At 70.7% G+C, this 455,723-nt stretch carries 403 protein-coding genes, 4 tRNA genes, 4 pseudogenes and 2 riboswitches (2 of these 413 only partly in view); of the genes and pseudogenes, 187 read left to right on the top strand and 224 right to left on the bottom strand.

Going from position 1 to position 455,723, the window contains the following annotated elements; translation table 11 throughout:
• Positions 1–345, top strand: partial view of an ABC transporter ATP-binding protein gene (locus AB0E78_RS16305; protein ID WP_361832613.1) — the end only. Its footprint begins 426 nt before the window's first position; only the last 345 of its 771 coding nucleotides appear in the window; its start codon lies off the left edge, out of view; its stop codon occupies positions 343–345.
• A gap of 65 nt (positions 346–410) precedes the next feature.
• Positions 411–2,933: an FtsX-like permease family protein gene (locus AB0E78_RS16300; protein ID WP_361832611.1), complete on the top strand. Its 2,523-nt coding sequence runs from the start codon at positions 411–413 to the stop codon at positions 2,931–2,933.
• Positions 2,934–3,002: 69 nt separating this feature from the next.
• Here AB0E78_RS16300 and AB0E78_RS16295 read toward each other — a convergent pair whose 3' ends face one another.
• The 16 genes from AB0E78_RS16295 to AB0E78_RS16220 all read right to left on the bottom strand — a co-directional run bounded on the left by AB0E78_RS16295 (position 3,003) and on the right by AB0E78_RS16220 (position 20,682).
• Positions 3,003–4,307, bottom strand: a complete 1,305-nt coding sequence (locus tag AB0E78_RS16295) for a cyclopropane-fatty-acyl-phospholipid synthase family protein (protein ID WP_361832609.1) — start codon at positions 4,305–4,307, stop codon at positions 3,003–3,005.
• A 200-nt stretch (positions 4,308–4,507) separates the two neighbouring features.
• Complete coding sequence (locus tag AB0E78_RS16290; RefSeq protein WP_361832607.1) at positions 4,508–5,911, bottom strand: NAD(P)/FAD-dependent oxidoreductase; 1,404 nt, start codon at positions 5,909–5,911, stop codon at positions 4,508–4,510.
• A 398-nt stretch (positions 5,912–6,309) separates the two neighbouring features.
• Positions 6,310–7,236 (bottom strand): Ppx/GppA phosphatase family protein, encoded by a 927-nt coding sequence (locus AB0E78_RS16285; protein WP_361832605.1) that lies wholly within the window; start codon positions 7,234–7,236, stop codon positions 6,310–6,312.
• A complete protein-coding gene (locus AB0E78_RS16280; RefSeq protein ID WP_361832603.1) occupies positions 7,233–7,763 on the bottom strand; it encodes a DUF501 domain-containing protein in 531 nt (176 codons plus the stop codon). The genes AB0E78_RS16285 and AB0E78_RS16280 overlap by 4 nt, the downstream gene beginning before the upstream one ends.
• Before the next feature lie 64 nt (positions 7,764–7,827).
• On the bottom strand, positions 7,828–8,310 hold the full coding sequence (locus AB0E78_RS16275; RefSeq protein WP_361832601.1) for a septum formation initiator family protein: 483 nt from the start codon (positions 8,308–8,310) through the stop codon (positions 7,828–7,830).
• 101 nt (positions 8,311–8,411) lie between these two features.
• Entirely contained in the window at positions 8,412–9,692 is a 1,281-nt protein-coding gene (gene eno, locus AB0E78_RS16270; protein WP_361832599.1) for a phosphopyruvate hydratase, read from the bottom strand.
• 318 nt (positions 9,693–10,010) lie between these two features.
• Positions 10,011–10,721, bottom strand: coding sequence for a transglycosylase family protein (locus tag AB0E78_RS16265; RefSeq protein ID WP_361832597.1), 711 nt, complete (start codon positions 10,719–10,721; stop codon positions 10,011–10,013).
• Positions 10,722–10,724: 3 nt separating this feature from the next.
• Positions 10,725–10,912: riboswitch (cyclic di-AMP (ydaO/yuaA leader) on the bottom strand.
• A gap of 181 nt (positions 10,913–11,093) precedes the next feature.
• Positions 11,094–12,098, bottom strand: coding sequence for a transglycosylase family protein (locus AB0E78_RS16260; protein ID WP_361832595.1), 1,005 nt, complete (start codon positions 12,096–12,098; stop codon positions 11,094–11,096).
• Positions 12,099–12,233: 135 nt separating this feature from the next.
• The gene (locus AB0E78_RS16255) at positions 12,234–13,556 is read right to left on the bottom strand and encodes a cytochrome P450 (protein ID WP_361832593.1); all 1,323 of its coding nucleotides are present in this window, start codon (positions 13,554–13,556) and stop codon (positions 12,234–12,236) included.
• A 113-nt stretch (positions 13,557–13,669) separates the two neighbouring features.
• Positions 13,670–14,074 (bottom strand): type II toxin-antitoxin system VapC family toxin, encoded by a 405-nt coding sequence (locus AB0E78_RS16250; protein ID WP_361832591.1) that lies wholly within the window; start codon positions 14,072–14,074, stop codon positions 13,670–13,672.
• Complete coding sequence (locus tag AB0E78_RS16245; protein ID WP_361832589.1) at positions 14,071–14,352, bottom strand: type II toxin-antitoxin system prevent-host-death family antitoxin; 282 nt, start codon at positions 14,350–14,352, stop codon at positions 14,071–14,073. Before AB0E78_RS16245 ends, AB0E78_RS16250 begins: the two co-directional genes overlap by 4 nt.
• Before the next feature lie 58 nt (positions 14,353–14,410).
• Positions 14,411–15,391 (bottom strand): nucleoside triphosphate pyrophosphohydrolase, encoded by a 981-nt coding sequence (locus AB0E78_RS16240; protein ID WP_361832587.1) that lies wholly within the window; start codon positions 15,389–15,391, stop codon positions 14,411–14,413.
• A 55-nt stretch (positions 15,392–15,446) separates the two neighbouring features.
• The gene (locus AB0E78_RS16235) at positions 15,447–16,112 is read right to left on the bottom strand and encodes a SurA N-terminal domain-containing protein (protein WP_361832585.1); all 666 of its coding nucleotides are present in this window, start codon (positions 16,110–16,112) and stop codon (positions 15,447–15,449) included.
• A 138-nt stretch (positions 16,113–16,250) separates the two neighbouring features.
• Positions 16,251–17,786, bottom strand: coding sequence for a serine/threonine-protein kinase (locus tag AB0E78_RS16230; RefSeq protein ID WP_361832824.1), 1,536 nt, complete (start codon positions 17,784–17,786; stop codon positions 16,251–16,253).
• A gap of 38 nt (positions 17,787–17,824) precedes the next feature.
• A complete protein-coding gene (locus tag AB0E78_RS16225) occupies positions 17,825–18,400 on the bottom strand; it encodes a hypothetical protein (protein WP_361832583.1) in 576 nt (191 codons plus the stop codon).
• 194 nt (positions 18,401–18,594) lie between these two features.
• Positions 18,595–20,682, bottom strand: coding sequence for an N-6 DNA methylase (locus AB0E78_RS16220; RefSeq protein WP_361832581.1), 2,088 nt, complete (start codon positions 20,680–20,682; stop codon positions 18,595–18,597).
• A gap of 197 nt (positions 20,683–20,879) precedes the next feature.
• On the opposite strand from AB0E78_RS16220, the gene AB0E78_RS16215 reads away from it, so the two are divergent.
• Positions 20,880–21,647, top strand: coding sequence for a hypothetical protein (locus AB0E78_RS16215; protein WP_361832579.1), 768 nt, complete (start codon positions 20,880–20,882; stop codon positions 21,645–21,647).
• A 35-nt stretch (positions 21,648–21,682) separates the two neighbouring features.
• Here AB0E78_RS16215 and AB0E78_RS16210 read toward each other — a convergent pair whose 3' ends face one another.
• From AB0E78_RS16210 to AB0E78_RS16200, 3 genes are all read right to left on the bottom strand, one after another.
• A complete protein-coding gene (locus AB0E78_RS16210; protein WP_361832577.1) occupies positions 21,683–22,426 on the bottom strand; it encodes an N-acetyltransferase in 744 nt (247 codons plus the stop codon).
• Positions 22,427–22,497: 71 nt separating this feature from the next.
• Positions 22,498–23,223 (bottom strand): HNH endonuclease family protein, encoded by a 726-nt coding sequence (locus AB0E78_RS16205; RefSeq protein ID WP_361832575.1) that lies wholly within the window; start codon positions 23,221–23,223, stop codon positions 22,498–22,500.
• Complete coding sequence (locus tag AB0E78_RS16200) at positions 23,220–24,044, bottom strand: MOSC N-terminal beta barrel domain-containing protein (RefSeq protein WP_361832822.1); 825 nt, start codon at positions 24,042–24,044, stop codon at positions 23,220–23,222. Before AB0E78_RS16200 ends, AB0E78_RS16205 begins: the two co-directional genes overlap by 4 nt.
• Positions 24,045–24,051: 7 nt before the next feature.
• Here AB0E78_RS16200 and AB0E78_RS16195 point away from each other — a divergent pair, with 7 nt between their 5' ends.
• Positions 24,052–24,483 carry a nuclear transport factor 2 family protein gene (locus AB0E78_RS16195; protein ID WP_361832573.1) on the top strand — a complete coding sequence of 144 codons (432 nt, stop codon included), beginning with the start codon at positions 24,052–24,054 and terminating at the stop codon, positions 24,481–24,483.
• 33 nt (positions 24,484–24,516) lie between these two features.
• Positions 24,517–24,963 carry an SgcJ/EcaC family oxidoreductase gene (locus AB0E78_RS16190; protein ID WP_361832571.1) on the top strand — a complete coding sequence of 149 codons (447 nt, stop codon included), beginning with the start codon at positions 24,517–24,519 and terminating at the stop codon, positions 24,961–24,963.
• A gap of 78 nt (positions 24,964–25,041) precedes the next feature.
• On the opposite strand, the gene mfd is transcribed toward AB0E78_RS16190, so the two are convergent.
• From mfd to AB0E78_RS16175, 3 genes are all read right to left on the bottom strand, one after another.
• Positions 25,042–28,596, bottom strand: coding sequence for a transcription-repair coupling factor (mfd, locus tag AB0E78_RS16185; RefSeq protein ID WP_361832569.1), 3,555 nt, complete (start codon positions 28,594–28,596; stop codon positions 25,042–25,044).
• Between the two features lie 247 nt (positions 28,597–28,843).
• Complete coding sequence (locus AB0E78_RS16180) at positions 28,844–31,429, bottom strand: FtsX-like permease family protein (protein WP_361832567.1); 2,586 nt, start codon at positions 31,427–31,429, stop codon at positions 28,844–28,846.
• On the bottom strand, positions 31,426–32,214 hold the full coding sequence (locus AB0E78_RS16175) for an ABC transporter ATP-binding protein (RefSeq protein ID WP_361832565.1): 789 nt from the start codon (positions 32,212–32,214) through the stop codon (positions 31,426–31,428). Before AB0E78_RS16175 ends, AB0E78_RS16180 begins: the two co-directional genes overlap by 4 nt.
• 511 nt (positions 32,215–32,725) lie before the next feature.
• On the opposite strand from AB0E78_RS16175, the gene AB0E78_RS16170 reads away from it, so the two are divergent.
• The 3 genes from AB0E78_RS16170 to AB0E78_RS16160 all read left to right on the top strand — a co-directional run bounded on the left by AB0E78_RS16170 (position 32,726) and on the right by AB0E78_RS16160 (position 36,485).
• A complete protein-coding gene (locus tag AB0E78_RS16170; RefSeq protein ID WP_361832820.1) occupies positions 32,726–34,243 on the top strand; it encodes an MFS transporter in 1,518 nt (505 codons plus the stop codon).
• Positions 34,244–34,365: 122 nt separating this feature from the next.
• Positions 34,366–34,866: a DUF485 domain-containing protein gene (locus AB0E78_RS16165; RefSeq protein WP_361832563.1), complete on the top strand. Its 501-nt coding sequence runs from the start codon at positions 34,366–34,368 to the stop codon at positions 34,864–34,866.
• Entirely contained in the window at positions 34,863–36,485 is a 1,623-nt protein-coding gene (locus tag AB0E78_RS16160) for a cation acetate symporter (protein ID WP_361832561.1), read from the top strand. The genes AB0E78_RS16165 and AB0E78_RS16160 overlap by 4 nt, the downstream gene beginning before the upstream one ends.
• Positions 36,486–36,640: 155 nt before the next feature.
• On the opposite strand, the gene AB0E78_RS16155 is transcribed toward AB0E78_RS16160, so the two are convergent.
• The 3 genes from AB0E78_RS16155 to AB0E78_RS16145 all read right to left on the bottom strand — a co-directional run bounded on the left by AB0E78_RS16155 (position 36,641) and on the right by AB0E78_RS16145 (position 41,706).
• Positions 36,641–37,540: a cellulose-binding protein gene (locus AB0E78_RS16155; protein ID WP_361832559.1), complete on the bottom strand. Its 900-nt coding sequence runs from the start codon at positions 37,538–37,540 to the stop codon at positions 36,641–36,643.
• A 259-nt stretch (positions 37,541–37,799) separates the two neighbouring features.
• On the bottom strand, positions 37,800–40,712 hold the full coding sequence (locus tag AB0E78_RS16150) for an SUKH-4 family immunity protein (protein WP_361832557.1): 2,913 nt from the start codon (positions 40,710–40,712) through the stop codon (positions 37,800–37,802).
• Positions 40,713–40,719: 7 nt separating this feature from the next.
• Positions 40,720–41,706, bottom strand: a complete 987-nt coding sequence (locus tag AB0E78_RS16145) for an SMI1/KNR4 family protein (RefSeq protein WP_361832555.1) — start codon at positions 41,704–41,706, stop codon at positions 40,720–40,722.
• Positions 41,707–42,015: 309 nt separating this feature from the next.
• Between AB0E78_RS16145 and AB0E78_RS16140 the strand changes: the two genes are divergently transcribed.
• Together AB0E78_RS16140 and AB0E78_RS16135 are read left to right on the top strand one after the other, a co-directional pair.
• Complete coding sequence (locus tag AB0E78_RS16140; RefSeq protein WP_361832553.1) at positions 42,016–42,573, top strand: YwqJ-related putative deaminase; 558 nt, start codon at positions 42,016–42,018, stop codon at positions 42,571–42,573.
• Positions 42,574–42,619: 46 nt separating this feature from the next.
• Positions 42,620–43,153, top strand: coding sequence for an SUKH-3 domain-containing protein (locus AB0E78_RS16135; protein ID WP_361832552.1), 534 nt, complete (start codon positions 42,620–42,622; stop codon positions 43,151–43,153).
• 72 nt (positions 43,154–43,225) lie between these two features.
• On the opposite strand, the gene AB0E78_RS16130 is transcribed toward AB0E78_RS16135, so the two are convergent.
• Positions 43,226–44,575: a histidine kinase gene (locus tag AB0E78_RS16130; RefSeq protein WP_361832550.1), complete on the bottom strand. Its 1,350-nt coding sequence runs from the start codon at positions 44,573–44,575 to the stop codon at positions 43,226–43,228.
• Positions 44,576–44,787: 212 nt separating this feature from the next.
• Here AB0E78_RS16130 and AB0E78_RS16125 point away from each other — a divergent pair.
• The 7 genes and pseudogenes from AB0E78_RS16125 to AB0E78_RS16095 form a co-directional block, all read left to right on the top strand.
• A pseudogene (locus AB0E78_RS16125) lies at positions 44,788–45,135 on the top strand (hypothetical protein); the annotation flags it as partial.
• A gap of 11 nt (positions 45,136–45,146) precedes the next feature.
• Positions 45,147–45,217 (top strand) — tRNA-Gln (locus AB0E78_RS16120).
• Between the two features lie 116 nt (positions 45,218–45,333).
• The gene (glmU, locus tag AB0E78_RS16115; RefSeq protein WP_361832548.1) at positions 45,334–46,791 is read left to right on the top strand and encodes a bifunctional UDP-N-acetylglucosamine diphosphorylase/glucosamine-1-phosphate N-acetyltransferase GlmU; all 1,458 of its coding nucleotides are present in this window, start codon (positions 45,334–45,336) and stop codon (positions 46,789–46,791) included.
• 137 nt (positions 46,792–46,928) lie between these two features.
• A complete protein-coding gene (locus AB0E78_RS16110) occupies positions 46,929–47,906 on the top strand; it encodes a ribose-phosphate diphosphokinase (protein WP_361832546.1) in 978 nt (325 codons plus the stop codon).
• 210 nt (positions 47,907–48,116) lie between these two features.
• Positions 48,117–48,707 (top strand): 50S ribosomal protein L25/general stress protein Ctc, encoded by a 591-nt coding sequence (locus AB0E78_RS16105; RefSeq protein WP_361832545.1) that lies wholly within the window; start codon positions 48,117–48,119, stop codon positions 48,705–48,707.
• 96 nt (positions 48,708–48,803) lie between these two features.
• A complete protein-coding gene (gene pth / locus AB0E78_RS16100; protein WP_361832543.1) occupies positions 48,804–49,406 on the top strand; it encodes an aminoacyl-tRNA hydrolase in 603 nt (200 codons plus the stop codon).
• Between the two features lie 68 nt (positions 49,407–49,474).
• The gene (locus AB0E78_RS16095; RefSeq protein ID WP_361832541.1) at positions 49,475–49,936 is read left to right on the top strand and encodes a hypothetical protein; all 462 of its coding nucleotides are present in this window, start codon (positions 49,475–49,477) and stop codon (positions 49,934–49,936) included.
• 57 nt (positions 49,937–49,993) lie between these two features.
• On the opposite strand, the gene ppc is transcribed toward AB0E78_RS16095, so the two are convergent.
• Positions 49,994–52,726, bottom strand: a complete 2,733-nt coding sequence (gene ppc, locus AB0E78_RS16090) for a phosphoenolpyruvate carboxylase (RefSeq protein ID WP_361832539.1) — start codon at positions 52,724–52,726, stop codon at positions 49,994–49,996.
• A gap of 341 nt (positions 52,727–53,067) precedes the next feature.
• Here ppc and AB0E78_RS16085 point away from each other — a divergent pair, with 341 nt between their 5' ends.
• Both AB0E78_RS16085 and AB0E78_RS16080 read left to right on the top strand, forming a co-directional pair.
• Positions 53,068–54,081 (top strand): fatty acid desaturase, encoded by a 1,014-nt coding sequence (locus AB0E78_RS16085; RefSeq protein WP_361832537.1) that lies wholly within the window; start codon positions 53,068–53,070, stop codon positions 54,079–54,081.
• The gene (locus AB0E78_RS16080) at positions 54,078–54,764 is read left to right on the top strand and encodes a TetR/AcrR family transcriptional regulator (RefSeq protein WP_361832535.1); all 687 of its coding nucleotides are present in this window, start codon (positions 54,078–54,080) and stop codon (positions 54,762–54,764) included. Before AB0E78_RS16085 ends, AB0E78_RS16080 begins: the two co-directional genes overlap by 4 nt.
• Positions 54,765–54,794: 30 nt before the next feature.
• Here AB0E78_RS16080 and AB0E78_RS16075 read toward each other — a convergent pair whose 3' ends face one another.
• Together AB0E78_RS16075 and AB0E78_RS16070 are read right to left on the bottom strand one after the other, a co-directional pair.
• Positions 54,795–55,214 carry a VOC family protein gene (locus AB0E78_RS16075; RefSeq protein WP_361832534.1) on the bottom strand — a complete coding sequence of 140 codons (420 nt, stop codon included), beginning with the start codon at positions 55,212–55,214 and terminating at the stop codon, positions 54,795–54,797.
• 5 nt (positions 55,215–55,219) lie between these two features.
• Entirely contained in the window at positions 55,220–56,107 is an 888-nt protein-coding gene (locus AB0E78_RS16070) for a trans-aconitate 2-methyltransferase (protein ID WP_361832532.1), read from the bottom strand.
• 175 nt (positions 56,108–56,282) lie between these two features.
• Between AB0E78_RS16070 and AB0E78_RS16065 the strand changes: the two genes are divergently transcribed.
• A complete protein-coding gene (locus AB0E78_RS16065; protein WP_361832530.1) occupies positions 56,283–56,780 on the top strand; it encodes a MarR family transcriptional regulator in 498 nt (165 codons plus the stop codon).
• Here the strand turns inward: AB0E78_RS16065 and AB0E78_RS16060 are convergent.
• Positions 56,739–57,515, bottom strand: coding sequence for a response regulator transcription factor (locus AB0E78_RS16060; RefSeq protein ID WP_361832528.1), 777 nt, complete (start codon positions 57,513–57,515; stop codon positions 56,739–56,741). The genes AB0E78_RS16065 and AB0E78_RS16060 overlap by 42 nt on opposite strands.
• Before the next feature lie 274 nt (positions 57,516–57,789).
• Between AB0E78_RS16060 and AB0E78_RS16055 the strand changes: the two genes are divergently transcribed.
• Positions 57,790–58,245 carry a GNAT family N-acetyltransferase gene (locus AB0E78_RS16055; protein ID WP_361832526.1) on the top strand — a complete coding sequence of 152 codons (456 nt, stop codon included), beginning with the start codon at positions 57,790–57,792 and terminating at the stop codon, positions 58,243–58,245.
• Positions 58,246–58,297: 52 nt separating this feature from the next.
• Here AB0E78_RS16055 and galK read toward each other — a convergent pair whose 3' ends face one another.
• Genes galK through galT form a run of 3 tightly spaced genes read right to left on the bottom strand, consistent with a single transcriptional unit; the run spans position 58,298 to position 61,504 of the window.
• Positions 58,298–59,452, bottom strand: coding sequence for a galactokinase (gene galK, locus AB0E78_RS16050; protein WP_361832524.1), 1,155 nt, complete (start codon positions 59,450–59,452; stop codon positions 58,298–58,300).
• 22 nt (positions 59,453–59,474) lie between these two features.
• Positions 59,475–60,428, bottom strand: a complete 954-nt coding sequence (galE, locus tag AB0E78_RS16045) for a UDP-glucose 4-epimerase GalE (RefSeq protein ID WP_361832522.1) — start codon at positions 60,426–60,428, stop codon at positions 59,475–59,477.
• Positions 60,425–61,504, bottom strand: a complete 1,080-nt coding sequence (galT, locus tag AB0E78_RS16040; protein WP_361832520.1) for a galactose-1-phosphate uridylyltransferase — start codon at positions 61,502–61,504, stop codon at positions 60,425–60,427. The genes galE and galT overlap by 4 nt, the downstream gene beginning before the upstream one ends.
• 193 nt (positions 61,505–61,697) lie before the next feature.
• Here galT and AB0E78_RS16035 point away from each other — a divergent pair, with 193 nt between their 5' ends.
• Together AB0E78_RS16035 and AB0E78_RS16030 are read left to right on the top strand one after the other, a co-directional pair.
• On the top strand, positions 61,698–63,380 hold the full coding sequence (locus AB0E78_RS16035) for a sodium:solute symporter family protein (RefSeq protein WP_361832518.1): 1,683 nt from the start codon (positions 61,698–61,700) through the stop codon (positions 63,378–63,380).
• A 24-nt stretch (positions 63,381–63,404) separates the two neighbouring features.
• Complete coding sequence (locus AB0E78_RS16030) at positions 63,405–63,686, top strand: hypothetical protein (protein WP_361832516.1); 282 nt, start codon at positions 63,405–63,407, stop codon at positions 63,684–63,686.
• Positions 63,687–63,719: 33 nt separating this feature from the next.
• Here AB0E78_RS16030 and AB0E78_RS16025 read toward each other — a convergent pair whose 3' ends face one another.
• The 11 genes from AB0E78_RS16025 to rsmI all read right to left on the bottom strand — a co-directional run bounded on the left by AB0E78_RS16025 (position 63,720) and on the right by rsmI (position 77,989).
• On the bottom strand, positions 63,720–64,445 hold the full coding sequence (locus AB0E78_RS16025) for a response regulator transcription factor (protein WP_361832514.1): 726 nt from the start codon (positions 64,443–64,445) through the stop codon (positions 63,720–63,722).
• Between the two features lie 261 nt (positions 64,446–64,706).
• On the bottom strand, positions 64,707–66,596 hold the full coding sequence (locus AB0E78_RS16020; protein WP_361832512.1) for a PQQ-binding-like beta-propeller repeat protein: 1,890 nt from the start codon (positions 66,594–66,596) through the stop codon (positions 64,707–64,709).
• 67 nt (positions 66,597–66,663) lie between these two features.
• Positions 66,664–68,541, bottom strand: a complete 1,878-nt coding sequence (locus AB0E78_RS16015; RefSeq protein WP_361832510.1) for a PQQ-binding-like beta-propeller repeat protein — start codon at positions 68,539–68,541, stop codon at positions 66,664–66,666.
• Positions 68,542–68,687: 146 nt separating this feature from the next.
• Positions 68,688–70,511: an ABC-F family ATP-binding cassette domain-containing protein gene (locus AB0E78_RS16010; protein ID WP_361832508.1), complete on the bottom strand. Its 1,824-nt coding sequence runs from the start codon at positions 70,509–70,511 to the stop codon at positions 68,688–68,690.
• A 110-nt stretch (positions 70,512–70,621) separates the two neighbouring features.
• Positions 70,622–71,986, bottom strand: a complete 1,365-nt coding sequence (locus AB0E78_RS16005) for an acyltransferase (RefSeq protein ID WP_361832506.1) — start codon at positions 71,984–71,986, stop codon at positions 70,622–70,624.
• A 103-nt stretch (positions 71,987–72,089) separates the two neighbouring features.
• Positions 72,090–72,977, bottom strand: coding sequence for a 4-(cytidine 5'-diphospho)-2-C-methyl-D-erythritol kinase (locus AB0E78_RS16000; RefSeq protein WP_361832504.1), 888 nt, complete (start codon positions 72,975–72,977; stop codon positions 72,090–72,092).
• The gene (gene rsmA / locus AB0E78_RS15995) at positions 72,974–73,843 is read right to left on the bottom strand and encodes a 16S rRNA (adenine(1518)-N(6)/adenine(1519)-N(6))-dimethyltransferase RsmA (RefSeq protein ID WP_361832502.1); all 870 of its coding nucleotides are present in this window, start codon (positions 73,841–73,843) and stop codon (positions 72,974–72,976) included. The genes AB0E78_RS16000 and rsmA overlap by 4 nt, the downstream gene beginning before the upstream one ends.
• A gap of 164 nt (positions 73,844–74,007) precedes the next feature.
• Positions 74,008–75,375 carry a ubiquitin-like domain-containing protein gene (locus AB0E78_RS15990; protein ID WP_361832500.1) on the bottom strand — a complete coding sequence of 456 codons (1,368 nt, stop codon included), beginning with the start codon at positions 75,373–75,375 and terminating at the stop codon, positions 74,008–74,010.
• A gap of 151 nt (positions 75,376–75,526) precedes the next feature.
• The gene (locus tag AB0E78_RS15985) at positions 75,527–76,417 is read right to left on the bottom strand and encodes a TatD family hydrolase (RefSeq protein WP_361832498.1); all 891 of its coding nucleotides are present in this window, start codon (positions 76,415–76,417) and stop codon (positions 75,527–75,529) included.
• A 24-nt stretch (positions 76,418–76,441) separates the two neighbouring features.
• The gene (locus AB0E78_RS15980; protein ID WP_361832818.1) at positions 76,442–76,780 is read right to left on the bottom strand and encodes a hypothetical protein; all 339 of its coding nucleotides are present in this window, start codon (positions 76,778–76,780) and stop codon (positions 76,442–76,444) included.
• Positions 76,781–77,077: 297 nt separating this feature from the next.
• Positions 77,078–77,989 carry a 16S rRNA (cytidine(1402)-2'-O)-methyltransferase gene (gene rsmI / locus AB0E78_RS15975; RefSeq protein ID WP_361832496.1) on the bottom strand — a complete coding sequence of 304 codons (912 nt, stop codon included), beginning with the start codon at positions 77,987–77,989 and terminating at the stop codon, positions 77,078–77,080.
• 74 nt (positions 77,990–78,063) lie between these two features.
• On the opposite strand from rsmI, the gene AB0E78_RS15970 reads away from it, so the two are divergent.
• The 5 genes from AB0E78_RS15970 (at position 78,064) to AB0E78_RS15950 (ending at position 84,845) form a co-directional block, all read left to right on the top strand.
• Positions 78,064–79,812 (top strand): phospholipid carrier-dependent glycosyltransferase, encoded by a 1,749-nt coding sequence (locus tag AB0E78_RS15970; protein WP_361832494.1) that lies wholly within the window; start codon positions 78,064–78,066, stop codon positions 79,810–79,812.
• Positions 79,813–79,945: 133 nt separating this feature from the next.
• Positions 79,946–81,577 carry a penicillin-binding transpeptidase domain-containing protein gene (locus AB0E78_RS15965; RefSeq protein WP_361832492.1) on the top strand — a complete coding sequence of 544 codons (1,632 nt, stop codon included), beginning with the start codon at positions 79,946–79,948 and terminating at the stop codon, positions 81,575–81,577.
• 177 nt (positions 81,578–81,754) lie between these two features.
• Positions 81,755–83,401 carry a penicillin-binding transpeptidase domain-containing protein gene (locus tag AB0E78_RS15960; protein WP_361832816.1) on the top strand — a complete coding sequence of 549 codons (1,647 nt, stop codon included), beginning with the start codon at positions 81,755–81,757 and terminating at the stop codon, positions 83,399–83,401.
• Positions 83,402–83,499: 98 nt separating this feature from the next.
• Positions 83,500–83,997: a YbaK/EbsC family protein gene (locus tag AB0E78_RS15955; protein ID WP_361832490.1), complete on the top strand. Its 498-nt coding sequence runs from the start codon at positions 83,500–83,502 to the stop codon at positions 83,995–83,997.
• Positions 83,994–84,845: a DMT family transporter gene (locus tag AB0E78_RS15950; protein ID WP_361832488.1), complete on the top strand. Its 852-nt coding sequence runs from the start codon at positions 83,994–83,996 to the stop codon at positions 84,843–84,845. The genes AB0E78_RS15955 and AB0E78_RS15950 overlap by 4 nt, the downstream gene beginning before the upstream one ends.
• Positions 84,846–84,919: 74 nt before the next feature.
• On the opposite strand, the gene AB0E78_RS15945 is transcribed toward AB0E78_RS15950, so the two are convergent.
• The 4 genes from AB0E78_RS15945 to AB0E78_RS15930 are packed head-to-tail and all read right to left on the bottom strand — an operon-like array spanning position 84,920 to position 88,716.
• Complete coding sequence (locus tag AB0E78_RS15945; protein WP_361832486.1) at positions 84,920–86,092, bottom strand: serine hydrolase domain-containing protein; 1,173 nt, start codon at positions 86,090–86,092, stop codon at positions 84,920–84,922.
• Positions 86,093–86,127: 35 nt separating this feature from the next.
• A complete protein-coding gene (locus tag AB0E78_RS15940; RefSeq protein WP_361832484.1) occupies positions 86,128–86,892 on the bottom strand; it encodes an ABC transporter ATP-binding protein in 765 nt (254 codons plus the stop codon).
• On the bottom strand, positions 86,880–87,641 hold the full coding sequence (cbiQ, locus tag AB0E78_RS15935; RefSeq protein ID WP_361832482.1) for a cobalt ECF transporter T component CbiQ: 762 nt from the start codon (positions 87,639–87,641) through the stop codon (positions 86,880–86,882). Before cbiQ ends, AB0E78_RS15940 begins: the two co-directional genes overlap by 13 nt.
• Before the next feature lies 1 nt (position 87,642).
• The gene (locus tag AB0E78_RS15930) at positions 87,643–88,716 is read right to left on the bottom strand and encodes an energy-coupling factor ABC transporter permease (RefSeq protein WP_361832480.1); all 1,074 of its coding nucleotides are present in this window, start codon (positions 88,714–88,716) and stop codon (positions 87,643–87,645) included.
• Between the two features lie 193 nt (positions 88,717–88,909).
• On the opposite strand from AB0E78_RS15930, the gene AB0E78_RS15925 reads away from it, so the two are divergent.
• On the top strand, positions 88,910–89,251 hold the full coding sequence (locus AB0E78_RS15925) for an SsgA family sporulation/cell division regulator (RefSeq protein WP_361832478.1): 342 nt from the start codon (positions 88,910–88,912) through the stop codon (positions 89,249–89,251).
• A 9-nt stretch (positions 89,252–89,260) separates the two neighbouring features.
• Here the strand turns inward: AB0E78_RS15925 and AB0E78_RS15920 are convergent.
• From AB0E78_RS15920 to AB0E78_RS15910, 3 genes and pseudogenes are all read right to left on the bottom strand, one after another.
• Positions 89,261–89,473: pseudogene (locus AB0E78_RS15920) on the bottom strand (hypothetical protein); the annotation flags it as partial.
• A 60-nt stretch (positions 89,474–89,533) separates the two neighbouring features.
• Positions 89,534–91,783 (bottom strand): MMPL family transporter, encoded by a 2,250-nt coding sequence (locus AB0E78_RS15915; protein WP_361832476.1) that lies wholly within the window; start codon positions 91,781–91,783, stop codon positions 89,534–89,536.
• 116 nt (positions 91,784–91,899) lie between these two features.
• Positions 91,900–92,490, bottom strand: a complete 591-nt coding sequence (locus AB0E78_RS15910) for a TetR/AcrR family transcriptional regulator (RefSeq protein ID WP_361832474.1) — start codon at positions 92,488–92,490, stop codon at positions 91,900–91,902.
• A 215-nt stretch (positions 92,491–92,705) separates the two neighbouring features.
• Between AB0E78_RS15910 and AB0E78_RS15905 the strand changes: the two genes are divergently transcribed.
• Both AB0E78_RS15905 and AB0E78_RS15900 read left to right on the top strand, forming a co-directional pair.
• Positions 92,706–95,984: a S41 family peptidase gene (locus AB0E78_RS15905; protein WP_361832472.1), complete on the top strand. Its 3,279-nt coding sequence runs from the start codon at positions 92,706–92,708 to the stop codon at positions 95,982–95,984.
• Positions 95,985–96,099: 115 nt separating this feature from the next.
• On the top strand, positions 96,100–96,306 hold the full coding sequence (locus AB0E78_RS15900; RefSeq protein ID WP_361832470.1) for a hypothetical protein: 207 nt from the start codon (positions 96,100–96,102) through the stop codon (positions 96,304–96,306).
• Positions 96,307–96,379: 73 nt separating this feature from the next.
• Here the strand turns inward: AB0E78_RS15900 and AB0E78_RS15895 are convergent, their stop codons facing one another.
• From AB0E78_RS15895 to AB0E78_RS15885, 3 genes are read right to left on the bottom strand one after another with little or no spacing between them, the layout of a single operon-like run.
• Positions 96,380–97,258 carry an SDR family oxidoreductase gene (locus tag AB0E78_RS15895; protein WP_361832468.1) on the bottom strand — a complete coding sequence of 293 codons (879 nt, stop codon included), beginning with the start codon at positions 97,256–97,258 and terminating at the stop codon, positions 96,380–96,382.
• Complete coding sequence (locus AB0E78_RS15890) at positions 97,255–98,208, bottom strand: alpha/beta hydrolase (protein WP_361832466.1); 954 nt, start codon at positions 98,206–98,208, stop codon at positions 97,255–97,257. The genes AB0E78_RS15895 and AB0E78_RS15890 overlap by 4 nt, the downstream gene beginning before the upstream one ends.
• Complete coding sequence (locus tag AB0E78_RS15885; RefSeq protein WP_361832464.1) at positions 98,205–99,803, bottom strand: NAD(P)/FAD-dependent oxidoreductase; 1,599 nt, start codon at positions 99,801–99,803, stop codon at positions 98,205–98,207. The genes AB0E78_RS15890 and AB0E78_RS15885 overlap by 4 nt, the downstream gene beginning before the upstream one ends.
• Before the next feature lie 153 nt (positions 99,804–99,956).
• On the opposite strand from AB0E78_RS15885, the gene AB0E78_RS15880 reads away from it, so the two are divergent.
• Positions 99,957–100,625 (top strand): MerR family transcriptional regulator, encoded by a 669-nt coding sequence (locus tag AB0E78_RS15880; protein WP_361832462.1) that lies wholly within the window; start codon positions 99,957–99,959, stop codon positions 100,623–100,625.
• 66 nt (positions 100,626–100,691) lie between these two features.
• Here AB0E78_RS15880 and AB0E78_RS15875 read toward each other — a convergent pair whose 3' ends face one another.
• Both AB0E78_RS15875 and AB0E78_RS15870 read right to left on the bottom strand, forming a co-directional pair.
• Entirely contained in the window at positions 100,692–101,717 is a 1,026-nt protein-coding gene (locus AB0E78_RS15875; RefSeq protein ID WP_361832460.1) for a DUF6528 family protein, read from the bottom strand.
• Positions 101,718–101,802: 85 nt separating this feature from the next.
• Positions 101,803–102,603 carry an exodeoxyribonuclease III gene (locus AB0E78_RS15870; protein ID WP_361832459.1) on the bottom strand — a complete coding sequence of 267 codons (801 nt, stop codon included), beginning with the start codon at positions 102,601–102,603 and terminating at the stop codon, positions 101,803–101,805.
• Positions 102,604–102,670: 67 nt separating this feature from the next.
• Between AB0E78_RS15870 and AB0E78_RS15865 the strand changes: the two genes are divergently transcribed.
• Positions 102,671–103,183 (top strand): GNAT family N-acetyltransferase, encoded by a 513-nt coding sequence (locus AB0E78_RS15865; RefSeq protein ID WP_361832457.1) that lies wholly within the window; start codon positions 102,671–102,673, stop codon positions 103,181–103,183.
• A gap of 76 nt (positions 103,184–103,259) precedes the next feature.
• Here AB0E78_RS15865 and AB0E78_RS15860 read toward each other — a convergent pair.
• The 7 genes from AB0E78_RS15860 to galU all read right to left on the bottom strand — a co-directional run bounded on the left by AB0E78_RS15860 (position 103,260) and on the right by galU (position 108,960).
• Positions 103,260–103,333 (bottom strand) — tRNA-Ala (locus AB0E78_RS15860).
• Between the two features lie 103 nt (positions 103,334–103,436).
• Positions 103,437–104,783, bottom strand: a complete 1,347-nt coding sequence (gene glpR, locus AB0E78_RS15855) for a gephyrin-like molybdotransferase receptor GlpR (protein WP_361832455.1) — start codon at positions 104,781–104,783, stop codon at positions 103,437–103,439.
• A 197-nt stretch (positions 104,784–104,980) separates the two neighbouring features.
• The gene (locus tag AB0E78_RS15850) at positions 104,981–105,604 is read right to left on the bottom strand and encodes a GNAT family protein (protein WP_361832814.1); all 624 of its coding nucleotides are present in this window, start codon (positions 105,602–105,604) and stop codon (positions 104,981–104,983) included.
• Positions 105,601–106,101, bottom strand: a complete 501-nt coding sequence (locus AB0E78_RS15845) for a MogA/MoaB family molybdenum cofactor biosynthesis protein (protein WP_361832453.1) — start codon at positions 106,099–106,101, stop codon at positions 105,601–105,603. The genes AB0E78_RS15850 and AB0E78_RS15845 overlap by 4 nt, the downstream gene beginning before the upstream one ends.
• The gene (moaC, locus tag AB0E78_RS15840) at positions 106,098–106,622 is read right to left on the bottom strand and encodes a cyclic pyranopterin monophosphate synthase MoaC (protein WP_361832451.1); all 525 of its coding nucleotides are present in this window, start codon (positions 106,620–106,622) and stop codon (positions 106,098–106,100) included. Before moaC ends, AB0E78_RS15845 begins: the two co-directional genes overlap by 4 nt.
• Positions 106,623–106,709: 87 nt before the next feature.
• Positions 106,710–108,050: a gephyrin-like molybdotransferase Glp gene (gene glp, locus AB0E78_RS15835; RefSeq protein WP_361832449.1), complete on the bottom strand. Its 1,341-nt coding sequence runs from the start codon at positions 108,048–108,050 to the stop codon at positions 106,710–106,712.
• 4 nt (positions 108,051–108,054) lie between these two features.
• Positions 108,055–108,960, bottom strand: coding sequence for a UTP--glucose-1-phosphate uridylyltransferase GalU (galU, locus tag AB0E78_RS15830; protein ID WP_361832447.1), 906 nt, complete (start codon positions 108,958–108,960; stop codon positions 108,055–108,057).
• Between the two features lie 94 nt (positions 108,961–109,054).
• Here galU and AB0E78_RS15825 point away from each other — a divergent pair, with 94 nt between their 5' ends.
• The gene (locus tag AB0E78_RS15825) at positions 109,055–109,666 is read left to right on the top strand and encodes a 5-formyltetrahydrofolate cyclo-ligase (protein WP_361832445.1); all 612 of its coding nucleotides are present in this window, start codon (positions 109,055–109,057) and stop codon (positions 109,664–109,666) included.
• Between the two features lie 82 nt (positions 109,667–109,748).
• Here the strand turns inward: AB0E78_RS15825 and AB0E78_RS15820 are convergent, their stop codons facing one another.
• Complete coding sequence (locus AB0E78_RS15820; protein ID WP_361832443.1) at positions 109,749–112,514, bottom strand: penicillin acylase family protein; 2,766 nt, start codon at positions 112,512–112,514, stop codon at positions 109,749–109,751.
• A gap of 192 nt (positions 112,515–112,706) precedes the next feature.
• Here AB0E78_RS15820 and AB0E78_RS15815 point away from each other — a divergent pair, with 192 nt between their 5' ends.
• The 6 genes from AB0E78_RS15815 (at position 112,707) to mscL (ending at position 118,509) form a co-directional block, all read left to right on the top strand.
• On the top strand, positions 112,707–114,257 hold the full coding sequence (locus AB0E78_RS15815; RefSeq protein ID WP_361832441.1) for a potassium/proton antiporter: 1,551 nt from the start codon (positions 112,707–112,709) through the stop codon (positions 114,255–114,257).
• Between the two features lie 247 nt (positions 114,258–114,504).
• Positions 114,505–115,770, top strand: coding sequence for an MFS transporter (locus AB0E78_RS15810; RefSeq protein WP_361832439.1), 1,266 nt, complete (start codon positions 114,505–114,507; stop codon positions 115,768–115,770).
• A gap of 67 nt (positions 115,771–115,837) precedes the next feature.
• Positions 115,838–116,191: an FmdB family zinc ribbon protein gene (locus AB0E78_RS15805; protein ID WP_361832437.1), complete on the top strand. Its 354-nt coding sequence runs from the start codon at positions 115,838–115,840 to the stop codon at positions 116,189–116,191.
• A gap of 94 nt (positions 116,192–116,285) precedes the next feature.
• A complete protein-coding gene (locus AB0E78_RS15800) occupies positions 116,286–117,137 on the top strand; it encodes an S-methyl-5'-thioadenosine phosphorylase (protein WP_361832435.1) in 852 nt (283 codons plus the stop codon).
• A gap of 154 nt (positions 117,138–117,291) precedes the next feature.
• Complete coding sequence (locus tag AB0E78_RS15795; protein WP_361832433.1) at positions 117,292–117,846, top strand: hypothetical protein; 555 nt, start codon at positions 117,292–117,294, stop codon at positions 117,844–117,846.
• A 186-nt stretch (positions 117,847–118,032) separates the two neighbouring features.
• Complete coding sequence (gene mscL, locus AB0E78_RS15790; protein WP_361832431.1) at positions 118,033–118,509, top strand: large conductance mechanosensitive channel protein MscL; 477 nt, start codon at positions 118,033–118,035, stop codon at positions 118,507–118,509.
• A gap of 7 nt (positions 118,510–118,516) precedes the next feature.
• Here the strand turns inward: mscL and AB0E78_RS15785 are convergent, their stop codons facing one another.
• From AB0E78_RS15785 to AB0E78_RS15770, 4 genes are all read right to left on the bottom strand, one after another.
• Positions 118,517–118,744: a hypothetical protein gene (locus tag AB0E78_RS15785; protein ID WP_361832430.1), complete on the bottom strand. Its 228-nt coding sequence runs from the start codon at positions 118,742–118,744 to the stop codon at positions 118,517–118,519.
• Between the two features lie 37 nt (positions 118,745–118,781).
• Positions 118,782–119,564: a pyruvate formate-lyase-activating protein gene (gene pflA / locus AB0E78_RS15780; protein ID WP_361832428.1), complete on the bottom strand. Its 783-nt coding sequence runs from the start codon at positions 119,562–119,564 to the stop codon at positions 118,782–118,784.
• Positions 119,565–119,675: 111 nt separating this feature from the next.
• Complete coding sequence (pflB, locus tag AB0E78_RS15775) at positions 119,676–121,934, bottom strand: formate C-acetyltransferase (protein ID WP_361832426.1); 2,259 nt, start codon at positions 121,932–121,934, stop codon at positions 119,676–119,678.
• Positions 121,935–122,249: 315 nt separating this feature from the next.
• The gene (locus AB0E78_RS15770; protein ID WP_361832424.1) at positions 122,250–123,683 is read right to left on the bottom strand and encodes a NarK family nitrate/nitrite MFS transporter; all 1,434 of its coding nucleotides are present in this window, start codon (positions 123,681–123,683) and stop codon (positions 122,250–122,252) included.
• A 237-nt stretch (positions 123,684–123,920) separates the two neighbouring features.
• Here AB0E78_RS15770 and AB0E78_RS15765 point away from each other — a divergent pair, with 237 nt between their 5' ends.
• From AB0E78_RS15765 to AB0E78_RS15750, 4 genes are all read left to right on the top strand, one after another.
• Positions 123,921–125,135: a low temperature requirement protein A gene (locus AB0E78_RS15765; protein ID WP_361832422.1), complete on the top strand. Its 1,215-nt coding sequence runs from the start codon at positions 123,921–123,923 to the stop codon at positions 125,133–125,135.
• A 26-nt stretch (positions 125,136–125,161) separates the two neighbouring features.
• Positions 125,162–126,304, top strand: coding sequence for a P1 family peptidase (locus tag AB0E78_RS15760; RefSeq protein ID WP_361832420.1), 1,143 nt, complete (start codon positions 125,162–125,164; stop codon positions 126,302–126,304).
• A 199-nt stretch (positions 126,305–126,503) separates the two neighbouring features.
• A complete protein-coding gene (locus AB0E78_RS15755; protein ID WP_361832418.1) occupies positions 126,504–127,733 on the top strand; it encodes an Ig-like domain-containing protein in 1,230 nt (409 codons plus the stop codon).
• Between the two features lie 161 nt (positions 127,734–127,894).
• Positions 127,895–128,686 (top strand): DUF6227 family protein, encoded by a 792-nt coding sequence (locus AB0E78_RS15750; RefSeq protein ID WP_361832416.1) that lies wholly within the window; start codon positions 127,895–127,897, stop codon positions 128,684–128,686.
• A gap of 23 nt (positions 128,687–128,709) precedes the next feature.
• On the opposite strand, the gene AB0E78_RS15745 is transcribed toward AB0E78_RS15750, so the two are convergent.
• From AB0E78_RS15745 to AB0E78_RS15725, 5 genes are all read right to left on the bottom strand, one after another.
• The gene (locus AB0E78_RS15745; protein ID WP_361832414.1) at positions 128,710–128,964 is read right to left on the bottom strand and encodes a hypothetical protein; all 255 of its coding nucleotides are present in this window, start codon (positions 128,962–128,964) and stop codon (positions 128,710–128,712) included.
• A gap of 137 nt (positions 128,965–129,101) precedes the next feature.
• The gene (locus AB0E78_RS15740) at positions 129,102–131,111 is read right to left on the bottom strand and encodes a fructose-specific PTS transporter subunit EIIC (protein ID WP_361832412.1); all 2,010 of its coding nucleotides are present in this window, start codon (positions 131,109–131,111) and stop codon (positions 129,102–129,104) included.
• Positions 131,112–131,193: 82 nt separating this feature from the next.
• Positions 131,194–132,141, bottom strand: coding sequence for a 1-phosphofructokinase (gene pfkB / locus AB0E78_RS15735; RefSeq protein WP_361832812.1), 948 nt, complete (start codon positions 132,139–132,141; stop codon positions 131,194–131,196).
• A 260-nt stretch (positions 132,142–132,401) separates the two neighbouring features.
• Entirely contained in the window at positions 132,402–133,163 is a 762-nt protein-coding gene (locus AB0E78_RS15730) for a DeoR/GlpR family DNA-binding transcription regulator (RefSeq protein WP_361832411.1), read from the bottom strand.
• A gap of 162 nt (positions 133,164–133,325) precedes the next feature.
• Positions 133,326–134,045, bottom strand: a complete 720-nt coding sequence (locus AB0E78_RS15725) for a TetR family transcriptional regulator (RefSeq protein WP_361832410.1) — start codon at positions 134,043–134,045, stop codon at positions 133,326–133,328.
• Positions 134,046–134,256: 211 nt separating this feature from the next.
• Between AB0E78_RS15725 and AB0E78_RS15720 the strand changes: the two genes are divergently transcribed.
• Positions 134,257–135,528: an extracellular solute-binding protein gene (locus AB0E78_RS15720; protein ID WP_361832409.1), complete on the top strand. Its 1,272-nt coding sequence runs from the start codon at positions 134,257–134,259 to the stop codon at positions 135,526–135,528.
• Positions 135,529–135,566: 38 nt separating this feature from the next.
• Here the strand turns inward: AB0E78_RS15720 and AB0E78_RS15715 are convergent, their stop codons facing one another.
• The gene (locus AB0E78_RS15715; protein ID WP_361832407.1) at positions 135,567–137,165 is read right to left on the bottom strand and encodes an MFS transporter; all 1,599 of its coding nucleotides are present in this window, start codon (positions 137,163–137,165) and stop codon (positions 135,567–135,569) included.
• A gap of 62 nt (positions 137,166–137,227) precedes the next feature.
• Here AB0E78_RS15715 and AB0E78_RS15710 point away from each other — a divergent pair, with 62 nt between their 5' ends.
• Positions 137,228–138,289, top strand: a complete 1,062-nt coding sequence (locus AB0E78_RS15710; RefSeq protein WP_361832405.1) for a YafY family protein — start codon at positions 137,228–137,230, stop codon at positions 138,287–138,289.
• A 117-nt stretch (positions 138,290–138,406) separates the two neighbouring features.
• On the opposite strand, the gene AB0E78_RS15705 is transcribed toward AB0E78_RS15710, so the two are convergent.
• Entirely contained in the window at positions 138,407–139,414 is a 1,008-nt protein-coding gene (locus tag AB0E78_RS15705) for a sigma-70 family RNA polymerase sigma factor (protein ID WP_361832403.1), read from the bottom strand.
• 184 nt (positions 139,415–139,598) lie between these two features.
• Between AB0E78_RS15705 and AB0E78_RS15700 the strand changes: the two genes are divergently transcribed.
• Both AB0E78_RS15700 and AB0E78_RS15695 read left to right on the top strand, forming a co-directional pair.
• A complete protein-coding gene (locus tag AB0E78_RS15700) occupies positions 139,599–140,141 on the top strand; it encodes an N-acetyltransferase family protein (RefSeq protein WP_361832401.1) in 543 nt (180 codons plus the stop codon).
• 81 nt (positions 140,142–140,222) lie between these two features.
• Complete coding sequence (locus AB0E78_RS15695) at positions 140,223–141,275, top strand: questin oxidase family protein (protein ID WP_361832399.1); 1,053 nt, start codon at positions 140,223–140,225, stop codon at positions 141,273–141,275.
• An 18-nt stretch (positions 141,276–141,293) separates the two neighbouring features.
• Here the strand turns inward: AB0E78_RS15695 and AB0E78_RS15690 are convergent, their stop codons facing one another.
• Positions 141,294–142,076, bottom strand: a complete 783-nt coding sequence (locus AB0E78_RS15690; RefSeq protein WP_361832398.1) for a class III extradiol ring-cleavage dioxygenase — start codon at positions 142,074–142,076, stop codon at positions 141,294–141,296.
• Positions 142,077–142,194: 118 nt separating this feature from the next.
• On the opposite strand from AB0E78_RS15690, the gene AB0E78_RS15685 reads away from it, so the two are divergent.
• The gene (locus AB0E78_RS15685; protein WP_361832396.1) at positions 142,195–142,710 is read left to right on the top strand and encodes a MarR family transcriptional regulator; all 516 of its coding nucleotides are present in this window, start codon (positions 142,195–142,197) and stop codon (positions 142,708–142,710) included.
• 82 nt (positions 142,711–142,792) lie between these two features.
• On the opposite strand, the gene AB0E78_RS15680 is transcribed toward AB0E78_RS15685, so the two are convergent.
• Together AB0E78_RS15680 and AB0E78_RS15675 are read right to left on the bottom strand one after the other, a co-directional pair.
• Positions 142,793–144,310, bottom strand: a complete 1,518-nt coding sequence (locus AB0E78_RS15680; RefSeq protein WP_361832395.1) for an MFS transporter — start codon at positions 144,308–144,310, stop codon at positions 142,793–142,795.
• Between the two features lie 123 nt (positions 144,311–144,433).
• On the bottom strand, positions 144,434–145,090 hold the full coding sequence (locus AB0E78_RS15675) for a helix-turn-helix domain-containing protein (RefSeq protein ID WP_361832393.1): 657 nt from the start codon (positions 145,088–145,090) through the stop codon (positions 144,434–144,436).
• 285 nt (positions 145,091–145,375) lie between these two features.
• Between AB0E78_RS15675 and AB0E78_RS15670 the strand changes: the two genes are divergently transcribed.
• Positions 145,376–146,659 carry a M6 family metalloprotease domain-containing protein gene (locus tag AB0E78_RS15670; RefSeq protein WP_361832391.1) on the top strand — a complete coding sequence of 428 codons (1,284 nt, stop codon included), beginning with the start codon at positions 145,376–145,378 and terminating at the stop codon, positions 146,657–146,659.
• A gap of 10 nt (positions 146,660–146,669) precedes the next feature.
• Here AB0E78_RS15670 and rho read toward each other — a convergent pair whose 3' ends face one another.
• The gene (rho, locus tag AB0E78_RS15665) at positions 146,670–147,893 is read right to left on the bottom strand and encodes a transcription termination factor Rho (protein ID WP_361832389.1); all 1,224 of its coding nucleotides are present in this window, start codon (positions 147,891–147,893) and stop codon (positions 146,670–146,672) included.
• A 371-nt stretch (positions 147,894–148,264) separates the two neighbouring features.
• On the opposite strand from rho, the gene AB0E78_RS15660 reads away from it, so the two are divergent.
• The 3 genes from AB0E78_RS15660 to AB0E78_RS15650 all read left to right on the top strand — a co-directional run bounded on the left by AB0E78_RS15660 (position 148,265) and on the right by AB0E78_RS15650 (position 152,601).
• Positions 148,265–149,056, top strand: a complete 792-nt coding sequence (locus tag AB0E78_RS15660) for a 3-hydroxybutyrate dehydrogenase (RefSeq protein ID WP_361832387.1) — start codon at positions 148,265–148,267, stop codon at positions 149,054–149,056.
• A gap of 78 nt (positions 149,057–149,134) precedes the next feature.
• Positions 149,135–150,532, top strand: a complete 1,398-nt coding sequence (locus AB0E78_RS15655) for an MFS transporter (protein ID WP_361832385.1) — start codon at positions 149,135–149,137, stop codon at positions 150,530–150,532.
• Positions 150,533–150,591: 59 nt separating this feature from the next.
• Complete coding sequence (locus AB0E78_RS15650; RefSeq protein ID WP_361832383.1) at positions 150,592–152,601, top strand: GAF domain-containing protein; 2,010 nt, start codon at positions 150,592–150,594, stop codon at positions 152,599–152,601.
• On the opposite strand, the gene AB0E78_RS15645 is transcribed toward AB0E78_RS15650, so the two are convergent.
• Complete coding sequence (locus AB0E78_RS15645) at positions 152,574–154,220, bottom strand: DHA2 family efflux MFS transporter permease subunit (RefSeq protein ID WP_361832381.1); 1,647 nt, start codon at positions 154,218–154,220, stop codon at positions 152,574–152,576. The genes AB0E78_RS15650 and AB0E78_RS15645 overlap by 28 nt on opposite strands.
• Positions 154,221–154,394: 174 nt before the next feature.
• Between AB0E78_RS15645 and AB0E78_RS15640 the strand changes: the two genes are divergently transcribed.
• The 3 genes from AB0E78_RS15640 to AB0E78_RS15630 all read left to right on the top strand — a co-directional run bounded on the left by AB0E78_RS15640 (position 154,395) and on the right by AB0E78_RS15630 (position 157,452).
• On the top strand, positions 154,395–154,844 hold the full coding sequence (locus AB0E78_RS15640) for a MarR family transcriptional regulator (protein ID WP_361832810.1): 450 nt from the start codon (positions 154,395–154,397) through the stop codon (positions 154,842–154,844).
• Positions 154,845–154,937: 93 nt separating this feature from the next.
• Positions 154,938–157,079, top strand: a complete 2,142-nt coding sequence (locus AB0E78_RS15635) for a pectinesterase family protein (RefSeq protein WP_361832379.1) — start codon at positions 154,938–154,940, stop codon at positions 157,077–157,079.
• A gap of 300 nt (positions 157,080–157,379) precedes the next feature.
• A tRNA-Arg gene (locus AB0E78_RS15630) sits at positions 157,380–157,452 on the top strand.
• Positions 157,453–157,615: 163 nt separating this feature from the next.
• Here AB0E78_RS15630 and AB0E78_RS15625 read toward each other — a convergent pair.
• Entirely contained in the window at positions 157,616–157,990 is a 375-nt protein-coding gene (locus AB0E78_RS15625) for a hypothetical protein (RefSeq protein ID WP_361832378.1), read from the bottom strand.
• 121 nt (positions 157,991–158,111) lie between these two features.
• Entirely contained in the window at positions 158,112–159,323 is a 1,212-nt protein-coding gene (locus tag AB0E78_RS15620; protein WP_361832376.1) for a helix-turn-helix domain-containing protein, read from the bottom strand.
• Between the two features lie 384 nt (positions 159,324–159,707).
• Here AB0E78_RS15620 and AB0E78_RS15615 point away from each other — a divergent pair, with 384 nt between their 5' ends.
• Together AB0E78_RS15615 and AB0E78_RS15610 are read left to right on the top strand one after the other, a co-directional pair.
• Positions 159,708–159,977 (top strand): hypothetical protein, encoded by a 270-nt coding sequence (locus AB0E78_RS15615; protein WP_361832374.1) that lies wholly within the window; start codon positions 159,708–159,710, stop codon positions 159,975–159,977.
• A gap of 183 nt (positions 159,978–160,160) precedes the next feature.
• A complete protein-coding gene (locus AB0E78_RS15610) occupies positions 160,161–160,448 on the top strand; it encodes a CPCC family cysteine-rich protein (protein WP_361832372.1) in 288 nt (95 codons plus the stop codon).
• 267 nt (positions 160,449–160,715) lie between these two features.
• Here AB0E78_RS15610 and AB0E78_RS15605 read toward each other — a convergent pair whose 3' ends face one another.
• Both AB0E78_RS15605 and AB0E78_RS15600 read right to left on the bottom strand, forming a co-directional pair.
• Positions 160,716–161,159 carry an ATP-binding protein gene (locus AB0E78_RS15605; RefSeq protein ID WP_361832370.1) on the bottom strand — a complete coding sequence of 148 codons (444 nt, stop codon included), beginning with the start codon at positions 161,157–161,159 and terminating at the stop codon, positions 160,716–160,718.
• Between the two features lie 98 nt (positions 161,160–161,257).
• Complete coding sequence (locus tag AB0E78_RS15600; RefSeq protein ID WP_361832368.1) at positions 161,258–161,998, bottom strand: GntR family transcriptional regulator; 741 nt, start codon at positions 161,996–161,998, stop codon at positions 161,258–161,260.
• 81 nt (positions 161,999–162,079) lie between these two features.
• Here AB0E78_RS15600 and AB0E78_RS15595 point away from each other — a divergent pair, with 81 nt between their 5' ends.
• The gene (locus AB0E78_RS15595) at positions 162,080–163,171 is read left to right on the top strand and encodes a DUF1152 domain-containing protein (protein WP_361832366.1); all 1,092 of its coding nucleotides are present in this window, start codon (positions 162,080–162,082) and stop codon (positions 163,169–163,171) included.
• Positions 163,172–163,731: 560 nt separating this feature from the next.
• Here the strand turns inward: AB0E78_RS15595 and AB0E78_RS15590 are convergent.
• Positions 163,732–164,382: a hypothetical protein gene (locus AB0E78_RS15590; RefSeq protein WP_361832365.1), complete on the bottom strand. Its 651-nt coding sequence runs from the start codon at positions 164,380–164,382 to the stop codon at positions 163,732–163,734.
• Between the two features lie 440 nt (positions 164,383–164,822).
• Here AB0E78_RS15590 and AB0E78_RS15585 point away from each other — a divergent pair, with 440 nt between their 5' ends.
• A complete protein-coding gene (locus tag AB0E78_RS15585; protein ID WP_361832363.1) occupies positions 164,823–165,179 on the top strand; it encodes a hypothetical protein in 357 nt (118 codons plus the stop codon).
• Between the two features lie 426 nt (positions 165,180–165,605).
• Positions 165,606–166,628 (top strand): hypothetical protein, encoded by a 1,023-nt coding sequence (locus AB0E78_RS15580; protein ID WP_361832361.1) that lies wholly within the window; start codon positions 165,606–165,608, stop codon positions 166,626–166,628.
• Between the two features lie 521 nt (positions 166,629–167,149).
• Here AB0E78_RS15580 and AB0E78_RS15575 read toward each other — a convergent pair.
• The 3 genes from AB0E78_RS15575 to AB0E78_RS15565 form a co-directional block, all read right to left on the bottom strand.
• Entirely contained in the window at positions 167,150–168,286 is a 1,137-nt protein-coding gene (locus AB0E78_RS15575; RefSeq protein WP_361832359.1) for a hypothetical protein, read from the bottom strand.
• 184 nt (positions 168,287–168,470) lie between these two features.
• Positions 168,471–168,794 (bottom strand): hypothetical protein, encoded by a 324-nt coding sequence (locus AB0E78_RS15570; RefSeq protein WP_361832357.1) that lies wholly within the window; start codon positions 168,792–168,794, stop codon positions 168,471–168,473.
• The gene (locus tag AB0E78_RS15565; protein ID WP_361832808.1) at positions 168,791–170,002 is read right to left on the bottom strand and encodes a Shedu anti-phage system protein SduA domain-containing protein; all 1,212 of its coding nucleotides are present in this window, start codon (positions 170,000–170,002) and stop codon (positions 168,791–168,793) included. Before AB0E78_RS15565 ends, AB0E78_RS15570 begins: the two co-directional genes overlap by 4 nt.
• A gap of 573 nt (positions 170,003–170,575) precedes the next feature.
• On the opposite strand from AB0E78_RS15565, the gene AB0E78_RS15560 reads away from it, so the two are divergent.
• The 3 genes from AB0E78_RS15560 (at position 170,576) to AB0E78_RS15550 (ending at position 174,350) form a co-directional block, all read left to right on the top strand.
• Positions 170,576–172,624, top strand: a complete 2,049-nt coding sequence (locus AB0E78_RS15560) for a transglycosylase domain-containing protein (RefSeq protein WP_361832355.1) — start codon at positions 170,576–170,578, stop codon at positions 172,622–172,624.
• Positions 172,625–172,724: 100 nt separating this feature from the next.
• Positions 172,725–173,372, top strand: coding sequence for a hypothetical protein (locus AB0E78_RS15555; RefSeq protein WP_361832353.1), 648 nt, complete (start codon positions 172,725–172,727; stop codon positions 173,370–173,372).
• Between the two features lie 69 nt (positions 173,373–173,441).
• A complete protein-coding gene (locus AB0E78_RS15550) occupies positions 173,442–174,350 on the top strand; it encodes a MerR family transcriptional regulator (RefSeq protein ID WP_361832351.1) in 909 nt (302 codons plus the stop codon).
• A 33-nt stretch (positions 174,351–174,383) separates the two neighbouring features.
• Here the strand turns inward: AB0E78_RS15550 and AB0E78_RS15545 are convergent, their stop codons facing one another.
• Positions 174,384–176,246 (bottom strand): DMT family transporter, encoded by a 1,863-nt coding sequence (locus AB0E78_RS15545; protein WP_361832349.1) that lies wholly within the window; start codon positions 176,244–176,246, stop codon positions 174,384–174,386.
• Positions 176,247–176,525: 279 nt separating this feature from the next.
• Positions 176,526–179,912 (bottom strand): D-alanyl-D-alanine carboxypeptidase, encoded by a 3,387-nt coding sequence (locus tag AB0E78_RS15540; protein WP_361832347.1) that lies wholly within the window; start codon positions 179,910–179,912, stop codon positions 176,526–176,528.
• Positions 179,913–180,056: 144 nt separating this feature from the next.
• Here AB0E78_RS15540 and AB0E78_RS15535 point away from each other — a divergent pair, with 144 nt between their 5' ends.
• The 3 genes from AB0E78_RS15535 (at position 180,057) to AB0E78_RS15525 (ending at position 182,528) form a co-directional block, all read left to right on the top strand.
• Positions 180,057–180,848 (top strand): GPP34 family phosphoprotein, encoded by a 792-nt coding sequence (locus AB0E78_RS15535; protein WP_361832345.1) that lies wholly within the window; start codon positions 180,057–180,059, stop codon positions 180,846–180,848.
• 385 nt (positions 180,849–181,233) lie between these two features.
• Positions 181,234–182,091: a helix-turn-helix transcriptional regulator gene (locus AB0E78_RS15530; RefSeq protein ID WP_160505605.1), complete on the top strand. Its 858-nt coding sequence runs from the start codon at positions 181,234–181,236 to the stop codon at positions 182,089–182,091.
• A gap of 227 nt (positions 182,092–182,318) precedes the next feature.
• Positions 182,319–182,528: a DUF397 domain-containing protein gene (locus AB0E78_RS15525; RefSeq protein WP_361832343.1), complete on the top strand. Its 210-nt coding sequence runs from the start codon at positions 182,319–182,321 to the stop codon at positions 182,526–182,528.
• Positions 182,529–182,717: 189 nt separating this feature from the next.
• Here AB0E78_RS15525 and AB0E78_RS15520 read toward each other — a convergent pair whose 3' ends face one another.
• Positions 182,718–183,581, bottom strand: coding sequence for a hypothetical protein (locus AB0E78_RS15520; RefSeq protein WP_361832341.1), 864 nt, complete (start codon positions 183,579–183,581; stop codon positions 182,718–182,720).
• 90 nt (positions 183,582–183,671) lie between these two features.
• On the opposite strand from AB0E78_RS15520, the gene AB0E78_RS15515 reads away from it, so the two are divergent.
• Both AB0E78_RS15515 and AB0E78_RS15510 read left to right on the top strand, forming a co-directional pair.
• A complete protein-coding gene (locus AB0E78_RS15515) occupies positions 183,672–184,460 on the top strand; it encodes an SDR family oxidoreductase (protein ID WP_361832339.1) in 789 nt (262 codons plus the stop codon).
• A gap of 309 nt (positions 184,461–184,769) precedes the next feature.
• Positions 184,770–186,341 (top strand): sodium:solute symporter family protein, encoded by a 1,572-nt coding sequence (locus AB0E78_RS15510; protein ID WP_361832337.1) that lies wholly within the window; start codon positions 184,770–184,772, stop codon positions 186,339–186,341.
• Between the two features lie 74 nt (positions 186,342–186,415).
• Here the strand turns inward: AB0E78_RS15510 and AB0E78_RS15505 are convergent, their stop codons facing one another.
• Entirely contained in the window at positions 186,416–187,534 is a 1,119-nt protein-coding gene (locus AB0E78_RS15505; RefSeq protein ID WP_361832335.1) for an ADP-ribosylglycohydrolase family protein, read from the bottom strand.
• A gap of 171 nt (positions 187,535–187,705) precedes the next feature.
• On the bottom strand, positions 187,706–191,026 hold the full coding sequence (locus AB0E78_RS15500; RefSeq protein ID WP_361832806.1) for a tetratricopeptide repeat protein: 3,321 nt from the start codon (positions 191,024–191,026) through the stop codon (positions 187,706–187,708).
• 274 nt (positions 191,027–191,300) lie between these two features.
• Here AB0E78_RS15500 and AB0E78_RS15495 point away from each other — a divergent pair, with 274 nt between their 5' ends.
• Positions 191,301–192,704 (top strand): FG-GAP-like repeat-containing protein, encoded by a 1,404-nt coding sequence (locus tag AB0E78_RS15495; protein WP_361832333.1) that lies wholly within the window; start codon positions 191,301–191,303, stop codon positions 192,702–192,704.
• A 33-nt stretch (positions 192,705–192,737) separates the two neighbouring features.
• Here AB0E78_RS15495 and AB0E78_RS15490 read toward each other — a convergent pair whose 3' ends face one another.
• From AB0E78_RS15490 to AB0E78_RS15480, 3 genes are all read right to left on the bottom strand, one after another.
• Positions 192,738–195,371 (bottom strand): bifunctional FO biosynthesis protein CofGH, encoded by a 2,634-nt coding sequence (locus AB0E78_RS15490; RefSeq protein WP_361832332.1) that lies wholly within the window; start codon positions 195,369–195,371, stop codon positions 192,738–192,740.
• 43 nt (positions 195,372–195,414) lie between these two features.
• Positions 195,415–196,299: an LLM class F420-dependent oxidoreductase gene (locus AB0E78_RS15485; RefSeq protein ID WP_361832330.1), complete on the bottom strand. Its 885-nt coding sequence runs from the start codon at positions 196,297–196,299 to the stop codon at positions 195,415–195,417.
• A gap of 65 nt (positions 196,300–196,364) precedes the next feature.
• Positions 196,365–196,910 (bottom strand): hypothetical protein, encoded by a 546-nt coding sequence (locus AB0E78_RS15480; RefSeq protein ID WP_361832328.1) that lies wholly within the window; start codon positions 196,908–196,910, stop codon positions 196,365–196,367.
• Between the two features lie 132 nt (positions 196,911–197,042).
• Between AB0E78_RS15480 and AB0E78_RS15475 the strand changes: the two genes are divergently transcribed.
• The 3 genes from AB0E78_RS15475 to AB0E78_RS15465 all read left to right on the top strand — a co-directional run bounded on the left by AB0E78_RS15475 (position 197,043) and on the right by AB0E78_RS15465 (position 199,584).
• Positions 197,043–197,459 carry an ankyrin repeat domain-containing protein gene (locus AB0E78_RS15475; RefSeq protein WP_361832326.1) on the top strand — a complete coding sequence of 139 codons (417 nt, stop codon included), beginning with the start codon at positions 197,043–197,045 and terminating at the stop codon, positions 197,457–197,459.
• An 80-nt stretch (positions 197,460–197,539) separates the two neighbouring features.
• Positions 197,540–197,881, top strand: a complete 342-nt coding sequence (locus tag AB0E78_RS15470; protein WP_361832324.1) for a hypothetical protein — start codon at positions 197,540–197,542, stop codon at positions 197,879–197,881.
• Positions 197,882–198,042: 161 nt separating this feature from the next.
• On the top strand, positions 198,043–199,584 hold the full coding sequence (locus tag AB0E78_RS15465) for a CehA/McbA family metallohydrolase (protein ID WP_361832322.1): 1,542 nt from the start codon (positions 198,043–198,045) through the stop codon (positions 199,582–199,584).
• 44 nt (positions 199,585–199,628) lie between these two features.
• Here AB0E78_RS15465 and AB0E78_RS15460 read toward each other — a convergent pair whose 3' ends face one another.
• The 7 genes from AB0E78_RS15460 to AB0E78_RS15430 all read right to left on the bottom strand — a co-directional run bounded on the left by AB0E78_RS15460 (position 199,629) and on the right by AB0E78_RS15430 (position 209,304).
• The gene (locus AB0E78_RS15460; RefSeq protein ID WP_361832804.1) at positions 199,629–201,188 is read right to left on the bottom strand and encodes an APC family permease; all 1,560 of its coding nucleotides are present in this window, start codon (positions 201,186–201,188) and stop codon (positions 199,629–199,631) included.
• Between the two features lie 257 nt (positions 201,189–201,445).
• A complete protein-coding gene (locus AB0E78_RS15455) occupies positions 201,446–202,924 on the bottom strand; it encodes an aldehyde dehydrogenase family protein (RefSeq protein ID WP_361832320.1) in 1,479 nt (492 codons plus the stop codon).
• Complete coding sequence (locus AB0E78_RS15450; protein ID WP_361832318.1) at positions 202,921–204,660, bottom strand: D-aminoacylase; 1,740 nt, start codon at positions 204,658–204,660, stop codon at positions 202,921–202,923. The genes AB0E78_RS15455 and AB0E78_RS15450 overlap by 4 nt, the downstream gene beginning before the upstream one ends.
• A 138-nt stretch (positions 204,661–204,798) precedes the next feature.
• A complete protein-coding gene (locus AB0E78_RS15445; RefSeq protein WP_361832316.1) occupies positions 204,799–205,926 on the bottom strand; it encodes an LLM class flavin-dependent oxidoreductase in 1,128 nt (375 codons plus the stop codon).
• 122 nt (positions 205,927–206,048) lie between these two features.
• A complete protein-coding gene (locus tag AB0E78_RS15440; protein ID WP_361832314.1) occupies positions 206,049–206,834 on the bottom strand; it encodes a glucose 1-dehydrogenase in 786 nt (261 codons plus the stop codon).
• A 64-nt stretch (positions 206,835–206,898) separates the two neighbouring features.
• Positions 206,899–207,858, bottom strand: a complete 960-nt coding sequence (locus tag AB0E78_RS15435; protein WP_361832312.1) for an LLM class F420-dependent oxidoreductase — start codon at positions 207,856–207,858, stop codon at positions 206,899–206,901.
• 219 nt (positions 207,859–208,077) lie between these two features.
• A complete protein-coding gene (locus tag AB0E78_RS15430) occupies positions 208,078–209,304 on the bottom strand; it encodes an amidohydrolase family protein (protein WP_361832802.1) in 1,227 nt (408 codons plus the stop codon).
• Between the two features lie 285 nt (positions 209,305–209,589).
• On the opposite strand from AB0E78_RS15430, the gene AB0E78_RS15425 reads away from it, so the two are divergent.
• The 3 genes from AB0E78_RS15425 (at position 209,590) to AB0E78_RS15415 (ending at position 213,371) form a co-directional block, all read left to right on the top strand.
• A complete protein-coding gene (locus AB0E78_RS15425) occupies positions 209,590–212,538 on the top strand; it encodes a BTAD domain-containing putative transcriptional regulator (RefSeq protein WP_361832310.1) in 2,949 nt (982 codons plus the stop codon).
• Between the two features lie 213 nt (positions 212,539–212,751).
• Entirely contained in the window at positions 212,752–212,925 is a 174-nt protein-coding gene (locus tag AB0E78_RS15420; protein ID WP_361832308.1) for a sigma-like protein, read from the top strand.
• A 275-nt stretch (positions 212,926–213,200) separates the two neighbouring features.
• Complete coding sequence (locus AB0E78_RS15415) at positions 213,201–213,371, top strand: hypothetical protein (RefSeq protein ID WP_361832306.1); 171 nt, start codon at positions 213,201–213,203, stop codon at positions 213,369–213,371.
• A 91-nt stretch (positions 213,372–213,462) separates the two neighbouring features.
• Here AB0E78_RS15415 and AB0E78_RS15410 read toward each other — a convergent pair whose 3' ends face one another.
• Complete coding sequence (locus tag AB0E78_RS15410) at positions 213,463–214,677, bottom strand: amidohydrolase family protein (protein WP_361832304.1); 1,215 nt, start codon at positions 214,675–214,677, stop codon at positions 213,463–213,465.
• A gap of 104 nt (positions 214,678–214,781) precedes the next feature.
• On the opposite strand from AB0E78_RS15410, the gene AB0E78_RS15405 reads away from it, so the two are divergent.
• Positions 214,782–215,249 (top strand): MarR family winged helix-turn-helix transcriptional regulator, encoded by a 468-nt coding sequence (locus AB0E78_RS15405; protein WP_361832302.1) that lies wholly within the window; start codon positions 214,782–214,784, stop codon positions 215,247–215,249.
• A 537-nt stretch (positions 215,250–215,786) separates the two neighbouring features.
• Here the strand turns inward: AB0E78_RS15405 and AB0E78_RS15400 are convergent.
• Positions 215,787–216,821, bottom strand: coding sequence for a hypothetical protein (locus AB0E78_RS15400; protein WP_361832300.1), 1,035 nt, complete (start codon positions 216,819–216,821; stop codon positions 215,787–215,789).
• A 259-nt stretch (positions 216,822–217,080) separates the two neighbouring features.
• Here AB0E78_RS15400 and AB0E78_RS15395 point away from each other — a divergent pair, with 259 nt between their 5' ends.
• On the top strand, positions 217,081–217,701 hold the full coding sequence (locus AB0E78_RS15395) for a DJ-1/PfpI family protein (protein WP_361832298.1): 621 nt from the start codon (positions 217,081–217,083) through the stop codon (positions 217,699–217,701).
• A gap of 113 nt (positions 217,702–217,814) precedes the next feature.
• Positions 217,815–218,414 (top strand): hypothetical protein, encoded by a 600-nt coding sequence (locus AB0E78_RS15390; RefSeq protein ID WP_361832296.1) that lies wholly within the window; start codon positions 217,815–217,817, stop codon positions 218,412–218,414.
• A gap of 25 nt (positions 218,415–218,439) precedes the next feature.
• On the opposite strand, the gene AB0E78_RS15385 is transcribed toward AB0E78_RS15390, so the two are convergent.
• Entirely contained in the window at positions 218,440–219,435 is a 996-nt protein-coding gene (locus AB0E78_RS15385; protein ID WP_361832294.1) for an alpha/beta hydrolase, read from the bottom strand.
• Positions 219,436–219,696: 261 nt separating this feature from the next.
• Complete coding sequence (locus AB0E78_RS15380) at positions 219,697–221,301, bottom strand: FadD3 family acyl-CoA ligase (protein WP_361832292.1); 1,605 nt, start codon at positions 221,299–221,301, stop codon at positions 219,697–219,699.
• Positions 221,302–221,426: 125 nt separating this feature from the next.
• Here AB0E78_RS15380 and AB0E78_RS15375 point away from each other — a divergent pair, with 125 nt between their 5' ends.
• The 3 genes from AB0E78_RS15375 (at position 221,427) to AB0E78_RS15365 (ending at position 223,903) form a co-directional block, all read left to right on the top strand.
• Complete coding sequence (locus tag AB0E78_RS15375) at positions 221,427–222,578, top strand: lipid-transfer protein (RefSeq protein ID WP_361832290.1); 1,152 nt, start codon at positions 221,427–221,429, stop codon at positions 222,576–222,578.
• A gap of 84 nt (positions 222,579–222,662) precedes the next feature.
• Positions 222,663–223,121 carry an OB-fold domain-containing protein gene (locus AB0E78_RS15370; protein ID WP_361832288.1) on the top strand — a complete coding sequence of 153 codons (459 nt, stop codon included), beginning with the start codon at positions 222,663–222,665 and terminating at the stop codon, positions 223,119–223,121.
• A complete protein-coding gene (locus AB0E78_RS15365) occupies positions 223,118–223,903 on the top strand; it encodes an enoyl-CoA hydratase/isomerase family protein (RefSeq protein ID WP_361832286.1) in 786 nt (261 codons plus the stop codon). The genes AB0E78_RS15370 and AB0E78_RS15365 overlap by 4 nt, the downstream gene beginning before the upstream one ends.
• 172 nt (positions 223,904–224,075) lie before the next feature.
• Here AB0E78_RS15365 and AB0E78_RS15360 read toward each other — a convergent pair whose 3' ends face one another.
• Positions 224,076–226,433 (bottom strand): serine/threonine-protein kinase, encoded by a 2,358-nt coding sequence (locus AB0E78_RS15360; protein WP_361832284.1) that lies wholly within the window; start codon positions 226,431–226,433, stop codon positions 224,076–224,078.
• A gap of 326 nt (positions 226,434–226,759) precedes the next feature.
• Between AB0E78_RS15360 and AB0E78_RS15355 the strand changes: the two genes are divergently transcribed.
• The gene (locus AB0E78_RS15355) at positions 226,760–227,407 is read left to right on the top strand and encodes a TetR family transcriptional regulator (RefSeq protein WP_361832282.1); all 648 of its coding nucleotides are present in this window, start codon (positions 226,760–226,762) and stop codon (positions 227,405–227,407) included.
• Positions 227,408–227,566: 159 nt separating this feature from the next.
• Here AB0E78_RS15355 and AB0E78_RS15350 read toward each other — a convergent pair whose 3' ends face one another.
• The gene (locus tag AB0E78_RS15350; RefSeq protein ID WP_361832280.1) at positions 227,567–228,043 is read right to left on the bottom strand and encodes a nitroreductase family deazaflavin-dependent oxidoreductase; all 477 of its coding nucleotides are present in this window, start codon (positions 228,041–228,043) and stop codon (positions 227,567–227,569) included.
• Positions 228,043–229,239, bottom strand: coding sequence for an acyl-CoA dehydrogenase family protein (locus AB0E78_RS15345; protein ID WP_361832278.1), 1,197 nt, complete (start codon positions 229,237–229,239; stop codon positions 228,043–228,045). Before AB0E78_RS15345 ends, AB0E78_RS15350 begins: the two co-directional genes overlap by 1 nt.
• A 172-nt stretch (positions 229,240–229,411) precedes the next feature.
• Here AB0E78_RS15345 and AB0E78_RS15340 point away from each other — a divergent pair, with 172 nt between their 5' ends.
• Positions 229,412–230,617: an acetyl-CoA acetyltransferase gene (locus AB0E78_RS15340; protein WP_361832276.1), complete on the top strand. Its 1,206-nt coding sequence runs from the start codon at positions 229,412–229,414 to the stop codon at positions 230,615–230,617.
• A 445-nt stretch (positions 230,618–231,062) separates the two neighbouring features.
• Positions 231,063–231,749: a pyridoxal 5'-phosphate synthase gene (locus AB0E78_RS15335; protein WP_361832274.1), complete on the top strand. Its 687-nt coding sequence runs from the start codon at positions 231,063–231,065 to the stop codon at positions 231,747–231,749.
• 335 nt (positions 231,750–232,084) lie between these two features.
• Here AB0E78_RS15335 and AB0E78_RS15330 read toward each other — a convergent pair whose 3' ends face one another.
• Positions 232,085–232,993 (bottom strand): GNAT family N-acetyltransferase, encoded by a 909-nt coding sequence (locus AB0E78_RS15330; RefSeq protein ID WP_361832272.1) that lies wholly within the window; start codon positions 232,991–232,993, stop codon positions 232,085–232,087.
• A 368-nt stretch (positions 232,994–233,361) separates the two neighbouring features.
• Complete coding sequence (locus AB0E78_RS15325) at positions 233,362–233,823, bottom strand: Zn-ribbon domain-containing OB-fold protein (protein ID WP_361832270.1); 462 nt, start codon at positions 233,821–233,823, stop codon at positions 233,362–233,364.
• A gap of 402 nt (positions 233,824–234,225) precedes the next feature.
• Between AB0E78_RS15325 and AB0E78_RS15320 the strand changes: the two genes are divergently transcribed.
• The 4 genes from AB0E78_RS15320 to AB0E78_RS15305 all read left to right on the top strand — a co-directional run bounded on the left by AB0E78_RS15320 (position 234,226) and on the right by AB0E78_RS15305 (position 239,636).
• Positions 234,226–235,410, top strand: a complete 1,185-nt coding sequence (locus AB0E78_RS15320; RefSeq protein WP_361832268.1) for an NAD(P)/FAD-dependent oxidoreductase — start codon at positions 234,226–234,228, stop codon at positions 235,408–235,410.
• Positions 235,411–235,681: 271 nt separating this feature from the next.
• Positions 235,682–237,907, top strand: coding sequence for an acetate--CoA ligase family protein (locus tag AB0E78_RS15315; RefSeq protein ID WP_361832266.1), 2,226 nt, complete (start codon positions 235,682–235,684; stop codon positions 237,905–237,907).
• A gap of 175 nt (positions 237,908–238,082) precedes the next feature.
• Complete coding sequence (locus AB0E78_RS15310; RefSeq protein WP_361832264.1) at positions 238,083–238,904, top strand: enoyl-CoA hydratase-related protein; 822 nt, start codon at positions 238,083–238,085, stop codon at positions 238,902–238,904.
• Between the two features lie 96 nt (positions 238,905–239,000).
• A complete protein-coding gene (locus AB0E78_RS15305) occupies positions 239,001–239,636 on the top strand; it encodes a flavin reductase family protein (RefSeq protein ID WP_361832263.1) in 636 nt (211 codons plus the stop codon).
• 32 nt (positions 239,637–239,668) lie between these two features.
• Here AB0E78_RS15305 and AB0E78_RS15300 read toward each other — a convergent pair whose 3' ends face one another.
• Positions 239,669–241,006 carry an MFS transporter gene (locus AB0E78_RS15300; RefSeq protein ID WP_361832261.1) on the bottom strand — a complete coding sequence of 446 codons (1,338 nt, stop codon included), beginning with the start codon at positions 241,004–241,006 and terminating at the stop codon, positions 239,669–239,671.
• 59 nt (positions 241,007–241,065) lie between these two features.
• On the opposite strand from AB0E78_RS15300, the gene AB0E78_RS15295 reads away from it, so the two are divergent.
• Positions 241,066–242,100: a helix-turn-helix domain-containing protein gene (locus AB0E78_RS15295; protein WP_361832259.1), complete on the top strand. Its 1,035-nt coding sequence runs from the start codon at positions 241,066–241,068 to the stop codon at positions 242,098–242,100.
• Between the two features lie 261 nt (positions 242,101–242,361).
• On the opposite strand, the gene AB0E78_RS15290 is transcribed toward AB0E78_RS15295, so the two are convergent.
• From AB0E78_RS15290 to AB0E78_RS15280, 3 genes are read right to left on the bottom strand one after another with little or no spacing between them, the layout of a single operon-like run.
• Complete coding sequence (locus AB0E78_RS15290) at positions 242,362–243,432, bottom strand: Zn-dependent alcohol dehydrogenase (protein WP_361832257.1); 1,071 nt, start codon at positions 243,430–243,432, stop codon at positions 242,362–242,364.
• Positions 243,429–244,685, bottom strand: coding sequence for an acyl-CoA dehydrogenase family protein (locus tag AB0E78_RS15285; RefSeq protein ID WP_361832255.1), 1,257 nt, complete (start codon positions 244,683–244,685; stop codon positions 243,429–243,431). Before AB0E78_RS15285 ends, AB0E78_RS15290 begins: the two co-directional genes overlap by 4 nt.
• Positions 244,686–244,693: 8 nt before the next feature.
• Entirely contained in the window at positions 244,694–245,605 is a 912-nt protein-coding gene (locus AB0E78_RS15280) for an SDR family oxidoreductase (protein ID WP_361832253.1), read from the bottom strand.
• Positions 245,606–245,689: 84 nt separating this feature from the next.
• Here AB0E78_RS15280 and AB0E78_RS15275 point away from each other — a divergent pair, with 84 nt between their 5' ends.
• Positions 245,690–246,661 (top strand): cyclase family protein, encoded by a 972-nt coding sequence (locus AB0E78_RS15275; protein WP_361832251.1) that lies wholly within the window; start codon positions 245,690–245,692, stop codon positions 246,659–246,661.
• 445 nt (positions 246,662–247,106) lie between these two features.
• Here the strand turns inward: AB0E78_RS15275 and AB0E78_RS15270 are convergent, their stop codons facing one another.
• The 3 genes from AB0E78_RS15270 to AB0E78_RS15260 all read right to left on the bottom strand — a co-directional run bounded on the left by AB0E78_RS15270 (position 247,107) and on the right by AB0E78_RS15260 (position 250,163).
• The gene (locus AB0E78_RS15270; RefSeq protein ID WP_361832249.1) at positions 247,107–247,598 is read right to left on the bottom strand and encodes an ATP-binding protein; all 492 of its coding nucleotides are present in this window, start codon (positions 247,596–247,598) and stop codon (positions 247,107–247,109) included.
• Between the two features lie 472 nt (positions 247,599–248,070).
• Positions 248,071–248,988 (bottom strand): acyl-CoA dehydrogenase family protein, encoded by a 918-nt coding sequence (locus AB0E78_RS15265; protein WP_361832248.1) that lies wholly within the window; start codon positions 248,986–248,988, stop codon positions 248,071–248,073.
• Between the two features lie 8 nt (positions 248,989–248,996).
• Positions 248,997–250,163 (bottom strand): acyl-CoA dehydrogenase, encoded by a 1,167-nt coding sequence (locus AB0E78_RS15260; protein WP_361832800.1) that lies wholly within the window; start codon positions 250,161–250,163, stop codon positions 248,997–248,999.
• Positions 250,164–250,339: 176 nt separating this feature from the next.
• On the opposite strand from AB0E78_RS15260, the gene AB0E78_RS15255 reads away from it, so the two are divergent.
• On the top strand, positions 250,340–251,926 hold the full coding sequence (locus AB0E78_RS15255; RefSeq protein WP_361832246.1) for an AMP-binding protein: 1,587 nt from the start codon (positions 250,340–250,342) through the stop codon (positions 251,924–251,926).
• 15 nt (positions 251,927–251,941) lie between these two features.
• Here the strand turns inward: AB0E78_RS15255 and AB0E78_RS15250 are convergent, their stop codons facing one another.
• Together AB0E78_RS15250 and AB0E78_RS15245 are read right to left on the bottom strand one after the other, a co-directional pair.
• On the bottom strand, positions 251,942–252,454 hold the full coding sequence (locus tag AB0E78_RS15250; RefSeq protein ID WP_361832244.1) for an EF-hand domain-containing protein: 513 nt from the start codon (positions 252,452–252,454) through the stop codon (positions 251,942–251,944).
• 288 nt (positions 252,455–252,742) lie between these two features.
• Positions 252,743–253,117 carry an STAS domain-containing protein gene (locus AB0E78_RS15245; protein WP_361832242.1) on the bottom strand — a complete coding sequence of 125 codons (375 nt, stop codon included), beginning with the start codon at positions 253,115–253,117 and terminating at the stop codon, positions 252,743–252,745.
• A 261-nt stretch (positions 253,118–253,378) separates the two neighbouring features.
• Between AB0E78_RS15245 and AB0E78_RS15240 the strand changes: the two genes are divergently transcribed.
• Together AB0E78_RS15240 and AB0E78_RS15235 are read left to right on the top strand one after the other, a co-directional pair.
• Positions 253,379–253,978, top strand: coding sequence for a sigma-70 family RNA polymerase sigma factor (locus AB0E78_RS15240; RefSeq protein WP_361832240.1), 600 nt, complete (start codon positions 253,379–253,381; stop codon positions 253,976–253,978).
• Positions 253,975–255,324: an MDMPI N domain containing protein gene (locus AB0E78_RS15235; RefSeq protein WP_361832238.1), complete on the top strand. Its 1,350-nt coding sequence runs from the start codon at positions 253,975–253,977 to the stop codon at positions 255,322–255,324. The genes AB0E78_RS15240 and AB0E78_RS15235 overlap by 4 nt, the downstream gene beginning before the upstream one ends.
• 48 nt (positions 255,325–255,372) lie before the next feature.
• Here the strand turns inward: AB0E78_RS15235 and purU are convergent, their stop codons facing one another.
• Together purU and AB0E78_RS15225 are read right to left on the bottom strand one after the other, a co-directional pair.
• Complete coding sequence (gene purU / locus AB0E78_RS15230; protein ID WP_361832236.1) at positions 255,373–256,257, bottom strand: formyltetrahydrofolate deformylase; 885 nt, start codon at positions 256,255–256,257, stop codon at positions 255,373–255,375.
• A gap of 144 nt (positions 256,258–256,401) precedes the next feature.
• The gene (locus AB0E78_RS15225) at positions 256,402–256,905 is read right to left on the bottom strand and encodes a hypothetical protein (RefSeq protein ID WP_361832234.1); all 504 of its coding nucleotides are present in this window, start codon (positions 256,903–256,905) and stop codon (positions 256,402–256,404) included.
• A gap of 111 nt (positions 256,906–257,016) precedes the next feature.
• On the opposite strand from AB0E78_RS15225, the gene AB0E78_RS15220 reads away from it, so the two are divergent.
• Positions 257,017–258,297, top strand: a complete 1,281-nt coding sequence (locus AB0E78_RS15220) for an ABC transporter substrate-binding protein (protein ID WP_361832232.1) — start codon at positions 257,017–257,019, stop codon at positions 258,295–258,297.
• A gap of 8 nt (positions 258,298–258,305) precedes the next feature.
• Here the strand turns inward: AB0E78_RS15220 and AB0E78_RS15215 are convergent, their stop codons facing one another.
• Together AB0E78_RS15215 and AB0E78_RS15210 are read right to left on the bottom strand one after the other, a co-directional pair.
• A complete protein-coding gene (locus AB0E78_RS15215; protein WP_361832231.1) occupies positions 258,306–260,255 on the bottom strand; it encodes a hypothetical protein in 1,950 nt (649 codons plus the stop codon).
• Between the two features lie 267 nt (positions 260,256–260,522).
• Positions 260,523–261,911, bottom strand: coding sequence for a transcriptional regulator (locus AB0E78_RS15210; protein WP_361832229.1), 1,389 nt, complete (start codon positions 261,909–261,911; stop codon positions 260,523–260,525).
• Positions 261,912–262,208: 297 nt separating this feature from the next.
• Between AB0E78_RS15210 and AB0E78_RS15205 the strand changes: the two genes are divergently transcribed.
• The 4 genes from AB0E78_RS15205 (at position 262,209) to AB0E78_RS15190 (ending at position 267,487) form a co-directional block, all read left to right on the top strand.
• The gene (locus AB0E78_RS15205; RefSeq protein WP_361832227.1) at positions 262,209–262,856 is read left to right on the top strand and encodes a bifunctional DNA primase/polymerase; all 648 of its coding nucleotides are present in this window, start codon (positions 262,209–262,211) and stop codon (positions 262,854–262,856) included.
• A 168-nt stretch (positions 262,857–263,024) separates the two neighbouring features.
• Positions 263,025–263,825, top strand: a complete 801-nt coding sequence (locus tag AB0E78_RS15200) for an ABC transporter ATP-binding protein (protein WP_361832225.1) — start codon at positions 263,025–263,027, stop codon at positions 263,823–263,825.
• Positions 263,822–265,429, top strand: coding sequence for a transporter (locus tag AB0E78_RS15195; RefSeq protein ID WP_361832223.1), 1,608 nt, complete (start codon positions 263,822–263,824; stop codon positions 265,427–265,429). The genes AB0E78_RS15200 and AB0E78_RS15195 overlap by 4 nt, the downstream gene beginning before the upstream one ends.
• 678 nt (positions 265,430–266,107) lie before the next feature.
• Positions 266,108–267,487, top strand: coding sequence for a PAS domain-containing protein (locus AB0E78_RS15190; protein ID WP_361832221.1), 1,380 nt, complete (start codon positions 266,108–266,110; stop codon positions 267,485–267,487).
• Positions 267,488–268,062: 575 nt separating this feature from the next.
• On the opposite strand, the gene AB0E78_RS15185 is transcribed toward AB0E78_RS15190, so the two are convergent.
• Genes AB0E78_RS15185 through AB0E78_RS15170 form a run of 4 tightly spaced genes read right to left on the bottom strand, consistent with a single transcriptional unit; the run spans position 268,063 to position 271,556 of the window.
• On the bottom strand, positions 268,063–269,280 hold the full coding sequence (locus tag AB0E78_RS15185) for an ABC transporter permease (RefSeq protein WP_361832219.1): 1,218 nt from the start codon (positions 269,278–269,280) through the stop codon (positions 268,063–268,065).
• On the bottom strand, positions 269,277–269,981 hold the full coding sequence (locus AB0E78_RS15180; protein ID WP_361832217.1) for an ABC transporter ATP-binding protein: 705 nt from the start codon (positions 269,979–269,981) through the stop codon (positions 269,277–269,279). The genes AB0E78_RS15185 and AB0E78_RS15180 overlap by 4 nt, the downstream gene beginning before the upstream one ends.
• A 22-nt stretch (positions 269,982–270,003) precedes the next feature.
• On the bottom strand, positions 270,004–271,071 hold the full coding sequence (locus AB0E78_RS15175) for a peptidoglycan-binding protein (protein ID WP_361832216.1): 1,068 nt from the start codon (positions 271,069–271,071) through the stop codon (positions 270,004–270,006).
• Entirely contained in the window at positions 271,068–271,556 is a 489-nt protein-coding gene (locus tag AB0E78_RS15170) for a hypothetical protein (protein ID WP_361832215.1), read from the bottom strand. Before AB0E78_RS15170 ends, AB0E78_RS15175 begins: the two co-directional genes overlap by 4 nt.
• Before the next feature lie 144 nt (positions 271,557–271,700).
• On the opposite strand from AB0E78_RS15170, the gene AB0E78_RS15165 reads away from it, so the two are divergent.
• Together AB0E78_RS15165 and AB0E78_RS15160 are read left to right on the top strand one after the other, a co-directional pair.
• Positions 271,701–272,369, top strand: a complete 669-nt coding sequence (locus tag AB0E78_RS15165) for a response regulator transcription factor (RefSeq protein WP_361832214.1) — start codon at positions 271,701–271,703, stop codon at positions 272,367–272,369.
• A 62-nt stretch (positions 272,370–272,431) separates the two neighbouring features.
• A complete protein-coding gene (locus tag AB0E78_RS15160; RefSeq protein ID WP_361832798.1) occupies positions 272,432–273,658 on the top strand; it encodes an ATP-binding protein in 1,227 nt (408 codons plus the stop codon).
• A 23-nt stretch (positions 273,659–273,681) separates the two neighbouring features.
• Here the strand turns inward: AB0E78_RS15160 and AB0E78_RS15155 are convergent, their stop codons facing one another.
• Entirely contained in the window at positions 273,682–274,446 is a 765-nt protein-coding gene (locus tag AB0E78_RS15155; protein ID WP_361832212.1) for an SIS domain-containing protein, read from the bottom strand.
• A 266-nt stretch (positions 274,447–274,712) separates the two neighbouring features.
• Between AB0E78_RS15155 and AB0E78_RS15150 the strand changes: the two genes are divergently transcribed.
• Together AB0E78_RS15150 and AB0E78_RS15145 are read left to right on the top strand one after the other, a co-directional pair.
• A complete protein-coding gene (locus AB0E78_RS15150; RefSeq protein WP_361832210.1) occupies positions 274,713–275,405 on the top strand; it encodes a metal-dependent transcriptional regulator in 693 nt (230 codons plus the stop codon).
• Positions 275,406–276,020: 615 nt separating this feature from the next.
• Entirely contained in the window at positions 276,021–276,884 is an 864-nt protein-coding gene (locus AB0E78_RS15145) for an alpha/beta hydrolase (protein WP_361832208.1), read from the top strand.
• A gap of 69 nt (positions 276,885–276,953) precedes the next feature.
• Here the strand turns inward: AB0E78_RS15145 and pdxH are convergent, their stop codons facing one another.
• Complete coding sequence (pdxH, locus tag AB0E78_RS15140) at positions 276,954–277,688, bottom strand: pyridoxamine 5'-phosphate oxidase (protein ID WP_361832206.1); 735 nt, start codon at positions 277,686–277,688, stop codon at positions 276,954–276,956.
• 315 nt (positions 277,689–278,003) lie between these two features.
• On the opposite strand from pdxH, the gene AB0E78_RS15135 reads away from it, so the two are divergent.
• A complete protein-coding gene (locus AB0E78_RS15135) occupies positions 278,004–279,104 on the top strand; it encodes a citrate synthase 2 (RefSeq protein WP_361832204.1) in 1,101 nt (366 codons plus the stop codon).
• 175 nt (positions 279,105–279,279) lie between these two features.
• Positions 279,280–279,471: a CxxxxCH/CxxCH domain-containing protein gene (locus tag AB0E78_RS15130; protein ID WP_361832796.1), complete on the top strand. Its 192-nt coding sequence runs from the start codon at positions 279,280–279,282 to the stop codon at positions 279,469–279,471.
• Positions 279,472–279,572: 101 nt separating this feature from the next.
• Here AB0E78_RS15130 and AB0E78_RS15125 read toward each other — a convergent pair.
• The 10 genes and pseudogenes from AB0E78_RS15125 to AB0E78_RS15080 form a co-directional block, all read right to left on the bottom strand.
• Positions 279,573–279,767 (bottom strand): annotated as a pseudogene (locus AB0E78_RS15125) (helix-turn-helix domain-containing protein); the annotation flags it as partial.
• Positions 279,755–280,489, bottom strand: a complete 735-nt coding sequence (locus AB0E78_RS15120; protein WP_361832202.1) for an enoyl-CoA hydratase family protein — start codon at positions 280,487–280,489, stop codon at positions 279,755–279,757. The pseudogene AB0E78_RS15125 and the gene AB0E78_RS15120, both read right to left, overlap by 13 nt.
• Before the next feature lie 73 nt (positions 280,490–280,562).
• The gene (locus AB0E78_RS15115; RefSeq protein WP_361832200.1) at positions 280,563–281,729 is read right to left on the bottom strand and encodes an acyl-CoA dehydrogenase family protein; all 1,167 of its coding nucleotides are present in this window, start codon (positions 281,727–281,729) and stop codon (positions 280,563–280,565) included.
• The gene (locus tag AB0E78_RS15110) at positions 281,726–283,606 is read right to left on the bottom strand and encodes a biotin carboxylase N-terminal domain-containing protein (protein ID WP_361832794.1); all 1,881 of its coding nucleotides are present in this window, start codon (positions 283,604–283,606) and stop codon (positions 281,726–281,728) included. The genes AB0E78_RS15115 and AB0E78_RS15110 overlap by 4 nt, the downstream gene beginning before the upstream one ends.
• Before the next feature lie 74 nt (positions 283,607–283,680).
• Positions 283,681–285,282, bottom strand: a complete 1,602-nt coding sequence (locus AB0E78_RS15105; protein WP_361832198.1) for a carboxyl transferase domain-containing protein — start codon at positions 285,280–285,282, stop codon at positions 283,681–283,683.
• Positions 285,279–287,063: an acyclic terpene utilization AtuA family protein gene (locus tag AB0E78_RS15100; protein ID WP_361832196.1), complete on the bottom strand. Its 1,785-nt coding sequence runs from the start codon at positions 287,061–287,063 to the stop codon at positions 285,279–285,281. The genes AB0E78_RS15105 and AB0E78_RS15100 overlap by 4 nt, the downstream gene beginning before the upstream one ends.
• Positions 287,060–287,854 (bottom strand): TIGR03084 family metal-binding protein, encoded by a 795-nt coding sequence (locus AB0E78_RS15095; RefSeq protein WP_361832194.1) that lies wholly within the window; start codon positions 287,852–287,854, stop codon positions 287,060–287,062. The genes AB0E78_RS15100 and AB0E78_RS15095 overlap by 4 nt, the downstream gene beginning before the upstream one ends.
• Positions 287,855–287,963: 109 nt before the next feature.
• Positions 287,964–289,031 (bottom strand): EamA family transporter, encoded by a 1,068-nt coding sequence (locus tag AB0E78_RS15090; protein ID WP_361832792.1) that lies wholly within the window; start codon positions 289,029–289,031, stop codon positions 287,964–287,966.
• Between the two features lie 157 nt (positions 289,032–289,188).
• Positions 289,189–289,968, bottom strand: coding sequence for a GntR family transcriptional regulator (locus AB0E78_RS15085; protein ID WP_361832192.1), 780 nt, complete (start codon positions 289,966–289,968; stop codon positions 289,189–289,191).
• Positions 289,965–290,507 (bottom strand): UTRA domain-containing protein, encoded by a 543-nt coding sequence (locus tag AB0E78_RS15080; protein ID WP_361832790.1) that lies wholly within the window; start codon positions 290,505–290,507, stop codon positions 289,965–289,967. The genes AB0E78_RS15085 and AB0E78_RS15080 overlap by 4 nt, the downstream gene beginning before the upstream one ends.
• Before the next feature lie 180 nt (positions 290,508–290,687).
• Between AB0E78_RS15080 and AB0E78_RS15075 the strand changes: the two genes are divergently transcribed.
• A complete protein-coding gene (locus tag AB0E78_RS15075) occupies positions 290,688–291,236 on the top strand; it encodes an ATP-binding protein (RefSeq protein WP_361832190.1) in 549 nt (182 codons plus the stop codon).
• A 333-nt stretch (positions 291,237–291,569) separates the two neighbouring features.
• Here the strand turns inward: AB0E78_RS15075 and AB0E78_RS15070 are convergent, their stop codons facing one another.
• The gene (locus AB0E78_RS15070; RefSeq protein ID WP_361832188.1) at positions 291,570–294,404 is read right to left on the bottom strand and encodes an FAD-binding and (Fe-S)-binding domain-containing protein; all 2,835 of its coding nucleotides are present in this window, start codon (positions 294,402–294,404) and stop codon (positions 291,570–291,572) included.
• Between the two features lie 190 nt (positions 294,405–294,594).
• Here AB0E78_RS15070 and serC point away from each other — a divergent pair, with 190 nt between their 5' ends.
• Positions 294,595–295,713 (top strand): phosphoserine transaminase, encoded by a 1,119-nt coding sequence (gene serC / locus AB0E78_RS15065; RefSeq protein ID WP_361832187.1) that lies wholly within the window; start codon positions 294,595–294,597, stop codon positions 295,711–295,713.
• 135 nt (positions 295,714–295,848) lie between these two features.
• Here serC and AB0E78_RS15060 read toward each other — a convergent pair whose 3' ends face one another.
• Together AB0E78_RS15060 and AB0E78_RS15055 are read right to left on the bottom strand one after the other, a co-directional pair.
• Positions 295,849–296,694 carry an ABC transporter permease gene (locus AB0E78_RS15060; RefSeq protein WP_361832185.1) on the bottom strand — a complete coding sequence of 282 codons (846 nt, stop codon included), beginning with the start codon at positions 296,692–296,694 and terminating at the stop codon, positions 295,849–295,851.
• Positions 296,691–297,749, bottom strand: a complete 1,059-nt coding sequence (locus AB0E78_RS15055) for an ATP-binding cassette domain-containing protein (RefSeq protein WP_361832183.1) — start codon at positions 297,747–297,749, stop codon at positions 296,691–296,693. Before AB0E78_RS15055 ends, AB0E78_RS15060 begins: the two co-directional genes overlap by 4 nt.
• 152 nt (positions 297,750–297,901) lie before the next feature.
• Between AB0E78_RS15055 and AB0E78_RS15050 the strand changes: the two genes are divergently transcribed.
• Positions 297,902–298,684 (top strand): TetR/AcrR family transcriptional regulator, encoded by a 783-nt coding sequence (locus AB0E78_RS15050; protein WP_361832181.1) that lies wholly within the window; start codon positions 297,902–297,904, stop codon positions 298,682–298,684.
• A 22-nt stretch (positions 298,685–298,706) separates the two neighbouring features.
• On the opposite strand, the gene AB0E78_RS15045 is transcribed toward AB0E78_RS15050, so the two are convergent.
• Positions 298,707–299,723 carry a WD40 repeat domain-containing protein gene (locus AB0E78_RS15045; RefSeq protein WP_361832179.1) on the bottom strand — a complete coding sequence of 339 codons (1,017 nt, stop codon included), beginning with the start codon at positions 299,721–299,723 and terminating at the stop codon, positions 298,707–298,709.
• 96 nt (positions 299,724–299,819) lie between these two features.
• Here AB0E78_RS15045 and AB0E78_RS15040 point away from each other — a divergent pair, with 96 nt between their 5' ends.
• Positions 299,820–300,542: an SGNH/GDSL hydrolase family protein gene (locus AB0E78_RS15040; RefSeq protein WP_361832788.1), complete on the top strand. Its 723-nt coding sequence runs from the start codon at positions 299,820–299,822 to the stop codon at positions 300,540–300,542.
• 19 nt (positions 300,543–300,561) lie between these two features.
• On the opposite strand, the gene AB0E78_RS15035 is transcribed toward AB0E78_RS15040, so the two are convergent.
• Positions 300,562–301,344: a hypothetical protein gene (locus AB0E78_RS15035; protein ID WP_361832177.1), complete on the bottom strand. Its 783-nt coding sequence runs from the start codon at positions 301,342–301,344 to the stop codon at positions 300,562–300,564.
• A gap of 165 nt (positions 301,345–301,509) precedes the next feature.
• Here AB0E78_RS15035 and AB0E78_RS15030 point away from each other — a divergent pair, with 165 nt between their 5' ends.
• A complete protein-coding gene (locus AB0E78_RS15030; protein ID WP_361832175.1) occupies positions 301,510–302,874 on the top strand; it encodes a DUF418 domain-containing protein in 1,365 nt (454 codons plus the stop codon).
• On the opposite strand, the gene AB0E78_RS15025 is transcribed toward AB0E78_RS15030, so the two are convergent.
• Positions 302,867–303,373, bottom strand: coding sequence for a carboxymuconolactone decarboxylase family protein (locus tag AB0E78_RS15025; RefSeq protein WP_361832173.1), 507 nt, complete (start codon positions 303,371–303,373; stop codon positions 302,867–302,869). The genes AB0E78_RS15030 and AB0E78_RS15025 overlap by 8 nt on opposite strands.
• Positions 303,374–303,388: 15 nt before the next feature.
• On the opposite strand from AB0E78_RS15025, the gene AB0E78_RS15020 reads away from it, so the two are divergent.
• The 3 genes from AB0E78_RS15020 (at position 303,389) to AB0E78_RS15010 (ending at position 305,662) form a co-directional block, all read left to right on the top strand.
• On the top strand, positions 303,389–303,949 hold the full coding sequence (locus AB0E78_RS15020) for a MarR family transcriptional regulator (RefSeq protein ID WP_361832171.1): 561 nt from the start codon (positions 303,389–303,391) through the stop codon (positions 303,947–303,949).
• 72 nt (positions 303,950–304,021) lie between these two features.
• Positions 304,022–304,609, top strand: coding sequence for a Uma2 family endonuclease (locus AB0E78_RS15015; protein WP_361832169.1), 588 nt, complete (start codon positions 304,022–304,024; stop codon positions 304,607–304,609).
• 60 nt (positions 304,610–304,669) lie between these two features.
• A complete protein-coding gene (locus AB0E78_RS15010; RefSeq protein WP_361832167.1) occupies positions 304,670–305,662 on the top strand; it encodes an aldo/keto reductase in 993 nt (330 codons plus the stop codon).
• A gap of 145 nt (positions 305,663–305,807) precedes the next feature.
• On the opposite strand, the gene thpR is transcribed toward AB0E78_RS15010, so the two are convergent.
• Positions 305,808–306,377 carry an RNA 2',3'-cyclic phosphodiesterase gene (thpR, locus tag AB0E78_RS15005; RefSeq protein ID WP_361832165.1) on the bottom strand — a complete coding sequence of 190 codons (570 nt, stop codon included), beginning with the start codon at positions 306,375–306,377 and terminating at the stop codon, positions 305,808–305,810.
• 146 nt (positions 306,378–306,523) lie between these two features.
• On the opposite strand from thpR, the gene AB0E78_RS15000 reads away from it, so the two are divergent.
• Positions 306,524–307,033, top strand: coding sequence for a GNAT family N-acetyltransferase (locus AB0E78_RS15000; RefSeq protein WP_361832163.1), 510 nt, complete (start codon positions 306,524–306,526; stop codon positions 307,031–307,033).
• A gap of 48 nt (positions 307,034–307,081) precedes the next feature.
• Here the strand turns inward: AB0E78_RS15000 and AB0E78_RS14995 are convergent, their stop codons facing one another.
• Positions 307,082–308,419: an MFS transporter gene (locus AB0E78_RS14995; RefSeq protein ID WP_361832161.1), complete on the bottom strand. Its 1,338-nt coding sequence runs from the start codon at positions 308,417–308,419 to the stop codon at positions 307,082–307,084.
• A 72-nt stretch (positions 308,420–308,491) separates the two neighbouring features.
• The gene (locus tag AB0E78_RS14990; RefSeq protein WP_361832159.1) at positions 308,492–308,929 is read right to left on the bottom strand and encodes a MarR family transcriptional regulator; all 438 of its coding nucleotides are present in this window, start codon (positions 308,927–308,929) and stop codon (positions 308,492–308,494) included.
• Positions 308,930–309,073: 144 nt separating this feature from the next.
• Here AB0E78_RS14990 and AB0E78_RS14985 point away from each other — a divergent pair, with 144 nt between their 5' ends.
• Entirely contained in the window at positions 309,074–309,256 is a 183-nt protein-coding gene (locus AB0E78_RS14985) for a ribbon-helix-helix protein, CopG family (RefSeq protein ID WP_361832157.1), read from the top strand.
• A 41-nt stretch (positions 309,257–309,297) separates the two neighbouring features.
• Here the strand turns inward: AB0E78_RS14985 and AB0E78_RS14980 are convergent, their stop codons facing one another.
• Complete coding sequence (locus AB0E78_RS14980) at positions 309,298–310,746, bottom strand: NCS2 family permease (RefSeq protein WP_361832155.1); 1,449 nt, start codon at positions 310,744–310,746, stop codon at positions 309,298–309,300.
• A 211-nt stretch (positions 310,747–310,957) separates the two neighbouring features.
• Between AB0E78_RS14980 and AB0E78_RS14975 the strand changes: the two genes are divergently transcribed.
• Entirely contained in the window at positions 310,958–311,227 is a 270-nt protein-coding gene (locus tag AB0E78_RS14975) for a DUF2530 domain-containing protein (protein ID WP_361832153.1), read from the top strand.
• 154 nt (positions 311,228–311,381) lie between these two features.
• Positions 311,382–313,784: a cation-translocating P-type ATPase gene (locus AB0E78_RS14970; RefSeq protein WP_361832151.1), complete on the top strand. Its 2,403-nt coding sequence runs from the start codon at positions 311,382–311,384 to the stop codon at positions 313,782–313,784.
• A gap of 18 nt (positions 313,785–313,802) precedes the next feature.
• Here the strand turns inward: AB0E78_RS14970 and AB0E78_RS14965 are convergent, their stop codons facing one another.
• The 4 genes from AB0E78_RS14965 to AB0E78_RS14950 all read right to left on the bottom strand — a co-directional run bounded on the left by AB0E78_RS14965 (position 313,803) and on the right by AB0E78_RS14950 (position 320,848).
• Entirely contained in the window at positions 313,803–314,639 is an 837-nt protein-coding gene (locus AB0E78_RS14965; RefSeq protein ID WP_361832149.1) for a calcium-binding protein, read from the bottom strand.
• 317 nt (positions 314,640–314,956) lie between these two features.
• Positions 314,957–318,094 (bottom strand): molecular chaperone Hsp90, encoded by a 3,138-nt coding sequence (locus AB0E78_RS14960; RefSeq protein WP_361832147.1) that lies wholly within the window; start codon positions 318,092–318,094, stop codon positions 314,957–314,959.
• Between the two features lie 114 nt (positions 318,095–318,208).
• Positions 318,209–319,339 carry a hypothetical protein gene (locus AB0E78_RS14955; RefSeq protein ID WP_361832145.1) on the bottom strand — a complete coding sequence of 377 codons (1,131 nt, stop codon included), beginning with the start codon at positions 319,337–319,339 and terminating at the stop codon, positions 318,209–318,211.
• A gap of 570 nt (positions 319,340–319,909) precedes the next feature.
• Positions 319,910–320,848 (bottom strand): DUF3027 domain-containing protein, encoded by a 939-nt coding sequence (locus AB0E78_RS14950; protein ID WP_361832143.1) that lies wholly within the window; start codon positions 320,846–320,848, stop codon positions 319,910–319,912.
• Positions 320,849–321,171: 323 nt separating this feature from the next.
• On the opposite strand from AB0E78_RS14950, the gene AB0E78_RS14945 reads away from it, so the two are divergent.
• The 4 genes from AB0E78_RS14945 (at position 321,172) to AB0E78_RS14930 (ending at position 324,728) form a co-directional block, all read left to right on the top strand.
• Positions 321,172–322,587 (top strand): MFS transporter, encoded by a 1,416-nt coding sequence (locus AB0E78_RS14945; RefSeq protein ID WP_361832141.1) that lies wholly within the window; start codon positions 321,172–321,174, stop codon positions 322,585–322,587.
• Between the two features lie 78 nt (positions 322,588–322,665).
• Positions 322,666–323,175, top strand: coding sequence for a DUF2771 domain-containing protein (locus AB0E78_RS14940; protein WP_361832139.1), 510 nt, complete (start codon positions 322,666–322,668; stop codon positions 323,173–323,175).
• A gap of 7 nt (positions 323,176–323,182) precedes the next feature.
• Complete coding sequence (locus tag AB0E78_RS14935) at positions 323,183–323,848, top strand: futalosine hydrolase (RefSeq protein ID WP_361832137.1); 666 nt, start codon at positions 323,183–323,185, stop codon at positions 323,846–323,848.
• Positions 323,841–324,728, top strand: coding sequence for a 1,4-dihydroxy-6-naphthoate synthase (locus AB0E78_RS14930; protein WP_361832135.1), 888 nt, complete (start codon positions 323,841–323,843; stop codon positions 324,726–324,728). The genes AB0E78_RS14935 and AB0E78_RS14930 overlap by 8 nt, the downstream gene beginning before the upstream one ends.
• Before the next feature lie 4 nt (positions 324,729–324,732).
• Here AB0E78_RS14930 and AB0E78_RS14925 read toward each other — a convergent pair whose 3' ends face one another.
• Positions 324,733–325,116, bottom strand: coding sequence for a cold-shock protein (locus AB0E78_RS14925; RefSeq protein ID WP_361832133.1), 384 nt, complete (start codon positions 325,114–325,116; stop codon positions 324,733–324,735).
• Positions 325,117–325,287: 171 nt separating this feature from the next.
• Here AB0E78_RS14925 and AB0E78_RS14920 point away from each other — a divergent pair, with 171 nt between their 5' ends.
• Complete coding sequence (locus AB0E78_RS14920; RefSeq protein ID WP_361832131.1) at positions 325,288–325,539, top strand: hypothetical protein; 252 nt, start codon at positions 325,288–325,290, stop codon at positions 325,537–325,539.
• Here AB0E78_RS14920 and AB0E78_RS14915 read toward each other — a convergent pair.
• Complete coding sequence (locus tag AB0E78_RS14915) at positions 325,532–326,161, bottom strand: HAD hydrolase-like protein (protein WP_361832129.1); 630 nt, start codon at positions 326,159–326,161, stop codon at positions 325,532–325,534. The two genes, AB0E78_RS14920 and AB0E78_RS14915, sit on opposite strands and share 8 nt — an antisense overlap.
• 124 nt (positions 326,162–326,285) lie before the next feature.
• Here AB0E78_RS14915 and AB0E78_RS14910 point away from each other — a divergent pair, with 124 nt between their 5' ends.
• The 4 genes from AB0E78_RS14910 to AB0E78_RS14895 are packed head-to-tail and all read left to right on the top strand — an operon-like array spanning position 326,286 to position 330,185.
• Complete coding sequence (locus AB0E78_RS14910; RefSeq protein ID WP_361832127.1) at positions 326,286–327,284, top strand: iron ABC transporter permease; 999 nt, start codon at positions 326,286–326,288, stop codon at positions 327,282–327,284.
• Positions 327,281–328,372, top strand: coding sequence for an iron ABC transporter permease (locus tag AB0E78_RS14905; protein WP_361832125.1), 1,092 nt, complete (start codon positions 327,281–327,283; stop codon positions 328,370–328,372). The genes AB0E78_RS14910 and AB0E78_RS14905 overlap by 4 nt, the downstream gene beginning before the upstream one ends.
• Complete coding sequence (locus AB0E78_RS14900) at positions 328,369–329,211, top strand: ABC transporter ATP-binding protein (RefSeq protein ID WP_361832123.1); 843 nt, start codon at positions 328,369–328,371, stop codon at positions 329,209–329,211. Before AB0E78_RS14905 ends, AB0E78_RS14900 begins: the two co-directional genes overlap by 4 nt.
• Positions 329,208–330,185: an iron-siderophore ABC transporter substrate-binding protein gene (locus tag AB0E78_RS14895; RefSeq protein WP_361832121.1), complete on the top strand. Its 978-nt coding sequence runs from the start codon at positions 329,208–329,210 to the stop codon at positions 330,183–330,185. The genes AB0E78_RS14900 and AB0E78_RS14895 overlap by 4 nt, the downstream gene beginning before the upstream one ends.
• Before the next feature lie 4 nt (positions 330,186–330,189).
• On the opposite strand, the gene AB0E78_RS14890 is transcribed toward AB0E78_RS14895, so the two are convergent.
• The gene (locus AB0E78_RS14890; protein WP_361832119.1) at positions 330,190–331,215 is read right to left on the bottom strand and encodes a hypothetical protein; all 1,026 of its coding nucleotides are present in this window, start codon (positions 331,213–331,215) and stop codon (positions 330,190–330,192) included.
• Between the two features lie 680 nt (positions 331,216–331,895).
• Here AB0E78_RS14890 and AB0E78_RS14885 point away from each other — a divergent pair.
• A complete protein-coding gene (locus tag AB0E78_RS14885) occupies positions 331,896–334,550 on the top strand; it encodes a helicase-associated domain-containing protein (protein WP_361832117.1) in 2,655 nt (884 codons plus the stop codon).
• Between the two features lie 196 nt (positions 334,551–334,746).
• Positions 334,747–336,390 (top strand): DNA repair helicase XPB, encoded by a 1,644-nt coding sequence (locus AB0E78_RS14880; RefSeq protein ID WP_361832115.1) that lies wholly within the window; start codon positions 334,747–334,749, stop codon positions 336,388–336,390.
• Here AB0E78_RS14880 and AB0E78_RS14875 read toward each other — a convergent pair.
• Positions 336,386–337,381: pseudogene (locus AB0E78_RS14875) on the bottom strand (glycosyltransferase 87 family protein); the annotation flags it as partial. The gene AB0E78_RS14880 and the pseudogene AB0E78_RS14875 overlap by 5 nt on opposite strands.
• Positions 337,382–337,860: 479 nt before the next feature.
• On the opposite strand from AB0E78_RS14875, the gene AB0E78_RS14870 reads away from it, so the two are divergent.
• Positions 337,861–339,918 (top strand): ATP-binding domain-containing protein, encoded by a 2,058-nt coding sequence (locus tag AB0E78_RS14870; RefSeq protein ID WP_361832113.1) that lies wholly within the window; start codon positions 337,861–337,863, stop codon positions 339,916–339,918.
• On the opposite strand, the gene AB0E78_RS14865 is transcribed toward AB0E78_RS14870, so the two are convergent.
• The 3 genes from AB0E78_RS14865 to AB0E78_RS14855 form a co-directional block, all read right to left on the bottom strand.
• Complete coding sequence (locus tag AB0E78_RS14865; RefSeq protein WP_361832786.1) at positions 339,915–340,448, bottom strand: DUF2165 domain-containing protein; 534 nt, start codon at positions 340,446–340,448, stop codon at positions 339,915–339,917. The two genes, AB0E78_RS14870 and AB0E78_RS14865, sit on opposite strands and share 4 nt — an antisense overlap.
• A 185-nt stretch (positions 340,449–340,633) precedes the next feature.
• The gene (locus AB0E78_RS14860) at positions 340,634–341,323 is read right to left on the bottom strand and encodes a copper homeostasis protein CutC (RefSeq protein ID WP_361832111.1); all 690 of its coding nucleotides are present in this window, start codon (positions 341,321–341,323) and stop codon (positions 340,634–340,636) included.
• Positions 341,324–341,537: 214 nt separating this feature from the next.
• Positions 341,538–343,814, bottom strand: coding sequence for a heavy metal translocating P-type ATPase (locus AB0E78_RS14855; RefSeq protein ID WP_361832109.1), 2,277 nt, complete (start codon positions 343,812–343,814; stop codon positions 341,538–341,540).
• 190 nt (positions 343,815–344,004) lie between these two features.
• Between AB0E78_RS14855 and AB0E78_RS14850 the strand changes: the two genes are divergently transcribed.
• Positions 344,005–344,952 (top strand): hypothetical protein, encoded by a 948-nt coding sequence (locus AB0E78_RS14850; RefSeq protein WP_361832107.1) that lies wholly within the window; start codon positions 344,005–344,007, stop codon positions 344,950–344,952.
• Positions 344,953–345,185: 233 nt separating this feature from the next.
• On the opposite strand, the gene AB0E78_RS14845 is transcribed toward AB0E78_RS14850, so the two are convergent.
• The gene (locus AB0E78_RS14845; protein ID WP_361832105.1) at positions 345,186–345,860 is read right to left on the bottom strand and encodes a maleylpyruvate isomerase family mycothiol-dependent enzyme; all 675 of its coding nucleotides are present in this window, start codon (positions 345,858–345,860) and stop codon (positions 345,186–345,188) included.
• Positions 345,861–345,971: 111 nt separating this feature from the next.
• On the opposite strand from AB0E78_RS14845, the gene AB0E78_RS14840 reads away from it, so the two are divergent.
• From AB0E78_RS14840 to AB0E78_RS14830, 3 genes are all read left to right on the top strand, one after another.
• Positions 345,972–346,631: a hypothetical protein gene (locus AB0E78_RS14840; RefSeq protein ID WP_361832103.1), complete on the top strand. Its 660-nt coding sequence runs from the start codon at positions 345,972–345,974 to the stop codon at positions 346,629–346,631.
• Positions 346,632–346,651: 20 nt separating this feature from the next.
• A complete protein-coding gene (locus AB0E78_RS14835; RefSeq protein WP_361832101.1) occupies positions 346,652–347,725 on the top strand; it encodes a GNAT family N-acetyltransferase in 1,074 nt (357 codons plus the stop codon).
• A 156-nt stretch (positions 347,726–347,881) separates the two neighbouring features.
• On the top strand, positions 347,882–349,126 hold the full coding sequence (locus AB0E78_RS14830) for a Cmx/CmrA family chloramphenicol efflux MFS transporter (RefSeq protein ID WP_361832099.1): 1,245 nt from the start codon (positions 347,882–347,884) through the stop codon (positions 349,124–349,126).
• Here AB0E78_RS14830 and AB0E78_RS14825 read toward each other — a convergent pair.
• The 3 genes from AB0E78_RS14825 to AB0E78_RS14815 are packed head-to-tail and all read right to left on the bottom strand — an operon-like array spanning position 349,109 to position 350,069.
• Positions 349,109–349,417, bottom strand: coding sequence for an NIPSNAP family protein (locus AB0E78_RS14825; protein WP_361832097.1), 309 nt, complete (start codon positions 349,415–349,417; stop codon positions 349,109–349,111). The two genes, AB0E78_RS14830 and AB0E78_RS14825, sit on opposite strands and share 18 nt — an antisense overlap.
• A 32-nt stretch (positions 349,418–349,449) precedes the next feature.
• Complete coding sequence (locus AB0E78_RS14820) at positions 349,450–349,716, bottom strand: DUF4031 domain-containing protein (RefSeq protein ID WP_361832095.1); 267 nt, start codon at positions 349,714–349,716, stop codon at positions 349,450–349,452.
• The gene (locus tag AB0E78_RS14815) at positions 349,713–350,069 is read right to left on the bottom strand and encodes a hypothetical protein (RefSeq protein WP_361832093.1); all 357 of its coding nucleotides are present in this window, start codon (positions 350,067–350,069) and stop codon (positions 349,713–349,715) included. The genes AB0E78_RS14820 and AB0E78_RS14815 overlap by 4 nt, the downstream gene beginning before the upstream one ends.
• A 132-nt stretch (positions 350,070–350,201) precedes the next feature.
• Here AB0E78_RS14815 and AB0E78_RS14810 point away from each other — a divergent pair, with 132 nt between their 5' ends.
• The 4 genes from AB0E78_RS14810 to AB0E78_RS14795 all read left to right on the top strand — a co-directional run bounded on the left by AB0E78_RS14810 (position 350,202) and on the right by AB0E78_RS14795 (position 354,848).
• Positions 350,202–351,125 carry a MurR/RpiR family transcriptional regulator gene (locus tag AB0E78_RS14810; protein WP_361832091.1) on the top strand — a complete coding sequence of 308 codons (924 nt, stop codon included), beginning with the start codon at positions 350,202–350,204 and terminating at the stop codon, positions 351,123–351,125.
• A gap of 126 nt (positions 351,126–351,251) precedes the next feature.
• Entirely contained in the window at positions 351,252–352,253 is a 1,002-nt protein-coding gene (murQ, locus tag AB0E78_RS14805) for an N-acetylmuramic acid 6-phosphate etherase (RefSeq protein WP_361832089.1), read from the top strand.
• Positions 352,254–352,315: 62 nt separating this feature from the next.
• The gene (locus AB0E78_RS14800) at positions 352,316–353,842 is read left to right on the top strand and encodes a PTS transporter subunit EIIC (RefSeq protein ID WP_361832087.1); all 1,527 of its coding nucleotides are present in this window, start codon (positions 352,316–352,318) and stop codon (positions 353,840–353,842) included.
• Between the two features lie 247 nt (positions 353,843–354,089).
• Positions 354,090–354,848 carry a polysaccharide deacetylase family protein gene (locus AB0E78_RS14795; protein ID WP_361832085.1) on the top strand — a complete coding sequence of 253 codons (759 nt, stop codon included), beginning with the start codon at positions 354,090–354,092 and terminating at the stop codon, positions 354,846–354,848.
• 33 nt (positions 354,849–354,881) lie between these two features.
• On the opposite strand, the gene AB0E78_RS14790 is transcribed toward AB0E78_RS14795, so the two are convergent.
• A complete protein-coding gene (locus AB0E78_RS14790; protein WP_361832083.1) occupies positions 354,882–355,106 on the bottom strand; it encodes a hypothetical protein in 225 nt (74 codons plus the stop codon).
• Entirely contained in the window at positions 355,103–355,318 is a 216-nt protein-coding gene (locus tag AB0E78_RS14785; protein ID WP_361832081.1) for a hypothetical protein, read from the bottom strand. The genes AB0E78_RS14790 and AB0E78_RS14785 overlap by 4 nt, the downstream gene beginning before the upstream one ends.
• Positions 355,319–355,432: 114 nt before the next feature.
• On the opposite strand from AB0E78_RS14785, the gene AB0E78_RS14780 reads away from it, so the two are divergent.
• The 6 genes from AB0E78_RS14780 to AB0E78_RS14755 all read left to right on the top strand — a co-directional run bounded on the left by AB0E78_RS14780 (position 355,433) and on the right by AB0E78_RS14755 (position 359,770).
• Positions 355,433–356,275, top strand: coding sequence for a helix-turn-helix transcriptional regulator (locus AB0E78_RS14780; protein WP_361832079.1), 843 nt, complete (start codon positions 355,433–355,435; stop codon positions 356,273–356,275).
• Positions 356,256–356,528, top strand: a complete 273-nt coding sequence (locus AB0E78_RS14775) for a DUF397 domain-containing protein (RefSeq protein WP_361832077.1) — start codon at positions 356,256–356,258, stop codon at positions 356,526–356,528. The genes AB0E78_RS14780 and AB0E78_RS14775 overlap by 20 nt, the downstream gene beginning before the upstream one ends.
• Positions 356,529–356,808: 280 nt before the next feature.
• Complete coding sequence (locus tag AB0E78_RS14770) at positions 356,809–357,618, top strand: hypothetical protein (RefSeq protein WP_361832075.1); 810 nt, start codon at positions 356,809–356,811, stop codon at positions 357,616–357,618.
• Positions 357,619–357,694: 76 nt separating this feature from the next.
• Positions 357,695–357,946: a type II toxin-antitoxin system prevent-host-death family antitoxin gene (locus tag AB0E78_RS14765; RefSeq protein WP_361832073.1), complete on the top strand. Its 252-nt coding sequence runs from the start codon at positions 357,695–357,697 to the stop codon at positions 357,944–357,946.
• Complete coding sequence (locus AB0E78_RS14760) at positions 357,943–358,203, top strand: Txe/YoeB family addiction module toxin (RefSeq protein ID WP_361832071.1); 261 nt, start codon at positions 357,943–357,945, stop codon at positions 358,201–358,203. The genes AB0E78_RS14765 and AB0E78_RS14760 overlap by 4 nt, the downstream gene beginning before the upstream one ends.
• Positions 358,204–358,516: 313 nt before the next feature.
• Positions 358,517–359,770 (top strand): hypothetical protein, encoded by a 1,254-nt coding sequence (locus AB0E78_RS14755; protein ID WP_361832069.1) that lies wholly within the window; start codon positions 358,517–358,519, stop codon positions 359,768–359,770.
• A gap of 112 nt (positions 359,771–359,882) precedes the next feature.
• Here AB0E78_RS14755 and groL read toward each other — a convergent pair whose 3' ends face one another.
• The 4 genes from groL to thrC form a co-directional block, all read right to left on the bottom strand.
• Positions 359,883–361,508 (bottom strand): chaperonin GroEL, encoded by a 1,626-nt coding sequence (gene groL / locus AB0E78_RS14750; RefSeq protein ID WP_160505762.1) that lies wholly within the window; start codon positions 361,506–361,508, stop codon positions 359,883–359,885.
• A gap of 301 nt (positions 361,509–361,809) precedes the next feature.
• Positions 361,810–362,013 (bottom strand): cold-shock protein, encoded by a 204-nt coding sequence (locus AB0E78_RS14745; protein ID WP_005315736.1) that lies wholly within the window; start codon positions 362,011–362,013, stop codon positions 361,810–361,812.
• Positions 362,014–362,437: 424 nt separating this feature from the next.
• Positions 362,438–362,713 carry a MoaD/ThiS family protein gene (locus tag AB0E78_RS14740; protein WP_135334841.1) on the bottom strand — a complete coding sequence of 92 codons (276 nt, stop codon included), beginning with the start codon at positions 362,711–362,713 and terminating at the stop codon, positions 362,438–362,440.
• Positions 362,714–362,816: 103 nt separating this feature from the next.
• Positions 362,817–364,124, bottom strand: a complete 1,308-nt coding sequence (thrC, locus tag AB0E78_RS14735) for a threonine synthase (protein ID WP_361832066.1) — start codon at positions 364,122–364,124, stop codon at positions 362,817–362,819.
• A 17-nt stretch (positions 364,125–364,141) separates the two neighbouring features.
• Positions 364,142–364,276: riboswitch (SAM riboswitch) on the bottom strand.
• A 167-nt stretch (positions 364,277–364,443) separates the two neighbouring features.
• Here thrC and AB0E78_RS14730 point away from each other — a divergent pair.
• From AB0E78_RS14730 to AB0E78_RS14720, 3 genes are all read left to right on the top strand, one after another.
• Entirely contained in the window at positions 364,444–365,388 is a 945-nt protein-coding gene (locus tag AB0E78_RS14730) for a glucosyl-3-phosphoglycerate synthase (protein WP_361832064.1), read from the top strand.
• An 89-nt stretch (positions 365,389–365,477) separates the two neighbouring features.
• On the top strand, positions 365,478–365,771 hold the full coding sequence (locus AB0E78_RS14725; protein WP_361832062.1) for a hypothetical protein: 294 nt from the start codon (positions 365,478–365,480) through the stop codon (positions 365,769–365,771).
• 45 nt (positions 365,772–365,816) lie between these two features.
• Positions 365,817–367,229 (top strand): trehalose-6-phosphate synthase, encoded by a 1,413-nt coding sequence (locus AB0E78_RS14720; RefSeq protein WP_361832060.1) that lies wholly within the window; start codon positions 365,817–365,819, stop codon positions 367,227–367,229.
• Positions 367,230–367,306: 77 nt separating this feature from the next.
• Here the strand turns inward: AB0E78_RS14720 and otsB are convergent, their stop codons facing one another.
• Genes otsB through AB0E78_RS14705 form a run of 3 tightly spaced genes read right to left on the bottom strand, consistent with a single transcriptional unit; the run spans position 367,307 to position 369,699 of the window.
• Complete coding sequence (otsB, locus tag AB0E78_RS14715; RefSeq protein ID WP_361832058.1) at positions 367,307–368,158, bottom strand: trehalose-phosphatase; 852 nt, start codon at positions 368,156–368,158, stop codon at positions 367,307–367,309.
• A 16-nt stretch (positions 368,159–368,174) separates the two neighbouring features.
• The gene (locus tag AB0E78_RS14710) at positions 368,175–368,471 is read right to left on the bottom strand and encodes a DUF3263 domain-containing protein (RefSeq protein WP_361832056.1); all 297 of its coding nucleotides are present in this window, start codon (positions 368,469–368,471) and stop codon (positions 368,175–368,177) included.
• Positions 368,472–368,481: 10 nt separating this feature from the next.
• A complete protein-coding gene (locus AB0E78_RS14705) occupies positions 368,482–369,699 on the bottom strand; it encodes an extracellular solute-binding protein (RefSeq protein ID WP_361832784.1) in 1,218 nt (405 codons plus the stop codon).
• A 180-nt stretch (positions 369,700–369,879) separates the two neighbouring features.
• Between AB0E78_RS14705 and AB0E78_RS14700 the strand changes: the two genes are divergently transcribed.
• The 5 genes from AB0E78_RS14700 to AB0E78_RS14680 all read left to right on the top strand — a co-directional run bounded on the left by AB0E78_RS14700 (position 369,880) and on the right by AB0E78_RS14680 (position 375,304).
• Complete coding sequence (locus AB0E78_RS14700) at positions 369,880–370,773, top strand: sugar isomerase (protein ID WP_361832054.1); 894 nt, start codon at positions 369,880–369,882, stop codon at positions 370,771–370,773.
• Positions 370,774–371,164: 391 nt separating this feature from the next.
• Positions 371,165–372,145: an ROK family protein gene (locus tag AB0E78_RS14695; RefSeq protein ID WP_361832052.1), complete on the top strand. Its 981-nt coding sequence runs from the start codon at positions 371,165–371,167 to the stop codon at positions 372,143–372,145.
• Positions 372,145–373,287: an N-acetylglucosamine-6-phosphate deacetylase gene (nagA, locus tag AB0E78_RS14690; protein ID WP_361832051.1), complete on the top strand. Its 1,143-nt coding sequence runs from the start codon at positions 372,145–372,147 to the stop codon at positions 373,285–373,287. Before AB0E78_RS14695 ends, nagA begins: the two co-directional genes overlap by 1 nt.
• A gap of 156 nt (positions 373,288–373,443) precedes the next feature.
• Entirely contained in the window at positions 373,444–374,376 is a 933-nt protein-coding gene (locus AB0E78_RS14685) for a 1-phosphofructokinase family hexose kinase (protein ID WP_361832049.1), read from the top strand.
• A 67-nt stretch (positions 374,377–374,443) separates the two neighbouring features.
• A complete protein-coding gene (locus AB0E78_RS14680) occupies positions 374,444–375,304 on the top strand; it encodes a class II fructose-bisphosphate aldolase (RefSeq protein ID WP_361832048.1) in 861 nt (286 codons plus the stop codon).
• Positions 375,305–375,328: 24 nt separating this feature from the next.
• Here AB0E78_RS14680 and AB0E78_RS14675 read toward each other — a convergent pair whose 3' ends face one another.
• Complete coding sequence (locus AB0E78_RS14675) at positions 375,329–376,309, bottom strand: carbohydrate-binding protein (protein WP_361832046.1); 981 nt, start codon at positions 376,307–376,309, stop codon at positions 375,329–375,331.
• A gap of 75 nt (positions 376,310–376,384) precedes the next feature.
• Entirely contained in the window at positions 376,385–378,058 is a 1,674-nt protein-coding gene (gene cdgB, locus AB0E78_RS14670; RefSeq protein WP_361832044.1) for a diguanylate cyclase CdgB, read from the bottom strand.
• A 414-nt stretch (positions 378,059–378,472) separates the two neighbouring features.
• Between cdgB and AB0E78_RS14665 the strand changes: the two genes are divergently transcribed.
• Positions 378,473–378,997, top strand: a complete 525-nt coding sequence (locus tag AB0E78_RS14665; protein WP_361832782.1) for a flavin reductase family protein — start codon at positions 378,473–378,475, stop codon at positions 378,995–378,997.
• A gap of 117 nt (positions 378,998–379,114) precedes the next feature.
• On the opposite strand, the gene arfB is transcribed toward AB0E78_RS14665, so the two are convergent.
• Positions 379,115–379,552 (bottom strand): alternative ribosome rescue aminoacyl-tRNA hydrolase ArfB, encoded by a 438-nt coding sequence (arfB, locus tag AB0E78_RS14660; protein WP_361832042.1) that lies wholly within the window; start codon positions 379,550–379,552, stop codon positions 379,115–379,117.
• Positions 379,553–379,742: 190 nt separating this feature from the next.
• Here arfB and AB0E78_RS14655 point away from each other — a divergent pair, with 190 nt between their 5' ends.
• The 4 genes from AB0E78_RS14655 to AB0E78_RS14640 all read left to right on the top strand — a co-directional run bounded on the left by AB0E78_RS14655 (position 379,743) and on the right by AB0E78_RS14640 (position 383,142).
• On the top strand, positions 379,743–380,318 hold the full coding sequence (locus AB0E78_RS14655; RefSeq protein ID WP_361832040.1) for a TerD family protein: 576 nt from the start codon (positions 379,743–379,745) through the stop codon (positions 380,316–380,318).
• 155 nt (positions 380,319–380,473) lie between these two features.
• Positions 380,474–381,724 carry a Tm-1-like ATP-binding domain-containing protein gene (locus AB0E78_RS14650; RefSeq protein WP_361832038.1) on the top strand — a complete coding sequence of 417 codons (1,251 nt, stop codon included), beginning with the start codon at positions 380,474–380,476 and terminating at the stop codon, positions 381,722–381,724.
• Positions 381,725–381,760: 36 nt separating this feature from the next.
• On the top strand, positions 381,761–382,600 hold the full coding sequence (locus AB0E78_RS14645; RefSeq protein ID WP_361832036.1) for a phosphoenolpyruvate hydrolase family protein: 840 nt from the start codon (positions 381,761–381,763) through the stop codon (positions 382,598–382,600).
• Positions 382,601–382,620: 20 nt separating this feature from the next.
• Positions 382,621–383,142, top strand: a complete 522-nt coding sequence (locus AB0E78_RS14640) for a GNAT family N-acetyltransferase (RefSeq protein WP_361832034.1) — start codon at positions 382,621–382,623, stop codon at positions 383,140–383,142.
• Between the two features lie 17 nt (positions 383,143–383,159).
• Here the strand turns inward: AB0E78_RS14640 and AB0E78_RS14635 are convergent, their stop codons facing one another.
• The 4 genes from AB0E78_RS14635 to AB0E78_RS14620 all read right to left on the bottom strand — a co-directional run bounded on the left by AB0E78_RS14635 (position 383,160) and on the right by AB0E78_RS14620 (position 387,169).
• Positions 383,160–384,572 carry a M1 family metallopeptidase gene (locus AB0E78_RS14635; RefSeq protein WP_361832780.1) on the bottom strand — a complete coding sequence of 471 codons (1,413 nt, stop codon included), beginning with the start codon at positions 384,570–384,572 and terminating at the stop codon, positions 383,160–383,162.
• Between the two features lie 101 nt (positions 384,573–384,673).
• A complete protein-coding gene (locus tag AB0E78_RS14630; RefSeq protein WP_361832032.1) occupies positions 384,674–385,864 on the bottom strand; it encodes a hypothetical protein in 1,191 nt (396 codons plus the stop codon).
• Entirely contained in the window at positions 385,861–386,463 is a 603-nt protein-coding gene (locus AB0E78_RS14625; RefSeq protein ID WP_361832030.1) for an ankyrin repeat domain-containing protein, read from the bottom strand. The genes AB0E78_RS14630 and AB0E78_RS14625 overlap by 4 nt, the downstream gene beginning before the upstream one ends.
• 148 nt (positions 386,464–386,611) lie before the next feature.
• Positions 386,612–387,169, bottom strand: coding sequence for a heme-binding protein (locus AB0E78_RS14620; RefSeq protein ID WP_361832028.1), 558 nt, complete (start codon positions 387,167–387,169; stop codon positions 386,612–386,614).
• Between the two features lie 352 nt (positions 387,170–387,521).
• On the opposite strand from AB0E78_RS14620, the gene AB0E78_RS14615 reads away from it, so the two are divergent.
• Genes AB0E78_RS14615 through AB0E78_RS14605 form a run of 3 tightly spaced genes read left to right on the top strand, consistent with a single transcriptional unit; the run spans position 387,522 to position 389,968 of the window.
• On the top strand, positions 387,522–388,796 hold the full coding sequence (locus AB0E78_RS14615) for a sensor histidine kinase (protein ID WP_361832778.1): 1,275 nt from the start codon (positions 387,522–387,524) through the stop codon (positions 388,794–388,796).
• Complete coding sequence (locus AB0E78_RS14610; protein ID WP_361832026.1) at positions 388,793–389,434, top strand: response regulator transcription factor; 642 nt, start codon at positions 388,793–388,795, stop codon at positions 389,432–389,434. Before AB0E78_RS14615 ends, AB0E78_RS14610 begins: the two co-directional genes overlap by 4 nt.
• Before the next feature lie 36 nt (positions 389,435–389,470).
• Positions 389,471–389,968 carry a hypothetical protein gene (locus AB0E78_RS14605; protein WP_361832024.1) on the top strand — a complete coding sequence of 166 codons (498 nt, stop codon included), beginning with the start codon at positions 389,471–389,473 and terminating at the stop codon, positions 389,966–389,968.
• Between the two features lie 44 nt (positions 389,969–390,012).
• On the opposite strand, the gene AB0E78_RS14600 is transcribed toward AB0E78_RS14605, so the two are convergent.
• Positions 390,013–390,708: a pentapeptide repeat-containing protein gene (locus tag AB0E78_RS14600; protein WP_361832022.1), complete on the bottom strand. Its 696-nt coding sequence runs from the start codon at positions 390,706–390,708 to the stop codon at positions 390,013–390,015.
• 153 nt (positions 390,709–390,861) lie between these two features.
• Here AB0E78_RS14600 and AB0E78_RS14595 point away from each other — a divergent pair, with 153 nt between their 5' ends.
• Complete coding sequence (locus AB0E78_RS14595) at positions 390,862–392,091, top strand: FAD-dependent oxidoreductase (protein ID WP_361832020.1); 1,230 nt, start codon at positions 390,862–390,864, stop codon at positions 392,089–392,091.
• 76 nt (positions 392,092–392,167) lie between these two features.
• On the top strand, positions 392,168–393,214 hold the full coding sequence (locus tag AB0E78_RS14590; protein ID WP_361832018.1) for a zinc-binding dehydrogenase: 1,047 nt from the start codon (positions 392,168–392,170) through the stop codon (positions 393,212–393,214).
• 18 nt (positions 393,215–393,232) lie between these two features.
• Here the strand turns inward: AB0E78_RS14590 and AB0E78_RS14585 are convergent, their stop codons facing one another.
• The gene (locus AB0E78_RS14585) at positions 393,233–393,709 is read right to left on the bottom strand and encodes a GNAT family N-acetyltransferase (RefSeq protein ID WP_361832016.1); all 477 of its coding nucleotides are present in this window, start codon (positions 393,707–393,709) and stop codon (positions 393,233–393,235) included.
• Between the two features lie 82 nt (positions 393,710–393,791).
• Positions 393,792–394,718 carry an aminoglycoside phosphotransferase family protein gene (locus AB0E78_RS14580; RefSeq protein WP_361832014.1) on the bottom strand — a complete coding sequence of 309 codons (927 nt, stop codon included), beginning with the start codon at positions 394,716–394,718 and terminating at the stop codon, positions 393,792–393,794.
• Between AB0E78_RS14580 and AB0E78_RS14575 the strand changes: the two genes are divergently transcribed.
• Complete coding sequence (locus AB0E78_RS14575; protein WP_361832012.1) at positions 394,672–395,439, top strand: rhomboid-like protein; 768 nt, start codon at positions 394,672–394,674, stop codon at positions 395,437–395,439. The two genes, AB0E78_RS14580 and AB0E78_RS14575, sit on opposite strands and share 47 nt — an antisense overlap.
• Before the next feature lie 5 nt (positions 395,440–395,444).
• On the opposite strand, the gene AB0E78_RS14570 is transcribed toward AB0E78_RS14575, so the two are convergent.
• Positions 395,445–396,206, bottom strand: a complete 762-nt coding sequence (locus AB0E78_RS14570; RefSeq protein ID WP_361832010.1) for a thioredoxin domain-containing protein — start codon at positions 396,204–396,206, stop codon at positions 395,445–395,447.
• A gap of 124 nt (positions 396,207–396,330) precedes the next feature.
• Here AB0E78_RS14570 and AB0E78_RS14565 point away from each other — a divergent pair, with 124 nt between their 5' ends.
• Positions 396,331–397,725 (top strand): FAD-dependent oxidoreductase, encoded by a 1,395-nt coding sequence (locus AB0E78_RS14565; RefSeq protein ID WP_361832008.1) that lies wholly within the window; start codon positions 396,331–396,333, stop codon positions 397,723–397,725.
• 68 nt (positions 397,726–397,793) lie between these two features.
• On the opposite strand, the gene AB0E78_RS14560 is transcribed toward AB0E78_RS14565, so the two are convergent.
• Together AB0E78_RS14560 and AB0E78_RS14555 are read right to left on the bottom strand one after the other, a co-directional pair.
• Entirely contained in the window at positions 397,794–399,680 is a 1,887-nt protein-coding gene (locus AB0E78_RS14560) for a restriction endonuclease (protein WP_361832007.1), read from the bottom strand.
• Positions 399,681–399,816: 136 nt separating this feature from the next.
• Positions 399,817–399,889: transfer RNA gene (locus tag AB0E78_RS14555), tRNA-Thr, on the bottom strand.
• Positions 399,890–400,070: 181 nt separating this feature from the next.
• Between AB0E78_RS14555 and AB0E78_RS14550 the strand changes: the two genes are divergently transcribed.
• The 4 genes from AB0E78_RS14550 (at position 400,071) to AB0E78_RS14535 (ending at position 404,425) form a co-directional block, all read left to right on the top strand.
• A complete protein-coding gene (locus AB0E78_RS14550) occupies positions 400,071–401,471 on the top strand; it encodes an RNA-guided endonuclease TnpB family protein (protein WP_361832006.1) in 1,401 nt (466 codons plus the stop codon).
• 394 nt (positions 401,472–401,865) lie between these two features.
• On the top strand, positions 401,866–403,002 hold the full coding sequence (ugpC, locus tag AB0E78_RS14545) for a sn-glycerol-3-phosphate ABC transporter ATP-binding protein UgpC (protein WP_361832004.1): 1,137 nt from the start codon (positions 401,866–401,868) through the stop codon (positions 403,000–403,002).
• Positions 403,003–403,206: 204 nt separating this feature from the next.
• Positions 403,207–403,668: a hypothetical protein gene (locus tag AB0E78_RS14540; protein WP_361832002.1), complete on the top strand. Its 462-nt coding sequence runs from the start codon at positions 403,207–403,209 to the stop codon at positions 403,666–403,668.
• A gap of 25 nt (positions 403,669–403,693) precedes the next feature.
• Entirely contained in the window at positions 403,694–404,425 is a 732-nt protein-coding gene (locus AB0E78_RS14535; protein ID WP_361832000.1) for a nucleotidyltransferase family protein, read from the top strand.
• Between the two features lie 108 nt (positions 404,426–404,533).
• On the opposite strand, the gene AB0E78_RS14530 is transcribed toward AB0E78_RS14535, so the two are convergent.
• From AB0E78_RS14530 to AB0E78_RS14500, 7 genes are all read right to left on the bottom strand, one after another.
• Positions 404,534–406,180, bottom strand: a complete 1,647-nt coding sequence (locus tag AB0E78_RS14530; RefSeq protein WP_361831998.1) for a DoxX family protein — start codon at positions 406,178–406,180, stop codon at positions 404,534–404,536.
• Between the two features lie 125 nt (positions 406,181–406,305).
• Positions 406,306–407,268 carry a 23S rRNA (guanosine(2251)-2'-O)-methyltransferase RlmB gene (rlmB, locus tag AB0E78_RS14525; RefSeq protein ID WP_361831996.1) on the bottom strand — a complete coding sequence of 321 codons (963 nt, stop codon included), beginning with the start codon at positions 407,266–407,268 and terminating at the stop codon, positions 406,306–406,308.
• A 124-nt stretch (positions 407,269–407,392) separates the two neighbouring features.
• Positions 407,393–408,793: a cysteine--tRNA ligase gene (cysS, locus tag AB0E78_RS14520; RefSeq protein ID WP_361831994.1), complete on the bottom strand. Its 1,401-nt coding sequence runs from the start codon at positions 408,791–408,793 to the stop codon at positions 407,393–407,395.
• Between the two features lie 123 nt (positions 408,794–408,916).
• Positions 408,917–409,321 (bottom strand): PPOX class F420-dependent oxidoreductase, encoded by a 405-nt coding sequence (locus AB0E78_RS14515; RefSeq protein WP_361831992.1) that lies wholly within the window; start codon positions 409,319–409,321, stop codon positions 408,917–408,919.
• A 145-nt stretch (positions 409,322–409,466) separates the two neighbouring features.
• On the bottom strand, positions 409,467–409,970 hold the full coding sequence (gene ispF, locus AB0E78_RS14510) for a 2-C-methyl-D-erythritol 2,4-cyclodiphosphate synthase (protein WP_361831990.1): 504 nt from the start codon (positions 409,968–409,970) through the stop codon (positions 409,467–409,469).
• On the bottom strand, positions 409,960–410,688 hold the full coding sequence (ispD, locus tag AB0E78_RS14505) for a 2-C-methyl-D-erythritol 4-phosphate cytidylyltransferase (protein WP_361831988.1): 729 nt from the start codon (positions 410,686–410,688) through the stop codon (positions 409,960–409,962). Before ispD ends, ispF begins: the two co-directional genes overlap by 11 nt.
• Before the next feature lie 319 nt (positions 410,689–411,007).
• A complete protein-coding gene (locus tag AB0E78_RS14500; RefSeq protein WP_003953493.1) occupies positions 411,008–411,490 on the bottom strand; it encodes a CarD family transcriptional regulator in 483 nt (160 codons plus the stop codon).
• 638 nt (positions 411,491–412,128) lie between these two features.
• Here AB0E78_RS14500 and AB0E78_RS14495 point away from each other — a divergent pair.
• Positions 412,129–412,854 (top strand): DUF461 domain-containing protein, encoded by a 726-nt coding sequence (locus AB0E78_RS14495; RefSeq protein ID WP_361831986.1) that lies wholly within the window; start codon positions 412,129–412,131, stop codon positions 412,852–412,854.
• A 100-nt stretch (positions 412,855–412,954) separates the two neighbouring features.
• Here the strand turns inward: AB0E78_RS14495 and AB0E78_RS14490 are convergent, their stop codons facing one another.
• Positions 412,955–413,635 carry a response regulator transcription factor gene (locus AB0E78_RS14490; RefSeq protein ID WP_030362171.1) on the bottom strand — a complete coding sequence of 227 codons (681 nt, stop codon included), beginning with the start codon at positions 413,633–413,635 and terminating at the stop codon, positions 412,955–412,957.
• Positions 413,632–414,891, bottom strand: coding sequence for an ATP-binding protein (locus AB0E78_RS14485; protein WP_361831984.1), 1,260 nt, complete (start codon positions 414,889–414,891; stop codon positions 413,632–413,634). Before AB0E78_RS14485 ends, AB0E78_RS14490 begins: the two co-directional genes overlap by 4 nt.
• Positions 414,892–415,174: 283 nt before the next feature.
• Here AB0E78_RS14485 and phoU point away from each other — a divergent pair, with 283 nt between their 5' ends.
• Positions 415,175–415,855, top strand: a complete 681-nt coding sequence (phoU, locus tag AB0E78_RS14480; protein WP_160510362.1) for a phosphate signaling complex protein PhoU — start codon at positions 415,175–415,177, stop codon at positions 415,853–415,855.
• Between the two features lie 78 nt (positions 415,856–415,933).
• Here the strand turns inward: phoU and AB0E78_RS14475 are convergent, their stop codons facing one another.
• Entirely contained in the window at positions 415,934–416,092 is a 159-nt protein-coding gene (locus AB0E78_RS14475) for a hypothetical protein (protein ID WP_361831982.1), read from the bottom strand.
• 226 nt (positions 416,093–416,318) lie between these two features.
• On the opposite strand from AB0E78_RS14475, the gene AB0E78_RS14470 reads away from it, so the two are divergent.
• Complete coding sequence (locus AB0E78_RS14470) at positions 416,319–418,307, top strand: WD40 repeat domain-containing protein (protein WP_361831980.1); 1,989 nt, start codon at positions 416,319–416,321, stop codon at positions 418,305–418,307.
• Here the strand turns inward: AB0E78_RS14470 and AB0E78_RS14465 are convergent.
• Positions 418,297–419,556 carry an MFS transporter gene (locus AB0E78_RS14465; RefSeq protein WP_361831978.1) on the bottom strand — a complete coding sequence of 420 codons (1,260 nt, stop codon included), beginning with the start codon at positions 419,554–419,556 and terminating at the stop codon, positions 418,297–418,299. The two genes, AB0E78_RS14470 and AB0E78_RS14465, sit on opposite strands and share 11 nt — an antisense overlap.
• Before the next feature lie 185 nt (positions 419,557–419,741).
• Here AB0E78_RS14465 and AB0E78_RS14460 point away from each other — a divergent pair, with 185 nt between their 5' ends.
• Complete coding sequence (locus AB0E78_RS14460; RefSeq protein ID WP_361831976.1) at positions 419,742–420,503, top strand: phosphoglyceromutase; 762 nt, start codon at positions 419,742–419,744, stop codon at positions 420,501–420,503.
• A gap of 50 nt (positions 420,504–420,553) precedes the next feature.
• Here the strand turns inward: AB0E78_RS14460 and AB0E78_RS14455 are convergent, their stop codons facing one another.
• From AB0E78_RS14455 to mshA, 6 genes are all read right to left on the bottom strand, one after another.
• On the bottom strand, positions 420,554–420,829 hold the full coding sequence (locus tag AB0E78_RS14455; protein ID WP_361831974.1) for a ribosomal protein L7/L12: 276 nt from the start codon (positions 420,827–420,829) through the stop codon (positions 420,554–420,556).
• Between the two features lie 27 nt (positions 420,830–420,856).
• Entirely contained in the window at positions 420,857–421,324 is a 468-nt protein-coding gene (locus AB0E78_RS14450; RefSeq protein ID WP_361831972.1) for an SAM-dependent methyltransferase, read from the bottom strand.
• A gap of 80 nt (positions 421,325–421,404) precedes the next feature.
• Entirely contained in the window at positions 421,405–421,620 is a 216-nt protein-coding gene (locus tag AB0E78_RS14445) for a hypothetical protein (protein WP_361831970.1), read from the bottom strand.
• Between the two features lie 126 nt (positions 421,621–421,746).
• Positions 421,747–423,411 carry a glycoside hydrolase family 55 protein gene (locus AB0E78_RS14440; RefSeq protein WP_361831968.1) on the bottom strand — a complete coding sequence of 555 codons (1,665 nt, stop codon included), beginning with the start codon at positions 423,409–423,411 and terminating at the stop codon, positions 421,747–421,749.
• 143 nt (positions 423,412–423,554) lie between these two features.
• Positions 423,555–424,058 carry a YbjN domain-containing protein gene (locus AB0E78_RS14435; protein WP_361831966.1) on the bottom strand — a complete coding sequence of 168 codons (504 nt, stop codon included), beginning with the start codon at positions 424,056–424,058 and terminating at the stop codon, positions 423,555–423,557.
• Entirely contained in the window at positions 424,051–425,397 is a 1,347-nt protein-coding gene (gene mshA, locus AB0E78_RS14430; protein WP_361831964.1) for a D-inositol-3-phosphate glycosyltransferase, read from the bottom strand. Before mshA ends, AB0E78_RS14435 begins: the two co-directional genes overlap by 8 nt.
• A gap of 286 nt (positions 425,398–425,683) precedes the next feature.
• Between mshA and AB0E78_RS14425 the strand changes: the two genes are divergently transcribed.
• From AB0E78_RS14425 to AB0E78_RS14415, 3 genes are all read left to right on the top strand, one after another.
• On the top strand, positions 425,684–426,481 hold the full coding sequence (locus AB0E78_RS14425) for a class I SAM-dependent methyltransferase (RefSeq protein ID WP_361831963.1): 798 nt from the start codon (positions 425,684–425,686) through the stop codon (positions 426,479–426,481).
• A 284-nt stretch (positions 426,482–426,765) separates the two neighbouring features.
• Complete coding sequence (locus tag AB0E78_RS14420; RefSeq protein ID WP_361831961.1) at positions 426,766–427,791, top strand: NlpC/P60 family protein; 1,026 nt, start codon at positions 426,766–426,768, stop codon at positions 427,789–427,791.
• A 338-nt stretch (positions 427,792–428,129) separates the two neighbouring features.
• Positions 428,130–429,476, top strand: coding sequence for a SpoIIE family protein phosphatase (locus AB0E78_RS14415; protein WP_361831959.1), 1,347 nt, complete (start codon positions 428,130–428,132; stop codon positions 429,474–429,476).
• A gap of 35 nt (positions 429,477–429,511) precedes the next feature.
• Here AB0E78_RS14415 and AB0E78_RS14410 read toward each other — a convergent pair whose 3' ends face one another.
• From AB0E78_RS14410 to AB0E78_RS14400, 3 genes are all read right to left on the bottom strand, one after another.
• Positions 429,512–429,844 (bottom strand): DUF2516 family protein, encoded by a 333-nt coding sequence (locus AB0E78_RS14410; protein ID WP_361832776.1) that lies wholly within the window; start codon positions 429,842–429,844, stop codon positions 429,512–429,514.
• Positions 429,845–430,005: 161 nt separating this feature from the next.
• A complete protein-coding gene (locus AB0E78_RS14405; protein ID WP_361831957.1) occupies positions 430,006–430,608 on the bottom strand; it encodes a hypothetical protein in 603 nt (200 codons plus the stop codon).
• 42 nt (positions 430,609–430,650) lie between these two features.
• Complete coding sequence (locus AB0E78_RS14400) at positions 430,651–431,130, bottom strand: helix-turn-helix transcriptional regulator (protein WP_361831955.1); 480 nt, start codon at positions 431,128–431,130, stop codon at positions 430,651–430,653.
• Between the two features lie 387 nt (positions 431,131–431,517).
• On the opposite strand from AB0E78_RS14400, the gene AB0E78_RS14395 reads away from it, so the two are divergent.
• From AB0E78_RS14395 to AB0E78_RS14380, 4 genes are all read left to right on the top strand, one after another.
• Entirely contained in the window at positions 431,518–431,925 is a 408-nt protein-coding gene (locus AB0E78_RS14395) for a hypothetical protein (protein ID WP_361831953.1), read from the top strand.
• A gap of 72 nt (positions 431,926–431,997) precedes the next feature.
• Positions 431,998–432,564, top strand: a complete 567-nt coding sequence (locus AB0E78_RS14390) for a hypothetical protein (protein WP_361831951.1) — start codon at positions 431,998–432,000, stop codon at positions 432,562–432,564.
• Positions 432,565–432,652: 88 nt separating this feature from the next.
• Positions 432,653–433,072, top strand: a complete 420-nt coding sequence (locus AB0E78_RS14385; RefSeq protein WP_361832774.1) for a helix-turn-helix transcriptional regulator — start codon at positions 432,653–432,655, stop codon at positions 433,070–433,072.
• A gap of 10 nt (positions 433,073–433,082) precedes the next feature.
• On the top strand, positions 433,083–433,499 hold the full coding sequence (locus tag AB0E78_RS14380; protein WP_361831949.1) for a VOC family protein: 417 nt from the start codon (positions 433,083–433,085) through the stop codon (positions 433,497–433,499).
• A 33-nt stretch (positions 433,500–433,532) separates the two neighbouring features.
• On the opposite strand, the gene AB0E78_RS14375 is transcribed toward AB0E78_RS14380, so the two are convergent.
• On the bottom strand, positions 433,533–433,994 hold the full coding sequence (locus tag AB0E78_RS14375) for a pyridoxamine 5'-phosphate oxidase family protein (RefSeq protein WP_361831947.1): 462 nt from the start codon (positions 433,992–433,994) through the stop codon (positions 433,533–433,535).
• 69 nt (positions 433,995–434,063) lie between these two features.
• Positions 434,064–435,068 (bottom strand): helix-turn-helix domain-containing protein, encoded by a 1,005-nt coding sequence (locus AB0E78_RS14370; RefSeq protein WP_361831946.1) that lies wholly within the window; start codon positions 435,066–435,068, stop codon positions 434,064–434,066.
• 99 nt (positions 435,069–435,167) lie between these two features.
• Here AB0E78_RS14370 and AB0E78_RS14365 point away from each other — a divergent pair, with 99 nt between their 5' ends.
• Both AB0E78_RS14365 and AB0E78_RS14360 read left to right on the top strand, forming a co-directional pair.
• A complete protein-coding gene (locus AB0E78_RS14365) occupies positions 435,168–436,145 on the top strand; it encodes an NAD(P)-binding domain-containing protein (protein ID WP_361831944.1) in 978 nt (325 codons plus the stop codon).
• An 89-nt stretch (positions 436,146–436,234) separates the two neighbouring features.
• On the top strand, positions 436,235–437,710 hold the full coding sequence (locus tag AB0E78_RS14360; protein WP_361831942.1) for a penicillin-binding protein 2: 1,476 nt from the start codon (positions 436,235–436,237) through the stop codon (positions 437,708–437,710).
• A gap of 26 nt (positions 437,711–437,736) precedes the next feature.
• Here the strand turns inward: AB0E78_RS14360 and AB0E78_RS14355 are convergent, their stop codons facing one another.
• The 3 genes from AB0E78_RS14355 to AB0E78_RS14345 form a co-directional block, all read right to left on the bottom strand.
• Complete coding sequence (locus tag AB0E78_RS14355) at positions 437,737–438,591, bottom strand: SRPBCC family protein (RefSeq protein WP_361831940.1); 855 nt, start codon at positions 438,589–438,591, stop codon at positions 437,737–437,739.
• Between the two features lie 51 nt (positions 438,592–438,642).
• Complete coding sequence (locus AB0E78_RS14350) at positions 438,643–438,957, bottom strand: metalloregulator ArsR/SmtB family transcription factor (RefSeq protein ID WP_361831938.1); 315 nt, start codon at positions 438,955–438,957, stop codon at positions 438,643–438,645.
• 62 nt (positions 438,958–439,019) lie between these two features.
• Positions 439,020–441,212 carry an AAA family ATPase gene (locus tag AB0E78_RS14345; protein WP_361831936.1) on the bottom strand — a complete coding sequence of 731 codons (2,193 nt, stop codon included), beginning with the start codon at positions 441,210–441,212 and terminating at the stop codon, positions 439,020–439,022.
• An 84-nt stretch (positions 441,213–441,296) separates the two neighbouring features.
• Here AB0E78_RS14345 and AB0E78_RS14340 point away from each other — a divergent pair, with 84 nt between their 5' ends.
• Positions 441,297–441,995, top strand: coding sequence for a TetR/AcrR family transcriptional regulator (locus tag AB0E78_RS14340; protein ID WP_361831934.1), 699 nt, complete (start codon positions 441,297–441,299; stop codon positions 441,993–441,995).
• 143 nt (positions 441,996–442,138) lie between these two features.
• Here AB0E78_RS14340 and AB0E78_RS14335 read toward each other — a convergent pair whose 3' ends face one another.
• Positions 442,139–442,933 (bottom strand): TetR/AcrR family transcriptional regulator, encoded by a 795-nt coding sequence (locus tag AB0E78_RS14335; RefSeq protein ID WP_361831933.1) that lies wholly within the window; start codon positions 442,931–442,933, stop codon positions 442,139–442,141.
• A 105-nt stretch (positions 442,934–443,038) separates the two neighbouring features.
• Between AB0E78_RS14335 and AB0E78_RS14330 the strand changes: the two genes are divergently transcribed.
• Both AB0E78_RS14330 and AB0E78_RS14325 read left to right on the top strand, forming a co-directional pair.
• Entirely contained in the window at positions 443,039–444,058 is a 1,020-nt protein-coding gene (locus tag AB0E78_RS14330; protein WP_361831931.1) for an ATP-binding cassette domain-containing protein, read from the top strand.
• Positions 444,051–444,797 (top strand): ABC transporter permease, encoded by a 747-nt coding sequence (locus AB0E78_RS14325; RefSeq protein ID WP_361831929.1) that lies wholly within the window; start codon positions 444,051–444,053, stop codon positions 444,795–444,797. Before AB0E78_RS14330 ends, AB0E78_RS14325 begins: the two co-directional genes overlap by 8 nt.
• On the opposite strand, the gene AB0E78_RS14320 is transcribed toward AB0E78_RS14325, so the two are convergent.
• Positions 444,778–446,799 carry a phosphotransferase gene (locus tag AB0E78_RS14320; protein WP_361832772.1) on the bottom strand — a complete coding sequence of 674 codons (2,022 nt, stop codon included), beginning with the start codon at positions 446,797–446,799 and terminating at the stop codon, positions 444,778–444,780. The genes AB0E78_RS14325 and AB0E78_RS14320 overlap by 20 nt on opposite strands.
• 86 nt (positions 446,800–446,885) lie before the next feature.
• Positions 446,886–447,749 (bottom strand): winged helix-turn-helix domain-containing protein, encoded by an 864-nt coding sequence (locus tag AB0E78_RS14315; protein WP_361831927.1) that lies wholly within the window; start codon positions 447,747–447,749, stop codon positions 446,886–446,888.
• Positions 447,750–447,913: 164 nt separating this feature from the next.
• On the opposite strand from AB0E78_RS14315, the gene AB0E78_RS14310 reads away from it, so the two are divergent.
• The gene (locus AB0E78_RS14310; protein ID WP_361831925.1) at positions 447,914–448,099 is read left to right on the top strand and encodes a hypothetical protein; all 186 of its coding nucleotides are present in this window, start codon (positions 447,914–447,916) and stop codon (positions 448,097–448,099) included.
• A gap of 11 nt (positions 448,100–448,110) precedes the next feature.
• Here AB0E78_RS14310 and AB0E78_RS14305 read toward each other — a convergent pair whose 3' ends face one another.
• Both AB0E78_RS14305 and AB0E78_RS14300 read right to left on the bottom strand, forming a co-directional pair.
• Positions 448,111–448,905: an HAD hydrolase-like protein gene (locus AB0E78_RS14305; RefSeq protein ID WP_361831923.1), complete on the bottom strand. Its 795-nt coding sequence runs from the start codon at positions 448,903–448,905 to the stop codon at positions 448,111–448,113.
• A complete protein-coding gene (locus AB0E78_RS14300; protein WP_361832770.1) occupies positions 448,854–449,747 on the bottom strand; it encodes a GntR family transcriptional regulator in 894 nt (297 codons plus the stop codon). The genes AB0E78_RS14305 and AB0E78_RS14300 overlap by 52 nt, the downstream gene beginning before the upstream one ends.
• 125 nt (positions 449,748–449,872) lie before the next feature.
• On the opposite strand from AB0E78_RS14300, the gene AB0E78_RS14295 reads away from it, so the two are divergent.
• A complete protein-coding gene (locus AB0E78_RS14295) occupies positions 449,873–450,061 on the top strand; it encodes a hypothetical protein (protein WP_361831921.1) in 189 nt (62 codons plus the stop codon).
• Positions 450,062–450,082: 21 nt separating this feature from the next.
• Here the strand turns inward: AB0E78_RS14295 and AB0E78_RS14290 are convergent, their stop codons facing one another.
• Complete coding sequence (locus AB0E78_RS14290; protein ID WP_361831919.1) at positions 450,083–450,994, bottom strand: GntR family transcriptional regulator; 912 nt, start codon at positions 450,992–450,994, stop codon at positions 450,083–450,085.
• Between the two features lie 206 nt (positions 450,995–451,200).
• On the opposite strand from AB0E78_RS14290, the gene AB0E78_RS14285 reads away from it, so the two are divergent.
• Positions 451,201–451,386, top strand: coding sequence for a hypothetical protein (locus AB0E78_RS14285; RefSeq protein WP_361831918.1), 186 nt, complete (start codon positions 451,201–451,203; stop codon positions 451,384–451,386).
• A gap of 95 nt (positions 451,387–451,481) precedes the next feature.
• On the opposite strand, the gene AB0E78_RS14280 is transcribed toward AB0E78_RS14285, so the two are convergent.
• Both AB0E78_RS14280 and AB0E78_RS14275 read right to left on the bottom strand, forming a co-directional pair.
• Entirely contained in the window at positions 451,482–452,459 is a 978-nt protein-coding gene (locus AB0E78_RS14280) for an asparaginase (protein ID WP_361831916.1), read from the bottom strand.
• Between the two features lie 60 nt (positions 452,460–452,519).
• A complete protein-coding gene (locus AB0E78_RS14275; protein ID WP_361831914.1) occupies positions 452,520–453,155 on the bottom strand; it encodes an ABC transporter substrate-binding protein in 636 nt (211 codons plus the stop codon).
• Positions 453,156–453,356: 201 nt separating this feature from the next.
• Here AB0E78_RS14275 and dtd point away from each other — a divergent pair, with 201 nt between their 5' ends.
• Positions 453,357–453,794, top strand: coding sequence for a D-aminoacyl-tRNA deacylase (gene dtd / locus AB0E78_RS14270; protein ID WP_361831912.1), 438 nt, complete (start codon positions 453,357–453,359; stop codon positions 453,792–453,794).
• A gap of 16 nt (positions 453,795–453,810) precedes the next feature.
• Here the strand turns inward: dtd and AB0E78_RS14265 are convergent, their stop codons facing one another.
• The 3 genes in view from AB0E78_RS14265 to AB0E78_RS14255 are tightly spaced (at most 34 nt apart) and all read right to left on the bottom strand, a layout consistent with a single transcriptional unit that may run on beyond the window.
• Positions 453,811–454,776: a folate-binding protein gene (locus tag AB0E78_RS14265; RefSeq protein WP_361831910.1), complete on the bottom strand. Its 966-nt coding sequence runs from the start codon at positions 454,774–454,776 to the stop codon at positions 453,811–453,813.
• 34 nt (positions 454,777–454,810) lie between these two features.
• Positions 454,811–455,242 carry a transcriptional repressor gene (locus AB0E78_RS14260; RefSeq protein ID WP_361831908.1) on the bottom strand — a complete coding sequence of 144 codons (432 nt, stop codon included), beginning with the start codon at positions 455,240–455,242 and terminating at the stop codon, positions 454,811–454,813.
• Between the two features lie 31 nt (positions 455,243–455,273).
• Positions 455,274–455,723, bottom strand: the 3' portion of a protein-coding gene (locus tag AB0E78_RS14255; RefSeq protein ID WP_249589121.1) for an FABP family protein. The gene runs 123 nt beyond the window's last position; only the last 450 of its 573 coding nucleotides appear in the window; its start codon lies beyond the right edge, outside the window; it ends in the stop codon at positions 455,274–455,276.

Raw genomic sequence — 455,723 nt, 5'->3', positions numbered from 1 at the left:
GCCGGGCGGCTCAGCCACCGGCCCACCGAGCTCTCCGGCGGCCAGCAGCAGCGCGTCGCCGTGGCCCGCGCGCTCGCCTCGCGGCCCGACATCATCTTCGGCGACGAGCCGACCGGAAACCTGGACTCGCGCTCGGGCGCCGAGGTCCTCGGCTTCCTGCGCAACTCCGTGCGCGAACTGGGCCAGACCGTCGTCATGGTCACCCACGACCCGGTGGCCGCGGCGTACGCGGACCGCGTGATCTTCCTCGCCGACGGGCGGATCGTCGACGAGATGCTCTCGCCGACCGCCGACGGTGTCCTCGACCGGATGAAGGACTTCGACGCGAAGGGCCGGACCAGCTAGCCGACACCGCGCCCTCGCGCCCCTCCGCTACTCGTCCGCCTTCTCCCCCACCAGGACAGACACCCATGTTCCGTACCGCCCTGCGCAACGTGCTCGCGCACAAGGCCAGGCTGTTGATGACCGTGCTCGCCGTCATGCTCGGCGTCGCCTTCGTCTCCGGCACCCTCGTCTTCACCGACACCTTCGGCAACGCCTACAAGAACAAGTCAGCGAAGAGCTTCGACCACGTCTCCGTCGCCATCCAGGGCGACGGCTCCTCCTACGGCGGCGACGACAGCGGTGAGGCCAAGAAGCCGCCGCGCCTGACCGACGCCTTCCTCAAGAAGACGCAGGGCCTGCCCGGCGCCGACTCGGCGATCGGGACCGTCTCCGGGTTCACCGCGCTCGCCGACAAGGACGGCAAGCTGGTCGGCGGCGAGTGGGGCACCACCGGCGCCAACTACTTCCCCGGCAAGGACGGCAAGGACCCCCGCTACGATTTCACCGACGGCGCGGCCCCCAAGTCCGCCGGCGACCTCGCGCTGGACTCCAGGACCGCCGAGCGCACCGGCTACAAGGTCGGCGACTCGGTCCGCTACTCCACCGACGGACCGGTGAAGAAGGCGAGGATCAGCGGCGTCTTCGACACCGAGGACGGCAGTGTCCTCGCGGGCGGCAGCCTGGTGGTGTTCGACAACGACACCGCGCTCAAGGTCCTCGCCAAGACCCAGTACGACGAGATCGACGTGAAGGCCGCCGCCGGCACCTCCGAGGCCGCGCTGAAGAGCACGGTCGAGAAGATCCTGCCGAAGGAGACGGACGCCGTCACCGGCGGCCAGCTCTCGGACGACCAGGACGAGATGATCGAGCAGGACACCAAGTCGATGAGCCAGGTCCTGCTGATCTTCGCGGGCATCGCGCTCTTCGTCGGCATCTTCATCATCGCCAACACCTTCACCATGCTGGTCGCCCAGCGCACCAAGGAGCTCGCGCTCATGCGCGCCGTCGGCGCCTCGCGCCGTCAGGTGACGCGCTCCGTGCTCATCGAGGCGTTCATCGTGGGCCTGGTGGCCGCCGTGACCGGCTTCGCGCTCGGCATCGGCGTGGCCCTCGGCCTGGAGTCCCTGATGAACTCCGCGGGCGCCTCGCTGCCCGACGGACCGATCATCATCGCCCCGACCACGATCGTCGTCGCCCTGATCATCGGCGTGGTCGTCACCATGCTGGCCGCCTGGCTGCCGGGCCGCCGCGCTGCGAAGATCCCGCCGGTCGCCGCGATGAACAGCGTCCACGCGACGCCGACCATGCGCGGTCTCGTCGTCCGCAACATCATCGGCTCGATCATCGTCGCCATCGGCGTAGTCATGCTCCTCATGGACGACAACTACGTGATGGCCGCCGGCGCCGCCACGATCCTCATCGGCGTCATCGTCCTCACCCCGCTCCTGTCGCGCCCGTTCATCGCCGCGTCGGCCCCGCTCCTGAAGCCGTTCGGCGTGCCGGGCAAGCTGTCCCGGCTCAACGCGGTGCGCAACCCGCGCCGCACGGCCTCCACCGCCGCGGCCCTGATGATCGGCTTGACCCTCATCACGGCGATGACGGTGGTCGCGACCTCCATGAGCACGGCCATCAACAAGATGGCCGCGGATTCCATGAAGGCCGACTACACCGTCTCCATGGCGAACTACCAGCCGCTGACCCCCGAGGTCCGCGAGAAGCTGGACAAGCTCCCGGACGTCGAGGCGAGCAGCCCGCTGCGCGAGGGCTGGGGCGATGTCGAGGGCTCGTACGCCTCGGTCCACGGCGTCGACGCGCAGGACTTCGGCAAGCTGGTGAGCCTGGACTTCACCAGCGGGTCCCTCGCGGGTCTGAGCGGGAACTCCACGCTCCTGGACAAGGAGACCGCGGACAAGAAGAGCCTGAAGGCGGGCGACACCGTCCCGGTGAAGTTCGACGACGACAAGACGGTCAAGCTGAAGATCGCGGGTGTCTACGAGCAGAACGAGTTCCTCAAGGGCCTGTACACGCCGCTCGCCGTGGTCGACGCGCACCTGTCCAAGATCACCGACCAGCAGGTCCTGGTGAAGATGAAGGGCGGCGTCTCCGACCGCTCGGAGGATGCCATCGTCAAGGCCCTTGGCGACAACCCCGCCATCAAGATCCAGGACAAGGACGGGCTCAGCAACGAGATCGGTGGCGCGATCAACCTGATGCTGAACATGCTCTACGGCCTCCTGGCGATGGCCATCCTGATCGCGGTGCTCGGCGTCATCAACACCCTGGCCATGTCGGTCTTCGAGCGGAAGCACGAGATCGGCATGCTGCGGGCCATCGGCCTCGACCGCGCGAAGGTCAAGCAGATGGTGCGCCTGGAGGCGGTCATCATCTCCCTGTTCGGCGCGGTGCTCGGCATCGGTCTCGGCATCTTCATGGGCTGGGCCGCGGGCAACAGCATCGTCGGCTCGCTGAAGACGTACACGATGGAGATCCCGGTCGGCCGTATCGCGATCTTCCTCGCGATCGCGGCCCTGGTCGGTGTCCTCGCCGCGGTGTGGCCGGCCCGCAGCGCGGCGCGGCTGAACCCGCTGATGGCGATCAAGAGCGAGTAGCGCCTGGCGGCAGGCGACAGGAGTGGGGCCCCGGACGAACCTCCGTCCGGGGCCCCACTCGTCTGCGTCCTACTGCCAGGCGCGGGCCCGCAGCGGCATCCCGGAGGTGCCGATCTCCGGGGTCTTCACCGCGAGGACCTGGTTGACGCCGATGTGGTTGCGCTCGAAGGCGAGCGCGGAGGCCGCCATGTAGAGGCGCCAGATGCGGGCGCGGCCCGGCGAGGTGAGCCGCTGGCCCTCCTTCCAGTGGGCCTCCAGGTTGGCGACCCAGCTGCGCAGGGTGAGGGCGTAGTGCTCGCGGATGGCCTCCACGTCGCGCACCTCGAACCCGGCGCGCTCCAGCTGTCCGACGGTGGATCCTATGGGGGCGAGCTCGCCGCCGGGGAAGACGTAGGCGTCGATGAAGTCGTCGACCTCGTACGTCGACTCGTCGGTCTGCGGGCGGCGCGCGATCTGGTGGTTGAGGAGCCGGCCGCCGGGCTTGAGGAGTGCGTGCAGGTCGCGTGCGTACTCCAAGTACTGCTCGGCGCCGACGTGTTCGGCCATACCGATCGAGGAGATCGCGTCGTACGGCCCGTCGCGCACGTCGCGGTAGTCCTGGACCCGGATCTCGACCCGGTCGGTCAGGCCCTCCTCCGCGATGCGCTTCCTGGCGTACGCGGCCTGCTCCTGGGAGAGCGTGACGCCGACGACGGAGACGCCGTGCTCGCGGGCCGCGTGGATCGCCATGGAGCCCCAGCCGCAGCCCACGTCCAGGAGCCGCATGCCGGGCTTCAGGGCGAGCTTGCGGGAGATGAGTTCGAGCTTGTCGCGCTGGGCGTTCTCCAGGGTCGAGGCTTCCCCTTCATGGGCCCCCCAGTAGGCGCACGAGTAGACCATCGAGGGGCCGAGCACCAGCTCGTAGAAGTCGTTGCCCACGTCGTAGTGGTGGCTGATGGCCTGGCGGTCGCTGCCCTTGGTGTGCAAGTGCAGACGGCCACGGCCGCGCATCTCCTCCGGCGGCGGGGCGGGCGGCAGGAAGGGCGCGGCGAGGCCGATCAGGGTGCGGGCCGCGGCGCGGAACCCCGGGTCGCGCAGGGACTCCCGCAGGCTCTTGGCGTCCTCGTCGCGCTCCCAGATGAACCCGGCGAGCCGGTCGAGCGCGGCATACAGATCGCCCTCGACGTCCAGGTCACCGGCCACCCAGGCGCGGGCGAGGCCCAGCTCGCCCGGCTTCCACATCAGGCGGCGCAGGGCGCGGCGGTTGCGTACGACGAGGGTGGGGGCACCCGGCGGGCCTGCTTCCGAACCGTCCCAGGCACGAATACGCACGGGGAGCGGGGCTCCCAGCAGTTGTTCGGCAAGGCTCTTCAGCCGCAGTGCGGCGTCTGGCATGGTGCACACCTCCGTGATGGCGATCCCGGACAGCTCAACACCACGTAAACACCAACCGGCCGCTCCCGCAGTCCCGTTGCCGCGTCACGGATCGGCAAAATAAGTGTACGCACCATGCATACGGCGGAGGAAAAACCCGAGGGGGCCGCCCGCACCACGGATGGCGGGCGGCCCCCTCGGGGCTGTTCAGTGACCGGAGGTCAGGAGGCCTTGGCCTTCTCCTCGGACCCGGCGGCGACCGGCTCGGCCTTGGCCACGGCGGGCTTCGGCGCGGGCTTGGCAGCCTCGTAGAACTCCTCGCGCGGCGTCTCCATGGCGCCCAGCGAGACGACCTCACGCTTGAGGAAGACCGCGAGCGTCCAGTCCGCGAAGACGCGGATCTTGCGGTTGAACGTCGGCATCGCCATGCCGTGGTACGCGCGGTGCATGTACCAGGCGAGACGGCCCTTGAGCTTGATCTTCACCTTGCCCATGACGATCATCGCGACGCCCTTGTGCAGGCCAAGACCGGCGACCGCACCCTTGTTCGCGTGGCTGTACTCCTTCTGCGGGAAGCCCCGCATGCCGGAGATCACGTTGTCGCCGAGGACCTTGGCCTGACGCAGCGCGTGCTGGGCGTTCGGCGGGCACCAGGCGTTCTCGTTGCCGGCCTTGCGGCCGACCATGTCCGGCACCTGGGCGTTGTCGCCCGCGGCCCAGATGTAGTCGGTGCCCTGGACCTGGAGGGTCGTCTGGGTGTCGACGTGGCCACGGGGGCCGAGCGGCAGACCGAAGCGCGCGAGCGCCGGGTTGGGCTTGACGCCCGCGGTCCACACGATGGTGCTGGAGTCGACCTCGAGGCCGTTGTTCAGCACCACGTGGCCGTCCACGCAGGAGTCCATGCCGGTCTTGAGGTAGACCTCGACACCGCGGCCCTCGAGGTGCTCCTTGCCGTACTGGCCGAGCTTCGGGCCGACCTCGGGGAGGATCTTGTCCGCGACGTCGACGAGCACGAAGCGCATGTCCTCGCGCTTCACGTTGTTGTAGTACTTGGCCGCGTCGCGGGCCATGTCCTCGACCTCACCGATGGTCTCCGCACCCGCGAAGCCACCGCCGACGAAGACGAAGGTCAGCGCCTTGCGGCGGACGTCCTCGTCCGTCGTGGAGTCAGCCTTGTCCAGCTGCTCGAGGACGTGGTTGCGCAGGCCGATGGCCTCCTCGATGCCCTTCATGCCGATGCCCTGCTCGGCGAGGCCGGGGATCGGGAAGGTGCGGGAGACCGCGCCCATCGCGATGACCAGGTAGTCGAAAGGCAGCTCGTACGCCTCGCCCACGAGGGGGGCGATCGTCGCGACCTTGCGGTCCTGATCGATGGTGGTGACCCGGCCGGTCAGAACTTCCGCCTTGGGCAGCACGCGTCGCAGCGGGACGACGACGTGCCGAGGCGAAATGCTGCCGGCGGCGGCTTCGGGGAGGAAGGGCTGGTAGGTCATGTACGACCGGGGGTCGACGACCGTGACGGTCGCCTCTCCGTAGCGCATCTTCTTGAGGATGCGCCGAGCTGCGTACAGGCCTACGTACCCACCGCCTACTACGAGGATCCTGGGACGCTCCGTGGTGCTCATGCCATCGAGTATCCACCTGCCCGGCAGGGGTCGCTCGTGCGCCCCTTCACAAGCATGGGTACACCCTCTGCTACACTTCGCCGCCCACGTGACGCAGGTCATGACGCCCCAGGGGAACCACGCCACAGCCCAAGTCGTTGTGCACCCCTTGTGAGCTGCCGCTCTGACCCTTCCGCCGCACTGGACCACTCGGCCGGTTCACCCTCCGGACACACTCGCGAACCTTCACTGTCGTGGGTCGCGGGGGCCTCTGGGGGCACTTTTAGGGGTCCAGAACCCCTGAACATCGTCCAACCGAGCCGATTTCCTTGTGAAGAACTTCACGAAGTTTCCCGACGGCGTGTCGCCGCCGGGTCCTTCGAGCCCCTCAACAGCCGCTCAGACGCTACATGACGTGCTCAGGCGATCGACCAGCCGATGCCATCGAGGATGTCGTGCTCACTGACGACGACCTCCCGGGCACCGGTCCTGTCCATGATCGACAGGAGGACGAGCGCGCCGGACACGATGACGTCCACGCGGCCCGGATGCATCACCGGGATGGCGGCCCGCTCGTCGTGCGTGGCCCGTGCCAGGCGGGCGGCGATCTCGCTCACCTGCTCGTAGGAGACACGGGAGTGATGGATCGCCGCGGAGTCGTACGCGTCCAGGCCGAGCGCGATGGCGGCCACCGTCGTCACCGATCCCGCGAGGCCGACCAGGGTGCGGGCCGCACCGATCGGCACCGTCTGCTCGGCCAGGTCCAGCGCGGCCGTGATGTCGGCGCGGACGGCGTCCAGTTCGGCGGGCGCGGGCGGGTCGGTGCGGATGTGCCGCTCCGTGAGGCGTACGCAGCCGACGTCGACGGAGCGGGCGGCGCTGACCTCGTCGTCGCCGACGACGAACTCCGTGGAGCCGCCGCCGATGTCGACGACGAGGTAGGGCTTGGCCAGGTGGTCGCTGCCCGCCAGCTCCTTCGTCGCCCCGGTGAAGGAGAACTCGGCCTCCTGGTCACCGCTGATGACCTCCGGCTCGACGCCGAGGATGTCCAGGACACCGCGGACGAAGTCGTCGCGGTTCTCGGCGTCGCGGGACGCGGAGGTCGCCACGAAGCGGAGGCGCTCGGCGCCGTGCTCCTTGATGACCTCGGCGTACTCGCGGCAGGCGGCGAAGGTGCGTTCCAGCGCCTCCGGGGCCAGGCGGCCCGTCTTGTCGACCCCTTGGCCCAGGCGGACGATCGTCATCCTGCGGTCCAGGTCGACCAGTTCGCCGGTCCGCGGGTCCGCGTCCGCCACCAGGAGGCGGATGGAGTTCGTGCCGCAGTCGATGGCTGCCACCCGGGTCATGCGCGCTCTTCCTCGCTCGTCGAGACGCACGCGCCCTTGCGCCACCACTCCGGCAGCATCGCGATGGCCTCGTCGCCCAGCGGGTTCACGCCGGGTCCCGCGGCCAGCGAGTGGCCGACCAGGACGTGCAGACACTTCACGCGGTCCGGCATGCCGCCCGCGCTCGGGAAGCCCTCCAGGACCTCGATGGCGTCACGGCGCGCGATGTAGTCCTCGTGCGCCGCCCGGTAGGCGGCGGCCAGCTCGGGGTCCTTCGTCAGCCGCTCCGACATCTCCTTCATGACGCCGTTGGCCTCAAGGGTGCCGATCGCGGAGGCGGCCCGCGGACACGTCAGGTAGTACGTCGTCGGGAACGGCGTCCCGTCCGGAAGGCGCGGCGCCGTCTCGACGACGTCCGGCTGCCCGCACGGGCAGCGGTGGGCGATGGCCCGCAGGCCGCGCGGCGGGCGGCCGAGCTGCTGCTTGAAGGCCTCGACGTCGGCGTCGGTGGGCTCGGTGCGCGGGGTGGTCGGCGGGGGCGTTTCCATGCCTGTCTTTCGATCGGTTCCGTAGAGGTTCTGTCGAGCCCGGACGGCGCGAGTGCGGTCGGGCTCAGTCGTCGTCGGCCGGACGGTCCGCCTTGTCGACGCCGTCCCAGACGTTCGAGTACCAGGGCCTGGCGGCCGCCCCCTGGTCGGAGCGCTGGTTCTTCGCCGCCTCGGGGTCGACCACCGTGAAGCCGGTCTCGCCCGGCATCACATAGTGCAGCCGGTCCCGGACGCGCTGCTCCGCGTACGCGTCGTCCCGCCAGCGGGCCTTCTCGTCCTTCAGCCTCTCGACGTTCTCGCGGCGCTCGGCCTGCTCCTTGCGCTGGTCGGCGATCTCCGCGCGCTGGGAGACGTACTGCCTTATCGGGTAGGCGAGGGCGACAACCAGCGAGCAGAGCACGAGCGCGAGGAGCGCGGCGCGTCCCGTCAGCCGGGAGCGGCGTGCCTGGCGCTTGGTCTGGGAGCGGTAGACACGCTCCGCGGTCTGCTCGCCGAGCAGCCGCAGCCTGGTCGCGGTGGAGAACCGGTCGCGGTCCTTCACGGCCATGTGTGCCGCCTCCCCGATACGTACGTACGTCCCCGCACACGGTACGGGACCGAGTACGGGGACGTAGGTAACTACTCAGCGGAGCCGAGGACCGGAGGTCTTCAGCCCTTGAAGCGGGGGAACGCGCTGCGGCCCGCGTAGACGGCCGCGTCGTCGAGGATCTCCTCGATGCGGAGCAGCTGGTTGTACTTGGCGACGCGCTCGGAGCGGGCCGGGGCGCCGGTCTTGATCTGGCCGCAGTTGGTGGCGACGGCGAGGTCGGCGATGGTGACGTCCTCGGTCTCACCGGAGCGGTGCGACATCATGCACTTGAAGCCGCTGCGCTGGGCCATCTCGACGGCGTCCAGGGTCTCGGTCAGCGAGCCGATCTGGTTGACCTTCACCAGGAGGGCGTTCGCGGACTTCTCCTCGATGCCACGGGCCAGGCGCTCGGGGTTGGTGACGAACAGGTCGTCGCCCACGAGCTGGACCTTGTCGCCGAGCTTCTCGGTGATGACGTTCCAGCCGGCCCAGTCGTCCTCGAACAGCGGGTCCTCGATGGAGACGAGCGGGTACGAGGAGACGAGCTCCTCGTAGTACTCGGTCATCTCGGCGGCCGAGCGGGACTTGCCCTCGAACTCGTACTTGCCGTCCTTGTAGAACTCGGACGCGGCGACGTCGAGCGCGAGGCCGATCTGCTCGCCGGGGACGTAACCGGCCTGCTTGATGGCCTCGAGGATGAGGTCGAGCGCGGCGCGGTTGGAGTCCAGGTTCGGGGCGAAGCCGCCCTCGTCGCCCAGGCCGGTGGAGAGGCCCTTGTCCTTCAGGACCTTCTTCAGCGTGTGGTAGACCTCGGTGCCCCAGCGCAGGGCCTCCGAGAACGACTCGGCGCCGATCGGCGCGATCATGAACTCCTGGATGTCGACGTTCGAGTCGGCGTGCGACCCGCCGTTCAGGATGTTCATCATCGGAACGGGCAGCAGGTGCGCGTTCGGGCCGCCGAGGTAGCGGAAGAGCGGGAGGTCGGAGGCCTCCGACGCGGCGTGCGCGACGGCCAGCGAGACGCCGAGGATGGCGTTGGCGCCGAGCGAGCCCTTGTTGTCGGTGGCGTCGAGGTCGAACATCGCCTGGTCGATCAGGCGCTGCTCGGTCGCGTCGTACCCGACGAGCTCCGGGCCGATCTGCTCGATGACGGCGAGGACGGCCTTCTCCACGCCCTTGCCCATGTAACGGTTGGGGTCACCGTCACGGAGTTCGATGGCCTCGAAAGCACCGGTGGACGCACCGGACGGAACGGCGGCACGACCCGTGCTGCCGTCGTCGAGGCCGACCTCGACCTCGACCGTGGGGTTGCCTCGGGAGTCCAGGATTTCCCGGGCTACGACGACGTCGATGGACGGCACGAGCATCTCCTTCTGGGATGTGACGCGGGTACGCGGGGCGTTGGCCTCGCGGACACGAGCCTAACCGGCTCCCGGACAAGAGCCAGCCGGGCGACCGCCCTGTGGACAAACCGAGAGCAAAATGTTTCCGAACGGAACAAAGCGTGGAGGGCAAAAGAACCCCGCCCCGGTGCGTACGGGGGATACGCGCACCGGGACGGGGTGGACCCGTGGGGACGGGGGTGGACCGGCAGTACGTGCGGGCGTCACCAGCTCCGTCGGTCGCGCCTCCGCCGGGGGGCGCGACCGCCAGGTGCCGCCTGCCTGCCTCCTCAGCTCTTAGCTGAGGTGCAGCTGCTGGCCCGGGTAGATCATGTCGGCGTTGTCGATGATGTCGCCGTTGAGCTTGTACACCTTGTGCCAGCCGCCCTTGACGTCCTTGGCCTCGGCGATCTTGGAGAGGGTGTCACCCTTCTTGACCTTGTACTCGCCGTCGCCCTTCTTGACCGTCTTGCCGGTCGGGGTCTCGACGGTCTTCTTGGACTCGGCCTTCGGAGCGGCCTCGGCCTTCTTGGGGGCCTGCTGCTGCGGCTGCTCGGTCTGCGCGCTGGGCTGGCTCTTCGGCTGCTCCTGGGTCTGCTGCGGGGCGCTCTCCTGCGCACCGCCACCCTCGTTGGACGCGCCCGAGAGGCCGACGCCGCAGGACGGCCAGGCACCCTTGCCCTGCCCCGCGAGGACCTTCTCGCCGATCTCGATCTGCTGGGCCTTGGAGGCCTGGTCGGCGCTGGGCGCGTACTTCGTGCCGCCGTACGCGGCCCAGGTGGACGACGAGAACTGCAGGCCGCCCGTGTAGCCGTTGCCGGTGTTGATCGACCAGTTGCCGCCGGACTCGCACTGGGCGACGGCGTCCCACTCCTGGTTCGTCGCGGCGGAGGCCTGGCCTGCGGCCATCAGCGGGGCCGCGACCGCGACACCGGTGACGCCGGCGAGCGTGGCGACACGGGTGGCCTTGGACGGGCGGCGGTGCTTGCCCTTGCTGGAAAACAGCATGAGTGATCCCCTCACCGACGCCTGCGAGGTGAGCTGTCGGGTTCGGGCCGATGAAGTTGCCCGGCCGCGCTTCCTGAGCGCGACTTAACCCCTAGCCGTTCCCGTCCGTCTGCCTCGCTCTCGCGATGCTCAACGGCCGGGCCCGGCGGAAACCTTGGTTCCCCCGCTCCTGCCTACGGCGCTTACGCGACGACTGTTCCCGAACGGCCGTTGGCAGGACTCGGCGTACCGACCGGCGGGGCCCGCTGTGGCGAGCGGTCACGACCGTAGACATGCGATCGGCCGAATTTCAAAGACGATCAGGGCTTCTGAGACCCATCTCTCACTTGCGCCAATTGGGACATCAAGCGCAAAGCGACTCACCAACTACCCCTACTTTTCGCCCAAATCGAGGCTCTGACCGGGAAGGATGAGATCGGGGTCGGAGCCGACCGACTTCTCGTTCTCGGCATACAGCTCGGTCCACCCGCCCTTCACGTCGAGGTCGTCGGCGATGACCGAGAGGTTGTCGCCGGAGCGGACCGTGTACGTCCCGTCGGAGCCGTCCTGCTGACGCTCTTCGCCGCGGGAGGCGTGCCGGCCCGAACCCTCACGGGAGGCGTCACCGGACGGCTCGCCGTCCGCGCTGCCGCCGCGGTGGCGGCCTTCGCCCTCACCGGCGGAAGAGTCGGAGCCGGGCGAAGTGGCATCATCCCGCCCGGACTTGTCCGGGTCGCCGGACTTGGCCGAGTCATCCGACTTGCCGGACTCGTCGTGATTCTTGTCTCGCGACGTGCCGTCGGAGTCACCGGCATCGGCATCGGGGCCGTCGGCGGTGTCGGGCTTCTCGGAAGACTTCTCCGAGCCCGAGGGCTTCTTCGAGGCCCCGGCGTCGTCCGAGGGGTCGGCGGACTCGCTCGGCTCGTCCGACTCCGCCGCATCGCCGGAGCCGGTCGACTCCGACGGCTCGTCAGAAGGAATCGTCGTGATCGGGGCGCCCGGGTCGACGTCGGCCGCGGCACCGTCCTGGGTGAGACCGGCGATCGGCGCGCAGCTCGGCCAGGCCTTGGTCCCCTGGTCGTCGAGGACCTTCTCGGCGACGGAGATCTGCTGCGAGCGGCTGGCCTGGTCGGCGCTCGGCGCGAAGTCGAGGCCGCCGTACTCCTCCCAGAGCTCCTGCGAGAACTGGAGCCCGCCGTAGTAACCGTTGCCCTCGTCCGCGCTCCAGGATCCGCCGCTCTCGCACTGCGCGAGCTTGTCCCACGTGACGGTGTCCGCCGCGCTCGCACTGGTGGCGCCGAGCAGCGGGATGGCGATGGCCGATCCTGCGACTCCTGCCGCGACGATCAGGGCCGGGGCCTGGCGGGGGCGTCGGTGACGACCATTGCCGGAGAGCATGCGGGTGCCTTTCGCGTGACTGGAGCGACGACTGCGGCACGGGAGGCCGAGTCGTCGTGAACGTAGCGGCAGTCGAACGCTTGTCACAAGTCGATGCAGCGGAGATCACGTGAAAGTCACAGTCTTGACGGCCTGTCAGTTAAACGTCGTTTCAGGTGCCGAATATTTGCTCTGCTGTGCGGGTGTGAACTCTACGGGTAGCGTTCGGAGTCCGCGCATGATGAGTCCGCCGCGCCATCTCAAATCCCTAGGTTCCACCGCGAGTCGCAGGTCAGGGAGGCGCCGCAGGAGGGTCGCGAGGGCGGCCTGGCCTTCGAGCCGGGCGAGGGGCGCGCCGAGACAGTAATGAATGCCATGGCCGTAGCCGAGGTGTTGGTTGTCGCGGCGGGAGAGGTCGAGCGTGTCCGGATGATCGAATCGTCCGGGGTCACGATCGGCGGCGGCGAGGACGACGAGGACGGGGTCGCCTGCGGCGATGTCCTCCCCTGCGAACGTCAGCGGCTCGGTGGCGAACCGCCAGGTGGCGAGTTCGACGGGGCCGTCGAAGCGGAGGAGTTCCTCAAGGCCGGTCTCCAAGAGCCCGGTGTCGCCCTCCTTGAGCGATTCCTGGAGCCGCTCACGCTGCTCGGGGTGGGTGAGGAGGGCGTAGGTACCGTTCCCGATGAGATTGACGGTGGTCTCGAAACCGGCGAAGAGAAGGATGAACGCCATCGCGGCCGCCTCGTTCTCGGTGAGGTGCTCGCCGTGGTCGGAGGCGCGGATCAGTCCGGAGATGAGGTCGTCGCCGGGTTCGAGGCGCTTGCGATGGATCAGCTCGGCGAGATAGCCGCGCATCTTCTTCACGGACCGGGCGACGCCGCCCCTGGGCCCTCCGCCGTGGCGGATCATCATCCCCGCCCAGTCGCGGAAGTCGTCCTGGTCCTCGCGGGGCACGCCGAGCAGGTCGCAGATCGCGTAGATGGGGAGCGGGAAGGCGAAGTCGTGGATGAGGTCGGCTTCCCCCTTCTCCACGAACTGGTCGATGAGCCGGTCGGTCAGCTCCTGCACGCGGGGCGCGAACTCGGCGACGCGGCGGGGCGTGAAGGCCTTGGAGACGAGTCGGCGCAGGCGGGTGTGGTCCGGCGGGTCGATGTTGAGCAGATGCGTCATGAGGTTGGCGCTGCGCTCGCCCGGGATGCCGGTCTTGCTCTTCGCGTGCGCGGGCTCGCCGTGATGGGCCGGGTTCTTGCTGAGCCGCGGGTCGGCGAGCGCCTGCTTGGCGTCGGCGTACCGGGTGACCAGCCAGGCCTCCACGCCGCTGGGCAGCCGGGTCTTGCGCACGGGGGCGTGCTCGCGGAGCCAGGCGTAGGCGGGGTAGGGGTCGGTGGCGAACTCCCAGGTGAAGAGCTCTGGCCCCTGGGCCTCTGACACGTGGGCCCCTGCGGGGCAGGCTGCGGGGGCGGGCGGCTGGTCTTGCATGGGGTCGACGTTATCCCGGCGCCCGGGGGCCGGTTCTGGCCCCGGGGCCCTGGTCGCCGTCATCACCGGCTCCGCCGAGTTCGTCCTCGAACGCCGGACGGGCTGGGATTCCCTTATGCCGGGGCACTCATCGGAAACCCGAGCTCCTCAGCCGCGCGGCCCAGCTCCTGGTCGTAGGTGACGAACTCCGTGATGTCCTGCCGAAAGGGGTCGGCGCTCGCGAGATGGATCGCGTCGAGCGTCCCGAGCCGCTGGGTGCGGTAGGCGGCGGCCCGCGCCATGACCGTGGTGGTGACGTCGGCCAGATAGACGCCGCGTACGGCCTGCGCCACAAAGAAGGGGACACGCTGATGGTCGACGCCTGCCCGGTACAGGGTCCGCGTGATCTCAAGGCGGGCCAGCTCGCTGCCGATGAGTTCCGTCCCGTCCGGCAACCCGGCCCGCCAGGCGCGCAGCGCCTCGGTCTCCTTCTCCGGCTTGATGAACTTCAGCAGCGCACAGCTGTCCAGGTAGATCACCGCCGCCGCTCCCTGTCGCGCTCTTCGAGCAGCACATCGGAGAGGCTGTCGAGTTCGGGCGCCAGGTCGGTGAAGACCTCGGGCATGCCTTGCTCTGCGGGCGCGGCGACGTCGCCCGATGCGAGCAGGCGCTGCAAGGTGCCGGGGGCTTCGGACTCCGGGACCATGCGCAGGACCGGCTTGCCCCGGTCGGTGACGAGTATCGAGGCACCGGCCCGAACCCGGGCCACCGCCTTGGAGGGGTTCTGGTTCAGCTCGCGCAGGCCGATGGTTTCCATGCAGCCAATGTACCTACATCAGGTAGGTACAGCAAGCGATGATCAGGCCGCGAGGCCCCTACGCCCCCGCCCCCTCCGCCGTCAGCACCGCATCCCGGTAAGCCCGTGCCGCGACCCGCAGTGCTGCCTCCGGGTCGACTCCCTCCGACTCCGCGCGCAGTGCCAGTGCGAGGAGTTCATAGCCGATGCCCTCGCCCGTCGGGACCGGGACCTCCAGACCCGCCGTCCGTGCCCGGGAAGCCAGCTTCGTCGCCAGGGCCAGGCCCGGCTGGCCCAGGGGGATTCCCTCCGTGACCGACGAGCGCTGTTTCTCCTCCGCCTTCGTGCGGAGCCAGTGCGCCTTCACGTCCTCGGGGGTGTCCGCCGAGTCGTCGCCGAAGACGTGCGGGTGACGATGGATCAGCTTCTCGACGATCGTGCCCGCCACGTCGTCCACGGAGAAGGGGGACTCCTCGTCCTCCTCGGCGATGCGGGCGTGGAAGACCACCTGGAGCAGGACGTCGCCCAGCTCCTCGCGCAGTTCCTCGCGGTCGCCCTCCTCGATCGCCTCGACCAGCTCGTACGCCTCCTCGATCGCGTACTTCGCCAGGCCCTTGTGCGTCTGCTGGGACGACCAGGGGCACTCGTCGCGGATCTGGTCCATGACCTGGACGAGGTCCAGGAGCCGCGCGCCCGGCAGGTCGTACGACGCGGGGAGCAGTTCCAGGTCGGGCATCGACACGCGGCCCGAACCCGCGAGCCTCGCCAGGCCGTCCGTCAGGGCCTGGTCGCCCTCGGCCGTGGCGACGACCAGGACCGTGCGGCCCCCGGCGCAGGCGTCCACGAGGTCCTGGGCCGTGGGCGACGTCTCGTCCACGCGCACGCCCGCCTCGCGCAGATAGGGGAGCTGGGGGTGCGAGGCGTCGGCGCACAGGACCTCGTCGGCCGCGTGCAGGGCCTGCCACGCGGGCCAGGAGAGGAGGCCCGGGGCCACCCGGTGGCTGGTGGTGAGGAGGATGACGCGGCCGGGAGCGTCGGCCGGGGGCGTGGTTTCGTTCACCCGTCGAACGTAACCCACCCCGCTGAGACCCCTCGCCCTGCCTGCCTACGCCTGCCTACGCCTGCCTGGGCCCCGCGGCGGCGTCCGAGGACACGTCGCGCACCCACGGCGTCTTCGCGTCGGCCCGCTTGCTCTTCTCCACGTCCCACGTGCCGTACCGCGGGTTCAGGTCCACGTCCAGCTTCTTGGAGGCCTTGGCGAGCGCCTTCCAGAAGAGCGCCTGGCCCTCCGGCGCGTTCATGTCCGCGCCGAGGACCTTCGCCAGCTTCTGGGCCTCGATCTCCGTACGGAGGCTCTCCTGGAGGCGGGACGGGGCGACGCTGTACTGCTGGAGCCAGCCCTGTTCGAGCGCCTTCCGGCCGCCCGCCTGCTGTTCGAGGCCCGCCCGCATCCTCTGGATGTCGCGGCGTGACACGTCCACCCCGGCGTCCGCCGCCGCCCGGTGCAGCACCTTGTCCAGGACCATCGTGTGCAGCGTGCTGCGGGTGAGGCCGCCGGACTTGGAGATGGCCTGCTCGTACTGCTGCGCGTCCGGGATCGCGGCGCGCTGCGCGGCGCGCACCTCGTTCACCCGGCCCTCCAGCTGCGAGACCGTGATCCGGTCGTTGCCCACCACGGCCGCGGCGCCCGGATGCGCCTCGCTGCCGCAGGCCGTGAGGAGAGGGGCCGCGGCGACGGCTGCGGCGGAGAGAACGAGCGCGGTGCGACGGCGGCGGTGCAAGTGAGCCTCCCGGTGGAGAGATTGTGCGGCGGTGCACAAAGTCTTGCGGTGATCGATGTTAGGCAGTGGCCGGTCCCTCGGCCACCTATTCGACCAACGATTCTCGAAGAGTTGGGGCACCCTCGCGCCGATCCGTCACTACCCGCGCATCTGACCGAGCCATTGCAACGTGCGCCGGATCTCCGCCGGGAACGGATGGCCGATGCCGTGCATCCGCTCGGCGTCCATGAGCAGCCGCGCCAGCGTGTCGTGGGCCGCCGCGCGGTCGCCGAGGGCGAGGAGCAGGTGGCCGATGCGGCGGCGGATCTCCAGGGGGCGTTCGCGGTCGTCGGAGGCGTAGCGGTTCTCGTAGTAAGGGAGGAGTGACCTGTACTCCGCCAGTGCCGCAGCCGGTTCGCCCAGTTGCTCCAGGCACTGCGCCGCCTCGTAGCGGAACTGGAGGGAGTGCGGGTCGGCCTGGCCGGACTCGGCGGCGCGCTCGTCGGCGAGGCGGCGCAGCTCGGGCAGGGCGCGGCGGTACTGGCCGTCGTCCATGAGCGTCGCCGCGTACTGCTTGCGCAGGGAGCGGACCACCGGGGAGTGCTCGCCGTGCTTGGCGGCGGCCGCGGGCAGGATCGAGCCGAGGATGTCCACGGCCTGGGTGATGCGGCCCTCGCCGAGGAGCCGCTTGACCTCGTCGACCGCGCGGACGACGTCGGTCTGGCTGCCGGGGCCGCCCGGGACCTGGCGCTGGTCGGGCCGGTCCGGCTGGATGGCGGGGGTGGGCGCCGGGGTCGCCGCGCGGTCGGGCCACGGGGCGTGCGGGCGCAGGAAGGGGCGGGTGGGGTCGAGCGGGCCGCCGGTGGGTATGCCGCGCGCGGGGAGCAGCGGGGCCAGTTCCTCGTAGACCTCCTGGGCGCTGCCGTGCCGGTGCTGGGGGTCCTTGGCGAGCAGGCGCAGGACCAGGGCTTCGAGGGCTTCGGGGACCTCGGCGCGCAGGCGGCGGACCGGGAGCGGCGGTTCGTAGAGGTGGCGGTGCAGGACGCCGAGCGCGGTGGATCCGCTGAACGGCACGTCACCGCTGAGGAGTTCGTGCAGCAGGACGCCCAGGGCGTACAGATCGGTGTACGGGCCGACCGCGCCGCCCATGGCCTGCTCGGGGGCCATGTACGCGGGGCTGCCGATGGGTGAGCCGGTGTGTGTGAGGCGGGTGGTGTCGGTGTCCATGACCGAGGCGATGCCCAGGTCGAGGATGGAGACCGTGCCGTCCTGCTTGACCATCACGTTCCGCGGCTTGAGGTCGCGGTGCACGATCGGCACGGCGTGCACCGCGGAGAGCACCGCGCACAGCTGGGCGGCGATCGCGACGGCCCACTGCCACGGGTAGGGGTCGTGTTCGGCGAGGTGGTCGCCGAGGTCCGCCCCGTCGACGTACTGCATGACGAGGTAGAGGTCCTCGCCCTCCGTGCCCGCGTCGTGGACGGTGACCAGACCGGGGTGGTCGACCTGTGCGGTGACGCGGCACTCGCGCACGAAGCGGCGGCGCAGCTCCTCGGCCTCGGCGCCCGCGACCCGGTCGGGGCGCAGGAGTTTGACCGCGACCCGGCGGTCGAGGCGCTGGTCGTACGCCGTCCAGACCTGGCCCATGCCGCCCTGGCCGATGAGCGTGGAGAGTTCGTAGCGCCCGGCGACCACGCGGCCGCCCGTCCCCAGTGGCGTCCCCGGTGACACGGTCAGTTGCCGCCTTCCTGCTTGCGCAGGTAGTCACTGAGCTCGTCGAGCTCGGCCTGTACTTGGTGGATGCGGGCCGGTGCGGGGCGCGTGGGCGGGGGCGGCGTCTGCTGGACCGGCGGCTGGTGCGGCTGCGTGGGCTGCTGGTGGACGGGGGCGGGGCCGGGCTGCTGCGGATAGCCGTACGCGGGCTGCGGTCCCGCGTAGCCGCCGTACTGCTGTGTGCGGTAGCGGCTGAAGTGCCGGATGTCCGCGTACAGGTAGTAGGCGACGGCGGCGACGAGCGTGCTCAGGAGGACCACCATGCCCGCGCTGCCGGGCCCCTGGAACTCCTCCTCGCCCGGGTCGACGCCGACGAGCACGAGAGCCGTCACGTCGAGCGCGGTCACGAGCCCGAAGAGCCCCCAGTCGTGCGGCTTGCGCGTCACGATCGCGAGCCGCAGCATCGGCGCCCAGGCGAACAGGCCGCACGTCATGAAGGCCAGGACCACGAACACCACGCGCAGCGTCACATGAGTGCCGCCGGAGACCGGCGGCGGTTGCTGCGGCTGCTGCGGCGCATAGCCGTGGCCGTGCATGGCTGCTCCTGGTGCCTGATGCGGCCGTGCGTTCCCCCGGGAGAACGCACGGCCGAAAGTCGAAATACGAACTGATGCAGATTCGAGCGTATAGGCCGACAAGGAGAACCGGTCCCGGGTTGTACCGAACCGTTGTCGTACTGGTCACGTCCTGATCGCGGCCCGGTCCCGCGCCCGGCCGGAACCCTGTCTTCTCATTCCGGCGGAAGCGTGCCGTCCGTCAGTCCGTCGTGCAGTCCCCGCACCAACTGCTCGCCCAGTCGCCCCGCGAGGCGCAGCGCGTCCTCGAAGGCGGCGAGCGCGCGGAACCGCTCTCCGTAGCCCCGCTGCCCGTCGAGCGGCAGGCGCGGAAGCCGCAGCCGCCGGACGTCGAGCCGGGCGGCGGTGGACGCGTAGCTGCTGGCCTGGCGGTGGTTGGCGGTGCCGCGCAGGAAACCGGCGAGGAACCACGGGTCGAGGGCGGCCGGGTCGGGGCGCAGGAGGGTGAGCCCCCGGCCGAGCGCGGCGCCCGCCGTGGCCTCGTCGATGACGCGGGCGGCGGTGCCGCCGCCGGTCAGCGGGATGACGACGTCGCCGGGTTCGGTCAGCACGGGCTCGGCGGAGCCGTCGGCGGCCGACGCCTCCAGCGGGTCGGCGGAACCCGATGGCGCGGCTCCGGACAGGAGGTCGTGTTCGGTGAGCACCGGCGTGCCGGGGGCTCCGATGCCCGTGCCCGTACGCAGCGACAGGGCGCCCGCGCGGGCGAGTTCACCGACCGTGGTGGCCGGCCGGCGGGCGGCTTCGACGGCTCCGACGGCTTCCGCGGGCGCCGGCATGAGGTCGGCCGTCCGCCGTACGGCCTCCCCGAGCCGCTCGCGGATGTCCGTCAGCTCTCGCACTCCGCCGCCGGCGGCCGGTGGCGGCAGACGGCGCGCCGGTGCCAGGTCGACCTCGTCGTCGAGGAGTTCGAGCACCGGCACACAGCGGGCGAGCCCCGGCTGCTCGGCGGCCGTGCCGTGCCGGTCGAAGGTCCGCCAGACGTCGACCACGGCGTCCTGCACCGGCCGCCAGGCGTGCCGGTCCCTGCCGTCGGCCGCGGAGAGTCCCGCCGTCTCGACGAGGAGCAGCTCGGGCGGTGGCTGCGCGCCGGGCGCGGGCTTCTTCAGGACCCAGACGTGCAGGGGGATGTTGTACGGGGGCGCGGCGCCCGCGGGCAGCGCGATGACGGCACGCAGGGCGCCGCGGCGAAGCAGATCGGCGCGGACGCGGCGGCCGGAGCGGCGGGACGCGGCGGCGGGCGGCATCAGCAGGACGGCGGTGCCGCCGTCCCGCAGCCGGGCCAACGCGTGCTGGACCCAGGCGAGTTCGGACTCCGTACGGGCCGGGAAGCCGTACTCCCAGCGGGGGTCGTAGGCGAGTTCGTCGTGCCCCCAGTTGCGTTCGTTGAACGGCGGGTGGCAGAGCACGGCGTCGGCCCGCACCTCACCGAAGGCGTCGGCGCGCAGAGTGTCGGCGGCGGCGGCGCGCACGGTGGCATCGGAGTGCAGGGCGAGGCGCAGCGCCGTGAGCGCGGCGAGTTCGGGCGCGCTGTCCTGCCCGTAGAGGTGCTGGTCGGGGCGCGGGGCGACGGCCCGCAGCAGGGCGCCGGTGCCGCAGGCGGGGTCGAGGACGGTCGGCGCGGGCCCGGCGAGCGAGGCCATCAGGTCGGCGGGCCCGGCCGGAGTGAGCGTGTACTGCCGGGGGTTGGCTTCGATGTGCCGCCCGATCAGGAACTCGTACGTCTGCCGGGCCCCCAGCTCGGAGGCGAGCTCGGCCACGCCGCGCAGCAGCGGGACGGAGGGCAGCAGCCGGTCGGCGTCCGGGATGCGCACGGCTGCCTGCCGCGGGCCGGCCCCAACTGCCGCGGGAGGGCCGAACCGTGGGGTGACGACCTGTGCGAGGGCGCCCGGGAGCAGCTTCGCCATCCGCTCGTCCGACACCGCGCTCGCCTTGAGCCAGTCCGGATGCCGGTCGCGCACGAGGAGCAGGGCGCACCCGGCGTGGAGGAGGGCGGTGACGGGGCCCGCGGGGTGGCCCGCGAGGTGCTGCCAGACGCGTTCCTTGAGCGGCACCTCGCCCAGCTTGCCCTGGGTGCGCAGCCACTCCTCGACCTGCGTGAGCGCGAAGGAGGGGCTGGTCTCGGTGCCTCCGACGGGCTTGGGGAAGTCGGGGTGGCGGCGGCGCCAGTTGCTGACGGCCGCCCGGCCGACGCCGGCGAGCCGGGCGATCCCGGCGGCGGTCACCTCTGTCGCGTTCTCCCGCACCGACTGGCTCCCCTCGGTCCCGCTGCCCCGCCGCGAGCGTGCCGACCGCGGCGCTGTGAGCGCCGATCCTACCCACCCATGTGGAACGGCCCGCTTCACGGGTGTTAACAGACCACCCATCTCTGCTCGTGTTGACTCGGTTCACAGGCTCTGCTGAGATGGTGACAGCACTTCCGAGTTCCCGTGGGGGGATCTTCATGCGACGTACCACTCTTGCCGCTGTCTGCCTGGCCGCCGCGGCGGCCGTCGGCCTGACGGCGTGCGGCACCGAGACCGGCGGCTCCAAGAAGGCCGAGGGGAAGGTGACCGAGAAGAAGGAGGCGGGACCCTTCCCGGGCATGTCCGGGCCCGACATCGTCGACAAGGCCGTGAAGGCGACGACCGGCGCCACGTCCCTCAGAGTCAAGGGCAGCGTCCCGGACGAGAGCGGCACCGTCGAGCTGGACATGGCCTTCGACACCAAGGGGCAGTGCGCGGGCACGATGGGGATGGGCGGGGAAGGATCGCTCGACCTGATCACCACCGCGCGCACGGTCTACATGAAGTACGACGAGAAGTTCCTGCGCGCCCAGGGCAAGGGAGAGCCCGCGGCCGACACCCAGGCCGCCGTGGACATGCTCGCGGACCGGTGGGTGAAGACCTCGGCGACCGGCGACGACGCGAAGGACCTCGCCTCGTTCTGCGACCTGGACGTCCTGCTCGCCGACTTCAAGGACGTCAACTCCGCCGCCCGCAGGGGAAAGACGGCCACCGTCGACGGCACGCCCGCCCTCACGCTCACCGAGAACGACGGCACCGACCGGTACACCCTCTATGTCGCCGCGGAGGGCAAGCCGTACCTCCTGAAGGTCGTGAACGAGACCGCCAAGACGCCGGAGACCCTGACGTTCGGCGACTACGACAAGCCCGTCGACGTGACGCGGCCCACCGGCGACATCATGGACATCGACAAGCTCGCGGGCTGACCCCCGGAGTCAACCGCGTTGTGTGCGACGCGCGTTCACAGCACGTGCCGCACCCACACGTTCGGCTCCACGTACACCGCGTACCCGCGCTCCGGCTCGCAGAGCACCGGCACCAGCGCGCCCGGCACCTCGACGGGACCGGCGGTGTCGAACGGCAGCCCGGTCCACGCCCGCCACTGCGCGGTCGAACCGGACACCGTCATCGACGCGTGCGCCACCTTCGCGATGGTGCCGCCCGCCCTTACGTGCACCCGCAGCCACGGGTCGGCGGGCAGGCCGTCGTCCCGTGTGCGCCGTGCGTACGCGTCGATCAGCGTGGCCGGTTCGAGGTGCTTGGCGTTCGGGCGGACCGGGGCGACGACCTCCGCGAAGCCACGCGCGCGTGCGTTCTCGCGCATCGCGGCGAGCATCCGCCCGGAGACACCGTGCCCGAGGAACTCCCTGGCCACGGTGATCTCGATCGCGCTCACCGTGTCGGGCTTCCTGCCGTGCCGCAGGTCGGAGAACGCCCACAACATGACCTGGTCCCAGCCGCCGTCCGGCAGTTCCCCGCGCCCCTCGGCGTCCAGCGCGAACGGCACACTGAACCCCTTGGCCGCGACCGTGCCCCGCTCGTCCGTGGCGACCAGGACGTACTCGGGGAACTCCTTGACGATCCGCCCGATCATCGACCAGGCGATGGGGTCGTTCCCGATGAACTCCGGCCAGGTGTCGGCCATCTCCCACAGCGGCCCGGCGAGTCCGGGCCGCTCGGCCAGCGTCGTGATCTTCAGGTCCATGCCCCGGACGCTAGCGGGCACGGCCCCGGCTGTTAAGCCATTTTTTCGTACGCACCGGCCGGTGCACCGCCTCAGCGGGCGTGGAACCGTCCGGGCGCCGCCGTCGAACCGCCCCCGCTCGGCAGCTTCTCCTCCGGGCAGCCCGACAGGACCCGCTTCATCGCGTCCCGTTCGGCGCCGGTCACCCACACCTCGTACTTCTTCTTCACCGCCACCTGCCGCGCCACGTAGGCGCACCGGTAGCCCTTGTCCGGCGGCAGCCACGTGGCCGTGTCGCCGTCGCCCTTGCCGCGGTTGGGGCCCGCGTCGACCGCGAGGAGGTTGAGCGGGTCGTTGGCGAAGGCGATGCGCTTGCTCGGCTCCCACTTGCCCGCGCCCTTCTGCCAGGCGTCCGAGAGGGCGACGAGATGGTCTATGTCGACCTGGCTGCGCCCCCGAGTGAACGTGACGTCCTTGCCGGTGTACGGGTCGGGCGCGAGCCGGCCGGAGGCCACTTCACAGTCCCCGTCGCGGTACTTCACGTCGTCCAGGTCGCGCTTGAGTATGTCGTCGCGGGTGCCGCAGCCGTTGGAGTCCGTGTCGGCCCAGGGGCTGCCGAAGCGGGCGCGGTCGTAACCGGTCTTGGGTGCGCGGCCCTTGACGGTGAGCGTGTCGACCGCGGCGAGCGCGGGGCCCGCCTTGGCGTCGGGCCCCGAGGAGCCGTCCGCCGCGTCCTTCGGCGAGCAGCCCGTGACGGACGCCGTGACGACGAGCGCGAGCAGCAGCGCGGACTGAACTCCCTTGCGGTGACGGCTCATCGGACGGTCACCTCGGCCCCGAGTGCGAGCGTGCCGGGCGTCACGACGTCGGCGTACACCCCGATGCACATGCCGCGCGTGGCGGTGAGCGTCTTGAGGATGCGGTGGTCGGCCGGCAGGTCGCGCTGGGCCTGGGTGGTCATGACGCAGCGTTCGACGCGCCGGACGACGCGCAGGCACAGGCCGCCGTCGAAGGTGATCTCCCGCCCGACCCAGTCCTCCTCGATCCACGGCTCGCCGGTCCCGACCACGATGTTCTTGCGCAGCCTGCGCACGTCCACGGGGTCGGCGTCGCCGAGCAGCTCGCCGAGCGCGCGCAGCGACGCGGTGCCGACGAGGGAGACGGCACCCGCGTCCTGATGGCTCATTTCGCCCTCGCGCACCAGCTCCATGCCCGCGCCGAAGAGTTCGGCGATCCGGAGGTCGCCCGGCCGCAGCCGCTCGCCGTCCGGGGTGGTGACGACGGGGCCGTCACCCTCGTACACGGCGTCGTACTCCATCATTCCCGGCGTCCGCCGGAACCGGCGGGTGTTCTTCCCGCTCCCGAGTTTCCCGTCCTCGTGCCGCAGGGCCCACAGCCGGTCACCGGCCACGCCCCGCTCATCGACGACGAGCCGCTCGCGCTCCTCCCCCAGCATCGACTTCACCGGAAAACAGCCGAGCCCCACAACGGCCCCTATCCCCACGGCACTTCCCCTCCACTGGCCCACATGCCCGGCCACCACCGTAGCGAGTGACCGGTTTAGACCATATCGCCCCCACCCGGCCGGCTGCTCCTTACCTCCGGCGTAATCGACGCTCCCCGCCGCCCGCGGCAGCATCGTGGACATGACCTCAACGAACCCCGCCACCACGACCGCCGACGCCACCCGCGCCACCGTCCAGGACTTCCTCTCCGCCCGCCTGGCGGGTGACACCGAGCGCCTCACCGCTCTCTTCGCCGACAAGGTGGACTGGCTGCTCGCCGAGAACCCGGGCGTGCCCTGGATCCGCCCCCGCTCCACCGCCGCCGAATGTGCCGCCCAGGCGGGCGAGCTGGCCGAGCACACCGTCCCCGAGGACGCCCGCGCCACCCTCGACGCCTTCCTCGTGGACGGCCACGACGCCGTGCTCACCGGGCACCTCGCCGGGACCGTCCGCGCCACCGGCAAGTCCTTCGAGGGGCCCTTCGCGCTGCGGCTGACCGTCGAGGACGGCCGCATCACCCGCCACCACCTCTACGAGAACAGCCTGTCGATCGCCGAGGCCTGCAAGCCTTGACCTCAAGTTGACTTGAGGTACCACAGTGGCCGCATGGACACCGAGAACGCAGTCATCGCAGGCACCTCAGCCCCATCAGGCACCTCAGGCACCTCAGGCACCGAAGACATCAAGGCCGTCGAGCAGGTCGTCGCCACCGTTGAGCGCACCCAGCGCGCCAAGGACGCGGAGGGCTTCCTCGCGCTGTTCCACCCCGACGCGCTGTGGACGACCGCCCACGGCAAGGTCCTCATCGGCTTCGACGCGATCGCCGAGTTCACCCGCGCCGTGCTGCCCGCCTCCAACTGGGACGGCGACGTCACCTACGAGGTAGCGCACACGCAGTACCTGCGGCCCGACGTGATGGCCGTCAAGGTGCGCCAGGTCTACCACTCGGCCGAAGGGGACACCGAGGGCGCTCCGCTCTACGTCATGACCCGGCAGGACGACGGGAGATGGCTGCTGCACGTGGGCCAGAACACCGAGGTGCACGTGGGGTAGGGGCACAGGGGCACAGAGGTACGGACATGCCGGTCAGCGACGGGGGTGCTGACCGGCATGAATCCCCGGAAGAACCGGCTACGACCCCAGGATCGTCGTCAGGAACTCCCCGACCCAGCCCAGCAGTTCACGCCCGATGAGCGGCTTGCCGCCGACCTTGGCGGTCTTGGGGCGCGGGACGAGCAGCTGGTGGGCGTTCTCCTTGATGACCGTGCCGGGGTAGAGCCGCTTCAGGCGCAACTCCTGCGACTCCCGCAGCTCCACCGGGGCGAACCGGATGTTGTTGCCCTGCAGCACGATCTCGCCGACCGAGCACGCGCGGGCCAGCATGCGCAGGCCCGCCACCAGGAGGAGGTTCTCCACCGGCTCCGGCAGCTTGCCGTAGCGGTCGGTGAGTTCCTCCCGTACCGCCTTGACGTCCTCTTCGCTGCTCGCGGAGGCGATCGAGCGGTAGGCGGCGAGGCGCAGCCGCTCGCCGGGGGCGTAGTCGTGCGGGACGTGCGCGTCGACCGGCAGCTCGACCTTGACCTCCAGCGGCGGCTCCTCCTCCACGCCGCCCTCCAGGGACGCGCGGTAGTCGGCCACCGCCTCGCCCACCATGCGGACGTAGAGGTCGAAGCCGACGCCCGCGATGTGGCCGGACTGTTCGCCGCCCAGGAGGTTTCCCGCGCCGCGGATCTCCAGGTCCTTCATGGCCACGTACATGCCCGCGCCCATCTCGGTGTGCTGGGCGATCGTGGCGAGGCGCTCATGGGCGGTCTCGGTCAGCGGCTTCTCCGGCGGGTACAGGAAGTACGCGTAACCGCGGTCGCGCCCACGCCCGACACGGCCGCGCAGCTGGTGGAGCTGGGAGAGGCCGAAGTTGTCGCCGCGCTCGACGATCAGCGTGTTGGCGTTCGAGATGTCGATGCCCGATTCGACGATCGTCGTCGAGACGAGGACGTCGAACTTCTTCTCCCAGAAGTCCACCACCACTTGTTCCAGGGCCTGTTCGGACATCTGGCCGTGGGCGGTGGCGATGCGCGCCTCGGGGACGATGTCCCGGAGCCTGGCCGCCGCACGGTCGATGGACTCGACGCGGTTGTGGATGTAGAAGACCTGGCCCTCACGGAGCAGTTCGCGGCGGATGGCCGCGCCGATCTGCTTCTCCTCATAGGGCCCGACGAAGGTCAGGACCGGGTGGCGCTCCTCGGGCGGCGTGGTGATGGTCGACATCTCGCGGATGCCGGTCACGGCCATTTCGAGCGTACGGGGAATGGGGGTCGCCGACATGGTCAGCACGTCCACGTTCGCGCGGAGCTTCTTGAGCTGCTCCTTGTGCTCGACGCCGAAGCGCTGCTCCTCGTCGACGATGACCAGGCCCAGGTCCTTGAACTTGGTCTCGGAGGAGAAGAGGCGGTGCGTGCCGATGACGATGTCGACCGAGCCGTCGCGCAGGCCCTCCAGGGTCGCCTTGGACTCGGTCTCCGTCTGGAAGCGCGACAACGCCCGTACCTTCACCGGGAATTGGGAGTAGCGCTCACTGAACGTGCCGAAGTGCTGCTGCACGAGCAGCGTCGTCGGGACGAGGACCGCGACCTGCTTGCCGTCCTGCACCGCCTTGAAGGCGGCGCGGACCGCGATCTCCGTCTTGCCGTAGCCGACGTCGCCACAGATCAGGCGGTCCATCGGGACCGTCTTCTCCATGTCGTCCTTGACCTCGGCGATGGTGGTGAGCTGGTCGGGCGTCTCCACGTACGGGAAGGCGTCCTCCAGCTCGCGCTGCCAGGGGGTGTCGGGGGCGAAGGCGTGGCCGGGCGCCGCCATGCGCGCCGAGTACAGCTTGATGAGGTCGGCGGCGATCTCCTTGACCGCCTTCTTGGCGCGCGCCTTCGTCTTCGTCCAGTCGGCGCCGCCCAGGCGGTGCAGCGTGGGGGCCTCGCCACCGACGTACTTGGTGATCTGCTCCAGCTGGTCGGTGGGGATGTAGAGCCGGTCGCCGGGCTGGCCGCGCTTGGCCGGTGCGTACTCCACGACCAGGTACTCGCGGGTGGCGCCCTGGACGGTGCGCTGCACCATCTCGATGTAGCGGCCGACGCCGTGCTGCTCGTGGACGATGTAGTCGCCGGCCTCCAGGGTCAGCGGGTCGATCGTCTTACGGCGGCGCGCGGGCATCCGCTGGCCGTCCTTGCCGGCCGCCTTCTGGCCGGAGAGGTCGGTCTCGGTGAGCACCGCGAGCTTGAGCGCCGGGTCGATGAACCCGAAGTCGATCGAGCCGCAGGAGACGTGCACGAGGGACGGCGTGAGGTCGGAGAGCTCGGCGTCCAGACGGGCGGCGATGCCCTCGCCGCCGAGGACCTCGACAGTGCGGGCGGCGGGGCCGTGGCCCTCGGTCACATAGACGGTGCGCCAGCCGTCGGCGAGCCAGCCCTTGGTGTCGGCGAGCGCCTTCGCGGTGTCGCCGCGGTAGGTCTCGGTGGCGTGCATGCCGAGCTTGAGGGTGTCATCGTCGCCCGGTGCGTCAGCGCCATATGTCAGCGTCTCGTCGGCGGCGAACGGCGAGACGGACCACCACATCATGCCGAGGTCGCTCGCGTGGTCGCGGACGTCGGCGATGCCCCGCAGGGAGGCGGCGCCCACGTCGATGGGGGCCTCTCCGCCACCGGCGGTGGCCGCCCAGCTGGCCTGGAGGAACTCCTGCGAGGTCGCCACCAGGTCGGCGGCGCGGGTCCGTACCCGCTCGGGGTCGCAGACCACGGCCATGGAGTCCTGCGGCAGCACGTCGAGCAGCAGCTCCATGTCGTCGACCAGGACCGGCGCGAGGGACTCCATGCCCTCGACGGCGATGCCCTCGGCGATCTTGCCGAGGAGTTCGCCCAGCTCGGGGTGGGCCTCGGCGAGCGCGGCCGCCCTTTCCCGCACGTCGTCCGTGAGGAGCAGCTCGCGGCAGGGCGGCGCCCACAGGCCGTGGTCGGCGACCTCCAGGGAGCGCTGGTCGGCGACCTTGAAGTAACGGATCTCCTCGACGTCGTCGCCCCAGAACTCGACGCGGAGGGGGTGTTCCTCGGTCGGCGGGAAGACGTCCAGGATGCCGCCGCGCACGGCGAACTCGCCGCGCTTCTCGACCAGCTCCACGCGGGAGTACGCGGCTGCCGCCAGGGCCTCGACCGTCTCGTTCAGGTCGGTGGTCCCGCCGGTGCGCAGGGCCACGGGCTCCAGGTCGCCCAGGCCCTTGACCTGCGGCTGGAGCACGGAGCGCACGGGGGCGACGATGACGGAGACGGGGCCCGTCTCGGGGTCGTCGGGGCGGGGGTGCGCGAGGCGGCGCAGGACGGCGAGGCGGCGGCCGACGGTGTCGGAGCGGGGCGAGAGGCGCTCGTGCGGGAGCGTCTCCCAGGAGGGGTACTCGACGACTCCGTCCGGCGGGATGATCGTGCGCAGGGCGGCGGCCAGGTCCTCGGCCTCGCGGCCGGTCGCCGTCACGGCGAGGACGGTGCGCCCGGTCTCGCGGGCGAGGGCGGCGATGGCGAAGGGGCGGGCGGCGGGCGGGCCGACCAGGTCCACGTGGGTGCGGTTGCCGTCGGTGGCGGCCTTGACCGCCTCGGCGAGTGCGGAGTCCTTGACGACAGCGTCGAGCAGACCGTGCAGGCTCATGTTGGGCTTTCGCTTTCCGTCCAGGTTCGGGGGCGCGCGGTGGGCAACGCGAACCGCCCGGCAACGTCATACGGGCCGGGGGTCTCCAGCGTACGACTCCGGAGTGACAGCCGCTGGCCGTCGAGGCCGGGTGGCACGATCCGGCCCGTGGGGCACCCGGGCGGGGAGCCGGACCCGCACGCATGAATCGGCCCCCGGCAGGCAGTGCCTGCCGGGGGCCGACTCCCCCGCACCCCCGTAGCGGGAGCTATTCGGTGGCGATGGCCTTCAGGACGTTCATCCGGCCCGCCCTGAAGGCGGGGACCAGTGCCGCGAACAGGCCCACGAAGGCCGAGCCGATGAAGACGGTGATGATCGTCGGCCAGGGGATCTCCAGGACCTTCAGGCCCTCCAGGGCGAGCAGCTTCTGGGCCGTCGCTCCCCAGCCCATGCCGAGCCCCAGGCCGAGCAGCGCGCCGAAGAGGGCGATGACCACCGACTCCATGCGGATCATGCGGCGCAGCTGGCGGCGCGAGAGGCCGATGGCCCGCATCAGGCCGATCTCCCGGGTCCGCTCGACCACCGAGAGGGCCAGGGTGTTCACGACGCCCAGGATCGCGACGATGATCGCGAGGCCGAGCAGGCCGTAGACCATGTTCAGCATCTGGCCGACCTGGTCCTTCAGGGTCTCCTTGAAGTCGGTCTGGTCCATGACCTTGTACTGCGGGTAGTCGGCCATGGCGGCCTTCAGCGACTTGTACGCCGCGTCCTGCTGGCCCTTCTCCGCCTTGGCGAACATGATCTCGTTCGGCGGCATCCGGTCGGCGGGCACGTACTTCGCGGCGGTCGAGATGTTCACGTACATCGCGCCCGAGTCGATCGAGGTGTCGCTCGACGTGAGGGCCCGGACCGTCATCTCGCCCGTGCGGCCGTGGTCGAAGGCCAGCTTCACCTTGTCGCCCACGGAGATGCCGTGGTCCTTGGCGAAGTCCTCGCCGACCGACATGGAGTCCGGCTTGTAGGCGTCGGTGAGCTTTCCGGCGACCGTCTCGGCGCGCAGGTCCTGTGCGTACGTCGGGTCGGCGGCGCTCAGGCCCACGCCCTTGGCGACCTTGCCGTTCGCGGCCGTCAGGTCCGCCTTGATGTCCTTGTACTGGGTGATGTGCGCGACGTGGTCGGCCTTCTCCAGGGCCTTCGCGGCCTTCGGGGTGATCTGCTGGTTGTTGTTCGACTGGATGATGAAGTCCGCGCCGACCGACTTGTCGAGCTCGTCGGTGGCCGAGGCGACCATCGAGGAGCCGACCACGGAGAGGCAGGCGACCAGCGCGAGGCCGATCATCAGGGCCGCGCCGGTGGCGCCGGTGCGGCGCGGGTTGCGCAGGGCGTTGCGCTCGGCCATCCGTCCCACGGGGCCGAACATCCGCAGGAGCAGCACGCTGATCACGCGGACCACGCCGTTGGCGAGGACCGGGCCGATGACGACGAAGCCGATGAGCGTGAGGACCACGCCGCCGCCGAGGAAGAGCGAGCCCTCGCTCGCCTTGTCCGCCTGGGAGGCGGTGTAGAGGCCGAAGCCGCCGGCGCCGGTGAGGACCAGGCCGATGACGGCGCGCAGGGCGCTCGCCTTGCCGTCGGCCGGGGTCCCGGCGTCGCGCAGGGCGGCCATCGGGGAGACCTTGGCGGCGCGCCGTGCGGGGAGGTAGGCGGCGAGGACGGTGACGACGATGCCGAGGACCATGCCCACCACGGGCGTCGTCCACTTGACGGTGAGGTCCTGGGTGGAGAGTTCCATGCCCATGCCGGACATGAGCTGCATCAGGCCGATGGCGAGCCCGACGCCCGCGCCGACGCCGAGGACCGAGCCGATGACACCGAGCAGCAGCGCCTCGACGAGCACGGAGCGGTTGACCTGCTTGCGGCTCGACCCGATGGCGCGCATCAGGCCGATCTCGCGGGTGCGCTGGGCGACCAGCATCGAGAAGGTGTTGATGATGAGGAAGATGCCGACGAGGAAGGCGATCCCCGCGAAGCCGAGCATCGCGTACTTCATGACGTCCAGGAAGCTGCCGACGCTCTTGCGGTTGTCGTCCGAGCTCTCCTTCTGCGTCTTCACCTTGTACGCGGAGGCGTCGGCGCCCATGGCCTCGGCGACGTTCTTCTTGAGGACCGCGTCGCTGACGCCCTGCGCGGCGGTCACGTTGACGTGCGTGAACCGGCCGGTGGCGCCGAGGAGTTCGCGCTGTGCGGTCGCGGTGTCGAAGTAGACGATCGCGGCGCCGGGGTTGGTCACCTTGAAGGTGGCTATGCCGGAGATCCTGGCGGTGTGGTCGCCGGTGACGGCGATGGTGCGCAGCTCGTCACCGATCTTGAGGTGGTGCTTGTCGGCGGTGTCGGAGTCGATCATCACGTCGGTGGGTCCGCGCGGGGCGTGCCCGGAGGTGATGTCCATCGAACGCAGGTCGTTGTGCGTCCAGTTGCCCGCGATGGTGGGGCCGCCGCTGGTGGGGCCGACGTTCTTCTTCTCGGAGTTGACGACGGTGACGCTCTCGCTGCTGACCGCGCCCTCGGCGGACTTCGCGCCGTCCGCCTTCTTCGCCCGGTCGACGACCGAGGCGGGCATCGACTCGGGCTTGCCCGAGTCGGGCCTGTCGCCGGGGTCGGCGGCGGACTTGGAGGTGACGGTGACGTCGGCGGACGTCGCGGCGAAGAGCTTGTCGAACGTCGTGTTCATCGTGTCGGAGAAGACGAGCGTGCCGCAGACGAACGCCACCGACAGGATCACGGCCACGGCGGAGAGCGCCATGCGGCCCTTGTGCGCGAAGAAGTTGCGCATCGAGGTCTTGAGGACGGTCATGACGTACGCCCCCGCGCGTCGAAGTCCTTCATGCGGTCGAGGACGGTCTCGGCGGTGGGCGAGTACATCTCGTCGACGATCCGGCCGTCCGCGAGATAGAGCACGCGGTCCGCGTACGAGGCGGCCACCGGGTCGTGCGTGACCATCACGATGGTCTGGCCGAGCTCGGTCACCGACTTGCGCAGGAAGCCCAACACCTCCGCTCCGGCCCGGGAGTCGAGGTTTCCGGTCGGCTCGTCACCGAAGATGATCTCGGGGCGCGCGGCAAGGGCGCGGGCCACGGCGACGCGCTGCTGCTGGCCGCCGGAGAGCTCGGTCGGGCGGTGCTTGAGGCGGCCCGCGAGACCGACCGTCTCCACGACCTGGTCCAGCCAGCCGCGGTCGGGCTTGCGGCCCGCGATGTCCATCGGGAGCGTGATGTTCTCGATGGCGTTGAGCGTGGGCAGGAGGTTGAACGCCTGGAAGATGAAGCCGATCCGGTCCCGGCGGAGCTGCGTGAGCTTCTTGTCCTTCAGGCCGGTGATCTCGGTCTCGTCGAGGTAGATCTGCCCGGAGGAGACGGTGTCGAGGCCCGCGAGGCAGTGCATCAGGGTCGACTTGCCGGAGCCGGAAGGGCCCATGATCGCGGTGAACTGCCCGCGGGCGATGTCCACGTCGATCTCGTCGAGGGCCACGACCCGGGTCTCCCCGGATCCGTACGCCTTCACGACCTGGCGCGCCCGTGCCGCCACGGCCGTACGCCCTCCAGTGCCCCCGTGCCTGGGAATGGTTACAGCCGATGTCACGGTAAATCTCCTAAGTCGGTTACGCGTCAGGTCAGACGTGTTCGCTACAGATAAAGATTCTGGTCGTCCGACGGCTCCGGCGCGCTGGTGCCCAGCGCAGTCTTTTACTGGGGAAAACCCCACCCCTGAAGGTGTGGCTGGTCCGACCCGGCGTCTTCCCCGGCCCGTCCCGTCGGCATAAAGCCAATCTAAGAACGCGCGGGAGCCTTCTCGTCCTCCAGCAGTACGAACGCCCCCCGGTCCGTAGTACGGAGAAACCCCTAGGGGATCTCCACCTGCCGGTGGAGCCCTTCTCGGGGTCGCTCCACCCTCCTGCCGAGCGGACACCGGTCCACCTGCCGGGATGCTCTCCACCCCTGCCCCGGACGCGCACCGGGTGAGAAGGTGACCCCGAGCAATTAGATGCAGGGGGAAAGGAATCTCGGTGGACGCGGACGACGCGGACGACAACGCGCAGACGTCGGGCACGGAGCGGACACGAGCACGCCGCGGCCCCGTCGTCGCCGCGCTCATGCTCGCCATGGCCCTCGCCGCCCTGGACGCCACGATCGTCTCGACCGCCATCCCGCAGATCGTCGGCGACCTCGGCGGCTTCTCCGTCTTCTCCTGGCTCTTCTCCGGCTATCTGCTCGCCGTCACCGTCACCCTGCCCATCTACGGCAAGCTCTCCGACACCTTCGGCCGCAAGCCCGTGCTCATCGCGGGCAGCATCCTCTTCCTGATCGGCTCGGCCCTGTGCGCCGCGGCCTGGAACATGGGGGCGCTGATCGCCTTCCGCATCGTCCAGGGCCTGGGCGGCGGCGCGCTCCAGGGGACGGTGCAGACGCTCGCCGCCGACCTCTACCCCCTCGAGGAACGCCCGAAGATCCAGGCGAAGTTGTCGACCGTGTGGGCCGCCTCGTCGATCGCGGGCCCCGCCCTCGGCGGTCTGATCGCCGCGTACGCCGACTGGCGCTGGATCTTCCTGATCAACCTGCCCATCGGGGCGGTGGCCCTCTGGCTGATCGTGCGCCACCTCCACGAGCCGCAGCGCGAGGCGGCCGGCGCCCGGGGGCGCACCGACTGGGCGGGCGCGCTGGCCGTCTTCGCCTGCGGCGGCGTCCTGCTCACCGCACTCGTGCAGGGCGGCGTCGCCTGGGGCTGGCTCTCCGCGCCGTCCCTCGCGCTCTTCACCGGCGGACTGCTGCTCGCCGGGGCCGTCGTGGTCATCGAGCGGCGCGCGGCGGAGCCGATCATCCCCGGCTGGGTCTGGCGCAGGCGCACCATCGCGGCGGTCAACCTCGCCCTGGGCGCGCTCGGCCTCCTGATGGTCGCGCCGACGGTGTTCCTGCCGACGTACGCCCAGTCCGTGCTCGGCCTCGCGCCGATCGCCGCCGGGTTCGTGCTCTCCGTGATGACCCTGAGCTGGCCGGTCTCCGCCGCCCTGAGCCAGCACGTCTACCGCAGGCTCGGCTTCCGAGACACGGCGCTCATCGGCATCAGCGGGGCGGCGCTCTTCCTCTTCGCGTTCCCTCTCCTGCCCTATCCGGGGCAGGCCTGGCAGCCGGCGCTGATCATGCTGCTGCTCGGCGCGGCGCTCGGCCTCTTCCAACTGCCGCTGATCGTGGGCGTGCAGTCCACCGTCGGCTGGTCGGAGCGCGGCACGGCCACCGCGTCGATCCTCTTCTGCCGCCAGATAGGCCAGACCCTGGGCGCCGCGGCCTTCGGCGCGATCGCCAACGGAGTCCTCACCTCTCGGCTCGGCGGCGCGGGCTCCCTGGACTCGGTGTCCCACGCTCTGGAGGACCCGGCAGCGGTCGCCGACCCCGAACGGCTGCGCCGGGCCGTCGACTCGGCGGTCGACACGGTGTACGTGGGGGCGGGGTGCGCGGCGGTGCTCGCACTCCTCGTACTGGCGTTCCTTGCGCCCCGGCGGTTTCCGGTAATCGGGGCGGACGCCCCGGAGAACGGCGAGGTGGGAGCCCCGCAGAGCAGGGAGAACACCGAACGTGCCGCGCGCGAAAGCCCCGTGAACAGACCGGCCGACTAGACCGACCAATCAGTATGCGCAAAACCCTTCGCGGCTCTACTACTTACGAGTAACGTGCTCGCTCCTCACCTCTCGCTCCCTGCGGTCCCGCACCGGACCGACGCCGCGCAAGGAGAACCGGGATGTCCTACCCTCACCAGCCCCACAACCCTGACCGCTCCTCCCCTCCCCCATACCCCCAGCAGCCCCAGCACGCCTACCGCCCCCACGCCCCCCACACACCGCACGTCCCGCCGCACGACTCCTCCCCCTCGTACCCCACCTACCCCTGGCAGCCCGTCACGCCGCCACCTCCCCCACCACCCCCACGGCTCCCCCGCCACCCCGCACTCGGCCGCCACAGCGACCTGCGCCATCTGCGCAGCGCCTACCGCTGGCAGCGCCGCGTCGCCACCCTCACCGCACTCGGCTACTTCACGCTCTTCCTGACCCTCTCCGCGTTCGCCCCGTCCCTGATGACGCACACGGCCTCCGGCGGACTCTCCACCGGCCTGCTGCTCGGCCTGTGCCAGATCCCCGTCACCCTCATCGCCATAGCGCTGTACGAGTCCACCGCCCGCCGCAGGGTCGACCCGATGGCCGAACGGCTGCGCAAACTGGCGGAGTTGGAGGCCAACCGATGAGCCCCGGCAGCACCCTGGCCGCCGACTCGGCCCAGGCCATGTCCCTCGTCGCGTTCACCGCCGTCGTCACCCTCACGCTGCTCCTGTGCGTGATGACGGGCCCCGACCGCGACGACCTCGGCGAGTTCTACACCGGATACGGCACCCTCTCGCCCCTGCGCAACGGCCTGGCCATCGCGGGCGACTACATCTCGGCGGCGACCGTCCTCGGCACGGGCGGAATCATCGCGCTAGTCGGCTACGACGGAGTCGTCCTGGCCCTGAGCACGGCCCTGTCCCTGATGCTCCTGATGTTCCTGCTCGCCGAACCCCTGCGCAACGCGGGCCAGTTCACCATGGGCGACGTACTGGCCCGCCGTATGCCCGGCCGCGCCGTACGCATCACCGCCTGCGCGGCGACACTGGCCGCACTGACGCCCCTGATGCTGGTGCAGCTCGCGGGCGCGGGCGACCTGCTCTCCTTCATCCTCGGATTCTCCGGCGAGGGCGTGAAGACGGGATGCGTCGTCGCACTCGGCGCACTCATGATCAGTTACGCGGCGATCGGCGGCATGAAGGGCACCGCCCTCATCCAGATCCTGAAGATCGTGATGCTGCTCGGCTCCGGAGTGGTCATCGCCGCCCTGATCCTGCGCCGCTTCGACTGGGACCTCGGCGCGCTGCTCGCCGCCGCCCAGAAGGGCAGCGGGGCAGGACCGGCCTTCCTCCAGTCCGGACTCCAGTTCTCGGGCGGACCCAACCCCCGCCTGGACATGATCAGTTCGGAGCTGACGGTGGTCCTCGGCGGCGCGTGCCTGCCGCACGTCACGATGCGGATGTACACGGCGCGCAGCGCGCCCGAGGTACGCAGATCGCTGTCCTGGGCGGTGTCGTCGGTGGCGCTTTTCGTCCTCGTCATCGCGATCGTCGGCTTCGGCGCGACGGCGATGGTCGGACGGGCAGCGATCACCCAGGCCGACCCGCAGGGCAACACGGCGTACCTGCTCGGCTCCAGGGCGGTGTTCGGCGCGAACGCGTCGACGGCGGAGACCCTCGTCTTCACGACGGTCACCACGGCGATCTTCCTGACGCTGCTCGCCTCGGTCGCCGGAATGATCCTCGCCTGCGCCAACTCCCTCGCCCACGACGTCTTCGCGCACATCCGCCTCCGCAGGGAACTCACCCCGCGCCGCGAGATGACCCTGGCCCGCGTCTCGGCCCTCGCCATAGGGGGCCCGGCGATCGCCCTCGCGGTCCTGGTCCAGCACCACAATCTGCAACCGCTGGTCACGCTGTCGTTCTGCCTGGGCGCATCGGCGCTCGCCCCGGCGCTCGTCTACAGCCTCTTCTGGCGCCGCTACACCCGCAGGGGCCTGCTGTGGACGCTGATCGGCGGCACACTCGGCTCCGTCATCCTCATGACGGGCACCAATCTGGTCTCGGGCGCCCCCACTTCGGCGTTCCCGAACCACGACTTCAACTGGTTCCCCTTCACCACCACGGGCCTGGCCTCCATCCCGCTCGGCTTCCTCCTCGGCTGGCTCGGCACGGTCTCCTCGGGCCCACGAGAGGCGGAGGAACAACGCAGGCGGTACGAGGCGGTGGAGGGGTGGATCCTGGCGGGGGCCAAGCGGGGGTAACGGTCGGGCGCATTCCCTCATCCGCGCTCCGCACGGTTCGGTCCGCGAAGGCCTAGCTCATCGCAGGAAAGTCCCTGCGCCATGCCGCGTTCCGGGGCGAGAGGTGGGAGCGAGGGCCCCCGGGGGGTGAGGGGGTGGGGGTGGGGTGGGGTGGGCTAGGGCGCACCCTCAGCGGCGGCCCGCCCCGTAAGCGCCGCAAGGCTGCTGCGCACATGCTCCATGTGAGCCCGCACCTCGTCCCACTCCTCCCCGTGCTCCCGCAGCATCCGCTCCGTCTCCCGGGAGATCCCCTCCTCCCGCACCCCCGCGGCAGCGACCAGCTCCGCGCCCCGCGCCTCCGCGTCCTCCTGCCCGTGCCGGGCGGACTCCTCCGCCTCCGCGAAGGCCCGCTTGGCCTCGGACAGGCGGGCCTCGGCGGCGGCGACCAGCGCGGCCTCCCGCTCTTCCTCCGCGGCCTCCCGCGCGGCGATCTCCCGCTCGGCGGCCTCCCAGCGCTCGGCGTGCTCCTTCTCCTGCTCCTCCAGGAGAGCGGCACTGCGCTCCCGCATCTCCCGCAGGGCGGCAAGGGCCTCGCCCCGCCACTCCTTCACATCACGGCGGGCCTCGATCCGCGACTCGTCCGCGGTCGCGCGGCAGGCGAGCAGCCGCTGCCGGGCCCGCTCCTCGGCCTCGCCGAGGATCTCGTCGGCGTACGCACGAGCGGCCTCGCGGACCTCCCGCGCCTCCGTCTCCGCCGCCTCCGTCATGCGCTGCACGTCGGCCTCGGCCGACGCCGCCACGGCCGCCGCCTCCGCCTCGCTCAGGGCGAGGATGTTCCGCGCGCGCTCGCCCAGCGTCTCGTACGTCTGAGGAGCGAGCCGCGAGACGACGTCCCGCAGCCGTTCCGCCTCCGCCTCCATCTCCTTGGCGAGGACGGTGAGCCGGGCGGCGCGTTCCCACGCGCCGTCGCGGTCCCGGGACAGATCGAGGGCGTACGCGTCCACCTGCTCGGGACGGTAGCCACGTCCGCGCACGGCGACGAAGCCATGCTCCGACGCCGTTGCACCGCTGCTCATCCTTGAATCCCTCCTCCGACGCACCACGCGCGCATTACGCGATTGGCGCACATCTTGATGGATCAAGCGGAAGCGCTCATAACGCGACACTCCGCGCATCTCATCTGTTCAAGGATGCGCCATTTGCCGCCAGAAGTCGGAATCGGACCGCCCCACCGTGGCCCTCACCCCTGAACCGCCGCTTCGCGGCGGCCCGAAACAGACGAGGCGCCCGACCCCCGCAACGGGTCAAGCGCCTCGTCCACCACTACAGGGGGGACTACAACAGCCCGTCCCACATCTGTTCAAGCAGCACAGACCACCAGCTCTCCGGCGAAGCCAACGCCGCCGGGTCAAGTGCCGCCAGCTGCCCCTGGAAGTCCACGGTCCAGCGGCCCGCCTGCTCCTGGTTGAGTCCATACCGCAGCCGCCACATGCGGCCGAGCAGCGCCAGGCAGCGCGCGAACTCGGGCAGGCCCGTGTTCACGAACTGCGGCGGCACCGGGGCGCCACCGGGACCGGCCTCCACCGGCACGGCCACGATGTTCGCCGTGCCGTACTGGACGCAGATCGCCCGGCCGAAGTCGCTGCCCATGACGAGGTACGAACCGGCGTCCGACGCCGGCTGCACCCCACGCTCCTGCGCCGTCTCGGCGAGGGTCGGCACCGGACGGCCCGGCTGGGCCTGCGCCCAGAAGAACGGGCCGAAGTCGACCGGCAGACCCGCCACGACGAGCGTGTGCGCCACGAGATCGGGCACACCCTGCCGGGAGACCGCCCGCTGGTCGAAGCGGAAGACGCCGGGCCCGAACGCGCCCACCAGCTCCTGCGCCACACCCTCCGGCGGGATCGGCGGCGCGGGCTGCACCTGCGGCAGCGGCGCACGCACCGGCGCGGGCCGCGCGGGACCGTCCGCGACCTGGTGCAACTCGGCCTGGTGCGCGATGAGCTGCTGCATGCCCCCCTGCCGGGACCCGTGGTCCCTGCCGTACGGGGCGATGCTCGTGATCCGCGCCTGCGGCCAGGTCTCACGGATCATGCGGGCGCAGTACGCGCCCGGCAGCTCGCAGGACTCCAGCTCCGTGTGGAGTTCGAGCACCTGCTGCGGCGGCACGTTCATGCCGCGCAGCTCGTGCAGGATCTGCCACTCCGGGTGCGGCGTACCGGGCGCCGAGCGGCGGATGAGCTGCTGCTCGGAGCCGTCCTGCGCGCGGTAGCGGAGCACGGCCTGGTAGCCGGGGCCGACGGTCGGCTGACCGGTGGGCGGCTGCGGGTAGCCGTACGGCTGACCGGGGCCGGGCTGACCCGGCGCCGGGGGCGGCGGCATACCGGGAACGCCGGGGCCACCAGGGCCCTGCGGCGGCATCGGTGCGCCGGGGCCGCCGGGAGTGCCGGGGCCCATGACCGCGGGTCCGGCCAGCATGGTCGCCGCATGATGGACGCCACCGCCGGGAGCGCCGGGGGTGCCGGGAGCCTGCGGGGGCTGCGGGGCGCCGGGAGCGCCCGGAGCACCGGGCGGACCAGGAGGCTGCGGAGCACCCGGCGGCTTGATCCCGCCAGTGCCGCCCATGCTCGGGTCCGCCAGCATCGTCGCCGCATGGTGCACACCACCGGGAGGCGTCGTACCCGGAGTACCGGGCGGGCCGGGAGGCTGCGGGGCGCCAGGCGCACCCGGAACACCGGGCGGACCAGGAGGCTGCGGAGCACCAGGAGCACCAGGGGCACCCGGCGGCTTGATCCCGCCGGTACCGCCCATGCTCGGGTCCGCCAGCATCGTCGCCGCATGGTGCACACCACCGGGAGGCGCACCCGGAGTCCCGGGAGCGCCCGGAGGCTGCGGCGCGTCCGGAGCCGCCGGAGGCTGAGGTCCCTCGGGGCCGAGCGCGGAGACGAGCTGCGTCGGGACGTAACCGCCCGCCGGGGTGCCCGGAGCACCGGGGCCGGACGGCGGCGGCGTACTGCCCTGCGGCACGCCGGGAGTCCCCGGGGCGCTGGGCGGCGGAGGCGTACTCGCACCGCCGCCACGGGCACCACGCGGCGGCGCCGCCTTGCTGGTCGCGGCATCGGCGATGTCCCCCGCGCCGGGAGGCACGGAGTGCGGGACGGCGGCCGGGGCGGGGCCGCCCTGCGGGTAGCCGTACGCGGTCGGGTCCGGGGCGCTCACACCCGGAGGCGGCGGCATGTTCACCGCGGCACCGGCGGGCGGCGGCGGCAGATTCGGCCCCGGAGCAGCCGGAGGCTGTGCACCAGGCGCACCGGACGCACCAGGCCCCTGCGGGTAGCCGTACGCGGACGCGTCGGGAGCACCGGCACCACCGGCACCACCGGCACCACCGGCACCACCGGCACTCGAAGGCGGCGGCATCTTCGGGCCGCCCAGCGCGGGCGCCACCGTCGTCGACGGAAGGCCGCTGCCGCCATGCATCAGCGCGGTCTTGGCCTCCGGCGCCACACCGGGCGGCGGGGTGTCGTCATCGTCACCGCCCACCAGCGGCGGCGCGAACACCGTCGCGGGCGCGGGCACCGAACGGTCGTCGCCGGAATCCGCGTTGGTGTCCGTACCGGCCCACGGAGTGGCACCGGCAGGCGCATCCGACTCCGCGGCAGCGGGCCACGGCGTACCGCCACCGGGCGCTTCGGGAGCAGCCGAAGCGGGGGCGGGCGCCGGACTCCCGTACCCGGAACCCCCGTTGGACGCATCGGCCGGAGAAGACACACCAGCCGCGGCAGACGCGGACGCAGAAGACACGCCGCCCACAGAAGCCGCACCGCCGGCCGCGCCGCCCGCAGAAGCAGACTCCCCCCTGCGGTCCGGAATGCCCAGCTTGTCCGCCGCCTCCTGGAGCCACTCCGGCGGGCTCAACAGGAACGACGTCTGATTGAGGTCGACCCGCTCCGGCGGGGCAGGAGCCGCATCCTCCGGCGCCACATCAGGCGCGCCGTACTCCTCCTCGTACCGGCGGATCACCTCGCCGACCGGCAGACCCGGCCAGAGCGTGGCGTCGCCGCTGTCCCGCGCGATGACGAGCCGCTGGCTGCCGCCGTCGGACACCGGACCGTTCTCACGGTCCTCCGCCCACACGACGAAACCGAGCTCGAACTCCCGCACCCGCACCTCACGATGCTGGTATCCGGGCACATCGCCGTTGATCCACTCCTCGGCGCGCTCCTGCGCCTGCGCGAAGGTCACCATCGACAAGTCACTCCCCCACCGGGACGGCGCGCGCGAAGCCGCCGTCCACCATCAGGTTCGCCACGGTCTCCAACTCCGGCGGATTACCCGCCAGCCGGGACAAGAACGCGTCGAAGTCGTCACCGCACGGCAGCAACAGCCGCTGCACCCGCTCGGCAGGCGGCCAGGAAGCCGCCTCCGAGACGTCCCGTGCGTCGTCGTACGCGCAGAACCACACCGAACCGATCTGGTCACCCTTGACCTTCACGGCCAGCAGACCGCCCTGCACGAAACCGACCGCCAGATAGTCCTTGGTCAGATGGTCGCGCAGGCATTTGTTCACGTACACCAGGTCATTGACCGCGGCCTCGTCCCGCACCGTGAAGAACGGCTGGTCGATCAGGAGGCCGAGCTCCGCGTCGAGCGCCGCACCGACCGGCGCGCAGCCGCCCGCCGCCTTCAGGAAGGAACGGTAGGCACCGGGCAGCCGGTACCCCAGGTCCTCCTCGGCACCGAGCACCTCCTGCTCGGTCACCGCGACCGCCGACTTCGGCAGCGCCAGATGCGCGGGACGGGTCTCCTGCAGCGGGCGCGTACCCCTCTTGTCCTGGTCCACCGGCGTCGTGGCGAGCCCGCCGTGATGCCGCAGGAGCGCCTTCACCTCCACCGGGACCAGTTCGAGACGCCGGCCGCCCGGCACGTGGTGCCAGGTCCAGCCGTGCGGGGTCGCCACCGGCGGAATCGTGTCCCACAACTCATGATCCGCCGCGGCCATCGCCGCGTTCGCGGAGACGTAGTCCGTCAGGCGCAGCTCGTCGACGCCGAAGCCCTCCGGGGGCTCGGCGATCTCGGCGGCCGCACGCGCGTAGACCGAGAAGTCCGGATAGCCGTGCTCGTCCACACGCACACCTCTGGGATGGCGCGTGGCCCGGACCGGATCCGGGAAGTGCACGACCTGCCCGGCATAGGCCGCGTTCGGCGGTGCGGCCTGCTGCCCCAGCCGACCTGTCGTCATGGCGGTTGCCCCCTGCGGCACTGTGAATGATTCAGCGGATCGCTGTGCGTGGATTCTGCGCTTCCGCACGCTTCGTCCCGCGTTCCGCGGTCTGCGGATGTCGACAGCCTATGCGCAAGGACGACACCGGTCACCGGCCCTCCGGTTCCATGACCAGCAGCCACCGGACCGTCACCGTGCGACGAAAGCCAGGCGTGTCGCGGTGCCCCAGCTTCCGCACCACCCGCCCCATTTGGCAGGCTGTCACCGCAACGCGGGGGCGTGGCACACGCGGTCACAACCGCGAGTTGCGGGGAGGGAAGCACCACCATGCACACGGCACAGACCGGTACGACCGGCCACACGGCGGCCACCACGGCATCATCGGCGACCACCGAGAGCCCCGCCGGCGCGGGAGATCCACGCGTCGGCTGGAGCAGCACGTCCGCACACGCACCCCTGCTGCGCCAACGCCGCGACGGCATACTTCCCACCGTCGCCGCCGCACTCTCCGTCCGCGGAGCGACCCTCACCTGCACCGCGGGCCGCGGCGAGGAACCACCCGCCCTGCATCCACTCGTACAGGACTTCCTCGACACCCTCACAAGCGGCCAGCGCGAACGCTTCACCGGCCGGTGCGCCGAGGCCATCCTCATCTCGCGCCACCTCACGGCGGCCGACAAAAGCCGGTCCAAACGCGCGGCACGCAAACCGATGACGAACGGCGAAGCCCGCAAGGCACTCAAACACGCCAAACTCACCACCCGCCGCATCCGCGAGGACGGCGACCCCCTGCACGGCGGCTTCGCCCGCCCCTGCCGCTCCTGCACCGCCCTCACAGCACACTTCGGCGTACGGATCGTGGAACCCGAGACCCCCGAATCCTGATCCCCATCACCGAGCCGCTGACCCCGAACCGCAACGAGGGCCGCCCATGCACACCGAACAGCACACCGAGAACTCCGCGCACGCCCACCAGACCGTCGCCGCCCCCCGCTTCCCCGTCCCCGTCGACGCCGCCCTGCGCGCCGCCGGCTGGACCCCCGGACGCTGGGACATAAAGCAGGCCGAGATCTGGGCCGACGTCCTGCGCCGCCACACCTCACCCGCGGGACACCAGCACGCCGTCTTCCCCGCCGCCGTCGAGGCCTGGGCCGAGTTCGGCGGACTGCACATCACCCCGCAGGGCCCCGGCCGCCACATAGCGCCCGCCGCAGTGCACCTGGACCCCCTCTACGGCCTCCACCTGGCCCGCACCCTCGGCGACCTGGGCCGCGCCCTCGACACCGAGGTCTGCCCCATAGGAGAGGAGACGGAGACCCAGGCCCTCCTGGCGATCGACGCGGAAGGCCGCGTCTACAGCCTCGACCACAGCGGCGACTGGTACCTCGGCTCCCACATCGACGAGGCCCTCGCCACCCTCGCGTCGGGCACCCAGCCGGAACGCCTCAAGGCGGGCCCGTCCTGATCCGGGCTGATCCGGGCTGATGCGGGCTGATGCGGGCTGATCCGGGCTGATCCGGACGAGAGGCCCGAGCCCCTAGGCCTCTTCCCTGAGCCCCGCGACGACGGCCGCCGCGGGCAGCACCGCCGACACCCGGAAGCCACCCGCGTCCGTCGGACCCGACACGAACACACCGCCCAGCGCGGTGACCCGCTCCTTCATGCCCACCAGGCCGTTGCCCCCACTGGGCAGCCGGGCATCCCCCGGGCCCGCCTCCGGCGGTGGCTCGTTCTCCACCTGCATGGCGATCTCCGCGCCCCGATGCGCCAGCCGCACATACGTTTTGGCACCCGCCGCGTGCTTGTGCACGTTCGTCAGCGCCTCCTGCACCACTCGGTACGCGGTCTGCTCGACGTCCGCCGCATACGCCCGCGACTCACCCTCCACGGACAGATCCACGGCCATCCCCGCCGCACGCGACTGCCCCACCAGCTCATCCAGCTCCGCCAGAGACGGCCCGTCCTCATCCACCGCACGCGAGGCGGCAGCAGCAGCGGCGAACCCCACGGCGGCCAACGGCAGCACATCGGAGACCGACCCATGCCGGCCACCGGCCGCCGGCGTCGGCTCCCCGGTCCGCAGCACACCCAGCATCTCGCGCAGCTCCGTCAGCGCCTGCCGCCCCATGTCACCGACCAGAGCGGCGTTCTTGACGGCCTTCTCGGGATCCTTCCGGGCCACGGCCTGCAAGGCAGCCGCATGCACGACCATCAGGCTCACCCGATGCGCGACGACGTCGTGCATCTCCCGAGCAATCCGGGTCCGCTCCTCATTACGCGCCCACTCCGCACGCTCCTCGGCCCGCTCGGCCAGCAGCTGCAACTCACCCTTCAGACTGTCGGCACGCTCCCGCAGACTCTCCATGAGACGCCGCCGCGCCCCGACATACAGACCGAGCAGGATCGGCGGCGCGGTAAGACCGATCGACGTCGTGATCGCGATGAACGGTATGAACCCCTCCGCGAACCCCAGATCCCCGCTCTCCATGTCCTGCCGCGTCCGCACGAGCGTCACGATGAGCGTCCCCAGCAGGGACATCCCGGCGAGCGACCCGATGATCCGCCGCGGCAGCTCCGAAGCGGCAAGCGTGTAGAGCCCGACGACGGTCAGGAAGATCCCCATCTGGGCCGGCGTGATCGCGATCGAAATCAGCACCACCGCGATCGGCCACCGACGCCGCAACACCAACGAGGCCCCCGCCAGGACCCCGAACGCGACCCCCACCCCCGTGGGAATCCCCGTGTCCCTCGCGAACGTGATCCCCTCGGCACCGCACTCCGCCGCCGACGCCAGCGCGAGCCCCACATCCAGCACGGCACTACGCCGCCGCTCCCACCACCACGGCCCGGTCACGGCCGCGCTGTGGTTCTCCCCCGTCGTGGTCATACCTTCCAGCCTACGGGCGACAACCCCTCCTTTTCCGGCGAGTTTCCGGCTCAGTGATCGAACGCACGCGCTGTTCGATGCGAAACGAAACGGCCAGGAATCACACGAACTGTTGAACCACTCGCCACTTCCGGCCGGACGTCCGCATTCCGGACGAGGGTCGTCGCATGACAGAGATCACGGGCAAGTACGCCGACTTCGAGGGGCGGTAGTTCATCAACAGCGACCCGAACGTGATCCGGCTCCACCCGCGCTGGCTGGCGCTGCTCGACGTCGGCCTCGACCGCCTGACCTTGCGGGTCAGCATCCATGAGTCCGCGGACGTGGCGGCCGCGGAGAGGTACTGGGCAGACATCGTCGGCGTCGACCAGGCCGCGTTCAGCAGAGCGACTCTGAAGAAGCACAACCCCCGCACCGCGCGCAAGAACACCGGAGACGGGTACTACGGGTGCCTCATGATCTACGTACGACGAAGCGCTGATCTGTACCGTCGCATGGAAGGGGCTTGGTACGGCATAGTGTTGTCCGCGCATCGATCCGATCAATCGAATCGGACATAACGCGCAGACCATCCCGGGTCGTCTAATGGCAGGACAAAGAGTTTTGGTCTCTTGAATGAGGGTTCGATTCCTTCCCCGGGAGCAGCGCAGAACGGGTCCTGACCACAAGGTCAGGACCCGCCCTCATTTCCGCCCCACAACGCCCCGGTATCCTGCGGATGTCCACTCCCCGCACATCCGAAGCCGAAGGGCACCCCCGTGAGCGCCAACAGCCCGGCAGCCGTCGTCGTCCTCGCAGCGGGTGAGGGCACCCGTATGAAGTCGGCCACCCCCAAGGTCCTGCATGAGATCTGTGGGCGGTCCCTCATCGGGCACGTGCTCGAAGCCGCGTACGCGCTGAGTCCGGAGCGGCTCGTCACCGTCGTCGGCTTCGCCCGCGAGAAGGTCGTGGCGCACCTGGGGACGATCGCCCCGGACGTGCGCACCGCCTATCAGAGCGAGCAGAAGGGCACGGGGCACGCGGTCCGTATCGGTCTGGACGAGCTCGGCGGCGCCGTGGACGGCACGGTCATCGTCGTCTGCGGTGACACCCCGCTGCTGACCGGCGCGACCCTGCAGAAGCTGGCCGCGACGCACACCGGTGACGGCAATGCCGTGACCGTGCTGACCGCCGAGGTGCCGGACGCGACCGGTTACGGCCGGATCGTGCGGGACGGCGAGAGTGGTGCGGTGACCGGCATCGTGGAGCACAAGGACGCGACGGAGACACAGCGTCTGATCCGTGAGATCAACTCCGGTGTGTTCGCGTTCGACGGGCAGCTGCTTGCGAAGGCGCTGGGCAAGGTGCGGACGGACAACAGTCAGGGTGAGGAGTACCTGACCGATGTTCTGGGGATCCTGCGGGAAGCGGGGCATCGTGTGGGCGCCGCTGTCGCGCTCGATCACGAGGAGATCGCGGGGATCAACAACCGGGTGCAACTGGCGGAGGCCCGGCGCACGTTGAACGACCGTCTCCTCACCGAGGCGATGCTGGCCGGTGTGACGGTCGTGGACCCCGCCTCGACGTGGATCGACGCGACGGTGACGTACGAGCAGGACGCGCTGGTGCATCCGGGTACGCAGCTTCAGGGCTCCACACATCTCGGTGAGGGTGCCGAGGTCGGGCCCAACACCCGCTTGACGAACACGAGGGTCGGTGCGGGCGCCCGGGTGGACAACACCGTCGCGTACGACTCGGAGGTCGGGGAGCAGGCGAGCGTCGGTCCGTACGCGTATCTGCGGCCGGGGACCCGGCTGGGCGTGAAGGCCAAGGCCGGTACGTATGTGGAGATGAAGAACGCGACGATCGGTGAGGGTACGAAGGTGCCGCATCTTTCGTACGTGGGTGACGCGACGATCGGTGATTTCAGCAACATCGGTGCTGCGAGCGTGTTCGTGAATTACGACGGTGAGGCGAAGCACCACACGACGGTGGGGTCTCACTGCAAGACGGGTTCGGACAACATGTTTGTGGCTCCTGTCACTGTTGGGGACGGCGCTTATACGGCGGCGGGTTCGGTCATCACGAAGGATGTGCCGGCGGGTTCGCTGGCCGTGGCCCGTGGACAGCAGCGGAATATCGAGGGTTGGGTGGCGCGGAAGCGTCCGGGGAGTGCGGCTGCTCGGGCGGCCGAGGCGGCGTCCGGGGAGTCCAGGAATTCGGCAAGCGGAAGCTGACCGGAAACAGGTGCGTCGGACACGGCGTACCGTGATACGTGCACACCATTTCGGCCGACTCGGCGCAACGGGACTGTGAATTCTCCGGGGCGCGTGAGGGCGGCAGCGGGAAGAACTCGTCTGAGGAGACTAGTGCTGTGACCGGGATCAAGACGACCGGCGAGAAGAAGTTGATGCTCTTCTCCGGCCGCGCCCACCCCGAGTTGGCCGAGGAGGTCGCACACAAGCTGGGTGTCGGCATCGTGCCGACGAAGGCTTTCGATTTCGCCAATGGCGAGATCTATGTGCGGTATCAGGAGTCGGCTCGTGGCGCGGACTGCTTCTTGATCCAGAGCCACACGGCTCCGATCAACAAGTGGATCATGGAGCAGTTGATCATGATCGACGCGCTGAAGCGTGCGTCGGCCCGCTCCATCACCGTGATCGTGCCGTTCTACGGCTACGCGCGCCAGGACAAGAAGCACCGCGGCCGTGAGCCGATCTCGGCCCGCATGGTGGCGGACCTGATGAAGACGGCGGGCGCGGACCGCATCCTGACGGTCGACCTGCACACGGACCAGATCCAGGGCTTCTTCGACGGCCCGGTGGATCATCTGTTCGCGCTGCCGATCCTGGCGGACTACGTGGGCGCGAAGGTCGACCGTTCGAAGCTGACCGTGGTCTCCCCCGACGCGGGTCGCGTGCGCGTCGCCGACCGCTGGTGCGACCGTCTGGGCGCGCCGCTGGCGATCGTGCACAAGCGCCGCGACAAGGACGTCGCCAATCAGGTCAGCGTCCACGAGGTCGTGGGTGACGTGAAGGGCCGCGTCTGCGTCCTGGTGGACGACATGATCGACACGGGTGGCACGATCTGCGCCGCCGCCGACGCCCTGTTCGCGCACGGCGCGGAGGACGTCATCGTGACGGCGACGCACGGTGTGCTTTCGGGTCCGGCGGCCGACCGTCTGAAGAACTCCAAGGTGAGCGAGTTCGTGTTCACGGACACGCTGCCCGACCCGGGTGACCTGGAGCTCGACAAGATCACGGTGCTGTCGATCGCGCCGACCATCGCGAACGCGGTGCGTGAGGTCTTCGAGGACGGTTCGGTGACGAGCCTCTTCGACGAGCAGGCGTAGCCATCGCCGGCTCGCCCTCACGGGCTCTCTGAAAGATCGATTTCTGGGGCGGCCTCCCCGCCGGGTAGACTCACGGAGTTGCTCGGCGAGGGAGGCCGTACTCATTGCAGTACGGCGGTCCGTTATCGACGCGCTCTTCGTAGCAGGCCAGTAAGTCGTATGGCCGGGTAACCGCCCCCATCCGACACATCTGACTTACGAGGAGTGCACATGTCCGAGGTCAAGCTCGCCGCAGAGGCCCGTACCGAGTTCGGCAAGGGCGCTGCCCGCCGTATCCGCCGCGAGTCCAAGGTTCCGGCCGTTGTCTACGGCCACGGCGGTGACCCCGTCCACATCACCCTTCCGGGCCACGAGCTGCACCTCGCGCTCCGTACGTCCAACGTCCTCCTTGCCCTGGACATCGACGGCAAGAAGCACCTGGCGATCCCGAAGGCCGTCCAGCGTGACGCCATCAAGGGCTTCCTCAAGCACGTCGACCTGCTGCTCGTCCGTCAGGGCGAGAAGGTCACCGTCGACGTCTTCGTGCACACCGAGGGCGAGCTCGCCCCGGGCGGCAACCTGCTCGAGCACGTGCTGAACGCGCTGCCCGTCGAGGCCGAGGCCACGCACATCCCGGAGTCGGTCACCGTCTCCATCGCCGGTCTCGAGGCCGGTGCGACCATCCTCGCCAAGGACATCCCGCTGCCCTCCGGCACGACCCTGAACGTCGAGGACGACGTCGTCGTTCTCCAGGTTCTGGCCGCGCAGGCCGAGGAGGCCGCCGAGGAGACCGAGGGCGAGGGCGAGGGCGCCGAGGCCTGAGCCTCCCCGCGTTCGACCGGACTCGACTGAGCTCGACTCTGCCAACCGCCGCTCCGCGCTTCGTGCGCGGGGCGGCGGTTGGGCTATGAAGGAGACATGCAGATGACGACGGATCCCGGTGCGCCCTGGCTGATCGTGGGTCTGGGCAATCCAGGCCCCGGGTATGCCATGAACCGGCACAACGTGGGTTTCATGGTGGCCGATCTTCTCGCGGAGCGGATCGGTGGCTCGTTCAAGCGGAGCGGGCGTGCGCAGGCGCAGGTCCTCGAGGGCCGGATCGGTCCCGCGGGGCCGGCGAGCCGCCGTGTGGTGCTGGCGAAGCCGATGTCGTACATGAACGTGTCGGGTGGCCCGGTGACGGCGCTGCGCGACTTCTACAAGGTGCCGACGGCGAACATCGTCGCGGTCCATGACGAGCTGGACATCGACTACGGCACGCTGCGGCTGAAGCTGGGCGGCGGGGACAACGGCCACAACGGTCTGAAGTCGATGACGAAGGCGATGGGTGCCGACTACCACCGTGTGCGGTTCGGGATCGGTCGTCCGCCGGGACGGATGCAGGTGGCGGACTTCGTGCTGAAGGATTTCGCGTCGGCGGAGCGCAAGGAGCTGGGCTACTTCGTGGACCGGGCGGCGGACGCGGCGGAGGCGCTGGTGATCGAGGGTCTTGAGCGGGCGCAGAGTTCGTACAACTCTTGAGCGGTGGCTCGGAACTGCTGACCGAGAACTGTTGACTGAGCGCATACCCATGGCCAAGGATCGCGGCCATGAATGCGCTGCTTCTCGTACGCCGGACGGCGATGGGCGGGCTTGCGGCGCTGTTGCTCGTCGCGGGGGTCTGGGCGTCCTGGGGCACGGCACAGCACGTGATGCTCACCGGTGAGCGTGAGCGGGGCACGATGCGGGTGACGGGCTGCTCCTCCGACGACTGCGTCGGTACGTACGTGCCCTCGACCGCCGGTTTCCAGCCACGGGCGGAGGTCGTGATCGACCGCTCGATCGCGGAGTCGAAGGGTGCGAGCATCCCGGTGGCGGTGAAGCCGGGCACGGACGAGGTCGTCCGCACGGGCGCCGCCGGCCTGCTCCACGCATGGCTCCCGCTGGGCGGCGCGCTGCTGCTGGCCTCGGTGGTGGTGGCGGGGGGCCTGCGCCTGCCGCGTGTGGCGTGGGCGCTTGCCTTGACGGGCGGCGCCCTGCTCACCGCGTCGTTCGTGACGCTGGCGTTCTAGCGCAGCCGGCCGATGGCGGGGGCACCCCGCAGAGCGAGGCGCCCCCGCCAGGGAAGATCAGCCGGTGTTGCGCAGGCCCGCCGCCACTCCGTTGACCGTGAGGAGGAGGGCTCGGCCCAGCAGCGGGTCCGGCTCCTCGCCCGCGGCCGCCGCGTCCCGCTGCCGCTTGAGCAGCGCGACCTGGAGGTAGGAGATCGGGTCGAGGTAGGCGTCACGGATGCCGAAGGTCTGCTGGAGCTCCGGGTGGGAGTCGAGCAGTTCCTCGCCGCCGGTGACCCGCAGGACTTCCTGCACGGTCAGCGCGTGCTCGGCCTCGATGACGTCGAAGACGTGCTTCAGCTCGTCGGGGACGAGCGTGTCCACGTAGTGACGGGCGATCCGCAGGTCCGTCTTGGCCAGGGTCATCTCCACGTTCGAGATGAAGTTCTGGAAGAAGTGCCAGTGCTCCTGCATCTCGCCGAGCACGGTGTCCAGACCGGCCTCGCGCAGCGCCTTGAGGCCCGAGCCGACACCGAACCAGCCCGGCACGATCTGCCGCGACTGGGTCCAGCCGAAGACCCACGGGATGGCCCGCAGGCCGTCGAGCGAGACGCCCGAGCCGGGGCGGCGCGAGGGCCGCGAGCCCAGGTGGAGTTCGGCGAGCTGGTCCACCGGCGTCGACGCGAGGAAGTACGAGGGCAGGTGCGGGTCCTCGACGAGGTTGCGGTACGCGGTGTGGGCCGCGTCGCTCACCACGTCCATGGCGGCGTCCCAGCGGGCGAGGGCCTCGTCGGACTGGCGCGGCGCCGTGTGCAGGGCGGAGGCCTGCAGCGTGGCCGCGACGGTCAGTTCCAGGTTCTCGCGGGCCAGCGACGGCACCAGGTACTTGTCGGAGATGACCTCGCCCTGCTCGGTCACCTTGATCTCGCCCTCGAGCGTGCCCCACGGCTGCGCGAGGATCGCGTCGTGCGAGGGGCCGCCGCCACGGCCGACGGTGCCGCCGCGGCCGTGGAAGAGGCGCAGGCGCACCCCGTAGCGGTGCGCGACGTCACGCAGCCTCCGCTGGGCCCGGTGGATCTCCCACTGCGAGGTGGTGATGCCGCCGAACTTGGAGGAGTCCGAGTAGCCGAGCATGACCTCCTGGACGTCACCCCGGAGCGCCACCAGGCGGCGGTACGACGGGTCGGCGAGCATCTCGTCGAGGATGACGTCGGCGGCGCGCAGCTCGTCCGTCGTCTCCAGGAGCGGCACGATGCCGATCTTCGCCCAGCCGGCGTGCAGGTCGATGAGCCCGGCCTCGCGGGCCAGGACGGCCGCCGCGAACACGTCGTCGGCGCCCTGGCACATCGAGATGATGTACGACTCGATGACCTCGGGCCCGAAGACCTGCAGGGCCTTCTTGACGGTGAGGAAGACGCCGAGGGTCTTCTCCCCGTCGGCGTCCAGCGGCGCCGGCTGCGGGCCGAGCGGCCTGCGGGAGCGCAGCTCCTTGGCGAGCAGCTTCTGCCGGTACTCGCGCGGCATGTCCACGTAGCGCCAGGACTCCTCGCCCAGGCGGTCGAAGAGCTGGCCGAGCGCGTGGTGATGGGCGTCGGCGTGCTCGCGTACGTCCATGGTGGCGAGCTGCAGGCCGAACGCGGCGAGCGTACGGATCGTGCGGTTCATCCGGCCGTCGGCGAAGAGGGCGCCCTTGTGCGCGCGCAGCGACGTCTGGACCAGGGTGAGGTCGTGGATCAGCTCGCTGGTGCCGAGGTAGTCGCGGCCGTCCTCGTGGGCGGTGCCGCGGGCCAGGCGCTCCTTGGTGTTCTCCAGCTTCTGCCGGATGCAGGTGGCCTTGAGGCGGTAGGGCTCCTCGGAGTTCAGCCGCTTGTAGCGGGGGCTGATCTCGGGCAGCCGCTCCAGGTCGAGCTGGAGGGAGGCCTTCAGTTCCTCGGTGGCTCCGGTGTAGCGGATGGAGTTGGAGAGGAAGCCGCGCAGCTCGTCGACGAGGGCGACGGCGTCGTTGATGCCGTGCTCGTGCTGGAGGATCAGGACGTCCCAGGTGACGGCGGGCGTCACGTTCGGGTTGCCGTCGCGGTCGCCGCCGATCCAGGTGCCGAAGGTGAGGGGCCGGGTGTCCGCGGGGAGCTGGACGCCGACGCGCTCCAGTTCGGCGGTGAGGTCTTCCAGTACGTCCCCGACGGCGCCGGCGTGCAGCTCGTCCAGGTAGTAGATGGCGTTGCGGGCCTCGTCCGCGGGTTCGGGACGGACGACGCGCAGCTCGTCGGTCTGCCACACCAGGTCGATGCTCTCGGCGAGGCGGGTGTCGTGGCGGCGCCGGTCCGACTCGATGACCGGGGTCTCCAGGAGCTCGGCGATGCGGCGCAGCTTGTTCAGGACGGAGCGGCGGGCGGCCTCGGTGGGGTGCGCGGTGAAGACGGGGCGCACGTTCAGGTGCTCCACGGTCTGGCGCAGGTGCTCGGGGTCGGCGTCCTTGAGGCGGTCCGCGGTGCGGGCCAGGAGTCCGCCCTCGGCGGCACGGCGGGCGCGCAGCTCGCGCCCGCGGTGGACCTGCTCGGTGACGTTCGCCAGGTGGAAGTACGTGGAGAACGCGCGGACCAGCTTGGCCGCGGTCTCCAGCTCGGTGCCACCGAGCAGGCGCGCGGCGGCCTCGCCGTCCTCGCGGGTGAGGCTGCGGACCTTCTCGACCAGTTCGAGGAGCTCGGAGCCCTCCTGACGTACGAGGGTCTCGCCCAGCAGGTCGCCGAGGCGGCGGATGTCGGCGCGCAGCTCGGTGCTGGCTGTGGTGGTCTGGTCGTCGGCACTGCTCACAGGTGCGGCTCCTTGCAGATTCAGAAGGTGCGGCGCGTAGCGCTTCCCTGGAAGGGTGGTGGTGGGAGACGGGAGGGCGCACGTCAAGTCTGGGAGGGGTCCCCGGGCGGATAGGAATCCGTGCCGGGGGAATGAGAGAGAGCGGACCGCGCTGTCCGACCGGTTCCAAGGATAGGTGTCACATCGCGGCACGGACTCGCGGCACCTTGCCGCCGGGTTCCGCGCTGCCATACTTACGTCGCCGTAGGTTACGGGACCGTAGATAACGCGGGTCCCGTGATCGTGCGCCCGCCGCACCCGCGCCGTGACCCTCAACCCTCGACCCCACAGGGGACGTGCCCATGACCACATCTTCCGATGCGTATTCCGACACCGATGTGATCGAAGACGCTTCGCGATCGCAGACCGACGCCGCTTCGTCCCCCGACGTCCCTTCCGCGACGCTGGGCGGTGAGAAGAAGCGGTCGCTGGAGCAGATCGCGCTGCTGCTCTTCATCACCGTCCCGTTCCTCGCCCTGGTCGCGGCGGTGCCGCTGGCGTGGGGCTGGGGGGTGAGCTGGCTGGACCTCGGCCTGCTGGTGTTCATGTACTACCTGGGCTGCCACGGCATCACGATCGGATTCCACCGCTACTTCACGCATGGCTCCTTCAAGGCGAAGCGTCCGCTGCGGATCGCGCTGGCCGTGGCGGGGTCGATGGCGGTGGAGGGCCCGCTGGTCCGCTGGGTGGCGGACCACCGGAAGCATCACAAGTTCTCCGACGCGGAGGGCGACCCGCACTCGCCGTGGCGCTTCGGCGAGACCCTTCCGGCCCTGATGAAGGGCCTGTGGTGGGCGCACATCGCCTGGATGTTCGACGAGGAGCAGACCTCGCAGGAGAAGTACGCGCCCGACCTGGTCAAGGACCCGGCGATCCGTCTCATCTCGCGCCAGTTCCTGCTCTGGACGATCCTGTCGCTGGCGATTCCGCCGGTGGTGGGCGGTCTGGTGACGATGTCGTGGTGGGGTGCCTTCACGGCGTTCTTCTGGGGGTCGATGGTGCGGGTGGCGTTGCTGCACCACGTCACCTGGTCGATCAACTCGATCTGTCACGCGGTGGGAAAACGTCCCTTCAAGTCGCGTGACCGCTCGGGCAACGTGTGGTGGCTGGCGGTGCTGTCCTGCGGTGAGTCCTGGCACAACCTCCACCACGCCGATCCGACGTCGGCGCGGCACGGTGTGCTCAAGGGCCAGGTCGACTCGTCGGCGCGGATCATCCGCTGGTGCGAGCAGCTGGGCTGGGCGACGGACGTTCGCTGGCCCTCCGCATCCCGTATCGACGCCCGGCGGAAGCAGAAGACCGTCGGCCCGGCATGATGGACGACGTGGCGACCGACTCCAGCGATACCAGCCCCTCCAGCAAAGAGAAGCAGCCCCGGCGTGCGCGCCGGACCCGGATGACGGGTGCCGAGCGCCGGGAGCAGTTGCTGGACATCGGCCGCACCCTTTTCGCCGCCAAGGGCTTCGAGGGCACGTCGGTGGAGGAGATCGCGGCGAAGGCCGGCGTCTCCAAGCCTGTCGTGTACGAGCACTTCGGCGGCAAGGAGGGGCTGTACGCGGTGGTGGTGGACCGCGAGATGCGGGCGCTGCTCGACGGTGTGACGGGTGCGCTGACGGCGGGGCATCCGCGCGAGCTCCTCGAACAGGCGGCCTTCGCCCTCCTGGACTACATCGAGATGTACACGGACGGATTCCGCATCCTGGTCCGTGACTCGCCGGTGGCGCAGTCGACGGGCACCTTCGCCTCCCTCATCTCGGACATCGCGACGCAGGTGGAGGACATCCTGGGCCAGGAGTTCAAGACCCGGGGCTTCGACCAGAAGCTGGCTCCTCTCTACGCCCAGGCGCTGGTCGGCATGGTCGCGCTGACGGGCCAGTGGTGGCTGGACGTCCGCAAGCCGAAGAAGGCGGAGGTGGCGGCGCACCTGGTGAACCTGGCCTGGCACGGCCTGGACGGCCTGGAACCAAAGCCGCGCCTGATAGGCCACCGCAAGAGCTAGCGCGGGCGGCAGGCACCCTGCGGGCCACGGCTACCGCTGGTCCGGCTGATCCGGGTGGTCCGGCTGATCCGGCTGGTCCGCTTGGAGGAATTCGAGGCGGTTGCCTGCCGGGTCCTGCGTGGAGAAGCGGCGGTGGCCCGGGAGGGTGTCGTCCCAGGTGATGGACGCGCCCCGGGAGGCGAGCCGCTCGGCGTAGCCGGTGATGTCGCGTACCCGCAGGCCGGGGTGTGCCTTGCGGGCGGGGCGGAAGCCGGTCTCGATGCCGAGGTGCAGCTGTACGGCCCCGCCCCCGGCGACGAACCAGCATCCGCCCCGCGCGGCGAGCGCGGGCGGCTTGGGGGTCTCCGTCATGCCGAGCACCCCGCAGTAGAACGCCCGGAGCTCCGGCTCGCTGCCCGGGGGCGCGGCCAGCTGGACGTGGTCGATGCCGGTCAGGAAAGAACTCTGCACGGTGCTCAGCCCTTCCGCCTCGCCACTCCGAAGACCCTGCGGAAGGGGAAGACCGTGCCGCCCGCGCCCGCGGGGTAGGCCTTCCGCAGCAGCTGCCGGTACTCGGAGAGGAACGCCTCCCGTGCCTCCGCGTCCCCCTCCAGAGCCGTCAGCACGGGCCGCAGGCCCGTTCCCTTGACCCAGTCCAGGACCGGGTCCTCGCCCTCCAGCAGGTGCAGATACGTCGTCTCCCAGACGTCCGCCTCGCAGCCGAGCCCGACCAGGCGTTCCAGGTAGGCCGTCGGCGGGAGCACCGCGTCCGCGTGGCGGAGCTGCCCGCCGAGCCGGTCCCGCCACCGCTCGGACTCGGCGAGCTCCCGCATCAGGACGTGGCTGGGGGCGTCGAAGTTGCCGGGCACCTGGAAGGCGAACGTCCCGCCGGGGGCCAGCGCCGCGATCCAGGCGGGGAAGGAACCGGGGTGGCCCGGCACCCATTGGAGGGTCGCGTTGGACAGGATCAGGTCGTACGTCCCCTCGGGCGGCGCCCAGCCCCCGGCGTCCGCGGCGGCGAAGTCCAGACGGCCGCCGCCGGGCGTGGGGCCCGCCAGGCGTTGCGCCTGCTCCAGCATCTGGGGGGAGTTGTCGAAGCCCGTGATGTGGGCCGTGGGCCAGCGTTCGGCGAGGAGCCGGGTGACGTTGCCGGGGCCGCAGCCCAGGTCCGCGATGCGCGGCGGACGGCCGCCGGAGGCGATGGAGCTCGCGGGGAGTTCGGGGACGCGGGCCAGCAGATCCACGAAGGGGCGGGCCCGGTGCCCGGAGTGACGCAGGTACTGGCCGGGGTCCCAGGTGGGGGCGGAGCTGCCGCCAGGAGCGGGGCTGCTGCTGGGAGCGGGGCTACGGGGAGCGGCGGGCATGGATGAGCCTCCTCGGGGGCCAGGACCTCGGCGTCGGACTGCCTTCGCGCACGCGTCGTACCGGCGTCACTTCACCTTCGTACCGGCTCCATGCGCGGGGCGTAGCGCCATCCTCGGCCCGAAGTATCTTGACGTCAAGAGACTTCATGTCGACAGACCCCCTACACTGATCGTCATGGAGGACGAGGTCGACCGTCTGGTCGCTGCATGGCGCCGGGAGCGCCCCGACCTCGACGTGGAACCACTCGAGGTGCTCAGCCGTGTCAGCAGGCTCGCGCGGCATCTCGACAGGGCCCGGCGGCTCGCGTTCTCCGAGCACCATCTGGAGCCGTGGGAGTTCGACGTACTGACGTCGCTGCGGCGCGCGGGCGCGCCCTATCAGCTCTCCCCCGGACAGCTCCTCACCCAGACCCTGGTCACGTCCGGCACGATGACCAACCGCATCGACCGGCTCGCGAAGAAGGGCCTCGTCGAGCGGCTGCCCGATCCGAGCGACCGGCGGGGCGTGCTCGTGCGGCTGACCGCCGAGGGGCAGGACCGCGCGGACCAGGCGCTCGCCGGACTCCTCAAGCAGGAGCGGGCGATCCTCGCCGAGCTCTCCCGCGGACAGCGCGGCGAACTGGCCGGACTGCTACGCCAGTTGACCGCCCCGTTCGACAACATCCCCGGCTAGGTCGACCGGACCGACCCCCGCCCTGCGGGCCAGCGCGACGGCCGCGAGCGTGGAGTGGACGCCCAGCTTCCCCAGCACGTTCTGCATGTGGGTGCGCACCGTGTGCGGGGAGAGGAACAGCCGCTCCGCCACCGCCTTGCGGCCAAGACCGGCCACCATGCAGCGCAGCACCTCGCGCTCGCGCGGGGTCAGCGACTCCACCAGGCGCTCGGATTCCGTGCGGTGCTTGCGGGCCGCGGTCAGCTCGCGCAGGACGCCGGTGAGGAGGGCGGGCGGCAGGTGCGTCTCTTCCCTCAGCACACCCCGTATGACCGTCAGGAGCCGGGACAGCGAGCAGTCCTTGGCGACCCAGCCCGAGGCGCCGGCCTGCAGCGCGAGGGCGGCCCTGCGGGGGTCGTCCTTCTCGGCGAGCACGACCGTACGGACCATCGGCTGGCCCGAACGGACCCCGGCCACCAGGGAGATGCCGTCCACCAGACCGTCCGCGTTGCCGTCCTGCACCGAAGGTGCGGGCCGCACGCCCTGCATGGCGCTCGCGGACGCGCCCAGGTCGGCGTCGACGAGCAGCACGTCGTATCTGCGCCCCTCGGCTATCGCCCGCTCCAGGCAGCGCAGTGCGGCCGGGCCGCTGCCCGCCGCGGACACGTCGACGTCGGGCTCCGCCGCCAGTGCCGCTGCGAGCGACTCGGCGAAGATGCGATGGTCGTCGACGACCAGGACTCGGATACGAACCACTGAAACCCCCTCCCCCAAGCCCTCCTCGGAGAGCAGGGGATACCCCCGTCGAAGACATCGTCGGAGGACGCACGGTGCGGGCACGACACCTGGAACGGGGATCACCGCGGTCGCACGGCCGCCGCCGAGCTGTGACCGCCACCCCCACGCCGGGTGTCGTACCCGACTGTCTCGCCCCCTGATCAGTGCCGGCCCCCACCGGCACTGCCACTCAGAGTAGAGCCGGACGGCAGAAGCGGAAGGTAATTTACAGAACTGACTGGCCAGCGCGTTTATGGTGAGCCGTATGTTTCGTATGGAGACAGGAGTCGACAAAGAGCGGTTCGCTCTGCTCCTCGCCAAGCTGCAGGAGGCGAACACGAGGGCGTCGCCGGTCATCCGCACGCTGCGCGGCACCCCGGAGGATCGCGAAATACCGCTGGCCGTCTGGCTCATGGAGCGCACGGAGGGCCTCGTCGGCGGCCTCGCCGGACACACCTGGGGCCGCTGGCTCCACGTGAACCACCTCTGGGTCGGCGAGCAGCACCAGGGCGCGGGCTTCGGCGCCCGGCTGCTCGCCGAGGCGGAGCGCATCGCGCGCGAGGAGCGCGGATGCCTCAACTCCCGTGTGGAGACCTGGGACTTCCAGGCGCCCGGCTTCTACCGGGGGCAGGGATACGAGGTGGTGTCCGTGATCCCGGACTACCCGGAAGGCGCCAAGGAGTTCACCCTGACGAAGCGACTGGGATAGCGGCGGAGCGGCCGGGCCGCGGGCGCGGGACGTCGCGCCGCGGGCGTGCGCCTCAGGCCAGCCGTCGCGCCCCCGCCGAAGGGACCGCCGCGAACACCCGCGGGGCCGTGTGGCCCGCCGAGGTGAAGGACTCCAGGATCGACTTCGTCACCTGTTCCGCGTCCGGCTCCTCCACGAGGACGATCGCCGAGCCGCCGAAGCCGCCGCCCGTCATCCGGGCCCCGATCGCACCCGCCGCGTTCGCGGAGGTCACCACCAGGTCCAACTCCTCGCAGGAGATGCGCAGATCGTCACGGAGCGAGGAGTGTCCCTCGGTGAGGACGGGGCCGATCGCCCGGACCTCGCCCGCGTCGAGCAGGCCGATGACCTGCTCCACCCGGTGGTCGTCCGAGACGATGTGGCGCACGTAGCGGCGGATCTTCTCGTCCGTCAGTTTCGCCAGGGCGGCGGGGAGTTGCTCGTAGGCGACGTCGCGGAGGTGGGAGACGCCGAGGATGCGCGCACCCTCCTCGCAGCCCGCCCGGCGTTCGGCGTACGCCCCGTCGCCCAGCTCGTGTTTGACCCGGGTGTCGACCACCAGGAGCTGGAGGCCCTGTGCGGCGAGGTCGAAGGGGACCTGCCGTATCGCCAGGTCCCGGCAGTCCAGGTGCAGGGCGTGGCCCTCGGTGGCGCACGCGGAGGCCATCTGGTCCATGACGCCGCACGGCACGCCGACGAAGGCGTTCTCGGCGCGCTGGGCGAGGACCGCCAACCGGGGTGCGTCGAGGCCGAGTTCGTACAGGTCGTTGAGGGCGAGTGCCGTGACGACCTCCAGGGCGGCGGACGAGGAGAGGCCCGCTCCGGTCGGCACGGTCGACGCGAGGTGGATGTCGGCGCCGCCGGAGACGGCGTGGCCCGCGTCCCGCAGCGCCCACACCACGCCCGCCGGGTAGGCGGCCCAGCCGCCCTGGCCGTATGTCGACAGGGGGGTCAGTTCGTCGACGCGCAGTTCGGTGACCGGGGCGTCGATGTCCGCCGAGTGGAGGCGCAGGACGCCGTCGGTGCGGCGCGCGACCGCGGCGACCGCGGTGTGCGGCAGCGCGAGCGGCAGCACGAAGCCTTCGTTGAAGTCCGTGTACTCGCCGATGAGGTTGACGCGGCCGGGCGCCGCCCAGACCCCGTCCGGCTCGTACCCGTACAGCTTCGTGAACTGCCCTGCTACGTCCATCAGTTACCCCTAGTCCCTGAGATCAGCGCTGGGCGAACGCCCACGCGTCGGCGACGATGCCCGCGAGGTCCGCGCGGGTCGGATTCCAGCCGAGCCGGTCCCGCGCGGTGGCCGCGGACGCGACGAGGACCGCCGGGTCGCCGCCGCGGCGCGGGGCCATGACCTCGGGGATCGGGTGCCCGGTGACCTGGCGGACGGTCTCGATGACCTCGCGCACGGAGAAGCCGTTGCCGTTGCCGAGGTTGCAGATGAGGTGCTCGCCGGAGGTGGCCGCCTCGACGGCGAGGAGGTGCGCCTGCGCGAGGTCCGCGACGTGGATGTAGTCGCGGACGCAGGTGCCGTCCGGGGTCGGGTAGTCGTCACCGAAGACCGAGATGGCCTCGCGCTTGCCCTGCGCGACCTGGAGGACCAGCGGGATCAGGTGCGACTCGGGGTCGTGCCGCTCGCCCTGCTCGCCGTACGCGCCCGCCACGTTGAAGTAGCGCAGGGAGACCGCGCCCAGGCCGTGGGCGGTGGCCTCACCGGTGATCATGTGGTCGACGGCGAGCTTCGACGCGCCGTACGGGGACGTCGGGGCGGTCGGGTCGGTCTCGGTGATGGGGGTGCTGACCGGCTCGCCGTACGTCGCCGCGGTGGAGGAGAAGACGAGCTTCTTGACGTCCGCGTCGCGCATCGCGCCGAGCAGCGCCATCGTGCCGCCGACGTTGTTGTCCCAGTACTTCTCGGGCTTCACGACGGACTCGCCGACCTGCGAGAAGGCGGCGAAGTGCAACACGGCGTCGAAGGAGGAGTCCAGCCACTTGGCGGCATCGCGGATGTCGCCCTCGATGAACGCCGCGCCCGCCGGGACGCCCTCGCGGAAGCCGGTCGAGAGGTTGTCGAGGACGGTCACCTCGTGCCCGGCCTCGATCAGATGCTGCGCCACCACGCTTCCCACATAGCCCGCCCCGCCGGTGACCAGGTACTTACCGCTCATGAACTCGCTACCTCTCGCAGTCGCTGGGCCGCGGCTTCCGGCGGCACGTCGTTGATGAACACGCTCATGCCGGATTCGGAACCCGCGAGGAACTTCAGCTTGCCGGAAGTGCGGCGAATGGTGAAAAGCTCGAGGTGCAGGGCGAAGTCGTCCCGGTTGACGGCTGTGTGCCCGTCGGCCTCCTCCAGCGTGCCGAAGGGCGCCTGGTGCCACGCCGCGATGTACGGGGTGAGCGGCTCGCCCTCGGTTCCACCGGCACCGAAGATCCGGTCGAAGCGCCTCAACAGTTCCAGATAGACCTGGGGGAACTCTGTGCGCGCGGCTTCGTCGAGCCCGAGCAGGTCCGGCACCCGGCGCTTGGGGTAGAGGTGCACCTCGTAGGGCCAGTGCGCGGAGTAGGGGACGAACGCCACCCAGTGCTCGGCGTCCAGGACGACGCGTTCACCCGCCGACTCCTCGGCGACGACGTCGTCGAAGAGGTTGCGGCCCGTCGCCTCCTTGTGCGCGGCGAGCGAGCGCAGCATCAGGGAGGTGCGCGGGGTGACGAAGGGGTAGGCGTAGATCTGCCCGTGCGGGTGGCCCAGGGTCACGCCGATCTCGGCTCCGCGGTTCTCGAAGCAGAACACCTGCTCGACGGAGGGGAGGTTCGAGAGCTCGGCGGTCCGGTCCGTCCAGGCGTCCAGGACGAGGCCGGCCTGTTCCTCGGTGAGGTCGGCGAAGGACGCGTCGTGGTCGGAGGTGAAGCAGACGACCTCGCACCGTCCGGCGTCACCGGCCAGCGAGGGGAAGCGGTTCTCGAAGACGACCACGTCGTACGAGGAGTCGGGGACCTCGCTCAGGCGCTCGCCCGCGGAGGGGCAGAGCGGGCACTCGTCGGCCGGCGGGTGATAGGTGCGGCCCTGGCGGTGCGAGGCGATGGCGACCGCGTCGCCCAGGAGCGGGTCCCGGCGGATCTCCGATGTGGTGGCGATGGGATCCAGGGGCCTCCGGTCCATGGCGTCGCGCACGGCGTCATCGCGCGAGTCGTAGTAGATGAGCTCACGACCGTCTGCGAGACGGGTCGAGGTCTTCTTCACGTCCGGGGCTCCTCACCAACACCCACCCAACATAACCGCACATAACAAATCACAAGGCAACAGCCTCGTCAATGCGGCAGGAGCGATGCGCCCGATCACAATCCAACAAAGAACACCAACAGAACCCTTCAGTTCTTGAAGTGAGAGGCGTAGGTTCCGGTCTGATCAGTTCGCGCAACGAAGCGAGTTCCCCATGCAGTCCCCCACACAGACCCTGGCCGAGGGGCTTCGGCTGCCCACCAACGGCCTCGACTACGCGATCCTCGCGATCTACTTCGCCGTGGTCCTCGGCATCGGCTTCGCCGCACGGCGCTCCGTGAAGACCAGCCTCGACTTCTTCCTCTCCGGGCGCTCCCTGCCCGCCTGGGTCACCGGCCTCGCGTTCGTCGCCGCGAACCTCGGTGCCACCGAGATCCTGGGCATGGCGGCGACCGGCGCCCAGTACGGCGTCGCGGTCGTCCACTGGTACTGGATCGGCGCCATCCCCGCGATGGTCTTCCTCGGCCTCGTGATGATGCCGTTCTACTACCGCAGCAAGGTCCGCTCGGTCCCCGAGTACCTGCTCCAGCGCTTCGACAAGTCGGCGCACCTGCTGAGCTCGGTGCTCTTCGCGTTCGCCGCGATCCTCATCGCGGGCGTGAACCTCTACGCCCTGTCGATCGTGGTCGAGGCGCTCCTCGGCTGGCCGCAGTGGGTGGCCATCGTGGTCGCCGGGTTCTTCGTCCTGGCGTACATCACGATCGGCGGCCTCTCCTCGGCGATCTACAACGAGGTCCTCCAGTTCTTCGTGATCCTCGCCGCGCTGATCCCGATCTGCGTCATCGGCCTGAAGAAGGTCGGCGGCTGGGACGGCATGTCCGACTCGCTGGTGAAGGCGCACGGCGACGACTTCATGAGCGCGTGGGGCGGCACCGGCATCGGTGACGCCAACCCGCTGGGCGCGAACTGGCTGACGATCATCCTCGGCCTCGGCTTCGTGCTCTCCTTCGGCTACTGGACGACCAACTTCGCCGAGGTGCAGCGCGCCCTGTCCGCGAAGAACCTCTCCGCCGCCCAGCGCACCCCGCTGATCGCCGCCTTCCCTAAGATCTTCATCGTCTTCCTGGTGATGATCCCGGGCCTGGTCGCGGCCGTCCTCGTCCCGAAGATCGGCACGGCGGGCTCGGACCTCACCTACAACGACGCGATCCCGTACCTGATGCAGGAGCTGCTGCCCAACGGCGTGCTCGGCATCGCGGTGACCGGTCTGCTCGCGGCGTTCATGGCCGGCATGGCGGCCAACGTGTCGTCCTTCAACACCGTGTTCACGTACGACATCTGGTCCAAGTACGTGAAGACGGACAAGCCGGATGCCTACTACCTGAAGTTCGGCCGCCTGATCACCGCGATCGGTGTCCTCGCCTCCATCGGAACGGCCTTCATCGCCTCGTCGTTCTCGAACATCATGGGGTACCTGCAGACGCTGTTCTCCTTCTTCAACGTCCCGATGTTCGTGGTCTTCATCATCGGCATGTTCTGGAAGCGCGCCTCCGTGAAGTCCGGTGTGTGGGGCCTGCTCGCGGGCACGACCGCCGCGATGGTCAACTACTTCTGGATCTACAAGCAGGGCATCATCGACATCCCGACCGACCAGGGCGCCAACTTCGTCTCGGCGATCGTCGGCTTCGTCGCCGGTGCCGTGGTGATGGTCGCGGTCACGCTCTTCACCGCGCCCAAGCCGGAGGCCGAACTGGCCGGTCTGGTCTACGGGACGAGCGCGCCGGACCTCGACGAGCCACCGGCCGAGGGCGACGACGCCTGGTACCGCAAGCCCGCGCTGCTCGGCTGGGGAGCGATCGTGCTCGCCGCGCTCTGCTACGTGCCCTACTCGTTCTAATCCCGATCGGAGGTCTGGAAGAACATGTCTGAACTGCGAAACGAAGTCTCCGAACTGGAGCGCAAGTCCGCCACGGCGGCCCGTCTCTTCGACATCCGGCGGATCATCGGCGGCCTGTTCGTCGTCTACGGAATCATCGTGACGATCGCCGGAATCAACCCGTCCGACGCCGACCTGAAGAAGGCCGAGGACATCAACATCAACCTGTGGACGGGCCTGGCCATGCTGGCGCTCGGACTCTTCTTCCTCGGCTGGCTGTGGCTGCGGCCCACCCCGCCGCCCACCGAGGCGCCGGAAGGCGAGTAACGCCCCGGCAACACCCCCGAACGGGGCCCGAGTTCACTGTGCCGGTGACTCGGGCCCCGTCGGCGTCTCCGCGTCGTCCGGGTAGGCCGCGGCGGGCCGTTCCGCACGGTCGAGCAAGCCCGTCCGCGCGGCGAGCGCCGCGGCCTCCAGACGTGACCCCACGCCCAGCTTCATCAGGACGCGCTGCACATGCGTGCGCGCCGTGCTGGGCGCGATGCCCATTCCGGCGGCGATCAGCCGGGTGTCCTCGCCGTCCGCGACCCGCACCAGGACCTCGACCTCGCGCGGCGTGAGCATCTGGAGCAGCCGCTGCCCCTCGTCGTCGGGCTGCGCGGCCGGATTGAGCAGCTCGCTGAAGGCGCCCTGGAGAAGCTGCGGGGCGACGGCCGCCTCGCCGGCTCTCGCCTTCATGATGGCGCGCTCGACCCCCTCGATGCGCTCGTCATGGCGTACGTATCCGGAAGCACCCGCGGCGAAGGCCGCGGCGATGCCGCGCGGGCTCGGCACCGGGCCGAGCACCACCACGGCGACCTGCGGACGCTCCCGCTTGATCTTCACGACCGGGTCGAACATCCCGGCCTCGGCGGGCGTCGCCGTGCCGAGCAGGCAGACCTCAGGGGCCCGGCTGATGACCAGCTCCGCCGCCCCGGCCGCGGGCGCGGCGGCGGCGAGCACCCGGTGCCCGCGCAGCTTCAAGGCCGAGGCGAGTGCCTCGGCGAGCAGTCGGTGGTCGTCGACCACCATGAGTCGCACACCCATCGAGCAACCCCCCACTTTCCCCCACGGATCCCCCACGGATCGAGGGCCCCCCGGCCCCACGCCCACTCATCCCCCGGAAGCTACACGCTTGTTCGACGCCGCGCGCCCCTACCGGCGATAAGCGGCCCGGAATGCCGAAATCCCGGCCAAATTCGAGTGAGAGGGAGTACGTGCGTACGGAATGGCGCACGCGAGAAACGCAGCGGCCCCGCTCCTCTCCAGGAACGGGGCCGTCCGGTGCGTACGCGGAGGTCGCGAGGGCTATTGGGCGACGAAGCCCAGAGCCATGTACTCCTTCTCGTCCTTCGAGTACGGCTTGCTGATCAGCTCCTTGCCGAGGTACAGCCTGCCGTCGGTGTAAAGGAGTTCGTTCGATTTCGGGACCATGCTGCTGATGGCGCTGCCGACGGACTCGGCCGCGGGGGTCTCCAGGAGCTTGGTCTCCTTCATCGTCTTGCCGTTGAGGGAGACGACCTGGGAGCCCTTGTTGTAGCCCCCGTCCTTGTACGCCAGGATGTTGCCGCCGTCCATGCGGATCGGGAACATCTCGCCGTCCTCGCCCGCGTCGGCGCGGTCACCCGTGGTCTTGCCGGTGGCCAGCGAGAACGAGATGATCTCGTTCGTCTGGCTGTAGCCGTCGCCGCCGCCGTCGTGCTGCCGGGTCGGGACGTAGAGCTTGTCGTTGCCGACGGCCAGCGCGGTGCAGGCGTAGACGACGTTGACCTCGCAGTCGTGGTCGTACTTGCCGTCGGGCAGCGAGATCTTGGCGCGGAGCTTGCCGTGGTCGTCGAGCGAGAAGGCGTCCGTGACACCGCTCGACGTGATCTCCTGGGTGTCCTGGCCGAAGACGACCGGGCGGGTCGAGATGATCTTGGCGTTGTCGACGCCGGGCGCCACCGGGTACGTCCACTTGGACTTGCCGGTCTTGGCGTCGAGGAGCTGGACCTTCAGCTTCTCGTCGCCGTAGGTGCCGCACTTCTGGACGGCGACGAGCTGCTCGCCGCCCGCGTAGCCCTCGTCCTGGCACTTGTCACCCGGGGTGGGCTCCCACAGGTGGTCGCCCGACGTGAGGTCGAAGGCCGCGCCGCCGGCGCTGGAACCGGCCGCGACGGTGCTGCCGCTGATGGTGACCTCTTCGACCCGGGCGGCGGCGCTGCCCTCGTCGATGGTCTCCGTCCAGAGGCTCTTGCCGTCCTTGAGGTCGACCGCGGAGATCTGCGAGCAGGTCTGGTGGTCGCCCTTCTTGTTCCGCTTGCCCTCTTCGTAGGCGACCGCGACGATGCCGTCCTTGGTGACCTCGCGCGATCCCGCGCACGTCTGGCCCTTGAGCGGCAGCGTCCACAGTTCCTTGCCGTCGGCCGGGTTGTATCCGACGATCTCGTTGACGCCCGCCTTGGCGTAGACGTCGTCCGTGAGCCAGGAGCCCTTGACGCTCCACACGTCGTCCTTGGGAACCTCGGGCTGCGGCAGCTGCATGGAGACGGTGGCGTTGGTGCTGGCCGGGACCTTCTCCTTGCCGGGACCGCTCGGGCCCTGCTCGTCGCCGCCCTTCTTGTCCTCGCCGCCCTTGCCCGTGGGGCCCGCGGAGCTGGCCTCGGTGTCGTCCTTCTTCGTCGAGGCGTAGAAGACACCGCCGCCGACGATCAGGGCGATCGCGACGACCGCACCGATGATGATCTTCATCTGGCCGCTGAGCTTCGAACCGCCGGACCCGCCGGGCGCCGCCTGCGGAGCCATCGGCATCGTGCCGGGCTGCTGGTAGGCGCCGTAGGGAGGCTGCTGCCCGTACGGCTGGGTCGGCTGGCCCGGGTAGCCATAGCCCTGGGGCTGCGTCGGCTGCCCCGGGTAGCCGTAACCCTGGGGCTGCGTCGGCTGGCCCGGGTATCCGTAGCCCTGCGGCTGACCCTGCGGCGGCGGGGGCGGCGTCTGGGGCGGCGGACCGGCCGGGGGCTGGCCCGCGGGGGGCGTCGGCGGCTGGGCCGGCGGCGGGGTCTGCGGGTAGCCGTACGACGGGTTCTGCGGCTCGGGAGCCTTGCCGAAGCCCACCGGCGGGGGGTCCTGAGGGGCGCCGAAACCGCCGGGTGGGGGGTCCTGGGGCGCGCCGAACCCGCCCTGCGGGGGTTCGTTGGGCGGCTGGGGCGGCTGGGTCATGACGTCGATTCCTTGGGGACGAGAGATGAACTGAGCGACGAGGGGGGCTGGTTGCCCGACGGAGAAGTCACTTGCCGTAGGCCAGCATCAGCTTCTCCTGGCCCTTCGCGCTGCCCGAGAGCCGCGTGGTGGAGATGTAGAAACGGCCGTCCACGTAGTCGATGTCCTTCGAGAAGAAGCCGCTCTCGATCTCAGCGGTCCCCGCGGGGTTCTTCAGGAGGGTCTTCGGCTTGTGCGAACCCGCGAGCGGGATCGAGACGACCTGGCCGCCCGCGTCGTACGAAGGCGTGACGTAGGCGATGAGGGAGCCGTCCTCGACCTTCATCGGCAGCATCGATTCCTCAAGCGGGGACTTCACGCGCCAGGCCTCCTTGCCGGTGGCCAGGCTGATCGCCACGACCTCGTTGGCACCGGAGGTCGCCTCGGTCGGCAGGTAGAGGTTCTTGTCGTCGGTCGTCGCGCCCAGGCAGCCCTGCAGGCTGCCGCCGAGGAACGTCGAACCGCCGCACTCAGGCGCGAACTTCTCGTCGACGCCGACATTGGAGCGGGTGTCGCTGCTGTTGGGCTTCAGCGTGGTGATCATCCACTGCTTCTTGTCCTCATTGGTGAGGTAGACGATCGTCGGGCTCTCGGAGTAGATCCGCCCGATCCGCCAGCCCTTGTCGAACTTCTTCGTCCACACCGCGTCGCCGGTCTTGGGGTCGATCTGCTGGAGCTCGTCGTGCTCGGTGGGCGAGCTCGCCCCGCAGGAGTAGGCGACGAGCATCTTCTTGCCACCGGTGAAGCCGCTCGGGAAGCAGGTGCCCGGGTCCTTCTTGTCGGCGACGAAGAGCTCCTTGCCGTCGCTCATCCGCAGCGCCGTGCCGGACTGGGAGCGGCCGACCATCAGCGTGTCGCCGGTGATGGAGAGGTCGGTGCTGAGGGACATGTCGAAAAGCCCCTCCTCCTTGACCGGCTTCGTCCAGCCCTTACTGCCGTCCGTCAGGTCGACGACCTGCACCTGGTTGCACTTGGCGTCGTCCTTCTGGCCGTCCTTGTACGCGACGACGATCTTGTTGTCCTTGGTGACCTGCGGGGTCGTGCCACAGATCTTCTGCGGGAACTTGATCGTCGGCCAGGCACTGTCGCCCGTCTTGACCTTGGAGGCGCTGATCTCCTTGTACGCCGCCTTGATGACGACGTCTCCCTGGACCCACATGCCGTTGGCGTCGGCGCCGGAGCCGGGCACCTTGGGTGCTTCCTTGTACATGAGCACCTTGGACTCGCCCGGCTGGCGGCCCGCGTTGAGGTCCTCCGTCTGCTCGCCCCCGTCGCCCTTGCCGTCGCCCGGGTTGACCGGCGCGGAGTCGCTGGCCTTGGGCTTGTCGCTCTTGTCCGCGACGGGCTTCTTCTTGCCGCCGTCGTCACCGCCGACGACCGCCCAGGCGACGCCGCCGATGACCAGCGCCGCGGCGGCCACGGCCGCCACGATCAGGCCGGGCTTGCCCTTGAAGGGGTTCTTGCCGCCGCCACCGGCCGGCGGGGTGCCGGGCATGCCGGGGCCGCCGGGGAACTGCTGCTGCGGGTACCCGTACTGGGGCTGCTGGCCGTAGGGGCCCGGCTGGCCGGGCTGCGTGGGCTGGCCGTAGGGGCCCGGCTGGCCGGGCTGCGTGGGCTGGCCGTAGGGACCGGGCTGGTTGTACGGTCCGGGCTGGCCGGGCTGCTGCGGGTAGCCGTAACCGGGCTGGGGCGCGGGCGGAGTCTGCGGGTAGCCGTAACCGGGCTGCGGCGCGGGCGGCAGAGTCTGCGGTGCTCCCGTCGGCGGAGCCGGCGGCTGGCCGGGCATCTGCGGCGGCTGGCCCGGCGGTTGCGGTGGCTGGCCCGGTGGCTGCGACGCGGATCCCTGCTGTGGATCCTGCGGAGCTCCGAAACCGCCGGCCGGCGGCTGGTTGGGCGGCTGAGTCATCAGCGCTTCCCCCTTCACTGATTTTTCGGCACGCCAAGTGGTGCTCAGGCCGACCTTTCTATCACTTTGAGCCCCTCGCACAACTGACCGGTCCGCCCCCTGTTCCCAAGGGAGGACCGGCCCGTGATGCGTCCGTTACGAGACCTCTACGCGCTCTCCGCCAGCTCCAGCCAGCGCATCTCCAACTCGTCGCGTTCGCTGACGAGTTCACGCAGCTCGGCGTCCAATTTGGCCACCTTTCCGAAGTCGGTGGCGTTATCGGCGATTTGAGCGTGGAGCCAGGTTTCCTTCGTGGACATCTTGTCCAGCTGCCGCTCGATCTTCTGGAGTTCCTTCTTCGCGGCGCGGGCGTCGGCGGAGGAGACGGTCTTCTGCGGGGCGGCGGCCGGTTCGGCGGACGCGGGGGCGAGGGGGGCCGCGGGGGCACCGGACGCCGCCATCCGCTTGCGCCGCTCCAGGTATTCGTCGATGCCGCGCGGCAGCATCCGCATCGTGGCGTCGCCGAGCAGCGCGAACACCTTGTCGGTGGTGCGCTCCAGGAAGAACCGGTCGTGGGAGATCACGACCATCGACCCCGGCCAGCTGTCGAGGACGTCCTCGAGCTGCGTCAGGGTCTCGATGTCGAGGTCGTTCGTCGGCTCGTCGAGGAAGAGGACGTTCGGCTCGTCCATCAGGAGCCGCAGCAGCTGGAGCCGCCGCCGCTCGCCACCGGACAGATCACCGACGGGCGTCCACTGCTTCTCCTTGTTGAAGCCGAACGTCTCGCAGAGCTGCCCGGCGGTCATCTCCCGGCCCTTGCCGAGGTCGACCCGCTCGCGCACCTGCTGCACGGCCTGCAACACCCGCAGTGTCGGGGAGAGTTCGGCGACTTCCTGCGAGAGGTAGGCCAGCTTCACGGTCTTGCCGACCACGACGCGCCCCGCCGCGGGCTGTACGTCGCCGTCGGAGCGCTGTGCCTCGGCCATCGCCCGCAGGAGCGAGGTCTTGCCCGCGCCGTTGACGCCGACCAGGCCGATGCGGTCGCCGGGGCCGAGCTGCCAGGTCAGGTGCTTGAGGAGCAGCTTGGGTCCGGCCTGGACGGACACGTCCTCCAGGTCGAAGACGGTCTTGCCGAGCCGGGTCGTGGCGAACTTCATCAGCTCGCTGCTGTCCCGGGGCGGCGGCACGTCGGCGATGAGTTCGTTGGCGGCCTCGATGCGATAGCGCGGCTTGCTGGTGCGGGCGGGGGCGCCGCGCCGCAGCCAGGCGAGCTCCTTGCGCATCAGGTTCTTGCGCTTGGTCTCCTCGGTGGCCGCGATGCGCTCACGCTCGGCACGCGCGAAGACGTAGTCGGAGTAGCCGCCCTCGTACTCGAAGACGGACCCGCCCTGTACGTCCCACATGCGGGTGCACACCTGGTCGAGGAACCAGCGGTCGTGCGTGACGCAGACGAGCGCCGAGCGCCGCGTCCGCAGGTGCTCGGCGAGCCAGGCGATGCCCTCGACGTCGAGGTGGTTGGTGGGCTCGTCGAGCACGATCAGGTCGGGCTCGCCGATGAGCAGCTTCGCCAGGGCGATACGGCGGCGCTCGCCACCGGAGAGCGGCGCGATGACGGTGTCGAGCCCCTGCGGGAACCCCGGCATGTCGAGACCGCCGAACAGACCGGTCAGCACGTCGCGGATCTTGGCGTTGCCCGCCCACTCGTGGTCGGCGAGGTCACCGATGACCTCGTGCCGGACGGTGGCCTCGGGGTCGAGCGAGTCGTGCTGGGTCAGCACGCCGAGCTGCAGCCCGCCGTTGTGCGTGACCCGCCCGGTGTCGGCCTCCTCCAGCTTGGCGAGCATCCGGATGAGGGTCGTCTTCCCGTCTCCGTTGCGCCCCACGACGCCGATCCGGTCCCCCTCGGACACGCCGAGGGAGACACCGTCGAGCAGGGCACGGGTGCCGTACACCTTGCTGACTACCTCGACATTGACCAGGTTGACGGCCATTAACGCTCCAGGGAAGGGGATCGATCGGCCTCCAGCGTAGTCGGAGGGAGCGGCCACCGGCCCGGCGGCCGGTCAGGGCCCCGGATCAGCCCCGCCCGGCCCACCGGTGATCAGCGGCGCGCACCCACGGGGAGCGCGCCCGCGCCCCGGCCCGCCCGCTCGACCAGCAGCCACCCGGCCAGTGCCATCCCCACCGCCACCGGCGCCGTCACGCGTACGGCGACCAGCATCGCCGTACGCCCCTCAAGCAGCCCTCCGAACCCGACCATCGAGAGGCCGAGCACCCCGAAGAGGCAGAGCGTGACACCCACCGCCGCCGCGGGACCGGAGGCCGCGCCCGCAGCCGCCGTCGGCTCCCGCGTCGCCACCGGCTTTTCGAAGCGGCGGAATGCCGCGACCAGCAGCGCGGTGAGCACCGCGGCCGCCGCCATCCGCAGCGGAACCCGCGCCCACCACGCCCCGGTCGCGGGCTCCGGCAGCGGCACGTCCGCGGCGATCAGCACCCCGTACACCCCGAGCATCGCCGTCAGGTGCCAGAGGAACGCCGTCATCGAGACGCCGTTCGCCGCCACCACGCCCCGCCACACCCGGGGCCGCGCGAGCCAGCGCGCCGCGGGCCCCCGCAGCAGCTCCACGGCGCCCACCAGCCACATCCCGTGGCAGAGCAGCGCGAAGGTGGGCGGGGCCATGTTCGAGACGCGCTCGCCGGGCATGCCCACCATCGAGAGGGGATACGGGCCGAGGGCCACCAGGGCCGCGGCCCCCGCGAGCCCCGCCACGGCCAGCGCGGCGGGCACCCGAAGCCGGCCGTCCGCCCGCAGGAAGCCGAGCTGATGCACGGCGAGCCACACGAAGGCGAAGTTCAGGAACTCGACGTACGGGACGCCGAAGGCGAAGCGCGCCACGTCCACGGCTCCCGCGGCGAGCACGAGAGCGCCGAACGCGCCCCAGCCGTACCGCTCGTGGAGTGCGAGGAGCGGCGGTGTGAACGCCACCATCGCCAGGTAGATGCCGATGAACCACAGCGGCTGGGCCACCAGCCGCAGCGTCACGTCCAGCAACGCCCCGCCCTCGCCGAGGAGTTGGACGGCCAGAGCGGCGAAGCCCCACACCCCTATGAAGACCATCGTCGGCCGCAGCAGCCGCTGCAGCCGTGCCCGCAGGAACGCCGAGTAGACCGAGCCGCCGCCCTCCGGGGCCTTCCGGCTCAGGGAGCGGTACGACAGGGCGTGCGAGAAGCCGCCGACGAAGAAGAACACCGGCATGATCTGCAGCGCCCAGGTGAGGAGCTGCAGGCCGGGCACGACGGCGAGGAGGTTGCCGACCTCGGTGCGGCCGTCGTCCCCGACGGTCACGGTCGCCATCAGCCAGTGGCCGATCACGACCGTGCCGAGTGAGGCGACCCGCAGCAGGTCGATGTACCGGTCGCGCCCGGTGGGCGTCTTCTCGGACAGTTCACGCACGCTTGATGCCATGTACGTACGGTCGCGCGCACCGCATGGCCCGCGTCAGCGCGCACGTACTCAGATCGGCGCCTGAGTACGCACTCCGCCAAAGCCGCTCCAGCCGCTCCAGCCGCTAAAGGACCGTCGCGCCCGGGGCCGGGGAGGCCGCCACCCGTGCCGTGCGGCAGGTGCCGGAGGCCGTCAGCGCTTCGGCGACCCGTCGCGCGGATCCGGCGTCCGCGGCGAGGAACGCCGTGGTGGGTCCGGAGCCGGAGACAAGCGCGGCCAGGGCGCCCGCCTCCGTGCCCGCGGCGAGGGTCTCGGCGAGCGAGGGGAACAGCGAGAGGGCCGCGGGCTGGAGGTCATTGGTGACGGCACCGGCGAGAGTCGTGGCGTCGCCCTCGCGCAGGGCGTCGAGCAGCGCCGGGGACGCCTCGGGGGCGGGGGCGACCGGGGTCAGCCGGTCGAACTCGCGGTAGACAGCGGGCGTGGAGAGCCCTCCGTCGGCGACGGCGAACACCCAGTGGAAGTCCCCGCCGACCTCCAGCGGCTCCAGCTTCTCGCCGCGCCCCGTGCCGAGCGCCGCCCCGCCCACCAGGCTGAACGGCACGTCGCTGCCCAACTCGGCGCAGATGTCGAGGAGTTCACCCTGCGAGGCACCAATCCCCCACAGCGCGTCACACGCCACGAGCGCGCCCGCGCCGTCCGCGCTGCCGCCGGCCATGCCGCCCGCGACGGGGATGTCCTTGGCGATGTGGATGTGCACGTCGGCGCTGCACCCATGCCGCTCGGCAAGGAGTTCGGCCGCCCGCGCCGCCAGGTTCGTGCGGTCCAGGGGCACTTGGTCGGCGCCGGGCCCGGAGCAGGTCACGCGCAGCTGCTCGGCGGGCGTCACGGTGACCTCGTCGTACAGCCCCACGGCGAGGAAGACATTGGCGAGGTCATGGAACCCGTCGGGGCGCGCGGCACCCACGGCGAGCTGCACGTTCACCTTCGCGGGAACCCGTACGGTGACGCTCACGCGCCCGCTCCCTTGTGCTCGGCGATGCGCGCGAACTCCTCCACGGTGAGCGCCTCGCCGCGGGCCTGCGGCGAGACCTCCGCGGCGACGAGGGCCGCCTCCGCGGCTGCCGCCGAGCCCGCCCATCCGGCGAGGGCGGCGCGCAGAGTCTTGCGGCGCTGGGCGAAGGCGGCGTCGACGACGGCGAAGACTTCCTTCTTCGACGCGGTGGTCTTCACGGGCTCGGCGCGCCGCACGAGCGAGACGAGGCCGGAGTCGACGTTCGGCGCGGGCCAGAAGACGTTGCGCCCGATGGAACCGGCGCGCTTCACGTCGGCGTACCAGTTCGCCTTCACGGACGGCACTCCGTACACCTTCGAGCCCGGATCGGCGGCGAGGCGGTCGGCGACCTCGGCCTGCACCATCACGAGCGTGCGCTCGATGCTGGGGAAGGTGTCGAGCATGTGCAGCAGGACCGGCACGGCCACGTTGTACGGAAGGTTGGCGACCAGCGCGGTCGGGGCGGGGCCCGGCAGCTCGCGTACGAGCATGGCGTCGCTGTGCACCAGGGCGAAGGATCCGGCCTTCGCCGGGAGCCTGGCCTCGATGGTCGCGGGAAGCGCCGCGGCCAGCGTGTCGTCGATCTCGACCGCCACGACGCGGTCCGCGGTGTCGAGCAGCGCGAGGGTCAGCGAGCCGAGCCCCGGGCCGACCTCGACGACCACGTCCTGCGGGCCGACGTCCGCGGTGCGGACGATGCGGCGGACGGTGTTGGCGTCGATGACGAAATTCTGGCCGCGCTGCTTGGTCGGGCGTACGCCCAGGGCAGCGGCCAGTTCGCGGATGTCGGCGGCGCCGAGGAGGCTGCCGGGCTCAGTGTTGCTCACCGCACCAGGTTACGGGGCCTGGCCCCTGGGCCTTCACCAGTGTGCTGCCGGTGCCCCGCGGCCTCGCCTGCCCGAACGGGCCTCCCCACCCGATTGCCCCGCGGCCACCACCGAGGGGACGTACCGCACCCACACACGGACCCGAACCGCAGAACGCACGCCCCCTAAAGCCGCCCCCCGCAATGCGGCCACGGGCTGGCCCCCCGCTGTACGTACAGCTTCTTCGCTCGGAGCGTCTGTTCGCCTGCCGACGCGTCCTGGGGGCGGCCGGAGCCGCCCAGGGCATGCCAGGTCCGCGTGTCGAACTGGTACAGCCCCCCGTACGTCCCCGAGGCGTCCACCGCGTTCGGCCGGCCGCCCGACTCGCAGTGGGCCAGCGAGCCCCAGTTCAGCCCCTCCGCACCCGCCACCGATTCCGGACGCTGCTTCGTGCCGACCTTCACGATCTGCGTCTGCGGCTCCCGTACGACCTCGGACCGAAGCCGCCGCGGCTTCTGCTTGACGCCGTTGACCGTGCGCAGCGCGTACGTCACCCGCCGGGTCCCCTGGTGCCCCTGCCGCTCCACGACCTCCGTACCGGCGAACAGCGAGGCGTCGTGCGTCCGCCGCACCTCGAACGGGATCGGCTCGTCCCGCACCTCCTTGTGCCCGGAGATCCGCATGACGGTGATCGTCTGCCCGTCGCGCGGGAAGCTGCCGGGCGCGACGGAGGTCGTGTCCTGGCCGTTCAGGGTGATCCCGGACTCCTCGATCGCCTCCCGCACCGTCGCCGCGTTCGTACGGAGGGTCCGCTCACGCCCGTCCGCCATGATCGTCACGGTGCGCTCGGTCCGTACGTCGAGGTCGAGGCCGTGCCGTTCGATGCGCTTGCTCCGCGACGCGGACAGGTAGGCGCCCTCGGCCCGCACCCCGAGCTGCCGCAGCGCCCCGTCCACCGTGCGCGCCGTCGTCCACACCTCGCGCCGCTGCCCGTCGAGGGTGAGCTTGACCGGCCGGCCGTAGCGGACGGCGATCTCGTCGCCGCTGGCCAGGGCCGTGCCCGCGGTCGGCGCCACGATGTCGTGCGTGCCGAAGTCCACACCCTCGTCCTCCAGCAGCTCGCCGACGTCGTCCGCGAAGGTGTGCAGGGTGCGGGACTCGCCGTCGACAGTCAGCTGCACGGCCTTGTCGTTGGCGACGAAGGCGGAGGTGCCGCCCGCGAGGAAGGCGACGACCAGCGCCTGCGGCAGCAGCCGCCGCAGCGAGTCGGGCCGCTGCGACGAAGCGGCCCGCGACTTCGGCCCGGGCTTCCCCGCCGGCTTGGGCTTCGTCTTCTTGCGCCGGGCGGCCCGCCGCGCCTCGGCCCGCCCCCCGTCGGGCAGGACGGGTCCGGTGGCCTGCCGGGGGAAGTACTCCCCGGTCTCGGTGTCGGCCTCGGGCCCGTACCCGTACTCGGGCCCGAACCCGTCCCCGGCCCCGTACTCGGGCCCGGGCTCCGGCTCATAGGTCGTGCCGCCCCCATAAGACGTCTCGTACTGCGGCGCATGACTCACGACGATGCTCCAGCGTTCTCGTTCTGGTCCGGATCGTCCGGATCGGGCGAGGCGGACCAGAACCTAGCGGAGCAACCGTCACTCTCCAAAGCAGCACGACTACACAGTGTGGTGGTGCTGCCCTGAAGAACGGGGGTATGGGCGTTATCGGTCAGTAATCAAACGCGCGCGCCGTGTTGGCCGAGATCGCCTCGGCCATGGCGTCCTCGCCGATGCCCCGCACCGCGGCCATGGCCCGCAATGTGACCGGAATGAGATACGGCGCGTTAGGCCGTCCGCGGTAGGGAGCGGGCGTGAGGAAGGGCGCGTCGGTCTCCACGAGGACCAGTTCGAGGGGAGCGACGGCCAGCGCGTCCCGCAGTCCCTGCGCGTTCTTGAACGTGACGTTGCCCGCGAAGGACATGAAGTAGCCGTGCTCCGCGCAGACTTGGGCCATCGCCGCGTCGCCCGAGTAGCAGTGGAAGACGGTGCGCTCCGGGGCGCCCTCCTCCTTCAGGATCCGCAGCACATCTTCGTGGGCCTCGCGATCGTGGATGACCAGGGCCTTGCCGTGCCGCTTGGCGATCTCGATGTGCGCGCGGAAGGACCGCTCCTGGGCGGATTTTCCCCCGGGCCCGGTGCGGAAGTAGTCGAGCCCGGTCTCGCCCACGCCCTTGACCTGCGGCAGCGCGGCCAGGGCGTCGATCTCGGCGAGCGCGGCGTCCAGCGCCTCGTCACCGCCGGCGACGCGCGCGCCCTGCCGGGACCAGCCGTCGGGATCGCCGTGCACGATGCGCGGCGCCTCGTTGGGATGCAGGGCGACGGTGGCGTGCACGCTCCCGTACGCGGCGGCCGTCTCCGCGGCCCAGCGCGAACCGGCCACGTCACAGCCCACCTGCACGACCGTCGTCACCCCCACCGCCGCGGCCTTGGCGAGCCCCTCCTCGGCCGTCCCCGACTGCATGTCGAGGTGGGTGTGGGAGTCGGCGACCGCCACCCGAAGGGCTTCGGGCAGCGGCGGCGCGTCGTTCTTGGCATCGGCGTCTTCAGGAGTGGAAGGCATGCCCCCGATCCTACGAAGGCGGCGTCATCCCGCCTTGCGGTGGTGGAAGGGATGCAGCAGCGCCGACAGATGCCAGTGGTGGTGCTTGCGCTCAGGGGCATCCGCCGCCCCGGCCCCGGCCTCGTCCCCCGCCGCTGCCACCGCTCGCGGTGCGTGATGCCGCTGCATCAGGTCGAGCACCGACGACACCTGTCCGGCCCGCATGATCCGTACGACATGCCCGCCGCAGTTCAGGCACGTCGGCCGGGTCAGGGGCGACGGCACGCGCTGGCCGTTCGCCACGTACGTCACGAATTCCTTGCCCTCGCCGTCCACGTGATGCTCGATGTCGTACGACTGCTCCCAGCCGTGCCCGCACCGCATACAGGCGAAGGCGTAAGACTCATGAACGGTGTTTGCCGCGTTGATTGCGTTTATCGCGTCGGACGCCGTGGTGTGGTGACCGGTGTCGGCGATCTCACTCATGCCAGCTCCTCTTGTCCGCTGGACAAGCGCTGCCGGACCGGGGATTTCCTCCCGGCCGGAAGCGTGGGGACGGGTGCGTCCCCTTTGACCAGTGGACGCCTTTCCCGGAGCGAGCGCATCAGACCTGTCGACAGTTGAAGCCGATTTGGTCTTTCCATAGCCTTCAGGCCCGGCGCGCGGCCCGCGCTTTGCCTTTTACGATAGTCCTTTGCCCTTCGATGGGTCGGTCCGAGCCGCATTCTTTGCTGCGACCACGGCATCGAATACGTCGCGCTTGGGTAGCCCCGCTTCGGCCGCGACGGCGGCAATGGCCTCCTTGCGCCGCTCCCCCGCCTCCTCGCGCACCAGCACCCTGCGCACCAGCTCGTCCGGGCCCAGGTCACCGGGGCTCTTCTCCGGTGCGCCCTCGACGACGACGGTGATCTCACCGCGTACGCCGTCGGCCGCCCATTCGGCGAGTTCCTTCAGCGAACCGCGCTTGACCTCTTCGTAGGTCTTGGTCAGCTCGCGGCAGACGGCGGCCCTGCGTTCGTCGCCGAACGCCTCGGCCATCGCGACGAGGGTGTCGTCGATCCGGTGCGGTGCCTCGAAGTAGACGAGAGTGCGACGGTCCTCGGCCACCTCGCGCAGCCGCGAGAGCCGCTCGCCCGCCTTGCGCGGCAGGAAGCCCTCGAAGCAGAAGCGGTCCACCGGAAGCCCCGAGAGCGCGAGCGCGGTCAGCACGGCGGACGGTCCCGGCACGGCCGTGACCCGGATGTCCTTCTCCACGGCGGCGGCGACGAGGCGGTACCCGGGGTCGGACACCGACGGCATCCCGGCGTCCGTCACGAGCAGCACCCGCGCCCCGCCGACCAGCGCCTCGACCAGCTCGGGCGTCCGCGCGCTCTCGTTGCCCTCGAAGTACGAGACGACCCTTCCGCCCACCTGCACGCCGAGCGCCTGGGTGAGCCTGCGGAGCCGCCGGGTGTCCTCGGCGGCCACCACGTCGGCGGACTCCAGCTCGGTCGCGAGCCGCGGTGGAGCGTCCGCGACGTCGCCGATCGGAGTGCCCGCGAGGACGAGGGTTCCGGGGGACGGGTTTCCGGGGGAATCAGCGCTTCCTGTCACCCGTCCATCCTCGCAGGCGCACGGGTAGGGCCCAGGGACGGGACTCACACAGCCGGGTTCCCTACGATGGCGCGGTGACCAGTACCGCGTCTTCCCCGGACACCCGCCAGGGCCAGGCAGCCGAGGAGCAGCAGCCGTCGTGGCAGCACAGGCTGCGCCGCTTCGGCCATGTGGCGCGTCCCACCCAGCTCACCGCCGATGTCCGGGCCCGGCTCATGCCCGCGTACACCGAACCGAGCCCACGGCTGTGGGCGTCGATCGGCATGCCGAAGCAGAACGCCGATCGACTGGTCAGGTGGTCGGGGTGGATCGGCCCGCTGCTGATCACACTGGTCGCGGGCATCACCCGGTTCTGGAATCTCGGCAGCCCGAAGGCCGTGATATTCGACGAGACGTACTACGCCAAGGACGCCTGGGCGCTGATCCACCGGGGCTTCGAGGTCAACTGGCCCGAGAAGGTCAACGACAGCGTCCTGGACCAGGGATCGGGCATCACGATCCCCACGGACGCCGCGTACGTCGTGCATCCGCCGGTCGGCAAGTACGTCATCGGCATCGGCGAGTGGATCTTCGGCTTCGATCCCTTCGGCTGGCGCTTCATGACGGCGGTGCTCGGCACCCTGTCGGTCCTGATGCTGTGCCGGATCGGCCGGCGGCTGTTCCGCTCGACGTTCCTGGGCTGTCTGGCGGGCGGGCTGCTCGCGGTGGACGGGCTGCACTTCGTGATGAGCCGCACCGCGCTGCTCGACCAGATCCTGATGTTCTTCGTGCTCGCCGCGTTCGGCTGTTTCCTGATCGACCGGGACAAGGCGCGGGAGAAACTCGCGGCCGGTCTGCCGGTGGACGAGGACGGCAGGGTGCGCCCCGACGCGTATGTCGCCGAGACGTTGCGCCTGGGGTGGCGGCCCTGGCGCTGGGCGGCCGGTCTCTGTCTGGGGCTCGCCTTCGGCACCAAGTGGAACGGCCTGTACATCATGGTCTTCTTCTGCTTGATGACCGTCCTGTGGGACGTGGGCAGCCGCCGCGTCGCCGGCGCCGAGCGCCCGTATCTCACGGTCCTGAAGCGGGACGTGTTCCCGGCGTTCGTGTCCACGGTGCCGGTCGCGATCGGCACGTACGTCCTGTCCTGGCTGGGCTGGATCCTCTCCCCGACGGACGGCACGGGCGGCTACTACCGCAACTGGGCGGCGACGGACGGCAAGGGCGGCTCCTGGACGATCCTGCCGGACTGGCTGCGCAGCCTGTGGCACTACGAACACGCGGTCTACGACTTCCATGTGGGGCTCTCGTCGCCGCACACGTACCAGTCGAACCCGTGGAGCTGGATCGTCGACGGCCGCCCCGTCTCGTACTTCTACGAGTCACCGCTGCCCGGCAAGGACGGCTGCCCCTCCGGCACGGCGGAGAAGTGCGCGCGCGAGGTCCTCGCGCTCGGCACCCCGATGCTGTGGTGGGCGGGCGCCTTCGCGCTGCTCTACGTGCTGTGGCGGTGGGTGTTCCGCAGGGACTGGCGCGCGGGCGCCATCGTGTGCGGGATCGCGGCGGGTTATCTGCCGTGGTTCATGTACCAGGAGCGGACGATCTTCTTCTTCTACGCCGTCGTCTTCGTGCCGTTCCTGTGCCTGGCGGTGGCGATGATGATCGGCGCGATGCTCGGCCCGCAGGGGTCGAGTGAGCGGCGGCGGGTCGTGGGGGCCGCGGCCTCGGGCGTCCTGGTGCTGCTGATCCTGTGGAACTTCATCTGGTTCTGGCCCATTTACACCGGCCAGGCCATTCCGATCGATTCCTGGCGGGCCCGAATGCTCCTCGATACATGGGTCTAGACACCTGGTTGTAGAGGGCACCTTGGACACCTTCGGATAACAGCCCTCTCGTATGTCACTTCCTCCCCTTAAAGTCGGGGCAAGCGTCCCTCCCGAATTCATTCGGGAGGGCTCCTGGGGAGGGGAACGCGATATGCACAAAGGGGTAAAAGTCACTCTGGTCGGTGGGGTGTTCGCCGTCATGGTCGGGGGCGCGGGGTACGGCGCGTACAACGTGGTGAACGGCGTGACCGGGGGCGGCGGTTCGTCCGCGTCCGGTCCGCGGACGGTGAAGGCGGGGCCGCCGACGAGCGGCGAGATCCGCGGGACGACGGAGAAGTTCTTCGCCTCGTGGGCCAAGGGCGACGCCGAGCGGGCCGGGGGATACACGAATAACGCGGAAGTGGCCTCGAAGCTTCTGACGGGCTTCCGTGAGGACGCCCACCTGACGAAGGTGAAGCTCACGCCGGGCCGGGCCGCCGGCGCGACCGTGCCGTTCTCCGTCGAGGCCACGGTGTCGTACAAGGGGAAGACCAAGCCCTTCGCGTACGACTCCGAACTGACCGTCGTCCGTGGCGAGACCACCGGTCGCGCGCTCGTCGACTGGGACCCCTCGGTCGTCCACCCGGACCTGAAGAGGGACGACACCCTGGAGACCGGTGAGGCCGCCGCGCCCCCCATTCAGGCCGTCGACCGGCACGGCACGGCCCTGGACAAGAAGGACTTCCCCTCGCTCGGCCCGGTCCTGGACCAGCTGCGCGCCAAGTACGGCGACCAGGTGGGCGGCACACCCGGTGTCGAGCTCTACGTCCGGCACGCGGACGAGGACGCGGGCACCGAGACGCTCCTCACCCTCGCCAAGGGCAAGGCGGGCCGGCTGAGGACGACGCTGAGCGCGTCGGCGCAGCGGGCCGCGGAGAAGGCGGTGGCGCGGCACGCGGACTCCTCGGTGGTCGCCGTGCAGCCGAGCTCCGGCGAGGTGCTCGCGGTCGCCAATCACCGGCAGGACCAGTTCAACGCGGCGCTGAACGGCAAGCTGGCCCCCGGCTCGACGATGAAGATCGTCTCGGCGGCGATGCTCATCGACAAGGGCGTGACGAAGGCGAGCGGCCCCGCGCCCTGCCCGGACACCGCGGTCTGGCAGGGCCGCCGGATCGTCAATCTGCCGGGCCTGGCACCGGACGAGAACGCGACCCTGTCGGACAGTTTCGCGCGGTCCTGCAACACCGCGTTCGTGAAGCTGGTCGACGAGGACGGCGTCACGGACGAGTCCCTCACCGAGGAGGCGCAGAACGGCTTCGGCCTGGGTCTCGACTGGAAGGTGGGCGTCCCCACGAACGACGGCTCCGTCCCGGCGTCCGCGGGCGGTGAGCGCGCCGAGAGCATCATCGGCCAGGGCAAGGTGCTGATGAACCCGCTCAACATGGCGTCGGTCACGGCGACCGCGATCACGGGGGCCTTCCGGCAGCCGGTCATCGTGGACCCGTCCCTGGACGACCGGCAGTTGGCCCAGGCGCACGGTCTGCCCGCGTCCACCGTCCAGCAGTTGCGCCAGATGATGAACCGCACGGCGGTCAGCGGCACCGGCGCCCCGGCCATGTCCGGGCTCAGCGGCAGCATCGGCGCGAAGACCGGCTCGGCGGAGGTCTACGGTCAGGACAAGCCCAACAGCTGGTTCACCGGATACCGCGAGGACGTGGCGGCCGCGGCGGTGGTGGAGAAGGGCGGCCACGGGGGCGACGCGGCCGGCCCTATCGTGGCGGCGGTACTTGCCGCAGGCAGTTGAGACTTGTGGTCGGGGCCTTCATGAAAGCCCCTTAGTGTGAGGCCTTCCGGTGCGGAGCTTGGAGGCTCTGGGATCTGCGGAGGATCAGTGGGCAAGCGAGGGCGCGCCAGCGAGCGCAAGGGCATCAAGAACATCTCGGGCATTCCCGGCGCGAAGAGCGTCAAGGTGCACCCGGGTGTGCTCGGCGGCGCCGCCGCCGTGGTCGTGTGCGGCGTGGGCATCGCCGCGTACAGCCTGATCGGCGGCTCGTCCGACGGCGACGGACCGACGGTCGACGAGAAGCCGGTGGCCGCCGGCCCGCCGACGGCCGCCGAGGTCCGTGCCACCACCCGGGACTTCCTCGCCGCGTGGGAGAAGGGCGACGTGGCCGGGGCCGCGACGCTCACCGACGACCGGACGGCGGCGAAGACCGCGCTCACCGCGTACGCCAAGGACTCCCACCTCACGAAGGTGAAGCTGACGCCGGGCAAGCGGGCGGGCGCGAAGGTGCCGTTCTCGGTCGCGTCCACGGTCTCGTACGAGGGAAAGAGCAAGCCCTTCGCGTACGAGTCCGAGCTGACCGTCGTACGAAGAAAGAACGACGGCAAGACTCTGGTCGGCTGGCAGCCCTCCGTCGTCCACCCGGACCTGAAGGACGGCGACCGCCTGGTCACCGGCGAGGCGGGGGACCCGCCGATCAAGGCGGTGGACCGGGACGGCGGCGAGCTGACGGCGGCGAAGTACCCCTCGCTCGGCACGGTCCTCGACAGCCTGCGCGAGAAGTTCGGCGACAAGGCGGGCGGCACGGCGGGCGTGGAGCTGCGCATCGTGCGCAAGGACAGCACCAAGGAAGCCGAGAAGTCGGCGACGACGAAGGACGACGCCAAGGCGACGCCCGACAAGACACTGCTCACGCTCTCCCCCGGCACCCCCGGCACCCTGAAGACGACCTTCGACCCCTCGCTGCAGGCGACGGCGGAGAAGGAGACGGCCAAGCGCGAGCAGGCCGCGGTGGTCCTGGTGAAGCCCAGCACGGGCGAGATCCTCGCGGCGGCCAACTCGAAGCCGGGCGGCTTCAACACGGCGTTCCAGGGCTCGCTGGCCCCCGGTTCGACGATGAAGGTCATCACGTCGTCCCTGCTCCTGGAGAAGAAGCTCGCGGGCGTCGACAAGAAGCACCCGTGCCCGAAGTACGTGACGTACGGCGGCTGGAAGTTCCAGAACGACGACAAGTTCCAGATCAAGGACGGCACGTTCCGGGCGAGCTTCGCCCGGTCCTGCAACACGGCCTTCATCAGCCAGGCCAAGAAGCTGCGGAACGACTCCCTGACCAAGCAGGCGCAGGAGGTCTTCGGACTCGGCCGCGACAACTGGTCGATCGGCGTCCCGACCTTCGACGGCGCGGTCCCGGTGCAGAGCGACGCGCAGATGGGCGCCTCGCTGATCGGGCAGGGCGGGGTCCGCATGAACCCGCTGAACATGGCGTCGGTGGCGGCCACGGTGAAGTCGGGCACGTTCAAGCAGCCGTACCTGGTCTCCCCGGACGTCGACAAGCGCACGCTCGCGACGGCGTCCCGCAAGATGTCGGGCGGTACGGCGTCGGCGCTGCGGGAGCTGATGCACTACACGGCGGTGGCGGGCACGGCGGTCGAGCCGATGTCGGGCCTCGGCTCCGACATGGGCGCGAAGACCGGCTCCGCGGAGGTCGACGGCCAGAAGAAGCCCAACGGCTGGTTCACGGCGTACCGCGGCGATCTGGCCGCGGGAGCGGTCGTGCAGGAGGGCGGGCACGGCGGCGACTCGGCGGGCCCGCTGGTCCGCGCGATGTTCCTGGCGGGCCGGTAGCGGGTTCCTCTCACTCTCCTCGCTCCCGCCGAGACCTCTTGTCCGGTATGCGGATACCTGGTCGCGTGCCCCGTACACGGACAGCTAGCGTGCCGGGCATGAGCGCTACAGATTCCCCCGCACACCCCCGATTCGCCGCGGCCCTGACCGAGCTGGGCCTCGCCGAACTGGTCGGCGAGGTCCGCCGCTTCCCGGAGGCGACGCGCACCGCCCAGGAGGCCGCAGCGGCCATCGGCTGCGAGCTGAGCCAGATCTGCAAGTCACTGATCTTCGCGGCGGACGGCGTCCCGGTCCTGGTCCTGATGGACGGCGCCTCGCGGGTCGACCTGGAGCTCGTGCGGTGGGAGCTGTGCGCGGCGAAGGTGACGCGCGCGAAGGCGGACGTCGTCCGGGAGACCACGGGGTACGCGATCGGCGGCGTACCGCCCTTCGGCCACGCGACGAAGACGCGGGTCCTTGCGGACCGTTCGCTCCTCGACCACGAGGTGGTGTGGGCGGCGGCGGGCACTCCCTACGCGGTCTTCCCCATGGCGCCCAAGGACCTGATCCACCACGCGAACGGCACCGTGGTGAACGTGCGCGAGCTCGCCAAGTGACGCCGCTGGTCGCGGCGGCGGTGCTGCTGGCCGCCGTCACGCACGCCTGCTGGAACGCGATCGCGCACCACATCACCGACAAGCTGGTCGGCTTCACCCTCATATCGGGCGGCGGCCTCCTGATCGGCCTGCTCATCGCGCCGTTCGCGGCGATACCGGCGGCAGGGGCGTGGCCGTACCTGATCGTCTCGGCCGTGATCCACATCGGCTACTACGCGCTGCTCATGAAGTCGTTCAAGCTCGGCGACTTCGGCCAGGCCTATCCGATCGCGCGCGGCACGGCACCGCTGGTGGTCACCGTCCTCGCGGCGGTCTTCGCGGGCGAGATCCCCGACGGCTGGCAGGCCGCCGGTGTCGCGGTCTCCTGCGCGGGCCTGATGGGCCTCGCCCTCTGGGGCATCCGCGGATCGGGCCGGCGCCCCGACTGGGCGGCGATCGGTGCCGCGCTGGCCACGGGCGTCTCGATCGCGGCGTACACGGTGGTGGACGGCCTGGGCGTCCGCGCCTCCCGCTCCTCCCTGGGCTACATCGCGTGGCTGATGATCCTGGAGGGCCTCGCCATCCCGGTGTACGCGGCGTACCGCTGGCGCGGTGAACTGGTGGGCCGGCTGCGCCCGTTCGCGGCGGTGGGCCTGCTCGGCGCGGCCCTCTCCGTGGCCGCGTACGGCCTGGTCCTGTGGGCCCAGACGAAGGCGGACCTCGCCCCCATCTCGGCCCTCCGCGAGTCCTCGATCATCGTGGGCGCGGGAATAGGCGCGATCTTCTTCAAGGAAAAGTTCGGAGCGCCTCGCCTTGTGGCTGCGGGACTGATGGTGGCGGGTATCGGGTTGATGCTGCACGCGGGGTAGGGCGGCCCCCGACAAGATGTCCTCAATCGCCGGACGGGCTGCGTCTTTCAGCCCCTCCGGGGTTTGAGGCGCCCCTACAACACCCCCTTCACCGCCCGCACCAGCCCCTGGGCCCGCGGATCCGCCGTAACCCCCTTGTTCATCCCGTTCGTCACGTACCCGAAGGCCACCCCCGACTCCGGATCGGCGAAGCCGAGCGCCCCGCCCCGCCCGGGGTGACCGAACGAGCCGGGCCCCAGCAGCGGGGACGCGCCGCCGTGCAGCATGAAGCCGAGCCCGAAGCGGGTGTTCACGACCAGGACGCGGTCGGGCCCGGAGGACGCCTCGGCGCGGGCCAGCGCCACCGTGGACGGAGTGAACAGCCGCGCGGCACCCCCCACTTCACCGATCAGCGAGGCGTAGAAGCGGGCCAGGCCACCGGCGGTGGCGACGCCGTTGGACGCAGGGAGGGAAGCCGCCCGGTACGCGGGGTCGTTCTCGTCCGGCTGCGGATCGACCGCCCCGAACGCACGGCTGGTGAGCGAGGCGGGATCCGCGTAGGCCTCCGCCACGTTCCGCTTGGGCCGCACCCGGAGCCCCCCGGAGGTGGCGGGAGCCTCGATCCGGCCCAGCCGCCCGGTCCGGCCCTGCTCCGCCTCCGGAAGACCGACCCACAGGTCGAGGCCGAGCGGCCCGGCGATCTCCGCGGCCACGAACTCCCCGAGGGAACGCCCCGTCACCCGCCGCACCAGCTCACCGGTGAGCCAGCCGTAGGTGTGCGCGTGGTAGCCGTGGTCCTCCCCCGGCGCCCAGAACGGGGCCTGCGCCGCGACCACCGCCGCGGCGAGATCCGGGTCGAGCGCCTCGGAGGGCGTCAGCGGACGGTCGAGCGCGGGCACCCCGGCCCGGTGCGCGAGCACGTGCCGGACCAGCACCCGCTCCTTGCCGCGCGCCTTGAACTCCGGCCAGTAGGAGCCGACGGGCGCGTCCAGGTCCAGTTCGCCGCGCTGGTGCAGGAGGAGCAGGACGGAGGCGGCCACGCCCTTGGTCGCCGAGCGGACGATCTGCGCGGTGCCGCGCTCCCAGGGCTCGCTCCCGGCACCCCCGTCCGCGTCCCGGGTGCCGCCCCACAGGTCGACCACCGGCCGCCCGTCGCGGTACACGGTGACCGCCGCTCCCCGCTCGCCGAGCTCGCGGAAGTTACGGAGGAAGGCCTCCCGGACGGGTTCGAAGCCCTCGGCCACTGTTCCGTGCACGTCAACGTCCATGACAAGCCCAACAGCCACTCACAGCCATGGATTCCCTACCGGTTCACCTTCACCGACTTCGGATCGAAGCCGAACGGCAGCTCAAGCCGATGCGCCCCCATCAGGGCCTCGTCGCCGAGCAGCTCCCCCGTCGGCCCGTCCGCGGCGATCACGCCGTCGCTCAGGATCAGCGCCCGGGGGCACAGTTCGAGCGCGTACGGCAGGTCGTGCGTGACCATCAGGACCGTCACGTCCAACGAGCGCAGGATGTCGGCCAGTTCGCGGCGCGAGGCGGGGTCCAGGTTCGAGGACGGTTCGTCGAGGACCAGGATCTCCGGCTCCATCGCGAGGACCGTCGCCACCGCGACCCGCCTGCGCTGCCCGAAGGAGAGGTGGTGCGGCGGGCGGTCCGCGAACTCCGCCATGCCGACCTGCGAGAGGGCCTTGTGTACGCGCGCCTCCAGCTCGGGCCCGCGCATCCCGGCCGCCGCCGGGCCGAACGCCACGTCCTCCCGCACCGTCGGCATGAAGAGCTGGTCGTCCGGGTCCTGGAAGACGATGCCGACCCGGCGCCTGATCTCCGCCATGTGCTTCTTGCCGACGGGCAGGCCCGCGACGGAGACCGTGCCCGCGCCGCCCGTCAGGATGCCGTTCAGGTGCAGGACGAGCGTGGTCTTGCCCGCGCCGTTCGGGCCGAGCAGCGCGACCCGCTCGCCGCGGCCGATCGTCATGTCGACGCCGAAGAGCGCCTGGTGCCCGTCGGGGTAGGCGAAGGCGAGGCCGGCCACTTCGAGTGAGGGTGCGGTGGTCACAGGGTCCATCCCAACAGGCATACGACAAGAGCGGCGCCCGGCAGGGCGAAGGCGTACGTCCACTGTGCACGCGAGGCGGTGACCTCGTCGATCACCGGCATCGAACCGGCGTAGCCCCGGCTGACCATCGCCAGATGCACCCGCTCGCCCCTCTCGTACGAGCGGATGAAGAGCGCGCCGGCGGACTTCGCGAGGACGCCCCACTGCCGGACGCCCCGCGCCTCGAAACCACGGGACTCGCGCGCGATCTTCATGCGGCGCATCTCGTCCGCGATCACGTCGCCGTACCGGATCATGAACGAGGCGATCTGGACGAGCAGCGGCGGCAGCTTCAGGCGCTGGAGGCCCAGGAGCAGCGAGCGCAGTTCGGTGGTGGAGGCGAGCAGTACGGACGCGGCGACGCCCAGCGTGCCCTTGGCGAGGACGTTCCAGGCGCCCCAGAGGCCGTTGACGCTCAGGGACATGCCGAGCACGTCGACCCGCTCGCCCTCGGCCACGAACGGCATGAGCACCGCGAACGCCACGAACGGGACCTCGATGAGCAGCCGCTTGAGGAGGAACGGGAGGGGGACGCGGGAGGCGTACGCCACCGTGCCGAGCAGGAGCGCGTACAGGCCGAACGCCCACATCGCCTCGCGCGGGGTGGAGACCACCACGATCACGAAGCAGAAGACGGCCGCCAGTTTGGTGTGCGGGGGCAGCGCGTGCACCGGTGAGTGCCCGTGCCGGTAGAGCCGGTGGGCGTGGCCCGCGCCCATGTCAGGCGTTCTCGGAGGTGGGATCGGAGACGGTCGCCGTGGACGCCGGGCCCGTGTCCGCCGTACGACGGCGGCGCAGCGACCAGAAGACCGCCGTGCCCGCGACGACGGTGACGCCGACGCCGATCACGCCGGCGAGGCCGCCGGAGATCCGGGCGTCGGTGATGTCCTTGACGCCGTAGTCGGCGAGCGGGGAGTCGGAGGAGGCGTGCTCCTCGGCCTTCTTGTCGATGCCCTTGTCGTGGGCGACCTTCTCCAGGCCGTCGGGGTCGGCGGAGGCGTAGAAGCTGACGAAGCCCGCGAGGACGAGGGAGGCGACCAGGCCCGCGATCCACACCTTGCGGTGCGAGGGGGCGGCTACGGGGGTGGGGGCCTCGGCTGCGGGGACGTCGACGAGTTCGCCGCCGACGCGGAGCTTGAGCTTCTGGGTCAGGCCGCGGGCGCCGTACACGAGGTCGGGGCGGACGGCGATGACGGCGCCGACGGTGAGGGCGGTGATGGCGGCCTCGCCGATGCCGATGAGGACGTGGACGCCGACCATGGCCGTGGCGACCTTGCCGATGGAGACGTCGGTGGTGCCGCCGAGCGCGTAGATGAACGTGAAGGCGACCGCGGCGGCGGGCACGGAGATCAGTGCGGCGACGAAGGCCGAGACGGTGATGGAGCGGCGGCCCCGCGGGAGCACCTTCACCAGGCCGCGGAAGGTGAGATAGGCCACGACGGTCGTGACGATGGCCATGTCGGTGATGTTCACGCCGAGCGCGGTCAGGCCGCCGTCGGCGAAGAGGACGCCCTGCATCAGCAGGACGACGGAGACGCACAGGACACCCGTGTAGGGGCCGACGAGTATCGCGGCGAGTGCTCCGCCGAGCAGATGTCCGCTGGTCCCGGCCGCGACGGGGAAGTTCAGCATCTGTACGGCGAAGATGAACGCGGCGACGAGTCCGGCGAGCGGCGCCGTCCGTTCGTCCAGCTCGCGCCGGGCGCCCCGGAGGCTGACGGCGACCGCTCCGGCGGCGATGACCCCGGTGACGGCGGAGACGGGGGCGTTGATGAATCCGTCGGGGACATGCATGCGCGCGCTCCTGGGCAGGACAGGAAGAAGGAAGGCAGAGCGGGTCGCTCGTGAACCGTTCAATGATAGTGCTTTGTTGCGAACGGTTTGCAAGAGCGGTGGCTATCCAGTTATCCCGGTCACACCTGGAGCAGGAATCGCAATATATGGGACATTAGAGTGCAGAAGGCACGTGACGGTGAGGAGTTAGGCGATGTCCGCAGTAGAGCAGTACGCACGTGCCCACGTCGTCACGGACTCCCCTGACGACCAGCTCACCGTCCCCGCCGTCCTCCGGTACGACCCGGAGGCCGACCCGCTCTCGGTGCGGATCGGCCTCCCTGGTTCCCACGAATGGACCTTCGCCCGCCAGCTGCTCGAACAGGGCCTGCGAGCCCCGGCCACCAGCGGCGACGTACACATCTGGCCCTGCGGACGGGTCCAGACGGTCATGGAGTTCCACTCGGCGCAGGGGGTGGCGGTCGTGCAGTTCGACGCCTCAGCCCTGATCCGCTTCCTGCGCCGCACGTACGCGACCGCCCCCGTCCCGCACTGACACGTCACCTCACACCCGAACCGGCTCCCGATCGGCGTCGGCCGCCCGGGCTGCGTCCTTCTCCGCGTCCGTGCGCAGGCCCTCGCCCTCGACATCCACGTTCGGCAGAGCACGGTCCAACCACCTCGGCAGCCACCACGCCTTCCTGCCCAGCAGCGCCAGCACCGCCGGGACCAGCGCCATGCGCACAATGAACGCGTCGAAGAACACGGCAGCCGCGACGGCGGCGGGGAGAAGCGCATACCTCCCGCGCTTCTCCCCACCCCGCTCATCGGCCCTGGCTCAGACCCGAACCGGCTCCCGATCGGCGTCGACCGCCCGAGCTGCGTCCTTCTCCGCGTCCGTGCGCAGGCCCTCGCCCTCGACATCCACGTTCGGCAGCGCACGATCCAGCCACCTCGGCAGCCACCACGCCTTCCTGCCCAACAGCGCCAGCACCGCCGGAACCAGCGCCATGCGCACGATGAACGCGTCGAAGAACACGGCGATGGCCAGACCGAAACCGATCATCTTCACCATCTGCTCGCTGGAGCCGATGAAGCCCGCGAACACCGCCATCATGATCACGGCCGCCGCCGAGACCACGCGTGCTCCGTGCCGGAAGCCGGTCACGATCGCCTGGCCGGGGCGCTCCCCGTGGACGTACGCCTCTCGCATGCGCGTCACGAGGAACACCTCGTAGTCCATCGCGAGGCCGAAGACGACGCCCACCATGAAGATCGGCATCATGCTCATGATCGGGCCGGTCTGCTCGACGCCGAAGAGCGAGCCGAGCCAGCCCCACTGGAAGACCGCGACGACCGCGCCCAGGGCCGCGAGGACCGAGAGCAGGAAGCCGAGTGCCGCCTTGAGCGGGACCAGGATCGAGCGGAAGACGACGATCAGGAGGAGGAAGGCGAGGCCGACGACGAGTGCCAGGTAGGGCAGCAGGGCGTCGTTCAGCTTCTGGGAGACGTCGATGTTCATGGCCGTCGTGCCCGTGACCATCACGCTCGCACCGGTGTCGGACTTGATGCCGGCGCCCGCGTCGCGGATGGAGTGCACGAGGTTCTCGGTCTCGATGCCGCTGGGCTTGGAGGACGGGACGACGGAAATGATCGCCGTGTCGCCCCCCTTGTCGATCACCGGCGGGGCGACCGAGTGGACGTCGTCCAGCTTGGAGATCGTCGTCCTGATCTCGCCCGCCGCCGCCTTCGGGTCGTCGGAACCCTTGAGGTCGGCGACCGTCATCAGCGGGCCGTTGAAGCCGGGGCCGAATCCGTCGGAGACCAGGTCGTACGCCTTGCGCTGGGTCGTGGACGTCGGCTGGGCGCCGTCGTCCGGGAGCCCCAGTTCGAGCGAGGACACGGGCAGCGCGGCGGCGCCGAGACCGATGACGCCGATGAGCAGGACGGTGAGCGGGCGGCGCGTGACGAAGCGCGCCCAGCGGGTGCCGAGGTTGTCCTTCTTCTCCGTGGCGCCCTCGGCGTCAGCCGCGGCCTTCGCCTTCCTGCCGCCGCCGAGGACCTTGCTCTTCTCGCCCGTGGGCTTGACCTTCTTGCCCGCGTACCCGAGCAGCGCCGGGATCAGGGTGAGCGCGATGAGCACGGCGATGACCACCGTGCCGGCCGCCGCGAAGCCCATCTTGGTGAGCATCGGGATGTTCACCACGGCGAGGCCGACCAGCGCGATGACCACGGTGAGCCCGGCGAAGACCACGGCCGATCCGGCGGTGCCCACGGCACGGCCCGCCGCATCCTCGCGGTCCCGCCCGTCGGCGAGTTCGCCGCGGTAGCGGGAGACGATGAAGAGCGCGTAGTCGATGCCGACCGCGAGGCCGATCATCATCGCGAGCGTGGAGGTGGTCGTCCCCAGGTCGAGCGCGCTGGCCAGCGCGGTGATCGAGGAGACACCGATGCCCACGCCGATCAGCGCGGTGAGCAGCGGCAGACCCGCCGCGATCAGCGAGCCGAAGGTGATGACGAGGACGACCGCCGCGACCGCGATGCCGATGACCTCGGTGGCCCCGGTCTCGGGCATCGCCTGCAGCGCGTCGCCGCCGACCTCGACCGTGAGCCCGGACTCCCGCGCCTGGTCGGTGGTCTTCTCCAGGGCGTCACGGCTCTCGTCGGTCAGCTCCATCGAGGTGACCTTGTACGAGACCGACGCGTACGCCGTGGAGCCGTCCTTGCTGACCGTCTTGGTCCGGAAGGGGCTGTCCGCCCTCGCCACCTCGTCCGAACCGGACTTGAGCGCGGCGACGGTCTTCTCGATGTCGGCCTTGTTGCCCGGATCGGTGACCTTCTCACCGGCCGGTGCCTTGAAGACGACCTTGGCGCTCGCGCCATCGGCGCTGGCCTCGGGCACCCGCTCCTCGAGCAGGTCGAAGGCCTTCTGGGCCTCCGTACCCGGAATGGAGAAGGAGCTGGATGCGGCGGTGGGCGCGGACGCGGCGCCGACTCCGGCGAGCGTCAGGAGCGCCACCCAGATCAGGGCGACGAAGTGCCGACGCCTGAAGGCGAGTCGGCCTAGTTTGTAGAGGAAAGTGGCCACGAGGGCGTACTCCCGGTCAGGTCGTGGTGTCTACAGGGCAGGGGGGATCAGCCCGACGACGTGAGCGGTCGCGTCAGGTGGAAGAGGTGCGAGAGGTGGTGCTGTGAGGGGTTCGGTCAGACGCCGAGAGCGGGGAGGATCACGGCGTCGATGTAGGAACGGAGGAACTCACGGTCGACCGTGCGGTCCTCGATCAGGTCACGGGCGACGAAGCCGCCGACCATCATGTGGATGACGTAGCCGAGGGCGGGGTTGTCCGGGTCCACTTCGCCCCGCTCCACGGCCCTGCGCAGCAGTGCGTTCAGGCCGGTGATCTCCGGCTCGATGAGCAACTGCCGCAGCGCTTGGTGGAGTTCGGGATTGTCGTGGATGACATGGAACAGGCTCCGCATCAGCGCGGCGTCCCGCTCCATCTGACAGTCGTCCGAACGGTTGGCGGTCTCCATGAGGTCGCCGCGCAGGGAACCGGTGTCGATGTCCTCGATGGACACCGGCTTGTTGTGCTTCAGCGCCCTGGCGATCAGCTCGGGCTTGCTCCCCCACTGGCGGTAGAGGGTGGCCTTGCTTGATTTCGTGCGGGCCGCGATGGCGTCCATCGTGAGCGCTTCGTACCCGACTTCGCGGAGCAGGTCGAGCACGGCCGCGTAGAGCTCGGCCTCACGCTCGGGTGTGATCCGGCTGCGCCGCGCCGTTGCCGCCTCAGCCATGATCCCTCCGCTCCTCGTCGAAACCGTTCCGTACGCCATGACTGTACCCGCGGCCTTAACGAAACGAAACCGTTTCGTACGTGTGCTGCATCACGCGGCGCACTCACCCCCGTCCGCCCCCGATCGCCCCCGATCGCCCCCGATCGCCCCGTGTACGAGCCACCCGGCCTTCTGTACGAGTTGCCGGGCCCTCCGCACCGGAAAAGCATGGTGAAGTGACCGACGCGCGCGATGAAGCCCATGCTGACCACGCATACCTGCGATTTCCGCACCTCAGCGGCGACCGTCTCTGTTTCGCGGCCGAGGACGATCTCTGGGTGGCACCGCTGAGCCCGGACGGAGCCCCCGCGGGCCGGGCCTGGCGGGTGACCGTCGACCGGACCAAGGTGAGCCATCCGCGCTTCTCGCCGGACGGCCGCCACATCGCGTTCACGACCTGGCGCAGCCTCGACCCGGAGATCCATCTCGCTCCGGTCGACGGCGGCCCGGCCCGGCGGCTCACCTACTGGGGGAGCACGGACACCCGGGTCTGCGGCTGGTCACCCGACGGCGACATCCTCGCCGTCTCCTCGCACAATCAGCCCTTCTCGTACTTCTGCTGGGCCTACAGCGTGCCGACCGACGGATCACCCGGCGGCAAGCTGCCCTGGGGGCCGGTCTACGACATCGCGGTCAACGACATCGAGGGCGAACGCAAGACCCTCCTCCTCACCGGGAAGCCGCCGCACGAGCCCGCCGCCTGGAAGCGCTACCGAGGCGGGGCCACCGGCCGCCTGTGGCTGCACGGCGAGCAGCTCCTGCCCGACCTGGACGGCCATCTGGACGCCCCGATGTTCGTGGACGGACGTATCGCGTTCCTCTCCGACCACGAAGGCGTCGGCAACCTGTACTCCTGCCTGCCGGACGGCTCCGACCTGCGACGGCACACCGATCACGACGCGTTCTACGCCCGGCACGCGTCCAGCGACGGCGCCCGCGTCGTCTACCAGTGCGCGGGCGACGTCTGGCTGGTCGACGACCTGTCCGCGGGCTCCGTGCCGCGCCGCCTCGACGTGCGCCTGGGCGGACCGCGCGCCGGGCGGCGGATCTACCAGGTGCCGGCCGCCCAGCACGTCGACTCGCTCTCCGTGGACGCGACGGGCCGGGCCAGCGCCGTCGTCGTACGCGGCAGCCTGTACTGGCTGACGCACCGGGACGGGCCCGCCCGCACCATCACGGACACCCCGGGCGTGCGCGTGCGGCTCCCGGAGATGCTCGGCAAGGGCGGGCAGGTCGCCTACGTCACCGACGCGGAGGGCGAGGACGCCGTCGAGATCGCCTATCTGCCGCGCGCCAGCGGCGACCGCGCGCCGCGCAGGCTGGCGCAGGGGCAGCTCGGCCGGGTCCTCGAACTGATCTCCGACCCCGAGGGCGAACGGATCGCGATCGCGTCGAACGACGGGCGGCTGCTCCTGATCGACGCGACCGAGGAGTCCGACGGCGAGGTGACGGAGCTGATCCGCTCCCTCAACGGCCCGGTGCGCGACCTGGCGTTCTCCCCCGACGGGGCGTGGCTGACCTGGTCGCATCCGGGCATCGGCCGCTCCCTGCGGCAGATCAAGATGGCCCGCATCGAGGGGCCGGGCTGCCGCATCATCGTCGACGTCACCAACGGCCGCTTCGAGGACGAGAACCCGGTCTTCACCAGCGACGGCCGCTATCTGGCCTTCCTGTCCTGGCGCGGCTTCGACCCCGTCTACGACGTGCACACCGGCGACCTGTCCTTCCCCCTCGGCTGCCGCCCCTACCTGGTCCCCCTGTCGTCGGCCACCCCGTCCCCCTTCGCCCTCTCCCCCGACGGCCGCCCCGCGGCGGGCGGCCTCGACCCGGCCGACGGTCTCTCCCCGGCCGGGTCCGCCATCGTGGAGGTGGAGGGCCTGGAGAGCAGGGTGACGCCGTTCCCGGTCTCGGCGTCCAAGTACTCGGCCCTCCACCCCGTCAGCGGCGGCGGCCTCGTCTGGATGCGCTGGCCGATCTCGGGCGCGCTCGGCGAGACGTTCGCCAACCCGTCGGACACCTCGGGGCGCCCCACCCTGGAGTACTTCAACATCTCCAAGGGCAAGAAGTCCGAACTGGTCGACCACCTCGACTGGTTCGCGCTCAGCGGCGACGGCTCACGGCTCGTGGTGGTCGACGAGGGCGATCTGCGCGCGGTGCCCTCGACGGAGACCGGCGACGGCGACACCACCGTCTGGATCGACCTGCGCCGCATCCTGCACGAGGTCGACCCGGCGGCCGAATGGCGCCAGTCCTACGACGAGGCGGGCCGCCTCATCCGGGCCTACTTCTGGGAGCCGCACATGTGCGGCATCGACTGGCCCGCGATCCTGGACCAGTACCGGCCGCTGGTGGAACGGGTCGCCTCCCCCGACGAGTTCGCGGACCTGCTCCGCGAGGTCCTCGGTGAGCTGGGCACGTCCCACGCGTACGTCTCGGCGGCCCGCCGCAACGAAGGGCCGCCGCACTACCAGCGGGCGATGGGCCTGCTCGGTGCCAACCTCGTCTGTCGTGAAGGCAGTTGGATGATCAAGCGGATCCTGCCCGGCGACTCCTCCGACTCCAAGGCGCGCTCGCCGCTGGCGGGCGCGGGCATCCGGGAGGGCGCGATCCTCACCCACATCGACGGCCGCCCGGTGGACCCGGTGACGGGCCCCTTCCCGCTGCTCGCCGCGGCGGGCGGCACGACGGTGGAGCTGACGTTCCGGGCGGCCGAGCCAGAGGGCAGGTCCAGGAGGGTGGCGATCGTCCCCCTCATCAACGAACGCCCCCTGCGCTACCAGGACTGGGTGGCCAAACGACGCGACGTCGTACGGGAGTTGAGCGGGGGAAAGTGCGGCTACCTGCACATCCCCGACATGGGCGGCTCCGGCTGGGCACAGTTCAACCGGGACCTGCGCCTGGAGGTCTCGCGCCCGGCCCTGATCGTGGACGTGCGCGGCAACGCGGGCGGGCACATCAGCGAGCTGGTGGTCGAGAAGCTGACCCGGAAGATCCTCGGCTGGGACCTGACACGCAACGCCCAGCCGGTGTCGTACGCCTCGAACGCGCCCCGCGGGCCCGTGGTGGCCCTGGCCGACGAGGCGACGTCGTCGGACGGCGACATGATCACGGCGGCCTTCAAGCTGCTCGGCCTCGGCCCCGTGGTGGGCCAGCGCACGTGGGGCGGCGTGGTGGGGATGACCGGGCGGCACGTCCTGGGCGACGGGACGGTCATCACGGTGCCGATGAACGCGGGGTGGTTCGACGAGTACGGCTGGTCCGTGGAGAACCACGGCGTGGCCCCCGACCTGGAGGTGCTGCGCACGCCGCTGGACTGGGCGGAGGGCCGGCACGCCCAGCTCGACGACGCGGTGGGCGTGGCCCTCGACCTCCTGGAACGACAGCCCGCGGCGACACCGCCGAGCCTTGAGGACGTACCGGACCGACGGCGACCGAAGCTTCCGCCACGGGGCTAGAGGGCCTCTGTCACACGGCCCGTTCCCCCTCCCCGATGATCGAAATGCGAGGATTGTTCCCCCATGTAAGTCTGGTCGAGGCCCCTCCAACCTCACCCTCTAGGAGTGAACAAGCATGGGCATCAAGGACCAGTTCCAGGACAAGGCCAACGACCTCGCCGACAAGGCGAAGGGCTCGATGGGCGACAAGAAGGACGAGGCGAGCGAGCGCGCCTCGCAGGCGCGGGACGAGGCCGGCGAGCGCTCCTCGCAGGCCCCGGACCAGGCCCGGGATGCCGCGCAGGAGCAGCAGGACAAGTTCAACCAGGACTACGACGCCTGACACGGCGCCGCGCATGAACGCCTGAGGCCCACCCGGGACGCCGGGTGGGCCTCAGCCTTGTCCGCACCGTCAACTACCGCCCGGTACGCGCCTGTTCGTCGGCGGAGCCGCCCGCTCCCACGAGCCCCGTGGACACGGAGCCGAGGCGCGGCTCGAAGCGCCGCATCTCCCGCTGACCGACCGAGCCGATGACCCCCGGCAGGTAGCCCCGGATGCCCTGCATCCCCCGCAGCCACCACTGCGCGTACACGTGGCTGGACCTGCGCTCGATCCCGGCGACGATCCGGTCCACCGCCGGGCCCAGCGGGTACGTCTTGTTGGACGGCCACGGAAGGCGTTGCCGCAGCTCCCGCATGACGTCGTCCCGGTCCGCGCCCCGCACCATGTCGGTGTCCGTCCAGGACAGGTAACCGACGCCCACCTTCACGCCCTTGTAGCCGACCTCGGCCCGCAGACAGTGCGCGTACGCCTCGACGCCCGACTTCGACGCGCAGTACGCCGTCATCATCGGCGCCGGCGTGATCGCCGCGAGCGAGGCGATCTGCAGCAGATAACCCCGGCTCTCCATCAGGACCGGCAGGAACGCCCGGCCCGTCACCGCGCTGCCGATGAGGTTGACCTCGATCACCCGGCGCCATGCCTCGGGGTCGGACTCGACGAACGGCCCGCCGTTGGCGACGCCCGCGTTGGCGACGACGATGTCGACCTTCCCGAAGCGCTCCTTGACCTCCTGGGCGACCCGGGCCATCGCGACATGGTCCGTGACGTCCGCGTGCCAGGCCTCGGCCTCGGTGTGCAGCCGCCCCGCGACCTGCTTCAGCTCGTCCGGCTCCAGACCGACGAGCGCGATCTTCGCGCCCCGCGCCGACAGCTTGCGCGCGAGCAACTCCCCCACACCGCGCGCCGCCCCGGTGACGACCGCGACCTGACCCTCCAGGCTGACCTTGCTCATGCGCTGCTCCCCTCAAGCCCCTGGACCTGCTGCTCGTCCACGCGTACGTACTTCTTCACGAGGTTCCTGATCCCCTCGGTGACCGTCTCCGGCGCCTCGACCGGCGTCATGTGGCCGATGCCCGGCAGCTCGGTGAGGCCGAGCGAGTCCGGCAGCATCCCCGCCAGGCGCCGCGCCAGCACGACGGGCGTCATCCGGTCGCAGGTGCCCGCGATGACCGCGGTCGGGACATTCAACTCCAGTACGCCGGCGTCCAGTTCGAGCTCGTCGAGCACGTGCGACCAGCGGTAGCGGACCACCCTGGGGCAGCCGTGCACGATCCGCGCGCACACCTCGACCCGCTCCGGCGGCGAACCCGCGCCCATCGTCGCGTACTTGAGGACCGTGCGGGCCATCGGCGTCACGGGACCGAGCGGCGCCTTGGCCCCGAGCACCGACCGCGTCAGGCGCGTCCGCAACCGCCCGGCCCGTAGCGGCACCACGGTCGACTCGGCGACGAGCCGCGCACTCCCGGTGCTGCACAGCAGAACGGCGGCCGCGTGCTCCCGGAACCCCGGACGCGTACTCGCCGCCATGATCGTCATGCCGCCCATGGAGTGCCCGGCGACCACGGCCTGCTCCCCCGGCTCCAGCGTCGCCGCGAGCACCGCCTCCAGGTCGTCGGCGAGGGCGGTGGTGCTGTAGCCCTCGACACCGTCCGGCGCGACACTGCGCCCGTGGCCCCGCTGGTCGTACGCGATCACCCGGTGGTCGACGGCGAGTTCACGTATCTGCGCCGCCCAGAAGGCGGTCGAGCAGGTCCACCCGTGCGCGAGCACCACCGCGGGCGCGCCCTCGGAGCCGTGCACCTCGGCGTGCAGCCGCGCACCGTCCGCCGACACGACGGTCAGCTCCCGCGCGGCCACCGGCGGCGCGAACGGCCCGCTCGTCACATGCGTCAGCCTGCTCATGCCTTTGCCTCGGCCTTCTTCGTCGTACGCGACGTGCTCTTGTCCGGTGTGCGGGGCGCCGGCGCCGCGTCCCGCTTCGGGGGCCGCACCACCTCGTACTCGGCGAGATCGACCCGCCGCGTGGCGGCGCGGAACTCGCTCGTCGTGCCCGGCCAGATCGTCGTGTTCACGCCGTTCTCGTCGAGGTACCAACTGTTGCAGCCGCCGGTGTTCCACACCGTGCGCTTCATCCGCTCCTGCACCTTGTCGTTCCAGGCGTGCACGGCGCTGGTCCGCACGGAGAGCGCGGCCCGGTCACCGAGAACGTCCAACTGCCGCATGTAGTCGGCGAGATAGTTCAGCTGCGACTCGATCATCAGGATCATCGAGGAGTTGCCGAGGCCGGTGTTCGGGCCGATGACCGTCATGAAGTTCGGGAAGCCCGCGGCGGTCGCGCCGCGCAGCGACTTCATGCCGTCCTTCCAGGTCTCCATCATCGTCACGCCGTCGGGGCCCACCACGCGGTTGGCGATCGGCATGTCCGTCACATGGAATCCCGTGCCGAAGATGATCGCGTCGACCTCGGTCTCGGTGCCGTCGGCGGCGACGACGGTGTTGCCGCGCACCTCGCTGAGCCCGCTGGCGACGACGTCGACATTGGGCTGCGCGAGCGCCGGGTAATACGTGTTGGAGAGCAGGATCCGCTTGCACCCGATGCGGTACGAGGGCGTCAGCTTGGCCCGCAGGCCCCGGTCCTTGATGGCGCGGGCGATGTTCCGCTTGGCCAGCTGCTCCACCGCGCCGAGCTCGTTCGGCCGCTTGGTGAACGCCTGGACCTGCAACTCCCGGATGCCCCACAGGATTCCGCGCCGGGCCTGCGTGGTGAACGGCAGCTGGCGGTGCAGCCAGCGCTCGGCCCTGCTGATGGGACGGTCCATGCGCGGCATCACCCAGGGCGGGGTGCGCTGGAAGAGGGTCAGCCTGCCGACCTCGCGCTGGATCGCGGGCACGATCTGGATGGCGGACGCACCGGTGCCGATCATCGCGACGCGCTTGCCGCGCAGGTCGTAGTCGTGGTCCCAGCGCGCGCTGTGGAAGACCTTGCCCTCGAAGGTGTCGAGGCCGGGGATGTCCGGGAGCTTGGGGTCGGAGAGCGGCCCGGTGGCGGAGACGACGACGTCGGCGGTGAGGGTGCCGTCGCTGGTCTCGATCTCCCACCACAGCTTCTCCGCGTCCCAGCGCATCAGCTTCACCTCGGTGTCGAGGCGGATGTGCGGCCGCAGCCGGAAGGTGTCGGCGACCTGCTCCAGGTACTCCTGGATCTTCTCCTGGCCCGAGAAGGTGCGCGGCCAGTCGGGGTTGGGCGCGAAGGAGAACGAGTACAGGTGCGAGGGCACGTCGCAGGCGCAGCCCGGGTAGCTGTTGTCCCGCCAGGTGCCGCCCACGGCGCTCGCCCGCTCCAGGACGACGAAGTCGGTGATGCCTTCCCGGCGCAGCCGGACCGCGGCACCGAGCCCGCCGAACCCGGACCCGATCACTGCCACCCGCACATGCTCGTGCTCGCGCTCCTGCTGGCGTCCCCGATCGCGCTCCTGCTGGCGCTCGTCCTCGGCCATGCCGCCGCCTCCCGAACTGCTTCACGACTCTGCCAGTGACCACTGGCGCAATTGGGAGAGTAGAACAGCTGCGTACTGATGGGTAGGGGTCTGGCGCATCGAGTTACCGCCGGTAGAACACCCGCACGATCCGGCAGCACATAGGCTGCTTCCGTGGCAGAGACACGCGAGTACCGCATGGAGGAGCTGGCCAAGGCGGCCGGCATCACGGTGCGCACCGTGCGCTTCTACCGGGAACGCGGCCTGATCCCGCCGCCCCGCCGCGAGGGCCGCATCGCCTGGTACGACGACCATCACCTGGCCAGGCTCCGGACGATCGCCGCACTCCTGGACCGCGGCCACACCCTGAGCGGCATCGCGGAACTCGCGGAGGCCTTCGAGAACGGCCGCGACGTCGGCGAACTCCTCGGCATCGGCGAACCCACCGAGGAGACCCCGGTCCGCCTCACCCCCGAGGAACTGGCCGACCGCTTCGCCGGCGAGGTCACCCCCGAGAACTTCGCCGCCGCCCTGGACCTCGGCTACCTCGGCACCGACGGCGAGGAGATCGTCCACGTGAGCCGCCGCCTCCTGGACGTCTCGTCGGCCCTGGTCCGCGAGGGCATCCCCCTCGCGGCGGTCCTGGAGGCGGGCCAGCGGGTACGCGAACACGCGGACGCACTGGCCGAGTTGTTCATCACGATGATCCGCGCTCACACCGCGGCCGAGGCGGACGATGTGAACATCGCACGGCTTCGCCCGCTGGCGAAGAGCGTGGTGGAGGCGGAACTGTCGATGGCCCTGGACCGCCGCCTGGCCTCGGAGAAGTCGGAAGAGGCCTGACCGCCTTGACTACTTGACGGCCCGACGACCTGACGACCTGACGGCCCGACTTGACGACCTGACGCCTTACCGCGGCAGGAACCACCGCGCCTTGTAGATCCCGCCGTCGACCAGCTCGTACGCACTCTCCGGGCGATGCACGCTCACCTTGGTCGTCCACCAGGTCTCCTCGAGACCGCTCTCCGGCACGGTGGTGACGACCTGCCCCGTCCGCGGATCGTCGCCGACGGCCTTCACCGACTTCCGGGCGATCTCCTCGTGCCCCGCGAAGTCCTGCTCGAAGGACTCGGCTCCGATGTCGTACTGGAAGACGGACGCGTTCGTCGTCACCCAGAGCCGCCCGGGGCGCCCGGCCACGGGGAAGAGGTCATGGCCGCCCGGGGTCCTGCCCGGCGTCCCGACCGGGAGGCCGAGCGACGACCGGCGCGTCAGCGTGGGCCGGGCCCGCGTGCCACCCACGGCATACGTGACCAGCTCGTCGTCGCCGATGGCCCACAGCACCTCGCGCACACTGTCCCAGTGCAGCCCGTGCGCACCCTTCAGCTCCGCCTCCGCGAACCGCGAGGCATGCGGGCCCTGCGAGGCCGCGTACAGCCTGACCTGCGCACCCGTGCTGCACGCCACCGCGACGTTGCCGTCCGGCAGGATCTCCGCGCTGTGCGGATTGAAGAGGTCGTCGCCCGCGCCGATCGCCGCGCCCCAGTAACGCTTGCCGGACGGGTAGTGGACGACGGCGGCGAAGCCGAAGGACGCGGTGGTCAGGACGTACGTACGACCCTTGTGTCTGCGCACCTTCGACTCGCTCGGATACACCCAGCTGTCTTCCGGCCGCAGGTCCTCGTACCCCTTGTGCCGCATCGGCGAGAACTCCCACCGCACGACCGACGGATCACCCTGCGGGTCCCAGACCCTGCGGCGCGGATCGAGCACGAGGATCCGCTGCGTCGCCTGCTCGGTGAGGAGCACCGGCGGTGTGCCCCGGGGGACCCCTCCGGCGGCCCCGGCGGGTGACGCGGCGGCCAGCGGAAGCCCGGCGCCGATCCCGGCACCCAGCGCCCCGAGCAGCACACCCCGACGAGACGGCCTCGACATACCGGACATGAAGTCTCCCCCACACGGCTGACAGTTGAGACATTGTCAGGTACGCGCTCGCAACATGCCATGGCGCCGCGCGGCATCACATGTCGTAGACCACCGTGACGGGCGCATGGTCCGACCACCGCTGCTCATGCGTGGCCGCCCGCTCGACGAACCCCTTGACCGCGCGCTCCGCGAGCCCCGGCGTCGCCACGTGGTAATCGATGCGCCAGCCCGTGTCATTGTCGAAGGCGCGCCCCCGGTAGGACCACCAGGAGTAGGGCCCCTCGACGTCGGGGTGCAGTGCCCGCACCACGTCGACGTACCCGGCATCGCCCTCGAAGACCTCGCTGAGCCAGGCACGCTCCTCGGGCAGGAAGCCCGAGTTCTTCTTGTTGCCCTTCCAGTTCTTGAGGTCGGCCTCCTGGTGCGCGATGTTCCAGTCACCGCAGACCACGACCTGACGCCCCTCGGCGGCGGCCCGCTGCTTGAGGCCCTTCAGGTAGGTGAGGAACTCCCCCATGAAGCGGATCTTCTCGTCCTGCCGCTCCGTGCCGACCTCTCCCGAGGGCAGATACAGGCTCGCGACCGTGACACCGGGCAGATCCGCCTCGACGTAGCGCCCGCTGCCGTCGAACTCCTGCGACCCGAATCCGATCTGTACGCGGTCCGGCTCACGGCGCGTATAGAGGGAGACGCCCGCACGCCCCTTGGCGGCGGCCGGCGCGTGCACGACGTGCCAGCCCTCGGGCTCCCGCACTTCTTCCGGGAGCTGCTGGGACTCGGCCCGCACCTCTTGGAGGCAGAGCACGTCGGCCGAGGTCTCGGCCAGCCACTCGACGAAGCCCTTCTTGGCGGCGGCGCGCAGCCCGTTCACATTCACAGAGGTCACAGTGAGCATCCGGGAACGATACCGGCACACTTAAATGGATACCGCCACACCACCGCATAGAAGTACGATGATTCGCATGAGTATTCAGTCACCGTCGCAGCGGGCCGCCGTCGAGCTGCGCCCCACCCCCTTCGACCACCCCGACGCGGTCAAGCTCAACGACCGCGTCCAGCTCGAATACGCGGAGCGGTACGGCGACGAGGGCGACGTCACACCCCTCGACCCGGCCATGTTCGCGGCACCGCGCGGCCTGTATCTCCTCGCGTACGACGAGAACGGCACCCCGCTGGCCACCGGCGGCTGGCGCGGTCACGAGGAGAACGACGAGGGTTATGCGCTCGGCGACGCCGAGATCAAGCGCATGTACGTCACCCCGGAGGCCCGCGGCCTCGGCCTGGCCCGCCTCATCCTGGCGGCCCTGGAGGACCACGCGAGGGCGGCGGGGCGTACGCGCATGGTCCTGGAGACGGGCACGAAGCAGCCGGAGGCCATAGCCCTCTACACCTCGACCGGATACACCCCGGCTCCCGCGAAGTTCGGCCACTACCGCTTCGAGGACCTGAGCCGCTGCTACGTGAAGCCGCTGTAGTTCTCCGGTGCTTCGTTCTTGAGGCACAGCAAAGATCCCGCCCAGTTCGATGAACTGGACGGGATCTCATGTGCAGTGGACCTGTGGGGATTTGAACCCCAGACCCCCTCGATGCGAACGAGGTGCGCTACCAGACTGCGCCACAGGCCCTTGCAACGAGTGAAACTCTAGCATCCCGATCCGGGTGCTCGGAAATCCGTTCCTGGCTGGTCACCTGGCTGGTCACCTGGCTGGTCACCTGGCTGGTCGGACCTCACTCGTTGGCGGCCCGTGGCCGCTGCCCGTCGTCGTACTGATCGAAGAGCGGCGTACGCCCGCGCTCGCGGGCCCGGCGTGCGGACGCCGCCCGCCGTGCGTCACTGCGACCGCCGACCCCGTCCACGCCGTCGGCACCTTCCGCGCCCTCGGCGTACTCCGCGTACTCGTCCTCGTCCGCCTCGTCGGCGGTGGGCTCGACGGAGCTCGACCGCGCCGAGCTCCAGGCGTCGGGGGCGCCCAAGTCGACGTCACCGGTGGCCCGCGGGGCGACCGGCGCGGTCACGTACGTCGGCAGGGGCACCGGTACCGGGTCCCAGCTGTCGCCGTGGCCCGGGCGCCGCTGCCGCTCACGCTGCTGGTCCACCCACTCCGCGTGGTCGGTCTGCTCGACCAGGGCGCGGCGGTCGGCGGCGAGTGCGGAGAGGCCGGTCTCCGTCTCGACGGCCGGTCCTTCCTCCGCGTCGTCGACGACCGCGTCCGCGCCGCCCGGCGCCCGCCTGCGCGGCTGACGCTCCCGCAGCCGCTGCGCGGCGACCTCGGCCCTGCGCCGGTCCATGGTGTAGGTGAAGCGGCGCCGCTCCTGGCCCCGCAGATACACGATGTACGCGCTCAGCAGCGCGGCCGGTCCCGCGGGCGCCCAGAGGAACGCGAGTCCGCCGACGGCGGCGACGACCGTGCCGATCGTGAAGGCGATGAACAGCATCACCGTCGTGCGCCGTCGGCGTGCGAGCACCTTCACGCGCCGGGCGCGCGCGGCGGCTTCCGCCGATGCGGCCCGCTGGGCGGGCGACTGCTGGGGGCGCGCTCCGGACGGGGCCGGGGTCGGAACCGGAGCCTTCGCCTGCGCCTGCGCCTGAGAGTGCGCCTGCGCCTGGGAGTGCGCCTGCGCCTGGGAGTGCGCCTGCGCTTGTACGTGCGCCTGTGCCTGAGGGGGCAGCTTGGCCTTCACGGAAGGCCTTGCCGGGGGCTTCGCCGCGGGCTGCGCCTGGGACCGTGCCGGGGGCTGCTGCGCCGGGGGTTTGGCCTGCGCCTTGACCTGCGGCTCGGGCCGCTCCTCCGGGCCGCCCTGTCGAAGCGGGGGCGCGACGAAGGCCCGGACGTCCACCGCGCCGGTGGCGTTGTCCGGTTCGCGCGACTCCTCCTCTTCGGGCGAGCGCGCTTGCAGGTCCTTGGCGTACCGGCGCTCCATCCCCGCACGTCCGGACAGGAGCCGGATGGCGGTGCTGAAGCGTTCCGTCGGACGGGCTTCATTGAGCTCGTCCTGCCTACGGAGCCACATCGGCACCAAGTAGGCGGCCCAGGCCCCGACGATGACTGCGTAGATGAGGCCGCTGCTGCTCACGCCTCACACGGTAGAGGGGTTTGCTTGAGGCCATCTGCCAATTGCGCCGGTGTGTCGCACGATCTGGCTGATATCTCGAACTTTTTTTGTGACTGATGCGATCAACAGGCCACCGGGACCGTGAAATTAATGCCTCAGAGGGACCAAGTCGGGCCTCAGACGGTCGATCACCGAATTATTTCAAACACTTATTCTATTTACGCGGTCTTCCGGGGTCGTGCCTGGTGCCAGCGCCGGAGCAACCCTTCCGGTACCTCTTCCGCGGTCAGCGCGAAGACAAGATGATCGCGCCAGGCGCCGTCGATGTGGAGATAGCGTGGACGAAGCCCCTCCTCGCGGAATCCGAGTTTCTCCACGACCCTGCGGCTCGGCCCGTTCTCGGGGCGAATACAGACCTCGATACGGTGCAGCCCGACCGACCGGAAGCAATGGTCGACCGCGAGAGCGACGGCGGTGGGCATCACGCCGCGGCCCGCGACCGACTGGTCGACCCAGTAGCCGACATGGCCCGAGCACATCGATCCCCAGGTGATCCCGGCGACCGTCAACTGCCCGACGAGCCGTCCCTGGTACTCGATCACGAAGGGCAGCATGCGCCCGGCGTGCGCCTCGGCGCGCAGGTGCCGGACCATCTGACGGTACGTCGGGCGGTGCACGATGGGGCCGCTGGGCGGGGGCGGCGGGATGGTCGCCTCCCAGGGGCGCAGCCAGTCCCGGTTGCGCCGGTTGACCTCACGCCAGGGCCGCTGGTCGCGCATCTTTATCGGGCGGAGGGCGACATCGCCGTCCGTCAGTTCGACGGGCCAGGAAGGGCTGTTCAGCTCGCACCCCCTGGGGGTCTGGGGTGGTCGCCGCCCCGGAGCTGCTCGACGGCGTGCGTCAGCAGGGGCTCCAGGACGGCGATGCCGTCCCGTACGCCTCCGGTGGAGCCCGGCAGGTTCACGATGAGCGTGCGCCCGGCGACTCCGGCCAGACCGCGGGACAGTACGGCCGTGGGGATCTTCTCCCTGCCGTACGCGCGGATGGCCTCCGGGATGCCGGGCACCTCGTGGTCGATGACGGCGCGGGTGGCCTCGGGGGTGCGGTCGGTGGGCGAGATGCCGGTGCCGCCTGTGGTGAGGATCACGTCGTACCCGGCGTCGGCTCCGGCCCGCAGCGCCTGCTCGACGGGGTCGCCGTCGGGAACGACCTGGGGGCCATCGACGTCGAAGCCGAGCGCGGCCAGCGCCTCGGCGATGATCGGCCCGCCCCGGTCTGCGTAGACCCCGGCGGCCGCGCGGTTGGAGGCCGTGACGACGAGCGCGCGGTAGGCGGTCATGCGCCGGCTCCTTCGCGGCTCCAGTCCCCCGACTTTCCGCCGGTCTTCTCCTCGACCCGCACGTCCGTGATGACCGCGCCCTTGTCGACGGCCTTGACCATGTCGATCACCGTGAGGGCGGCGACGGTGACCGCGGTGAGCGCCTCCATCTCGACGCCCGTACGGTCCGTCGTCTTCACCGTGGCGAGGATCTCGACGGCGTCGTCCGCCACGGAGAGGTCCAGTTTCACCCCGGAGACGGCCAGCGGGTGGCAGAGCGGGATCAGGTCGGGCGTGCGCTTGGCGCCCATGATGCCCGCGATCCGCGCGGTGGCCAGGGCGTCGCCCTTGGGAACGCCTTCCCCGCGCAGCAGCTCGATCACGCGGGGCGAGACCAGGACGCGGCCACTGGCGCGGGCGGTGCGCGACGTCACGTCCTTCGCGGATACGTCGACCATGCGGGCGGCGCCCGCTTCATCGATGTGCGTCAGTCTCTGCTGCTCAGGGGGTCCGGGGGTCTCCCCCCGGGAAATCGCGGTCATGTGCTGTGGCGCTCCCGGTCCGGGCCCTCCCGCGGTGCGGCGCGAGGGGGTTTATGTGCGCGACACCGTACCGCGCGAAAGCGCCTTTCAGCCGAGCAGGACCACTTCGACGCCGGTGCCCGGCTCCACCGACGTGGTGTCCTCCGGGACGACGATCAGCGCGTTCGCGTGCGCGAGGGCCGCGACGAGGTGGGAGCCTGCGCCGCCCACGGGCCGCACGCCGCCCGTGTCGGCGTCGTACAGCCCGCGCAGGAACTGCCGCTTGCCCGCCGGCGAGGTCAGCGCCTTGTCGGCGGTGAGCTCCGCGTGTGCCGTGGGCCGGTGGACGTCCGGGAGGCCCATCAGGGCGCGCACCGCGGGCCGCACGAAGATCTCGAAGGAGACGTACGACGACACGGGGTTGCCCGGCAGGGCGAGCAGTGGGGTGTGGTCGGGGCCGATGGAGCCGAAGCCCTGCGGCTTGCCCGGCTGCATGGCGAGCTTGCGGAACTCGACTCCGCTGCCCGTCTCGACGCCGTCCTCGGTCTCTCCGATGGAGGAGAGAGCCTCCTTCACGACGTCGTACGCGCCGACGCTGACGCCGCCCGTGGTGACGATGAGGTCCGCCCGGATCAGCTGGTCCTCGATGGTGGAGCGCAGCGTCTCGGCGTCGTCGGCGACCGCGCCCACGCGGTAGGCGATCGCTCCGGCGTCCCGGGCCGCGGCGGTCAGGGCGAAGCTGTTGGAGTCGTAGATCTGGCCCTTGGCCAACTCCTCGCCGGGCTGGATCAGTTCGCTGCCGGTGGACATGACGACCACGCGGGGGCGCGGGCGCACCTTCACCGTGCCGCGGCCGATCGCGGCGAGCAGGGCGATCTGCGGGGCGCCGAGGACCGTGCCCGCGGCCAGGGCGCGGTCGCCCGCCTGGACGTCGCTGCCACGCGCCCGCACATGCGCGCGTGCCTCGGCGGGGCGGTGCACACGGACCTCGCCAAAGGCTCCTTCGGGGGCGGCACTGTGGGCGCGCATCCCGGAGACGGGGCCTTCGCCGAGGCCTCCGTCGGTCCACTCCACGGGGACGACGGCCTCGGCGCCGGGCGGCAGGGGGGCGCCGGTCATGATGCGGGCGGCCTGGCCCGCGCCGACGTCCGGCTGCTCGCCCTGGCCCGCGGCCACGTCACCGATGACCGTCAGGACGGCGGGGAACTCCTCGCTCGCGCCCGCGATGTCGGCGACCCGGACCGCGTATCCGTCCATGGAGCTGTTGTCGAAGGGCGGCAGCGAGACGGGCACCGTGACGTCCTCGACGAGGACGCAGCCCTGGGCATCGAGGAGTTGGAGCTCGATGGGCTCCAGGGGGCGGACGCATCCGAGGATGTCGTCCAGGTGCTCGCTCACCGACCAGACGGGTTCCTGGCCGGTGGCTTCGGTCGTCGCGCTGCTGCTCAAAGTGCTACATCTCCTCGGACACGTAACTGCGAAGCCAGGCCTGGAAGTCCGGGCCCAGGTCTTCACGTTCGCATGCGAGTCTGACAATGGCACGCAGATAGTCGCCCCGGTCACCGGTGTCATAGCGGCGGCCCTTGAAGACGACGCCGTGCACGGGGCCGCCGACCTTCTCGTCGGCCGCGAGCTGCTGGAGGGCGTCGGTGAGCTGGATCTCGCCGCCGCGGCCCGGCTCGGTCTTGCGCAGTATGTCGAAGACGTGCGGGTCCAGGACATACCGGCCGATGATGGCGTAGTTGCTGGGGGCGTCCGCCGGGTCGGGCTTCTCGACCAGGCCGGTCACCTTGACGACGTCGCCCTCGTCCGTGGCGTCCACGGCGGCGCAGCCGTACATGTGGATCTGCTCCGGAGCCACCTCCATGAGGGCGATGACGCTGCCGCCGTGCCGCTCCTGGACCTCGACCATGCGGGCGAGCAGCGGGTCACGCGGGTCGATCAGGTCGTCGCCGAGGAGCACGGCGAACGGTTCGTTGCCGACGTGCGGGGCCGCGCACAGGACGGCGTGACCGAGTCCCTTGGGGTCGCCCTGGCGCACGTAGTGCATGGTCGCGAGGTCGCTGGACTCCTGGACCTTCGCCAGTCTCGCCTCGTCGCCCTTCTTCAGAAGGGCCGACTCCAGTTCGTAGTTGCGGTCGAAGTGGTCCTCCAGGGGGCGCTTGTTGCGGCCCGTGATCATGAGGACGTCGTCGAGGCCGGCGGATGCGGCCTCCTCGACCACGTACTGGATCGCCGGCTTGTCGACGACCGGCAGCATCTCCTTGGGAGTGGCCTTGGTGGCCGGCAGGAACCGGGTGCCGAGGCCTGCTGCGGGAATGACAGCCTTGCTGATCCTTGGGGGGTGAGACTCAGTCATGTCCGTAACCATAACCGGTGCGTATGTGCGGAATCTGTGGGTCCGGACATTTTGTTCTCATATGAGCGCACATGGAAGGGTTTGTGAGCACACCATGCAGGAAACCGGTTCCGACCAGCCAACCAAGCGCACATTGCGCGGAGAATTCCTCGCGGTGAGACGCCGGTTGACTAGGGATGACGCGCAGAAGGCCGCCGCGGTTCTCGCCGACCGCGCATTGGAGCTGCCGGAGCTCTCCGGGGCGCGCACGGTCGCCGCGTACGTCTCCGTGGGGAGCGAACCGGGGACGCGCGCGCTCCTGGACGCCCTCCACGCGCGCGGGACGCGGGTCCTGCTGCCCGTGCTCCTCGCGGACAACGACCTGGACTGGGCGGCCTATGAGGGCGATGACTCGCTGGCCCTCGTGCAACACCCGGGAAAGATGGCGCTCTTGGAACCCTCGGGGGCGCGGCTCGGGCCCGACGCGGTCGTGGCGGCGGACGCCGTGCTGCTGCCGGGCCTGGCCGTGGACGCGCGCGGGATGCGGCTCGGGCGCGGCGGCGGGTCGTACGACCGGGTGCTCGCCCGGCTCGGCAGGTCCAGGGCCGATCCGACGCTCGTGGTGCTCCTGTACGACACGGAAGTCGTCGCACACGTCCCCCAGGAGCCGCACGACAAGCCGGTGCACGCCGTCGTCACCCCGTCGGGAGTACGCCGCTTCCGCTGAACCCTCCGCGTACCTCCCCCCTATCGGTGAAAGGGCCCTCCACGCGCGCGTGGAGGGCCCTTTCACTGTCTCGTGCGGCGGCTCAGGGCCGCAGCACCAGGGTGTCGTTCGTGCTCTTCTTCACGGCGCCCTTGGAGAAGGACCACGGCAGCAGCTCGCCCTTGACCCACTTGCTGGTCTGGTCGGTGTAGTGCGCGCTGTAGGCGTGCCCCGAGGCGCCGGTGAGGTTGATCCACTTCGACTTGTCGAGGTCGTCGAGGTTCACCACCATGCGCATCGACGGCACCCACTGCACTCCGTAGCCGCCCGCCGCGTTCCAGCCGGTGGCGTTGACCGCCGCCTCGCCGCCGCCCAGCTTGAACGGGCCGCGGTTGAGCATGAACTGGAGCCAGCCGGGGCCTTCGACGCCCAGGGTCTGGTTCTTCAGGGTCAGCCGGTGCAGGCGGCCCCAGCTCCAGGTGTCGACGTCCTTGCCGAGCTTGGCCGTCAGGTCCCAGCGCGCGTCCTCCATGGCCCGGCCGAACAGCTGGTCGCGGGTCTTGGTCGCGGCATCCGTGCGGGTCTTCGGCGACTTCCACCAGTCGTTGTCCTCGTCGTCGAGGATCGACCGGATCACTTCGTAGTAGCGGTCGCCGCCGTCGGGCTGCGCGGATTCCGCGTCGCGCTGGCCGCACTCGCGCACCGGGTCGGCCTCGTCGGCGGGACCGGTGTTCCCGGCCGGCTCGACGTTCAGGCACTGGCCCTTGACCCGCAGCTCCTTGGGCAGCTTGTTGCCGATGGAGAGCTTGAGGATGTTGCGCCAGACCGAGTTGAAGTACGCGGCAGCCGCCGAGTCGGGATCCTGGGTGTAGTCCCAGCCCTCAAGGAGCTTCTGCGCCTCACGGACGTAGCTGTCCTTGACGTCGATCTTGAGCAGCTTGGGCACCAGCAGCTTGGCGATCTCGCTGCTGTTGTCCATCTGCATCGTGCGCATGTCCTCGGTGGAGACCTTCCCACCGTTCTTGATCTTCGACTGGATCAGGTCGGTGATGCGCTGGCTGCGCGCCCCGTAGCCCCAGTCCGCCGTGAGCTCGTACGGGTAGTCGGACTTCTCCGGGTCGATCACGGCCTGGTTGGCGGTCACGATGTAGCCGCGCTTGGGGTCGTACTCGTAGGGCAGCGCGGACTGCGGGATGTAGCCGGTCCAGCGGTAGTCGGAGTCCCAGCCCGGCGCCGGCAGCGCGCCGTCGCCCTTGCCGCGGACCGGGATCTTGCCCGGTGCCTGGTAGCCGATGTGGCCCTTGGTGTCCGCGTAGATCAGGTTCTGCGAGGGCACTTCAAAAGAAGCGGCGGCCTTGCGGAAGCCCGTGAAGTCCTTCGCCTTGTTGAGCTCGAAGACGGCGTCCATCGAGTTGCCCGGCTGGAGCGCGGTCCAGCGCAGCGATACTCCGTAGCCGTCGCCCCGGTCGGGGGCGGCGCTGTCGACGGTGGCCTTCTTGCCGACCTTCACGAGTTCGTCGTCGCGGTCGGACAGCAGGGGGCCGTTGTCGGTCTCCCGGACGGTGATCTTCTTCGACTTGCCGCCGGCGACCTTGATGGTCTCCACGCGCGTCTTGAAGGGCAGCACCTTGTCGTCGTACTCGTAGCCGTCGCCCTCGAACTTCTCCAGGTAGAGGTCGGTGACGTCGGCGCCGAGGTTCGTCATGCCCCAGGCGATGTCCTTGTTGTGGCCGATGACCACGCCGGGCATGCCGGCGAAGGTGTAGCCGGACACGTCGTACCGGCAGTCCTTGGAGACCGACCGGCAATGCAGGCCCATCTGGTACCAGGTGGAGGGCAGCTGCGGCGACAGGTGCGGGTCGTTGGCGAGCAAGGGCTTCCCGGTGATCGTGTGGTCGCCGGAGACCACCCAGGAGTTGGAGCCGATGCCGTTGCCGTTCGGGCCGAGGCCCGCGTCCGGGACGCTGTCCAGGACGTCGGAGAGGCCCGACAGCTGGGACTGCAGGCCGTTGGGGGCCTCCGTGTTGCCCGCGAGGCCCGTGCCCGCCGCGCCGCCGGTCTGTGACTGCGACTGGCTGCCCGCGCTGCCCTTGCCCTCGTACTCCTTGGTGACGCCGTTGTAGGCGCCCTCCTGGACGATGGGCTTGTTCCGGGCGTACGGGTACTTCGGGTAGAGGTCCTCGATCTGGGAGGGGCCCAGACGGCTGGTCATCAGGGAGCGGTCGATCTCGTCCTGCATGTTGCCGCGCAGGTCCCAGGCCATGGCCTTGAGCCACGCCACGGAGTCGACGGGGGTCCACTCCTGGGGCTCGTAGTCGTTGGTGAAGCCAAGGGCGGCGTACTCCAGGGAGATGTCCTTGCCGCTCTTGTCCTTCAGGTAGGCGTTGACTCCCTTGGAGTACGCCTGGAGGTACTTCTTCGTCGAGGGCGAGAGCTTGGTGTCGTACTCCTTCTGCGCCACCCGGTGCCAGCCGAGCGTCCGCAGGAACTCATCGGTCTTGACCTGGCTCTTGCCGAACATCTCGGAGAGCCGCCCGGAGGTCGTATGGCGGCGGACGTCCATCTCCCAGAATCGGTCCTGCGCCTGGACGAAGCCCTGCGCCATGAACAGATCGGCGTCGGACTCGGCGTAGATCTGCGGGATTCCGTTGCCGTCGCGCTTCACGTCGACGGGACCGGCGAGGCCGTCGAGCTTGATCGTCCCCTTGGTCTGCGGGAAGGAGGCACGCACCGTACTGACGCTCCAGTACGCCCCGTAGCCGATGCCCGCCACGAGGGCCAGGACCAGGACGATCACGAGGAGGCGGGCTCGGCGCCCCTTCTTCTTGCCGGACTTATGACCGGAAGAGGCGGTGGTATTCGAGGGCATCGCTGTCCTTGCTGTCCTTACGCGAGCGGCAGGGCTGGCTGGGCGGTGGTGGGAGCGCTGGAGCAACCATAGGCGCAGGGCACTGCGGCCCCGGACGCGGAGTCAGGAACGTACATCGCGACGCGTCGTACAGGAGTTCTAAGGCGTCAAGGAAGCGTTAACAATTAGGTAAGGTAACGAAGTACTTGGCTCATGCGGAGGAAGGAACGGCCCCTGACTGTCCACGACCTCAACCAGCTTCTGCTCATCTGCTCGCTCGTCCTGCTCGTCGCGGTGGCGGCGGTCCGGATCTCGTCGCGCAGTGGGCTGCCCAGCCTGCTTCTCTACCTGGGCATCGGCATTGCCATGGGCCAGGACGGCATCGGCAACGTCACCTTCAACAATGCCGAGTTGACGCAGGTCATCGGCTATGCGGCGCTCGTCGTGATCCTCGCCGAGGGCGGCCTCGGCACGAAGTGGAAAGAGATCAAACCCGCGTTGCCCGCGGCCGCCGTCCTGTCGCTCGCCGGCATCGCGGTGAGCGTCGGCGTGACGGCCGCCGGTGCCCACTACCTGGTCGGCCTCGAGTGGCGCCAGGCGCTCATCATCGGCGCGGTGGTCTCCTCGACGGACGCGGCGGCGGTCTTCTCCGTGCTGCGGAAGGTGCCGCTGCCCTCCCGCGTGACGGGCATCCTGGAGGCGGAGTCGGGCTTCAACGACGCCCCCGTGGTGATCCTGGTCGTGGCCTTCTCCACGGCGGGGCCCGTGGAGCACTGGTACGTCCTCATCGCGGAGATCGCCCTGGAGCTGGCGATCGGTGCCGCGATCGGCCTCGCGGTGGGTTGGCTCGGCGCCTACGGCCTGCGGCACGTGGCCCTGCCCGCCTCGGGCCTCTACCCCATCGCCGTGATGGCCATCGCGGTCGCCGCCTACGCGGCCGGAGCCATGGCGCACGGCAGTGGATTCCTCGCCGTCTACCTCGCGGCGATGGTCCTCGGCAACGCGAAGCTGCCGCACTGGCCCGCCACCCGCGGCTTCGCCGAAGGGCTCGGCTGGATCGCGCAGATCGGCATGTTCGTCCTGCTCGGCCTCCTGGTCACCCCGCACGACCTGCTCGACGACACCTGGCCCGCGATCGTCATCGGCTTGATCCTGACCATGGTGGCCAGACCGCTGGGGGTCATCGCCAGCCTGCTGCCGTTCCGCATGCCCTGGCAGGAGAAGGCCCTGATGTCCTGGGCCGGCCTGCGCGGAGCCGTGCCCATCATCCTGGCCACGATCCCGATGGTGAACGGCGTCGACGAGAGCCAGCGGATCTTCAACATCGTCTTCGTCCTGGTCGTCGTCTACACCCTCATCCAGGGCCCCACGCTCCCGTGGCTGGCCCGGAAGCTGAGCCTCGGCGACTCCTCGGGCGCCGCCGACCTGGGCATCGAGTCGGCGCCCCTGGAACGCCTTCGCGGGCACCTGCTCTCGGTGGCGATCCCGAAGGGATCGCGGATGCACGGCGTCGAGGTGGGCGAACTGCGGATGCCCGCGGGGGCGGCGGTCACGCTCGTCGTTCGCAACGGCGAATCATTCGTGCCGCAGCCCACGACGGTGCTGCAGCGCGGCGACGAGCTCCTGGTGGTCGCCACCGACCCGGTGCGCGACGCGGCGGAGCGGCGACTGCGGGCGGTCGGGCAGGGCGGAAAACTGGCCGGATGGCTGGGAACCGCTGGTCACGAGGGTCACACGCCGGAATGGCGGGGCAATCACAGGTGACGGGCGCCTCAATCTCCGTATTCACAGGGTCGACGGCCCCATTCCCTGTACGATGAAGGCACACTTCTTCTGAACCAACTGATCGAACCAACTCTGGCTGAAGCAGAGCTGGCGCCGACCGTATGGCGGCCGCGTGTCCTCGCAGTGGGCAACCGGCATCTACCGCAGTTCCGCGCAAGAGGACAGCTCTCGGCGCCGTCGCCCTGAAAAGGGGGCCGCGCTACCAGGCAGCAGAAAGGCACGGGCCGTGGCATCCACGGTCACCTCCCGCCCCGGATACGGACAGCTGCTGCGCACCCGCGGCGCCTGGACGTTTCTCCTGCCCGGCTTCGCGGCACGACAGCCCTTCGCGATGCTGACCATCTCCATCGTGCTGCTCGTGCAGCACACCACCGGCTCGTACGGCATCGCCGGTGCCGTGTCGGCCGTCACCGGTGTCTCCATGGCGGTGTTCGCCCCCTTCGGCGGCAAGCTCGCCGACCGGTTCGGCCAGCGCGCCGTACTGGTGCCGGGCGTGCTCATCCACACGGTGTCGGTGCTCTCCCTGACGGTGCTCGCACTCTCGGACGCCCCCTTGTGGGCGCTCTTCGTCGCGGCGGTGCCCACCGGCGCCTCGCAACCGCAGATCAGCCCCATGGTGCGGGCCCGCTGGGGCGTCAAGCTCCAGGACACCCCGCTGGCGGGTACGGCGGCCGCCTTCGAGTCGGTCACGGACGAGCTGACGTTCGTCCTCGGCCCACTCTTCGCGACCGCGCTGTGCACGACCATCGACCCGGCGGCCGGACTCTTCACGGAGGCCGGACTCACGCTGGTGGGCGGTCTCCTGTTCGCCGCACAGAAGAGCACCCAGCCCAAGCCGGCCTCCCGCGAGGAGCACGCGCGCGTGGAGCACGTCTCGGCGCTGCGCATCCCCGGTGTGCGCGTCCTGATCGCCACCTTCCTGGGCATCGGCGCCGTCTTCGGCGGCATGCAGGTCTCGCTGGCAGCCTTCACCGAGTCCATCGGCGAACCCGGTCTGAACGGCGTCCTGTACGGCACGTTCGCGGCGGGCAACATGCTCTCCGGGCTCGTCTGCGGCGCCATCGCCTGGAAGATCGCCCCGCAGCGGCGGCTCCTCGTCGGGTACACGGCGCTGACCCTGATGGCCTCCGGGCTGTGGGCCGCGCACTCCGTGGTGCTCCTCGCCGGACTCGGCCTCCTGGTGGGCGTCTGCATCGCGCCCGCGCTGATCACCGGCTACACGCTGGTCGACCGTCTGGTGGACCCGTCCGGCCGGACCGAGGCCTTCACCTGGCTCACCGGCGCCGTCGCGCTCGGCCAGGCCGCCGCCGTCACGGTCGCCGGACAGCTGGAGGACCGCTTCTGGGACGGCGCCGGATTCCTGGTGCCGCTTGGCGGTACGGCGCTGGCCCTCGCGGTGCTCGTCACCCTGCGCTCGCGGCTCGTGCCGCGGTCCGTCGGACGCACCGTGGCACGTGGCGTGGGTCACCGCGAGCCGGTCACGGTGGACTGATCTCGCGGAATACGTCACTATGGACCGTCGTTAGCACTCATCGAGTGAGAGTGCCAGGAGGAAGCAAGTGCCGACGTACCAGTACCAGTGCACCGAATGCGGCGAGGGCCTCGAGGCGGTGCAGAAGTTCACCGATGACGCATTGACCGTGTGCCCCAGCTGCGACGGACGCCTCAAGAAGGTGTTCTCGGCCGTCGGCATCGTCTTCAAGGGCTCCGGTTTCTACCGCAACGACAGCCGCGGCTCGTCGTCGAGCAGCACGCCGTCCACGGCGAACGCGTCGAAGTCGTCGGACTCCAAGTCCTCGGACTCGAAGTCGGACTCCAAGTCTTCCGCGAGCGCTTCGTCGTCATCGGACTCGAAGTCGTCCGGCTCCTCCTCGGGGTCGTCGTCCAGTTCCTCGAGCTCGTCGGCCGCCTAGGGCGAACCGCCCCGCGCACGTCTTTCTTCCAGGTCCCCGCTGTCCTTCGACGGCGGGGATCTCGGCGTTCCCGGGCCCGGCTACTGTGCTGGGCATGGTGAATACGGCGAACGCGACGCGGGCCGAGATCGGTGTCATCGGCGGCTCCGGTTTCTACTCCTTCCTCGACAACGTGACCGAAATCCAGGTCGACACCCCCTACGGAGCGCCCAGCGACTCCCTCTTCCTCGGTGACATCGCCGGGCGGCGGGTCGCGTTCCTGCCCCGGCACGGCCGCGGTCACCATCTGCCGCCGCATCGCATCAACTACCGCGCCAACCTGTGGGCGTTGCGCTCCGTGGGCGTACGGCAGGTGCTCGGCCCGTGTGCGGTGGGCGGGCTCCGGCCCGAGTTCGGGCCGGGGACGCTGCTGGTGCCCGATCAGCTCGTGGACCGCACGAAGACGCGTACGCAGACGTATTTCGACGGGGTGCCACTGCCGGACGGAAGCATTCCGAACGTCGTGCACGTGTCGCTCGCCGACCCGTACTGCCCCGCCGGGCGCAGCGCCGCGCTGAAGGCGGCCCGCGGGCGGGAGTGGGAGCCGGTGGACGGCGGGACGCTCGTGGTCATCGAGGGGCCGCGGTTCTCGACCCGGGCCGAATCGGTCTGGCACGCGGCGCAGGGCTGGTCGGTGGTGGGCATGACCGGGCATCCCGAGGCCGTGCTCGCCCGTGAACTGGAGCTCTGCTACACGTCGTTGACGCTGGTCACGGACCTGGACGCGGGTGCGGAGAGCGGCGAGGGCGTCTCGCACGAAGAGGTGCTGCAGGTCTTCGCGGCGAATGTGGACCGGCTACGGACGGTGCTTTTCGACGCGGTGGCGGGGCTGCCGGCGGAGGGTGAGCGGGACTGTTCGTGTGCGGGGGCGCTGGGCGGGCTGGAGCCGGGGATTCGGCTGCCGTGAGGTGAGGGGCCAGGGGCCGAGGGCGGTGGAACTTCCCCTTCGGGTGAGGGAGTTGTCCACAACCGGCGAGTAGTCCACGGGGCTCAGCGGGATGCGGCGGGAGCCCGCATCGTGAGAGCGGAAGGCAAGATCCGCAGCTCTCTCGACCCCGCAGGTGGTGGCCGCCGTGGCGCACGTTCCCTCAGACATCTCCTCCCCTCCTCCTCCCCCACCGTGCCCCGTGCCGCACTTCTCCCCCGTGCGGGTCAGCGGCGGGCACCGCGGCCTGCGAAGACTGCTGCGGCACAGACGACGGGCCATGGCCGCGGGGCTTGCGGTGACCGCGGCGGCGCTCGTGGCCGCCGGGCCGCGACATGCCGAACAGGCGCCGTCGCAGGGACATCCGGCGGCCGCCGCCGCGCCTTCGCGGGCCGGGACGGAGCGTCCTCGGGCCGCGGCCCTGGTGACGGCGCCGGTGCGGATCGCGGACGCGGAGACGGTGCGGCTGCTGCACCGGGGCGACCGGGTCGATGTCGTCGCCTCCGACGGCTCCGCGTCGCGGGTGGTGGCCGCCGGGGCGAGGGTGACCGAGGTGCCCGGGCCTCAAGAGGGTGCGGCCGAAAGCGCGGCTGAGCCCGGGGCGTTGGTCGTGCTCTCCGTGCCACGGGCGACGGCGGCACGGCTCGCCGGTGCCGGAGCGGGCATGCGCCTGGCGGTGACGCTGTGCTGACTCACGTGCTGACCCACGTACTCACTCGCGTACTGACCCGCGTGCCGACTCACGATGTGTGCGACTGCATCGACTTTCTGTCAAGTCGCTCGTTCGGGTTGCCCAATTGGACAGTCCTACCAGGCCCTACCGTAGTTTGCGAAGCTGTCTGTTTCACGAACTGCATTTGCAACGAAAGGCCTCGTGGTGAGCGAGAAGAACGAACCGGGTCTCTGGGACGGCTTCAAGGCCTTCCTGATGCGCGGCAATGTCGTCGACCTGGCGGTCGCGGTGGTCATCGGAGCCGCGTTCACGAACATCGTGAACTCCGTGGTGAAGGGTGTCATCAACCCGCTGGTCGGTGCCTTCGGCACGAAGGATCTCGATCACTACAGCTCGTGCCTGAAGTCCCCGTGCGTCACGAAGGCGGACGGCACGGTCGAGAGTGGCATCCCGATCATGTGGGGTTCGGTCCTCAGCGCGACCCTCAGCTTTGTGATCACCGCGGCCGTCGTCTACTTCCTGATGGTGCTGCCCATGGCCAAGTATCTGGCGAGGCAGGCCGCGCGGAGGGCCGCGAAGGAGGGCACGCAGGAGATCATCGAGATCTCGGAGCTGGAGGTCCTCAAGGAGATCCGCGACGCACTGGTGGCGCAGCGCGGCTCGGGGCACGACGAGCGCTAGCGCGGGTTCAGACGTGGTGGGGCGGCTTCTCGTCGAGGAAACGCGCCAGGTCGGCGGCGCTGTCGCCGCCGACCGGAGGCCGCTCGCCCCACCCGCGGTCCGTGTCGTCCGAAGACTGCTGCGACAGGGGGTCGTCGAAGACCAGGGCGCTCTTCGGCTTCTTCGGCGCCTCGGAGTGCTTCGGGGTCTCCGATTCCTCCGGATCACGCGGTTCGGGGGCAGGGGCGGTGCTCATATGTCCAGGGTACGTCCGTGGGGCGTCGCGGCGGCCGTCAGACGGCCGTGAGCCCCTGGGCGGCGAAGATCTCCCTGGCGGCGGCCACCTCGGCGGGGGTGGGCGAAGGGGTGTCGCGCAGAGTGAAGTCCTTGCCGAGGGCGTCCCACTTCGCCTCGCCCAATTTATGGAAGGGCAGCACGTCGACGCGCGAGACGTTGCCGAGCGAGGCGGCGAAGCGGGCGACGCCTTCGATGTTCTCCGGGTCGTCGGTGAGACCGGGGACGAGGACGAAGCGCACCCAGACGTCCTTGCCGAGGCCGGCGAGGCGCTCGGCGAAGTCGAGGGTGGGCCGCAGCGGGCGACCCGTGACCTTCTTGTACGTCTCGCGGTCCCAGGACTTGATGTCGAGGAGCACGAGGTCGACGTCCCGGAGCAGGGCGTCGGTGGCGCGCACGCCGAGGAAGCCCGAGGTGTCCAGGGCGGTGTGCAGGCCGAGCTCGTGCTTGAGGCGGTGCAGCAGTTCGCCGGTGAAGACGGGCTGCAGGAGGGGTTCGCCGCCGCTGACGGTGGCACCGCCACCCGCCGCCGCGATGAACCTGGTGTACTTGGCGGCCTCCGTGATCATGTCGTCGACGGTGGTCCGCTTCCCGTCGCGCATCCGCCAGGTGTCGGGGTTGTGGCAGTACAGGCAGGTCATCGGGCAGCCCGAGAGGAACGTGACGAAGCGGGTGCCGGGGCCGTCGACGCCGGTGGACAGGTCCCAGGAGTGCAGGGATCCGGTGACGGGGCGCCGGGTGACCGCGGCCGCCGGGGTCGCCGTGTCGAGCAGGACAGCCATGGCAGAACTCCCGAACTACTGGCAGGACGTGGTGTTCGCGGCGCCCGGAGCCGGAGTGAGGGTCCGGCTCCGGGGCCGCGGATCAGGGGTGGCTCGTGGGGAGCCAGTGGCTCAGAGGGAGCCGTGGAAGGTGCGGTTGATGACGTCGAGCTGCTGGTCGCGGGTCAGGCGGACGAAGTTGACCGCGTAGCCGGAGACCCGGATGGTCAGCTGCGGGTAGTTCTCCGGGTGCTCCATGGCGTCCTCCAGCGTCGCCTTGTCGAGCACGTTGACGTTCATGTGGAAGCCGTCGCTCGCCATGTAGCCGTCGAGGACTCCGGAGAGGTTCTGGATCCGCTCCCCGGGGGTGCGGCCCAGGGCGTCGGGCGTGATGGTGTTGGTGAGCGAGATGCCGTCCTCGGCGTCGTCGTAGCTGAGCTTGGCGACCGACAGCGCGGAGGCGATGTAGCCGTGCTGGTCACGGCCGTTCATAGGGTTGGCGCCGGGGGCGAACGGCTCGCCCGCGCGGCGGCCGTCGGGGGTGTTGCCGGTCTTCTTGCCGTAGACGACGTTCGAGGTGATCGTCAGGACGGACTGGGTGTGCACCGCGTTCCGGTAGGTCGGGTGCTGCCGGATCTTGCCCATGAAGTCCGAGACGATGCGCCGGGCGATGTGGTCGGCCCGCTCGTCGTTGTTGCCGTAGGCCGGGTAGTCGCCCTCGATCTCGTAGTCGACGGCCAGGCCCGTCTCGTCGCGGATGACCTTGACCTTGGCGTGCTTGATGGCGGAGAGCGAGTCGGCGGCGACGGACAGGCCCGCGATGCCGCACGCCATCGTGCGCAGGATCTCCTGGTCGTGCAGCGCCATCTCGATGCGCTCGTAGGCGTACTTGTCGTGCATGTAGTGGATGACGTTCAGCGCGTGGACGTAGGTCTTGCCGAGCCAGCCGAGCATCGCGTCGTAGCGCTCGGCGACGGTGTCGTAGTCCAGGTAGTCGCCCTCGATGGGCTCGAAGCCCTCGACGACGCGCTTGCCGGTCTTCTCGTCGCGGCCGCCGTTGATCGCGTAGAGCAGGGCCTTGGCTACGTTGACGCGGGCGCCGAAGAACTGCATCTGCTTGCCGACGGCCATCGCCGACACACAGCAGGCGATCGCGGTGTCGTCGCCGTACTTGGGGCGCATCAGGTCGTCGGACTCGAACTGGATGGCCGAGGTGTCGATGGCGACCTTCGCGGCGAAGTCCTTGAAGCCCTGGGGCAGTTCCCGCGCCCAGAAGACCGTGAGGTTCGGCTCGGGGGCCGGGCCCAGGTTGTAGAGGGTCTGCAGGGCACGGAACGTGGTGCGGGAGACCAGCGGTCGGCTGTCCTCGCCGATGCCCGCCATGGACCAGGTGACCCAGGTCGGGTCGCCGGAGAAGCCCTCGTTGTACTCGGGGGTGCGCAGGAAGCGGACGATGCGGAGCTTGATGACGAAGTCGTCGATGAACTCCTGGGCCTCGGCCTCGGTGATGCGGCCGGCCTCGATGTCGCGCTGGAGGTAGATGTCGAGGAAGTTGTCGATGCGGCCGATCGACATGGCCGCGCCGTTCTGCTCCTTCACGGCGGCCAGGTAGGCGAAGTACAGCCACTGGACGGCCTCACGGCCGGTGCCGGCGGGGGCCGAGATGTCGTAGCCGTACGACATCGCCATGGCCTTCAGCTCGCCCAGGGCCTTGATCTGCTCGGAGGTCTCCTCGCGGGCCCGGATGACGTCCTCGGTGGCCCACTCCTCGCCCAGCCGGTCCCGGTCGGCCTCCTTGGCGGCGATGAGGCGGTCGACTCCGTAGAGCGCGACGCGGCGGTAGTCGCCGATGATGCGGCCGCGGCCGTAGGCGTCGGGCAGGCCGGTGATGATGCCCGAGGAGCGGCAGGCGCGGATCTCGGGCGTGTAGGCGTCGAAGACACCTTCGTTGTGGGTCTTGCGGAGGTGCGTGTAGATGTCCTTGACCTCGGGGTCCGCCGCGTAGCCGTAGGCGTTGAGGGCGCCTTCGACCATCCGCCAGCCGCCGTTGGGCATGATGGCGCGCTTGAGCGGGGCGTCGGTCTGGAGGCCGACGATCAGGTCGCGGTCGGCGTCGATGAAGCCGGGCTTGAAGGCGTCGATGCGGGACGGGGTCTTCACGTCCACGTCGTAGATGCCGCGCTCGATCTCCGCGGGGAACATCGCCAGGAGCTTCTGCCAGACCTGGGTGGTGCGTTCGGTCGGGCCGGCCAGGAAGGAGTCGTCCCCCTCGTACGGGGTGTAGTTCTGCTGCACGAAGTCGCGGACGTCGATGGCGTCCCGCCACAGACCGCCCTTGAAGCCGTCCCATGCCTCGCCGTGCACTGTCGTTTCCGCGGGAGTGGCAGTCATCGCAGACACCTTCCGTATCGCCTTTTCGCTATGTGTCCATTCCACTCCGATGTGATCGGTCAGGGGCTCCGCAATGGTCCCCACTTCAGGGCCCGAGGTCCTTTCCCTCCGCAACCGAACCCGCACTCACCCACCCTGACCTGCGACTTCCATCAGGACTTTGGACCTAAGTTCGCTTGTGAATGCATTCACAAGAATTTCCCGGACATCCCGTGGTACGGGACCGGGACCTGCGCGCCGTGGCGCGGGACCGGGACATGCCAGTGGGCCGGGTGCTCCCACACCCGGCCCACCGTGCCGACGCCGCCGAGGGCGTCAGCTCGGGGATTCCGCGCCCTTGCGGGCGTAGAACCACCAGCAGACCGCGATACAGCTGACGTAGAAGGCCACGAAGCCCCACATCGCGCTGGTGACCGCGAAGTTGGCGAACATCGCCGGGATGAAGAAGAAGCCGTAGGCCGCGATGGCGGAGGTGAAGCCGGTGACGGCGCCCGCTTCCATCTCGGACTGCTTCAGCGCCTTCGTGTAGGCGGGGGTGCCCTCCTCAAGGCCCTTCAGGTGCTGGGAGCGGAAGATCACCGGGATCTGGCGGAACGTGGAGCCGTTGCCGATGCCCGAGAAGAAGAACGCGCACAGGAAGCAGGCGAAGAAGCCGTAGAAGTTGCCGTTGTCGCCGCCGGAGGGCAGGAAGTTGATGACTCCGATGATCGAGACCGCCATGCCGACGAACGAGATGATGGTGACCCTCGCGCCGCCGATCTTGTCGGCGATCCAGCCGCCGGCCCAGCGGGCGAGCGCACCCACGGCCGGGCCCATCCAGGCGTACGTGGCCGCGGAGTAGGCCGCGTCGATCGGCGTGAACGTGGTCTTGATGAGCATCGGCAGAGCCGCGGCGAAGCCGATGAAGGAACCGAACGTGCCGACGTAGAGCCAGGTCATCAGCCAGTTGTGCTTGCGCTTGAAGATGATCTTCTGCTGGCTGAAGGGGGTCGACGCGACCTTCAGGTCGTTCTGGCCGAACCACGCGACGGCGGCCAGGATCACCAGGACGGGCACCCACAGGAACGCCGCGTTCTGCAGCCAGACCGGCGTGCCGTCCGCCTTGTGCTGGGCCGAGCCGACCGCGAGGACCGAGCTGGTGATGACGATCGGGGTGACCAGCTGGACGACGGAGACACCGAGGTTGCCGAGGCCGCCGTTGATGCCGGTGGCGTTGCCTTTGTCGCGCTTGGGGAAGAAGAAGCCGATGTTGGCGAGGGACGAGGCGAAGTTCGCGCCGCCGACACCGCAGAGGGCCGCGATGGCGACCATCACGCCGTACGAGGTGTTCGGGTCCTGCACCGCGATGCCGAGCCAGATCAGCGGGATGACCAGGACGACCGTGGAGAGCGCGGTGAAGCGGCGCTGGCCGATCATCGGGCCGAGGAACGTGTAGAGGACGCGCGCCGTGCCGCCGGTGATGCCGGGGATGGCGGTCAGCCAGAACAGCTGCGAGGTGGAGAAGCCGAAGCCGACGTCCTTCAGGTTGGTCGCCGTGACCGACCACACCTGCCAGACGACGAACGCGACCAGGAGCGCGGGGACGGCGATCCACAGGTTGCGGGAGGCGACCTTCTTGCCGACGGACTTCCAGAAGAGCTCGTTCTCCGGCTCCCAGTCGGTGATGGTCTTGCCGGGACGGTACTGAGCGGGGTCGTACGTCGTGCCCGTGGGGGCGGTCCGTACTTCTTGAGTGGCAGGCGATCTCATGTTGGTTCCCAGTTCGCTACCGGTCCCGACCTTGCTCCGGGGCCTGACGTATCCACCGTCCCGCGCGCGGTTCTTCGCGAGCAGAGTCGTAGGGCATCCGTTGACCAGCCCAAAGGCACCAAGATCAGGGGGCCTTCGGACCTCGTGGGCCGCCTGCCGTACGGCGCCCGGGTGTCAGTGCCGACCCGCTGGGCGCCGCGGCCCCATTCGGCGGGAGCCTTCTGCTGTGCTGGCCGCATGACGTCGACGCCGGCCCCCGGGCCCACACCAGAGCCGCCGCCCGCCTCCGCCACCCTGCTGCCCCTGCGCGCACGCGAGCGCGAGGAAGCGCATCGGGCCGCGACTCCGCTGGAGCTCTTCTTCGACCTCTGTTTCGTCGTGGCGGTCGCGCAGGCCGGGGCCGAGCTCGTGCACGCCGTGGCCGAGGGGCACGCGGGTGAGGGCGTGCTCAACTACGCGATGGTGTTCTTCGCGCTGTTCTGGGCGTGGGTCAACTTCTCGTGGTTCGCGTCGGCGTACGACAACGACGACGTGCTCTACCGGGTTGTCACGCTCGTACAGATCGCCGGGGTGCTCGTGTTCGCCGCCGGGGTCTCCAAGGGGTTCGAGGACCACGACTTCCTGCTCATCTGGCTCGGCTACGCGATCATGCGGGTCGCGCTCACCATCCAGTGGCTGCGCGTCGCCAGATCGGCCACGGGTGCCCAGCGCGGCACCGCGCTGCGGTACGCGGCCGGTGTGCTGGTCTGTCAGATCGGCTGGTCGGGGCTGCTGTTCTTGCCGGAGGGCGGCCGGGCCTGGCTGTTCCTCGGGATGGCGATCGCGGAGATGTGCGTGCCGGTGTTCGCGGAGCGGGCGTACACGACGGCCTGGCATCCGCATCACATCTCCGAGCGGTACGGCCTGTTCACGATCATCGTGCTCGGCGAGACGATCGCGGCGGCGACCGTCGCCGTGAAGTCCGGCATCGACGAGCACGACGCGCTGGGCGAGCTCCTGCCCATCGCGGTGGGCGGCCTGCTGATGGTCTTCGCCGCCTGGTGGATCTACTTCGTCGTGCCCATCCACGGCCGCCTGAGCGGAAACCGGCAGGCGTTCCTCTGGGGATACGGCCACTACTTCATCCTCGGCGCGGCGGCCGCGATCGGCGCCGGGATCGAGGTCGCGGTCGAGGAGGCCGTCGGCAAGGCGCACATCTCGACGTTCGCCGCGTCCGCCGCCGTGACCGTACCGATGGCGCTGTATCTCCTCACCGTCTGGCTGCTGCACTCCCGTTACTACAAGGTGGGCCTCGCCCAGCAACTGGTGCTGCCCGTGAGCGCGCTTGCCACCCTCGCGAGCACATTCGCCGGGGGCTGGGCGGTCCTGGTCGCGGGGATCGTGGCGGCGGCCACCGTCACGACCGGCGTGACACTCACCAGCCGTATGACGCGCCGGGCGGCAGCCAGGTAACTGCCCCGCGTGGTACGCAAGTCGGCATGGCTTCAGCGAGCTCCCCCAGCGACTCCACAACCGACACCGTCGCCCACCCCGTGCCTCACCCCGTAACCGACTCCCTCACCGACGTCCCCGGCCTTCGCGTGGGGCATGCCACCCGCACCGCGCCCGCCCACGAAGGCCACCTCACCGGCACCACCGTCGTGCTCGCCCCGGCGGGTGGCGCCGTCGCGGCCGTGGATGTGCGCGGCGGCGGCCCCGGCACCCGCGAGACGGACGCGCTCGACCCCCGCAACCTGGTGCAGCGTGTCGAGGCCGTCGTCCTGACCGGCGGCAGCGCGTACGGCCTGGACTCCGCGACCGGCGTGATGGCGTGGCTGGAGGAGCAGGGCCGCGGTGTGCGGGTCGGCCCCGATCCGTCCCACGTCGTCCCCGTGGTCCCGGCCGCCTGCGTCTTCGACCTCGGCCGCGGCGGCGACTTCGCGGCACGCCCCGACGCCTCGACGGGCCGTGACGCGGTGGAGGCGGCCGCGGGCAGCGAACCGTTCACGCCCGTCGAGGAGGGCAACGTGGGCGCGGGGACCGGCGCCGTGGTCGGGAAGGTCAAGGGCGGCATCGGCAGCGCGAGCGTCAGGCTGGACTCGGGCATCACGGTCGCCGCCCTGGTCGTGGCGAACGCGGCGGGCTCCGGGGTCGACGCGGGGACGGGCGCGCTGTACGGGCGGTACTTCGAGGGGCGGCAGGTGGTCTACCCCACCTCCGAGGTGCACGAGCGGGCAGCACGCCGCCTGGCCGAAGCCGCTGCCGCCGCCGGGAACGGGCCTCCGCCGCTGAACACCACCCTCGCCGTGGTCGCCACGGACGCCGAACTCACCAAGGCCCAGGCGCAGAAGCTCGCCGGTACGTCGCATGACGGCATGGCGCGCGCCGTACGGCCCGTCCATCTCCTCAACGACGGGGACACCGTCTTCGCCCTCGCGACCGGCGAGCAGCCGCTGCCGGGGGCCGGGCAGAACCCCCTCGCCCTGAACGAGATCCTCGCGGCGGGCGCGGACATGGTGACCGCGGCGATCGTCCGGGCGCTCCTGGCCGCGGAGTCCGTCCGGACGCCGGGCGGCGACTTCCCCTCGTACCGAGACCTTTACGGCGAGCAAGCAGGCGGACAGGCAGACTTGGCCGAGTAGCCGATCATCCTGATAAAGCCCAAAGCGCCATCTATGGGAATTCCCAGAAAGAACAGCTACAAATAGGCGCGGACCAGAGCCTGTTGGGCCACCGACGGGCTATGGCCATGTGCCCGCGCTCACATTAAGCGGAAGGAACCTTTCCGCCAGCAGGCCGCTCTTAACTCGTACTGGATCAGAACGCGCACTTCGCACAAAGATGGAGCAGCCCGTGACAACGTCGCACATAGCCAAGCCCCGGCGGCGCACCCTTCTGGCAGCCACCGCGCTCGCCGCCGTGGGTGCACTCGCCCTCACGGCCTGTGGCGGCGACGCGGACGCCGACGGAGACGGCAAGGACGGCAAGTCCAAGGCGCAGGGCGCCGACATCACCATCTCGGCGAAGGACGGCTCGACCGGCGCGTCCATCAACGCCACCGGCGTCAAGGTCAAGGGCGGCAAGCTGACCGAGGTGAAGATGACCCTGGTCTCCACCGGGGCGGCGGTCGACGGCACCCTCTCCGCCGACGGCACGAGCTGGAAGCCCAAGGCCCAGCTCGAGCGCGGCATGAAGTACAAGATCACGGCCGATGCCAAGGACACCAAGGGCAAGGAAGCGACCGAGAACTCGATCTTCACCACGGTCTCGAAGGACAACAGCTTCATCGGCAGTTACACGCCCGACGGCGGCACGAAGGTCGGCGTCGGCATGCCGGTCTCCTTCAACTTCGACAAGGCGATCACCGAGAAGCAGTCCGTCCAGTCGCACATCAAGGTGACCTCCGACAGCGGTCAGAAGGTCGTGGGCCACTGGTTCGGCAACCAGCGCCTGGACTTCAGGCCCGAGGAGTACTGGAAGGCCGGCTCCAAGGTCACGATGAAGATCGACCTCGAGGGCGTGAAGGGCGCGGACGGCGCCACCGGCGTGCAGAACAAGACCGTCACCTTCACCATCGGCCGCGCGCAGGTCTCCACGGTCGACGTGAAGGCCAAGAAGATGACGATCGAGCGCGACGGCAAGGTCATCAAGACCATCCCGATCTCCGCGGGCAGCCCGTCGAACCCCACGTACAACGGGAAAATGGTGATCTCCGAGAAGTTCACCCAGACCCGGATGAACGGCGACACGGTCGGCTTCGGCGGTGAGTACGACATCAAGGACGTCCCGCACGCGATGCGCCTGTCGTCCTCCGGCACCTTCATCCACGGCAACTACTGGGGCTCGCCCTCGATCTTCGGCAGCGCCAACACCAGCCACGGCTGCGTCGGCCTGCAGGACGCACAGGGCGCCGGCGACTCCAGCACGCCGGGCGCGTGGTTCTACGACAACTCCCTCATCGGGGACATCGTGACGGTCCAGGGTTCCCCGGACGAGACCATCGCGCCGGACAACGGCCTCAACGGCTGGAACATGTCCTGGAGCGAGTGGACGGCGGGCAGTGCGGGCTGATCCCAGCCGCCACTCCTGACCCTCTCACCAGGCCCAACACCGCGAGCCGCACGGGAACTTGCCGTGCGGCTCGCACGTTTTCCGGTTCCCGGGCATGATGTCCGACGCAGGGGCTACGGTATGCACTCACAAGGTGACATGCAGCAACGCCGGGAGAGACCTTGAGCGTTCCGTACGAGTACGAGACGGCGTACGAGCCACAGTCTGCCGAGCAGGAGTCCCCGCACTCTCCGCAGGAGCATCTCGAGCGGCTTCTTCGCCGCGCGATGAACTCCTTCGACCTGCCGGACGAGACGATAGGGCTCCTGGACTCCGCTCTGGCGTACGACAGTTCGCTGCACTCCGCGCACCACAGCGCGGGCCTGCACCGCGAGACCTACCGTCACACGTGGCTCCTCGCCGACGCCGGTGCGCTCACGCTCTGGGAGCTCGTGCACAACACCGGCCCCGGCAGCCACGCCCAGTACGAGCTCTACGCGGACGAGGAGGAGGCCGGGGTCGCCACCTCGCGCCTGCCGCTCCCGCCCGACACCCCTGCCGGCCTCTGCGAGCAGCCCGTCGTGCTCCAGCTCCCAGCCGCCGACGAACCCCGCCATACGTACGTCCCGGACGACTCCGCGGACCACGGCCGCCGGCTGCTGCGCCGCGCGGAGAACTCGGTGAGCGAGGGACGGCCCGGCGAGGACCTGGAGCGGTTACTGCGCTCGGCGTTCGCGCACCAGATCACCCAGGCCTTCGGCCGCCCCTGCCTGGCGGGCGACGCACGCCTCTGCTTCTCGCTCTACGAGCACGCGTTCCTGCTCTTCGACGGCAGCGAGCTCAGCCTCTGGGAGGTCGAGCACACGGTCACGCCCGACAAGCGGCACCGCTGCGAGGTGTACGCCTCCGAGGAAGCGGCCCGCGCGGCGATGGAGCAGCGCGCGAGGAGCATCCCCCAGCAGCGCATGAAGTAGGACAAAGAGGATAGACCTCCGCCTCAGGGGCGGCCGTCGCCGAACTGTCGCACCAGGCCCGCGAAGGCGGCCCGCTCGTCCGGCGTCAGTTCGACCGCCTCCGCGCGCGGCGGGCCCGACTGCGCGGGCAGCGCGCGCAGCGCCTGGGACCGGCGCCAGACGTCCACGTCGACCTGATCGCGCCGCATCACGCGCACCAGGCCCACGGCCCAGACGACGGTCGCCGCGGTCAGTACGGCCACGCCTGCCTGCTGGAGGATCGAGACATTCTGGAACATGCCGCACAGTAGACATCACGACCCGGGCCCAACGACAGGGGGGTTGTGGGACTTACGTCCTGAAGTGACGTATGTCGCACAACCCCCCTCATAGGCCCCTCATAGGGGCCGAACACTCAGAGTTCGGATGGCCGGTCTCAGACGGCCGCCGGCACCCGCTCCTCCGCCGCGGCCTCCTCGGCCCCGGTGGCGCTCTCCGAAGAGGCCGTCTTCCGGGCGCCCTTGAGCAGGATGACCGCCACGGTCGAGACGCCGACACCGGCGACGATCGCCACCAGGTACAGCAGCGGCTGCCCGATGAGCGGCACCACGAAGATGCCGCCGTGCGGGGCGCGCAGCGTGCAGCCGAAGGCCATCGACAGGGCGCCGGTGACCGCGCCGCCCAGCATCGAGGCGGGGATCACCCGCAGCGGGTCGGCCGCGGCGAACGGGATGGCGCCCTCCGTGATGAAGGAGGCGCCCAGGAACCAGGCCGCCTTGCCGTTCTCGCGCTCGGTCTTGGTGAAGAGACGCCCGCGGACGGTGGTCGCCAGGGCCATGGCCAGCGGCGGGACCATGCCGGCCGCCATCACCGCGGCCATGACCTTGAAGCTGCCCTCGGTCGGGTTGGCGAGGCCGCCGACGGCGAAGGCGTACGCGACCTTGTTCAGCGGGCCGCCCAGGTCGAAGCACATCATCAGGCCGAGGATGACGCCGAGGATGATCGCGTTGGCGCCGGACAGGCCCTCCAGCCAGTCCGTGAGCGCGCTCTGCAGCGAGGCGATGGGCTTCCCGATGACGAGGAACATCAGGAAGCCGACGATCGCGGATGAGATCAGCGGGATCACGACCACGGGCATGATGCCCCGCAGCACGGCCGGGATCCGCACGCGCTGGATGCCCATGACGACCGCACCCGCGATCAGGCCCGCCGCCAGGCCGCCCAGGAAGCCCGCGTTGATCGTGACGGCGACGGAGCCGCCGACGAATCCGGGGACGAGTCCTGGCCGGTCGGCCATTCCGTACGCGATGTAGCCCGCGAGGACCGGCACCAGGAAGGCGAAGGCGAGCCCGCCGATCTGGAAGAGGAGCGCGGCCCAGCTGGTGGTGTCCGTCCACACGAAGTGCTCGGCGACGGACGGCGCCTTGTCGATCTTCCAGCCGCCGATGGCGAAGCCCAGTGCGATGAGGAGACCGCCCGCGGCGACGAAGGGGACCATGTAACTGACGCCGGACATCAGCCACTTGCGCAGCTTGGTGCCGTAGCCGTCGCCGCTCTCGCCCGCGTCGTCCACCGGGCTCGCCTTGGCGCCCGAGGTGATCTCGCCGCGGGCGGCCTTCGCCCTGACCTCCGCGATGAGCTCGGCCGGCCTGCTGATGCCTGCCTTCACGCCGACGTCGACCGTGGGCTTTCCGGCGAAGCGGTCCTTGTCCCGCACGGGGACGTCGTGGGCGAAGATGACGCCGTCCGCGGCTCCGATGACCGCCGGGTCGAGGCGGGTGAAGCCTGCTGAACCCTGGGTCTCCACCGTCAGCTCTACGCCCGCCTCGCGGGCGGCGTTTTCCAGGGACTCGGCTGCCATGTAGGTGTGGGCGATGCCTGTGGGGCAGGACGTGACGGCGACGATACGGAACGGCTCCGCCGGGGGTGCGGGGTCTTCCGGCTGCGGGTCCGCGGTTTCTTCTGCCGCGCTGCCCGCGGGTTGTTCCCCGCTCGCCCGCCCATTGCCCCGGATCAAGTCCGTTGCCGTTTGCGCGTCCTGCGCTGCCCGCAGTGCTGTCGTGAACTCCTCGTCCATCAACTGCCGTGCAAGCGACGAGAGAATCGTCAGGTGCGCGTCGTCGGCGCCCGCCGGAGCCGCGATCAGGAAGATGAGGTCGGCCGGTCCGTCCGGCGCCCCGAAGTCGATTCCCTCCGCCGAGCGGCCGAAGGCCAGGGTCGGCTCGGTGACGTGGGCGCTGCGGCAGTGCGGGATGCCGATGCCGCCGTCGAGGCCGGTCGGCATCTGCGCCTCGCGGGCCGCCACGTCGGCGAGGAACCCGTCCAGATCGGTCACCCGGCCCAGGGCCACCATGCGCTCGGCGAGGGCACGGGCCGCCGCTTCCTTGGTTCCTGCGGACCGGTCGATTTCGAGGTCGACCAGTTCCGCGGTGATCATCTCGCTCATCGCGGGCTCCTTCGCACGCATATCGCCCGGAGGGCGGGGGTGGGGACGGGGGTGGAGAGGGGGGACTGGGTGTGGGTGGGGGTCATGGCGCCGGCTCCGTCAGTACGCGGTCCAGGGGGATCTCCGTCGTGACGGTGACCGCGTCGGGCGCGAGGTCCGCGGGGGTCGGCATCGCGCTGCCGGGGAGCTGGACGGCTGCCGCGCCGTGCGCCACGGCCGAGGCGAGGGCGATGGCGCCGGTGCCGCCCGCGACGAGGAAACCGGCCAGGGAGGAGTCACCGGCGCCGACGTTGCTGCGTACGGCGTCGACCGGTGCGCTGCCGAAGTACGTGCCCGTGTCGTCCACCAGGAGCTGGCCGTCCGCGCCGAGGCTGGCGAGCACGGCCCGCGCGCCCAGCTGCCGCAGCTCTTCGGCCGCCTTGACCGCGTCGCCGACCGTCGCCAGGGGGCGGCCCACCGCTTCGGCGAGCTCCTCCGCGTTCGGCTTGACGACGTCGGGGCGTTCGGCGAGGGCGGCGAGCAGGGCAGGGCCCGAGGTGTCGAGGGCGATCCGGGCGCCCGCGGCGTGCGCGCGGGCCACCAGGTCGGCGTACCAGGAAGGGGCGAGGCCGCGCGGCAGGCTGCCGCAGCAGGCGATCCAGTCGGCGCCGGTGGACCGCTCCCGCACGGCGGAGAGCAGCGACTCGGCCTCCGTGCGCGTCAGTTCGGGGCCGGTGGCGTTGATCTTCGTGAGGGTGCCGTCGGGTTCGGCCACCGCGATGTTGGAGCGGGTCTGGCCCGCGACCGGGACCGGCGCGACCTCGATGCCCTGCTCGTCGAGGAGCTGGGCGACGAGCGCGCCGGGCGCACCGCCGAGCGGCAGCACGGCGAGCGTCGCCGCACCGGCCGCCGCGACCGCCCTCGATACGTTGACGCCCTTGCCGCCCGGGTCCATCCGGTCACCGGTGGCCCGGATGACCTCACCACGGTCCAGCGAGGGGACCTCGTAGGTGCGGTCGAGGGAGGGGTTGGGGGTGACGGTGAGGATCATGCGCGTACGAACCGTTCCTGTGCCGAACTGCTTACCACTGCTGCCCGCGTGCGTGCGGGGGCCGTTCTTGTCCGCGCTGTGCGTGCGCGGGTCGTTCGCGCGCGGGTCATCCGTGCGCGGGCCGTCTGTGTCAGCGCCATCTACGCCCGCGCCGTCCGAGTCCAGGCCGTCCGAGTCCGGGCTGTCCGAGTCCGGGCTGTCCGAGCTCGCGCCGTTCATGCCCGCGCCGCTCGCGTCCGCGCCGCCCACGCCCCCGCCGCTCATACCCGCACCACCTCCGTGCCGCCCTTCTCGATCTCCGTGGCGGTCTCGGGGGTGAGGCCGGTGTCGGTGATCAGGAGGTCGACGTCTGCGAGGTCGCCGAAGCGGGCGAAGTGTTCCTGGCCGTGTTTGGTGGAGTCCGCGAGGAGCACCACGCGGCGGGCCGCGCCGATCGCCGCGCGCTTGACGGCCGCTTCGGCGAGGTCGGGGGTGGTCAGGCCTGCTTCCGCGGAGAAGCCGTTCGCGGCGACGAAGAGGACGTCGGCGCGGATCTCTCCGTACGCCCGCAGCGCCCACGCGTCGACGGCGGCCCGCGTACGGCTGCGGACGCGGCCTCCGATGAGGTGGAGCTGGATGCCGGGGTGGTCGGCGAGGCGGGCGGCGGTGGGAAGGCCGTGCGTCACGACGGTGAACGTCGCCTCCAGTGGGAGCGAGGCCGCCAGGCGGGCGACCGTCGAGCCCGCGTCCAGGATGACGCTGCCCTCGGCCGGGAGTTCGGCGAGGGCGGCGTGCGCGATGCGGTCCTTCTCGTCGGCCGCCGTGCCCTCCCGCTCGGCGAGGTCGGGTTCGAAGTCGAGGCGTCCCGCCGGTATGGCGCCGCCGTGCACGCGGCGCACGAGTCCTGCCCGGTCCAGGGCCTTCAGGTCACGCCGGATGGTCTCCGCGGTGACCTTGAACTCCTCGGCGAGCGACAGCACGTCGACCCGCCCGCCGTCCCGCGCGAGCCGCAGGATCTCCTGCTGCCGCTCCGGTGCGTACATGTCCGTTCGCCTCCGAGTAATGCCCGAACCTGTGGTTTCACTCGCAGACTACGACCAGGTTCCCGCAAAGTAAACAAGCTCGGACCTCAAGCAGACACAAACGGATTTTCGTCCCGTCGGAGGCGGGCTCCCACGGGCACTAGGGCCCACCACACCCGTGTCCTACGGCCAGCGGAAGCCCTCCAAGGCTTCGATGCAGCGTTCCGTCAGAGCCGCGGGGCCCGCCTCTCCCCCGGCCGGCTCGTCACCGGCCGCCCAGGTCTCCACCGCCACCCGAACCGCCGCGCTGGCGACACCCGCCACGAGCCGCAGCTCCAGCGAGGCCGCCTCCGCCCGTGGCTCTGCCTCCGGTCCGCGGCCCTCCCTCTCCGCCAGGATCGCGATCAGCGTCTCCTCCGCGTCGTGGCAGGCCTCCGACCACACCGCCCGCAGCGCCGCACTCTCCCTCGCCATCCGCAGCAGCGCCCGCACCCACTCCAGCGCCTCGGCGTCCCCGATGGCGAGCCCCGGCGCCGCGTCGCTGTCCGGGACCAGCGCCCGCGCCGCCGCATGCCGCAGCGCGTCCCGCACCGAGAGCCTCGCGGGCGCGCCCCGCACCGCCTCCGCCCACTGCCGCGCGCCCGCGGCGAACAGTGGCGCCACGGCCTCCTCCTTCGTCGCGAAGTAGCGGTAGAAGGTGCGCGGCGCGACGCCCGCCGCTCGGGCGATGTCCTCGGCACGGGTGGCCCGGAGCCCGTTCTCGACGAAGAGCGCGGCGGCGGTGCGCGCGATGTCCAGGCGCGTCTCCGCCTTACGGCGCTCGGTCAGCGAATCGGGCGGACCGAGCGGACCGAGCGGACCGAGCCGATCGGAATGGGGCGAGTTGAGCGAACTTGCGGGCATGCGAGGCAGGTTATGCCAGCGGGCACGGAGACCAGGCGGGAGGCGGGCGGGCCCCTACCCGCCGCACGCCATCCCACCACCCGAGCCACCCCCCACCACCACCCAGGGCACGCCCACCACCATCCAAGGCACAACATGCCCCTGTGACACAATCTGCCACCAGCATGCAGAGCCAGCAAGATCCAGTGCGTTCACGAAGGTGGCAAGCCCGGTGCGTCGTCGACAGTTCCTGACCAACTCGGCCGGTCTCACCGGCGCCTCCGTCTCCGCCCTCGGACTCGGACTCGGACTCAGCGCCTGTTCGCCCGGTAGCGACACCACCACCCTCAAAGTCCTCGTCGCCAGCTACGACAAGAGCGTCGGCTCCTCCATCGGCGACCAGTGGGGCGGCCTGGTCAGCGCCTTCGAGAAGGCGCACCCCACCGTCAAGATCGCCCTGGAACGCGTCCCCTTCGACAAGCTGGACCGGACGCTCGCCCGCCGGGTGAAGGACGGCGAGGCCCCCGACATCGCCCAGTCGAACGTCTTCGCCCCCTACGCCGAGGACGACCAGCTCTACGGCGCCTCCGACCTCTTCGACATCCGCACCGAGGCCGACTTCACCCGCTCGTACGCCGAGGCGGGATCGGTCAAGCACATCCAGTACGGCATTCCGTTCCTCGCCAGCACCCCGCGTCTCTTCTACAACAAGGCCCTCTTCAAGCAGGCCGCCATCACCGGCGCCCCCACCTCCTGGGACGAGCTGCGGGCGGCGGCCGTGGCGCTGAAGGGGATCGGCGTGAAGACGCCGTACGGGTTGCAGTTGGGCCCCGAGGCCGCCGAGGACGAGGCCCTGTCCTGGCTGCTCGCGGACGAAGGCGGCTACGCGGGCCTCGCGGCCGGCTACGACTTCAACACCGCGGCCAACGTCCGCACACTGACCTGGCTGCGGGACGAACTGGTGGCCAAGGGCCTCGCGGGCGCGGACCCGGCGGGGCTCAACAGGACGGCCGCGTACGAGCAGTTCATGCGCGGCCGCATCGGCATGCTGATCGCACACCCGGTGCTCATGGGAGCCGCCGACAAGGTCAAGTTCCCTTACGCGCATGCCGCGTTCCCTACGCGGAGTGGCGGGGCGGCGGCGCCGGTGGGCCTGAGCGACTGGCTGATGGCGTTCAAGCAGAACGGCCGCGGCGAGGCGTGCGGCACGTTCCTCAGCTACCTCTACGGCCGCAAGTCGGCGAAGACGTACGGCGGCGGCCAGGCCGCGCTCCCGGTGACCGGCTCCGCGTCGGCGGCTTTGCGCGCGGACCCGGCCCAGCGCCCGCTGTGGAAGTTCATCGACCAGATGCCGCAGGCGCAGTTCCAGCCGGTCAGCCTGCGCTCGTGGCCGACGGTCCGGGCGGCCATCCGCAAGGAGATCGGAGCCGCCGTCACCAAGGGCGGCGACCCCGGTGCCGTACTCGCGTCCCTGGACACGACGGCGGCCCAGGCAGAGCTCTAGGATCCGCCCGGGCCGCGCCCGCCCGCACTTCCCGGGACTCAGGAGGTCAACGCGGGCTCCCGCTCAGGAGATTCACCGGACTCACCGGACTCACCGGACTCACCGGACGACGCGTCGACAACAGCATCCCCCTCGCCGCCCTCTTCCCCACCATCGTCGCCAACGTCGCCCTCGACATGCTGGCGCGGCTTCGACGGCAGGGCGAACATCAGCAGGAAGATCACGACGAGCACGCCGACGACCCACCACAGCGAGTTCTGGAACGCCCCCACGATCTCCATGGGCACCTCGCTCCGCGCCGCCTTCTCGTCGATCGCGCCGAAGAACACCACGGAGACCAGGCCCAGTCCGAGCGCCGTACCCATCTGCTGAACGGTGTTGAGCAGCCCGGACGCGGACCCGGAGTGCTCACGCGGCACGTCCGACAGGATGGCGTCGGTCAGCGGCGCGACGATGAGGCCCATGCCGGCGCCCATCACGACCAGCGGCAGCGCCATCTGCCAGGACGCGATGCCCGCGCCGTACCGGTCCGCCTCCCAGATGTAGAGCAGCACTCCGGTGGCCATGACGAGCGCGCCGCCCTGCAGCACCTTGCGGCCGAACCGCGGGACGAGCTTCTGCACGGACATGCCGGCCGCCACCGAGACGGCGATCGAGAACGGCACCCCGGTCGTGCCCGCCCGCAGCGCGCTCCAGCCGAGCCCTGCCTGCATGTAGAGCGTCCAGACCAGGAAGAAGATGCCAAGCGCGACACCGAACACGGTCTGCACCGCTATACCCGCGGCGAAGCTCTTCACCTTGAACAGGGTCAGCTCCACCAGCGGCGAACCGTCCTTGGCCGCCTTCGCCTTCTCGTACGCGATGAGCGCGCCGAAGACGACGAGTCCGCCCGCCATCATGGCGTAACCCCACAGCGGCCAGTCCAACTCGCGCCCACGGGTGAGCGGGTAGAGCACCATCAGCAGGCCGAGCGTGACGAGGACGACGCCGACGAGGTCGAGCTTGAGTGCCTTCGGTGCCTTGGACTCGGTGATGAACTTGCTGCCGAGGATCAGCCCCGCGATGCCGACGGGCAGGTTGATGAGGAAGATCGGGCGCCATTCGAGCCCGAAGAGGTTCCACTGGGTCAGCAGCGCGCCGAGCAGCGGTCCCGAGACCGCGCCGAGGCCCACGATCATGCCGAAGAGCCCGAAGACCTTGCCCCGCTCGTGCGCGGGGAAGGTGGCGTGCACGATCGACAGGACCTGCGGCACCATCATCGCGGCCATGCCGCCCTGCAGGATCCGGGACGCGACCAGCATCTCCGGGTTGGCGGCGAAGCCGCAGAGGGCGGAGGCGAGCGTGAAGCCGCCGATGCCTATGAGGAACATCCGCTTGCGTCCGTGGATGTCGCCGAGGCGCCCGCCGGTGATGAGCCCGGCCGCGAACGCGAGCGCGTAGCCCGCGGTGATCCACTGGATCTGGCTGTACGTGGCGCCCGCGTCCTGCTGGATGGACGGGATCGCGATGTTGACGATGGTGACGTCGACCAGGTCCATGAAGGCCGCGGTCATCACGATGGCGAGGGCGAACCAGCGGCGCCGGTCGGCGGCGGCGGCCGCTCCGGTCGGTGCTGTGGCGGGGCTGCTGAAAGTCATGAGAGGAATCTAGAAGGCATATAGGCCAGAGCGTGTCCTAGATGCGCGGCATCCTGGAAAACATGACATCAACTTCCGGCACGACTTCGGGCTCGGCGTCGGCTTCGACCTCGGCCTCAGAAAGGTCCGGCGGTTCCGGCGGTTCCGGCGGTTCCGGCGGTACGGACACTCCGGCTCGGCTGCTGCAGTTGCTCTCCCTGCTCCAGACCCCGCGGGAGTGGCCGGGCGGTGAGCTGTCCGACCGGCTCGGGGTCAGCCGTCGCACGGTGCGGCGCGACATCGACCGGCTGCGGGACCTCGGCTATCCGGTGCAGGCGAGCCAGGGGGCGGCCGGCGGCTACCGCCTCGTCGCGGGCAAGGCGATGCCTCCGCTCGTCCTGGACGACGAGGAGGCCGTGGCGATCGCGGTGGGGCTTCGGGCCGGGGCGGGCCATGCGGTGGAGGGGGTGGAGGAGGCGTCGGTACGGGCCCTGGCGAAGCTGGAGCAGGTTCTTCCGTCCCGGCTGCGGCACCGCGTACAGACCCTGCAGGTCGCCACCACCCCGCTGACCAGCGGCGACGGCGCGAGCATCGCTCCCGAGACGCTGACGGTGATGGCGTCCGCCGCGGCGGGCCAGGAGCGCCTCCGGTTCGCGTACCGCTCCGGTGACGGCACGGAGTCCCGGCGTCTGACGGAGCCGCACCGTCTCGTGTCGACGGGGCGGCGCTGGTATCTGGTGGCGTACGACATCGACCGCGACGACTGGCGCACGTTCCGGGTGGACCGGGTGTCGTCCCCCTTCGCGACCGGCGCCCGCTTCGTCCCCAGGGAGCTGCCGACAGGGGACGCCGCGGAGTTCATCCGCCGGTCGATGTGGCGGGGCCAGCCTTCGTACGCGATCGACGTGACGTTCGAGGCGTCCGCGGAGTCCATCGCGGCGAGGTTCCCGGCGGCCCTGGGCACGCCGGAGTCCCTGACGGCCACGACGTGCCGGCTCCGTGCGACGGTGACGGACTCCATCGAATGGCTCGCGGTCCGTCTCGCCACGGCGGGCTGCGACTTCGTGGCCCACGGCCCCCCGGAACTGATCACATGCCTCCGGGACATGGGCTCGCGCCTGAACCGCGCCTCCGCCCCTGCCTAGCGGGTCCGGCCCTGCGGGGACGAGAAAAATGAGCCCCGGTGCCGGGGGGATGGCACCGGGGCTCAGTTATAGGGAGGCACTGAAGGCTGCGTCGACCGCCCAGGCGGCCTGGACCGCCTAGGCCGCCGCGTCGAAGCCCGTGTCGCGAGCCAGCTTCTTCAGTTCGAGCAGCGCGTGCTTCTCGATCTGGCGGATCCGCTCACGCGTCAGACCATGCTGCTTGCCGACCTCCGTCAGGGTCCGCTCGCGGCCGTCCTCGATGCCGTACCGCATCTTGATGATGGAGGCCGTGCGCTGGTCGAGGCGGCCGATCAGGTCGTCCAGCTCCTCGCTGCGCAGCAGGGTCAGGACGGACTGCTCCGGCGAGACCGCCGAGGTGTCTTCGAGCAGGTCACCGAATTGCGTGTCGCCGTTGTCGTCCACGCCCATGTTGAGCGAGACCGGGTCGCGCGCCCAGTCCAGGACGTCCGTGACACGCGAGGGCGTGGAGTCGAGCTCCGCCGCGACCTCTTCCGGCTCGGGGTCGCGCCCGTTCTTACGGTTGAACTCGCGCATGACCCGGCGGATCCGGCCGAGCTCCTCCACCAGGTGGACGGGGAGGCGGATGGTGCGCGACTGGTCGGCTATGGAGCGGGTGATGGCCTGACGGATCCACCACGTGGCGTACGTGGAGAACTTGAAGCCCTTCGCGTAGTCGAACTTCTCGACCGCGCGGACCAGGCCCGCGTTCCCCTCCTGGATCAGGTCGAGGAGCGGCAGACCGCTGCGCGGGTAGCGGCGGGCGACCGCTACGACCAGACGCAGGTTGGACCGGATGAAGACGTCCTTGGCCCGCTCGCCGTCCGCGATCAGGGCTTCGAGCTCCTCGCGGGATGCGGACTTGGCGGCGGCGGAGTCCTCGACCTCGCCGTCGATTATCTTCCGGGCGTACACACCGGCCTCGATGATCTGGGACAGCTCGACTTCCTTGGCGGCGTCGAGCAGCGGCGTACGCGCGATCTCGTCGAGGTACATGCCGACCAGGTCGCGGTCGGCGATCTCCCCGCCTACGGCGCGAACACTGCGTGCCGCGTCGGTCTCGCCGGTGGAGGCGGACTTACGACGGGCGACGGCACGGGTTGCCATGCGTGCTCCCTTGCGTGTGGAGGTCCTGGTCGGCCCTTTTCACGGGCCTCTGTGGTGGAAACCACACCCTTGCGGGTGCCCTGCTTCCGATGGAAACAACGACTGGAATCCGGACAGAATTCCCAAGCCGCGCATCTATTTTCCTGACGTTGCAGTACCCTGTGCCGCCACAAAGGGAGGCCGGATGCCGTCGGAACGTACAGAGGTGCAGGTCAGGCCGGGCACGGAGGCCGATCTCGGCGCCCTGACCGCCCTCTACAACCACTATGTACGTGAGACGGCGATCACATTCGACACGGCCGTCTTCCTGCCGGAAGAGCGCCGCCCTTGGCTGCTCTCCCATCCTGAAGACGGCCCCCACCGCCTCTTGGTTGCCCAGGAGCGGGATTCCGGCCTGATCCTCGGGTACGTCACGAGTTCTCCTTTCCGGGCCAAGCCCGCGTACGCCACCTCAGTGGAAGTCAGCGTCTATTGCGCGCCGGACGCCACGGGCCGCGGCATCGGCACCCTGCTCTACAAGGCGCTCTTCGAGGCCCTCGAAGGCGAGGACCTGCACCGCGCCTACGCCGGGATCGCCCAGCCGAACGACGCCTCCGGCCGCCTCCACGAACGTTTCGGCTTCCGGCACGTCGGCACGTACCGCGAGGTGGGCCGCAAGTTCGGCCGCTACTGGGACGTCGCCTGGTACGAGCGTCCCCTCGGCCCCCGGCCCCCAAGCGGGACCTAGGTCCCGCGGGCCCCGGCCTAGGTCCCGACCTAGGACGCAAGGCCGTTACGCCCCTGCTCGGGCCCCGCCTACCGTGCCGCCATGGACGCCACAGCCGACACCTCAGCCAGCCCCGCAGCCGACACCACCGGCACCCTCGACGAGGCCCTCCAGCGCCTGCACGCGTCGGGCCCCGAGCGCCTGGGACGCCTCACCAACCACGCGCCGATGGCCGTCGAGGCGCTCGCCGCGCACGGCCGGGCCGGTGCGGTCCACCGCTGGCTCGAGCTGTACGCGCCGAAGTTGGAGGAGTACCCGAGCGCGGTCGAAACAATCACGGACGCCAACTGGCGCGAGGCCCTGGGTGATCCGCGCCGTGCGGCGGACTGGATCGCGTACTTCGCGAGAGAGGTCGGCGAACGCCCCTGGCGCGACGTCCTGGCCGCATGGTGGCCGCTCCTGCTGCCGGGCATGTACGGCGGCTCCACGCACCCCGTGATCCGGGTGGGGCACGCCGTCCGCACCCTCCTCACCACCCCGGAGACCGAGCCCCGCGTCACCGAACTCGCCCACGGCCTGGGCTACTGGGCCGCCCGCCACCACCCCGCCACAGGAATCGCGCTCCTGCCGGGAGGCGCCTCCTCCGCGGCCGACGCCCTCGATTCCGTGCAGCCGATCGCGGACCGCGCCGACGGCGGTTTCCCCGCCAGGCTGGGCCGGGTCGCGGGCCTGCCCGCGTGGGCGGCCACGGTGACGGACCCCGACGAGGCGCACCGCGGGCTCACCGAGCTGGTGCGTGCGGCCACCCACCGGTACGCCACGCACGGCCACGGCGAGGAGACCATGCTGGTGCACGCCTCGACCGTGCCCAACGCCGTGCTGCGCGCCCTGCCCGCGCTGCCCCGCGCCCTGTGGGCGCCGAGCCTGCACGCGGCCTGGACGGCATCGGCCGCCGTGACCGCGATGTACGCCCCGGACGCCCCGGTCGCGTACACCGCACCCGGCACCTTCGCCCCCGAGGAGGTCTTCGAGCGGGCCCTGGCGCACGGTGACGAGCACGTCATCAAGTTCGCCGACACGGCACTGGACGTGGGCGACGAGCGCGCCCTGGCGTCGGCCCTGCGCGCGATCGAGATCAGCGAGCCGCTCGTCTAGAGCCGCGGCGCGGCGCCGTCAGCCGAACTGCACCGACCTCTTCGCGAGCCCCATCCAGAACCCGTCGATCACACTGCGCTGCCCCACGAGGTCCCCGGCGGCCTCCGCCGCCCCCAGCGTCACGAACAGGGGCGCGAAGTGCTCGGTGCGCGGATGTGCGAGCTCGCCCGCGGGCGACTTGTGCCGGAAGTCGAGGAGGCCGTCCACGTCGCCCGCGTCCAGCGCCTCGTGGCCCCACGCGTCGAACTCCACCGACCACGACGGCGTACCGCCCTGGCGCAGTGCCGCCAGGTTGTGCGTGAAGAAGCCGCTGCCGACGATGAGCACGCCCTCGTCCCGCAGCGGCGCGAGCTTGCGGCCGATGTCCATCAGGCGCCCGGGGTCGAGGGTCGGCATGGAGATCTGCAGAACGGGGACGTCCGCGTCCGGATACATCTCGACGAGCGGGACGTACGCTCCGTGGTCGAGCCCGCGATCCGGGATGTCCTGCACCGGCGCACCTGCCCCGCGCAGCAATTTGCGTACGGAATCGGCCAGTTGAGGGGCGCCCGGAGCCGCGTACGTCACCTGGTAGTAGTGCTCGGGGAAGCCCCAGAAGTCGTAGACCAGCGGCACCGTGTCCGTCGCGCCGAGCGCGAGCGGGGCCTCTTCCCAGTGGGCGGAGACCATGAGAATGGCCTTGGGTCGGGGCAGCCCGGCGGACCAGGCACGGAGCTGTCCGGGCCAGAGCGCGTCGTCGGCCAGCGGCGGTGCGCCGTGGCTGAGGTACAGGGCGGGCATGCGCTCCTGGGTTGCGGTCATGGCGGCGCCTCCGAAACGCGCGAAGAACGATTTACTTTAACTCTCAAGCTCTTGCTCGACGATGACCCTACTCCGACATTGTTTAACTTTCAAGAAAGGGCTGCGTACAGTGGAGTACATGGATACGGCACCCACTTCTCCCCCCGACGGGGAACCGCGCTGGCTCGATGACGACGAACAGCGCACCTGGCTCGCATACCTGCAAGCCACCACGCTCCTGGAAGATCACCTCGACCGCCAGTTGCAGCGCGACGCCGGCATGCCGCACATCTATTACGGCCTCCTGGTCCAGCTCTCCGTCGCCCCGCGGCGGCGGCTTCGCATGACGGAGCTCGCGAGGAACACCAAGATCACCCGGTCCCGTCTCTCGCACGCCATCGCGCGCCTGGAGAAGAACGGCTGGGTGCGCCGCGAGGACTGCCCCTCCGACAAGCGCGGCCAGTTCGCGATCCTCACCGACGCCGGGTACGAGGTGCTGCGCCGGACCGCGCCCGGCCATGTCACCGCCGTACGCCAGGCCATCTTCGACCGGCTCACCCCGGAACAGCAGAAGTCCCTCGGCGAGATCATGATGATCGTCGCCGAGGGACTTCAGCCCAAGGAGGCGGGTGCGGACCTGCCCTGGCTCCGCTAGGCCCCCTTACGCGGTATCGCTCGTGGTGCTACTCGCCTTTACGCGGTCGCCACTCGCCACGCCAGGTGCACGGTGGTCGCGGTCAGTGCGCGACCACCGGGATCCGCACCTCGTCCGCCACGCCCTCCGCGCCCTCGGAGTCACCCGAGGCGGCCGAGGAGCCGCTCTGGGCACCGGTGGTGATGAGGGTGAAGGCGATCGCGGCGGCGGCGGCCAGGATGCCGACGGCCCACCAGATCGCGCTGGTGTACCCCTCGACCATGGCCTGCGCCTGGACGAGCTTCTGGGCCGCGGGGTTCGTCGCGCCCGCCGCGTGGTCCGCGATGTACGCGGTCGTGGCGGAGGCGGCGATGGTGTTCAGGAGAGCGGTGCCGATGGCGCCGCCGACCTGCTGCGAGGTGTTGACCATCGCGGAGGCGACACCCGAGTCACGCGGCTCGACACCGTGCGTGGCCAGCGACATGGCGGGCATGAACGCCGTACCCATGCCGAGACCGAGCAGCAGCTGCGCGGGCAGGATCAGACCGGCGTACGAGGTGCCGATCTCCAGCTGCGTCAGGAGCAGCATGCCGACGGCCGCGACCACGAAGCCGGGGCCCATGAGCAGCCGCGGCGGGACGCGCGTCATCAGGCGGGCGCCGATCTGCGTGGAGCCCGTGATCATGCCGACGATCATCGGCAGGAACGCGAAGCCGGTCTTGACCGGCGAGAAGCCCTTGACGATCTGCAGGTAGTACGTGAGGAAGAGGAACAGGCCGAACATCGCGATGATCGCGAGGCCGAGCGAGAGGTAGACGCCACCGCGGTTGCGCTCGGTCAGGACGCGCAGCGGGAGCAGCGGCGACTTGACCCGCGCCTCGGTGAACACGAACGCGGCGAGCAGGAGGGCGGAGCCGACGAACATGCCGATCGTCAGGGAGTCCGACCAGCCGGCCGACTCGGCGCGCGTGAAGCCGTAGACCAGCGCGACAAGACCGAGGGTGGAGAGGATGACGCCCGGGATGTCGAGCGGCGAGCGGTTGCGGGCGCCGGCCGGCTCACGGATGACGAAGTACGCGCCGAGCGCGGCGATGATCGCGAACGGGATGTTCACGAAGAACGTCCAGCGCCAGTTCAGGTACTCGGTGAGGAAGCCGCCGAGGATCAGGCCCACGGCGCCACCGCCACCGGCGATCGCACCGTAGATGCCGAACGCCTTGGCGCGCTCCTTGGCATCGGTGAACATCACGGCGAGCAGCGAGAGGGCGGCGGGCGCGAGCAGCGCGCCGAACACACCCTGCAGGGCGCGGGCGCCCAGCATCATGGCCTCGCCGGTCGCGGCGCCGCCGAGCGCGGAGGCCGCGGCGAAGCCGATCAGGCCGGTCACGAAGGTGCGCTTGCGGCCCCAGAGGTCGGCGATGCGGCCGCCGAAGAGCAGCAGACCGCCGAAGGCCAGGGCGTAGGCCGTGATGACCCACTGACGGTTGCCGTCCGAGATGCCCAGGTCCTGCTGGGCGGAGGGCAGCGCGATGTTCACGATGGTCGCGTCGAGGACGACCATGAGCTGCGCGAGCGCGATGAAGATCAGCGCTTTCCAGCGCCTCGGATCTGTTTCTGACATGGGAGTAGCCACCTAGCGATACGAGTGGTGAAAAAGTGACGTAAAGACGTGAAGAAGATGCGTGCCGCGTGCCGCGGAGGCGCGTGCCACGTGCGGTGAAGGTCGAACGGCCCCGGGCGAGGCTCAGCTCTGACGGAGGTCCTCCAAGGTCGCCGCCTCCCCGGGCAGCTCGGAGCGGGCAGGCGTCATCAGGCCGTCCAGGAACAGCTGCAGATGACGGTGGACGAAGCGGTCCATGTTCAGGCACGCGGTGCCGGGCAGCGGCCTGGTGAGCTGTGAGAGGGCGACCATCAGGTCTCCGACGGCGATGTCGGTGCGCAGCTGCCCGGCCGCGCGCGCCCTGTGCATGAGCCCGTCGGTGACGGCTTCGAGCCGCTCACGGGCGTCGACCAGATCCGGATGATCGGGGTCGAAGGCCGCCTGGAGCATCGGGCACAGGGCACCGATCCGCTCGTCGGCGGAAGAATGTACGAACCGGCGCAGGGCGTCGAACGCGACGCTCTCGTCGGCCTCGGCCGCCTTGAGCGCCGCCTCGGCGTGTGCCGAGACGCGGTCGGTGACCAGCAGGACGACCTGGTGGACCAGTTCGGAACGGTCGGCGAAGTGCCGGTAGACCGTGGCGTTGCCGACGCCGGCCCGGCGCGCGACCTCGTCGAGCGGCACGTCGGGGCCGAACTCGACGAACATCTCGCGTGCGGCGGCGACGATCCGCTCCCGGTTGCGCAGGGCGTCGGCCCGCGGGCGGGGCGTGCGGCGCTGTGCAGCGGTGGCGGTCTCCACGGCGGCTCTCCTCAAGCTGGTGATCGGGCCTCCGGACGGTGCCGGGGCCTCGAATGCGCGATGCGGGGAGTGATTCCCCGTTTCGCTCGGACACAGGTCTAAACGGGGAGACAGTCCCCGGATATTTCCCGTCCCCCGACTTTCTTCCTGTGACCCGCGTCACACCTAGATGCAAAAGAAACCCACGATCGGTCGCACCCAGCGAGCGCCCGCGCACCCACCGGCACAGGGTGATCGAAAGGGTGCAGCCAGGACCGGCGGCTGCCGCAAGGGGAAGGCCCACGCATGCAGCAGCCGACCTGGCGGCAGATACGCGGAGCACGACGTGGCGCGGCACTGGCCACCTGCGCCGTCCTTGCCCTCACGGTCACCACATCGGCGAGCACCGGCCGCCTGATGGAGGAGTCCCCCACGGCGGCGGGACCCGTGTCCCTGGCCCGCGCGACGACACTCAGCCCGTGCATGATCAACGGCGCGATGGGCGTCCAGATGTCGGAGGGCGTGCCCACCACCGCCGGCTACTCCCGCTCCACGGGCACCGTCCGGGCCCTGAACCTCATGGTCGACTTCTCCGACGCCCCCGGCGAGGGCGCCGCGCTCGACCGGCTGGCGGAGTTCTTCCCGCAGACCTCGGACTGGTTCCGCACCAGCTCCTACGGACGGCTCGACTACCGCCCTCAATCCCCGATCCCCGACTGGCTGCGGATGCCCAAGAGCTTCAAGGAGTACGGGATAGAGCGCGGCGCCCCCTTCGACCCCGGCTACCGCGAGCTGGTCAAGGACATCGTGGCGGCGGCCGACCCGGACGTGGACTTCCGGGAGTACGACCTGGTCAACATCCTCATCACGCCGAACGCGGGCCCTTCCGCGCTCGACACGGTCCTGTCGGTGACCTTCGCGGGCAACGCAGAGGCGCCCGTCGCGGACGGCGTCCCGGTCTCCAACGCGTCCTTCGTCTACAGCCGGCAGGACGACGGCTCGGGCAGCTACCGCGAGACCGGCTACCGGGTGCTCCCCCACGAGAACGGCCACGTCTTCGGCCTGCCCGACCTCTACACGCAGGAGGGCGGCGGCGCGGTCGGCCACTGGGACATCATGAGCGAGGACTGGGGCGCCAACAACGACCTGCTGGCCTGGCACAAGTGGAAGCTGGGCTGGCTCGGCGACGACCAGATCAGCTGTGCGTCGAACTCCGGCACCACCGAGCACACGCTGAGCCCGCTGCCCACGGAGGGCGGCACCAAGCTCGCCTTCGTGCCGCTGGGCGCCCGGTCGGGGTACGCCGTCGAGGTGCGCACCCGCGGTGGCAACGACGAGGCGATCTGCAAGCCGGGCGTCCTCATCTACCGGGTGGACGCGGACGTCGACACGGGCCAGGGCCCTGTCACCGTCTCCGACTCCACGAAGGACAGCGGCGGCTGCACCCGCCAGCCGAACGTCCACGCGGAACTCTCCGACGCGACCTACGAGCCCGGCCAGACGTTCACGGACAAGAAGACGGGGGTGCGCATCACCGTGGCGGACATCGACGCGGAGGGCCGTTACCGGGTGCACGTCACGCGGCCGTAAGCCGCCGGGTTCAGCCACCGTTGACCTTGGAGGAGCCGGCGCCGGGCACGGTCTGCTGCACCTGGCGCAGGAAGGCGGCGTTGTCCGGGGTCTTGCGCAGGCGCTCGATCAGCGCCTCCAGGTTGCTCTGCGGGTCCCTGCCGTGCAGGGCGCGCCGCAGGCCGCGTACGGCGGTCAACTCGTCGGCGGGCACCAGGAGTTCGTCGCGGCGCGTGCCGGAAGGGGTGACGTCGACGGCGGGGAAGACCCGTCGTTCGGCCATGCCTCGGTCGAGGCGGAGCTCCATGTTGCCGGTGCCCTTGAGCTCCTCGAAGTAGTAGTCGTCGGCGCGCGATCCGGTCTCCACGAGCACGGTGGCGAGCATGGTCAGGGACCCGCCCTCCTCCGCGAGCCGCGCGGCACCGAAGAGGCGCTTGGGGCCCTGGATGGCGGCGGCGTCGACGCCTCCGGAGAGGGTGCGGCCGCCGCTGGACGCCGCGTTGTTGTACGCGCGGCAGAGCCGGGTGAGGGAGTCGAAGAGCATGACGACGTCCTTGCCCTCCTCGGTGAGCCGCTTGGCGCGCTCGACGGCGAGTTCGGCCAGGGCGATGTGCTGCTTGGCGGGCTTGTCGAAGGTCGAGGCGAGCACTTCGCCGCGTACGGAACGCTTCATGTCCGTGACTTCCTCGGGCCGTTCGTCGAGCAGGACGACCATGAGGTGGGCTTCGGGGTGGTTCGCGCTGACGGCCGCCGCGATCTGCTGGAGCAGGACGGTCTTACCGGTGCGGGGCGGCGCGACGATGAGGCCGCGCTGGCCCTTGCCGACCGGCGAGACGAGGTCGATGAGCCGGGTCGCGATGCTGCCACCGCCGTCGCCCGGCGTCTCCAGACGGAGCCGCTCGCGCGGGTGCAGCGGGGTGAGGTCGCCGAACCGCGCACGCCTGTGCGGGGCTTCGGCGGAGTGTCCGTTGACCCGGTCGACGTCGGCGAGGGTGCGGGCCTTGCCGCAGACGCCCTCGACCAGGTCGCCCGCGCGCAGGCCGAGCCGGCGGATGAGCGCGGAGGGGACCTGCACGTCGTTCGGGGTGGCGAGGCAATCGCCGGTACGGAGATGGCCGTTGGCGTTGTGACTCACGTCGAGGATGCCGGAGACGGCGACGACGGGGGCCGCGGCGGCCGTATTGGTGGAGGTGCTGGTGGCCGGGTTGGCGGCCTGGGCGGTGCTCTTGCTACGAGTGATGGTTGCGGTACTCATGAGGGGTCCTTTCGCGAGCATGCGAATGAAGGGGCCCGGCGAGACGGTGTGTTCACGTCCCGTGCGTCGGGCGGAGAGAAGAACTGCGGCAGAGGGCTTCGCGAAAGAGACTTCTGGAAATGCGGAAGCTGCGAAACCACGGAGCTGCGGGGGCCTCGACGAGGCGGAAGAAAAGAAGATCGGCACCGGCGCCACAGAAAGCGGCGTACACACGTGCTGTTCGCAAGGTAGCACAGCTTGCGGGGCTCGGGACGTGACGTAGGTCACCGGGATCGTACCCGGACGGCCGCGCCCATCCACATGAAGCGCTCCCTGGTTGTGTGGGCCCCACACATGGGATCCCCATGCGGCGCGCCCTTACGTTTCCGGCCATGACGAGCCCCACTCCCCGCGGTGTCGCCCCCGCAGGACCCGCCGGAACCGACCTCACCGGACGCACCGCCCTGGTCACCGGCGGCGCGAGCGGCATCGGCCGGGCCTGCGCCGTGGCCCTGGCCGACGCCGGCGCCTTCGTCCATGTCGTGGACCGGCACGCCGACGCGGCCAAGGACGTGGCCGCCCGGATCGAGGGCGAGGCACACGCCGTGGACCTCGCCGACCCCGCCGCGCTCGACACCCTGCCCACCCGCGTCGACGTCCTCGTCAACAGCGCCGGGCTCCAACACGTCGCCGCCATCGAGGAGTTCCCCCCGGAGCGGTTCGACCTGATCCAGCGGGTCATGGTCACCGCGCCGTTCCTCCTGCTGCGCCGGACGCTGCCGCACATGTACGCACAGGGCTGGGGCCGCGTCGTGAACATCTCCAGCGTCCACGGCCTGCGCGCCAGCCCCTTCAAGTCCGCCTACGTCGCCGCCAAGCACGGCCTGGAGGGCCTGAGCAAGGTCACCGCCCTGGAGGGCGCGGAGCACGGCGTGACCAGCAACTGCCTCTGCCCCGGCTACACCCGCACGCCCCTCGTCGAGGACCAGATCAGCGCCCAGGCCGCCGCCCACGGCATCCCCCCCGAGCAGGTCCTCACCGACGTACTGCTGCGCCGTTCCGCGGCCAAGCGGCTGATCGAGCCCGAGGAGATCGCCGCCGCCGCGCTCTGGCTCTGCGGCCCGCACAGCGGCTTCGTGACCGGCGCGTCGCTCCCCCTGGACGGCGGCTGGACCGCCGGCTGAACCCCCGCTCCCCCAGCGCCATTTACCGCACCCCACGTCCCCGTCGCGACACGTCCCCATCGAGAAACGGATCACGCCATGGCAGCCGCAACGCCGCGTGCCCAGGGCAGGACCCCGGGCACGCCAGGTATCGCCCGCATCATCAGCGCCAGCCTCATCGGCACCACCATCGAGTGGTACGACTTCTTCCTCTACGGCTCGGCGGCCGCGCTCGTCTTCAACACCCTCTTCTTCCCCGACAGCGACCCCCTGGTCGGCACGCTCCTCTCCTTCCTCACCTACGCCGTAGGCTTCGCCGCCCGCCCCATCGGGGGTGTCGTCTTCGGCCACTTCGGCGACAAGATCGGCCGCAAGAAGCTGCTGGTCCTGAGCCTGATGATGATGGGCGGCGCCACCTTCGCGATGGGCCTGCTGCCCACCCACGCCACCCTCGGCGTCGGCGCCCCGATCCTGCTCACGGTGCTGCGCCTGATCCAGGGCTTCGCGCTCGGCGGCGAGTGGGGCGGCGCCGTCCTGATCGTCTCCGAGCACGGCGACGACAAGAACCGCGGCTTCTGGGCCTCCTGGCCGCAGGCGGGCGCCCCCGGCGGCAACCTCCTGGCCACCGGCGTCCTCGCGCTCCTCGCCGCCGTCCAGTCCGACGAGGCGTTCCTCGCCTGGGGCTGGCGCATCCCGTTCCTGCTCTCCGGGGTGCTCGTGATCATCGGCCTGTGGATACGGGTCTCCGTCTCGGAGTCCCCGCTGTTCCTGGAGGCGCAGGCCCGCGCGGAGGCCGAGGCGGCCGAGGGCGGGGCGGCGGCCAAGCAGGACGCCCCGGTCGTCGAGGTCTTCCGGCACAACTGGCGCGGCGTCCTCACCGCGATCGGCACCCGGCTCGGCGAGAACGTCTCGTACTACATCCTCACGGCGTTCGTCCTCGTCTACGTCACCGTGCACCTGGAACTGCCCAAGAGCACCGCCCTGAACGCCGTGCTCATCGGGTCCGCCGTGCACTTCGTGACGATCCCGCTGTGGGGCGCGCTCTCGGACCGCATCGGCCGCAGGCCCGTCACCCTGATCGGCTCCGTCGGGATGGCCGCGTGGGCGTTCGCGTTCTTCGCGCTCGTCGACAGCGAGTCCTTCACGGTGATCACCCTGGCGGTCACCGTCGGGCTGCTCTTCCACGGTGCGATGTACGGGCCGCAGGCCGCTTTCATCTCCGAGATGTTCGACACGAAGGTCCGCTACTCCGGGGCCTCGATGGGCTCGCAGCTCGCGTCCATCATCGGCGGGGCGCTCGCGCCGATCATCGCCGTCGAGCTCCTCAAGGACTACGGGTCCGCGACGCCGGTGGCCCTGTACGTCTGCGTGACGGTGGTGATCACGACGCTCACCGTGCTGGTGGCGAAGGAGACCCGGGGCCGCTCGCTCTCCCAGCGGAGCACGGCTCCCGGGGATTCCTCCGCCGCCGTACCGTCGGCGACAATCTCGACCTGACCCGCGGCGCGCGCCCGCCCAGCGCCCGCGGCACCCCACTCCCGGAGGCGACCCGTCGTATGTCCAGCTCCACAGACGCGTCCAGCTCCACGGACACCGCCCACCGGGAGCAGGCCTGTACCGCCCTGCGCGAACTGCTCGGCCTGCTGGCCGACGACGCTCCGGCCGAGCGGTTCGCCGGTCCCGCCGCCGCGGCCCGCGCGGCCGGGGCGAGCGCCGCCGAGCTCACCGCGATCGACGAGGCCACGCAGACCGCGCTGCGCGTGCGCCGCACCCTGAACCAGCACCAGCGCAGAGAGGCCGAGCTCACCGCTCTGTTCGACACGGCAGGGGACCTCGCCGCCCTGCGTGACCTGGACGCGGTGCTGCGCGCGATCGTGCACCGGGCCAAGCTGCTGCTGCGTACGGACGTCGCGTACCTCTCCCTGAACGACCCGGCGGCGGGCGACACCTACATGCGTGTGACGGACGGCTCGGTCTCCGCCGCGTTCCAGAACCTGCGGCTCGGCATGGGCGAGGGACTCGGCGGCCTCGTCGCACAGACCGCCCGTCCGTACGCCACCGGGGACTACGAGGTGGACCCGCGTTTCCAGCACACCACCCCCATCGACAGCGCCGTCCTCGAGGAGGGCCTGCACGCCATCCTCGGTGTGCCGCTGCGACAGGGCACGCACGTCATCGGGGTGCTGTTCGCCGCCGACCGCACCGCACGCGCCTTCACACCGGACGAGGGCGCGCTGCTCTCCTCGCTCGCGGACCACGCGGCGATCGCCATCGACAGCGCGCGGCGCATGGAGGAGACGCGGGCCGCGCTCGTCGACCTGAACGCGGCATCGCAGACCATCCGCGCGCACAGCGAGGCCCTGCGCCGGGCCGAGGACGCGCACGACCGGCTGACCGATCTCGTGCTGCGGGGCGGGGACTTCACCGAGGTCGCGACGGCGATCGGCGCGCTGCTGCGGGGCGGCACGCTGATCCATGACGCGGACGGCACGGAGCTGGCACGGGTGGTGGGCGCGGACGGCACGGAGCTGGCACGGGTGGTGGACGCGGACGGCACGGAGCTCGCCGGGGTGGTGGACGCGGGCACCGCCGAGCCCCGTACGCCCCCGGCCGAGGCCGTCGCCGCCTCGCGGGCCAGCGGCCGGGCCGTCCCCTTCGACGGAACCTGGGTGTGCGCCGTCCTCGCGGGCCCCGAGCTCCTCGGCAGCATCGCCCTCACCGACCGGGCCGACCTGGGCGAGGCCGACCGCCGCCTCTTCGAACGCGCCGGGGTCGTGACGGCGCTGCTCCTGCTGCTCCGCCGCTCGGCCGCCGAGGCCGAGGACCGCGTACGCGGTGAACTCCTCGGCGACCTGCTCTCCCTCTCCGGCACCCCGGGCCGCCTCGCCTCGCGCGCCCGCCGCCTGGACGTCGATCTGGCCCTGCCCCACTCGGTGTTCGTCGCCCACAGCGACACGGCCGCACGCCGGCTGCTGCTCTCCTCGGCCGCACGCGCGGCCCGCACCCGCCACGGCCTGTCCGGCCTGCACCACGACCACGTGGTCCTGGTGCTCCCGGCCGACGACACCGGCTCCCGGGCCCGCGCGCTGGCCGTCGAGCTCACCCAGGCCGCCGGGGCCCCGGTCACGGTCGGCGCCGCGGGCCCCGCCACCGGGCCCGAAGCCCTCGCCCAGGCCCACGCGGAGGCGTTGCGCTGCCTCTCCGCCCTGCGCGCGCTCGGCCACACCGGCCGGGGCGCGGACTTGCCCGACCTCGGCTTCCTCGGCGTACTGCTCGGCGACGACACGAACCTCGACTCCTACGTACGCCGCACGCTGGGCCCGGTGCTCGACTACGACACCAGACGCGGCACCGAACTCGTGCACACCCTGCGGGCCTACTTCGCCTGCGGAATGAGCCAGTCCAAGGCGAAGGACTCCCTCCACGTCCATGTGAACACCGTGGTCCAACGCCTGGACCGGATCGGCCACTTGCTCGGCCCCGACTGGCAATCCCCGGAACGCTCCCTGGAGATCCAGCTGGCGTTGCGCCTGCACGCCTACACCGGAGCGACCGCGTCTCCCTGATTCTCCTGATCCTCGGCGGCTTTCGCGTCGGTGGCGGTGGCCGTGACGGCCGGGATCAGGAAGGTGGCGACGAGCCCGAGGACCACGAAGCCCGCGGCGACATAGCCACCGAGCGCGACCCCGTCGGTCATCGCCGCGCGCGCCGCGTCGGCGACGGACGCGGTCTCCGGCCGGTCCGCGAGGGGCCCGATGGCGGCTCCCGCGCTGTCGGTGACGGCGCCGGTGAGCCGGTCCGCCTGCCCCGCGGGCACTCCCGCGTCGCCGAGCCTGTCGCGCAGGTTCGTGCTGAGGGTGGTGAAGAAGACGGTGGTCAGGGCGGCGATCCCGAGCGCGGAACCGAGCTGGCGGAAGGCGCTCTGAATGCCGGAGCCCTGCCCCGCGCTCTCGTGCGGCACCTCGGCGAGGACCACGTTGGTGACCTGGGCGGTGGCGAACCCGACGCCGATCCCGTACACGAACAGCATCAACGCGACGGCCCACCAGGAGCTGTCCGGAGCGGCGATGAGCCCGACGCCCGCAAGGCCCAGAACCTCCAGGGCCAGGCCGATGCGCACCTGCCCGAGCGCCGGAACCTTCGCGGCGAGCGGGAAGCTCGCACCCGTCGCGACGAAGCTGCCCACGGCGATGGGCACCAGGGCGAGCCCCGCCTCCAGGGCGCTGTAGCCGAGGGTGAACTGCAGCCACAGCGGGAGCACCGCGACGATGCCGAACTCTCCGAGGCCGATGATCAGGGTCGCGATGTTGCCGTTGCGGAAGGAGGCGATCGAGAACAGCCGTACGTCCATCAGAACGCGTGCGACGTGTGCGGGGTCACCGCTCCTGCTGAGCGCGATCTGCCGTCGGACGAAGGCGTACAGCGTGCCGGCGGAGAGCACGAGGGCGACGAGAACGGGCGAGGGGCCGCTCGCCCAGCTGACCCCGAGAACGTCCAGCGGCTCGATGCTGACGACCCAGCCGTACGTACGCCCTTCGACGAGCCCGAAGGCGAGGAGCCCGAGCCCGGCCGCGGAGAGCACCGCACCGGCCACGTCCACCCGCCCCTTGGCCCGCGGCGAGGGAGCCATGTACAGCAACACGCCGGCGGCGACGAGGACGGACAGGGGCACGTTGATGCCGAACGCCCAGCGCCAGGAGACGTGTTCGGCCAGCCAGCCGCCGAGCAGCGGGCCGAGCGCGGCGGCGCCGCCGATGGTCGAGCCCCAGATGGCGAAGGCCTGGCCGCGCGCCTTGCCGGTGAAGGTCGCGTTCAGCAGGGAGAGCGAGGTCGGCAGGATCATCGCCGCGCCCGCACCCTGCAGGAAGCGGGCCAGGATCAGCAGCCCGCTGCCGGGCGCGAGCCCGGCGAGCACGCTGGTCGTGCCGAAGACGACGACGCCCGCGACGAAGACCCGGCGGGCTCCGAAGAGGTCCGCGAGGCGCCCGGTCAGCAGGAGCAGTGCCGCGAAGACGATCGCGTACGACTCCTGGATCCACTGGGCCTGCACGGAGGTGGTGTCCAGGTCCTCGATGACCGAGGGGACGATCACGTTGACGATCGTGGTGTCGACCACGATCAGGGCGACACCGAGGGCGATGGCGACTAGGCCCAACCATCGGCGGGCGGGGGACGGATCACGCATCTCAATACCTCCATGGTGAAGTAATTCCACGATGAAGGTAAATTGAGGCCGGTAAGTTGTCAAAGCACGAGCCCGCCGATGACGGCGAGCACGACAGCCGACAGAAGAGAGGGCGGCGCGGTGGCGACGGAGGAACCGACACCCGGCGAGGTGACGGCGCAGCGCGAGCGCCTGATGGACGGGCTCAGGGGCTACGGCGAGCGCTACAACGAGCTCAGCCGCCGCTTCGCCGTCTGGCTCGGCCTGCACTCCACGGACGCCGACGCCCTGCTGGAGATCGTCACCGCCGAGGAGCGCGGCACCCCGCTCTCCCCGGCCCGCCTCAGCGAACGCATCCTGCTCTCCTCGGGCGCCACGACCGCGCTCCTGAACCGTCTCGAAGGCGCGGGCCACATCGTCCGGACCCGCGAGCACGCCGACCGCCGCGTCGTCACGCTGCACAGCCTGCCCGGCATCCGGGAACGCGCCGACGAGTTCTTCACGCCGCTCGCGGTCCGGATGGACGCGACGATGGCCCAGTACCCGCCCGAACTCCTGGAGCGCTTCGAGACGTTGCTCGCGGATCTGCGGACGACGATGGACGCGGACCTCGCGGAGCGGGACCGGGCGGCCGGGCCGGGCTGACCCGGCGAGTCCTCGCGGCTCCGGCAACCAATCCGCCCGGTGGCGGCGACTGCCCTGCGCAACGCACACCACTAGGCCAGGGCGGATGAGGCAATGAGAGCGATCGAGCACGAGCAGCGTGAGCCGCACGAGCAGGGCGGACACAAGACCGCGCGGCATCGCAGGCGTCGGCTGAACCTGACGGTCGGCATCCCGGTGGCCATGGCGGCCGCGGCGGGCCTGGCGTACGGCGGCGGCACGGTTTTCGGGGCCACGGCGGCTCCCGCGGCCTCGGCGGGAGCTGACGCAGCCGGCGCCGCCAACCCCGCCGATGTCGCCGACGGTTTCGCGTCCGTCAACGCCCTAGGCCAGAACGGGACTTACGGCGGACGCGACGGGAAGACGGTCACCGTCAAGACGCTCGAGGACCTGGAGAAGTACGCGACGGCCTCCGATCCGTACGTCATCGTGGTCGCCGCGACGATCACGATGAACCCCAAGGGTAAGGAGATCAAGGTCGCGTCGGACAAGACGATCGTGGGGTCCGGCACCGCGGGCCAGATCGTCGGGGGCGGCTTCTTCCTGGGCCAGGGCGTACACAACGTGATCATCCGGAACCTCACGATCCGGGACTCGTACGCGGGCACGTGGAACGACAAGGAGCACGACTTCGACGCCGTACAGATGGACGGCGCGCACCACGTCTGGATCGACCACAACGACCTGCGGCACATGGCCGACGGCCTGATCGACAGCCGCAAGGACACCACCTACCTGACGGTGTCCTGGAACAAGCTGAGCGACAACAACAAGACCTTCGGCATCGGCTGGACCGAGAACACCACGGCCGACATCACGATCCACCACAACTGGTTCCGCGAGACCGAGCAGCGCAACCCGTCCACCGACAACGTGGCCCACGCGCACCTCTACAACAACTACCTCCAGGACGCCCCCGGCACGGACATCAAGTCGTCCTATGGCAACTACTCGCGCGGCAACACGAGGATGGTCCTGGAGAACAGCTACTTCGAGGGCTTCAACAACCCGGTCACGAAGGACAGTTCGGCCTCGGTCGTGCAGCGCGGCAACGTCTTCGTCGGGACGAGCGGGCGCAACGAGAGCGGCGGCACGGCGTTCGACCCGAAGAGCTTCTACGGCTACACGCTCGACAAGGCGGCGAACGTCCCGGAGAAGGTGAAGGCGGGGGCGGGCCCGCGCGCGAACGTCCGCGCGTCCGCGGCGACTTCGGGGACTTCGGAGACCTCGGGGGCTTCGGGGGCTTCGGGGACCTCGGCTGCCGCCACCCTCACCGTGGCGAAGGACGGCAGCGGCCAGTACAAGACGGTTCAGGCGGCGGTCGCCGCCGTACCCGCGAACAACCCGTCACGGGTCACCGTCGCCATCAAGCCAGGGACGTACCGCGAGACGGTCAAGATCCCGTCGAACAAGCCGCACGTCACCCTCCAGGGCACGGGCGGCAGCCGCAAGGACACGGTCATCGTGTACGCCAACGCGGCCGGTACGCCCAAGCCGGACGGCTCCGGCACCTACGGCACCTCGGGCAGCGCGACCGTCGCCGCGGAGGCGGACGACTTCCAGGCCCGCAACCTGACGATCTCCAACGACTTCGACGAGAAGGCCAACCAGAACCTCGCCGGACACCAGGCGGTGGCGCTGCGCACGGCAGCCGACAAGGTGTTCCTCGACGGCGTGATCGTCGAGGGGGACCAGGACACTCTCCTCCTGGACACGGCGGCCAAGGACAAGCTCGGCCGTGCGTACGTCAGGAACTCGTACGTCGTGGGCAACACCGACTTCATCTTCGGCCGGGCGACGGCCGTGGTGGACCGCTCGGTGATCACCCTCAAGAAGCGCTGGGACGGCACCTCGCAGGGCTACGTCACCGCGCCGAGCACCGCGCCCGACCGCAAGGGCTTCCTGATCACCGACAGCACGGTCAACGGCGACGTGTCCGCGCGCAGCTTCTACCTGGGCCGCAACTGGCACGCGGGCGGCGACGCGAGCCTCGACCCCCAGACGACGGTACGCAACTCCACCCTCGGCGCGGCGATCAGGACGACTCCGTGGACGGACATGGGCGGCTTCTCCTGGAAGGACGACCGTTTCGCCGAGTACAAGAACACGGGCGCGGGCTCGGGCCCCGCGAGCGGTGACCGCCCCCAGCTGACGGACGCGCAGGCGGCGGGCCAGGAGACCGCCGACTGGCTGGGCAACTGGACCCCGGCTCCCTGAGGGGGCGGAGGGCAGCCCGGGAGCCACCCGGGGACCCGGCTCCCGGCTCCCGGCTCCCGGCTCCCGGCTCCCGGCTCCCGGCTTCCGGCTTCCGGCTTCCGGGTGAGACCTCCCCCACAGCACCCCTGACGAACTCCAGCCACCCACCCTCACCCCCTCGCACCCGGACGCAACCCCATCCCACCGCGTCCGCCCCATCCGCTAGTCTGTGGTGGGCCGCTCATAGCAGCAGCCCAGGACCTCGCACGGCGCGCACGGGAACTCTCACCCAGAGCCCCCACCACGCACCACGCAAGGCCCGCCTTCGTAGCTCAGGGGATAGAGCACCGCTCTCCTAAAGCGGGTGTCGCAGGTTCGAATCCTGCCGGGGGCACGAGTGTGATCAGGGAAGAGACCCCGGAAACCGCAGGTCACGCGGGGTCCGGGGTCTCTTTGTCTCAGCACTGGGTACAGTCTCGGCGCAGGGTTGCACACTCTCGATACACCCTCGCCACGGCAAGGGGGGGCGCACCGCCAGCAGAACCGTGTGCCTTCGCTCATCGCCGCCCCTGCCGGTGGATGCGCATGGCCGCGCCGAACAGGCGCTGGCCCGTGGTGCACCACGGGAGGCTCGTGGCGCACTGCTCGCAGTCCTTCCGATGCTCCTCGGACGCCGCGCAGAGGTGCGTGCTGGCACAGGGGAGGCAGGCTCGGGGGAACCAGCGAGCGGCCGACCCATGCGCGTCTGTGTCCCGCACACCGAGGTCGTAGGCGGTCGCGTTGCTGAGGGCGACGGCGCACCACACACAGGCACGGCCACGTACCTGCTGATCGGACAGGCTGCCCGGCTCTGGCAGTTCGAGCGGCGGCACATCGAGCGTGTCGCTCGATGTGCTTCTCGCGGCGGACGCTGGGCCCGTAATCTCGGCCATGTCGACTCCTGTTGGTCGGCCAGCCCTGGGGCCGTTCACGCGGTTGCCGGGGCGTTGTACGACTCATGGAATCGGCGCGCTACACAGGGTGACAGTGACGTGGCGTCCTAGTTTCGCGACGCTATTCGCTGACCCCCAGGAATTCAGCCAACGGTCGGAGGCCTGCGGGGTGGTTGGGGAGCGCCCACAGATCACGGACGATGGCGACTGCCAGGGTGTGGTGCTGCATCCACGTCGGCGCCACACGGCGCAGCGACTCCAGGGACTTCACCGCCCCCGCCGCATCGCTCAGATCCGTGTGGGCTCGGGCCACGTCCAGCAGCAGCCACGTTCGCCAAGACGGCGGGGTGTCCTTGCTCAGGCGTATCCCCTTCGCCAGGGCCAGCGCCTCCTCGGGGTGCCCGTATTGCACGGCCAGGCGGACGCGCTCGATGCGCACCGACGAAGGGCTGAACACGCTGACCATGCGGCTGCCGCTGCCTTGCGGCAGCTTGGCCACACGAGCCGCCTCATTCTCGGCGCGCTCCATCAACGCAGCTGCCCGCTCATAGTCGTTGCTGCGCGCAGCCGACGTGGCGGCCGACATCGTCAGCGCACCCCAGACCTTGAGGCCGTCAGCGGTGCCCGTGTGCCCGTTGTGCTCGATGTCGTCGGCCGCGTGCAGGGCGATGCTCAGGGCGTCGCCGAGGCGGCCTTGCCGTTGGTAGGTCCACGCAACAGAGTTCACGATCATGGCGCGTAGCAAGGGGTCGGAGGAACGGGCCGCCGCGTCTATGGCGCGCTCAAGGCTGATCAGGGCGAGGTCCGTTTTCCCCATCCGCACGGCGACGTGCCCGGCCAGTTGGAGGGACTTGCCCAGCGCTGCGAATCCGGCGGCCTGGTCCGTGCCGTCGGGGGATGCCGCGGCGGCGCGCGCATCTGAGATCAGGTCGGGCAGCGCCTTCATCACGGTGTCGAACTCGGCGGAGTGGTACTGCGTCCAGCCGGCCGCGATCTGCTCGCGAAGGTCGGGCAGCGAAAAGTCGGGCCCTGGCGGCTCCGGCTCGGCCACCCAGAGCGCGGGCATGACGGCCCGCCGTACCGCCACGAACTGCGGCCCGTCGTTTTCTCCCGTCGAGACGGCAGGAGGATCTCCCAGAAGGGTTGTCAGCTCCACTCCGAGCCCGTTCGCCAGAGCGTGAAGCGTGGGCAAGCGCGCCGAGTGCTTCCGTCGCTGCTCAAGTTGCCGGATCACGTCTACGGACACATCGGAGTGCTCGGCCAATTCCTCTTGCGTCAGGGAGGCCAGGCGGCGCAGGCGTCGGAGAGTTCGCCCCAAGTGTTCGTTTGCCACGCGGCCACGGCACGCCGACCTTGTGGTAAGGGAGAGTGTGCGTCTGGCGGTCGGCATGACGAAGGGCCCCCACCGCCCGAAGGCGATGGGGGCCCTGTCAGTACTCGCGTCGGGCGAGCCTCGAAGCGCAGGGGGCGCGCCTGTCACTCACGGTGTTCCGCTCGTACTGTTGGCGGAGTGGAATGGATGACCTTGATCAGCACGTTGAGCGGTGGCGTTCTTGGTGTGGGCTCGACACTGGCCGTTGAAACCTTTCGCGCTAGGCGAGAGCGAGGACACCATCATGCAGAACTGCAACGCACGGCGTGCGTCCGGTATCTCACGGCACTGACAGAGACTGAGACAGCGCTACAGACACTCGCGCTAAGTCAGTCGACACCCGTCGTGAACGTCGAAGTGGTCGAAGCCTTTCGCTCACACCACGTGATAGCAGCACGGTATGAGCTATTCCTGGTGACACCACCAAGCGTGTACAACGCTGCCCGCGAGGCCTACGACCGGCTGAGGGCTATACGGGTAGCCATAGCCACGACCGACATCGTCGTGGGTGACGACTCAGCAGACTGGCTGGCCATTCATGTCCCGTACGACGACGCATTCCGTCGGCTCCGTGTCGTCATGCGCGAATCGTTGAACCATGGTCTCAAGCCCTGACGCAAGACCTTCCGTGATGACTTGCTTACAGCAGAGCGGTACAGCAACCACGCCGACCAGTATCAGCCCCTGACGGTCGGCACAGCCTTTCTGACCAGCCCAGCAGACCTCAGTGACCTCCCCCCGCCCGTAGTGCGCATCGCGGGGGTCGCGGAAGCCTCGTACTGACGCCAGGATGCACCCGTGACGTCATTTGCGGATCTCCGTAGGAGCCCTGCCGATGGGCCGTACGCCTGCCCCTGCTGCCGTTTCGTGACGTTGAGAGAACGAGGGTGGTACGAGATCTGCCCCGTGTGCTTCTGGGAGGACGATGGCCAGGACGATCACGACGCAGACGAGGTACGAGGCGGGCCGAACCGGGGGCTGTCTCTCACAGAGGCCAGACAGAACTACAAGGACATCGGAGCCAGCGACGCCCGGCGCATCCCATTGGTCCGGCCTCCCCTGCCCGATGAACACCCAGTCCTCTGACATCACCGGCTGACGTCAACGAGGGCGGACACCGGCAGCTCCGACCGACTCACCACGGAAGCTTCAACACCATGGAGGCCCCAGGCGAGCGCTCTCCGATCGAACTCCCCACGCGGGTGTCGCAGGTTCGAATCCTGCCGGGGGCACAGCACTAAGGGCCAGCTCAGAGGCTTGATCCTCTTGAGCTGGCCCTTTTGCGTGATCGGGGCCGTGCCACACCGTGCCGCAAGGGCCGCTAGGAGTCCGCCTTGCCCGGCGTCCTGGCTCTTAGGCAGGCTTGAACGCGCGATACATGAGGAACACAACAGCCGTCCCGCCATGCCGGCTCGGGCCGCACCACCACTCATCGGCCAGCGCGTCGACCAGGAGCAGGCCGCGCCCGTGGGCTTCCGTGGCCCGGGGCGAGCGGAGGCGGACATGGGCGGGACAGCCGGGGTTGTGCACGTCCACGCGCAGCGTCTCGCCCAAGCGGTACCAGCGCACGCGTACCCGCCAGGGCTCGTCGGCCTCCCCGTAGAGGATGGCGTTGGTGACCAACTCCGAGACCATCAGCTCGCAGTCATCGATGGAGCAGCTGAGCTGATGCGGCTCGGTGAACTTCCGGAACCAGCGGCGAGCGCGTCCGACCGACTCCGGGAGGGGATAGAGGACCATCCCGCCGAGTGGTTGGAGTAGGGCGTCGTCGCCGGAGTTGTCGTTGGTGCGCGTCATTGCGCTCCCCCTTCCGGTAAGTGGCTAAGGCCACTTACCGGATAGTGGCATTGGCCACTTCGGGCGGCAAGGGCTTCCGGGGAATCGCCGCCCGCGACTCACCCCAACGGGTAACCCTGCTCGAACGCCCAGCGCCCCGGCGGATACACGGCCTCCGCGAACTCCAGCGGACGGTCCTGCAGGTCGTAGACGACGTGGTGAACCACCAGTACGGCGGCGGGCAGTTCGAGCCCGAGCTCGTCGCCCTCTTCCTGGGTGGCAAGGCGGGCACAGACTCGATCTTCGCCGTAGCTGCCGCGTCGACCGGTGGCTTCCTCGACGTACAGGACCGTTCCCTCCCGGATCCGCTCGGGCTCCAGGAGCCGGGGCGCCCTGCGGCCCAGCTCGGCCGGGAACCAGGAGGTGGACGTCTCGACGGGCCCGTCTGCCGAGTTGGTCACCCGCCGCCGCTGAACAGCCCCGCGTTGCTTGCCTAGTTCGAGCGCCTCGGCCACGTGATCGGGCGCCTCGGCATACCCGGCCGACGCGATGACCGCGTACTCCCCCGGCCCGTAGATCCGCCCCGTCTGCCGCGCCCGCCCATAGCGCTCGCGAGCCCGCCGGTGCACTTGCTGATCCCGTACGTACGTCCCCGAGCCCTGCCGCTTCTCGACAAGACCCTGATGCCGCAGCGCCTCCAGGGCGCGGGCACTGGTCGGCCGGGAGACATTCCAGTCGGCGGCCAACTGCCGCTCGGACGGCACTTCCTCGCCTGGCCGCAGGTCCCCACGCAGGATCTGATCGCGCAGGTACTGGGCGATCTGCAGGTACTTGGGCAAGGCCTCAGCGATCTCGGGCACGCGACATTCCCTTCACCGACTGGCTAATACCAGTGGCCACTATAGGTGCGCACGGAAAGGACGCACCTCTACCCTGTTTTCGTGAAACGGCTCATTGTGGCGGCCGGAGGCGGCGGCGACGCGGTGGCGGCGGCGATGCTGCACGCCGCTCTGTACGGGGACGACGGCGAGCCGGCGCTGATCCTGACGTACTCCTGGGACCGCCTGATCATCGACCCGGTCCCGGGCCCGCGCTCCCCCGCCGACTTCACCGGCCTGCGCCAACTCACCCCCCACGTCTGGGCAGTCCCCGGCACCGCAACGTTGAAGCCGCCGCACGCGTCACCCCTCCCCCGCCTCGCGGCCGAACTCCCCCACACCTTCGCCCTGATCGACCCCTACGCCGGGGCAACAGGCATCGCCCGCCAGCTGTCGGAACTGATCACCCACTTCACCCCGGAGACGATCGACCTCCTCGACGTGGGCGGCGACATCCTGGCCCACGGCGACGAACCCACCCTGCGCAGCCCGCTGGCCGACGCCCTCACCCTGGCCGCCTGTGCCCGCACTCAGGCGCCCGTACGCCTCCTGGTGGCGGGCCCCGGCCTCGACGGCGAGCTCCCCGCAGACGTCCTCCGCCCGCGCCTCGGCCCCCTGCTCACGACCCTCACCCACGAGCACGCCCAAGCCATCCTCCCGGTACTCACCTGGCACCCCTCCGAAGCAACCGCCCTGCTCACCGCCACCGCGCTGGGTGCCCGAGGCTTGTGCGAGATCCGCGACGCCGGACTCCCGGTCCCCCTCACCGCCGAGGGCCCCACCGTCCACGAGGTCGACGTGGCGACGGCGTTCGCCGCCAACCGCCTGGCCCAAGCCATCGCGGCAACGACCACGCTCGACGAGGCAGAGGAACACTGCCGCACGGTCTGCGGCACCTCAGAGATCGACTACGAACGAACGAAGGCACGGGGACTGCCCCAGCACCAGCGAGTCCCTGCCGTCCCGCACGACCTCCTGACCCAGATCAAGGCCTTCGAGCGGGAAGCCGCCACACGAGGAACCACATACACAACAATCCGCCGCCTCACCGAGGCCCTGGGACTCACCACCGAAGCCCTCCCGCACCTCATCCGACTGAACACCGCGCGCACCGGCCACCTCCCGGCATCTGTGTGGAAGCTTCACCGCAGGTGAGTTGCAGGATGCGCAGGCAGGGGCCCCACGGGCCTGCCCTGCGCGAAGCCTGGCACCCGGGGGCACCGCTCTAGCGGGCGGGCCGGTAGGTACCTCGCTTGGAAGGCCGACAGGGAGAACCATTCGCTGCTTGCGTCTACCGGCGAAAGGCTGGCACGGCGATCATCGCCGATCTGAGAGATCGAACTTTCCCTACACCCATCAAGTGCCCGGCTGCGTCGACGCCCGCCCACACCTGGATAGGGCCGAGGACAATCGGCGAGCACTCGACAAACCAGCCTAGGGACAAGGCAATGCCTCCGGCGGGGGCGCTCTGACTCTGGGATGGAGGGGGCGCCGTACGCGACCGCGGGCACATCGTGGCGAGCGTTGGGGGCTCCCATCCCGTCCACCATCGACCCAGGCAAAGCCGAGCAGACGCGGCCCATGGCGTCCAGGTCGTTCGTACAGTGGCGCGCTCCACCTGGACGCCATGAACCACGCCCGCTCCTCAGATGTGTGGGTCGACGGCGGACGGAATGGGAGCTAGGGGAGGTGGTGAGTTGCTGTCTTGGGAGGAGTCATTCGGACGGATTGAGTTGATCGGACAGCTCCTGGATCTTCATTTCGAGAGCTTGATCGTCCTGCTCGTCCACCCACCGCACAACAGCAGTTGGCATGATCGAATTCAGCTCTCTCACTCGTCTGTCCAACGACACCGGGAGAGGCCTGTTCGTCACCATGAGAATCGCATCGACGCTTACCCCTGCGTAGGTTGATCGGCTCCTTGCCACTCGATCAACCATGCGGCGAAGATCAATTCCGCTAAGGGGGGTCTCACCCGACTTAACCTCGATGCCGATCGCACCATGGTCAGTCCGAACGAGCAGGTCGACCCCACCATCCAAAGGCCCGTCAAGATGAACAGTCGACGGATAAAGGAGCCTCAGGCGGCTGGCTACCTCGCGTTCCAGCACGAGTCCGGAAAAATGAGCTACAGCCGGATCGCGGCTAGCTCCCGGATCGATCGTGCGCAGAACCTGGAGAGCTTGTCGCGCCTCTTCGGGCGAATCGCCTTCGATGGTCTCCACGACCTGTCGGCGTCTAGGCGCCATGAGCAACTCGTAGTCCTGGTAGCGGGCTCGGGTCAGCGGGGACCCATTGATCGCCATGACCAAGAGGACGACACCGACAAGCAATAGAGCGACCGAACCAGCTTGATTACTGGTCACGAAGACGGCGGCAACACCCGCGCCTGTCAGCCCGACACCCAGGAGGGACGCCCCCACACGCTCCCAACGAGATAGGGGCGCAGACTCGGGTTCGGGCGTCTCTGGCCCATCTTCCGCAGTCGACACGACAGCGATACTAGCGATCTTAATACGGAATGCAGAGCCCTCTACCGGTCCCAAGGATGAGAGCGAGACTCGGTGAGTGTCTAACTGAGTGACAACGCCTACAGACAGCATCGGACAGGCGCGAACAACGGCGGACCATCTCCGCAGCTCAGCACGGCAGTTAGTTCCGCTCAACCTCTCCCCAAAGTTGCTTCGGGACGAAGAGGTCGCACGGTCGAGGAAGGCGCCGCACCGTGGGCATCCAGTCAGAAGCCCAACTAGCCCTAGATCTCCGGCAAGGCTCGCCTGTCAGTGCAGCGTGAAAGCCTCCGGGCGTGAGCTACGACTTGGCTGTGTGGGAGGGCGAGCGCCCTGCGGACGACAAGGCGGCCGCGCGAGCGTTCACTGGCCTCTACGAGCGCTACGTCGACACGGACGCGGAGCATCCACCGACCGAGCGCATAGCGGCTTACGTCTCCGCTCTCCTGGAACGGTGGTGTGACCTGACCGAGGACGAGGAGGATTCCTCACCCTGGTCAACGGGGCCATTGATTGGAGAGGCGAGAGGTCCGCTGATCTACTTCCCGATGCGCTGGAGCATGGCTGAGGAGGCCTCTGCCTACGCAGCGGCCGTGGCGGACTCAATGGGGCTGGTCTGCTTCGACCCCCAGGAGAGCCAGCTCAGGCCTTGAGGCCGGGGGCACGCTTCCGTCTCAGTCTCCGCCTCATTCAGCGCCGTTCACGGCCGTCCAGACGGGACCGGCGGCGGTAGCCGTCCAGACGACCGGCCGTCCATGAACGCAGGTGAACGGCCCCGTTCAGAGCCCTCGGGGCCACCACCACAGTTGGAAAGCGTGTTGATGGCTGTTGGGGCCTTTCGAAACAACAGAGACGTACAGCAACCCCAGCAGTCTCCTGGGCCGTCACCGAACCACGACCGGGAGCCGGGCAACAGATGCTCCCTGGCAGGGTGGCGCTTCGAGCTGCCTTCGACTGCCGGGGGCACAGCCTGACCTGGACGAACGGGTCATATACCCAGTTTGGGAGCTTAGGGCGTGATGCCCATGAGCGGGATCAAAACTGATGGACACGACGTCACTCCCAACAAAGGAGACATCATGTCCACCACGACAGTTCTGCCCCTTCACCCAGCCGAGCAGGAGTGCCCCGCCTGGTGCGCCCGCGATGCACACGCGGAGGCAGTCGGGAGCCACGTCAGCATCCCGGTGCGTCTGACCGCCCCTGCAGAAATGAGTCCGAGCCTCGAAGCCCCCTTGCTGTCCGTGCAGATCGGCCTCGGACACGATGAGGAAGCGCGCGGCGAGCAGCCCCGTCTATGGCTTTCGGCCGTCGACGGTACGGCTGAACTGGACTCCGCTGCCCTGGGGGAGCTCATCGCCGGCGTGGAGAAATTCGCCCTGCGGCTCCGAGGGCTGCGGCACCGGTTCGAGGCTGTCATCCTCGGCGGTGCCGCCGAGGATGACAGCCTCTACCCGGCCGCCACTCATCCACTTGAACTCGTCGCCCCCTGCCCGCCCTGGTGCCAGTACCGGGACCAGGAGGAGCACAGCGTGACCGGGCTTCTGGCCGATCAGTTCCACGCAACGGAGGAGACCAGCATGGAATTGGCGCTGCATCCGGTGGTCCACAGTAAGTACGGGCAAGAGGCAGAGACGCTCGATCTCGTCATGGAGCACATGCCGCATGATCCGCTTCCTCTGATCGACCTCACCATCGGCACCACCCAGAAGTGGCACCACGTGGAGATGACCTTCGATGAAGCCGACCGACTGCGGTCCTGCCTCAACGAGTTCATCGCGCAGGGACGCGAGTACGCCCGCCCGGAAGCCGTCGCATCCCTGCAGGAACTGGTCGGCTACTGCGGCGTGCGGATCGTGGAGCACCGGAGCGACGTGAAGGGCTTCTTCGGTCACGCCGTCGGCGATACGCGGCAAGGCGGGCCGGTCTGGGTGACCGTCCCCAAGGGAGCCGCCGGCCCATATCTGGAAGACCGGGTGAAGCATCTGCTGGCAGACATCCACGAGACACAAGAGGAACTGACCGCCACCGACGGTGCAGAGGTCCGACAGGCGGGCGCGCTGCCTGCCACCTCATGGCTGAGGGGGCAGGCAGCGGCGTGAGCCGCTGAGTCACATGCCATGGAGGCCAGGGCGCCGTATGCCATCAACATCGATACGGCGCCCTGGTTCATGTCAGACTCCTCGCGGCAGGCGCCGCCTCTCTCACAAGACGTAGCTGAGTCCGTCCCTACGCGGCACCCCGGCAGTCGCTGAGGTCACCAGCTCCCGCCCCGCCCTGTCCCGTAGAGATCCAGTTCGCAACCGTGGGGCGCACCGGGGGTTTCTTGCAATCCACTGTTCTCGCCAGTCCTGAACGGCTTTGGTCGGCGGGGGAGATTTTGGGGCGGCCTGGCGCCGTTCCGGCGGTTGCTGGGGTCTATGGGTGGCATTTTGAGCGGGCACCCCATGCAGAGCTGGTGGACGGGCGTCTCTTGTTCGTCGGCATAGCGCCCCGGTACATGGCCAACCGGACGAGTACGCAGAACTTGCGGACGCATGTGAGGTACCACTACCGGGGCAATGCGTTCCACGGCCGTCTCAAGGACGTGCGGGTCCGAGCCCGGCAGCGGGCTCGGGCGTGCTCAAGGACTGGAGTCCTCGCTTGGGCTCTGTTCGGTTTCGGTTTCGGGCTCGTCCGCTGCGTACGGGTGGACGTATCGGTCCTTGTTGAAGGGCGTGAACCAGTTGGCGATGCCCATGGGGGTGATGCCGAGGGCCTCGCCCGCCTCGCTCTCGTCGATGCCGTCCATCGCGTCGTCGTAGAGCCACTCGTGGTCCATGTCCTCGTACACGAGAGCGGCGAAGCATTCCAGTGCCGCAGCGACGCCCTCGTCCAGGAGGCCGAACGTGTCGAGCGTGACCTCGGCCTCGTGCAGCAGCAGCCTGAGCGCCAGCTCTTCGGCCACGCAGCTCAGCTGCAGGAAACTTCCCTCCGTCAACCGCGTGGTCAGCGCGATCGCCGTCACCAGGAAACGCCGGGCGAAGCGTGCGTCGTACTGCAGGGCGTAGCGCGGGGGCAGCTCGTCCAGGAGCCACATGGGGCCGTCGCATTCGGCGACGTTCGTTCCCTCCCTGTCCAACGCGTGAGCGTCCTGGAACAGCTCGTCCAGGAGGACGTCTGTGCCCCAGATCAAGGCCCCGGCAGCAAGCTCGGCGTCCTCGGGTGAGGTAGTAGGGGTGCCCGAGTCCTGATCGGCGTCCTCGCCCCCGCCGTCCCCGCCCTCCTCGGCGTCGAGCACCCCGAACATCCCCGCGTCGAACGCCGCCAGCCTCGGGGCCAGGGTTCGGATCTTGGTGCGGATCGCGTCGGTTTCCGCCGCCGTCCCCGTCGCGTCCGTGGAGGCCGCTCCCGCGGCCAGCCCCATCAGTCGCGCTCGGCGGGACTCGACGTCATCCGGTGGCGCGTCCGGGCCGTCGGCCGCGTCCAGGCTCTCCTTCGCGAGGTCCGGATGCAGTTCCACCTGGCATCGTTCGACGGTCCAGTCCGAGAGCAGCTCCGTGCGGTCGAGCAGTTCCTCCACCAGTTCGCGTACGGACTCCTCGGCGAACTCCAGCGCCGGGGCGTCCACAAAGACCTTCAGGAGTGCACCGCCGGGGTACACGCCCACAAATGTGTCGAGGAGCTTGATCTCCATGCCGTCAGGGCCCGCGATCTCCTCGACGGACTCGAAGCCGTCCTCGAGGAGAGCGCCGGCGCCGACCCGCTGCAGCTCATCCATCTCCGCGGTTCCGCCGGCTATCCGGGTGTCCACACTCACTGCGTACGTCACATGACACAGCCTCGCAGGCCAGCCCGCTGATTGCGCCCGCAATGCAGACTTCCCGACGACTTCCCGACGACGTCCTGGTGACTTCGCGACGGAGCCCCTGACCCCAATGGTCGTCCCGGCCTCAAAGAGGTCGTCAGACGTGTCCCCTACGCAGGTGGCGGGAGGCAGCCAGGCAGGAGGACAGCCAGGTCGCCTCCGCACGGTGGATGATCAGGCCCTCGACAGTGATCATGCCGTCCATCGGGCCGTCGAGCCGTATCGAGTGGTCGCCCACGCGATACATCTCCCAGTCTGTGTCGCTGTGCCAGAGCCGGGCGGTCTTTTCGCCCCGGCTCTGGGCGAAGACGAGCTCCTCTCCGTACTCGTTCATGAAGTAGCCGACGTAGTCCTTGCCGGTGATCTCGCCGCCGCACAGGCGGGCGAGGAGCGGTTCGACGGCGGGCGGAGTGTCGTTCATGCTGCGGGCTCCTCGTCCGTGCCGGAGTCCTCACGTGCGGACGAGAGAGCCAGCATCCGTGAGGCCGACTCCAGCAAGGTCTCGTAGGTGATCACTTCGATGCGCGCGGCATGCGTGTTGTAGGTCCGCAGTGTCTCCGCGATTTCCTGGGGTGTGACGCCCCCGGTCACGTAGCGGGAGTGTCCGATCACCACCGTTGCCGAGGCCCGGCGGGTATCGACGCCGTGTTCGGCCAGGATGTTCGGGCGATTCTCATCCATGGCCCGCAGGTAGTTCTGAGCCTGGGAGACGGCGTGATGCGCCGGGGCGCCCAGCATCAGGTGGCCGTTGAGCCGGATGACCAGGTTCTTGATGTTGGCACGCTTGAGTTCCACCACGTGCAGGGAGCCATCGCCACGCAGCAGAGGGATGTCGAGGATGGTGTCCGGGGTGTACTGCCTGCGGGCCAACTCGGCCACGTAGGCGCCTCCGAAGATCCACTCCTGGTTCTTCAGACAGGCGTGCAGGGCGCTCTCAGAGCTGTTCGGCTCCTCCACTGCGGCGCGCAGGGCGGCTAAACCGGCTTGTCTTGTCCGCAGTTCGAGCAGTTGGGCAAGCATCCCCGCGTCGACGTTGGAGAGTACGTCACTCATCATCCGTGCGGCCTCGACGGAGGCCGGCCGGGGCAAGTTCCGAAGGACTATCTCCATGTGGCCGTACTGCTGAAGTCGCCGCGCCTCCCGGATGGGCAGCTGAATCCCGCCCTCGCCGGACCCGAGACCCAAGTGATCGACGGACTGGGCTATCCCGCGAAAGAGGTCACGGGCGTCCGCGGCCGTCGCATCGGGCTTGTCACGACACAGCACGTCCAGGGCGGCAACCGCACGGTCGGCCCCCATGGCAATCATCCGCCGCATGCCTTCCTCGCTGCGCTGCCGTGCCTCTTCGTCGTAGTAGTTCTCCAGGATTTCGAGGAACAGGTCACCTCTTGCATACGCGGCGAAGCGCTGGAAGCGCTGGGCGAATGCGAAGTCCCCTTGGAGGATGGCGTCTTGAGCCACGTCCTCCAACGCATCCACCAAGGGCCTTCCCTTGCCGTACGTCCCGCCCAGGCCACCCATGATGCGTAGCACCGCGTCGATTCGCTCTCGAGTGCTCGGGTGCTCGGTGAGTTTCTGGGCCGACGTGACCATGCGCCAGAGCGTGAAGCCGGAACGAAACGTTGCCATGCGGGTCACCCTAGAACCGGGCACTGACAACAGGGCCGGGAACTGACAACCAGACCTGCGGGAGCTGACAACCAGACCTTGTGCAGGGCCTCTCGCCGGGCCCGAAGCCACAGCCCCGCCCGGCTGCGGCACCCCCACTCCTGGCCCCGCCGGACTCACACATCAACCTGTGTCGATCGCCCCGCCCCGGGCACACGGGAGAAGAAGCGGTGGCTTCGGTGTGAATGCTGGTGTTGGTTCAGGCCCGTCGCCGCTCCATGACTCCCATGGTGGTCGGCACACTCCCGCGTCGTCGCCCCTCATGGTTGAGGCGGGCCGGCCGTGGCCAAGGGGAGCCGCCGCGGCCGGGCCCCGCCACCAATCCAGCAACCGAAGCCGCGACCCCAGCCACTGCCGCTGCCACGGCCACTGCCACTGCCGTAACCCCAGCCCCAACCGCAGCCGCTTGGCCCCACTGTTACCGCCCCCTAACACCCTCCCCGCTGTTACGTCCCCCTAATACCTCCCCGGCCAACCCCCCGCCCCGCCACCCCCCTCTCCCCCACCATGGGGACACACACTCAGGGGAAGCCGGTGCGCGCGCCCAAGAACCCCCGCGCCCGCAAGCCACGACGGCGACGCGCTCGCCTCGTCGACTACCCCCGGCACGGCAGACGCGGGCTCCGGCGGTGGCTTCCCTCCTGGCGGCAGGGGCTCGGAGGGATCGCGTTCCTCGTCGGTTCCCTCTGCTGCCTCTTCGCCTTCGTGTACGCCTCCGTCGACATCCCTGACGAGAACGACGCCGCCCGCCGCGAGGCCAACGTCTACTACTGGGCCGACGGCACCCAGATGGTCAGCACCGGTGAGGTGAACCGGCAGAACGTGCGGCTCTCGGAGATTCCCGACGCCGTCGAGAACGCCGTCATCGCCGCCGAGAACGACACCTTCTACAGCGACTCCGGCGTCTCGCCCAAGGGCCTCGTCCGCGCCGCCGTCAACATGGTCCGCGGCCAGGAGACCCAAGGCGGTTCCACCATCACCCAGCAGTACGTGAAGAACACCTACCTCTCCCAGGACCAGACGGTCACCCGGAAGGTCAAGGAGTTCGTCATCGCGCTGAAGGTGGACCGGAAGAAGAGCAAGCAGGAAATCCTCCAGGGGTACCTCAACACCAGTTGGTTCGGGCGTGGCGCCTACGGAATCGAGGCCGCCGCCCACGCCTACTACGGCATCCCCGCCCGGCAGTTGAACCCCAGCCAAGGCGCCGCCCTCGCGGCCCTGCTCAAGGGCGCCGAGCAGTACGACCCCTCCGTGAGCGCGGTCAACCACCACCGCTCCGAGGCCCGTTGGCAGTGGATCCTCGACCGGCAGGTCAAGGCCGGGCTCATGAAGCCGAAGGTCCGCGAGAAGTTCACCACCTACCCCGAACCCCACAAGGAGTCCCGGACCACCAGCCTCGGCGGGCAGACCGGCTACCTCGTCGACGTCGCGAACAAGTACATCAAGCAGCACACCTCCCTCACCGACAAGGACCTCGCCCGCGGCGGCTACAAGATCCACACCACCTTCGACCAGGGCAAGGTCCAGCGGCTGAAGGGCGCGGTCGAGCGCGTCCTCGACCGTGACATCGACCCGAAGAAGCGCGCCGCCGACAAGGGCGTGCAGGTCGGCGCCGCCTCCGTGCGTCCGTCCGACGGCGCCATCGTCGCCCTGTACGGAGGCGCCGACGCCACCCGGCACTTCACCAACAACGCCGACACCTCCGGCGTCCCCGTCGGATCCGCCTTCAAGCCCTTCGTCCTCGCCTCCGCCCTGGAGAACGGCATCCGAACTTCAGGCAGGAAGTCGGGTGGGAAACAGGCGAGTGGGAAGGGTGGGGCTTCCGTTGAGCCTTCGGTTGGGCGCGACGTACCGTGGCAGGCCGTCTCCGCCGGGAGCTTCTACGACGACCACGGCTTCCTGCAGGGCACGGGCGCGCCCACCCCCGGCAGCAGCAGCGACATCACCAGTACCGCCGGCCGCATCGCCGCCGGTCCCGACAGCACTCACCCCACCCTGCGCCAAGCCCTGGCGAAGGGCGGCAACGCCACCTACATACGGCTCGGCAAGGACGTCGGGTGGGAGCGGGTGCGGCGCACCGCCGTCGCCTCCGGGCTGCTCGAAGACAGCATGGCCCGCCTGGAACGGACCTTTCCCGTCGGTACGTCGACCCCCAGCGCGATCCGCATGGCCGGCGCCTACGGCACCTTCGCCAACCGTGGCCTGCAGCACGATCCGTACTCGGTGACCAAGATCGTCAAGGACGACGAGGCCGTCGAAGCCGAGGGGCTCGCGCGTCCCGGTGCCCGCCGCGCGCTGGACCCGGATGTCGCCGACGAGGCCGCCACCGCGATGCGGGGCGTCGGCACCTCGTCCGTCCACCGCCCGGTCATCGCCGGGCGCACCGGCGACCAGGACCGTCTCCGCTCGGCCTGGTTCACCGCCACCACCGAGGAGTTGTCGACCGCGGTGACGATGTTCCGGACCAGCCCGGACAAGCCGCAGCTCCTGCCCATGTCGGGGGTGGGCGGGGCCGGTTCACAGCACGGGAACGTCTTTCCCGTCCAGATCTGGCGCGACTACGCGAAGGGTCAAGAGTCATGAGCCGTGGTGAGTCGCGATCGATTGCGGGTCAAGCACCGTAATCAGCCGACTCGTTGGGCGCGGGCTTTCCCCGACCCCCACCGGCTGCCATCGTTCCGACATGTATCCCTATGGGCCACCGCCCGGGCCGCCTCCCCGCATCGACTCGGGGCAACTGCGGCCCCGGAGGCGGTGGTTCGTCGTCGCGGGGGTGATGGCGGCGGTCTGTGTGGGCATCGGCATCGTGAGCTTCGTGCTGACGCTGAGCTCGACGGCCGACTCCGTCGACGACGACAGGGCGTTCCCGAGCGGGCAGTCCGTCACGCTGCGGTTCGGGCCCGATGACCATGCCGCCATCTACGTACGCAGCCCCTCCGTCGCCCGTGCGCACTGCAAGGTGGTCTCCGGTCCTGCCGGGTCCGCGCCACGGGTGACCGTCCCCGACAGCACCTTCACCGTCACCAAGGGCAGCGCCGAGTGGGAGCGGGCGTTCGTGCTGAAGTCGGACACGGACGCGGACTACCGCGTGAAGTGCGACGACCCGGGCGGCGTCCTCACCTTCGCGCCCGGCGACGACGCCGACCTCGCGTCCTTCGTCGGCGGCATCGTCGTGACCGTCGTCGTGCCGCTCCTCGGCCTCCTCGCGGGCTCCGGCATCGCGATCATCGTCGGGGTACGGCGCGGCAGGCACCGCCGGTGGCTGGAGGCCCAGGCGTACTACGGCCACCGGGACGCACCGCCCAGAACGGACGGCAGCGGCAGCGGTTGACCTTGCCCCTGGGGCAGAGCCCATCGTCCCCGTGCCGGGCCAAGGGGTCCGGTGACGGAGGATGCCCCCATGGACGTACACCCGCAGACAGGCGAACCGCTGCTCAGCATCGGTGAGTTCGCCGCCCGCGCCCGGCTGTCGCCCAAGGCACTGCGCCTGTACGACCGACTCGGGCTGCTCACCCCCGCGTACGTCGACGCCTCCACCGGCTACCGCCACTACACCGCGGCGCAGGTGGAACACGCCCGCACCGTCGTCCTGCTGCGCCGCCTCGGCATGCCGCTCGCGGACATCACCGCGACGGTACGGCTCGACGGCGAGCAGGCGGGGCGGGCGGTCGCCACGTACTGGGCGGACGTCGAGGAGCGGCACGCGGAGCGGCGCACGCTCGTGGGGTACCTCCGTGGACGACTGTCCGGAAGAGGTTCTGGGATGACTGACATGTCTGAGACGCCCGAGATGTACGGGAACGAATTCGAGGTCACTACCGTCGACGTGCCGGAGCAGTACGTCATCTGTGAGAGCAGGCATCTGCTCTCCGAGGAGCTGCCCGTCTGGATCGGCGCGTCGACGGGCCGCCTGGAGGAGGCGGCCGAGCGCGAGTGCGGCGGCATCGCGGCCCCGGCGTTCGTGGTCTACCACGCCGAGGTCACCCAGGACAGCGACGGGCCCGCGGAGGCCTGCGTCCCGGTCAGGGACGCGGCGGCGGCACGGGCCTGGGCGCTGAAGGCGGGCCGGCAGCACGGCTCGAACTCCCGCGTGGAACCCGCCCACCGGATCGCCTACACCCGCATCACCAAGGCCCAGGTCTCCTATCCGCAGATCCTCGGCGCGTTCGAGGCGGTGGAGGCATGGGTGGCCAGGGAAGGCCTGCAGGTCACGGGACCGTGCCGCGAGATCTACTTCGTGGAGTGGGACACGGCCGGTCCCGAGGACCCGGTGTGCGACGTGGCGTTCCCGGTGGCCCCGCGCCAGTGATCCGGTACGGCTGGCGCGCGCCGGCGGAATCCGTCAGCGCGCGCTCTCGCGCAGCTCCTCGGGGCAGGCGGTGCCGCGCGGCAGCTGGTAGGGCGCGCCCAGGCGGTAGACGCCGGGGCCGGGGGCGATGAGTTCGGTCCACTTGTCGCCCTCGGCGTCCTCCGCGGCCTCCATCAGGCAGCCGTTGAGGTTGTCGAACTCCTTGGGGCGGTCCTCGTCGTCCTCGCGCTGCCGCTTGGACTCGTCGGTCTCGCGCGGGCGCTCGACGCCCTTGCCATCGGCGTCGACGAGGCTGAGCCACGGCGAGTACGGGATCCGGATCAGGATGCGGCCCGCCTTCTTCACCTCGATCGTCATTCCGCCTGCCTCGGCGCGGTCGACGACGGCGGGCGGATCGGCGAGCGGGGTCGGATCGGTGACCTCGTACAGCTGCCAGTTGGAGTCCACCCACACCTGCTTCAGATACGGCAGGCCCCGCTCGAGCAGCGCGGCCTCGCGCTTGCCGCCGTCGCCGTCGGGCTCGCCCGTGGGCAGCACGATGTAGTGCACGGCCCAGCGCTGGAGCCACTCGTGGTAGTTCGCGGAGTTGAGGGTGTCGTCGTAGAAGAGGGGGTTGCGCTCCATGTCCGCCTGCCGGTTCCAGCCGCGGGCGAGGTTCACGTACGGCGAGAGCGCGGAGGCCTCGCGGTGGCTGCGCGCGGGCACCACCTCGACGCGGCCCTTCTCGGCGCCGACCTCCTGCAGTTCGTTGACGAGCGGCGCCAGCTCACGCGTCCAGGAGGCCTGGGGCGTCGTGTGGATTATGTCGTCGACCGCCTTGAACCCGACCCAGCCGGTGAAGCCGACGAGGGCCAGGACGATCGCGTACCACTTACGGGACTTCGGCACCGTGAACGGCAGCGCGGCAAGCAGCGCGACGCCCGCGAAGGACATCGCGAGACGGGAGATGTTGGAGCCGATCTGCGAGCTGATCAGCCAGACGCCGAGCACGAAGGCCGCGTACACGGCGGTGGTGATCCGCACGGTCTTCCACTGCTTCGGCACGAGGAAGAAGACGAGGCCGGAGCAGATCAGGGGCAGCGACGCCGACCCGAACGACATCGGCTGCGTGCCGGAGAACGGGAAGAGCCACGCGGAGATGCCCACGACGGCGGCGGGCGCGAGCCCGAGCGCGTACGCACCGGGGTAGCGCTTGCTGAGGAACAGCGTGACGGCGACCATGCCCACGAAGAGTCCGGCGACCGGGCTGCCCATCGTCGCGAGCGCGGCGAACGGCGCGGCGACCAGCGCCTTCGCCCACCGCTTGTAGCGCCAGCGGTAGGGCCAGCAGAAGACGGCCGCGACGGCCATGAGCGCGAACATCTGGCCGAGCCCGTACGTCACGCGGCCCGACACCGCGTTGCAGAACAGCGCGAAGACACCCGCGAACGCGGGCCACAGGGGCTGCTTCACGGCGCGGCTGCGGACCAGGATCATCGTGAGCAGGGCGGCGGAGACCGTCCCGGCGATCATCATCGTGGTCCGGACACCGAGCACCGACATCAGATACGGCGAGACGACGCTGTACGACACCGGGTGCATCCCGCCGTACCAGGCGAGGTTGTACGCGGAGTCGGGGTGCCGTCCGACGAACTCGGCCCACGCGTCCTGCGCGGCGAGGTCACCGCCGCTGTTGGCGAAGGTGAAGAACCAGACGACGTGCAGGACCGCGGCGGCGGCGGTCGTGATGGTCACGGGGTTGCGCAGGAACAGGTTCCACTTGGAGTCCGGTTCGGGTGCCGCGGGCTCGGCGCTGCGCTGGGCGGGCAGCCGTATTCGCGCCCCGGTGCGGGTGCCGCCACCGGTGCCGGGCTCAGGATCGGCGTCGTCGGCTCGCGTCGGCTCCGCTGTGGCCACTTGCGGCACTCCCCGTGTCGTTCTGTCCGTCCGGGTGCCGCGCCAGGGGGGTCCGTCCCGGAACACCCCGTCGCTCAGCCCCGGCCTACTGCTCTCCCCGAACTTGTGACGCTAGCACGCACGGCACCCCCCGAGGGGGGCGGCCGGACAGGGGGCACGGGCGGCGGCTTGCGCCTCCGCCCGTGCCCCCGCGTCCCGTGCGCGTCCTGCTGTGCGCTTGCCGCGCGTTGTGCTCTGCGTCGCGCTGCGCGTCGTGTTGCGTGTTCCGTCGTGCGTGCCTCAGCCGACGCGCTTGAGCTTGGCCCCGAAGCCCGGCTCCGCGAGGTCCTTCTGGAGCGCGACGGGCACCTCGACGGCGCCGTCCTTGCCGTCGCCGACGCTCAGCACACCCACTTCGGTGCCGGCCTTCGCCGTGTGCGGGACCGAGCCGCCGGCCTTGTCGCCGAGCTTCAGCTTCACCGTCAGGCCGGACCAGCCCGCCGCGGCGACGTCCTTGGTGGCGACGACCGGGGTCGTGCCGCCCAGACCGTCGTCGACCTCGCCGACGACGTCACCCTTCTTCACGATCTTCTTGGACGTGAGCGCGCCCTGGCCGGCCTCGATGAGCTTCTTGGTGACCCCGGTGACCTCGTCGATGTTGGCCGTGCCGTTCTGCCCGTACTGGCCGAGGGCGGCACCGATGATCGTTTGGGTCTCGCCGCCGACCTTCTTCTCCGCCGCGAAGAGGATGTTGCCGCCCGCCGCGGTGGTCGTGCCGGTCTTGATGCCGATGGCGACCGTCGGGACGAGCCCGAAGAAGTTGTTCTGCTTGTCGCCGTTGAGGTCCTTGTAGCTGGGCTGGCGGGAGATCTCGTTGAAGACCGGGTCCTCCATCGCGGCCCGGCCCAGCTTCACCAGGTCCGAGGCGGTGGAGACGGTCGTCTTGTCGAGGCCGCTCGGGTCCGTGTAGTGGGTGTTCTTCATGCCGAGTTCCTTGGCGGTCTTGTTCATCTTCGCGACGAACTCGTCCTCGGAATCGCTCTTGGTGTCCCAGCGGGCGAGCAGCTTGGCGACGTTGTTCGCGGACGGCAGCATGACCGCCTGCAGCGCCTCGTACTCGGAGATCTTCTGGCCCTCGGTCACCTTGACGACCGACTCGTTCTCCGCCTTGCCCGTCTCGTAGTGCTTCTGCGCGGCGGCGTCGACCGGGATGTCCGGGCCGTTGTTGCCGCCCTTCTTCAGGGGGTGGTCACGCAGGACGAGGTAGACCGTCATGACCTTGGCGATGCTCGCGATCGGCACCGGCTTCTGGCTGCCGGACGAGCCGAACGTCCCGATGCCGTTGACGTCCATCGCGGCCTGGCCCTGACTCGGCCACGGCAGGGACGGCTTGTCGCCCTCGAAGGTGACGGTCTCCTTCGCGGTCAGCGTGAGGGTGGGGGTCGGGAGCGGACGCACTGCCTGTACGACCGCAAAGACGACCACCATGAGCAGCACCAGCGGCGTCCAGATCTTGACCCTCCGCACGGCGGTGCGGACCGGGGTCTCCGGCGGCGGCGGGGTGTTGGTCAGCTCGGCGAGGAGGTCGAGCGGGGGCCTGGGCGGAAGAGGCTGCTGGGTGGTGCGCTCGGGCCCTACGCTGGCCGACTTCTCAGGCGTGGGCGCCTTTTCGGGCGTGGGCGCCTTTGCGGGCGTGGGCGCCTTGGCTCCGGGGGCCGGCGCGGCCGGGGGCGTCGTGCCGCCCGGCGAGGAGTGGTCCAGCGGCTTGAGCGCGACGAACTTACTGGTGCGCTCGGCGTCCCCTTCGGACTTCGCACCGGGCTTTGCACCGGGCTTTGCGTCGGTCTTTGCGTCAGCCTTGTTCTCGGCCTTGCCCTCGGGCTTCTTGGCCCCGGGCTTGTGATCGCCCAGCTTGAGCATGGTGGTCGGCTGGTCGACGGCTTTCGGGGGCAACGCCTTGAAGATGGCGGTGGCCTGGTCGACTCCGGTGGAGGGGGGCTCGGGGGTCCGGCCCGAGGCCTTGTCGTCGGCGCCGGCGTCGGTCGCGGCCTTGGGGCCGCGCTCGGAGTCCTCCGAGGTGGCGTCGTCACGGGAGCCACGCACGTCATCCGCGACAGCCGCTGAACCAGCCGCTCCCGCGGCCTTGCTGCCCTCACGGGAGTCACCCGCGGCGGCCGGAGACTCGTCCGCACCGGCGGATTCGTCACCGTCACGGGAATCGCCCGCGCCAGCACCGTCGCTACGGGAGCCAGCCGCGGCCCCCACCGAACCGCCCATACCCGCAGCCTTGTCACCGTCACGGGAGCCACCCGCGCCAGCCCCAGAACCGCCCGCACCCGCGGACTTGCCGGTCCCACGAGAGCCAGCCACGCCCCCCGCCGAACCAGCCGCACCCGCAGCCCTGTCACCGTCACGGGAGCCACCCGCGCCAGCCGAGGAACCGCCCGTACTCGCAGCCTTGTCGCCGTCACGGGATTCGCCCGCGCCAGCCCCAGACCCGCCCGCACCCGCGGATTCGTCAGCGTCACGGGAGTCGCTTGTGGCAGCTGTCGCAGCCGAAGAACCGGCCGCACCCGCCGCAGCCTCGGCGCTACGGGAGCCTCCCTCGGCACCCGAGGAACCATCCGCACCCTCGGCCTCGTCGCCGTCACGGGAGTCATCCGCGGCACCATCGGCGCTACGAGAGCTACCCGCACCGCCCGAGGAACCAGCCCCGCCCGCAGCCTTGCCACCGCCACGGGAGCCAGCTGCGGCACCCGTCGAACCGCCCGCACCCGCGGACTCGTCAGCGTCACGGGAATCGCCCGCGGCAGCCTTGTCCGCGCCCGCGGCCTTGTCGCCGTCACGGGAATCGCCCGCGCCAGCCCCAGACCCGCCCGTACCCGCAGCCTCGTCAGCGTCACGGGAGTCACCCGCGACAGCCTCGGCAGCCTCGGCAGCCGAAGAACCGGCCGCACCCGCCGCAGCATCGGCGCTACGGGAGCCTCCCTCGGCACCCGAGGGACCATCCGCGCCCTCGGCCTCGTCGCCGTCGCGGGAGTCGCCCGAAGAACCGCCCGTACCCGCGGCCTCGCCCGGCTTGGTGTCCTCGGGCTCGGCGTCAGCCGGGGTTTCGTCCGCCGGGGTGCTGTCCTTCGCCGAAGCGGGGCCCGCCTCGGCGGCAGCGGCAGCCGTGCTCGTAGAAGCGGCGGAAGGTTCCGCCTCCCGGGAGTTCTTCTCGTCGTTCGACGTCGCGGCCTCCTCGGAAGCCGTTCCCTCGCCCTCCGCGGCGCCCTCCGAGGACTCGGTGGCCTCGTCGTCCGCCGAGGCCACCCACGCCGCCACAGCGGCCCGCAGCCGCGCGTCGCCCTTCTCGCCGCTGTCGCCGCTCTCGCCGCTGTCGGAACCCTGCGTGCCCTCGGCAGTCCCGGAACCGGCGGCGCCGGACGCCTTCACCGCCTTCGTCGAGAAGACCGCCGTCGCCTGGTCCTCCCGCGCCGCGGGGACCTCGCGGGCCACCGCAAGGCGCGGGTCGCGTTCCTCCGGCGCCGGTGCCGGCACGGACGGTTCTGCCCCAGTCGGGTTCCCCGACGACTTCCGCTGCTTCGACCTGTCGGGGGTCTCGCCCGCCACCGATGCCTCCTCGTACGCCATGCCGCTCGCGTTGCCGTTGCGCCAAAACACGGCCGGACCCGCTGTCCGAACCATGTACCAGTGTCCTGTGTGGGGGCTTAACCCCCGTGGTAGACGAGAACGACATACCTACTGGTTCCCGTACTTACCGGTCACGCACTCTCGACAGACCAATGTGAGAGGGGTCACCCTGTCATTCATCCACGCGGGGAGGCATGGATGGGCAGGAGCCGCAGAACAATTCCGGAGGAGCTTCTGCTGCTCGCTTTGGACCCGGCCACGGGTACCACAGCGCAGCCGCAGTCGCTCGACCTCGGTCTGGCCGGAGCACAGCTAGTGGAGCTGGCGCTGGCCGGACGGATAGCCCCAGACGGGGATCGTATCGCCGTGGTGATGCCACGGCCGACCGGAGATCCGACTCTGGACTCCGCACTGGAACTGCTGCGCAGGCGCGGCAGCCCGGTTCGGGCAGTCCACTGGATTGGCGGGCCCCGACTGGGGCTGCGCCAGATCTACCTCGCGCACCTGGAGCGGTGCGGCATGGTGCATGCCGTATCGGGCCAGATGTGCGGAGTACTGCCGACGACTCGCTACCAGGCGACGGACACGGCAATCAGCCGGGACATCAGGTCCCGGCTGGACAGTGCGATCCGCACCGGCGTACCACCGGACCCGCGGACCGCGGCGCTCGCCGCGCTCGCTCACGCAGTGGGACTCGGCAAGCACCTCTACCCCGGCAACGAGGGGCGTTCATCGCGCTCCCGTCTCCGGGACCTGATCAGGCACGACCCGATGGGCGGCCTCGTGGCGCACGCCGTGATGGACGTCCAGAACGGTGTGGCCGCTCAGCCACGCCGCAGCCCGGCCCCAGCGGGACCGGGTGGGCCGGGCGGACCAGCCGTACCAGGTGGATCAGGTGGTGGCCGACAGCCGGCCAGGACCGTGCCGGAACCCGGTGGGGTTCCGATGCAGCCGCGCCGCGGATCCATGGCACGCGCCGTGGCCCACTGAGCGATGTAAGGGCTCACCGCAGCACCCGCAGTACGTGAAGCACCCGCAGTACCCGCAGCATCGGCACAGCAACGCCGCACCGCAGTCCCCCAGACCCGGTTCGGGAGCCGCTGGGCCGCGCGGGGCACTGGCACCGGGACGTCCGGACGACGGCACCGGTACCTCCGCCCCGCGCGGCCGCACGTCGTGGCGCCGCGCGACCGGGCCGCACCCCTCACACCGTTCCTCATGTCCACCTTCACCTCGCACCACATGGCGCATCGCGGTCCGCATTGCGGTTCGCACCGCACATCGGCTGTTTCCCAGCGGTGCGCGACGCGTTGGTGGCACTCTGCTGAACAGCAGATACGCAAAGTAGAGGCATGTAGTCGGAGGTGCACGTCCCGTGGCGTCCAATGTCAATCCCACCGTCAGGCGACGCCGGTTGGGCCAGGAGCTCCGCAGGCTCCGCGAGCTCAAGGGCATGACGGCCGAGGAGGTCGCCGAGCGCCTGCTGGTCTCGCAGTCGAAGATCAGCCGCCTCGAGAACGGCCGCCGTTCGATCAGCCAGCGCGATGTGCGCGATCTCTGCGGGGTCTACGAGGTCGAGGACCACCGCATCGTCGACTCGCTCATGCAAATGGCCAAGGACTCCCGCCAGCAAGGCTGGTGGCACTCCTTCGGCGACATCCCGTACAGCGTGTACATCGGTCTGGAGACGGACGCCGCGTCCCTGCGCGTGTACGACCCGCAGGTCGTTCCCGGCCTGCTCCAGACCCGTCCGTACGCGGAGGCGCTCATCACCGGCGCGCTGCCGGAGACCACGCCGACCGACATCGAGAAGCGCGTCCAGGTCCGCGTCCGCCGCCAGGAACGCATCAGCGCGCCGGAGAATCCGCTGCGTCTGTGGACCGTCCTTGACGAGTCCGCGCTGCGCCGCGTGGTCGGCTCCCGGCATCTCATGCGCGACCAGCTGGAGCACCTCGTGGAGCAGTCCCAACTGCCGCACGTGACCGTCCAGGTGATTCCGTTCGAGATGGGCGCGCACCCCGGCCTGAACGGCCAGTACGCGATTCTCGAATTCCCGGATGCCGCGGATTCGAGCGTCGTCTACATCGAGGGCGTCACGAGCGATCTCTATCTGGAGAAGGCGAACGACGTCCAGCAGTACAGCGTGATGTACGAACATCTGCGGGCACAGGCCCTGAACGTGGACCAATCACGCCAACTCATCGCAGACATCGCGAAAGAGTACGCACGCTGAGGCGTAAGCCGCGCAGGAAACCGTCCCGACCCGGAAAGCGCCGCACGGTACACCTCCACCTCGGCGAGGCGGAAGACCCCACTGGAATATGCCATCCGGTTGAGTGAACGCTCCCTTCACTCAGCGATGTTGGCGAGTAGCGTCAATCACGCCATCGAGCAACATCCGTTGGCACAGCCGCTCTTGGCGGTGACCGCAACTCACCAACTGGGCAAACCGGAGTAATCATGGCAATTCACCAGGGTGCTACGAATACGTGGGTCAAGTCCTCGTATTCCACGGGAAACGGCGCATGCGTCGAAGTCAAGTCCCCTCTTTCCACGGCGATTTCGGTCAGGGACTCCAAGGTCACCGAGGGCCCCGTCCTCGCCTTCCCCTCCGACTCATGGCGCGCCTTCGTCTCCGAGGTCGGCCGGGAGACGTCACTCCTCGGCTGATACGCGCCACGTCGCACATCAGCACCACAGGATCAGCGAGAGATCAACAACTGCATAAGCAGAACCGATTGAGCCCTCTCGACTGGCCCGCCGTCCCGGCCGAGGGGGCTCGGCCTTTCCCGACGTTCTCCGGCGCCGGACCAGTCGAGTGCACCGACCGGCACCATGGCCCGTCGCAGCTGCCGTGGTCTATCGAAGTTGGTCGACGTAGATGTCCGTTCCCGGCACCGTCGGAATGAACGGCGCCACCAGCTCCACCCTCCCCGCCCCGGACTCCGCCACCGCTTCCGCCCGCCCGGCGAAGTGCTCCTGCCAGCACTCCCGCGGGTCGGCCTGCAGGAACCAGAGCAGCGTCAGCCGTGTGTCGACCCCCTCGACCTGCTTCACGTACGTCATCCGGTCCCCCGGCAGCGGAGTCGGCCGGAAGATCGTCACCATCGCGGCGGGCGATCCAGCGAGGGCGCGCGGCAGGTGCTTGGCCCGCAGCCACTCCAGCAGCTCCGCACGCTGCTCACCCGAATCGGCATCGATGACTTCGAGCACGAGCCCCTGGTAGGGGTGGTCGAGCGCGTGGAAGTCGCGGGGCCCGGCCGCCCCGTCCCGGTAGACGGTGGCCTCGTGGTCCTGGAACGCCGTGAAGACGTGCGTACGGTCCTGATAGACCCGACCGTCCCTGTTGAGGCGCTTGTTGATGCCGACGGTCCACTTCATGTGCTCGTCGTAGCGGCCCTCGGTGACCCAGTACGTGGAGAGGTAGCAGCCCGCGGTCACCGGATGGGCGACCGCGGACTTCTCCGGGAGGCGCAGGAGTTGGAGCTCCCGGGTGGCGACCCAGCGGCGGCCCGCGTACATCCAGGGCATCGCCATCGCACCGGCGTAGTAGTGGTCGTCCTCGTACCAGCGGTTGTACGCGTACTCGTGGCCCGGGTGCGGCTCGACCATGGTGATCAGGGCGTGGCCCGGGTGCACGCCGTACGGCCCCACGCCGGCCAGCTCGCCGTAGACCTCGCCGCGGGTGTCGTCACTCGTGTCCGTGCGGGTGTCGTCGCTCATGCCTCTCCCCTTCCTCCCTCTTCCTTCCTCCGGTGGACGCCCATACTCTGACGCCCCGTCAGCAAAACTGCCAGAGCCCGGAGGCGCCCCATGCCGTCGCTCCTCGAAGGAAAGACCGTCGTCGTCTCGGGGGTCGGCGCCGGCCTCGGCCATCAGGTCGCCGCCGCCGTCGTACGGGACGGGGGCCGCGCGGTGCTCGGGGCGCGTACGGAGGCGAACCTCGCCAAGTCGGCCGGGGAGATCGACCCCGAAGGTATGTGCACCGCCTACCTCCCGACCGACATCACGGACGAGACGCAGTGCGAGGCCCTCGCGGGGCTGGCGCGCGAGCGGTTCGGCGGGATCGACGCGGTGGTCCACGTGGCCGCCTGGGACAGCTACTTCGGCGGCGTACAGGACGCGGACTTCGCCACCTGGCAGCAGGTCATCGACGTCAATCTGCTCGGCACGCTGCGGATGACGCGGGCCTGCCTGCCCGCGCTCAAGGACCGGGGCGGCTCGGTGGTGTTCATCGGCACCCAGTCGGCCGTCGCGGCGCCCTCGCAGGTGCGCCAGGCGGCATACGCGGCGTCGAAGGGGGCGCTGACCTCGGCGATGTACTCCCTCGCGCACGAGGTGGGCCCTGACCGGATCCGGGTGAACACGGTGCTGCCCGGCTGGATGTGGGGCCCGCCGGTCGAGGCGTACGTCCAGTTCACCGCGCACACCGAAGGGGTGCCGGAGGCGGAGGTACGGGACCGTCTCGCGGCGCGGATGGCGCTCCCGGAGCTGGCGACGGACGGTGACGTGGCGGACGCGGCGGTGTTCCTCGCGTCGGACATGGCGCGGGCGATCACGGGACAGTCGCTCCTGGTGAACGCGGGAGAGCTGATGCGGTAGCCATTGCGACGGCGCGGCTCGGGGAACGAACCACGGCTGTACGGGACTTCGGTTCCGTACAGCCGTTTTTCGCGTTTCTGCGAGGCTTGGACGACACCGCTCCATCCCTCACTTCGATCAAGAATGTGAACACAGGTCAGCAAACAGAACGATTTTACTCGCTCTTGACCTCACGGGCTGTTGTCCGCAGTGTGCCCCCGAACCCACGATGAGCGGGCACTTCAGGCCGCCCAGGTCCGTATGTCACGAAACTGGCGAAGTGCACGGCATTTCAGCGCAGTTCACAAGGCGGACCCCTGGAGGGGGCACATGAACAGTCTCGACTGGGCCGTGCTCATCGGCTACTTCGGCGTGATGGTCGCGATCGGCGTGTGGTCGCACAAGCGCGTGGACAACGTCAGCGACTTCTTCACCGCGGGCGGCAAGATGCCCTGGTGGCTGTCCGGCATCTCGCACCACATGTCCGGCTACAGCGCGGTGATGTTCACCGGGTACGCGGGCATCGCGTACACCTACGGCGTCACGTCCTTCATCACCTGGTCGTTCCCGATCGCGCTCGGCATCGCCATCGGCTCGAAGCTCTTCGCGCCCCGCATCAACAGGCTGCGCTCACGGCTGCACGTGGCCTCGCCGCTGGAATACCTCAAGAGCCGCTACAACCTCCGGACCCAGCAGGCACTCGCCTGGTCCGGGATGCTCCTGAAGATCGTGGACGTGGCCGCCAAGTGGGCCGCCATCGCCACCCTGCTCTCCGTGTTCACCGGCATCTCGATCAACCAGGGCATCCTGATCACCGGCGTGATCACCGCCATCTACTGCACCATCGGCGGCCTGTGGGCCGACGCCCTCACCGAGCTCGGCCAGTTCATCATCCAACTCCTGGCCGGTGTCGCGATGTTCATCGCCGTGGTGGCCAAACTCGGCCCGCACGGTGGCTTCTTCGGGGTCTGGGACGAGCCGGAGCTCGCGGGCCACGGCAAACCGCTGGTCGGCCCGTACGGCACGATCTTCCTGCTTGCGTTCCTCTTCATCAAGCTCTTCGAGTACAACGGCGGCATGCTCAACCAGGCCCAGCGCTACATGGCGACCGCGAGCCCGAAGGAGGCCGCGCGCTCGGCCCGGCTCTCGGCGATCCTGTGGCTGGTGTGGCCGGTCATCCTCTTCTTCCCGATGTGGATGTCGCCGCTCCTGGTGAACGCGCAGAAGCCGGACGGCTCCGACTCGTACGCCCTGATGACCGAACAGCTGCTGCCGCACGGCCTGTTGGGCCTGGTCATCGTCGGTTTCTTCTCCCACACGATGGCCATGTGCTCGTCCGACGCGAACGCGATCGCCGCGGTGTTCACCCGCGACGTGGCGCCGGTGATCTCCAAGCAGGCCAGGCGCTGGAACGAACGCTCGGGACTGCTGGCGGCGCGCCTGACGACCGTCATCTTCCTCGGCCTGTCCATGGCGGTGGCCACACAGGTCAGTTCGCCGACCTTCAAGGACATCATCACGGTCGTCATCAAGTGGGTGGCGGGCCTGATGGGTCCGATCGCGATCCCGATGATGCTGGGTCTGCTGCGCACGTTCCGCAAGTCGGGTCCGACCGCGGCGCTGACCAGCTGGTCGATGGGTCTGCTCGCCTTCTGGCTGGTCAACTACCCGATCAACTGGAACGTCGAGGGCGGGGTGCCCCTGGAGTACCAGGTCTCGATCCCCCTCGCCGTCTCGCTGTTCCTCTACATCCTGGTCGGCTATCTGAAGCCGGAGGACACCCCGGAGCGGGACGCGATCATCGAGAAGATCAACACGGATGGCTCCGCCGGTTCGGCAGCGGTTCCGCCCCCGGCTGAGGATGCTGACGAAGTAGTGGCCCCGCAGAGCCGGTTGCCGTAAATCACCGGCTTCGCCGAGTTCGTCCTCAAGCGCCGGACAGGCTGATATCCGCCTGTCCGGCGTTCGTGCTCACCTCAGGCGCGCGGATACCTTGCAAGCCATCCCGGCGACGAAACCGCCGGACCGTGCAGCGCGGGCCCCTGCGTCATCTCCATGGCGAAGTCGTCCGCCAGCTCCAGGATCGTGGCGCGCCCCTCCAGCTCGGTGAGCCAGCCGGGAGGCAGCGCGGTCTCGCCGTGCAGCGCGCCGAGGAGCGCCCCGCACAGGCCGCCCGTGGCGGCCGACGCCCCGCCGTGGTTCACGGCGAGCCGCAGCCCGTGGCGGATGTCCTCGCCGACGAGTGCGCAGTAGACGGCGGCGGCGAGCGCGCCCTCCGCGCCACCGTCCCCCATCAGCTCCTCCACCCGGGAGGGCGTGGGCATCCCCTGCCGTACGGCACCCAGGGCGTGCTTCAGCGCATCGGTGACGGGCTGGTGGCCCGGCCGGGCGGCCAGCAGCGCGAGCGCCCGCTGGATGGCTCCGTCCAGGGACTCCCCCCGGGCGAGACCGTGCACCAGGACGGTGTGCGCACCGGCCGCGAGGTAGGCGGTGGGGTGCCCGTGCGTCTGTACGGCGCACTCCACGGCCAGTTGCAGGACCAGCTGTGGCTCCCAGCCGACCAGGAGCCCGAAGGGGGCGGACCGCGTGGCGGCCTCGGCGCCCTGCTCGTCCGGGTTCTTGGGGGCTTCCAGCGTTCCCATGGCGTCGTCCCCGAACCCGAGCAGACAGGCGCGGGCGGGCGACCGCCGGGAGTAGAGCCACTCCTCCCGGGCCAGCCAGCCGTCTTCCTTGCGCCGCTCGTCGGGGCCCCAGTCGCTCTGGGTGGCGGCCCACCGCCGGTAGGCGCGGTGCAGGTCGGTCGGCGGATGCCAGGCGCCGGTGTCGCGCCGCACCTGGGCGCGTATGAGTCCGTCGACGGTGAAGAGGGCGAGCTGCGTGGCGGCGGTGACCGCGCCGCGCCGCCCGTGCGCGACAGCGGGCTCGGTAAGCCCCTCGGCCCCATGCGCCTCGCGTATCTCCTCCAGGTCCAGCGCGTCGACGGGCGCTCCCAGGGCATCGCCGACGGCGGCGCCGAGCAGTGTGCCGCGCACCCGGCTGCGGAAGTCCTGCTGCTCGGCGCGGCCCCAGACTCCGGTGGCTGCTGCGGTGCTCACGGCACCTCCTCCCCTGCTCGCCCCCTGCACTTCTGCGCAGCACTGTAATCGACCGGGAACCGTCGGTTCTGGGCCGATGCGATATCTAAGGAGACGCCCTTCAGATCACTTTTGACCGGCCTTCACCAGGGCTTTTCATGGATCTCCGCAGCCCTCCACCCCGCCGAACAGTCACCCGGTGTACCGCGACCGGAGGTCGTCCCTCGCTGCTGTCACTCTGGCCAGGCGTGGGGCCAGGCGGGGGCTGTTCGTGTCGGGGGCGTTGAGGAGTTCCGTGAGGAAGTCGGTGAGTTCGGCCAGGTCGTCCCACTCCACGTCGGGCGGCGCCGCGGCCAGTACGCGCTCCAGGCTCGCGTCGAGAGCCGGCCAGTCGGCCATGGCCGCGCCGGTCACCACCGCCAGACAGTCGCGGACGGCGGTCGGCACATCGGGCTTCTGCCAGAGGCGGGTCACCTCCTGCCACAGCGGGCGGGCCGCGGCCGTCCCCTCCGCGCCGCTCACCGCCAGAGCCAGTGCGAACGCCCCGGCCCCCGCGTCCTGAGCGCGGAGCGTCAGCGCCGCGTCCCGCGCACGGTCCCACTGCCCCGTCATGCGGAACGCCTTGGCCAGCTCCTCCGCGTCCTTCGGGTCTCCGCCGGTGGCATCGGCCTCCAGCACGACGAGCGCCCGCTCCGGGTGGCCGGACCACATGTGGATCTCGGCGGTCTTGGCGCGCGTCCAGTCCGGGTCCTCGCCGATCTCCGCGTAGCGCGCGAGGTCGGCCAGGGCCTGCTCCCAGCGCCCGGTGGCCTGAGAGGTCAGCACACGGATGATGACCGCCCAGGCGTTGTCCGGCTCCGCCTCGATGGCACGGCCCAGATCCGCCGACGCCTCCTCGTAGCGGCCGAGCCTGCGCAGCACCGAGCCGCGCAGGACGCGCGCAAGGCCGTGCTCGGGGTCCAGTTCGAGGACCCGGTCCAGGCCGGCGCGGGCCTCCTCGTACCGCTTCAGGCCGTCCAGTGCCTCGGCCCGCTGGTACAGGACCCATTCGTTGTCCGGCCACAGGACGCTCGCCCGGTCGGCGTCGGCGAACGCCCGGTCGTGGTCGGACAGGCGCCGGTGCACGTTGGACCTGCGGGCCAGCGCCCAGGCGTAGGAGGGATGGAGATCGATGGCACGGTCCAGGTCGGCCAGCGCCTCTTCCCGCCGCCCGAGGTCGTCCAGAGCGGCCCCGCGGCTCGCGTACGCCGACGCGTACTCCTCGTCGAGTCCGATCGCCCGGTCGTACTCCGCGAGAGCTTCCCCGGGCTTGCCCGCGCCCCGCAGCGCGTCACCCCGCTCGCAGGCCAGGAAAGCCGACTGCGGCGCAAGCCGGACCGCGAGGTCGAGGTCGGCCAGCTGCTCCGCGTGCTCCCCGCGCGAACGCCGCACCCGGGCACGGCGCACCAGCGCCCACGAGTACTCCGGATCGAGTTCCACCGCCCGGTCCAGGTCCGCGAGGGCCGCGTCGTCCTGCCCCAGGCCGTGCCGGGCGGCGCCCCGGGACGCCCAGGCGAACGGGTCCGCCGGGCTGACCTCGATCGCCCGGTCCAGGTCACTGATCGCCTCCGCCCACCGGCCGAGAACCCGGCGGTACTCGCCCCGCATTCCCAGGCCGTCCAGGTCGTCCGGCTCGATGGCGAGCGCCAGGCCCAACTCGTCGACGGCGGCGGCGTAGTCACCCTGCAGGGCACGGGTCACACCCCGGCCGTAGTAGGCCCGCGCCAGCTCCGGATCGAGGCCGATGGCCCGGTCGTACTCGGCCAGCGCCTCCTCGTACGCCCCGCTCTCCCGGAGGTCACGCCCGCGCAGCATCCGGGCGAACGCCTGCCCTCGTACGTCGAACCCGGCACGGTCGACCAACAGCCCCAGGGCGTCGACGCACGCGCCCCGGGTCAGCGCCGCCAGCAGGTCACGCCCCCACTTGCCGGTCGCCGCCGCGTCCGCGTCCTCCCCCGCGTCCACCAGGACCTGCGCCCAGCGCCGGGCCACGACCTCGCTCTCGCTCACGTCGCACGCGTCCACGACATCCCGCAGGACAGCGGGCAGCGCGCCCCGCTCCCCCGCACACAGCAAGTGGTACGACTCCGCGAGCCGCAGCTCCCGCCACGCCTCGTCCCTCCACAACTCATCGCCGTCGAGGCCGGCTTCCGCCTCCGCCCGCCACCCCGCGAACGTCTCCGCCAGCCGGCCGTGCGCCTCCGCCCATCCCCGCGGCGACCGCCGCCGCTGCGATCTCAGCATCGGCGCCCGCACCACGTCGTGGTACTGCACCCGGTCACCCCGGTCGCTCACGAACGGCAGCCCCCGCAGCCACCCGAAGAGGCCCGGCACGTCCGCCTGCGCGCAGATCCCCTCCACCGCCGCCCCGAACACATCCGCGTCGAGGCGTCTCGGCAGCGCGCACGCCAGTGCCGCCGCCCTGCGCACGGGGTCCCGTTCCCATTTCAGGAAGCGCTCCACGGCGGTGGCGCTCGGGTCACCGACGTCGTCCGGGGCGGCGGGCCTGCCCTCGGCGAGGGTGGAGACGAGGACGGGCAGGCCGCCGGAGAGCCGCAGGACCTCCTCCACCACCGGCTCCGCCACCACGCCCTTGCCCGCGAGCAGCCCCCGCGCCTCCAGCTCCGTGAAGGGGCCGAGCGGCACGTCCATCACGAAGTCGCCGTAGCCGCCCCACCGGGCCGTGTCGAAGGGGTGCTGCCCGGCCGTCACCACGACCACGGTGGCGGGCAGAGCTCCGTGCCGGTCGGTGAGCATCACGTCGTGCAGCCAGCCGTCCAGGAACGGCGCCGTCCGCTCGTACGTGTCGAAGAACAGGACGGTCCACGGCACCCCCTTCGCCGCGTCGGCCAGTTCGTTCAGGAGAACCGGGGTCAGGACCCGTTCCGGGGACAGGACAAGCTGTACGTCGTCCTGGCTGCCGAGGCGCGCGCTCAGCCCCGCGCGCAACCGGTCGGCGCCCTGCGCCAGTTGGGCCGGGTCCACCGCTCCCGCGAAGGCTCCCACGCCGGGCAGCAGGCCGAGACCGACCAGGCTCGCGCGGGCGGCCGTCATGCTGCCCGCCGATGGAGCGGGCGCGGCCAGGGGCCCCGGCTCCTGGGCCGGGTCGGACATCGCCGCGGCTGCCGCCGACTCGGCCTCGTGGCGCCGCTCACGATGAGTCGTCAGAAGCCGGTTGAGGTCCTTGCAGCGCCTGCCCTGCAGGGCGAATTGGGCGCTGATCGCCGCCATCGCCTCGGGAACGCTCCCGACCGCCTCGTCGACATACGCGGTCAGGGCGCCGTGTTCGCGGGCCAGTTGCTCCCACTCCCGCACCAACGACGTCTTGCCGACGCCTCCGATCCCATGGACGTGGAAGAGGAAGCGGTGCCGGTCGTCACCCGGCGGCACGTCGAAGTTGGCGCGGAAGGCGTCCAGTTCACCCCGCCGCCCGACGAACCCCGCCCGCCTGCGACGGCGGATCAACTCCTGCATGGACGGCTGCTCCGCCCCGGCCGACGCCACCACCGGCTCCCCCTCCACCCGTGCCCGACTGCCCTGCCCGCTTGCCCATGACGCTGCCCAACCCGCTGTCCTGCCCCAGTCTTCCACCGTCCTCTGACCTGAGGGCCGAAACCGTGTGGCGGGAAACGGGGGGCAACGTAACGGGAATGTCCGGGCGTCGTAACAAGAAACCTGCGGGGTACAACCACTCACCCGGAACACCTGTCTCCTCCTACGTCACAGCAGTTTCCCCACAGGAGGACCAGTGCGTCGCTCACTCATAGCCGCCGTCGCGGTGACCGCGCTCGCGACCCCGTTCGCCATCGTGGCCACGGCAGGTTCCGCCGCCGCCGCACCCGCCGCGGCGAGCAAGCCCGTGACCGACTTCAACCATGACGGATACGCCGACCTCGCCGTCTCCGCCTACCGTGGCGCCGTCAGCGGCAAGTCCGGCGCGGGCTACGTATCGATCGTGTACGGCTCGCCGTCGGGCGCCGACACCGCGCACGCCAAGCAGGTCGACCGCACCACCGCCGGCGTACCCGGCGACCCCGAGGAGGACGGCAGCTTCGGTGCGACCACCGAGGCGGCCGACCTCGACGGCGACGGATACACCGACCTCGTCGCGAGCAACGGCAGCGCCGCCGACGCGGTGCTCTGGGGTTCAGCGGACGGCCTGACCAAGGGCGGCGCGCTGCCGGGCGACTACGTGCAGCAGATCAAGGCCGGCGACTTCAACGGCGACGGCAAGACCGACCTCGTCGCCAACTCCCAGTCCACCATGGAGGTGCGCTACGGCCCCTTCACCCGCGACGGGAAGCCCGCCTCCACCTCGTCCGTCGAGAACGGTGACGACGGCCCCCAGGAGCTGATGGTGGGCGACGTGACCGGCGACGGCGCCGACGACCTCGTCACCGGCCACGCCATGGAGGAGATGCAGCACTCCTCGCGCCTGTGGAAGGGCAGCAAGGACGGCCTCTCCAAGACGTCGACGCCGACCAAGAAGTTCACCACGAACGGCGTCATCGCCGACGTGGACAAGGACGGGTACGGCGACCTCGTGGCCCGCGAGGTCGACGAGGTCTCCGAGATGCAGGTCTACGACGCGGGCGCGGTCCGGGTCGTCTACGGCTCCGCGTCCGGCTTCTCCAACCGCACCGCGAAGATCACTCAGGACACCGCGGGCGTCCCCGGCGTGGGCGAGCAGGGCGACCCCGACCTGCACGACATGGGCGACCAGTTCGGCTACTCGCTCTCCGCCGGTGACGTCACGGGCGACGGCTACCCGGACATCGCGGTCGGCGTGCCCGGCGAAGACGTCGACTCCTCCGGGGACACGGGTGCCGTCGTCCTCCTCAAGGGCGGCGCGAACGGCCTGACCGGCACCGGCGCCCAGGCCTTCAACCAGACCACGGCCGGCGTCCCCGGCGTCTCGGAGGGGGACGACTACTTCGGTGAGGAGGTCAAGCTCACCGACGTGAACAAGGACGGCCTCGCCGACCTGACCGTGGGCGTGCCCCAGGAAGACGGCACGACCAAGGACTCCGGCGCCGCCTGGCTGTTCCGCGGTGCCAAGACGGGCCTCACGACGACCGGCATCACGTCGTTCAGCCCGTCCTCGCTGGGCACCCAGGAGGCTGGCGCCCGCTTCGGCGGCGACCTCTCCTGACCCCACCCCCGCAGGGCTGACCTTTCCCCCGAGTCAGTCAAGGACGGGAAGCAGTTCCGGGAGGTGGCCGTCCGACGCGGCGGCCGCCTCCTGGCGCTCCACCGGCACCTCGCCGTACAGCGTCGTCCGTGCCTTCGCCGGACGGCCGGCCTCGTCCGCGATCGCGATCAGGTCCTTGACCGAGCGGTACGAGCCGTAACTGGAGCCCGCCATCCGGGAGATGGTCTCCTCCATCAGCGTGCCGCCCAGGTCGTTCGCCCCCGAGCGCAGCATCTCCGCCGCCCCCTCCGTGCCCAGCTTCACCCAGCTCGTCTGGATGTTCGGGATGTACGGGTGTAGCAGCAGCCGCGCCATCGCCACCACCGCGCGGTTGTCGCGGGTGGTCGGGCCCGGGCGCGCGATGCCCGCCAGATAGACCGGCGCGTTCGTGTGGATGAAGGGCAGCGTCACGAACTCCGTGAAGCCCTCGACCCCCTTGGCCAGCGCGTCCTTCTGCATTCCGGCGAGGGTGCGGAAGTGCCCGAGCCAGTGCCTGGGCTGGTCCACGTGCCCGTACATCATCGTGGAGGACGAGCGGATGCCCAGCTCGTGGGCCGTGCTCACCACCTCGATCCAGGTCGCCGTCGGCAGCTTGCCCTTGGTCAGGACCCAGCGGACCTCGTCGTCGAGGATCTCCGCCGCCGTGCCCGGGATCGAGTCGAGGCCCGCTTCCTTCGCGGCGCTGAGCCAGTCCCGTATCGAAAGACCCGTGCGCGTCGCGCCGTTGACGACCTCCATCGGCGAGAACGCGTGCACATGCATGCCCGGCACGCGCTCCTTCACGGCCCGCGCGATGTCGAAGTACGCGGATCCGGGCAGGTCGGGGTGGATGCCGCCCTGCATGCAGACCTCGGTCGCGCCGACCTCCCACGCCTGCGCGGCCCGGTCGGCGACCTGGTCGAGCGAGAGGGTGTAGGCGTCGGCGTCCGTGCGGCGCTGGGCGAAGGCGCAGAAGCGGCAGCCGGTGTAGCAGACGTTCGTGAAGTTGATGTTCCGCGTGACGATGTACGTGACGTCGTCGCCGACCACGGACTTGCGCAGGTCGTCCGCGACGGAACACAGCGCGTCCAGTGCCGGACCGTCCGCGTGCAGCAGGGCGAGGGCCTGCTCGTCCGTCAGACGCGTCGGGTCGTCGGCCGCCGTCTTCAGGGCCGCCCGTACGTCGCCGTCGATGCGGGAAGGGACCATGCCGGGGGCGGCCTGCTCGCGCAGGGCCTCCCAGTCGCCGTACACCTCGTCGAAATCGTCGCGGCGGTCCGACGTGCGGCCGATGGTGTCGATGGTCCGGTGCAGGTCGGTGCGGCCGGACGAGGCGACGTACCCCTCGTCGGGCTCCTGCCAGGGGAGGCCGGTGGGCCGGGCGTCCTCGTTCGCCAGGCCCGTCTCCGGGTCGACGAGCGCGCGCACGTGCGGGAGCAGGCGCGGGTCGAGCCAGGGCTCGCCGCGTTCGATGAACTCGGGGTAGATCGTGAGCCGTTCGCGCAGGCTGAAGCCCGCCTCCGCGGTCTTCTCGGCCAGCTCGTCGATGTGCGGCCAGGGGCGCTCGGGGTTCACGTGGTCGGGCGTCAGGGGCGAGACGCCGCCCCAGTCGTCGATGCCCGCGCCGATGAGCAGCGCGTACTCGGCGTCCACCAGGTTCGGCGGGGCCTGGATGCGGGCGCTCGGGCCGAGGATGTGGCGGGCCACCGCGATGCACGCGGCGAGCTCCTCCAGCTCGGCGTCCGGCATGCCGCGCATCGCCGTGTCCGGCTTGGCGCGGAAGTTCTGGACGATGACTTCCTGGATGCCGTGGTACGAACGCTGGGTCGCCCGGAGCCGGAAGAGCGCGTCCGCCCGCTCCTCGTACGTCTCGCCGATCCCGATGAGGACACCGGTGGTGAAGGGGACGTTCGAGCGGCCCGCGTCCTCAAGGACGCGCAGCCTGACCGCGGGCTCCTTGTCGGGCGAGCCGTGGTGCGGGCCGCCCGGCTCGCTCCACAGCCGGGTCGCCGTCGTCTCCAGCATCATGCCCATGGACGGCGCGACGGGCTTGAGCCGCTGGAGGTCGGTCCAGGTCATGACGCCCGGGTTGAGGTGCGGGAGCAGGCCCGTCTCCTCCAGGACGCGGATCGCCATCGCGCGGACGTACGCCAGGGTGTCGTCGTAGCCTTCCGCCTCCAGCCACTCGCGTGCCTCGGGCCAGCGGTCCTCGGGGCGGTCACCGAGCGTGAACAGGGCTTCCTTGCAGCCCATTTCGGCGCCGCGCCTGGCGATGTCGATGACCTCGTCCGGCGAGAGGAACATGCCGTGCCCGTCGCGGCGCAGCTTGCCGGGGACGGTGACGAAGGTGCAGTAGTGGCACTTGTCGCGGCACAGCCGCGTCAGCGGGATGAAGACCTTCTTCGAGTACGTGATGACGCCGGGCCGCCCGACCGCCGCGAGCCCCGCGTCGCGTACCCGCGCGGCGGACGCGGAGACGTCCTTCAGATCGTCGCCGCGCGCCTGGAGCAGCACGGCGGCCTCGGCGGTGTCGAGCGCGACGCCGTCCCTGGCGCGTTTGAGCGCGCGACGCATCGCGTTCGCGGTGGGCCGTGCGGGCGCTTGGGCCGGCCCCTGGGGTGCTGAGTCCTGCGGCGCGCTGTTGGTCATGCGTCCGAGCATACGAGCGACCTCCCGGAGAAACAGCCACAGGTCAGTGCCGGTCTCCGGGGGCGGGTGTGACGTGCACGTATCGCTGGAATCCGTCGAGGGCACACAGCACCTCCGTCTCCCCGCGCGCCGGGAGCTGCACGATGACCTCGTCCACGCCGAGCTCCGCGTAGTGGGCCAGCTTGCCCTCGGTCGGCTCCACGGCGGACAGCGCCACGTACAGACCGGCGGGGTCGCGGCCCGCCTCGGCCCAGGCGGTGCGCAGCGCGGGGAGGGTGTCGCGCAGACCGCCGCCGCCGATGGGCAGCCAGCCGTCGGCGAACTCCGCGATGTGCGCGAAGAGCTTGGGTCCGGCGGCTCCGCCGATGAGGGTGCGCGGGCCGTACAGGGGGCCGTCCTTGCGTGGGCGCGGCGCCCGCACCGGCTTGGGGCGCACGTCGCTGGCGCGCACGCTCCCGAACTCCCCTTCGTACGCCGTCGGGTCCTCGGCCCACAGGGCCCGCATGACCGCCATCCGGTCCCGCACGAGCTCCCTGCGGGTGCGCCACTCGACGCCGTGGTCGGCGGCCTCCTCCTTGTTCCAGCCGTAGCCGATACCGAGAGTGAACCGACCGCCGGAGAGATGGTCCAGGGTCGCGATCTGCTTGGCGAGGTCGATGGGGTCGTGCTGCCCGACGAGCGTGATGTTCGTGCCGAGCCCGAGCCGTCCGGTGACGGCCGCGGCCTGCGCGAGGGCCACGAAGGGGTTGAGCATGCGGGCGCACTCGGGCGGGAGTTCACCGCCGGGGTACGGGGTCTCGCGGGACACCGGGATGTGGGAGTGCTCGGGGAGGTAGAGCGCCGCGAAGCCTCGCTGCTCCAGCTCCTGGGCCAGGCGGACGGGGGTGATGGTCTCGTCGGTGAGGTAGAGGGTGGCGGCAACGCGCATGGGTCGGCCTCCGGTTGGGTCCTCGTCGTACCGCTCCCGCAGGTTCCTCGTACGGGAACGGGGGCTCACTTACTAGCCGTCGACGCCACAGGAGTCCATGCCGGGGCCGCACCTCCGGTCGCCGTCCGCCTCCTGTAGTACGCGACCGTCACCACGACGAGCAGCGGCGCCCACAGGAGCAGCGGTGCGTAACAGGCCACGAGGACCGCCTGCCGGACGGCGCTGTCCGTGACTCCGGGGCCCAGATCCGCGAACGCGGCGTAGACGAACCAGCCGGTGATCAGGAAGAGCCCGGCGGCCCCGAGCAGCGCCGGAATCACCGCGGCGAGCGGCCGCACCCCGCGCCCGCCGAGCAGCGGTATCCACCCCGGCACGACCTCGCCCCAGCCGCGCACCAGGCCCAGCGTCAGCAGGGCGAGGCACTCGGAGACGACGCTGAGCCCCAGGACGTAGGCCCGCGCGCCCCAGCCGTCGACGGGCATGTCCGCCACCGGCAGTCCGGCGACCAGGGCGATGCGCCACAGCCCGGAGGGCAGCGTGGCCAGCGGGACGGCGTGCGCGGCGAGCACGGCCCACCGGGGGACGTCGGACAGTGCGGTCATCTTCGGCATGGGAGTCATGCTGGCCGCGGGCGCGGGCCCGCCACATCGGCGTACGGGCCGATCACGGGGTCCGGGCCTCCGCCGCATGGGGGAGTGAAAAATCCGACCACCTCGCGCGCCCCCCGAACTACCCTGGCGCCGATGAGCAGAAGGCGACGCAAGAAACAGACACAACAGCTGGTCATGGCGGCGGGGATGGGCCACACCACGGTGGTGAAGAGGCTGCTGCGCGCGGGCGCGGACCCGAGGGCCGCCGACCCCGACGGCACGACACCGCTGTACGGCGCGTCCGTCCACGGCGCGGCACCCGCCGTCAGGGCACTCCTCGAAGCGGGCGCAGGACCCGACGTGGAGAGCGGCCACGGCGACCAGGGCACGCCCCTGTGCGGGGCCGCGTGCTGGGGCCACACCGACGCGGTCCGCGAACTCCTCGCCCATGGCGCGGACCCCAACCTCCGGGAGGATCACGGCACGGGCTCCACTCCCCTGCGCTGGGCGACGCAGTGCGGGCACGAGGAGACGGCGGCCGCGCTGCGGGCCGCGGGCGCGAACGCCTAGGCGCGGGGCGCTCGGTGCCCTAGGATCCGCGGGATCCGGGAAACAGCCGGAGACTTCGGGGGAATCTGGGGGATTCCGTCATGCGACTTCGCTTCGCGACCGTACTGCTGCTGCTCGGGGCCCTGCTGGGCGGAACGGCCGGCACCGGGGTGTACGCGGCCACCCCGCGGACGGCGGCGGTGTCCGCGGCCACCTCGACGACGCACACGACAGGAGCCGTGGCCGCCGGGACGGACACGCGGGCGGCGGACGCGTCGCACTCCAAGCCCCTGACGAAGCCCGAGGCGAAGCCCAAGAAGAAAAAGAAGAAGTCGAAGGGCGGGAAGATCGGCCTGTTCCTCGGGATCCTGGCCGTCATCGCGATCATCATCATCGTCGTGCTGGCCCTGCGCCGCGTGCGCAGGGCCCGCGGCAGCCACTGAGCACGGACCGGCCCCGCGCCCGGCACCACCCGTAAGCCCGACACCACCCGTAAACCCGACACCGCCCGTAAGTCTGTCAATTGCCTTCCCTTGACGGGGAGTTCACGGCTCAATACCAGGGTTGCCCTGCAGTCCCTTCCGACACCCTGGGGAGCCGACACATGTGCGAGGACGAACACCGCCCGGCCAGATCCGCCGACACGCCCCTGAACCGGCGTGGTCTGCTCGTGACGGGAGCCGCCGCCGCGCTTACGTTGAACAGCGTGAGCTTCGCGAGCGCCGCAGGGCGTGACTCCGCAAGTGGCGACGAGACCAGAGTGGTGCGCGGGACGCTGCCCACCGGGTCACCCGACTTCGTGTACCTGCCGGTCGAAGTCCCCGACGGCGTACGCGAGATCCACGTCGCGTACACCTACGAGAAGGTCACCGTCCCGGCGGGCACGCAGGGCAACGCGCTCGACATCGGCGTCTTCGACCAGCGCGGCACCGCCCTCGGCGGCAAGGGCTTCCGGGGCTGGTCGGGCGGCGCCCGCACGGAGTTCTTCATCCGCGCCGACGACGCCACGCCCGGCTACATCCCGGGCCCGGTCAAGGCGGGCACCTGGAACATCGCGCTCGGCCCGTACACCGTCGCACCGCAGGGCCTGCCCTACGAGGTCACGATCACCCTCAGGTTCGGGGCGCCCGGCAAGACGCCCAGGGCCGTCTATCCGCCGGAGCGGGCGAAGGGGCGGGGCCGCGCCTGGTACCGCGGGGACTGCCATCTGCACTCCGTGTACTCGGACGGCAAACGCACCCTGGCCGAGATCGCGGCCGCCGCGCGCGCGGCGGGGCTCGACTTCATCAACAGCTCCGAGCACAACACGCACTCCGCGCACGCCCATTGGGCCGATCTGGCGGGTGACGACCTGCTGATCATGCTGGGCGAGGAGGTCACCACCCGCAACGGCCACGTGGTCGCCCTGGGCACGGACCCCGGCACCTTCATCGACTGGCGCTACCGCGCCCGCGACAACCGCTTCGGCAAGTACGCCCGCGAGATCCGGGACGCGGGCGGCCTCGTCGTGCCCGCCCATCCGCACGCCACCTGCGTCGGCTGCAACTGGAAGTTCGGCTTCGGCGAGGCGGACGCGATCGAGGCGTGGAACGGCCCGTACACCCCGGACGACGAGATCGCCCTGGCCGACTGGGACAGCACGCTGGTCGCCTCCGTCCGGGGCCGCAGGCCCTGGATCCCCGCCATGGGCAACAGCGACGCCCACCGCGACCCCGACCCCGTCGGCAGCCCGCAGACGGTGGTCCTGGCGGACGACCTGACGCGGGAGGCCATCCAGGCGGGCATCCGCGCGGGCCACAGCTACATCGCCGAGTCCAAGGACGTATCGCTGAAGTTCACCGCCACCGGCGGCAGGGGAAAGCAGGCGGGCATCGGCGAGCGCCTGCACGTCGAGCAGGACGCCCCGGTGACGGTCCGCCTCGACGTCACGGGTGCCCCGGGCTCCACGATCCGCTTCGTCACGGACCAGGGCGTCCTGTTCACCGGCCCCGCGATCCCGGCCTCCGGGACCGGCACGGCGGAGTGGCGGACCACGCCGTCGTACGCCGCCTATGTGCGGGCGGAGGTCCGCCACGCACCAGTGACACCGGGCCTGCCGGGTCCGCTGACGGCGTTCACGAACCCGATCTTCCTGGGCCGCCACTAGCACCGCCGGGCGGCCGGCCCTCCCCGGCGTTCTTCCGGGGAGGGTCAGTCCTCGACGACCAGGGCCGGGGTGTCCCGCTTCAGGACCTCGCCGCGGAAGAACGCCGGGCTCGTGCGGCCCATCACCAGCATGATCACCACGCCGAGGAGCAGCAGGCCCACGCCGATCACGAAGACCGAGCCGACGCCGAAGACGGAGGAGCCGCTGCCGTAGGCGGGGTTCCACATGTCGATGAGGGTCTTGGCGAAGACGCCGGTCAGGAGGACGCCGCCGAGGGCCGGGAGCAGCGCCTTGAAGACGAAGCCCCGGACCGAGCTGAACAGCTCGTGGCGGAAGTACCAGACGCAGGCGAAGGCCGTCAGCGCGTAGTAGAAGCAGATCATGAGGCCGAGCGCGTAGATCGTGTCGACCAGGACGTGTTCGGAGACCAGCGTCATGACCGTGTAGAAGACGGCGGTCGCGACGCCCGCGGTGACCGTCGCGCGGCCCGGCGTCTTGAAGCGCGGGTGGACGCGTGCGAAGGACGCCGGGAGCGCCTCGTACGAGGACATGGCGAGGACCGTGCGGGCCACCGGGATGAACGTGGTCTGCAGGCTCGCGGCGGCCGACGCGAGGACCGCGACGAAGAGCAGGATGCCGAGGGTGGGGCCCATCACGGGGCCCGCCAGGACGGCGAAGACGTTGTCGGAGGTGTCGGGGTTGGCCAGGCCCAGGCCCTTGCTTCCCGCGCCCACCACCATCTGCGCGGCGACGGCCGTCGCGAGGTAGGAGCCGACGAGCACGACCATCGCGATGAGCGCGGCACGACCGGGCGTCTTGTCGCTGCCGGTCGTCTCCTCGTTGGCGGCCAGGCACGCGTCCCAGCCCCAGTAGATGAAGATCGCGAGCGAGAGGCCCGCGGTGAAGGAGGAGAACGACTTCACGGCGAACGGATTCAGCCACGACCAGGAGAAGTCCTGCGACAGGGGGAACTCGGGGGTGCCGGCCTTCTGGAAGGCCATCACCACGAAGACCGCGAGCACGACGAGCTGCAGCCCCACCAGTGCGTACTGCACGCCCTTGGTGGCCGTCATCCCGCGATAGCTGATGGCGGTCGCGGCGGCGATCAGGGCGAGGCAGGTGAGGATGTGGACGGCCTTGTTGTCATCCAGGGACGCTATCGAGTCATTGCCCGTGATCTCGCCCGCCAGGAGCCAGAAGTACGAGGTCGCCACGCCCGCCAGGTTCGACAGCACGATGATCGTGGCGATGACCAGACCCCAGCCGCACATCCAGCCGATCCGCGGGCCGAAGGCCTTGACGGTCCAGGTGAAGGACGTGCCGCAGTCCGGCATGGCCTTGTTGAGCTCGCGGTAGGCGAAGGCCACCAGGAGCATCGGCAGGAAGCCCGCGAGGAAGACCGCGGGCATGGCCAGGCCGACCTCGCCGGCCGTGGAGCCGAGGGTCGACGTCAGGCAGTAGACGGGGGCGACGGTCGAGATGCCGATGACGGCGCTGCCCATGAGGCCGACGGAGTTCCCGCCGAGGCCTTTGGCGCGCACGCCCCCGTCGGGGGCGCCGCTTACCGTGTCTCCGGCCTGGGGCCGTACGTCCAACTGGGTCATGAACAGGACGTTAAGTCCTGCGGTTTCCATATACGGAGGATGAGAATCCGGATCTTCCGTCTTGTAATCGATGGAGAAATCGGGGCAGCCGCCATCGATTGAGCGACCTTCTCGGCAGGTCACCTACTCATCGCGAGGCAAAAGCCAGACCGTCCGGTATGCGGGAACCGCAGCACTGTCCGTTTTGTCAGGGTTCAAAATTTTCCCGCGCCGCCTCCCCCGTGTCACATGCCGGACGGTCCAGCCCGGCCCCCGCTCTAGCCCGGCCACACGATCGACTGCAGCTCGCTGTACGCGTGCAGCGCGTACGACCCGACGTCCCGGCCCACCCCGCTCTTCTTGAACCCGCCGAACGGCGCCTCCATGTTCCGGCCGATCGTGTTCACGCCGACCCCGCCCGCGCGCAGCCGCCGCGCGACGCGGAAGGCACGGGCCACGTCGCCCGACCAGACGTAGTCGAGGAGGCCGTAGTCGCTGTCGTTGGCCAGCGCGATGCCCTCCTCCTCGTCGTCGAAGGGGACCACCACCACGACCGGGCCGAAGATCTCCTCCCGGACGACCCGCATGTCGTTCGTGCAGTCCGCGAGGAGCGTCGGGGCGACGTAGAAGCCGCGGTCCAGGCCGGGGCCCGCCGGGCGCTCACCGCCCGCGACGACCTGTGCGCCCTCCTTCCTGCCCAGCTCCACGTACGACTCGATGCGGTCCCGGTGTGCCGCCGAGATCACCGGGCCGACGATCGTCCCCTTCTCCCGCGGGTCACCGACCTTCATGAAGCCGATGTAGCCCGTCAGCTTCTCGATCAGGGCGTCGTGGACCGCGCGGTGCACGATCACCCGCGTCGGGGCCGTGCAGATCTGGCCGCTGTAGAAGGAGAACGTCGTCCCGATGCCCGCCACCGCCGAGTCCAGGTCCGCGTCCTCGAAGACGACCGCCGCGCCCTTGCCGCCCAGCTCCATGAGCTGCCGCTTCATGTCGCGTCCGCACACCTCGGCGATCCGCTGCCCCACCGACGTCGAACCGGTGAAGCTCACCATGTCGACGTCCGGCGAGTCGACGGCCGCCTCGCCCACCTCGGGGCGCGCACCGCTCACCACGTTCACCACTCCCGGCGGCGCCCCGGCCTCCTCAAGCGCCGCCGCCATCCGGTACACCGACAGCGGGTCCTGCGGGGCGGGCTTCACCACGACCGTGTTGCCCATGGCCAGGGCGGGTGCCACTTTGCCCGCCGGGTTGGCCCACGGGTTGTTGTACGAGGTGATGCAGGTGACGACACCCACCGGCTGCCGGACGGTGAGCGCCCCCAGGACGCCCGCCTTCCCCATGGGTCCCGCCTCGTTGATCTGCGGCGGCAGGGCCGCCTCGACCGGCTCGGCGGCGCCTTTCGCGTACCTCTTGAAGCGCGCCACCGACACGGCGACCTGCATGCCCCGCGCCGTGCCCGTCGTCGCGCCGCTCTCTGCCTGCGCGAGTTCCGCGTACGGCACGAGATCGCGCTGCATGATCGACGCGGCGCGGTCCAGGACGACGGCCCGTTCCTCGGGGGTCGTGCGCGACCAGGTGGCGAAGGCCTCGCGGGCGGCGCCGGCCGCCGCGTGCACCTGCTCGCGGCTCGCCTCGGGCGCCAGACCCACGACGCCCTCGGTCGCCGGGTTGATCACCTCGTAGTGCCCGCCGTCGGGCTCGACCCACGCACCGCCGATGAACAGCCGCTGCTCCCGCGGCAGTCGCTCGCTCACTTGGTGCTCACCGTCCTGGTGTCCCGGCCCGAGCGGAGCACCGTGCCGGGCGTCGCGCCCGTCACCTGGTCCTCGCGGATGGTCTCGACGCCGTTGACCCAGACGGCGTTGACTCCGATGGCCTTGGAGTCGAGGCGGGGGCTGTCGCCCGGCAGGTCGTGCACCAGCGTGGCCTTGCCCGCGTCGATGCGCTCGGGGTCGAAGAGCACGAGGTCGGCGTGGAAGCCCTCCTCGATGCGGCCCCGCTCCCGCAGCCCGAAGAGCTGCGCGGGATCGTCGGTGAGCATCTTCACCGCCGCTTCCAGGCCGACCAGCTTGCGGCCCCGCAGGCAGTCACCGATGAACCGGGTCGTGTACGGGGCGCCGCACATGCGGTCCAGGTGCGCGCCCGCGTCGGAGCCGCCCAGCATGACGTCCTCGTGCTGCCACGCCTCCTGGCGCAGGGCCCACGACTCGGGGTCGTTGTCCGAGGGCATGGGCCACAGGACCGTACGCAGGTCGTCGTTGGCGCAGATCTCGACGAGGCACTGGAAGGCCTCCTGGCCGCGCTCGGCGGCGATGTCGCCCACGACTCGTCCGGTGAGGCCTTCGTTCTCCTTGGAGTACGTGTCCCCGATGACGTAGCGGTCGAAGTGCGTGAGCCGCCGGAAGACCCCGGCCTCTTTGCTCTCGCCGCGCCGCAGCATCTCGCCCCTGACGTCCGGGTCACGCAGCTTGGCGATGCGCTCGGGGACGGGCAGGCCGAGCACGTCTCCCCAGCCGGGGATCAGGTTCAGGGCGCAGAAGGTGCCGAGCGACATGTTCATGGGGGTGAGGATCGGCATCGTGAGGGCGACGATCCGGCCACCGGACTTGCGGGCGCGCTCGCTGGCCACCAGCTGGCGCGGGACGCGCTCGGGCACGGCGGAGTCGATGGTGAGGACGTTCCAGTTGAGGGGCCGCCCGGCGGCGGCGCTCATCTCCACGAACAGCTCGATCTCATCATCGCTGAACTGATCGAGACACCCGGCGACGATGGCCTCCAGCTGCGTGCCCTCGTGCTCGGCGACGGCCCGGCTGAGCGCGAGCAGCTCCTCGGGCTTCGCGTGCCGCGAGGCGACCGGCTGCCCGTCGCCGTCGGAGTGCGTGGACGACTGGGTGGTGGACAGCCCCCAGGCACCGGCGTCCATGGCGTCATGGAAGAGCCGCAGCATGGCGTCGAGCTGCTCGGGGGTCGGCTGCCCGCCCACGGCGTCCGCGCCCATGACGTACCGACGCAGCGCGCAATGCCCCACCATGAACCCGGCGTTGACGGCGACGCGCCCCTCCAGGGCATCGAGATACTCCCCGAACGAACTCCACGACCAGGGCGCGCCTTCTTCGAGGGCCACCAGCGACATGCCCTCGACCTTGGACATCATCCGCCGCGTGTAGTCGGCGTCCTCGGGGCGCGCGGGGTTCAACGGGGCAAGCGTGAAGCCGCAGTTGCCGCCCGCGACGGTGGTGACGCCGTGGTTCAGGGAGGGGGTCGCGTACGGGTCCCAGAAGAGCTGGGCGTCGTAATGCGTGTGCGGATCGACGAACCCGGGCGCGAGGACGCGCCCCTGTGCGTCCTCGCTGGTCCGCGCATCCTCACTGACGGTCCCCGGCTCGGCGACGACGGCGATGCGCCCGTCCCGGATGCCCACGTCGGCGGTGTACGCGGGGGCGCCGGTTCCGTCGACGACGGTCGCGCCTTTGATGAGGTGGTCGAGCATGACGGGGTGATCCCCCTTTGGGATAACGGGTGAGTGGGCGGGAGACAGCCCGTCCGGCGCTTGAGGACACGCCCGAAGGGCGAAGAGGGTGCCCCGGCCTCCGTCCGGGAAGGGAAGGCCGGGGCAGCTGGGGGGACCTCAGGAAGAACCCGACTGCCGCATACGCGTCGTGCGGTGCACAGGATCCGTGTCGATCTTCGGAATCACATGCTCACCGATCAGCTTGATCGTGTTCTTCGTGTCCTCGGGCGAGATCCCGATGGGAAGACCGAAGCTGAGCTGATCGGCCCCCGCCTGCTCCCACCGCTTGCACTGCGTGAGCACCTCGTCCGGGTCGCCGCAGATCATCAGCTCCTCGGCGATGAGCAGCTCGATGATCTCCTCGGTGTACTCGGGGAGCAGCTCCGGCCACTCGGGGATGCCCTCGGGACGCGGGAAGGTGTCGTGGTAGCGGAAGAGCAGCGACTGCAGATAGTTGAGCCCGCCGCCGACGGCGATCTCCACGGCCTTCTTGTGCGTCTCCGCGCAGATCGCGGTCGAGGTCACCATGACGTTGTCGTTGACGAAGGCACCGACCGGCTCGGCCTCCTTCACGGCCGTCTTGTACGACTCAAGGACCCACTCCATGTCGGAGACCTTCTGCACGCTGAAACCGAGGACCCCGAGCCCCTTCTTGCCGGCCATCGCGTACGAGGGCGGGGACCCGGCGGCGTACCACATGGCCGGGTGCGACTTCCCGTACGGCTTGGGCAGGATCTTGCGGGGCGGCAGCGACCAGTGTTTGCCCTGGAAGCCGACGTACTCGTCCTGGAGCCACATCTTGGGGAACTCGGCGATGGTCTCTTCCCAGAGTTCCTTGGTGTGGTTCATGTCGGTGACGCCCGGCATGAAGCCCAGTATCTCGTGCGACCCGGCGCCACGCCCCGATCCGAACTCGAAGCGTCCTTCGGAGAGATGGTCGAGCATGGCGACCTTCTCGGCGACCTTGACCGGGTGGTTCACCGGGGCGAGCGGGTTGAAGATCCCGGAGCCCAGGTGGATGCGGTCGGTCGCGTGGGCGAGATAGCCGAGGAAGACGTCATTGGCGGAGAGGTGCGAGTACTCCTCCAGGAAATGGTGCTCGGAGGCCCAGGCGTACTTGAAGCCGGACTTGTCCGCCTGGATGACGTACTCGGTCTCCTCGATGAGTGCCTTGTGCTCGGCTTCGGGGTCGACCTTGGCCCGCTTGGCGGGCACGTATCCCTGTACAAAGAGACCGAATTCCAAGGAGGTTCACCATCCTCGTGAGTATCTGCGAGTTTCTGACGAACCGTCAGATTGCGATGCGTCGACTGTTCCACCGGCCGCGATGACCGTCAATACCCGGGGGCCGGGCTACTGACGTCCCGTCAGACAATGCTGACGCCCGCGAGCCACCCGCCGTCGATGACGAACGGCTGCCCGGTGATGTACGCCGAGTCGCCCCCGGTCAGGAAGAGCGCCAGCGCGGCCACCTCCTCGGGCCTGCCGATCCGCCCGAGCGGCACGAGCTTCTTGTAGAGCTCGGCCACGGCCTCCCCCGCCTCGGTGGGATCGGCGTTCGGGTCCAGCTGCGCGGGATTGGTCATCGGGGTGTCGACGGCCCCCGGGCAAACGGCGTTGACGCGGATGTTCTTGGCGGCCAGCTCCAGCGCGGCGACCCGGGTGAGTCCGAGGATGGCGTGCTTGGTCGCGGCGTACGCGCCGACATACGCCATGCCCGTCATCGCCGTGTACGAGGCGGTGTTCACGATGGTCCCGCCGCCGGCGGCCCCGATCTCGGGCGCGACGTTGCGGATGCCGAGGAAGCAGCCGATCTGGTTGACCTGGATGATCTGCTGGAACTCTTCGAGCGGGGTGCTGACGAGTTCGTTGAAGCGCAGGATCCCGGCGTTGTTGACGAGTCCGTCGATCTTCCCGAAGGCACCCTTGGTGGCACCGACCGCCGCGACCCAGTCGGCCTCCTGACTGACGTCCAGATGCACGTACTTGGCCACGTCGGCGCCGAGTTCCTTGGCGAGGGCCTCCCCCTGGTCGTCGAGTACGTCGGCGATGACGACCCGCGCCCCCTCGGCGGCGAAGAGCCGCGCCTCCTGCTCGCCCTGCCCGCGCGCCGCACCGGTGACGATGACGACGCGGCCGTCCAGCTTGCCCATGCGAGTCTCCTCAGTCGAGCTGTCAGTTGCGGTGCGGGGTATGCAAGGTGACGCATTTCTGGAGTCAGTTGAGGTGCGGGGCGACCTCTGCGGCGAACGCGGCCATCTGGTCGGTGAGTTCGGTGCGGCCACGGCTGCGGAACCGCACCTGGATCTGCCGCACGCCCATCGCCCCGTACGCGCGCAGCGACTCCGCGAGGGCGTCCGGCTTCCCGCTCAGGGTGCGCCGCCCCACCGACCACGTCGGTTCCCCCACATAGAGGGGCTCGGCGATCGCCCCCACGACGGCGGGCTCCGCGACCCCCGCCTCCTCCCTGAGCCGCTTGAGCCTGGCGATCTGCGCGGGCAGCTTGTCGCGCGGGTCGCCCTGCGGCAGCCACCCGTCGCCGCGTACGGCGGCCCTGCGGACGGCGGCGGGCGAGGAACCGCCCACCCAGATGGGCACGTGGGCCTGCGCGGGGCGCGGCTGCTGGCCGAGGCCGCCGAAGTCGTAGTGCTCTCCGTGGTGTTCGGGGTACTCATCGGGGCCGAGGGCGGCCCTGAGCGCGTCGATGGTCTCGTCGAGCACGGGCCCGCGCCGCTCGAAGTCGGCGCCGACGGCGTCGAACTCCTCCCGCACGTGCCCGGCCCCGACCCCGAGGATCAGCCGTCCGCCGCTGAGCCGGTCCAGGGTGGCGTACTGCTTTGCGCCGACCAGCGGATGCCGGAGCCCGACGACGGCGACATGGCTCATCAGCCGCACGTTCTCGGTGATCCCGGCGAGGAAGGAGAGCGTGGCCACCGGGTCGTACCAGACCGTGCTCATGGTGTCGGCGAGCCGCCGCGGGATGGCCACGTGGTCACAGCTCGCTATGTACGCGAAGCCGCTCCGGTCGGCGGTGCGGGCGATCTCGGCGAGGTCGTCCACGGTGGCGTCCGCCTCCCATGCCTCCGCGTACATGACGCTCTGCGACTGGATCGGGAGCTGCATCCCGTAGACCAGTCGTCCCTGCGGGAAGATGTGCGCCAGCGCGTTGGCAGCCATGGGAATCCAGCCCCTCACCTAGACCTGACGGTGCGTCATGAACGAAGACGGGCCCATCGTCGTAGCTGACGGTTCGTCAGGCAAGGGGTCGGCGGCGACTGCCCGAAGGAGCCGGTGCCGCCCCACCTCCGGCCGGGCACGCGGAAACGGGGCACCCGCGGCCTCGCAGGTCCCCCGCTCTCGCCCAGCCTTCGCCCTGCCTTTCGCCCCGCCTTGCCCCTACGCTCCGGGCCCCGCCCACAGCCCGTCGCTCGTCAGGCCGAGCAGGTCGATGGCGTTGCCCCGCACGATCCGGTCGACCACGTCGGGCGCCAGGTGCCCCATCTGGGACTCACCGACCTCCCGGGACTTGGGCCAGGTGGAGTCGGAGTGCGGATAGTCGGTCTCGTACAGGACGTTCCCGACGCCGATCGCGTCGAGGTTCCGCAGCCCGAAGGCGTCGTCGAAGAAGCAGCCGTACACGTGCTCGGTGAAGAGCTCGGACGGCGGCCGGTGCACCTTGTCGGCGACCCCGCCCCAGCCGCGGTTCTCCTCCCAGACCACGTCCGCGCGCTCCAGGATGTACGGGATCCACCCGATCTGCCCCTCGGCGTACATGATCTTGAGGTTCGGGAAGCGCTCGAACTTGCCGCTCATCAGCCAGTCGACCATCGAGAAACAGCAGTTGGCGAAGGTGATCGTGGATCCCACGGCGGGCGGCGCGTCCGCCGACGTGCTCGGCATCTTGCTGCTCGACCCGATGTGCATGGCGATGACGGTGCCGGTCTCGTCGCAGGCCCGCAGGAAGGGGTCCCACTCGTCGGTGTGGATGGAGGGCAGGCCCAGGTGGGGCGGTATCTCGGAGAAGGCGACGGCGCGCACGCCGCGGGCGGCGTTGCGGCGGACCTCGGCGGCGGCCAGTTCGGCATCCCAGAGCGGAATGAGGGTGAGGGGGATCAGGCGGCCCCGCGCCTCGGGCCCGCACCACTCGTCCACCATCCAGTCGTTGTAGGCGCGCACGCTGAGCAGACCGAGCTCGCGGTCCTTGGCCTCGGTGAACGTCTGCCCGCAGAAGCGGGGGAAGGTGGGGAAGCAGAGCGCGGACTGGACGTGGTTGACGTCCATGTCGGCGAGGCGGTCGGGCACGCTGAACGATCCCGGGCGCATCTGCTCGTACGTGATGACCTCGAGCTTGATCTCGTCCCGGTCGTAACCGACGGAGGTGTCGAGACGGGTGAGGGGCCGATGCAGGTCCTCGTAGATCCACCAGTCGCCTATGGGGCCCTCGTCCCCCTTCGCCCCCATGATGGGTGCGAACTTTCCGCCCAGAAAGGTCATTTCCTTCAGGGGTGCCCGGACGACGCGCGGCCCGCTGTCCTGGTACTTCGACGGCAGCCGGTCCCGCCACACATGGGCGGGCTCAACGGTGTGGTCGTCCACCGAGATGATCCTCGGGAACGTCGGCAAGGTCTCAGTGGTCTCCATGTGCTCCACGGTAGCGTCGATCTGACGACCCGTCAGCTGCCTGACGGGCATCGGTACGCGGACTGTCGCGGAAGCCTGTGTGCGTGGACCCTGTGAGAGCCGTCTCCCGGAGCTGACGCATCCGCCATGAACAAGGCAAACTGGCGGGGAGCAAGAGCCAGGCGGAGAACGGAACCAGACAAAGAGCGACAATCGCGGGCAGGGCAGGCCCGCGGCGCATGACCAGGCACGGTGACGGCCGGGTACGTCAGGGCAGCAGGGGGAGCGATGGACGGTGTACCGCGAGTACCGGACCAACGGCGTCCGGCCCCGGGGAACGCCCCCGAGGAACTGAGACCGCACTTCAGCGTGCTCGGCCCCGTACGCGCATGGCACGGCGCCGAGCAGCTCTCCATGGGCTCTCCGCAGCAGCGCGCGCTGCTCGCGGCGCTCCTGCTGCGTGACGGCCGCACGGCGACGGCACACGAACTGATCGACGCCCTCTGGGGCGAGGAGCCGCCCTCGCAGGCGCTGGCCGCGGTCCGCACGTACGCCTCGCGGCTGCGCAAGGTCCTGCCCGCCGGCGTCCTGGTCAGCGAGTCGGGCGGGTACGCGATCGCGGTGGCCGACGGCGCGCTCGACCTGGCGCTCGCCGAGGACCTGTGGGCGGAGGCGGAGAAGGCGCGCGGCGTGGCCGACCTCTGCCAGGCGCGCTCCCTGGCCAACAAGGCGCTGGGCCTCTGGGACGGCGAACCCCTGGCGAACGTCCCCGGGCCGTACGCGGAAACGGAACGCACCCGCCTGGAGGAGTGGCGCCTCCAGCTCCTCGAATCCCGCCTGGACATGGACCTGGAGGCCGGCTGCCACGCCGAAGCCGTCTCGGAGCTCACGGCCCTCACGGCGGCGCATCCCCTCCGCGAGCGCCTGCGCGAACTGCTCATGCTGGCGCTGTACCGCAGCGGGCGCCAGGCGGAGGCCCTCGCCGTCTACGCGGACACCCGCCGCCTCCTCGCCGATGAGCTGGGGGTGGACCCGCGCCCCGGCCTGAAGGAACTCCAGCAGCGCATCCTCCAGGCGGACCCGGCGCTCGCGGGAGCCCCGGCGTCGGCCCCGGAACCGGCCGCAGCGGTGGTGCGGCCCGCCCAACTGCCCGCCACCGTCCCGGACTTCACGGGCCGCGCGTCCTTCGTGTCGGAACTGAGCGAGATCCTCTCGGCGGCCGAGGGCCGCGTGATGGCGGTCTCCGCGCTCGCGGGAATCGGCGGCGTGGGCAAGACGACGCTCGCCGTCCACGTGGCGCACGTGGCCCGGACGCACTTCCCCGACGGTCAGCTCTACGTGGACCTGCAAGGAGCGGGCGCGCGAGCGGCCGAACCGGAAACCGTCCTGGGCGCCTTCCTCCGTGCCCTGGGAACGGCCGACTCGGCGATCCCCGACTCCCTGGAGGAGCGGGCGGCGCTGTACCGCTCGGTGCTCGACGGCCGCAGGGTGCTGGTGGTCCTGGACAACGCGCGCGACGCGGCCCAGGTACGTCCGCTGCTCCCCGGCATGGAGGGCTGCGCGGCGCTCGTGACCAGCCGCATCCGCATGGTGGACCTGGCCGGGGCGCACCTCGTCGACCTGGACGTCATGTCCCCCGAGGAGGCCCTCCTCCTCTTCACCCGGATCGTCGGCGAGGAGAGGGTGACGTCGGAGCGCAAGGCCGCCCTTGACGTGGTCGCGGCCTGCGGCTTCCTCCCCCTGGCGATCCGCATCGCCGCCTCCCGCCTGGCGGCCCGTCGTACGTGGACGGTCTCGACCCTCGCCGCGAAGCTGGCGGACGAGCGGCGCCGCCTGGACGAACTCCAGGCGGGCGACCTGGCGGTCAAGGCGACGTTCGAACTGGGCTACGGCCAGCTGGAGCCCGCGCAGGCCCGCGCCTTCCGGCTGCTGGGCCTGGCGGACGGCCCGGACCTCTCGCTCGCAGCTGCCGCCGCGGTGCTCGACCTGCCGGCCGAGGAGGCCGAGGACCTGCTCGAATCCCTGGTCGACACGTCCCTGGTCGAATCGGCGGCCCCGGGCCGCTACCGCTACCACGACCTGGTCCGGCTCTACGCGCGTGCGTGCGCCGAGCGGGAACTCCCGGCGGACGAGCGGGAGGCGGCGACGTCACGGCTGCTGAACTTCTATCTGGCCACGGCGGCACGGGTGTACGCGATGGAACGGCCCGGCGACCGGACGGCGGACCACCTGGAGACGACCCCGCAGGTCGGCCTGGAGTTCAGCGACGGCGCCAAGGCGTTCGACTGGCTGCACGCGGAGGCCTCCTGCATCCTGGCGTGCATCCAGCAGTCACTGAGGCCCGGCAGTCTGCAGCGCGCGGTGGACCTGCTGCTCGCCGCGAAGGACCTGGCCGAGTCCGGCGCGAGTTCGCACCGGTACGAGGTCGCCACCCGCATGGCGCGCGAGGCAGCGGCCGCCGAAGGAAACGCACGCGCCGAAGGGCGGGCCCGGGTCAGCCTGGCGCAGGTGCTCAACAAGTTCGGGCGCTTCGACGACGCCGCCGTGGAGCTCGAGTACGCCGCCGCGCTCGCCGAGGAATCCAGGGACCCCTGGACCAGCGGGAACGCCCTCAACGAACAGGGCATCGTCAACAACTGCATCAACAACCCGTCCGCGAGCGAGACATACCTCCTCGAAGCGATCGCCGTCTTCCGGGCCGACGGCAACCGCCACAGCGAGGCCAGCGCGCTGTGCAACCTCTCGCGGGCCCTCCTCGCGATGGGTCGCACCGCGAAGTCCATCGATCTGGCCCGGCAGGGAATGGCCATCTACGGCGACCTCGGCGTCACCTTCCGGCTGGCCAACGCCAAGTACACCCTCGGGCTCGCCCTCAGCCAGGCGGGCCGCCACCCGGAAGCCCTCGACCAGCTTGAGGACGCCCGGCGGATCTTCGAGGTGAACCGCCAGCGTCTGTGGCAAGGCGCGACCCACTACCGCATCGCCCAGGTCCACTTCTCGGCGCTCCGCCCGGCACAGGCGGCTCAGCACGCGGAGCAGGCCCTGAGCACCGGCTGCGTCGGCGGCGACTGGATGCGGGCGAACGTCCTGACGATCCTGGGCAGGGCCCTGGACAACCTCGGTCAGGTCGACCGCGCACGGGCCTGCTGGCGCGAGGCCCTGACCATCCACGAGACGGCGGGCGCGCCGGAAGCGGCTCAGGTGCGGGACCTCCTCAAGCCGGTCGCCGCGGTCTGACCGCCCTCCAGGGGTGTTCCCACAGGCGTTCATCGAACGTTTATGGGCGGCTGCCACTCTCATGGAGTCGATCCGTCGCGTCGGGGGGCAGACGGGTCGCAAGGGCCCTTTGGATACAGTGAGCGGCCCAAACGCCCGTTCGGCGACCCTCGGGGGAGTTGCCGAACGGGCGTATCCGATGTCAGGCCCCAGCAATTCCATAGGAGTTGTCACATGAGCGAGATCAACAAGAACGACATCACGACCATGGGCGAGGGCCACACGCCGGCTCCGCCGAAGGACGGCACCGCGACCACGCAGGGCGAGGGCCACACGCCCGCCCCGCCCAAGGACGGCACCGCGACCACGCAGGGCGAGGGCCACACACCCGCCCCGCCCAAGGGCTGACCCAGGACCTACATCCCGACGGGGGACGATCGGCCGCGGTGGCGCGGAGGGGGAGCCACCGCGGCCGATGCATGTCTGGGGGGTATTACGGGGTGGAACGGCTGGCGCCGGGCATTACTCGATGGAAGGGCTCGCGCCACGCGGCGCCGAGCGTTACGGGATGGAACGGCTGGCGCCACGCAGCGCCGAGCGACGGAACCGAACATTCAGCTGCCCCGTCACTAGGGTCACTTGACGCTGATAGTCCACTAGTCCGCCTCATCAAGGGAGTTGGCATGACTCGCGCCAAGAAGATCCTCGTCATTGTGGCCGTCGCGACCGCCACCGCCGTCGGGGCTGCCGCTCCGGCCCTCGCGGAGGGACACAGCCCGGTACCGCCGGGTGGCGACCACATAGCCGTCAGCCCGCTCGGCGACGGGCATACGCCGACCATGCCGCAGGACTGACCTCGGGCGGGCCGCCCGCCACCCCGATGGGGCCGAAGCATCGGCTCGGCCCCATCACGCTGCCCGCGCCCCGCCCCGCCCCCGAGGGCGGTCAGTCCGCCAGCCGCGCGCCGCGACGCCAGATGGCGCGGGTGTTGAGGGTGTCGCCGATGTCGCTGGTCGGGTCGCCGTCGACCAGCAGGAGGTCGGCACGGAGCCCCTCGGCGATACGGCCCCGGTCGCCGAGGCGGAAGCGCCGGGCCGTTGTCGCCGTGGCCGCGCGCAGGGCGCGTGCGGGCGTGAGGCCGGCTGCCACCAGGTACTGCAGTTCGTGGTGCAGGCTCGCTCCGTGCGCCAGCCCTCCGAAGAACGTCTCGGACATGGACACGTCGGTACCGGCCAGCACGTCGACGCCGGCGGCGTCCAGGGCACGCACGGTGTCGTACACATCGTCGAGTTTGCCCTGCGGGTAGCGGTTGTAGCTGGACCGCAGGGTCTCGTCCCACTTGCTGTCGAGGCGGGTGGCGACCCGGGGGTCGTCGGCGAGTTCGCTGCCGGTGATCCCCATCATCGAGGCGTTGAGGCTGATGCAGGGAACGACGAACATGCCCGCGTCCTTGATGAGACCGATGATCTCGGCAGTGTGCGGCTGGTCCATGAACACGTGCGCGAGGCCGTCGATACCGGCCTCGGCGGCCATCCTGGTGGCCTCCACGGTCAGCGCGTGGGCCACGGTGAGGGCCCCGTACTTCTTGGCTTCCGCCACACCGGCGTTCACGGTGGCCTGGTCGAGCATGGGCAGCCCGGGGTGCCCCTCCACGCTGCCGTCATCGATCATGAACTTGATGAAGTCGGACCCCCGGGCCAGCAGCTGAGGCACGAAGGCGGCCGCCTCCTCCGGCGTGCTGGAGAACGGCATCAGGGGCATCACCGGGGGCAGCTCCCACTTCGGCCGGAACCCCTCAGGCATCAGCTCGCTCGGGTGCCCCCCGGGCGGGGTGATGCCGAAACCGGCGGAGCGCACGTCGGCAACGGTGTCGTCATCGGTGATGGCCCCCCGGTTCTCCCGGGTGTTCATCCCCTGCATCTCCAGCTCGGTCGTCACCCCGAACCGCAGGGCGAGTGCCAGGGACCCCGGGGCGGAATGCACGTGGGCGTCGATGAGCCCCGGCAGCAGCGTGGCCCCACTGCCATCGACGACGTCGCTGCCCCGTGGAGCCTCACCACCGACACGGGCGATCCGCCCGCCGTCGATGACCACGGTCTGCACGCCGACGGCCTTCTCCCCGTCGAAGACCCGGGCGTTGGTGATCGCGGTAAGTGCCACAGGAGCCACCTCATGTCCTTGCTCTTTCACATTTACATACCTGATGCTATGCACATACTTACGACCATGCAACTACACACCCCCGCACCCCTAGACTCGGACACATGAGCAGCGCGTCTTCCCCCGAGCAGCCGGCCGACGACCCGGCGCTGGACCAGATCGGCCCGGCCCTGTCCCGTCTGCGCCGCCGCGCGCCCGCTTCACCCAAGGACCTCTCGCGCAACCTCGTACTCAACGTGATCGCCGACGCGCCGGGCGAGACGACCGTCGGCGGCCTCGCCGCCGAGATGGGCGTCGCCCAGCCGGTGGCCAGCCGAACCGTCGCCGCCTGCATCGACGACGGGCTGCTGCGCCGCGCGGCGTCCCAGGCCGACGGCCGCCGCACCGTGCTCGAACTCACCGAACACGGCGAGGCCGAACGCGCCCGCTTCGCCGCCGAACAGCGAAAGGCGTTCCAGGAAATCACCGCGGCCTGGCCCCCGGAGGACCAGGTCACGTTCGCCCGCCTCTTGGTCCGCTACGGCACCGACGCCACCACATGGTCCAAAAACCAGCCCCCGAACGGGACCTGACGACGCGGGGCGCCCCCCGGCAACGTCGCCGGGGGGGGCGCCCCGGCGACGGAGCGGCGTCGGCGACGGAGCGGCGTCGGCGGCGGAGCGGCGTCGGCGGCGGAGCGGCGTCGGCGGCGGCATCGAGGCCGATGCCCAGGAGCGGGGCCTGGGAGGGCTGGTTGGCGCCGCCTGCAAGAAAGTCCCACAACCTGCAGGCAAAAAGCGCCCCACCCCGGGATTTTCCTGCACCCCACCCCCTCTCCACCGCTCGCAGCCTCTCTCCCCTCCCCCGCCCCCGCCCCACCCCCATCCCCATCCCCCGCCATCCGACCGAGCAGCGGCTGCTGCGATCTCCCGTGACGCTCACATCGAAAATCGACGCTCGCACCAGAAGAGCCAGTCCGCACCCGGCAGGAAACCTCTCACCGCCACCCACCCCACCCCTACGCCCCTCCCCTGGCCGCCCGGTCAGCAAGCGTTTCTGCGGTGGAGGCGGGGCAGTCAAGGGTGGAGCGGAGCGGAATCGGCGGAGCCGACGCGACGCAGGAGCGCCCTTTACTGGGCCGCCGGAACCGCCACACTTCCGAGCACCGGGCGGCCCCGTCCACCTCCCGACCCCGGCACATCGAAGCCCCCGCCCCGCGCGCGGCCCACCGCGGCCCGCACCCTTGCCACGAACGCCTCCGGTGCGCCGAAGACCTCCTCGGCGCCGAAGCGCAGCAGCACCCGGACCTCGGGGCAGGACGCGAGGTCGTTGTACCGGGCCAGGTCCCGGCGGTGGGCCTCGCGGGTGCCGTGGTAGGCGTAGCCCTCGATCTCGACCACCACGCCCTCCCCCCGGAAGAGGAAGTCCGCGCGCAGCAGGCGGCCCGACGGCGTCAGGATCTCCGCCTGGGTCTCCGGGCACAGCCCCGCATCACGCATCCGGAGCCGCGCGACCGTCTCCGCAGGTGAGCCCGCCCCCGGGTCGGCCAGCGCCAGCCACCGCCGCGCCCTCACCACCCCGGCCGCCCCCGCCACCGGCGGCGCGTCCAACGCCTCGGCCACGGCGTCGACACCGCCGATCAACGGGCCCCGCCGGCAACGCCCGCCGTACCGGCGGCTACTCAGCGCCGAGTCGAGCGCCACCAGGGCGTCCTCCCTCGGGCCACCGCGCAGCAGATCCGCCAGCGTACGCACGACCGTCGTCACCCTGAGGTCCCCCACCACCGCGATCCCGACCTGCGGCAGCGGAAGCCAGTGGACGCGAGCGCCAACCTTCCGACGTGTTCCCAGTGGGTCAGTGAACTCCAGCTCCTCCCGCAGTACCTCAATGCGCCACAGCGCCGCCGCCGACCGGTGGCTCGCCACCAGGCCCGGCATCGTCAACTGCCCGGCCCACAGGCGCACCGCGAGATCGACCGCGCGCCCGGGTTCCGCCCAGCCGCCTCCCGGAATACGCGTCCACCCCTCGGCGGCCAGGCTTCTGGACAGCGCGCTCGCCGACCATCCCGCCTCCCTGGCCCAGCGCGTGAGCAACACCCCCTCAACAGCCAACTCCCCAAGCCCACCCCGCTCCCCCGCACTCTCCGGCTCCCTCGAACCCCCCATGACCCAAGGCTGCCGCACACCGGCCTCACGCGTTCCAGCCTGTGGATAACCACACTCCTGTGGATAACCACGGCTCCCACTGCTCCCACCGGCCGCTCGCAGTGGCACACCGTGGCCGTGGCAGGAAAGGTGGGCTGCTCGTCATTGCAGACATCGGGGTGCGACACAAGACTTGGCCGTGACGACGCACCGCACAACGCGCACACCACACCGCGTACACCACACCGCGCACACCACACCGCCTCCGGGAAGGGACCCCATGCAGATCGCGATACTCCTCTACGACAAGTTCACCGTCCTCGACGCGATCGGCCCCTTCCAGACCCTCGCCGGGCTTCCCGGTGCCGAAGTCGTCTTCGTGGCCGAGGAGGCGGGGCCCGTTCTCGACGACACCCGGAACCTCTCCCTCGTCGCCACCAAGTCCCTCGCCGAGGTGAGCAGCCCGGACATCGTCGTCGTACCCGGGAGCCCCGAGCCCGATCTGAAGAACGAGGCCGTCCTCGACTGGCTGCGGGCCGTCGACGCGACCAGCACCTGGACGACCTCCGTCTGCACCGGCTCCCTCATCCTCGCGGCCGCAGGCCTCCTCAAGGGCCGCCGCGCCACGTCGCATTGGCTGGCGCTGGAGCAGATCAAGCAGTTCGGGGTCGATTCGACGGGGCAGCGCGTCGTCTTCGACGGTAAGTACGTGACCGGCGCGGGCGTCTCCGCCGGCATCGACATGGGCCTCACCCTCGCCGGGAAGATCGCGGGCGACGAGCACGCGCAGACCGTACAACTGCTCATCGAGTACGACCCCCAGCCGCCGTACGACGCCGGCTCACCGGAGAAGGCCCCGGCCGCAATCGTGGAGAAGTTCCGGGCGCAGACCGTCTCCTAGCCGCACTCCGCGCAGACCGCACCGTGTCCTAGCCGCCCTCCGCCCTCCGCCCTCCGCACAGACCGTGTCCTGGTCGTGTCCCGGGCGGGACTTGTGCCTGACACAGTCTCTGCATGGTCACCTCAAAGCAGCGGCGGCGTCTCGGCACGGCATCCGCTCTCCTCATGGGCGCCGCCATCACCGCACTCACCGCCTGCGGCACGTCCCGGCACGACGCCACCGCAGGCTCTCCCACCGCGCCCTCCCCCACCTCCTCGCCCAGCGGCGCCTCCCCGTACGTGGAACCCGGCGTCGTCGACGGCGCGCCCCACAACGGGGAGAACAACGCCTACCGCCGACCCGGCGACATGTCCCCGGCGAGCGAGGAAGCGGCCCAGGCCGAGGCCGCCCGCATCGAGCCCGTCCTCAAGCGGCTGCACGGCAAGGGGAAATGGGACCCGGAGAGCGTACGGGCAGCCCTCACCGGTGAGCTCGGGTACGAGGTCGTGGAGTACGGCGGCAAGGGCAAGGTCCTCGGCGGCGAACTCATCGTCCAGGAGATGCGATCGCGCTACGAGAACGGCGAGTACGTCACCCCCGAGGGCACCATGATCGGCCTACGCGTACGCGACGACGCCTGCGTCACCGCCTTCGTGCAGCCGAGCAACTACGAGGCGAAGGCCAACGGCCCCTTCATGGAAACCGGATGCCTCGAAGCGCCCACCGGCCACTGACGTCACGCCACACAGCCACCCAGCCTCACACCGCCTTCAGCCACTCCACAAGCAGCCGGTTCACCTCGTAGGCCCGTTCCTGCTGCACCCAATGCCCGCACCCTTCGAGGATGTGCGAGGACGCCAGGCCTGGCAGGGTCTCCGGGTACGCCTTGATCGCGTCGGCCAGCCACGTCGTCGACGCGTCCTGGTCGCCGCCGATGAACAGTGACGGCTGGGCGACCGGCGCACCGTCCCACGCCGCCAGGTCCTCCCAGTCACGGTCCACGTTGCGGTAGCGGTTGAGCGCGCCGGTCAGGCCGGTGCGCTCGAACTCGGCCGCGTAGAAGTCGAGATCGGCCTCCGTCAGCCAGGAGGGGAGGGACTGAGCGACACCGACCTGACCCTCTCCAGCCGGGAAACGGTCCGACATCCTTCCGCCCGGAGCCACGAAGTGGAGGCTCGGACCGTCGGCGGCCGACGGCATCGTGTCGGCCGAGAGGCTCGCGTAGAACCCCGCGAGCCATCCCCGCACATCCGGCTCGATCTCCGCCTCCGCCCTGCCCTCCTCCTGGAAGTAGCTGACGTAGAACTCCTCGTCGCCGCCGATCCGCGCGAAGGCGTCGGTCGGCCGGAAGCCGTTCCGCGGCGCGTACGGAACGCTCAGCAGGCCCACCGCGGTGAAGACGTCCGGCTTGAGCAGCGCGGAGTTGGCGGCGATGGCCGAGCCCCAGTCGTGGCCCACGATCGTCGCGGACTCCTCGCCCAGCGCACGTACGACCCCGACGTTGTCGGCGATGTGCTCCGTCATCCGGTACGCGGCCACCTCACGCGGCTTCGACGAGCGCCCGTAGCCACGCACGTCGATCGCCACCGCACGGAAGCCCGCCTCGGCGAGCACGGGGAGCTGGTGGCGCCACGAGTACCAGGACTCGGGAAAGCCGTGGACCAGGAGGACGAGCGGGCCCGTGCCCTGCTCCACCAGATGGATCCGCCCGCCGGGAACGTCCACCAGTCGGTGATGCTGCGGGTAATGCGTCACGTTTCCTCCCGGACCGAAGTCAGAAATCAGGAATCAGGAATCAGGAATGAGGAATGAGGAATCCAGATCCACAGACACGTTCACGTTCACGTACACGTACAGAACAACCGCGTACGCCGTGATCCTGATCCTGTCCCCCGCCTCCCCCACCCGCGAGCAAATTTGCCGACTCGGCAAATGGCTCACCAGCGCGGCGAGAGCAGCTAGGCAGGCTTCGGGACGGAAACCCGAGATGCCGCAGACGGCACCTACCCCTTCCAGCTACCCTTTCCAGCACCTCAGTTCCCGTTTCAGGACCTTCCCGCTCGCGTTCCTCGGCAGTTCCGTGACGAACTCGATCTCCCTGGGGACCTTGTAGTTCGCCATCTCGCGGCGGGACCACGCGATCAGATCGTCCGACGTCAGGACGGCCCCCGCGCGCCGCACCACGTACGCCTTGCCCACCTCGCCCAGGCGTGGGTCCGGGACGCCGATGACCGCGACGTCGGCCACCTGTGGGTGTACGCCGATGAGTTGCTCTATCTCTGCCGGGTAGGCGTTGAAGCCGCCGACTATGAACATGTCCTTGATCCGGTCCGTGATGCGGAGGTTGCCCGCCTCGTCGAGGACGCCGACATCGCCCGTCCGCAGCCAGCCGTCCGGAGTGAGCGCCTTCTTCGTCTCCGCCGGGTCCTCGAAGTAGCCCTGCATGACGTTGTGTCCGCGTACGAGGACTTCGCCCGCGTGGCCCGGGGAGAGGTTCTCGCCGGCGGGGCTCACCACCCGTACCTCCGTGTCCGGGATGGCCCGGCCCGAGGTCGACGCGATGACCCGGGCGGCGTCTCCCTGGCGGCACATGGTGACGATGCCGCTCGCCTCCGAGAGGCCGTACGCCGTCAGGACCGTGGCGATGCGCAGTTCGGTGCGCAGGCGCTCGACCAGTTGCAGGGGGACCACCGCCGCGCCCGTCACGACCAGGCGCAGGGCCGTCAGGTCGTGCTGGTCGCGGGCGGGGTGGTCGAGGAGCGACTGGTGCAGGGTGGGCGGGCCCGGGAGGACCGAGATGCGTTCCGCCGCGACGTTGGCCAGGACGGTGTCCACGTTGAAGACCGGCTGCGGGATCATCGTCGCGCCGCGCATCAGGCAGGCGATGATGCCCGCCTTGTAGCCGAAGGTGTGGAAGAAGGGGTTCACGATCAGGTAGCGGTCGCCCTCGCGCAGGCCCGCGAGTTCGCTCCAGATGCTGTAGCAGCGCAGGGTCTGGGCGTGGGTGATGATCGCGCCCTTGGGGCGGCCGGTCGTGCCCGAGGTGTAGACGATGTCCGAGGGTGCCTCACTTTCGACGGCGTCCGCCCTCGCCCATACGTCACCGCCCCGCACCCCGTCGCCGCCGGCCACGAAGTCCTTCCAGGTGCGGAAGTCCTGCGGGGCGTCATCGGACAGGACCACCACCTGCTCCAGGTGCGGGAGGCCGGGCAGGGGGCCCTTCCCCTTTCCGTCCGCGGCGGCCCGGCGCAGCGAGGCCACGTACGACGTACCGAGGAACGTGCCCGTCACGAAGAGCAGCTTCGCCCGGCTGCGTTGCAGTACGTAGGACGCCTCCGCGCCCTTGAAGCGGGTGTTGAGGGGGACCAGGACGGCGCCCGCCGACACCGCGCCGAGCGCCGAGACGATCCAGTCCAGGGTGTTGGGGGCCCAGACGGCCACTCGGTCACCGGAGTTGACGCCGTTCGCCATGCACGCGGCGGCGGCCCGCTCCACGCGTCGGCCGAGCTCGGCGTACGAGACGCGGGTGCGGCCCTCGACGACCGCCTCCCGGTCGCCGTACCGCTCGGCTGCCGCCCGGACCAGTCCCGGGATGCTGCCCCACTCCAGGTCGCCGCGCATCACAAGCCCCTCCGCCGCAGTAGCTGACTATCCGTCAGATTAGCTGTAACCTGACGCGCTGTCAGCAGTCGGGACGACGTATGGCGAAGCCCTGGGGCCTCGCCTGTGGCGGAGGTGTCTTGCCCATGGCTTCACTCAAAGACGCTACAGCGATAGTCGGGATCGGGCAGACCGCCTTCGCCAAACAACTACCCGAGGACGAGAAGACGTTGGCGTGCCGGGCGATCGTCGCCGCGCTCGACGACGCGGGCATCGCCCCCTCCGAGGTCGACGCGTTCGCCTCGTACACGATGGAGGAGACGGACGAGGTCGAGGTCGCCAAGGCGATCGGCGCGGGCGACGTGACGTTCTTCAGCAAGGTGGGCTACGGGGGCGGCGGTTCCTGCGCGACCATCGCGCACCTCGCCTCCGCCGTCGCCACCGGGCAGGCGAGCGTCGGCATCGCGTGGCGGTCCCGCAAGCGCGGCAGCGGGCCACGCCCCTGGAAGAACACGGCGGTCCAACTCCCCACGCCCGCCCAGTGGACGCGCCCCTTCGGACTGCTCCGCCCGGCCGACGAGATCGGGATGCTGGCCCGCCGCTACATGCACGAGTACGGGGCGACCCGCGACCACCTCTTCAACGTCGCCCTCGCGTGCAGGAACCGGGCCAACCAGAACCCGGCCGCGATGATGTACGAACGCCCGCTGACCCGCGAGATGTACATGTCCTCCCGCTGGATCAGCGAGCCGCTCTGCCTCTTCGACAACTGCCTTGAGACCGACGGGGCGTTGGCGTGCGTCATCGTGTCCGCCGAGCGCGCGCGGGACTGCCGGCAGAAGCCCGTGTACGTCCACTCCGTCGCTCAGGGGCTGCCCGCGCAGCACCACGGGATGGTCAACTACTGGAACGACGACCCACTGACCGGTCCCGCGTGGACTGCGGCCCGCCAGCTCTGGAAGCAGGCGGACTTCTCGCCGGAGGACGTGGACGTGGCGCAGATCTACGACGCGTTCACCCCGCTCATCCCGCTATCCCTGGAGGGGTACGGGTTCTGCGGGCGCGGCGAGGGCGGCGCGTTCACGGAGGGCGGCGCGCTGGAGAGCGGGGGCCGCCTGCCGATCAACACCGGGGGCGGCGGCCTGAGCGAGGCGTACGTCCACGGCTTCAACCTCATCAACGAGGGCGTGAAGCAACTGCGGGGCACGAGCACGGCCCAGGTGCCGAACGCGTCGACGTGCCTGGTCACGGCAGGCGAGGGAGTCCCGACGTCGGCGGTACTGCTGCGGGCCCCCTAGGGGCGCGAGGCAGTGACATCTGCGGCTCCGCCGCGTGAGCGCGAGCAACCACGACGCATCCCGCACCCGAAAGAGGCCAGCCACATGGCAGACGCGACAACCTCGACGACCGAGCCCCTGTTGACCCCCACCATCGACACGGACGGCGCCCCCTTCTGGCAGTACGCCGCCCAGGGCGAACTGAGAATCCAAGCCTGCACCGCCTGCGGCGAGCTCCGGTTCCCGCCCAGGCCCTGCTGCCCCCACTGCCAGTCCTTCGACAGCGAGTGGCGCAGGATGAGCGGCCGGGGCCGCATCTGGTCCTATGTCCGCCCGCACCCGCCCCTGCTCCCCGCCTACGCCGCGCAGGCCCCGTACAACGCGATCATCGTCGAGCTGGCCGATGCCCCGCAGATCCGGCTCGTCGGCAACCTCGTCGCCGCCCCGGACGCCGCGCTGGACTCCGTCGACCCCGAGCGTCTCCGCATCGGCGCGAAGGTGCAGGTCGCGTTCACCGATGTGGACGGCATCGCGATGCCCCGCTGGCTCCTGGAGCGGCCATGACGGCTGCCGCGAGCGCCCTGCGCTCGGAGACCGACAAGGACACGGGCGTCGCGGTCGTCACCCTCGACCGCCCCGCCCGGCACAACGCCATCGATCCCGAGACGGCCGAGCAACTCGCGGCCGTCTGGCGGGAGTTCCGCTTCGACGACTCCGTACGCGCGATCGTCCTCACCGGAGCCGGGGAGAAGGCGTTCTGCACCGGCATCGACCGCGACACGGACGTCCCGCAGCCCGGCTCCCCGTACTCGATGGACGATCCGCTCCTGACCATCGGCCCCAAGGCGAACGACCTGTGGAAGCCGGTCATCGCCGCCGTCAACGGCATGGCGTGCGGCGGCGCGTTCTACCTCCTGGGCGAGGCGGAGTTCATCATCGCCGCCGAGCACGCCACGTTCTTCGACCCGCACACCACCTACGGGATGGTCAGCGCGTACGAGGCGATCCTCATGGCGCAGCGCATGCCGATCGGCGAGGTCGCCAGGATGTCGCTGATGGGTACGGCCGAGCGGATCTCCGCCCGGCGGGCGTACGAGACGGGTCTGGTCTCCGAAGTCACCGCGTCCGCCGGCCTGTTGAAGTCCGCCACCCGTGCGGCCGAGGTCATCGCCGCGTGCCCGACCGAGCCGGTTCAGGGCACCGTGCGCGCGCTCTGGTCGGCGAAGGAGGCGGCCCGCACCCAGGCCCTGGCCCAGGCGCCGCACCTCATCGCGCTCGGCAACCTGCCCCCGGAGCGGCAGGCGGGCCTCTTCACGGGCCGCAGCCCCGGCTTCCGTACGAGGTGAGGGGCGTGACCAGGTGAGGGGCGTGACCAGGTGAGAGCCGTACCGGGCCCGGGCCGTCGCCTGGCGACGTTCATGCACTCGGCGTAACGTCACGAGTGGACGGCCGCCGTCCGGACCCCTTCCAAAGCCGGCACGACGGCCGTCACGGCGACGACGCCATGAGGGCCCGCGCCTACGACCGAGCCGTGCCGGTCCCCCGCTCGGCGTCCAGCGCGTACACGCACCGGTCCTTGCTGCACGCGTACACCACCCCGTCCCGCACCACCGGCGCCCCGGTGATCTCGCCGCCCGTGGCCAGCTTCCAGCGCAGGCGGCCGTCGTCCGCCTTGAGCGTGTACAGCAGGTGGTCCGTCGACCCGAAGTGGATCCGCCGGTCGGCGACGACGGGTGTGCCGACGACCTCGCCGCCCGCCTGGAAGCGCCACTTCGGCGTGCCCGTCACCGCGTCCAGGGTGTAGAGCCCCTTGCCGCTGCCCACGTGGACGTGCCCGTCGGCGACGAGCACGGGCTCGATCGACGCCCGGGACTCCGTGGCGATGCGCCAGCGGTCACGGCCGTCCGTGGCGTCGAGGGCGTACACCGTGCCGAGGTAGTCGGCCAGGTACACGCCGCCGCCGGTGACGGCGGGGCCCGGTGCGAACGCCGGCGGGCACAGGAAGGCGGCGGGTGCCTCGAAGTGCCAGCGGACGTGCCCGCCGACCACGTCGATCGCGAGGACCCGGGAGCCCGCGGACACGTACACGTAGCCGTCCTGGGCGGGAGCGAGCCGCACCGGGACGCCGCCGCAGGAGGCCGCGTCGCCGACGGGGTACGACCAGCGCTCGTCGCCCGTGCGGGCCTCCAGGGCGCGCAGCCGCGCGTCCTTCCAGACGTAGACCGTGCCGTCGTGGACGACGGGTCCCGCCTCGGGGGTCTCGAAGTCGGTCTGGGCCCCGGTGATCTCCCAGAGCTTCTCGCCGTTCGCGGCCTCCCAGGCCTGTACGCCGCCGCCGCGCGTCCCGGTGACGACGGTGCCGCGGTCGGCCTGCAGGGAGTACACCCAGGCGTCGGTGTTCAGGCGCCACAGGTCCGTGCCGTCGGCGCCGTCGAGGGCGTAGAGCGTGGGGCCGTCCGAGGCGTGGATGCGTCCGTCGGCGACGCCCATGGACCAGGCGACGTCCCGTGTCTTGAAGCTGCGGCGGCCCGTGCCGACGTCCAGGGCGTGCACCTCGAAGGACGTGACGTACACGAGGTTCCCCGCGACGGCGGGCGTGCCCCAGACGTCGTTCGACATCCGGAAGCGCCACGGCCGCCAGGCGGCCCCCGCGTCCGGCGCGGCGGCGGGGGCGGGCACCACGGGGTCGGCGCCGTTCGTCACGGCCCTGGACCGCGACCAGGAGGCGGCGAGCCCGGTGTCGATGGGCACGGAGCTGACGGCGGCCCGTGCGTCGGCGACCCGGGGGCCGGGCCCGATCGGCACCTTCGCGCCCGCGAGGTGTACGGGTCCGGCGTCCGGCACGCCCCCGAAGGGGGGCGGCTGCGTGGGCGGGGCCGGCGGGGCGTGCCGCGGAGGGGGCGGGGCGACGGCGGGGGCGCCGCCGCGGCCTCCGCTGCGGCCCGATGAGGCGAGCGCGGGCCGCGCGGGCGGACGGCCGCCACGGCGGGCCTCGATGAGCGCGACGGCGCGCTCCGGGAGCCAGGCGGATGCCGTGCCGCTGTCGCCGTCCTCGCTCTCCGAGGCGAAGAGGTGCGGGGCGAGCTGGGCCTGGAGGTCGGCGGGGCTGGGCCGCAGCACCGCCTCCATCTGCATGCAGGTCTCGATGAGCGGACGGAGCTCGTCCGGGAGTCCTGCCAGGTCAGGGCCTTCACGGAGCAGCATGAAGACGGTCTCGACGGGGTTCGCCCCGTGGAAGGGCGCGTGCCCGGTGGCGGCGAAGACGAGCATCGAGCCGAGGGAGAAGACGTCGCTGGCGCCGGTGACGCTGCGCGAGTCCTTCGCCTGCTCGGGCGACATGTAGGCGGGCGTGCCGACGGCGACGTTCGTCATGGTCAGGCGGGTGTTGGAGACGCCGGACGCGATGCCGAAGTCGATCACGCGCGGGCCGTCCTCCACCACGAGGACGTTCGACGGCTTGAGGTCACGGTGGACGAGGCCCGCGCCGTGGATGGACTCCAGGGCCTCGGCGACGCCGGCCGCGAGCCAGCGCACGGCCTGGGTGGGCAGCGGCCCGTGTTCATTCACTATTTCTTCGAGCGATGGGGCGGGCACATAGGCGGTGGCCAGCCACGGCACGGCCGCGCGCGGGTCGGCGTCCACGACGGCGGCCGTGTAGAAACCGGACACGGCCCGTGCCGCCTCGACCTCGCGCGTGAAGCGGACGCGGAACAGCTGGTCCTCGGCGAGCTCGGTCCTGACCGTCTTGATCGCCACGCGCCGCCCTGACGCGGAGCGCGCGAGGTAGACAAGGCCCATGCCACCGGCTCCGAGCCGGCCGAGCACCTCGAACGGGCCGATCCGCCTCGGATCGTGCTGCGTCAGCTGATCCACCACTTGCCCTGCCACCTCCCCGTACGCGGGCGCCGTATGAGCGGCCCCGTGCAGCGTCTCACCACCGAGCCGCTACGGCGGCACGCACCCTGATTCTTCCTGTCCGGGGCGGCGGTTGCGAACCCGGGGCGGGATCGGGGTGTTGTGGGACAAAGGAGACGCAAGAAGAAGGAGATATGCGAGCGAAACCTGATTCGAACGTGTGACCTATTCGATATCGGCTCCCGAGCAGCGCGCGAATACGAAGCGGATACGAGAGGAATACGGCCCGCAACCCCATTTGCACTCGGCCGAATCGCGCTCCGATCACCCCTCGGTAAGCTGACGGCATGACAGGACAGGTACGTACCGTCGACGGCCGCGTGGCCGGTCGACGCGGTCAGGCGACGCGTCAGAAGCTGCTCGACTGCCTCAGCGAGATGCTCAGCTCCTCGCCCTACCGGGACGTCAAAGTCATCGACGTCGCCCGGAAGGCGGGGACTTCACCCGCGACCTTCTATCAGTACTTCCCCGACGTCGAGGGCGCCGTCCTCGAGATCGCCGAGCAAATGGCGGCCGAGGGCGCCGAGTTGACCCAGCTCCTCGACGGCCGTTCATGGGTCGGCAAGGCGGGGTGGCAGACCGCACAGGAGCTGGTCGACGGCTTCCTCGACTTCTGGCGCAAGAACGACGCGATCCTCCGGGTCGTCGATCTGGGCGCCGCGGAGGGCGACAAACGCTTCTACAAGATCCGCATGAAGATCCTGAACTCGGTCAACAACTCCCTTACGGACACGGTCAAGGAGCTCCAGTCCAAGGGGAAGGTCGACAAGGACGTCAACCCCGCGGCGATGGCGGGCTCCCTGGTGGCGATGCTCGCCGCGGTCGCCTCGCATCAGCGGGGCTTCCAGACCTGGGGCGTCAAGCAGGCCGAACTCAAGCCGAACCTCGCACTGTTGGTGCATCTGGGCGTAACAGGAAAGAAGCCGACGAAGTAGGGCATCAAGTACGTCATCCAGTACGTCTCTTCTGACCCTTCTCAAGTCCTGTCACCTCAGCGGCGGATCACTGATGGACCGTGATCCGCCGCTGTGCTACCCGGACGTTCGTCACGGCGGCCGGTCCGCCCGGCCACTCCGTGCGCCTACTCCGTGCGCCTACTCCGTGCGCCGCTCCAGGCGGAACAGTCGGATCTCCCGGTCCACGCGGGACTGGTACGTCGCGTACGGCGGCCAGAACTTCAGCACCGCCTCCCATGCCGCCTTCCGTTCCTCCCCCGCCAACAGCCGTGCCCTGACCGGGATGTCCGCACCCCGCCAGCTCACGTCGGCATCCGGATGGGCGATGAGATTGCCGGTCCAGACGGGGTGCCCCGGGCGGCCGAAGTTGGAGCCGATCAGGATCCAACTCCCCGATTCCTCCGGCATGCAGGCCAGAGGAGTGCGCCGGGGAAGCCCGCTCTTGGCGCCGCGCACGGTCAGGATCACCCCCGGCAGCATCTTCGCGCTGAGCAGCACCTTGCCGCGCGTGAGGCGGTGCACCGTGCGGTCCATCGCGGGGATGAAGTGCGGGGCGATCTTCGCGAAGGTCCGGGTGGACGACACCTTCTGCATCAGGCGCACGCCGGGGGCCATCAGACGGCCACCGTCGGCTGCGCGGGAGTGAACAGCTCGGCGCGTTCCGCCGCGCGGGCCCGCAGCCGGTGCACGGGGCCGAAGAGGAGTTCGTCGCTCGACGCCCGCTTGAAGTACAGATGCGCCTCGTGCTCCCAGGTGAACCCGATGCCGCCGTGCAGCTGCACGGCCTCCGACGCGGCCGTCCGCAGCGCGTCGAGGGACTGCGCGAGCGCGAGCCCTCCCACCTGCTCGGAGCCGTCCCCGGTCGCCCACGCCGCGTAGTACGCCGCCGACCGCGCGGCCTGCACCTGTACGTACACGTCCGCGAGGCGGTGCTTGACCGCCTGGAAGGAGCCGATCGCCCGCCCGAACTGCTCGCGCTGCTTGACGTATTCGACGGTCCGCTCGAGGGCCCGGTCCGCCGCGCCCACGGCCTCCGCGGCGAGCACGGTCGCGGCGACGTCACCGACGGCGGCGAGCGCGCCCGGCACGTCCGCGTCGTCGGCGGCACCGAGCAACTCGGCTTCCACGTCGCGCAGTTCGACGCGGGCCTGCGGGCGGGTCTCGTCGAGGGAGGTCTGCCGGGTCCGTACGAGTCCGGCGGCCCCCTCGCGTACGAGATAGAGGAGCGTACGGGAACGGGCGAAGCCCCCGGTGTGCGCGGCCACCACGAGCAGCCCCGCGCTGTGCCCGTCGAGGACCTGCTCGGCCTGGCCGTAGAGCCGCCAGACGCCGTCCGCGAGCGTGGCCTGCACGCCGCCCGCACGGCCGCCGCCCGACCAGTCGCCGAGGTTGTCGCCGACCAGGCCGAGCGCGGTGGCGAGCCCGGTGCCGGGCACGGCGAGCGCCGCGGTGAGGCCACCCGTCGCGATGCGGGGCAGCAGATCCGTCCGCTGCTCGTCGGTGCCGATGCGCTGGAGGAGCGGGGCGACGAGCGCGGCGGTGGCGAAGAGGGGCGAGGGGGTGAGGGCGCGGCCCAGCTCCTCGCTGCTGAGGGCGAGCTCCGCCGAGCCGCACCCCACTCCTCCGTACGCCTCGGGGACGGCGATGCCGGGCAGGCCGAGCTGTTCGGCGAGGGCGGACCAGAGGGCGGAGTCGTGTCCGGCGGGGGTGCGGACCGCGGCCTTCACCTCGTCCGGCCCGCAGCGTTTGGTGACGAGCTCACGAAGGGTGCGGCGGATTTCTTCCTGCTCCGCGGTGAAGGCGGCGTCCATCGGCGGGCTCCTCCCCCGGGTCGCGGACAAGTCCCTCGGCGTCGTGCACGAGGGCGAACCGACCCAGATCTGACGGGCCGTCATGCTAGGACGGCACCCGCGAGATGCACAGGCCCGCGACGCCACGTAACACCCTGCCGGGACCCGCCCTATCTGATGTACCGTCAGATTCATGCCAACTACCCACTCCTACACCCCTGGTGAGACGGTGGCCCGCCCGCGCAAGGTGGCCGTCGTCGGCATATCCCTCTCCGACTGCGGGCGTGTCGACGAGGCCACGCCCTACGCCCTGCACGCCCAGGCGGCCCGCCGCGCCCTGGCCGACTCGGGCCTGGGCCGCGAGGTCATCGACGGCGTCGCGTCGGCGGGCCTGGGCACGCTCGCCCCGGTCGAGGTCGCCGAATACCTCGGCCTGAAGCCGCGCTGGGTCGACTCCACCTCCGTCGGCGGCTCCACCTGGGAGGTCATGGCGGCGCACGCGGCGGACGCGATCGCGGCGGGGCGCGCCAACGCCGTACTCCTCGTCTACGGATCGACGGCCCGTGCCGACATCAAGGCGAGGCGGCGCACGTCGAACCTCTCCTTCGGCGCGCGCGGCCCCCTCCAGTTCGAGGTCCCCTACGGCCACTCCCTGATCTCCAAGTACGCGATGGCCACGCGCCGCCACATGCACGAGTACGGCACGACGCTCGAACAGCTCGCCTCCGTGGCGGTCCAGGCACGGGCGAACGCCGCGACCAACCCGGACGCGATGTACCGCGACCCGATCACGGTCGACGAGGTCCTGGACGGCCCGATGATCGCGGACCCGTTCACCAAGCTGCACTGCTGCATACGTTCCGACGGCGGCTGCGCGGTGCTCCTGGCGGCGGAGGAGTACGTGGCCGACTGCGCCTCGACCCCCGTCTGGGTGCTCGGCACCGGCGAGCACGTCTCGCACACGACGATGTCGGAGTGGGAGGACTTCACGGTCTCCCCGGCGGCGGTGAGCGGCCGCCTGGCGTTCGAACGGGCGGGGGTACGGCCCGAGGACGTGGACGTGGCCGAGATCTACGACGCCTTCACCTACATGACCCTGGTGACGCTGGAGGACCTCGGTTTCTGCGCGAAGGGCGAGGGCGGCGCGTTCGTGGAGAAGGGCCGCCTGCTGCGGGACGGCGAACTCCCCACCAACACGGACGGCGGCGGCCTGTCAGCCCAACACCCGGGCATGCGGGGTCTGTTCCTGCTGGTGGAGGCGGTACGACAACTGCGGGGCGAGGCGGGCGAGGGCCGCCAGGTACGAAAGGCGGGAGGAAAACTGCCGGAGGTGGCGGTGGCCTCGGGAACGGGCGGCTGGTTCTGCTCGTCGGGGACGGTGGTGCTGGGGCGGGGGTGAGGGGGGCTCTGCCGGGGGGCCGGTAGGGGGCGCGGCTGACGGCGTTCGGGGCCGGGCTCGGCGGAGGGCCGGAGTCGAGCCCGGCCCGGCCCCAGAGTCGGCGGCAGCGGCGAGGCCTGACCCGGAATCGGCGTCACAGCCGAACCCGAGACCAAGCCGGGACCGGGGTCGGAGCCGTGCGGGGCCGGTGTCCCCGGCGGAGGCGGTGTCCCGGCAGGGGCGGTGTCCCCGGCGGAGGCGGTGGGTGTGGCGGAGAGGGGCCGCCAGCGGCGATCCCGGCGGAGGCCGTGTCACTGGCGGAGACGCCGAGCCCGGCAGACGCGGAGCCACCAGCACGGACGACGAGCGCGGCAGAGGTCGGTCCAACGGCCCAGACGGCGAGTCCGGCCGAAGCGGGGCCACCGGCGGAGGCCGTGGGTGTGGGGGGCTCGCGTAGATTCGGTGGATGGATGACTCCGACACCCGGCCCGATGACACCGCCCACGGCCGTGCCCTCCTTCGTTCCCTCCGTGTCTGGGACACCGAGCTGCCCCTGTTCGACCTGGAGGCCGCCCCCGCCGACCCGCTGGCCCTCTTCTGGCAGTGGTTCGTGGACGTCGCCGAAGCGGGTCAGGTGGAGCCGCACACCATGAGCCTGGCGACGGTCGACGATGCGAGTCGACCGGACCTGCGCACGCTGATGCTGCACGACGCGGACGAGGCCGGCTGGCACTTCGGCTCGCACTCCGGCAGCGCGAAGGGCCGCCAGCTCGCGGGGAACCCGGAGGCCGCGCTCGGGTTCTACTGGCCCGTGCAGGGCCGCCAGATCCGAGTGCGGGGCCGGGTCACGACGGCGAGCGCCACCGAGAGCCGCGCCGATCTCGCCCGCCGTTCGCCCGGGGCCCTCGCGTCGGCACTGGTCGGCAGGCAGAGCGAGGTGCTGCCGTCGTACGGGGACCTGGTGGCCGCGAGCCAGGCGGCCTGGGAGCACGCGCAGGCGGAGCCGGACGCCCCGGCGCCGAGCTGGACCCTGTACGTGCTCGAACCGGCGGAGGTCGAGTTCTTCCAGGGCGAGGCACGGCGCAGGCACGTGCGGCTGCGGTACGTGCGGGGCACGGACGGCAGCTGGACCAAGGAGCTGCTGTGGCCGTGAGCCCGTGAGACCCCGCGCCACCGGCCGACCGGGTCACTGGACGGGGGGCGGGTCACCGGACTGGTGCGGGTCACCGGCCGACGGGCGGGTCACCGGCCGGGTACGGGTCACCGACCAGCGGGCGGGTCACCGACCGGGTGCGAGTCACCGACCGGATGCGGGTCACCGACCAGCGGGCGGGTCACCGGCCAGCGGGCGAGTCACCGACCAGCGGGCGAGTCACCGACCGGATGCGGGTCACCGACCAGCGGGCGGGTCACCGACCGGATGCGGGTCACCGACCAGCGGGCGGGTCACCGACCGGATGCGGGTCACCGGCCGGCGGCCCGCGCAGGTCAGCGCGTGAAGCTGTACTGCGTGAAGTCCCGCACCGGGCGGAACCCCAGCCGCTGATACAGCTCGTTGCTCGTGGGGTTGCCGACGTCCGTGAAGAGCAGCACCTCGGCCGCGCCCGCCGCCAGCGCGGCACGGCTCACCGCCGTGGTGACCGCGCCCGCGTAGCCCCGCCCGCGCAGGTGGGCCGGGGTGTAGACGGGAGCGACCCGGACCTGGCCCGCGACCTGGCGGGTGTTGCCCGCCATGGCGACGGGGGTGCCGTCGGGAGCCTCCCAGAGGGTGGCGCCCCCGTAGGAGATGCGGGCGTCGGCCCACTCGCCTGCGTCCATCCCGGCCTTCTCCCCGATGGCCTCGTGGAACTCGCCGTGCCAGCGCGCGAGCAGCGCCCGGTCGGCGTCGGTGGCGACGCGTGCGCTGCCCTCCGGTGCGGGGTCGGGAGGGGTGAGGGTGCCGAGACGGTACAACCGCTGGGGGAAGCTGACGGCGGCGTCGGCCTTCGTCCGCCGCTCCCAGGCCGCCGCGAACGCCGCTGCCGTGGCGCTCTCGGCCCCGACCCCGGCAGGTTCCAGGCCCGCGTCGGCAAGGACCCCGGCGAGCTCGTCGGCGACGGCCTCGTCCGCGAGCGGGCTCAGGGCGAGGAAGTGCGGCGGGGTCCAGAGGAACGCACCGCTCACGGAGGCCTCCCGCGGCCCCCGCGCTCCGTCACCGCCGGTGCGGATCCCGAAGAGGGGGTCGCTCTCCCCGTATACGTGGAGCCCCCGCGTCCGCAGCATGTCGGTGACGCTGAGCAGCGCGGTGTGCAGGGCTGGCGCCGAACGCAGGAAGGCCCCCGCGCGGGAGTGGAACTCGTCGAGGTCGGAGGTCAACTGCCAGCCGGAATACGGCGATGAGGGCGGAGAGGAAGCCATGGGCCATGTTCCCCCGCACCACCCCTACGACAGAAGCGAATTACGGGGCGGGGCGGGGAGGGGCAGGAGAGGGCGGGGCGGGGTGCAGGGCAGCAGAGCGGCAGGGCAGTGGGGCGGCGGGGCGGCAGGCGGCAGGCGACAGGCGACAGGCGACAGGCGGCAGGCGGCAGGCGGCAGGGCAGTAGAGCGGCGGGGCGGCAGGGGCAGGGCGGCAGGTGGCAGGACAGCGGAGCGACAGGTGGCAGACGGCAGATGGCAGGCGGCAGGCGGCAGGACAGCCGAGCGGCAGGCGGCAGGCGGCAGGGCGGCAGAACAGCAGGGCGACGGAACAGCAGGCGACAGGGCGGCGGAGCAGCAGAGCTGCGTCCTCACCGCACCCGCCGGAACACCGGCACCACCACACCCCCCTCACCCTCCCCCGCCTCGCGGAACGCGACCTCCAGCGCCATCCCGATCCGGAGCCCGCGCCCGCTCTCCTCGCGGTCGACGATCTCCGTCATCATGCGCGGACCTTCGGCGAGGTCGACGACCGCGGCGACGTACGGGACGCGGGAGCCAAAGGGGGGCAGGTCGTTCCGGTGCACCACGGACCAGGTGTAGAGGGTGGCGTGGCCGCTCGCCCGCTCCCAGGTGACGTCCTCGCTCCAGCAGTGGGGGCAGAACTCGCGCGGGTAGTGGTGCGCCTTGCCGCATCCGCCGCAGCGGCGGATCAGGAGGTTTCCCTCGGCCGCCGCGTCCCAGTAGGGGCGGGTGAAGGCGTCCGGCTCGGGGAGGTCGAGACGCGGGGCCGGAGGCGCGGTCGGAGATGCGGCCGAGTCCTTGGTGCTCACAGAATAAGTCCCATCACCTTGAACTCCCGGCCGCCTGGCGGCCACTGACAGCACGTCACGCAATTCCCTGACGGTACGTCAGTTCAGTTCAGCGCATGCCCGACACGTACGCAAGAGGCGATCGCAAGAGGCGATACACGGCGGACGCGCACACAGCGGACGCGCACGCGGGGGACGTCCACGCGAAGGACGTACACGCAAGCGGCACACCCGCAGACCCGCGCGCGAGAGACGCACCCAAGAGGCCGTACGTCGCTCGCGCCCACCGACGTCACTCACGCCCACCCACGTGGCACGAAACCCACGGACAGAGGGTGTGCCGCGCATACCCGTGATCAATTCGCAACCGGTTTGGGGCTTGACCGTCCCCCATCAAGTGACCGCGTGATTACTCTCAGATTCATGGCCGACACCACTCCCCCACAAGCGCCACAGCAAGACCGCCCTGTGTACGTCGTCGGCGGCGGACCCGGCGGGCTCTCCGTCGCGGCCGCGCTGCGCGCCCGCGGCGTACGTGCGGTCGTGCTGGAGAAGTCCGACCGCGTCGGCGCCTCTTGGCGCACGCACTACGACCGCCTGCACCTGCACACCACGCGCCGCCTCTCCGCACTGCCCGGACTCGCGATACCCCGCTCCTTCGGGCGCTGGGTGTCACGTGACAACGTGGTCCGCTACCTGGAGAAGTACGCCGAGTTCCACGAGCTGGAGATCGTCACCGGCGTCGAGGTGTCCCGCCTGGAGCGCTCCGCCGACGGCACCGGCTGGCTGCTGCACGCCAGCGGCGGACGGGAGCTGACCGGCAGCGCGGTCGTGATCGCCACCGGGTACAACCACACGCCCCACCTGCCGGACTGGCACGGCCGCGACACGTACACGGGCGACCTCGTGCACGCGAGCGCCTACCGCGACCCGCACCCCTACGCGGGCAAGGACGTCCTGGTCGTCGGCGTCGGCAACACCGGCGCCGAGATAGCCGTCGACCTCGTCGCGGGCGGTGCGGCCCGCGTCCGCCTCGCGGTGCGCACGGCGCCGCACATCGTGCGGCGCTCCACGGCGGGCTGGCCCGCGCAGCGCACGGGCATCCTGTGCCGCAGGCTGCCCGTCGCGCTCGTGGACCGGCTCGCGGGTCCGATCGCCAAGGTCAGCGTCCCCGATCTGTCCGCGCAGGGGCTGCCCCGCCCCGACACCGGCCTGTACTCCCGGGTCAAGGAGGGCGCGATCCCGGTCCAGGACGTGGGCCTGATCGACGCGGTGCGCAAGGGCAAGGTCGAACCGGTCGCGGCCGTCGACTCCTTCGAGGACGGCAAGGTCGTCCTGGCCGACGGGACCCGGATCGTCCCCGAGGCGGTCATCGCGGCCACGGGCTACCGTCGCGCCCTGGAGCCGCTCGTCGGCGACCTCGGCGTACTCGACCCACAGGGCAGCCCCCTCGTACGCGGCGCCCGCACCTCGAAGTCGGCCCCCGGTCTCTACTTCACCGGGTTCACGAACCCCATCAGCGGGATGCTGCGCGAGATGGCACTGGACGCCGAGAAGATCGCGAAGGCGGTGGCGAGAACGGCGAGAACACTGAGCACCAGCCGCTGACAAGCCAAGCACCACGGGCCCCGGACCCCGGACCCCGCACGCCTCCGCAGGAGCACACCAGAGGTCGACACCGCCGGCCCCGGTGGCCGGTACTGCCCCCTCCGGCGGCCCCGCCCGCCGGGAGGGGAGTAGCCCCCCGGGGCACCTGGGTACGGCTAAAGGGCCGACCCCACTCCAGGCTTTGCGTGCAGCCCTGTTCCTGACACAGCGTCAGTTCAGTAATCTGACCATGCGTCAGTTGAGTTGCTGTCACACAGGAGCGGGCGGACCGATGCTTGGATCGACTTACGGCACCTTCACCACCGACCCCCGCCGCGCGCGTGTTGTGGCCTGCGGCGAAGCCCCGGCACCCGCCGTCCACGGACAGGCCGCCACGGCGGACGACCTGGACGTCAGCGGACGACCCCTGCACGCCGACATAGCGGACCTCGACCGGTTCTTCCGGCCCGAGTCCGTCGCCGTCATCGGCGCGTCGGACGCCGAGGGGCGTCCGAACACCGGCATCACGCGTCAGCTCATGGACTGGGCCGAGCGGGGCGGCGCCCGGCTGCATCCCGTGCACCCCACCCGGCAATCCGTCTTCGGCACCCCCTGCTTCCCCTCCGTCGCGGACCTGCCGGAACAGGTCGATCTGGCCGTACTCCTCGTCAGTGACCCCCTTCCCGTGATCGAGGAACTCGCCGAGTCCAAGGTGAAGTTCGCCGTCGCCTTCGCCTCCGGCTTCGCGGAGACCGGCGAGGAGGGCGCGGCGGCCCAGGCCCGCCTGGCCGCCGCCGTGGAACGCTCGGGCATGCGACTGCTCGGGCCGAACACCAACCTCAACGCCTTCGAGAAGTTCCGCGACGACCTCGAAGGACCGGCGATCGCGCTGATCACCCAGTCCGGCCACCAGGGGCGCCCCGTCTTCACGATGCAGGAGATCGGCGTACGCCTCTCGCACTGGGCGCCCACCGGCAACGAAGCCGACCTGGAGACCTCCGACTTCATCTCCTACTTCGCCGAACGCCCCGAGGTCGGAGCCATCGCCTGTTACGTCGAGGGCCTCAAGGACGGCCGCTCCTTCCTGCTCGCCGCCGACCGCGCCGCCCAGCGCGGCGTTCCCGTCGTCGCCGTCAAGGTCGGCCGCACCGAGGCCGGCGCCCGGATGGCCGCCTCACATACCGGCAAGCTCACCGGCGCCGACACGGTCGTCGACGCGGCGATGCGGCAGTTCGGCGTGATCCGCGTGGACGGGCTCGACGAACTCCAGGACACGTCCGCCCTGTTGGCGCGGGCGAGGCCGCCGCAGGCCGAGGGTGTCGTCGTGTATTCGATCTCGGGCGGCACGGGCGCGCACTTCTCGGACCTGGCGACCGAGGCGGGGCTGCGGCTTCCCGCCCTCTCGGACGCCAAGCAGGCGGAGCTGCACCAGTGGATACCCGACTACCTGAACGTCGCCAACCCCGTCGACAACGGCGGTCACCCGGTGGGCGACTGGCGCGGCCGGAAGATCATCGACGCGATCCTGGACGATCCGGAGGTGGGGGTGCTGATCTGCCCCATCACCGGCCCCTTCCCGCCGATGAGCGACAAGCTGGCGCAGGACCTGGTGGACGCGGCGGAGCAGACGGACAAGCTGGTGTGCGTGGTGTGGGGCTCGCCCGTCGGCACCGAGGAGGCCTACCGCACGACGCTGCTCGGCTCCTCGCGCGTCGCCACCTTCCGCACCTTCGGCAACTGCATCACGGCGGTGCGGGCCTATCTGGACCACCACCGGTTCACGACCCGCTACCGCTCCCCCTTCGCCGACGCCCCGCGCACGGCCTCGCCGTCCTTCCGCAAGGCGCAGGCCCTGATGCGGCCCGGCCAGCAGCTGAGCGAGCACGCGGCGAAACAGCTGCTGCGCGCGTACGGGATTCGCGTACCGCGCGAGCAGTTGGTGACCAGCGCAGCGGCGGCCGTGCGGGCGGCGGGGCTCGTCGGCTACCCGGTGGTGATGAAGGCGTCCGGCGCGCGGCTTGCCCACAAGAGCGATCTCGGCCTGGTGAAGGTCGGGCTGACGTCGGCCAGCCAGGTGCGGGACGCCTATCGCGAACTGACCGACATCGCCCGCTACGAAGGGATCGCCCTGGACGGCGTACTCGTCTGCCAGATGGTGGAGCGGGGCGTCGAGATGGTGGTGGGCGTGACGCAGGACGAGCTGTTCGGACCGACGGTGACCGTCGGGCTCGGCGGTGTGCTCGTCGAGGTCCTGCGGGACGTGGCCGTACGGGTGCCGCCCTTCGGGGAGGACCAGGCGCTCGCGATGCTGTCCGAGCTGCGCGGGCGGCCGTTGCTCGACGGGGTCCGAGGGGGGCCGCCGGTCGATGTCGACGCGCTCGTCGAGGTGGTGCTCCGGGTCCAGCGGATGGCTCTCGAGCTCGGCGACGACCTGGCGGAGCTGGACATCAATCCCCTGATGGTGCTCCCTCGGGGGCAAGGGGCGGTCGCGCTGGACGCCTTGGCCGTCTGCCGGTGACCGGCGCCCCGCGACGCCACCGGGCGCCGTTCCCCTCCCGCGCACCCACCCGCGCATCCCGCGTACTCCGCGCCACTCGCGTACCCGGCGCCACGCGAACACGCCGCGACGCCACGCGAATACCTCGCGCCGAAACCCGCGCCGAAACCCGCGCCGAAACGGAGCCCGTCCGCTCATGACCACTCCCCCCGACAGGCCAGTTGCCTCCCTCGACTCATTGGTACTCCACGCCACTGACAACGGCGTCTCGTGGATCACGCTCAACCGCCCCGAAGCCATGAACGCCGTCACCTGGGACCAGCGCGAACGCGTCATCTCGCTGCTCGCCGAAGCCTCCGCCGACCCCGCCGTCCGGGCCGTCGTGATCACCGCGACGGGCAAGGGTTTCTGCGCGGGCGCGGATCTGCGCGGCGCGCCGAGCACCGGGGAGCGCGTGCCCGGCGACGTGGCCCGCACCATCAAGCTGGGCGCCCAGCGGCTCATCGCCGCCGTTCTGGACTGCGAGAAACCGGTGATCGCCGCCGTGAACGGGACCGCGGCCGGGATCGGCGCGCATCTCGCGTTCGCCTGCGATCTCGTCATCGCCGCCGAACAGGCCAAGTTCATCGAGGTGTTCGTGCGCCGGGGCCTGGTGCCCGACGGCGGCGGGGCCTATCTGCTGCCGCGCCTCATCGGCCCGCAACGCGCCAAGGAGCTGATGTTCTTCGGCGACTCCGTGCCGGCCGGGGACGCCGAACGGCTCGGGCTCGTCAATCGCGTCGTACCGGCCGGCGAACTGGAGAAGACGGCCCGCGCCTGGGCGGAACGCCTCGCGACGGGACCGACCCGCGCCATCGCCATGACCAAGCAACTGGTCAACTCCGCCCTCGAATCGGACCGCGCGACGGCCTTCGCGGCCGAGGCCGCCGCCCAGGAGATCAACATGACGACGACGGACGCGAACGAGGGCGTGGCCAGCTTCGTGGAGCGGCGTTCACCTTCGTACGAAGGCCGTTGAGGTATCCACACGAACGGACGTGCGCCCGTATCCGCACTCACCCGACGCGACGCTACGCCTGCACAGGGCTTCCTATCTGACGGGCCGTCAGCTTCAATGGCTGGTGTGATGGGACATGCAGGGATGGCGGCCACCGTCGTCCGATACCTCAGGTCGGTCGGCGCACCGACCACCGCCGGCCCGGTCGAAGCCCTTCCCCGCCCGCAGTTACGGGCGGTCGGCGACGACGAGCGGGCGCCTCTCGACGCGGGCGAGTTCCGGCGCGTCCTCGGGAACTTCGCGACCGGCGTGACCGTGATCACCGCACCGGCGTCCGAAGGAGAGGCAGGCCCGGCCGGATTCGCCTGCCAGTCCTTCTCCTCGCTCTCCCTCGCCCCACCCCTGGTCTCCTTCATGGTCGCGCGTACGTCGACGACGTGGCCGCGCATCGCGCGCGCGGGCGTCTTCTGCGTCAACGTCCTGGGCGCCGACCAGGGCGCGCTGTGCCGCGGCTTCGCGGTGAGCGGCGCCGACAAGTTCGCCGGGGTGGTCTACGACGCGGCTCCCGTCACCGGCTCGCCCCGCCTGGCCGGCGTACCGGCCTGGATCGACTGCACGATCCAGGCGGTGCACACCGGGGGCGACCACCTGATCGTGGTCGGCCGGGTGGACGCCCTGGGCGCCACCGACGACGGCGAACCGCTCCTCTTCCACCGAGGCAAGTTCGGCAGGTTCGAGGCCCCCGCCACGTGAACGACACCCCCGCCACGTGAACGGGCAGCCCGCTACGTCAGCGCGGGCGGTCGCACGGCCGACTCCTCGCCGCCGTCGGCCCGCCGGATGACCAGGGCCATCAGCGCAGCCGCCGCGCACAGTGCCCCCGAGGCGATCCACATCACGTCGTACGACCCGAACGTGTCCCGTACGACGCCACCGATGACGGCCACGAACGCGGCCCCCACCTGGTGCGATGCGAGCACCCAGCCGAAGACGATGGCGCTGTCCTCGCCGTACTGCTCCCGGCACAGGGCCAGGGTCGGCGGCACGGTCGCCACCCAGTCGAGTCCGTAGAAGACGATGAAGAAGACCATCGGCGGGTGCACGGCCGAGTCGAGCAGCAGCGGCAGGAAGAGCAGCGAGACGCCGCGCAGCGCGTAGTACACGGCAAGCAGCCGCCGCGCGTCGAAGCGGTCCGTGAACCAGCCGGACGCGATCGTCCCCACCACGTCGAAGACGCCGATGACGGCGAGGAGCGACGCGGCCGCCGTGATCGGCATGCCGTGGTCGTGCGCGGCGGGCACGAAGTGCGTCTGGATCAGCCCGTTCGTCGAGGCCCCGCAGATGGCGAAGGTCCCGGCGAGCAGCCAGAAGGGCCCGGTGCGGGCCGCCTTGAAGAGCACGCTGACCGCGCGCCGCGCCGCACCCGTGGCGGGCGGGGGCTTCTCCACGAACTCCTCGGAGCCGTACGGCTTCAGGCCCACGTCCGCGGGGTGGTCGCGCAGCAGCAGCCATACGAACGGGACGACGGCGAGCGCGGCCAGGGCGACGGTCACCGCGGCGGGCCGCCACTTGAACGCCTCCACCATCCAGGAGAGCAGCGGCAGGAAGATCAGCTGCCCCGAGGCGGATGCCGCCGTCAGGATGCCGGTGACGAGTCCGCGCCGCGTGGTGAACCAGCGGTTGGTGACGGTGGCGGCGAAGGCGAGCGCCATCGACCCCGAGCCGAGCCCGACGAGCAGCCCCCAGCACAGCAGGAGCTGCCAGGCGGACTGCATCCAGACGGTGAGTCCGGAGCCGAGCGCGATCACGATGAGCGCGACGGCGACGACCCGCCGGATGCCGAAGCGGTCCATCAGCGCGGCGGCGAACGGCGCGGTGAGCCCGTACAGCGCGAGGTTGATGGAGACCGCGAGGCCGATCGTGCCGCGCGACCAGTGGAACTCCGCGTGCAGCGGATCGATGAGCAGGCCCGGCAGGGAGCGGAACGCGGCGGCGCCGATGATCGTCACGAAGGTGACGGCGGCGACGAACCAGGCCCGGTGGATGCGGCGGCGCCGGACCGGCGCCTCCAGGAGCGGCTCGACCGGCTGATTCACGTCTGTCTGGGTCACGACAACCAGCATCCGGACCCGGCCGCGCCTGAACGAGTGGCCCGAGGGACAGCATTAGCTAGAATCGGGCCATGGCCTCACCGACCGGCGATTCTGGAGTGCCCGGCGCCCCCGGGCCGACCGCCACCACCCGCCACCGGGTGGTGGTCCTGGCCCTGGACGGCGTCATCCCCTTCGAGTTGGGCATCCCGCAGCGGATCTTCGGCCGGGCGCGAACCGCTGACGCCGAGCCCCTCTACGAGGTCGTGACCGCGTCCGTCCGCCCGCCGGGCCCGGTGCGCACGGACGCCGACTACTCGATCCTCGTGGAGAACGGCCCGGAATGCCTGGCCACCGCCGACACGGTGGTGATCCCGGCTTCGTACGAACTGGGTCCGGTCTATGAGGAAGGCCGCCTGACCGAGGAACTGGCCTCGGCCCTGGCCCACATCACCCCGGGCACGCGCCTGATCTCCATCTGCACGGGTGGCTACGTCCTCGCCGCCGCGGGCTACCTCGACGGCCGCACCGCTACGACGCACTGGTCGGCGGCGGAGCACTTCCAGCGCCTCTTCCCCCGGGTCACGGTGGATCCGGAGGTCCTCTTCATCGACGACGGGGACGTCCTCACCTCGGCGGGTGTGGCAGCGGGCCTCGACCTCTGCCTCCATGTCGTACGCGGCGATCACGGATCGGCGGTCGCCAATGACGTGGCCCGCCGTACGGTGGTGCCTCCACACCGGGACGGGGGCCAGGCCCAGTACATCCAACGCCCGGTCCCCGAGCCGCAGTTCGCGACGACCACCACTGCGCGCGCGTGGGCCCTGGCCCGCCTCCACGAGCCGATCCAGCTCCGCGACATGGCGGACCAGGAGTCCATGTCCGTCCGCACGTTCACGCGGCGCTTCCGGGAGGAGGTGGGGATCAGCCCCGGCCAGTGGCTCGCGCAGCAGCGGGTGGAGCGGGCGCGGCACCTCCTGGAATCCAGCGATCTTTCCGTGGACCGGGTGGCGCGGGATGCGGGCTTCGGTACGGCACAGTCCATGCGGGGGCACTTGCAGGCGGCCCTGGGTGTGACCCCGACCGCCTATCGCCGCACTTTCCGCGACGGCGCGTGCCTCTCCTGAACGGGGGGGGTTGCGCGGGCCGGCACCCGACTGAGGCCTCCCACCCACCCGATTGCCCGGCAGCACCAACGACCAGCCGCAGTCGGCAGCGCTCGCGAAGGGACGTGCCGGTATGTCCGCCCGGAGCACGGCTCGCGGCACTCCAGAACCGAAGCGACCCCGCGGCCACCGGACGATAGCGAGGACGGACATACCGGCGCGTCCCCGCACCCCAAGGCGGACCGCACCGCACCCCGCACCCGCCCCCACCAGCGGTCCCGCTCAGAACGTCAGAACCCCCCGAGCCACCCGCCCCGCCTCCGCGTCCCCCACAGCCTTGGCGAAGTCCTCCACCGGATACGTCTCCGTGACGAGCTCGTCCAGCAGAAGGCGCCCCGCCAGATAAAGCTCCGCGTACAGCGCGAAGTCCCGCTGTGGACGCGCCGAGCCATAGCGGCAGCCCAGGATCGACTTGTCCAGGAACAACGACGACACCAGGAACGACGCCTCGGCCGTGGCCGGCGGCACCCCCAGCAGGATCGCCTGCCCATGCCGGTCCAGGAGATCGACCGCCTGCCGGATCAGCTCGACCCGGCCCACGCACTCGAAGACGTGGTCCGCGCCCGTCGGCAGCAGCTCCTTCACGCCCTCCGCCTCCGCCGACGAGAAGAAGTGCGTGGCACCGAACTGCCGCGCCACGCCCTCCTTCTCGGGGTTCGCGTCGACCGCCACGATCCGCGTCGCCCCGCCGATCCTCGCCCCTTGCAGCACGTTCAGCCCGATGCCCCCCGTACCGATCACCACCACGCTGTCCCCGCGGTCCACCTTCGCCCGGTTCAACGCGGCCCCGACCCCGGTCACCACCCCGCACCCGATCAACGCCGCCGACGTCAGCGGAATCTCCTCCGGGATCTTCACCGCCTGCACGGCCTTCACCACCGTGCGTTCCGCGAAAGCGGAGTTCGCCGCGAACTGGTAGATCGGCTCGCCGCCCCGCGAGAACGGCCGGTCCGGCATCCCGATGGCGCGCCGGCACATGGTCGGCCGCCCCCGGTTGCACTCCCCGCACGTCCCACAGCTGGCGATGGTCGAGAGCGCCACATGATCACCGGCCGCCACATGGGTCACCCCCGCACCGACCGCCTCCACCACGCCCGCCCCTTCGTGCCCGAGGACCACCGGCGAGGGGAAGGGAATGGTCCCGTCGATCACCGAGAGGTCGCTGTGGCACAGCCCGGCCGCCGCGACGGCGACCAGCACCTCCCCCGGCCCCGGATCCCGTACGTCGAGGTCGTCGACGACCTCGACCCTCGCACCCTCGGCCTTGCTCCTGTCGAAAACGACACCCCTCATCGCGCCTCCCGCGGCAGGCCGAGCACGCGCTCGGCGATGATGTTGCGCTGAATCTCGTCCGAGCCGCCGTAGATGGTGTCGGCCCGCGTGAAGAGGAAGAGCCTTTGCAGGGCGTCCAGTTCGTACGGGTCGCTCTCGCTCCAGTCCCCTGGACCGACCGCCCCCGCGGCCCCCCGCACCGCCATCGCCAGCTCGCCGAGCCGCTGATGCCACCCGCCCCAGAGCAGCTTGGCCACACTGGGCGCACCCGCGTCGGCCCCGGGGCCAGTCCGGGAGCCGCCCGAACTACCCAACGTACGCAGGGCGTTCCACCGCATGACCCGCAGCTCGGCCCACTGCCGGACGAGGCGGTCCCGCAGCACCGGATCGTCGACGGCCCCGCTGTCGAGGGCCTCTCGGACGACGCTCCCCAGTTCCTCGGCGAACCCGATCTGCTGGACGAGCGTGGACACGCCCCGTTCGAAGCCGAGGAGTCCCATGGCGACGCGCCACCCGTTTCCGGCACCGCCGACCACGTGCGAGGCGCGAGCGACCGCACCGTCGAAGAAGACTTCGTTGAACTCGCTCGTACCCGTCAACTGCCGTATGGGCCGCACCTCGACGCGTCCTGGCTGATCCATCGGGACCAGCAGGAACGAGATCCCCCGGTGTCCGGTGGACCCCGGCTCCGTCCGCGCAAGGACGAAGCACCAGTCCGCCTCGTGGGCGAGCGAGGTCCAGATCTTCTGCCCGGTGACGCGGTACACGTCGCCGTCCCGTACCGCCACCGTCCGCAGCCCCGCCAGGTCCGACCCGGCGCCCGGCTCGCTGTACCCCTGGCACCACAGGACCTCCCCGCGCGCGATGGGCGGCAGGAACTCGTCCTGCTGCTCCCGCGTGCCGTGGGCGAGGAGGGTCGGGGCCAGCAGATTCTCGCCGATATGCCCATAGCGCCCGGGAGCCCGCACCCGTGCGTACTCCTCGGCCCAGACGACCTGCTGGGTCAACGAAGCCCGCCGATTCCCATACACCCCAGAACCCGCACCGGAGCCGCCCCCCGCACCATCACCGGCACCCACCCCCCACCCAAGCCCAATCCACCCGTCCCGCCCCAACTCCCGCTCCCACGCCCGCCTTTCCTTCGCCCCCTCGTGCTCGCTCCCGGGGCCGCCCCGCCCCGCCGCCCCGGCGAACACCCCCGTCAGGTGCCCGTTGAGCCAGGCGCGGGCCTCCTCGCGGAACTCCTCGTCCTCCGGGGTGAATCCGAACTCCACCGCCCGGCCTACGCGTTCGGCCGGTCTTTGGTGGCGGCGGCCTTCGCCATCGCCTCCAGCTGGGCCAGCATCGGCATCGGGTCGACCCCCACCGTCCCCGGCAGGAAGTCGGCGATCTTCTCCGGGGTCCAGCCGCCCTCGGCATACCCGGCCCGCAGCTCACGCGGCTGTGCCCAGACGGCGATCTTCGGGCCCGCGACCGTATAGACCTGCCCGGTGATCTTCTCCTCCCGGGCCCGCTCGCTCAGGAGATACGTGACCAGCGCGGCCACGTCCTCCGGTTCCCCGATCTCCTTCAGCTCCATGGGCACGTTGGCGGACATCCGCGTGCGCGCGACGGGCGCCACCGCGTTCGCCGTCACCCCGTACTTGTTCAGGCCGAGCGCGGCGCTCCGCACCAGCGAGATGATCCCGCCCTTGGCGGCGCTGTAGTTGGCCTGCGCGACGGACCCCTGGTGGTTGCCGCTGGTGAAGCCGATCAGCGTGCCCGTCCCCTGCTTCCGCATGACCGCCGAAGCGGCCCTGAAGACGGTGAACGTGCCCTTGAGGTGGGTGGCGACCACCGGGTCCCACTCCTCCTCGGACATGTTGAAGAGCATCCGTTCGCGCAGGATCCCGGCCACGCACACCACACCGTCGATGCGCCCGTACTCGGCGAGCGCGATGTCCACGATCCGCTGCCCGCCCGCCATGGTGGAGATGTCGTCGGCGACGGCCACGGCCTCGCCGCCCGCCGCCTGGATCTCCTTGACCACGCCGTCGGCTATCTCACTGGTCGGTTCCGCCCCCTCCATGGAGACGCCGTAGTCATTCACGATGACCCTGGCACCCTCGGCCGCGGCGGCGAGCGCGACCGCCCGGCCGATGCCGCGTCCGGCGCCGGTCACGGCCACCACCTTGCCTGCCAAGAAGTTCCCCACGTCCGGCCCCTTCCCGCGGTTTCTGACGGACCGTTAGATTCTATGACCCGTCAGATACCGGAAGACAAGCCCCGCGGAGGACCCATGTCAGACTCGGCACCCACAGGTTCCACCGATCCGGTTCCGGCATCCGCCCTGCCGCCCGAGTTCCACGACATCGCCAAACGCGTGAACAACTGGGGCCGTTGGGGCTCCGACGACGAGATCGGCACCCTCAACCTCATCACCGACGAGGTCGTACGCGAGGCCGCCGCCACCATTCGCGCCGGTAGGCGCATTCCGCTCGCGCTTGCCCTCAAGGAAGACGGCGTCCAGACCGGTCTGATACCCGGCCGGATCAACCCCCTCCACACGATGGTGCAGATCAACCAGGAGCTCTTCGGCCCCGGCACCGTCGCCACCAGCGACGACGCCGTCACGATGGGCCTCCAGACGGCCACCCACTGGGACGCCCTCACCCACGCCTCGCACTCGGGAAAGATCTACAACGGCCGCCCGGCGGACACCATCACCGCCCACACCGGCGCGCGGTTCAGCGGCATCGACAAGGTGCCGCACCTCGTCTCGCGCGGCGTACTGCTCGACGTCGCCCGCGCCAAGGGCATGGACCGGCTGCCCGGCGATCACGCGGTGACGCCCGAAGACCTGGCGGAGGCCGAGGAGTTCGCGGGGACCACCGTCCGCGTCGGCGACATCGTCCTCGTACGCACCGGACAGATACAGACCTACCTGGCGGGCGACAAGCACGCGTACGGATATCCGTCCCCCGGCCTCTCGGTCCACACCCCGGAGTGGTTCCACGCGCGCGATGTCGCGGCGGTCGCCAACGACACCCTCACCTTCGAGATCTTCCCGCCCGAGATCGAGAACCTCTGGCTGCCCGTGCACGCGCTCGACCTGGTCGAGATGGGGATGCTGCAGGGCCAGAACTGGAATCTCGAAAAGTTGTCCACAGCCTGTGCAGAAGTTTCCCGCTACAGCTTCCTGCTCTCCGCGATGCCCGAACCGTTCATCGGTGGCACGGGAACACCCGTCGCGCCCGTAGCGGTGTTGTGAGCCCTCTCCCGCGAACCTTGCCGTGAGTCCGTGAGCCTTCGGATGGCGGCGGCCCGGCTTCCACCCCGAGCGCGTCGCCGCGCGCGCCGCCATCCGGCTCCGGCGCACTGGTCCTGCTCTCCGGCCACGAAGGGACCGGCGCCGACGGCGACCCACATCTCGCCGAGGACCGGGTCACAGACCACCGTCCCTCGACGTCCCCTCGCGGCGAATCGCTGCACACAAGCGTGATCAATCGGACACGGTACGTCAACAGCCGTCCGGTGATTAATGAATTATGCCGCTTATGCACCGGCCGCGCATGACCGCGCACCGTGGCACGCGACGGCGCATACGGGCGCCCGGCACCACCAAGGCACCTGCCATGAACACCGCCAGGGATGCCGCCAGGGACGCCGCCACGGACGCCGCCATCAGCACCGCCATGATCACCGCCACGCGGCGCTCAGACCGCTTCGTACGCGACGTCCTCGTAGGTCGCCCCGTCGAACGCGACCGCCTCGACGCCCGGCTCGCACCGGTCCACCTCGCACCAGATGCTCTTTCCCGTGCCCTCGGTCTGCCAGCCCCAGCGGTCGGCGAGGCCGTCGACGAGTTCGAGGCCCCGGCCGTTGGTCGCGTCGCCGTCAGCGTGCCGCTGCTTCGGGGGACGTGCGCTGGCGTCGGCCACCTCGACCCTGACCGTCCCCGGTCCGGCATCGGCGGCCTCCTCGGGCTCCTCCGGGCCGTCCGGTAGCCGCATGCGCAGCACGGCCGGACAGCCCGTGTGCACCACCGCGTTGGTGACCAGCTCCGAGATCAGCAGGATCAGCGTCTCGGCCAGTGGCTCGTCGACCCCTATCCCGGAACCGGCCAGCCGTGAGCGCGCCCACCTTCGGGCCCGCCCCACCTCGGCCGGGTCCGGCCTGACCTCCAGCTGAACTTGAAGCACCTGCACCGCTCACACCATCCGAACCGGCGGACACATCGCCTCGCGACTCCACAGGGTCACGGAACGTGATCCCCTTGAGAGACAGCATGGTTGACGTTCAGTCACCCCAACAAGCGCTTCAGGCATATTCCAGCGCGAAGGAGTACGCGTGCGGCATACTGTGCGACGCGCGCTGCGGGGGGTCGAACAGGCGGGCATACAGCCCCTTCCTGCACTGCGAACGGCACGCATTGCCGGGCCCGGCGCCGCCTCAGGGGCAGCACCGGCATGGCTCGACCTCAGAACCACTCGCATCTCACACAAGGTACCGGAGCCGAAGCCCGACTCCATGCCGTGACGAGTCACGCATAGGACACAACCCGATATCGACGCTCAGTAGCCTCCCCCCACTTCGGGAGCTCCACAAGTCGATCACTCTCCGCACTCCGCCCCCCACGACGATCCCGCGGCCCCACGAGCCCCACAGCCATCCAAGCCGTCAAAGCGCCGCCGCCAGCTCCTCCTCCGCCCGAGCCGCGGACTGCCCGAGGCCGGCCCGTACCCAGGCCCGCTTCAGATGCAGATGCACGTCGGCCTCCCAGGTGAACCCCATCCCGCCGTGCACCTGGAGGCAGTCCCGCGCGTTCTTCACGGCCGCCTCGTCGGCGAGCAGCTTGGCCCCGGCGATCTCCAGTACGTCACCGGTGACGGCCGCGGCATACACGGCGCCGCGGGCGACCTCGGCCCGGACGAGCATCTGTGCGCAGAGGTGCTTGACGGCCTGGAACGCCCCGATGGGCTGGCCGAATTGGATACGTTCCCGGGCGTACTGGACGGCCGTCTCGCAGGTGCGCGCGGCGCTGCCGAGCTGCTCGGCGGCGAGCAGGAGATCCGTCTCCGCCCCGCCCTCACTCCCCTCACGCGACGAAGGCGACGACACAGGCACAGACACCGGCACCCGATGCAGCGGCGTCAGCGGGTCGACGGACCGCAACGGAACCGCCCCCGAGACATCACCCTGTGCGACATCCGCCGCGTCGAGCCAGGGGACGAGTCCCCCGCACGGAGCGGTCACCACGGTCACGCCCTGTGCCGCGCCGGCGACGTCCCGTGCCGCGAGGAACGTGGCCACCAGCGGCCCCGGGAGCAGCACCCGCCCCGCCTCCTCGAAGGCAAGGACGGCCTCCGGAAGCCCGAGGCCGACCCCGCCCTCCGCCTCCGGCACCAGCAGCGAGAAGAACCCGGCGTCCCCGAGCTCCCGCCAGAGGTCCCGGTCCAGAGCCGGCGCCTCCGAGCCCGCCGCCGCGTCCCCCGGGCCCACCGCCGCCCGCAAGGCCTCCCCGCCGAACCGCCCCTCCAGCAGGTCGCGCACGCCGCTCTGCAACGCCCGCTGATCTTCCGTGAGTTGAAAGTCCATGCGAGCCCTCACCGCCCCTTCGGGAGGCCGAGTATCCGCTCGGCCACGATGTTCTGCTGGATCTGCGAGGTCCCGGCGGCGATCGTGTAGGAGAGGGAGGAGAGGCGGTCCAGGGTCCACTCGTGGTCCAGGTCGAGGGCGCCCGCCCCGAGGACCTCGCCGGCCGCCTCGTACAGCTCCTGGCGTGCGTGCGAGTAGCGGAGCTTGAAGACGGATCCGCCGATTCCCGGCACCCCGGTCCCCGCCCGCTGCGACTCGCTGACGTTCCACTGCGTGAGCCGCCACAGCGCCGCGAACTCCGCGCTGAGCCTGCCGAGCCTGCGGCGCAGCACGGCGTCGTCCCAGCGGCCGTTCTTGCGGGCCTCACGGGCGAGCTCGCCGAGGACCCGGCGGCAGGCTACGACCTCCCCCACGAAGGCCGTCCCCCGCTCGTAGGAGAGCGTCACCATGGTCACGCGCCAGCCGTCGTTCTCCGCGCCGACGCGGTTGGCTGCCGGGACCCGCACCTCGTCGAGGAACATCTCGGCGAACTCGGTGGAGCCCGCGAGCGTGCGCAGCGGGCGGACCGTGATGCCGGGGGCGTCCATCGGCATCGCGAGCCAGGTGATGCCGCGGTGCTTGGGCACGTCCTCGCTCACCGGGGTCGTCCGCACGAGGAGTTCGCACCAGTCGGCGACCTCCGCGTGCGAGGTCCAGATCTTGGATCCGCTCACCACGTAGTCGTCGCCGTCGCGCCACGCGCGCGTGCGCAGTGACGCGAGGTCGGAGCCCGCGTCCGGTTCGCTGAAGCCCTGGCACCACACCTCGTCGCCGCGCAGCACGGGCGGCAGCCAGCGGGCCCGCTGTCCGGGGGTTCCTTCGGAGGCGATGGTGGGACCCGCGTGCAGCAGGCCCACGAAGTTCGCCCCTACATAGGGCGCGCCCGCCTTCTCGGTCTCCTCCAGGAAGATGAGGTGCTGGGTGGGGGTGGCGCCCTGCCCTCCCGTGTCGACGGGCCAGTGCAGGCCCGCGTATCCGGCGTCGTACAGCCTGCGCTGCCACCCCATGTCGTACGCGCGGCGCCCAGGCCAGTCCAACGGGTCGGGGCGCGGTGGCAGCTGGGGGAGCGTCCGGGACAGCCACTCGCGCAGGCCCGCCCGGAAGGATTCCTCCTCCTGCGTGTAGGTGAGGTCCACGTCGCCCCCTCCGGTCATCTCTCCGGTCCCTCCGGCCAATCTGATGACCCGTCAGACCGCAGGCTAGCTCCGCGCCTCTGGACCGACAAGGCGGTGAGCCTTACGCTCTCGGCACGATCTGACTGCCCGTCAGTTAGGTCGGTCCGTCAGCCGGACTCCGGTCGCGAGGGGATCACATGAGCACCTCAGGGAACGCGGGGATCGAGACCGCGCACACACTCGGCGCCTCCCGCACCCTCTGGGAGCTCATCGAGCGGCGCGCCGCGCTCACCCCGGACACGGCAGTGCTGCTCCAGGCGGCCGCCGACCCCGCCGACGACCGGCGCCTCACCTTCGGCGAACTGCGCGACCGCTGCGAGCGCGTGGCCGCCGGCCTCTACGAGAGGGGGGTGCGCCCCGGCTCCGTGGTGGCCTGGCAACTGCCCACCCGCATCGAGACCGCCCTGCTCTCCTTCGCGCTCGCCCGTATCGGCGCGGTCCAGTCGCCGGTCATCCCCTTCTACCGCGACCGCGAAGTCGGCTTCGCGCTGCGGGAGTCGAAGGCCGAGTTCTTCGCCGTGCCGGGGGTGTGGCGCGGCTTCGACCACACGAAGATGGCCGAGCGGCTCGGCGCGCGGGGCGTCTTCAAGGCGTACGCGTACGAGGACCTGCCCGACGGCGATCCGTCCGTCCTGCCCCCGCCGCCCTCCGACGGCACGTCGGTGCGCTGGATCTACTGGACGTCGGGCACGACGTCCGACCCCAAGGGCGTACTGCACACGGACCGTTCACTGATCGCGGGCGGCTCGTGCCTGGCGCACGCGCTGCACCTCTCCGCGGACGACGTCGGCTCGATGGCGTTCCCCTTCGCGCACATCGCCGGCCCCGATTACACGGTGATGCTGCTCCTGTACGGCTTCCCCTCGGTGATGTTCGAGACGTTCGCGCTGCCGGACGCGCTGGACGGCTACCGGCGGCACGGCGTGACCGTGGCGGGCGGATCGACCGCGTTCTACTCGATGTTCCTCGCCGAGCAGCGCAAGCTCGCGCCCGGCGAGCAGCTCATCCCCACCCTGCGCCTCCTCGCGGGCGGCGGTGCGCCGAAGCCGCCGGAGATCTATCACGCGGTCGTACGCGAGATGGGCTGCCAGCTCACCCACGGCTACGGCATGACCGAGGTGCCGATGATCACCATGGGCGCCCCCGACGACACCGCGGAGAACCTGGCGACGACGGAGGGAATGCCTCCCGATGGCATGGAGATCCGGGTCACGGACGCCGAGGGCAAGGAGGTGCCCGCCGGGGTCGACGGCGAGGTGCGGCTGCGCGGGGAGGCCGTCTGCCAGGGGTACTTGGACCCCGAGCAGAGCGCGGGGGTCTTCGACGCGGACGGCTTCCTGATCACGGGCGACCTGGGCCACGTACGGCCGACGGGGCACCTGGTGCTCACCGGCCGGGCCAAGGACATCATCATCCGCAAGGGCGAGAACATCTCCGCCAAGGAGATCGAGGACCTGCTGCACCGGCATCCGGCCGTGGGGGACGCGGCGGTGATCGGCCTGCCGGACCCCGAACGGGGCGAGCGGGTCTGCGCGGTGATCGAGCAGCGGCCGGGCGACCACGACGCGCTGACCCTGGAGTCCATGACCGGCTATCTCCGCGGGGAAGGACTCTCCACGTACAAGCTGCCGGAACAACTGGAGCTGGTGGAGGCCCTCCCCCGCAACGAGACGCTGCGCAAGGTGCTCAAGTACAAGCTGCGGGAGCGGTTCACGCGGAGCTAGCGCTCACCGCGCGGCTCACTCGGGGACGGTGAAGTACGCCGCGAACGCCGCGACGATCTCCTCCTCCGTCACCCGTCCGTCCCCGTCGGTGTCGAGCGAGCTGCCCGCGGTGCCCGCGATGTCCTCCGGGACACCAAGTGCCTTGAGCACGCGCGCCAGTTCCTGGGGGCTGACCGCACCGTCACCGTCGCCGTCCGCGACGGCGATCACGGCGTCCAGGAACGGCCGCGCGATCTCGGCGAACCGGGCCGGGTTGTCCCGCAGCCGCTTCACGGCGCCGCCCACGAACTCCGGCTTGGTGATCCGCTGGTCGCCGTCGCGGTCGGCGATCCCGGCCATGCCCTGCCAGAAGGCCTCGGCCCCGATGTAGAGCGCCTGCCCCTTGCTGGAGCGTGCCGTGGCGCCGAACTCGCTGAGCAGGGCGGCGGCCGCCGTGCTGAAGTCCTCACGGGAGATGTAGCCGTTGCCGTCCTGGTCGAAGGTGGCGAAACGGGCCGCGATCTTACGCTCGTACTCGGCACTGTCCATGGTGTTCGGGCCGCCTCACTTCTGCGGTTGGGTGCGTGTGCACAGGGGGTTCCCTGGGTGTCTCTGGCAGCGAGCGTACGTCTTCGGCGACCGCCCGGAGGCGGGAAGCCGACGCTTGTGCCAAGACCGGGACAAGAGAGGTTGTACCAGGAACCGGCTCTCGGTGATCTTTTGGGTCGCCCTTGACCCTGGCGGCTCCGCACGGCCCCGTTCCCGCCCGTCCGCGGCGCTCATCTGCCCCTCGCACGTGGCGAGATCGGGCACGGTCGGCGGCGCGGGACGGCCGGGTCACGCGGAGAGCGGGATGGCCTCGTCGTCCACCGCGGCCGCCACGTCCGGGAAGACCTCGAAGAGGCGGCGTACGCCGAGGGCGGCGAGGACGCGGTTCACGTGGGAGCCGTCCTCGGCGCCCTTCGCGGGCAGTATCAGGCGCAGCCGGCCCTGACAGGAGCGGAACAGACGGCGCGTCGCGATCAGTACGCCGACACCGCTGGAGTCGCAGAACAGGACATCCGAGAGGTCGAGGACGAGGCTGTGCCGACCGTCGGCCACAGCGTCGTGCACGCGCTGGCGCACGACAGGCGAGGTCACCAGGTCCATCTCGCCGGACACCCGCAGCACGGCCCAGCCGTCCTGCTCGTCCACGGCCACCTGCAGCGTCACTCGCACGCCTCTCGCTCGCTGATACCGCTCGCTCGTAGCTCGCCGATGCGGAAGCCTTCCCTACGCTTCCTACGTCGCGGCTGCCCCAGCTCTTCTCCATGAAACACCAGCAACACTGCTCCCTATCATCCGAGGCCGGGAGCAGACGCACTTTGCCTCAAAGGCAATACGTTGTCGGTGGTGGCGACTACATTCGATGGAGGGTTTCGGTCGGGACGGGGATCGGGACGCGTACGGAACGGCACGCGCAGAGGGGGCCGCATGGCGAAGGACGCGCCGCGCCGGTGGGACCGCCGCATGCAGCAGCGACTGGCGCACGGGGAGGCTGCCGCCCTCGGCGAGCTGTACGACCGCTTCGCCTCGCTCGTGCACGGCCTCGCCCACCGCGTGCTCGGTGACGAGGACGCCGCCGACCGCATCACCCGCGACGTCTTCGCCCACATCTGGGAGAACCCCGACGCGTACGACCCCAAGCAGGGCCCCCTGCGCTCCTGGGTCGCCACGCTCACCCACCAGCGGGCCGTCCGGCGGTTGCGCCAGACCGAGTCCGCCGCCCTGGCCCGTGGCGGCGAGGGCACCACGGAGGACCTGGAGCGCAGGGTCCGCCGCGCTTCGGCCGCCGCCCGCGCGGACTACATCGTCACGGCCATGCCCGCCCCGCTGCGTGCCGCCCTGGAGCTGGCCTACTTCCAGCGGCGTGACTACCGCCAGACGGCCGCCGACCTCGGTGTGACGGAGGACGAGGCGCGCCGCCGCCTCCGCCTGGGCCTGCAGCTGCTCTCCACCGCGAACGACGCGGCAGGACCGGCGGAGCCGCACCCCGCCCCGGGCGCGCGTTCCGGTTACGGGAGAGCGCTGTGAACGGGCCCGACCGGCAGGAACCGTTCGATGAACCGGACAGGGACCGCTCTGAGGCTGAGCCTGGGCCTGAGAACGGCGACGGTGCGGGCGGCGCGGGTGGCCCCGGTGGCCGAAGTGAGCAGCCCGATGCCCGGCGCCCGCCTCGCATACCGCTGCCCCGCACCTCCATAGAGGACAGCGGGCAGCCCTTGCCCGACCCTCCGCTCGCCCTCGACCACCGCGTCCTGAAGTCCCTGCTCGGGGCGTGGGCGCTCGCCGCCTGCTCGGTCGAGGAGGCCATCGCCGTCGAGGAACACCTGGGCCACTGCGGGCCCTGCGCGGAAGAGGCGCTGCGGCTGCGCGACGCGGTGGGCCTGCTGCACCAGGAGGAGAGCCTCGACCTCGACCCGGGCCTGCGCAACCGCGTCATCGAGAACTGCCTGGGTCGGCGTCCGCCCCGTATCCCGGTGCCCGAGTGGGCCGTTCCGTACGACGCCGAGACCGCCCGGCTCGACGCCCTCCTGCGCGACATCGGCGACTCGGAGTGGCACGCCCCGGTGCGCCTGCGCTGGTTCGACGAGGACCATCCGGTCAGCCGCAAGACGACGGTGGCCGGGGTGATCGCCCACCTCCTGGCGGTGGACGGCATGGTCGCGCTGGCCCTCGGGCTCGACGACCCGCTGGGCAGGGATGCGCCGCCGCGGGCCGACCCGGGCCGGCGCACCGAGGCGTACTGGCGCGCCTCGTACTTCCCACCCACCCGCGCGGTGCGCGGCCCCTGGCGCGAGCAGACCCACGAGCTGATCCGCACGGTGTCCTTCACGGCGGGCCGCACGCAGGGCTCCGGCTCCGGCGGCCTCACCGTTCCGTACGGCGCCCCGGACGAGCACGGCCGCCGCGTCGAGCTGCCGCTGCGGGACTCGATGCTGGACCGCGCCTTCGAGTGCTGGATCCACGCGGGCGACATCGCGCAGGCGGTGGACTATCCCTACGAACCGCCGTCCCCGCGCCATCTGCACCGCATGATCGACCTCGCCGCACGGATGCTCCCCGGCACGCTCGCCGAGCGCCGCCGCGCGGGGCTCGCCGCCCCGTCGCAGGGCCTGGTGGCGGCGGGCGCCCCGGGCCGGAGCCTGCGCCTCGAGGTCGAGGGCATGGGCGGCGGCGAATGGTTCATCCCGCTGGACTCCCCCGGCGCCGACGCGTCGCCGGACCGTGAGGTGGCACATGTCGCGCTGGACGGCGTCGAGTTCTGCCGCCTTGCCGCGGGCCACGTGTCTCCGGAGGAGGCCGCGGCGGGGCAGGTCGGCGACCGCCAGGCGATCAGGGACGTGCTGTTCGCGGCGGCGTCACTGAGCCGGATGTGACCTGTTCGCGGGCCCGGAGGGCCCGCTTCAGGCGCTTCACCCGCTGCCTCAGGCAAAGACGACCGTGCGGTGGCCGTTCAGCAGGATCCTGCGCTCGGCATGCCACTTCACGGCCCGCGCGAGCGCCTGGCACTCCACGTCACGGCCGATCGCGACGAGCTGGTTCGGCGTGACGTCGTGGCCGACCCGCTCGACCTCCTGCTCGATGATCGGCCCCTCGTCGAGGTCCGCCGTCACATAGTGCGCGGTCGCACCGATCAGCTTCACACCGCGCGCGTGCGCCTGGTGGTACGGCTTAGCGCCCTTGAAGCTCGGCAGGAACGAGTGGTGGATGTTGATGATCCGGCCGCTGAGCTGCTTGCAGAAGTCGTCCGAGAGGACCTGCATGTAGCGGGCGAGGACGACGAGCTCCACGTTCTCCGCGCGCACGAGCTCCAGGATCTGCGCCTCGGCCTGCGCCTTGTTGTCCTTCGTCACCGGGATGTGGTGGAAGGGGATGTCGTACGAGGCGGCCAGCTCGGCGAAGTCCGTGTGGTTCGAGACGACCGCGGCGATCTCGACCGGCAGCGCGCCGATCCGCGAGCGGAACAGCAGGTCGTTCAGGCAGTGCCCGAACTTCGAGACGAGGAGGACGATGCGCATCTTGTCGTCGGCGCGGTTCAGCTGCCAGTCCATGTGGAAGGAGTCGCCGATCGCGGCGAAGCTCGCCCGCAGCTTCTCCACCGTCACCGGCGGCTCCGCCGAGAAGTGGACGCGCATGAAGAAGAGCCCGGTGTCGTGGTCGCCGAACTGCTGACTGTCCTCGATGTTGCAGCCGGTCATGAAGAGATAACTCGACACGGCGTGCACGATGCCCTGCTTGTCCGGGCAGGAGAGGGTGAGGACGTACTGCTCAGCGGGGTCGGCGGACGCGGCGACGGACGGCTCGTTCATGCCCCCAAGGTTCCCACAACCGGCACCCGCCGCGGTCCGCCGTTCCGCGGGTCGGGACCGTCGGCGGGCAGGGCGGCAAGGAGGTCGGCAGGAAGGCGGCGGGCAGGCCGGCGGGAGGACGGCCGACAGATCGGCGGGGCAGGCCTAGCTCGCCGTCCGCGTCATGATGCGCAGCACCTCGAGCGTCCGCGGCGGCACGTCCGGATCCTCCCCGTCGCTGACGGAGAGCCGCACATGCGCTTCGCGCGCCGCACGGACCGCGTCCGGCCATCCCGGGTGATCGAGATAGGCGGACACCAGCGCGTCCGGCCCCACCTCGTGCATGATCCGCAGGACCCGCAGCACGGCCGCGTCGGCCAGAGCCGCCTCCTCCGCGTCACGGAAGATCGTCCCGACGTACTTCTCGGCGGACCAGTTGTCGAGCCACGTGTCCTCGACCAGGCGGTACACGGCGTCGGTCACGTCCCCGTACTCCTCGCGCCCGGCGAGCCAGCACTCACGCTGGAACCCCGGGTCGGAGAGCATGTGGAGCGCCGAGCGCACGTTGCTTCGCCACCGCCACCACGGCATGTCGTTCGTTGGCATGCCGCCCATGGTGCTTGAGCGACGGCCACGACGGGAAGAGTTCTCCGAACCTTGCACGGTCATCGATCGTACGTTCCCCCTCCGCGCAGCCGAATCGGCCCCTGTCATTCACCTTCTTGTCACCATGCGTTGAGAGCGCGTCACTCCTTGGTTGGCACTGCGACGGAATCGTGCATGACCATGCCCGTCTCGCGACGCACCCTGCTTACCCGCCCCTCCAAGACCGCAGCACTCGGCGCGGCCGCCCTGGTGGCGGCGTGTGCGTCCCTGACCGCCGCGTGCGGGGTCATCCCTGGTTCCACGGGGGGATCCAGGGAAGACCCCGTGACCGTCATGACCTGGGCCCCGGAGAAGACCAAGGCCACGAACAAGCCCGGCGTCCCCGCGATGGCGCAGGCCTACGCGCGCTGGGTCAACGCGAACGGCGGCCTCGACGGCCGCGAGCTCAAGGTCATCACCTGCAACGACCACAACGACCCGGTGGGCGCCGCCGACTGCGCCCGCAAGGCCGTCGACAGGAAGGTCGCGGCCGTCGTCGGCTCCTACAGCCAGCACGGCCGGTCCTTCCTCTCCCCCCTCGAAGTCGCCGGCATCCCCTACATCGGCGGGTACGGCGTCACCGACGAGGAGTTCAGCAGCCCCCTGTCGTACCCCGTCAACGGCGGCGAACCGGCGCTCATGGCGGGCAACGGCCGCCAGCTCGCCGCCCGCTGCGAGCACGTCTCCCTCGTACGCCCGGACACCATCGCCGGGGACGATCTCCCGGGGCTCCTGGACGCGGGCCTCGCGGAGGGCCACCGCAAGTCCTCCGCCGACATACGGGCGCCCGAGGACGGCACCGACTTCACGTCGCAGGCCGAGCAGGCACTGCAGCGCGCGGGCACCGGCGGCTGCGTGACGGCGGCGCTCGGCGAGCGCACGGACACGTTCTACGACTCCTACCGGCGCACCGAGGACGCCTACCCGCCCGCGAAGATCTCCTCCGTGCTCGGCAGCGTCGACCAGTCCCTCGTCGACCGCACGGGCGGCGGCAACGGCCCGTACGAAGGCGCCTATCTCACCGGCTGGTACCCCGCCGCAAGCGATCCCCGCTGGGACGGGATGCGCGAGGTCATCCGTAGGCAGGCCTTCGGCGACAACCGGGTCGACCCGACGGACGCGGGCGTGCAGACGACGTGGATCGCCTACACCGTCCTGAAGCAGGCCGTCGAGTCGCTCGACGGCGGCGAGGTCTCGTCACGGACGCTGCGGCGGGCACTCGACGACGGTCTGGAGGTGCGGACGGGCGGGCTCACGCCCACCCTGAGCTGGCGCTTCAAGGACATGCTCGCGGCGAGCGACTTCCCGCGCCTGGTCAACGCCGACGTCACGTTCCAGATGGTGCGCGACGGCCGCCTGGTGCCGGCGCGCAAGGGGTTCGTGAACGTCTCGAAGACCCTGGAGCAGGTGCGGTGACGGTGCCCCTAGAGCTGTGACTTGTCGCGCGCGGTGAGCCCGTACTGCTTGGCGATGGCGTTCCAGAGACCGGCGGCTTCCTGCTTGGCCGTGGTCGCCTCGCCGCTCGACTTGTTGGCGGCGACCGCCTGCGGCGTGATGCGGGCGTGGCCCTTCTTGCAGCCCTTCTTGCCCGCGACCTGGCCCGCCCACGCGGCGTAGTGGTTGTCGGCCGCGGCGGACGCCTTCCAGGCCTTGGTGAGGGACGCGGTCAGCTGGGCGTTGGCCGGGAGCTTGTCCACGGAGAGCCCCGAGAGGCGCGTGACCAGGCCGTTGCGCTGCTTGGCCGCGTTGCGCAGATCGGTGGCCGACTTGGCGAGGTCGGCGCACTTTCCGACGTTGCGTACGGCGCCGATCACCGAGTCACGGCTGTTGTTGCTGTCGGCGAGGAGCTTGTCCAGGGCAACGGCCTGCTCCTTGGCCGGGTCGACGGAGGGCGAGGGTTTCTCGTCGCTCGGCGAGGAGTCGGAGACCGTCTTGGGGCTGTCCTTCTCGTCGTCACCGCCACCGCTGAGGAGGGCGCCGGCGCCGACGCCGATCAGCGCGATGACGACACCGATGGCCGCGAAGAGCGGCACCTTCGACCCGGTGCGGCCCCCGCCGCCGTTCCCGCGGGCCGGGGCGGCTGCCGCGGCGCGGCGTGCGGCACGGCCCCCGCCGTCGCCGTGGGCGGCGGGCTGCGGCGGCTCGAAGCGGGGCATCTGCTGGGTCGACGCGGGGCCTTCGGGCTCCGCCTGCTCGGTACGGAAGAGGCTGTCGAACTCGGCCGGCGGCTGCCGGTCGCCCGGGGTGCCGGGCCGTATCCCGAAGGGTGCCTTGCCGGGCTCGGCGGGCACGGGGGCGATGAACTGCGTGGGCTCGTTGTCGGAACCGGCCGCCGGGGGCATCGGCGCACCCGGCATGGGCGAGCGTCCCAGGAACTGCGTGGCGTCGCCCGCGGGTGCCTCGGGGGGCAGGGCGCCGGGGGCGACGGGGGGTATGTACTGCGTGGCGCCTTCGTCGACGCCTGCGCCTGCGGCGGGCGTCGCGGGTATGTACTGCGTCGCGTCCGCGTCACCCGCGGCGGCGGGCGGCAGCGGCGCGAGGCCTCCGGCGACGGGCGGCAAGGGCGCTCCGGCACCGGTACCGGTGTTGCCGGGGGGCAGCTGCCCCGCCTGAGCGGCGGGCGGAAGCTGACCTGCCTGGCCCGCCTGCGGAAGCGGCTGGCCGTGCTGGCCGTGCTGTCTCTGCTGACCCGGATAAGCGGCGTCGGCGGGCTGCCCCGCGTGGGCTCCGCCCGCCTGATGTCTCGCGTGGGCGCCACCCGCGGGCTGCCCCGCGTGCGCCCCGCCCGGACCCTGCCCCGCGTACGGCATGTCGCCGGCGGGCCGCCCCGCGTGCTGGCCGCCCTGCGTGTGCTGACCGGCGTGCTGGCCGCCCTGAGCGTGCCCCGCGTAAGGCCCCGCCTGGGGCTGCTGGCCGCCGTACGGCGCGCCCGCGCCCTGCGCCTGGGCTCCGTACGCGGCGTCAGGAGCCTGCCCGCCGTACGAGCCGCCCTGCGGCTGGCCTCCGTAGCCTCCCTGACCCCCGTAGGAGCCGTAGGAGCCGTCCGCGGCCTGGCCCCCGTAGGAACCGCCCTGCGGGTGGTCCTCATGGTGCTGGGCGCCCTCGGCGGGCAGCGGGGTGCCCGCTCCGTACGACTGCTGCTGGCCGGGTGCGGGGTCCCATGCCTGGCCCGCGCCGGGCGGCGGCGGGTCCGCGGGGGCCGGGCCCCACGGCTGGCCCCAGGGGCTGCCGCCCGCGGGAGCCACGTGGTCGCCGGTGGTGCCGGGCATGAAGGGTTCGCTTCCGTCGGCAGGCAGCACGATGCCTTCGTGCGCGTGCCGGTCCGCGGAATGCGGATCGGAGGAAGCGGCGCCCTGCCCGCTCTGCTGCGTCACCGGGACTCCTACGAGTGGGGGACCTACGGAACCGTCGGCTCACGCTACCGGGTCGCCACAGCCGTCTGCCACGCAGCTCAAACCTCCGGCGCCGCATCAATCGCCGAAGTAACAAAAGCTCTCCGCGAAACGCTGATTACGTCACCAGGGCGGATCGCTTGCGTACGGGAGTTGGCCGTTCACGGTACGGAAAGGGCGGGGACGGGCCACGTTCACCGGTGCGCGACACATGTCACAAACCCTTCACGCGCCCGGTCCCGCACTCCTTCACGCCGCCTGGATGTCCATCCGCGCCCCGAACTCCCTTACCACCGCCTCCTCGCGGTACGGCGCGAGCCGCTGCTGGAAGTCCTCCAGGTATTCGGCGCCGCGGTTCGACCGCAGCGTGCCAAGCAGTTCGACCGCCTTCATGCCCGTGTGGCACGCCTGCTCGACGTCGCGCCGCTGCACCTGCGCCGTGGCGAGCAGGACGAGACCGATCGCCCGCCGCCGCGCCCGTGTCTCCGGATGCCCCGCCAGGGACTCCTCGGCACTGCGCGCCGCCGCCTCGGCCTGCCCCAAGTCACGGTGACAATGCGCCAATTCATCGGCCAGATACGCATGGTCGAAGTGCCGGATCCACACCGGGTCGTCGCCCGAATCCGCTTCCCCGGACGCCCGGTCCATCGCCTCGACCGCACGGCCCGCGACGACCTGGGTCGACCGCCCGTCCCCCAGCAGCGCGTGCCCCCTCGCCTCGGCGGCGTAGAACATGGCTTCCGCGCGCGGGGTGACCCGCCCGCGCGTCCCCTCCTGGGCCGCCCGCGCCAACTGCGCGATCTCCCGCGGGTTCCCGAGCTGGGCCGCGAGATGGCTCATGGACGCGGCCAGCACGTATCCGCCGTACCCGCGGTCGCCCGCCGCCTGTGCGAGGCGCAGCGCCTGGATGTAGTAGCGCTGGGCCAGGCCCGGCTGGCCCGTGTCCACCGCCATGTACCCGGCGAGCTCCGTCAACCGCGCGACGGCGGCGAACAGTTCGCGCCCCACCGCCTCGCGGTACGAACCGGCGAGCAGTCCGGAGACCACGCTGTTCAGGTAGTGCACGACGACCGGCCGCACATGCCCGCTGCCGTACTGGTGGTCGAGCTGGGTCAGCGCCTCCGTCATGGCCCGCACCGCCGCCACGTCGGAGAGCCCGACCCGCGGCCCGGCCATCCGGCCGACCTGCGCGTCCGGGGAGGAGATCAGCCAGTCGCGGCTCGGCTCGACGAGCGCGGAAGCGGCGACGGACGAGCCGGACAGGAAGTCCCGCCGCCCCACGTCGCTGCGCCACAGCTCGCAGACCTGCTCGATGGCACCGAGCACGGTGGGCGAGAACTGCAGTCCGACGCCGGAGGCGAGGTTCTTGCCGTTCGCCATGCCGATCTCGTCGATCGTGACCGTCCGGCCCAGTTTGCGGCCGAGGGCCTCCGCGATGATGCCGGGCGCCCTGCCGCGTGGCTGCTGACCGCGCAGCCAGCGGGCGACGGATGTCTTGTCGTAGCGCAGATCGAGACCGTGCTCCGCGCCGCACATGTTGACCCGGCGGGCCAGGCCCGCGTTCGAGCAACCCGCTTCCTGAATGAGTGCCTGCAGCCTTTCATTGGGCTGCCGCGCGACGAGCGGCCTTGCGGCCATGGCGTACCCCCTGATGTGCACCGTGGTTCATCTGGACGGAGGGGCCGGAATCGGCCACCCCAGATGATCAATGCCCTTGGAACAAACGGAAGATGCACCACAAACGGACGATAAGTCAGCAACTGGGCATCTTCGGAGTGCCACAGCCTTGCTACCCGCACATGGAACCCATTCCCCATGCGCGCCCCCGCCCGTGCACCCATGCGCCCCACATGCAGGATCGATGCTCCGCCCCCGCGCACACGACAGCCGTAACCGTAGGTGTCGGGCGGAGTTGAGAAGTCCGTGGAAGAGACCATGGGAGTCACGTCAGCCGCGCACATCCCGAAGCAGCGCGGGGAATCCTTGCTGGACACGGCCGTGCGATACGCGGAAGAGCGCCACTGGGACGTGTTCCCCGGGACGTGGCTCGAGTCCGTCGAGGGGGCCGAAATCTGCTCGTGCGGTGACGCCGCGTGCACGGCACCCGGTTCGCACCCGGCGCGCGAGGACTGGGCGACACAGGCGACGGGCAGCGCGACCGTCGCCAGGCGGCTGTGGTCCAAGCAGCCGAAGTCGTCGATCCTGCTGCCGACAGGCCGTACGTTCGACGCGATCGACGTGCCCGAGACCGCCGGGTTCCTCGCGCTCGCCCGCATGGAGCGCATGGAGCTGACGCTCGGACCCGTGACCTGTACGCCCGACCGCCGGATGCAGTTCTTCGTCCTTCCCGGCGCTACCGCAAAGGTCCCTGACCTGGTGCGCAAGCTCGGCTGGCCACCCGCCGCGATCGACCTGATCTCGCTCGGCGAGGGGGCGTACGTGGCCGCTCCCCCGACCCGCTTCGGCGCATCGGGCGCCGTGCAGTGGGCCTGCCGCCCCACCGCGGCGAACCGCTGGCTCCCCGACGCGGAAGAGATCATCTCGCCGCTCGCCTACGCGTGCGGGCGCGAGGCGCGGCGCTAGGGGCTCCCCCCGTGGGGCCGCGCGCCCCCGACCCTCTTCTTCAACCGCCGGAGGGGCTGGACAGATCAGCCCGTCCGGCGTGGGAGGACGAACTCGGCGAAGCCGGTGACGACGGTGCCCAGGACGTATCGTGCACAGTCCAGAGACGGGGCGACGAAGGGCGGCACCGTGACCGAGGCAGCACCGGCGACAGCACCCGGGCCCGCGGCCGTACGGGTGCAGGGGCTGTGGAAGGCCTTCGGGCAGCAGATCGCCGTCGCCGGGATCGACCTCACGCTCCCCGCGGGCAAGTTCATCGGCCTCGTCGGCCCGAACGGCGCAGGCAAGACCACCACCCTCTCCATGGTGACCGGCCTCCTCCGGCCCGACCGGGGCACCGTCGAGGTCGTCGGCCACGACGTCTGGACCGACCCCGTCCAGGTCAAGGCCCGCATCGGCGTACTGCCGGAAGGCCTGCGCCTCTTCGAACGCCTCTCCGGACGCGAACTCCTCGCCTACACCGGCCGGCTGCGCGGACTCCCCGGCGACGAGGTCGACAAGCGAGCGACCCAGCTCCTCGACGTACTCGACCTCGCGGGCGCCCAGCACAAACTCGTCGTCGACTACTCGACCGGCATGCGCAAGAAGATCGGCCTCGCCGCGGCCCTCCTCCACAACCCCGAAGTCCTCTTCCTCGACGAACCCTTCGAGGGCGTCGACCCGGTCTCCGCACAGACCATCCGCGGCGTCCTGGAGCGCTACACCGCCTCCGGGGCCACGGTCGTCTTCTCCTCGCACGTCATGGAACTCGTCGAGTCCCTCTGCGACTGGGTCGCCGTGATGGCCGCGGGCCGCATCCGCGCCCAGGGCACCCTCGCCGAGGTCCGTGGCGCCGCACCCTCCCTCCAGCAGGCGTTCCTCGAACTCGTCGGCGCGGGCGGGCGCGACACCGGATCGCACCTCGACTGGCTGGGCGGCGGCACCCGATGAGCACGGCACCCACGGCCGCGCCCGCCCCCTCCATCACCCCCGTCTTCGTACGGCTGAAGCTCTCACTCCTGCGCAACGGCCTGCACCAGTCCTCCGGCCGCCGCGCCGCCTATATCGCGTCCGTCGCCGCCGCGCTCCTCGTCGCCGCCCTCCAGCTCCTCGGCCTGATCGCCCTGCGCGGCAACGAACACGCCGCCACCGTCTCCGTCCTGCTCACCGCGGTGCTCGCGCTCGGCTGGGCGGTGATGCCGCTGTTCTTCCCCAGCGGCGACGAGACCCTCGACCCCACCCGCCTGGTGATGCTGCCGCTGCGCCCCGGGCCCCTGGTCCGCGCGCTCCTCGTCGCGTCCCTCGTCGGCATCGGCCCGCTCTTCACCCTCTGCCTCGCGCTCGGCTCGGTCATCTCGCTGGCGCACGGCACGGCAGCAACGATCACCGGCATCCTGGCCATCACCCTCACGCTGCTCACCTGCGTGGCCCTCGCGCGCACGGTCGCCGCCGCCAACATCCGCCTGCTCACCAGCCGCAAGGGACGCGACCTCGCCGTCCTGAGCGGCCTCGTCATCGCGGTCGGCGCGCAGGTCGTCAACTTCGGCGCGCAGAAGCTCGGTTCGTCGGGCCTGTCCCAGCTCGACCCGGCGGCGGACGTCGTCCGCTGGATCCCGCCCTCCTCCGCGATCGCCGCCGTCGACTCCGTGAGCGAGGGTTCGTACACCACCGGGATCGCCCAACTCGCGCTGGGCGCCGCCGCTCTCGCCGCGCTCCTCGCCCTCTGGCAGCGCAGCCTGACCCACCTGATGACGACCCCGGACGGCTCGACGCTCGCGGCGGCGGAACCCACCAAGGCGCGCGGGGCGCGCGGCCCCGGCCGCCTGCTCCCCGGCGGACGCACCGGCACGGTCATGGAGCGCAGCCTGCGCTACGTCTGGCGCGACCCGAAGACGAAGGCCGCCTGGGTGACGTCCCTGGCCATCGGGCTCATCGTGCCGCTCTTCAACGCCCTCCAAGGAACCGGCTCGATCTACTTCGCGTGCTTCGCGGCCGGCATGCTCGGCGTCCTCATGTACAACCAGTTCGGCCAGGACACCTCGGCGTTCTGGATGGTCGCGATGACGATCTCCTCGACGTACGACGCGTACATCGAGATCCGCGCCCGCGCCCTGGCCCTCCTCGCGATCACCCTCCCGTACGCGACGCTGGTCACGGTCATCACGGCGGCGGTGCTCGGCGACTGGACCGGCCTGCCGGAGGGACTCGGCCTCTCCTTCGCCCTGCTCGGCGCGATGCTGGCCACCGGGGCCTGGTCATCGGCCCGCTTCCCCTACTCGATCCCGCAGGAGGGCTACAAGAACGTGGCCCCCGGGCAGGCGGGCCTGGCCTGGATCTCGATCTTCGGCGGAATGGTCGCGGCGGCCCTGCTCTGCGCCCCGGTGCTCGCCTTCACCATCTGGCTGCACGTCTCGGGCGCGAGCGCCTGGTCCTGGGTGCTGCTGCCGCTGGGCGGGGCATACGGAGCGGTGATCACTTACTGCGGCCTACGCCTCGCGGCACCGAGGGTGGCACGACGCCTGCCGGAGATCCTGTCGGCGGTCAGCAAGGGCTGAGGTCGAGCGTTCGCCCGCCCTGGAACCACCCCGAACCCCCGCGGCACGCAGACGACCCGCGAGCCGTGGTTCCCGCCGTACGAAACGGCGGGAAGCCGGCCGGACGTACCGGCGGCTCGCGGGTCGGGTGACTGCTTGGGATTGGGCCGGCTGCACGCACATCACACGTGCTGGTCCGGCGCCGAAATCGAGTTGCGACGACGGGCCACTAGCCCGCAGTCACCTCACGCGTCCGGTTTCCATACATCTGCCGAACCACCTCCTCTCCGTGATGACTCACAGACTAGGAACCGGCTCCGCCCGGCTCAACCGGTTTTTCGAGCGCATGGTGAGAACGGCGATTCCAGGTGCCCGCCCACTTTCCGGTGGGCACGGTCGCACGGACGAGGTCCCCGGTGGCGTATCCGAAGTGCTGCTTGGTCCAGGCCCGTATCCTTCAGCGCAGCTGGAGTTCAGCCTTTCGTGCGGAACATCGGACTGGAGTTCGATGTCGCTTGTGCAAGGCCATGGGGGAACCTCGGGGCACGCCACGACGTTCATGCGGGGCAATGATTTCGTCCAACTTCTGGGAAGTACCTGTGGGCTGCGTCACGTTCGAGTTCAATGATCTGACGTGCGGTATACGCGGAACTCGCAGAACATGCAGCTCATGAGGACACGGCCTGCAGGGGGTGCCAGGTGAGTGCTTCCCGGCGCAGCGGAACCACCGACGAGCTGGGGCCTGAAGAACCCGAGCCCGGTGGGGCCGAATTGCTCGCGGCATTGCTGGACGGGATGGACGCCGCTTTGTGCGCGTTCGACGCCGATGGGGTGGTGACGCACTGGAATCGTGAGGCCGAGCGGATTCTCGGGTGGTCGGCGGAGGAGGCCGTCGGGCGGCAGGGGTTCGCGGGGTGGGCCGTGCGGACGGCCGACGCCGAGGAGGTCGAGGCGCGGCTGATGTCCTCCATGGAGGCTCATGGGCGGCAGGTGCACGAGTTCGCGCTCCTGACGAAGGACGGCGGGCGGGTGCTGGTGCGGACGCAGTCCGCGGCGGTGCGGGGCGGGGACGGGAAACCCTCCGGGGTGTACTGCGCGTTCAGCGAGGTCCATGCGCAGATCGACCTGGAGCGTTCCATCGCGTTGAGCGAGGCCCTTCTTGAGAACGCGTCGTGGGGTGTCGTGCTCGTCGACGCGGATCTGCGGCCCGCCGTGGCGAACGAACATGCCGCGCGGTCTCTGGGGATGGGGCGTACGGCGTTGTTGGGGCGGCCGCTCGGGGAGCTGCTCGGGCAGGGTGTGGAGGAGCTGGAGAGCGCGCTGAGCCATGTGCTCGCCGAGGGGGCGCCGCCCGCGCCCGCCGAGATGTGGGTGTCCGTGCGGGCCACGGAGAGCGGTGAGCCGGAGCGGCGTTGCTGGCGCAGCGGCTTTCTGCGGCTGGCGTCGCCGCTCGCGGAGGAGCCGGTGCCGCTGGGGGTCGCGTGGCTGTTCCTGGACGTGACGGAGGCCAGGCAGACGGAGCAGGAGGCGGCGCAACTGCGGTTCCGTTCGCAGCAGTTGCACCGGGCGGCGCGGGCCGCGGGTGAGTGCGAGGATCCGATGGAGGCGGCGACGGTCCAGCTGGACTTCGCCCTGGCCGGTTTCGCCGACCACGCGTTGATCGATCTGGTGGCGGGGACGGGGGAGGAGGAGCCGGCTCGGCTCATCCGGGTCGCCGCGACGCCTGCCGGTGCTCCTGGTCCCTGTCTTCCGGTGGCCAAGGCGGGGCTGCCCGTCCGCTATCTGGAGGGCCACCCGGCCCCGCAGTGCGTGGACCGGGTGGGTTCCGTACGGACCAGTGCGGGCACCGCGCCGCCCGACCGCGCCCGGGAGTGGGCGGCGGCCAGGCAGTGGCCGGAGGATTCCGTCCACGCGTTGTGCACGGTGTTGCGCAGCCGGGGGCGGACGTTGGGGGTGGTGACGTTCCTGCGGGGCGCGAGCCGCAGCCAGTTCGAACGGGCGGACGCGACGTATGCGGAGAGCGTCTCGGCGAGGGTTGCGGCCTCGCTTGATCTGGCGGGTGTGCTGGGTCCGGGGTGAGTTCTCCGGGGCCCCTGCGGGGTGCGCTGGGCGGGTCCACCGCGGGGCCCCCGGGTGGGCCTGCTGGGTGCGTTCTCGGCGGGTGGGCCGGGTGCCCTCAAGGCCGCCGCTTCGCGGGGGTCCGGGTGTGCCCTCTGCGAGCGCGGGTGCCTTCGAGGCCGCCGCTTCGCGGCGGATCTTTCCCGCCCGCCCACCCGGAACCCCGTGGTGCCATCGGGATGCTCCTGCTCAGCCGTTGTCCCGCCGGGTGATCGGGTGGGTGGGCGGGAAAAATCGCCGCGAAGCGGCGGCAAGGTGCCGCGACCGGCGGCGGCCCGCGGCTCGGCCCGGACCGGCAGGGACCCAGGGTCGGGCACGAACCGGCAGGGGCCCACGGCTCGGCGACCCGGCAGGGGCCCACGGCTCGGCACGAACCGGCGGAGACCCGCGACTCGGCACGAACCGGCGGAGACCCGCGGCTCGGCACGAACCGGCAGGGACCCAGGTCGGGCGCGACCCGGCAGGTGCCCCGGGCCAGGCGCGAACCGGCGAGGGCCCCGGGCTCAGCGCGGCGGCACCCCCCGCCCCGCCCCCCCCTAAGCCGCATGCAGCGCCAGCGTCGGTGAGAGGCGTGCCGCCCGTACCGCTGGGTACAGGCCCGCCACCGTTCCGATCGCCAGGGTCGCGCCGAAGCCGCCGGTCACTGCCCAGAGGGGGACCACCCACGGCAGGCCTCCCGACCAGGCGTACGCCGCCGTCGCTGCCGCGCCGAGGGCGATTCCCGCCAGGCCGCCCAGGCCGGACAGCATCAGGGACTCCGTCACGAACTGGATGCGGATCTGTCCCTTCGTGGCGCCCATGGAGCGGCGCAGGCCGATCTCGTAGCGGCGTTCCAGGACCGAGATGATCATGGTGTTGGCGACTCCGACCCCTCCCACCAGGAGGGCGATCCCGCCGAGGCCCAGGAGCAGCGTGGAGAACGCGCCTTCCGTCGCCGCCTTCGCCTTGAGTGCCGATGACGGGTCGGAGACCTGGACGTTCCGGGGGTTCTCCGGGTCGATCGACGCGGCGAGCAGGCTGCGGACCTCGTGCACGGAGGCGTCGGTCGACCGCTCGTAGACCGAGGTCGGGCGGCCGTCGAAGCCGAGCTCGCTCTTGGCCGCGTCCCAGCCCACGAGGGCCGAGCGCTCCACGTCGGGCGAGAGCGGCAGCGGGTCGAGGATGCCGACGACCGTGAAGTAGCGGTCGTCGACCCAGACTTGCTGGCCCGGTCGGGTGATGCCGAGGCGGTCGGCCGCTACGTGGCCCAGGACGATCGAGGGGTAGCGGCTGTTGGCCGCGTTGAACCACGTGCCGTGGCCCATCTCGCCGCGCAGCACCTTCAGGAGCCCTTCGGTCGCCGCCTTGACGCCGATGCCGCCGGTCTCGTCCTCGGGGATCTTCTCGGTGCGCCGCACGCTGTTCTCCAGGTCGCCGGTCGCGCCGACGTCCTGCACGCCCTTCACTCGGGAGACGCGGCCCGCCGCGTCGCGCGGGAGCACGACCTTCTCCCCGGAGAACATGGGCTCCCCGGGAGCGGCCACCAGCATGTTGGTGCCCAACTGGTCCAGCTCACGCATGAGTTGGGCCTTGCTGGACGACGAGATGCCGACGACCGCGATCATCGTGGCGATTCCGATGGCGATGCCGAGCGCGGAGAGCACGACCCGTACGGGCCGGCTGCGCAGTCCCGCCGAGCCGACGTGGAGGACGTCCCGCGGTCCGAGCCGCGCCGCCTTCAACCGCCCCCGCGCCATGCGTTTCGTACGGATCATCGTGCGAGCACCTCCGCACCGGGCCCGGCGGCGCGGACGTCCGCCACCACCTGCCCGTCCCGGATCCGCACCTGCCGCGGCAGCCGGTCCGCGATCTCCGTGTCGTGGGTGATGACGGCGATGGTCGCGCCCTCCGCGTTGAGGTCGTGCAGGAGTTCCATGACCGCCTCGCCGGACGCCGAGTCCAGCGCCCCGGTCGGTTCGTCGGCCAGGAGCAGGTCCGGCGCCCCGACCACCGCGCGGGCGATGGCGACGCGCTGCTTCTGGCCGCCGGAGAGTTCGTGCGGGCGGTGCTTCATGCGGCCCGCGAGGCCGACCCGGTCCAGGGCCTCTGCCGCCCGCGCCCGGCGTTCCGCGCGCGAGAGCCCCGAGTACAGGAGCCCCTCGGCGACGTTGTCCCGCGCGCTGATCCCCGGCACCAGGTGGAACGCCTGGAAGACGAAGCCGATATGCCGGGCGCGCAACGCGGAGAGGCTGCGGTCGGCGAGCGTCGCGACGTCGTGTCCGGCGATCGCCACCGAGCCCTGTGAGGGGCGGTCCAGGGTGCCGATGATGTGCAGCAGCGTCGATTTGCCGGACCCGGAAGGGCCGACGATGGCGAGGAGTTCGCCCTCCTGGACCGTGAGGTCCACGCCGCGCAGGGCGGCGACCCCGCCCGGGTACTCCTTGGTGACCCCGGCCAGCTCCACGACGGCGCTCATGTCCGCGACTCCACTACGGCGCTCATATCTTGGGCACCCCGACCTTCGTGCCGTCCTGCAGACCGCCGCCGGTGACCTCGACGCGTCCCTGGCCGAACATGCCGAGCTCGACCTTCACCTGGCGGGCGCGGCCGTTCTCGACGACCTGGACGCCGTAGCCGCCGCCGGGCAGTGCGAGGAGGGCGTTGACGGGGACGGAGAGGACGTCCTCGCGGGTCTCGCCGGTGAGGTTGACGGTGACCGGGGACTGGTCGAAGCCGTCGACCTTGCCGGGGTCGTCGAAGGAGACCGTCACGGGGACCTTCGGGGTCTTGTCGGCGGGGTCGTCGCCCGGTTTGGCGGTCTTGCCGACGGAGGCGACCTTGCCCTTGGCGGTCGTGCCGTCCGGCAGGTCCACGGTGACCTTGGTGCCCACCTTGGCGAGCTTCCCTTCGGCGACGTCGAGCTGGAAACGTACGACGCGCTCGGACCCCGTGGTGGCGAGCACCGGTTTGCCCGGCGCGACCTGGTCGCCGACGGCCGAATCGGTGGACTTCACGCGGACGCCGCCGGGCGAGAAGGCGATCTGGTCGGGGCCGACGCGGCCCGTCTGCTTCTGCTCGTGCGCCTTCTGCCACTGCTTGACGGCGGCGGCGGTGCCCGCCGTGTACGCGTCGTCGACGGCGAGCCCGGTCCCGTACCCGAGCGCCTGGAGGTTCTCCTCCAACTGCCGTACGTCGTTGCCCTCGTCGCCGGTCTTGAGCGTGCGGTACATGGGTTCGGTGCCGTACATGAGGCGCACGGGGACGCCGTTGACCTCGTACAGGCGTCCGCCGCGCTCGATGGTGGAGCCGCTGCCGGCGGACCACGTGAGGGTGCCGGCGGTGCCCGCGTTGATCTTGCGTTCCTTGGCGTAGCCGAGGGTGCCGTCGGTCTGGGTGCCGCTGCTGAGGTCGCCGCGTTCGACGGGGGCGGTGGCGGGCGGCAGTCCGGCGTCCCGGTGCGTGGACTCGTCCTTGCCGTTGTCGGCGAGGGCGGTGACGGCGACGCCGCCGCCGGTGATGGCGAGCAGGGCCACGACGGTGGCGACGACGGCGGTGCGGCGCCTCACGCGACGATGTCCTTGCACGCCTTGGCGGCCTTCTCCATCTTCTTCGCCTCGGCGCCCTTGGGTATCTTCTGGGCTGCCATGCCGCCGCCCTCGAACTTCGGGTCGGGCATGTTGAAGCCGTTCTCGCGCATGCACCGGGCGTACTTGAGCATCTTGTCCTTGTCGGCCTGCGAGACCGATCCGCCGCTCCCCATGCCGCTCTTGCCGGTGCAGGCCTTCATGGCGGCCTCCATCTTTTCCTTGCTCATGTCGCCGCCGATGGTGATGCCGCGGGTGTCCTCGCCGGACTTGGGCTCGGCCACCTTGACGCCGTGCTTGCGCAGGCACTCGCGCTCCTTGAAGGCGGCGTCGGCCTGCTTGCCCTTGCCACCGTCGGCCTTGTCCTGGCCGCTGCTGTCGCCCCCGCCGGGGGAGCAGGCTCCGGCGAACAGGGCGAGTGCGGCGAATCCTGATGCGATGGCCGCCGAACGCGTACGAGTCCTCATGGCAGTCCTCATGGCTTCCCCTTCACTGGTCGCGTCGGCGCGGCAGCGCGCCGACGCGGACAGGCTGGCGGGAAGGGAGGTTTCGTTTCTCTCAACGGAGACGCTTACACCGACGAAAGGTGCACTTCAGGTACACAGGGCCGCATGCGCGTACTGCTGGTGGAGGACGAGGAATTCCTGGCCGAGATGATCGCCGTCGGGCTGCGCCGCGACGCGCTGGCGGTCGATGTCGCGGCCGACGGCCTGACGGCACTGCGCAAACTCCAGCTCGGCGAGTACGACGTGGTCATCCTGGACCGGGATCTGCCGGGCCTGCACGGCGACGAGGTGTGCCGCAGGGTGGTGAGCCAGCGGCTGCTCACCCGGGTCCTGATGCTGACGGCGTCGGGCACGGTCCGGGACCGGGTCGCGGGCCTCGGCCTGGGCGCCGACGACTATCTGCCGAAGCCGTTCGCGTACGACGAGCTCCTGGCCCGCGTCCTGGCGCTCGGCCGCCGCACGCGCCCCGCGCTGCCGCCCGTCATCGAACGCGCGGGCCTGGTCCTGGACACCGCCCGCCGCCAGGCCAGCCGCGACGGCCGTCATCTGGCGCTCTCCCGCAAGGAGTTCGCGGTGCTTGAAGCGCTGCTGCGGGCGGAGGGCGCGGTGGTCAGCGGCGAGGACCTGATCGAACAGGTCTGGGAGGAGGACACCAGCTACCGCACGAACGCGGTCCGCGTCACCCTCTCCAAGCTGCGGACGAAGCTGGGCGATCCGCCGGTGGTGGAGACCGTCCCGGGCGCGGGGTACCGGATCCCGGGCTGGTCGGCGTGAGGCGCTTCGGAGGCGGGATCGGCCTCAAGAGCCTCAGGGACCGCAAGGGCCTCACAGGCCTCATGGGTCTCCGCGGCCTCAGCAGCGAACGCGGCCGTCTCACCGCCCTCTACGGCGGCATGCTCCTCCTGGCGGGCGCGCTGCTCACGGGGCTCGTCTACTTCCTGGTGCGGCAGGGGCTGTACTCCTCGATCAGTTCCGCCGTCACGACGGCCGTGCCCGCGAGCAGGCTCGGCCCGCCCTGGCGGATTTCCGTCCAGGCCGACACCACCTCGGTTCCGCGGGCGGTGCCCTCGGGCACCGCCCTGCCCACCGAGGTCACGCAGGGCCTCGCCGTCACAAAGATCAGCGACGTCGCCGAGCAGGCGGCGCTCAGCAGGCTGCTGACCGTCTCCGTAGTGGTGCTGTTCGTGTACGCGGCACTCTCCATCGTCCTCGCCTGGTGGATGGCGGGCCGCGTGCTGCACCCGGTGAGCGTCATCACCGGCACCGCGCGGCGCCTGTCGGGCGAGAACCTGCACGAGCGGATCGCGCTCGACGCACCGCCGGGCGAGCTGAAGCAGCTCGCGGACACCTTCGACGAGATGCTCGGGCGGATAGAGCAGCTGGTCAGCGCGCAGCAGCGGTTCGCCGCCAATGCCGCGCACGAGCTGCGCACCCCGCTCGCCGTACAGCGGGCCGCCGCCGAGATCGGTCTCGCGGGTGAGCCCGACGCGGAACAGGTGGCCCGCATCCGTACGAAGCTGATCTCCGTCGCCGAGGACAGCGAGCACCTGATCGAGGGGCTGCTCCTGCTCGCCACGACGGAGCGCGGTCTGGAGCGGCGCGAGCCCGTCGCCGTGGACGTGATCGCGGACGCGGTGGCGGAGGGTCTCGCGGACGAGGCGGCGCGCCTCGACGTCACCCTCTCCCTGCATGCCGAGCCACTCACCGTCCACGGTGACGGGGTGCTCGTGGACCGCCTGGTGCACAACCTGGTGGCGAACGCCGTGCACTACAACGTCAAGGGTGGCCGGGTCGAGGTGCGCACCGGCCCGGACGGCGTCGAGGTCACCAACACCGGGCCCGCCGTGCCGCCCGAAACGGTCCCGCGCCTCTTCGAGCCCTTCCGGCGCGTCGGGGAACGTACGCACGCGCGCGGGGAGGGCGCGGGGCTCGGCCTGTCCATCGTCGCCGCCATCGCCCGCGCACACGGCGCTCGGGCGACCGCGTGGGCGAACGGGGAGGGAGGAGGGCTCACGGTGCGGGTGCGCTTCCCCACGGGCCCGCAGGAGGCTCACCGACGGTAGGAGATCCGGTTGCCGCAAGGCTCTCAGCGGCGGTAGAAGATCCGGTCGCCGTACTGCTCGAACACGCGGCCGTTCCACTCGTGGCCGCCGTCCACGTTCCCCGACCGCAGGAGCGGCGGCTCGACCCCGCGCGCGGCGAGCTGCTCGACGGCGGTCGCCATCATGGCCTGCATGATCGCGTTGGTGACGACGCTGGAGGCGGGCCCGAAGGGGGCGTCGACCGTGTCGAGGCTGAGCTCGGCGTCACCGAGGGCGATCTTGGAGTCGATCACGACGTCGCAGTGGTCCTTCAGGAAGGTGCCGGACACGTGCCGCGACTTCGTCTCCGTCGCGTACGCCACCGACGTCACCCCGATGACCTTCAGGCCCAGCGCGCGGGCGTTCATCGCCATCTCCACGGGCAGCGAGTTCCGCCCGGAGAGCGAGATGATCACGAGTACGTCGCCGGGGCGGGCCGGTGAGGAGTCCAGGACGGCGCCCGCGAGCCCGTCGACGCGCTCCAGGGCCGAGCCGAGCGTGGCGGGCATGACGTCGATGCCGACGACGCCGGGGACGGCGAGGAGGTTCATCAGGGCGAGCCCGCCCGCGCGGTAGACGACGTCCTGAGCGGCGAGCGAGGAGTGTCCCGCGCCGAAGGCGAAGAGCCTGCCGCCGGCCTCGACGGCGTCGGCGAGCAGCGTGCCCGCCGCGTCGACGTTGCCGCCCTCCTCGTCACGCACCCGCCCGAGCAGTCCGATCGCGGCGTCGATGTACTGACCGGCCAGCTTGCTCTCGCTCTTCGAGCCCATGCGCCGAGGAACCTTTCCGGGTACGTATGTGTTCTGTACGTATGCGCGTATGCGTTCTGTACGCATGTCCTGCACGTATGTCCTGCACGCTTTTCCTGTGTGCCGCGGATCACGTTGCGGTCTGGACCAGTGCCCTGTCAATACGGCCCGAGCACCCCGTCAAGGCCGCCCCGACCGGGTTTTCCCCTGGCGCGACCCGGTTGTCAGCGGTATGCGTCAGACTTGAGGGCAGGGCCGGCCGCACGAGCGAGATCTGAGGGGCACCCATGTCGGGGCTTATTGACACCACTGAGATGTATTTGCGCACCATCCTCGAGCTGGAGGAGGAAGGTGTGGTCCCCATGCGCGCCCGGATCGCCGAGCGTCTCGACCAGAGCGGGCCGACGGTGAGCCAGACGGTCGCGCGCATGGAGCGCGACGGCCTGGTGGCCGTCGCGAGCGACCGTCACCTGGAGCTGACCGAGGAGGGCCGCAGGCTCGCGACCCGCGTGATGCGCAAGCACCGCCTGGCGGAGTGCCTCCTCGTCGACGTGATCGGCCTGGAGTGGGAGCAGGTCCACGCCGAGGCGTGTCGCTGGGAGCACGTGATGAGCGAGGCGGTGGAGCGCCGCGTCCTGGAGCTCCTGCGCCACCCCACCGAGTCTCCGTACGGCAACCCGATCCCGGGCCTCGAGGAGCTGGGCGAGAAGGACGGGGCCGACCCGTTCCTGGACGAGGGCATGGTCTCCCTGGTCGACCTCGACCCCGGCACGGAGGGCAAGACCGTCGTGGTGCGCCGCATCGGCGAGCCGATCCAGACGGACGCCCAGCTGATGTACACGCTGCGGCGCGCGGGTGTGCAGCCCGGCTCCGTGGTGAGCGTGACGGAGTCCGCGGGCGGCGTGCTCGTGGGCAGCAGCGGTGAGGCCGCCGAGCTGGACACGGAGGTCGCCTCGCACGTCTTCGTCGCCAAGCGCTGAGGGCGCCCGGGAGCCGTTACCGGGAGTTCGGGTCAACTGGCGGTAATCGTTGGGCAGTTGTGAAGACCCCGGGATCGTACGGGGTCCAAGATTCAGTGTGCCGAATCGCAGCGCCCGGACGTTTTGCGTGCGAGGCTGTCGCGAGAGGCATATGACCTGAGGGCTCTTGACCGGGTCGCCACCGGTCTGGCCGCCACGGCCGTGGGAGGGGGCAGGAAGATGTGCCCATCTGGCGAGCGGGAGCGTGTTCGCGAGCGGTGCGGATCAGTGCGTCCTCCGTGCGCGGAGGCGTACGCAGCGGCGCACGCGGAGTCGTACGGAGAGGTGTACGCAGAGGGCCCCGGCGCCCTTGAGCGCCGGGGCCTGTCCTCCCCTGTTCCGACCCGGAGCCCCGAGCTCCCAGGGTCATCCCCTTCGGACCGTTTTCCCCGAGCGGCCCGCCCCCCGTTGAAGATCTCCCCTCGGCAGCGGCGGCCAATCCTTGAGCGTGGTCACTCGAATGAGGGGTGTTGCCGGCGATCTGGCCGCTTTCGAAAAGGGGTTCGATAGCGTGCGGGGGTGCGTGACAGAACCAGGCGTTCAGCCCGAGAGGATTCAAGGGGGGTGCCAGGAACCATGGTGCGGCGCATTGACGTGACAGGCGCGGGTGGCGTACGCCTCGCCGCCTGGGAGTTCGCCGATCCTCCCAAATCCAGGGAGACCGACGGGTCGCCCGGCGGCGTGCTCTTACTGCACGGCCTGATGGGCCGTGCGTCCCACTGGGCGGGTACCGCCCGCTGGCTCGCCGAGCGACATCGCGCGGTCGCACTCGACCAGCGCGCGCACGGGCAGAGCGACAAGCCCCCCGAGGGCCCCTTCACCCGCGAGGCCTACGTGGACGACGCCGAGGCCGCTCTCGTCCAGCTCGGCCTCGCCCCCGCCGTTCTCATCGGCCACTCCATGGGCGCGCTCACCGCCTGGCAGCTCGCCGCGAAGCGCCCCGACCTCGTCCGCGCCCTGATCATCTGCGACATGCGGGCCTCCGCGCTCGGTGCCGCGTCGCAGCGTGAGTGGGAGGACTGGTTCAAGGCCTGGCCCGTGCCCTTCGCCACGCTCGCCGACGTACGGAAGTGGTTCGGCGAGGACGATCCCTGGGTCGAGCGGCCCAACCCCTCCCGCGGTGAGTTCTTCGCCGAGGTGATGACCGAGGGCCCGGACGGCTGGCGCCCCGTCTTCGACCGCGACCAGATGCTGAAGTCCCGCGAGACGTGGGTGTACGACGCCCACTGGGAGGATCTGGCCCAGGTCCAGTGCCCCGCCCTGGTCGTCCGCGGCCTGGACGGCGAGCTGGGCCGTGCCGAGTCCCAGGAGATGGTCCGCGTGCTGCCCCGCGGGGCGTACGCGGAGGTGGCCGACGCCGGGCACCTGGTGCACTACGACCAGCCGGAGGCCTGGCGCGAAGCCATCCAGCCGTTCCTGGACGGGGTCCTGACGGGGTAGGCCTCGGCCCGCCCCGGGCTGAGCGGAGCAGGACCCGGCCTCACGGGCTGACCGGAGCGGGCCCCGGCCTCACGGGCTGAGGCGCTCCACGGTCCAGCCCGGAGCGGCCGTGGCACTGTCCTGCTCCGTCCGTACGTAACGCAGCCGGTCGTGCAGGCGGTTCGCCCTGCCCTGCCAGAATTCCACGCTCCGCGGAGCGACCCGGAAGCCGCCCCAGTGCGGGGGTGCGGGCACCTGCTCGCCCTCCGGGTAACGCGCCTCCAAGTCGGCGTACGCGCGGTCCAGTTCGTCGCGCGTGGCGATGACCGAGGACTGGGCGCTGGCCCAGGCGCCGAGCTGGGAGCCGTGCGGGCGGGTGCGGAAGTACGCCACCGTCTCCTCACGGGCGACGCGCTCCGCCGTGCCCGTGACGATGACCTGGCGTGCCATCGGGTGCCAGGGGAAGAGCAGCGCGATGTTCGGGTTGGCGGCCAGTTCACGGGCCTTGCGGGACTCGTAATTGGTGAAGAAGACGAAGCCGCGCTCGTCGTATCCCTTCAGCAGGACCGTGCGTGAGCTGGGGCGGCCCGCCTCGTCGACCGTCGAGACGACCATGGCGTTCGGCTCGTGCAGCAGGCCCGCCTCGGTCGCGGAGAGCGCCTGCGCGAACCACAGCGCGAACAGCCCGCCGGGCGTGGCGGGCGCCTCCGCCTCGATGAGTCCGTCGACGCCGTAGTGGGCACGTATGGCGGCGGGATCGGACACGGGCGAGGCGGGTGCGGCGGATGATGAGGCTGATGCGGAGGCGGCGGCTCGATCGGTCACGCCGTCATCTTGCCGTATACGAAGGGCTGTCCGACGGGCTGTCGTCCACCACGGGGAGGTGACGTGTGGCACTGAGTGCCGCAGACCATCGCCAAGGGTGGCACCAAGGGATATCGTGCGGCTGCCGAATCGGTTGGGTGACCACCAGCCGCACGGGGCATCACCGGGATGACCGATCCGGACCGCGAGTCGAAGGCCGGAAGCCAGCAGCGCGCCGGCAGACCGCGGAACCGGACCGATAATGCCCACTTCTGACACATGGTCACGAGCTGTCTGTCACCACCATCTGTCGTACACATCACGAGGAGCCGCCTGATGTCCGACTTCGTACCCGGACTTGAGGGAGTCATCGCGTTCGAGACGGAGATCGCCGAACCGGATAAGGAAGGCGGCGCGCTTCGCTATCGCGGCGTCGACATCGAGGATCTGGTCGGCCACGTCTCCTTCGGCAACGTCTGGGGCCTGCTCGTCGACGGCGCCTTCAACCCCGGCCTGCCGCCCGCCGAGCCCTTCCCCATCCCGGTGCACTCCGGCGACATCCGCGTCGACGTCCAGTCCGCCCTCGCGATGCTCGCCCCCGTGTGGGGCCTGAAGCCGCTCCTGGACATCAGCGAGCAGGAAGCCCGCGACGACCTCGCGCGGGCCGCCGTCATGGCGCTCTCGTACGTCGCCCAGTCCGCCCGCGGCCAAGGCCTGCCGATGGTGCCGCAGCGCGAGATCGACAAGGCGGACACGGTCGTCGAGCGCTTCATGAAGCGCTGGCGCGGCGAGCCCGACCCCAAGCACGTCCAGGCCGTCGACGCGTACTGGACGTCGGCCGCCGAGCACGGCATGAACGCCTCCACGTTCACCGCCCGCGTCATCTCCTCGACGGGCGCGGACGTCGCGGCGGCGCTCTCGGGCGCCGTGGGCGCCATGTCGGGCCCCCTGCACGGCGGTGCGCCCTCCCGCGTCCTCGGCATGATCGAGGAGATCGAGCGGACCGGCGACGCGGCCGCGTACGTGCGGCAGGCGCTGGACAAGGGCGAGCGGCTGATGGGCTTCGGCCACCGGGTGTACCGGGCCGAGGACCCCCGCGCGAGGGTCCTGCGTCGCACGGCACGCGAGCTGGGCGCTCCGCGCTTCGAGGTGGCCCAGGCGCTGGAGAAGGCCGCGCTCGACGAGCTGCACGCCCGCCGCCCCGACCGGGTCCTGGCGACGAACGTCGAGTTCTGGGCCGCGATCGTCCTCGACTTCGCCGAGGTGCCCGCGCACATGTTCACGTCGATGTTCACGTGCGCGAGGACGGCCGGCTGGTCGGCGCACATCCTTGAGCAGAAGCGCACGGGGCGGCTGGTCCGCCCCTCGGCCAGGTACGTGGGTCCCGGTACGCGGGACCCGCGGGAGGTCGAGGGGTACGGGGAGATCGCGAAGTAGGGCGGTCAGCCACGACCTCGGACGCCGGGCGGGCGGGACAGCGGCCCGCCCGGCGTCCGGGGTGGGCCCCGCTCAGGACAGCGCCACGTCCAGCAGCCGTGCCCACTCCCCCACCACGCGCTCCCGCCGGGCCTTGTCGTCCGTCAGCAGGTTCGCCAGGCCCAGACCCCGCGCCATGTCCAGGAGCCCCTGGACGGTCTCCCGGACGCCCGGCCGGGACTCGTCGGCATCCAGGAGCTGTACCGCGATCCGGTGCGTCTCACGGCCCACCCGCGCCTCCAGCTCCGTCACCCGGGAGCCGAGCTGGGGCTCGTTCGACGCCGCCACCCACAGATGCAGCGCCGCCCGGAACAGCGGCCCCGTGTAGAGATCGACCAGGGCGGCCACCACCGAGACCCGGTCCTGCGCGGGAAGCTCCCGCAGCGCGGTGGACCGCTGCTCGGCCACGTACTCCACCGCTGCCGTGAACAGGTCCTCCCGCGTCGGGAAGTGATGCTGGGCGGCACCCCGCGAGACCCCGGCCCGCTCGGCGACCACGGAGACCGTGGACCCCGCCCAGCCGCTCTCGGCGAGGCACGCCACCGCGGCCTCAAGGAGCCGCTGCCGCGTGGCACGGCTGCGGTCCTGCTTGGGCGAGCGGTCGGCCGCGGTCACAGCACCCATGGGCACTCCCGTCGTTCGAGGAACGCCCCCATCCCGTCGCGCGCCTCCTCGGAGCCGAAGAGCCGCGCGGACAGGGCGATGAGGGAGTCCGTGTGGTGGTCGAATGCGTCGAGCACCCTAGCCGTGAGCAGCTTCTTCGTCTCGGCCAGGGCCTGCGGCGCACCCTTCCGCAGCCCTTCCAGGAGGGGCGAGAGCTCCGCGTCCACGTCGTCCCCGGCCGCCGTCACCAGTCCGATCCGTGCCGCCTCCGCCCCGCCGAAGCGCTCCCCGGTGAGGAAGTAGCGTGACGCGGCGCCCGGGTCCAGGCGGGCGAGCAGCGGCATGGAGATCACCGCGGGCGCCACCCCGATCCGTACCTCGGTGAGCGCGAACGACGCCCCCGGCCCCGCCACCGCCATGTCGCACACGCCGAGCAGCCCGAGCCCGCCCGCCCGCACATGCCCGTCCACCCGCGCCACCACCGGCTTGGGCAGTTCCACGATCTGCCGGAGCAGCCCCACGAGGACGGCCGGGTCCGGCGGCTCGCGCAGATCGGCGCCCGAGCAGAACGTGGAGCCGGTGTGCGTGAGGACGACCGCGCGTACGCCGGGGTCCTTGCCGCAGGTGTCGAGTGCCCCGGCGAGTTCCCGCAGCAGCCCGGCCGAGATCGCGTTGCGGTTGGCGGGGTTGTCCAGGGTGAGCGTGACGATGCCGCGCTCCGGGGGCGTGTGCACGAGTGCCATGCGTTCTCCAGCGGGTGGCGGGCGGGGCGGGCGGTGTCCCGTGGCGGTCAGTACGACTGGTCAGTACGGCTGGTCAGTACGACTTGGGCAGGCCGAGCGTCTGGTGCGAGACGTAGTTCAGGATCATCTCCCTGCTCACCGGGGCGATCCGCGCCACCCTCGATGCCACGATCAGCGAGGCGAGGCCGAACTCCTTCGTCAGGCCGTTGCCGCCGAGCGTGTGCACGGACTGGTCGACGGTCTTCACACAGGCGTCGGCAGCCGCGAGCTTGGCCATGTTGGCGGCCTCGCCCGCGCCCATGTCGTCGCCCTCGTCGTAGAGCCTGGCCGCCTTCTGCATCATCAGACGGGCCAGCTCGATGTCGATGTGGGACTGCGCGAGGGGGTGCGCGATCGCCTGGTGGGCGCCGATCGGGCTCTTCCAGACGCTGCGTTCCTTGGCGTAGCCGACGGCCCGGGAGAGGGCATAACGCGCCATGCCGATCGAGAACGCCGCCGTCATGATCCGCTCGGGGTTGAGTCCCGCGAAGAGCTGGAGCAGCCCGGCGTCCTCGTCGCCCACCAGGGCTTCCGGGGGCAGCCGTACGTCGTCCAGGGTCAGCTCGAACTGCTTCTCCGGCGCCTGGAGTTCCATCTCGATCTGCCGCCGCTGGAAGCCCTCGGTCTCGCGCGGGACGATGAAGAGGCAGGGCTTGAGGCTGCCGGTCCTGGCGTCCTCCGTACGGCCCACGATCAAGGTCGCGTCGGCGATGTCGACGCCGGAGATGAAGACCTTGCGGCCGGTCAGGAGCCAGTCGCCGCTCGCCTCGTCCTTGCGGGCCGTGGTGGTGATCCGGTGGGAGTTGGAGCCCGCGTCGGGCTCGGTGATGCCGAACGCCATGGTGCGGCTGCCGTCGGCGAGACCGGGCAGCCAGGCCGCCTTCTGCTCGTCGGTGCCGAAGCGGGCGATGACGGTGCCGCAGATCGCGGGCGAGACGACCATCATCAGGAGGGGGCATCCGGCGGCGCCCAACTCCTCCAGGACGATGGAGAGTTCGGCTATGCCACCGCCCCCGCCGCCGTACTCCTCGGGCAGGTTCACGCCGAGGTAGCCGAGCTTGGCGGCGTCGGCCCACAGCTCGTCGGGGTGGCCCTCGTCCCGGACGACGCGGGTGAGGTAGTCGCGGCCGTAGCGCTTGCCGAGTGCGGCGACGGCCGCGCGCAGTGCCTGGTGCTCTTCGGTTTCGAGGACGGTGCTCATACGGATTGCTCCTCCTGTACGGCGGCTACGACGTCTACGACTGCGAGCAGCGCCCCGACCTCGACCTGGCGGCCGGGCGCGGCGTGCAGGGCGGTGAGCGTGCCGGAGGCGGGAGCGGAGATGCGGTGCTCCATCTTCATGGCCTCCAGCCAGATGAGGGGCTGCCCGGCGGTGACCCGCGCGCCCTCCGTGAGCCCTTCGGCCAGGCGCACGACGGTGCCGGGCATCGGGGCGAGCAGGGATCCCGGCTCCTGCCGGGCGGTGGGTTCGGGGAGCAGCGGGAGCGCGGTGAGGGCGGTGTTGCCGACGTACACGCGGTCGTCGCCGTACCGGCTCACGGTGAACTTCGTTCGTACGCCGTCGACTTCGAGCACGACGAGCTGACCCGACACGGAGAGCACGCGCACCCCGTCCGCGCTCGGCCCTTCCCGCGTGTGCCGGTAGCGCGCCTCGTGTTCGGTGCCGTCCGGCTCGCTCCGGAAGAGCTTGACCTGCGGCTGCGACGCGAGGTTGCGCCAGCCGCCGAACCGCGAGCGCCCGTGCGCGTCGGCGAGGGCGGCGGCCAGCGGGGCGTGCGGGTCCGGGGCGGGGGCCGCGAGCTCGGTGACGTGCCGGTCGTAGAAGCCCGTGTCCATGCGGGCCTCGACGAACTCCGGGTGCCGCAGGGACCGTACGAGCAGCTCCCTGTTGGTGACGGGCCCGTGGACGACCGCGCGGTCCAGCGCTCCCGCGAGGGTGCGCAGGGCCTCCGCCCGCGTGGGGGCGTACGCGACGGCCTTGGCCAGCATCGGGTCGTAGTGCACGCCGATCGTGTCGCCGTCCACGTACCCGGTGTCCAGCCGCACGCCCGGCACGGAGAGCCGGTGCAGGGTGCCGGTCTGCGGGGCCCACCCGGCCGCCGGGTCCTCGGCGTAGAGGCGGGCCTCGACGGCGTGGCCGCGCGCGGGCGGCGGTTCCTCCGCGAGCCGTGTGCCCTGCGCGACCTGGATCTGCAGCGCCACGAGGTCGATGTCGAACACGGCCTCCGTGACCGGGTGTTCGACCTGGAGCCGGGTGTTCATCTCCAGGAAGTGCGCCCGGTCGCCGTCGACGAGGAACTCCACCGTGCCCGCCCCGCGATATCCGGTCACGCGCGCCGCGCGCACGGCCTGCGCGTGCAGCTCGTCGACGAGCGCGTCGGCCAGACCGGGTGCCGGGGACTCCTCGATGACCTTCTGGTGTCTGCGCTGGAGCGTGCAGTCCCGCGTGCCGAGCGCCCACACGGTGTCGTGCGCGTCGGCCATGATCTGCACCTCGACGTGCCGGCCGCCCTCCAGATAGGGCTCGACGAAGACCTCGCCGTCCCCGAAGGCGCTGGCGGCCTCCGCGCGGGCGGCCTCCAACTCACCTTTCAGCTCGCCCAGTTCCCGTACGACGCGCATGCCGCGTCCGCCGCCACCGGACGCCGCCTTCACCAGGACCGGCAGATCGGCCTGGGTGACGTCTTCCAGGCCCATCGGCGCGATGCCCATGAGTTCCTTGGCTCGCGTCTTGGAGGCCATGGACTCGATCGCCTCCGGCGGCGGACCGATCCACACGAGCCCGGCGTCCAGGACGGCGCGCGCGAAGTCCGCGTTCTCGGAGAGGAAGCCGTAGCCGGGATGGACGGCGTCCGCGCCGGCCGCCTGTGCGGCCTTCACGACGAGTTCGCCGCGCAGGTACGTCTCGGCGGGCGCCGTGCCCGGCAGCCGTACGGCGGAGTCGGCCTCGCGGACGTGCAGGGCGTCCGCGTCGGCGTCGGAGTACACCGCCACGGTGGCGATGCCCAGGTCGCGGCAGGTGCGAAAGACGCGGCAGGCGATCTCGCCCCGGTTGGCGACGAGTACGGATTTGATCATCGTGGGGTTGGCGGGGTTGGCGGGGTTGGTGGGGTTGGTGGGGGTGGGGTTCATGGGGTTCGTCATGGAGGTCCTCACATCCGGAAGACGCCGAAGCCACCGCGCGCGCCCTCGTAAGGGGCGGTGTGGATCGCGGACAGGCACAGGCCGAGGACCGTGCGGGTGTCACGGGGGTCGATGACGCCGTCGTCGTAGAGCCGCCCGGAGAGGAACATCGGCAGCGACTCCGACTCGATCTGCTGCTCCACCATGGCGCGCAGACCCGCGTCGGCGTCGTCGTCGTAGGGCTGGCCCTTCGCGGCGGCGGAGGCGCGGGCCACGATCGAGAGCACGCCCGCGAGCTGCTGCGGGCCCATCACGGCGGACTTGGCGCTGGGCCAGGCGAAGAGGAAGCGCGGGTCGTAGGCGCGCCCGCACATGCCGTAGTGCCCGGCTCCGTACGAGGCGCCCATCAGGACGCTGAGGTGCGGCACGCGCGAGTTCGACACTGCGTTGATCATCATCGCGCCGTGCTTGATGATGCCGCCCTGCTCGTACTCCTTGCCGACCATGTAGCCGGTGGTGTTGTGCAGGAAGAGCAGTGGGATGTCGCGCTGGTTGGCCAACTGGATGAACTGGGCGGCTTTCTGGGACTCCTCGCTGAACAGCACGCCCTGCGCGTTGGCGAGGATGCCGATGGGATAGCCGTGCAGCGAGGCCCAACCGGTGGTGAGACTCGTCCCGTAGAGCGGCTTGAACTCGTCGAAGTCGGAGGCATCGACGATGCGCGCGATGACCTCGTGCGGGTCGAAGGGCACCTTGAGGTCGCCGGGCACGATGCCGAGCAGCTCGTCCTCGGCGTACTTGGGCGGCTCGACGACGGTGACCGGATCGGCGTACGTCTTGCGCCAGTTGAGCCGTTTCACGACCCGGCGAGCCTGCCTCAGCGCGTCGCGTTCGTCCTCGGCGAGGTAGTCCGCGAGGCCGGAGGTGCGGGCGTGCATCTCGGCGCCGCCGAGCGACTCGTCGTCGCTCTCCTCGCCGGTGGCCATCTTCACGAGCGGCGGCCCGCCGAGGAAGACCTTGGCGCGCTCCTTGACCATGATCACGTGGTCGCTCATGCCGGGGACGTACGCGCCGCCCGCCGTGGAGTTGCCGAAGACGACCGCCACGGTCGGGATACCGGCGGCGGACGACTGGGTGAGGTGTTTGAAGAGGGCGCCGCCCGGGATGAAGATCTCCTTCTGGGACGGCAGATCGGCGCCCCCCGACTCCACGAGGTGGATGGACGGCAGCCGGTTGGCGTGCCCGATCTCGTGCGCGCGGAAGGCCTTCTTCAGGGTCCAGGGGTTGCTGGCACCGCCGCGCACGGTCGGGTCGTTGGCGGTGATCAGGCACTCCACGCCCTCGACGACGCCGATGCCGGTGACCATGGAGGCACCTACGGGGTAGTCACTGCCCCACGCGGCGAGCGGCGACAGTTCGAGGAACGGCGTGTCCGGGTCGAGCAGCAGCTCGATGCGCTCCCGGGCGAGGAGCTTGCCGCGCTTGCGGTGCCGGGCGACGTACTTCTCGCCGCCGCCCTCAAGGGCCTTGGCCTGCTCGGCGTCAAGCTCGGCGAGCTTGGCCAGCATGGCCTCGCGGTGCTCGGCGTACTCGGCGCTCGCGGGGTCGAGCGCGGACGCGAGGACGGTCACGGGTGTACCTCCGTCGGTTCGGTCGCTTCCATCGGTTCGGTCGGCCCGAGCAGTGCGGCCGGTACGTCGACGTGGCGGGCGCGCAGCCACTCGCCGAGGCCCTTGGCCTGCGGGTCGAAGCGGGCCTGGGAGGCCACGCCCGCGCCGAGGATTCCCTCGACGACGAAGTTCAGCGCCCGCAGGTTCGGCAGGACGTGGCGCACGACGGTCGACTCCGCTGCCTCTGGGATGAGTTCGCGGAACCGCTCGACGGTGAGTTCGTGGGCGAGCCAACGCCAGGCGTCGTCCGTCCGCACCCAGACGCCGACGTTCGCGTCCCCGCCCTTGTCGCCGCTGCGGGCCCCGGCGACGAGGCCGAGGGAGGCGCGGCGGGTGGGGCCGCCCGGCGGGAGCGGTGCGGGCAGGGGCGGCCGGCCGAGGTCTTCGAGTGCGCGGCTGCCGCCGGGAGCGTGCACCGGGAGGCGCTCGCCGCCGGGCAGGACGGCCACGTGGTCGACGGTGCCGCGTGCGACGTACGCCGCTTCGAAGACTCCGTAGGGGGCGCCCTCGCCCGGGGGTGCCGTGACGTGGAATCCGGGGTAGCTGCCGAGGGCGAGCTCGATCGCGGCGCCGCTCAGGGCGCGGCCGACGGGGTCCTGCTGCGGGTCGCGCACGACGAGGCGCAGGAGGGCGGATGCGGTCTCCTCGCTCGGGGCGTCGGGGCGATCGGTGCGGGTGAGTTCCCAACGCACCTTCTGTGGACGCGACTTGGAGCGAGTGAGCGCGTCCTCGACCTGGGCGCGGACGAGACCGGCCTTGGCCTCCACGTCCAACCCGGTCAGGACGAAGACGACTTCGTTGCGGAAGCCGCCGAGCCGGTTCAGGCCGACCTTGAGGTCCGGCGGCGGCGCCTCTCCGCGTACGCCGGAGACGCGGACCCGGTCGGGTCCCTCCTGCGTGAGGGTGACCGTGTCGAGCCGGGCGGTGACGTCGGGCCCCGCGTACCGGGAGCCGGAGGTCTCGTACAGGAGTTGCGCGGTGACCGTGCCGACGTCGACGAAGCCGCCCGTGCCGTCATGCTTGGTGATGACGCTGGAGCCGTCCTCGTGGATCTCGGCGAGCGGGAAGCCGGGCCGCAGCAGTTCTCGCGCCGAACGCTCGCCGAAGAAGGCGTAGTTGCCGCCGGTGGCCTGCGTCCCGCATTCGAGGATGTGCCCGGCGACGACGGCACCGGCGAGGCGGTCGTGGTCACCGTCGCCCCACCCGAAGTGCGCCGCGGCGGGCCCGGTGACGAGGGCGGCGTCGGTCACGCGCCCCGTGACGACGACGTCGGCCCCTGCGCGCAGGCAGGCGGCGATTCCGGTGCCGCCGAGGTAGGCGTTGGCGGTGAGGGCGTCCGGGAAGCGGCTCCCGAGGTCGTCCCCCTCCACGTGCGCGACCCGCACCCCGATCCCGAGCCGGCCCGCCAACTCCCCTACAGCGTCGGCGAGTCCACCGGGGTTGAGCCCGCCCGCATTGGCAACGATCTTGACGCCCCGCTCCTGGGCGAGCCCCAGGCACTCCTCCAGCTGACGCAGGAAGGTCTTCGCATAGCCGCGCGCGGGGTCCTTGAGGCGGTCGCGACCGAGGATGAGCATGGTCAGCTCGGCGAGGTAGTCGCCGGTGAGGACGTCGAGGGGACCGCCGGTGAGCATCTCGCGCATGGCATCGAAACGGTCACCGTAGAAGCCGGAGGCGTTGCCTATGCGGAGGGGTGGGGTGGAGAGAGGGGCGGTTCGGGGAGTGGACGGCGGGGCGGTCATCGCCCGCCCTCCCTGGCCGGGCGCCCCGGCCCCGGTGGTCCCGCGAAGGCCTGGGCGATGGTCAGCCACCGCTCGGCGTCGGCGCCTTCCGCGCGCACTGCGAGATCGTCCCGGTGCGCGCGCTGCGTGACGAGGAGGCAGAAGTCGAGCGCGGGCCCGGTCACACGCTGGCCGGCGTCCTCGGGTCCGCCGGCCCACAGTTCGCCGGAGGGCAGCCGGAGCTCGACGCGGAAGGGGGCGTCCGGCGCGCTCAGCCCCCGTACACCGAACGAGAAGTCCCGGGCCCGGACGCCGATGTGGGCGATGTGCCGCAGCCGGTCCGTCGGCACCCTCACGACTCCCAGCGCGTCGGCGACGTCCTGGCCGTGGGCCCAGGTTTCCATCAGCCGGGCGGTCGCCATGGAGGTGGCCGACATGGGCGGCCCGTACCAGGGGAAGCGGGTGCCGCGCGGGGCGGCCGCCAGGGCCTTGTGCAGGGCGTCGCGCCCGGCCCGCCACTGGGAGAGCAGCTCACCCGGCGGCAGCGCGGCGCCCTCGTCGGCGCCGTCGTCGACGAACGAATCGGGAGCCGCGAGGGCCTCCTCGACGAGCCGCCCGAAGGCCTCGCCGTCGGTGACGGCGGTCAGCGCGGCCCGGTCGGTCCAGGCGAGGTGGGCGATCTGATGGGCGACGGTCCAGCGGTCGGCGGGGGTGGGCAGCGCCCAGCGGCTGCCGCTCAACCCCCCTACCAGGTGGTCGAGTTCCTCACTCTCACGGCGCAGATCGTCGAGTACGGGCACGGCTTCGGACACGGAGCGCTCCCCTCGGGCACGAATGGGGTCTCCCCTGCTCGAACGAAGTCGAGAGGGGAAGTGCCCCGGAGCATGGCAGCGCCCGGAGAAACAAGCAAGCGTGCTTGCATTACTTTCCGGACGGCTCCGGAACGGAAGCAGCGGCGCCGACCCCTTCGCCTTCTCCCTCGCCCTGCCCCTCTCCCTGCCCTTCTCCCAGTCCTTCCCCCAGCCCGGCGGCCTCCGCGGAAAGGAGTGCGGCCTCGGGGGCGGCCCCCGACACGACGTCGCCGGACTTGCGGGCCCGGCCACGACCGACCTGGGTCCGGACGGCGCCCATGCTGGCGGCGATGACCAGCGAGATGGCCATGGCCTCGTTCACGGAGAGGGCCTGGTTCAGCACGAGGAATCCGGCGATGGCCGCGATGGCCGGTTCCAGGCTCATCATGATCGCGAAGGTGGAGGCGGGAAGCCTGCGCAGGGCGAGCAGTTCGAGGGTGTACGGCAGCACGGAGGACATCACGGCGACGGCCGCGCCGAGCCCGAGCACCTCGGGCCTGACCAGCTTCTCCCCGGACTCGATGAGGCCGAGCGGCAGGAAGAGGACGGCCGCGACGACCATCGCGAGGGCGAGCCCGTCGGCCTGCGGGAAACGACGCCCCGTACGGGCGCTGAACATGATGTACGTGGCCCACATGGCACCGGCGCCAAGAGCGTAGGCAACACCAACGGGATCAAGCCCGCTGAACCCGCCCCCACCCCCCAGCAAGAAGACACCGCAGAGGGCGAGCCCGGCCCAGATCAGATTGACCGCACGCCGCGACGCGAAGACGGAGAGGGCCAGCGGCCCGAGCACCTCCAGCGTGACGGCGGGGCCCATCGGGATGCGGGCGACGGACTGATAGAAGAGCCCGTTCATCCCGGCCATGGCCACACCGAAGGCGATGACGGTCCCCCAGTCGGCGCGCGAGTGCCCGCGCACCTTGGGTCGGCACACGATCATCAGCACCATGGCGGCGAAGGCGAGCCGCAGGGTCACGATGCCGAGGGCTCCGGCCTTGGGCATCACGCTCACGGCGATGGCCCCGCCGAACTGGACGGAGACGCCGCCCGCGAGCACAAGCCCGACGGGCCCGAGGGCACCCCACCGCCCACCGGGTGCCGCCTCCTGACCACTCCTCGACGCGTCCACAGCCAACCCTTCCGCTTCTCCGACCCGATCCAGTCCACTCACCTGAACTACTCCGTCCAAGGTAGTAGACCACGACAGGATTGTGGAGCCCTTTCACTGCTGTACGCAAACCGCGTCCACATGGCGGGTGCGGGCGGATGGACCACCCCGAGGCGACGAGGCCTCACACAGGCGTGAACTCGTACTGCAGCTCGTAGAGGTGTCCGGACTTGACCATCACGGTCGCCTCGATGGGCAGTTCGTCGTCGCTGTAGACCACGCGCAATGTGCGCAGGACCGGAAGACTGCCGGGGAGCTGGAGAATCGTGTACTGCTCCTGCGTGGGCACCCGCGCCGAGACACGGTCGACGCTCAGCCGGGGCGGAAACCCCAGGTCGGACAAGAGCGCCGGGGTACCGCCGCAAATCCTGCGACGCCTGGTGATCGCGGTGCCCTCGGCGATGCCCACCGGGTAGTAGGAGGCGACCAGCTCAACCGGCTCGCCGTCAAGGGAGAGGAGCTGTCGACGCACGACAGCCGTACCACCGTCAGCGAGCTCCAGCACCCCCGCCACATCCGTCGGCGGAACCACCTCCGCAACCTCCAGCAGCGTGCTGCGAGGCTTCGTACCGCCCTCTGCCACCTCCGTGAGCCAGCGGTAGGACCCACCTGCTTCGGCAGGAGCCATGTACGTGGCAGGGCGCAGAGTCCGCTGCCGGTGCTCGCGGACGGTTACCGCGGAGCCCGCGCGCCCCACGGCCAGCCCCTCGTCCTTGAGCAGCTGCAGAGCCTTCTGCACGGTGGCACTGGATGCGTCGAATCTGGCCTTGAGCTGCGACGTCGAGGGAAGCCTGGCGCCCGGCGCCAGCTCCCCACTCATGATCTCGTCCCGCACGTCGGCGGCGATGCGTTCATGCAGGGCCCGGCGATCGAATGCGGCGGCGTCGGTACGGGGCACGGTCATCCGTTCCTGATCTCGTAGCGCAGGCGCTGGCGGGCGGCGGGCATGGTCATCAGGTCGGCCTGGATGGGCCGGCCCTCGCCGTCCAGAGTCACCCGGGCCAGCCGCAGAACGGGTTCGTCCACGCCGATGCGCAGGACCGCCCGTTCCTCCTCGGTAGGCATCCGCGCGGTGACGTCCTCGCGCACGGTGACGCCGGTATGCCCCAGCTCGGCGAGCAGCGTCACCGCACCGCCCCGGATCTTGGCCGTGGCGGCGAGTGGTGTCCCCCGGGCGACCTCGGTGGGGTAGTACGTGTCCGTCAGCTCATTGGGCTCCCCGTCGAGCTCGATGACCCGCCGCCGCACGACGACCGCGTCGCCTTCGGCCACCCCGAGCAGCTCCGCGAGTTCCGGCGGCGCCGGAACCTCACCGGCCTGAACGATGCGCTGAGTCCCCCTACGTCCGGCTGCCGCCGCTTCGGCGGCCCAGGCGTCGCCGCTCGCCCGCCCTCGCGGCGTCAGATACGGCATCGATGTGCTGACCCAGTCCCCGTTACTGATCATGGTGAACTCCCGTACGCCGGAGGGCTTGTTGCCGCTTTATGCCGCCTTCGTACCGTAGCCAACTCACCAGCCGGCTCACCCTAAGTCGTCACCTTGACCCAACCATACTGCTATTCGTGAATAGCAGTATGGTCCTCCACGATCATACAACCTCCCGGCACAAGGCGGTGGTTCACTGTGCATCTCTCACAGCAACGGCAATTCCCCAGGTCCCTCAGATCTGTCGGCGAAGCCCGCGCCTTCGCCATCGGCACCCTCGCCACCTGGGGCGTTGTCGACCGGCACGACGAGATCAAGCTCTGCGTATCCGAGCTGGCCACGAACGCGCTGCTGCACGGAGTTCCCAAAGGACGCGCATTCGAAGTGAGCTTCTTGATCTCGACCGACGAGGCAGAGCTTCGCGTCGAAGTCCGAGACAGCGGTGACGGCCGTCTCGTGGCAACCGCCCCCACAGGGGATGCCTGCACCGGCCGAGGACTGCACCTCGTACGGGAACTGGCCGACGACTTCGGAGTCATCGAACATGTGGTGGGCAAAACGGTGTGGCTCACGTTCAAAGCCCTACACCTACCCGCAGTGCCGCATCGGAGTGGAGGCCCGAGTTCCCCCGACCGGCACGAGGGCGATCGGCGTGACCCCGGTCCCACGGAAAGCGGAACCTCGCGCGCCCCGCACGGCGGCTTGGGTTCAGCCACCACGGAACCGCACGGAGGTCAGGTCAGGTAATGACGCACGACGGAAACCGTCCGACCGACGAGCCGGGCGACCAGCCGGGCGGCAGCCTCGGTGTGACGCTCGGTGGGGTTCGGGGCGTCGGTGGGCACTACCGGGGCGCGCTCTACGGCTTCACGGTTCGGGTGTCCACCCCTGACGGTTCTCCTCGGCTGCGCGATCGTGGGGGCGGATAGGGGACGCCGAGCCACAGTCCGCACCCCACAGCCCGTGCCCCCGAGGCTGACAACGACGCGGCAACGCACGGCACCGCCAGGCCACCGGGCCGCCGGCACCGCAGCCCGTCCCGGCAGGGCACAGCGCCCCGCAGCCCAGAAGCCCCCCTCCTCAGCCCTCCCCCCTCAGCCCCTCGGCCAACACCTCCGCCAAATGCCGCCCCCGCACCCCGCCCCCCAGCTGCTCCAGCTGGGTTCGGCAGGAGAAGCCGTCCGCGAGGACCACCGCGCCGCCCTCCGCCTCCGGGACGGAGCCCCGTACCGCCGGGAGCAGTTGTTCCTCCGCGCATGCCACCGATACCTCGTAATGCCCCGCCTCGAAGCCGAAGTTGCCCGCGAGTCCGCAGCAGCCGCCGCTCAACTCACCCGTCAGGCCCGCCTTCTCCCGCAGGCGGCGCTCAGCCGCATCGCCGAGCACCGCGTGCTGGTGGCAGTGGGTCTGGCCCACCACCGGGCGCCCGATCCGCGGTGGCGTCCACTCCGGGGCCAGTTCCTCCAAGGCCTGCGCGAACGTCCTTACGCGGCCCGCGAGTTCCCCCGCCCGCGCGTCCTCCCCCAGCAGCTCCACCAGGTCCGTCTTCAGCGCCGCCGCGCAGCTCGGTTCGAGGACCACGAGCAGCGCCCCCGAGTCGAGGAGCGGCGCCATCCGGTCCAGCGTGCGCCGCATCACCGCACGGGCCCGGTCCAACTGGCCCGTGGAGACGTACGTGAGGCCGCAGCAGACATCCCCCGGCGGCACCACGGGCCGCAGCCCCGCGTCCTCCAGGACCCGCACCGCCGCCCGGCCCACCGCCGGGGACAGGTGCTCCGTGAAGGTGTCCGGCCACAGCACGACCGAGGGGCCGACCGAGGGGCCGCGAGAAGCCCCCGCAGCCCCCCGCGCCCGGAACCACCGGCGGAACGACTCCCCCGCCAGCCGCGGGATCTCCCGCTCCTGCGCGATCCCGCCCGCCCGCTTCGCCAGCGACGCCAGCACCCCCACCCTGGCCACCGCGTTGGCCACCCCCGCCGTCCGCGTCCGCGAGGCAAGCCGCAGCCACACCGGCAGCCAGCCCATCGCGTAGTGCGCGGCGGGGCGCCTGCGGCCCTCGTAGTGGTGGTGCAGGAACTCCGCCTTGTACGTGGCCATGTCCACGCCCACCGGACAGTCCGACCGGCAGCCCTTGCAGGACAGGCACAGGTCGAGCGCGTCCTTGACCTCCTCCGAGCGCCAGCCGTCCGTGACGACCTCGCCCGCCAGCATCTCGTGCAGGAGCCGGGCCCGGCCCCGCGTGGAGTGCTCCTCCTCGCCCGTCGCCCGGAAGGACGGGCACATCACGCCACCTCCCGAACCCGCCGACTCCGTACGGCACTTGGCGACTCCCACGCACCTGCGCACCGCCGCCGAGAAGTCCCCGCCGTCATGCGGGTAGCCGAATGCCACGTCCACCGGCTCCCGCGGCAGCGGGGCGAACCGCAGGTTCGAGTCGAGCGGCGCGGGGCGCACCAGCATCCCCGGGTTCAGGAGATCCGCCGGGTCCCACACCCCCTTCACGCGCTCGAACAGCCGGACGAGGTCAGCCCCGTACATCTTCGGCAGCAGTTCGGCCCGCGCCTGGCCGTCCCCGTGCTCGCCCGAGAGGGAGCCCCCGTGCGCGACCACGACCTCCGCCAGGTCCTCGGAGAAGCGCCTGAAGCGCCGCACACCCGTCTCGCTCATCAGGTCGAAGTCGATGCGTACGTGGATGCAGCCGTCCCCGAAGTGCCCGTACGGAGTCCCGCGCAGCCCGTGTTCGGTGAGCAGCCCCCGGAAGTCCCGCAGATACGCACCGAGCCGTGCGGGCGGCACCGCGCAGTCCTCCCACCCGGGCCACGCCTCGCTGCCGTCGGGCATCCGCGTCGCCGTCCCGCTGGCGTCCTCGCGGACCCGCCACAGCGCGCGCTGCCCGACCGGGTCCGTCACGACCACCGAGTCCACCGTGTCCGCGGAGACCGCCCGCGCGATCGCCTCGGCACGCGCGCGTGCCTCGCCCTCGTCCGCGCCGCCCGTCTCCACGAACAGCCAGGCACCGCCCTTGGGCAGCCCTTCGGAGCCCCGTACGAGGTCGGCCGCCATGCCCTCCACCGTCAGCGGCCCGTGCGGAAGCAGTCCGGCGGCCGCTTCCGCCGCCGCGCTCTCGTCGGCGTAACCGAGGACCGCGAGCGCACGCGCGCGTGGCGCATCGACGAGGCGTACGACCGCCTCCGTCACCACGCCGAGGGTGCCCTCCGAGCCGCAGAAGGCGCGGGCCAGATCCACCCCGCGCTCGGGGAGCAGGGCGTCGAGCGCATAGCCGGAGATACGGCGCGGCAGCTCCGGGAAGCCGGTGCGCAGCAGCTCCAACTCGCCGTCCAGGAGCGCCCGGAGGCCGTCGGGGGCGCCGGACCAGCCCTGGCCGAGCGCGAGCCGGGCGCCCGCGCCGCTCACGACCGAGAGCGAGGCGACGTTGTCGGCGGTCGTGCCCCAGGCGACCGAGTGGGACCCGCAGGAGTTGTTGCCGATCATGCCGCCGAGGGTGCAGCGGTTGTGGGTGGACGGGTCCGGGCCGAAGGTGAGGCCGTGCGGAGCCGCGGCGCCCCGCAGGCCGTCGCAGATCACGCCCGGCTGGACGACCGCGGTCCGTGACTCCGGGTCCAGGGACACGATCCGGTTCATGTGCCGGGTGAAATCGAGGACGAGCCCCGTGCCGGTCGCCTGCCCGGCGATGGACGTACCGGCGCCGCGGGCCACGACGGGCACCCCGCGCTCCCGGCACACGGCGAGCGCCGCCGCCACGTCGTCCGCGTCGCGCGGGGCGAGGACGCCGAGCGGCACGCGACGGTAGTTGGACGCGTCCATGGTGTTCAGGGCCCGTGCGGTGACGGAGAAGTCCACCTCCCCCCGCACCGCTGCCCGCAGTTCCGCTTCCACGCCTCCGAGATCACTCATGCCCATATCCATGCCCTCAGGATGCCTCCGCGAAGTCCCTCACCGGCCACGACCGGGCGCCCCGCCCGCACCGGCCGTCCGCACCGGCCATCCGCGCTCCGGAGCCCCGCGGTGTCCACGCGTCGTACGGGGCGGTCTCACCCGACGGACACTCCTGAGACGGCGCGGGCGGAGCCGTTAGGCTCACCCCGTGGCTGAGATCCAGATTCCCGCTGACATCAAGCCCGCCGACGGACGTTTCGGCGCGGGCCCCTCCAAGGTGCGCACGGAGGCGCTGGACGCGCTCGCCGCCACCGGTACCTCTCTGCTCGGCACCTCCCACCGCCAGGCCCCGGTCAAGAACCTGGTCGGCAAGGTGCGCGAGGGTGTGCGCGACCTCTTCTCCCTCCCCGAGGGGTACGAGGTGATCCTGGGCAACGGCGGCTCCACCGCCTTCTGGGACGTCGCGACGCACGGCCTGATCGAGAACAAGTCGCAGCACCTGAGCTTCGGCGAGTTCTCCTCCAAGTTCGCCAAGGCCTCGAAGCTCGCCCCGTGGCTGGCCGAGCCCACCGTGATCACCAGCGAGCCGGGCACGCACCCGGACCCGAAGGCCGAGGCGGGCGTCGACGTCTACGGCTTCACCCACAACGAGACCTCGACCGGTGTCGCGGCCCCCATCAAGCGGGTGGCCGGCGCGGACGAGGGTTCACTCGTCCTGGTGGACGCCACCTCCGGCGCGGGCGGCCTGCCGGTCGACATCGCCGAGACGGACGTCTACTACTTCGCCCCCCAGAAGTCCTTCGCGTCGGACGGCGGCCTGTGGATCGCCGCGTTCTCCCCGGCGGCCATCGAGCGCGCCGAGCGCATCCACGCGAGCGGCCGGCACGTCCCGGAGTTCTTCAGCCTGCCCACGGCGATCGACAACTCCCGCAAGAACCAGACGTACAACACCCCGGCGCTCGCCACGCTCTTCCTGCTCGGTGAGCAGCTGGACTGGATGAACGGCCAGGGCGGTCTGGACTTCACCACCGGCCGCACGGCCGCCTCTTCGCGCACCCTGTACGGGTGGGCGGAGGAGTCCAAGTACGCGACGCCGTTCGTCACCGACCCGGCCAAGCGCTCGCAGGTCATCGGCACGATCGACTTCGCGGACGAGATCGACGCTGCCGCTGTTGCCAAGGCTCTGCGGGCCAACGGCATCGTTGACACGGAGCCGTACCGGAAGCTCGGCCGCAATCAGCTGCGCGTGGCGATGTTCCCGGCGATCGACCCGGCGGACGTCGAGGCGCTGACGAAGTGCATCGACTACGTCATCGACAAGCTTTAGTACCCGGCGTTTCTACGAAGAGGGGGCGTCCGGCAGGTATCACCTGCCGGACGCCCCCTCTTCGTCGACAGAGCTCAGCCCCTCATCTGCGGGTGCTTCGTGGCTGGTCGCGCAGTTCCCCGCGCCCCTGATCCGTCACCGGCTCAGCTGCTTGAACTTCCGCACGGCCAGCGGCAGGAACACCAGCGAGATCACCACCGGCCACACCACCGCCATCAGCACCGCGTTCTGCTCGACCCAGCTCGCCCCGCCCGCCCCGGGGTTGCCGAACAGTTCGCGGGCCGCCGTGCCCGTGGAGGAGACCGGGTTCCAGGCGGCGATCGGTGCCAGCCAGTCCGGCATCAGGGAGGGCGCGACGAAGACGCTGGAGATCATGGTGAGCGGGAAGGCGACCGCGTAGAGCCCGCCCGCCGCTTCCGGTGTCGGCACCACGAGCCCCAGGAACACGCCCACCCAGATCAGGCTGAACCGCAGGAACAGCAGCAGCCCGAAGGCCGCCAGGGTCTGTGCGACGCCCACGCCAGGACGCCAGCCGATCGCGAGGGCGGTGAGCGCGAGGATCGTCAGCTCGGCGCAGGCCACGATCAGGTCGGCGAGTCCGCGCCCGGCGGCCACCGCGGAGGGCGCCATCGGCATCGAACGGAAGCGGTCGATGACACCCTTGGTGGAGTCCGTGACCACCGCCATCGCGGTGTTCATGAAGCCGAAGGCCATGGTCATCACGAACATGCCGGGCATCAGGAACTGCTTGTAGTCGCCGTCCTCGCCGCCGCCGGGCACCTTCATCGCCTCGCCGAAGACGAATCCGTACAGGAGCACGGAGATGATCGGGAAGCCGAGCTGCCAGGCGATGTTGGCGGGCTGGCGCTGGAAGTGCGTGAGGTAGCGGCGGGTGACGTTCCAGGTGTCGGCGAGCGCCCAGTAGAGGCCTCCGTGCGGCGGCCGGGGGTCCGTGGCATCCGCGGTCAGTACGGCGCTCATGCCGCTACTCCCGTCTTGTCGTCGATGTCGCTGGAGCGGGTGCGGGTGCGGGTGCGGGTGCTGTCGGCGTCGGCGTCGGCCTCGTTCTCCGTGCGGTGGCCCGTCAGCCGCAGGAACACGTCGTCGAGGCTCGGCCTGCGCAGGCCGATGTCCTCCACGGCGATCCCCTGGTCCTGCAAGGTCCGCGCGACATCCGTCAGGGCGCCGACCCGGTCGGTCACGGCCGCCTGGACCCGACGGTCCAGGTCGACGGCCTCGGGCACCCCGGCCGCGACGCGAGTGACCGCCTGCACGGCGGCCGGCAGATCGGCGGCCTCGCGCACCACGACCTCCAGATAGCTGCCGCCCACCGTGTTCTTCAGGCCGTCCGGGGTGTCGTCGGCGATGGCCCGGCCCTGGTCGATGACGGTGATCCTGGACGCCAGCTTGTCGGCCTCCTCCAGATACTGGGTGGTGAGCAGGACGGTCGTGCCGTCCGCGACCAACTTCCGTACGGTGTCCCAGACTTCGAGGCGGCCACGCGGGTCGAGCCCGGTGGTCGGCTCGTCCAGGAAGAGGACCTCGGGCGAGAGGATCATCGAGGCCGCGAGGTCGAGCCTGCGCCGCATGCCGCCGCTGTACTGGCCCGCGCCCTTGCCCGCCGCGTCCACCAGGTCGAACTGTTCGAGCAGCTCCTGGGCGCGCCGTGCGGCCCGCTTGCCGCCCAGGTGGAAGAGGCGGCCGAACATCTCCAGGTTCTGCCGGCCGGTGAGGACCTCGTCGACCGCCGCGTACTGGCCGGTCAGGCCGATGCGTCCGCGTACGGCATCGGGCCTGCGCACCACGTCGGCGCCCGCGACCTCGGCGCGCCCGCCGTCGAGCCGCACCAGCGTCGAGAGGATGCGCACGGCGGTGGTCTTGCCCGCGCCGTTCGGGCCAAGCAGTCCGTGCACCGTGCCGCGCTCCACGCGCAGATCGAAGGCGTCCAGGGCCTTCTTCTCGCCGTAGCGCTTGTCGAGCCCCTCGGCCCGTACCGCGTATGCGTTCCGTGCCGCGTATGCGTTCGTCTCGCTCACTGCCCCTCCAGCTCTTCCCGTCCCGACCGTCCCGGAGGTACCGACCTCTCCGGCACCTCTCTGGGTACGCCGTACCCAATTGAGAGTACACCGTACCCAGTTTTGTGGGTACACCGTACCCAATTGCTGTCCGGACGATTAGGCTGAGCGACATGACGAGCACCAGCGGCGGCGACACCCAGCGCACCGGAAGCGACATCGCCCGCAGCCTGGAGCTGCTGTGGGGCGAGGGCGAACGCCCCACGCGGGGCCCCAAGCCCGTACTCACCCTGGACCGGATCATCACCGAGGCGGTGCGCCTCGCGGATGCCGAGGGGCTCACGGCGGTCTCGATGCGCCGCCTGTCCACGGAGCTCGGCACCGGCACGATGTCCCTGTACCGCTACGTCCCTGGCAAGAGCGAGCTGCTCGACCTGATGCTGGACCGGGTGTTCATGCCGGCCCCGGACGCCGAACCCCCGACCGGCGGCTGGCGCGATGCCGTGGAGGCGTACGCACGGGAGACCCTCGTCCTCTACCGCGCGCACCCCTGGCTGCTCCAGGTGAACCAGGCACGACCGGTGCTCGGCCCCGGCTCCGTCGGCGGCCTCGAACGGACCCTGTCCGGCATCAAGTCGATGGGCCTGACCGACCCCGAGCTGATCGGCGTGATCGTCATGGTCGAGGGGTACGTCACCGGGGTCGCCCGCACCCAGGCGCACGAGACGGAGGCCGTCAAGAAGACCGGCCTGACGGACGAGGTGTTCTGGGAGGCGCAGACACCGGCCCTCGGGCGGATCATGACCAGCGGCCGCTACCCCCACCTCGCCGGGCTCTCCGAGGACGCGTTCGGCTCACACTTCGACCATTTCGAGTTCGGCCTGCAGCGCCTGCTCGACGGCCTCGACGTGCTGGTGGCGCGACGCGAGGCAGGGGGCGGCGCCCCGGAGGTGTGAGCGCCCCCCCGCCCCCGCCCCGCTACTTCCGCCGGAACACCCGCTTCAGCCCGAAGAAGGCGGCGAGCACGACCGCGACGGCCAGGGCGCCCGTCTTGACGTCACTCCCGAGCCCGAAGCCCTCACCGCTCCCGCCACCGGCCGAACTCCCTCCTCCGGAGGGCGAGTTGTGGCCACCGCCCGCACCTTCGACCTCGACGGGCTCGACGTCGCCCTGCTGGCCCTCGGTGCCGTAGAGGAGGGTCGTCCCGTCCAGGGTGTACGTCACGGACTCGCCCTGCCGTTGCAACGGGACGCTCAGCCGCCCCTCGCGCTTGGGCATCGTGCCCTCGCCCTTCCAGGTGTACGAGACGCCGCCGAGGTACCCGCGCAGGGCGAGCTGTTTGCCGTCGGGCGAGAAGGCGCCGTCCGTGGTCCAGAGCCCGGTGGTGCCCAGGCGCTTGAAGACGTTGACCCCGGAGGCGGACATCCGGGCGGGCCCTTCGTACAGGGCGCCGCCCTCCTCCTTCTTGTCGGCGATGTAGATGCGGCCGGTCTTGGGGTGCACCATCATCGCCTCGGCGTCGCGCGCCCCGTCCGCGTACTTCACCGTGTACTGGGTGGCGCGGACGGTCCGGTCGCCCAGCTTCTTCGGCTCGGGCAGCTTGTAGATCCACACGTGGGACCAGGTGCCGCCGAGGTTGTCGCCGATGTCGCCGACGTAGATGTTGCCGTCGCTGCCGACCGAGACGGCCTCCACGTCGCGGGGTTCGCCGACGCCGGTCATGGTGACCGTGGCGACGGTCTTGCCCGTCTTGCCGTCCACCGCGTAGAGCAGCGCCCCGTTCTTGTCCTGGTCGTTGTGCGTCCAGTAGACGCCGGGGTGGGCGCGGGACGCGGCGAGGCCGCTGGACTCGATGATGCGGGGGTCCTTCATGGTGAACCCGTCGTGGCCGTCGTCGGCGGCGGCGGGGCCGGTGGCGGCGGCGAGAAGGAGCAGGGCCCCGGCACCGGCGGCGACGACACCGCTGGCACCCGTCGAAGAACGCTGTGAACGCATGGGCCAAGCCTGCCACCCCCGCGCCGGGGGGCGGACGTTCGCCGGGTGTTCAGCCTCACATCGCAGGCCGGGGCGTTGATCCGCGATGATGAGCGGATGCTCAGGTTCATGTTCGTCGGCGACTCGATGACGATCGGCAGCGCGGGGGAACACACCTGGCGCTACCGGATGTGGCAGCACCTGCGGGCCTCGCTCGGTGAACAGGACTTCGCCGTGGTGGGCCCGCGCCGTGCGCTGCACGACAAGGCCACCGGCGAACCCGTCTCGTACGCCTATGCCGGCAGCGACCCGGACTTTCCGCGCGAGCACTTCGCGGGCTGGGGCGAGGGCTGGCTGCACATGGCGCCGCAGATGGCCGACGCGGTACGGCAGGACCGGCCCGACGTGCTGCTGATCTCGCTGGGCCTGATCGACCTGGGCTTCTACACGAACGCGGAACAGACGGCGGAGAACGTGCGCCGCTGCGTCGCGGCGGCGCGGTCGGCGAACCCGCACGTCCGCCTCGTCGTGCTCCCCGTGATCCCGAACATCCGGGCCAGGACGGACGCCGCGTTCGCCGCGGAGGTGGCCCGCTTCAACGTCCTGCTCGCCAAGGCGGTGGCGGACCTGGACACCGGGGCGTCCCCGCTGCTCCTGGCCTCGACGCCGCCGTCGTACGACGTCGACGGCGACACGTACGACGGGACGCACCCCAACGCGAGCGGCGAGCACAAGCTGGCGGCGGCGTTCGCTGACGCGATGCACCAGGCGTGGGGCGTGGGGGCGCCGTACGAAAGCACGCCCCCGGCCCTGCACGAGCTGACCGAGCTGACTGCCTGACCGAGCTGTCGGCTACCGGCTACCGGCTGAAGTTGGCCTTCAGTGCCTTGAGCCCGGCGATGTCCCACTTCGTGTACTGCCCGGCGTACTTCTTGCCGCGGGTCACGCTGCCGCCCTTGCCCATGGCGTGACCGCCGTTGGGCGAGCACATCACCGGCAGGTCCTTGCTGCTGTTGGTGGCGCACTCGTACGGGTCGGCGGTCCGGTTGGCGTCCGAGCCGTCCGTGTTGGCGTGGTCGAGCCCGATCGAGTGCCCGAGCTCATGGCTGATGAGGTTCTGCAGACGGTACGGGTCGATCTTCCACGAGCCGTTCCAGTACTCGCTGTCCATCCATATCCACCCGCCCCAGGCGCTCTGGTTGCCGCTGGCCGAGCAGGGGTGGGCCTGGGAGTAGCCCGGCTTGTTGCCGGGGGTGAAGGGCCGGTACTTCATGCCGACGGCTATGACGTGCCGCTCGGCGGTGGAGCAGGCCGTGACTTCCTTCTGATACCCACTGGCGAGCGTGAACTTGGTCCCGGTGATCGAGGTGAGCTGGGCGGCGCTCTTCTTCAACTGCGCGCGCAGCTGGGCCTCGGCGGTCCTGGCCTGGGCCGCGGTGAGCTTGCTGCCCGCGCCCGGCTTGACGATCTTGATCACGTACGGATCAGGGCTGAGCGACTGGATCCCCCGCCCGGACAGGATCCGCCATCCGGTGCCCTTGTACACATCCCCCGCGGCATAGGCCGGATTGCTCAGCGCGACGAGCCCCGCGGCAGCGGCCACCACACCCACGGAGCGCACGATCTTCTTCTTGACGGTCATGCCGAGATCCTCACCCACCCCACCAACAACTCCCCAACGCCCCTTCGTGCAGGGCCCCCGGGCCGCCCAAGGTCGCGCGGCGTCGCGCGGCCCGTAGCCCTTTGGCCTGTGGGGCTAGACGGAAGGCTGATGTCGGGGTTCGGGGGGTCTTCCTAGCGTTCAGGCATGACCGTCGAGAGTGCTGATCAGGCCCCGCCCCGGACCACCGCGCGCACCGCACCCCGCCGCGCGGGCGTACTGCCCGGTGAACGGGCCCTCGCGCCCGACCTCGCGCGCGGGATCATGCTGCTGTTCATCGTGCTGTCCAACACCGCGTTCCACCTGACGGCGGCCCGGCACGGGCCCTCCGGGTGGCAGCCGGTGAATGGCGGATGGGCCGATCACGCCGTGCAGTTCACCATGATCACCGTCCTTGACCTGCGGATCTATCCGCTCTTCGCGTTCCTCTTCGGCTACGGGATGATGCAGCTCTTCCTGCGGCAGACGGCCGCGGGGACCCCGGAGCGCGAAGCCGTGCGGCTGCTGCGGCGGCGCAGTCTCTGCCTGATCGTCATCGGGCTGCTGCACGCCACGCTGCTGATGGCCGGGGACATCGTCGGCTTCTACGGGCTGATCAGCCTCGCTCTTGGCTGGCTCTTCCTGCGGCGCGGCGACCGCGCGCTGAAGTGGTGGATCTGGATCGCCACCGCCCAGTTCGTGCTGCTCGCCGCCCAGCCCGTCATCGCGGCAGCGCTGTCGGGCGAGTTGGGGACCTTGGGCGACGCGGGCGCGGAACCGGGGGCGGACGCGTACGCGGCGGGCGAGGGGAACTGGCTGACGGCGGCCGGCACCCGCTTCACGAGCGGCCTGTTCGTCACGTTCGCGGCGGCCCCGCTGTCCCTGGTGGGCGGCGCGTACGTCATCTTCCTGCTCGGCTTCTGGGCCGCGCGCAGGCGTGTGCTGGAAGAGCCCGGCCGTCACCTGCCCCTCCTGCGCCGGACCGCCGTGACCGGCATCGCGGTGGGGTGGCTCGGAGCGCTGCCCGCGGCGCTGGCCCACGTCGGGGCGATCACCGTCCCGGACGACGCGCAGAGCGAGAGCGGGGTGCTGACCCTGCTGCGGGACGCCACCGGGAACGCGGCGGGGCTGGGGTACGTGGCAGCCGTAGCGCTGTTCGTCCACTGGTGGACGGGGCGCGAGTCCCGCCGCGGGACGAGGGTCTCCACGGGCGCCGTTGCGGTCATCGCCGTCACCGCGGTCTCCGCCGTCGGCAAGCGCTCCCTCTCCTGCTACCTCGCCCACTCCCTGATCTTCGCCCCCGTCCTGGCCGCCTGGGGGCTCGGACTCGGCCAGCACCTGACGAGCGCGACCATGGCGCTGTTCGCGGTGGGCGTGTGGCTGGTGACGGTGGCGGGGGCGTACGCGATGGAGCGGGCAGGGCGCCGGGGGCCGGTGGAGGCGGCACTGCGGCGGGTCATGTACCGGTCGCACCCCACACGGCCGACTGCCGCCGACCCCTCCCCCCGCGCCACCGGCGGCCCCGTCACGTAGCCCGCGTCAGCCGGTTCGCCAGCGTCGACATCGTGTACGTGCCGATGCCCATCACGACCTCCAAGGCGTTCCGCTCCGTATGACCGGCCGCAAGGAACTTCTTCAGCTCCTCGTCCCGGACGCCACCGGCGGTCGCGAGCACCTCCAGCGTGAACTGCCGTACCGCTTCAAGCCGTTCATCGCTCACCGCCCGCCCCTCGCGCAACGCGGCGATCAGCTCGGTGCCCGCTCCGAGCTTGCGCAGCTTCGCGGTGTGCATGGTCACGCAGATGTGGCAGTCGTTGCGTACGGCGACGGTCATGATGACAGCTTCGCGGGCCACCGGCTCCAGCGTCGTCCGCTCGAAGGACGCGCTCAACTCCAGGAAGCCGTTGAGCAGTTCGGGCGACTCGGCGAGCCGCGCCACCGCGTTCGGCGTCTTCCCGAAGGCGGCGGCCGTGCGCTCCATCGCGGCGCGGGACTCGGCGGGCGCGGTTTCCACGGTGTGCTCGGTGAACAAGAGGTACCCCCTACGATGGACAACGTGGTTGACGAACAAAAGGTAAACCAGGTTGTCGATTCCCGCAAGGGTGTTCCGGTGGAGGAGTCGGAGAGGAGCAGGGAAGCGGATCGCGACGGACGCGGCTTCGAGCTGCCGCTGCTCCTCTTCGCCGGGTTCCGCACCCTGATCGACCGGCTGCACGCCGAGCTGGCCCGCCAGGGCCACCCGGACCTGCGCCCGGCCCACGGCTTCGCGATGCAGGCGATCGGCGCCTGGGGCGCGAGCGCCAGCGAGGTCGGCCGCAGGCTCGGCGTCTCCAAACAGGCCGCGGGCAAGACGATCGACCGCCTCATCACCCTCGGCTACGCGGAACGCACCGACGACCCGTCCGACGCCCGCCGCAAGCTGATCCGCCTCACTCCGCACGGCATCGACGCGCTGCGCCGCTCGGCGGCGGTCTTCGACGAACTGCACGCGGAATGGGCCGTTCAGCTCGGCGCGGGACGCCTGCGCACGATGGAGGACGACCTGCGCACGGTCGTTCCCCCAGAGGCGTTCCGGCTCGACGCGGCCGGGTGGCTCGGCGGCTCGTGACCTTGTCTCCGTGCGTATCGTTGTACTGCGCGGCTGCGGACAATCGATCGGCGGCCGGGGAGAAGCGCCACAGTGACTGTTCTTGAAGACAGGACCCAGATGGCCGAGATCACCAACGAGCAAGCCCTTGACCAGATGTTCGAGGCGCTTGAGCGGGAGCCCTTCCTCGAGGGATACAAGATCGAGATCGTCGAGGGAGCCGTCTACATGACGCCGCAGCGGACCAACCACTGGGACATCACGCTGGGCATCGTCGAGCAGCTGAGGACCAAATATCCGCGTCAGCGTGTGCTCTCCGACGTCCGTATCGACTACCCCGGCGACCTCAACGGCCTCTGCAGCGACGTGGCACTGGTCGCGGAGAAGGCCGAGCGCACGAAACAGGGCGGTTTCCTGTGTGAGGACGTCGAGTTCGTCGCCGAGGTGATCTACCGAGGCACCGGCCAGAACGACTACGGCCCCAAGAAGGCCGCTTACGCCACCGCGGGAGTCGCCCTCTACCTCATCGTCGACCCCTACCAGGGCAAGTGCCACGCCTACACCCAGCCCAAGGACGGCGGCTACCACGTCGAGACGAACGTGGACTTCGAGGAAGAGGTCGACCTGACCCACACCTTCCTCGGCCTCACCTTCGACACCTCCGACTTCGCCCGCGACTGACCGCCCCACCGGCCCCGCACCCTTGCCTAGAGCGCACTTCAAGCCGTTGGCTGGGTTCCCATGGAGTACACGCAGCTGGGACGCACAGGACTCAAGGTCAGTCGACTCGTGCTCGGGACCATGAACTTCGGGCCGCTCACGAACGAACCCGACAGTCACGCGATCATGGATGCCGCGCTCGACGCGGGCATCAACTACTTCGACACCGCCAATGTCTACGGGTGGGACGAGAACAAGGGCCGCACCGAGGAGATCCTCGGCACCTGGTTCACGCAGGGCGGCGAGCGGCGCGACAAGGTCGTCCTCGCCACCAAGATGTACGGGAACATGGCCCTCGACGGAAAGCCGGCGTGGCCCAACCACGACCTGCTCTCGGCGGTGAACATACGCCGGTCCGTGGAGGCCTCGCTCAAGCGGCTGCAGACCGACTACATCGACATCTACCAGTTCCACCACATCGACCGCCGCACTCCCTTCGAGGAGATCTGGCAGGCGATCGACACCCTCATCACCCAGGGCAAAATCCTCTACGCGGGTTCATCGAACTTCCCCGGATACAAGATCGCCCAGGCCAATGAGATCGCCGCGCGGCGCGGCAGCTACGGCCTCGTCAGCGAGCAGTGCCTCTACAACCTCGCCGAGCGCAGCGCCGAGATGGAGGTGATCCCGGCCGCCCAGGACTACGGCCTGGGCGTCATCCCGTGGTCGCCGCTGCACAGCGGACTGCTCGGCGGCGTCCTCAAGAAGGAGGGCGAGGGCAAGCGCCGCGCCGCCGGACGGGCCGCCCAGGAGCTCGCGAAGCCCGAGCGGCGCGCGCAGGTCCAGGCGTACGAGGACCTGCTCGACAAGCACGGCCTCGCCCCGGGCGAAGTGGCGCTGGCCTGGCTGCTCACGCGGCCCGGCATCACCGGCCCGATCGTCGGTCCGCGCACCGCCGAGCAGCTCACCAGCGCGCTGCGCGCCGTCGAGCTGAAACTCTCGGACGAGCTGGTCGACGCCCTGGACGAGATCTTCCCGGGCCCGGGCCCCTCGCCGGAGTCCTTCGCCTGGTAGCGCGTCCCGCGCCGGATTACGCGGCCGCGGTCATCGCCTCAGCAATCACTGGCCGACCGCGGCCGCCACCGCCACGACGACGAACATCAGCACGAGCACACCGGCCATGATCCGGTTCCTGGTTTTCGGGTCCACGTAGTCGAGGTTAACCGGCTCCGCCCAGTGGCCATCGACCGACCACCTCATAGCGGGGCCGCTCCCCCGGCACCCCGCTCACGGGCAGATTGCTCCGTACGAGGGTCAGCTCGGCCACGGTCCACTCCGCGCCCCCGAACTCCGCGAGGCCATCGGCGTACGCGCGCAGGGACGGCTCCCCGTGGCCTCGGGCCAGCGTCAGGTGCGGACGGTAGTGGCGGTGCTCCTCCATGGTGATGCCGGACCCGCGGGCCGCGGCGTCCGCCCGCCCGGCGAGGAGGCGCAGGGCGTCCACGTCACCGCGGGCGCCGGCCCACAGGGCGCGGTCGCCGAAGTGGCCGCCGCCGTGCAGGGCCAGCGGGAAGGGGGCCGTGCGCCCGGCCGCGCGGGACAGTCGCTCGGACAGCTCGGGGACGGTGCCGTCCTCGACCTCGGCCATGAACGCCAGCGTGAAGTGCCAGCTCTCGCGGCGCGTCCAGCGCAGGGCTTCGGCGCCCGGCAGGGCCTTCAACTTGTCCGCCGCTTCGGCCAGTTCATCCGCCACTGCGGGGGGCGGCAACACCGCCGCGAAGAGTCTCATGGGGGTGAGTCTGGCCTCCGGCGGTTCTTTCCCCCATCCCGCCCCTTTCCGAAACTGGGGCTCCGCCCCAGACCCCGGTGATCTACGGCCACTGTTGGCGGCGAAGCCGGTTTCGGGAAGGGGCGGGGTTGGGGAAGGCATCCCGCATGGACAGCCACATAACCATCCGCCCCGCCGGCCCCGACGACATCCCCACCGTCCTCACCCTCTTCGACGAGGCCGTCGCCTGGCTCGTCTCGCAGGGACGCACCGGACAGTGGGGCGACAAGCCCTGGTCGGCCAACCCGAAGACCATCGCCCTGGTCGAGAAGTACCTCACCACCGGCTCCGCCTGGATCGCGGAGATCGGGGGCCAGCCGGTGGGCACGCTCACCCTGACCGACGGCCCGGGGTCGTACATCGCGCCGGTGGAGGAACCGGAGCGCTACATCCACCTGCTGGCATCGCGGCACGGCACCGGCGCCGGCGCCGCTCTCCTCGCGCACGCGGCGGAAGAGACCCGGAGGGCGGGAATCTCCCTGCTCCGGGTCGACTGCTACGCGGGCGACGACGGAAAGCTCGTCGCGTTCTACGAGCGCAACGGCTTCACGCGGACCGAGGCCTTCCGCGCCCAGGAAGGCACCTGGCCGGGCCAGATCCTGGCCCGGCGCGTCTGATCCGGAGTGCCGCAGTGCCGCAGTGCCGGAGTACGGATCACGGACGGACTACGCCGCCGTGGCCATCTCCCGCGGCACGAACTGCACGTGCTGCTGACCGCGCCGCAGATCCACCTTGAGCCGCAGGTTCGCGGCGCGGGCCAGCATCAGGCCGACGCCAACCGCGGCCACGGCGCAGATGAGGCCACCGGCGGCCATGCTGAGGCGCACTCCGTACGCGTCGGCGAGCCAGCCGAAGAGGGGGCCACCCAGGGGCGTGCCGCCGGTGAAGACCATCATGAACAGCGACATGACCCGGCCCCGCATCTCCGGGTCGGTGGCCATCTGGACCGAGGAGTTGGCGGTGACGTTCACCGTCAGGCCCAGGATGCCGATCGGGACGATCAGCGCGACGAACATCCACAGCTCGGGCGCGAAAGCGGCCACGATCTGCAGGACGCCGAAGGCGATCGCGGCCCCGGCGAGCAGCCGCAGGCGTGAGGTGCCGCGGCGGGCGGCGAGCAGCGCACCCGCCAGCGAGCCGATCGCCATCAGGGTGTTGAACAGCCCGTACATCCCCACGCCGCCGTGGAAGATGTCGTCCGCGAAGGCGCTCAGCCAGATCGGGAAGTTGAACCCGAAGGTGCCGACGAAGCCGACGAGGACGATCGGCCAGATCAGCTCGGGATGCTTGGAGACGTAGTTCAGGCCTTCCTTCAGCTGTCCCTTGCCGCGCGGCTTGCGCGGGGTGGGGTGCAGCTCGCGGGTGCGCATCAGCATCAGGCCGGTGAGCGGCGCGAGGAAGGACAGGCCGTTGGCGAGGAACGCCCAGCCGGGGCCGACGGCCGCGGTGAGACCACTCGCCACGGCGGGGCCGATGAGGCGGGCGGACTGGAAGTTCGCCGAGTTCAGCGAGACGGCGTTGCGGACCTGGTCGGGTCCCACCATCTCGGACACGAAGGACTGCCGGGTCGGGTTGTCGACGACCGTGACGAGGCCGGTGAAGAAGGCCGCGAGGTAGACGTGCCAGACCTGGACGTTGCCGCTCAGGGTGAGCGCCGCCAGGAACAGGCCGCTGATGCTCATCGCGCCCTGGGTGCAGAAGAGCAGCTTCCGCTTGGCGAAGCGGTCGGCGATGACGCCGCCGTACAGGCCGAACAGGAGCATCGGCAGGAACTGCATCGCGGTGGTGATGCCGACCGCGGCGGAGGAGCCGGTGAGGCTCAGGACCAGCCAGTCCTGGGTGATGCGCGCCATCCACGTGCCGGTGTTGGAGACAACGGCGCCGGAGGCGAAGAGCCGGTAGTTGCGTATCTTCAGCGAGCTGAACATCGACGACTTGGCGGCAGGGGACTTGTCGAGGGTGGTTGGTGCGGGGGCGGAGTCTGCTCCGGATCCCGTACTCAAAGGCGATTCGCCTCCTTGGCGTCGTACGGCACTGTCACATGCAGGCCGAGGGGCTGTTGGGTTGTGCTGTTCCTACAGGTGCGCGAGCTTCTCCAGGACGGGCGCGGCGGCGCGCAGGCGCTCCCACTCGTCCTCGTCGAGGTGCTCGGCGAGGCCGGCCAGCCAGACGTTCCGCTTGCGGCGGCTCTCCTCGAGCATGGCCTCGGCCGTCTCCGTCTGGGTCACCACCTTCTGGCGGCGGTCCTCGGGATGCGGCTCGAGCCGGACGAGACCCTTGGCTTCGAGCAGCGCGACGATGCGGGTCATCGACGGCGGCTGCACGTGTTCCTTGCGGGCCAGCTCACCGGGGGTGGCGTGGCCGCAGCGGGCGAGGGTGCCGAGCACCGACATCTCGGTCGGGCTCAGCGACTCGTCGACCCGCTGGTGCTTGAGTCGACGGGACAGGCGCATCACGGCGGAGCGCAGGGAGTTCACGGCGGCGGCGTCGTCACCATGGGAGAGGTCCGGCATGTTCGTTAGAGTAACTCATTACTCTAGCTAAAGACCACCTGGCTTCCCGCGTCTCGGGTCACAGAACCCTTTAGTCACCCATATGAGTGAGGTGACTTCGGAAAGTGAGACACGGCCCGCGGCGTGGCGGCGACCCTGTCACCCATGGGATCGACAGTGCTCAGCCTGCGGATAGACGGTGAGCTGCTCGACCGGCTCAAGCAGCACGCCGCCAAGAGGGGAATGAGCGTCCAGGACTACGTGGCCGGGACACTCATCCGCAATGACTTCGACGAGCGCTTCCAGAGCGCCGTCGAGGAGACGGAAAAGTTCTACGGGGCGGCCTGATGGCCGCCCCGTAGGCACTGACGCGAAACCCGCTCTCGCCGTTACGTGAGGCCCAGCGCCGGCATCAGGTAGTAGAAGGCGAAGACGGCCGAGACGACGTACATCGCGATCGGCACCTCACGGCCGCGGCCCGATGCGAGGCGCAGCACGGTGAAGCTGATGAAGCCGATGCCGATGCCGTTCGTGATCGAGTACGTGAACGGCATCATCATCATCGTCAGGAACGCCGGGATGGCGATGGTGAAGTCGGCCCAGTCGATCTGGGTGATCGAGCCGGACAGGATCAGGAAGCCGACCGCGAGCAGCGCGGGCGTGGCCGCCTGGGACGGCACCATCGTGGCGATGGGCGTGAGGAAGAGCGCCACGGCGAAGAGACCGCCGGTGACGATGTTGGCGAAGCCCGTACGGGCGCCTTCGCCGACGCCCGCCGTGGATTCCACGAAGCAGGTGGTGGCCGAGGAGGACGAGGCGCCGCCCGCGGCGACCGCGATGCCGTCGACGAACAGGACCTTGTTCATGCCGGGCATGTTGCCCTTGGAGTCGGTCAGCTTGGCCTCGTCGCCGATGCCCATGATCGTGCCCATGGCGTCGAAGAAGCAGGACAGCAGCACGGTGAAGACGAAGAGGATGCCGGTCAGCAGGCCGACCTTGCCGAAGCCGCCGAACAGGCTGACCTGACCGACGAGGCCGAAGTCCGGTGTGGCGACCGGGTTGCCGGGCCACTCGGGCGTCGTCAGGCCCCAGGACGGGACGGTCGCGACCGCGTTGATGATCATCGCGACGATCGTCATGACGACGATGCTGATGAGGATCGCGCCGGGCACCTTGCGCACGAGCAGGCAGAGCGTGAGCAGCGCGCCGAGCACGAAGACGAGGACGGGCCAGCCGTTGAGGTGTCCGTCGCCGCCGAGCTGCAGCGGGACCGTGGTGTGCGCGGCGTCCGGGATGCGCGAGACGAAGCCCGCGTCGACGAGGCCGATCAGCATGATGAAGAGGCCGATGCCGATCGCGATGCCCTTGCGCAGGCCGAGCGGCACGGCGCTCATCACGCGTTCCCGCAGGCCGGTCGCCACGAGCAGCATCACGACGAAGCCCGCCAGGACGACCATGCCCATCGCGTCGGGCCACGACATGCGCGGCGCGAGCTGGAGGGCGACCACGGTGTTCACGCCGAGACCGGCGGCGAGCGCGATCGGGACGTTGCCGATGACGCCCATGAGCAGCGTGGTGAAGGCGGCGACCAGGGCGGTGGCGGTCACCAGCTGGCCGTTGTCGAGCTGGTGCCCGTACATGTCCTTCGCGCTGCCCAGGATGATCGGGTTCAGCACGATGATGTAGGCCATCGCGAAGAAGGTGGCGAAGCCGCCGCGGACCTCTCGGACGAGCGTCGAGCCCCGTTCGGTGATCTTGAAGTAGCCGTCGATGCCACCTTGCGGGGGCTTCGGCGGCTCTTTGCTGGCGTCGACCGGAGCTGTGGCCGAGGAAGGCATGCGGGACCTCGTGAACTCAGAGAAGGGGAAGATCGTTAAGCGGCGATTAATGATCGATTTGTTTGTTCTTACGAAAACAACCAGCCATTAACGAGCCGTTTCAGTATGAATACATGAAGGGGAATTCGCTATCTCCGCGCGTAGACCCTTGTGATTCCAAGGCACGGCGGCCCCCTCGTGGGCCCGCCCCGGCTACTCGTAAACTGTGCCCATGGAGAAGTGGACCCCCAAGCACGACGCGCCGGAGCCCCTGGAGGGCCCCGTCGTCGCCACCATCACGGGGGGCACGATCCTCTGGTTCGTCCTCTTCCTGGTGCAGCTGCCGTTCTACGGCTGGTTCGACGACCGCGACGCCACCTGGTGGGTGTGGACCTGCCTGGCCGGTGCGGGCCTCGGCCTGATCGGCATCTGGTACGTGCGGGGCCGCGACGCCGCGATCAAGCGGGACGCGGAGCGCAAGGCGGCGACGGCCGCGGAATAACCCGTCCCCCGGGCGGGTCACTGGGGTTGATCGACCCCCGGGTGCTCGTCGCGTACAACCACGGGACTGTCCGTGTCCTTCCGTGTCCTACCGTGGTCGGATCTTTGGGCCGCTCAAGGGGTGAACCCCCCATACCGCCCGTACCGTCGATGCCATGACGCATATCGACGCGGGCGCCGAGCTCGATCCGGTCCACCCGGCGGCACCACCCGCCGGACGCGCGACGGGTCTGACGGCCGCCGAGGTCGCCGAGCGGGTCGCACGCGGCGAGGTCAACGACGTACCCCTCCGCAGTTCCCGGTCCACCACCGAGATCGTCCGGGCGAACGTCTTCACCCGCTTCAACGCCATCATCGGCGTGCTCTGGGTGATCATGCTCTTCGTCGCGCCGATCCAGGACTCCCTCTTCGGCTTCGTCATCATCGCCAACACGGGCATCGGCATCATCCAGGAGCTGCGCGCCAAGAAGACCCTGGACGGACTCGCGGTCATCGGCGAGGCCAAACCCACCGTGCGGCGCGACGGCAGGGCCGCCGAGATCTCCACCTCCGAGATCGTCCTCGGCGACCTCGTGGAGCTCGGCCCCGGCGACAAGATCGTCGTGGACGGCGAGGCCGTCGAGACCGAGAGCCTTGAGGTCGACGAGTCGCTCCTGACCGGTGAGGCCGACCCGGTCATCAAGAAGCCCGGCGACCGGATGATGTCGGGCTCCTTCGTGGTCGCGGGCGGCGGCGCGTTCACCGCGACGAAGGTCGGCCGCGAGGCGTACGCGGCACAGCTCGCCGAGGAGGCGAGCCGCTTCACGCTCGTCCACTCCGAGCTGCGCAACGGCATCTCCACGATCCTCAAGTACGTGACGTGGCTGATGATCCCGACCTCGATCGGCCTCGTCATCAGCCAGCTCGTCGTCAAGGACGACAACTTCAAGGAGTCCATCGCCTACACCGTGGGCGGCATCGTCCCCATGATCCCGGAGGGGCTCGTGCTCCTCACGTCGGTCGCCTTCGCGATCGGCGTGATCCGGCTCGGCCGCCAGCAGTGCCTCGTCCAGGAACTCCCCGCGATCGAGGGCCTGGCCCGCGTCGACACGGTCTGCCTGGACAAGACCGGCACCCTCACCGAGGGCGGCATGGACGTCACCGAGCTGCGTCCGCTCGGCGGCACGGACGAGGCGTACGTACGCAAGGTCCTCGGCGCCCTGGGCGAGTCCGACCCGCGGCCGAACGCGTCGCTCCAGGCGATCATCGACTCCTACCCCGACAGCGAGGAGTGGCGCTGCACGGAGTCGCTGCCCTTCTCCTCGGCCCGCAAGTACAGCGGCGCCTCCTTCAGCGAGGGCGACGGCGACAACTCGACGTGGCTGCTGGGCGCCCCGGACGTGCTCCTTCCCGACGGCGACCCGTCCCTCACGGAGATCGAGGACCTCAACCAGCAAGGCCTGCGCGTCCTGCTGCTGACCCGCGCCGCCGGTGAACTGGATGACCCGGACGTGGCCGCCGGGGCCGAGGCCACCGCCCTGGTCGTCCTGGAGCAGCGGCTGCGCCCGGACGCCGCCGACACCCTGCGGTACTTCGAGGAGCAGGACGTCAGCGCCAAGGTCATCTCCGGCGACAACGCGGTCTCGGTGGGCGCGGTGGCGGGGAAGCTGGGCCTGCCGGGCGCGGAGAACACCGTGGACGCGCGCAAGCTGCCCGCCGACCAGGGCGAGATGGCCGAGGCCCTGGACGCCAACTCCGTCTTCGGCCGGGTCACCCCGCAGCAGAAGCGCGACATGGTGGGCGCCCTGCAGTCACGCGGACACACGGTCGCGATGACGGGCGACGGCGTGAACGACGTCCTCGCCCTGAAGGACGCCGACATCGGCGTCTCGATGGGCTCGGGCTCGGAGGCGACGCGGGCCGTCGCCCAGATCGTGCTCCTGAACAACAGCTTCGCGACGCTGCCCTCGGTGGTCGCGGAGGGCCGCCGGGTCATCGGCAACATCACGCGGGTCGCGACGCTGTTCCTGGTGAAGACGGTCTACTCGGTGGTCATCGCACTCCTTGTGGTCTGCTCACAGGTGGAGTACTTGTTCCTGCCGAGGCACCTCACACTGCTCTCGACCCTGACGATCGGCGTCCCGGCGTTCTTCCTCGCGCTGGCGCCCAACAAGGAGCGGGCGAAGCCCCACTTCGTACGAAGGGTCATGCGGTACGCGATCCCGGGCGGCGTCGTCGCGGGCATCGCGACCTTCTGCACATACCTCCTGGCGCGGCACCATTACGCGGGCGCGGGAGCGCGGGAAGCCGAGACCAGCGCGGCCACGCTGGCGCTGTTCCTGATCGCCATGTGGGTCCTCGCGATCATCGCCCGCCCCTACACGTGGTGGCGGGTCGGGCTGATCGGCGCGATGGGTCTCGGCTTCCTGCTGGTGCTGACCGTGCCGTGGCTCCAGGACTTCTTCCAGCTGAAGCTGGTGGGCACGACGATGCCGTGGGCGGCGGTCGCGATCGCGGCGGTGGCCTCACTGGTCATCGAGGTCATCTACCGCTGGGTGGACCGCCGCTTCCCGGCGTAGCCGGCTACTGCTCGCGTACTAGTTGACGTCGACGAAGTCGCTGGTCGAGGTCACGGCCGGGGTGGTGGAGGTACCGGCGAAGACGTAGCGGAAGTAGCCGTCCGCGGAGGCCTTCACGGTCGTCTTCAGGTTGCCCTTGGAGTCGGACGTGATGGTCTTGAGGGTGGAGTAGGAAGCCGCACCCTTCTTCTTGTACTGGAGCTTCACGGGCTGCTGGGTGTAGCCCGCGTACTTCGAGGTGTCCCAGTTGGCGCGGGTCAGGGCGCCGGTGACCGTGAGGGTCTTGCCCTTCTTGATGGGCTCGGGGGAGGCGTTGGTGGTGAGGCGGGCGTAGCGCTGGACGTTGGCGTCCGACTTGTACGCCTCGTTCGTGGCCGAGTCCTCGTCGTTCGCGCCCGCGACGGCGTAGACCTTCCAGCCCGACCCGGCCAGGCCGTTGTAGAGGTCCGTCTTCGGGTCGGCGACGACGGTGACGGTGCAGGTCGAGGTGGTGGCGTTGACGACCGTGCACTTGCCGTCGAAGTCGTCCGGCGCCAGAACGCCGTCCGCGGTGTCGACGCTGCCGCCGTGGTAGAGGAAGGCGCTGCCGGCCGCTATGCCCTCCGGGTCGGTGGCGGTGACGGCCACACTGAACGTCACCTTGTTGGTGGTACCGACCACGATGTCCTTGCCGCCGTTGACGGTGACCTTCGTGATCTCGGTGTCGCCCTCGTTCGCACCCGGCACGGCCTGCTCGGCCTTCGCGGCGAGACGGGGGGTGGACGACGGGCCGTCGGCGGCCTGGGCGGCCGGCACGACGAGTGCGGACAGGGCCAGGGTGCCGGTCAGTGCGGCCACGGTGGCACGAATGCGCATGTGTTTCCCCAGTTGGGAAGGGGGCTCCGCGGTGCATTGGGGGCTGTCACGCGGGTCCCGGTGATCTAGGAGTCTGTTGACTCGCAAGATCAGACTCACGACCTGGGCGCCTGGTTGTACGCCAAGTGAAGATTTCGTGACCGGTTCCTGGCGTACGAGATCACGCCCGGCTGCCGGGCGGACCCCAAAGGGGCGCGAGGAACGGCGCGCCCAGCCCCCACACACCCGCAGACGAGACAACTCAGGCGGGATGCGGGCCCGGAAGGGGCGCGGGGAACTGCGCGGCCGACCCCCACGCACCCGCACCCGCACCCGCCTCAGTCGAACCAGCGGTCCCGCTCAAGCTCATCCGTCCGCGAAGGATCCTCAAGCAGCGCCGCCACCTCGAACCGCCGCGGCCACTGCCCCGCCGCCCAGGCGAGACCCGCGGCGACGCCCTCAAGCGTGGCGGCGTGCACGGTGCCGTCCGGCGTCCTGCGCCAGTCCAGCTCGACGTCCCCGGCGAACAACTCCTCGTACTCGGTGTACGTCCGAGGAGTCGCGGGCCCGAGCAGGATCCGCACCGCTTCCGGCACCGGATGCACCTCGCCCTCACCCGCGGGCTCCACGGCCGCCGTCTCGCTCAGCCTGCGCACCTGGAGCAGCTCGGCCAGGTCCCCCGCCCTGCGGGGCTCCACCGGCAGCAGCGCCACTCCTCCGGCCAGCGGCAGCAGGTCGGGTGCGTCGGCGACGACCGCGTCCGCCACGTCGACCACCACGACCTCACCGTCCACGACGGCCCGCACCTCGTCCGGCAGCGTCACCTGATCCGGGTCCAGATCGGCCAGAGCCCCGTACAACGCGTGCAGTTGGGCCGCCGAAACGGTCCTCCCCGGGTCCGCGAGCCGGTCGAGCAGCTCGGCCGCGCCACCCGGCTCCGACAGCAGGGCGGCAACGGACGTGCGGACGCCGAGCGCGCGAAGCACCTGCTCGTCGTCGAACCCCGATGCGTCGGCGGCGTCGTACAGCCCTTCGAGCAACGGGTCGCCGCCCGAGGCCCGGAGACCGGCCGGACGCCGACCGCCGAGCACCGGATTCCCGCGCAGCCACCACGCCGTGTACGACCGGACGCTCTCCGTCGTGCCGTCCGGCAGCAGGATCCGCAGCGGCTGCGTCAGCGCGTCCCGCAGCGGCGGGCGCGAGAGCATGGCCAGGGCCTGCGGCCAGCAGTCCTCGTCGACCAGGTCAAGATCCCGTACGGCGATGATCTCGGTCGCGACGGGCGGCACCGGAGTCTCGGGCAGCCGGTCGAGCACGTCCTCGCACCACACGTCGACGGCGTCCAGCAGACCCGCGTCGTCGGGCTCCGCGAAGTCACCCTCGCGCGGCTCCAGTTCATCGGGGTCGAGTACGACATCCGTGGCGCGGACCAGGGCGAACGTGGCGAGGACACCGCACGCGGCCAGCGGCTGCTCGCCCCAGCGCTCGGCCAGCTCGGCGTCCACCGTGGCGAGTTCGTCCTCGCGCATGACCTGCGCGAAGGGGCTGCCGGGATAGACGAGTTCACCGGCCGGAGCGAGGTCGCCGTCCTCGTCGTCGGGGAGGGCGAGCGCACCGAGCCAGGGCTCGTCGCCGGGCGCGAGGTTCGCGTCGCGGACGAGCGCGAGCACGATGTCCGCGAGCTCCTCGGCGTCGAGCGCGTCCTCGTCCCACGTGTCGTCGTCGAGGGACGCGGCGACGGCGGCACGGACCTGCGGGGTCGTCAGGACGGCGCGGGGCGTGGCGGGCAGGGCGCCGAGCTTCTCCAGGAGGGGATGCACGGCGTCGGGGTGGGCGACCTTCAGGCCGAGGCGTACGAGGGCCGCCGGATCGCTGTCGTCGCCGGTGACGGGCAGGAGCACCTGACGGGGCCCGATGGTGGTGCGTCCGTCGGCGAGCGGGACAGGGAGCCCGGTCAGGCGGTCGGGATCGACACCGGCAAGGGCGTCGTAGAGCCGCCGCCACCAGCTCGCCTCCCGCTCAAGGCCCGCGAGCCGGTCGATCGCCTCGGTCAGCGGCACGCGGGCGACACCGAGGGTGCGCAGCTCGGCACGCCGTTCGAGACCGGCGGGCAGCAGGCTCGGCAGGACATCGGCGAGCACGCGTACGGTGTCGGCGCTCGCGCCCTCCACGACCTCCGCGTCACGCGGACGCAGCGCGACGGGGGCCTCCCACTCGGGTACGTCGGGGTCCTCTTGGGGGACGGCCTCCACCGCGGGCGGCAGGAAGGCGGTGCGGGGCAGCCGGTCGAGGATGGCCTGGCGCAGCGCGCCGTCGAGCTCGCTCTTGCCGAGCGGACCGGGGACGAGGCTGATGATGCCTTCGCCGACGGGCCGCCAGTCGGCGAGGAGTTCGGCGTACGCGTCGGCCGCGCGCTGCACGAGGAAGTCGGTGAGGGGCCCGGGCGCCGCGTGCCGCCGGGTCGTGTCGAGCGGGAACGAGGCGATGAGCAGGGCGGGCACGCCGAGCGGCTCGTCACTCGGGGTGGGCGCGTGCAGGACGGGAGCACTACGGGGAGCTTGCGGGGCACCCTCCCCGTCCGTGGGGACGGCCCAGGTGACGGACCAGTGGGGCCGCAGCCGCTCCTCGACGGGCCGGTCGGCGAGGAGGTCCCGCTCCAGGGAGCCCTGCCGGCTGACGGTGCGCCAGCGGGTGGCGCCGTCACGGCTGTCCTCGATGTCCACGTACCCGGGTTCGGCCGTACGGCGGAGGGTGCGGACCGGGCTGTCGCCGACCTGGACGAGCACCTCCTCCACCCCCGGAAGGGCAAGAAGCAGAGCGTCATCGATGTCACCGAGCAGCCGCAGGACGAGGTCCTCGGCGGCGGCGTCGCGCAGGGGCAGGATGACGACGGTGTCGTACCCCTCCGGGGCGGTCCCTTCGGCGGCGAAGGGGAGCCGCAGCAGCGGCACGTGTCCGTCGCGCCGCCGGACCTCGTCCCCGAGGCCCGGGCTGAACCGGGCGGTGTCGGCGGCGAGTTCACGGGCCTCGCTCAGGGACCAGCGGACCCCGCCGGTACGCCCCACGACGGCGGGCTCGTCCGAGACGGCGAGCACGGCGGCGAAGCCGACGCCGAAGCGGCCGACGGCGCCGTTGTTCTGCTCCTCGCGCTTGGCGGAGGCGCGGAGGGTGGAGAGGGATTCGACGCCGGTGGCGTCGAGGGGGGCGCCGTTGTTGGCGGCGGCGAGTACGCCGTCCCGGAGGGTGAGGGAGAGCCGCCCGGGGGCGCCGGCGCGGGCGGCGGCATCCGCGGCGTTCTGCGCGAGCTCGACGATCAATCGATCCCGGTAGCCGCCGAGGGCGAGGTCCTCCTCGGCGTTGGCGTCCTCCCGGAACCGGGCCGGGCTGGCCGCCCAGGCATCGAGGACACCCCGCCTGAGCCGTGCCGTGCCGAACGGGTCAGTACCCTCGGCCGCCGGCCGCACGGTCTTGCTCACGGTGTCGTCTCCCTCGCTTGGTTCGCGGGGCGAACGGTATCGCGTCCCGCGGCTCCCTCCGACGGCCGGTGGGCGCGCGACTGGCCGGGGGCGTCTGCCGCCGGGAGACTTTCGCTAGGACCGCGTGGCCCTCCCGCACTCGTCCTCGGAGGGATCGTCCCGCCCGACCGGCACGCTGCGGTCGTACGGGTCCATCTCCGTGCCGGTCGCGTCCGCCCGGCGGTCCGTGCCGAAGGGCGGGGTGAGGTAGCCGGTGGGGGCGCCGCAGCCGCCGTTGGTCATGTCGAATGTGTTCGAGACGATCGAGAACGTGCCCGGCTCGGTGATCACCTTTCCGGGATCGTCCCAGCTCATGACCAGCTCGCGCCGGACGATGGTGCGCACGATCTCGTCGTCGCCATCTGCGTCCGCGCGGGTGGCCGGGTAGACGTAGGTGACGTCGGCGGTCACCTGGAGGGCGCCGCGCTTGCCCTCCCGGTAGGTGAGCAGGCCCCGGGTCTTCACGATGTCGCCGACCAGGTGGGTGCGGGAGGGCCGGAAGCGGCTGAAGAGGAGGAGGGGGTCGTTCTTCTCGCTCGGGCTCCGGAAAGCGGTCTTCAGGATGCTCTGGACGTCTTCCTGGTGGGGGTTGATCAGGGCGATCGCCTTCTCGGGGCGCTCGCCCCGCAGCACCCTCCGGTCCAGGCTGGACGCGACGAGAAAGTCCCGGCTGCGGTCGAGGGCGCGCTCGACCTCGGCCTCGCTCATCCAGCCGACGGCCCTGGCCTTCGGCACGGTGATCCCGGCCGCTCCGTTCGCCCATCCGGCGGCCGGTGAACCACGGAACGGTTCGTCCTTGGTGGGGCGTTGGGCGGCTTCCGAAGGGGGCGGCTCGGTGGGGCGGGCGGTTTCGGCGGCTGCCGAGGGGGAGTCGGGGTCGTCACCGGAGAACAGGTCCACGACCCGCCCGGGGGCGAGGGCAACGGCCAACAGGCCCAGCGAGGCCAGCAGCCCGAAGACGTACCAACCGGTGCGGCGCTTGGCCTGCTTGGGCTGCTTGGGCTGCTTGGGCTGCGCAGGCGTGTAGCTGCGCCAGCCTTCCGTCCGGCCGCGGCCGGACTCCGCGCGCAGCCGCTCTGTCACTTCGCGGGCGCGTGCCGAGGGTTCCTTGGGCGCGTCGGGGGTGCCTGCCGCCGACTCGCGCAGGAACCGTTCCCACTCCTCGTCGGACGTGGACGAACCATCCGGCTCCGTACCCGCCGCCATTCCCCAACCCCCTTGCACTAAGCCGACAGCGTCCCTCTCCCCAGAGGCGCGTCCGCATAATGCCACAGGGCACTGCCAGCCAGCCCGAACGCTACGGACGCCTCACCTCGCCTCCGCCCTGCCTCCCGCGTCACGCACTCCCGCAGGGACCTCTCCCACCCACCCACCCGATTGCCCCGCAGCACGGACGCTTACGTAGGGACAGCTATGCGCGGTGCAGCTCTTGCCCACCCGATGCGGGGCAAACGGGCGGGCAGGCGGGAAAAACCTGCAGGGCAGCAATCCGGGGGGAAACAGAAGAGGCCGCCCCCGACACCACGGGGCAATCGGGTGGGCGGGCGGGAAAAATCCGCGCGAAGCGCGGGCCTGAGACCACCCAGCCGCAGACAGACGACAGACGCACGCCCACGACAGCACCCCCACACCCCAGGGCAATCGGGTGGGTGGGTGGGAAAAATCCGCGCGGAGCGCGGGCTAGGAGAGACCATCCAGCCGCAGCCGCAGGCCGACCCCGGCCCCTGGCCCCCGGCGGCGCCCCCGGTGGAAATCCCGCGCGGAGCGCGGGGGAAGTCAGGAGTGCCCCAGATCCTCCGCCGCACCCTCCAACGGCACCGACCCGGAGTCCCGCGCGGGCCGCAGCGGGAGGACGTCGACGCGGGTTTCGTCGAGGACGGGCGCGGCGGGCCGCGACGGTTTGGGCATCACGGCAGCCTCGGAGTGCCCCCCACAGCCGTACGCGAGGGACACCACATGCCCGTCCGCAGGACCGAACTCATTCGCGCACACCCCGAACGCCTGCCCGAGCGATCCGCCGATCGGGGCAAGGAAGCCACAGCTGACGCAGGACGCGGGCGCGGCCTGCGCCATCGCCGTCTTCGCGCCGTGCGACTCCTCCCAGCGGTCGGCCGCGGCATGCAGGCCGTAGCGGGAGAGGACCCGCGCCCGGCGCATGCCGAGCTCGTCCGCGAGCGCGGCGATGGAGCCACGCGCGGGCACCGCCGGCAGCTCGGCGGGCGAGCCCGCCGTCACTTCCACGTCCTCGGCCTCGACCAGCTCCGCCATCTGCTCCGAGAACACGGAGTTCGGCGGCGGCTCCTCCTCGCCCGAGTAACCGGGCTCCAGACGCAGATCCTCCGCGTCCGTGGGGAGCAGGTCCCCCGGGCCCATGTCGCCCGGCCGGAGCCGCTCGCTCCACGGCACCCACTCGGGGGCGAGCAGCGCGTCGGGACCCGGCAGCAGCACCGTCTCGTCGAGCGTGACCACCTTCCCGCGGGAGGCGCGGGCGACCGTCACGGCCCAGCGCCAGCCCCGGTAGCCGAAGTCCTTGCACTCGAACAGGTGCGTGACCACGCGGTCGCCCTCGACCACGACATCGACGTGCTCGCCGACCACACCGGGCGCGGCGGCATCCTCGGCCGCGTCACGGGCCAGTCCCACCGCCTCGGCGCACAGGCGGTCGGGAGTACGCGGGGTACGCGGGGTACGGCTTCGCGTTGTCGCTGCGCTCACAGGTATCGCTTCTCCATTACGCCGTCTCACGAGTGCGCCACCCATACGCGGGAGTGCGGACGGAGCGGACCAAAGGGCCGCGTCGACGTCCGCGCCCTGACGTCCTCGGGCGCACCTACGTCATCCATTCTGCGGGATGACCGAGAGGCGCGCGGCCAAGAACAACCGCCGCAGGCGCGCTACGCACGCTACCTTCTCCCGGCGCCTGGGCCTACACCGGCGTGCGGCAGCCCTCCTCCGCCGGTCGGAGCGTTTCGCCGCTTCGCGGCGTTTCTCCCACCCACTCACCCGTACATCGCGCCTTTAGGGGGCACTATGACGAGGTGGCAGCCGCAAGGTCGTCGTCCCGGGGAACAGGCGGGCGGGGCCCGGTGCTGAGCCGGGCCGCCCGTCGGGTCGGCCGCGCCCTGCACCTGCCGTTCACCGGCACGGCCCGCGGCATCCGCAAGGCCACACACGCGCACGGCGCGGGCGAGTCGGGGCTCGGCAAGCTCATCGAACTGCACGCCGTGAACGGCGCGGGCGACGTCATGATCACCATCGCGCTCGCCTCGACCGTCTTCTTTTCCGTGCCGACGGACGAGGCCCGCGGCCGTGTCGCCCTCTATCTCGCCATCACCATGGCGCCCTTCACCCTCCTCGCCCCCGTCATCGGCCCCCTCCTGGACCGCCTCCCGCACGGCCGCCGCTATGCGATGGCCGCGGCGATGCTGGCCCGCGCCCTCCTCGCCCTGCTCCTTTCCGAAGCGGTGATCACGGGGAGCCTGGAGCTCTATCCCGCCGCGCTCGGCGTCCTGGTCGCGTCCAAGGCGTACGGGGTCGTCCGCAGCGCCGTGGTGCCCCGGCTGCTGCCCAAGGGGTTCTCCCTGGTCAAGGCCAACTCCAGAGTCACGCTCGGCGGACTGCTCGCCACCGGGATCGCGGCCCCGATCGGCGCGGGGCTGCAGGCCCTTGGACCACGCTGGCCGCTCTACGGCGCCTTCGTGATCTTCGTCGTCGGGATGCTCCTCTCCCTCTCGCTGCCGCCCAAGGTCGACTCGGCGAAGGGCGAGCACAAGGCGCTGCTCTCGTCCGACGAGGAGCATCTGCATCTGCACGCGCGCACCGAGGCCGCGACGGACACGTCCAAGAAGCGGCGCCTGGGGCTGCGTACGGTCGGGCCCGCCGTCACGCACGCCCTCACCGCCAACGCCGCGCTGCGCTGTCTCTCCGGCTTCCTCATCTTCTTCCTCGCCTTCCTGCTGCGCGAGGAACCGCTCGGCGGCCAGAGCGCCGCGGTGTCCCTGGGAATAGTGGGTGTCGCCGCCGGAGCGGGCAACGCGCTGGGCACAGCCGTCGGCGCGGGTCTGAGATCGCGGGCGCCGGAGGTCATCATCGTGACCGCCGTCGCCGTCGTCCTCGGCGTGGCGATCACCGCGGCGGTGTTCTTCGGGGCGGTGGGCGTCGCCTGCCTCGGCGCGGTGGCGGGCTTCGCGCAGGCCATGTCGAAGCTGTCCCTGGACGCGCTGATCCAGCGGGACGTGCCGGAAGAGGTGCGGACCTCCGCCTTCGCCCGCTCGGAGACCATCCTTCAGGTGGCGTGGGTGGTGGGCGGCGGAATCGGCATGGCCCTGCCGCTGAACGGGTCACTGGGGTTCTCGGTGGCCTCGGCGATCGTGGCCGTCGGCTGGCTGTCGACCGTGCGGGGCCTGCTCTCCGCGGCCCGGCACGGCGGGCAGCGCCGCCATCGGGTGGCGTGAGCCCGACAAATCAACGGGTGCGGCACGCCGCGACCCCCACGTGGCGGGACGGCACGGGGCGCCCGATAGCCTTCGCCCATGACCTCCCTGCTCCGCGGCGGAGCCGCACACGTTCACAGCTCGGCGCGCCGTCGCCGTTCCGTGGCCGCCATTGGCGCTGTCTCCGCCGGACTCCTCGTCCTGTCGGCCTGCGACAAGCCGACGCCCCTCGCCACCGTCACGGTCGGCAGCGACTCGGTGAACACCGAGGCCTCCTGCTACAACGACGGCAAGGAGCTCAAGGAGTCCCAGATCCAGAGCTGCCTCAAGGAAACCGACGTCAAGTCCATCAAGGTCGACCCCGACGAGAAGGTCCGCTTCGGCGTCGACCCCGAGGTCGCCGAGAAGGGCTGGACGCTCCTGATGAACGGTCAGGCGCTCACCGAGGCCAGCAAGAAGACGTACGTCGTCATCCCCGGCAGCGTCTTCTTCAACCAGCAGTACGGCGGCGGCAAGAACTCCACCACCGTCAGCCTGCTCGAAGGCGGCAAGGGCACCTCGGCCAAGGCGACCGGCCTGTGGTCGTTCAAGCTCAAGAAGGACTCCTGACCCTCCCTTGGAGTCCTCTCCCCGCGTACTGGTAGCCACCGCCGTCCCGGCCGAACGGGACGCGGTGGCCGACCGGCTGCCCCCGTACGCCGACGCGGTGGCCGTCGGTGTCGGACCCGCCGCCGCCGCGGCGCACACGGCGGCCGCCCTCGCGCGCGCCCCGTACGACCTGGTGGTCTCCGCCGGGATCGGTGGCGGCTTCCTGCCCGACGCGCCCATCGGCTCCCTCGTGTTCGCCGACGAGATCACCGTGGCCGATCTGGGCGCCGAGACGCCCGACGGTTTCCTGCCGGTCACCGAACTCGGGTTCGGTGCCGTCACCCACCGGCCCCCGGGTTCCCTCGTACGGGATCTGGCCGCCGTCTGCGAAGGCACCTCCGCCACCGTCCTCACCGGCACCGTCCTGACCGTCTCCACCGTGACCGGCACCGCCGAGCGCGCCGCCGAGCTCCGGCGCCGCCATCCGCGGGCCCTCGCGGAGGCGATGGAGGGATTCGGGGTGGCCGAGGCGGCCGCCACGTACGCACTGCCCGTCCTGGAGATACGCGCGGTCTCCAACGCCGTCGGACCGCGCGACCGCGCCGCCTGGCGGATCGGCGAGGCGCTGGGCGCGCTGGGGGACGCGTTCGGGAAATTCGCGCCCGTACTGGAGAGTTGGAAACGGCATGACTGAGACGCCCGCAACGCCCGCGCAGGACGCGCACCCCAGCCCGACCTCGCTGCAGATCGCCTACTCGCCCTGCCCGAACGACACGTTCGTCTTCGACGCCTGGGCCCATGGCCGGGTGCCCGGCGCGCCCGCGCTCGATGTCACGTTCGCCGACATCGACATCACCAACGGCATGGCGGAGCGCGGCGAGTTCGACATCCTGAAGGTGTCGTACGCCGTCCTGCCCTACGTCCTTGACGAGTACGCGCTGCTGCCGTGCGGCGGTGCGCTCGGCCGTGGCTGCGGGCCGCTGGTGCTCACCCGGGAGGCCGGAGCCGACCTGACGGGGAAGACCGTCGCGGTGCCGAGCGAGAAGTCGACGGCGTACCTGCTGTTCCGGCTCTGGGCCGCGGACACCCTGGCCGACGGCGTCGGCGAGATCGTCGTGCTGCCCTTCGACCAGATCATGCCCGCGGTGCGGGACGGCAAGGTCGACGCGGGGCTCGTCATCCACGAGGCGCGCTTCACCTATCAGAACTACGGGCTCAACTGCCTTGCCGACATGGGCGAGCACTGGGAGCGGACGACGGGTCTGCCGATCCCGCTGGGCGCGATCATCGCCAAGCGGAGCCTCGGCACGGAGCGCCTGGAGCAGCTCGCGGACGCCGTCCGTACGTCGGTGCGGATGGCCTGGGACGACCCCGAGGCCTCGCGGCCCTACGTGCAGGAGCACGCGCAGGAGATGGACCCGGCCGTCGCCGACCAGCACATCGGCCTGTACGTGAACGAGTTCACGGCCGATCTGGGCGAGAACGGCCATGCCGCGATCCGCGGACTGCTGACGCGGGCCGCGGCGGAGGGGCTCGTACCGCCCCTTCCGCCGGGTGCGCTCGACTTCGGCTGAGGCTCTACACGTCCAGTTGGTCCGCCACCGCACGGAGCAGGCCGGCGATCTTCGCGCCCGACGCCTTGTCGGGGTAGCGCCCCTTCTCCAGCATCGGTGTGATGTTCTCGAGCAGCGTCGTCAAGTCCTGGACGATCGACGCCAGTTCGTCGGGCTTGCGCCGCTGCGCGGCGGCAACGGACGGCGTCGGGTCGAGGATCGTCACCGACAGGGCCTGGTCACCGCGCTGACCGGCGACGACGCCGAACTCGACGCGCTGGCCGGGCTTGAGTGTGTCGACACTGTCGGGCAGTACGGAGGAGTGCACGAAGACGTCGCCGCCGTCATCGCGGGAGAGGAAGCCGAAGCCCTTCTCGCTGTTGAACCACTTGACCTTGCCGGTAGGCACCTGAAGTCCTCGTCCTCGTACTTGTCGTCGTACGCGTCTATGCCGCGGAAAACGGCTCTGGATAGCACTACAGCGGGTCGCCCGACCCGCCGCCACCAAGACTATGGGTCCGGGGGCCGGTGACAAGACGTCCCCGGATTCTTCCTTCGCGCTGGGAACTACCCTGGTCGGGTGCGTGACAAAACCCCAGCGAATTCCGCCGGACCGGGCGATGGCCTGGTCCGGACCGGAGCAATCATCTTCTTCGTCGGAGCCGTGGCCACTCTGGTCACGGTGGCCCCGCTGTTCCTCGGCACCGACCCGTTCCCGTCCATCGCGTACGCGGTGTGCATGCTGATGGGCGTCGGGTTCCTCGTCGCCGTGGCGGGAGTGCTGCGCGGTATCGCCGTTCAGCGCCGCCAGGCCAGGTCGGCGACTACTTAGCGGCGGCGCCCTCGACGTACGCGGCGAGCCAGGCGGGGAACTCCGTCAGGTCGGGGAGCACGGCATCCGCTCCCGCCGCGCGCAGTTCCGCTGCGTCGCACGGCCCGGTGGCCACCGCCACGGAGAGCGCGCCCGCCGTACGCGCGCCGCGTACATCACCGGTGTGGTCCCCGACGTACACCGCCGCGTCGTGCTCGCTCAGTGCCTCCGCCTTCGCCTCGGCCCACAGCCAGCCGATCACCGCGTCCGCCTCGATGCCGAGGTGCGCCAGGTGGAGCTTCGCGTTCGGCTCATGCTTGGCGGTCACCACGATCGCCCGGCCGCCGTGGGAGCGCACGGCGGCGACCGCCTCGCGGGCCCCGGCCATCGCGAGCGTGGGGGCGATGGCGTATGTGGGATAGATCTCACGGTAGCGGTCGCCCATCTCCTGGATCCGCTCCTCGGGGAACCAGTTGCGCAGCTCGTCCTCGAGCGGCGGGCCGAGCCGGGTGATGGCGAGGTCGGCGTCTATGTACGTGCCGGTCTCGGCGGACAGGGCCAGGTAGGCCTCCCTGATGCCGGGCCGGGAGTCGATCAGAGTCATGTCGAGGTCGAAGCCGACTGTCGGAGCGCGTGAGGTCATGAGGCCATTGTGCCGAGGCCCGACGGCCCGGAACGGGGCCGAAGGGCCCGCCCTTAGACTTAGCCAAGCCTTACCTCTGACGCACTTCCCCGTCTTTTCGATTCCTCCGAAACGAGCTCAGCCGATGCGTGTGCCAGCCAGACGCGCTGTCGCGATGACGGCGGCCGTCCTGGCCCTGCTGCTCGCGGTCCTGCTCAGTCTCTCCGTCGGCGCCCGCGCGATCGCGCCGTCCGCCGTCATCGACGCCCTGCTGCACGGCGGGCACAGCGACGCCGCCGAAGTCGTCCGCGAGATGCGGGTACCGCGCACGCTCATCGGCCTGATGGTCGGCGCCGCGCTCGCCTTGGCCGGCACGGTCCTGCAGGGCATCACCCGCAACCCCATCGCCGACCCCGGCATCCTCGGCGTCAGCCAGGGCGCGTCGGTGGGCGTGGTCATGGCGATCGCGTTCGCGGGCGTCCACACGCTGACCGGATACGTCTGGTACGCCTTCGTCGGCGCGGGCCTCGCGTCCGTCGCGGTGTACGCGATCGCCGCGAGCGGACGGGGCGGTGCGACCCCCGTGAAGCTCGCCCTCGGCGGCGCCGCGATCAACGCGCTCCTGGTCTCCCTGACCACCGCGGTCCTCACCACCAAGGCTTCGGCCCTGGACGAGTTCCGCTTCTGGCAGGTGGGCTCGCTCTCCGGGCGCGACGCGGAGATCGTCGGGCAGATCTGGCCGTTCCTCCTTGTGGGGCTGGTTCTTGTGCTGTCCGTGGCCCGCGGCCTCGATGCGCTCGCCCTGGGCGAGGACGTGGCCAAGGGCCTCGGGCAGAAGGTCGCCACCGTACGGATCGTCGGCGGTCTCGGGGCGACCGTGCTCACCGGTGCGGGGGTGGCAGCGGCCGGGCCCATCGCGTTCATCGGGCTCGCGGTCCCGCACATCGCCCGCGCGATCGTGGGCAGCGGGCATCGCTGGGTGCTGCCCATGGCCGCCGTCATCGGGCCCGTGATGCTGCTCGTCTCCGACACCGTGGGGCGCGTGGTCTTTCCGCCGAGCGAGGTGCCTGCCGGGGTGATGACCGCGCTCATCGGGGTGCCGTTCCTGGTGACGCTGGTGCGTCGGAAGGCGGTCGCGGCATGAGCGCCCAGCCGATCGCTGCGGGGCGCATACGCCCCGCCGGGTACTCCGTCCTCCGGGTCCGCAGGGCCGCGTTCCTGGTGCACCGCAGGGCAGCCGTGGTCGCCGTACTCCTCGCGCTGCTCCTGGCGGCGAGCTGCCTCGCGTACCTCTGCGTAGGCGAGTCGTTCGTCGCACCCGGTGAGGTCCTGAAGGTCCTGACGGGGCAGCCCTCCCCCGACGAGCTGGTCGTGGGAACGCTGCGCGAACCCCGCATGGTCGTCGGCCTCCTCGTCGGCGCCGCCTTCGGAGTCGCGGGCGGGCTCATCCAGACCGTCGCCCGCAACCCCCTGGCCAGCCCCGACATCATCGGCATCAGCCAGGGCGCGAGCGCCCTGACGGTGGGGGCGATGGCCCTCGGGGTCACCTCGGCGACCGTCCTGCCCTACCTCTCCGTGATCGGCGGCGTCGCGGCCGCCGCCCTCGTGTACGTCTTCGCCTGGCGCGGCGGCCTGCACGCGACCCGCTTCGTGCTCATCGGCATCGGCTTCGCGATCGCCCTGCGGTCCGTGACCACGCTGTTCATGACCAAGGGCGACTACCTCGTCGCCCAGCAGGCGCAGATCTGGATGACGGGCTCCCTCAACGGCCGCGGCTGGACGGAGGCGGCGCCGCTGGGATGGACCCTCCTCGCCCTGCTGCCGTTCGTGTTCTGGGCCGCCCGCGCCCAGCGCTCGGTGACCATGGACGACGACACGGCGACCGCGCTCGGGGTGCGCCTGGGGCACGTACGCCTCGGTCTCGTGCTGCTCGGCGTGGTCCTCGCCTCCGTGGCGACCGGCGCCGCCGGGCCCGTCGACTTCGTGGCGCTGCTCGCCCCGCAGATCGCCCGCCGCCTGACCCGCACCGCGCAGATCCCGCTGTTCTGCTCGGCGCTGCTCGGCGCGCTGATCATGGTCCTGGCCGACCTGCTCGCCCGGCGTCTCTTCTCGCCCACCGAGCTGCCGGTCGGCGTCCTCACGGCGGCCGTCGGAGCCCCGTACCTGATCTGGCTCATCGTCCGAAGTCACAGCTCCCGCAGCCGTTCCGTCCGCAATGGAGGCACCTCGTGACCGCCGCCCGCCTCAGCGCCCGCGAGCTGACCCTCGCCTACGAGGACCGCGAGGTCGTGCACGAGCTCGACCTCGCGGTGCCCGACGGCAAGGTCACGGTCATCGTCGGCCCCAACGCGTGCGGGAAGTCGACCACCCTGCGCGCGCTCGGCCGCCTCCTGAAGCCCAGGAGCGGCGCGGTCCTGCTCGACGGCGAAGCGCTCGCCAAACTCCCCACCAAGAAGATCGCCCAGCAGATCGGACTGCTCCCGCAGACGCCCGTCGCACCCGAGGCGATCACCGTCGCCGACCTGGTCGCGCGCGGCCGTCAGCCGCATCAGCACTGGTGGCAGCAGTGGTCCGAGGAGGACGAGAGGGCGGTGCGGGAGGCGATGGAACGCACCGACGTCGCCACGCTCGCCGAGCGCTCCGTGGACGAGCTGTCGGGCGGTCAGCGCCAGCGGGTGTGGATCGCGATGGCGCTCGCGCAGGAGACCGAGCTGCTGCTCCTGGACGAGCCGACGACGTATCTCGACATCGCGCACCAGGTCGAGGTGCTGGACCTGGTGCGCCAACTGAACCACGACCGCGGCCGGACGGTGGTCGTCGTGCTGCACGACCTCAACCAGGCCGCTCGGTACGCCGATCACCTCGTCGCCATGAGGACGGGCCGGATCGTCGCCGAGGGCGCGCCCGCCGACGTCGTCACCGAGGATCTGGTCCGCGATGTGTTCGGTCTGGAGTGTGTGGTGGTACCGGACCCGGTGACGGGCTCGCCCCTGGTCGTCCCCGGGGCTCCGTGGGCCGCGGATGCGCGCCCGCAGCCCTCGTCCGACCGAGAGGTGACCCCCAAGCCATGACCACCAGGATCAATGGGTCCGCAAGGACCGGCTTCACTGCCCTCGCCCTGAGCGGCGCGCTCGCGCTCTCGCTCTCGGCCTGCGGATCGTCGGACTCCGATGATCCGCGGGCCGGTTCGGGCAGCACGCACGTCATCAAGACCGCGATGGGAGACGTGAAGGTCCCGGTGGCCCCCAAGCGTGTCGTGGTCCTCGACACGGCCGAGCTGGACTCCGCGATCACGCTGGGCGTGCAGCCGGTCGGCGCCACGCACGTCGAGGCGGCGTCGGGCTTCCCGGGCTATCTGCCCAAGGACGAGGTCAGCGGCATCAAGGACGTCGGCGAGATGCTGAACCCGAACATGGAGGCCATCGCGGCCCTCAAGCCGGACGTCATCCTCACCAGCAAGATCCGGCACGGGGCGAAGTACGAGCAGCTCAAGCGGATCGCGCCGACCGTGATGACGGAGAACACGGGCTACCCCTGGAAGGAGAACTTCCGGATCCACGCGGACGCGCTGGGCAAGAAGGCGGAGGCGAAGAAGGCCGTCTCCGCGTACGACGCACACGCCGAGCAGGTGACCACCGCGGTCGGCGGCCCGGCGAAGGCCAAGGCGACGGAGGTCAACGTCGTGCGGTTCGTGGAGGGCGCGGACATCCGCGTCTACGGCGAGAAGACGTACATCGCCACGCTCCTCAAGGACGTGGGTCTGGGCCGCCCCGCGATCGCCGCCAAGGCCAAGGACGGCTTCTCGTACGACGTGTCGCCCGAGAAGATCGACCTCGCCGACGCGGATGTCATCTTCCGCGCCACGTACGGCGATCCGAAGAAATCGAAGCAGACGCAGACCGTCGGCAGCAGCCTGTGGAAGAGCATGGACGCGGTGAAGAAGGGCAATGTCCACACCGTCGACGACGAACTGTGGATCCAGGGCATCGGGTACACGGCGGCGAACAGGATCCTGGACGAGATGCAGAAGGCGCTGACGCGCTAACCCCTCACGGCCGTTGCCGCTGGGACCTCCACACCAGGTAGAGCGCGGAGGCGATGGCCGCGCCGCGCACCACCCACGGCCAGGTCTCGGCCATCGCGTCGCTCATGTGGCCGTCGCGGACGGGATCGCCCCAGCGGCCTTCGTTCCTGCCCCACAGCCAGGTGATCCCGGCCGCCACGGCCAGCCCCGGCAGACCCATGACGGCCCACTTCGCCTCGGCGCGGCTCAGCCTGCGCGAGGCGTAGGCGAGAAGCCAGCCACCGCCCAGGGCAAGCCAGTTGCCGAGGATGGCGCCGACGGTGAGGAGGGCTGCGGCGAGCAGGAGGAGGGGGTTGGTGAAGCGGGGGGTGGCGGGGGTGAGGACGGCGGGCCGCCTCAGCCGAAGCCGCCGGGGAGCCTCGACGTGTTCCTCGCCGACTTCCTCGCCGTCCTCTTCCTCTCCCTCTTCTTCCTCTTCTTCCACCGGGTCGAGGCGCTTCTTCGGCGGGGGCTTGAGGATCTCCGGGATTTCTACGCCGCCGGTGAAGCCCGGCACGCTGTCGGCGAGGCCGAAGGGACTGCTGTCCACGCGCCACCAGTCGGGCTCGGAGCCGCTCTCGCCGAGTTCGTCGGTGCCCGCGAGGTGCGGCGGGGACGGCACGTCTTGCTGGGGCGGCTCCGGTTCCTCCGCCGCCGGGCGGGGGCGGGGGCGGGGTACCACGCGGCGCAGGCGCTTGGGGCGTGGTTCCTTCGGCTCCGGTGTGCGCTGGGTGGGGACGGCGGGGCTGGGGGTGGCCGTCTCCGCCACGTCACCGGTGCCGGTGCCGGTGCCCGCGGCTTCCACCAGGTCCTCGGGGGAGCCGAGGCGGTCGAGGATGCGGCGTATCGCGGCCGGGCTGTCGACCGTGGTCTTCGCCCGGCTCCGGTCGATCTCGTTGCGCAGGCCGGAGACCAGGCGCATGCGGGTGCCTGATGGCAGCTGCTGTTGCTGGGCCAGGTCGCCGACGCGGCTCAGATAGTCGAAGACGAGCTGATCGCTCTCGATCCCCACGAAGTCCCCTCCGGGGCGGCCCCGTTGACGCACCGCCCTTTGTACCCGGTCCCCCGACGTTACCGCGTCCCCCGCCACCCGGGGGCCCGGCACCTCATTCCCCCCTGCCCTCGCCCCGCAGCCTCCACCTGGACGAACAAGCTTTCCCGCCCACCCACCCGATTGCCCGGCAGCACCATCGATCAGCCAACGATGGCCCGCGGCCGGCGACGCTCGCGAGGGGACGTGGCGGTATGTCCGCCCGGAGCACGGCTCGCGGCACTCCAGCCCCGAAGCACCCGAGCGGCCACCGGACGATAGCGAGGACGGACATACCAGCACGGCACCGCACCCACAGACGATGGACCCCGCAGCCACGCACGCACCCGCAGCCGGCATCGAGACCCAAGGGGCCGTGACGGTATGTCCGCCCGGAGCACGGCTCGCGGCACTCCAGCCTCGAAGCAGCCCCACGGCCACCGGACGATAGCGAGGACGGACATACCGGCACGGCACCGCACCCACAGACGATGGACCCCGCAGCCACGCACGCACCCGCAGCCGGCACGGTTCGCGGCGCGGCACCCCGCCCCCAGACGGACCCCCAGACGGAGCGGACCCGCCCCCGTCCCGGCCCCCCGCCACAGGCACAGCCCCCAGGAACGCCCAGCCCCGCACCCCAACCCGCTACCGTGAGCCTGATGAGCACCGACGAGCAGCCCCAGCGCCCAGCGGACACCCCCCGGTCCCTCGCCGAGGCACTCCGCTCCCGTGACGACGCGTCCCTCGGCGCGCTGCTCCACGCCCGCCCCGACCTCCTCACGCCGGTCCCGAACGACCTCACCCAGCTCGCCACGCGCGCAGCGACCCGCGCATCCGTGGTCCGCGCCCTGGAGCGGCTCGACCGGTTCGCCCAGCAAGTGGCCGAGGCACTCGCCGTGGCCCCGGAACCCGCCACGTACGAAGAGCTGCACGCCCTCGTCGCCGGCGACGAGGGCAGCGAGGGCGGTGACGCCACCGTCGATGCCGCGCTCGGCCGTGCCCTCGCCGTCCTCCGCGAGCAGGCCCTCGTCTGGGGCGCCGACGACCGCCTCCGCCTGGTCCGCACCGCCCGCGAACTCCTCGCCCCCGCCCCGCAGTACCCCTCCCCCACCGGCCTCGGCCCGACCGTCGCCGAGGCCACCGCGGGCATGTCCCCGAACCGTATTCAGGACATCGTGGCGGCGGCCGGGCTGCCGTCCACGCACGACGCGGTCTCCGCGGTGCGCTCGCTCACCGAACTGTTCACGGACCGCACCCGGATGTCCGCGCTGCTCGACGAAGCCCCCGCCGAGTCCGTCGAGGTGCTCTCGCGGCTCGTCTGGGGCCCGCCGTACGGCCAGGTCACCGCCGACCCGGCGCGCCACCTGCGCTGGCTCCTGGACCGCGGGCTCCTGCTGCCCACCTCGCCCGGCACCGTCGTACTCCCCCGCGAAGCGGCCCTGCACCTGCGCGCGGGCCGCGCCCACCGGGTGCTCGAACCGGCACCGCCCGCCATCGAGGTGCTGCGCGAACACCGTCCACAGGCTGTGGACGCCGCGGCGGCGAGCCAGGCGTACATGGCGCTCGACACGGTCGAGGAGCTCTTGAAGGACTGGGACGAGGGCGGTCCCACCGTGCTGCGCGCGGGCGGCCTCAGCGTGCGCGACCTGAAGCGGACCGCGGTCGCCCTGGACCTGCCCGAGCCGGTCGCGGCGTTCTGGGTCGAACTGGCCTACGCGGCGGGCCTCGTGGCATCGGACGGCGAGGCCGACGAGCGCTACGCGGCGACCCCCGCGTACGACGACTGGCAGGAGCTGCCCGCCGCCGAGCGTTGGTCGGTCCTCGCCACGGCCTGGCTGACGGCGACCCGCACGGCGGGCCTGATCGGCGGCCGTGACGGCAAGGACCGCACGCTCTCGGCGCTCGGCCCGCACCTGGACCGCTCGTCGGCGCCGGAGATCCGGCACCGCGTGCTCACGCTCCTCACGACCCTGCCGGACGGCGCGAGCCCGACGCCCGAGTCGATCCTCGCGCGCCTGCGGTGGGAGCGCCCGCCGCGCGGCTCGGTAGGCGGCGGCACGGCCCCCCACTCCACGCCCGGCGGGCCCGGCACCGGCGCCGGCACCGCACCCATGGAGCTGCGCGCCAGGATCGCCCAATGGACGCTGAACGAGAGCGAGTTGCTGGGCATCACGGGGCGCGGCGCACTGTCCGCGCACGGACGGGCCCTGCTCGGCTCCGAGAGCGGGTCGGGCGAAGAGACCTCGGCGGGGGCGGCGGCGAACCCGGGCACCTCCCAGCCCGGCGCCCACGCCTCCCAGACCGGTACCCACACCTCTCAGACCGGCACCCACGCCCTCCCCATCCCCCGGGCCCCCCACCCCTCCCCCTCCGAACTCGCCGCCCAGGGCGCGAGAGCCGCCAGACTCCTCGCCCCCCTCCTCCCCGAACCCCTCGACCACGTACTGCTGCAGGCCGACCTCACGGCGGTGGCCCCCGGCCCGCTGGAGCGTCCGCTCGCCGAGACGCTCTCCGTGCTCGCCGACGTCGAGTCGAAGGGCGGTGCGACCGTGTACCGGTTCACGCCCGGCTCCGTGCGGCGGGCGCTCGACGCGGGGAAGTCCGCGTCCGACCTGCACGCCTTCCTGGCCGCGCACTCGCGTACGCCGGTTCCGCAGCCCCTCGCGTACCTCATCGACGACGTGGCCCGTAAGCATGGCCACCTGCGGATCGGCGCCGCGTCCGCGTACGTGCGCTGCGACGACGAGGCGCTCCTGAACGAGATCCTGGCCGACAAGCGCTCCCAGGGCCTGCGGCTGCGCCGCCTCGCGCCCACCGTGCTCGCCGCGCAGGCCGACCCCGGGGCGCTCCTCGAAGGCCTGCGCGGGATGGGCTTCGCGCCCGCCGCGGAGAGCGCCGAGGGCGACGTACTGATCACGCGGGCGCACGCCCACCGCTCGCCGCCCCGCACCGCTCCCGAGCCGGTCCACGACGGCCCGCCGCTGGCCGACACCACGCTGATCGGCGCGGCCGTACGCGCCATCCGCGCCGGCGACCTGGCCTCGACCATGCCCCGCAAGGCGACCCCGGAGAAGGGCGACGCGCTGCCTCGCACCACGGCGGCGGAGACCCTCGCCACGATGCAGGCCGCGGTCCTGACCGGTGAGGCGGTGTGGATCGGCTACGTCAACGCGGAGGGCGCGGCCAGCCAGCGGGTGATCGCCCCGATCCGGGTGGAGGGCGGCTTCGTCACGGCGTACGACCACACGGCGGACGAGGTGAAGACGTATCCGCTGCACCGGGTCACGGGAGTGGCGGAGCTGGCGGACGACTAGGGCGGTCGGAACGCGGGCCGGAACGGAGCCCGCGCCCAGACCGGAACCCAGCCGGCGCCGCGGACCGGAACCCAGCCCGCGCCCCGACCCGGAACGCAGCCCGCGCCCGGCCCGGAACGTGAGCAGAAACGCAGGCCGGACCGTATCGGCGCGCCATGCGGCACACTGGACGTTTGGCTTACCGAAAGGGTCGCGCGTGAATGGTCCACTGATCGTCCAGTCGGACAAGACTCTCCTGCTCGAGGTCGACCACGAGCAGGCGGAGGCCTGCCGCCGTGTCATCGCGCCCTTCGCGGAGCTGGAGCGTGCTCCCGAGCACATCCACACCTACCGCGTGACGCCGCTGGGCCTGTGGAACGCCCGTGCGGCGGGGCACGACGCCGAGCAGGTCGTGGACGCCCTGGTGGAGTTCTCCCGCTATCCCGTGCCGCACGCGCTGCTCGTGGACATCGCCGAGACGATGGCCCGCTACGGCAGGCTCACCCTCTCGAAGCACCCCACGCACGGCCTTGTCCTGACCACCACCGACCGGCCGGTCCTGGAAGAGATCCTGCGCTCCAAGAAGGTGCAGCCCCTCGTCGGTGAGCGCCTCGACGCGGACACCGTCGCCGTACATCAGTCCGAGCGCGGCCAGATCAAGCAGACGCTCCTCAAGCTGGGCTGGCCCGCCGAGGACCTCGCCGGGTACGTCGACGGCGAGGCGCACCGCATCGACCTCGCGGAGGACGGCTGGGCGCTGCGGCCGTACCAGAAGCAGGCGGTCGAGGGGTTCTGGCACGGTGGCAGTGGTGTGGTCGTGCTGCCCTGCGGTGCGGGAAAGACGCTGGTCGGGGCGGGCGCGATGGCCGAGGCCAAGGCGACGACGCTCATCCTGGTGACCAACACGGTCTCGGCCCGGCAGTGGAAGCACGAGCTGATCAAGCGGACGTCGCTGACCGAGGAGGAGATCGGCGAGTACAGCGGTACGCGCAAGGAGATCCGCCCGGTCACCATCGCCACGTACCAAGTCCTGACGACGAAGCGCAAGGGTGTCTACCCGCACCTCGAACTCTTCGACTCCCGGGACTGGGGCCTCGTCATCTACGACGAGGTGCACCTGCTGCCCGCCCCCGTCTTCAAGTTCACCGCCGACCTCCAGGCCCGGCGGCGGCTCGGCCTGACGGCCACGCTGGTGCGGGAGGACGGCCGCGAGTCGGACGTCTTTTCGCTGATCGGCCCCAAGCGGTTCGACGCTCCGTGGAAGGAGATCGAGGCGCAGGGGTACATCGCGCCCGCGGACTGTGTGGAGGTGCGGGTCAACCTGACGGACGCGGAGCGGCTCGCGTACGCGACGGCCGAGGCCGAGGAGAAGTACCGCTTCTGCGCCACGACCGCCACGAAGCGCAAGGTGACGGAAGCTCTCGTCAAGAAGCACGCGGGCGAGCAGACGCTGGTCATCGGCCAGTACATCGACCAGCTCGACGAGCTGGGCGAGCATCTGGACGCGCCGGTCATCAAGGGCGAGACGACGAACGCGCAGCGCGAGAAGCTGTTCGGGGCGTTCCGGGAGGGCGAGATCTCCGTACTCGTCGTCTCGAAGGTCGCGAACTTCTCGATCGACCTGCCCGAGGCTACGGTCGCGATCCAGGTGTCCGGGACGTTCGGCTCCCGGCAGGAGGAGGCACAGCGGCTCGGTCGTGTGCTGCGTCCGAAGGCCGACGGTCATGAGGCCCGCTTCTACTCCGTCGTGGCGCGGGACACCATCGACCAGGACTTCGCGGCGCACCGGCAGCGGTTCCTCGCGGAGCAGGGGTACGCGTACCGGATCGTGGACGCGGACGAGCTGCTGGCCGACAACTGAGGATCAGGGCTACGGCGAGCAGCGGGTAGGGCGAGGCCAACGGCTGCTGCCACTGGGGCAGCCGCAGGTCGAGGTCCCCCTGGTGCGGGACGAGCCACAGGGTGCGGGCCGTGAAGAGGGTCGCCACCGCCGCGGTCAGGCGGGGGCGGCCCTCCGCCATGAGCAGGGCCAGGAGGGGTACGCACCAGATCCAGTGGTGGGACCAGCTGATGGGCGAGGCGAGGAGCGCGGTGGCGGCGGCGAGGAGGATGCCGCGGGGTTCGCTGGGCGTGCGGGCGGCCAGCCACAGCCCGGTGCAGGCGAGGAGGGCCGCGGGCAGGGCCCACAGGAGCACGCCCGGGTGGGGGTCGTGGGCAACGCGGGCGACGAGCCCCTGGAGCGACTGGTTGTCGACGATCCACGCCTTGCCCACGCGGCCCGTCTCGAAGATCCGGTGCGTCCAGAAGTCCACGCTGGCCCCGGGCAGCGCGAGCGCGCCGAGCGCGATGGTGCCGGTGAGGGCGGCGGCGGCGGTGAGCCCTTCGCGGACGCGCCCGGTGACGAAGAGATACGCGATGAAGACCGCCGGGGTGAGCTTGATCCCGGCGGCGACCCCGATGCCGAACCCCTTCCCTACTGCGCCCGGGGTCCTGGTCAGGTCCCAGAGGATGAGGCAGGCGAGGGCGAGGTTGATCTGCCCGAAGAGGACGGTCTGGAACACGGGCTCCAGCCACAGGGCGAGGGCGGTGCCCGCGAGGAGGGGGGCGATGCGGGTGGGGAGCGCGGCGAGGCGGCAGGAGAGGTGGACGAGGAGCGCGAGGAGGGCGAGGTTCCCCAGGATGAAGGCGAGCTTGAGGGCGGGGAGGGGGAGCCAGGTGGTGGGTACGAAGAGGAGCGCGGCGAACGGCGGATAGGTGGCCGGAAGCTCCCACTGGGTCACGGTGAACCCGTACAACTCACTCCCCCGCACGACGGCGTCCCCTTCGGCCCGATAGACGAGGGCATCGGCCATGGGAATGCGCTGCACGAAACAGAGGCCGGCGAAGACGCCGAGGGAGAGCCCCAGCAGCGCAACTGCCGCACACGCAGGCCACTTAACACACCGTGACAATCCACTAACAGAAAGTTCCACCACGGCGGCGACCCTAGTGGATCTCGGGAATGCCCGGCCGCGGGCGCGGGCCGGCCGCGGGTTCCCCACCCCGCTGCACGAATCACCCACCCACCCGCGAGATCCCTCCTCCCCCCTCGGCACCGCGGGGCAATCGGGTGGGTGGGTGGGAAAGGCTTGTTCGTTCGCAGGGGATGCGGGGTGAACGGGTGGGTGGGTGGGGAGCCCCCCCCCCCCGGGAGGGGTCCCGGCCCGGGGGGAAAAGTGGTGGCCCCGCCCTGAGGCGGGGCATAAGATGCCCGGTCTGCCCGCGTGCCTCGCGCCCGCCGCTGACCGGACGGCAACCGGCAGCCCAGACCCGCACCCCGCCGGAGGCAACCGTGCACGCCCACCCCGACCCCCTCTCCCGAGAGCGGAACCACCTCGCCGCATCCCGCTCGGCCCTCCGAGCCATGCGCGAGGACGCCGAGGCGCTCGACATCCGCGACGTCACCGCGAACTGGGTCAACGCCGCCGTCCTGCAGAGCCAGATCGACGAGCGGATCAAGTCCCTCGCCGATCTCTCCCACACCCCGCTCTTCTTCGGACGGCTCGACTACCTCCACGCCCCCGGCGCCGATCAGGCGGAGGGCGCCGAGGGCGAGCAGTTCTACATCGGGCGCCGGCACGTCCACGACGCCGACGGCGACCCCATGGTCATCGACTGGCGCGCCCCCGTCTCGCAGCCCTTCTACCGCGCCTCCAAGAAGGCGCCGATGGACATCGCCCTGCGGCGCCGGTTCGGATACACGGGCGGCGACCTCACCGCGTACGAGGACGAGCACCTCAGTGACGCCGACGAGGTCGAGCGGACCAGCAAGCTGCTCCAGCAGGAGATCGAGCGGCCCCGCGTCGGCCCCATGCGCGACATCGTTGCCACGATCCAGCCCGAGCAGGACGAGATCGTACGGAGCGGCCTCGGGGGGTCCGTGTGCGTGCAGGGCGGGCCCGGGACCGGCAAGACCGCCGTCGGTCTACACCGTGTGGCCTACCTCCTGTACGCCCACCGCGAGCGCCTCGCCCGGACCGGCACCCTGGTCATCGGGCCCAATAGGTCCTTCCTCCATTACATCGAGCAAGTGCTGCCCGCCCTCGGCGAGTTGGAGGTCAAGCAGGCCACCGTCGACGACCTCGTCGCCCACGTGGAGGTACGCGGAGCCGACGAGGCCGCCGCTGCCGTCGTGAAGGGCGACGCCCGCATGGCCGAGGTCCTGAGGAAGGCCCTGCGGTCGCATGTGACCATGCCCCAGGAGCCCGTGGTCGTGGTCCGCGGATCCCGGCGCTGGCGCATCCCCGCGTATGAAGTGGAGGAGATCGTCACAGAGTTGCTCGCTCGCGACATCCGGTACGGGGCCGCCCGCGACGCCCTGCCGCAGCGCCTCGCGCACGCCGTGCTCGTACGGATGGAGCAGGCGGGCGAGGCCCCGGACGACCGCGTCCAGGATGCCGTCGCCCGCAACCCCGCGGTGAAGGCGGCCGTCAAGGCCGCGTGGCCGCCCGTCGATCCCGCCAAGCTCGTCCTGCGGCTGCTCTCCGACGCCGAATTCCTTGCCGTGCACGCCGAGGGGATCCTCGATCACGAGGAGCAGAAGCTGATCCTGTGGGCGAAGCCCGCGCGAAGCCTCAAGGCCGTCAAGTGGTCTGCTGCCGACGCCGTGTTGATCGACGAGGCCAATGATCTCGTCACCCGTACTCATTCACTCGGGCACGTCGTCCTCGATGAGGCGCAGGATCTCTCCCCGATGCAGTACCGCGCCGTCGGGCGCCGCTGCACCACCGGTTCCGCCACCGTCCTCGGCGACCTCGCGCAGGGCACCACCCCCTGGGCCACCCGGAGTTGGGACCAGGCCCTGGAACATCTGGGGAAGGGGGACGCGGTCGTGGAGGAGCTCACCGCCGGTTTCCGTGTGCCCCGGGAAGTCATCGCGTTCGCCTCCCGGCTGCTTCCCTCCATCGCGCCCGGTCTCGCCGAGGTGAAGTCCGTCCGTGAGTCGGCGGGTTCGCTCGTGGTGCGCCGCGTGCAGGACGCCAGTACCGCATCCCTCGACGCCGCCTCCCTGGAAGCCTGCGTCGAGTCGCTGCGCCACGAAGGCTCCATCGGGCTCATCGCCGCCGACGCCCGCATCCCCGCGCTCGCCGGAGCACTCGACGCCGCCGGGATGACGTACCTCTCGCCCGGCGAGGAGACCACCCCCGACACGCGGCTCACGCTCGTGCCCGCCTCCCTCGCCAAGGGACTCGAGTACGACTACGTGGTCCTCCACGAGCCCGCCGCCGTGGTCGACGGCGAGCCCGACGAACGGACCGGCCTGCGGCGGCTGTACGTCGCCCTGACCCGTGCCGTCTCGGGACTCACCGTCGTGCACTCGGCCGCGCTTCCCGAGCAGCTCGCCCGCTAGGGCCTCTCGCTTCCCTTGGAGCCGTCCGCCGACGCACCGGCGGACGGCAGGTGCGTGACGATCAGCACGATGCCGGCGAGCGTCACGACCCGCGTGGCCGCGTCCAGGCCGTTCCAGTCCTCCGACTGCCACATGGCGAACCATTCGCCGCCGATCCCGATGAACCCCGCCCCGAACAGGACGAGGAGCATCAGCAGGCCGATCGTGCCCGCCCGCCGGGCCCGGTCATGGCCCTGGGAGCGGCGCAGGGCGCCGACCCACAGGACCGTCGCCGTGAGGAGGACCAGGGCGGCCAGGGTCTCCCAGACGATGATCGCGACGTACGCGGCGTCCTGCAGCGCGGTGGACCCCACCGCGCGCCACATCAGGTCGTCGTCCTTGAAGGTGGTGTCCATGGCCAGGACATGGCGTACGAACTGCTGGTTGGAGTCGAAATCGGTGATGTTCCCGAACGCGACGAGTGTGATGTAGAGCGCCACCGTCCCGGTGAGGAGCGTCGCGGCGACGGGCAGTGCCCCCGCCGCGAGCATCCGCTCGGCAGGACGCGTCTTGGCTGCTGGTTTCGGCATGAAGTCCCCCTTGCTGTCCGCCCAGTTGTATCGCGCCCCGCGAGAACGCGATCAGCCACCCCGCGAGAACGCGATCAGGCGCCACGCGGGAACGCGGTCAAGCACCCCACCCGCAGCGAGAGCAAGTACCCCCGCGCGCAAGGGAATCAGGCGTCCAGCGCCTCGCGCCACGCGCGCACCGCGTCCGCGGACACCGGCGCCGACCAGCCGTCCGGCCGCGACGCCCCGCCGATGTGGAACGCGTCGACGCCCGCCGCCTTGAGCCGCGGCAGGTGGTCGAGGCGGAGGCCGCCGCCGACCAGGATCTGCTGCTCGTAGCCCGGTTCACCGGACCGCGCCGCCTCGTCGAGCAGCGTGGGCAGGCCCTCGTCCACGCCCTCCGCCGCACCCGCGGTGAGGTAGGTGTCGAGGCCGGGCAGGTCCGCGAGCTGCTTGCGCAGGGCGTCGCGGGCGGGGGTCCTGTCGATGGCCCGGTGGAACGTCCAGCGGCAGCCGTCGAGCGCGCCCACCACGGCCTCGACCGCGGCCAGGTCGGGTCCGCCCGTCTCGTCGAGGAAGCCGAGCACGAATTCGTCGGCTCCCACGCTCCTGAGCTCGCGCGCACGGCGTACGAGGGTGTCGACGTCCCCGGCGGCGAAGCCGTCCGCGAGGCGCAGCATCACGCGCAGGGAGATGTCCACGGCGGCGCGGATCTCGGCAAAGGTCTCGCGGGACGGCGTCAGGCCGTCCGCGGCCATGTCGGTGACCAGCTCGAGGCGGTCCGCGCCTCCGGCCTGGGCGGCGACGGCGTCCTCGGCGTCGAGGGCGATCACCTCCAGGACTGCACGCTTGCTCATGGATGTCTTCCTTCGGGTCCGGGGCCGCGGGGACCGGCGGCGCGGGGGCGGGGGCGGGCGGCGCGGAAGCCTCGAAAGCCACCACACACAGGTCTAGTCCAATTACCCAGCCTACGCGCAGATCACCCCGGCGCGACCCAAGCGCACCGGGGTGATCGTAAAGACATGTACACGTCGATCTTTCCGAGGGTTGGCACGATCGCCCCCCGACCGTTCAGCTCAGCGGCTTGAACCCCCTCAGGCGCAGGCTGTTGCCGACCACGAAGACCGAGGAGAAGGCCATCGCGGCGCCCGCGATCATCGGGTTCAGGAGGCCGGCCGCGGCCAGCGGCAGGGCGCCCACGTTGTAGGCGAAGGCCCAGAACAGGTTCGACTTGATCGTGCCGAGGGTGCGGCGCGAGAGACGGATGGCGTCGGCCGCCGCACGCAGGTCTCCTCGTACGAGAGTGAGGTCGCCCGCCTCGATCGCGGCGTCCGTGCCCGTGCCCATCGCCAGGCCCAGGTCGGCCCGGGCGAGCGCCGCCGCGTCGTTCACGCCGTCGCCGACCATCGCCACGCTGCGGCCCTCCGCCTGGAGGCGCTTGACCACGTCGACCTTGTCCTGCGGCATGACCTCCGCGATGACGTCCTCGGGGGCGATGCCCACCTCGGCGGCCACCGATGCCGCCACCGCCTTGTTGTCGCCGGTCAGGAGGATGGGCGTAAGGCCCAGGGCGCGGAGGCGGCGGATCGCTTCCGGGCTCGTCTCCTTGACCGCGTCCGCGACCTCCAGGACGGCCCGCGCCTCCCCGTCCCAGGCGACCGCGATGGCCGTACGCCCGGCTGCCTCGGCCTCGGCCTTCGCCCGCTCCAGTTCGACAGGCAGCCGGATCGCCCACTCGGCGAGCAGCGCCTCACGGCCGACGAGGACCGCGTGCCCCTCGACGATGCCCTGCACACCCAGACCCGCCACGTTCGCGAAGTCCTCGGGGGCGGGCAGCGTGCCGACCCGCTCCGCCGCCCCGGCGGCCACCGCTTGCGCGATGGGATGCTCGGAGGAGTGCTCCAACGCCCCCGCGAGCCGCAGGACTTCACCCTCGTCGACGCCCTCCGCCACGCGCGTGGCGAGCAGGGTCATCTTGCCGGTGGTGACGGTGCCGGTCTTGTCCAGGACGATCGTATCGACCTTGCGGGTCGTCTCCAGGACCTCCGGGCCCTTGATCAGGATGCCGAGCTGGGCGCCGCGTCCGGTGCCGACCATGAGTGCGGTCGGCGTCGCGAGCCCCAGGGCGCAGGGGCAGGCGATGATCAGTACGGCGACGGCGGCGGTGAAGGCCGCCGTCAGACCGGACCCGTTGCCGAGCCAGAAGCCGAGGGTGGCGACGGCGAGGGCGATGACGACCGGCACGAAGACGGCCGAGATCCGGTCGGCGAGGCGCTGGGCGGCGGCCTTGCCGTTCTGCGCGTCCTCGACGAGCTTGGCCATGCGGGCGAGCTGGGTGTCGCCGCCGACGCGCGTCGCCTCGACGACGAGGCGTCCGCCCACGTTCAGGGTGGCACCGGTGACGGAGTCACCAGTGGCGACCTCGACCGGTACGGACTCGCCGGTGAGCATGGAGGCGTCGACGGCGGAGGCGCCCTCGACGACCTTGCCGTCGGTGGCGATCTTCTCGCCGGGCCGTACGAGGAAGCGGTCACCGACCTTCAAGTCCCCGACGGGGATGGTCTCTTCACGACCGCCGTCCCGCAGAACGGTGACGTCCTTGGCCCCGAGCTGGAGCAGCGCCTTCAGGGCGGCGCCCGCCTTGCGCTTGGAACGGGCCTCGAAGTACCGCCCGGCCAGGATGAAGGCGGTGACGCCCGCCGCGGCCTCCAGGTAGATGTTCCCGGCGCCGTCCGTGCGGGAGATGGTCAGTTCGAAGGGATGCGTCATGCCGGGCGTACCGGCCGTACCGAAGAACAGCGCCCACAGCGACCAGATGAACGCGGCCGACGTGCCGACCGAGATCAGCGTGTCCATCGTCGCCGCGCCGTGCCGCGCGTTCGTGTACGCGGCCTTGTGGAAGGGCCAGGCGGCGTACGTGACGACCGGTGCGGCCAGGGTCAGGGACAGCCACTGCCAGTACTCGAACTGCAGGGCCGGGACCATGGCCATCGCGATGACGGGCACGGAGAGCAGGACGGCGGTGATCAACCGCTCGCGCAGGGGCCGCAGTTCGTCGGCGGCCTGTTGCTCCTCGTCGGCCGGGGCCGGCTCGTTACGGGCCGGGGCGGGCTCCTGCGCGGTGTAGCCGGTGGCCTCGACGGTCGCGATCAGGTCCTGTACGGCGATGTCCTGGCCGCGGTAGCTGACCTTGGCCTTCTCGGTGGCGTAGTTGACGGTCGCCTCGACGCCGTCCATGCGATTCAGCTTCTTCTCGATACGGGCGGCGCACGAGGCGCAGGTCATGCCACCGATGGCGAGTTCGACCTCGGCCACCTCGGTGGCGCCGGGAGGGGGAGTGGTGGACATGGCTGCGGGCTCCTCACTCGGAGGTACCCGGGATGGGTACCGCTGACGTGATCCATATATACCCCTAGGGGGTATCGACCGCAAGAGCCGCCCCGCCTTGACTTAATACCCTAGGGGGGTATGGTCGGAATCATTGAGGAGCCGCCACCCGGCGCACGCCACCCACTCCATTCACCCCCCGGGAGCCGTCATGAACACCGGATTGAAGATCACCGCCTTCGCGGCAGCCGTCGCCGCGACGTTCGGCACCGCGTACGGGGTAGGCCGGGGTGTCGACCCCGTGACCGCGGAGAAGAAGCCGGCGAGCGAGCACGGCGGGCACGGGGGCGAGGGCGGGGCCGAGCAGGAGAACCCGACGGAGACGGCGCCACCCGGCGGGCTGCAGATCTCGGAGCGCGGCTACGCGCTCGCCCTGAAGACCCCCCGCATCGACGCCGAGAAGCGCGAGGAGCTGCGTTTCGCCGTGGTCAGGGACGGCAAGGGCAAGAACGTCACGGCGTACGAGATGCAGCACGGCAAGGAGCTGCACCTGATCGTCGCGTCACGCGACCTGACGACGTACCGCCACCTGCACCCGACGCGCGCGGCGGACGGCACGTGGTCGACGCCGGTCGAGCTGCCGCGGGCGGGCGGCTACCGCGTCTTCGCCGACTTCAAGCCCACGGGCGCGAAGGAGGGCCTGACGCTGGGGGCGGACCTCGCGGTGGCGGGGGAGCACGAGCCGAGGGCGCTGCCGGAGCCGAACAGGAAGGCGTCGGTCGACGGCTACGAGGTGAGCCTCAAGGGCGAGCTGAAGCCGGGCAAGTCGAGTGCTCTGACCTTGGACGTGGAGAGGAACGGCCGGCCGGTGACCGACCTCCAGCCCTACCTCGGCTCGTACGGCCACCTGGTCGCCCTGCGCTCCGGTGACCTCGCCTACCTCCACGTGCATCCCACCGGTGAGCCCGGCGACGGCAGGACGAAGCCGGGTCCCGGGGTCTCCTTCGCGGCGACCGTGCCGAGCGAGGGGTCGTACCGCCTGTTCCTCGACTTCAAGCACGAGGGAAAGGTGCGAACGGCGGCATTCACCGTCCAGGCCGGCGCCACCGCCGGGGGCGGGGCCGAGGCCGGGGAACCCCCCGAGTCCCACGCGCACTGAGGGGGACGGGACGCTGCGAACTCTCCTGCGGGCGCGTGGTGGCTGGTCGCGCAGTTCCCCGCGCCCCTAAAGGGGCAACCCCAAGCACCCCCGCAAGGGACGCGAGGAACGCCGGCGTCCCGTAAGGGGCGCGAGGAACGGCGCGAGCAACCACAACGCACCCGCAGACGTACCCAGCCCCCGGACAGCCCCACCCCGCAAAAAGCGAGACCCCCGGTAGGGAAACGGAACCCTCAGGTAAAGATCGGCAGCTCCGCCTCCCGCACCCCCGCCAACTCATAGCGGGTCCCCGCCAGGGGCCGCCCCGTATACAGCCGAATCAGAGTCGCCGCATCGCCGATGTACCGGCCCGGAGGACGGGACCCATCACTCGCCCCCAGGACAAGCGGCTCATCCAGCCCCTCCACATCCGCATGCAGCGCCGGCGCCCCCGAGACCCTCCCGCTGTACTCCCCCAGCAGCACCAACGCGTCCCCCAGCCCCGCCCCGCCATACGCCCCCGGCAACCCCCACGCCTCCCGCACATCCCCCGCGTGCACCCACTCCCCCAGCGCCACCCCGTCAAGCCGCCCCTTCGCCTTCGTGATGAACGGCCCCGCCTCCGTCATCCCGCGCTCCAGCTCGTCCACCACACGGGAGTTGGACCAGTCGGCTCGCTCGGCGATGTCGCGATCGTTGGCCTCCGGGGAGTACACCCCCTCCTCGAAGCGGCTCTCGACCACCCGCATCAGCGCGGAACCGCAGTGGGCGAGCACATGCCGCACCGTCCACCCCGGACAACAGGTCCGCACACCGAACGCGGAATCGTCCGCGTCCCTCAACAGCGGTATGAGCAGGTCACGTTCGGTCAGCAGCAGCCGCCCCGGCCGCTCGGCGTCGTACGTCTCTTGGGTCCTCGTGGTCGTCATGTCGGCAGCCAACCGCGTCGTGCCGCGCATGGCAACGGGGCACGGCCAGGTGACACCCAGTGGCACCCAGGTGACACCCCACCCGGGTACCCCGGCGTTTAAGGTCACCCCATGCCCCATGACGACCCCAGGCCCAACCAGGACAAGGAACTCCGCGCCCGCTGGCACGCGACCCTGCTCCGTGCGAGCGAGGGAACGCCCGACCCCGCGCCCTACGCGGACAACCTGCTCGCGCGCTGGGCCGAGCCGCAGCGGAGGTATCACACCACCGCCCACCTCTCGGCGGTCCTCGACCACATCGACGTACTGGAGGAGCACGCCGACGACCCCGAGCTGGTGCGGCTCGCGGCGTGGTTCCACGACGCGGTGTACGCGCCGGACCGCTCCGAGAACGAGGAGCGCAGCGCCCGCCTCGCCGAACGCGCCCTCCAGGAGGCCGGTTTGGCGCCCGCCGCCACCGCGGAGGTGGCCCGTCTCGTACGGCTCACCGTCAGCCACGACCCCGCCGACGGCGACCACAACGGCGAGGCGCTGTGCGACGCCGACCTGGCGATCCTGGCCGCGGCCCCGGACGCCTACGCCGCGTACGCCGCCGCCGTCCGCGAGGAGTACTCCTTCGTGCCCGACGAGGACTTCCGCGCGGGCCGGGCCGCCGTGCTCCGGCAGCTCATCGCGCTGCCACGGCTGTTCCGCACGCCGTACGGAGCGGCCGAGTGGGAGGGTCCCGCGCGGGAGAACCTCGCGACGGAAATGGAGCTGCTGGGCCCCTGAGGCTCCCGTACGCTCGGCGCATGATGCCGATGGGCGGGGACCAGATCGAAGAAGCCGTGGCGTATGCGGCGAAGGTGTTGCGCGCGACGGTGGGGCTCGACTGGAGCGTCAAGGCGGGTGGCCTCGAATGGAGTTGCCTGGAGACGGCCGAGCACATCGCGTGCGATCTCGTCTCGTACGCGGGGCAGTTGACGGGCCGGGCGACCGACGGGTGGGTCCCCTTCGAGATCGCCTTCGACGAGGGCTCGGGTCCCGACGACGCGATCCGCGTCATCGAGTCGACCGGCGGCCTGCTCTCCGCGGTGGTGCGGACCACGCCGCCGGGGGTCCGGGCCTACCACCCGTATCCGCACGGCAGCGCGGACGCGGTGGGCTTCGCCGCGATGGGGGTCGCGGAAGTACTGCTCCACACGTACGACATCGCGCAGGCCCTCGGCGTGGACGCGGAGCCGCCCGCCGCGCTGTGCGAGGCCGTGCTCGCGTGGCTCTTCCCGCAGGTCCAGCCCGCGCGGACGTCCGCCGACCAGTGGGCGACGCTGCTCTGGGCCACGGGGCGCGGGACGCTGCCGGGGCGCCCCCGGCTCGACTCCTGGCGCTGGCACAACTCCCTCTCGATCCCCGCCGGACGGGTCGTTCTGCGGGAGGTACCCCCCGCGGCGGCGGCCGATCTCGCGGCGGGCGGCACCGGGGGTTTCACCTGGATCGAGGGCGGACCCTTCGAGGGGACGCGCAGGGCCGCGGAGATGGTGACGAAGGCGTACGCGTCCGGGGTGCACCGTCCCGAGTGGGGCATGTTCGCCCTGGTCCGGGCGGAGGACGAGGTCGCGGTCGGCGGCATGGGCTTCCACGGGCCGCCGGACGAGGAGGGTGTCGCGGAGGTCGGCTACGACCTGGCGGTCGCCGCGAGGGGCCAGGGCTACGCCTCAGAAGCCCTCGACGCCCTCTCCACCCTGGCCCTGTCCCGCCCCGGGGTCACGTCCCTGCTGGCAGTGATCGACCCCGAGAACACCCCATCGCAGGCGGTGGTCACCAGGGCGGGCTACGTCCGCATCTCGGACCGAGAAAACACCAGAGCCTACGCCCGCCGCCCCTAGCCCAGCCGTTCCCTCCAGGGAATGCCTGGTGCCACCCCAGCGTTCTCAACAGTTATGCCGATACCTGACCCAAAGGCCTCCCAGGCCCCAAAGGCCCCTGCCCCCGAGGCTCCCCAGGCCTCGGAGGCCTCCGAGGTCCCCCGGCCAGGGAAAAGCATGCCCGTAGCCGTTTACATCCTCGGTCTTGCCGTCTTCGCGCTCGGTACCAGTGAGTTCATGCTCTCGGGGCTCCTGCCCCCCATCGCGGACGACATGGACGTCTCCATCCCCCGCGCGGGCCTCCTCATCTCCGCCTTCGCCATCGGCATGGTCGTCGGTGCGCCGCTCCTCGCGGTGGCCACCCTGCGGCTGCCCCGCCGTACGACCCTCATCGCGCTCATCACCGTCTTCGGGCTCGGCCAGGTCGCCGGGGCCCTCGCGCCGACCTACGAGATCCTCTTCGCGTCCCGCGTCGTCAGCGCGTTCGCCTGCGCCGGGTTCTGGGCGGTCGGCGCCGCCGTCGCCATCGCGATGGTCCCGGTGAACCAGCGTGCCCGCGCCATGGCCGTGATGATCGGCGGCCTCTCCATAGCGAACGTCCTCGGCGTCCCCGCCGGCGCCTTCCTCGGCGACAACTTCGGCTGGCGGTCCGCCTTCTGGGCGGTCGGCGCCGCCTCCGCGATCGCCCTCGTCGGCGTACTGACCCTCATCCCCCGCATCCCGCTCCCCGCCGAGAAGCCTCGCCTCAAGCAAGAGCTCGCCATCTACCGCGACCGGCAGGTCTGGCTCTCCATCGCCATCACCGCGCTCGCCGCGGGCGGCGTCTTCTGCGCCTTCTCCTACCTCTCCCCGCTCCTCACCGACGTCGCCGGCCTCGACAAGGGCTGGGTCCCGACCGTCCTCGGCCTCTTCGGGGCGGGCGCACTCCTCGGCACGGCGATCGGCGGCCGCTTCGCCGACGCCCACCTCTTCGGCGTCATGCTGAGCGGCGCCGCGGCCTCGACGGTCTTCCTCGTGGCCCTCGCGCTCTTCTCCGGTACGGCGGCCGTGGCGATCGCCCTGTCCTTCCTCCTCGGCGTCTCCGCCTTCTACACCGCCCCGGCCCTCAACGCCCGTATGTTCAACGTCGCCGGAGCCGCCCCCACCCTCGCGGGAGCGACCACGACAGCCGCGTTCAACCTCGGCAACACGGGCGGCCCCTGGCTCGGCGGCACGGTGATCGACCTCGACCTCGGGTACGCCTCCACCGCCTGGGCGGGCGCCGCCATGACGGCGGTGGCCATCGCCGCCGTCACGGTGTCACTGCGCCTGCACCGCAAAACCCCGAGCCGCGTCGTCACGGCCTCCGGACCCGAAGCCGCCGGACCCGGAACCTCCACGCCCGAAGCCGCCCGCCAGGCACCCTCACTCCAGGGGCCGTAGGAACCTGCGCTCGTAACGCCGGATGCACCCCGTCCGGCGCGCCAGCTCAATCGCTTCCTGGCACTCGGGGTCCGTCGCGCTGTCGATGCGGTACTGCTCGTACGCGGCGAGGCTCGGGAAGGAGAAGAGGGCGTACGCGATGTCGCTGTCGCCCTCGCTGGGCAGGAAGTAGCCGTGATGGTCGCCGCCGAAGCGGTTGACCAGGCCGACCCAGCGGCGCCCGTACTCCTCGAAGTCGGCGACGCGGTCGGGGTCGGGATCGATCTCGTACTTCAGGTGAACGGTGATCATGGCGGCACCTTAGACACTCACCGCGTACCGCGTTACGCAGGCCGCCCCTTGGGCCTCCGCAACCCCGCATCCGTAAGCCTGCGCACCAGCTCCTTGGAGCCGATCTCGACCGCGCCCGCACGCACCGCGTCCTCGTAGCGGTGCGAGGGCAGGTCGTAGTGGTCGCGCTCGAACGCGCGCCTGGGGGCGCCGATGCCCGCCGCGAACGCGTGCAGTTCCTCGTACGAGATGTCGCTGACCAGGTGCGACCACAGGTGGCCGTGCCCCGGCCACGTCGGCGGGTCTATGTAGACCGTCACGTCAGGCCGCCCACCGGGGCCACGACCACGCCCGCCTTGCCGCACACCCAGTGCGGGTCGGGGCCCAACTCCGGTTCCACGTCCAGGGCATGCGGGTCGCCCGAGCCGCAGACCGGGCAGACCGGCCAGCGGCCGTACCGCTCCAGGAGCGCGTCCTGGACGTCCTGGGCGACGAGCCCCGCCACGTACTCGACGCCCTCGGGCCACTGCTCGACCCACCAGCGGCGGTGCGCCACCGACTCCTCGACCAGCGAGACGACCTCGGCCTGGGCGACCTCGCGGGCCACCAGGTCGGCGAGGACAAGTGCACGAGCGGCGTGCAGCGCCTGCTCCAGAGGGTCGATCGCGTCCATGCAGCCATTGTCCACCCCACGCGCAACCCGCCGGGCAACCCGCCGGGCAACCCAAGATCCACCGCCCCCGGAACCTCAACCCGGGACCAAAGGGGTCTTGACCCGTCCGCCCTCCGAAAATATCTTTCAAGCGTGACCAATGACGTGAAGGAAATTTTCGCGGGCGCCGCGCCCCCCGCCCCAGCGGCCCTCGCGGCCAAGGTGCGGACCCTCGCGCCGTCCATGACCCGCTCCATGCAGCTGGTCGCCGAAGCCGTCGCCGGCGACCCGGCGGGCTGTGCGGCCCTCACGGTCACCGGCCTCGCCGAGCTCACCGGCACCAGCGAGGCCACGGTGGTCCGCACCGCCCGTCTCCTCGGCTACCCCGGCTACCGCGACCTGCGGCTCGCCCTTGCCGGACTCGCCGCCCAGCAGCAGTCCGGCCGCGCGCCCGCCGTCACCGCCGACATCGCCGTCGACGACCCGATCGCGGACGTCGTGGCAAAGCTGGCGTACGACGAGCAGCAGACCCTGGCCGACACCGCGGGCGGCCTCGACACCGTCCAGCTCGGCGCCGCCGTCGCCGCCCTCGCCGTCGCGCCCCGCACCGAGATCTACGGCGTCGCCGCCTCCGGTCTCGTCGCCCAGGACCTCGCGCAGAAGCTGCTGCGCATCGGCCACATCGCCCATGCGCACTCCGACCCGCACCTGGCCGTCACGAACGCCGTCACCCTGCACTCCAAGGACGTGGCGATCGCGATCACGCACTCCGGATCGACCGGTGACGTCATAGAGCCGCTGCGGGTCGCCTTCGAGCGCGGGGCCACGACCATCGCGATCACCGGACGGCCCGGCAGTCCCGTCTCGCAGTACGCGGATCACATCCTGACCACCTCCACCGCACGCGAGAGCGAGCTCAGGCCCGCCGCGATGTCCTCCCGGACCAGCCAACTGCTCGTCGTGGACTGCCTGTTCGTGGGCGTCGCCCAGCGGACGTACGAGACGGCCGCCCCCCGACTCGCGGCCTCGTACGAAGCGCTCGCGCACCGCCACAGCCCGCGCGGCGGCAGCCGCTAGAACCCCGGCACCCCGGGCCCACCCCAGCACGCACCGCACGCACCGCACCCCGGGCCCACCCCGTGCCACCCCCGGACGCACAGCGCCACCCCCCACCCCCCGCCGCACACGAAAGAGCCGCACCTCATGACCTCCACCACCGACGCCGACGCCACCCCCTCGCCCGCCCCCGGTGGCGGCGAGACGTACGGCGAACTCCGCGCCCAGCTGGACACGCTCACCACGGAGGCGTTCCGGCCCGAGCTCTCCGAGATCGACCGGCAGCCCACGCTGGAGATCGCGAAGATCATGAACGGCGAGGACGCCACCGTGCCCGCGGCCGTCGCCGAGCAGCTCCCGGCCATCGCCGCCGCCATCGACGGCACCGCAGAGCGCATGGCCCGCGGCGGACGGCTCATCTACGCGGGCGCGGGCACCGCCGGGCGCCTCGGGGTGCTCGACGCCTCCGAGTGCCCGCCCACCTTCAACACCGACCCGGCCGAGGTCGTCGGCCTCATCGCGGGCGGCCCGAGCGCCATGGTCACGGCGGTCGAGGGCGCGGAGGACAGCAAGGAGCTGGCGGCCGAGGACCTGGACGGGCTCCGCCTCACCGCGGACGACGTGGTCGTCGGCGTCTCCGCGTCGGGCCGCACCCCGTACGCGATCGGCGCGGTCGAGCACGCGCGGGCCCGGTACGGCGCGCTGACCATCGGCCTGTCCTGCAACGCCGACAGCGGTCTCGCGGCAGCCGCCGACCACGGCATCGAGGTCGTCGTCGGCCCCGAACTCCTCACCGGCTCCACCCGGTTGAAGGCGGGCACCGCCCAGAAGCTCGTCCTGAACATGCTGTCGACGATCACGATGATCCGGCTCGGCAAGACCTACGGAAACCTGATGGTGGACGTACGCGCGTCGAACGAGAAGCTGCGCGCCCGCTCGCGGCGGATCGTCTCCCTGGCCACCGGTGCCTCCGACGAGGAGATCGAGACGGCCCTCGCCGCCACCGACGGGGAGGTGAAGAACGCCATCCTCACCATCCTCGGCGGCGTCGACGGCCCCACGGCCGCCGACCTGCTCGTCGCCTCGGACGGGCACCTCAGGGCCGCCCTCGACACCGCGCGCACGAACCGCACCACAAGCACCACCTGACCCACCTCCCCCAGCCGCTGGAAGAACAGCGCCACCCGCACGCACAGCAAGGCACCCCGCACATGGCAACTGACAAGAACCGCGCCACAGCCGCCGCGATCCTCCCCCTCGTCGGCGGCGCCCAGAACGTCACGTCCATCGCCCACTGCATGACGCGCCTGCGTCTGAACCTCGCCGACCGCTCCCTCGTCGACGACGAGGCCCTGAAGGCGCTGCCCGCCGTGATGGGCCTCGTCGAGGACGACACGTACCAGATCGTGCTCGGCCCGGGGACGGTCGCCCGCGTCACCCCCGAGTTCGAGGCGCTGGTGGAGGAGGGCAGGACGGCGGCTCCGGCAGTGACCCCTGCGGCGGCCCCCGAACACGTCCTGACCGCCGAGGAGTTGGCAGATCAGGGAGCGGCGATCAGGGCGGCCCGCAAGGAGAAGAACGCCACCCCGTTCAAGCTCTTCCTGCGGCGCATCGCGAACATCTTCGTGCCGCTGATCCCGGCCCTCATCGGCTGCGGCATCATCGCGGGCATCAACGGCCTCCTGATCAACCTGGAGTGGCTGCCGGGCATCACCCCGGCGCTCGCGGCGATCGCCTCCGGGTTCATGGCGCTGATCGCGGTGTTCGTGGGCTTCAACACGGCGAAGGAGTTCGGCGGTACGCCGATCCTGGGCGGCGCGGTCGCGGCGATCATCGTCTTCCCTGGCGTCGCGAACATCGAGGCGTTCGGTCAGAAGCTGTCTCCCGGCCAGGGCGGCGTGCTGGGCGCCCTCGGCGCCGCGGTCCTCGCCACGTACATCGAGAAGTGGTGCCGGAAGTGGGTTCCGGAGGCCCTGGACGTCCTGGTCACCCCGACTCTCACCGTCCTCGTCTCCGGTCTGGTCACGATCTTCGGCCTGATGTTCCTGGCGGGCGAGGTCTCCACGGGCATCGGCACGGCGGCGAACTGGCTCCTGGACAACACCGGCGCCTTCGCGGGCCTGGTCCTCGGCGGTCTCTTCCTGCCCCTCGTGATGCTGGGCCTGCACCAGGCCCTGATCCCCATCCACACCACGCTCATCGAGCAGCAGGGCTTCACCGTCCTGCTCCCCATCCTCGCGATGGCGGGAGCGGGTCAGGTCGGCTGCGCGATCGCGGTCTACAAGCGCCTGAAGAACAACACCTCGATCCGTACGACGATCAAGTCGGCGCTCCCGGCAGGCTTCCTGGGAGTCGGCGAACCCCTCATCTACGGCGTCTCGCTCCCCCTCGGCCGCCCCTTCGTCACGGCGTGCGTGGGCGGCGCGGCGGGCGGCGCGTTCATCGGGTTCTTCTCGATGATCGGCGAGAAGGTCGGCTCCACGGCGATCGGCCCGTCGGGCTGGGCCCTGTTTCCCCTCCTCGACGGCAACAAGGGCCTGGGCCTCACCATCGCGATCTACGGCGGCGGCCTGCTGGTCGGCTATGTGGTGGGATTCGTCGCGACGTACTTCTTCGGCTTCAGCAAGCAGATGCTGACGGAACTGAACGTCGACACGACGGCCCATGAGCAGGTCGTCGCGGGCTCCCCCGCCCCGACCACGTCCGAGGGCCCGGCCAAGTCGCCGGCCGCGGTCTAGCCGGGAAAATCGGCGGTATCGACGGTCGCCGCGAACGGATCCGGCAGCTTGAGGCTCTCCCCGAACGGCACCCGCTCGCCCTGACTTTGGACGCCGCTCGCGGCGCGTTGTCCGTGAACGCCCCCGGAATTGTCCGTGATCCGTAACGGACTCAACCCCGGTGCATCCCCTGCCCCGTTTTCCTCGTCATGCCAGGTGGCCGCGCGGGACCGGGGCGCGGTGAGGGACGGGACGCAAAGGGGCGGACATGGCACGGCACAGCGGCGGGCGTGGCTGGTACGGCAAGATGATCGGGGCGGCGCTCGGGGTGACGATGCTCGCCACCGGTGCGGGCGTGTGGAGCGCACAGGCCGGCACCTCGCACGACGCACCGGCAGCCAAGAAGCCGAGCGCCGTCAAGCCCGTCGCGGCGACCATCGCGCACTCCTCGGAGAAGGGGAAGCGCGGCGTCAACCTCACCATCGACGACGGCCCCGACCCCGTCTGGACCCCTCAAGTACTCGCCGTGCTCAAGGAGTACGACGTCAAGGCCACGTTCTGCATGGTCGGCACGCAGGCCGAGGCCCACCCGGACATGGTGAAGAAGGTCGTCGCCGCCGGGCACCGCCTGTGCGACCACTCCGTCTCGCACAACACCGCCATGGACAAGGACACCAACACCTACCAGTCGAAGCAGATAGTCGACGCCGAACGCATGATCACCAAGGCGTCCGGGGGCGTACGGCCGATGTACTACCGCGCCCCCGGCGGGGCGTTCACCCCCTACAGCCGCAAGCTCGCCGCTTCCCACGGCATGCGCCCGCTGGGCTGGAACGTGGACACCAAGGACTTCGAGCATCCGGGCACGGACGCCATCGTCGCCACGGTCCAGCGAGAACTGCCCAACGGGCCGACCCTCCTCTTCCACGACGCCGGCGGCGACCGCACCCAGACCGTCGAGTCCCTGCGCCGCCTCATCCCCCAGCTCAAGCAGCAGGGTTACGAGTTCGGCTTCCCGGTCCGCTGATCCCTGCCTCCGCCCCCGTCCCCGTTCCCGCGTTCACGGCAGCCGCCGCTCCCGGTTGAGCCGCCTCACCTTCTCCCGCAGCACTTCGCCCGGCGGGGCCTGCCCGAGGGACTCCGGCGGGCAGTCCCACTCCCGGCCCCCGCCGAGCGGCCTGAGATGGACGAGCCCGCCCTCGCACCCCATCACCTGCCCGACGCTGCCGTCCCGGTAGTCGACGGCGTACGTCCCCGCCTCCGGCACATCCGGGTCGCCGTTCACCTCGCCCCACTCTCAAGAACGGCGGCCAGCCGCAGCGCCGTGTCGAGGTTGCAGCGCCCCAACTCCACCAGCGGCAGGGCCCCTTCCGCCGCCGCCGTCAGCGGGTCCATCCGCAGCGACGGCAGCGTGACGCCGACTTCTTCGAGCCCCGATCTCAACTGCCGCACGGCCTCCTCCGCCGCCCGCACCCGTTCCTCCGCCGTCAGCGCCATGACCTCCGCCTTTCACACTGGGTATTGCGTTTCATCACCCAGCGTGTCCGGTGCTGCGTACCCTGAGAAGCAACCACGTCCCAACAAACGGCCTTGTTGGATGAGGAGTTGCCCGTGACGCGCCCCAAGGACCTCGACCCCTCCTCGAACCCCCGCGCCCTCCTCGGCTGCGAGCTGCGCCACGCCCGCGAACGGAAGGGGATCAGCCAGGAGGCCCTCGGCGCGCCCCTGTTCGTCAGCGGCTCCTTCATCGGCCAGCTGGAGGCCGGTACGCGCCGGATGCACCTGGAGTACGCCCAGCACTTCGACGAGGTCCTCGATACGGGGGGCTTCTTCGCCCGCAACTGCAAGGCGGTCGCCAAGTCGAAGTACCCGGATCACTTCGCTGAGGCGGCGGAGGCTGAGGCGGTTGCGACGGCCATCAAGCAGTACGCGACCTTGCTGATCCCGGGGCTGCTGCAGACGAAGGCGTACGCGACAGAGGTCTTCCGCGCCTACCACCCAACGGCAACGAACGACCTGATCGACGCCCAAGTAGAGGTGCGACTCGAACGCGCCAGTCTGCTCGACAACCCAACAACGCCGCTGTTGTGGGTGATTGTTGACGAGGCGGCCCTCAGGCGAGTGGTTGGCGGCGATGGAGTGATGGCGGAGGCCTTGCGCCACGTGGCGGGACTCGCTCGCAAGCACCGGATCATCGTGCAGGTACTGCCGTTCGAAGCAGGGGCACACGCTGCGATGGAGGGCCACCTGAAGCTGATGGAGTTCGAGGACGCACCTCCACTCACCTTCGTTGAAGGGCCGAACATGGGGAAGCTCCTCGACGACCCGGCCACTGTCGCCCGCCACACCCTGCTGCTCAACCTCCTTCAGGCTGCCGCCCTCTCCCCGAAGGAATCCCTGGCTCTGATCGAGTCGGTGGCGCAGGATTACGAGCATGGAGAACAGCACCCGTGAGTACGAGTACGACCTGAGCACGGCGGTCTGGCACAAGTCGAGCTACAGCGGCGGAAGCGGTGGCGACTGCCTGGAGGTCGCCCGCTGGCGTAAGTCCACGTACAGCGGCGCCAGCGGCGGCGACTGCCTCGAAGTGGCCGACGGGCACCCGCACCTCGTCCCCGTCCGCGACTCCAAGAACCCCACCGGCCCGAAGCTCGTGTTCCGGCCCACGGCCTGGTCCGCGTTCCTCGCGGATCTCAAGGCCAACTGACCCCGGGGCTCAAGCGACCAGCGCCGAGCCCTCTTTTCAAGGAACGGGAGGCGGGTCTCAACCCGCCCTCCCCCCCTTGGAGTTGGCGAACCCGATCACTTTCGGAAGGCGACTTGCCACGCAGCGTGACAACGCTCTAGCGTGCCCGAATAACGAACAACCCCCGCCCGGTGCTGGAACACCTGCGGGGGTCTGACCATCAAGATCGAAAGAGGCTCGATCCATGGCTGACGCCAAGCTTAGTGCTGCCTTCCGCCCCGCGCACGCAGACCCTCACCCCATGGCAAGTCCGGCCTACGGAAAACGTTCGGCACCCGAACAACTCCCCCGCACGAACCATGACTTCCGCCACCTCCCGCCCCGCGAGGCGGCCATCGCAGCCATCCTCGACCGGCTCCCCGACGGCGCGGACATCTCCGTAAAGACCCTGGCCAAGCACCTTCCGTACGGCCAGTGCGCCCTCCGTACCGCCCTCAACAGGATTCAGGCGGCAGGGCACTTGCGTCGCGGCAAGGAACACGTACACGGATCAGGCACCGCCCGCTGGGTCACTCGAACGTGGTTCTCCCGGACCGCACGGGACGACGCGTGGTGGGCGGCCTTCACGCGTGGCGACGTGCCGGAACCGGACTCGGAGAGACCCCGACATCCCACCCGCAGCCGCGCGTTCATCCTCCTCGCGGCTCTCGGCCGCACGGCTCCCGCCCTGTCCCTCTCGTACGCGGACTGCGTCGCCCTGGAACCCCAGGTCACCGAGTGGTTCACGCGCGGCGCCACGGAGCCGGACGTACTCCGCGCCCTGACCGCAGGGCTCCCCACCCCCGTCCACAGCCCGGCGGCCCTCATCCGCAACCGCCTCACGACGAAGCTCCCGCCGGAACCAGTCCCCCGCCCCGCCCTCCGTGTCCTGGAGTGCGGCAGATGCGGGACACCCGGCCGCCCCGAAGCCCTCCCCGGCGGCCTGTGCGGCCCGTGCCGGGGCGAACCCGCCCCACGCCGCGAGGCGCTCCTGCCACCCGCAACGGTCCACTCCCACGCGGCAGCGGCACGCGCCGCCGCCCGCAGCCCCCAGGAAAGGACACACGCATGAACCCATTTGCCCACCCAAGACCTGGGCCGTACAGTTTCCTGTACGTACAGGAAGCCGTACACCCCAGGAGGCCACGATGCGCACCATGACCTACACGGAGTCGCGAGCGAAGTACGCCGAGACGCTCAACGCGGTCACGGACGACCGCGAGGAAGTCATAGTGACCCGCGCGGGCCGGGAGCCGGTCGTCATCGTGGCGCTTGAGGAGTACGAGTCCCTGAAGGAGACGGCCTACCTGCTACGGAACCCAGAGAACGCCCGCCGCCTGCTGGCCTCCATCGACCGCTTGGAGAGCGGTGGCGGCGCAGTCAGGGAGCTCGCCGAATGAAGTTCGTCTGGGACGAGTCCCCCTGGCAGGACTACGTCTGGTGGCAGACGCAGGACCGCAGGGTTCTCAAGCGGATCAATACGCTCCTTCAGGACATCGCGCGCAACGGCAACGAGGGCATCGGCAAACCCGAGCCTCTGAAGCACGGTTTCCAGGGCTACTGGTCCCGCCGCATCACCGATGAGCACCGCCTCATCTACAAGCTCGTCGAGGACGAGATCCGCATCGCCTCCTGCCGGTACCACTACGAACGCTGACCCGCCGCACGATGGCGTGATGCCGGACCAGCCCCTCCCCGGGTCACCTTCGGGACATACTTCCCCGCCCCCAGCGGCCAGAAGCTGACCGAGTCGAGCATCCTCCCGGCCCACCCGTAACCGCCGCGCGCCCCCTCGCCCAGGCAGCGCGGCCCGCGCCCCCGTACCGCACAGGCGAAAGTGGCCAACTGCCCGTTGTCCGAAAGGCCCCCGTCCGCCCGGTGAATCACGGTTGCCGTCTTTCGGCGCCTACCGCGCGTATCGAGGATGGCACCTGCCGTCATCGAAGACGCACAACCGGAGGGGACCCTTCATGACCGAGTTCAACGAGCCGAACGAGCCCGACGAACAGCAGATCGCGGAGGCTCTCGGGGCCGCGGCCAACATCACGCTGGCGCCCGGCCCGAGGGAGGCCAGGGAAGCCCCCGCCGCCGCACCCGAGCCGGACCAGGAGTGGACGCTGCCGGAGGGCAGGGCCTGGGTGTATCTCGCGGACCCCGGGCGCGGGCTCACCAAGCCGGTGATCCTGGGCGACGGCTTCAACAGCGGGCCGAGCGACCTGGACTTCTCGTGGGAAATCCTTGAGCGGGGCCCGTACCCGTTCCTCACGGAGCTGCGGCAGCGCGGTTACGACGTCATCCTGCTCGGCTTCGACGAGCGCAGCGCCTCGATCCTGGACAACGCCAGGGCCGCACGGTCGGCGATCCAGGAGGCGATCGCGCGGCGCGTCGGCAACCACCCGCTGACCGTCGGCGGCTTCAGCATGGGTGGCCTGGTCACGCGGTACGCGCTCGCCAAGATGGAGCACGACAACGTCGACCACCAGACCGAGCTGTACTTCTCCTTCGACAGCCCGCACCGCGGCGCCTGGATCCCCATCGCGCTGCAGTCGTTCGCGCACTACATCCGGCGGCTCAACGCGGCCTTCTCGAACCAGATGAACAGCCCGGCGGCGCGCCAGCTCCTGTGGCAGCACATCTCCGAATGGGACGACTCCCCGGAGACCGACAAGGAGCGCATCGAGTTCCTCGCCGAGCTGGAGCGGGTGGGCGGCTGGCCCAGGCGCCCGAAGAAGATCGGCGTCGCCAACGGCGTGCGCACCGGCGTGGCCAACGGCATCGACCCCGGCGTACGGGCGTTCCACGGCAAGGGCCTCGGCATCACCGGCACCCACCTCTACACGCAGCCCGCGGGCGAGGAGAAGCTCGTCGCCCAGCTCCGCGTGGTGACCCTGCGCAAGCCGCAGATCCGCACCTCGGGCATGCCCGAGATCGACGGTGCGCCCGGCGGCACCCTGGAGGGCTTCGGCATCCTCGCCGACGAGCTGAACAAGATCCCCGCGATCATCGGCCTCGGCTCGGAGGCGGAGACCCGCGAGCACTGCTTCGTCCCCTCGGTGAGCGCGGTCGCCCTGCGCGACATCGACACCCACGAGAAGCTGCACGACCCGTTCCCGGAGGACTCCGGGGACAGCGAGCTCGACGAGTACCTCTGCGCCTCCCACAACGAGGGCCACACCCTGGTCACGGAAGAACTCTGCACCTGGATCATGGACCGTCTTTCGTAAGCCGCACGCCCCGTACGCACCGGGAAACGCCCGAGGGCGGCACCCCTTCGTGAGAAGGAGTGCCGCCCTCGGTTCGCGTGTAGCGATGAACCGCTGATCAGCCGGAGGCGGATCAGAAGTCCATGTCACCGCCCGGCATGCCGCCGCCGGCCGGGGCAGCGCCCGCCTTCTCCGGCTTGTCGGCGATGACGGCCTCGGTGGTGAGGAACAGCGCGGCGATGGACGCGGCGTTCTGCAGGGCAGAGCGCGTGACCTTCGCCGGGTCGAGGATGCCCTCGGCGATCATGTCGACGTACTCACCGGTCGCGGCGTTCAGGCCGTGACCGATGGGCAGGTTGCGCACCTTCTCGACGATGACGCCACCCTCAAGGCCGGCGTTGACGGCGATCTGCTTCAGCGGGGCCTCAAGGGCCAGCTTCACAGCGGCGGCACCGGTGGCCTCGTCACCTTCGAGCTCAAGCTTCTCGAAGACAGCGGCGGCCTGGATGAGGGCCACGCCACCACCGGCGACGATGCCCTCTTCGACGGCGGCCTTCGCGTTGCGAACGGCGTCCTCGATGCGGTGCTTGCGCTCCTTGAGCTCCACCTCGGTCGCGGCACCGGCCTTGATGACCGCAACACCGCCGGCGAGCTTCGCCAGGCGCTCCTGCAGCTTCTCGCGGTCGTAGTCGCTGTCCGAGTTCTCGATCTCGGCGCGGATCTGGTTGACGCGACCCTGGACCTGGTCGCTCTCACCGGAGCCGTCGACGATCGTGGTCTCGTCCTTGGTGATGACGACCTTGCGGGCGCGGCCGAGCAGGTCGAGACCGGCGTTCTCCAGCTTGAGGCCGACCTCCTCGGAGATGACGGTGCCACCGGTGAGGATGGCGATGTCGCCGAGCATGGCCTTGCGGCGGTCACCGAAGCCCGGGGCCTTGACGGCAACGGACTTGAAGGTGCCACGGATCTTGTTGACGACCAGGGTCGACAGGGCCTCGCCCTCGACGTCCTCGGCGATGATCAGCAGCGGCTTGCCGGACTGCATGACCTTCTCGAGGAGCGGAAGGAGGTCCTTCACGTTCGAGATCTTCGAGTTCACGATCAGGATGTACGGGTCGTCGAGCGACGCCTCCATACGCTCCATGTCCGTGGCGAAGTACGCCGAGATGTAGCCCTTGTCGAAGCGCATGCCCTCGGTGAGCTCAAGCTCAAGACCGAAGGTCTGCGACTCCTCGACGGTGATGACGCCTTCCTTGCCGACCTTGTCCATCGCCTCGGCGATGAGCTCGCCGATCTGGGTGTCGGCGGCGGAGATGGAGGCCGTAGAAGCGATCTGCTCCTTGGTCTCCACGTCCTTGGCCTGCTCAAGGAGGGCACCCGAGACGGCCTCGACGGCCTTCTCGATGCCACGCTTGAGGGCCATGGGGTTGGCACCGGCGGCTACGTTGCGAAGGCCCTCGCGGACCAGCGCCTGCGCCAGGACGGTCGCGGTCGTCGTGCCGTCACCGGCGACGTCGTCCGTCTTCTTCGCGACCTCCTTGACCAGCTCGGCGCCGATCTTCTCGTACGGGTCCTCGAGCTCGATCTCCTTGGCGATGGAAACACCATCGTTGGTGATCGTGGGGGCACCCCACTTCTTCTCGAGGACGACGTTGCGACCCTTGGGGCCCAGGGTCACCTTGACGGCGTCGGCGAGCTGGTTCATGCCGCGCTCGAGGCCGCGCCGTGCCTCCTCGTCGAACGCGATGATCTTGGCCATGTGAAGTGGTCCTCCCGGACAGGGGTGGCATGCTTCCGGATCGCGCCAGCGCCCGCGACGGACGGCCTGCAAGCCTTGTGGTTCCTTGCCCCACCCGGCCTGCGGGCCTCACCGACCCGATCCAAGTTCTGTCACTCTCACTCGGAGAGTGCTAAGCCCAATGATTAGCACTCGACCCCTACGAGTGCAAGCGCCTCTCGCGGATCCCAGACGTACGAGGGGCGCACGCACGAGGGGCCCGTACCCCTGTCGGGTACGGGCCCCTCGTGACTCTCTAAGTCACTGGCCGATCGCGCCGAGATCAGACGGCGAGCTTGACCATGTCCGCCTGCGGACCCTTCTGGCCCTGCGAGATCTCGAACTCCACTCGCTGACCTTCTTCAAGGGTGCGGTAGCCGTCCATCTGAATCGCGCTGTAGTGGACGAAAACATCCGCACCACCGTCGACCGCGATGAAGCCGTACCCCTTCTCCGCGTTGAACCACTTGACGGTGCCCTGAGCCATGCCTAACTCCCCTATTACTGGCCCTTGCACGGACCCGCACTTCGCGGACCCGGGTCAGACCTCACCCCCCCAATGGGTTGTGGAGGCGTGCGCCGGAACGCGTCGACCGCGGCTGAATGTATCTGTCCAACTGCCCTCTGCAACAGGTCAATCGGACGAGAATTCTGGGCACGCCTGATCGGTAATATGCGAAGAATTCGCCGGAGTTCAGGGCAAGTCGGGCCAGGCAAATGCCACGAGAGGGGCAAATGGGCGGGGCACTTTGGCTACTTCTTGTCGCCCTCGGGGCGACTTCGTATATGCGCTCGGCACAAACAGGGAAGCTCGCTTCCCAACTGTACCGCGCTCAACCACATGGAATTGCCCCCTCCGCTTCTCTCGCGGAGGGGGCAATGGAGATTACGCAGGGTATTTCTTTAAAGAATCAACCACCGGCGACGGCGGGAATGATGGAGACCCCGGCACCGTCCGGCGTCGCCGTCTCCAGGCCCTGCTCGAAGCGGACGTCGTCGTCGTTCACGTAAACGTTCACGAAACGCCGCAGCTTGCCCTGGTCGTCCAGGACACGGGCCGCGATACCGGCGTGGTTCTTCTCCAGATCGGCGATGACCTCGGAGAGATTCGCACCCTCCGCGGCGACCTCGGACCGACCGCCGGTGTAGGTGCGGAGGATGGTGGGGATACGGACGTTCACGCTCATGATTTCACCTCGGGGTGTGTGGGGCCCCTTTCAGGGGCGCGGGGAACTGCGCGAGGACGGACCACGACCGCCCGTCGAGGACGGCGGTCAGGCCCTACGGCAGCTAGCCGGCGAGCCCGGCGGCGCGGAACGCGTCCAGGCTGGGGCGGATCGTGGCGGTCGCCTGAGACGTCTCGGCAACAGCGTCAAGAGTCTTGAGCCCGTCACCCGTGTTCAACACAACCGTGGTCAAGGTCGGGTCGATGAGGCCCGCGTCGATCAGCTTCTTCGTGACGCCGACCGTGACCCCGCCCGCGGTCTCCGCGAAGATGCCCTCGGTCCGAGCGAGGAGCTTGATCGCGTCGACGACCTGCTCGTCGTTCACGTCCTCCACCGCACCGCCCGTGCGACGCGCGATGTCCAGGACGTACGGCCCGTCGGCGGGGTTGCCGATGGCGAGCGACTTGGCGATGGTGTCCGGCTTCTGGGGGCGCACGACGTCGTGACCGGCCTTGAAGGCGGTCGACACCGGTGAACAGCCCTCGGCCTGCGCACCGAAGATCTTGTACGGCTTGTCCTCGACGAGCCCCAGCTCGATGAGCTCCTTGAGGCCCTTGTCGATCTTCGTGAGCTGCGAGCCGGAGGCGATCGGGATGACCAGCTGGTCGGGCAGCTGCCAGCCGAGCTGCTCGCAGATCTCGTACGCGAGGGTCTTGGAGCCCTCGCCGTAGTACGGCCGGAGGTTCACGTTCACGAAGCCCCAGCCCTCGCCCAGCGGGTCGCCGATGAGCTCGGAGCAGAAGCGGTTCACGTCGTCGTAGTTGCCCTCGATGCCGACGAGCTCGCCGCCGTAGACCGCGGCCATGACGACCTTGCCCTGCTCCAGGTCGTGCGGGATGAACACACAGGAGCGGAAGCCGGCGCGGGCGGCGGCGGCGCCGACGGCGCCCGCGAGGTTGCCGGTGGAGGAGCAGGAGAGGGTGGTGAAGCCGAAGGCGCGCGCGGCCTCGATGGCCTGCGCGACGACGCGGTCCTTGAAGGAGTGCGTCGGGTTGCCGGAGTCGTCCTTGACGAACAACTTGCCCTGCTCGACGCCGAGTTCACGCGCGAGGTTGTCGGCCTTGACCAGCTTGGTCCAGCCGGGGTTGATGTTCGGCTTCTCGGCGACGTTCGCCGGGACGGGCAGCAGGGGCGCGTAGCGCCAGATGTTGTCGGGGCCGGACTCGATCTGCTTCCGGAGTGCCTCGGGGTCGCCGGTCGGCAGGTCGTACGCGACTTCGAGCGGGCCGAAACAGGCCTCGCAGGCGAAGATCGGGCCCAGCGCGTAGAGCTCGCCGCACTCGCGGCAAGAGAGGCCGGACGCGGGGCCGAGGTCCACGGAACCCGTGGTGGAGGGGGTGGTGTCGTTCGTTGCGACAGTCTGCGCAGCCATGGAGGCGAGGCCCTTTCTCCTCATCTTCCTCGCGACGCATTTCGCCGCGAGACGGAATTGGCACCTTCCCCACCGAGACCTCGCGTGCGCGGTCGGCGGGATGGTTGCCGGGGCTTCAACGGGCCGTATCCCTCTGCCCCTCTGGATGAGCGGTATGGCGCCGGGCTTCAGGGGCCCGGGGCATTTGTTACGCGATGACCCCCGACATGCGATGGTCATCCGCGTTGTTCAAGACTGTAACCGACGGCCTGGACCCTTGAGATAGTCGTCCGAACCGCGAGATGGATCACATGTAGGCCACACACAGGAGGAGCCACCCGTGCTGGAAGAGGCCGAGCGCTGGCTGACCAGGCGTTCCTGGTCCGTTGCCGACCGTCCGCTCAGCGCGCTGCTCGACGCCAAACGGGCGTCGGGAGCCTCGGTGAGCGTCGTCCTGCCCGCGCTCGACGAGGAGGGGACGGTCGGCGAGATCGTCGCCGCGATCCGCCGCGAGCTGGTCGAGGGGACTCCCCTCGTCGACGAGCTCGTGGTGATCGACTCCGGCTCGCGGGACCGTACGGCCGAGGTCGCGCGGGAGGCGGGCGCGCGGGTCGTGCACCGGGACGAGATCCTGCCGCGCATCCCGGCCGTGCCCGGCAAGGGCGAGGTCCTGTGGCGCTCGCTCCTGGTGACCGGCGGTGACATCGTCGCGTTCGTCGACGCGGACCTGAGGGAGTTCTCGGCGGACTTCGTCACCGGCATCGTGGGCCCGCTCCTGACCGAGCCCGACGTGCACTTCGTGAAGGCGATGTACGACCGCCCCCTGGGCGAGGCGGCAGGTCAGGGCGGCCGGGTCACGGAGCTGATGGCGCGCCCGCTGCTCAACATGCACTGGCCGCAGCTCGCGGGGTTCGTCCAGCCGCTGGGCGGCGAGTACGCGGCGCGCAGGTCCCTCCTGGAGCGGCTGCCGTTCCCCGTCGGTTACGGAGTGGAGCTGGGCCTGCTCGTCGACGCGCTGCACACGGTGGGCCTGGACGCGCTCGCGCAGGTCGACGTCGGCGTGCGCAAGCACCGGCACCAGGACGGGCAGGCGCTGGGGCGGATGGCGGCGGCGATCTACCGGACGGCGCAGCTGCGGCTCGCGCGCGGGCATCTCGTGCGCCCCGAACTCACCCAGTTCGAACGGGGCGAGCACGGGTTCGAGCCGCGGACCCATTCGGTGGACACGGAGGAGCGCCCGCCGATGTGCGGCATAGCGGAGTACACGGCCCGCCGCGTGGCGTAACCACCCAGAACCGAGCATTTTGTCTACATTCCCCACTTATGTGGCTCAGACAGGTAATGGGAAGCGCGCGACGCGTCGGTGCCGTGGCCATGACGACGGCCATTCTCGTGGCAGGAGCACTCGGAGCGGCCACCGCGCCCGCCGCCGCGGAATCGCCGTACGGCGACATCAGGGCCACCGGCACCATGGTCATGGACGCACCGGTACGGCCCGTTCCGGGGCATCAGCAGGCCGGGACCGTGAGCCGCGGGAGCACGCCGGGGGAACTGGCCGACACGGGCGGCGAGTCGGACACCATGCTGTACGCGGGTCTGGCGATCTCCCTGTTCACGCTGGGCGTTCTGGCGGTGGCGGCGGCGAGGAGCAGACGCGACCAGCGATGAGCGCCCGTACGTTTGAGCCCATCCCGGAAGGGCTAGGTTCGCCACATGGTCTCCGAGCACGCCTCCGCCCAGATCCTCGTCGCGTCCAACCGCGGCCCCGTCACGTACACCCTGGAGGAGAACGGGGAGCTGACGGCCAAGCGCGGCGGCGGCGGTCTCGTCTCCGGGCTCAGCGCGATCGGCGAATCCGACGGGGAAGCGGCCCTGTGGGTCTGCGCGGCGCTGGGCGACGGCGACCGTGAGGCCGTGCGGCGCGGGGTCGGCGAGCCCGGGGTGCGGATGCTCGACATCGACGCGGGTTCGCACGAGGGCGTGCACGCCGACGCATACAACGGGATCGCGAACTCGGTGCTGTGGTTCGTCCACCACATGCTCTACCAGACCCCGCTGGAACCGGCCTTCGGCGCGGAGTTCCGGGCGCAGTGGGCGGCGTACGAGACCTACAACCGGGCCTTCGCCGAGGCGCTCGCGGAGAGCGCCGGTGCGGACGCGGCGGTCCTCGTCCAGGACTACCACCTGGCCCTGGTGCCGGGCATGCTGCGGGAGCTCCGCCCCGACCTGCGCATCGGCCACTTCTCGCACACGCCGTGGGCGCCGGTGGACTACTTCCGGATGCTGCCGGACGACATCGCGGAGCAGCTGCTGCGGGGCATCCTCGGCGCCGACCGTGCCGCGTTCCTGACCGGGCGGTGGGCGGACGCGTTCACGGAGTGCTGCGTCGCCGTCCTCGGCGGTACGTCAGGCACGCGCATCGGGGTGCACGGGCTCGGGGCGGACGCGGACTTCCTGCGGGAGCGGTCGCGGCGGGACGACGTGGAGGAACGGCTGGTCGCGCTGCGGGAGCAGATCGGGGGTTCCGGCGACCGGAAGGTGATCGTCCGGGTGGACCGGACGGAACTGTCGAAGAACATCGTCCGGGGACTGCTGGCGTACCGGGAGCTGCTCGAGTCCCACCCGGAGTGGCGCGAGCGGGTGGTGCACGTCGCCTTCGCGTACCCCTCCCGGCAGGATCTCGCGGTGTACCGCGACTACACGGCGGAGGTGCAGCGGGTCGCCGACGAAATCAACTCCCGCTTCGGTGTGGCCGGCTGGACGCCGGTGGTGTTGCACGTGAAGGACGACTTCGCGCGCTCGCTCGCGGCGTACCGGCTGGCCGACGTGGCCCTGGTGAACCCCATCCGGGACGGCATGAACCTGGTCGCCAAGGAGGTGCCGGTCGTCTCCGACGAGGGGTGCGCACTGGTTCTCTCGCGAGAGGCGGGGGCGTACGAGGAGCTGGGCGACGACGCGCTCGTGGTGAACCCGTACGACGTGACGGGCACGGCTTCGGCTCTGCACGCGGCGCTGTCGATGCCGGCGGAGGAACGAGCGGAACGAACGAAGCGGCTCGCGGCGGCGGCCACGGCTCTGCCCCCGGCCCAGTGGTTCCTGGACCAGCTGCGGGCGCTGAGGGCCTAATCGTTCGAGTGGCGGACCTCCCAGCCCCGCGACCACTTCGGCAACCCCATCCCCGACCCGCCCGACCTCGGTGCCGATCAGGGCAGTTGAGCGGCGAGGGAGCCAAGGAGCTCCACCACGCCCTGCGGGCCGTCCACCACCAGGTCGGCCCGCTCGGCAAGCTCCGCCACCTCCGCGCTGCCGCTGCACACGAGCAGGCCCCGCACCTGGTCCGAGCGGAGCTTCTCGACGGCCGCGAAGGCGGGCAGGTCGCCCAGGTCGTCGCCCGCGTACAGGACGGTCTCGGCGCCCACTTCGCGTACGTAGTCGGCGAGGGCCACGCCCTTGTCCATGCCGGGGGGCCTCAACTCCAGGACCAGACGGCCCGGTTCGACGATCAGGCCGTGCCGGGACGCCAGCTCGGCGAGCGGCTCGCGCAGCGCCTCGAAGGCGGCCTGCGGGTCGGCCGCACGCCGGGTGTGCACCGCGACCGCGCGGCCCTTCTCCTCTATCCACGTGCCGCGCCAGGCGCCCATCCCGTCCAGGAAGCCGGGCAGTTCGGCGCGCACGGACGCCACCCCGGGGTGCGGCTCGGCCGCGTGCACGGTGGAGGAGACGGCGTCCCAGCGCTCGGCGCCGTAGTGCCCGAGCACGACGAGGTGTTCGAGGCCGGGGACGCCCGCGAGGCCGCCGTAGCGCACCGCCACGCCCGCCGGGCGGCCCGTGACAACGGCGACGGACCGCACCTTCGGCGCGAGCGCGGCGAGGGCCGGGACGGCGCCGGGGTGGGCGCGGGCCTGCTCGGGGTCGGCCACGATCGGGGCGAGCGTGCCGTCGAAGTCGAGCGCGATCACGGCTTTCCCGGGCCGCGCCAGGAGCGCGGCCAGACCCTCGCGTCCGGCGGGGGTCACGGGCTCGGGCAGCTCGGGAAAGTACACAGGGTCACCCATGGGCCCGACCCTACGCTCAACGCTCCCCGCGCCGGGACTCCCTGACCCGCCGAAGCCGGTTCACGGTGACCGGATCGTGCGCGAGGGCGCGGGGATCGTCGAGCAGGGCGTTCAGGAGCTGGTAGTAGCGGACCGGGACCAGGCCGAGCTGCTCGCGCACGGCCCGCTCCTTGGCGCCGGGACCGGTCACCCAGTCCCGGCGCTCCAGGGCGAGGATCGCGCGGTCGCGCTCGGAGAGTCCGGTGTCGGGGAACGCGTCGTCCGGGGCATCGGCCCGAGCGTTGTCAGCGGCATCGTCCTGGGCATCGGTCATGCCGGCCACGCTATTCCGAGTTCTCCTCGGTGACCGCCTTGGCCTGGATCTGGCTGAGGATCGACGCCGGATTGCCGTTCGTGTCCACGGCCTTGCCGATGTACTTCTTGACCTGGACGGAGACCTGCGCCCAGGACGTCTTGCCGACCGGGTACAGCTGCGAGGTGGGCAGCTCGTCGAGGAACTCGGCGAGCGCCTTGTCGTTCTTGTTGCCCGTCATCTGCTCGGCGGCGGAGTTCGTCACCGGCAGCAGGTCGTACTCGCGCGAGAAGTCCAGGACGTTCTTCGTGCTGTAGGCGAAGTCGAGGAACTTGCCGATCTCCTCGCGGTTGCCGCGCTGCTTGAACGCCATCATCCAGTCGGCGACGCCCATCGTGGCCTGGGTGTGGCCGTTCACCCCGGGCATCGGCACCATGCCGTACTTCACGCCCTTCTTCGCGGCCATCTGCATCAGCGTGGGGTGGCCGTTAAGCATGCCCACGTCGCCGCGCGTGAAGGCGGCGAAGGCCTCGGCGCGGTCGAGCTTGGCGGGGGGTGTGGCGCCCGTCAGGCCCTTGCCGACGAGCTCGTCCTTCAGCCAGGTGAAGGTCTTCACGTTCTGCGCGGAGTCGATGTCGTACGTGCCGACGTTGTCGGTGTAGCCGCCGCCACCGCTGAGCAGCCACTGCATCGTCTCGGCCTGCGCCTCTTCCGTGCCGAGCGGCAGGGCGTAGGGGATCTTCACGCCGCGCGCCTTGAGGGCCTTGGCGTCGGCCGCGAGGTCGCTCCAGCTCTGCGGCGGGGTGAGGCCGGCGTCCTTGAAGATCTTCTGGTTGTAGAAGAGCAGGCGCGTGGAGGAGGCGAACGGCATGCCGTACTGGACGCGCTTGACCTCGCCCGCCTCGGAGAGCGGGGCCATGAAGTCGGCCTGGGTGGAGATGGAGACGAGGTCCTCGGTGCGGTACAGCTTGTCGGCCGCGGCGTAGTCGGCGTACGCGCCGATCTGGGCCATGTCGGGGGCGTCGCCCGCCTTGACCATTTCCTTGACCTTGCGGTCCACGTCGGTCCACGAGTAGACGCTGACGTCGACCTTGATGCCGGGGTTCGCGGCCTCGAACTTCTTGGCGAGCCTGTCCCAGTACTTCTGGGAGCTGTTGGCCTTGGAGTCCCCGTAGTCGGCGGCCACCAGCTTGAGGGTGACGTCGCCGGAGTCGCCCGGACCGCCGCAGCCGGCGAGTACCGCCGCCATGCCCAGTGCGGCTATCGCCGCGGTCAGTCCTGTCGCGCGCCGCTGCACAGCTGTTCCCACCCTCGATGATCTACGTGAACTGCGATTTTCCCTCGCGTATGGACACGAGGTCTACACCACCTCAGTATCGCTTGTGCAACGGCGTACCAATGACGTCCCACCGGCAAGGAGCCTTGACGCATGTCGCTCACCGCAGCAGAGATCGCAACCCAGCCCGCCTGCTGGCACCGGGCGGCCGAGGCCGCCGCCACCTTCGACGGACTGCCGAAGCCGGGCGAGCGGGTGGCCGTCACCGGATGCGGGACGTCGTGGTTCATGGCCATCGCGTACGCGGCGCTGCGGGAGGCGGCGGGGCAGGGCGAGACGGACGCGTTCGCGTCGTCGGAGTTCCCCGCGGGCCGGAAGTACGACCGGGTGGTCGCCATCACCCGCTCCGGCACGACGACGGAGGTCCTCGAACTCCTCGGCGAGCTGAAGGGCGTCGTCCCGACCACGGCCCTGACCGCCGACCCGAAGACTCCGGTGATGGACGCGGCGGACTCGGTGGCGGTCCTGGACTGGGCGGACGAGAAGTCGGTCGTCCAGACCCGCTTCGCCACGACCGCGCTCGCCTTCCTGCGGGCCGGGCTCGGCGACATCCCCGGCGTGAAGCCGGTCGCCGAGGCGGCGGCCGACGCGGAGGTCGCGGTGACGGAGCCGCTGCCGGCCACGGTGGTGGCCGCGGAGCAGTGGACGTTCCTGGGCCGGGGCTGGACGTACGGCCTGGCCCTCGAAGCCGCGCTGAAGATGCGGGAGGCTGCGGGCGCCTGGACGGAGTCGTACCCGGCGATGGAGTACCGCCACGGGCCCATCTCCATCACCGGCCCGGGCCGGGTGGCGTGGATGTTCGGCGTACTTCCGGAGGGTCTTGCCGGTGATGTCGCCCGGGTGGGCGGCGAGCTGGTCGCCCACGAGGACACGGACCCCCTCGCGGACCTGATCCGCGCCCAGCGCCTCGCGGTGGCCCTGGCAGAATCCCGCGGCTACGACCCGGACCGCCCCCGCAACCTGACGCGAAGCGTCATCCTGAACTAACCGGCTGCGCGGGGCGGGGCCTCTGGATGCCGCGTACTGGTCCGACGCTCAACGCCACGCCCTGACCCACCGCTTCGCGGCGGATCCTCCCACCCACCCACCCGATTGCCCCGGGGTGCTCCGGAGGCGGGTGGGAAACATCCGCCGCGAGCGGCGGGCCTGCGAGGCCGTCACCGGCAGTCGCTCAGCGAAGGCGTCCCGTTCGTCCACCCGATTCACCCCGGGGTAATCGGGTGGGCGGGTGGGAAACATCCGCCGCGAAGCGGTGGGCCTGTGAGGTTGGAGCCGGCGCGACACAAGGGGCACCCCACCCCGAAAGGGGACCTTTGGCCTGGGGCAAACACCCGGAGTGGACTAGACCTCTCGCGGGGGACGCGCGAGACTGTCCCCCGTGAGACATGTCATCGCCCTCGATGTGGGCGGCACCGGAATGAAGGCCGCCCTGGTCGGAGCGGACGGCACGCTCCTCCACGAGGCACGGCGGGCCACCGGCAGGGAGCGCGGACCCGACGCCGTGGTCGAGTCGATCCTCGGCTTCGCCGCCGACCTCCGCGCCCACGGGATCAAGGAGCTCGGAGAACCCGCCGCCGCGGCCGGCGTCGCGATCCCGGGAATCGTCGACACCGAGCACGGCACAGCGGTCTACGCCTCGAACCTCGGCTGGCGCGACGTCCCCATGCGCGACCTCCTCAGCCGCAGGCTGGAAGGCGTACCCGTGGCCCTGGGCCACGACGTCCGCACCGGCGGCCTCGCGGAGGGACGGATCGGCGCGGGCAAGGGCGCCGACCGGTTCCTCTTCGTGCCCCTGGGCACGGGCATCGCGGGAGCCATCGGCATCGGCGGCGGCATCGAGCCCGGCGCCCACGGCTCGGCGGGCGAGATCGGGCACATCATCGTGCGCCCCGGCGGCCCACTCTGCGGCTGCGGCCAGCGCGGCTGCCTGGAACGGCTCGCCTCCGCGTCCGCGGTGAGCGAGGCCTGGGCGGCGGCCAGCGGCGACCCGGAGGCGGACGCCGCGGACTGCGCCAAGGCCGTGGAGTCGGGCGACCCGCGGGCACAGCAGGTCTGGCAGAACGCCGTCGACGCGCTCGCGGACGGCCTCATCACGGCCCTCACCCTCCTGGACCCGCACACTCTGATCATCGGTGGCGGTCTCGCCGAGGCCGGGGAAACCTTGTTCACACCCCTGCGGGCGGCCATGACGGAACGCATCGTCACGTTCCAGACCCAGCCCCTCATCGTCCCGGCGGCCCTCGGGGACACCGCGGGCTGCCTGGGCGCGGGCCTGCTCGCCTGGGATCTCCTCGACGGACCCGAGTCCCCGAACGACCCCGACCCCGACCCCACCCATCCCCCGGAGGTAACCGCCTGATGGCCACTAGCAAAATCCTCGCCGGTGCCCAGGTGGTCCTGCCCACCGGGACCGTTTCCGACGGCCGAGTGATCGTCGACGGCACGCGCATCGCCGGGAGCCCTCCCGGCGACGCCGAGACCGTCGACCTCGACCCCGGCCACTGGGTGGTCCCCGGCTTCGTGGACATCCACAATCACGGCGGCGGCGGCGCGTCCTTCACCTCCGGCACCGTCGAGGACGTACTCAAGGGCGTCCACACGCACCGCCTGCACGGCACGACCACCGTCGTCGCCTCCACCGTCACCGGCGAGATGGACTTCCTCGCCCAGCGCGCCGGGGTGCTCTCCGAGCTGGCCGAGCAGGGCGACATCGCGGGCATCCACTTCGAGGGGCCCTTCATCTCGCCGTGCCGCAAGGGCGCGCACAGCGAGGCGCTGCTGCGCGACCCCGACCCCGCCGACGTCCGCAAGCTGATGGACGCGGCCCGCGGCCAGGCGAAGATGTTCACGCTCGCCACCGAGATGCCGGGCGGCCTCGACTCCGTACGGCTCCTCGCCGAGCACGGCGTGATCGCGGCCATCGGCCACACGGACGCGACGTACGAGCAGACGCAGGAGGCCATCGACGCGGGCGCCACCGTCGCGACGCACCTCTACAACGCGATGCCCGGCCTCGGGCACCGCGAGCCCGGGCCGATCGCCGCCCTCCTGGAGGACGAGCGGATCACGGTCGAGCTGATCAACGACGGGACGCATCTGCACCCCGCCGCGTTCGAGCTGGCCTTCCACCACGCGGGCGCCGCCCGCACCGCGCTCATCACGGACGCGATGGACGCGGCGGGCTTCGGCGACGGCCGGTACATGCTCGGCCCGCTGGAGGTCGAGGTGAAGGACAGCGTCGCGCGCCTCGTCGAGGGCGGTTCGATCGCGGGCTCGACCCTCACCCTGGACCGCGCGTTCAAGCGCTCGGTGACGGTCGACGGGCTGCCGGTAGGCGACGTGGTGCGCGCCATCTCCGCCAACCCGGCCAGGCTGCTCGGGATGTACGACCGGGTCGGTTCGCTGGAGCCCGGCAAGGATGCCGACCTGGTGGTCCTGGACGCGGAGTTCGCCCTGGTGGGCGTCATGCGCAAGGGCGAATGGGTGATTGCGCCCAATTAGGCGCAACTCGGGTGATTTCACCACCCGTTGAAAAGGCAACAAAGAGAAGGCGGTTGGCCCGGACCTCTGGGCCAACCGCCTTCTCTTTGGCATGATCAGCCCCGAAAGAGACCGACGACAAACGCGTTCTCCAGAGAGCTCGGGGGTGGGTGCCACGTGATCCTCACGGTGACGCTGAACGCCGCCCTGGACATCACCTACCGGGTCCCCGCCCTCGTCCCGCACGCCTCGCACCGCGTCACCGAGGTCATCGAACGGCCCGGCGGCAAGGGCCTGAACGTCGCCCGCGTCCTCGCGGCCCTCGGCCACGACGTGACGGTGACCGGCTTCGCGGGCGGCGACACGGGCCGCGTCCTGCGTGAGCGCCTCGCGCCCGAGCCCCGCGTCACGGACGCGCTCGTGCCCGTCGAGGGCGCCACCCGCCGCACGCTCGCCGTCGTCGACGCGGCGACCGGCGACACCACCCAGCTGAACGAACCGGGCCCGACGGTCTCGCCCGCCGAATGGGCCGCCTTCCAGGAGTCGTACGAGGAGTTGCTGCGCGAGGGCGCCGCGGCGGTCGCCCTGTGCGGAAGCCTGCCGCCGGGCGTCCCGGTCGGCGCGTACGCGACGCTCGTACGCGCCGCGCGCGCCGCCAAGGTCCCCGTCCTCCTGGACACCAGCGGGGAGGCGCTGCGGCGCGGCGTCGCCGCCCGCCCCGACATCGTCAAGCCGAACGCCGACGAACTGGCCGAGCTGACCGGCTCCCACGAGCCCGCCCAGGCGGCCCGGGACGCCCGCCGCAGGGGCGCGCACGCGGTGGTGGCGTCCCTGGGCGCCGAGGGACTGCGTGCCGTCACCCCTGAGGGCATCTGGCGGGCGGCCCCGCCCACCCGCGTGCACGGCAACCCGACGGGAGCCGGTGACTCGGCGGTGGCGGGCCTGCTCTCCGCCCTGGTGGAGGAACTCCCGTGGCCCCAGCGGCTCGCACGGGCCGTGGCGCTGTCCGCGGCGACCGTGGCGGCCCCGGTGGCGGGCGAGTTCGTGCCCTCGACGTACGAAGACCTGCTCGCGCGGGTCGCGGTGACCGGGGAGGCCACCGCGGCGTGAGACCACGCGTCACCGCGCGGGCGACGCACAACGGGCCGTGCCGGCCCAGGAATTGGGGACATTCATCGTGCCACTCGTATCGACCGGCGACCTGGTATCCGACGCGCGCGCGGCGGGGCGCGGCGTCGCCGCGTTCAACGTGATCACGCTGGAGCACGCGGAGGCGATCGCCGCGGGCGCGGAGCAGGCGGGCTCCCCCGCGATCCTCCAGATCTCCGAGAACGCCGTGAAGTTCCACGGCGGCGACCTCTCCGCGATCGCGGCGGCGGCGGCAGCGGTGGCCCGCACCTCGTCGGCCCCGCTCTCGCTGCACCTGGACCACGTCATGGACCCCGAACTCCTGCGGGCCGCGCACCCCGAGGGCTTCAGCTCGGTGATGTTCGACGCGTCGAAGATGACGTACGACGAGAACGTCAAGGCGACCGCGGACGCGGTGCGCTGGGGCCACGAGCGGGGCATCTGGATCGAGGCCGAGCTGGGCAAGGTGGGCGGCAAGGAGGGCGAGGCCCCACTGGACGCGCACGCGCCGGGCGTCCGGACGGACCCCGCGGAGGCGGCGGCCTACGTGGCCGACACGGGCGTCGACGCCCTCGCCGTGGCGGTCGGCTCCTCCCACGCGATGACGTCCCGCACGGCATCCCTGGACCACGCGTTGATAGCGGCCCTGAAGACAGCGGTCCCCGTGCCGCTCGTCCTGCACGGCTCAAGTGGCGTACCGGACGCGGAGATCCGGGCAGCGGTGGCATCCGGCATGGTCAAGATCAACGTAGGCACGGCCCTGAACACGGCGTTCACGGGAGCGGTCCGTGAATACCTCGCCGCCCACGAGACGGGCGTCGACCCCCGGAAATACCTCGCCCCGGCTCGCGAGGCGATGGCCGGGACGGTGGCGGGGTTTCTGGGGCTGTTGAAGCAGCCCCAGGAGTAGCAGCCCCGGGCGAGCGTGGAGGGGTCAGCCGTTGCTGCCCTCCACGAGCCACATCTTGTCGATGTTCGCCCCGGTCGTCCCGCACAGGTCACTCTGGGCGCAGGTGAGGGTGATCGAGTTGGTGCCCTTGGTGAGCTGGACCACCGACCAGGTGTCGGTCCAGCCCTTCTCCCAGTCCCCTTCGTCCGCGTGGGCGAAGTTCTTCATGTTCAGGGGACGGGTCTGCTTCTTGCCGTTCACCAGGATGGTGGCGTTCGAGTCCTTGCCGGGGACGCCGTAGTTCACGTGGAGGCTGTACGAGCCGCCCTTGGGAATGCCGTTGACAGTCCACGTCACCTGGGCCCCGACCTTGTCGAACCCGGAGACGTAGACACCGCCCTCGGCCTTCGCGCCGTCTATGTCCGAAGCCGTGGTCGTGCCGCCCTCCAGCTTGAGCGCCTTGGCGTCCGTCTTCGGGAGCTCGGCCGGCTTCTGGGGCTTCTTCGTCGGCTTCTCGCTCGGCTTGACCGTCTCGCCCTGGGTGGCGCCGGAGCCTGCTTCCTTCTTCTCGCCGTCGTCACCGTCGCCGGACAGCATCGCGGCCGTGATCCCGATGGCGACCACCGCGACGACCGCGATCGCGGCGATCAGCAGGCCCTTTGTGTTGGGGCCGCCGCCGCGGCCGCCGGAGCCTCTGGATGCCGGGGTGTACTGCGGGGCGGGGGCTCCGCCGGGCTGGGTCTCCGGGGCGGCGTAGTGCGCGTTCGGCTGGCCGTAGGCCTGCTGCTGCGGGGGCACCTGCTGGCCGTACGTGGGCGCGGCCTGTGTGCCGTAGGTGTTGGGCCGGCGGTCGCCGACCGCACGCACGTGGTTGTACGAGGAGCGTGGACCCGGGTACCCGTAGCCGCCCCCGCCGCTGGGCGGGGTGGCGCCGGCCGCCTGTCCGTCTTCGTAGAGATAGCCGAACGGATCGTCGTCGCCCTCCGGCGGGTTCGGCGTGTGTTCGCCGTTATTGCCGGGCGTCATTCCCTGGTCACTCCCTCATGTCGCTGACCGGGGGAGCCTACCCGCTCCGGGTGGGCCCAAGGGGTGGCGTTCGCCTCATCCGGCCCGCCTGTGCTGCTTGGCACGGGACCGCTTCTCCACGTACATCCGCTGGTCAGCGGAGTGCAAGACCTCGTCTGCCGACATCCCGCAGTGCGCCCAGCCAATACCGAAACTGGCACCTACCCGGACCGCCCGGCCGTCCACCCGGATCGGCGGGATGATCGCGTTGCGCAGGCGGACCGCGAGGTCCTGCGCGTCGGCGCGGCACAGCCCGTCGGCGAGGACGACGAATTCGTCGCCGCCGAGCCGCGCGACGGTGTCCCCGTCGCGGACGCCGCTGGTCAGCCGCCTCGCCACCTCGATGAGAACCGCGTCACCCGTGTGGTGCCCGAAGCGGTCGTTGATCGACTTGAAGCCGTCGAGGTCGCAGAAGAGGACTGCCAGGCCCTTGGTGCCGTCGTCCGTGTCCCCGTGGCCCTCCGGCGGCGCGACCGTGTGCACGTGGTGGTCGAAGCCGTCGGCGCCCTGCTGGAGGGCGTGCGCGTTGTTCGAGCCGTAGTCGAAGCTGTGCTGGCCGTCCGCGTCGTACACGCCGTCGTACGCCGCGTCCAGCGAGTCCACCGCGCTCGGCTGGCCCGCGTGCGGCCTGCGACAGAGCCGGGCGCTGAGGCGGGAGCGCAGCTCGGCGGAGTTCGGCAGGCCGGTGAGGGAGTCGTGCGAGGCGCGGTGGGCGAGCTGGAGCTCGCGGCGCTTGCGCTCCTCTATGTCCTCGACGTGGGTGAGGAGGAAGCGCGGCCCGTCGGCGGCGTCGGCGACGACGGAGTTGCGCAGGGAGACCCAGACGTACGTGCTGTCGCGCCGCGCGAGGCGCAGCTCGGCCCGGCCGCCCTCGGCGGAGGTCCGCAGGAGCGTGCCGATGTCCTCGGGGTGGACCAGATCGGAGAACGAATAACGGCGCATCGCCGAGGCGGGGCGCCCAAGGAGGCGGCACAGCGCGTCGTTCGTGCGCAGGATGCGGCCGTGCTGGTCGCCGCCCATCTCGGCGATGGCCATGCCGGATGGCGCGTACTCGAAGGCCTGGCGGAAGGATTCCTCGCTGGCCCGCAGCGCCTGCTGCTCGCGCTCCAGGCGGACCAGGGCGCGCTGCATATTGGCGCGCAGGCGTGCGTTGCTGATCGCGATGGCGGCCTGGAAGGCGTACATCTGCAGGGCCTCGCGGCCCCAGGCGCCGGGCCTGCGGCCGTTGCGGGGGCGGTCCACGGAGATCACGCCGAGCAGCTCGCCGCCGGCCGCGCCCGTCGCGTACATCGGGGCGAAGAGGCGGTCCGCCGGGTGCCACTCGTCCTCGAAGCGGGGCTCGGGGCCGTCGGTGTACCACTGCGGGACGTCGTCCTCGTCCAGGACCCAGCCCTCGGTGTACGAGATGAACCTCAGGGCGCCCCAGGGCTCGCCCATGGAGAGACGCTTCTCCCAGGCCTCGCGGGAGCCGACCCGGCCGGTGATGAGGGCCTCGGCGGCGGTGTTGCCCGCGAAGGCGGCGACCACGAGATCGCCGTCCGGGCGCACGAGATTGACGCACGCCAGTTCATAGCCAAGGCCGTTGACCACGCCGTCGGCGACGGTCTGCAGCGTGTCCGCCAGGCTCCGGGCCGTGTTGAGATCCGCCACCACCTGATGCAGCTGCCGCAGGGTCGCAAGACGGACGTACGGCTCCGACTCGGTCTCCATTGCTCGCTCTCCCCGAGACCTCGACAGCAACTCCAGGATTCGCAGCGCCCTTGTGTTCTCTCAGTACCTGAGTTCTCTCAGTGTCTGATTGCCACCGTCACTGAATCACAGCGAGCAGCTCACCCGGTACACAGGGTCAACAAAATATGGGTCCTGTGACTCAAGTCACAGATGGGAAGCCTTCGTTGGTCCAGTCCACTTGCCCGAAACGGGCCCCGCGAGGGCGCCGCGGGCCACATCGGCCATCGGTCCTAGGCCCGGTCTCGGCCCAGGGCCCGATGTGGCGGCCCGAGCGGCGAGGCTAGCGTCACCCCTGTGGTTCCCGTACAGAAGACATCTCCCGGCAGCGCTTTCGCGACTCCCGCCGCCCCGCGCTCCCCCTCCCCCGGCGCCCCGCCCCCGGACGGGCATCCTGTGGGGGTGAGCAACGAAGAGTTCCGCACCGCCATGTCCCGGCTCGCCGCGGGCGTGGTCCTGGTGACCGCCTGCGAGCCGTCGCTGGACGCGAACGATCCGCAGGCACCGGTCGGCGAGGACGTCGGCATGACCGCGACGGCCTTCCTTTCCGTGTCCCTCGACCCGCCTCTTGTGCTGGTCAGCCTGCGCGAGGGCTCCCGGATGGACGATTTGCTCGCCGAACAGCCGCTGTGGGGCGTCTCGGTGCTCTCCGAGAGCCAGCGCCACATCGCGGGCCGGTTCGCGATGAAGGGCAGGATCAGCGACCGGCTGCTCTTCGAGGACATTCCCTATGTCCGGGGAGAGACGTCCGGGGCTCCGCTGATCGGCGGCGCGCTCTCGACACTGGAGTGCCGGACCGAACAGACGGTGACAGCGGGTGATCACACCCTCGTCATCGGGCGAGTACTTTCGGCTGCCCTGCCGAGCGCCGACGGGGGCCCGCTGATGTATTTCAAGGGGACGTACCGGCAGCTCGGCTGATGGTTTTGCGTTGAACGACATTTGCTGCCGCACGTTTGCCCGCCGGCCGATACGGCGGCCGGGGCTCGGCCCCTGGACGTGACAGCGGGGCTCGGCCCCTGGACGTGACAGCGGGGCTCAGCCCCAGCCCTCGCCCGCGCGGCCACGCTTGGTCTGGCTGCGCTGCTTCTTCTCGCGCAGCCGCCGCTCGTTGATCCCCCGGGGGATCTTCGTGGCGCGGCGGGGGCGCGGCGGCGGTGCGGTGGCCTCGGCGAGCAGCGCGGCGAGGCGGGTGGCCGCCATCTCGCGGTTGCGCCACTGGGAACGGTGCTCGGAGGCCCGGACGCTGACGACGCCGCCGACGAGGCGGTTCGCGAGCCGCTCCAGGGCGCGCTCCTTCCACACCGGGGGCAGCGCCTCGGTGCCGGCCAGGTCGAACCTCAGCTCCACCTGCGAATCGCTGGTGTTGACGTGCTGACCGCCCGGCCCGGAGGACCTCGAGAAGCGCCACATGAGCTCGGCCTCGGGCAGGGAGACGGAGCCGCGGATGACATAGGGACCGGACATGGGTCCCATGGTCCCGCGTCTGTCCGGTCCACGTCACCCGCATTTACGGCACGAGGGGCGGGAGGGGCGGGAGAGGTGAGTAAAGAAAGTAAAAGGAGCTGGAACCTCTGGGACCCCGGTCGACGTTCATAGAGGTGACGGTAGCTTCGTCCACAGTACGAAGCCCGTTCGTACGCAACGAGGGAAGGGACTCCCAACAATGGCAGTAAGCCTGTCCAAGGGTGGCAACGTCTCGCTCACCAAGGAGGCTCCGGGCCTGACCGCCGTCACCGTGGGCCTCGGCTGGGACGTCCGCACCACCACCGGCACCGACTTCGACCTGGACGCCTCGGCCATCGCGGTGAACCCGCAGGGCAAGGTCTTCTCGGACGGCCACTTCGTCTTCTTCAACAACAAGGCGACGCCGGACCAGACCATCGTGCACACCGGTGACAACGTCACGGGCCAGGGCGAGGGCGACGACGAGCAGATCAACGTCAACCTGGCCGGCCTCCCGGCCGACATCGACAAGATCGTCTTCCCGGTCTCGATCTACGACGCCGAGAACCGCTCGCAGAACTTCGGCCAGGTGCGGAACGCCTTCATCCGCATCATCAACCAGGCCGGTGGCACCGAGATCGCCCGCTATGACCTGAGCGAGGACGCCGCCACCGAGACCGCCATGGTCTTCGGCGAGCTGTACCGCAGCGGCGCGGAGTGGAAGTTCCGCGCGGTCGGCCAGGGCTACGCCTCGGGCCTCGTCGGCATCGCGCAGGACTTCGGCGTCAACGTCTGAGGTTCCTAGGCCAGTTGGCAGGCCAGTTCACGAGGGCCCCCGGCGGAATCTCCGCCGGGGGCCTCGTCGTGTCCGGCCCCACGGGTCGTTGCTTCCGCGCGGCGGCGGCAGCAGGATCGGCGGCACCACCCACCACTTGAGGGAGTGTGAGGGCCATGGCGACCGTGGTGCTGGTCGGGACGCTCGACACCAAGGGCACGGAGTACGCCTGGCTGCGCGAGCGGCTCAGGGAGTACGGCAGCGACACCCTGCTCATCGACACCGGCATACTGCCCCCGCCCGATACGGCGCCCACCCCCGACGTGCCGGCCGACGCCGTGGCCCGCGCGGCCGGGCACGACCTGGCGAAGCTGCGCGGTACGGGCGAGCGGGGCGCGGCCGTGGCGGCGATGGCGGACGGCGTGACCGAGGTGGTGCTGGACCTGCACCGGCAGGGGAAAGTGCACGCGGTGCTCGCCGCCGGGGGCAGCGGCGGCTCGTCGATCGCCGCGCAGGCGATGCGCGCGCTGCCGATCGGGGTGCCGAAGCTGCTCGTGAGCACGATGGCGGGCGGCGACGTGTCGCCGTACGTGGGCAGCAGCGACATCACCCTGATGTACAGCGTCGTGGACATCTCCGGCATCAACGCGGTCTCCCGGCAGGTCCTCGGGAACGCGGCGGCGGCAGCCGCGGGCATGGCACGCCGCTTCGAGCGCAACCACGACGAACTGGCGGGCCGTGGCCGCAAGGTGGTCGCCGCGACCATGTTCGGCGTGACGACACCCGCGATCGACGCGGCCCGCGCCCGCCTCGACGCCCTCGGCTACGAGGTGCTGGTCTTCCACGCCACGGGCGCGGGCGGCCGTGCGGTGGAGAAACTGGCGTCCGACGGCCTCCTGGACGGCGTACTGGACCTGACGACCACCGAACTGGCCGACGAGCTGGTCGGCGGTGTCCTCTCGGCGGGCCCCGAGCGCCTCACCGCGGCGGGCCGCGCGGGCATCCCGCAGGTGGTCGCCCCCGGCGCCCTGGACATGGTCAACTTCGGCCCGGCGGCGACGGTCCCGCCCCGCTTCGCGGACCGCACGCTCCTCGTCCACAACCCCACGGTCACCCTGATGCGCACGACGGCCGAGGAGATGGCCGCACTCGGCACCACCCTCGGCCACCGCCTCGCCGCCGCGCGCGGCCCCGCCGAGTTCTTCTGGCCGCTGCGCGGGGTGTCCGCGGTGGACGTGGAGGGCGGCCCGTTCGAGGACGGGGCGGCGGACGCTGCCTGCCTGGACGCGCTGCGGACGACAGTGCGGGGCAGCGGCGTACGACTGCATGAACTGGACGCGCACATCAACGACGCGGAGTTCGCGGTGGCGATGGCGGACCGCCTGGACGAACTGATCAGCGCACGCACGCTCCGGCAGACCCCCTGACACACACCCCCGACTCGCTCGCGCAAGGAGCACCCCATGAAGACGCAGATCACCCGCAAGGAAGCACTGGCCCGCCTCAACGCCCAGGTGGCGAGCGGCAATCCGGTCATCGGGGCGGGCGCGGGCACGGGCCTCTCCGCCAAGTGCGCGGAGCAGGGCGGCGTCGACCTCCTGATCATCTACAACTCCGGCCGCTACCGGATGGCGGGCCGCGGCTCCCTCGCCGGGCTGCTTCCGTACGGCGACGCGAACGCGATCGTGGTGGACATGGCCAGGGAGGTGCTGCCGGTCGTCAGGGACACCCCGGTCCTCGCCGGGGTGTGCGGCACGGACCCGTTCCGGGACATGGGCCGCTTCCTCGACGAGCTGAAGGGGATGGGTTTCACCGGCGTACAGAACTTCCCGACGGTCGGCCTGTACGACGGCACGTTCCGCACCAACCTCGAAGAGACCGGCATGGGGTACGGCCTGGAGGTCGACATGATCCGCGAGGCCCACGCCCGCGACCTCCTGACGACCCCGTACGTCTTCGACCCCGACCAGGCGGCCGACATGGCGCGGGCCGGGGCGGACGTCCTGGTCCCCCACGTGGGCCTGACGACGAAGGGCGCGATCGGCGCGGGCACGGCCCTGACCCTGGACCAGGCGGCGACGGCGGTCCAGGAGATGCACGACGCGGCCAAGCGCGTGAACCCCGACATCCTCGTCCTGTGCCACGGCGGCCCCATCGCCGAACCGGAGGACGCGGCGCACGTCCTGTCCCGCACCACGGGCATCGTCGGCTTCTTCGGGGCGTCGTCGATCGAACGCCTCCCCACGGAGCGGGCGATCGTGGACCGGACCCGCGCCTTCAAATCGTTGAAGAACCCGGGCTGAGCTGCACTAGCCTGCGCCGCATGATCCTCGAACCGCTCACCCCCGCGGAGGACAGCGCGCTCCCCGGCGAGCTGCTCACCGAGCTCACCGCCCTGTACGCGTCGAACCGCACGTTCCACGCGCTCTCCGGGGACTTCCCCGACCCCGACGACATCCGCCCCGAGCAGGTCGCCGCCGCGCTCGCGGACGAGCTCGCCGAGCCGGGGGCGGAGGTGCTCGTCGCCCGGTCCGAGGGACGCGTCGTCGGGATCGGCATCACACTGGACCGCCACCCGGACCCGGCCGACCCCGACCCGTGGATCGGCCTGCTCATGGTGGACGCCCGGCAGCAACGCGGCGGCCACGGGCGGGAGTTCGCCGCCCGCATCGAGGAGCGCTTCCGGGCGGCCGGGCGCGACGGGGTGCGGCTCGCGGTCCTCGAAGGGAACGACGCGGGGCTCGCCTTCTGGAGCGCGCTCGGCTACGAGGTCATCGACCAGCGCCGCGACCTCCGGGCGGACCGCCCGTGCGCGGTGCTCCGTAAGCCGCTGCCGCGTGCGTGACGCCCAGCAGTGAGGGACTACGGGCGCTTCGGCTTTCCGTCCCCGTACAGCCACGGCCCCCAGATCGCCCGGACCTTCTTCCTCGCCGCGTCACTGCCCGCGTGCTTCTCCACATACCGCGTGAAGTCCTCGGTGTCCGCGTTGCCGTGCCGGTGGGCCTTCGTCCAGCCCTGCACGATGTCGTAGAAGGTGTCGTCGCCCACCGCCTGGCGGATCTTGTGGATGACCATGCCGCCCCGCTCGTACACCGGGCTGTCCGAGATGGTCGCGGCGGACGGCGGCTTCGCGGGCGGGAAGGCCCAGACCGCGTCGTTGTCCTCCTTGTCCTCGAAGTAGTCGCCCGCGTAGATCTGGTCGAAGACCTCCTGCACGCTGTCGCCGTCGTGGTCCTCCTCCCAGAGCCACTCGGCGTACGTCGCGAAGCCCTCGTTGAGCCACATGTCCCGCCAGGACCTGGGCGTCACGGAGTTGCCGAACCACTGGTGGGCCAGCTCGTGGACGACGAGTTCGGTGCTGGGCGCGCCCGGGTAGGTGGGGCGGGTCTGGGTCTCCAGGGCGTACCCCGCGTCCTCCTCGCCGCCGACGATCGCGCCGGCCGACGAGAAGGGGTAGGGGCCGAAGTTCAGCTCCTGCCACTCCAGGATCTCGGGGATCCGCTTGAGCGCCTTGGCACTGCCCTTGACCTCCGACGGCTGCACCGCCGTGAGCACCGGGATGCCGGACTTCGTCGTCGACTTCGTCACCTTGAACGGCCCGATCGCGACCGTGGCGAGATAGCTCGCCATCGGCTCCGCGCTGTGCCAGGCGAAGGTGGTGCGGCCGTTCTTGGTCGACTCGCGGGTCAACTCCCCGTTGGAGATGGCCTTCAGGCCCTGGGGAACGGTGATCCGTATGTCGTACGAGGCCTTGTCCGAGGGGTGGTTGTTGCCGGGGAACCACGCCATCGAGCCGGTCGGCTCGCCCAGCGCGAGGGCGCCCTCCTCCGTGCGCAGCCACCCTTCCTCGGAGTCGTCCGCGTCGGTGATGGTCTCGGGGTTGCCCGAGTAGCGGACGATCGTGCGGAACGTCTCGCCCTTGTCGAGGTCGTCCGCGGGCCGGACCGTCAGCTCCTGCCCGTCGCGGTGGAAGGAGGCGTCCTTCCCCTCGACGGTCACGCCCTTCACCTCCAGACCCTTGAGGTCGAGGTTGAAGGCGCTGAGGTCCTGGGTAGCGCGCGCGGTGACCTCGGCCGTGGCGGTGAGGTGCCGCGCGTCGGGGTCGTACCCGAGGGTCAGGTCGTAGTGCGCGACGTCGTAACCGCCGTTTCCCAGCTGGGAGAAGTACGGGTCACGCACGCCGTCGGCCCCGGGCGTGCCGTGCACTCCGGAGCCGCTGCAGGCGGTGAGGACGAGGGCGGTGAGGGCGGCGGCCGATGTGCCGCGCAGCGCCATGGATCGTGGGTGCACGCCTGGATCTTATGCGGCATATGTTCGGTGAGGCCATCGCGGCTTCCGGGGCACATCGGCCGGAGCACCCTGCCGGATCCCGGTGTCTACAGGACGGCGATGCCCAACGGGCGCTCCCCGGCCGCGAGTCGGCGGGTGTCGCCGCTCTTCAGGTCGATGACGGTGATGCCGTTCCAGAATCCGTCGCGGGTGAAGCCGCCGGTGACGTAGGCGGTGCCGCCGTCCCCGGAGACCGCGACGTCCTCGTGCGGGCCCTCCAGCGGGAAGACCTTCTCCTTGCCGTCCTTGGTACGCATGGTCAGCGAGGGCCCCTCGTCCTCCGAGGGGTCGATGGGCCCCGTACCGACGGCGAACAGCGTGCCGTCGTCCGTGACCTGCGCCCCGTGCTGATGGGTGTTGGCCGTCATCGGCTCGATGTCGGACTCACCGGTGCGCGGGTCGAGCACGACGAGCTTCTCGCCCTCGAAGGGCAGCAGGAGCTTGCCGTCCGAGGGACGTACGGCGGCGTAGTGCGGCTTCAGCCAGGAGCCGAGGCCGCCTTCGGTGCCGTAAGGGGCGACCTCGATGCGCCGGGGCTTGAGCGAGTCGGCGCGTACGACCGTCACGTCGAAGGAGTCGTGGTCGGTCGCGTAGATCTCGCCGCCGTCCTTCGACACGTCCACGTCGAAGGGTCGCCGGCCCACCGGAACGGTGTCCGTGACCTGGCGCTTCTCGGTGTCGATGACCTCCAGGGTCCCCTTGCCGTCCGGGACGTTGACGCCCACGTAGGCGCGCTCGCCGTCCGGGGAGAGGGCGATGCCCATGCCGCCGCCGCGGTACTCGCCGGTCGTCGCGGGGCCGCTGTCGGTCTCGTACGGGATGCGGTCGACGCGCTCGCGGGTGCGGGTGTCGACGACCGCCACGGCGTCGGCGGTGGCGACCCAGGCACGGCCGTCCTCCCCCACGACCAGGCCGTAGGGGGCCTTGCCGACCTTCACGGACTCGATGGGCCCGCGCTCGGGGTCGACGAACGTGACGGTGTCCGCCCCGAAGTCGGCCACCAGGAGGGTGCCTTCGGGGGTGCGGTGATCGGCGGGGAGGGTGGCGGAGGCGGGGGCGGCGCGGGAGGGCTCGGCGCCGTCTTCGGTGGCGTTCCCGGTTCCGTCCCCGGTGCCGCAGCCCGCGAGGAGCGCGGCGGCCAGGAGAGCGGTGCCCGCGGAGAGCGCGACCCGGGAGGTGCGTATCGCCCGGGGTGCGCGTGCCGTCCGTGCCGCGCGTGCCGTCCGTGCCGCGTTCATGCGGCGCCTCGCAGCAGCCCGGCGATCGCGTCGAAGCCGCGGCGCTCGGCGTGCGCGAGGGGGGTGACGCCGTCCCGGTCGGCGAGGCCGGGCGTCGCGCCCGCGGCGAGCAGCAGCTCCACGATCTCCTGGTGCGCGAGACCGCCGTCGCCGAGGATCACGGCCTCCAATAGGGCGGTCCAGCCCAGGTCGTTGACGTGGTCGACGTCGATGCCGGTGACGCGCAGGACTTCCCGTACGTACGCGACGTGCCCGCGCTCCGAAGCGGGGATCACGGAGATCCCGCCGAAGCGGTTGCGAAGCTTCAGGTCGGGCCCGGCGGGAAGCAGGACGTGCAGCATGGCGACGCTGCCGGTCACGCCGGTGACCAGCCAGGGGCTGTCGGCGCGGTGGTCCTGGGCGTCGACGTCGGCGCCCGCGGCCACCAGGATCCGTGCGGCCTCGACGTGGTCGCCGAGTACGGCGAGCAGCAGAGGGGTGCGCAGTTCGTTGTCCCTGGCCTCGACGCGGGCTCCCGCGTCGAGAGCGGCTCTCACGTCGCCGGCGTTCCCGGACCGTGCGGCGTCGAGCAGCCGCAGGTCCTCGGGGGTCCTCGTCATGTTCGTCCTCCACGTGGTCGTACGGACCGGGAACAGCCTCGGCATCATGAGATCAGGTGACTTCGGCGGATCGGTGATTCAGCGGCCCGGCGGCTCAGCGATTCGCCGGCCCACTGATCCATTGACTGACTCAGCGGCTTCAGCGGCTTCAGCGGCCGAGCGCCGCGACGCCCGCCTTCGCGAACTTCTCGTCCAGGTCGCCGCTGGGGGCGCCCGCGACACCGATGCCCGCGATGGGCGCGTCCTTGGCGGTGACCGGCGCGCCGCCCGCGAGGAACAGGGTGCCGGGGATGTCCTTCAGGTTCGGGGCCTGCTCCAGGCGCTTGGTCAGCTCGGAGGTCGGCGCGTTCCAGGAGACGGCGGTGTACGCCTTCTTGACGGCGGACTCGGGGGACTGCGGGCCGGCACCGTCGCCACGCAGCTCGACGATGGTGTTGCCGTTGCGGTCGACGACGGCGACGGAGACGCGCTGGTTCTCCTTCTTCGCGGCGTCGAGGGTGGCCTGGGCGGCCTTGGTCGCGGCGGCGACGTTCAGGTGCGTCGACTGCGTGAGGTTCTTGTTGGCCGCGTCGGCGGCGACGGCGGCCTTGGGGGCGGCGGCCGGGGACTCGGCGCTCGCGGAGACGGCACCGAAGGTACCGGCGCCGAGGACGGCAGCGGTCGCGGCGATGGTCAGGACGCGGGTACGGCGGGAGAGCTTCTGCACGGGGTGCTCCTCAAGGTGAAGGTGGGGCTCGGAAGAAGAGGGGATCGGGGCGATCGGGGAGGTTGTCCTCCCTGTCACCAATCCTCCGGCCGCTGACGGCCCGCACCCCTCGGCGTACCGGCTGGGAGCGGCGCGCGACTCGGACGACACGAGGGTCAACCGATCGGTTGACCCCACCGTGGCCCCACCGGGCCACAATGAGGTTGTTTGCCCAGTTCAGCGCCCGCACAACAGCACTGCGAGACGGCAGCACGACATGACACCAGGAGAGGGAGGCGCCCCGGTGGGACAGAGCACCCCGGTGGGACAGCGCGCCTCGGCGGGACAGCGCACGCCGGGCCCCGACCTCCGGATGCCGGACCCCGACGCCCGCTGGCTCGCCACGGTGATGCACGCGGCGTTCTACCTGCTCCTGGGCGCGTCACTGGCCCGCTTCCTGCTGCGCCACCCCGGCGGCGAACGCGTCCCGTGGATCATCGCGCTCTCGGTGGTCCTGGCCGTGCTCTACGCCCTGCCGCCCCTCACCGCGTTCCTGCAGGCAAAACGTTCCGCGCCCCACTCACCCGGCTACCCCTCCGGCTACTCGCCCGGCCTCGTACCGCCAGGGGCCCGCCCCAACCCCCGCCGCCTCACCTGGCTGGCCCTGGTCGTCGGGGTCTGGCTGGTCCTCGTCATCCTCGCGCCGAGCTTCGCGTGGTGCGCGGTGCCGCTCTTCTTCACCGGCCTGCGGACCCTGCCACCGCGCCCGGCCCTGGTCCTGGTGGCCGTCCTGACGGGCTGCGTCATAGCGTCACAACTGCGGCTCGCGGGCCGCTACGACCCGGACTCGCTCCTCGCGCCACCCGCCGTCTCGGCGATCGCGACGGCGGTCTTCGCCCACATGCGGCGGCAGGCGGTCCGCCAGCGCGAACTGATCGACGACTTGATCCGCACCCGCCGCGAACTGGCCGCCACCGAGCGCCGCGAGGGCACCCTCGCCGAGCGCCAGCGCATCTCCATGGAGATCCACGACACCCTCGCGCAGGGCCTGTCCAGCCAGCAGATGCTGCTCCAGGCCGCCGACCGCGTCTGGGACACGGACCCGGCCAAGGCCCGCGCCCACGTCCGTACCGCCGAGTCGATCACTGAACTCGGCCTCACCGAGGCCCGCCGGTTCGTGCACGACCTGGCCCCCGCCGACCTCGCCGACGGCGGCGGCCTGGACGAGGCGCTGCGCACCCTGGCCGCGCGCACCGCGCAGGACACGGGCCTCACAGTCCGCTTCCACTCCGAGGGCACGCCCGCGCCGCTCCCCGACCGGACGCAGTCCGCGCTCCTGCGCATCGCCCAGGGCGCGCTCGCCAACGTGACGGAGCACGCCGACGCGACGACGGCGGCACTGACGCTCACGCACCTGGACGACCAGGTGGTACTCGACATCGCGGACGACGGCCGCGGCTTCACACCCACCGACCAACCGCCCGCGTCCGACCGGCGGGGGCACGGGCTGCCCGCGATCCGCGCCCGCGTGCGGCAGCTCGGCGGCACACTGACGATCGAGTCGGCACCGGGAGAGGGCACGGTCCTCTCGGTCGCGACCCCCCTCTCCCCCCAACAAACTCCCCCGTCCCCCCAGGAGACCTCATGACGGCCTCATCCCCCTCGGTCCGCCTCCTGGTCTGCGACGACCACATCGTCGTACGGGCCGGACTGCTGGCCCTGCTGGGCAGCGCGCCGGACATCGAGGTGGCCGGGGAGGCGGGCACCGGCGAGGAGGCGATCGCGCTCGCCGCGAAGCTGGCGCCGGACGTGGTCCTGATGGACCTGCAGCTGGGCGAGGGGATGGACGGGGTGGAGGCGACCCGCCGCATCACGGCGTCCGCCGATCCGGCGCCCCACATCCTGGTCCTGACGACGTACGACACGGACGCCGACATCACCCGCGCCATCGAGGCGGGGGCGACGGGCTACCTCCTGAAGGCCGAGCGCCCCGAGGAGCTCTTCGCCGCGATCCACGCCGCCGCGCAGGGCCGCACCACGCTCTCCCCGCCGGTCGCGTCCCGCGTGATGGCCCGCATGCGCAAGCCGCTGCCCACGCTCACCGACCGCGAGCTCGACATCCTCGCGCAGCTCTCCCAGGGCCTCGGGAACCGCGACATCGCCCGCGCGCTGTTCATCAGCGAGGCCACGGTGAAGACGCACCTGGGCAGGATCTACGACAAGCTCGGGGTCGACACGCGGGCGGGAGCGGTGGCGGTGGCCAAGGAGCAGCGTCTGCTGCCGTGACGCACCCCTTCCGCTCGCCGTGACACCATCTCCTACGTGCTCGACATCGGCTACGCCCTCTCCCACCGCTTTCCCGACCCCGTGCAGTTCGACTACCGCCGCGCTGACGTCCACGCGCTGCGGCACGACCTGTTCTGCGGGGACGTGTATCTCGCGGACACGAAGGCGGACCGGGAACTGTCCACAGCCTGGGGATGGGTTCCCGTACTGGACTTCGCCTGGGCGCTGTGCGACATCGTGGAGCAGCTGGACCAGGACCCGCGGGGCAGCCGTGCCTCTCGCCCCCAGTACGCCGAGCTCGACTTCACGGAGTCGACGGACCGCATGCTGTTCACCCGCCGCTTCGGGTGGGTGGACATCGAGGCGGACTGGATGCGGGAGGACGAGCCTCCGCTGACGTTCTCCCACGCGGAGCTGCGCCGCGAGGCACGGGACTTTCTCCAGGACGTCCTGGCAGACCTCACGGACCTCCACGAGCCCCTATCCGAAAACCCCACAATCTGGACCCTCCAGTCCAAGTTCCCCCGCACCTGACCCTCCGGGGGGGGCCGCCCCCGCACCCCCACCAAAGCCGGACGCTAGTCCACCCGTACCCCCACCTGCGCAGCGAACGCCGGCGCCAGATCCATCAGCTGCCCCGCACTGATCACCGCCCCCGCCAAGCACTCGATCCCCCGAAGAATGTCCACCTCCGCAGCCCCCCGCAGGTCGACGTCCTTCATGCGGACCCCACTGAAATCCGCCCCCTTCAGCACGCAGCCCACGAACTCCACCCGCTCGAGCGCCGCCTGCCCGAAGTCCGGCTCCACCAGCACGCACCCCTCGAAGACGACGTCCTTCAACCGCGCCTTCCGCAGGTTCAGATAGTCGATCTTCCCGCCCCGCACGACCACCCGCTCCAGCACGCTCCCGTGCAGCTGAACACCCCCCAGCCGCGCGTCCACCACCTCCACGTCCCGCAGCGAAGCCTCCACCAGCTCGGTGCCGACGCCCCGCAGCTCCGTCAGCACGGAGTCCACGAACCGTGCCCGGCTCAGCCGGGTCTCCGTCACCCCGCAGTCCGTCACCGCGCAGTCCAGGAACAGCGCTCCCCCACCGTCCTGCCCAGCGAGATCAAGCCCCTTGAACTCCACCCCGTCGTAATCCCCGTCGGGCTCCAGCTCACCCCCGCCGAGCCCCGACTCCCCGAACTCCCGCAGCGCGGGCAACCGCACCTCGGGCCGCCGAGCCCTCTTCACCCCTGCAGCGTCCCTCTGCCGATCCCTCTGTGCCATCCACCCATCGTGCACCCACCCACTGACAACGCCCCCGCACCCCAGCGCCCCAGCACCCCCACGCCCCGATGTCACATCCCGGCCACCCCCATCCGTCGTACCGAGTGAGAGCAGCCAACGGCACCACACCGGCCCACGACAGGAGCCCACCCCATGCCTCCCACCCGCAACAACTCCACCCGCACCCCCACCCGCCTCACCGTCATCGGCGGCGGCCTGGCCGGCCTCACCGCGGCCATCACCGCCGCGGAATCCGGCGCCCGCGTCACCCTCCACGAGTCCCACCACACCCTCGGCGGCCGGGCCCGCACCGCCGAAGGCGTGTACCGCACGAACGAAGGCCCGCACGCCCTCTACAACGGCGGCCCCCACTGGACCTGGCTCAAGCAGCGCGACCTCATCGGCCCCCTCGCCCCCCTCCCGCCCGTCGAAGGCACCCGCCTCCGCCTCCACCACCAGGGCAGGCTCCGCCGCACCCCACCTCTCGCGATGCTGAAGCTCCTGCGCCGCAAGCCCGAACAGGCGCCCATGGACGCGGACTTCATGAGCTGGGCGACCGGCGAGGTCGGCGAGGAAGGCGCGCGCGCCGCCGCCCACTACATCGCCGTGGCGACGTTCCACCACGACCCCGGCTCCCTCTCCGCCAGGTTCGTGCAGGAGCGCCTGCGCCGCGCCACGAAGCTCCCACCGGAGGCGCACTACCCGCGCGGCGGCTGGGCCTCGGTCATCGACCGCATGGCGACATTCGCCTGGAACCTGGGCGTACGCGTGGAGACCCTGTCCCGCGTCGACAACGTCAGCACCGCCAACACCGCCGACACCCTCGCCGCACTCTCCGCCAAGGGCCCTGTCGTCGTCGCCACCTCCCTCCCCGCGGCCCGCCAACTCCTCCAGGACGACAGCCTCCAGTGGGAAAGCGCCCGCACCACCCTCGTGGACGTGGCCCTCACCTCCCGCAAGGGCGACCTCTTCGCCCTCTCCGACCTGGACGGCACCGGCTGGATCGAGCGGTTCACCACCCAGGACCGCAGCCTCGCCCCCGCGGGGCAGGAACTGATCCAGGGTCAGATCCCGCTCTCCGCCACGGAATCCAAGTCGGACGGCGCGGCCCGCGCCGACCACCTGCTCGACCTCGGATTCCCCGGCTGGCGCGAACGCCTGATCTGGCGCCGCGACTCCGTGTCCAACGGCCGCACCGGCGCGGTGGATCTGCCCGGCACCACCTGGCGCGACCGCCCCGCGATCGACCGCGGCGACGGCATCTACCTGGCCGGCGACCAGGTCGCGGCGCCCGGCCTGCTCTCCGAGGTCTCCTTCAACAGCGCGCTGGAGGCGGTGACGCTCGCACTGACCTCCACAAGGCTTGACCTCAAGTCCGCTTGAGGTAAGAGGCTGACACTCACGGAACAGCCACAGCCTCGCCCCCCCAAAGAGGCCCCCAAGCCAAGGAGCAAGCCCCATGCGCGCCATCCGCCTGCACACCTTCGGCCCCGCCGAACACCTCACGTACGAGGAGGTCCCGGACCCGGCACCGGCCCCCGGCCAGGTCCGCATCGCGGTGACCGCGGCAGGCGTGCACCTCCTGGACACCGCGATCCGCGCCGGAATCAAGGGCCCCCTCCCCGAACTTCCCGAACTCCCCACGATCCCGGGCCGCGAGGTGGCAGGAACGGTCGACGCCGTCGGCGAGGGAGTCGACGCGAGCCGGCTCGGCCGGCGCGTGGTCGCCCACATCGGCTTCGCCCCCGGCAGCGCCCCCGGCGGCTACGCCGAACTAGTCGTCACGGAGGCCTCCCGCCTGCACGAGATTCCCGACGGCATGGACGACACGGAGGCCGTGGCCCTGATCGGAACGGGCCGTACGACGATGGGAATCCTGCAGTTCGCCGAGCTGACCCAAGACTCCGTGGCCGTCATCCCCGCGGCGGCGGGCGGCATCGGCACGCTCCTGGTCCAGTACGCCAAGCACGCGGGCGCCACGGTGATCGGCCTGGCGGGCGGCCCGGAGAAGACGGCCCAGGTCACCGCGAACGGCGCCGACCTCGCCGTCGACTACACCGACCCGGACTGGCCGGACGAGGTCCGCACGTATCTCTCGAAGCTCGGCGGCACCGGCGTACCCGGCGCCACCGTCGTCTTCGACGGAGTGGGCGGCGAGCCGGGCCGCGCCGCCGTGGACCTCCTCGCCACGGGCGGCACGCACCTCGTCTTCGGCTGGTCGGGCAAGGGCCCGCACGACGGCGAACCCCTGACGTTCACCGACGAGCAACTGGCGGCCCGCGGCATCACCCAGACCAACGTGCTCGGCCCGGCGATGATGCGAAAGGCGGGCGGCGGCAGGGGTGACGCCAACCCCATCCGCACCCTGGAACTCGCGGCGCTCACCGAAGCGGCGAAGGGCCACTTCACCCCGGCGGTCCAGCGCTACCCCCTAGCACAGGCGGCAGCCGCCCACGCCGACCTGGAGAACCGCCGCACCACGGGCAAGGTGGTACTCATCCCCTAGCGCTGCCAGTGCCGCCTCTCAGACAGCCCCGAGCCCGGCCAACGCCCCATCGGTCAGCCGGTACACGGTCCACTCGTCCTGCGGCAGCGCACCCAGCGACCGGTAGAAGTTGATCGACGGCTCGTTCCAGTCGAGCACGGACCACTCAAGGCGCTCGTAACCCCGCTCCACACAGATCCGCGCGAGCTCGGTCAGCAGCGCCTTGCCGTGCCCGCCGCCGCGCGCCTCGGGCCGTACGTACAGGTCCTCCAGGTAGATCCCGTGCACTCCGCGCCACGTGGAGAAGTTCAGGAACCACAGCGAGAACCCGACGACAGCTCCCGATGCGTCGTCCTCCGCGATGTGTGCGAACGCGGCAGGACGCTCGCCGAAGAGCGCCTCACGCAGCTGCTCCTCGGTGGCCCTGGCCTCGTCGAGGGCCTTCTCGTACTCGGCGAGGTCGCGGACCATGGCGTGGATGACGGGGACGTCGGCAGGCGTGGCGGTACGAATCATGGCCGCAGGGTACGACGGCCCCGCACCGCACCCCGACACCTCCTCCCCCCATCCCCCCATCCCCCGTTCCCCCCACCGAATTTCACCCCACCCCCAACAACCGCCGCGCGACCTCCAGATCCTCCGCGTCCAGCGCCCGCCCGTCCTCGATCTCCCACAGGGCGTTCTGCAGCACCCGCCCCAGCGTCCACGCACGGGCCCGCTCCCGGTCGAGCCCGAGCACCTCGCTCATCGCGTCGAACCGCCACAGCACGTCGTCCGTGTCGAAACGGTTGTTGAGCGCGGGCCAGAGGTCGAACCCGGGGTCCCCGGCCAACGGCTTCGGGTCGATGGCGAGCCACGGCTCGCGCTCGGCCGCCAGGACGTTCTCGAAGTGCAGGTCCCAGTGCAGCAGCCGGTCACCGGGCTCCCCGATCACCTCGCGCACCGCGCCCCCGCACCGCTCCACGAGCGCCCGCTCGACCGGATCCGGGATCGCCTTCAGGGCCTCCGGCAGATCATCGAGCATCTCCCCCGCGATGTCCCCGAGCCGCCGCATGCCCGCGGGCGCGGGAACGGAGGTGAGCCGGGCGAGCAGCTCGGCGATGATCAGGACCGCCTGGTGGGTGTCCTCCACCGTCGACAACATCCGCCCGGAGTCGAGACGTTCGAGCAGCATCGTGCCCGTGCCCGCGTCGTGATCCAGCAACCGCACCGCCCCGTCGCCGCCCCACACCCGAAGCCCGACCGGCTCCCCCTCGCTCTCCTCGTCGAGGAGCTGGAACTTGACCGCGGCAGGGGTGCCGTCCGACCGCACCACCGGCAGCACGAGCGCGGCCATGCCGTGCATCGAGGGCCCGTCGACGGTCAGCTCCCACCGCTCGACGAACTCCGCCACGCGCGCGGGCAGCGCCGCGATGAAGGCACGGCCCGGCTCCCCCGCGTACTCGTACTGCGACTCGATCAGCCCGTCCGGAATACGAATGTCGATCACGCGCGCGACGCTACCGGCGTGGGTGAATCGCCGCATGGGGATTATTCGCGACACAAGGGGCGTAAAGACCACTAGGGGAGCAAAAACCACAAGAGCCGCAAAGCGCACCAGGTCCGCCACGCAAGCCGTCCGCGCCTACCTCCGCAGCGCCCCGGGAACGTACATCTGGCTCGCGGCCCTCTTCGTCACGACCGTCGCGATGCACCACATGTCGCCGGAGTTCGAGAAGGAGTTCCTTCTCCAGCGCTCCACGAACATCCACGAGCTGACGAAGAACCCCGTCCGGGTCCTGGTCGCCAGCGCGTTCTGGATCGACGGCGGCACCTGGCTGTCGTACGCCGTGCTCTACACCGTCTTCCACTCCACCGCCGAACGCTGGCTCGGCACGGCCCGCTGGCTCGCGGTGGCCGCGGGCGCGCACGTCATGGCCACGCTCATCAGCGAGGGCGTCCTCGCGCTCGCGATCCGCCACGGCGCGGCCCCGACATCTTCCGTCAACACCCTCGACGTCGGCGTGAGTTACGCCCTCGCGGGAGTGATCGCGGTCCTCACCTACTGGGTGCCGAGCCCCTGGAGATACGCGTACCTCCTCATCGTCCTCGCCGTGTACGGCACTCCGCTGATCACCGGCAGGACCTTCACCGACCTCGGCCACTTCACATCGGTCCTGATCGGCCTGGCCTGCTACCCGCTGACCCGAAGCGCCGTACGCCCGGCACCAGAGAGCTGGAAGCTCAGGAGATCCCAGAAGCCCTGAACCCCTCAGATCCCCGAGGCCTTGAGCTCCTTGGCGAACGCGTCCTGATCGAAGAGCGCATCACTCCCCGCCTTCTTCCCGTCGATCACGACGGTCGGCGTGCCCTGCATGCCGTCATCGGTGAAGGCCTGCATGGCCTCACCGACCCACTTCTTGTACGTGCCCTTCTGCACCGCCTTGTCGAACTCGGCGCCCCGCAGCCCGTCCACCTTGTCGGCGATCTTCAGCAGGAAGGCGGGCGTGAAGGCGTCCTCCGTCTCGGTCTCGGGCTGGTTGGCGAAGACCGCGGCGTGGAACTGCGGGAACTTGCCCGCCTCCACCGAGGCCCGCAGCGCGTTCGCCGCGTTCACCGAGCCGCTGCCGCCGAGGTTGTTGTCGAGGAACGAGGCGAGCGTGTACTCGACCTTCACCTTGCCCTCGGCCACCGGCTTCACCAGGGCCTGCGCACCCGTCGCCTCGAACTTCTTGCAGATCGGGCAGCGCGCGTCCTCGTACAGCTTGACCGTGTGCCCGGCCTTCGGGTCGCCGACCGTGATCACACCGCCCTTGACCGTGGCGGGCGTCCGCGCGAGCGCGTCGGTACCGGCAGGCGGCTGCTTCGCCTCGGGACCGCCGGTGGACGCGGACTCCGAGGCCGAGGCCGAGGCCGAGCCCTTGTCGTCGCTCCCGCCCGTGAGGTCCTCGGGCCCGCAGGCGGCTGCGCCCCCGGCGACGAGTGCGGTGGCTGCCACCGCGGCGACGATGCGCCCGGCCTTGCGTACGGCCATTTGAACAGTCCTCCAGGATCTCGGCACCTGACGCTTCGACATCGCCACGTGCCGGATCAACGTATCGGAACGCCCTCCCCGCACCCCTCCCCAAAGCCCCCACCAGCGCAGTAACGTCCCGCACATGAGCAGCACGATCAACGGCGGCATCTCGTACTGGTACGCGGACCACGGCACCCCGGCCCCCCGCGAACCCCTGCCGGGCGACGAGAGTGCCGACGTCTGCATAGTCGGCGGCGGCTACACGGGCCTGTGGACCGCCTACTACCTGAAGAAGGCCGCCCCCTTCCTCCGCATCACCGTCCTGGAGCAGAAGTTCTGCGGCTACGGAGCCTCGGGCCGCAACGGCGGCTGGCTCTACAACGGCATCGCGGGCCGCGACCGCTACGCCCGCCTGCACGGCAGGGACGCGGCGGTCCGCCTCCAGGAGGCGATGAACGACACGGTCACCGAGGTGATCGAGACGGCGAAGGCCGAAGGGATCGACGCGGACATCCACCACGGCGGCGTACTCGAAGTGGCGTACACCCCGGCCCAGTTGGCGCGCCTGAAGGAGTTCCACGCCACGGAGCTCGCGTACGGCGAGAAGGACCGCACCCTGCACGGCGCCCGGGAGACGGCCGACCGGGTGCGCGTCTCCGGCGCCGTCGGCTCCACCTGGACCCCGCACGGCGCACGCCTGCACCCGGTGAAACTGGTGAAGGGCCTGGCGACGGCGGTAGAGGCACTCGGCGTGACGATCCACGAATCAACGCCCGTCACGGAGATCAAGCCGAAGCACGCCATCACCCCGTACGGCACGGTCCGCGCCCCCTACATCCTGCGCTGCACAGAGGGCTTCACGGCATCGCTCAAGGGCCAGCGCCGCACGTGGCTCCCCATGAACTCCTCAATGATCGCGACGGCGCCCCTGACTCCCACCCAATGGGAGTCGATCGGCTGGGAGGGCCGCGAGACGCTCGGCGACATGGCGCATGCGTACATGTACGCCCAGCGCACCGCGGACGGCCGCATCGCACTGGGCGGCAGAGGAGTCCCGTACCGCTACGGCTCGCGCACGGACAACAACGGCCGCACCCAACCGGCCACGATCGAGGCCCTGCGCGACATCCTGACCCGCTTCTTCCCCCAACTGGCCGGAGTCGAGGTGGCCCACGCCTGGTCCGGCGTACTCGGCGTCCCCCGCGACTGGTGCGCCACGGTCACCCTGGACCGCGCGACGGGCCTCGGCTGGGCGGGCGGCTACGTCGGCTCGGGCGTGGCCACCGCCAACCTCGCGGCCCGCACCCTGCGCGACCTGGTCCAACAGGACTCGGGCCAGGCAGGCCCCACGGACCTCACCACCCTCCCCTGGGTCAACCACAAGGTCCGCAAGTGGGAACCAGAACCGTTCCGCTGGATCGGCGTCCAGGGCATGTACGCGACGTACCGAAGCGCCGACCGCCACGAACTGACCACACCGACCGCCACGGCCCCCCGCCTGGCCCGCCTCGCGGACCGCTTGTCGGGGCGCCACTGACGCACCCTCACCAAGCGCGAAGGCCCCGCCCACCAGAAGAGTGAGCGGGGCCTTCGGCCTCTCGCCCACTAGTCGACGTCGATCCCGAACTCCCTGACCAGCGCCTCCAACCCACCCGCGTACCCCTTACCACCCACCACGAAATTCCAGTCACCACTCGATCGCCGCCTGAACGAACCCAGCACCAGCGCAGTCTCACCAGGCCTGCCATCCGACACAGGAAGCTGATCCAGCTCCACACCCTCCGCGTCCCGCAGACGAATACCAGCACCGGTAAATCCATCAAGATCAGCCTGCGGATCGGCCTCAGGATCCACCGCAGCCACCAACACCAGACGATCGGCTTCCTCCGGCAACTCGTCGAACGCCACCCGGATCGCCGCCCGATCCCCAGCGAAATCACCCAGCATCCGCACCGAACCATCGGGCGTTTCAACATTGTTGAAGAAGACGAAATGGCTGTCGCTGAGCACACGGCCCCCCACGCACACCAACGCACACACATCCAGCGGCACGCTCCCCGCCCACGACATGCCCACCACGTTGTACTCGCCACTCTCGGCGTCCGGCTCCTCCGCAACCCCCACCCGCTGCGGAAACGCCACCCCGGCCTCCCCTCCCAATCGGCCACGCAACCCACACCGATGCAACAGATCAACCAACTCCGGACCCGCCACCAGCGACAACGGCTTCCCACTAGCGAACGTATACGAACCAGGGCCAAAACCCGACGTCGTTACCAGCACCCCCTTATTCGCACCCGCCGCCTGAACAGTGCCGAATAGCTCCCGCACGGCGCTCGGCGGAACCGTATTGCGATATCGCTTCACCTGCACGACGATTTTCCCGCCCCTGATCGGATCGGGATCCACCGCGTCCACGTCCACACCCCCGTCATGGGAACGCTGCGTCGTGACGGCCTGCATCCCACGCACCCGAAACAATTCCGCGACCAGCCCCTCAAACTCCACCGGATCCATGGCCAACAAATCCGGCTCCCCCTCACCCCCACGCGACACCACACCAGAACCCACCTGATCGGGAAACCTCACCGGACGCACCGCCGTCCGCTGATCAGGCCGCACCGCCAACTGCCCACGCAACCCGTCAACAAGACAGTCCACCGGCCCCACCGACTCCAACCGCAACCGAGCGAACACCTCAGCCTCAACCATCACCGTGGCCAAGAAGACCTCCGCACGTAATCCCGTGGCCGGATCAAAATCATCCACAAAACCATTCAACGCAACCGAAGCAAGAACCCCGAACTCATCGGCAGCGAAGAGATCACGCAGCGCAAGCAACACGCACTGCGCAAGCACACTCCTATACAAGGATCTCCGCTGCCCCATCGGCCTCGGAATCTCCCGCTCTTGATCCGAACCGACGAAATACCGAACCAATCGAGCCTCCGGCACCACACCGTACGGCGGCAACTGCCAATTCAGAACCAACTGCCGCACCGTCGGATCAAAAGAAGCCACCACCTGACGCGGAAACCCATCAGGCCACACACCCGACGCATACAAAGCCGCCGAAAAATACTCCACAACCGTCGCCGGATCCCCCTCCCGTAACGCAGCGATCATCTCGACCACCCGCCCGTTGTGCGCACGCACCTCCCCACCCCGCGCACCTCCAGCCGGCTCCACACGCAGCAACGAAGAAGCCCGAAACGCAGGAGCCGCACACCCAGCCGCCAAAAACCCCGACAACACCTCAACCCGGGACTCCAGCTCATCCGTCAGCCGCAAAGCCTCCGCCTCACGCCACCGGCGATACTCCGCCTGACGCCCACGCTGCATCCGCGCCATATCCCGCTCACGCGCACGCTGCTCACGCGCCGCATCACGCTCCCGCTCCCACTCCAACCGAAGCCGCGCCTCCCGCTGACGCTGCCGCTGGCGCTGCGCCTCGGCCCACTCCCCGATCAGCCCACCCGAACGACCATCCATATCGCCCGCCCCCTTGCAAACCGCCCCAGAAGGCAAGTGTGCCGGAGGGGGGAGGCGGGGACTACTGGTCGGGCGGGAGCACTTCGGACACGAAGAAGCCCAGGTCAAGATCCTCTTGACCTGGGCTTCTTCGTCGAGCCGCCTGTCGGAATCGAACCGACGACCTACGCATTACAAGGGCGGCGCTCTACCAACTGAGCTAAGGCGGCACCGCGCACGACAACGCCGTACACGAGGCTGCTCCACCTTACACAGAGCCTGTTCGCCCCAGCCACGGAGTTGCTCAGCCACCCACTATCCAGATCCACGCGTAACCACCCGGGCACCCGTTCGTTGAACGGACTGAAGTGCTGTTCCGACTATCGGACTGTGGGACCCGGGGAGGGGTGCATGGAGGACGCGACGGAGAAGCCCAAGGCGGTGACCGGCTCGGAGGCCAAGCGCGTCAAGCACGAGGCGCTGGGCATCGCCGACCCCCGCAAGCACCGTGCCCGCCCTGCGTCTCCCATGAAGAGCCGCGCCAAAGAGCCCGGAACCCAGCAGCGCGTCTACCGGTTCCGCTGCTATCCAACGGAAGCTCAGGCCGCACAGTTGGAGAAGACGTTCGGCGCCTGCCGTTGGGTCTACAACGAGGGTCTTGCCCTGCGTTCCGGGGCCTGGGACCGGCACCGGGTGACTGTCGGTTTCGCGGAGACGTGCCGGGCGCTGACGGGTTGGCGGCATGCAGAGGGGACGTCGTGGTTGCAGGAGGTGTCGTCGACGGTGCTACAGCAGTCGTTGCGGCATCTGGATCATGCGTTCACGCGGTTCTTCAAGGGTGGGGCGAGATATCCGCGGCGGAAGAGGAAGCACCGCGCGCAGGATGCGGCGACGTACGTCCGGACGGGGTTTCGCTGGGTGGAGGATGTCGAGCGGCCCGGTACCGGCTCGGTCACGCTGGCCAAGCAGACGACTCCGTTGGATGTGCGGTGGTCGCGTGCGCTGCCTGCGCAGACGCTTCCGGTGCGGTTGTCGGTGACGCGGGACCGGGCCGGGCGGTACTTCCTCTCCCTGCTTGTAGAAGAAGTGATCGCGTCTCTTCCCTCCGCGTTTCTTCCCGGTTCACAGGAGCCGAAGGCCGTGGGTCTGGACCTCGGGATTGCCTCGCTCGTCACGCTCGACGACGGGACGAAGCTGGAGCATCCGCGGTTGTTGCGGCGGTACGCGGAGAGGTTGGCGAAGGCGCAGCGTGAGTTGCACCGGAAGGTGAGGGGTTCGAAGAACCGGGAGAAGGCCAGACGGCAGATCGCCCGCCTGTACGCGCTCATCGGCGATGTACGCAGAGACATGCTGGATCAGCTCACCACCCGCCTCGTGCGCGAGAACCAAGTGCTCGTGGTGGAGGACCTGTCCATCGCGACCCTGCTGCGTCCGGCGCGTGGCAAGGGCAGGCGGCGCAAGGCGAAGCTGAATCAGGCGATCATCGATGCGGGGTGGGGAGAGCTGTTGCGGCAGCTGCGTTACAAGTGCGAGTGGTACGGCCGGACGCTGGTGGTCGTGGACCGCTTCTTCCCTTCTACGCGCCGCTGTTCGGCGTGTCATGTGAAGGGGCCGAAGCTGGATCTCTCGGTCCGGGAGTGGACGTGTGCCGAGTGCGGTGTGGTTCATGACCGGGATGTGAACGCAGCGGTGAACCTGCGGGATGAGGGGATGCGGTTGTACTGGGTGGTGGCTGCGACGCTGCCGCCGGGCCGGAAGGCACCGACGGTGATCAAGGCGTCGGAGCTGGAGGAGTGTCTGCTGGCCGCGTAGGTGCGGCTGGTGCGGTACGGACCGACGGGCCGTCGGCCGGAATGCCTGTGGAGTTCGTGTAAGACCGTGCGTGATGACGGGGTAGCCCGTTGTCCGTCGGCGGTGGGCCGTGAAGCAGGAAGCCTTGAGGTGAGGTCAAAAGTGGGTAGCTCTTCCTCCTCACGCTCAGGGCGGTGTTCAAAAGTGCGTTGCTCTGCCTCGCTCAAGGCACGGATCAAAAGGCAACCGCTCTGCCAAGTTCAAAAATGTCCTCGAAGGTCACCGTCCCCCGACTACTGACAGACCGATGACCCCCGGGGTACGGTCACGAGCAGTTCACTCAGGTGGACTACACCACTCCTCTCTTTACAACGGATCGTCCGGCACGTTCCTGCCGGTGAAGGGGGCCCTCACCATGGCCACTGTTTCGTTCGACAAGGCGACCCGCATCTACCCGGGTGGCGACAAGCCCGCCGTCGACCAGCTGCAGCTCGACGTCGCGGACGGCGAGTTCCTCGTCCTCGTCGGTCCCTCCGGCTGCGGAAAGTCCACCTCCCTGCGCATGCTCGCGGGCCTGGAGGACGTGAACGCCGGCGCCATCCGCATCGGTGACCGCGACGTCACGCACCTGCCGCCCAAGGACCGGGACATCGCCATGGTGTTCCAGAACTACGCGCTCTACCCGCACATGACGGTCGCCGACAACATGGGCTTCGCCCTGAAGATCGCGGGCATCAACAAGGCCGAGATCCGCCAGAAGGTCGAGGACGCGGCGAAGATCCTCGACCTCACGGACTACCTGGCCCGCAAGCCCAAGGCGCTCTCCGGCGGTCAGCGCCAGCGTGTGGCCATGGGACGCGCCATCGTGCGTGAGCCGCAGGTCTTCCTCATGGACGAGCCGCTGTCGAACCTCGACGCCAAGCTGCGTGTCTCGACGCGTACGCAGATCGCCAGCCTCCAGCGGCGCCTCGGCATCACCACCGTGTACGTCACCCACGACCAGGTCGAGGCCATGACCATGGGCGACCGGGTGGCCGTACTGAAGGACGGTCTGCTCCAGCAGGTCGACTCGCCGCGCAACATGTACGACCGCCCGGCCAACCTCTTCGTCGCCGGCTTCATCGGCTCCCCCGCGATGAACCTCGTCGAGGTCCCGATCACCGACGGCGGCGTGAAGTTCGGCAACTCCGTGGTGCCGGTCAACCGCGATGCGCTGTCCGCCGCGGCCGACAAGGGCGACCGCACGGTCACGGTCGGCGTCCGCCCGGAGCACTTCGACATCGTCGAGCAGGACGGCAGCACCGCGAAGTCCCTCTCGAAGGAGACCGAGGACGCCCCGGCGGGCCTCGCCGTCTCCGTGAACGTCGTCGAGGAGCTCGGCGCCGACGGGTACGTCTACGGCTCCGCGGAGGTCGGCGGCGAGCACAAGGACCTCGTGGTCCGCGTGAACGGCCGCCGGGTCCCGGAGAAGGGCACGCAGCTGCACGTCGTGCCGCGTCCGGGCGAGATCCACGTGTTCTCGACGTCGACGGGCGAGCGCCTCTCCGACTGACGACCCGCCCCACCAGCGAACGGGCAGGGCCCCGCACCTCGGTGCGGGGCCCTACGCGTTCGCCCACGTTGTCGACAAATACCCCGGCAGACCGGTCATTTCGCTCGGCGCCCGTCAACTTTGCTCCAGAAAAACCTGAATCTCCGTCGCTCGACCGAGTGACTAAATGTCGCCAAATCATCACCGACCGCTACGCTCACTCGCGTGACGCACTCCGCCAACTACACCCAGAAGCCGCGCCGAGCCCACCGAGGCCCCGCCCGACGCATCGGCCGCACGCTCGCCCTCGTCCTGCCCGTGATGCTGGTGCTCTCCGGGACCCTCGCGGTCACCAGCGTCAACTGGTCCGGGAACTCCTCGGATTCGATGCTCACCGCATCCGCCGATGATCTTTCCGTACCGGCCAAGTCCCGCGCACCGCAGGACCTCCTGCGCGACCGGCTTCTCCTGGAGCTCCAGGAGAAGAACCCGGGCGTCGCGCTCACCCACCTCCAGCAGGAAGTGAACCGCCACCCGTCGCTCGCCAAGCACTGCGTCTCCGTCGCCCGTGCCCTGGGCCGCGCGGCCGTCCGGGCGTACGGCCCGACACGCGCCCAGTCGTATGCCCGCCCGGTCTGTGACACGTCCTTCGCGACGGGCGTCGCCGCCGCCCACCAGAACGGCTGATCCGGCCGGCACGTAGGGTTCCGGCATGACCGGCGACCCTCACGCTCACAGGCCCACGCAGGCCGTCGTCCTGGCCGGTGGCCAGGGCTCGCGCCTCCGTCCGTACACCGATGACCGGCCCAAGCCGATGGTCGAGATCCCTGGAACGGGGACCCCGATCATCGGCCATCAGCTTTCCTGGCTGGCGGCCGAGGGCGTGACGGACGCGGTCGTCTCCTGCGGCCATCTCGCCGAAGTGCTCCAGGAATGGCTGGAGTCGGCCGACCTCCCCCTGAACGTCACCACGGTGGTCGAGAACGAACCCCTGGGCCGCGGCGGCGGTCTGAAGTACGCCGCCCGCCACCTCCCGCACGCGGACCGCCCCTGGTACGCGACGAACGGCGACATCTGGACCCGCTTCTCGCTGCGCGACATGGCGGCCTTCCACGCCGAGCGCGACGCCACCGCGACCCTCGCCCTGGCCCGCCCCCGCATCCCGTGGGGCGCCGTCGAGACGGACGCGTTCGGCCACATCACGGACTTCATCGAGTCCCCGCCGTCCCCGTACCTGATCAACGCGGGCGTGTACGTCTTCTCCTCGTCCTTCGCCGCGCTCCTGCCGGACCGCGGCGACCACGAGCGCACCACGTTCCCGCGCCTGGCCCGCGAGAAGAGCCTGGCGGGCTTCCCGCTGCCGCAGGGCGCGTACTGGCGCGCCATCGACACCGCGAAGGACCTCACCGAGGCCGCCAAGGAGCTTGCCGCGCAGACCGGTTGAGGTCCCCTCCCCGCGCCTCCAGAAGCATCCCGCATGTCCCGCATACGTCGACGGGGCCCCGCACAGTCACTGTGCGGGGCCCCGTTCGCGTACGGGTGGAGAGCCGGGTCAGCCGCCGCCGAGCAGGCCGCCCACAAGGCGGTCGTTGCGGCCGCCGCCGCCACCCGGGTTGCCGCCGCTCGTGCCGCTCTCGGGCGCTCCGCCGCCGCTGCTGCCGCCGCTGGACGTGGGTCCCGCGGTGGCCGACGACGGAGGCTGCTGGGGCGAGGACTGCTGGGGCGGCGCCTGGCCGGCGGTGCCCTGCGTCTGGCTGGGCTGCCCCTGGCCGGTACCGGTGCCCGCGGTGGCGGACTCGGGGGCCGCGCCCGGAGTGGTCGCCGTGGCGCCCTGCGTGGGGCTCGCGGAACTCCCTTGCGTCGGCGCCCCGGAGGCCGTGGGCCCCTGCGACTGGCCCTGGCGGTGCCGCTGCTTTCCGGGCTCCTGCGGGAGCGGTGAGCCGGGCAGTTCGTTGCGCGGGGCCTCGCCGGGCCCCGGCACGGTCACGCGGTCGGCATCCCGGACGGCGCCGCCGAGCATCGAACCGATCAGCAGCGTGAGCCCGACCACGAGCGCCCCGACGAGCCCGCCGCGCCGCAGCACACGGCGCCGCAGCTCCCAGATGTCCACCCGGGGTCCGAGCGTCCGCCAGGCTTCTCCGGCGAGGCGTCCGTCGACGGAGTAGACGGGCGCTCCGGCGATGATCAGCGGTGACCATGCGGCCAGGTAGATGATGTCCGGCGCGTCGTAGGCGGGGACGGTCTTCCAGCTGACGGTGACGATGAGCGCGGCGGACAGGAGCACGCCGATGCTGGCCGCGACCCGCTGCCAGAGCCCGAGCACCGTGAGCACGCCGACGATGATCTGCAGGAAGGCGATGGAGAGTCCCGCACCCACCGGGTGCGAGAGGGCGAAGTCCCGCAGCGGCTCGGCGAGCGCCCAGGGGTGCAGCGAGTTGAGCCACTTGACCATGGAGCCGCGGTCGCCGCCGTCGAAGTACACGGGGTCGCAGAGCTTGCCCATGCCGGCGTAGATGGAGATGAATCCGAGGAAGACGCGCAGCGGGAGCAGCACGACGCCGAGGTTCATGCGGCGGCCGGGGTAATAGGCGTGCCGGACGGGGTCGGCCCCGTGCCGCTTCACGACCTGGCGGCCGTCCTCGTCGTCGAGGCCGTCGTCGAAGTCGTCCTCCCCATAGGGGAGTCGTTCGTCGAGGTCGCTCTCCGGCATCGGCATGCGCGGGATGAGGCGGGTCTCGGGACCGGGGTTTCTGGGGCCGATGACGGCAGGCGTGGCCTGGGTGCTCTCGAGGTCGTCCTCGATGCGGGGGATGACCTGCGTGGCGCCTCCGTCGTCGTACGAGGTGCCTGCACCCTCGGCCGAATGGCGCACGCCGGTTCCACGCACCGCCTGCAGCAGTCCGGTGGCTCCGGGGTCGCCCGGCTCGGACTTCCCGCTCCAGACGACGGGCGTGCGGCGCCGGGCGGCGGAGCCGGCTGCGGGGATGCGCACGGAGTTGTCGGCAGTGCTCAAGTGCCGTGCGATTCGCGGGGATTGGGTCCGCTGCGCGGTGGGGAGCTGCACGCGGAAGCTCGCGTGGTTCACGATGACCTGGGCCGGGTCGCTCGGCACCTTCACCATGCTCAGCGCGGGAGCTTCGTCGAACCCTGACGAGCTTCCCCCCGTGGGATTGCGGGGCGTTCTGGTGTCCACACTCATCTAACCGAGTGATGTGTGTTTAGGACACTGCCTTGACCGCGGGGAAATGTCCGGACCGCGTCAAGATCTCCCAGCGACGTCGGCCGGCCCGCGGAATCCGGGCCGGCCGACGTCCGGGGTGCTGCCTAGCGACGGCGGCGGGAGGCCTCGTAGAGCACGACGCCCGCGGCGACACCGGCGTTCAGGGACTCCGTGCCGCCCGGCATGGGGATGCGGACGCGGTAGTCGCAGGTCTCGCCGACGAGGCGCGAGAGGCCCTTGCCCTCGCTGCCGATGACGATGACCACGGGACCGGACAGCGCCTTGAGGTCGCCGACCTCGTGGTCGCCGTCCGCCGCGAGGCCGACGATCGCGAGCCCGGCCTTCTTGTACGCCTCCAGGACGCGGGTCAGGTTCGTGGCGCGCGCCACGGGTGTGCGCGCCGCGGCACCGGCGGCCGTCTTCCAGGCGCCCGCGGTCATGCCGGCGGCACGCCGCTCGGGGACGACGACGCCGTGCCCGCCGAAGGCGGATGCGGAACGCACCACGGCGCCGAGGTTCCGCGGGTCCGTCACGCCGTCGAGGGCGACGATCAGCGGGTCCTCGCCCTGGTCGTACGCGGCGGCCGCGAGCTCCTCGGGGTGCGCGTACTCGTAGGGCGGCACCTGGAGCACGAGCCCCTGGTGGTTGAGCCCGTTGGTCATGCGGTCCAGCTCGGGGCGCGGGGCCTCCATGAGGTGGATGCCGCCGCGCTCACCGGCGAGCTGCAGCGCCTCGCGGACGCGCTCGTCGTTGTCGATGAACTGCTGGACGTAGAGCATCGAGGCGGGCACGCCCTCGCGCAGCGCCTCGACGACCGAGTTACGGCCGACGACCATCTCGGAGGTGCCCTTGCCGCGGCCCTTCACGGGGCTGGGGCGACGGCCGCCGGGGCCGCCGGGCCCGCCGGCCTTCTTGGCGGCGGCGTTGGCGATGCGGTTCTTCTTGTGTCCCTTGCGCGCCTCGGCGGGCGGCGTCGGGCCCTTGCCCTCAAGGCCGCGGCGCCGATTTCCACCGCTGCCGACCTGCGCGCCCTTCTTGCCGGACATGCGGCGGTTGTTAGCGGCCATGACCTACCTGTCTCTGTGTTGCGTGCGGCCGTCCGCCTGCTGCGTGCCGGCCCACTGCGTGACTGCGTACGTATATGAAGTGTGCCGCCCGGGTCGCCGGGCGGCACATCGCGAGGTCAGACGCTCAGCGCGGGCCGAGAGTCCACCGCGGTCCGGTCGGGCCGTCCTCGATGACGAGGCCCGACTGGTTGAGCTGGTCGCGGATGGCGTCGGCGGTGGCCCAGTCCTTGCGGCCACGCGCCGCCTCCCGCTGCTGGAGCACGAGGCGTACGAGGGTGTCGACGACCCCGTGGAGGTCGTCCCCGCGGTCGCTCTCGCCGGCCCAGTGCGGGTCGAGCGGGTCGAGGCCGAGGACGCCGAGCATGGCCCGCACCTCGGCGAGGCGCTCCACCGCGGCTTCCTTGTCGTCGGCGGCCAGGGCGGAGTTCCCCTGCCGGACCGTCGTGTGCACGATGGCGAGGGCCTGCGGGACGCCCAGGTCGTCGTCCATCGCGTCGGCGAAGGCGGGCGGCACGTCGGCGGCGGGCTCCACGGCGCCGCCCGCCTTCTCCATCACGCGCTGCACGAAGCCCTCGATCCGCGCGAAGGCGGACTCCGCCTCGCGCAGGGCCTCCTCGCTGTACTCGATCATCGAGCGGTAGTGCGGGGTGCCCAGGTAGTAGCGCAGGACGATCGGGCGCCACTTCTTGACCATCTCGGACACGAGGACCGAGTTGCCGAGCGACTTCGACATCTTCTCGCCGCTCATGGTGACCCAGCCGTTGTGCACCCAGTACCGCGCGAACGCGTCGCCGAAGGCCTTGGCCTGCGCGATCTCGTTCTCGTGGTGCGGGAAGATCAGGTCGATGCCGCCGCCGTGGATGTCGAACTCACGGCCGAGGTACTTGTGGGCCATCGCCGAGCACTCCAGGTGCCAGCCCGGACGGCCGCGGCCCCAGGGGGTCTCCCAGGAGGGCTCACCCTCCTTGGCGGTCTTCCACATGGCGAAGTCGCGGGAGTCGCGCTTGCCGGTCTCGCCCTCGCTCTCCGGCTGCAACAGGTTGTCCAGCTCCTGGTTGGACAGCTCCAGATAGCCGGGGAAGGACTTCACGTCGAAGTAGACGTTGCCGTCCGACTCGTACGCGTGACCGCGCTCGATCAGGCCGCGCATCATCTCGACCATCTCGGTGATGTGTCCTGTGGCGCGCGGTTCGTAGGTGGGCGGCAGGCAGCCGAGGACGTCGTAGCCGTCGTTGAAGGCGCGCTCGTTCTCGTACCCGATCGACCACCACGGGCGGCCCTGCTCGGCCGACTTCCGGATGATCTTGTCGTCGATGTCCGTGACGTTGCGGATGAAGGTGACGTCGTAGCCGCGGTGGGCGAACCAGCGGCGCATGATGTCGAAGTTCAGGCCCGACCGGATGTGCCCGATGTGCGGGGCCGCCTGCACCGTCGCGCCGCACAGGTAGATCGAGACACAACCGTCGATGAGCGGGCTGAAGTCTCGGATCTGCCGGGCGCTGGTGTCGTACAGGCGAATCGTCACCACTCCAGGGTAGTGGGCGCAGGACAGTGCCCTGCGACCTCCTGGGTCAACAGGGCACGGAACTGTGACATGCGCGGGTCCGGGAAGGACCCGGAAAGGACCCGGAAAGGACGCGGGAGGGCCTCAGAGGCGGCCGACGACCTTGCGCGGGGTGACGCGGACGACGACGCGGGTCCCGTCCTCGGCGGAGGACTTGTTGAACTCCGCGTACTTGAGGCCGGTGTACTTCAGCGCCAGCTCGTCGATGAGCTCCTGCCCGCCCTCGGTGGTCAGCGTCGCCTCGCCGCGGATCTCGGCGTACGTGTACGGCGCGTCGAAGGGCTGGAGCAGCACCGTCACGCGCGGGTCGCGGCGGATGTTCTTCTCCTTGCGGCGGCCGAGCGTGGTGGAGAAGAGCAGGTCGTCGCCGTCCCGCTTCACCCAGACCGGTGAGATCTGGGGGCTGCCGTCCGGCTGGATCGTGGCGACGGAGATGAAGACGGGGGTGTCGAGCAGGGCCTTGAGCTTGTCGGACAGTTCGGCGGCCATTGCGGATGCCTCTCTCTCGTACGTCGATGGCTGACGTGGGGCTGTGCTGTCGAGCCGTGCTGTAGGGGTGCGTTCCCTGTAATGCTCAACACACCCCGCCCCACCGGCATTTCATCGGCCGGCAGCGGGCCGGTCAGCCGGTTCGTCAGCCGGTCCGCACGACCAGAGCCGTGGCGATCGCGGCGAGGCCCTCGGCGCGGCCGGTGAGGCCGAGCCCGTCCGTCGTCGTGCCGGACACGGCGACGGGGGCGCCCGCGGCGGCGCTGAGCGTCTTCTGCGCCTCGTCGCGCCGCTTGCCGACCTTGGGGCGTACGCCGATGACCTGGACGGCGATGTTGCCGATCTCGAAGCCTTCGGCGCGCACGATCCTGGCCGCCTCGGCGAGCAGCGTCACACCGGAGGCGCCGGACCACTCGGGCCTGCTGGTGCCGAAGTGCGCGCCGAGGTCGCCGATGCCGGCGGCGGAGAACAGGGCGTCGCAGGCGGCGTGCGCGGCGACGTCACCGTCCGAGTGCCCGGCGAGGCCCGCGCTCTCGCCCTCCCAGAGGAGCCCGGCACACCACAGCTCGCGCCCTTCCTCGAAGGCGTGCACGTCGGTGCCGATGCCGACCTGCGGGAGCGTGACCCGGGGCTGGTGCTCAGAAGCCATCGTTGGCCCTCCTGCGGGCGAGCACGGCCTCGGCCAGGACGAGGTCGAGGGGCCGCGTGACCTTGAAGGCTTCCTCGTGGCCGGGCACGACGACGACCTGGAGGCCGAGCTGCTCGACCATGCTGGCGTCGTCCGTGACGTTGTCGGTGACCGTGGCGTGCGCGCGGACGAGGGTGTCGCGCTCGAAGCCCTGCGGGGTCTGCACGGCACGCAGGCGGGACCGCTCGGGCGTGGCGACCACGGGCTCGGGCGTGCCGGGCGCCGCCGGCTCGACCTGCTTGACGGTGTCGGTCAGGGGCAGCGCGGGGACGACGGCGGGGGCGCCGTCGCGTACGGCCTCGATGACGCCGTCGACGGTGTCGACGGGCACCAGCGGGCGGGCCGCGTCGTGCACCAGGACGACGCCGATGCCGTCCGGCAGGGCGTCGAGGCCGAGCTTCACGGATTCCTGGCGGGTCTCGCCGCCGGGGACCACGAGGAAGTCGGTGCGCTCGGGCAGCGCGTGGTCGGCCAGGAGGGACTTGACCTCGGCGGCGCCCTCCGGCGGGGCCACGACGACGACGAGCGAGACGGCGCGGGAGGCGGCCATGGCCCGTACGGCGTGGATGAGCATGGGCGTGCCGTTCAGCGCGCGGAGCGCCTTGGGGGCGCCCGGGCCGAGCCGTACGCCGCGTCCGGCGGCGGGGATCACGACCGCGGTGCGGGATTCCTCAGACATCGCTTCCGTTCAGGTTTGTGTGCTCGGGAGGGCTGGGTATGGCCTTGGGGGAGTGCCGGGCGCGAGCCTTTGACCGGACCCTTCCGTGACATCTGGTCGAGCCAGCTGCTCGCCCGGCACGCACACCTGACAGCACCGATGACAGCACCGAGTACGACGTGAGTAGGACGTAAGAATGTAAGGATCGCGTCTGGGCAGGAACATGCCTGGGTACGAACATGCCGCAGCGCCCGGCGACACCATTGAGGGTCAGCGGGCACCGCGGCATTCATGGCGCCAAGACATATGCGTGGAACACATGCGCTATGTCAGGACGCGATCAGGACGCGAGGACCTCGTCAAGCAGGGCCTCGGCCTTGTCCTCGTTCGTGTTCTCCGCGAGGGCGAGCTCGCTCACCAGGATCTGGCGAGCCTTGGCGAGCATGCGCTTCTCACCCGCGGACAGTCCGCGCTCACGCTCACGACGCCACAGGTCACGCACGACTTCCGCGACCTTGATGACATCGCCCGAAGCGAGCTTCTCGAGATTTGCCTTGTAGCGACGGGACCAGTTCGTCGGCTCTTCGGCGTACGGCGCGCGCAGTACTTCGAAGACCCGGTCGAGCCCGTCCTGACCGACCACATCACGTACGCCGACGAACTCCGCATTGTCCGCAGGCACACGTACCGTCAAGTCGCCCTGAGCGACCTTCAGCACCAAGTAGGTCTTGTCCACGCCTTTGATCTGGCGAGTCTCAATGGCCTCGATCAGCGCGGCCCCGTGATGGGGATAGACCACGGTGTCGCCAACCTTGAACGTCATGTGACAGGTACCCCTTCCGTGGCTATCCATCCTAACACGAGAATCGCCTCTTCTGAATGGCGTTTTCGCAGGTCAGGGCATATCTCGGGGCTTGACAACAGCAACAGGAACGTGCTGCGAAGGGCTTCCGGAGCGGGGTATTCGCAGGTGGGAGCGGCTCTCCGGGGAAGCGGAAACGCGCCCGTTACACCCCCTCCGAGAGCGCTCCACGAGGCTGAACGTCCCGGTTTGCCGGGTTCCGAACGGTGAACTTCCGCTACTCCGTTCGGCGACCGGAGAGACACGCGAGCCCGCGTTCGACGTAAATCCGGAATTGATCAAGCGCCCCCGGTGATCAATTTCCCGGACTTCCCCGGACCGCCATGCATTCCTTACCGGAAATCCGCAGGACGGGCCGTGATGACTCTTGACGCCACTTAAGTGAATGGTGAACGAGAGGCCAATGGCGCGGACGTGACCGCCGGGGCGTGTGCGTGGGAAGACGAGCCGCGGGAGAGAGGCTCACCACCCGTAGGGGCGGGTCGGGTGCGGTGGCGCGGGAACGGCTCGGTAACCTGAGCCCGCTGACACACGCTTAGGGCGGCTTTACGGCCGTCCGCCCCTCCCCTACCGCTCTCGTTCAAGGAGTTGCCGCCGCCGTGAGCCGCAGCCTTCGACGTGGCGCCATCGCCGCCACCGCCATCGCGTTCTCGCTCGCGTCGCTCGCCGCGTGCGGCGCCGGTAACAACGCCCAGACGCACGAGATCAAGCCGGACAACGCCGCGACCGCCGTCGGCGACATCAAGATCCAGAACGCCATGGTGATCACCCAGCCCGACCTGAAGTCGACGGGCCCCGCGGTGATCGCCGCCACGATCTTCAACAACGGCAGTTCCGACCAGACCCTGGACGGGATCAAGGTCAACGGAACCGGCAAGACGGCGAAGATCACGCCGGCCAAGGACGACAAGACCTCCAAGCGGGGCGGTCCTCTGACCATCCCCGCCGGCGGCTCGGTCATCATCGGCGGCAAGGACAACGCGACCGCCGTCCTGCCCAGCAGCCGCGAGGCCGTCAAGGACGGCAACGCGCAGCCGGTCACCTTCGCCTTCAGCAAGACCGGCGACGTGAAGATGAAGACCTTCGTCGTGCCGGCCGAGAGCTACTTCAAGAAGTGGGGCCCGACCGAGGTTCCCGAGGCTCCGGACTCGAAGCCCTCGGGCAAGCCCACCGGAGTGGCGAGCGGTGAGCCCCACGACGGCGCCTCCGACCCCGCGACCGAGGGCGGCTCCGCCAACCCCTCGGACAAGCCGTCGGGCAACGCTTCCGACGCGGCCACGGACCCGTCCGGCGCCGCTTCGGAGAACACGGGCACCCAGCACTGACGCTGTCGCGTCGCAGACAGGAAAGAGGGCGGGAACCCGGCACCGGGTTCCCGCCCTTTCACGTGCCTGCTGGAAGCTCACGCGCCCACTGAGGGGTCGTCTACGGCTCGAACTTGTAGCCGAGGCCGCGCACCGTCACCAGGTAGCGCGGAGCCCCCGGGTCGGGCTCGATCTTGGCGCGCAGGCGCTTGACGTGGACGTCGAGGGTCTTGGTGTCCCCCACGTAGTCCGCGCCCCAGACGCGGTCGATGAGCTGCATGCGGGTCAGGACGCGGCCCGCGTTGCGCAGGAGCATCTCCAGGAGGTCGAACTCCTTGAGGGGCAGGTCGACCTTGGAGCCGGAGACCGTGACGACGTGGCGGTCCACGTCCATCCGGACCGGGCCCGCCTCCAGGGCCTGCGGTGCGACCTCCTCGGGCTCGCCGCGGCGGCGCAGGACCGCGCGGATGCGGGCCACGAGTTCGCGCGAGGAGAAGGGCTTGGTGACGTAGTCGTCGGCTCCTATCTCGAGGCCGACCACCTTGTCGATCTCGCTGTCCTTGGCGGTGACCATGATCACCGGGACGTTGGAACGGCTGCGCAGCTGGCGGCAGACCTCCGTGCCGGGCAGGCCCGGCAGCATCAGGTCGAGCAGGACGAGGTCGGCGCCGTTGCGCTCGAACTCGTCGAGTCCGTCGGGCCCGGTGGCCGCGATGGCGACCTCGAAGCCCTCTTTGCGGAGCATGTAGGACAGGGCGTCGCTGAAGGATTCCTCGTCCTCGACGACGAGCACTCGGGTCACGGAAGGACCTCCGGGGCAGGAATGGGTTCGTACGCAGTGATCTCGTCGGGCCGTGCGGTGCCGGCTTCACTGCCGTCTCCGCCGTGACCGGGTCCGCGGTCGCGGGTCGCGGCTGCTTCGGGCAGCCGCAGGGTGAAGGTGGAGCCCTGTCCCTCGGAGCTCCACACGGTGACCTCCCCGCCGTGCGAGGCGGCCACGTGTTTGACGATGGCGAGGCCGAGGCCGGTGCCGCCGGTGGCCCGGGAGCGGGCCGGGTCCACGCGGTAGAAGCGCTCGAAGATGCGCTCCTTGTCCTTGTCCGAGATGCCGATCCCCTGGTCGGTGACCGCCACCTCGATGAAGTCTCCGCCCGGCGCGTTGACCCTTCGGGCGGCGATGCCGACCCGGGTGCGTGCGGGCGAGTAGTTCACGGCGTTCTCGACGAGATTGCCGAGGGCCGCCGCGAGCTGGCCGCGGTTGCCCCATATCTGCAGGTCGGCGGTGCCGCCCGCGGCCATGGTGATCTGCTTGTGCGAGGCCTGGTGACGGCTGCGGTCGATCGCCTCCGCCACCAGTTCGTCGACACGGACGGGTTCGGCGTCCTCCAGGGGGTCGTCGTTCTGGACCCGGGAGAGGTCGATGAGCTCCTGGACGAGGCTGGTCAGGCGGGTCGCCTCGATCTGCATGCGGCCCGCGAAGCGCTCGACGGCCTCGGGGTCGTCCGAGGCGTCCATGACGGCCTCGGAGAGGAGGGAGAGCGCCCCTACCGGGGTCTTGAGCTCATGGCTCACGTTCGCGACGAAGTCGCGTCGTACGGCCTCGATGCGGCGGGCCTCGGTGAGGTCCTCCACGAGGAGCAGGACCAGGCGGGAGCCGAGGGGCGCCACGCGGGCGGAGACGGCCAGGGCCTCGCCCCGGCCGGTGCCGCGGCGTGGCAGGTCGAGCTCGACCTGGCGTATCTCGCCGTCGCGGCGGGTGTCGCGCGCCATCTGGAGCATGGGCTCCACGGCGAGCTTGCCGCCGCGGACCAGGCCGAGGGCGTACGCGGCCGAGCTGGCCTTGACGACGCTGTCCGCCTCGTCGAGTACGACGGCCGACGAGCGGAGCACGGAGAGAACCGTGTCGACGCCCGGCGGCAGTACGGGGTCTGTGTGCAGGGAGGTCCGGGTGGGGCGTTTCAGGTCGCGCTCGCTCCAGCGGAACGCCAGCATGGCGATGACACCGGTGCACACCCCGGCGATCGCTGCCGCTGCGGCGACCGCCGCGTTCACGTCCATGCCCCCAGGTTATGCGCCGGACGAGCACCTGCCCCAGCCATCCGGGTGCCCGCTCGAACACTCGTCGCCCAGAGTTCACCGAGGGGACGGTGTTGGTTCACTTCGGCCGAACGGGTTACCCGGGCCCGTGCGGGTGCGGCTCCGGGTGGCGCACCACGCGTCGCCCACAGTTCACCTCGGTGACAGGGGCGGTTCATTCGGGATGTCGGAAACGGACGCGTGGAACCCGCACCGTGGGAGCGTGGGGGTCACCCCCCGGGACGTACTAGAGAGGGACATCCACATGCGGGACGCGTACCACGAGGAACTTGACTCGATCGGCGAAGGCCTGGTCGAGATGGCCCGCCTCGTCGGGTCCGCGATCGGGCGCGCCACCACGGCCATGCTCGACGCCGACCTGAAGATGGCGGAGAGCGTGATCGCCGCCGACCAGAAGGTCGACGATCTGCAGCACGAGCTGGAGGCGCGCGCGATAGCCCTCCTCGCACGGCAGCAGCCGGTCGCCACCGACCTGCGCATCGTCGTCACCTCGCTGCGGATGAGCGCCGACCTGGAGCGCTCGGGCGACCTCGCCCAGCACGTCGGCAAGCTGACCCGCCTGCGCTTCCCGGCGTCGGCCGTTCCGCAGGATCTGCACGCGACGATCCTGGAGATGGGGCAGCTCGCGCAGCGGCTGATGGCCAAGGCCGCGGAGGTCATCATCACGAAGGACGTCGACCTGGCGCTCCAGCTGGAGCAGGACGACGACGAGATGGACCTGCTGCACCGCACGCTCTTCCAGCACCTGATGGACGACCGCTGGAAGCACGGCATCGAGACGGCCGTGGACGTGACCCTGCTCGGCCGCTACTACGAGCGGTTCGCGGACCACGCCGTATCGGTCGCGAAGCGGGTCGTCTACCTGGTGACCGGCGAGCACGCGGACGAGATGCAGCAGACGGGGACGCCGGTGGAGGGCGCCTGAGCCTGTTCCGTACGCAAGGGGTGTGCCCCGCACCGGTGGTGCGGGGCACACCCCTGTTCCGAGCGGGCCCTGGGTACGTCAGCCGCAGCCGCCACCGCACTGGCACGGTCCGCCCGACTGGCAGCCGCAGCTGCAGCCCGGGCCGCAGCTGCAGGAGCCGAGGAGCACGAGCGCGGGCAGGCTCGGCGTGGCGGCCGCCTGCACGGGGACGGGTTCGGTCATGGGGGACTCGGCCATGGGTCTCCTCCTCGAAGGCGTACTGCCTGATGCCCCTTCCATGCCCACAGGAAGGGGCGCACCAACGGCGCACACGCGCGTGCGGCGGACCCGTCGCGTCGGGAGACCACCCACGCAACTCCCTCCACAACCTTCACTCAAATGCCTTACTGTGATGGCGCTGTAACGGATGGTTCGAAGCTCAGGTTCCTGACCTGGGTTCTTCTTATGTGGGGGGTCACATACCGTGCGTACGCGCACCATCTCGACCGCGACAGCACTCGCGGTCCTCTTCAGTTCGGCGGCCCTGGTCGCGGTGGCGTCCGGGCCCGCCGCAGCGGACTCGGCGAAACTCCTGGACGTGAAGTCGGCGGCCGACGTACTCGTGGACGGGGCGCACCAGCGCGTCTACGTCTCCGACCCGGTCGAGGGCAGGATCGTCATCACGGACTACACGGGCGCCGTCAAGGCGACCCTGGACGGGCTGCCGGACGTCGACGGCCTGGCGCTCTCGCCCGACTCCGGCCAGGTGTACGCGGCGGTCGCCGGGCTCGACCGGATCGTCTCCGTGGACACGTCCTCGTACACCCAGAGCGCGAGCTACAAGCTCGACGGCGCGGAGAGGCCGCGCACGCTGGCGATGGCGAGCGGCAAGTTGTGGTTCGGCTACGGACCCGATGCCGAGGGTGGCATCGGCTCGCTCGACCTCTCCGGCGGTGGGCCGGTCGTCGCGCTCGGCCAGGACGGCGACGCGAGTTTCTACGCCGCGCCCGAACTGGGGTCCGACCCGGACTCGGGGATCCTCGTGGCCGGTGAGAAGGAGACGAGCAACGACTCCCTGACGGTGTACGACGTGTCGGGGCCGAAGCCGGAGCTGCGCGTCACCAAGTCGGTGGAGGGCGGCTTCTTCGACGACATCGCGGTCTCCCCCGACGGGACCCAGATCGTCACGGCGAGCGGCTCCCCGTACTACCACCCGGTGTACTCCACGGAGGATCTCTCCCCGCTGGGCCGCTACAACTCGGGGGACTACGGCTCCGCCGTGGACATCGCCCCGGACGGCACCGTGGCGGCGGGCACCTTCTCCTGGTACGGGCCCGACGTGCACATCTACCAGCAGGGCAAGTGGTCCAAGGTGCGGGAGTACGAGTTCCCGAACACCAGTGGCAGCAGCGGCGGCGACACCCTGGTAGACGGCGGCCTCGCCTGGGCCCCGGACGGCAGCCGCCTCTTCGCGGTCTCCGACAACGGCAACGGCGCGTTCTCGCTGCGGGTGCTGACCGAGCCGGGAAAGTCGCTGCCCGCGCTCACGGTCGCCGCGCCCGATGAGGCGAAGCGGGCCAGGTCCCTCACCGTCACCGGCACGCTTACGGACACGGCGCCGCTGCCCGCCGGGACCGAACTGTCCGTGACGCGCACGGACATCGAGTCCCCCGGCGGCAAGAAGCTGCCCGCGGTGAAGACCGAGGCGGACGGCTCCTTCTCCCTCACCGACACCCCGCCCGCGGGCGGCAAGGTGACGTACAAGGTCGCCTACGCGGGCGACTCCACGCACGCCGCGGCCTCCGCGTCGGACACGGTGGAGGTCTCGCGGAGCACGCCGAAGCTGACCCTGAACAAGAACGGCAACGTCTACTCCTACGGCGCGGACGTCTCCTTCACGGCGCACCTCGGCACCACGTACAAGAACCGCACCGTCGAGATCTGGGCCGATCCCTACGGCTCCGACAAGCCCGACAAGCTCGTCAAGAAGGGCGTCGTGAACGCCCGCGGGGACCTGTCGGCCACCGTCGACATGAAGCGCGACACGAAGCTCACCGCGGTCTTCGCGGGCGACGCCCGTTACGCGTCCAAGAAGGCCACGTCGACGGCGTACGCCAAGGTGAAGGTCTCCACCTCCGTCTCCAAGCACTACAAGACGGGCACGATCGGCTCCACGAAGTACTACTACTTCCACAAGAACACCGACCCGGTCCTGACCACGACGATGTCGTACTACAAGGGCCGCGAGCACCGTTTCGAGCTGCAGGTGCGCGTGGACGGCACGTGGCGGTCCGGGGGCGCGAACGAGTACTACCGGCTCAACGCCGACGGCACGTCCACCGTGCGCCTGGAGGCTCCCGGCCGGTCTGGCGTCAGGGCCCGTATCCGCGCGTCGTACGTCAACGGGACCTCGGGCGACAACGTGAACTCGACGACGCACGGGGCCTGGAGGTACCTGAACTTCACGCGGTAGAGCGGGCGGCAGGGACGGTCGCCGTCTCTGCCGTCAGCGCCGTCTCCTGGGCGGGCAGGCCTCTCATCAGCGACCAGTAGCCGACGGCGGCGACCGTGCCGATGACCGCGCAGGTGCCCCAGAGCCACTGGGCTCCGAAGCGGTCGATGACGAAGCCGGACATCAGCGGGGCGACGAGCGCGGCGACGGCCCAGGACAGGGTGTACATGCCCTGGTAGCGGCCCCTGCCGTGCAGCGGGGAGAGCCGTACGACGAGGCCGGTCTGCGTCGGGGCGTTCACGATCTCGGCGAGGGTCCAGACGCACACGGTGAGGGCGAAGACGCCGATGGACCCGGCGAAGGCGGTGAGCCCGAAGCCGTAGCCCGCGAGCAGCGCGGAGATGATCAACAGGCGCTGCGGGTCGCGGTGTTCGATGAAGCGCGTGACGGGGATCTGCAGAGCGACGATCAGCACTCCATTGACGGCGATGGCCACCCCGTAGTCGGCGGCGGTGAATCCGGCCTCGCCCATGGCGACGGGCAGTCCCACGGAGCCCTGCTGGAAGATCAGCGCGATGAGGAAGGACAGCCCCACGACGCCCATGAAGCGCCCGTCGCGCAGGACGGTCCCGAGGCCGACGTCCGGTTCCGACGCCTTCTCCAGGGCGGTCCGCACGGGCCTGGACTCCGGCAGCTTCGCGAAGACGACGATGGCGCAGACCATGGTCATGACGGCTTCGATGAGGAACCCGGCGAGGTAGCTGAACTCGGCGATGAAGCCGGCGCCCGCGGAGGAGATCGCGAAGCCGAGGTTGATGGCCCAGTAGTTGAGGGAGAAGGCCCGCACCCGGTCCTCGGGGCGGACGATGTCGGCCATCATCGCCTGGACGGCGGGCCGGGAGGCGTTGCTGGCCATGCCGACGAGGAAGGCGACGGCGGCGATGGCCAGGGGGTCCTTCATGAAGCCGAGGAGGGCGACGGAGAGGGCGGTGGAGGCCTGGGCGATGAGGAGGGTGGGGCGCCGCCCGAGCCGGTCGGTCATGACGCCCGCGCCGAGCGAGGAGACGACGCCGCCGAGTCCGTGCAGGGCGGCGACGAGACCGGCGTAGGTCGCGGAGTAGCCGCGGTCCAGGGTCAGATAGAGCGCCATGAAGGTGGCGACGAAGGCGCCGAGGCGGTTGACGAGGGTGCTGGTCCACAGCCACCAGAACTCGCGGGGAAGGCCGGAGACGGACTCCTTGGCGGCACGTCTCAGGGCGGCGAGTGGCATTCGGGTCCCCCACGGGTCAGGCAAGTATGTAAGTGTCGCTAGCGACAAGCGAACATTACGACTGACGATCCGGGAAGAGCCAGTGGATTAGCAGAACCCGTCAACTGTGGCCCGGCCCGTCGACGTGCTGTCCGGGGCGCGGGCGGACGCGCGGGGCACCCGGCGGTTCGATTACGCTCAGGGGCATGGCCGACGCACCGTACAAGCTGATCCTCCTCCGTCACGGCGAGAGCGAGTGGAACGCGAAGAACCTGTTCACCGGCTGGGTGGACGTCAATCTCAACGAGAAGGGCGAGAAGGAGGCGGTCCGCGGCGGTGAGCTGCTCAAGGACGCCGGCCTGCTCCCCGACGTGGTCCACACGTCGCTCCAGAAGCGCGCGATCCGCACGGCCCAGCTGGCGCTGGAGTCCGCCGACCGCCACTGGATCCCGGTCCACCGCAGCTGGCGCCTGAACGAGCGCCACTACGGAGCCCTTCAGGGCAAGGACAAGGCGCAGACGCTCGCCGAGTTCGGCGAGGAGCAGTTCATGCTCTGGCGCCGCTCGTACGACACCCCGCCGCCGGCGCTTGACCGCGAGGCGGAGTACTCGCAGTTCTCCGACCCCCGCTACGCGACGCTCCCGCCGGAGCTGCGCCCGCAGACGGAGTGCCTCAAGGACGTCGTCGTCCGCATGCTCCCGTACTGGTTCGACGGCATCGTCCCCGACCTCCTCACGGGCAGGACGGTCCTGGTGGCGGCCCACGGCAACTCGCTGCGCGCCCTGGTCAAGCACCTGGACGGCATCTCGGACGAGGACATCGCGGGCCTGAACATCCCGACGGGCATCCCGCTGGCCTACGAACTGGACGCGGACTTCAAGCCCGTGAAGCGGGGCGGCACGTACCTGGACCCGGACGCGGCAGCGGCGGCGATCGAGGCGGTCAAGAACCAGGGCAAGAAGAAGTAGGCAGCCCCAATAGCCCCACCGCTCAACGCGTCAAGCCCCCCATCTGCTGGTCATCCGCGGGTGGGGGGCTTTGCGTTGTGCTCAAGTGCTTCCGCACACGCTCCGGCGTCGCGGAGGGCGGCTACGGCGGCCTCGGCGGCTTCCTGCGACAAGTCGCCGAGAATCACCGCAGGGGCCTGGGTCGCGCGGGCCTTGCTGCTCCAGAGACTCAGTCCGGTGAGGCGGCGGACGACCTGGGCGACATCCAGTACGCGGGGGCCCGGGTCGGTGAGCACCACGTCGTGGGGCACGTCGTCGCACACGAGCAAGAAGTACTCATCCGCCATGACTCTCCCCTCTCCGGTGCCACCTGCCTACGGTCGGAAGTAGTCCGACATCAGGTCGGTGCCCCATTGCGGCTGCTTGATGTTCGTGGGATGGAACTCCGTCATCGTCGGCTTCAGGTCGATGACCGGGGTGCCTGAGATCGCGTCGAGGCCCACCACCGTCAGTTCGCGGCCGTGGACGGATTCGACGGCGCAGGTCGTCACGCCGATGCGGTTCGGTCGGCGGGGGCCGCGACCGGCGAACACGCCGACCGGCGGGAGGTCGGGGCGGCCGCGGTAGGGGCGGGGCTCGCGGTGGTCGTCGTGTTCCGGGAACTGGTCGAAGACGAAGAGGACCTCCACGTGGGAGAAGCCCTCGAGGCCTTGCAGGCACGCCTCGCCGAAGCGCTCGTCGACGGTGATCGTGCTGCGGACGGCGCCCCAGTTGTCCGTGTGCTGGACATCCGTCCGGTCGTTCCGGACCGTACCTATCGGTGAGATCTCGAAGCTCGCCATGGCTGGAGATTAACGGCCACCTGTGTGCTTGCGCTGAGCGGCAACCGCACCGACAGCGGGTGGGGCCTCAGGGCGTCCTGTCATGGGGTGCCCGCGTCGGTGATGCCCTCGGCCAGTTCTCCCACCGCGTTCAGGATCCATTGGCCGAAGGCTGTGGGGGCTATCAGGACGCCGAAGACCAGGACGATGACCACCGTCAGCTGTTCGTCGGTTCGTTTGCGGGCCTGTGTGCGTCTCCGTAGGCGCACGATGATGATGACCGCCAGCAGAACCGCAAGGTTGATCGTCAGTACCACTGGCCAGTCCCCCCATCAGGCAAGAACGTCCCAGCTCTCTTGTGTAGACCGAACCGCGTGATGGGGGCACCCAGTTGGGTGGAGTTGGCGGCAAAACGTCCGTCCGGGGCCGGATCGGTGGACTTGTCAGGGGCGCAGGTCCCGTTGTGCCTCGTGCAGGTTCCGGGGGTGCACCTTGTTCGTCGTTCCGTAGAGCTCCAGGCGGGAGTGCAGGTCTCCGGGGAAGTCCGGTACGTCGATCTGGTCGAACTCGCGGACCTCGTTGATGCCCACCGTGGCGCTGTAGGGGGCCAGGCCGTCGATCTTCGTCAGGCCCGCCCGCTCGTTGGTGACGCGGATGTTCCAGTGCGTGAAGCGGGCGCCGAAGAGCGGGCCCGCGCTCGCGTCTCCCCCATGGCGGCCGTTGTTCTCGATCGTGATGTCGGTGCGGACGTTCGCGAAGGGCATGCCCCTGTGGCTGTCGAACGTGCCCATCCGCATGGTGCCCCGCGACCAGACGTTGTAGGAGGACAGGCCCTCCACGTTGATGCCGTGGAGCTGGGTGCCCGACGGCGCCGGGACCGTGCGCTCGTCGATCGTGAAGTCCTCGACGAGGTTGTCGTGCGAGCCCTCCCGGCAGAAGTACGGGTGGTGCGCGCCCCGGCCGGCGACGCGCGTGCGGCGCAGGGTGCACGCCGATGCGCTGACCAGGCCGAAGCCGTTGTCCACGTGGCGCACCACGATGTCGTCCGCCCAACAGTCGTACGCACACTGGAACGTGACCCCGTTGTAGCCCTTGTCCAGGAGGTGCGGGGATTGCGGCGTCTCCACCGCCTCCAGGGTGAGCCCTTCGACTCCCGCGCCCGTCAGCGCCTTTACGTGTGTCGTCAGGCGCGGGTCCCATTCCTCGCGTACGTCCAGTGGGAGCGGGCGTTCCAGGGTGACCGTGCTCTTCTTTACCGAAGTGAGGCGTACCGGCCACTCGTACGGCACGTACGACGTCAGTTTCGTCTTGTCGTCCCACGTGTACGCCTCGGCGCCCGCGCCGCCGCCCGCCATGTGCTCCAGGAGCGTGTGGTCCGCGTCATCCGCCAGGCGTAGGAGCACCAGGTCGCCCTTGTGGAGGTGCGTGGTGTCCCGCACCTCCAGGGTGCGGTCGCCCCGGGTCGCGGGGTGCACGGGCGTGAGGGTCCGCCACTCGTCCCGCTTGTTGCCCGTCCAGCCCTCGAAGGGCCAGGCCTTCGCCCTGATGGCCGTCGTCAGCGACTCCCAACGGGTCTGCGGGCAGAGCCAGATGAGGCCGCCGGCCCAGGACCAGCTCGACTTGTCGCCGCCGTAGCGGGAGCCGTACGGGCCGATCAGTTCCGTGAGGTTCTTCGTCGCCCTGAGTGTGGTGCGGGAACTGCCCGCGCCCCTCAGGACCACGTTGTCGTGAGCGATGCGGATGATGCCGTCGACGCGGTACTCGCCGGGCGGGACGACGACCGTGCCGCCGCCCCTCCTTCCGGCATCGGCCAGGGCCCGGTTGATCGCCGGGGCCGCGTCCCGCGTGCCGTCCGGCACCGCTCCGTAGTCCCTGACGTTCACGACCACCTTGCGGCGCGGCAGACGTCGGGTGCCGGAGAAGGCGCCCGCGCGGGCTATGTAGGGGACTTGGGGGTGCGTGTAGGGGGTGGCCTTGAACTCCCGCCAGAGGGCGGGGGTTTCGGTTTCGGCGGGGCCGGGCTTCGCCCAGGCCGTCCCGCCGGTCGCGGCCACCGCCGCCACGGCTATCGCCCCGCCGAGTACGCCCCGTCTGCTGGGGTGTTCCATGCCCGCCGCCACCTTCCATGGATGTGAACGCCATTCATGTCTGCGATGGACGTGAGCATGCCACGACCGACCACGACGGGGAAGGTGTCCCGCATGGCCTGCTGGGTGCTGTGGTCTTGTAGGCCGGGCTTGGCGCCGCCGTGTCAGTCCTGCGGCTGAGTCAAGTGTGTGAACGCGTCCAGGTTTCGCGTGGACTCGCCCCGCGACACCCGCCACGCGTACTCCTTGCGGATCGCCGAGGCGAATCCCAGCTCCAGGAGCGTATTGAAGGAGCCGTCCGCGTTCTCCAGGACCGAGCCGAGCAGGCGGTCCAGCTCGTCCGGGGTGACCGCCGAGAGCGGGAGCTTGCCGGTGAGGTAGATGTCGCCGAGGGAATCAATCGCGTAACTCACGCCGTACAGGCGAAGGTTCCGCTCCAGGAGCCAGCGGTGCACCGCGTCGTGGTTCTCGTCGGGGTGCCGGATCACGAACGCCGTCAGCGACAGCGCGTGCTTGCCGATCCTCAGCGAGAGCGTCGTCGACAACTTGCGGGTGCCCGGGAGCGTCACCACGTAGGCGCCGCTCTGCGGGCTCTCCCACTCCAGTTCCGCCTCGTCCAGCGTCCGCTCGATGATCGCGATCGCCGCTGCGTCAGCCTGATCAGCCATGATGCGAGCGTACGCGACGCCTGTGCTCGTGCACGGCCGCCGTGTACACGTCCGCCGTGGCCGACGCGGCCGTGTCCCAGCCGAAGGACTGCGCATGCTGCGCGGCAGCGGCGCCCATGCGGTCCACCAGGTGCGGGTTCTCGGCGAATTCGCGCAGCACGCGCGCGTAGTGGGCCGGTTCGTGTCCGTCGACGAGGAAGCCCGTCACCCCGTCGCGTACGGCGACCGGCAGACCGCCCACCGACGCCGCGAGGACCGGGGTGCCCGCCGCCTGCGCCTCGATGGCCACCAGGCCGAACGACTCGCTGTACGACGGCATCACCAGGACCGAGGCCGCCCGGAACCAGTCCGCGAGCTGCTCCTGGCCCACCGGCGGCTGGAAGCGGACCACGTCCGCGATGCCCAGCCTGGCGGCCAGCTTCTGCAGTCCCTCCGGCTTCGCGAGACCGCTGCCGCTCGGGCCGCCCACCACGGGGACGACGATGTTCGAGCGGAGCTCGGGGCGCTGGTCCAGGAGGACCGCGACCGCGCGCAGCAGCACGTCCGGCGCCTTCAGGGGCTGGATACGGCCCGCGAAGAGCGGGACCAGGGCGTCCTGCGGGAGGCCGAGGCGCTGGCGGGCCGCCGCGCGGCCATCGGCGGGGCGGAAGCGGTCGAGGTTCACGCCGGGGTGGACGACGGCGACCTTGCCCGCGTCCGCTTCGTAGTGGCGTACGAGCTCGTCGGCCTCTTCGGAGGTGTTGGCGATCAGCCGGTCGGCCGCCCGCACGATCTGCGTCTCGCCGATCACGCGCGCCGCGGGCTCCGGGGTGTCGCCCTCCGCGAGCGCCGCGTTCTTGACCTTCGCCATCGTGTGCATGGCGTGCACCAGCGGCACGCCCCAGCGCTCGGCGGCGAGCCAGCCGACGTGCCCGCTGAGCCAGTAGTGGGAGTGGACCAGGTCGTAGTGGCCGGGGCGGTGGCCCGCCCACGCCTGCATCACACCGTGCGTGAAGGCACAGAGCTGGGCGGGCAGCTCCTCCTTCGCCAGACCTTCGTACGGCCCCGCGTCCACATGGCGCACGAGGACACCCGGTGCGAGCTCGACGGCGGGCGGCAGCGCGCCCGTCGTCGAGCGCGTGAAGATCTCCACCTCGATGTTGATCGCCGCGAGCCGCTTGGCCAGCTCCACGATGTAGACGTTCATGCCGCCCGCGTCGCCCGTGCCGGGCTGGTGCAGCGGGGACGTGTGCACGCTGAGCATGGCCACCCGGCGGGGGCGGCGGTGTGTGCCGGGGAGCCGGAGCCTGCTGGGCGCTGCCGGCGAGCGACGGCCGAGCCTGGTCACGTATTGGCTCACGTGGCGGTCCTCCTTGTGCGCGCGGGCATGTCTCAAGGGAGGGCGTGCACGGTCCTCCAGAGGGAGAACATCGGAAGAGTCAACTCCATTTCCGCTTTGCCAAATCATTACCGGACGAGGCTCAACCCGATCACCCGGCGAGGCTCAACCCGATCACCGGGCGAGGCTCAACCCGATCACCGGGCGGGGCCGGCCTGATCACTGGGCGAGCTCGGCCTGATCACTGGGCGAGCTCGGTCCGATCACCGGGCGAGATGCCGTCGCCGCGGCGCATACGCTTCCCCTTATGGCCTCCCGCACCCCTTCCCGCCCCGTGGGAACGGTGACGCGCGGGACCACGAACCCCAATCGCCTGCGCCGCATGGACCGCTGGATCGCCGCCACGCACGGCGCCGAGCTGCGGCGATCAGCCGACCCCGTCGCCGTCGACCTCGGCTACGGGGCCGCCCCCTGGACGGCCGTCGAGCTGCTCGCGCGGCTCAGGACCGCCGCCCCGCACGCGCGCGTGGTCGGCGTCGAGATCGATCCGGCGCGGGTCGCCGCCGCGAAGCCGTACGAGCGGGAGGGGCTCTCCTTCCGGCACGGCGGCTTCGAGGTCCCGCTGCCGGGCAGGCCCACGCTGATCCGGGCCGCCAACGTGCTCCGGCAGTACGACGAGGAACAGGTCGCCGCCGTGTGGGAACGGCTGTGCGATCGGCTGGCACCCGGCGGACTGCTCGTGGAGGGGACGTGCGACGAGATCGGGCGGCGGCACGTCTGGGTCGCGCTCGGGCCCGAGGGGCCGCGCACGGTGACCTTCGCGACCCGCCTCGGATCGCTCGACCGCCCTTCGGACCTCGCCGAGCGCCTGCCCAAGGCGCTGATCCACCGGAACGTGCCGGGCGAGCCGGTGCACGCCTTCCTGCGCGACTTCGACCGGGCCTGGGCCGCCGCCGCGCCCTACGCCGCGTACGGCGCCCGGCAGCGGTGGATCAGGTCGGTGCGGGCCCTGGCCGCCGACTGGCCGGTGACGGACCGCCCCGCGCGCTGGCGCCAGGGCGAAGTGACGCTGCCGTGGGAAGCGTTGGCGCCGCGCCAGGGCTGAGAAACGGCGGGCCGGAGTGAGCACACGGGATGCCCCCGGGTGAACGCGCGGAATGCCTCCGGGTGAACGCGCGAGGCACTGACGGGTGAACTCCACGTGCGGCGGGCCGCGGAGGGAACGATCTACCAGTGCCGTTCGTCACATGGGGCGGGTGGGGATCGGAGTTGCCGTTGCGCTCTGTCGTATTGCGCGTCGGCATGGCACCATCCCCGGGGCAACCGTAAGTTACTGACGGTAAATCAGCTTTGGGGGAGGCGGACGTGACCGGCAAGCGGAGTTCGACTGTGGCTGGCCTGGCGCTGATCTGCGCGACAGCGGTGCTGAGCACACCGGGCGCGGCCTACGCGAGTCCTGCGAAGCCAACGCCCGGCACGAACACGTCCCTTGAGGACGTGCGCAAGGAGATCGAGAAGCTCTACCACGACGCGGGCGTCGCCACGGACGCGTACAACGCGGCGGAGGAGAAGAGCGAGAAGCAGTCCAAGCACATCGTGAAGCTCGCCCGGTCCATCACCGAGGGCCAGCGGAAGCTGGACAAGCTCAAGTCCCGGGCGGGCGCCGCCGCCCGCGCCCAGTACCGCAGCGGCGGGGTGTCCTCCGAGGCCCGGCTGATGCTGAGCGACGACCCCCAGGAGTTCCTCGACCGCGCCGGACGGATGCGGGAGGGCCACAAGGCCACCAAGGGCATGCTGACGGAGATGGAGCGGACGCAGGAAGACCTGCGGATCTACGCCAAGGACGCCACCGCCCAGTGGAAAAAGCTGGAGTCCAACCGCAAGGCGAAGGCCGAGTCGAAGAAGAAGATCAAGAAGAAGATCGCGGCCGCCGAGGAAATGGAGTCGAAGCTCGAGAAGAAGGAGCGCGAGCGGCTCCGGAAGCTCGAGGAGGAGGCCCAGCTCAAGAAGCAGTCGGCGTGGGTGAGTTCGGGCGTCCTGAAGGACATCAACGGCAAGGCGACCGGACCGGGCAAGAAGGCCGTCGAGTTCGCCACCGCGCAGCTCGGCAAGCCGTACGTGTGGGGCGCCGAGGGCCCGTCCTCGTACGACTGCTCCGGACTCACGTCCAAGGCCTGGGCCGCCGCCGGCAAGGGGATTCCGCGTACGTCACAGGAGCAGTGGAAGCAGCTCCCGCACATCGACATCAAGAACATGCGCCCCGGCGACCTGATCATTTATCACGCGGACGCCAGCCATGTCGGCATGTACGTGGGTGACGGCGCGATCGTGCACGCGCCGCGGCCGGGACGCGATGTGACCGTCGCGGGCGCGGGATCGATGCAGATCCTCGGGGTCGTGCGGCCCGACAAATAGGTGTGCGGCCCGACGAGTAGGTGTGCGGCCCGACAAGTAGGCGTTCCGGGCCGATCCAGGGGGCCGGTGGGCAAGAGCCGGGCCCCCTGCGGCCGCGCTGTGCCCCACGTCATGTGACCCACCGCACCCTCGGCCCGCCTCTCAACCCTCACGGCGTGATGTTCGTCATCCCCGTCGGGGGCTGTCGTGCCCAATTGCGGTCCTTGATGCGGCATATGACGGTGGCTGTTTGCCGTGCGCCATTCCAATCGGGCCTCGGCTAACGCTATGGTCCCCGTCGGTGGAGCGTTCGACCGTCGATCCACCATGCCCTCGGGGGGAGGGAAGGAACCCAAGCCATGCCCGTACCCATACCGCGGCAGAGGGCGATCCCGGCCGCGGAAGGCGGTCAGGCTCACGCTCTGCCGACGCCGTCGCCCGCACCCGTGCGGGCCCCCGAACCCGTACCCACTCCCGTGGGGCACCTGCCGACGTCCAGCGACACGGACCAGCAGGCGAGCGGCCCCGGCCTCAGCCTCCTGGTGATCGAGGACGACCCGGTGGGCTCCCTGAGCGTCCCCCGGATGCTCGACGCCGCGGGCAAGCCCATCCGTATCCGCACCGCCCGCAACCTCACCGAGGCCGAGCGGCTGCTCACCGACGACGTGCACTGCATCCTGCTCGACCTGGCCCTGACCGGCCCGGCCTCCACCGCGGAGGACGACGAGGACGAGCTCGCCACGCTCAAGCACGTCCTGCGCCTCGCACCCCGGCACGCCGTCCTCGCGCTCACCGCGAGCGGCGACACCGAGGGCGGCGCGGAGGCCGTGCGGGTCGGCGCCCAGGACTATCTCTTCCGTGACGAGCTGGACGGGCGGCTCCTCAGCCGCGCCATCCGGTACGCCGTGGAGCGCAAGCGCGCGGATGCCGCCCAGCGCCAGCTGACGGAGTCGCGCCTGCGGGCCCAGGAGAACGCCCGTCTGGAGCGCGGGCTGCTGCCGACGCCGCTCCTGGACGGCTCACCGCTGCGGTTCGCCGCGCGCTACCGCCCGGGGCGTTCGCGGGCGCTGCTCGGCGGCGACTTCTACGACACGGTGCGCACCCCCGACGGCTCGGTGCACGTCATGATCGGCGATGTCTGCGGCCACGGCCCGGACGAGGCGGCGCTCGGCGTCGAGCTGCGCATCGCCTGGCGGACGCTGACCTTCGCGGGCCTGTGCGGCGACGAGCTGCTCAGCACGCTGCAGAAGGTCCTGGAGCACGAGCGGGCCGACGACGAGATCTTCGCGACGCTCTGCACGGTCGACATCGCGCCCGACGGCCGCCGGGCCGGGCTCTGCCTGGCGGGGCACCCGTCACCGCTGATCGCCCGCGACGGCCACCTCGCCGAGCTGCTGCCCTACGAGAACAACGGCCCGGCGCTCGGACTCCTGCCGAACGCCCGCTGGCCGCGCCGCCAGGTGGAACTCGGCGGCAAGTGGAGCCTGATGCTCTACACGGACGGCCTGATCGAGGGACGCATCGGCGAGGGCAACCAGCGCCTCGGCCAGGACGGCATGGTGGCGATGCTCCGCCGCCAGATAGCCGCGGGCCTGCGGGGCGACGAGCTGCTCGAAGCGGCGGTGAACGAGGTGCGTGAACTCAACGGCGGGGATCTGACCGACGATGTCGCTGTCCTGCTCCTGGACCGCGACCGGGAACGCTAGCCGCGTGGCCGTGAGCGGCGCAGGGCCCTCAGGGGCTACCGGCCGCCGTTGTACGGCCCGTACGGACCGTCGCTGCTGGAGCCGCGGCGCCCGCCGCCCCCGCCGGTGATCTGCCGGATCGCGGGGCGCACGTCGACCATGTAGACGATGGTCGCGACGAGCCCGATGATCGGCAGGAACGACAGGATGTTGAAGATCAGGTTCACGATGAAGGCGAGCCCGAGGATGATCAGCCAGAACGGCTTGGTCTTCTTGTCCGCCGCACGGTAGGCGTCCTCACGCCGGATGGCCGCGTCGACGAGCGCGAAGCCGCTGAAGACGATCAGCGCCAACGACAGCAGCCACATGAAGTTCGCGAACCCCTGCATCAGCACTACGTCCACCACCAGTCTCGGCTCTTCTTGAAGCCATACAGATCGTCGAAGCTCTTGAGTACGCGGACACCGTACCCGCTACCCGGAGAACGGGCCGGGCACTTCGAGAGTGCCCGGCCCGTTCCCGTGACAAGCGCCGTACCTGCCCCGCCTGCTTACTTGGCGGGCGGCGTGGTCTTCTTCGCCGCCGCCGGCTTGCGGGCCGGGGCCTTCTTGGCGGCGGGCTTCTTCGCCGTGGCGGCGGCAGCCTTAGGCTCGGCGGACTCCGACGTCCCCGAGTCGGCGGAGGCCGGCTTCTCCTCGGCGTCCGGCTCGACGGCCACGGCGAGCTCGGTGATCTCCTCGGCGGCCTCGCCGCGCCAGGTCCGCACGGCCTGCTCCCCGTGCTCGGCGACCTCTTCGTACTTCTCGCGCGCCTTCACGGCGTACTCGGCGGCGACGCCGACCGAGCTGAGGGCAAAGCCCTGAGCGGTCTCGCTCAGCTTCTTCAGGTCGGTGTCGAGCGTGCCGAACAGCTCGGTGAACCTGGTCTGGATGGTCTCCTGCGCCTCCTTGGCGCGGGCGACGGCCTTGTCCTGAACGGCCTTGGTGTCGGTGTTGCGCACGGCGTCGATACGGGCCGGCGCCTCGGCGATGAGCTGCTCGATGGCGCCCGGCACCTTCTTCGCCTGCTGGAACGCCAGGTCGGCGGTGCCGACGACGAAGTAGGCGGGGGTGGTGTCGGTGAGGGTGTTGCGCAGGTCGTCCTTGATGGCCATGGCTATGGTCCTCCCGGATTCGCGTCAGCTCGGTCAGCTCGGTCAGCTTGAGGGGTGGTCCTTGGTACCGGCATCACTGCCGTCGGCCGTGCGGGGGCCGTCAGCGGTGGTGTCCACGTCATCTGCGTACGAGGCCTCGTCCGTGAACGCCGAGTCGTCGGCGTACTCGGAGACCTCGAAGCCGTTCTCTTTTCTGAACGACTCGTAGATCTGCAACAGGACCTGCTTCTGCCGCTCGTTGATGGAGGGGTCGGCGAGGATGACGGCGCGCGTCTCCAGCTCGTCCCGCTCCTTCTCGTCGAGGATCCCGGCCCGGACATACAGCGTCTCGGCGGAGATCCGCAGCGCCTTGGCCACCTGTTGCAGCACTTCGGCACTCGGCTTGCGCAGGCCGCGCTCGATCTGGCTCAGATACGGATTGGACACCCCGGCGGCGTCGGCGAGCTGCCTGAGCGAGAGCTGCGCATTGCGCCGCTGCTCACGCAGATACTCACCGAGATTGCCGACGTTGAGTGATGCCATGCGTCGATACTGCCCGCCCCTTGCTAACTATTGCAAGCGCCTGCTTGCAAAAGTGCGCTACGCCACTGATCGCGCGCGGCGGGGCGCCGGCGCGTCGAGTGGCGCCCAGTGGCACCAGTCGGTGCCACGGCGCACCATTCGGCACCAGCCGAGGCCCCCCCCCCCCCGGGGCCGCAGATGAAGTACCGCGGGATTTTGGGCGAGTTGGCGCCAAGTAGAGCCGCCCACTGACCTGCTCATTTACGGAGCGCGGCCGATGCACGGCACCCGCAACGCCACCCATGACGCCAATAATGACTCGACATGGCACCACGCGTGTGCCACGATGGCACCACTTCAACAGAGCAAGGCAACCGTTCGGGACACCGAGCAGAAGGAGCAACCACCATGTCTCTCGCCCTCACCACCCAGGACAAAGCCACCCTCCGCACCGCCGCGTACGGCGCCGTCTCGCTCCTTGCCGCCGCCGACGCCGCCGGCTCGCCCCACAAGGCCGCTACCCACGGCAGCATCGCACTGGCCTCGGCGACCGGCCCGGTCGGTCACGTGCTCGCCGCGAAGAGCAAGGACATCAAGCTGCCCGGCAAGTCCGTCGCGGAGCTCGCCGATCACGTCCTGCCGGCCCTGACCGAGGCGATGGACCTGCTCACCAAGCAGGACCCGAACGAGGCCGACAACTTCCGCGGCACCGTCGTCGTCGCCCTCGCGGCGGCCGCCCGGCCGCACCGGGGCGCGCCCAGCCCCGCCATGGCCGAGATGACCCGCAAGATCACCAAGGCCCTCGACGCCGCCTGAGCGACGAGTTCACGGGCCCGCACGAGTCAGTCAAGAAGAAGAGGAAGAAGAGGAAGAGGAAGGGGTCGGATCATGCAGACAGCACATGCAGCGCAGTCGGCGCAGTCGGCGCAGTCAGCCCGGACTCCGCAGTCGGTGGCACCCGGCGCCTTCACCGCCTTCGCCCGCTTCGTGCTCTGCGGCGGCGGGGTCGGGGTCGCCTCCAGCTTCGCCGTGGCGGCCCTCGCCTCCTGGCTCCCCTGGGCCCTGGCCAACGCCCTGATCACCGTGGTCTCCACGCTCCTGGCCACCGAGTTGCACGCCCGCTTCACCTTCGGTGCGGGCGGCCGGGCGACCGGGCGCCAGCATGCGCAGTCCGCCGGGTCCGCGGCGGCCGCGTACGCGGTGACCTGCTTGTCCATGCTGGTCCTCCAGCAACTGGTGGCGGCGCCCGGCGCGATGCTCGAACAGGTCGTCTACCTCTCCGCCTCCGCGCTCGCCGGAGTCGCACGGTTCGCCGTGCTGCGGCTGGTCGTCTTCGCCCGGAACCGCGCGCAGGGCACGGCAGCCACTGCCTGCACCAGCCCCACCGCCACCGCACTCACCGCCCACCCCGTGCACGCGACCGTGGCCCCCGCCGCGCTCTGCCCCGCGGCCTGACCCCTCTCCCCTCTCTCCCCCTCTTCTCCCCTCTCCCCCGCGTTACCGGCCCCGATCCCCGGCGGTCGGTAACGTTGCTCGTGTGTCTGTGTCTCTCTCCGACCTGGTCCGCCTGCGCCAGGCCCGCGACCGGATGGACCGCGACTACGCGGAGCCCCTGGACGTCCCGGCGCTGGCCCGGGCCGCCCTCATGTCGCCGGGGCACTTCTCGCGCAGCTTCCGCGCCGCCTACGGCGAGACGCCGTACAGCTATCTCATGACCCGCCGGATCGAGCGCGCCAAGGCGCTGCTGCGGCGCGGGGACCTGTCGGTGACGGATGTCTGCATGGCGGTCGGCTGTACGTCGCTCGGCTCGTTCAGCTCGCGGTTCACCGAACTGGTCGGCGAGAGCCCGAGCACCTACCGCGCCCGCGACCACGGCGACAGCGCCGCCATCCCCGCCTGCGTCGCCAAGATCCAGACCCGGCCGGTCAGGAACGGAGAAGCGAAACCGGACGCGGGTCCGTAGCGTCGTACGCATGGAAATCAACCTCGCTCAGTGCTTCATCGCCGTCGACGACCACGACAAGGCGCTCGCCTTCTACCGCGACGTGCTCGGTTTCGAGGTGCGCAACGACGTCGGTTTCGAGGGGATGCGCTGGGTGACCGTCGCGTCGCCCTCGCAGCCGGACGTGGAGATCGTCCTTGAACCCCCGCTCGCCGACCCGAACGCCTCGGCCGCCGACCGGCAGGCCGTGGCCGAGCTGATGGCCAAGGGCATGCTGCGCGGCGTCATCTTCCGCACCAGCGACGTCGACGCGGTGTTCGAGCGGATCCGCGCCGCGGGCGGCGACGTGCTGCAGGAGCCGATGGACCAGCCGTACGGCGTCCGCGACTGCGCCTTCCGCGACCCGTCCGGGAACATGCTGCGGTTCAACCAGCCGCGCGAGAAGTAGAACGGCCCCGGGTGCGGGGCGTGGGGGCGCGGGTTACGCCAGCCACGCCCCGTCCCGCATGAGGACCCTGCCGTTCAGTTCGTGCTCGCCGCGCCAGGCCCGGACCGTCCGCGGCGTCACGCGCAGATACACGTAGGAGCCGTCCGCCTCGCGCGGGTCCCAGCCGAACTTGGCGGCGAACCCGTCCCCCGCGTCCTGCGGAACCTCCCGCGCCGGGAAGCACTCCGCCTCGCCCTGCACGAGCACCACATCGGAGGTGTCCGGCAGCGAGAGGCGCACCCGGGGTTCCTTCCGCGCGTTGCGGACCGTCACCGATGACTCGCCGGTGCACATCCACAGTGCCCGGCCGTCCCACCGGAACCACAGGGGCAGTTGGTGTGGCCCGTGCTCCGGGTGGGCCGTCGACAGCCAGATGTCCCGCTCCCGGTCGAGGCGCTCCAGCGTCTCGCGCCTGCGCTCCGGGCCCTCACGTCGAACCATCTCCGTGTTCCGCATGATCACGGACCCTAGTCAGCGCCCACGTGACGCGCATGGGGCGCTGGACCTACTACCGGGGACCGACGCCTACACCCGCGCCCGCACCCCGTCGGCACCGAACGCCCGCCGGTAGTCCCCCGGTGACACCCCCACCTGCTTGAGGAAATGGTGCCGGAGGTTGTTCGCCGTACCGAGGCCGCTCAGTTCGGCGATCTTGTCGATCGGAGCAGAGGTCGATTCGAGGAGGCTCTGGGCACGGGCCAGGCGCTGGTTGAGCAGCCACTGGAGCGGGGTCGTGCCGGTGGCCGCCTGGAGCCGCCGGTAGAGGGTGCGCGGGCTCATCGACGCGCGGCGGGCCAGGTCGTCGACCGTCAGGGGCCGGTCGAGGCGGGCACGCGCCCAGTCGAGTACGGGGCCCAGGCCCTCGTCGTCCGTCGCGGGGACGGAGAGATCGATGAACTGGGCCTGGCCCCCCGGGCGGTGAGCGGGGACGACCATGCGGCGGGCCAGTTGGTTGGCCACGTGCGCGCCCAGGTCGCGGCGGACCAAGTGCAGGCACAGGTCGAGGCCCGCGCTCACGCCCGCGCTGGTCAGGACGTCGCCGTCATCCACGTACAGGACGGAGTCGTCGACCTCCACCTTCGGGTAGCGGGCCGCCAGTTGGGCCGTGTGCATCCAGTGCGCGGTGGCCCTGCGGCCGTCGAGCAGCCCCGCCTCGGCGAGCGCGAAGGCGCCGGTGCACAGGGAGACCATGCGGGCACCCGCGTCGTACGCGCGACGCAGCGCCGCCGCCAGGCCTTCGGGCAGCGGGCGGCCCTCCTCCACGCAGGCGTCCGGCACGGACGTGACGATGACCGTGTCCGCCCCGACGATGTCGTCGAGGCCGTACGGGGTACGCACCGTGAGGCCGGAGCGGGAGTCAAAGCCGCCCTCGCCCCGGGGCGCGCTGCACAGCCGGAAGTCGTACCACTCGTCCGACAGATCGGGCTGCGGCTTCCCGAACACCGTGCAGGGGATGCTCAGTTCGTACAGATCCCAGGACGGGATCGCCATCTCCTCGGTCACGACCAGGGCCACGGAACCAGCGCTCATGCGCCGAGCGTAAGCCGCGCCGGGACCTGGCAGGAATTTGGTGGCCACCGTCACCCCTGTCACTGTCCGGCGCCGCCGCCCGCTGCGAGCGTGGTCCCCATGAACGCGGAGAACACAGCAGAGAACACACACGCAGAGAACACGAACACCACCCCCACTGCCGACAAAACCCCGGTCACCGTCATCGGCCTCGGCACCATGGGCGCCGCCCTCGCCGCCACCCTCCTGGCGAGCGGCCACCCCACCACCGTCTGGAACCGCTCCCCCGCCAAGGCCGCGCCCCTCGTCGCCCGGGGCGCCCGCCTCGCCGCCACCCCCGAAGAGGCCGTTGCCGCAAGCCCGTTGATCATCGCCTGTGTCCTCGACGACACCGCCCTGCACGCCGTCCTGGACCCCGTCGCCGCGTCGGCCCGCTGCGGCTCCCCCACCGGGCCACTCGCCGGAAAGGCCCTGGTCAACGTCACCTCCGGCTCCCCGGAGCAGGCCGAAGCGGCGGCCAAGTGGGCCGGCTCGCTGGGGCTCGGCTACCTCGACGGGGCGATCATGACCACGCCGCCGGGTGTCGGCAGCCCCGAGATGATGTTCCTCTACAGCGGCTCGGCCGAGGTGTTCGAGACGTACCGCCCCGCCCTCGCCGCACTGGGCGACCCGCTGTACCTGGGCGCGGAGACGGGCCGCGCCTCGCTCTACGACGCCGCCCTGCTCGGCCTGATGTGGTCCACGTTCACCGGCTGGCTGCACGGCACGGCCCTGGTCGGCGCGGAGGCGACCCGGGCCACGGACTTCACCCCGGTCGCCGTCCGCTGGATGCGGCACGCGGTCGCCGGGTTCCTGGAGACGTACGCGCCCCAGGTGGACGCGGGGCACTATCCGGGCGACGACGCCACCGTCGACGTACAGATCGCGGCGATCGGGCACCTCATCCACGCGGCGGCCGACCGCGGTGTCGACAACGCGCTGCCGGAACTCCTGAAGGCCACCATGGAGCGGACGAGCGCCGCCGGGCACGGCTCCGACAGCTACGCGAGCGTGATCGAGGTCCTTCGAAGGGAGCGCCGGGCCTCGGTTCGAGTGTGACCATTCGGCAACAACATCGGATAGATCCGTAAATCCGTGCGCATGATGAGGCGTTATTGCCTACTGGTTTCGCGGGTCTTGGGGGCCGGATGAACAAGCCGCTGCGTCATATAGCCGTCTTCTGCGGGATACTCACGCTCGCCCTGCTCCTGCGCGCGAACTGGGTGCAGTTCGTCGACGGCGAGTCGCTCGCGAAGGACGACAAGAACCGGCGCGTCCAGATCGAGGCCTTCTCCCACCCCCGGGGCGACATCATCGTCGGCGGCAAGCCGATCACCGGCTCGAAGGAAGTCAGCGGCACCGACTTCAAGTACCAGCGGGTCTTCAAGGACGGCCCCATGTACGCGCCGGTCACCGGTTATTTCTCGCAGGCCCAGGGCGCGACCTTCCTGGAGGGCGTCGAGAACGACGTGCTCAGCGGCGACGACGACCGGCTCTTCATCCGCCGCACCCTGGACATGCTGACCGGGGAGAAGCGCCAGGGCGGCGACGTCATCACGACCATCGACCCCAAGGCCCAGAAGGCCGCCTACCAAGGCCTGGTGGACCTCAACGCCCGGGGCGCGGTCGTCGCGCTCGACCCGCGCTCCGGGAAGGTGCTCGCGATGGCGAGCACCCCCTCGTACGACCCCTCGGTCTTCGCCGGGATCTCGGCGAAGGAGGGCAAGGAGTTCACGCAGCTCAGGAAGGACAAGGACAAGCCGCTCTCCAACCGGGCGCTCCGTGAGATCTACCCGCCCGGATCCACCTTCAAGATCCTCACCGCGGCGGCCGCCCTGGAGCACGGCGCGATCGACGACATCGACGAGCCCACCGGCGCCAAGACCCCCTACAAACTGCCGCTCAGCTCGACGACGATCGGCAACGACGTGCCGGGCGCCCCCTGCAACAAGGCCTCCCTGAAGGTCGGCATGCAGTGGTCGTGCAACAACGTCTTCCTCGACGCCGCGCTCAAGGTCGGCGACGACGACATGCGCGAGACGGCGGAGAAGTTCGGCTTCAACAAGCAGCAGTTCGTCCCCGTGCGCTCGTCCGCGAGCAGCTACCCGGACGGCCTCGACAAGCCGCAGACCGCCCTGACCGGCATGGGCCAGGGCAGCGTGACCAGTACGCCGCTGCAGATGGCGATGGTCGCGGCGGGCATCGCCAACGACGGCAAGGTGATGAAGCCGTACATGGTGGAGGAGCTGCGCGGCCCGGACCTCTCGACGATCGAGAAGGGGAAGCCGGAGGAGCTCAGCCAGGCCGTCTCCGAGGACACCGCGGGCAAGGTGCAGGAGATGATGGAGAACACCGTCGAGAAGGGCACGGCGAACAAGGCGCAGATCGACGGTGTCACGGTCGGCGGCAAGACCGGCACCGCCCAGCACGGCTCGAACGTCAACGACGAGCGGCCGTACGCCTGGTTCGTCTCGTACGCCAAGCAGGACGACGGTTCGTCGCCGGTGGCGGTCGCGGTGTTCGTGGACCCGAAGGACATGAACATCCCGCGCTCGGAGATCGCCGGCGGCAAGCTGGGGGCACCGATCGCGAAGGCGGTCATGGAAGCGGTGCTCGCGGACTGACCCCGTCAGCACGACAGAGCCCGCCCTCAGCCCTCCAGGAGTTGTCCCGCAAGCCGTTCGATGCGGGCGTGCCAGGCGGCGAGCGCCTCGTCCGTGGCCGCGTCGCTGTCGAAGGGACCGCTCTGCGTGAGGACGAGCCGGGTGCCGTAGCCCGTGCCCTCGCCGAACTCCCAGCGCACCTCACCCTTGGGATGCACGGCGTACGTGAGGGACACCGGCGCCCGCAGCGCGGTGACCGGTCCCGCGGACACGCCGTCCGCGAGGAAGCCATCGGGTGCCGTGTCGCCCTCCAACGGCACCTCGCCCGAGCAGAGTTCGGCCCACACCGCGTCGGCGGACCGCACCAGCTGCCGCTCGAAGCGGATGCCGTCGTCGGTGACCTGCCCGTGGCCCAGGTCGAACTGCTCCAGGTACGCCTCGTGCAGCTCGCCCGCGTCCCGGCTCACCTCGGCCTGCCCGCCGTCGAGGAACTGACCGAGCGCCGAGACGCACAGCTGCCAGCCCGCGGCGAAGCTCGGGGCGCCGAAGCGGTCGCCGAAGGTGTGGACGAGGGTCAGGAGCGAGCCGCGGCCGTCGGGGCCGTCCGGGACGATCTCCCAGCGCAGGTGGTCGTCGCCCCAGGTGAAGGCGAAGAGGCGGGGCTCGTCCGCGTCGGTGACCTCGCCGGTCATGCCAGGGCCCTCGTCACCGGGGAAGTGGAAGCCCATCGCGCCGCCGGGCCGCAGCTCCAGGGCCACCTCGGAGGGGAACCACTGGGCAAGGTGCTCGGGCCGGGTGATCGCGGCCCAGACCGTGGCGGGCGGGTGCGCGAGGCGGCGCTCCATCCGCAGGACGTTCCGGCCGCCGTCGGTGGGGGTGAGCGTGTCGGAGTGCGGGTTCATGAGGAGTCACCGTCCATGTTCATCAGGACTCAGCGTCCATGGTCATCGTCATCAGGACTCACCGTCCATGACGTCGAGGTGCCGTTCGAGGGCGTCGAGCCGGCCCGCCCAGAGGTGCCGGTAGTGCGCGAGCCATGCGTCGAGCTCGGCGAGGGGCTCGGGCCGCAGCTCGTACCAGCGGCGCTGCGCGTCCTGCCGCACCCGCACGAGCCCCGCGTCGCGCAGGACCCGCAGGTGCTTGGACGTGCCGGGCTGACTCAGACCGACCCGCTCGGTGATCTCGCCGACCAGATGGGGGCGCTCCAGCAGCAGGTCGAGGATCTTCCGGCGGCTCGGCTCGGCGAGGACGTCGAACGGTATGGGCATATCCCGAACATACCTCCGTGGCTATATAACCGCAACGGCATCCAAGTGAGGGCGGGAGGCCTTCATCCCTCCCAGGGCAACGGCCTGCTGTGCAGCACGTCAAGCCGGGAGACCGCCCTGGTCAGGACCACGTAGAGACGGCTGGGCCCGCGGTGTTCCGCCTCCGCGATGGCGGCGGGCTCGACGGCCACCACATGGTCGTACTCCAGCCCCTTCGCCATGGACGCCGGCAACACCGTCACGCGTGCGCCCAGGTCGTCCGGGCCCGCGCTCTCGATCCCCGCCGCGGTGAGTGCCGCGCGCAGGCCGGCGGCGTCGGCATCGGCGGCGATGACGCCGACGGAGCCCTCGCGGACCAGCGCGGCCCGCACCGCGTCGACGGTGGCCGCCCCCACGTCCCGCACCTCCCGGATCCTCAACTCCCCGTCCGTACGCAGCGACCGAGCGGGCGGTACGTCGACGTCGAGCGAGGCGAGGACGCGGTTGGCGAGGCCCACGACCGCCTTCGGGACGCGGAAGCCGATGGTCAGAGGGGTGACGGAGGCGTCGGGTTTGCCGAGGTGGGCGAGGAGTTCGGGCCAGCCGCGGGCGGCCCACGGGGTGGTCCCCTGCGCGAGGTCCCCGAGAACCGTGAGCGAGCCGAAGTCGGCGCGGCGGGCGATCGCACGGGCCTCCATCGGGGAGAGGTCCTGCGCCTCGTCGACGACGATGTGGCCGTAGCCGTCGGGCCGTTCGAGCAGTCCGGCGATCTCGTCGAGCAGGACGAGATCCGCGGCGGACCACTTGGCCGACTTGTACGAGCGCGGGGGCTTGGCCCAGCCGATCGCCCGCTGTTCGTCGGCGTCGAGGATGCCGTCGGCCGCGGCGGCCAGCGCTTCCGGGTCGGCGAGCAGGGCGGCGAGCACTTCTTCGGGCCGCGCCTTGGGCCAGGCCTCGTCAACGAAGGCCGAGACGGAACGGGCGCGGGAGATCTTCTGCAGCCAGGCGTTGTTCACGGCCCCGGCGCGGCGCTCGGCCTGCTCCTGGATGTGCCGGACGGCACGGGTGCGCACGCGCTCGCGCCCGACGGCGTACGGGGGTTCCTCGGTGCGCACGTCCGCGATGATCCGATCCAGCTCGTCGAGGGCGACCCGCCAGGTGTACGAACCGTCCGGCACCGCGATGGAGCGGGCGGGTGGTGCGACGCGCGAGTAGAGCGCGCGGCGCAGGACCTCCGCCATGCGGGCGTCGTGCTTGACGCTCGCCGCGGCCTCACCGTCCTGGGCGCGTACGGGTGCCGTGTCCCTGGCGATCTCGTCCGCGACGGTGGACTGCCGGACGCCGGTCTCGCCGAGGGAGGGGAGCACCTCGGCGATGTAGCGGAGGAAGGTGCGGTTGGGGCCGAGGATGAGGAGTCCGGCGCGCTGCACGCGCTGGGGGTGGGTGTAGAGGAGGTACGCGGCGCGGTGCAGGCCGACGGCCGTCTTGCCGGTGCCGGGGGCGCCCTGGACGCAGACGGATGCGGTGAGTTCACCGCGGACGAGGTCGTCCTGCTCGGGCTGGATGGTGGCGGCGATGTCGCGCATGGGGCCGACGCGGGGGCGCTCGATCTCTCCGGCGAGGATGCGGCTGCCGTGCGGGGGTGGTGGGGTCGGGGTGGTGGGGTCGTCCGGCGTGGTCGGGGTCTCCGGTCCGGTGAGGGTGTCCGGTCCGGTGAGGGTGTCCGGTCCGGTGAGGGTGTCCGGTCCGGCGGGAGTGTGCGGCGTGGCGGCGGTGAGGGTGTCCGACGTGGCGGCGGCCAGCGGCTCGTCCTCCAGGCCCGTGAGGTCGGCGGAGTCGCCCTTGCTGCCGGGGGCCCAGCCGAAGCGGCGGCGGACGGCGACGCCTTGGGGGTCGCGGGATCCCGCCTGGTAGAAGGCGCGGGAAACGGGGGCGCGCCAGTCGACGACGAGGGGCGGGGCGGAGGGGTGTTCGCTGATGCGGAGGCGGCCGATGTGGTAGCTCTGCCCGCGGTGCTCACCGGCTTCGGCGGCCTCGGGACCGTCGGCGGCGAACGCGAGACGACCGAAGAAGAGGGGAGCCTCGGGAAGTTCGCGCATCGCTTTGGCGTGGCTGCGGAACTGGTAGCCGAGGACTTCGGCGTCGGCGCCGGACGCGGAGACATCGGCTCCGCTGACGACCTGCTCCTCGGCGCCGTCGACCATGCCGGTGAGGGCGGCGCGGCAGGTGTCGTGGAAGCGGCGTTCTTGGGCCAGGGCTTCGTCGAGTCGCGTCATACGATCGAGAATAATGTAACCGAGTTAAATTCGTTCCCAGGTTACATTCGTTACCGCGACTCAGCGATGCGGTACCCTCCCGCCATGACGGACGAAAATGCGGGCCCCACCCCCGGCCTGCGCGAGCGAAAGCGGCAGCGGATGTACCAGGCGGTCTCCGACGCGGCGATCGCCCTCTTCCTGGAGAAGGGCTTCGAGAAGGTGCCGGTCGCGGAGGTCGCGGCAGCCGCCGACATCTCGAAGCCGACCCTGTTCCGGTACTTCCCGGCCAAGGAGGACCTCGTACTCCACCGGTTCGCGGACCACGTGGACGAGGCGGCTCGGGTGGTGGCCGGGCGCCCCCCGAAGCGCTCCCCCCTGGACACCTTGCAGCGCCACTTCCTCGACGGCCTGGAGCGCCAGGACCCGGTGACCGGCCTGTGCGACAACGTCCACGTACTCGCCTTCCACCGCCTGCTGTACGGGACGCCGTCCCTGGTGGCACGGCTGTACGGGTACCAGGAGCGGTCGGAGAAAGCGCTGGGCGAGGCGTTGAGCGAGGCGTCCAGGAAGGCACCGAACGGGTCGGCATCGAAGGAGGCATCGGAGGAGGCATCGGACGCGGAAGCGCTCGCCGCGCGCCTGGCCGCCGGCCAGATCATCGCCGTGCAGCGCATCCTCGCCCTGGAGAACTGGCGCCGGATCGACGCGGGCGAGAGCGCGGAAGCGGTGTGGCCGGACGCGGTGGTGGCGGCGAACCGGGCCTTCGGCCAGCTGCGGTCGGGGCTGACGCAGTACGCGTAAGAGCCACCCGAAAACCGTCAGCTGAAAGCCGCCAGCGGAGGCCGGCACCCGCCAGCCCACTCCCGTCAGCTCACTCCCGCCAGCTCACTCCCGCCAGCCGACGCCACCGCGTCCGGCCACCCCTGACCGAACAAGCCCCCGCGTCACCGATCCCCGATCAACACCGCCACCCCGTCCAGCACCCGACCGATCCCGAACTCGAACTCCGTGTCCTCGGCGTCCGCGACGTCGAGGACCCCCGTCGCGAGCGTCCGCCGCAGCGCCGGGAAGCGTTCGGGGGCGGTCGAGGTCAGGGCGTCGATGGTGCGTGCGTACTGCCGCATCACCTCGTCGGGCTCCTTGCCCCCCGCCCTCATGACCGTGTCCAGGTCGGCCATGACGGCGACCTCGTTGCGCACGAACCCGCCCACCAGCATGAGCACGGAGAGCTTCCAGGCCTCCTCGAGCCCGCTGCCGTCGAGCGCCGCGAGGCCCTGCTCCATCCACTCCAGGGAGTGGGGGGACACGGGCGGCGAGGTGATGGGGATGCGTACGAGCCACAGGTTGCGCCGGAAGACCTCGCGCTGGGCCCGCGCCCACCACTCCAGCTGCGCCCGCCACCCCGTGACCTCCGTCGGCATCTCGGGCGGGGCCCCGGTCGCCACGTCCTGCATGAGGACGTACAGCTCGTCCCTGGCGGAGACGTACCGGTAGAGGGACATCGGCGAGGCGCCCAGCGCCTTGGCGACACGCCCCATGGTGACCGCGCCGATGCCCTCCGCGGCCGCGATGGTGATGCCCGCGTCGACGATGCGATCCAGGCTCAGGCCGGGCTTGGGTCCCTTCGACGGCCGCTCGCGCAGCCCCCAGGCGGTTTCGAGGCTCGCGGAAAGCCCCGAGCCCCCCACGCCGTCACCCTCGCCCCGCGCGCCCTCACCAGCCGCCTCGTCCGCCGCCATGACCCGCCGTCGCCTCCTCCTGAGCTGCCGTGCTTGACGCACATCGTAGTTCTGCGTAACCATTACTCGGTAACGCGTAGACCTTACGCAATAAAGGAGCCCCAGATGCCCCCACCGCCCCCAGCCACTCCAGCCACTCCAGCCACTCCAGCCATCGAGGCAACAGCCCTCACCAAGACCTACGGCCGATCCGGCGGCCAAGGCACCATCCCCGTGCTCCGCGGCATCGACCTGCACGTCCCGCCCGGCACCGTCTACGCGCTCCTGGGACCGAACGGCGCCGGCAAGACCACAGCCGTCCGCATCCTCACCACGCTCACGACGCCCGACACGGGCACGGCACGGGTCGCGGGCCACGACATCCGTACGGGGCGTCGCGAGGTCCGTCGCGCGATCAGCCTCACGGGCCAGTTCGCGGCGGTGGACGAGACGCAGACCGGCGCGGAGAACCTCCGCATGATGGCGAGGCTCGCGGGCCTGCCCCGCGCCGCGGCCCGCGCACGGGCCGCTGAACTGTTGGCCCGTTTCGACCTCACGGAAGCGGCCGACCGCCTGGTCCGCACGTACTCGGGAGGCATGCGCCGCCGCGTCGACCTGGCGGCGGGCCTGGTGGGCGACCCGGAGGTCATCTTCCTGGACGAGCCGACGACGGGCCTTGACCCGCGCAGCCGCCAGGAGATGTGGGAGGTGGTGCGCGACCTCACGGCACACGGCACGACGGTCTTCCTGACGACCCAGTACCTGGAGGAGGCGGATCAACTGGCCGACCACATCGCGGTGTTGCACGAGGGGGTGATCGCGGCGCAGGGCTCACCGTCGGCCCTCAAGTCCCTGGTGTCCGGCCACCGTCTACAGGCGTCGCTCACCACCCACGAGGCCTACCTGCGCCTGTCCGGCCGGGCCACGCACCACTCCCCCGAGACCCTGACGCTCGGCTTCCCGACGGACGGCACGGCAGCGGACGTACGCACCCTGCTGGACGACCTGGACCCGGACCGCACGGATTTCGCGACCTTCACGCTCCGCACGGCCACGCTGGACGACGTCTTCCTGAGCCTCACGGACCCACGGAGCAAGCCCCCGACCACGGCCCCCTCACCCACCCCGGGAATGACCCATGTCTGAAGCGCTGATCATGACCGGCCGGGCGATCCGCATCAGCCTCCGCAACGTGGACGCCCTGATCACGGCGATGGCGCTCCCGGTGATGCTGCTCCTGATCTTCGTCTACTTCTTCGGCGGCGCGATCAGGACGGACACCTCGTCGTACGTCACGTACGTGGTCCCCGGAGTCCTGCTCCTCTGCGCCGGCTTCGGCTCGGCGAACACGGCGGTGGCGGTGACGGAGGATCTGAAGGGCGGCATCATCGACCGCTTCCGTTCCCTGGACATCGGCGGCCCGCAGATCCTGACGGGCCACGTCCTCGCCTCGGTGGCCCGCAACGTGATCGCGACGACCCTGGTCCTGGCCCTGGCCTTCGCGATCGGCTTCCGTCCGGCGGCAACCCTGCCCGGCTGGCTGGCGGCGGCAGCCGTCCTCCTCGCCTTCATCCTGGCGCTGTCCTGGCTCTCGGCAACGGTGGGCCTCCTGGCCAAGTCCCCGGAGGCGGCGGGCGGCTTCACCTTCTTCGTGAGCTTCCTCCCCTACCCGAGCAGCGCCTTCGTCCCCACCTCCACCATGCCCGGCTGGCTCCGCCCCTTCGCCGACCACCAACCGGTGACGCAGGTCATCGAATCCCTCCGCGGCCTGCTCCTCGCCCAGCCGGTGGGCAACACGCCATGGGTGGCCCTGACGTGGTGCGCGGGAATCCTGGCGGCTTCGGCGGCAGCGTCGGGGGCACTGTTCAGGAGGCGGACGGCCTAGCGGACGGCCCGACGGCCGAACGAGCCCGGTGCAGTCCGAGTGAGGCCTTCGCCGCGTCCAGTGTCATCCCGTACGAATCGACCGCACGCCGCACGTTCGGGCTGTCCAGGGCGGCGCCGGTCGCGAGCCGGTCGAGGTCCACATAGGCGGACCGGACCAGCTCGATCCACCGGTACACCGGCCAGTCCTTCTCCCACCCCTTGGTGTACTCGGGCGGGAGTACCCGGGCCCACCGCTCGAACAAGCGCTGTCGGATCTCGACCCGCGTGGGCGTGAGATGCAGATGACGCACCAGGTCGTAGAGGGGATCTCCGATCATCGCCAGCTCCCAGTCGATCATGGTGAGCCGGCCGCCCGACTCGGCCCGCACGAGGTTCCAGGGATTGAGGTCGCCGTGGAGCAGCACCGAGGTGCGCACCGTGGTCTCGTGTCTGCCGAGGATCTCCTGCAGCCGCCATCCGTTCGGGAGCCCCCGGGACCGGGCCTGCCGCTGGGTCTCCTTGGGCAGCGAGTGCACGAAGCGGACCAGTTCCCCGCTGAGGCGGCCGTAGAAGCTGGTCTTCGACGCGGCGGGATCGAGCCCCTGGCAGTCGACCCGGGTCAGCGCGTGGAGCTGGTCCACGAGGCTGTCCGCCTCGCTGGGCAGCAGGCCGTGGACAGGGTGGTTCGGCGGTTGCTCGCCGCCGAGCGGGCCTTCGTAGGAATGGACGGCGAACGGATCGCCACGGTCGCTGAAGCCGAGGGCCAGAATCTTCGGCGCGCTGACCCCGGCCCGTGACTTCTCGATGGCGGCGAGTACGGCGTGTTCGCTGAGGAAGCCGCTTTCGCGCCGCGGCACGCCGCCCGCCTTCCGGCGCACCACGACGGGGCGTTCGACGCCGTCCACCCGCACCACCGTGTTGAGGTGGGCCGTGCCCTTGAACACCCGGTGCTGCTGGGCCGCGCCCTCGGCGGCCAGCGCCTGGAGAACCGCGGTGCGGGGAAAGTCGGGGCGTTCCGGCACCCGCTCGTCGGGCTGCCAGGAGAGGGTGGTGCCGGTCGGTGGGCCGCCGGCCGCCGACGCGTGCCGGCTCTCGATGCGGGCCGCCTGCCAGCGGAAGAGCGCCCGCTCGACCACGCTCACATCGGGCAGACACGTCAGGCCCAGCACCTTCTCGGCCGCGTGCAGGCACTGCCGCACGGATTCGGCCGCCACGCCGAGCCGGGTGCTGTCGAGGGTCTCCCCGAGGGAGTGCGCCGCCCTCATCACTTCGAGATGGACGGCACGGACCTGCTCCAGGGCGATGTAGCTCCAGACGTCCTTCCCGACCCTGGTGACGGCCGACGGTCTGCGCTTGCGCATGGCGAACACCCAGGCCTCGATGACGTCAGGCCACTGGAATTCGGGATACCGCATGCGCACGACATGCGACGCCAGGTCGTAGGCGGGGTCGCCGTAGGTCGCCTGGGCCCAGTCCAGGCTGACCGGCTGTTCCCGGTCGTACGAGAGGAGGACGGTGGCCCGGCGCAGGTCCGTGTTGAGGAGGCTGTACGGGCGCCTGGCCATCGAGGGCGCCCGCGCCGCGCACTGGATCAGGGCGTCCGACGCGATCCCGAAGGCACTGAACAGACCCCCGAATTCGGTCCAATTGGACTGCACGTCGCGCGCGTGCAGGTGCCGGGCGAGGGACCGCAGGAACCCTCCACTGTCCCTCTCGTCGTGCGGCCAGCCGCCGATGGGGCTCTCCAGCGACTCCTTGCGCACCAGGACCAACTGCGCCAGCAGTTCGGCCAGGGACGCGATCAGCGCGGAGTCGACCGGTTTCCCGTCCTCGCAGGACCGCTCCAGCGGTACGCCGACCGTGTAGCGCAGCGCCGTCAGGTCCGCCGGCGTGACCAGGTGATCCGGCAGCTCGGGCAGTACAGGGCGGACGGCACGGAAGACCAGAGAACCGTTCGTCCAGGCGCTGATCGCCACGTGCTGCTCCTGATGCTCGCGCGTGTACCCGAAATTGCCGCACAGCCTAATGACACGCCCTGTTCCGCGCGACGCGAGGGCGGCACTCGGGCGAGAGTTGCCATGGAGGTAACGCGCCTGTACGTCCGGCGTTACTCGGCGAGCAGTTCCCAGCAGGAGTTGAACCAGGACTCCATGGAACGGACGAACCGCGAACCCTGGGACTCGGCCCCGGGAGCGCCGTCCTTCACGTAGTGGATCAGGTCGGAACCCAGGCCGACGACGTCCACGACTTCGACCTCCTCGCCGTCGTCCAGGAGAATGCGGCGCTCCACCACCTCGTAGGGGCCGTAGAGGGCCGTCACGCCGTTCAGGAGGTAGAGCTTGAACGTGGGCACCAGGGGCACCCGCCGTATCTCCACCGTCACGGAAGGCACCAGGCCTTCGCTCTGCAGTTCTCGCAGCACGCGGTGCAGCGACTGGGTGTGGGCCCGGGTGATGGAGCGCAGGCGCTCCTGCGGCCGGGGATCCTGCGGATTGCCCTTCGCCCGCGGGTAGGGCAGCGACAGCGACTCCGACGGGAGCAGCACCCGGACGGCGATCCGCTGCGGATGGATCTCCCGGGACTGGATGCGGTCAGCCTGCAGCCGGACATGGGCATCGAGCGATTCGGAGGTCAGCAGGGCCACGTCGAGCGTGACCTCAGGGCGTTCGAAGGTCTGGTCGATGAGCTTTCCCAGGTGGACCCGCTCGGCCGCCGGGCCCGCCGAATGGACCCTCGACACCTTGACGACGCGTGCGCCGCTGCCCTGCCGGGCCTCGATCCAGCCTTCACCGGTGAGGACACGGAGCACCCGCTGGATGGTGTCCCGCGAAACACCGAACTCCCCCGCGAGATTCCGCTGGGTGGCCAGCCGGGAGCCGACCACGTACGTGCCGTCGGACAGCCGCTCGCGCAGTCGGTCGAGGACGCGCTGGAACTCCTTGCCTCCCGCTCCGAGCACCTCGCCACTCACACAGCGACCGTACCCCTCCCGGCCGACAACCGGACCGTTTTCAGTCAACTGTGCGGCGTCATATGCCCGTTGGTTAATCGATGTTCCCGACCGGGGACAACTCCTCCAAGGATCCAGCCCAATTGGAATGATCGCGAGGATTTGATCGCGGGGGAGAAGGAATCATGGTCATCGACCCCCTGCCGTCGGCCGTCATGGTCCTCGGCTTGGAGCAGTTCGTACAGTGGCGGTTCGGAGTGGTGGGGCTCTTGTGTCTGGTGCTGCTGCGCGCGGGCATCCGGGCGCGGAACGCGAACTGGATCGCACTGGGCGCGGTCGGCCTGCTGCTCTCCATGACGCAGGCTTCCTGACCTGCCGCTGCTCACCCCCGCGTACGGAGGATCTCGAGCACGGGTTTGAGCGAGCTCACGATGTGCTCGCCCTTGACCCCCGCCTCCCGCAGCAGCCCCTTCTTGCGCTCGTTGCGTGCGTAGCCCAGGAAGGTCACTCCGGCCCGGACCGCGGCCTCGTAGTCCGTCGGGGCGTCGCCGATCATCAGCGCGGCCGAGGGGGCGGCGCCCATGGCGCTCAGGGCACGCTTGATGCAGTACGGGTCCGGTTTGAGCAGATCGAGGTTCTGGGTGCGGCCGTAGATGTGCGGGGCGAAGCAGTGGGTGAGGTTCCGCGACTCCAGGTACTTCGCCACCGCACGTGCGGAGTTGTTGGTGGTGATGGCGAGCCGCGCGTCGACGTTGACCCAGGTCTGCACCACCAGATCGGCGTACGGCGTGGGGAACGCGGTGGCCGTCGCCTTCAGCTCCTCCTGAGTGAGCTGCTCCTCGATCTCGGTGATCAGATCGCTGCCGGGGTGCCGGGCGGCGACGGCACGCATGACGATCTGAGGGTCCGCTGTCTTCAGCACCTCTTCCGTCAGCAGTCCTCGCAGGCCCCGCTCCGCGACCCCGCGCACCATGCCCGCCGCGATCAGCTCGGGCGAGTGCGTGGCGAACAGCCGGCACATGGGCCCGTCGAAGTCGAAGAGCACGAAACGTGGGGAAACGATCAGATCGCGAAGGTTTTCGATCTCCGCTGCCATCTGTTCGGTCTGCTTCGCATCAGGAGTCACTAAGAGAGTGTCAGCTCCGTCGCGATCGTTGCCCAGAGCGCGTCGAACCATTTCTGGGACTCCTCCACGAATGCGGCATCCCGCGGGGCCGCGCTCTTGTCGAAGGAGAACAGGGGCGACCTCAGTCCGGACACGTCGAACGCCTCCATCTCAGCGCTGCCGAGGTCCAGCATGCTGCGCTCGATCGTGTAGTAGGCCAGGAGCGCCTCCTGCTGGTTCAGCAGATACAGCTTCACCGGCGGCGTGAACGGCAGCGCGCGGAACGAGACGTCCACGTCGATACCGTGCGAGGCCCGCAGCGCGCGCAAGTTGTGGCGCAGGACCTGGCCCTGCGTGTTGCGCAGGGCGAGCCAGCGCTGGTGGACCCTCCCGTCCACGTCACCCTTGCCGTTGACCGGCCTCGGGAAAGCAAGGTCGATGTCGCTGCTGGGCAGCAGGATGCGGACGTCGATCGACTCGGGACGGATGAGCCCCTCGTGGATGCGGCGCAGCGGATCGCCGAGCGCCAGGATCAGCGTCTCCGCCGTATACGACACCACATCGATCCGCACCTGCGGCTCCGAGAACGCGCCCGACAGGCGGGGGGCCAGGCTCACCATCGACGCCTGGGGTTCCACGCCCGCCGATGCCGACACCGGTGGCTCCGCCGCGATGCGTGGGGGGCTGCCCTTGCTCACGTTGGCCAGGAGTCCGTCGCCCTGCAGTGTCTTCAGCGCCTGCCGGACCGTCCCCCGCTCCACGCCGAACTCCTCCGCGAGCACCGCCTGGGTGGGGAGGCGGTCGCCCGGCTTGAGGTCGCCGGAGCGGATGCGGTCGCGGAGGGCGTCTGCGATGTCCTGGGGAGTGAGCTTTCTGCTGCCGTTCACTGCAACGTTCTCCTGGGTCACGACCAGACGATACAACTGCCCACCATCTCAGGGCAGTTGTCTTGAAGTTGTTTATGTAGTGGGACCAAGTGGGGACAACTCAAGTGAAGTTGGTTGCCAACTCATCCGAGATGGCAGAAGGGGGAACCATCATGGCCGTCCTCGCCCTCCTCGCAGCAACATGTGCCATCACCTTCGAGCAGTTCGTGCAGTGGCAGTACGGAACCACCGGCATCGTCGGACTGCTGCTCCTGACCGTCGGGATCAAGGCGAAGAGCCCCACCTGCAGCTCCATCGGCGCCGTCGTCCTCGCGCTGATGATGACCGGCCCCGCCATCTAGCACCCTCGTCAGGGGCTGGAGCTAGCCCCGCGCCAGCTCCAGGTCCTGACTGATCGTTCCCCAGAGCGCGTTGAACCAAAGATGGGACTGCTCCACGAACGTCGTGTCCCGCAGCCCGTCGCCCTGCTGGAAGGGAAAGAGCATCGACTGCGCGCCCTGGGCGTCGTACATCTCCAGGTACTCGTGGTCGATCTGTTCGCTCTGCTTGGTCAGCGTGTAGTACGCGAAGAGCGCCTCGGAGCCGTTGAGGAGATACAACTTCACCGGCGGCGTGAACGGCAGCGCGCGGAACGAGACGTTCACGTCGATGCCGTGCGAGGCCCGCAGCGCGAGCAGGTTGTGGCGGAGCACCTGCCCCTGCGCGTTCCGCTGGTCGAGCCAGCGCCTGTGCACCTGGCCGTCCTCGTCGTCCCCGCTGTCCACCGGTGCCGGAAAGGCGAGATCGATGCTGCGGCTCGGCAGCAGCACCCGGACGTCGACCTTGGCCGGTTTGCGCTGTCCGGCGTGAATCTGGCGGAGCGGTTCCCCGATCGCCATCGTGAGCGAGATGGAGGTCAGACAGAGCGCGTCGATCTCCACGTGGGGGGCCTCGAACGCCGCGGCGATGCGCGGGGCGAGGCCGACCATGGTGGGCTGCGGCTGTACGCCGCCGGGTCCGGACAGCGTCCGCTTCGAGCCGACGGCGACCGTGGCGGGGCTCCCCTTGGACACGTTCGCCAGCAGGTTCTCGCCACGAAGTGTGCGCAGCGCCTCGCGTATCGCGCCGCGCTCGACACCGAACTCGTCGGCCAGCTCGGCCTGCGTCGGCATGCGCTGCCCCGGCCGCAGCGTCCCGGACCTGATCCGGTCGCGCAGCTCGTCGGCCACCTCGTGGTGCGACCTTGGCGGCCTCTTCATCCCGTTGACGGGGGCAGGTTCCGGGCTCACAACCAAACAGTACAACTTCGCGCCATCTTTGGGGAGTTGCTCGGAACCTGGTTATAAATCGAGCCACCACGGAGATAACTCAGGTGGAGTTGGTAGCCAACTTAGGCAACCTGGTAGGAGCCCTTAGGGGGTTGGCCCCAGTGGTTGCTCATCGGATGGCTGCCGACCGGAGGGGACGGGGCTCGGCGCCCCGTCCCGAAAGGGGGAACGTCATGCCGCTCATCGCCATCGCCATCGCTGCCCTCGCCATCGGATTCGAGCAGCTCATCCAGTGGAAGTACGGGCCGCTGGGCATCGTCGCCTTCGTGCTGCTGACCGTGGGCATCAAGGCCAAGAACACCAAAATCAGCGGCGTCGGGGCTGCGCTCCTCGTCCTGCTGCTCGCCCAGTCGGGCTGACAGAGCTGGTTGACCGGGCTCCCCTCCGGAGGGGAGCCGGGAGTCCGGTCAGCCATCGGTCCGCGGTCGGCGCGCTCCCGCGGACTGGAAAGGCGCTAGAACGCCGCCCGGATCTCGCCCACCTCGACCGCACCGCCCAGCAGGGGCGCGCTGCCGACCCGGGCGAGTACGTCGCCCTCCACGCCCGCCAGGCTCAGCGCCCGGGCCAGGACGGGGCCAAGGGCCCGTATCCCGCCGTCGTCGACCTTGAAGGCGAGGGCGCGGCCGTCCGGCAGGGCGAAGGCCTGCACCGCCTCGGCGCCCATCTTGGAGAGGGCGCCCGGGATCTCCCGCATGAGCCAGGTGTCGGGGCGGCGCGTGCCGGCCACGTACTCGGGGTGGGCCCGCATCGCGTCGGCGACCCGGCGCTCCGCCGTCTCCTCGGCGGCGAGGACGAAGTGCCGGAAGGCGCGCGCAAGGCCGGTCAGGGAGATCGCCATCAGGGGGGCGCCGCAGCCGTCCGTGCCGACGGCCGCCACCCGCTCCCCCGCCGCTTCCTCGACGACCTTCAGGACGAGCTGCTGGAGAGGGTGCCGCGGGTCCAGGTAGGAGTCCGCGGGCCAGCCGTTCAGGTCGCAGACCGCCAGCATCGCCGCGTGCTTGCCGGAGCAGTTCATCGTTACCCGGTCACGAACGGCACCCGCTGCCAGATATGTCTCGGCCTCGACCGCGTCGAGCGGGAGGTCCGGCGGACACTGCAGGTCCGCCGCCGTCAGGCCGTGCTCGGCCAGCATCTTCTGGACGAGGTCCCGGTGGAACCCCTCCCCGGAGTGGCTCGCCGCGGCGAGCGCGAGCCGCTCGCCCGACAGCTCCAGGCCCGCCCGCAGCACGGCCGCAGCCTGCATCGGCTTGTTGGCGGACCGCGGGAAGACGGGGGCCGTCACGTCCCCCATCGCCAGCTCCACACTGCCGTCGGCCGCGAGCAGCACCAGGCTTCCCCTGTGGCGGCCCTCGACGAAGCCGGAACGTACGACCTCGGCGAGGACCGGGGGTATGACGGGGGTGGCGACGGACTCGGCGGACGTGGAGGTCATCTTCGGCCTTCCGGGGCGGAGGTGGCGTGACGGCCGCCCGCGGAAGCCGGGATCACCGGGTCACGCGAGCAGGTCGTCTACTTGTGCTTCACCTTCACGGTACCTGCGGGCGATCTCCGCGCTGCAATCGTCCGCCGTGCGCTGCAGCTGCTGGCGCCGCCGGGAAACCTGCTGTTCGTAGCGGGTGAGGCGCCCCATGGCCGTGTGCAGCTCGTCGTCCGTGCGGGCTTCCAGGTCGGAGAGCTCCACCTCGGCGAGCATCTCCGTCGCCAGGAGGCCGTACTCCGCGCTGTGCGGCGTGCCCAGCGTCACATGGCGGGCCGACGAGCGGTGCCGGGCGGGCCCGTCCGTGAGGATCTCCGAGAGCCGGTCCACGACCGGCGCCTCCGGACCCGTGCCCTCGGGACCCGGCGCCGCCGGGTCCCTGCGGCGCGCGACCTCGGCCCGCAGGATGTCGATCCGCCCCTGGAGCAGGCGCCGGACGTAGCTCAGGTCCGCCTCGTTCTGCTGCGCGTCCCTGCGCAGCTCGCGCAGCTCCCGCAGGAGCAGCGCGGCGAGGTCGTGCCCGGGCTGCTCGGACAGCACCGCACTGGCCGTGCGCTGCGTGGGCGGGCGTGGCACGTTCGTACGTCGCGCAGCGCTCATGCGGGTCAGCGACACAGATCCGAGCGGCTGTCCCGTACTTGGTGTGCTCATGTGGCTCTACCGTCCCCTCGACCGGCGCGGTACACCGCGTGTGTGCATGGTGCCACCCTCGGTGGCCGCTATGTGAGCGAGTGCCCCCAATCGGCCCCAGATGGGGGGTTCAGGCCAACCTCCCGGGCGGCGCATCCGGCGCAAGTCGGCCGGACGGACGCAGGGCGTTCCGGCCATACGGAGCACGGCATGATGGGCCGTATGCGTGCTGTGGTGCAGAGGGTGGACGGGGCGAGCGTCGTCGTCGAGGGCGAGAACGGCCCCGAGACGGTCGGCGAGATCAACGGCGAGGGCCTGTGCGTCCTGGTGGGGGTGACCCACGAGGACACCAAGGAGAAGGCGGCTCAACTGGCCAGAAAACTCTGGTCCGTTCGGATGCTGGCCGACGAGAAGTCCTGCTCGGACATCGACGCGCCGCTGCTGGTCGTCAGCCAGTTCACGCTGTACGGCGACGCCCGGAAGGGCCGCAGGCCCACCTGGAACGCCGCCGCACCCGGTGATGTCGCCGAGCCCCTGGTCGACGAGGTCGTCGCCCAACTGCGTTCGCTGGGCGCGACGGTGGCCTGCGGCCGCTTCGGCGCGAAGATGCGGGTGTCACTGACGAACGACGGGCCGTTCACGGTGCTGCTGGAGATGTGAGGCCCGGCCGCCCGCGCTACGGCTCGACCACGACTTCCTGGGCCGCCGCCGTGCCGCCCGCGCTCAGCGCCGCGTCCAGCGGCACGTTCCGCTTCACCAGCGCGAGCGCGATCGGCCCCAGCTCGTGGTGGCGTACCGCCGTGGTGATGAAGCCCAGCTTCCGGCCCTCATCGCCCTCGGAGGCCAGGCGCAGCTCCGTACCGGCCACCGGCAGGTGCACCTCGCTCCCGTCCAGGTGCAGGAAGACCAGGCGGCGGGGCGGCTTGCCCAGGTTCTGGACGCGGGCGACCGTTTCCTGGCCCCGGTAGCAGCCCTTCTGCAGATGCACCGCCGTGCCGATCCAGCCCAGCTCGTGCGGGATCGTGCGGTGGTCCGTCTCGAAGCCGAGCCGCGGCCGGTGCGCTTCCACGCGCAGTGCCTCGTGGGCGAGGATGCCGATCGCGGGGCCGCTCTCCTCGGCGTACGACTCCAGGGCCGCACGCGGCAGGAAGAGATCCCGGCCCTGCGCCGTCTCGCGTACGACGATGCCTTCCGGGACCGCGGCGATCGAACCGGCCGGGAGGTAGACGACCGCGAACTCGTCCGTGCGGTCGGCGACTTCGACCCGGTTGAAGAACTTCATGCTCTCCAGATATGCGACCAGGGCGTCCTGCGTGCCGGGCTCGACGTGCGCCCACACCGTCTCGCCGTCGTCGACGAGATAGAGGGCGTGCTCGATGTGGCCGTTCGCGGAGAGGATCAGCGCCTCGGTGGCCCGGCCGACGGGCAGCTCGGTCACGTGTTGTGTGAGCAGCAGGTGCAGCCAGCTCAGCCGGTCGGGTCCGGAGACGGTGACGACGCCGCGGTGCGAGAGGTCGACGAAACCGGTGCCGTCGGCGAGGGCGCGCTGCTCACGGAACAGATCGCCGTAGTGGGCGGCGACGCCTTCGTCCACGCCCTCGGCGGGGACGGCGCCGGGCAGGGACAGGAGGGGGCTCTTCATGTTCACCCACACTACGACCCTGCGACAGGCGTTCTTATTCCTTCTTGCCCGAGCAGTCCTCGCAGCGCCCGAAGATCGCGAAGTGCTTCAGATCCGTGTCGAACCCGAACGTGTCCCGCAGCTTCGCGGTGAACTCCGCGGCCACCGAGACATCCGCCTCGATCACGTTCGTGCAGTCCCTGCACACCAGGTGAAGATGGTGGTGGCGGTCCGCGAGGTGGTACGTCGGCGCCCCGTGCCCCAGGTGCGCGTGGCTGACGAGGCCCAGCTCCTCCAGGAGCTCCAGCGTGCGGTACACCGTGGAAATGTTGACCCCCGACGCCGTCTTCCGCACTTCGCAGAGGATGTCGTCGGGGGTCGCGTGCTCAAGGGTGTCGACGGCTTCGAGGACAAGCTGGCGCTGCGGCGTCAGCCGGTAGCCGCGCTGTCGCAGGTCGCTCTTCCAGTCGGAGTCGGTGCTTGCCACACCCGCAGTGTAGGCCCACCGGCCATATGACCTACTTGAAGAACGCGATGCCGTCGTCCGGCAGGTCGCCCAGGCCGCGCGCCATCTCGGCGACGTCCTCGGGCGAGACGACCTTCTTCAGCTGCGCCGACATGTACGGCCGCAGCGGCACCTCGGGGGTCTGCTTCTCGCCGACCCACATCAGGTCGCCCTTCACATACCCGTAGAGACGCTTGCCGCCGGTGTACGGGCCGGAGGCCGCCGTACGGGCGACCGCGTCCGTGACCAGGTCGATCTGCGGCTTCTGGTCGGCGAGCTCGCCGTACCAGACCTCGACGACGCCGTCGTCGCGCACCATCACGGTCTCGACCTTGCGGTCCTTGTCGATGCGCCAGAAGCCCGACTCGGACTCCAGCGGCTTGACCTTGTTGCCCTCGGCGTCGAGCACCCACGTGTGCGAGTGGTACTCGATGAAGTCCCGCCCGTCATGGGAGAAGGACAC

Source organism: Streptomyces sp. NPDC032198 (assembly GCF_040636975.1).
Taxonomy (GTDB): domain Bacteria; phylum Actinomycetota; class Actinomycetes; order Streptomycetales; family Streptomycetaceae; genus Streptomyces.
This window is presented reverse-complemented; position numbering and strand designations above follow the sequence as displayed.

Excerpts from the sequence above, each read along its gene's own strand:
- AB0E78_RS16300 (WP_361832611.1), top strand. The coding sequence starts at position 411 with ATGTTCCGTACCGCCCTGCGCAACGTGCTCGCGCACAAGGCCAGGCTG.
- AB0E78_RS16295 (WP_361832609.1), bottom strand. The coding sequence starts at position 4,307 with ATGCCAGACGCCGCACTGCGGCTGAAGAGCCTTGCCGAACAACTGCTG.
- AB0E78_RS16290 (WP_361832607.1), bottom strand. The coding sequence starts at position 5,911 with ATGAGCACCACGGAGCGTCCCAGGATCCTCGTAGTAGGCGGTGGGTAC.
- AB0E78_RS16285 (WP_361832605.1), bottom strand. The coding sequence starts at position 7,236 with ATGACCCGGGTGGCAGCCATCGACTGCGGCACGAACTCCATCCGCCTC.
- AB0E78_RS16280 (WP_361832603.1), bottom strand. The coding sequence starts at position 7,763 with ATGGAAACGCCCCCGCCGACCACCCCGCGCACCGAGCCCACCGACGCC.
- AB0E78_RS16275 (WP_361832601.1), bottom strand. The coding sequence starts at position 8,310 with ATGGCCGTGAAGGACCGCGACCGGTTCTCCACCGCGACCAGGCTGCGG.
- AB0E78_RS16265 (WP_361832597.1), bottom strand. The coding sequence starts at position 10,721 with ATGCTGTTTTCCAGCAAGGGCAAGCACCGCCGCCCGTCCAAGGCCACC.
- AB0E78_RS16260 (WP_361832595.1), bottom strand. The coding sequence starts at position 12,098 with ATGCTCTCCGGCAATGGTCGTCACCGACGCCCCCGCCAGGCCCCGGCC.
- AB0E78_RS16255 (WP_361832593.1), bottom strand. The coding sequence starts at position 13,556 with ATGCAAGACCAGCCGCCCGCCCCCGCAGCCTGCCCCGCAGGGGCCCAC.
- AB0E78_RS16245 (WP_361832589.1), bottom strand. The coding sequence starts at position 14,352 with ATGGAAACCATCGGCCTGCGCGAGCTGAACCAGAACCCCTCCAAGGCG.
- AB0E78_RS16225 (WP_361832583.1), bottom strand. The coding sequence starts at position 18,400 with ATGCACGGCCACGGCTATGCGCCGCAGCAGCCGCAGCAACCGCCGCCG.
- AB0E78_RS16215 (WP_361832579.1), top strand. The coding sequence starts at position 20,880 with ATGCGACGTACCACTCTTGCCGCTGTCTGCCTGGCCGCCGCGGCGGCC.
- AB0E78_RS16210 (WP_361832577.1), bottom strand. The coding sequence starts at position 22,426 with ATGGACCTGAAGATCACGACGCTGGCCGAGCGGCCCGGACTCGCCGGG.
- AB0E78_RS16205 (WP_361832575.1), bottom strand. The coding sequence starts at position 23,223 with ATGAGCCGTCACCGCAAGGGAGTTCAGTCCGCGCTGCTGCTCGCGCTC.
- AB0E78_RS16200 (WP_361832822.1), bottom strand. The coding sequence starts at position 24,044 with ATGCTGCCGCGGGCGGCGGGGAGCGTCGATTACGCCGGAGGTAAGGAG.
- AB0E78_RS16195 (WP_361832573.1), top strand. The coding sequence starts at position 24,052 with ATGACCTCAACGAACCCCGCCACCACGACCGCCGACGCCACCCGCGCC.
- AB0E78_RS16190 (WP_361832571.1), top strand. The coding sequence starts at position 24,517 with ATGGACACCGAGAACGCAGTCATCGCAGGCACCTCAGCCCCATCAGGC.
- mfd (WP_361832569.1), bottom strand. The coding sequence starts at position 28,596 with ATGAGCCTGCACGGTCTGCTCGACGCTGTCGTCAAGGACTCCGCACTC.
- AB0E78_RS16180 (WP_361832567.1), bottom strand. The coding sequence starts at position 31,429 with ATGACCGTCCTCAAGACCTCGATGCGCAACTTCTTCGCGCACAAGGGC.
- AB0E78_RS16170 (WP_361832820.1), top strand. The coding sequence starts at position 32,726 with ATGCTCGCCATGGCCCTCGCCGCCCTGGACGCCACGATCGTCTCGACC.
- AB0E78_RS16165 (WP_361832563.1), top strand. The coding sequence starts at position 34,366 with ATGTCCTACCCTCACCAGCCCCACAACCCTGACCGCTCCTCCCCTCCC.
- AB0E78_RS16160 (WP_361832561.1), top strand. The coding sequence starts at position 34,863 with ATGAGCCCCGGCAGCACCCTGGCCGCCGACTCGGCCCAGGCCATGTCC.
- AB0E78_RS16155 (WP_361832559.1), bottom strand. The coding sequence starts at position 37,540 with ATGAGCAGCGGTGCAACGGCGTCGGAGCATGGCTTCGTCGCCGTGCGC.
- AB0E78_RS16150 (WP_361832557.1), bottom strand. The coding sequence starts at position 40,712 with ATGGTGACCTTCGCGCAGGCGCAGGAGCGCGCCGAGGAGTGGATCAAC.
- AB0E78_RS16145 (WP_361832555.1), bottom strand. The coding sequence starts at position 41,706 with ATGACGACAGGTCGGCTGGGGCAGCAGGCCGCACCGCCGAACGCGGCC.
- AB0E78_RS16140 (WP_361832553.1), top strand. The coding sequence starts at position 42,016 with ATGCACACGGCACAGACCGGTACGACCGGCCACACGGCGGCCACCACG.
- AB0E78_RS16135 (WP_361832552.1), top strand. The coding sequence starts at position 42,620 with ATGCACACCGAACAGCACACCGAGAACTCCGCGCACGCCCACCAGACC.
- AB0E78_RS16130 (WP_361832550.1), bottom strand. The coding sequence starts at position 44,575 with ATGACCACGACGGGGGAGAACCACAGCGCGGCCGTGACCGGGCCGTGG.
- AB0E78_RS16105 (WP_361832545.1), top strand. The coding sequence starts at position 48,117 with ATGTCCGAGGTCAAGCTCGCCGCAGAGGCCCGTACCGAGTTCGGCAAG.
- pth (WP_361832543.1), top strand. The coding sequence starts at position 48,804 with ATGCAGATGACGACGGATCCCGGTGCGCCCTGGCTGATCGTGGGTCTG.
- AB0E78_RS16095 (WP_361832541.1), top strand. The coding sequence starts at position 49,475 with ATGAATGCGCTGCTTCTCGTACGCCGGACGGCGATGGGCGGGCTTGCG.
- AB0E78_RS16085 (WP_361832537.1), top strand. The coding sequence starts at position 53,068 with ATGACCACATCTTCCGATGCGTATTCCGACACCGATGTGATCGAAGAC.
- AB0E78_RS16080 (WP_361832535.1), top strand. The coding sequence starts at position 54,078 with ATGATGGACGACGTGGCGACCGACTCCAGCGATACCAGCCCCTCCAGC.
- AB0E78_RS16070 (WP_361832532.1), bottom strand. The coding sequence starts at position 56,107 with ATGCCCGCCGCTCCCCGTAGCCCCGCTCCCAGCAGCAGCCCCGCTCCT.
- AB0E78_RS16065 (WP_361832530.1), top strand. The coding sequence starts at position 56,283 with ATGGAGGACGAGGTCGACCGTCTGGTCGCTGCATGGCGCCGGGAGCGC.
- AB0E78_RS16055 (WP_361832526.1), top strand. The coding sequence starts at position 57,790 with ATGGTGAGCCGTATGTTTCGTATGGAGACAGGAGTCGACAAAGAGCGG.
- galK (WP_361832524.1), bottom strand. The coding sequence starts at position 59,452 with ATGGACGTAGCAGGGCAGTTCACGAAGCTGTACGGGTACGAGCCGGAC.
- galE (WP_361832522.1), bottom strand. The coding sequence starts at position 60,428 with ATGAGCGGTAAGTACCTGGTCACCGGCGGGGCGGGCTATGTGGGAAGC.
- AB0E78_RS16035 (WP_361832518.1), top strand. The coding sequence starts at position 61,698 with ATGCAGTCCCCCACACAGACCCTGGCCGAGGGGCTTCGGCTGCCCACC.
- AB0E78_RS16030 (WP_361832516.1), top strand. The coding sequence starts at position 63,405 with ATGTCTGAACTGCGAAACGAAGTCTCCGAACTGGAGCGCAAGTCCGCC.
- AB0E78_RS16025 (WP_361832514.1), bottom strand. The coding sequence starts at position 64,445 with ATGGGTGTGCGACTCATGGTGGTCGACGACCACCGACTGCTCGCCGAG.
- AB0E78_RS16020 (WP_361832512.1), bottom strand. The coding sequence starts at position 66,596 with ATGACCCAGCCGCCCCAGCCGCCCAACGAACCCCCGCAGGGCGGGTTC.
- AB0E78_RS16015 (WP_361832510.1), bottom strand. The coding sequence starts at position 68,541 with ATGACTCAGCCGCCCAACCAGCCGCCGGCCGGCGGTTTCGGAGCTCCG.
- AB0E78_RS16010 (WP_361832508.1), bottom strand. The coding sequence starts at position 70,511 with ATGGCCGTCAACCTGGTCAATGTCGAGGTAGTCAGCAAGGTGTACGGC.
- AB0E78_RS16005 (WP_361832506.1), bottom strand. The coding sequence starts at position 71,986 with ATGGCATCAAGCGTGCGTGAACTGTCCGAGAAGACGCCCACCGGGCGC.
- AB0E78_RS15985 (WP_361832498.1), bottom strand. The coding sequence starts at position 76,417 with ATGCCTTCCACTCCTGAAGACGCCGATGCCAAGAACGACGCGCCGCCG.
- AB0E78_RS15980 (WP_361832818.1), bottom strand. The coding sequence starts at position 76,780 with ATGCGGTGCGGGCACGGCTGGGAGCAGTCGTACGACATCGAGCATCAC.
- AB0E78_RS15965 (WP_361832492.1), top strand. The coding sequence starts at position 79,946 with ATGCACAAAGGGGTAAAAGTCACTCTGGTCGGTGGGGTGTTCGCCGTC.
- AB0E78_RS15955 (WP_361832490.1), top strand. The coding sequence starts at position 83,500 with ATGAGCGCTACAGATTCCCCCGCACACCCCCGATTCGCCGCGGCCCTG.
- AB0E78_RS15945 (WP_361832486.1), bottom strand. The coding sequence starts at position 86,092 with ATGGACGTTGACGTGCACGGAACAGTGGCCGAGGGCTTCGAACCCGTC.
- AB0E78_RS15940 (WP_361832484.1), bottom strand. The coding sequence starts at position 86,892 with ATGGACCCTGTGACCACCGCACCCTCACTCGAAGTGGCCGGCCTCGCC.
- cbiQ (WP_361832482.1), bottom strand. The coding sequence starts at position 87,641 with ATGGGCGCGGGCCACGCCCACCGGCTCTACCGGCACGGGCACTCACCG.
- AB0E78_RS15930 (WP_361832480.1), bottom strand. The coding sequence starts at position 88,716 with ATGCATGTCCCCGACGGATTCATCAACGCCCCCGTCTCCGCCGTCACC.
- AB0E78_RS15925 (WP_361832478.1), top strand. The coding sequence starts at position 88,910 with ATGTCCGCAGTAGAGCAGTACGCACGTGCCCACGTCGTCACGGACTCC.
- AB0E78_RS15910 (WP_361832474.1), bottom strand. The coding sequence starts at position 92,490 with ATGGCTGAGGCGGCAACGGCGCGGCGCAGCCGGATCACACCCGAGCGT.
- AB0E78_RS15900 (WP_361832470.1), top strand. The coding sequence starts at position 96,100 with ATGGGCATCAAGGACCAGTTCCAGGACAAGGCCAACGACCTCGCCGAC.
- AB0E78_RS15895 (WP_361832468.1), bottom strand. The coding sequence starts at position 97,258 with ATGAGCAAGGTCAGCCTGGAGGGTCAGGTCGCGGTCGTCACCGGGGCG.
- AB0E78_RS15890 (WP_361832466.1), bottom strand. The coding sequence starts at position 98,208 with ATGAGCAGGCTGACGCATGTGACGAGCGGGCCGTTCGCGCCGCCGGTG.
- AB0E78_RS15885 (WP_361832464.1), bottom strand. The coding sequence starts at position 99,803 with ATGGCCGAGGACGAGCGCCAGCAGGAGCGCGATCGGGGACGCCAGCAG.
- AB0E78_RS15875 (WP_361832460.1), bottom strand. The coding sequence starts at position 101,717 with ATGTCGAGGCCGTCTCGTCGGGGTGTGCTGCTCGGGGCGCTGGGTGCC.
- AB0E78_RS15870 (WP_361832459.1), bottom strand. The coding sequence starts at position 102,603 with ATGCTCACTGTGACCTCTGTGAATGTGAACGGGCTGCGCGCCGCCGCC.
- AB0E78_RS15865 (WP_361832457.1), top strand. The coding sequence starts at position 102,671 with ATGAGTATTCAGTCACCGTCGCAGCGGGCCGCCGTCGAGCTGCGCCCC.
- AB0E78_RS15845 (WP_361832453.1), bottom strand. The coding sequence starts at position 106,101 with ATGACCGCCTACCGCGCGCTCGTCGTCACGGCCTCCAACCGCGCGGCC.
- moaC (WP_361832451.1), bottom strand. The coding sequence starts at position 106,622 with ATGACCGCGATTTCCCGGGGGGAGACCCCCGGACCCCCTGAGCAGCAG.
- galU (WP_361832447.1), bottom strand. The coding sequence starts at position 108,960 with ATGACTGAGTCTCACCCCCCAAGGATCAGCAAGGCTGTCATTCCCGCA.
- AB0E78_RS15825 (WP_361832445.1), top strand. The coding sequence starts at position 109,055 with ATGCAGGAAACCGGTTCCGACCAGCCAACCAAGCGCACATTGCGCGGA.
- AB0E78_RS15820 (WP_361832443.1), bottom strand. The coding sequence starts at position 112,514 with ATGCCCTCGAATACCACCGCCTCTTCCGGTCATAAGTCCGGCAAGAAG.
- AB0E78_RS15815 (WP_361832441.1), top strand. The coding sequence starts at position 112,707 with ATGCGGAGGAAGGAACGGCCCCTGACTGTCCACGACCTCAACCAGCTT.
- AB0E78_RS15800 (WP_361832435.1), top strand. The coding sequence starts at position 116,286 with ATGGTGAATACGGCGAACGCGACGCGGGCCGAGATCGGTGTCATCGGC.
- AB0E78_RS15785 (WP_361832430.1), bottom strand. The coding sequence starts at position 118,744 with ATGAGCACCGCCCCTGCCCCCGAACCGCGTGATCCGGAGGAATCGGAG.
- pflA (WP_361832428.1), bottom strand. The coding sequence starts at position 119,564 with ATGGCTGTCCTGCTCGACACGGCGACCCCGGCGGCCGCGGTCACCCGG.
- pflB (WP_361832426.1), bottom strand. The coding sequence starts at position 121,934 with ATGACTGCCACTCCCGCGGAAACGACAGTGCACGGCGAGGCATGGGAC.
- AB0E78_RS15770 (WP_361832424.1), bottom strand. The coding sequence starts at position 123,683 with ATGAGATCGCCTGCCACTCAAGAAGTACGGACCGCCCCCACGGGCACG.
- AB0E78_RS15765 (WP_361832422.1), top strand. The coding sequence starts at position 123,921 with ATGACGTCGACGCCGGCCCCCGGGCCCACACCAGAGCCGCCGCCCGCC.
- AB0E78_RS15760 (WP_361832420.1), top strand. The coding sequence starts at position 125,162 with ATGGCTTCAGCGAGCTCCCCCAGCGACTCCACAACCGACACCGTCGCC.
- AB0E78_RS15755 (WP_361832418.1), top strand. The coding sequence starts at position 126,504 with ATGGAGCAGCCCGTGACAACGTCGCACATAGCCAAGCCCCGGCGGCGC.
- AB0E78_RS15745 (WP_361832414.1), bottom strand. The coding sequence starts at position 128,964 with ATGTTCCAGAATGTCTCGATCCTCCAGCAGGCAGGCGTGGCCGTACTG.
- AB0E78_RS15740 (WP_361832412.1), bottom strand. The coding sequence starts at position 131,111 with ATGAGCGAGATGATCACCGCGGAACTGGTCGACCTCGAAATCGACCGG.
- pfkB (WP_361832812.1), bottom strand. The coding sequence starts at position 132,141 with ATGATCCTCACCGTCACCCCCAACCCCTCCCTCGACCGCACCTACGAG.
- AB0E78_RS15730 (WP_361832411.1), bottom strand. The coding sequence starts at position 133,163 with ATGTACGCACCGGAGCGGCAGCAGGAGATCCTGCGGCTCGCGCGGGAC.
- AB0E78_RS15725 (WP_361832410.1), bottom strand. The coding sequence starts at position 134,045 with ATGCCCGCAAGTTCGCTCAACTCGCCCCATTCCGATCGGCTCGGTCCG.
- AB0E78_RS15715 (WP_361832407.1), bottom strand. The coding sequence starts at position 137,165 with ATGACTTTCAGCAGCCCCGCCACAGCACCGACCGGAGCGGCCGCCGCC.
- AB0E78_RS15710 (WP_361832405.1), top strand. The coding sequence starts at position 137,228 with ATGACATCAACTTCCGGCACGACTTCGGGCTCGGCGTCGGCTTCGACC.
- AB0E78_RS15705 (WP_361832403.1), bottom strand. The coding sequence starts at position 139,414 with ATGGCAACCCGTGCCGTCGCCCGTCGTAAGTCCGCCTCCACCGGCGAG.
- AB0E78_RS15700 (WP_361832401.1), top strand. The coding sequence starts at position 139,599 with ATGCCGTCGGAACGTACAGAGGTGCAGGTCAGGCCGGGCACGGAGGCC.
- AB0E78_RS15695 (WP_361832399.1), top strand. The coding sequence starts at position 140,223 with ATGGACGCCACAGCCGACACCTCAGCCAGCCCCGCAGCCGACACCACC.
- AB0E78_RS15690 (WP_361832398.1), bottom strand. The coding sequence starts at position 142,076 with ATGACCGCAACCCAGGAGCGCATGCCCGCCCTGTACCTCAGCCACGGC.
- AB0E78_RS15685 (WP_361832396.1), top strand. The coding sequence starts at position 142,195 with ATGGATACGGCACCCACTTCTCCCCCCGACGGGGAACCGCGCTGGCTC.
- AB0E78_RS15680 (WP_361832395.1), bottom strand. The coding sequence starts at position 144,310 with ATGTCAGAAACAGATCCGAGGCGCTGGAAAGCGCTGATCTTCATCGCG.
- AB0E78_RS15670 (WP_361832391.1), top strand. The coding sequence starts at position 145,376 with ATGCAGCAGCCGACCTGGCGGCAGATACGCGGAGCACGACGTGGCGCG.
- rho (WP_361832389.1), bottom strand. The coding sequence starts at position 147,893 with ATGAGTACCGCAACCATCACTCGTAGCAAGAGCACCGCCCAGGCCGCC.
- AB0E78_RS15660 (WP_361832387.1), top strand. The coding sequence starts at position 148,265 with ATGACGAGCCCCACTCCCCGCGGTGTCGCCCCCGCAGGACCCGCCGGA.
- AB0E78_RS15655 (WP_361832385.1), top strand. The coding sequence starts at position 149,135 with ATGGCAGCCGCAACGCCGCGTGCCCAGGGCAGGACCCCGGGCACGCCA.
- AB0E78_RS15650 (WP_361832383.1), top strand. The coding sequence starts at position 150,592 with ATGTCCAGCTCCACAGACGCGTCCAGCTCCACGGACACCGCCCACCGG.
- AB0E78_RS15645 (WP_361832381.1), bottom strand. The coding sequence starts at position 154,220 with ATGCGTGATCCGTCCCCCGCCCGCCGATGGTTGGGCCTAGTCGCCATC.
- AB0E78_RS15640 (WP_361832810.1), top strand. The coding sequence starts at position 154,395 with ATGGACGGGCTCAGGGGCTACGGCGAGCGCTACAACGAGCTCAGCCGC.
- AB0E78_RS15635 (WP_361832379.1), top strand. The coding sequence starts at position 154,938 with ATGAGAGCGATCGAGCACGAGCAGCGTGAGCCGCACGAGCAGGGCGGA.
- AB0E78_RS15625 (WP_361832378.1), bottom strand. The coding sequence starts at position 157,990 with ATGGCCGAGATTACGGGCCCAGCGTCCGCCGCGAGAAGCACATCGAGC.
- AB0E78_RS15605 (WP_361832370.1), bottom strand. The coding sequence starts at position 161,159 with ATGACGCGCACCAACGACAACTCCGGCGACGACGCCCTACTCCAACCA.
- AB0E78_RS15580 (WP_361832361.1), top strand. The coding sequence starts at position 165,606 with ATGTCCACCACGACAGTTCTGCCCCTTCACCCAGCCGAGCAGGAGTGC.
- AB0E78_RS15575 (WP_361832359.1), bottom strand. The coding sequence starts at position 168,286 with ATGGATGAGCTGCAGCGGGTCGGCGCCGGCGCTCTCCTCGAGGACGGC.
- AB0E78_RS15570 (WP_361832357.1), bottom strand. The coding sequence starts at position 168,794 with ATGAACGACACTCCGCCCGCCGTCGAACCGCTCCTCGCCCGCCTGTGC.
- AB0E78_RS15565 (WP_361832808.1), bottom strand. The coding sequence starts at position 170,002 with ATGGCAACGTTTCGTTCCGGCTTCACGCTCTGGCGCATGGTCACGTCG.
- AB0E78_RS15555 (WP_361832353.1), top strand. The coding sequence starts at position 172,725 with ATGTATCCCTATGGGCCACCGCCCGGGCCGCCTCCCCGCATCGACTCG.
- AB0E78_RS15550 (WP_361832351.1), top strand. The coding sequence starts at position 173,442 with ATGGACGTACACCCGCAGACAGGCGAACCGCTGCTCAGCATCGGTGAG.
- AB0E78_RS15540 (WP_361832347.1), bottom strand. The coding sequence starts at position 179,912 with ATGGTTCGGACAGCGGGTCCGGCCGTGTTTTGGCGCAACGGCAACGCG.
- AB0E78_RS15535 (WP_361832345.1), top strand. The coding sequence starts at position 180,057 with ATGGGCAGGAGCCGCAGAACAATTCCGGAGGAGCTTCTGCTGCTCGCT.
- AB0E78_RS15525 (WP_361832343.1), top strand. The coding sequence starts at position 182,319 with ATGGCAATTCACCAGGGTGCTACGAATACGTGGGTCAAGTCCTCGTAT.
- AB0E78_RS15520 (WP_361832341.1), bottom strand. The coding sequence starts at position 183,581 with ATGAGCGACGACACCCGCACGGACACGAGTGACGACACCCGCGGCGAG.
- AB0E78_RS15515 (WP_361832339.1), top strand. The coding sequence starts at position 183,672 with ATGCCGTCGCTCCTCGAAGGAAAGACCGTCGTCGTCTCGGGGGTCGGC.
- AB0E78_RS15510 (WP_361832337.1), top strand. The coding sequence starts at position 184,770 with ATGAACAGTCTCGACTGGGCCGTGCTCATCGGCTACTTCGGCGTGATG.
- AB0E78_RS15500 (WP_361832806.1), bottom strand. The coding sequence starts at position 191,026 with ATGCAGGAGTTGATCCGCCGTCGCAGGCGGGCGGGGTTCGTCGGGCGG.
- AB0E78_RS15490 (WP_361832332.1), bottom strand. The coding sequence starts at position 195,371 with ATGACCAACAGCGCGCCGCAGGACTCAGCACCCCAGGGGCCGGCCCAA.
- AB0E78_RS15485 (WP_361832330.1), bottom strand. The coding sequence starts at position 196,299 with ATGCGCGTTGCCGCCACCCTCTACCTCACCGACGAGACCATCACCCCC.
- AB0E78_RS15480 (WP_361832328.1), bottom strand. The coding sequence starts at position 196,910 with ATGCCGAAGATGACCGCACTGTCCGACGTCCCCCGGTGGGCCGTGCTC.
- AB0E78_RS15475 (WP_361832326.1), top strand. The coding sequence starts at position 197,043 with ATGAGCAGAAGGCGACGCAAGAAACAGACACAACAGCTGGTCATGGCG.
- AB0E78_RS15470 (WP_361832324.1), top strand. The coding sequence starts at position 197,540 with ATGCGACTTCGCTTCGCGACCGTACTGCTGCTGCTCGGGGCCCTGCTG.
- AB0E78_RS15465 (WP_361832322.1), top strand. The coding sequence starts at position 198,043 with ATGTGCGAGGACGAACACCGCCCGGCCAGATCCGCCGACACGCCCCTG.
- AB0E78_RS15460 (WP_361832804.1), bottom strand. The coding sequence starts at position 201,188 with ATGACCCAGTTGGACGTACGGCCCCAGGCCGGAGACACGGTAAGCGGC.
- AB0E78_RS15450 (WP_361832318.1), bottom strand. The coding sequence starts at position 204,660 with ATGCTCGACCACCTCATCAAAGGCGCGACCGTCGTCGACGGAACCGGC.
- AB0E78_RS15440 (WP_361832314.1), bottom strand. The coding sequence starts at position 206,834 with ATGGGCAAGCTGGACGGCCGCGTCGTCATCGTCACCGGTGCGGCGCGC.
- AB0E78_RS15435 (WP_361832312.1), bottom strand. The coding sequence starts at position 207,858 with ATGGCTGCCAACGCGCTGGCGCACATCTTCCCGCAGGGACGACTGGTC.
- AB0E78_RS15425 (WP_361832310.1), top strand. The coding sequence starts at position 209,590 with ATGGACGGTGTACCGCGAGTACCGGACCAACGGCGTCCGGCCCCGGGG.
- AB0E78_RS15420 (WP_361832308.1), top strand. The coding sequence starts at position 212,752 with ATGAGCGAGATCAACAAGAACGACATCACGACCATGGGCGAGGGCCAC.
- AB0E78_RS15415 (WP_361832306.1), top strand. The coding sequence starts at position 213,201 with ATGACTCGCGCCAAGAAGATCCTCGTCATTGTGGCCGTCGCGACCGCC.
- AB0E78_RS15405 (WP_361832302.1), top strand. The coding sequence starts at position 214,782 with ATGAGCAGCGCGTCTTCCCCCGAGCAGCCGGCCGACGACCCGGCGCTG.
- AB0E78_RS15400 (WP_361832300.1), bottom strand. The coding sequence starts at position 216,821 with ATGGGGGGTTCGAGGGAGCCGGAGAGTGCGGGGGAGCGGGGTGGGCTT.
- AB0E78_RS15395 (WP_361832298.1), top strand. The coding sequence starts at position 217,081 with ATGCAGATCGCGATACTCCTCTACGACAAGTTCACCGTCCTCGACGCG.
- AB0E78_RS15390 (WP_361832296.1), top strand. The coding sequence starts at position 217,815 with ATGGTCACCTCAAAGCAGCGGCGGCGTCTCGGCACGGCATCCGCTCTC.
- AB0E78_RS15380 (WP_361832292.1), bottom strand. The coding sequence starts at position 221,301 with ATGCGCGGCGACCTGGAGTGGGGCAGCATCCCGGGACTGGTCCGGGCG.
- AB0E78_RS15375 (WP_361832290.1), top strand. The coding sequence starts at position 221,427 with ATGGCTTCACTCAAAGACGCTACAGCGATAGTCGGGATCGGGCAGACC.
- AB0E78_RS15370 (WP_361832288.1), top strand. The coding sequence starts at position 222,663 with ATGGCAGACGCGACAACCTCGACGACCGAGCCCCTGTTGACCCCCACC.
- AB0E78_RS15365 (WP_361832286.1), top strand. The coding sequence starts at position 223,118 with ATGACGGCTGCCGCGAGCGCCCTGCGCTCGGAGACCGACAAGGACACG.
- AB0E78_RS15355 (WP_361832282.1), top strand. The coding sequence starts at position 226,760 with ATGACAGGACAGGTACGTACCGTCGACGGCCGCGTGGCCGGTCGACGC.
- AB0E78_RS15350 (WP_361832280.1), bottom strand. The coding sequence starts at position 228,043 with ATGGCCCCCGGCGTGCGCCTGATGCAGAAGGTGTCGTCCACCCGGACC.
- AB0E78_RS15345 (WP_361832278.1), bottom strand. The coding sequence starts at position 229,239 with ATGGACGCCGCCTTCACCGCGGAGCAGGAAGAAATCCGCCGCACCCTT.
- AB0E78_RS15340 (WP_361832276.1), top strand. The coding sequence starts at position 229,412 with ATGCCAACTACCCACTCCTACACCCCTGGTGAGACGGTGGCCCGCCCG.
- AB0E78_RS15335 (WP_361832274.1), top strand. The coding sequence starts at position 231,063 with ATGGATGACTCCGACACCCGGCCCGATGACACCGCCCACGGCCGTGCC.
- AB0E78_RS15330 (WP_361832272.1), bottom strand. The coding sequence starts at position 232,993 with ATGGCTTCCTCTCCGCCCTCATCGCCGTATTCCGGCTGGCAGTTGACC.
- AB0E78_RS15320 (WP_361832268.1), top strand. The coding sequence starts at position 234,226 with ATGGCCGACACCACTCCCCCACAAGCGCCACAGCAAGACCGCCCTGTG.
- AB0E78_RS15315 (WP_361832266.1), top strand. The coding sequence starts at position 235,682 with ATGCTTGGATCGACTTACGGCACCTTCACCACCGACCCCCGCCGCGCG.
- AB0E78_RS15310 (WP_361832264.1), top strand. The coding sequence starts at position 238,083 with ATGACCACTCCCCCCGACAGGCCAGTTGCCTCCCTCGACTCATTGGTA.
- AB0E78_RS15305 (WP_361832263.1), top strand. The coding sequence starts at position 239,001 with ATGGCTGGTGTGATGGGACATGCAGGGATGGCGGCCACCGTCGTCCGA.
- AB0E78_RS15300 (WP_361832261.1), bottom strand. The coding sequence starts at position 241,006 with ATGCTGGTTGTCGTGACCCAGACAGACGTGAATCAGCCGGTCGAGCCG.
- AB0E78_RS15295 (WP_361832259.1), top strand. The coding sequence starts at position 241,066 with ATGGCCTCACCGACCGGCGATTCTGGAGTGCCCGGCGCCCCCGGGCCG.
- AB0E78_RS15290 (WP_361832257.1), bottom strand. The coding sequence starts at position 243,432 with ATGAGGGGTGTCGTTTTCGACAGGAGCAAGGCCGAGGGTGCGAGGGTC.
- AB0E78_RS15275 (WP_361832251.1), top strand. The coding sequence starts at position 245,690 with ATGTCAGACTCGGCACCCACAGGTTCCACCGATCCGGTTCCGGCATCC.
- AB0E78_RS15265 (WP_361832248.1), bottom strand. The coding sequence starts at position 248,988 with ATGGACTTTCAACTCACGGAAGATCAGCGGGCGTTGCAGAGCGGCGTG.
- AB0E78_RS15255 (WP_361832246.1), top strand. The coding sequence starts at position 250,340 with ATGAGCACCTCAGGGAACGCGGGGATCGAGACCGCGCACACACTCGGC.
- AB0E78_RS15250 (WP_361832244.1), bottom strand. The coding sequence starts at position 252,454 with ATGGACAGTGCCGAGTACGAGCGTAAGATCGCGGCCCGTTTCGCCACC.
- AB0E78_RS15240 (WP_361832240.1), top strand. The coding sequence starts at position 253,379 with ATGGCGAAGGACGCGCCGCGCCGGTGGGACCGCCGCATGCAGCAGCGA.
- purU (WP_361832236.1), bottom strand. The coding sequence starts at position 256,257 with ATGAACGAGCCGTCCGTCGCCGCGTCCGCCGACCCCGCTGAGCAGTAC.
- AB0E78_RS15225 (WP_361832234.1), bottom strand. The coding sequence starts at position 256,905 with ATGACCGTGCAAGGTTCGGAGAACTCTTCCCGTCGTGGCCGTCGCTCA.
- AB0E78_RS15220 (WP_361832232.1), top strand. The coding sequence starts at position 257,017 with ATGACCATGCCCGTCTCGCGACGCACCCTGCTTACCCGCCCCTCCAAG.
- AB0E78_RS15210 (WP_361832229.1), bottom strand. The coding sequence starts at position 261,911 with ATGGCCGCAAGGCCGCTCGTCGCGCGGCAGCCCAATGAAAGGCTGCAG.
- AB0E78_RS15205 (WP_361832227.1), top strand. The coding sequence starts at position 262,209 with ATGGGAGTCACGTCAGCCGCGCACATCCCGAAGCAGCGCGGGGAATCC.
- AB0E78_RS15195 (WP_361832223.1), top strand. The coding sequence starts at position 263,822 with ATGAGCACGGCACCCACGGCCGCGCCCGCCCCCTCCATCACCCCCGTC.
- AB0E78_RS15185 (WP_361832219.1), bottom strand. The coding sequence starts at position 269,280 with ATGATCCGTACGAAACGCATGGCGCGGGGGCGGTTGAAGGCGGCGCGG.
- AB0E78_RS15180 (WP_361832217.1), bottom strand. The coding sequence starts at position 269,981 with ATGAGCGCCGTCGTGGAGCTGGCCGGGGTCACCAAGGAGTACCCGGGC.
- AB0E78_RS15170 (WP_361832215.1), bottom strand. The coding sequence starts at position 271,556 with ATGAGGACTCGTACGCGTTCGGCGGCCATCGCATCAGGATTCGCCGCA.
- AB0E78_RS15165 (WP_361832214.1), top strand. The coding sequence starts at position 271,701 with ATGCGCGTACTGCTGGTGGAGGACGAGGAATTCCTGGCCGAGATGATC.
- AB0E78_RS15160 (WP_361832798.1), top strand. The coding sequence starts at position 272,432 with ATGGGTCTCCGCGGCCTCAGCAGCGAACGCGGCCGTCTCACCGCCCTC.
- AB0E78_RS15155 (WP_361832212.1), bottom strand. The coding sequence starts at position 274,446 with ATGGGCTCGAAGAGCGAGAGCAAGCTGGCCGGTCAGTACATCGACGCC.
- AB0E78_RS15150 (WP_361832210.1), top strand. The coding sequence starts at position 274,713 with ATGTCGGGGCTTATTGACACCACTGAGATGTATTTGCGCACCATCCTC.
- AB0E78_RS15145 (WP_361832208.1), top strand. The coding sequence starts at position 276,021 with ATGGTGCGGCGCATTGACGTGACAGGCGCGGGTGGCGTACGCCTCGCC.
- AB0E78_RS15135 (WP_361832204.1), top strand. The coding sequence starts at position 278,004 with ATGTCCGACTTCGTACCCGGACTTGAGGGAGTCATCGCGTTCGAGACG.
- AB0E78_RS15130 (WP_361832796.1), top strand. The coding sequence starts at position 279,280 with ATGTCCAGGAGCCCCTGGACGGTCTCCCGGACGCCCGGCCGGGACTCG.
- AB0E78_RS15120 (WP_361832202.1), bottom strand. The coding sequence starts at position 280,489 with ATGGCACTCGTGCACACGCCCCCGGAGCGCGGCATCGTCACGCTCACC.
- AB0E78_RS15115 (WP_361832200.1), bottom strand. The coding sequence starts at position 281,729 with ATGAGCACCGTCCTCGAAACCGAAGAGCACCAGGCACTGCGCGCGGCC.
- AB0E78_RS15110 (WP_361832794.1), bottom strand. The coding sequence starts at position 283,606 with ATGATCAAATCCGTACTCGTCGCCAACCGGGGCGAGATCGCCTGCCGC.
- AB0E78_RS15100 (WP_361832196.1), bottom strand. The coding sequence starts at position 287,063 with ATGACCGCCCCGCCGTCCACTCCCCGAACCGCCCCTCTCTCCACCCCA.
- AB0E78_RS15085 (WP_361832192.1), bottom strand. The coding sequence starts at position 289,968 with ATGACCGTGCCCCGTACCGACGCCGCCGCATTCGATCGCCGGGCCCTG.
- AB0E78_RS15070 (WP_361832188.1), bottom strand. The coding sequence starts at position 294,404 with ATGAGTGATCTCGGAGGCGTGGAAGCGGAACTGCGGGCAGCGGTGCGG.
- AB0E78_RS15060 (WP_361832185.1), bottom strand. The coding sequence starts at position 296,694 with ATGAGCGCCGTACTGACCGCGGATGCCACGGACCCCCGGCCGCCGCAC.
- AB0E78_RS15050 (WP_361832181.1), top strand. The coding sequence starts at position 297,902 with ATGACGAGCACCAGCGGCGGCGACACCCAGCGCACCGGAAGCGACATC.
- AB0E78_RS15045 (WP_361832179.1), bottom strand. The coding sequence starts at position 299,723 with ATGCGTTCACAGCGTTCTTCGACGGGTGCCAGCGGTGTCGTCGCCGCC.
- AB0E78_RS15040 (WP_361832788.1), top strand. The coding sequence starts at position 299,820 with ATGCTCAGGTTCATGTTCGTCGGCGACTCGATGACGATCGGCAGCGCG.
- AB0E78_RS15035 (WP_361832177.1), bottom strand. The coding sequence starts at position 301,344 with ATGACCGTCAAGAAGAAGATCGTGCGCTCCGTGGGTGTGGTGGCCGCT.
- AB0E78_RS15030 (WP_361832175.1), top strand. The coding sequence starts at position 301,510 with ATGACCGTCGAGAGTGCTGATCAGGCCCCGCCCCGGACCACCGCGCGC.
- AB0E78_RS15020 (WP_361832171.1), top strand. The coding sequence starts at position 303,389 with ATGGACAACGTGGTTGACGAACAAAAGGTAAACCAGGTTGTCGATTCC.
- AB0E78_RS15010 (WP_361832167.1), top strand. The coding sequence starts at position 304,670 with ATGGAGTACACGCAGCTGGGACGCACAGGACTCAAGGTCAGTCGACTC.
- thpR (WP_361832165.1), bottom strand. The coding sequence starts at position 306,377 with ATGAGACTCTTCGCGGCGGTGTTGCCGCCCCCCGCAGTGGCGGATGAA.
- AB0E78_RS15000 (WP_361832163.1), top strand. The coding sequence starts at position 306,524 with ATGGACAGCCACATAACCATCCGCCCCGCCGGCCCCGACGACATCCCC.
- AB0E78_RS14990 (WP_361832159.1), bottom strand. The coding sequence starts at position 308,929 with ATGCCGGACCTCTCCCATGGTGACGACGCCGCCGCCGTGAACTCCCTG.
- AB0E78_RS14985 (WP_361832157.1), top strand. The coding sequence starts at position 309,074 with ATGGGATCGACAGTGCTCAGCCTGCGGATAGACGGTGAGCTGCTCGAC.
- AB0E78_RS14980 (WP_361832155.1), bottom strand. The coding sequence starts at position 310,746 with ATGCCTTCCTCGGCCACAGCTCCGGTCGACGCCAGCAAAGAGCCGCCG.
- AB0E78_RS14975 (WP_361832153.1), top strand. The coding sequence starts at position 310,958 with ATGGAGAAGTGGACCCCCAAGCACGACGCGCCGGAGCCCCTGGAGGGC.
- AB0E78_RS14970 (WP_361832151.1), top strand. The coding sequence starts at position 311,382 with ATGACGCATATCGACGCGGGCGCCGAGCTCGATCCGGTCCACCCGGCG.
- AB0E78_RS14965 (WP_361832149.1), bottom strand. The coding sequence starts at position 314,639 with ATGCGCATTCGTGCCACCGTGGCCGCACTGACCGGCACCCTGGCCCTG.
- AB0E78_RS14955 (WP_361832145.1), bottom strand. The coding sequence starts at position 319,339 with ATGGCGGCGGGTACGGAGCCGGATGGTTCGTCCACGTCCGACGAGGAG.
- AB0E78_RS14940 (WP_361832139.1), top strand. The coding sequence starts at position 322,666 with ATGACCTCCCTGCTCCGCGGCGGAGCCGCACACGTTCACAGCTCGGCG.
- AB0E78_RS14930 (WP_361832135.1), top strand. The coding sequence starts at position 323,841 with ATGACTGAGACGCCCGCAACGCCCGCGCAGGACGCGCACCCCAGCCCG.
- AB0E78_RS14915 (WP_361832129.1), bottom strand. The coding sequence starts at position 326,161 with ATGACCTCACGCGCTCCGACAGTCGGCTTCGACCTCGACATGACTCTG.
- AB0E78_RS14910 (WP_361832127.1), top strand. The coding sequence starts at position 326,286 with ATGCGTGTGCCAGCCAGACGCGCTGTCGCGATGACGGCGGCCGTCCTG.
- AB0E78_RS14905 (WP_361832125.1), top strand. The coding sequence starts at position 327,281 with ATGAGCGCCCAGCCGATCGCTGCGGGGCGCATACGCCCCGCCGGGTAC.
- AB0E78_RS14895 (WP_361832121.1), top strand. The coding sequence starts at position 329,208 with ATGACCACCAGGATCAATGGGTCCGCAAGGACCGGCTTCACTGCCCTC.
- AB0E78_RS14885 (WP_361832117.1), top strand. The coding sequence starts at position 331,896 with ATGAGCACCGACGAGCAGCCCCAGCGCCCAGCGGACACCCCCCGGTCC.
- AB0E78_RS14865 (WP_361832786.1), bottom strand. The coding sequence starts at position 340,448 with ATGCTCGCGGCGGGGGCACTGCCCGTCGCCGCGACGCTCCTCACCGGG.
- AB0E78_RS14860 (WP_361832111.1), bottom strand. The coding sequence starts at position 341,323 with ATGAGCAAGCGTGCAGTCCTGGAGGTGATCGCCCTCGACGCCGAGGAC.
- AB0E78_RS14855 (WP_361832109.1), bottom strand. The coding sequence starts at position 343,814 with ATGTCCACCACTCCCCCTCCCGGCGCCACCGAGGTGGCCGAGGTCGAA.
- AB0E78_RS14850 (WP_361832107.1), top strand. The coding sequence starts at position 344,005 with ATGAACACCGGATTGAAGATCACCGCCTTCGCGGCAGCCGTCGCCGCG.
- AB0E78_RS14845 (WP_361832105.1), bottom strand. The coding sequence starts at position 345,860 with ATGACGACCACGAGGACCCAAGAGACGTACGACGCCGAGCGGCCGGGG.
- AB0E78_RS14840 (WP_361832103.1), top strand. The coding sequence starts at position 345,972 with ATGCCCCATGACGACCCCAGGCCCAACCAGGACAAGGAACTCCGCGCC.
- AB0E78_RS14835 (WP_361832101.1), top strand. The coding sequence starts at position 346,652 with ATGATGCCGATGGGCGGGGACCAGATCGAAGAAGCCGTGGCGTATGCG.
- AB0E78_RS14830 (WP_361832099.1), top strand. The coding sequence starts at position 347,882 with ATGCCCGTAGCCGTTTACATCCTCGGTCTTGCCGTCTTCGCGCTCGGT.
- AB0E78_RS14825 (WP_361832097.1), bottom strand. The coding sequence starts at position 349,417 with ATGATCACCGTTCACCTGAAGTACGAGATCGATCCCGACCCCGACCGC.
- AB0E78_RS14815 (WP_361832093.1), bottom strand. The coding sequence starts at position 350,069 with ATGGACGCGATCGACCCTCTGGAGCAGGCGCTGCACGCCGCTCGTGCA.
- murQ (WP_361832089.1), top strand. The coding sequence starts at position 351,252 with ATGACCTCCACCACCGACGCCGACGCCACCCCCTCGCCCGCCCCCGGT.
- AB0E78_RS14800 (WP_361832087.1), top strand. The coding sequence starts at position 352,316 with ATGGCAACTGACAAGAACCGCGCCACAGCCGCCGCGATCCTCCCCCTC.
- AB0E78_RS14795 (WP_361832085.1), top strand. The coding sequence starts at position 354,090 with ATGGCACGGCACAGCGGCGGGCGTGGCTGGTACGGCAAGATGATCGGG.
- AB0E78_RS14785 (WP_361832081.1), bottom strand. The coding sequence starts at position 355,318 with ATGGCGCTGACGGCGGAGGAACGGGTGCGGGCGGCGGAGGAGGCCGTG.
- AB0E78_RS14775 (WP_361832077.1), top strand. The coding sequence starts at position 356,256 with ATGGAGAACAGCACCCGTGAGTACGAGTACGACCTGAGCACGGCGGTC.
- AB0E78_RS14770 (WP_361832075.1), top strand. The coding sequence starts at position 356,809 with ATGGCAAGTCCGGCCTACGGAAAACGTTCGGCACCCGAACAACTCCCC.
- AB0E78_RS14765 (WP_361832073.1), top strand. The coding sequence starts at position 357,695 with ATGCGCACCATGACCTACACGGAGTCGCGAGCGAAGTACGCCGAGACG.
- AB0E78_RS14760 (WP_361832071.1), top strand. The coding sequence starts at position 357,943 with ATGAAGTTCGTCTGGGACGAGTCCCCCTGGCAGGACTACGTCTGGTGG.
- AB0E78_RS14755 (WP_361832069.1), top strand. The coding sequence starts at position 358,517 with ATGACCGAGTTCAACGAGCCGAACGAGCCCGACGAACAGCAGATCGCG.
- groL (WP_160505762.1), bottom strand. The coding sequence starts at position 361,508 with ATGGCCAAGATCATCGCGTTCGACGAGGAGGCACGGCGCGGCCTCGAG.
- AB0E78_RS14745 (WP_005315736.1), bottom strand. The coding sequence starts at position 362,013 with ATGGCTCAGGGCACCGTCAAGTGGTTCAACGCGGAGAAGGGGTACGGC.
- AB0E78_RS14740 (WP_135334841.1), bottom strand. The coding sequence starts at position 362,713 with ATGAGCGTGAACGTCCGTATCCCCACCATCCTCCGCACCTACACCGGC.
- thrC (WP_361832066.1), bottom strand. The coding sequence starts at position 364,124 with ATGGCTGCGCAGACTGTCGCAACGAACGACACCACCCCCTCCACCACG.
- AB0E78_RS14725 (WP_361832062.1), top strand. The coding sequence starts at position 365,478 with ATGACGACGGCCATTCTCGTGGCAGGAGCACTCGGAGCGGCCACCGCG.
- AB0E78_RS14720 (WP_361832060.1), top strand. The coding sequence starts at position 365,817 with ATGGTCTCCGAGCACGCCTCCGCCCAGATCCTCGTCGCGTCCAACCGC.
- otsB (WP_361832058.1), bottom strand. The coding sequence starts at position 368,158 with ATGGGTGACCCTGTGTACTTTCCCGAGCTGCCCGAGCCCGTGACCCCC.
- AB0E78_RS14710 (WP_361832056.1), bottom strand. The coding sequence starts at position 368,471 with ATGACCGATGCCCAGGACGATGCCGCTGACAACGCTCGGGCCGATGCC.
- AB0E78_RS14705 (WP_361832784.1), bottom strand. The coding sequence starts at position 369,699 with ATGGCGGCGGTACTCGCCGGCTGCGGCGGTCCGGGCGACTCCGGCGAC.
- AB0E78_RS14700 (WP_361832054.1), top strand. The coding sequence starts at position 369,880 with ATGTCGCTCACCGCAGCAGAGATCGCAACCCAGCCCGCCTGCTGGCAC.
- nagA (WP_361832051.1), top strand. The coding sequence starts at position 372,145 with ATGGCCACTAGCAAAATCCTCGCCGGTGCCCAGGTGGTCCTGCCCACC.
- AB0E78_RS14675 (WP_361832046.1), bottom strand. The coding sequence starts at position 376,309 with ATGACGCCCGGCAATAACGGCGAACACACGCCGAACCCGCCGGAGGGC.
- cdgB (WP_361832044.1), bottom strand. The coding sequence starts at position 378,058 with ATGGAGACCGAGTCGGAGCCGTACGTCCGTCTTGCGACCCTGCGGCAG.
- arfB (WP_361832042.1), bottom strand. The coding sequence starts at position 379,552 with ATGGGACCCATGTCCGGTCCCTATGTCATCCGCGGCTCCGTCTCCCTG.
- AB0E78_RS14655 (WP_361832040.1), top strand. The coding sequence starts at position 379,743 with ATGGCAGTAAGCCTGTCCAAGGGTGGCAACGTCTCGCTCACCAAGGAG.
- AB0E78_RS14650 (WP_361832038.1), top strand. The coding sequence starts at position 380,474 with ATGGCGACCGTGGTGCTGGTCGGGACGCTCGACACCAAGGGCACGGAG.
- AB0E78_RS14645 (WP_361832036.1), top strand. The coding sequence starts at position 381,761 with ATGAAGACGCAGATCACCCGCAAGGAAGCACTGGCCCGCCTCAACGCC.
- AB0E78_RS14640 (WP_361832034.1), top strand. The coding sequence starts at position 382,621 with ATGATCCTCGAACCGCTCACCCCCGCGGAGGACAGCGCGCTCCCCGGC.
- AB0E78_RS14635 (WP_361832780.1), bottom strand. The coding sequence starts at position 384,572 with ATGGCGCTGCGCGGCACATCGGCCGCCGCCCTCACCGCCCTCGTCCTC.
- AB0E78_RS14630 (WP_361832032.1), bottom strand. The coding sequence starts at position 385,864 with ATGAACGCGGCACGGACGGCACGCGCGGCACGGACGGCACGCGCACCC.
- AB0E78_RS14625 (WP_361832030.1), bottom strand. The coding sequence starts at position 386,463 with ATGACGAGGACCCCCGAGGACCTGCGGCTGCTCGACGCCGCACGGTCC.
- AB0E78_RS14615 (WP_361832778.1), top strand. The coding sequence starts at position 387,522 with ATGCCGGACCCCGACGCCCGCTGGCTCGCCACGGTGATGCACGCGGCG.
- AB0E78_RS14610 (WP_361832026.1), top strand. The coding sequence starts at position 388,793 with ATGACGGCCTCATCCCCCTCGGTCCGCCTCCTGGTCTGCGACGACCAC.
- AB0E78_RS14600 (WP_361832022.1), bottom strand. The coding sequence starts at position 390,708 with ATGGCACAGAGGGATCGGCAGAGGGACGCTGCAGGGGTGAAGAGGGCT.
- AB0E78_RS14595 (WP_361832020.1), top strand. The coding sequence starts at position 390,862 with ATGCCTCCCACCCGCAACAACTCCACCCGCACCCCCACCCGCCTCACC.
- AB0E78_RS14590 (WP_361832018.1), top strand. The coding sequence starts at position 392,168 with ATGCGCGCCATCCGCCTGCACACCTTCGGCCCCGCCGAACACCTCACG.
- AB0E78_RS14585 (WP_361832016.1), bottom strand. The coding sequence starts at position 393,709 with ATGATTCGTACCGCCACGCCTGCCGACGTCCCCGTCATCCACGCCATG.
- AB0E78_RS14575 (WP_361832012.1), top strand. The coding sequence starts at position 394,672 with ATGTCGATCACGCGCGCGACGCTACCGGCGTGGGTGAATCGCCGCATG.
- AB0E78_RS14580 (WP_361832014.1), bottom strand. The coding sequence starts at position 394,718 with ATGCGGCGATTCACCCACGCCGGTAGCGTCGCGCGCGTGATCGACATT.
- AB0E78_RS14570 (WP_361832010.1), bottom strand. The coding sequence starts at position 396,206 with ATGGCCGTACGCAAGGCCGGGCGCATCGTCGCCGCGGTGGCAGCCACC.
- AB0E78_RS14565 (WP_361832008.1), top strand. The coding sequence starts at position 396,331 with ATGAGCAGCACGATCAACGGCGGCATCTCGTACTGGTACGCGGACCAC.
- AB0E78_RS14560 (WP_361832007.1), bottom strand. The coding sequence starts at position 399,680 with ATGGATGGTCGTTCGGGTGGGCTGATCGGGGAGTGGGCCGAGGCGCAG.
- AB0E78_RS14550 (WP_361832006.1), top strand. The coding sequence starts at position 400,071 with ATGGAGGACGCGACGGAGAAGCCCAAGGCGGTGACCGGCTCGGAGGCC.
- ugpC (WP_361832004.1), top strand. The coding sequence starts at position 401,866 with ATGGCCACTGTTTCGTTCGACAAGGCGACCCGCATCTACCCGGGTGGC.
- AB0E78_RS14535 (WP_361832000.1), top strand. The coding sequence starts at position 403,694 with ATGACCGGCGACCCTCACGCTCACAGGCCCACGCAGGCCGTCGTCCTG.
- AB0E78_RS14530 (WP_361831998.1), bottom strand. The coding sequence starts at position 406,180 with ATGAGTGTGGACACCAGAACGCCCCGCAATCCCACGGGGGGAAGCTCG.
- rlmB (WP_361831996.1), bottom strand. The coding sequence starts at position 407,268 with ATGGCCGCTAACAACCGCCGCATGTCCGGCAAGAAGGGCGCGCAGGTC.
- AB0E78_RS14515 (WP_361831992.1), bottom strand. The coding sequence starts at position 409,321 with ATGGCCGCCGAACTGTCCGACAAGCTCAAGGCCCTGCTCGACACCCCC.
- ispF (WP_361831990.1), bottom strand. The coding sequence starts at position 409,970 with ATGGCTTCTGAGCACCAGCCCCGGGTCACGCTCCCGCAGGTCGGCATC.
- ispD (WP_361831988.1), bottom strand. The coding sequence starts at position 410,688 with ATGTCTGAGGAATCCCGCACCGCGGTCGTGATCCCCGCCGCCGGACGC.
- AB0E78_RS14500 (WP_003953493.1), bottom strand. The coding sequence starts at position 411,490 with ATGACGTTCAAGGTTGGCGACACCGTGGTCTATCCCCATCACGGGGCC.
- AB0E78_RS14485 (WP_361831984.1), bottom strand. The coding sequence starts at position 414,891 with ATGGACGTGAACGCGGCGGTCGCCGCAGCGGCAGCGATCGCCGGGGTG.
- phoU (WP_160510362.1), top strand. The coding sequence starts at position 415,175 with ATGCGGGACGCGTACCACGAGGAACTTGACTCGATCGGCGAAGGCCTG.
- AB0E78_RS14475 (WP_361831982.1), bottom strand. The coding sequence starts at position 416,092 with ATGGCCGAGTCCCCCATGACCGAACCCGTCCCCGTGCAGGCGGCCGCC.
- AB0E78_RS14465 (WP_361831978.1), bottom strand. The coding sequence starts at position 419,556 with ATGCCACTCGCCGCCCTGAGACGTGCCGCCAAGGAGTCCGTCTCCGGC.
- AB0E78_RS14460 (WP_361831976.1), top strand. The coding sequence starts at position 419,742 with ATGGCCGACGCACCGTACAAGCTGATCCTCCTCCGTCACGGCGAGAGC.
- AB0E78_RS14455 (WP_361831974.1), bottom strand. The coding sequence starts at position 420,829 with ATGGCGGATGAGTACTTCTTGCTCGTGTGCGACGACGTGCCCCACGAC.
- AB0E78_RS14450 (WP_361831972.1), bottom strand. The coding sequence starts at position 421,324 with ATGGCGAGCTTCGAGATCTCACCGATAGGTACGGTCCGGAACGACCGG.
- AB0E78_RS14440 (WP_361831968.1), bottom strand. The coding sequence starts at position 423,411 with ATGGAACACCCCAGCAGACGGGGCGTACTCGGCGGGGCGATAGCCGTG.
- AB0E78_RS14435 (WP_361831966.1), bottom strand. The coding sequence starts at position 424,058 with ATGGCTGATCAGGCTGACGCAGCGGCGATCGCGATCATCGAGCGGACG.
- AB0E78_RS14425 (WP_361831963.1), top strand. The coding sequence starts at position 425,684 with ATGGCCTCCCGCACCCCTTCCCGCCCCGTGGGAACGGTGACGCGCGGG.
- AB0E78_RS14415 (WP_361831959.1), top strand. The coding sequence starts at position 428,130 with ATGCCCGTACCCATACCGCGGCAGAGGGCGATCCCGGCCGCGGAAGGC.
- AB0E78_RS14410 (WP_361832776.1), bottom strand. The coding sequence starts at position 429,844 with ATGCAGGGGTTCGCGAACTTCATGTGGCTGCTGTCGTTGGCGCTGATC.
- AB0E78_RS14405 (WP_361831957.1), bottom strand. The coding sequence starts at position 430,608 with ATGGCCATCAAGGACGACCTGCGCAACACCCTCACCGACACCACCCCC.
- AB0E78_RS14400 (WP_361831955.1), bottom strand. The coding sequence starts at position 431,130 with ATGGCATCACTCAACGTCGGCAATCTCGGTGAGTATCTGCGTGAGCAG.
- AB0E78_RS14395 (WP_361831953.1), top strand. The coding sequence starts at position 431,518 with ATGTCTCTCGCCCTCACCACCCAGGACAAAGCCACCCTCCGCACCGCC.
- AB0E78_RS14390 (WP_361831951.1), top strand. The coding sequence starts at position 431,998 with ATGCAGACAGCACATGCAGCGCAGTCGGCGCAGTCGGCGCAGTCAGCC.
- AB0E78_RS14380 (WP_361831949.1), top strand. The coding sequence starts at position 433,083 with ATGGAAATCAACCTCGCTCAGTGCTTCATCGCCGTCGACGACCACGAC.
- AB0E78_RS14375 (WP_361831947.1), bottom strand. The coding sequence starts at position 433,994 with ATGCGGAACACGGAGATGGTTCGACGTGAGGGCCCGGAGCGCAGGCGC.
- AB0E78_RS14370 (WP_361831946.1), bottom strand. The coding sequence starts at position 435,068 with ATGAGCGCTGGTTCCGTGGCCCTGGTCGTGACCGAGGAGATGGCGATC.
- AB0E78_RS14365 (WP_361831944.1), top strand. The coding sequence starts at position 435,168 with ATGAACGCGGAGAACACAGCAGAGAACACACACGCAGAGAACACGAAC.
- AB0E78_RS14360 (WP_361831942.1), top strand. The coding sequence starts at position 436,235 with ATGAACAAGCCGCTGCGTCATATAGCCGTCTTCTGCGGGATACTCACG.
- AB0E78_RS14355 (WP_361831940.1), bottom strand. The coding sequence starts at position 438,591 with ATGAACCCGCACTCCGACACGCTCACCCCCACCGACGGCGGCCGGAAC.
- AB0E78_RS14350 (WP_361831938.1), bottom strand. The coding sequence starts at position 438,957 with ATGCCCATACCGTTCGACGTCCTCGCCGAGCCGAGCCGCCGGAAGATC.
- AB0E78_RS14345 (WP_361831936.1), bottom strand. The coding sequence starts at position 441,212 with ATGACGCGACTCGACGAAGCCCTGGCCCAAGAACGCCGCTTCCACGAC.
- AB0E78_RS14340 (WP_361831934.1), top strand. The coding sequence starts at position 441,297 with ATGACGGACGAAAATGCGGGCCCCACCCCCGGCCTGCGCGAGCGAAAG.
- AB0E78_RS14335 (WP_361831933.1), bottom strand. The coding sequence starts at position 442,933 with ATGGCGGCGGACGAGGCGGCTGGTGAGGGCGCGCGGGGCGAGGGTGAC.
- AB0E78_RS14330 (WP_361831931.1), top strand. The coding sequence starts at position 443,039 with ATGCCCCCACCGCCCCCAGCCACTCCAGCCACTCCAGCCACTCCAGCC.
- AB0E78_RS14325 (WP_361831929.1), top strand. The coding sequence starts at position 444,051 with ATGTCTGAAGCGCTGATCATGACCGGCCGGGCGATCCGCATCAGCCTC.
- AB0E78_RS14310 (WP_361831925.1), top strand. The coding sequence starts at position 447,914 with ATGGTCATCGACCCCCTGCCGTCGGCCGTCATGGTCCTCGGCTTGGAG.
- AB0E78_RS14305 (WP_361831923.1), bottom strand. The coding sequence starts at position 448,905 with ATGGTTCGACGCGCTCTGGGCAACGATCGCGACGGAGCTGACACTCTC.
- AB0E78_RS14295 (WP_361831921.1), top strand. The coding sequence starts at position 449,873 with ATGGCCGTCCTCGCCCTCCTCGCAGCAACATGTGCCATCACCTTCGAG.
- AB0E78_RS14285 (WP_361831918.1), top strand. The coding sequence starts at position 451,201 with ATGCCGCTCATCGCCATCGCCATCGCTGCCCTCGCCATCGGATTCGAG.
- AB0E78_RS14280 (WP_361831916.1), bottom strand. The coding sequence starts at position 452,459 with ATGACCTCCACGTCCGCCGAGTCCGTCGCCACCCCCGTCATACCCCCG.
- AB0E78_RS14275 (WP_361831914.1), bottom strand. The coding sequence starts at position 453,155 with ATGAGCACACCAAGTACGGGACAGCCGCTCGGATCTGTGTCGCTGACC.
- dtd (WP_361831912.1), top strand. The coding sequence starts at position 453,357 with ATGCGTGCTGTGGTGCAGAGGGTGGACGGGGCGAGCGTCGTCGTCGAG.
- AB0E78_RS14265 (WP_361831910.1), bottom strand. The coding sequence starts at position 454,776 with ATGAAGAGCCCCCTCCTGTCCCTGCCCGGCGCCGTCCCCGCCGAGGGC.